Source organism: Bacillus infantis NRRL B-14911, from assembly GCF_000473245.1.
In the GTDB taxonomy this organism is placed as follows: Bacteria; Bacillota; Bacilli; order Bacillales; family Cytobacillaceae; genus Bacillus_AB; species Bacillus_AB infantis.
In genome coordinates, this window is record NC_022524.1 from 3776027 (window position 1) to 4237399 (window position 461373).

Genomic DNA, 461373 nt, shown 5'->3' on the forward strand with positions numbered 1-461373 from the left:
CTGTTTAAGATAGTTTATATTTTGGAATATTGCGCTCGCCGTGCCTGTATACCACTTGACCTCTGAAGATTCGGCATATGGCGGCAAAACGGTTACCCCTCCGTTCATTCTGTCCAAATCCCAGGCGCTTCCTATGCCGATATAAGAATTAAGTACAAGAGGCTGATATTGGGTCAGGACCCCGACTGTATCAATCCCTGAATTTGTGCAATTGCTCAAGGTGAAATCAATGATCCTGTATTTGCCTCCAAATGGTACAGCTGGCTTTGCAAGATTCTCAGTCAGAGAGTTAAGCCTTGATCCTTTTCCCCCTGCCAGCAGCATGGCCACACATTTTGTCTTTGCCATTCCCTTTCCTCTCCTTTCTATGTTTAACAGGACGCAGAATAGTAATACCAAACGGCGGGATAGCCATTTGAATTGAATAAGGCCGGCCGTGGTATTCCAGTTCTTCTGTTTTGACTACTTTTTTGTTGATCCAGCCGGATCCCCCATATTCTTCCTTATCGCTGTTGAATATTTCCCTGTAGCTTCCGGCATGCGGGACTCCGATCCTGAAATTCCGATACGGGTCGGCTGTAAAGTTGCATACTGCAATGAGGTGTTCACCCTCGGCAGCACTGAAGCGGACGAAAGAGAAAATCGATTGTTCCCGGTTATCTGCATCAATCCACTCAAAGCCTTCCTGGACATGGTCCAGTTCAAATAGGGGCCTGGACCTCCTGTAAAGCCGTATCAAATCCTTTGTATACCTGTTTGCTTTCTGGTGCATTTCATAATCCAGCAGATTCCAGTCAAGCTCTTCTGAATCTTTCCATTCTGAAAATTGGGCGATTTCAAAGCCCATAAACAGCAGTTTCTTACCTGGATGTGCCATCATATAGCCCAGGAGCAGCCGGAACTGGGCAAACTTTCTCCAATAATCTCCAGGCATTTTATTGAGGAGAGACTTCTTTCCATGTACAACTTCATCATGGGAGAGAGGCAATATAAAGTTTTCCTTGAAAGCGTATAAGAGTGAAAATGTAATATTGCCATGCTTTCCAGACCTCGCCTCTGGACTGGTTTCCATATATGCCAGTACGTCATTCATCCAGCCCATATTCCATTTGTAATGAAAGCCCAGGCCGCCATAATGGGCAGGAGAGGTCACCTGAGGGAGATTGGATGAATCTTCAGCTGCTAAAAAAATGGAGGGATCATATTGCCTGATAGTGCTGTTGAGCTTGCGGAGGAATTCAATTCCATACGGATTCTGATGCTGTTCATGGGAATTGGGCCAATAAATAATATTAGAAACTGCATCCATTCTGAACCCGTCTATATGATAGGTTTCCAGCCAGAATAATGCATTGGAGATTAAAAAGCTCTGCACTTCATTTCGGCCCAGGTCAAAGTTTGAAGTGCCCCATACATAATTCTCCCTATCCTTCTCGTTCTTATATTCAAAGAGATGGGTTCCGTCGAATTTATAGAGTCCATGGGCATCTTTGCAAAAGTGGCCGGGAACCCAGTCCAGGATGACACCGATGTTATGCTGGTGGCATTGATCGACAAAATACATGAAATCCTGCGGCTTCCCATACCGGCTGGTCGGAGAAAAATACCCTGTCCCCTGATAGCCCCAGGAGGCATCGAGCGGATGCTCGACAAGAGGGAGCAATTCTACATGTGTGAAACCATGTTCAAGGACATAAGGCACAATTTCATCCGCCAGCTCCCTGTAATTCAGCAGACTGTTGCCATTATTCCGTTTCCACGTTCCGGCATGCATTTCATAGATGACTGCCGGTTCTGCAAAGGTATTTTTCTTCATCCTTCCTTTCAGCCATGACTGGTCATTCCATTTATAGCCTTCAAGCGGCCATACAACTGAAGCTGTGCCTGGCCTTTTCTCTGAATAGAAGGCATATGGATCAGCTTTGTGCAGCCTGGTGCCTTCTTGTGTCAATATTTCATACTTATAGAGGCAGCCTGCCAAATCCTTCTCAATTACTATGTGCCATACCCCTTCATTATTCATTCTATGTAATTTGAAATCATCCCCATTCCAGCTGTTAAAGTCCCCTACAACCCTGACTTCCTTGGCGTTAGGAGCCCATACAGCGAACCTGGTTAGGGTCTTGCCATCTTCAAATATTACGTGGGCACCAAAAAGACGGTGGCTGTCAAAAAGGGTGCCTTCATGAAATAAATGCATCTGATAGTCGGTGGGTAACATCGTTTTCACAGCCATCCTTCTTTCCAACAGATTTTAGTTCATTGACATTCTTTTTTATATTCGTGTTCAATGTAAAAATACCTTGTAAAAATAAATTAAATTTTTCGATATTTTCTCTTATAATTCGATTATTTTTGTAAAATAGAAATGGTTCTAGCGGGAATTGCCTATAATAAGCATATGTTTTTATGAAGGGTGGAATGAAGATGGCAAATCAGGAAGAAGAATTTCTCCTGCGGGAGAGAGAGGCTGCTGAAGAAAAACTGCCGCTGTTCGGTCCTGCAGATGGAAAAATCCTGGCGACAGGAGATATGTTCCGGGGGCCTTATACAGGAGTTGTTTCGGATATAGATCTAAATAATCCGGGAAACCGGCTGCAAAACAATGAAGAGCTTCCAGATTAAGCATCAAGCAAATGCTTAAAAGAAAATAATGCATACAAAAAAGCTGCCAGCATGATGCTGACAGCTTTTTTGTATGACCCCTACGGGATTCGAACCCGTGTTACCGCCGTGAAAGGGCGGTGTCTTAACCGCTTGACCAAGGGGCCTTATGGCGGAGAAGGAGGGATTTGAACCCTCGCGCCGGTTGCCCGACCTACACCCTTAGCAGGGGCGCCTCTTCAGCCACTTGAGTACTTCCCCATAGATTGGCTCCGCAGGCAGGACTCGAACCTGCGACCGTTCGGTTAACAGCCGAATGCTCTACCACTGAGCTACTGCGGAATGGTGGGCCTAAATGGACTCGAACCATCGACCTCACGCTTATCAGGCGTGCGCTCTAACCAGCTGAGCTATAGGCCCACTTTGGAGCGGGTGATGGGAATCGAACCCACGACATCAGCTTGGAAGGCTGAGGTTTTACCATTAAACTACACCCGCAATTTTATGGGGCGACTGATGGGAATCGAACCCACGAATGTCGGAACCACAATCCGATGCGTTAACCACTTCGCCACAATCGCCACTGTTCAATGCTATTAGATAAAATAATAAATGGTGGCTCAGGACGGAATCGAACCGCCGACACAAGGATTTTCAGTCCTTTGCTCTACCGACTGAGCTACTGAGCCACAATAAAATTCACTTCCTAAACCTTGTATGGTTTAAGTCCTTTGTTCATCAATTCTCACGGACTTCCTTACAGATTGCCGCAGAAGCTTTTCAGATAAGGTATCAAACTGCTCTACCGACTGAGCTGCTGAGCTATACTGGATATGGATTGTACAAGTGAAAATGGCGGTCCCGACGGGAATCGAACCCGCGATCTCCTGCGTGACAGGCAGGCATGTTAACCGCTACACCACGGGACCAGTATTGCGGGGGCAGGATTTGAACCTGCGACCTTCGGGTTATGAGCCCGACGAGCTACCGGACTGCTCCACCCCGCGACGATAAAAATCATTCAAAAATATAATGGAGGAGGTAGAGGGATTCGAACCCCCGCGCGGTGTTACCCGCCTGTCGGTTTTCAAGACCGATCCCTTCAGCCAGACTTGGGTATACCTCCATATTTCAAGTAAATGGTGGACCTTGTAGGACTCGAACCTACGACCGGACGGTTATGAGCCGTCTGCTCTAACCAGCTGAGCTAAAGGTCCTTAATTTGGTAGCGGCGGAGGGGATCGAACCCCCGACCTCACGGGTATGAACCGTACGCTCTAGCCAGCTGAGCTACACCGCCAAATCAAGTATTTTTTATAAGGTTATATGGTGGAGCCTAGCGGGATCGAACCGCTGACCTCCTGCGTGCAAAGCAGGCGCTCTCCCAGCTGAGCTAAGGCCCCATATTAATTTTAAAATGGTCGGGAAGACAGGATTCGAACCTGCGACCCCTTGGTCCCAAACCAAGTGCTCTACCAAGCTGAGCTACTCCCCGTCATGTAAATGATAAGCGTCGAATCTCTTCAGTGCTTCCTTATTCACATCATCCTGCAATAGCAGTCAGGTGTTCACTCGTTGGCTTATATTCTGGCTTTCATTACATAAATAGTATGGCGCGCCCGAAAGGAGTCGAACCCATAACCTTCTGATCCGTAGTCAGACGCTCTATCCAATTGAGCTACGGGCGCATAGTTAAAATAAAATTAATGGTGCCGAGGACCGGAATCGAACCGGTACGGTAGTCACCTACCGCAGGATTTTAAGTCCTGTGCGTCTGCCAGTTCCGCCACCCCGGCAATCTCTGGAGCGGAAGACGGGATTCGAACCCGCGACCCCCACCTTGGCAAGGTGATGTTCTACCACTGAACTACTTCCGCATATAAAATTGGTGCGGGTGAAGGGAGTCGAACCCCCACGCCTTGCGGCGCCAGATCCTAAGTCTGGTGCGTCTGCCAATTCCGCCACACCCGCATAATTCATTACTAGAGATTGAATGGTGAGCCATGAAGGACTCGAACCTTCGACCCTCTGATTAAAAGTCAGATGCTCTACCGACTGAGCTAATGGCTCATTTGAAACTGGTGCCGGCTAGAGGACTTGAACCCCCAACCTACTGATTACAAGTCAGTTGCTCTACCAATTGAGCTAAACCGGCAATTATGGTGGAGGATGACGGGATCGAACCGCCGACCCTCTGCTTGTAAGGCAGATGCTCTCCCAGCTGAGCTAATCCTCCATATTAAAGCCCGGCAGCGTCCTACTCTCACAGGAGGAGAACCTCCAACTACCATCGGCGCTGAGAAGCTTAACTTCCGTGTTCGGTATGGGAACGGGTGTGACCTTCTCGCTATCGCCACCAGACTATTTTTTCAAGACAAGTATTATTATATCATCTTGTTTTTGTTTTGCAAGGGATTTTTTAAAATTTTTATTCCCTCAAAACTAGATAATGCAGAAGAAGAATTACAAAGCAATCAAATGTGGTTAAGTCCTCGATCTATTAGTATCTGTCAGCTCCACGTGTCACCACGCTTCCACCTCAGACCTATCAACCTGATCATCTTTCAGGGATCTTACTAGCTTGACGCTATGGGAAATCTCATCTCGAGGGGGGCTTCATGCTTAGATGCTTTCAGCACTTATCCCTTCCGCACATAGCTACCCAGCGATGCCTTTGGCAAGACAACTGGTACACCAGCGGTGCGTCCATCCCGGTCCTCTCGTACTAAGGACAGCTCCTCTCAAATTTCCTGCGCCCACGACGGATAGGGACCGAACTGTCTCACGACGTTCTGAACCCAGCTCGCGTACCGCTTTAATGGGCGAACAGCCCAACCCTTGGGACCGACTACAGCCCCAGGATGCGATGAGCCGACATCGAGGTGCCAAACCTCCCCGTCGATGTGGACTCTTGGGGGAGATAAGCCTGTTATCCCCGGGGTAGCTTTTATCCGTTGAGCGATGGCCCTTCCATGCGGAACCACCGGATCACTAAGCCCGACTTTCGTCCCTGCTCGACTTGTAGGTCTCGCAGTCAAGCTCCCTTGTGCCTTTACACTCTGCGAATGATTTCCAACCATTCTGAGGGAACCTTTGGGCGCCTCCGTTACTTTTTAGGAGGCGACCGCCCCAGTCAAACTGCCCGCCTGACACTGTCTCCCGCCCCGATCAGGGGCGCGGGTTAGAATTTCAATACAGCCAGGGTAGTATCCCACCAATGCCTCCACCGAAGCTGGCGCTCCGGCTTCAAAGGCTCCTACCTATCCTGTACAAGCTGTACCAAAATTCAATATCAGGCTGCAGTAAAGCTCCACGGGGTCTTTCCGTCCTGTCGCGGGTAACCTGCATCTTCACAGGTACTATAATTTCACCGAGTCTCTCGTTGAGACAGTGCCCAGATCGTTACGCCTTTCGTGCGGGTCGGAACTTACCCGACAAGGAATTTCGCTACCTTAGGACCGTTATAGTTACGGCCGCCGTTTACTGGGGCTTCGATTCAGAGCTTCGCTTGCGCTAACCCCTCCTCTTAACCTTCCAGCACCGGGCAGGCGTCAGCCCCTATACTTCGCCTTGCGGCTTCGCAGAGACCTGTGTTTTTGCTAAACAGTCGCCTGGGCCTATTCACTGCGGCTTTTCCGGGCTATTCACCCTAAAAAGCACCCCTTCTCCCGAAGTTACGGGGTCATTTTGCCGAGTTCCTTAACGAGAGTTCTCTCGCTCACCTTAGGATTCTCTCCTCGCCTACCTGTGTCGGTTTGCGGTACGGGCACCTTTTCCCTCGCTAGAGGCTTTTCTTGGCAGTGTGGAATCAGGAACTTCGGTACTAAATTTCCCTCGCCGTCACAGCTCAGCCTGATGCAAACGGGATTTGCCTCGTTTGCAGCCTAACTGCTTGGACGCGCATATCCAACAGCGCGCTTACCCTATCCTCCTGCGTCCCCCCATTGCTCAAACGGTAAAGAGGTGGTACAGGAATATCAACCTGTTGTCCATCGCCTACGCCTTTCGGCCTCGGCTTAGGTCCCGACTAACCCTGAGCGGACGAGCCTTCCTCAGGAAACCTTAGGCATTCGGTGGATGGGATTCTCACCCATCTTTCGCTACTCATACCGGCATTCTCACTTCTAAGCGCTCCACCAGTCCTTGCGGTCTGACTTCGATGCACTTAGAACGCTCTCCTACCGCGGACACCTGATGGTGTCCACCCACAGCTTCGGTGATACGTTTAGCCCCGGTACATTTTCGGCGCGGAGTCACTCGACCAGTGAGCTATTACGCACTCTTTAAATGGTGGCTGCTTCTAAGCCAACATCCTGGTTGTCTAAGCAACTCCACATCCTTTTCCACTTAACGTATACTTTGGGACCTTAGCTGGTGGTCTGGGCTGTTTCCCTTTTGACTACGGATCTTATCACTCGCAGTCTGACTCCCATGGATAAGTCTTTGGCATTCGGAGTTTGTCTGAATTCGGTAACCCGATGGGGGCCCCTAGTCCAAACAGTGCTCTACCTCCAAGACTCTTACAACATGAGGCTAGCCCTAAAGCTATTTCGGAGAGAACCAGCTATCTCCAAGTTCGATTGGAATTTCTCCGCTACCCACACCTCATCCCCGCACTTTTCAACGTGCGTGGGTTCGGGCCTCCATCCAGTGTTACCTGGACTTCACCCTGGACATGGGTAGATCACCTGGTTTCGGGTCTACGACCACATACTCATTCGCCCTATTCAGACTCGCTTTCGCTGCGGCTCCGTCTGTTCAACTTAACCTCGCATGTAATCGTAACTCGCCGGTTCATTCTACAAAAGGCACGCCATTACCCTGACCCGAAGGTCATAGGGCTTTGACTACTTGTAGGCACACGGTTTCAGGATCTGTTTCACTCCCCTTCCGGGGTGCTTTTCACCTTTCCCTCACGGTACTGGTTCACTATCGGTCACTAGGGAGTATTTAGCCTTGGGAGATGGTCCTCCCTGCTTCCGACGGGATTTCACGTGTCCCGCCGTACTCAGGATCCACTCTGGAGGGAACGAAGTTTCAACTACGGGGCTGTTACCCTCTATGGCCGGCCTTTCCATGCCTGTTCATTTACTCCGTTCCTTTGTAACTCCGTGTAGAGTGTCCTACAACCCCAGGAGGCAAGCCTCCTGGTTTGGGCTAATCCCGTTTCGCTCGCCGCTACTCAGGGAATCGCGTTTGCTTTCTCTTCCTCCGGGTACTTAGATGTTTCAGTTCCCCGGGTCTGCCTCCAATGCCCTATGTATTCAGGCAAGGGTTCCATCCCATTACGGATGGAGGGTTTCCCCATTCGGAAATCTCCGGATCAAAGCTTACTTACAGCTCCCCGAAGCATATCGGTGTTAGTACCGTCCTTCATCGGCTCCTAGTGCCAAGGCATCCACCGTGCGCCCTTTCTAACTTAACCTGTTCGGCCGATGATAAGCTTCACATCTCTTCGTCATCTCAATCGTCAGCATCCTCACGTATACAAAACATACGCTCCGGTGCTTCCTCAATCGATTCCTCGACCTGTTCGCTTCTCATCACCCTCACGGTTTTTAAACTCTTATTTATTTATAAGAGAGAAAACCTAAAATGGCGATTACTCGGTAATGTCTTCTTCATTACATTATCTAGTTTTCAAAGAACAAAAATGAGAGATTATACTCTCAAAACTGAACGAACAAAGAGCGTCACGTCTTGTATATATTCCTTAGAAAGGAGGTGATCCAGCCGCACCTTCCGATACGGCTACCTTGTTACGACTTCACCCCAATCATCTGTCCCACCTTAGGCGGCTGGCTCCAAAAGGTTACCCCACCGACTTCGGGTGTTACAAACTCTCGTGGTGTGACGGGCGGTGTGTACAAGGCCCGGGAACGTATTCACCGCGGCATGCTGATCCGCGATTACTAGCGATTCCAGCTTCATGCAGGCGAGTTGCAGCCTGCAATCCGAACTGAGAATGGTTTTATGGGATTCGCTTAACCTCGCGGTCTTGCAGCCCTTTGTACCATCCATTGTAGCACGTGTGTAGCCCAGGTCATAAGGGGCATGATGATTTGACGTCATCCCCACCTTCCTCCGGTTTGTCACCGGCAGTCACCTTAGAGTGCCCAACTGAATGCTGGCAACTAAGATCAAGGGTTGCGCTCGTTGCGGGACTTAACCCAACATCTCACGACACGAGCTGACGACAACCATGCACCACCTGTCATCCTGTCCCCCGAAGGGGAACGCCCTATCTCTAGGGTTGTCAGGAGATGTCAAGACCTGGTAAGGTTCTTCGCGTTGCTTCGAATTAAACCACATGCTCCACCGCTTGTGCGGGCCCCCGTCAATTCCTTTGAGTTTCAGCCTTGCGGCCGTACTCCCCAGGCGGAGTGCTTAATGCGTTTGCTGCAGCACTAAAGGGCGGAAACCCTCTAACACTTAGCACTCATCGTTTACGGCGTGGACTACCAGGGTATCTAATCCTGTTTGCTCCCCACGCTTTCGCGCCTCAGCGTCAGTTACAGACCAGAAAGTCGCCTTCGCCACTGGTGTTCCTCCACATCTCTACGCATTTCACCGCTACACGTGGAATTCCACTTTCCTCTTCTGCACTCAAGTCCCCCAGTTTCCAATGACCCTCCACGGTTGAGCCGTGGGCTTTCACATCAGACTTAAGAGACCGCCTGCGCGCGCTTTACGCCCAATAATTCCGGACAACGCTTGCCACCTACGTATTACCGCGGCTGCTGGCACGTAGTTAGCCGTGGCTTTCTGGTCAGGTACCGTCAAGGTGCCGGCAGTTACTCCGGCACTTGTTCTTCCCTGACAACAGAGTTTTACGATCCGAAAACCTTCATCACTCACGCGGCGTTGCTCCGTCAGACTTTCGTCCATTGCGGAAGATTCCCTACTGCTGCCTCCCGTAGGAGTCTGGGCCGTGTCTCAGTCCCAGTGTGGCCGATCACCCTCTCAGGTCGGCTACGCATCGTTGCCTTGGTGAGCCGTTACCTCACCAACTAGCTAATGCGCCGCGGGCCCATCTGTAAGTGATAGCCGAAACCATCTTTCAGCATAGCCTCATGAGAGGCTGTGCATTATCCGGTATTAGCTCCGGTTTCCCGAAGTTATCCCAGTCTTACAGGCAGGTTGCCCACGTGTTACTCACCCGTCCGCCGCTGACTTCAGGGAGCAAGCTCCCATCCGTCCGCTCGACTTGCATGTATTAGGCACGCCGCCAGCGTTCGTCCTGAGCCAGGATCAAACTCTCCATATAAGAGTAAGATTTAGCTCTGATAAAAATAAGATTTACGTTGACGTTTTTGTTCGTTCAGTTTTCAAAGGACAATCTCCGTCGCTCAGAAGCGACTTTATCAATATAACATCTTCAACCGAAGAAGTCAACATCTTTTTTTGTTTTTCAAAACTTGAATTGGATGTTTTCGTTTCTTCCTCGTGAGGACAAGTAATAATATATCATGGTGAAATTACAATTGCAATATAATTTTTTAATTTAATTTCATTTTTTGTCCGTTAATTTTTTCAGATTAAGGAATGGTTGAAATACTGCTCTGATGTGTCCCCCTATCTCAATCAGGCTGGGCTTCTTAAAAATGCCTCAGCTGTCGCCCCGTATTCCTGCAATCAACACGAAAAAAAAGAAACTTATATGAATGGGTCATACATTCAAAGCCAGTCCATATAATATATTAACATATTCGAAAGGTGAGATTTATGCTTCAAACCGCCGCACTCTACTTATCATTTATCATGGCTGTATTCTTGTTGGCATTTTCCTATTTCGAAGGAATTAAAATTGCAGACTCGGAAGAAAAAGTCTACGGAGGCACTTTTATTTTCACCACGGTATCCGGTTTTATTTTCTCCGGGCTTACTTTTGCTTTTATTTAATACCAATTAAAAGTGGCCATCCTGCTGAGGATGGCCACTTTTCAGCTTTGCATGAATTCCCCTTACCTTTGATCTAAAAAGCAAGAAGGGGCGTACGAGCAGGATGAACGGAGGATAAAGGCATCACAGCCTGTATCTGCTTCTCCTCATTCTTTAAGTTTTATTTCTCAAATCTGTCTCTAGTGTACTCCTCCTGCAGCAGCGCAGAAATGACAGCATCTTTGTATATTCCTCTGTGAACAAACCGCTTCCTTAGTATTCCTTCTATTTTAAAACCCTTTTTTTCAAGAAGCTTTTTTGAGGCAGCATTCTCCGGAAGGTAGACCGCCTCTATCCTGTTCAGGTCCATGCAGATGAAGCCATAGCGGATAATCGCATCCAAGGCTTCTGACATAACGCCTTTGCCCCAGGTGTCCGGGTGGAGCTCATAACCGATTTCCGCCTTATTATGAAGCTTTTCAACTGAATGGAATCCGCAGGTTCCCTGGAGGGTTTTGTCTTCTTTCCAGCAGATAGCCCACCTGATCTGCATCTCCATACTGTATCTCCACAAAAGACTTTCGAGAAGATCTTCTGCTTCACTGACGGACCTAAAGGGCTCTACATCATAAAACCTGGTTGCTCCAGGATCAGAAAATATGCTGTACAGCTTGGGAATATCATCCGCCTCAGGCTTCCTGAGCAGAAGCCTTTCAGTCTCTATAATGGGGAATTCTGAAGCAAAGGCCGCATCAATCCCTGCCATACCAATCACCCTCCTTTCAATAACACTCAGCATATACAATAAAAGGCTTCATTACCTAATGGCTTGGGTGATTTCCGCTTGCTTCTGCCTTCTTTGCTTTCCTCTTCATCATTCTGCCATCTGCAAGGAACAGCATGATCCCCCCGATGACAATCATTCCTCCAGCAGCCTGATACCAGGCCACTAACTCCCCGAGCAAAAAATATGCCAGGACAGCAGCACCCACCGGCTCAAAGAGGATAGCCATAGAAATCGTGGAGGTGCTGAGCCATTTCAGGGACCAATTGAAAAGCGTATGGCCGAGCAGGGTGGGAATAACCGCAAGGAGAATAAAGTAGACCCAGTCGCTTGCAGGGTAAGGTCCAAGAGGCTCACCAACAGCAATTACATAGATCAAAAGGGTTAAGGCACTTATACTGTACACGGTGAATGTATAAGTAATAAGAGACAGCCTTTTTCGCACTGTCTGCCCAAACATCAGGTAAGCTGTAACCAGTGCACAGGCAGCAAGGGCCAAAAGATCTCCAAACAATGCAGTTCCGCTGACCCTGAAGTCCCCCCAGCTGATAAGTACACTTCCTCCAATAGCGATCACTCCGCTCAATATTGCTTTCACAGTAAACCTTTCTTTGAAAAATAAGTAGGTCCCGGCAAAAGCGAACAGCGGCTGCAAGGTAACAAGGACAGTTGAGCTTGCCACTGAAGTATAGCGGAGAGATTCAAACCAGAGGATAAAATGAAAGGCAAGGAATATCCCGGCTATGGCCGAATACATCCAATCCCGCCGGCCAATCTGTTTGAGCTCTGGCCCATATTTAAATAATACGAGAGGCAGCATCAGCAAAACAGAAAAGAATAAACGATAAAAAGCTATCACTCCTGATGGTGCAGCTGAGAACTTAACCAGAATGGCAGATGTGGAAACAGACACCACACCAATTGCCAATGCTGCATAAGGGTTCATCTTGGGCAAGTCATTGCATCTCCTTCTAAGAAAACTCCAGTTTAGCTATAATATTACACTTACCGGTTTTTACATGGCCATCTTTTTTCGCTTGCAAGTTTCAAATCTAAATAATAAAGCGCCCAGCCCAAGATGGGGCAGGCACTTCTTTGTTCTATTCCCCGCTCTCAACCTCTGCAGCAATCACACCTATCAACGATTTCATCGTATAGTAAACATCGGTCGTATACATGCTCCTCGTTGTAGTTATCACACAATTGATCAATATATCATCTGCTTCCTCTTTGACACGGACCCGCTTGATTCCTAATTTCTTGCTTTTTATTTCCTTCATCAGGGTTGTCAGGTCCGTACATTTCTCAATATACAGCTTTACCCTGATTTCCTTTTCCTTCAGTTTTTTTGGTCCTATCCGTTCAAATAAAGCAGGAATGATTTTAACTCCAATAATGATAAAAATGACTCCCAGCAGCGCTTCTATATAGAACCCTGCACCAATGGTAATGCCAATTCCCGCTGAAGCCAGCACAAGAGCGGCTGTTGTCAGCCCGGAAATAGCTTCGTTGCCCCTGCGCAGAATCACGCCCGCTCCAAGGAATCCTATTCCGCTTATTACATAAGAAGGAATCCGCCCCGGGTCCATCGGCCTTGAATATTCCTTTGAATACAGGAAAGCTGATTCGTAAGACACGATGGTCAGCAGGCATGCCATCACCGAAACAATCAGGCAGGTCTTAAGCCCAAGCGGCTTCCCTTTCAGCTCCCTCTCTAAACCGATGACAAGACCCGCTAAGGCTGCGAACCCCAGCTTCATTATTACATCATTCTTTATCACCAAATAGAACATTTCTTCCATATGTATCCCCTCTTCAATTACTATCTATATAAATATTCCAATATAGATAGTTGAATAAACTAATTTTTGAATAAAAATAGCGGTACGCATACTTTTCTTTTCCTACTTTATGCGGCCTTGCTCTCTAATATTATTGTATACTTTTAGGTTCACTGGCAGAAAACTTAAGATTTTATTTTTAAAAAGAAAAATTAGAATTTCCTCTTGCATATTTGATCAAATACGGATATAATTTTTCTTGTACCGAACACGGGGCATTAGCTCAGCTGGGAGAGCGCTACGCTGGCAGCGTAGAGGTCAGCGGTTCGAGCCCGCTATGCTCCATACATTCAAAAACCAAAATCCAAGAGGATTTTGGTTTTTTTGTTTTATCAGCATAATAAATATAGTTTTTGAAATACTAATTTGCATTCCATTATGTTATTCAGGCAAAATATACCATGACCATTAACGTGTTTAAGGCACTGCAAAACGGGAATAATGCCCATAACACAATAAAAATGATGGGAGAGATTAGCATGATCTCAACGATTGCTATTTTGGCAGCAGCCTTTACTGCCGCAGCAGGCTTGAATTACTTTGCAGTGAAAGAGGCGGATTTTACAGAGGAAGATTTACTAAAGGACAAATGAGGATGGCCGAATATTTAAATACAGCAGATAAAACATGACCCTTGACCAATTGCAGCAATTGGCCAAGGGTCTTTATTTTTGTACAAATCCTCAGGTTCTATGGAAAGAGCCCAGAACTTCGGTCGTTTCTGTAATATTGACAAAGGCCTGCGGATCAACCTCATCAATCATGCTCTTGACCTCAGTCAGCTGATAGCGGGTTATGACTGTCATGAGGATCTTCCTGCCTTCCCCTGTATAGCCGCCCTCTCCATTGATAACCGTAATTCCCCTGTAGATGCTTGAGAGAAGCTTTGCTTTCATTTCTTCGCCTTTGGCTGTTACGATCATCACTGTCAGCTTAATATGCTTCGTATGAATAGTATCAACCACCTTGCCCGTGGCATAGATGGCTACCATTGTATTCAATGCAGCATCCCAGCTGAAGATGAAGCCTGAAGCCAAAACCACGATTGCATTCATCAATGAAAGAATGGCGCCAAGCGGGAAATCTTTTTTCCTCGTCAAAAGCATAGCAATGATATCAAATCCCCCTGAGGAGCCTGAAGCCTTGAACACAAGCCCGATTCCCGCACCCGTCAATACCCCGCCGAACACGGATGACAATATAGGCTCAGAAGAGATTGCGTTGACTGGTATTAAGTAAAGACTGACGGAAAGCGTCAGCACAGAAACGATTGTATAGAAAATAAACCGTTTCCCAAGCTTAATGACACCAAGGATCAGCAAAGGCAGATTCAACAGAAAGTTGAGGAGGCCAGTATTGAAGGGTGTAATGATGCCGAGCATGATTGCCACCCCGCTCAGACCGCTGCTCAGGATTTCATGGGGGATCAGGAATAGATTATAAGCAAAGCCTACAATCGCAGAACCCAGAATAATGATCAGTAAATTTTTCATATGGCATCCCCCTTTATTTCCACAACAATAATAATTTAATTTATTATAGTAGAGAAATAAAGGAATCCCTAAAAAATAGTGTTTTCAGAATAAATAACTATAACTGGAAATCAGTTTTCTGGTAAAAGAAATTTGGCGTTTTGATTTCATTTTTATAGCTGCTGTGAAAAATATGTGTAGCTGCCGGAGAAATGGGCGGAATCAGCCAGGTCCATTCACCAGTTACCGGCCTGCCGCATGCTGATTCTTTTTCTTCAAACAGCCTGAACTGCTGTGCGGCTGTATGGTGGTCAACAATGCTGACCCCCTTCTTTTTATAGGAATGAAGAACAGCTGTATTCAGCTCAACCAGCGCACGGTCCTTCCACAAGGAGGCGTTTCTCTTAGTATCAAGCCCCATCCTGTCCGCTATTTCCGGGACCAGATTATACCTGAAATCGTCTGCAAGATTCCGGGCGCCGATTTCTGTCCCCATATACCAGCCATTAAAGGGTGCAGCCGTATACCGGATTCCGCCGATTTCAAGGCACATATCCGATATGAACGGAACAGCATACCACTTTAATTGCAGATCGCTGAACCACTCAAACTCAGGATGCTCAAGCGGCACTTCAAGAATATCTTCAGCAGATACATCAAATAGCGCCGGCTTCCGCCCATCTATCTGGACAAGAAGAGGCAGTGGGTCAAACTGCCCGTATTTCCCTTCCCATCCCAATTCACGGCACAAGTTCGTCAGTTTGACGGAGGCTGGGTCGCCTATAATCTTATCACTGGTATCATAGCCGGCATACCTGATCAGCTGGTGGTTAAGAATCCTTACTCTTTTGTTTTTTTCCTCCTGACGGAATACAGTGATGGCGGACCTTACCTTGCCGCCGTTCGTAGCATAGCTGATATGCCTCATCAAAGCTTGGCCAATTTCGTCTTCAGTCTCAAGCTCCCTTTCATCGAACACTTTAAGGCTGTCCCAAAAGAGCCTGCCGATGCATCGGTTGCTGTTCCTCCAGGCCGTTTTTGCACCATACTCAAGCTCTTCATAGGTGTGATGATAACTGCCTGTACGATCTATCTCCTCAAGGATTTCAATGAGGCGCTGTTCTGTTTCGCTGCTGCTTTTATTCAGCTCTCTATGGCATAAAGCAATAAAGTTCTCTGCTTCCTTCCTCAGTTCCTTTGCCAAAAATTTGCCCCCCTGTATCGTATAGTGATCCTGATGCAATGGCCATTTCCATTCAGTTCTTGTCTGCAGGGTAGACGATGCCAAGCTGGCTTCTCACAGAATCAAGAATTTCCATGACAGCAAGGGAGTTGGACAATGTGTTCGTTGCCGATTCCAGCTTTCCGCTTTTGACAAGCCCGACGAATTCTTCTGCTTCATAATACATCGAGGCTTCCTTCTGCTCTCTTGTAATTGATTCTGAACTGCCGCCGCGATAGCGGATTTCAGCCTGTTCCGGCGTATGGATTTTATCGATTACAATATTTCCGTTCTCTCCCTGAATTTCTGCAGGAAGCTGGGAGTCAGTGATTTTTGAATACATGATGACAGCATCCATTTCTTTATACTTCAATACCATGCTTCCTTCCCCATCAACTCCTGAATCAAGCATAACACCCTGCGCCTTCACCTCATCCGGCTTGCCGAATAGGACCACCAGCGGATAGATGCAGTAAATGCCTATATCCATCAATGCACCGTTGGAAAACTCAGGTTTGAAGGCATTCAGGATCCTCCCTTCCTTGTATGCGTCATATCGCGAGGAATATTGGCAATATGATGCAAAATACCTTCTGACCGGTCCGATTTTTCCTAAATTCTCCCGGACGGCTTTAAAGTTCGGCATCAAAGTGGATTTCAGCGCCTCCATCAGTACCACCTTATTCCTCTGTGACGCTTCAATCATGAGCTTTAATTCAGCCGCATTGCTGGCTGCAGGTTTTTCGCAGAGCACATGCTTTCCATGTTCCATCATCAGAATTGATTGTTCCGCATGAAGTGAATTGGGGCTGGCAATGTAGACAGCGTCAATCTCACTGCTTGCCGCCATTTCCTCTAAGGACGTATATGTATGTTTCACACCATATTTATCTGCAAATTCCCTTGCTTTTTCTTCTGTCCGTGAATAAACAGCCGTAAGCGCAAAATCCTGCACTTGATCTGCTGCATCAAGGAACCTCTCTGTTATCCAATTTGTTCCAACTACACCGAAACGAACCATTACGGCACCTCCATGAATGCTTTTTATTCTCTCCAACAAGGATACATTTTTTCTGCTTATTTCGCCAGCAGCTGCAATTTGTGGTTTCTAATCCAGCAGACTGGGGGAAAATGACTGGAAAAAGGAGGTCATGTACGGATGAGCCGATCAACGCTGAATGGGAAGGTCGCTTTAATCACCGGGGCAAGCTCTGGAATCGGAAAGGCTGCCAGCATCAGGCTTGCTAAAGAAGGGGCTAAAATTGCTCTTGTCGATGTTAAGGAAGAGTTTGCAAAAGAAGTCAAAGATCAAATAGAGTCAGCAGGCGGAGAAGCCATGATCATTGAAACAGATGTTTCTGTTCCATTGCAGGTGGAGGAGGCTTTCCAGAAGGTATCCAGTAAATGGGGACGCCTTGATATAGTTTTTGCGAATGCAGGAATAAATGGTGTTGTTGCCCCTATTGAAGATCTGACTCCTGAAGAATGGGATACGACCATTTCAACAAACCTGAAAGGAACCTTCCTGACAGTGAAATATGCGGTGCCCCTTCTCAAGGAAGAGGGCGGGAGCATCATCATCACCAGCTCTATCAACGGCAACAGAACCTTCCGCAATTTTGGGATGTCAGCATACAGCACCTCCAAAGGGGGGCAGGTCAGCTTTGGAAAAATGGCTGCCCTTGAATTGGCAGGATACCGCATACGCGTCAACTTGATTTGCCCGGGAGCCATCAGGACGAATATAGGCGAAAATACTTTTCCAGAAGAAGAAAATCTGAAAAAAGTAAAAATACCAGTTGAATTTCCGGAGGGAAGCATGCCCCTCGAGGACCATCCCGGATCTGCCGAACAGGTTGCCGACCTGGTTCATTTCCTTGCATCCGATTTGTCCAGCCATATTACCGGCACGGAGGTATATATTGACGGAGCCGAATCACTCCTGTGACAATGTGCTTAATGAAATAAAAGCCCGGCTGCTGCCGGGCTCTCTTCTGCTATATGTAATATGACTTCTTTTTTTCAACCTCTTTCCGGGATATCTCCTGTAAAAAGATTTTTTCTTTTAAAGTAAGCTCCCTTTTAAGGTTTGTGCGAAAATAAAGCATAAGCTCCGCATATCTGATATGTATAATCCTCCATTTCCCCTTTCCCTGAGAATCCCAGCACCCTATTTATTTCTCCATTTCTTCTGTAATTCCTTGCCCGCAATAAAATATTTTTCTATATGCATGTGGGTTTATAACAGAGAGAATCATTGGTAAACACAATTGAGAGTATAAGTTCTATTCCTTTTATTATGTTTTGGAAAAAGGGACTTTGTTCATACTGGTAGGTGTCTGCATTTAGAAGGAGTGAACAGCATGCCGCATTTCATTTATTCCAGCTTCATAAGGCTCCCGCTCGCTATACGGATACTTCTCATTGCACTAATGGTGATTCTGACTTTCGGGTTTATCATTTCCATCCTGGAGCCGCATAATTTTCCTACGGTGTTTGACGGGGTATGGTGGGCAGTCATCACAGCTTCCACAGTGGGTTATGGGGATTATGTGCCGCATACCATACCAGGGAAAGTAACTGGCATTATTTTAATTCTTACCGGAGCAGGCTTTTTATCAACCTATTTTGTAACTCTGGCTGCAGCTGCTGTAACAAGACAAAATGATTATTTGGAGGGCAAAGTGAATTTTAAAGGAGAACAACATCTAATCATTATCGGCTGGAATGAACGTTCAAGAGAACTTATCACGGCATTGGCGGAGGAGCAAAAAGGGGTTTCTATTGCACTTATTGATGAGACGCTCCGATCCAATCCATCCCCGGGGGAAGTTCATTTCATACAGGGACGGTCAAATCAGGATCAGGTGCTCCTGAAAGCAAATATCCGGAAAGCAAACAAAGTAATCATTACAGCCGACCAGAACAGGGATGAACTTCAGGCCGATATGAATTCAATTCTGTCGCTCCTTGCCGTAAAAGGATTGAATCCCGGCGTTCCATGCATTGTCGAAATCCTCACATCTGAACAGGTTGCGAACGCAAGAAGGGCAGGAGCGGATGAAATCATCCAGACGAATATCCTGACCAGCTCCGTTATGATCCACAGCATTTCAGCACAGGAAATGGTCACTTCTTTCCTGGATCTGCTTGGTCACCTGAACGGCAGAAGACTGAGGCTCATGCCGGCCAAGGAATTTGAATACGAAGTGACCTTTACTGATTTAAGTGCGCTGCTGCTGAAGGATGGCATGCTTCTTTTTGGTATAAAAAGAGGAGAGGAAACTTTTGTGAATCCTCCCCACCCTTTCAGCATTGATTCAGATGACGAGCTGATCGTCATTGCCTGATTTAGTTCAGCCGTCCAGCAAAAGCGACTCCAGCTCCTGGACAAGCGAGCGGCCGATATCCACGTATTTGTCCGGGAAACTGGCGTCTTTGTCCACCGGCTCTGAGAATTGGTTAAAAGAAGCGGTATGGTTCCATGTATAAGCATGATCATCCAGCCCGCGCTGATATTTATGGGAGAGAAGGAATGGCCGCTCAATTTCCACAGTGCATCCTCTTGAATCAAGCTGGCCATCAATTGATCTGAAAGGTACGCGCAGGAATTGATAGCCCACTTCATCATCTATTTTATAATCAAAAGCACCATGGTCATACTCCCAGCCGCCTCCAACCGTATAGCCAGCCGGCTTAAGCAGCTGCTCAAGCTTATACAGATCAAAGTGTTTCCCTTCCACCCGGGATGGTAATTCAATCATTTTCCAGCACCTCTTTTCTTTTTTTTAGTATCCCCGGTCTGGTTTTATCTATCATATTTTCTCGCAGGAAGGGCTTATTGAGGAAGTCAGCCAGTGAATAAAATAAAAAAGAGTGCTGAACATTTTCAGCACTCTCGTTTTTGTCTCTATTTAAGCCTTTTTTCAAGCTCTGCTTTTTTCTCCTCGAAGCCCGGCTTTCCAAGCAGCGCGAACATATTGACTTTATAAGCCTCTACTCCAGGCTGGTCAAAAGGATTGACCCCCAGAAGGTAACCGCTCATAGCGCACGCCTTTTCAAAGAAGTAAGCGAGATATCCGAATGTATAGGCATCCATTTCAGGAATGGTAACGATCAGGTTGGGAACCCCGCCATCTGTGTGAGCAAGCATTGTTCCTTCAAAGGCTTTGTTGTTAACAAAGTCTACGGTCTTGCCGGCAAGGTAGTTCAGGCCGTCCAGATCGCTGTCAGCTTCTTCAATTGTCAGCTCGTGGCGCGGTTTTTCCACCTTGATGATCGTTTCAAAGATATCTCTGCGCCCTTCCTGCACATACTGTCCAAGGGAATGCAGATCTGTAGAGAAGTTAGCTGATGCCGGGAAGATCCCTTTCTGGTCTTTCCCTTCACTCTCGCCAAACAGCTGCTTCCACCATTCCGCAAAATACTGAAGCCCCGGCTCATAGTTAATCAGCATTTCAATTGTCTTTCCTTTATTGTAAAGCGCATTGCGGACAGCTGCATACTGGTAGGCAGCATTCTCTTCGACTTCAGAGCTGCTGTATTCCTCACGGGCCTTTGCAGCACCTTCCATCATAGCCTGGATATCCGCCCCGCTTGCCGCAATCGGCAGAAGGCCGACTGCTGTCAGTACTGAATAGCGGCCGCCGACATCATCAGGGATGATGAAGGATTCATAGCCTTCTTCGTTAGCCAATGTTTTGAGTGCGCCTCTCGCTTTATCTGTTGTAGCATAGATGCGTTTGCGCGCTTCTTCTTTTCCATACTTTTCTTCAAGCAGACTGCGGAAAATACGGAAGGCAATCGCCGGCTCTGTCGTCGTTCCTGACTTGGAAATAACATTGACTGAAAAGTCTTTTCCATCGAGCAGGTCCATAACGTCCTTCATGTAAGTTGAACTGATATTATTTCCAACGAAGAGCACCTGCGGAGTGGTCCGCTTTTCCTTTGGAAGTTCATTATAAAAGCTGTGCTGCAGCATTTCTATGGCTGCACGGGCACCCAGATATGAGCCTCCGATGCCTATGACGAGCAGCACATCAGAGTCGCTCTTGATTTTTTCAGCCGCTTTCTGGATGCGGGCAAATTCTTCTTTATCATAGTCAGCAGGCAGATCGATCCAGCCAAGATAGTCGCTCCCTGCCCCGGTTTTTTCATGCAGGGAATGGTGGGCAACCTTAACGGCATCCCTTAAATATGTAATCTCGTGTTCACCAAAGAAGCTTAGTGCTTTTGAGTAATCAAAACGAACATGTGTCATGAATGATCCTCCAATTATTTTTATTCTCTTTCACTTTAACGAAAGGTGTGACAGTAATCAAGAAACTAGTCATAATGTAAGCGTGTCCAATTTCGGTTTTTTTTTACACAGGAACCAACTGGAAAAAGTGGAGCAGGAACTGATGTTTTTCAGCTAAAATAAAACCCGGTGCCAGGCACCAGGTTTGAATTTTATAAAGAGGCTTTATAGATACTCACGACATCTTCTCGGTTCAGTTTTTTGAAGTTTCCGAACTCGCCGTTGGCCATAGCTTTGTCAGCCATCGTTTCAACGCCGCTTTCATCTATATCATAATCTGCCAGGCGTGATGGAGCACCGATGCTGTTCCAGAATTCCCTCAGCTTTTCAATGCCTTCAAGCCCTGCTTCTTCATCTGTCTTTCCTTCAGGATCTACACCGAAGACACGGACTGCCAGCTGCTTGAATCTGGAAGGCTTCACGCTCAAGTTATGCTTCATCCAGTTCGGGAACAAGATGGCAAGGCCTCCGCCATGCGGGATATCATAAACAGCTGAAACCGCGTGCTCTATATTATGGGTTGCCCAGTCTCCCCGGTAGCCCATTGACAGCATGCCATTGAGAGCCATTGTTCCGTTGTAGAGGATGGTTGCTCTGTGTTCATAATTCTCGAGATCTTCGAGGAGCTTAGGCGCTGTTTCCATTACTGTTAGCAGGAGTCCTTCACACATGCGGTCCTGCAGCAATGTGTTTTCTTCCAGATGAAAATAATGCTCAAACACATGTGACATCATGTCCACAATGCCGTAAATCGTCTGGTCTCTTGGAACTGTGAATGTGTTGACCGGATCCAGAATAGAGAACTTAGGAAAAGTGACAGGGCTTCCCCATCCATATTTTTCATTTGTTTCCCAGTTAGTGATTACAGAACCAGCGTTCATTTCTGAACCGGTTGCCGCAAGGGTCAGTACAGTCCCAAAAGGAAGCGCCTCACTTGCGAAGGCCTTTTTAGTGACAAGATCCCAGGCATCTCCATCATATTTGGCCCCTGCCGCGATTGCCTTTGTGCAGTCGATCACACTTCCGCCGCCGACAGCAAGGATGAAACCAATGCCTTTTTCCTTGCAGATTTCCACTCCTTTATGGACCGTTGAAAGCCTTGGATTCGGTTCAACTCCCGAAAGCTCGGACACTTCTGCACCGATATCCTTCAGCTCAGCCAATACTTTATCATAAAGGCCGCTTCGTTTAATGCTCCCTCCCCCATATACCAGCAGTACGTTCTTTCCATATTGGGGAATCTCATTTTGCAGCTCCTTCAGCGTATCTTTGCCGAAGATCAATTTCGTCGGATTTGAAAATGTAAAGTTTTGCATGAAAGCATCCTCCTTTTCTTCGTTATTATTATCTGTTATTTGCCCTAGTAATGCAAAAAGTACGTTTTTTGATATAGAGCTTGGGAACACTAAAAACAAAGTCATTAGAGCATGAATAATTACTGGATGACTGTATCACATTAGTAAAGAAAGAATAACAAAAGGAGGAAACAACATGAGTGCCATTCAACGCATTGCACTGGTTTTAACGATCATTGGTGCTATCAACTGGGGTTTAGTCGGCTTCTTCCAATTTGATCTTGTTGCAGCAATTTTCGGCGGACAAGACTCTGCTCTTGCCCGCATTGTGTATGGACTAGTAGGTATCGCAGGTCTTATCAACCTCGGCCTTTTATTCAAGCCAAGCGAAGAAGTAGAACGTGCTCCTGAAACAAATCGTTCATAATTCGGCTGGCGCCGGATACATTGAGGATTCTAATGGAAAAACTCCCCCGCTGCCGGGGGAGTTTTTGTGTTTTTAGCTCAATACTTTTTTGATTTTTTCAATTGCCCAATCAAGATCTTCTTCACTGATTACCAGCGGCGGCGCAAAACGGATGACCGTATCATGTGTCTCTTTGCAGAGCAGCCCCTCTTCTTTCAAGGCTTCGCAATATTTGCGTGCAGGCTCCGTCAGCTCTACACCGATAAACAGGCCCCTGCCCCTCACTTCTTTAATGACCGGGTTCTCGATTTCTTTAAGCTTGGACATAAAATAATCCCCGAGCTTCCGGGATCTTTCCGCCAGATTTTCATCTACCAGAACATCCAGCGCGGCTACTGACACTGCACAGGCCATCGGATTGCCTCCAAAGGTTGAACCATGCGAGCCAGGATTGAACACGCCAAGAACATCCTCATCGGCAGCCACACATGAAATCGGGAATACACCGCCTCCAAGCGCCTTGCCAAGAATATACATGTCCGGCTCAACACCCTCCCATTCACAGGCGAACATTTTACCTGAACGGGCCAGGCCAGCCTGGATTTCATCCGCGATGAACAGAACATTGTTTGCGCGGCACAGATCGGAAGCCTGCTTCAGGAAACCGTCTTCAGGGATGACGATCCCGGCTTCCCCTTGGATGGGTTCAATCAGGAAGGCTGCTGTCCGTTCAGTGATAGCATTCTTCAATGCTTCCAGATCCCCATATGGAATAAGCTTGATGCCAGGCAGCATCGGACCAAAGCCCCTCTTATACTCTTCTTCAGAAGATAGAGAGACGGCTGTCATCGTCCTGCCGTGGAAGTTCCCGATACAGGCAATGATTTCTGCCTGGTCCCCGGCCACCCCTTTACGGTCATATGCCCAGCGGCGCGCCGCCTTCACAGCTGTTTCGACCGCTTCGGCGCCGGTGTTCATCGGCAGTACCATTTCCTTGCCTGTCAGCCTGCTGACCTTTTCATACCATGGACCCAGCTGATCGTTATGGAAAGCGCGGGAAGTCAGGGTGACCCTGTCGGCCTGATCCTTCAAAGCCTGTATGATCTTAGGGTGGCGGTGACCCTGATTGACTGCCGAGTAGGCGCTGAGCATATCCATATACCGCTCACCTTCAGGATTTTTCACCCAGACTCCCTCAGCTTCTGAGATGACGATCGGAAGAGGATGATAATTATTTGCCCCAAACTTTTCTGTCTGCTGAATTAACTGGCTGCTGTTTGCCATATAATGTTTCCTCCATTCACACTTAGAAATTGTCTTTTTCATTGTAACGTTAATAGCCCGCCCTTTAAAGAAAAGATGCCTGATTCTTCTGAAAAAATCCATCTGAAATCACTTATTGTATATGCAAGTTATATGCCAGCTTCCAATAAAGGATAGATCCTGGCCTTCCTATCTCAAAAGCAAAATTCCTTTGCTCTGTAATCCAATTGAAAGTAAATAACGCAAAAATTATTTGCTCCATAAGACAGGAAAGCCTTACAATAAAAAAAGACAATACAAGGGAGCTGCAAACAATATGAAGAATGAACAGCACCATTTAACAGAAATCATCCTTGAGCAGATCCTTGAACATGTGGATGCCGGAATCCATGCCATTGACCATGAAGGCAGGACCATCATCTATAACCGCAAGATGGCTGAAATAGAAGGAATGGATCCGGAATCAGTGATCGGACGAAGCCTTCTTGAGGTGTTCCCCTTCAGCCGCCGGGAAGACAGCACACTTTTGCTGGCGCTGCAGAACGGGAAAGGGACACAGCCCGCCAAACAGACTTATTTTAACAGCAAAGGAAAAGAGATAACCGCCATTAATCATGCCATTCCCATCCTGGCAGCCGGCAAGTCATTAGGAGCCATCGAAATCGCAAAGGATGTCAGCCGGATCGAGAGGCTGGTAAAAGAAAACCTATCCAGGAAAAATAGTGACCGCTATACATTTGAAAGCATCATAGGAAGCAGCAAAGCAATCCTTGAAGTCGTGGAAGCGGCAAAAAGGGCGGTCAGGACCACCTCTCCTATCCTGATTGCCGGAGAGACAGGAACAGGGAAGGAATTATTCGCCCAGAGTATACACAGCGGAAGTCTGCGCTCACCAGGTCCGTTTGTTGCCCAAAACTGCGCAGCCCTCCCGGAAAATCTGGTTGAAAGCATCCTTTTTGGCACAAAAAAAGGCGCCTTCACAGGAGCGGTGGATCGTCCGGGACTTTTTGAACAGGCAGAAGGAGGGACATTGCTTCTGGATGAAATCAATTCGATGCCCGCTCCCCTGCAGGCAAAGCTTCTGCGCGTACTGCAGGAGAAAAAAGTCAGAAGGATCGGGGACACGAAAGATCGGGAGATAGATGTAAGGGTTGTGGCCGCCATTAATGAAGACCCTGTCGATGCCATTGCAGAAGGGCGCCTCCGGAAGGATTTGTATTACAGGCTCAGCGCAGTCTCCCTCTTTATCCCCCCGCTTAGGGAGCGGAAAGAGGATATTCTGCTGCTTTCCTCCTTTTTCATCCAGAAATATAACGACTGGTTCGGCATGGAAGTCCCTGGGCTGGATGAAGAGACAGAAGAGCAGTTTCTCCGGTACGATTGGCCGGGTAATATCCGCGAGCTTGAGCATGTGATTGAAGGGGCCATGAACATGGCTGAGGATGATGCCAGGATAACATCGGAAATCCTGCCCCATCATTTCAGGCAAAAAGCCGAGACCTCTCATTCTTTCCCAGGAAGAAACTTGGGAGAACCGGCCGGGCCGCAGCCCAGTCTATCTGACTATGTGGCTTCTGCGGAAAAAGCTTATATAAACAAGGTGTGGCGCGAACAGGACGGCAATATCACCAGGACCGCAAAAATTCTTGGCATGAGCAGGCAGAACCTGCAATACCGGATTAAAAAACACGGCCTAGTCCATCCCGGAAATCATGCTTGATTATACGAGAGAAGGCCGGGCATAAATGCCCGGCCTTCTCTCGTATAACAGATTAGCGCTGTGACTGGTCAATCCACTCTTGAAGCTTATCCTTGAGCGTGTTGAAACCCTGGGAAGAATCAGAATCATTGTACTGAATCGCTGCAGCCTGGCGTGGTTTGCGAGGCTTTCTTGCTTTTGCATCAGCAGCTTCAGCTGGTGCTTCTTCAGTTGCACGGATAGATAAACCGATCTTTCCTGCAGCTTCATCCACTGAAAGAACCTTTACGTTTACTTCATCTCCAACCTTCAGGTGCTCGTTAACATCCTTTACATACCCGTGAGTAATTTCAGAAATGTGAACCAAACCTTGTGTATTTTCATCAAGAGCAACGAATGCGCCGTAAGGCTGGATTCCAGTAACCTTTCCTGTTAATACGCTGCCTACTTCGATTTTCTCTGACATATGAACACTCCTAATACCTATTTATTTTCGTCGATTATACGCAATTAAAAATTATATCATATATCATCCTTTTTATCAAAGCAATCCTTTTGGAGAAAATGACCATTGTATATGCCATCAGGTACTGGCACTTCAGGAGTTATCAGAAGTCTGGCTTAAGAGCACTCAATTACGGTTGCTCCCTCTTGAGTGGCGCATCTCCTTTTCTTAAAGCTGTTATTAATAACATTTATCGAACTGTAACAAAAAATACAAGGATCTCAAATTTCATCTATCTGATTCCGCAGTAAAATAAGTGTGTAAGATCATTCTGTGAAAGGGTGGGTGCAAATGTCCGCAATCGGTCTTGCTATTAAGCAGAATAGAGAAAGGTTGAATCTGACTCAGCAGGAATTGGCTGTAAAGCTTAGAATAGGCACAAGCACTATCGAAAAATACGAAAACGGCTGCCAGCAGCCTGACACCCAGACCATCTTAAAAATCTCAACGATCCTGGACGTGCCGGCATCCGAGCTGTTGGAGCATGGTTTCACAGCTTGCCAGACAGGACTGGATCCTGAACTGGAGCAGCTCCTTTTAGAAACAGGCATACACGATGCAAAAATGATTTTAAAAAATGCGAAGAAAATGGGAAAAGAAAATTTTTTAAGGATGATGGATGCGATCCAGGCAGCGAGATAAACTTAATTGAGATCATAATTAAAATATTTTCTGAGTTTCTATGTATACAAAAGGGGGAATCCGGAAAAGCTTAAAACATAAGCTTTCTAGTATTCCCCCCCTTTTTGAAGTGGATATCCTGATGGGTATCCCTTTTTTTATTTTCTGTTTTCAAGGAATCGGCCGATTCTTTTTACGGCTTCCTGCAGCTGTTCCATGGATGATGCATAAGAACAGCGGATATGCCCTTCCCCGCTCTCCCCAAAGACATTCCCTGGAACGACGGCTACCTTTTCCTCCAGCAGAAGCTGTTCCGCAAACTGCTCAGAAGTTAATCCTGTTCCTTCAATGGAAGGAAAGGCATAGAAAGCACCGCCGGGAATATGGCACGGCAGCCCGACATCCTCGAGGGACTGAACAAAATAATTGCGGCGGCGCCGGTAGCTTTTTTGCATGCTTTCCACATCGCCCCTGCCTGTCCTCAGCGCTTCCAGAGCGGCAAACTGCGCCATGGTCGGAGCACACATCATACTGTACTGGTGAATTTTCAGCATAGCCTGGGATATCTCCTTCGGCGCACAAATAAACCCAAGCCTCCAGCCCGTCATGGCAAAGCCTTTCGAAAATCCTGAAATCAATAAAGTCCTTTCCTTCATCCCGCTGATGCTGGCAAAGCTTGTATATTCCTCATCATAGACGAGCTCTGCATAGATTTCATCTGACAGGACGAGCAGATCATGCTTTTCAGCAACAGCCGCTATGGCCTCCAGTTCTTTGCCCGACAGCATCGTTCCGGTAGGATTATTGGGAGAGCATAGAAGAATCGCTTTTGTCCGCTGCGTTATCGCCTGTTCCAGCTGGGAAGGGAGGATTTTGAAATCGTCCTCCTTTCTTGTCTGGACAGAAACAGGAGTCCCGCCCGCCAGGCTTACAAGCGGAGCATAAGATACGAAGCAAGGCTCGATCACAATTACTTCGTCCCCTTGATCCAAGATGGCTCTTAAAGCGATATCGATTGCCTGGCTTGCCCCTACTGTGACGATGATTTCAGATTCTGGTTCATATTGGACGCCGAAGTTTTTCCCCATGTAAGAGGCAATTTCCTGCCTTAGTTCAAGCAGGCCGGCATTCGCAGTGTAGGAGGTATACCCCTGCTCCAGCGACAGGATCGCTGCCTCCCTGACTGACCAGGGGGTCACGAAATCCGGCTCGCCTACACCAAGGGAAATGACGCCTTCCATACCTGCCGCCAGATCGAAGAAACGCCTGATGCCTGAAGGCTTAAGCTGATCGACCTTAGCGGATATATAAGTTTTCGTTTTCATCACGGCGATACCACAATTCTTTTATCTTCGTCTGCCTGGTCAAAAATTGTTCCATCATGCTTATACTTTTTCAGAATAAAATGAGTGGTGGTTGACAGCACTGAATCCAGGGTCGAAAGCTTCTCTGATACAAACCGGGCAACCTCATTCATGGAACGCCCTTCCACAATGACAGACAGGTCGTAGGCCCCGGACATCAGGTAAACTGAGCTTACCTCCTTATACCGGTATATCCGCTGTGCGACCTCGTTAAAGCCGACTCCCCTTTTGGGGGTCACCTTTACATCAATCATAGCGGTTACGCCCTCATGGCCGTCAATCCTGGCCCAGTCAACTGCAGAGGTATATCGGACAATCACCCGGGACTGCTCCAGTTTTTCCAGCAGCGCTGCCGCCTCATCAACAGAGATCGCGGCCATTTTCGCCACATCCTCAAGCGGGGTGCGTGCGTCTTTTTCCAGTATTTCAACAATTTCAAGCTCTTTCTCACTCAGTCTCATGGACCTTCCTCCCATTCCCGTTTAAAATATTTACATTATAGCAAAATCAGCGGAATAATAAATCTCACTTTTCTATTATTTTTCTAAAATAATTTTTCCAGTGATGTGTGAAGGGCAATGAAAGGGGAATGATATAACAGAAAAGCGCGAGCGCCTTGCTTCAAAAGGAACGCAGACTATGAACGCCCTGTCCTGTGCCAGCGTCTGCATGACCAGCTTCTTCTGGCCTCGAGGGTGCAGATGCAGCAGCTGGACAGATGAAGCTGAAAATATATTTACTTTCTTATCTTTGAATAAAGCCTCCCAGGCAATACCATCTTTCATAGGAGTGAGGGTAATATGCAAGCCTTTAAGACAGATGAAATTGAAGTGAACGGGAATACAATTTATTATGAACAATACGGACAGGCCCCCTCAAAGGAGACCATCGTCCTCCTGCACGGCTTTCTTTCCTCCTCCTTCAGCTTCAGGAGGCTGATTCCTTTTCTGCAGGAAGATTTTCATGTAATCTCCATTGATCTGCCCCCGTTCGGAAAAAGCGGAAAATCGGATCAGTATAATTATTCCTACAAAAATACCGCCCAGACAGTCATGCAATTTCTTGAAAAGCTGGGTCTCGGACAAGTCACAATTGCAGGCCATTCAATGGGAGGGCAGATATCGCTCAATGTGGCCCGCCAATATCCCGATCTCATAAAAAAAGCCATCCTTCTCTGCAGCTCAAGCTATTTGCCTAAATCAAAGATGCCGCTGATCCTGTCGAGCTACCTCCCCTACTTCCATTTGTATGTAAAGCTGTATCTGCAGCGCTCTGGCGTGCGCCAGAATTTAAGGCAGGTTGTCCATGACCATAGCATGATCACTGATGAAATGATGTACGGCTATTTGGCTCCTTTTATGGAGGATGATATCTTCAAGGCTTTGACCCGGATGATCAGGCACAGAGAAGGCGACTTGGATCAAAAGGCATTGAAAGAGATCGACACTCCCTGCCTCCTTATATGGGGCGAGCATGACAGGGTTGTTCCGCTCACCATCGGAAAAAGGCTGGACAGCGACCTGCCAAACTCAAGGCTCATCGTCCTCAAAGACACCGGCCATCTTGTACCGGAAGAACGGCCGGAAGAAGTATACAGCCATATGAAGGCATTTATTTGCGCCAAATCATAATAAAGCCTTTGTCACCTTTAAGGAATCCAGGCCAATGAACGCCACGTGTTGTGGCAGCGTCTGCATGACCAGCTTCCCCTGGGCTTCAAGACAAACCTTCCGTAAACGCGTTCTTTGCCTTGTTTGGCTTGTGACCTTGTGGGGCAGTCACAGCTGCTGGACAGTAATCGGAGTAAAAATACACCCTTTTATAATTTGATTAAAAGATATATAAAACAGGAAGTCTTATCCATACTGTAGTGACCAGCAAGCCTTAAAATAAGCGGAGATTCTCCAGTTAAGCTGTTGAATATGGCAGGAGTAAGGATAAATAAGCGGAAATTTTCCGCTTAAGCAGAGCGAAGTTGCCCATTTTTCTGTTTCTTGGGTTGATAGCCGGAATTTCTCCGTCTATTTGAGCTGTTTTTAGCGTTTTTTCGAAAATAGGGGGAATTTCTCCGCTTATTTTTCATCCTGCCATTCATTCAGGTCCGGGAAGGTCCGCTCAATTTTAACAGAGCCATAAAAACAGGCCGGACACCCTTCAGGTGCCGGCCGTTCTTCAACTTATATGGTTTATATAGTGCAGCTCCCGCTGTTTTTAATAACAAGGAGTGTTTCAGCCATCTTTTTGCACTGCTCCAAAGGGATGATGCTTTCGAAGGAAAATTCGTATATGCCCTGGATTTTACGTGCGAGTTTATCGGGGCTGTCCAAATCATGGACGGCGTGGATTGCGTCTGCTATCTCAGTATCATAATTCCCTTCTCCGCAGCGGAAAGGATCCCATTGATCCAGAGCCTGGTACATCATCATGTGCATAACCTGGACTTCCATTTAAAACCACCTTTTTGATTTAATTTTGCCTGACCATATCTTATCATAAGAGTATCAGGACAGAGAACTGCAATCCAGGAGGTTATCATGAGAAAATATGACTTTCATAAAGCAATCAACAGATATGAAACAGCTTCTGTAAAGTGGGAGCTGACTAAAGATGTATTTGGTTCTTCGGATGTGCTTCCTATGTGGGTGGCAGATATGGACTTCGAACCTCCTGAAGAAGTACAGAATGCAATAAGCAAACGGGCCAGCCACGAGGTCTTCGGCTACACATTTGTCCCCCCTTCTGCATCTGAAGCCGTCCAGCTGTGGCAGAAGAGTCAATCCGGCTGGGAAATAGGCAGGTCATGGGTGTTATACAGCCCAGGAGTGGTCCCATCCATCAGCATTGCCATCCAGGCAGTCACAAGTCCGGGAGATAAAATCATGCTCCAGTCTCCTGTTTACACGCCTTTCTTTGAGATGATTGAAAAAAATGGGCGCATGGCCGTCAACTCTCCGCTTGAACTAGTGGAACAGCGCTATGAAATCGACTTCCAACGATTCGAGGAAGAGCTGAAAAAGGGCATTAAGCTTTTCTTGCTCTGCAATCCCCATAACCCCGGCGGCCGGGTTTGGACAAAAGATGAGCTATTGAAAATCGGGGAATTATGCGCAAAATACGGGTGCCTGATTCTCTCAGATGAAATCCATTCAGATCTGGTGTTTTCGCCGCACATTCATATTCCGATTGCATCTCTTTCCACAGAATTCCGGGATATTTCCATTACATGCATTGCACCGAGCAAGACTTTCAATATTGCCGGGCTGCAATCGTCAGCCGTCATCATACCCAATGAGCAGCTTCGCGAGAAATTCAAGGCTGTCCAGGCACAGCAGGGCTTTTTCACTTTGAACATTTTTGGCATCACCGCCCTGGAGGCTGCTTATCGGCATGGACGTGACTGGCTGGATCAGCTCTTATCATATCTGCAGGAAAATTACGAAATCGCCCGGAGCTTCATAGAAAGGGAGCTTCCTTCAGTCAAGGTTATGGATCTTGAAGCGACATACCTGATGTGGCTTGACTGCCGGAATCTCTCACTGCCGGATAAAGAGCTTAATGCCCTTCTCATTGAAAAAGGCAGGATTGCGCTTGAGCCTGGCACGAAATACGGACCAGGCGGCGAAGGGTTTGTCCGAATGAATATTGCCTGCCCGCGTGAAACTCTCGAGGAAGGACTGAAGCGGCTGAAACTAGCTTTTTCCTGAGTTAAATTAAATGGCACAAAAAAGAACAGCTCAGGTCAGCTGTTCTTTTTTTGCAGGCTATCCTGCTTCATGATTTGATTTTCCAGCTCTTTAGCCTTTTTTTCCTCGCGCTTTGAAGCCCTGATGATCAGGCGCATGGCGATGATGGCTCCAATCAGGAATATTGTAAACGTTATGGATGCCGGAATATACTCCGATTTATCTTCCGGGAAATATAGGAACAAAGACAAAATATAAGCCTGGATCATTGTTTTCTTCCTTTCTGCTTAAAAGCAGTGGTCAGCCTTATTATATCAGCTGGGCCTGTCCTGTCCAAGCGGCTACTTAATGACCTTTATCTCCTTGATTTTTATGTCATCAACCGGCCTGTCAGATTCATCTGTTTCGGCAGCTGCAATTTCATCGACGATTTCCATTCCCTCGATCACCTGGCCAAAGACAGTGTGGCGGGAATCCAGCCAAGGGGTCCCTCCCTTATCGTAAGCTGCAACGATTTCTTCTGGATATCCTGCTTTTTCCATCTGTTCCTTCATGCCCGCTTCTGATGTACTCTTTTGGACGATGAAAAATTGGCTGCCGTTCGTGTTTGCGCCGCTGTTCGCCATGGACAAAGCACCGCGGAGGTTATACAGCTTATCTGAGAACTCATCCTCAAATGGCTGCCCGTAGATGCTTTCTCCGCCCATGCCTGTCCCGTCCGGATCTCCTCCCTGGATCATAAAGTCATTGATGACCCTGTGGAAGATAAGTCCGTCATAATAGCCCTCTTCACTATGGGTGATGAAATTCTCTACAGCCTTTGGAGCATGATCAGGGAAAAGCTTGATCTTAATAGTCCCCATTGATGTCTCCATTTCCACGAGGCGTTCATTTTCCCCAACTTCCGCTGTAAGCTGCGGATAGCCTCCCTCAGCACTCTTCTCCTCTGCGGCCTGTTCGGTCTGTTCACCTTGGGTTCCTTCTGATGCCCCTCCACCTTCCTTGCCGGCACCGCTGTTTTGATCAGTGCTTGTTCCGCACGCAGCCAAAAGCATCATCACTGCTGCAAGGAAAAGGTATATGAAATTCTTTTTCATGATTCAGTCCTCCTCTATTATTGCTGATAGGCATGGGGCCCCCGCTTTTCCTCTGTCCATCTGCAGGAGCTGGCCCCTTCCGCTTTTCTTATAGATTACTGGATTTCCTCTTGCTTTGCACTTTGTTTTTCAAAAAAATTCGGGCATAATGGGAACAAAAGCTATAAAGGAGGGGACAGCTTTGAGTGAATTCCAGGTGGGAGCTCAGGTGACGGCTATATATAAAACAGGGAAATATATTGGGGAAATTACGGATATACGGCCTCAGCATTATCTTGTCAGGGTGCTTGCTGTCGAAAAGCATCCGATGCAGGGGGACCTTCATAATCCTAAGCAGACAGATGTCATGATGTTTCATGAGCGGAGGGCGCTTGCATACAGAGAGCAGACAAATGTTCCGAAGCAGATGGTCAGGACATATGAAGGAATCATCCCGGACTATGAAGCTTCTCTTAAGCTTGCATTGGATAAAATGAAAAGCGGGCTCTTAGAGGAAGATTCTGATTGGGCGAAGCTCTCCCTCGAGAATGCGGAGCGGCTGGAAGCCGATTATTTCAAATAAAATCAGCAAAAGCCAAATCCAACTGCGGGTTTGGCTTTTATGCAAAGCGGTTTAAAAGCTTGGAAAGGTCAATCCTGTCACCAATGGTCGTGGGCTCGTGGTTTTGGAGATATTTTTTATCTTTTTCTACAAGCTGATAGATTTTATAGGTTGTCAGGGCATCATCCAGTGCCCGGTGGTGCCTGCCTGTTCCTTCCTTTCCATATTCCTTCACCGCTTTCCATAGGCCGGTTTGGTTTTGATCGCCAAAAAAACGTTTATACTCCATCGACAAATCAACTTCCTTCCCCTTAAACGGAAAAGCGGTCCCGGCCTGGCTGCAGTTCTGGCGGAGCACCTTCATATCCATATTGCCCCAGGTTACAATTTCATCAGCATTATTGCCGCCCATCTGCTCAAGTCTGCAGATCAGGTCCGCAAATGAAATCCCCTTATCCACCTGCTCCTGGCTGATATGTAAAAAAGACTTGCATCTTTCAGACAGTTCCGGAAAATGGATGGGAGCCACAAAAGAGGAGAACTGCTCCAGTATTGCCCCATTTAGTACAGAAACGGCGCCTGCCTCGATGATCTCCGGAGAAAATCCTTTGAACTTTTCGTTTCTTTCTGGCATGGTGAATTCAAAATCAATAAATAAGCAGTGATTGCCGTCTTTCATCACCATCCCTCCTCCCTGATTTATATTACATCATTTACCATTTATTATATCATCAAAGAAAAGTATTTTAACTATTCCGCAAATAACTTTCTTGCTTTTATATTTTATCATTCTCACAAAAAAATGAATGATGCCGATAATACCTATATCACCATTTATGAAACTGGCATGAATAGCATATCTTACATAAGAAACGGAGAAGCCGGCATGAAAACACTGACGGGATATCTGACAATCGCCTTCATCCTGCCTTTCTTTGTGCTGTCTGTGTATAAAGCGGCCGATGAGGCCAGCCGCCTGGAAAGCCTTCCCCGCTTTTTGGACAGCAGGATTGAAGTGACTAATGCAGCATCATTTCCACAGACCAGCCTGATGACTGATCAGGATGGCCGTGTGATTTCTGAAATCTTTACTCCCTATAACCGCATTCCGCTTGCTGCTGAAGATATTCCCGAATTTTTGAAGAAGCTGATGATTGCTTCGGAAGATGAGCGGTTTTATGAGCATAAAGGATTCGATCTGGCTGCGATTGGCAGAGCCTTGGCTGCAAATGCAGATAACGGCACAATTGAGGAAGGCGGGAGCACGATTACACAGCAGCTGGCCAGGAACCTGTACCTGACCCATGAGCAGACATATAACCGCAAGCTGACAGAGCTGCTGTATGCCTACCAAATGGAGAGGACGTATTCCAAAGAAGAAATATTATCCTATTATTTAAACAGCATCTATTTCCAAAATGGGGCATACGGAATCGAGGCAGCTTCACAGGTTTATTTTCAAACGTCCGCCGTGAATCTTACCAATGCCCAGCTGGCTTTTTTGGCTGCCATCCCGAACAATCCTGCCTTGTATAACCCGTCCAAACACTTTGACAGGACGAAGAAAAGGCAGGAGCTGCTGATTGATGTTCTTGCTGAGAAAGAAGAGATATCCCCCGAAGAGGCAAAGGCTCTTAAAGGCGAAAGGATTGCCTTCACACTTTCAGACCGGGTCGATCTTTTTCCGGATTACACAACCTATGCCGAGGCTGAACTGAAAGAATTGATCAGGATCAGTGAAGGCATCCCCTCTGATTCAGAGGAAGAGCTGGATAGCAAAGTGGAGCAGGTCCTCCAATCCGGGGTGATCATTCACACTTCACTGGATCCTTCCCTGCAGCAAAAAGCTGTGGATGCAGCTGCTGCCCATCTGCCTGATCAGGAGGCAGAAGCAGCTGCCGCAGTCGTCAAAAGCAGCACCCGAGGGCTGGCTGCCCTTACAGGCGGGCGGGATTATAGGAAATATGACTTCAACAGAGGGTACCAGGCCTTCAGGCAGCCAGGCTCTGCCATCAAGCCTCTGCTTGTGTATGCCCCTTATCTGGAAAGGACACACACAGCAGTAAATTCCAAGGTGGATGCCGGCCCACTCTGCATCAGCGGCTATTGCCCCCATAATTACAGCGGTAAAAATTATGGAAAGGTGAGCCTGGAACAAGCCTTTATCCACTCCTATAATACTCCTGCGGTCAGGCTGCTGAGCATGATAGGAATAGATGAAGGCTTCAAGGATCTGGATAAATTCGGATTCAGTGAAGTAGGGGAAGCAGACCAGTCCCTTGCTGCTGCAATCGGCGGATTCAGCAGGGGGGTGTCCCCCCTTGAACTCGCAGGGGCGTATACCGTTTTTGCCAATGAGGGCTTTTATCAGCCGCCAAGAGCCATCCAAAAGATCACAGATAAAAACGGCAAACTGCTGTATGCATGGGAAGAGCAGCCAGTGAGAATCTGGAGCAAAGAAACTATAGATAAGATGAGACTGCTGCTGCAGGAAACAATCTCATCTGGAACCGGCAGGAAAGCCTATTTTCCAGGAGGTTATACAGGAGGCAAGACAGGAACCACCAATGATTATAAAGATTATTGGTTTGCGGGGCTCACTGATGAATATACGGCAGCAGTTTGGGTCGGCAAAGATCAGCCGGAAAGCATGGAATCATACGAAAAGCTCGCTCCGCACTTATTAATCTGGAAGGCTATCTTAAAATAAAGCAGCAGAGATGCATTAAGCACTCTGCTGCTTTTGCTGTGTACTCTATACAGGAAGGCTAGCCATCACGCTGTTATATAGCTTCAATGTTATAAACAAAAGAATGGAAAGCAGAGAAGCCCAGGATATGACCTGGAAGAAGATGATCCCGATCAGTCCAGCCAGAGAGATGGAACTGCCTGAGATATAGACAAAGTAAATGAAATAAATGACAGTCGCTGCAAGAAAAATTCCCGCCATAGTGTAAAAGCTGAAAAAGCTAAAAAGCGACAGCGCACCGCCGGCCAGATATATAACTGATCCGCTCCGGCTTTTCGCGATTGCTTCTCCGCTTTCATCTTTCGAAAAGAAAAGCAGGGAAAGGCCGTTGATGGTGTCTGCAATCAGCTTCAAGGCAGCAAAAATCATAAAGCAGCAGGCCATACAGATGATGAGCAATGCAAGCTTTATGCCAGCCTCCGGAAAGAACTCTTTCATGCCTTCATATACACCAATTCCCGAAAGCCAGCCCAGCAGTTCCTTCTCCGCTATGGCCGAAAAAGACAAACTGAATAACAAAATCGCCATTAAAGGGAAATAGCTGGTCAAATACTTATTTTTCATATGAAGCCCCCTTAGTCACAGATTCCCTAATAACATTATCGGCTGGTCTGGCCGGATGTACAGGCCGCACAAAAGGAACCGGCAAAAAAGCTGCTCTAAAAGCTGCAGTCATTTAATAAGATAATAAAAAATGAAAGCGCTAACATTAAGGGGGATTTAAAATGAAAAGAATGAGAATCTGCCTGCCCGCGTCTTTGCTGACAGCCTGCCTCCTGTTTGCCTGGAATTGGCCGGCAGCGTCCACACCAAAAGAGATGCAGGAATTCAAAGGGGCATTGGAAGATCACATGCAAAGTACAGTCCACTATTATCATGAAGATTCAGCAGAAATCAAGGACTTTATCACAATGAATGGAGACGTGGTAAAGATCATCCAGACAGATGACACTGCCACACCGGAAAATGAGGAAAAGATTGAGGAATATTCCACAAAGATCGCTGTCGCTTTTACTGAATTCGAATTAAAGCGCGATTCCATTTTCTTTTTTAAGAAAAGAGAAATGTATTATTATGATCTTGAAAAGAAGGAATTCCTGTCTTCTGTACATGTGATGGGGAATTCCGGGGTGGAACAGTTTTTCAAAGAATATATGCATGATTTCACAAAAGTGCTGACACCTGCCTCGCTTGCACTGCTTCTGCTGCTGCTATCCGCCATTATCATAGTACCGGTCCTGATCATGATTTTTCATAATAAAAGCAGGTCAGTCTCCGGGACAGCCGGCCAGGCTTAAGAGAGGATGAACTATTTCATCCTCTCTTTATTTATGGGGCAAAACATCCACTCCTGCTTCCACCCTTACATATTCCCTTGATTCAAATGCTTTTATCTTTCTCTTATCAGGGCCCTGGCCAGATTCAGCCGGCATAACCTCTACCATTTCTTCTTCTGTATCAGAGTAAAAAAATTCTCTTTTATCCTTTGCTTCCAGCACCCATGCACCGGCAAACAAAAACCCAAAGAGGATTATGGATGCGAGTATTTTTTTATGCATCATAACCACCACCTACCCGTAGTTTGCATGCATTTTATTAAGTTTATACAGATTTTTTTCGAAATTTTTTCCGGTTTCAAACCTGTTTCAACCTATTTAATAAAGTTGGGAGAATCCTTGCGGCATAAGGTTTCCTCAAATGCACGACCGTGCCATTTAGGTTATAATTTGTTCAGAGGCAGTCTCCGGGAGGAATTTTTTTCCCCTGGCATAACTTAGAGCAGATAAAGTGCGGAGCATCTTATAACAAAGATTGGAGATAATTGTATACATACGCGTCTCTGCTTACAGCTTTTCTTCACAAGCCTGGAATACTTTCAGCCGCAAATGGGAAAAGGCCTTTGATATGTATCAATTTCTTCCTGACAAGGACTCACATGCACCAATTCTGTGCGCTTACAATTAAAAAGGAGGTCATATTGTTGTCTTTGCTGCATTTGGCGATTGTGTCGCCATTATTGTTTGCCATATTTATACCATTCTTCTATAAATATTTCAGGCAAATACATACCGGGTGGTTCCTATTGCCCCTGCCCATCCTGCTTTTCAGCTATTTCATCAGCTATCTGCCGGAAACAAAAGCGAATGGGGCAGTAAGCAGGACCCTGTCCTGGATTCCATCCTTCGGGATCGATTTTACAGCCAGGGTCGATGGCCTCGGGCTGCTTTTCGCCCTTTTAATCACAGGCATCGGAGCATTAGTGGTGCTGTATTCCATTTATTATCTTTCTAAGGAAAAAGAAAAGCTCAACACCTTTTATGTTTATCTGCTCCTGTTCATGGGGGCTATGCTGGGAGTTGTCCTATCCGATAACCTGATAGTCATGTATGCTTTCTGGGAGCTGACCAGCTTTTCTTCTTTCCTGCTGATCGGCTATTGGTACCACAGGGAAAAGTCCCGATACGGCGCCCAGAAATCGATGATGATCACGGTACTTGGCGGACTGGCTATGCTGGGCGGGATCATCCTGCTTTATCTGATGACAGGAACTTTCTCTATTTCCGAAATCGTCCCGATGGCCTCTGAAATCATGGAAAAGCCGTACTTTGTCCCTGCTCTGCTTTGTTTCCTGCTGGGCGCTTTTACAAAATCGGCACAATTCCCGTTTCATATCTGGCTTCCTGACGCAATGGAGGCGCCGACGCCTGTCAGTGCATACCTCCATTCTGCGACAATGGTAAAAGCAGGCATCTATTTAGTAGCCAGGATGAGCCCGGTCTTTGCAGAGTCCGGCATCTGGCTGTGGCTTGTGGCATCCTTCGGGATCGTTACGCTGTTCTGGGGTTCCTTTTCTGCCGTCAAGCAGACAGACCTCAAAGGGATTCTTGCTTTTTCAACCATCAGCCAGCTCGGACTGATCATGTCCCTCCTCGGAGTTGGTGCAGCTGCCCTGCATTACGATACCGTGGAAGACAGCCTATATACGATAGCTACAACTGCGGCAGTGTTTCATTTGATCAACCATGCCACCTTTAAAGGAAGCCTCTTTATGGTGGTCGGCATCGTTGACCATGAAACCGGGACCAGGGATATCCGCAAGCTCGGCGGACTAATGAGCTTTATGCCGATTACCTTTACCCTTGCAATGATTGGAGCCTTTTCAATGGCCGGCCTGCCTCCATTTAATGGGTTCCTCAGCAAGGAAATGTTCTTTACCGGAATGGTCAACATTCTTGAAGTGGATATCTTCAATCTGGATACATGGGGTATTTTATTCCCAGTGCTTGCCTGGATTGCAAGCGTGTTTACGTTCATTTACAGCATGGTGCTTGTATTTAAGACATTCACAGGAAAGTTCCAGCCTGAAAAGCTCGATAAAAAACCGCATGAAGCTCCTTTCGGCATGCTTATTTCGCCGATCATCCTGGCTTCACTGGTCGTTATCATCGGATTCTTCCCGAATATCCTGTCAAGCACCATTATCGCTCCAGCCCTTGGAGTGATCATGCCTGGCCTTGTGTTTGACGTGCATATTTCATTCTGGCACGGCTTCACTCCAGAGCTTTTCATGACGCTTGGGGTCATTGCTTTCGGAGTACTGCTTTATACTACACTGGACAAATGGCGCCAGATTTATGATCTGTTCCCGGAGAAGCTTGCACTCAACCGCTTTTATGATGGCGGAATAGAAGGCATGCAGACCTTCTCATCAAACCTGACAAGAACCTATATGAACGGGTTTATCCGGACATATCTTGTGTACATCTTTACATTCTTTATTCTGCTGCTTGGCACGACGCTTGTCTGGAAGAATGCCTTTAAGCTGAGCACAAATGATCTGTCTTCAATCGGCTTCTATGAAGTGCTGCTGGCGCTGATCATTGCCGCTGCATCCATATCTATCCTGTTTGCCAAGTCAAGGCTGACATCGATCATCCTGCTCGGTGCAGTCGGATATACAGTAGCTCTGTTCTTTGTGTTATTCAGGGCGCCAGACCTTGCTTTGACGCAGCTTGTCATTGAAACTGTGTCTGTCTCGCTATTCCTGCTTTGCTTCTATCACCTGCCGAAGCTGAAGCGGAATGAAGAGAGAATCCGCTTTAAAGCAGTCAATCTTGCAGTATCGATCGGGGTTGGCGCCATCGTCACGCTGATCGCCCTTTCTGCACACAGTAATAAGCTTGTTGAATCTATTGCAGGCTATTATGTTGAAAATACTTATAAAGAAGCAGCAGGAAAAAATATGGTCAACGTGATACTGGTTGACTTCAGGGGCTTTGATACCATGTTTGAAATATGCGTTCTCGGGATTGCCGCCCTCGGCATCTTCGCGATGATCAAGCTCCGCCTGGCAAGGAGGAATGAAGGGTGAAAACGAACGATATCATACTGCAGACAGTGACGAAGGTCGCCCTGTTCATCATCATCCTGTTTTCAATCCATCTGTTCTTTGCCGGCCACTATTATCCGGGCGGCGGGTTTGTCGGCGGGTTGATGACATCCGGTGCCATCGTGCTGCTCCTGCTCGCTTTTGATATGAAGACAGTCGCAAATATTCTGCCGATCGACTATAAATATATGATTGCTACGGGGCTTTTGTTTGCTGTCGGAACAGGGGCAGGCGCTCTGCTGTTCAATGTCCCTTTTCTGACACACGCCTTTAATGATGTCTATCTGCCGCTGCTCGGGAAAACTTCCCTGCACACGGCAGTACTGTTCGATACCGGTGTATTCCTTGTCGTTGTCGGAGTTACAATGACCATTATTCAAACAATAGGGGAGGATGAATAATGGAGATATTAATGTCCGTTCTCATTGGCATTCTGTTTATGTCTGCCACTTATCTGATGCTTTCAAAAAGCTTGCTCAGAATCATTATTGGAACAGGCCTTTTAAGCCATGGCGCCCATCTCCTATTGATTACCATGGGGGGCTTGAAGAGGGGAAATCCGCCATTATTGGGGGAGCATGCTGAAAAATATGCCGATCCCATTCCTCAGGCCCTGATCCTTACTGCCATCGTTATCAGCTTTGGCGTTACAGCCTTCTTCCTGGTTATGGCCTACCGCGCCTACCAGGAACTTGGCACAGATAATATGGAAAGATTGAGAGGAAAAGAAGGAAATGACTAACTTATTAATGCTTCCCATTCTAATCCCGCTGGCAACAGCGATCCTTTTAATCTTTCTCGCTAAAAATGTCCCTGCACAGCGCTGGGTTTCCGGGATATCTGCCGGGGTTACGGCTGCTGCTGCCTTCGTGCTTGTGCAGAAGGTGCACAATGACGGCATTCAGACAGTCGATCTGGGCAGCTGGGAGGCGCCGTACGGAATCACACTGGTGTCTGATATGGCTTCTGCCCTGCTTGTTTTGATAACAAGCCTGATATCCCTGGCCTGCCTGATTTATTCTTTCAGATCCATTGGCATTGACCGCGAGAAATTTTATTATTACCCTGTATTCCAGTTTCTGATCGTCGGCGTCAACGGGGCATTCACTACAGGGGATATTTTCAATCTGTTTGTTTTCTTCGAAGTTATGCTCATGGCATCATATGTCCTGATTGTTCTCGGCGGGACGAAGATCCAGCTTCGGGAATCCATCAAGTATATTCTGGTGAATGTCATATCATCAGCCTTGTTCGTCATTGCAGTAGGCTATTTATATTCTATTGTAGGATCCCTGAACATGGCCGATATTTCCGTGAAAATCGCAGCGTTCGGGCAGCCTGGCATTTTGACGGTGGTCGCAGTTCTGTTCCTTATCGTGTTCGGACTGAAGGGCGCCATATTCCCGCTTTACTTTTGGCTTCCGGGCTCTTACTATGCACCGCCCATCCCGGTCATGGCCGTCTTCGGCGCCCTGCTGACCAAGGTAGGAGTCTACTCCATCATGCGGACGTATACTCTCTTCTTTTATCATGACCAGGGGTATACTCATGAAATTCTCAGTATACTCGCAGTGCTGACCATCATCCTCGGGGTGATAGGGGCAGTTGCATACTGGGACGTCAAAAGAATCATCATTTACAATATTGTTGTGGCCGTGGGGGTCATCGTATTCGGGATTGCGGCAATGACTCCGGATTCACTGGCCGGGTCGCTCTTTTATATCATTCACGATATGATCATTAAAGCAGCGCTCTTCCTGCTTGTCGGAATCATCATCAGCATTACGGGGACAAGCAACCTCCGCCATATCAGCGGGCTGATCAAAAGGTACCCCGGGCTTGCCTGGACCTATTTCATTGCGGCACTTGCCCTTGCGGGGATTCCTCCGCTCAGCGGCTTCATTGGAAAGCTCCTGATCGTCCAGGGAGGATTTGAAGCCGGCCGCTATTGGGGTGCAGGAATCGTCCTTTTATCAAGCCTCCTGGTGCTGTTCTCAGTCATGAAAATCTTCATCAATGGATTCTGGGGAAATCCCCGCTCCTACAAAAATGAAGATAAAGCTCCTGTAAGGACATTGCTCATTGCTCCGGTGATGCTCACTGCCCTGTCTGTATTTATGGGAGTCGGGACAGAAGTGATCTATCCTTATATCTCGCAGGCTGCTGAAACTCTTTCGGACCCAAATATCTATATCAATGCAGTCTTAAAGGAGTAATGATATGGCATTTCAAATTTTATTGAATTTCTTTTTAGCATTTGTATGGATGTTCCTTAAGGTCTCTTATGACCCGGTAACATTCCTTGTCGGCTATTTCTTCGGGCTGCTGATCATCTTTGCATTCAGGCGGTTCTTCGATTCACGCTTTTATCTGCTCCGGGTCGCGGCTGTCCTGAATCTGCTGCTGATCTTTATGAGGGAGCTGATATTATCCAATATCGCCATACTGAAGGTAATCCTGAAGCCAAAGCTTGATATCAGGCCCGGCATCTTTGCTCTTGAAACAGAGCTGACCGAGGACTGGGAAATCACGGTCCTTTCGGGACTGATCACTTTAACGCCGGGAACGCTGGTCATCGATGTTTCTGATGATAATAGAATCCTTTATATCCACGCCATGGATATAGGGGATGTCCATGAATCGGTCAGCAGCATCAAGAATTCTTTTGAAAAAGCAATCATGGAGGTGAGCAAGTGATGCTGGAAGTGATTGTACAAATTTCGCTGCTCTGCATTTCCGTTAGCATGGTCGGCCTTATCTACCGTGTAATCAAGGGGCCAACCATCCCTGACAGAATCGTGGCACTCGATGCCATCGGGATCAATCTCGTAGCTGTCATTGCACTCATTTCCATCTTGCTGAAAACCAATGCTTTCCTGGAGATCATCCTGCTGATCGGTATCCTTGCATTCATCGGCACGGTAGCCTTCTCGAAATATCTGGAAAAGGGGGTTATTATTGAACGTGATCGAAATCATTAGAATCATCATCATAGTCCTGATCCTGATAGGGGCCTTTCTCAGCCTTGTAGCGGCTTTTGGAGTAATCAGGCTGCCTGATGTATACACACGTAACCACGCCGCCTCCAAAGCCGCTACATTGGGTGTCATGTCCATTCTGCTTGGGACCTTCCTTTATTTTTATGCAGAAGAAGGGCATTTCAACTCAAGGCTTATCCTGGGAATTGTATTTATCTTTATGACATCCCCTGTTGCCGGCCACCTGATCAGCCGTGCAGCATATAACGCAGGTGTCCCATTGGCGGATGTAAGCGTCCAGGATGATTTAAAAACAAAGAAAAATTCACAGGTAAGCGTCAAACAAGAAAAGCCATGAGGGAATCCCTCATGGCTTTTCTTGTTATTCTCATGCCCAGATGCTGCTATTTCCTTTGAATGACCGCCATTGTGCATCTTGAAACACACACAAGCTTCCCTTCTTCATCAGTGATTTTGATATCCCAGACCATTGTTGATTTTCCCTGATGAAGAACAGTGGCAGCTGCAGTGACGACTCCGTCTTTTTTTGCCCTGATATGGTTGGCGTTGATCTCAAGGCCGACCACAGCTTGTTTTTCCTGGTCCACTAATTCAAATGCACCGATGCTGGCCACCGTTTCAGCCAAAGCCACCGAGGCGCCGCCATGCAAAAGCCCGAAAGGCTGCCTGGTCCTCTCATCGACCGGCATGGTCGCTGTCACATGCCCTTTCCCAAGCTCAGTCACTTCTATTCCTAAGGCATGTATCAGCGTATTCTCCAATTTCATCATTCCAGTTCCCCCTCCATGTTTTTAACCATGGTGCATGACTATGTATGTACTTTTACTATAACTTCAATCCTTGTGACAGACAACCTGGCAAAGTATCCTTGCTCTTCATTCCCTGCCCCAAAGGCCGGGAGCAGTGTGTTGCTTCGGAGTCAGTGAACGCCAATTTAATACAAAATAACTGCTTAAATAAAAGGCTGCGTTAGTGTACCTTGTTGATTTTGGGCTGCATTTCAGCACAGCTGAAATGCAGCCCAAAATCAACAATAATGTTTAACAAAGCTAAATAAAAAAAAGCCTGCTGCGGCAAACTAAAGATGTCCATCAAGTTCCGCAAAAACATGGACGAAACTATAGACAGGGGTGTTCATTTATGGATCATATCCGTGAAGGTTTAATTCCAGCAGTTCTTGGTACAGCTGTAACAGCAACAGGCTACGCGCTGAAGCAATCCAGAAAAGTAGACAGCACGCTGTCCGACACCATCGTCGGCTTCGGACTTGCCCATATCGTTCTGGGAGCCATTGACCTGGTTGAACACCGCCATCACTATTAGCACACAAAAAGGCAGCTTTTGCACGCTGCCTTTTCTTTTTTTAGCTCCCTCACGCCAGCTCCCTTTGCTTTTCTTTTTTTCTTCTGCTGCGTGTCTTGATCACGAGGATGATAAGCGCAAAGACGGCACCGGCCAAGAGCGCCTCTTTTCCATAAAGGATGATGGCATCTATATGATCGCCGAACAGATATCCTAACGTGAAAGCAACCGCAAGCCAGAGCAGTGCCCCGCTGAAGGCAAACAATGCGAAGGTTTTGAATGGAAGCCTGCTGAAGCCATAGAGGAATGGGACAAAATTGCGCAGCCCCGGTATGAAATAGCTGAGTGAAAGGGAAAAGGCATGATGCTTATCCATCAGCCTCAAAGAGTCATCAATTATTTTTGCAAACCGTTTTCTTTTATGGAAATATTTGATCAGCGGCCGGCCGATAAACCGGCCAAGTGTATAGCAGGTCGTCAGCGCGGCAGTCATGCCGGCATAGGTCACTAGAAAAGCCCCAAGAGGATGAAGCACACTCATCGAGGAGACCATCCCGACTGTCATGGCAATGACTTCATTCGGGACGGGGATGCCGAAGACGCCGAACCAGAGCCACAGGAATAGGCCGACATAGCCATTTTCTTCAATCAGCAGCAAAATATAATCCAGCTCCATCTTCAGCACCTCCCCCCGCTCTCCATCTATTTAAGAATTCTCCATTACCCTTGTTTACCCCTCTTTTATCTTTATGAATCCATACTAATACGCTCATGCTACTTAAATGTATATTCCTTCCTGCAAAGCACATAACCGATTAAGATGGCTGACAGTTTTTTTTTTCACTGGCAATCGTAAGAAAGGGGGCCGCCGCATATAGATGGAATGAATGGGTGCACCTGGATTATGTTCCATGAAAGGAGCCAAATAAATGTTTCCGCATTATTATTACGGAAGAAGAAACAGCATCAGCCGCTACCCGCAGCCTGTATGCCATTTTCCTCCGCCTCCCCGCCAGCTCTATTATACAGCCAGCGTGAGGCAGTTTCCTTCTGTCAATCCTGCCACCTTTATGAGCTCGGCCAAGCATATGCAGGATCTAATGAGTGATGCCAGGTCACTGCTTGACAGGATGGCAACTTCCAAGCAGTTTTCCAATGATCTGATGTCAGCTGCCCAGCAATCCCAGACAAAAAAAGCAGAAGAGATGATCAAGGCAACCGGAATTAAGTCGCAGCCCCGTGTCACATATACACCGGACGGGCTCACCCTGGTATTTGAAGCAAAAGATGACCATGCTCAGTGCTGCAGCCTGACCTTAAAGCTTAGATGGATGTAAGTGCAAGTGCAGGCTGCAGCACTGATGCAGGGACTTCAGCACAACAGAAAAAAGCTCTCCTGACCAGAGAGCCTTAAAAGAAAGAGTCTATTGTTAAATGGCACTTCATACCTTCATCAATCAGTAATACGGATATCCTCCGCCGTATGGCGGGCCGTAAAATGGCGGCGGGTAAAAGTATGGCCTTGGCCGCGGAAAAAACAGTGCACTGCCGACAAGCCCTCCAAGCAATCCGCCTACAAACGGCGCCCCAAAGAAAAATCTTGAACCGCCTCCAGCATAATATGGCGCTCTATATGGATGCATAAAAGGTCTACCTCCTTATTTTCTTCCCTACACTACTACATATGCAGGCGAATGCCTTTTGGACTGGGCATTTGTCCGCTTTCCGGGGCATTCACCGCCGGGCTGTTCTTCATCGGCAAAAAAAAACACAGGAGAAGCTCCCCTGTGTTTTTCAGCATTATTTTTGTTCCAATATATCTGCCGTTTGTCCGCACGCCTGCAGTGCCTGTTCGACCGCCTGGAGGGATTCCTCGATGCGCTCACGGTTTGAACCCTGTTCTACCGTTGATAATGCCTGCTGCAGGGAATCTTTCGCCTGATTCAGGGATCCATATGAGTCCTGTACATATCCTCTTGCATTTTTCTGCATGATAGCACCTCTTCTTTGCTTCTTATTTTTCACTGCCAATAACCAATGGGAAGGCAATTCCGTTCATCTGCAGAGCTGACCAGCCGGAGCTGGAACAGAAATTGGTCGAAGAGGATCGGCTCACCATCATCGAAAGAGCATGCTTCCAAAAGGAGCTCCAGCTGATTATCTCCTGCCCCGGAATGCTCCATCACGCCTGAAAGCCAAAGCTTGAAGCTCAATGACTGCCCAAGTGCACTATATCCCGCTTCATCGAATATTTCCCTTATCTGCTTTTCATCCATCCGGCCGCCTCCCTGCATACCAGAAATCTTCCATTTTTGATTTTTCCCAAACAGGCTGTTTTTATACTTTCCCCAGGCAAGAAAAGGCGCTGGGAGAACAACCATTTTCTGCACTTTTGCATGATGGCTCGTCTATAATATAGCGAAGCATAAATCGGCAGCCTGCAGGGTATTCCAGAATTCATCATATGTAGCCTTACAGCTGTTCCAATAAGGAGGGATATCATAAATGGATACTAAAGAACTTTTCGATTTGTCCAATAAAACGGCCATCGTCACCGGCGGCGGGCGGGGGCTCGGCGAGCAGATGGCCTATGCACTTGCAGAGGCAGGAGCAAATATAGTCGTCTGTTCCAGGAATCTTGAGGCGTGCCAGACTGTAAGCAAGAAACTCGCATCCATGGGAGCCCAGTCATTGGCATTGGAATGCGACGTGACCAATGAAAACAATATCAGCTTTGTCATCGCGGAAACGATCAGCCATTTCGGCCGGCTTGACATCCTGATCAATAACAGCGGAACTTCCTGGGTCGCTCCGCTCCTGGACTACCCGGAAGACAAATGGGACAAAGTGATGGATGTAAATGTGAAGGGCGCATTCCTGTTTACCCAGGCAGCTGCCAGAGCCATGAAGGATCAGGGCAGCGGAAAAATCATCAATATCGCATCTGTCACAGGATTCAGGGGGGCTCCATCCGGCTTCCTGGATACACCGGCATACAACACCAGTAAAGGGGCGCTGATGGTGCTGACAAAGGATCTGGCTGTGAAGCTCGCCCCTTATAACATCCAGGTCAACAGTATTGCCCCGGGCCTGTTTCCGACAAAAATGACGGCATCCATGGAAAAAACCAATAAAATATTGCTGAAAAAAATACCTGCCGGAAGGTTTGGCAAGAATGAGGATTTAAAGGGAACAGCGTTGTTTCTGGCTTCCAGTGCTTCTGATTATGTGACAGGCCATACGCTTGTAGTAGATGGCGGCTTGACGGCAACCATCTAGAAAAACAGCGGAAAGGAGCAGGCGAAATGTCAAATGAACAAGCGCAGGAATTATTCAGTTCATTAAAAAAAATGGGAATGAAGCTTGAATTTGAACTAAATGAGCTGATAAAAAAGCAGCTGAATAAAGAAGAACTTCTGCTTTCAGCCAGCTCGAATTCAGCTGTAATCGCGAGTATGATCAGCCAATGCAGGAATATGGTTGAGTTGCTTTCCATACCTTTAAACTTCCCTACAAAGAACGATGTTGCCCGGGTGGCAAAACTGGCCATTCAGGTTGAAGAAAAAGTCGATCAGCTTGACGAACAAATGATGGCACTGTCCAGTACACTTGCCGATATAAAAAGTTCGGTCGAAATGCTTGGGGCAGGAGGCTTAACAGAAAAGCCGGACAGCCCGGCTATGGACCTTCCTAAATCCGGTCAGAACCCGCAATTGAAAGCACCTTCCTCCAAACCAGAATCTGTTAATGATTCAGGAACTGCGGCTTCCAGGAAAAAACCAGAAGACAGTCCGGCTGAGAAGAGACGGAAAGCACGGTCCAGGGCACTCAGCATCCTTCTGGATAATATCCAGAAAAATGCTGAAATCCAATCCGGATTGCCTTTGAAAGGATCGAAAAGTAATGGGAGATAATAGCAGCAGCTCCAATGGATTCTGGTCCGAGAAGGAACAGGAGAGATGGAGAGGATTTTTCCGGACTCTCTCGGCAGCACAGCCCGATCAGGGATGCACATACAGAAGGGCAGTCTGGAAAAAGAACAAAGCGGTCTTATGGCATTACCCCCCGGCGGAAAGAAAGTACAGCACTCCCATGTTCCTGATTTATTCACTCATCAACCAGCCTTATATCCTGGACCTTGCACCAAATGAAAGCATGATCGAGGTACTTGTCAATAAAGGCTATGATGTGTACCTTATTGATTTTGGCGCCCCGGGATATGAAGATAAAGACCTGACGATCACCGACTATATCAGGGATTATATTGCGAAAGCCGCCGCAAGAGCGCTCAGGCACTCAGGGGCATCAGAGCTGACAGTTATGGGCTTTTGCCTTGGCGGGACCATTGCAGCCATCTATGCAAGCATCTCAGAGGAGCCGATCAAGAACCTGGTTCTATTTGTTACACCAATTGATTTCAGCATCCTGCCCGCCTATGATGAGTGGATTGAAGCCGTTTCAACAGGCAGGGCTGATTTTGACGCTGTCATTGATGCACTAGGAATCATCCCGGCCCCCTTAATGGAAGCCGGCATGCGGCTGCTTACTTCACCTATCTACTTATCTCACTACCTCTCTCTTTTAAACCGCTCATATGATGAGAAATACACAGAAAAGTGGCTGAGGTTCAACACCTGGACATCAGGCCATATCCCTTTTTCCGGAGCAGCCTTAAAACAAATTTTCCATGAGCTCGGGAGAAGGAACTCCCTGATGGACGGCTCTCTCATCATCGACGGAAGAAAAGCCGACCTGGCTAATATCCAGGCAAACCTGCTTGCTGTAGCAACAGCAGGAGACAGGCTGGTTCCCAGAGAACAGGTTGAGCCTGTGATCGGCCTCGTTTCGAGCAGAGACAGAACTTTTCACTTGCAGCATGGAGGGCACGCCAATCTTGCATCGGGCGGACAGCTTCCTCCCTACCTGACCGATTGGCTCCATGAACACTCAGAGCCTTCCGGCAGTTAAAATCTGGACAATGGAGGGATACGATGTTTTATACCTTGAACTATGAGAAGCTTTTTGGACCAACAGCTCACTGCAGCTATTACGGGTTTGCCTCAATTGTGTTTGCAGATTACTTCAAGAGATGCTGCAGCTAATAGTGGGGCTTATCTTTTATAAAAAACCTCATCTTCATTGGGATGAGGTTTTTTCCATGGCCAGGTCAATCAAAGCTGAACCTTTCTTCTTTGAAAGGATCCCCATAATTATGGTAGCCATTTCTTTCCCAGAATCCAGGCTTATCCACAACAGAAAACTCGATGCCGCGGAGCCATTTGGCGCTTTTCCAGAAGTAAAGGTGCGGAATGACGGCGCGGAGCGGATATCCGTGTTCCGGGGTAAGAGTCTCGCCATTATGGGAGTGTGCCAGGAGGCTCGTTTCCTTCAGGAAGTCTGCAAGCGGCAGGTTGGACGTCCATCCTTCCTCTGCATGCAGAATGACAAATGATGTTTCAGCTCTAAGCTTTACCAGCCTGACAATCTCACTTGCAGCTACACCTCTCCACACATTATCCAGCTTTGACCAGCCAGTGACACAATGGATATCATTTCCGGACTCTGTCTGCGGCAGCTTTTGAAGATCACTGTAGCTGATTACCTTTTCCTTTTCCACTGTCCCGAAGATCCGCAGCGACCAGTTATCCAGATTCGAGTAATAAGGAACATTGCCATGGTGCAGGACCGGAAAAGATGCGGTCACATTCTGGTTCGGCGGTACACGCCCCCCGTCCCCTTTCCTTACTTTTCCGAAATACATGAAAAATCACCCCATTCACTTCTGTATGTAAGGATATATTATCCTATATTTCTGTTCATACACAGGAATATGCAAAAAGAGGGGCTCCATCATTACAGGAGCCCCTCTGCTTGATTATAGAACCATTGCTGCAATCCAGCCAAAGGCAATCAGCGGAATATTATAGTGCACAAAGGTTGGCACACATGTATCCCAAATGTGATTATGCTGTCCATCAGCATTAAGCCCGGCCGTCGGCCCGAGCGTACTGTCTGAAGCCGGCGACCCTGCGTCACCAAGAGCAGCAGCTGTTCCGACCAAAGCGATGGTCGCCATTGGACTGAAGCCAAGCTCCATGGCAAGCGGGACAAAGATCGTCGCAATAATCGGGATGGTCGAGAAGGATGATCCGATGCCCATTGTCACGAGCAGGCCGACAAGGAGCATAAGGAAAGCTGCAAGAGGCTTGCTGCCGCCGATAATTCCCGCTGCCTGCTCAACAAGCCTCTCAACATCGCCCGTTTCTTTCAGCACATCAGCAAACCCAAAGGCCGCCAGCATGACAAAGCCGATGAAAGCCATCATTTTCATTCCCTCGGTCAACAGGGCATCTGCTTCCCTCCAGCGGATTGCTCCGCTGATATAAATGACCAGGATGCCGCTCAGCGCCCCGAATATCATAGAATCCAGGATAATCTGAACTGTAAGTGCCGCGATAATGGCGAGGATGGAAAACAGGATTGCCATTTTTGAATAGCTTCCTTTTTCCGGAGCAGCGATTTCGATAGTCTCATAGCTTCTTGATTTACGGTATGAGAAGAACACTGCGATGATAAGGCCTGCTGCAAGACCGGCAGTCGGAATCAGCATCGCTTTTGGGATATCTCCCATTTCAATGACAAGGCCGCTGTCAGCCATATTGCTGGCCAAAATTTCGTGGAAAATCTTCCCGAAGCCTGCAGGCAGCAGGATATAAGGTGCAGTCAGCCCGAATGTCAGGACTGAAGCAATCAGGCGCCGGTCGATGTTCAATTCATTCATAACATGAAGAAGCGGCGGTATTAAGATTGGAATAAAGGCAATGTGAATGGGAATCAGGTTCTGGGAAAAACAGGCCATCAATAGAATCGCGAACACGATCAATGCCTTTGAATAGGCCTTTCCCTTGGATCCGCCGTTTTTGCCGACAACCCCAAGCACCCAGTCCACCATTAAGTTGGGAAGCCCGGTTTTGGAAATGGCAACGGCAAACCCGCCAAGAAGCGCATAGCTGAGGGCCACCTCGGCACTCCCTCCAAGCCCGTTTGTAAATACTTCAATTACTTTATCTACAGACAGCCCGCCAGTCAAACCGCCAACCAATGCCCCTGCAATCAGTGCAAACACAACATTCACACGCAAAAGGCTCAGCGCCAGCATCACAAGCACAGCTGCTATTACTGCATTCATGTTAAATCCCCTCTCTTGATGTAAAAACGTATAAGTATATGGAATGAATAGTTCAGCCTGTTTTAGCAGGTTGAGAAGTGTAAGCTTCTTCTTGATTGCTTTACTCTGATAAATTGGTAAAGAACTAAAACACAAATATTAAAATACCATACAGGGGCAGGCCTGTCAATGATCCCGGGGGACTTCCAGGGATTGGAGGACGGTGCAGGGGTGATATTGAAAAATGAAAAAAGCCCGACCCCTTGAGGGCCAGGCCAAATTAGTTCTTATTCAAATGGCTCAAATCGTTCTACCATAAGTGCAAGTGTTCTGGCCATCACTCCGGTGGCACCGGAAGGACCGAGATCATGCGCCTTGTCAACAGTAGCAGTGCCGGCAATATCCAAATGCACCCAAGGAGTCCCTTCGGCAAATTCCCCGACAAAGCCCCCGCCCATGATGGCATGGCCTGCACGTCCAGGAGAGTTGTTCAGATCGGCAATCTTGCTGCTCCTGATGCGTGCCTTGTCTTTTTCAAATAATGGAAGCCTCCAGATCGGTTCTCCGGCTTCAAATGAAGCTTCGAGCACCTGCTCATAGAGAGCCTCATTATTCGCCAATGCGCCGGTTGTATCATTGCCAAGCGCGACGATCACACCGCCTGTCAAAGTCGCTACATCTACCAGATAGCCTGCTCCATGATGCTTCGCATAGGTAACAGCATCAGCAAGAGCAAGGCGCCCTTCTGCATCTGTATTCAGTACTTCAATCGTTTTTCCGCTCATGGAAGTGATAACGTCATCCGGCTTGAATGCAGTACCGCTCACCATATTGTCTGTAGACGGAATGACGGCAACAACATTCTGTGCCGGCTTCAGTTCACCAATGATTTCCATGGCGCCAAGCACAGCGGCAGCTCCGCCCATATCGGTCTTCATGCCGACAATGCCGTCTTTCGGCTTGAGTGAATAGCCGCCTGTATCAAAAGTGATGCCTTTTCCGACCAGACCGACCACATCGGTCCACTCATCCCTGCCCTGGTATTTCAGGACAATCATTTTCGGAGGCTCAGAAGATCCCTGATTGACGGCAAGAAGTGCGCCCATGCCGAGCTTCAGCATATCTTCTTTTTCAAGGATTTCCGCTTCGAAATGATATCTGCCTGCGAGCTCAAGCGCGTAGTTCGCCAAATCTGTTGCTGTCAGCATATTACCTGGAAGGTTTACAAGCGTCCTCGCGGAGTTTGTCCCTTTTCCGTGGGCAGTCCCGACTTCAAGTGAAGCCTTAACCTCAGCTTCATCTGCAGTACTGTACACGGTCAGGCTTTCGACTTTCCTTTCAGGCTCATTAGACTTTTGCTTATAGCCCTGGAATTCATATGCTGAAAGCTCGAAAGCTTCTGCTGCAGCATGCGCCGCATCATTTGCGTCTGCATCCTCCGCTGTAAATGAGTCAAGATAAAGCGCAGCCTCCTGCAGCCTGTCTTCTTTTAAACGCTTAAAGACCTTTCCGAAAGCTTCCCTCAGCACTTCAAAATCCAGTTCCTTTTCTTTTCCAAGCCCTACAAAATAAATCCTTTTGACTCCTGTTTTGCCAAATGTATGTATTTTGGAGACTGCTTTTTTCTTAGCTGAAATGTCTCCGCTTTTCATCAGTTCTGTCAGATTTCCTTCAAAAATGTCATCCGCCTTTGCCAGATTGCCTTCAAGCTTGGCGGGCTTATCAAATAATCCGATGACAAGGGCCTCATGGCCGGCACCGAAGTCCAAATCCTGTTTGATTGTATACATTCTGATCACCTCCAGTATTAATACCTATATTATATCGGATAAAGTGATTTATTTCGAGAATCTAATCATCTTCCAAAAATAAATAGATATGAGGCAGGACGGGAAGGGTTTTTACCTCCTCATAAGGAATTGTATCTATAGTCTCTGGTATAATGGAGAGGCATGCAGAGATGAATCCGTACACCTTTTCAAGGTCCAGCCCCCAATGCTTCGGCCTGTAGGATTGAAGATAAGAATGGGCAGCCCGCATCATGAGCCTGGCGCCTTTTACATTGCCGTACTCGTAATGGTAGATGGCCACACTCATTTGCAGCAGCCCTTTGAAGAACAGATTGGCTTTATCTTCCATCCACATTTCCTCCAAAAGGTCATGGCAAGTGTAATAGTCGCCTTCATTGAAACAGATGAAGAACTCATAATATTCTTTGGGATAAAGCATGCAATCACCCCTGCACAGAATGTATTCATACTCCTGGTTATCCATATCATATCAGATGTACATAAATTACAGTATTCAACTTCCGCCCCGGCGGGTATAAAAAACAAAAGGGCACTCCGCCCTGCAGCTGAGGCATAATGGAAGTTCCAGCTCCACTTGCTTCCTGTCAGCCCAGGCAGCTGCAAAACAGCCAAAAAATGAAAAGGTGGTTTCCCGATGGATTTATTGCTCAACTTCCCTTTATGGTCTGCACTGGCCGCAATCTTTTTTGCACAGTTTGTAAAGGTGCCCATTCAGTATATTGCGACGAGGAGACTGGACTGGTCACTCTTGACAAGCACGGGAGGCATGCCCAGCTCCCACTCGGCCGCCGTCACTGCCCTTTCCACGGGAGTCGCCCTGGAAACCGGGATGGATTCTGCTGTATTCGCGGTGGCGGCTGTATTTGCCATCATCACGATGTTTGATGCAACCGGTGTAAGAAGGCAGGCAGGTGAACAGGCCATTGTCCTGAATCAGCTTGTGAACGATTTTAATAAATTCGTCGAAGAAGCGAAAGTATGGCAGAAAAAGGCCGAAAAAGAAAAACAGAAAGAACTGAAGGAGCTCCTCGGCCACAAACCGATTGAAGTGTTTTTCGGGGGCCTGACAGGGATTGCTTTGACCCTTGTTCTCGATATGCTAGTTAATCTATAAGGAGACTTTTATGAGAATAGTATCTATCTGCCCCAGCAACACAGAAATTATCGCTTACCTCGGGCTGACACATCTTCTGGTCGGAATCGATGACTATTCTGACTGGCCGGAGGAAGTGCTTCATCTGCCAAGGCTCGGACCTGATTTGTCAATTGATATGGATAAGCTTGAAGCGCTGAAGCCTGATCTCGTACTGGCATCCTTGAGCGTGCCGGGGATGGAGAAAAATATCGGGGAATTAAGGAATAGGAACCTGCCTTTCATTACCCTTAATCCCCAAAGCCTTGAGGATATTGCACGGGACCTGGGTACAGCAGCCGAGGCTGCCGGATATCCCGGATTGGGTGAAAAGGCAGCCGGCGAATTCAGGACGAAAATTAAAAGCCTGCAGGAAAAATCGGCAGGCGCCGGGTACAAACCCTCCCTCTACTGGGAATGGTGGCCAAAGCCGGTTTTCACCCCTGGAAGCATCAACTGGCTCACTGAAATCAGCGAGCTTGCCGGCGCCGTCAATCTGTTCAGGGATGTGGAACTCGCCAGCGTCCAGACAGATTGGGATGACGTCCTCCGCCGCCAGCCTGATTATATCTGCCTTGCATGGGTAGGCGTCCGCAAAGAAAAGGTAAAGCCGGAGATTGTCGTGAAAAGGCCAGGATGGAAGGAACTTGAGGCAGTCAAACATGAAAGAATCCTCGTACTGGAGGAAGAACTGTATTGCCGCCCTTCCCCCCGCCTGATTGAAGGCGCTGAAAGGCTCGCCCGTATACTGCATCCGGAATGCTTTTAGCGATAAAAAGAGGGAGGCCGTTTGATCCGGCCTCCCTCTTTCTTGGTTTTATTTTCTTTTTGGCTTTTATTTGCGACTTTTTTGATTTATTTGCGACTTTCCGGATTTATTTGCGACTGCCTCAAATTCGGACTTTCAATTCCTCGTTCCTCTACTGAACAAGGCTTATCAGCTTTGCTTGATCCAGCTCCGGCGTCTAGGGCCTCGAGTCATAAGCCACTTTAGGATTGAAGGGAAAGACCGCCTTCTATCCTAAAGCGTCTTATGCTTGTCTGCCTCGGCCAAGCCGCCTCCGCTTTTCCTATTCCTCCACAGCCCTGTACTGGTGGCGGAATACCTGCATGGATTCGTTTTCGTTAAGGGCGCTTAGTTCCTCTTCGGTCAGGCTTCCGTCTCCCTCTTCAATCACATAAACATCAAGCGTTTTTTTGCCCCAGCTGCTGTAGACGTCTTCGACGGTTTCATAATATAGATCAAGTTTATTACCTTTGATGGCGCCGCCTTTGTCAGCTACGACCCCGTATCCATAACCCGGTATGAACAGGATGGTGCCGATCGGGAAAACGTTCAGGTCTGCTGCTACTGTAGAGTACAGATCTCGTTTTACCTTGACCCCAGAGTATGTAATGCCAAAGGACGGGTGCCCCGGATTCTTTCCTGTTGATTCATAATAGGCCGTATAGCCGGTCGCCACTACAGATTTGGCGGGATATTCTGACCAATTGAATGCTTCTTCCAAGGACTGTGGCTCGGCAGTAACCGCCTCCGCTGAGGAAATCAGCTCATTCGCTTCCAGCCTCGGAAGATATTTGTAGGCAAGTCCCATTGTTTTATATGTATGGTCTGAGAAAGCATAATCTTCCATTTCAGCTGCTGCCCCGCCGCCTTCGTACTGATAGGACTCAAGGGTTTTCGCGCCTACTCCGGATATGGATTGAAAGGTGGTAAGCAGTGCCCCTAAAAATAAAACTGACATGATGATGCGCTTTGTCCATTTATTTAGTCTATTCATATAATAATTCACTCCTCCCAAGTTAATCATTTCCCAACTTTAGAAAAAGTATTCCTGGGAGGATTCGAATTAAGGCAATACCGCGGCTTCTGTATTAGAAGTAAAATTCATATAAAGCCTGCTGTATCAAGGTTTTAGTACAGGAAGGGTATTTCCTAAAAAAAAATTATAAAATTTATGATTCTGAAGTTTTTTAGTCGCCTATCTCAGCCTTTTGTTATATTTTTTAATAGTAGGGTCTGTTGGTATTCTGTATTGATTTTAGACTCATTCATATGAAAAGGTGTGTTTCACAGAGCAAAAAAAAACACTCCCAATATGGGAATGCTTTTACATTAAAACATTCTGTAGCCTTTGCTTCTCAGCAGTTTAATAGTAATACCGGCTGCAACAGCACCAGCCATCCCGCTGCTTAAAATCAGGACATCAGCCATGGCGAGCTCTGACAAAAGCCTTCCCAGCTCAGGAAATGCTTCACCGCTGTTGGTGAAATATTCTATGAAACGGACCTGGTCAACAATCAGGATAGCGATGATTGGATAAATAATGGCCATGATCCAGGACATTCTAAGCAGCATATTCAATATAAAACCGATTCCAAAAAATAAAACGAAAAATAGCAGCATTGAAATTGGCAACACAAAAATAGTCATCTGCACAGGCAGTACCCCCTTAAAACATCACTTTTAAGTGTACTGAATGGCCGAAAGGTAGTCAATTTTAATTTTGTGAACACTTTTTAACAACTATAACTGTTCAGGCCTTGCCGAAGGAAAATCCAGCCACGGAAAAACCCTGCAGTCAGCAGGGTTTTATTTTATCCTTTCTTTTTGCCGGAACCGTTGCAGCAGGTGCATGTTTCAGAGCCGCCTAATAAAAGCTGGAAATAGCCCTTCCCTGAACAATAGTCGCATTCTTTGGTTTCATAAGTCATTGCTGCCATCCTGCTCATCCCCTTCACACACTGAATTTTCTGATAATATATCAAGGATTGAGGAAAATGGAAAGCTTCATATTAGCCGGAAAAGCCCTTCTGTAAACGCATACATGTTAGATTATCTTACAATATCTAATGAATTCTAATAATTTCTGAAAATTATAAAAATAGTTTATATGCGGAGTATCCGAAGTGGTCGCCAGGGTTTACGCCGTCTATCAGCTGTTTGGCAGCCCCTTCATTAAGTTCTGTCAAATACTTGAGGAGGATCGAGGCATCTTCATGGACCGCTGCTTCTCCAGGGTCCATAAACTGCACATCCATCAGCTCGCTTTCCTGGACAGTGATGCTTTGGCCTTTTTCAGGCGCCATAAGAAAAAGGATCATATTGTCGCTGACCTCGCCGCGGATCACACCAGTCCTCAGCCCTATCATGCCGACCGGCCTGCTTGCAATGCCCGTTTCTTCCTTTACTTCCCTTACAGCTGCTTCATCGGCAGTCTCCCCTGGATTAACAAAGCCTGCAGGCAGCGACCATTTGCCCTTCAGCCCGCCGTATTTTTTCTTAACTAAAAGCCACTTTCCCTCCGGTGAAATAACCAGGCCTGAAACAGCAAGCCACACTTTGCCTCGTTTGCTCTCCATTACGTTTATGACCTCCATGCATAATGATCTTTCTATTGTAGCAGAGCTCTGCTTCTAATTGGTTTTTGGACACAAAAATACCGGGGAAATGATCCCCGGCAGTTTTTATTAAAAGATATTGAATTTGCCTTTTTTCAGGACAAGTCCAGGTCCGCCAATCATGAAGAGGGCACGGTTGTCGATCATCTTCTTCATGAAGGAAGCCTTTGATCCTACCAATTTCTTGCCGAAAGCCACACCAATGGCATCGTCTTCGCCCAATGAACATACTGTACCTTTGATATCAGGAGTGAAGGTCTCAAGCTCACCCTTGTTGCGGATCAGTGCAACGATATTGCGCGCGCATACCTCTCCCTGCTGCATGGCGATTTGGGCAGTAGGAGGATAAGGACGGTTGATTTCTTCATTGATGATCAATGAGCAGTCGCCGATGATGAATAGATCTTCATGGCCAGGAACCCTTAGGTCAGGCTGAACCTTTACGCGTCCGCGCATCGCTTCAATGCCGGAATTTTCGATGATGGAGTTGCCGCGAACACCTGCAGCCCAGACGACAGTGCCTGCTTTGATGTGCTCAACTTCTTCGTCGCCTTTTCCGACCGTGATTCCATCTTCATTGCATTCTTTGATGGCAGTGCCAATCAGGAATTGAACACCCTTTTTCTCCAGGTGGGAGACTGCATAGTTGACAAGCTCAGGGTCAAAGCCAGGAAGGACCGTAGGAGCAGCTTCAACACAGATGATCTTAACCTTGCTGTAGTCCACATCATATTCCTTGCACAGCTCAGGCACTCTGTTTGCCAGCTCGCCAAGGAATTCAATGCCTGTGAAGCCGGCGCCTCCGACTACAATTGTCAGCCTTTCATCCTTTTTCTCTTCTTCAGTATTGTAAGTGGCAAATTGATATTCAATATGCTCGCGGATCTGTCTTGCAGCATTCACATTTATAATAGAGAAAGCATGTACATCCAGGCCTTTGATGCCGAATGTTTCCGGCTCAGCACCAAGTGAAACGACCAAGTAGTCATAGGTTACTTCGCCTTCCTCGAGGATGACCTTCTTTTCTTCAGTTTTAATTTCAACAGCAGTACCCTGGACAAATTCGATTTTGTTTCGGTCAATGACATTTTTAACATCATAGCGAACTCGATCGTGATGAAGAGTACCTGCAGAAGCTTCGTGCAGCCAAGTCGTTTCATAGTGATAGTCATTCTTGTTCACTAATACGATTTCTGCTTCATTCACTCCAACCTGCTTTTGCAAACGTGTTGCCACCATCAATCCGCCGTAGCCGGCACCTAGAATTACTATTTTTGGCTTTTTCAAAGCGTATCACTTCCACCTTTATTAGTATTTTCGAAAACTCTTCTGCTTTTTCTTATCTTCCACTGCTTTATGAGTTTTTATTTTATAAGTACAAGAAAAAGTTTGTGATATTCTTCACGAAGCAGAGCAAAAAAATGTCCGAAATTTGTCACAAAGTTTATGTCTATAATACATAATATTCTTTTTTCCGCGGTTTTTCAAGGTTAAAAGCAGAATATATCCTATTGAGAAAATTAAGATTTTTACGCAATTTTTCTCATTATTCCAACAACTTTCGGTTCTGCTATGTGAGGTTTTTCATTATTTATGATATGATGAAGGCTAGAAATGTTACTACATATGTTGAGGTGATTAGTGTGAAGGAAGATCAGACAATCTATGATATAACGATTATCGGCGGAGGGCCTGTCGGGCTGTTCACTGCTTTTTACGGCGGCATGAGGCAGGCCTCTGTTAAAATAATTGAAAGCCTTCCCCAGCTTGGCGGGCAGCTGTCAGCTCTTTATCCGGAGAAATACATATATGATGTAGCCGGTTTCCCGAAAGTGCGGGCACAGGAGCTCGTCGATAATTTGAAAGAGCAGATGAAGAAATTCGAACCTACGGTATCGCTTGAGCAGTCGGTTGAAAAGCTTGAAAAACAGCCGGACGGCATTTTCAAGCTAACCACCAACAGCGAAATCCACTATACAAAGACGGTCATCATCACGGCCGGAAATGGCGCATTCCAGCCGCGCCGCCTTGAGCTTGACTCGGCTCCGCAATATGAAGGCAAGAACCTGCACTACTTCATTGATGACCTGAATCATTTCTCCGGGAAGAAAGTGGTTGTATTCGGAGGAGGCGATTCAGCAGTAGACTGGGCCTTGATGCTTGAGCCTATCGCAGAGAACGTAAAGATCATCCACCGCCGCGACAAGTTCCGCGCCCACGAGCACAGTGTAGAAAACCTTCACAATTCCAAGGTTGAAATCAAGACTCCGTTTGTTCCTGCCGAACTGATCGGCAATGAGGAGGGCATTTCCCAGGTGATCATCCAGGATGCCAAAGGGGAAGAAAAAGAAGCCATCGATGTTGATGCCGTCATCGTCAACTACGGCTTTGTTTCATCGCTTGGCCCGATCAAAGAGTGGGGCCTGGAAATTGAAAAAAATAATATTGTCGTCAACAGCAAAATGGAGACAAATATCCCGGGCATTTACGCAGCCGGCGATATTTGCACCTATGACGGCAAAGTGAAGCTGATTGCTTCCGGTTTCGGAGAAGCGCCGACTGCAGTGAACAATGCTAAGGCCCTTATTGATCCTAAAGCACGGGTGCAGCCTCTGCACAGCACGTCCATGTTTGATAAATAAACAATAAAATGGCCCCGCCGGAGAGAAACTCCGGCGGGGCCGCTTTTATTTCTTACCAATAGTGTCTGCGTTTTCTGCGGCGGTCTGTTTCTGCCCCGGCTACGTCATCAGCCAGGCAGCGCCTTACAGCCCTGCAAAATTCCTCACTGTCAATAAAGGCCTCAACCCTTACCTTAAAGTCATCATCGCGTTTCTTGTGATGACAGTCAGATGCACCAGCCACATCATCCTGCTTCCAGTGCCTGTTGCCCGATAAGCCTGCTACATTGTCATTATACCAGCAGCCCATAGATTCACCCCCTCTGCAGCAAGATATGTTTCATCTTATGCATGAGGGAGACAAGCCGGCAGTGCGAACATCCTTTTTCTGAAAAAATGGATGCTGCCCGGCAGCCCAATTTAGTACAATCCTGACCCTTCGAGGATTTCCCCTCCTGTTCTATCTACAGCAAACCATGCGGAAGCATCCCCATCTTCCTTCGGGCGGCTCCACGCTGCCACAAAATGGACCTGGCAAAGTTCACCCTTTCTTATTTCCGGGATTGGAACTGCAATCGCATTTGGCAAATACCTGACGATTTGGAGCTGTGAAATTTCATCTTCAGCATAGAATGAGTCCGGCATCATATCCTTTATTCTTGACCTTTGAACTAAGGCAGCCCCATCCTCTGTGCCAAGAGTGAGCTTCCATTCCCCATACTCCCAGGTCATCGCCTCGAGCCTTTCTCCGCTGTCCGGCCACCCGGCGCTTCCTATTGGTTCCATCTCTGCTTGAAATATACAGTCCCTTAAATTATGACAAGCTCTCAGCCTCCAGACGGCAGCAGCTGCTTTTTCTATTTCCATATGTGATGGAATCCTGATGTCAGGTTCGCAGAGGAGAAGCTCGGCTATGTAATCCTTATGTGAATATCTCAGCAAGAGTTCTCCATTTTCCAGCCTAAAGCAGGAAGGTTTGCTATGGCACCTGGATGGGACTTGGCCATTGATTCGGAGGTCAAATGCAATGGCTCCTGCCGGTGTCTGGATAATCGGGCTGCACCCAAACTCGCTCTCAGACTCCTGCGTATTTTGAAAAAGCTTCATTTTTTAACCCCCCCTTCTCTTTTTCCATGTAAAAAACGCTTCCTGATATGCTCGATTGAGGTCAGGAAGCGTTCTGTAAGGTATATGATGACAATTAAGGAATCAGCAATTTTCAGGTGTCCCTGCATTCTTGGCCGTTCTAAACGAAGAACCGCAGCCGCAGGAAGCAATGGCATTAGGGTTGTCGATCGTGAATCCGCCGCCCATCATGGATTGCTTATAGTCGATCTTTGTGCCGTTAAGGATGGCAGCATCTTCCTTGCTTACAAGGATTTGCAGGCCATGGAGCTCGAACTGGGCATCGTTTTCTTCAACTTCATGCGCAAAGCCCATGCCGTATGACAACCCGCTGCAGCCCCCGCCTTTTACTGCAACACGCAGGAATGCATTTTCCTCTTCATTTTGCTTCATCATATCTTTAATTTGAAAAGCCGCAGCTTCAGTAATTTCAACAATTTGGTTTTCCATTTTAAATCCTCCTTAATCTTGAGGTTTATACTCTTATATATAGTATATACAGACTTTGAGCGGGACTCAACTGAGCAGGCTTCAATTTTAGGGCCCTTTTATTAAATCCGCTCCCGAATTAGAACTTATTACCTAAAACACCCTGTTGTTTATGGTATAATAAACCTACTATTTTATAATGGAAGGTGAGAAAATTGGCCATACTGGAGCCATTGTATGAAAAAAGCTGCAGCTGCCCTGTATGCAAGAACAACTTTACAAGCCAGAAGGTTCGTTCCCGCTTCGTAAAAGTCAAAGGCTATGACACTGATTTTCTTCCTTTTTATGACTCAGATGAAAGCAATCCGATATTCTATTATATACAAGTATGTCCTCAATGCGGCTTTTCGTTTTCCGAGGAATTCAGCCCATATTTCCCCCCGGGTTCAAAGGAACAGATCGATGAAAAGATCACGAGCCAATGGAAGCCCAGGGACTTCGGCAGGAAGAGGAGCAGGAATGAAGCAATCCAGACATACAAGCTGGCTGTCTACTCAGCACTTTTGAAGAAGGAAAAGCATGTGTCCATCGCGGGATTGTATATGCGGCTTGCCTGGCTGTACAGAAATGGCGGCGATAAGACACAGGAACAGCGCTTTATGAAATTGGCTGCCCATGAATATGTGGAATCCTATTCAAGCGGTGATTACCAGGGCACGCAGATTTCTGAAACCAGACTTCTATACCTCATTGCAGAACTTTCAAGGAAAACAGGCAGCGATGGGCAGGCAATCAAGTTTTTCTCCAAGGTAATCGAACAGCAAAGCCGTTCGCTTGAGCCGGGGATCATTGATATGGCAAGAGAACGCTGGCATGAAATGAGGGAAAGCAGAAGGCAGACCTGCTGATGTCTGCTCCTTCAAGAACAAAAGCGCAGGCGCCTTGATCACCCCCGACAAGCATAAGACGAACCTCCCGGAAAGGCATTCTTTGCCTTTTTGGGAGGTTTGGCTTATGACCACGAGGGGGTAGGCGGTGGAGCTGGACGTGGATCAAGCATTGAAAAGTATCCACAAGTCTTCCAATTTATAAATTCCTTAACTATAAGAAAAAGGCCGCATTGATATGCGGCCTTTTATATTAAAACATCGGATTTTCATCCAGGAATTGATATATGTTTTCCACCAGTTCCTCCGGCGTCTCTCCTGTTACAACCTCACCGTTCACCAGGGCATATAAAGAGCTTGCACATTTTCCGCAGTACCCAAGGCAGCCATACTCAATCACATCCAGATCCGGGTCCTTTTCAAGGATTTCCAGGGCCTTCTGCGCACCGCTTGCCAGGTTGCTGATGCAAAATTCTATGATTGGCTGAATCACATCTATTCACCTCTCTACTAATTGTTAATGTACTTGGTTTCAGGCAAAAACGCAAGCAAAGGCATACTGTCACATACACAGTAAGCGCTGGATTATCATTATTGGATGATTGAAGGGCGTATAATGTCGACTTTTGCCTGGATTATTCAGATATGTGTTGTGATTTAGCTATAATTTCGTTATACTTTTTATGTTGTTTCATGAATATTCTTGTGAATTAATATTCTAATTATTTTGCTAATATAATAATGTAAACGTTTAATTCTTATTCAGTCATTGTGTTCTATTATTTTAATATATTACTATAGCTGCTTACATACTGGACAAAAGGGGAAATTTGGTTATGAAAAATCTTGTCATACTTGGCGGAGGATATGGCGGCATGAGAGCTCTTGCCCGTCTGCTGCCAAACTCATTGCCGGAAGATACAAGCATTACACTGATTGACCGGGTACCTTACCACTGCCTTAAAACTGAATATTATGCACTAGCAGCAGGAACGATCTCTGATCAGCATGTCCGGGTTGCTTTCCCTGAGCATCCGCGCCTTAAGATTAAATATGGAGAAATCTCGGGGATCGACCTTGAAAAACAGCAGGTAAACCTGGCAAATGAAACTCCTGTTTCCTATGATGACCTTATCATTGGACTTGGATGCGAGGATAAGTACCATAATGTCCCTGGGGCAGATGTACACACCTACAGCATCCAGACAATCGAAAAATCACGCCGCACTTATGAAACATTGAACAATCTGTCGCCGGGGTCTGTCGTTGCCATCGTTGGGGCAGGACTGAGCGGCGTTGAACTGGCATCCGAGCTGAATGAAAGCCGGCCGGATCTGAAAGTGAAGCTGTTTGACAGGGGAAATCATATTCTTTCCGCTTTCCCTGAAAGATTAAGCACTTATGTAGAAAATTGGTTTGACAATCACGGAGTGGAAATCATCAACAATTCCAACATTACCCGTGTAGAAGAAAACATCCTTTATAACCATGACGAGCCCCTTCAGTGCGATGCCATTGTATGGACAGCAGGCATTCAGCCAAGCAAGGTTGTCCGTGACCTGCCGGTGGAAAAAGATGCACAGGGCCGTGTCGTGCTTACCAAGCACCATAACATTCCCGGCAATGAACATGTGTATGTTGTAGGAGACTGCGCAAGCCTGCCGCATGCACCAAGTGCACAGCTTGCCGAAGGCCAGGCAGAACAAATTGTCCAGATCCTCCTGAAGCGCTGGAAAGGCGAAGAGCTGCCAGAATCCCTGCCGGTCATCAAGCTGAAAGGCGTCCTTGGCTCACTCGGCAAAAAGCATGGCTTCGGCCTTGTCGCCGAAAGACCGATCACAGGCCGCGTCGCCAGACTGCTTAAATCCGGAATTTTATGGATGTACAAATATCATAATGGCTGATCAAGCAAAGCAAAGGAGTACGGATGGAAGATCCGTACTCCTTTTTAACTTAAATGTGAATGTATAACTGACCTTATTTATAGATCTGAAAAATGCCACAGAGTGCAGAATCTCTGTCATTCAATTCAAAGCCGATTGAATGAAGTGTGCCTGGAACGGAATCACCAGTCTCATTTAACAATTTATAACGAAGAGACGTTAAGATAAGCGACCTTCCTTTTTTATTTGAATGACCTAATTAGGAAAGGGGAATTGCCCAATTAATTTTCAGAACCTGGTGATTGGAGTGCAAGGCACGCAGACTCCTGCGGGATTGAAGCGGCAGAGCTGAGACCCCGCAGGAGCTTACTCTGAGGAGGCTCAGCGCCGCCCCGCGGAAAGCGAAGTGCCTGGAATGGAAATCACCAGTCCCCATTTAGGAGGATATCTCATTCAGATGGATTAGAGGATTGCCCAAAATTTTGGAGACCTGTTGATTGCAGTGGAAGGCACGAAGACTCCTGCGGGATTGAAGCGGCAGTGCTGAGACCCCGCAGGAGCTTGCTCTGAGGAGGCTCAGCGTCGCCCCGCGGAAAGCGGAGTGCCTGGAAGATTTAACAATTAATAACGAAGAGACGTTAAGATAAGCGACCTTCCTTTTTTATTTGAATGACCTAATTAGGAAAGGGGAATTGCCCAATTAATTTTCAGAACCTGTTGATTGGAGTGCAAGGCACGCAGACTCCTGCGGGATTGAAGCGGCAGAGCTGAGACCCCGCAGGAGGTACGACGAGGAAGCTCAGCGCCGCCCCGCGGAAAGCGAAGTGCCTGGAACGGAAATTAAAAGACACCATTTAGGAGGATATCTCATTCAGATGGATTAGAGGATTGCCCAAAAATTTTAGAGACCTGTTGATTGCAGTGGAAGGCACGAAGACTCCTGCGGGATTGAAGCGGCAATGCTGAGACCCCGCAGGAGCTTGCTCTGAGGAGGCTCAGCGTCGCCCCGCGGAAAGCGGAGTGCCTGGAAGATTTAACAATTAATAACGAAGAGACGTTAAGATAAGCGACCTTCCCCTTTTATTTGAATGACCTAATTAGGAAAGGGGAAATGCCCAATTAATTTTCAGAACCTGGTGATTGGAGTGCAAGGCACGCAGACTCCTGCGGGATTGAAGCGGCAGAGCTGAGACCCCGCAGGAACTTGCTCTGAGGAGGCTCAGCGCCGCCCCGCGGAAAGCGGAGTGCCTGGAACGGAAATCACCAGTCCCCATTTAGGAGGATATCTCATTCAGATGGATTAGAGAATTGCCCAAAATTTTAGAGACCTGTTGATTGCAGTGGAAGGCACGCAGACTCCTGCGGGACTGCAGCGGCAATGCTGAGACCCCGCAGGAGCTTGCTCTGAGGAGGCTCAGCGTCGCCCCGCGGAAAGCGGAGTGCCTGGAACGGAGATCAACAGCCCCCATTCAATACCATTTTTCGTATTTTCAAACAAAAAAGCGAGCCAGATTCAGAAATCCCGGCTCGCTTTTTCCTATTCATGAAGCTGGCGTGTAACCGCAGTCCTCCATCTTGGCAAAAATCGTTTTCAGCTTCGGATTGCCCTCACCGACCACTTCATCGCCGATCAAAACGACCGGATAAAACATATCCTCCTCAATCACCCGCATCGCAAAGTCCCTCTTTGCCTCATCATCAGGAGGATTATGTATATCCACATAACTGATGGAAAAAGGCTGATCAGCAAACTTCCGGCTGACCGCAGCCTCCAGCCATTCATACGTCTCTTTAGATGATGGCAGATTCACACAGCTTGGGCATAACTGCTCTGCCCCGTATACAACGATTTCAACTGACCTTCTGTCCATTTTTTCCACCCCTTTATGTCTATTTTAACTGATGGAAGTTTAATATTCATATAGAAAAAAAATTAACGATTATTGGATTTGGGGATTGGGGAATAGATTTTTGGCTCGACAGTGATTATAATAAGAGTAGGAAAGGAGTCGATTTTAATGGAACAAGATATCATTTCAGATGTTCAGGAAGTATTAGATAAATTGCGTCCGTTTCTTCTTCGCGATGGAGGAGACTGTGAATTGGTTGATGTAGAAGATGGCATTGTTAAGCTTCGTTTGCTTGGAGCTTGCGGCAGCTGCCCTAGTTCAACCATTACTTTAAAAGCAGGGATTGAACGTGCTCTTTTAGAAGAAGTTCCTGGAGTTGTCGAAGTAGAACAGGTATTCTAAGAAATTCCAATAATAAAGCGATCACGCCTCGGGCGGATCGCTTTTTTTTATGGGAATCTCAGCTCTTGCATATTAACGGCCTGAAACTGCATGCCGGGATACTGTACTGCCCTTTTGATCAATGGATAAGCGCAGCACATCCATCTGCGGCAGTATCCTGCTGAGAGCATCTGCAGCTTGATCTCCCTTTTCAGGGGCAATGAAGCAAACCACTGCAGGCCCCGCTCCGCTCAAGGCGGTTCCGAAGACGCCAAGAGCTGCTGCTTTCTCTTCAATCATGTCAAGATGGGGAACAAGCTTCCTCCTGTAGGGCTGGTGATACAAATCTTTCTGCATCATCTTCCCAGCCAGCTCATAATTGCCCTGAAGAAGAGCAGCAATGAGTAGATTGGCCGCAGCGCCGGCCTGAACCGACTCCTGGTGGGTCAAGCTTGCCGGAAGAGCCCCCCTCGATTCTTTTGTCAGCAGCTCCTCCTGGGGAACGACTGCCAGCACCTCAATGCCAAGATGTTGGAAAGCGGCTGCCAGCACCTCTTCCCCTGTCTGATAACCAATCACCAGCCCGCCAAAGAGAGAGGCCCCCACATTGTCCGGATGCCCCTCCATCCGCCCTGCGATGGACAGCTTTTCATGCCGGGAAAGCCCTAAGCCGCATAACGAGTCAGCCAGTTCAATACCGGCGACAATGGCTGCTCCGCTTGAACCAAGCCCCCTGGCCAGGGGAATGTCGCTTTTCACCCTTAAAATACAGGGCGGGAGATCCGCTGAATAATGTTCGGCTGCCTTCTTTGCAGCCTGGACAATCAGATGCCGGCTGTCCCTTGGGAAGCCCTCCAGGCAGCTGCTTTCAGGCACGACCTCCCATTGGCCGGCACGCTCTGCTTCAACCGTCAAATATAGACTCAGGGCAAGGCCGACAGAATCAAAGCCAGGCCCAAGATTGGCCGTACTTGCCGGCACCCTGATGGTAAGCATCTCTCCCTCCATCATGTATGCACGGCTCCCCTGATATGGCCCGCAACCGCTTCAAGCTCGTTTGGAAGAAGGATCGGCTTCACAAGGCTTGTATCGATTGCGGTGTTCGGATCTTTCAGCCCGTTCCCTGTAAGAACTGCAACAACTCTGCTGCCATGCGGTATTTCCCCTTGGCGCAGCTTTTTATAGATGCCGGCCAGCGATGCACAGGAAGCCGGCTCTGCAAAAATGCCCTCTGAAGCTGCAAGCTTGCGGTATGCCCCAAGGATTTCCGTATCGCTGACTTCATCGATTTTCCCTTCTGACTCGTCCCTCGCATCCACGGCCAGCTGCCAGCTCGCCGGGTTTCCGATCCTGATGGCGGTAGCGATTGTTTCGGGCTCTGCAAAGATTCTGTCATGGACAATGGCCGCCGCCCCTTCCGCCTCAAAGCCAAACATCCTTGGAAGGCCGGTCTGTTTTGCGCGGTTGTACTCTTTAAAGCCTTTCCAGTAGGCACTGATATTTCCGGCATTGCCTACAGGGATTGCGAGAATATCAGGGGCACTCCCAAGCTGGTCGCAAATCTCGAAGGCAGCCGTTTTCTGCCCTTCCAGCCTGTATGGATTGACAGAATTCACAAGAGTGACAGGCTCCGTTTCGCTGATGCTGCGGACCATGGCAAGAGCCTCGTCAAAATTGCCTTCAATTGATATAATTTCCGCTCCGTACATGATTGCCTGTGCAAGCTTACCCATGGCAATCTTGCCTTCAGGAATGACAACTATGCATCTCATCCCGGCCCTTGCCGCATATGCTGCCGCTGCGGCAGATGTATTCCCTGTTGATGCACAAATGACCGTACTGCTGCCGGCTTCCTTTGCTTTGGCAACAGCCATGACCATGCCGCGGTCCTTGAATGAGCCGGTCGGATTGCTGCCCTCCGTTTTCACATACAGTTCGATGCCCCATTCCTGGGATATCCGGTTCAGCTTGATCAGCGGTGTATTGCCTTCATTTAGGGAGAGCATCGGTGTTTCATCATTCACCGGCAGATATTCCTTGTAGGCAGACAAAAGTCCTTCCCATCGCATCAGCTTCCACTCCCCTCTACTCTGTATGAGCTCTCAATCGTTTTTACAGCAGGCAGGTCCTCTAAGCTGGACAGGATGTCCTCATAATCCTTCAAAGAAGATTGATGGGTGACGAGGACGATTTCGGCCAGCCCCTTTTCTTCCACAGGCAGCTGCAGGATTTTTTCAAGACTGACGGAATGCTTGGAAAAAATAGATGTCAATTCGCCAAAGACACCCACTTCATCTTTAACATGAAGCCGCAGGAAGTATTTAGAGTATATTTCGGACGGGTCTTTAAGCTTCTTCGGATACTGCGGGCTGACAGCGCTCTTCCCGTTAACGCCCAGCCTCAGATTTTTCATGACACCGACAAGGTCCGAGACAACTGCTGTAGCAGTCGGCAGGCTCCCTGCACCAGGGCCGTAAAACATCGTTTCTCCAACCGCTTCCCCGTATACATAGACTGCATTATACTCATTATTCACCCCGGCAAGCGGATGGGATTCTGCCAAAAGCGCCGGCTGTACGCTGACCTCAACCTTCTCCCCTTCGCGGTGGGCAATGCCGATCAGCTTCATAATATAGCCGAGCTGCTTTCCGTACTGCAGATCTTCTTCCGTTACCCCTGTGATTCCTTTTACTTTCACATCAACCAGATCAACTTTCATCGAAAAGCCGAGTGTGGCCAGGATCGCCATTTTCCTTGCAGCATCCAGCCCCTCCACATCTGAGGTCGGGTCGCTTTCGGCGTATCCGAGCTCCTGGGCTTCCTTCAGCACATCTTCATAGGCGCTGCCATCCTGGCTCATCTTCGTTAGAATATAATTGGTTGTCCCATTAACGATGCCCATCATTTTAGTTATCCGGTCAGAGGCCAATCCATCTGCAAGCCCTCTTAAAATAGGGATTCCCCCGGCAACACTGGCTTCATAAAACAAATCGCAGCCATTTTCTGAAGCAGCAGTCAAAAGCTCTGAACCGTACAATGCCATTAAATCTTTATTGGCTGTTACAATATGCTTTTTATTCGCAAGCGCCTTAAGGAGATGCTTCCTTGTATCCTCAATCCCCCCCATGACCTCAATGATAATATCGATATCCGGATTATCAATAATTTCCTCCGGGCTTCCTGTGAGCAGGGAGGCTTCAATATCCACTTCGCGCTGCTTATTCAAATCCTGCACCAGCACTTTTTTAACCTCAACCGGACAGCCTACCTGATGCATCAGCTTATCCTGGTGGTTTTTAATGATTTTCACAACACCTGATCCGACAGTTCCCAATCCTAACAACCCAACTGAAATAGCTTCCACTCTATATCCCCCTCACCGTTGTTCTTTTTAGGTGTACATTTGTATTTGTATAGTAGACATTATAGAATTTGGCAGATAATTTTACAATAGGGAATATTCAGAACTATATTTGTGGAATCGCTTACTGTGCTGAGACTGTAAGTGTTTGGCGATTTGAGATTTTTTCTTTTAGACGAAGGCTGTGTAGTGGATTATAGCTTACATGGATGAGAAACCTAAGGCATGTTGCCCCCTGTCCATGACACTAGGATTTTCGCTCTGTCATGTAAGGGACTTTTTCGGTATACATGTCATGTGCTTTTTTCGCTCGGTCATGTATCTAGTGACTCCTCCCGGATACATAACACCTCCATTTTTTACTTGGTCATGTATCCAGTAGCCTTTTCGGGATACATGACACCCGTTTTTTTTGCTCGACCATGTATCCAGTGACTCCTCCCGGATACATGACACCTCCATTTTTTACTTGGTCATGTATCCAGTAGCTTTTTCGGGGTACATGACACCCGTTTTTTTCGCTCGGTCATGTATCCAGTGGCTCCTCCCGGATACATGACACATCCATTTTTTACTTGGTCATGTATCCAGTAGCCTTTTCGGGATACATGACACCTCCATTTTTTTCTTGGTCATGTATCCAGTAGCCTTTTCGGGATACATGACACCCGTTTTTTTCGCTCGGTCATGTATCCAGTGACTCCTCCCGGATACATGACACCTCCATTTTTTACTCCATCATGTATCCAGTAGCTTTTTCGGGGTACATGACACCCGTTTTTTTCGCTCGACCATGTATCCAGTGACTCCTCCCGGATACACGACACCTCCATTTTTTACTTGGTCATGTATCTAGTAGCCTTTTCGGGATACATGACACCCGTTTTTTTCGCTCGACCATGTATCCAGTGACTCCTCCCGGATACATGACACCTCCATCTTTTACTCCGTCATGTATCCAGTAGCTTTTTCGGGGTACATGACACCCGTTTTTTTCGCTCGGTCATGTATCCAGTGACTCCTCCCGGATACATGACACCTCTATTTTTTACTCCATCATGTATCCAGTAGCTTTTTCGGGGTACATGACACCCGTTTTTTTCGCTCGGTCATGTATCCAGTGACTCCTCCCGGATACATGACACCTCCATTTTTTACTCCATCATGTATCCAGTAGCTTTTTCGGGGTACATGACACCCGTTTTTTTCGCTCGGTCATGTATCCAGTGGCTCCTCCCGGATACATGACACCTCCATTTTTTACTCGATCATGTATCCAGTAGCTTTTTTGGGATACATGACATCCGCTTTTTTCGCTCGGTCATGTGTCCAGTGGCTCCTCCCGGATACACGACATTGAAATTCATGATCTGACTTACCCCTGACAATCGTATGGAAACACCAGCCTGTATCTCCGCCAATAGCAATATCCCCCTCCGCAGCCCGGCCACTCCTCCACTAAACCAAAAGCCCGGCAAAAAGCCGGGCCTCCTTCAATCATTAAATATGTACCGGCGTTTTTGCCTGCTTGCCTGATAAAACAAGATTGATGTTTTCGGCGCAAAGCCTGGCCATCTCCATTCTGGTTTCCGTGCTGGAGCTGCCGATATGCGGAAGGGCGACAACATTGGACAGACTGAGGAGAGGATGGTCCTTTCCAATTGGTTCTTTTACAAAGACGTCAAGCCCGGCTCCGCTGATTTCCCCATCAAGAAGAGCACGGTAAAGTGCGTCTTCATCCACAATGGCGCCGCGGCCTGCATTAATGAAAATGGCGGAGTTCTTCATTCTTCGGAAGGCCTCTTCGGTGAAAAGATTTTTCGTCGACTCATTCAGCGGTGCAAGGCATACAACATAATCCGACTGCTCGCACAGCTCCTCGAATGAAGCGTAGACAGCTCCGAGCTTTTCTTCCGCCTCAGGCCTTCTTGATCTGTTATGATAAAGGATGTTCATGTCAAAGCCTTTTGCCCGCTTTGCCACAGCCTGGCCGATATTCCCCATTCCAACAATCCCGATGGTCTTATGATGGATATCCTGGCCGGCAAGAAGGAGCGGACTCCAGCTCTTCCATTTCCCCTCTTTCACATATTCTGCGCTTTCCGTGATCCTCCGGGCTGCCGCCATTAATAAAGCAAAGGTCAGATCAGCTGTAGTATCAGTAAGCACATCAGGGGTATTCGCCACAGTGATCCCTTTTTCCGCTGCAGCCTTCACATCAATATTGTCATAACCGACTGCAAGGTTGGCTACAACCTTCAATCGGTGCGCTTCCGCCAGCAAATCACCATCTATGGAATCTGAAAGCATCGTAAGCAGCGCCGATGCCTCTTTAGCCTTTTCCCTGAGAACCTCAGCCGGAACAGGTATGTCTTCCTTATCCCACATCTCCACATGATAATGCTCTTTTAAGCCGGAAATCGTTTCTTCCGGCAGCTTTCTTGTAATATACACTCTATCCTTCATCAATCATATGCCTCCCAGCAGTTTGCCGTAAAAGTTCAGTACCTCCCCATTATAAAAGGAAGAAATGGCAATTCAAAGGAAAAGCCCTTTCACAGCCCTGCTGAGTCCGCTATCGTTTCAGCCAGTCTACAGGAGGGAGTTTCATTTTGGCAGCAGGGACTTCTGCCATCTCAAAAAACTTTCCCAGAAACTCTTCATGGTCGCCTGTATGCTGCAGGAAACGGCCCAGCTGCTCTTCTGAAAGATGCCTTTGATGCTCTGTCGGATTCCCATAATAATTCTCAATGCACTCAAAATAGTGAAGCGGGAACAGAAGGCGTGCATACAGCAGCCGCCACGAAAAAGAGGTCAGCGGCTCAACTGTCTGGTACTCCTTCAGATACTGTGATAGCCCTGGCTGATAAGTTTTGATGTTCCGGAAGTACCTTTCCCTGGACCATTCTGCCAGATCGCGGCTTGCATGATCAAAGACCCAGTCAAACGGGCTTTTGATCAGATAATCATCACTTCCCCATGTGGAGGAAACAAAACGCTCATGGCAGACAGTCCCGCTGTCCGCAGGCCCTGGCTCATCATCCAGCTCTGCATCAGCCAGATATTGGATGGAGTTCTCGGCCAGGCCCATATAGTAGGGGAATGTTTCCAGAAACATCCGGTCCAGTTCATGCTCCGGCTGCTGAAAAAGCATGCTATTCCAAACCTTCTCCATCTGATCCAGCCTCTTTTCCCAGAGCTGCTTCCACTGCCCGATCCTGCTTGTCCGGGTGATCGGTGAGGAAATAAGCCTGCCGCGATAATGGAACTTGGCAAGCTTCCTGCCAGACTGATAGCCTTTGCGCGGCTGGGCATTCGGGCACTTCAATACACAATAGCTCTTTTGCTCCCACACGCTTGAGTGTTTACCTTCAGTTGTCTGCAGGAAAGTGCTTACAGTCTTATCGCCGGTTTGCTGCAGATGGCTGGCAATCAGGCTAAGCTCCGCCAGATCCTCTTCCTCCAGGCCAACCTCCATCGGTATATAAAGCTGGTTATCCTTTTTGAACGCTTCATGCAGCCCGATTCTCAATTCTTCCTCCGCCTGTATGCCAAAATGTTGCTTAAGCATTTGCCTGAGCATAGAAACACCTCTTCATTCGCTAATCGCTTATATCTCATTTATATGTGCCCGCCGCAAAAACTTGTTTGTTTCTTGCATAACCCATGCCTTCAGGGAAAAAATGAAGTAGACAGGCCACGGGAGCCGCATGTCCTGTTTAGGTATATTTGCGGCTGTGCCGGTATATACATTAGAAAAAAACAAGAAAAGGTGAGGCAAATGTCTGAAGAACAAAAAGAAGTTGTTGACCTGACAGAACAGACAGCCCGCAGATGGCTGCTTGAAAGAGGGGTAACCGTACAGGATATCGCAGATTTAGTTTTCTTTCTTCAGGAAAAGTACCACCCTAATCTTGAAATGAAGGACTGCCTTCACAACGTTGAGCGCGTCCTGTCCAAAAGGGAAGTCCAAAACGCCATCCTGACCGGGATCCAGCTTGATATGCTCGGTGAAAAAGGAATGCTTGACCAGCCTCTCCAAAAAATCATAGAAACCGATGAAAGTCTCTATGGCGTCGACGAAGTACTCGCTTTCTCCATCGTCAATGTCTATGGCAGCATCGGTTTTACAAACTACGGATATATCGATAAACTGAAGCCCGGCATCCTAAAAGACCTAAACGATAAATCCTCCGGCAAATGCCACACCTTCCTGGACGACATCGTAGGCGCCATCGCAGCAGCCGCCTCAAGCCGCCTGGCCCATGGCGCTGCTAAAGTCGAATAGAAGAATAAACAGCCTTCTGTTGGTAAGGTTTCGGTTTTGAAGTGCCAAGTGCGGATTGGCAGTGCATTTCGCAGACTTTTTAGCAATAATATTTACACACAAAAAAGCTCGGAGCCATTATGCTCTGAGCCTTTTTATAAAAATAGCATGCTGTTGAAGGTAAGCACCCTCATTGTTTAATAACCGATTCATTATGAGTCAAGAATACCTTTTAAAAGAGCAATTTTTCCCCATACCCCCCCCTGACCAAAAGAGCCGACTCCAGGAACAGGATGAGGTTCAGCGCGGGTTGACAATAAGCGGAGAAATTCCCGCTAATTTAAATAGAGCTCTAAAATCAGCTTAAATAGAAGGAGAAATTCCGCCTATCGACCCAAAAAAAAGGATAATCGACCATTTTGCTTCGCTTAACCGGAAAATCTCCGCTTATATAGACCCATTCATGGCATATTAACAATTTAACAGGAAAATCTCCGCTTATTAATAGCCCGAGGAAATTTAGCTTTCCCCCACGGATAGCAAAGTGCCTGCAACGCCCCTTTAAAAACAAAAACTCATCAAAAAAACGTCCCGTTTTCCTAAAGAGAAATCACCCAAAAAATTATAAAAACCCTGTTGACTGGAGTGGAAGGCACGCAGACTCCTGTGGGAAATAGCGGCAGAACTGAGACCCAGCAAGAGCTCGCTCCAAGGAGGCTCAACTTCGCCCCGCGGAAAGCGAAGTGCCTGCAACGCAAATCAACAGCCCCCATTTAGGCAGTGTTTTTACATCCCTGGAAAAATTGTACACAATAAAAATTCCATGCTAAGATTTCAGAGATAACAAGAAACGGGAGGAACGGAAAATGGATATCAACCACCTGAAGCAAGCAATCGAAAAAGGGCTCCAAAACGACCGGTTCATCCTCGGAATAGATGGACTCAGCCGCTCAGGAAAAACCACACTCGTCAATAGGCTCAAACAATGGCTGCAGGCAGAAGGACACCCCGCAGTCATCTTTCATCTCGATGATTATATAGAAGACCGGAATAAAAGATACAACACAGGAAACGAAGAATGGTACGAATACTACTTCCTTCAATGGGATGCAGAATACTTAAAGCAGGAGCTGTTTTCAAAAGTACATACCGGAACAGAACTTACCTTAAGGTTCTATGTCGAACAAAATGACAGCCATTTTCTTAAAAATACCACCATTCCCCGGAAATGCCTCATCATCATCGAAGGCGTCTTTCTGCAGCGTCCCGAATGGAGAAACCATCTTGATTATATCGTTTACCTGGACTGTCCGAGAGAGACAAGATTCAAACGCGAAAAAGAAGCCACCAGACAAAAAGTGGACAAGTTTGAAAACAGATACTGGAAGGCGGAAGATCATTACTTAGAAACTGTCCGGCCGCTGGAAGGGGCAGACTTGGTCGTCAGCCAGCCGGTGCAGCCTGTTTAAACTTAAACGCAAAAGCCTGATAGACTGTCTATCAGGCTTTGTCCAACATGATTTCTCTAATTAAATCGGGAGCCACTTCCCCATATTGGAACCTAAGCTCTTTCGTTTTGCTAATTGTCTATTATCCAGGAATAAGAGGGAAGGCTGCTCCAAATCTTAGGCATTCATATTTTTCTCGATTTTATATTCTTCCTTTTTCTCTTCAAGCCAGTTATAGTACTCAGTCTGCATCCTTTCGTCAAAAAGTGCCTTTTTCGCTGCTTCTTTGCTGTCTTCGTACACAGCTTCTTTTGCTTCCTTTTTATCTTCCACTTTAATGATATGGTAGCCGTAATCGGTTTTGACTGGCCCGCTTATTTCATTAGCTTTCAACTCAAAGGCAGCTTCCTCAAACGCAGCTTCCATTTCTCCCTTTCCGAAATAGCCGAGCTCGCCGCCTGATTCGGCATTGGAAGCATCGGTGGAGTATTCTTTTGCCAGATCGGCAAATTCTTCTCCTTTGTCCAGCTTGGATTTGACTTCTTTTGCTGTCGCTTCATCTTCAACTAGGATATGGCTTGCCTTTACCTGCTCCTGCTGGGCAAACTGATCTTTATTTTCTTCAAAATAAGCTTTGATTTCATCTTCTTTTAAATCAATTCGCGGCTCGAGGAGCTTTTCTGTTTTTAAGTATTTTTCAATATCCTCTGCTATTCCGGCTTCTGTAACACCACTCTGTTCAAGTGCAGCTTTGAAGCCCTCCTCCCCGCCATATGATTCTTTCAGATTTTTCAGCTCTTCTTCTTTTTCCTTGTTGCTTATTGTTACTTTTTCCTTCTTTGCCTCCATTTCAATGATCTTGTCCGTTACAAGCGCGTCCAGAGCCTCATCTCCATATTGCTTGACCAGCAGGCTGTAGAGCTCTTCTTTTTTTATACTTTCGCTGCCCACACTTGCTACAGCCGGCTCCTTTGAAAGAAAGAAGGCAGCAGTACCTGCAGCTGCCAAAATAAGCACCAATATCCCTAATCCGATTTTCTTTGTTAAAAACCCCATCATAACTTCCTTTCCATTCTATTATTTAAAATGTGGCATACAGTCCGGCGGCGGACTTTTAATCTGTAATTGTTTTTGTCCCCAATTCCATAGTGATATTCATTTTTTCACCATTTCGGTAAAGTGACAGCTCCGCTTTATCGCCTGTTTTCAGCTTGGTATACAGATACTTCCTAAAGTCATCCGGACTGCCAATCTCTGTATCATTAATGGCAATAATCACGTCTCCCGTTTTCAGGCCTGCCTTGGCTGCAGCAGATTCAGGATCAATATTGGCAATAAATGCTCCTTTGGTGACATCCTGCGGCAGGTTTTGCAGATACCCTTGAGGGACTTCCTGAAGACCGGCAAGACCGACCCCTGCATAAGGACGCTCTACCTTGCCATTTGCCATGATTTCCTCCACGATCGGCTGAAGATCATTGGAAGGGATGGCAAAACCAAGGCCTTCTACCCCGCTTTCGGAAATTTTCAGACTGTTGATGCCGATTACTTCCCCTGCAGTATTTATCAATGCCCCGCCGCTGTTCCCCGGATTGATTGCTGCATCTGTCTGGATGACATTCATATCCCAGCTGCCGGCAGAAGTATCAACAGAGATTGAGCGGTCCACCGCACTGACAATCCCCTGTGTGACTGTTCTTGAAAGGTCAAGACCGAGCGGGTTTCCTATCGCGAGCACCTGGTCTCCAGGCCTCAGCTTGGATGAATCACCAAAGCCCAGCAGAGTATCGGCATACTTTTCATCCATCCTCAACACTGCCAAATCTGTCAGTGCATCTGCTCCGACTAGCTCTGCAGTTGTTTTCTGGCCGTCATGAAGGGAAATATCAATCTTGCTGGCCCCCTCGACAACATGGTTGTTTGTCAGGATATAGGCGCTTCCATTCTCTTTTTTAAATATCACACCTGAGCCTGAACCGCTTTCCACCGTTTGGCTGGTGTTTGAAAATTGATTGGCTCGATTCTCCGATTTCACGATTCCCACAATCGCTTTTGATGCACCTTCGACTATATCAGCAAGAGAGCCTTCTGTATGAGCACTAGTCTGCTCAGGAATGATGCCCGTTTTATTGGCATCAGCGGTGCTGGATGCCTGTCCTCCTGACACATCCTGGCTTGCGGCTGCCTGAGGGAATTGGTCCCTAATATAATCAGTGTAAGGTGCGGCATACAATGTCAGCGCAGAACCGATCACCCCGGCTGCAACAACTGACAGTATGCCTTTGCCCTTCCTTAGCTTTGATTTAGTTTCTTCCTGGTTATATTTATCATTGGAATCCATCATTCTGAATCCTCCTAATAGATTATTTAATACTTTGCTTGATTTTTATATTACCGGGCAAATATGACCAAACTGTTACCAAATTGGGAAGGGATGCAGAAGAATATGGGAAGAAATCATGCACAAAAAAAGACCGCAGAATTTCTGCAGCCATTCTTTCGTGCCTTTATTAAAACTTCCATTGGTCGAGCGAATCCATGACATATGTCGGCTTCTTTTCATAACCTTCGAGCAGTTCCTTTGTTGTCACGCCGGTATGGACAAGAAGGGTATCCATTCCCGCATTCATCCCTGCCAGAATGTCGGTATCATAGTTGTCGCCTACCATCAATGTCTCGTCCTTGCTGGTGCCGATTACCTTTAATGCCTGCTCCATGATGATTGACTCCGGCTTGCCGATGAACAGCGGTTCGGTTTGAGTTGAAACAGTGATTACAGAGGTGATGGATCCATTGCCCGGAAGAAAGCCCCTTTCAGTCGGCAGCGCGATATCTCCATTTGTGGAAATGAATTTTGCGCCCCTGCGCACGGCCAGACAGCCGATGGCAAGCTTTTCATAGTTGATTGAACGGTCGATTCCCACAACAACATAATCTGCATCTTCATTTGCAAATGAAAGGCCTTCATCTTCAATCGCCGTGCGGATCCCTTCTTCCCCAATGACATATACAGAGGCATCCTTCTTTTCTTCCGCAATAAAGCTTGCTGTTGCCATGCTTGTCGTAAAGACCTGCTCTTCTTCAGCAGGTATATCAAAATCCCTCAGCTTCGCAGCAACCTGCTGGGGGGTGCGTGAAGAGTTATTGGTCACGAACAAATAAGGAATGCCTCTCTCTTTGAGCTTTTTGACGAAATCAGCGGCTTCCTGGATCAATTCTGTTCCACGGTACATAGTCCCATCCAAATCAATTAAATAGCCTTTATAATCCTTCAAAATATCCAACTCCTGCCTGTAATTGCCTCATTCTATTTTGTTTTGCCCCTGTTTAAAATTAAAATGCAAAAAAAGCTCTTTTCCAAGAGCCTTTTTTGACTAGCGTCTTATTCTGCCAAGGCCAAAACCATAAGGTCTTGGCTTTAGTATAAAGGAAAAGGCTTTTCCCTCCAAAGGATTCAGCTTTCTCCGGTCAGTTCTTGAATGCCGATACCGGTCCAAGTTCATTGAGGATATATGACCTTACAGCGGGTGCGAATCTTTTAATATCATCCAGATGATCAGTAAAAGCTTTCTGCAGCTCCGTGTGGCTGATGCTTGTATAGTTTTGGACCAGTTCCTTGCGGTATTGGATGATCGCTTTATAGCTGCCTGCCATATCACTTGAGATCACTTTTTCATCTTCAAGGATATCCACGATATCTTCATAGCTGCCCGGGTCCCTCATAATAAAGCCGTCTATTATGCTGTTGCCGACATCAAGGATCGCTTCGATCAGCAGATGGGAAACCCGTTCCAGTGCTGCCCTTTCAATCTCACTGTCCCAATTGTCCTTTCCCTCGAAAAGGGCAGTTTGCTTTTCAAAAAATACGAGTATCTCTTCAATCTTTTCCCTGTCCACAAAATACATAAAGGTTCATCCTTTCAATTGACCCCTATGATGACAACAGGCCTTTTTGAAGCAGATCAGGCCGGGCATAAAAATAACCCTGTGCCAGGTCCACTTTATTGCGGAAGAGGACAATCGCCTCCTCTTCGCTTTCAATACCTTCTGCCACCACCAGGGAGCCGGTTTCTTTTGCCACCAGGAGCAGGCCTTTAAGCATGGATTCCTTTACCGTATTTTTGTCGATATTCTGAATGACGGAACGGTCGATCTTGATGATGTCCGGCATGATTTCCGTAATAGAGTTCAAGCTGGCATATCCTGCTCCTGTATCATCGATGGCAATCCGGAATCCTAAAGTCCTGAGTACCTTTATATTGTAAATAAAATACTCCATTCCTTCAATTGAATCCCTTTCAGTCACCTCGATTGTCATCTGGCGAGGGCTGATCCCTTTATGCCTGGCAAGCAGTTTTTTAATGTCCCTGACAAAAAGCTGGTTGCCCAGGGTGATCGGTGTGAAGTTAATGAAAATATCCTGCTGGCAGCCGGTCGTTTCAATCTGTTCGAGTATCTTTTCCATCACGATCATTTCAAGGTCATAAAGCATGCCTGTCTGCCTTGCGACTGAAAAGAGCTGAAGCGGATTTTCAAGCGGGGTCCCCTCCGGACCGCGGGTCAGCATCTCCCATGCCTTCACTTCCTTTGTAGCCACATCAAGAATAGGCTGGGCGAGAAGGCGGATCTCTTTCTTTGCGACGATTTTGCTCATGCTGTACAGCATTTCATTGAAATCGGACTGCACCCTTTTTTCCGCCATGGCAAGTGCCTGCTGATGGGCCTTCAGTACGGCTTCTTCTATAGAATAATGCTTTTTCTCAATAAACATGTATCCGGTTTCAATCTGAGGATTGACTGCCGGATGGCTCAGCAGGAGATTCCGTTCTGATTCCCTGAGGATTTTCTTCATAATTCCCTCAATCTCCGAGATGCAATAGCGTTCATGCCCTACCTCAATGAAAAGAGTAAGCCCGTCGCTGTAATGATCATGAAGGAGAATAACCTCCTCTTCCTTCAATTCACCCTGGATTGTATGGCAGAACTCCCTTTTAATGCTGGATATGTAAGCAAAATAGCCGGTTTGGCCAAGCTGGTCTGAAATCTCTCTCAGATTCTTGATAGTAAAGACCGCGACAGCTACCTCAGATCCTTTACGGAATGCCCGTTTGACACCCTGGATGATCGGGTCCCTAAGGATGAACTGGGGAGGATAATAACGGATGCTGGATAGCGGGAATACAATCTTTCCCCAGTTGAAAAAATTGCGGAGCTTTTGTCTGCTTTTATGGACCATTTGTCTCATTCCTCTCAGGAGTCGGCATTTTTCATGAATCTATTGTACCATAATTTTCAAGAATCCGTTTTTTTCATTACGGTAAATAGAATAAAATCACAGTGCTTCAAGTGGGCAGCTTCTGATAAGATAAGGATAATAAGAAGCTCAAGGAGGAATCGGCAGGATGTCCGAAAGATTTTTTTTATATGATGATTTAGAAGAAACGAAAACAAGATTCGTCAGTTTTATGGGTGAAAACCAGCGCTTCGACCTCGCCATTATCCAGTCGTCCCGCTATTATGGAAAGCAGCTTGTCCTTGATATCCAGGGCAGCCGGTTTGCCATCATCGGTCCCGATGACCTGAAAGAAGAAGGATACCTTGAATTTGCCTTTAAGCTGTCTGAAGAAGATGCGGAAGAGCTGCGGTCATTCTTATATGAAATGATTTAATGCCTTTTTGCGCCATCTTGCCCCTTATATCTTGTGAAGGAATGCAGATACTAGGCAGGAGGTGATAGAATGAGCGATGATAAAGAAAAAGAAACTTATACTGACTTTTCAAACGTGGAGACCCAGCGCAATTTCCTTGTACCTGAAACGCTTCCGGAAGGTCCTTATGGCTCTCCGAGAGGGAAGGATCAACCTGTCGAGAATAAAAGTACCCCTTGGCGGGAGGGCCAGCGCTATTACAGCGCCTTTAATTATGAGTTCAAATCCCTCCATCAAAACCTCCCGAGGCAGATGGAGGGGGCCCACCCGACCCATGATGATCCAGATAAGAATGAAGAGCCGCCATATACCTCAAAATAAGACAAAACAAGAGCCGTTCATCGGCTCTTGTCAGGCTTTTATCTTTTTTACAACAAAGTATGGGCACCCAAAATTGCAATACTCATAAAGATATTCAGTCAGCGTGCTTATCTTCGTATCAAAAGTGGCTTTCTGGTTCTGGTCGTCAAAAAAGCCCCTGAGCCTCAGCTGCCCATAGCCCCAGTCCCCCACAATATAATCATACTTTGTCAGGATCTCGCTGTACCTTCCTCGGAAGGCCTCTTCATTAAACCCATCTGTTCTCTCTTCAATCAGCTCATAACAGATATTATTGATGCAAACCATGTCTATCACCTCTCATGTCTCTTTGCCTTTTCCCTTCCTGCTACTTAAATTATAACTGATTCCCCATCAATTACTAAGAAAAAAAAGTATACACATGGTCATGATAGTAATGAGGGGGTGTTTCAATTGAAGAAGTCCATCATCATAATAGGTATTTGCAGCCTTTCAGCTCTTGCTGCCTGCCAGAACTTTTCCTCCAAGGATGAAATGTATGAGGAAAGCGGCAATACGATCAACGTGAATGATCAGCGTCCTGAATTGTACAACCAGAATTACAGGCGCGGCAATAATATGAGCGAAAGCTATGGTTATGTCCGCCACCAAAGAAGCCCGATCCCGGGAGACAACTCTTCCAATGACCATTATGCTGCCATCAACCGGGAGCAGGTTGCCGATATCATCGCCAAATATTGCACAGATGTCCCTAATGTCGATGATGTATCAGCTCTTGTAACGGATGAAGAGGTCCTGCTTGTATATGATACAGATTCAAAGGACCGTGCTGAAACAGCAGACCAGGTGAAAAAAATGGCCATGTCAGTCATACCGCGCTGGTACCATGTATACGTTTCCGACAACACCAACTTACGCAAAAATGTGGAAAATTATGCGACCATGGATTCAGACAGCCGCAACATGGAATATGCCATCAATGAAACGATTAAAGAAATGCTTCAGTCGCCGCAGGGCAGAAAAATGTCCTCAGGCGAAAATGAAAACGGTGAAGCACAGGGTGAAATGAATGACGATACTGATCATGACGATATTAGCGAAGCTTTGGACAAAACGAAAGCAAAAAAGGGCAGCAGCCCTCAAATGAAATAATGATATGACTGAAAAAGAGTTCAGCAAGCGCTGAACTCTTTTACTATCTTTACCCATTTTCCTGCTTTAAGCCTGCTGGACGCTTTGCTCCTCGCCCATCAGCTGCTTTTGCTTCGCTGCAGCGTTGACCTGCTCATCGGCATGGTAGGAAGAGCGCACCAGAGGGCCTGCCTCGCAATGGCTGAAACCTTTGCTCATGGCAATTTCCTTCAGCTCCTGGAATTCATCCGGATGGTAGTATTTCTGGACCTTTATGTGCTTCTTGGTAGGCTGCAGATACTGGCCGATTGTCATGATATCTACATCATGGGCGCGAAGGTCATCCATCGTTGCGATGATTTCTTCTTTTGTTTCGCCAAGGCCGATCATCAGGCTGGATTTTGTAGGGATATCAGGCTGCATTTCTTTTGCGCGCTTCAGGAATTCCAATGAGCGCTTATATGTAGCACGTGCACGGACTCTTGGAGTCAGCCTTTCAACCGTTTCTATATTATGGTTCAGGATATCAGGGCGGGCATCCATCAGCATTTTAAGGTTTTCATAAACACCGCCCATATCTGAAGGCAGCACCTCAATGCTTGTGAATGGGCTCTTGCGGCGGATCGCCCTTACGGTTTCAGCAAATACAGCTGCGCCTCCGTCCTTAAGGTCATCCCTTGCTACAGCTGTAACAACTGCATGCTTAAGGTTCATCAGGGCAACAGAGTCTGCCACTCTTTCCGGCTCCTGTAAGTCCAGCTCATTCGGAAGGCCTGTTTTAACCGCACAAAAACGGCATGCACGTGTGCATACGCCACCCAGGATCATGAAAGTTGCCGTTCTTCTGACTGCCCAGCATTCATGAATATTCGGACACTTTGCTTCCTCACAGACGGTATGAAGGTTTTTTTCCCTCATCATTTTTTTGAGGCCATTGTAATTTTCATTCGTATTTAATTTTATTTTCAGCCATTCAGGCTTGCGGATATATTCTTCTTTTTGGCTCACTATTCCCACTCCATCCATTCAATCTTGTCCCCAGAAAACCGGACTGATTTAGACTTCATGATGTCACTTTAACATAATGAAGAAGGCAGAACAAGCCATTCCTCTCATCATTACCATTAATTGATATAGATGAAAAGGCGCGCTCTTTCACAAACTAAACTGCAAACAAGACCGAAAGGAAGGTTTCCATGCGCATACTTTTGACCCTTCTGCTGCTGTTCTCCCTTTATCCGGCCAGGACAGATGCGGCTGAGAGCACGGATCTGGCGGAGATTTACAGCAAAAGAATGCAATTATACAAGAATACTGAGGCCATCACCAATATACCCTGGTATTATTTGGCGGCTGTCGACCAGTATGAGCGCAGCATCCGCAAGGCGCGCCGGGACCTCCCGAAAGCAGAGGGACTGACAGGAATTTATTTTAAGCCGGAAGAATGGGCCGGCCTGTTAAACCCTGATCTGGAGGACGATCATCCTGCTTCCATCCAATTTTTCGGAGGCATGGGAGTCGATGGCAATGGTGATGGCAAAGCTTCATTGAAGGATGACCAGGATGTCATTTATGCTTTTGCCCACTTTCTTCTTTCTTATGGAGTTGACCATGATAATATAAAAATTGGGTTATGGGATTATTATAAACGGGATAAAACCGTCGGGATCATCATAGGGCATGCTGAGATCTATAAACACTTCGGCCGGCTGGACCTTGACGGCCATGCCTTTCCCGTTCCTTTCAGAAGCAATCACAGCTACAAAAATACCTGGGGGGATGCAAGGGGCTGGGGAGGCAGAAGGATTCATGAAGGAACAGATATTTTTGCCGACTACGGCGTCCCCGTGAGGGCCACCAGCTACGGCATTATAGAAATGAAAGGCTGGAACAAGTATGGCGGCTGGAGAATCGGCATCCGGGATATCAATAATAACTATCATTATTTTGCCCATTTGAGCGGCTTTGCTAAGGATTTGAAAGCAGGGCAGATTGTTGAACCGGGCATGCTGATCGGGGGTGTAGGCAGCTCCGGCTATGGCCCGCCGGGAACATCCGGGAAGTTCCCGCCTCATCTTCACTACGGAATGTACAAAGACAATGGGTATACGGAATGGTCCTACGATCCTTATCCGCACCTAAGGCTGTGGGAGAGGCAGGATAAGATTCAGTCCCGGAAAAAGAAGTAAGGGTCGGAACCATTGTGCCCGGATAATAAATAAAGGCTGCCGAAAAGATTCGGCAGCCTTTGCTTTCATGACTTTTTTGCTTTTGAAACTGCAAAGGAAATGCTTGCAGCAAGTCCTCCCCAAATGATAAGCATCCCAACGATCATCATTGTTATTGCACTAGCAGACATTATTGAGAAACCCCCTTCTTATCCGGGACAGAAATGGTGCCTTTATCCCACTTGAATGCCATGAAGATGAATCCGAGTACAATGGCGCCGACCGCGACCGCCCATCCTGAATAGATGATAAAGCCTGTCGGGTAGCCCTCGTAATTGTCCTTGATATTAGTGTAGATATTCTGGATCATCATATAGCCAAGGATCAGCGGTGTAATAACAGTCAGACAGATCCTCCACCACGCGCCTAGAAGGATATCTGAGACGCTGTCCGCATGCGACTGGATGCTTTTCAGCTCCCTCAGCACCCATGCAATCACGACAACCTCTACAAGGCCTGCAAGAGCTACACCGAACTGGTTGATGAAGTAATCAGCTGCATCAAGGAAATAGAGGCCGCTGTCTGTCGCAAACAATACGGAAATGATGGCAGAAGCCCCGCCTCCAAATAATACTGCTTTTGTACGGGACACTTTGAACTTATCCTGTACACCGGCAACAAAAGTTTCCACGATTGAGATGAGTGATGTAAGACCTGCAAGGACCAGGCATAGGAAGAAGAAGAAGCCAAACAGTCCGTTTAAAGCAGGGAATTCACTAATGATCTGCGGGAATACCACGAAAGCAAGGCCCACACCTGAACTAACAACCTCATTGATTGGCACGCCTTGCTGTGCAGCCATGAAGCCCAGTGCAGCAAAGACGCCGATCCCGGCGAGAAGCTCAAACCCGGAATTTGCAAATCCAGTGATGAATGCACTGTTTGTCAGATCCGTCTTCTTTGGAAGATAGCTGGAGTACGTGATCATGATCGCAAATCCGATTGATAAGCTGAAGAAGATCTGGCCATATGCGGCCACCCATACTCCAGGATCTGCAATCTTGCTCCAATCCGGCTTGAAGAATGCATCAAGCCCCTGGACAGCTCCATCAAGTGTCAGCGCGCGAACAACAATGATTAAAAATAAGATAACAAGGGCTGGAATAAAGATTTTGTTCGCTACTTCTATCCCTTTTTTCACGCCTTTAAACAGTACGCCAAGAGTAATGAGCCATACAAGGATCAATGGGAAGAATACGCCTGGGACGATCGTGCTGATTGATCCCGGTGCATCTGAAAGCTTAAGATATTCTCCGAAAAAGAAACCGTTCGGGTCATCTCCCCAATTCTGGTTAAAGGAAAACCCTGCAAATGACATGGCCCACGCAATGATGACCGCATAATATGTGGAGATGACAAAGGAAACAGCTACCTGCCACCAGCCGAGCCATTCAAATTTTTTGTTCAGCCTTGCATACGTAAGCGGAGCGGAGCCGCGGTACTTATGGCCCAGTGTAAATTCAAGGATGAGAATTGGGATCCCTGCTGTCAGAAGTGCAAACAGATAAGGAAAGAAGAAAGCTCCTCCTCCATTATCATACGCCACGGCAGGGAATCTCCATATATTCCCCAGCCCGATCGCTGATCCGACAGCTGCCATAATGAAACCTGCTCTCGTTCCCCATTGAGGACGATTATCCATAATTCAATTTACCCCCATTTCATTTCCAGTTCTTTTGAAATGCACGTCTCAAGAGTTGGAAACTTTTATATTTTCTGATTTTTTAGTATAATCTAAACATAGTATAGCCACATTTCCCTACGGTGTCAAAGCTTTATTTTTTGAAAATTATTATTTTTAAATAATAACTCCCAAGCCCCTTAATGCCCATCCACCTCCTTAATATACTAATATTCCCCCGCCGGATAGACTATCCATGAAATTCTGGCATTTTCATATAAATCGTTTTTCAGAATGCACTTTCCAATGGCAATTAAAAAAGAGGCACCCTATGCGGGATGCCTCTCAATATCAATCTGTAAATTCAGCAGATGTTCCCTGCCCGCGCCCCGCAATGAAGGCAAAGGCAGCTAAAAGGACTGCCACTGAAATTAAAGCAAAAATGGTGCTGCCGGTAAATCCGATCACCAGGTATCCCACAGCTGCGATCAGCGCTGATATGAGTGCATACGGCAGCTGAGTCAGCACATGGTCGATATGGTTGCACCCGGCCCCTGTGGATGAAAGGATGGTTGTATCTGAAATAGGAGAACAGTGGTCTCCAAATACCGCTCCAGCCAAAACGGCTGCCATTGCAGGCAGAAGAAGCGAAATATCGGTCGCTGCTACAACGTCGCCGGCAATAGGAAGCAGGATGCCAAAGGAGCCCCATGATGTTCCTGTACTGAATGCCATGATCCCTGCAATCACAAACAATATGATTGGCAGCAGTGAAAGGCTTATATTGCTGTTTTCCACGACACCTGCAAGATAGGTCCCGGTTTCCAGCTGGCCGATCAGATCAACAATCGCCCAGGCAAAGATCAAAATATAGACCGCAGGGAGCATGGATTTAACTCCTTCCCAGATCCCTTTTCCGAAAACGCCTGCACTTACTCCCTTCAATACGACAGCCTGGCGAAGGAACAGCAGCAGTGTGAGAGCAAGCCCAATCAGGCTTCCGATGATCAGGGATTTCGCTACATCGGTATTTTCGAAGATCTTCAGGATCGTTGCGCTTCCCTCTGTTGCTGTGTATCCAGTCCAGACCATGCTGCCGACTGTTCCGAAAATCAACGCAATGATCGGCCAGACAAGATCTCCGACTGACCCGGTTGTGCTTGTTGGAAGATCATCCTTCAGCTCTCCAGGAGCAGGCTTATCAGGATCCAGAACCAGTCCTTCTTTTACAGCCCGCTCTTCATGGGCTTTCATCGGCCCGATTTGGATATTCCTGAATGCCACAATGAATACCATGGCAAGAGCAGTCCATACATAAAGGTTCATCGGCACCATCTGCATGAAAGCTGAGAATGCCGAGTATTCTGTCACCCCATGACCGGCAAGGATCGTCCCGATAAGGGCAATAATATAGGCGCCCCAGCTTGAAACAGGGGAAACGACACATACCGGAGCAGATGTAGAATCAATCAGATACGCAAGCTTTGCCCTTGAAACTTTATGCCGGTCCGTTATCGGCCGTGAGATCTGGCCGACCGCCAGTGCATTGAAATAATCATCTATGAAAATAATGATGCCAAGCACTGCACCGACAAGCTGGGCTCCAGCCCGGGTTTTCACCCGTTTCATCGCCCATTCCCCGAATGCGCGGCTTCCTCCGGAAATGTTGATAAAAGCGGTAATGATGCCAAGAACCAGCAAAAATAAAATAATATATACATTCCAGGTATTCAGGGCTCCTTCAGCCACAAAAATGCCTTTGACGGCCTCCCAGATGATGCTCAGGGTTTTCCCGATGCCAAAGTCGGCAAGCAGGAAGGCAGCGGTTATAATCCCGACACCTAAAGATAACAATACTCTTCTTGTCAGAACGACCATTAAAATGGCCACAAGCGGCGGCAAAAGTGAAAATATCGTGTTTGCCAATTTCTCTCCTCCTCCTTGTATGATGACAGGGGGGAACTTCCAGACGAAGATGCAGTTTCAGCTGCTGTGCAGCTGCAGATAATAAAAAAGAGCAATGATAGAAAATCCATCATTACTCTTTCTAAGTAATAGGTTTCTCCATCACGATCTGTAGCTCCCCATTATAAGGCTTTTCTAAGCATATACCTGCTTTGCCTTTATAATGACAGTGCTGCCCTTCTTCAAAGCAGCCCCAGCAATGGAATGCGGACACATGTCAATTGCTTCGGCAAAAATTCCCTTTCTGATGCGGTCAACGTTGTCATCCTCGCACATCTTACTCTTGAATTTTGCACCTCTACCCCACCGGATATGATAAGGTCATATTAATTTCTATAATACTATAACAGGCACCCTTCTTTTTAGCAAATCCATTAATTAGCAGGCAGCTCAATGGAAGGGGCAGAATCACCGCCGCCCCCGTTATAGAATTGGGGCACATCTCCCGGTATTATTCCTATCGCGACAGGGACATCCTCCTGCACGGTGATTATTTTGGTGGCAAACGGTATGATAATCTGTACCTGGACATCCAGGCGGACGAGCACTTCCACGTACACATTATTGATTCCATGATCTTCTCTTTTGGTGATGAAATTAGAAGTTACCGACCCAACAGAGTTAAATTTGACCGGGATACGGGGTCCGAGATTTCCCAAGAGCGCATTTTTGGTTGCCTGGCCCAATGGCACATAATAAATGATTCCATTTGCTGATTTTGAACCCTTTGTTTCAATCTCTATGTCCGTGAATGATTCCAATGATGAGAGGTCTCCCTGTTCAGATTTTTTTATATTGTCCTGAACAAGTTCCGTTACCTCTGCCTTCACACGATTAAGCTTTTCAGTATTAATGGTAATGACAGAGCCATCGCCGCTTTTAACAAACATGTCCTCAAGGTCCATTACATTCGTGATTTTTTTGTTGATGGCATTGTTAATGACCAGCGATGCGATTTTCCTCGTCTGAGAGTCAGCGTAGCTCATCAGGGTAGGTTCAAGCCCCTTATTGATGATCCATATTCCGGCTGCGGTCGAGAACATAAAAAACACAAAAGTCAGCAGAAAAACATACCGGAAAGGAAGCGGGCCTTTCCTTGGGAGCCGGCCGCCGAATTTAGCCAAAGCAAATCCCCCCTTTACAAGCTATATGTATGCTGCAAAGGGGGGAACTAGCAGAAAAACTTAGATTTTATTTGCTGTTTCCGGCATCCGCATTTCACAGCCGGTGACAATCACGGTAAGCTCTTCTGACAAGTCGAGATCGAATGGTTCAACCGGAAGGCCCTCTTTTTCAAGGATGCGGACGACTGGCCTGTCTGACACCCCTTTATTCTGGCGGACCACCACTCCTGACCTGCCATCATTCAAATGGACCATCATCCCGGAAGGATAGACAGCAACAGACCGCCGGAAAGCTTCTACCACAGCCGTATCAAATTGTTTCCCTGAGCCTGCATACAATATCTCGAGCCCCTCATGCGGCAGCATGGCCCCCCTGTATACACGGTTGGAGGTGACGGCATCGAATACATCAGCGACGGCAATGATTTTGGCAAACAGATGGATTTCATCTTCCACCAGCCTCCTTGGGTAGCCGCTGCCGTTCAGCCGTTCATGATGCTGAAAGGCGCAATGGGCAGCAAGGAGAGGCAATGTATGTACCCTGCGCAAAATTTCAAAGCCTGCTTCTGCATGCTTTTGGATTTCTGCAAATTCATCTTCTGTCAGCTTTCCCGTCTTAAAGAGAATTTCAGAGGGCACCTTCATTTTGCCGACATCATGGAGAATAGCCCCGATCCCCAGCATATCCAGCTCCTGCGGCTTCAGCTTCAGCTCTATGCCGATCGCCAGGGAATAGAGCGTCACATTCAGCGAATGGGAGAAAATATAACTGTCATATGTACACACGTCCGCCAATATGCCAAACAGATCTTTATTATCATTAATCTGCTGCACCAGATCCCTGATGATCTGTTTAAAGCTTTTCGATGATTTTTCAATAATGATCGAGTCTGACAGCTTGTTCCCTTTCTTTATCTGGGTAAAAGTTTCCTCAATGGAAGATACCGCTTTCCTTTTCATCGCCGAATCGATCGAGCTGCCGGATTCTATATCATCTGTCCTCGGGTCTTTTACATATATATAGGTGACGCCAAGATCCCCGAGCCTTGCAAGCAGCTTCTCCGAAAGCTCCACTCCGTCGCTGACAAGCACAACACCCTTATCGCTTAAAACCGCTTTTGCAAGAATGGCCCCCGGATGTACTGATGAGGTAGCTACTAATCTCATATAAAAGCTCCAATCATTTCTGTCTCAATTTACGTCCTTCATCCTATCCACATTATAGTAGAAAATTCTACAAAATACGACTGATAATGGTAATCTTTGCATAAGTAAGTATCTTCGGCTTCTATTTGGAGTGGAATGCTCCGTTAAAGAAAAAAAAAGAGCCGCCTGCTGCGGCTGGCTCTCTACAGCATTTTCAGCAGGGCGTCCTTGCCGATCATGCCTTTATGGATTCCAAGTTCTTCAGCCTCAAAGGTCACCGATTCCAGCGGTGCCTCCAGGAGCTGCTCGATCGTGCGGACACCAACAGCCCTTCCAGCAATCACTTTCCGGTCCTTCAGCTTTTCATTGAGCAGGGCGATGTCCAGCGCTCCGCACATAATATAGCCCTTTTCGCTCGAGACAGCGAGCAGGGTCGTTTTCGGCAGCTGAACGGATACGCTTAAAAAGGTATGGCCGTCGATGATGACAGGTGACAGTTCCATCATAAGTATCCACTCCTTTCGCTTCATAACAGATTATGTCAGCAAAAGAAAAAGGGTGCCCGTATATTACTGAAGCTGCTGCAGTTTCCATTCCAGCAGATGCCGCAGGAAATCGGGAAAGAAATATTCCTTTTCGGCAGCCCTGCGGATTTCAGGGAAAAAGGGACCGAATGTAAACATGTCCGGGATAGCAAGGGAATAGCTTTTTTCATTGTCGAGCACATGACCGCCAATCTGCATATTCCCCGAAGTATCCATTTCTGCACCGGTACTGATCATTCTTCCCATGAGGGTACCGCGGAAACCAAGTCCCTTGACCTGTAACTGCTCCCACTCATCACTTTGTGCATGCCGGAGCACTTCCTTCAGCTCAGCCCCTGTCAGCACAACTTTGCTTGGATTGATCGGATGCGGACAGATTCTATGGAGGTCATACAGAGTTGCCTCATTCTTTTCCAGCCCCTCAAGGATCAAGCCTTCATTAAGAAGGGCTGCATCCGCCCCGCACTTCTCCTGCAGTGCTTTACACAAAAGAATGGCAAGCTGCTTTTTGCTCATGCCGCCGTTTGGCAGAGGTGCTGCCGGTACATCAAGGAGGCTTTTTCCCTTCCGATAAAGATTTTCAATGATATGCTCTTCATCATCAGCAGATGGCAGCTCATTTGTATCATACAGCTGCGCCTTTTTGCCGATGACTGTTTTCGTTTCCGTGTCTATTTCGAGCATAACATGCCCGGCATAAAACCCGTGCTTGCCGGCGGCTGCCAGCAGGCAGCCTTCCGCCATTTTCCCTTCATGCAGAATATGATGGGTATGGCCGCCAAGAATCACATCGGCTTCCGGAAATTCCGCCGCCAGCCTTTCATCATCATGAATGCCCAGATGTGACAGGATGACGATAATATCGGCCTGTCCCCTTACCTCTGCAAGTACCTTTCGAAGCTCTTCAAAGGGGTCTGTCAGCTTCCAGCCGAGCAAATCATAGAAATGTTCATAGTTTGCTGTTGCACCGGCAGCAGCCACCTTAAGTCCGCTTACAGTCTCATAAATTGCATAAGGTTTAGCCCAGTCCGGCCGCCTTCCATCTTTGTAAAAAAGGTTGGCGGTGATAACATCAAAACCCGCTTTCTCATAGAGAGTGTCAAGAGAGTCAAAAGGAAGGGTAATTCCTTCATTATTGCCGATGGCAGCAGCAGTGCAGCCTGCCTGATTGAGCAGGTCTGTGTTGCACTTCCCCCCAGTAGCCTCTGTCAGCGGATGCCAGCGGTCCACATGGTCGCCGATATCGAAAAAGAAGACATCTTCTCCTGCCTCTTCATGCCATTTGCGTCTTTCTGTTAAAAGACGGTGAATCCTCGGCCAGCGGCTAAAATGGCTGTGCAAATCATTTGTATGGTATATATGGATAACTTCTTTCAAAGATGAAACCTTCTTTCCTTTTCCCATCAGGCCAATGCAGGCCGAACATCACGGAGGTGCAAGCCTCTCCTCATTTTAGAACAAATCAAGCTGCCGGGGAGCCAGGCCTGTATACTCAATCCCCATCATATCGACCAGCTGGAGTGCATTGTCTGCCGCATCCCCGCCTGAATTATTATTAAAGACAGCATATACCTTCTTTGTGCTTTTTTCCAGTTCCCTGAGGGCCGGGGCCCAGCCGGAAAGCTCCTCCTCATTATAGCGGTAGAGATATCTCACTTCCCTCCAGTTCTCCGCATTCTTTTTCTGCCAGCCGTGCACATTCCTTCCATGGAAGCGGACCAGCACCTTTCCCGGATGGGTACTCTCCATGACTGTCGGGACAGACCCCTCGCCGGACTGTGGTTCATCGCAGATACTGTGAATCCATTCTTCCTGCTCCATGAACCTTAAGGTCTTGTCCTTCATTTCCGGATAGAACCAAGTCTGATTGCGGAATTCCAGGGCACAAGGGATATCATCCATCTGATCCTTGCACCAGCGCAGATAATCAACATTTTCCCTGCGGCAGTCAAACCATGGAGGAAATTGAAACAGCGCCATGCAGAGCTTATCCTTGGCGATATAAGGCTGCAAGGACTCCTTAAAAGCTGTAAACATCTCTTCCTTGCTGTCAAAGGGGATTTCTCCGCGCTGATGCCCAGTCATACCCTGATAGGCTTTAACGATGAATTCAAAGCCGTCAGGCGTTTCTTCCGTCCATTTATGTGCATTCCTCAGAGGCTGGACAGCATAAAAAGAAGCATCCACCTCTACAATGGGGAAATATGCTGCATATTCCTTCAGCTTATCACGCGGGGAAATGCCCTTCTTATAAAGACTGTCATGATCCCCCCAGCCTGTGAGTCCAATATTAATCATGCTGCCGCCTCCTTTCTGTTCTCTATGTAACGTTCTATTTTCCCTCTTTCACGTCTGGAAAAACCACGAAGCACTCCTGCCTTCATTATACAAGAACAACCGCCAGGCCGCTTTTAAGGTGCCTTTAAAAGAGCAAAAAACCCATCCGGCAATAACCGGATGGGCCCAAGCTTGATCAGCCGATGGAACCTTCCATCTCGAACTTGATCAGGCGGTTCATTTCAACTGCATATTCCATTGGAAGCTCTTTTGTAAATGGCTCGATGAAGCCCATTACGATCATTTCAGTTGCTTCTTCTTCGGAGATGCCGCGGCTCATCAGATAGAACAGCTGCTCTTCCGAAACCTTTGATACCTTCGCTTCGTGTTCAAGCGAGATGTTATCATTCAGGATTTCATTGTAAGGGATTGTATCAGAAGTAGACTGATTATCCATGATCAACGTATCGCACTCAATGTTTGCACGAGCGCCTTCCGCTTTGCGGCCGAAGTGCACGATCCCGCGGTATGTTACTTTACCGCCCTGCTTGGAGATTGATTTTGATACGATTGTAGAAGAAGTATTTGGAGCAAGGTGGATCATTTTTGCCCCGGCATCCTGGTGCTGGCCTTTCCCTGCAAGTGCAATGGAAAGGGTCATTCCGCGGGCGCCTTCTCCTTTAAGGATAACTGCCGGATATTTCATTGTCAGCTTGGAGCCGATATTTCCGTCGATCCATTCCATTGTAGCATTGGCTTCACATACAGCCCTTTTTGTTACAAGGTTGTATACGTTGTTTGCCCAGTTCTGGATTGTCGTATAGCGGCAGTACGCATCCTTTTTGATGATGATTTCTACAACGGCACTGTGAAGAGAGTTCGTTGTGTAGACTGGAGCTGTACATCCTTCAACATAGTGGACATGGGCGCCTTCATCCACGATGATGAGCGTGCGCTCGAACTGCCCCATATTTTCTGAGTTGATGCGGAAGTAAGCCTGAAGCGGAGTATCTACCTTTACGCCTTTTGGCACGTAGATGAAAGAACCGCCTGACCATACCGCAGAGTTCAGAGCCGCAAACTTATTGTCGGTCGGAGGGATTACCTTCGCCCAGTGCTCGCGGAAAAGATCTTCGTTTTCCCTCAAAGCAGAATCTGTATCCTTGAATACGATTCCTTTTGCTTCAAGGTCTTCCTGCATATTATGGTAAACAACCTCTGACTCGTACTGCGCAGAAACACCTGCAAGGTATTTTTGCTCTGCTTCCGGGATGCCAAGCTTGTCAAACGTCTGCTTGATCTCTTCAGGCACTTCGTCCCATGAGCGTTCTGTCTTTTCAGAAGGCTTTACATAATAAGTGATTTCATCAAAGTTTAATGACGCTAGATCTCCGCCCCATTGAGGCATTGGCATGTTGTAGAAATGTTCAAGAGATTTTAAACGGAAGTCAAGCATCCACTGAGGCTCTTCTTTCAGCTTTGAAATTTCCTCTACGATTTCCTTCGTCAAACCACGTTTTGAGCGGAAAATGGAAACGTCTTTATCGGCAAATCCGTATTTATAATCACCGATTTCAGGCATCTTTTTTGCCATCGTCGTTTTCCTCCATTCAGGGCAGACAGGGCCTTGGACCCTGTATTGCCGTTTATTGTTGTTCTTCTTCCTTCAGGCCCTTTTCCATGGCCTTCCATGAAAGTGTCGCACATTTGATGCGTGCCGGAAATTTTGAAACGCCCTGCAGTGCTTCAATATCACCCAAATCCAAGTCTTCATCATACTCTTTGCCCTGCATCATATCTGAAAAGATCTTTGAGAGCTTTAAGGCATCTTCCACTTTCTGGCCCTTGATAGCCTGGGTCATCATAGATGCTGAAGACATGGAGATGGAGCAGCCTTCACCGTCAAATCTGGCGTCCGCCACCTTCCCATCCTCAACCTTAAGCGTCAGCTGGATCCTGTCTCCGCAGGTTGGATTGTTCATATTGATCGTCAAGCTGTTATCTTCTTCAAGAACCCCTTTATTGCGGGGGTTTTTGTAATGATCCATAATGACTTGCCTGTACAGGGTATCTAAATTATTAAAAGACATCGCTGAAATACTCCTTTGTTTTAACAAGTCCTTCAACAAGCTTATCAATATCTTCTTCCGTGTTGTACAGGTAAAAACTGGCCCGTGCCGTTGCGGAAGCCTTCAGCCATTTCATCAGCGGCTGTGCACAGTGATGGCCTGCCCTTACCGCTATTCCTTCAGCATCAAGGACAGTCGCCACATCATGCGGATGGACATCATCAAGATTGAAGGTTACAAGTCCGGCTCTCTCGCCGGCATTCTTCGGTCCATAGATGGTCATGCCTTCAACTGATGACATTTTTTCCATTGCGTATGCGGCAAGCCTATGCTCATGTGCTTCAATGTTTTCAAGGCCGACTTCCTGTAGGAAATCGATTGCTGCACCAAGGCCGATGGCTCCTGCAATAATCGGGGTGCCGGCCTCGAACTTCCAGGGAAGCTCTTTCCAGGTAGAGTCATAGAGATCAACAAAATCGATCATCTCTCCTCCGAAAAGGACAGGCTCCATGTTTTCAAGAAGCTGCTTTTTGCCGTACAAGACGCCGATACCGGTAGGGCCGCACATCTTATGTCCTGAAAAAGCAAGGAAGTCGCAGTCAAGATCCTGGACATCCACCTTCATATGAGGTGCAGCCTGTGCGCCGTCCACTACCATGATCGCGCCATTCTCATGGGCAATCCTTGCGATGTCCTTGATCGGGTTCATAACGCCAAGGACATTGGACACCATCATAATGCTGACAATTTTCGTATTGCTTGTAACCGTCTTGCGGACATCCTCCAGTGAAATGGTGCCGTCCTCCTGAAGAGGGACATATTTCAGCACCGCTCCGGCTCTTTTGGCTGCCTGCTGCCACGGAATGATATTGCTGTGGTGCTCCATATAGGTAATGACAATTTCATCCCCTTCGGAGAGATTGTCTCCTCCATAGCTTGAAGCAACCATATTCAATGCGCTTGTTGTCCCGCTCGTGAAGATCACTTCCTCAATCGAACGGGCATTAATGAATTTCCTGGCCTTTTCCCTTGCACCTTCATACGCATCCGTCGCTTTTGTACCGAGGGTATGCACCCCGCGGTGGACATTGGAGTTATACCCGCGGTAATACTCGTTCAATGCCTCGATGACCTGTACGGGCTTCTGGGAAGTTGCGGCGCTGTCAAGGTAAACCAAAGGCCTTCCGTTGACTTCCTGGTTCAGAATAGGGAAATGTTCACGGATATTCTTGAAATCCATTACTTAACTTTCCTTTCAATCACATCAACAAGCTGCTTTTTGACTCCTTCGATCGGAAGCTCTTTCACGACCGGAGCAAGGAATCCGTGGATGACAAGGCGCTCTGCCTCTGTCTGCGGAATTCCCCGGCTCATCAGGTAGTACAGCTGGGTCGGATCCACACGGCCGACAGATGCTGCGTGGCCTGCCGTTACATCATCCTCATCGATGAGAAGGATCGGGTTTGCGTCTCCGCGTGCCTTTTCGCTCAGCATCAGAACGCGGGACTCCTGCTCTGCATTCGACTTCGTTGCACCGTGTTCGATTTTGCCGATGCCATTGAAGATAGAGGAGGCACTTTCTTTCATAACGCCATGCTTCAGGATATAGCCTTCTGTATTTTTACCGAAATGGACAACACTTGTCGTGAAGTTCTGCTTCTGCTCACCGCGTCCGACGACAACAGTCTTCGTATCGCCGACAGAACCGTCGCCAATCAGGTTCGTTACGTTTTCGGAAATCGTGTTTCCATCATTCATGAGCCCGAGAGCCCATTCAATGCGGGAATCCCGTTCCGCCCTGCCGCGGCGGTTAACATACGTAGTGATTCCTTTTGCAAGGTTATCAACTGTTCCGTACTGCACCCTGCTGTTAGTTCCTGCAAGCACTTCAGTGACGATATTGAAAACACCCTCTGCTGAATCGATCGTTGAAAGGTATGTTTCAACATAAGTAACACTGCTGTTATCTTCAGTTACGATCAGTACGTGGTTGAAGACATTCGCTTCTTTGTCATCATGCAGATAGATCGCCTGGATCGGCTCAGACACCTCAACATTGCGCGGCACATATAAGAATGCCCCGCCGTTCAGGAGTGCTGCATGAAGTGCTGTCAGGCGGTGTTCATCCACCTTAACGCCATCCTTCATGAAATACTTCTGCAAAAGGTCGCCGTATTCGCGGGCAGCTGTGAAGATATCCGCAAAAATGACTCCCTGGTCCTGCAGTTCTTTCGAAAGGGAAAGATGTGTCGGACGGTTATTTCTCTGGATATAAAGGTTCTTGCTTTCTTTATCCAGGTCAATCAAAGATTTGGCTTCTTCCGGAAGGTTGTCAAGTGAGCCAAAATCTTCGCTTTCCACTATATGCTTTTCAAACTGTGTAAAGTTCCATTTATCGATCTTTGTTTTATCAGGCCGCGGCATTGGCAGCGTCTCAGCGTCAGCAAGAGCTTTCACACGCAGTTCTGTCAGCCAGGCCGGTTCACCCATTTCTTTTGAAAAAGAGCTGATATACTCTTTGTCAAACGGCAATTTCGTTTCAATAGTCATCGTGATCCCCCTAACGCTTACGCTTCTTGCCCTACAGTTTCGTCTTCAATGCCAAGTTCTTTCTTGATCCAGTCATAACCTTCAGCCTCAAGGCGCTGTGCCAGCTCAGGCCCGCCAGATTTAACGATGCGGCCCTGCATCATGACATGCACATGGTCAGGAGTGATGTAGTTAAGAAGGCGCTGATAGTGAGTGATGATCAGGCAGCCGAAGTCTTCTCCGCGCATTTCATTGATCCCTTTGGAAACAACCTTCAGGGCATCGATATCCAATCCGGAGTCGATCTCATCAAGAATGGCGATTTTAGGTTCGATCATCATCAGCTGAAGGATTTCGTTCCGCTTTTTCTCGCCTCCGGAGAAGCCTTCGTTCAGATAGCGCTGTGCCATATCCTGATCCATTTCAAGGAAGTCCATCTTGCTGTCCATCTTGCGGATGAATTTCATCAAAGAAATTTCATTGCCTTCTTCCATGCGGCTGTTGATTGCAGAACGCAGGAAGTCCGCATTTGTAACTCCGCTGATTTCACTTGGATACTGCATGGCAAGAAACAGGCCTGCACGCGCACGCTCATCCACTTCCATCTCAAGTACATCTTCGTTATCCAATTCAATGCTTCCTGAGGTTACCTCATATTTAGGATGTCCCATGATTGCAGAAGAAAGGGTTGATTTACCAGTTCCGTTAGGACCCATAATCGCATGGATTTCTCCGCCTTTCACTTCAAGGTTGACCCCTTTAAGAATTTCTTTGTCCTCAATAGAAACATGAAGATCATTAATTTTAAGTGTAGATCCAGCCATCATTATACCTCCGTCAATAAAAAAGATTTGTATATACCGGCAAGAGCCGCAAATCTCTATTCTCATTTTATTCTCATTACAATCTTATAACAAATAGAAAGTGTTAGCAACTCTTTAACAACACGCAGATAGTATTAATTATCTGGTAAGAACTTTTATTGGCTAAACCCTTTCCGCTTCCCTGGATCCAAAACTGGAAATCCAGGCATGTCCAAACTATTTTTCCCTGCAGAGCAGCTTTCAATGTACATGAATTCAGTTGCAGCCCCTTCAGTTTAACATAAGTATGGACCGGGCTCCTACTGTTCAGGGAAAAAACGGGCTATATTGTTACTGCTTTATACTAAAAGAAAAACCAGTGCGGCATCACACTGGTTTCAACTGTTTTTCTTCCTTATTATATATAATTCTTAAGAATGTACTTTTCTTTCCAGATCCGCTACCATACGCTGGCTTTTCAGATAGTCCTGCTCGCGCCGTTTTTCTACGCTCATCCTTACATCATGTTTCCGGCTGTATACCTCATAGCCGACACCGTGGGCACTGTGCATCGCTTTTTCCATTTCACTTGTGTAATTCAAGTCCAGCTGACTGATAGTAAATCAATCCTTTCAATTTTGTCGCTTCCGCGATTTATTTTACTCATGGAATATCGTAACACTCCTTCTATACCACGCTCAAACAGGAAAAAACCTCATTTTGTATAATTCATTAAGGTATCCCCTCTTGAAGGGACCTCATCTCCGCCATCCTTACAATTCCGGCTGAATTCTTCCAAATAAAGGTTGTCTCTCCCCCAAGAGTCCATAACGCATGCAAAAAAGGAAACAGCCCTGCTTCAGACAGGGCTGCTTTATCATATAGATTGGCTTTTACTGCTTCATCTGCCCCTGATTCAATTCATCCATTGCTTCCTGCACAAGGGTGACTGCCTGGCTCATCGCTGCGCCGCCGCCAAAAGCCGCTGTGACGCCGACTGCTTCGAGCACCTCTTCCTCACTAGCCCCCTGGTCAAGGCAGCCTTTCACATGATAAATAATGCAGTATTCATCCTGTGAATACAGGCTGATTCCAAGGGCAATCAGCTGCTTTTGCTTTTGAGAGAGGCTGCCTTCTTTAAAGCATGCCTCAGTGAATGCGTTATAATGCTGGGCAAGGTCCGGCATTTTTTGTGTAAATGTGCCAAGGCCCATTTTATAGTCATGAAGAGCTGCTTCGATTGAATTTGACGGTTCGTATGAATGCTCCATTCGTGTCCACTCCATTCCTGAAATCTTTAACATCATTAGTATGTTTTATTTTCAGAAATGCTATGCGGGCTCGACATGGCTGTTTTTTGGCATAGGAAAAGGCAGCCTGCATTCTCAGCGGCTGCCTTTTTCTATTATTACTCAGATACAGGAACGACTGCACCTTCGTATTTTTCAAGGATGAAATCCTGGATTTCTTTAGAGTGGAGCACTTCGACAAGTGCCTTAACCGCTTCTTTATCTTCGTCGCCGCTCTTAACAGCGATGACGTTCACATATGGAGATTCCTTGTCTTCGATTGCAATTGAATCTTCAATTGGGTTTAAGCCTGCATCAATAGCATAGTTAGAGTTGATCAGAACTGCATCGCCTTCATCGTTGTTGTAGATCTGCGGAAGGAGGGAAGCTTCATATTCTGTATCAAACTCAAGATTTTTCTCGTTCGTTTCGATATCGTCAATTGTTGCCTTGATTTTATCTACGCCTTCTTTAAGCGTGATAAGGCCTTCTTTTTCAAGCATAGTCAGGATACGGCCGTGATCAGCAACTGAATTGCTCATCAGGACTTTCGCACCGTCTGGAAGTTCATCAAGGCTCTTGTATTTCTTTGAATACACACCGATCGGCTCAATGTGGATTCCGCCTGCATTGACGAAATCATAGTCATTTTCTTCAATTTGCGCTTCAAGGTACGGGATATGCTGGAAATAGTTTGCATCAAGCTCTCCGGAATTCAATGCTTGGTTAGGCAGGATATAGTCCTGGAATGTTACGACTTCAAGTTCAATGCCCTTTTCTTCCAAAAGCGGCTTAGCTTCTTCAAGAATTTCAGCGTGCGGGACATTGGAAGCTCCCACAACCAGTTTGGATGTTTCTTCTTTCCCGCTGTCCGCATTTCCGCCGTCAGCATTATCTTCAGATGTTCCGCATGCTGAAATGACGAGCGCTACGGCAAGTGCCAATACAAGTGATAACCATTTTTTCATTAGTTAAGTCTCCTTTTATCGTTTGTCTAGTTTAGAAGTTATGATATCTCCAATTACTTGGAGGATAAACACAATCAGCAGGATGACGATGGTCGCCATCAAGGTTACATCAAAGCGGTTCCGCTGGAAGCCTTCCAGATAAGCAAGGTTCCCAAGTCCTCCTGCACCGATGACTCCTGCCATTGCGGTAAAGCCCACAAGCGAGATGGCTGTAACAGTAATGCCCGATACAAGAGCCGGCATGGATTCAGGGAGGAGCACCTTAAAGATGATTGTGCTCGTTCTTGCACCCATTGACTTGGCTGCTTCAATGACGCCTTTATCAATTTCCCGCAAAGCAATTTCAACCATACGGGCATAAAATGGTGCCGCACCGATGATCAGTGCAGGCAAGGCGGCATTTTCTCCGATCATGCTGCCCACAAGGAATTTCGTGAACGGGATCAGCAATACGATTAAAATGATGAACGGGATGGACCTGAATACATTGACAAACGCCGCTATAATTTTATTGATGAGTGCATTTTGCCAGATGTTCCCCCTGGAAGTAAGGAAAAGCAGCAGGCCGAGCACAATCCCCAATACGAATGTAACCAGTACAGAAATGCCAGTCATATAAAGCGTTTCATTCGTTGCTTCCCACATCTTATCCCAGTTAACATTTGGGAAAAATTCATTAAGCATTCGAAATCACCTCCACGCCAACCTGCTGTGCATGGATATATTCAATCGCTTTGGCAATTTCGTCAGCCTGCCCATCTAGATGGATGAACAATGTTCCATAAGAGCCGTTTTGAGTCTGCGAGATTTTCCCTTGAAGGATATTAACTGTCAACTCAAAGGAACGGATCAGATTCGTGATGAGCGGCTGTTCAGCCGATTCCCCGACGAAGGACAGCTGTACGACTTTTCCATGCGGATACAATCCAAGCAAGGCCTCTGCAGTCTCTTTTGTTTCCTCAGGTTCTGTGACCTGCTGGACGAATCTCTTTGTGATCTGCTCGCGCGGATTTTTAAACACTTCCAGGACAGGGCCGATTTCCACGGCCTTTCCGCCTTCCATGACAGCTACCCGATGGCAGATCTTCCTGATTACATGCATTTCATGAGTAATAAGTACAATGGTCAGTCCCAGGCGGCTGTTGATGTCCACTAGCAGATCCAGAATGGAATCCGTTGTCTGCGGGTCAAGCGCCGAGGTTGCCTCATCGCACAGAAGCACCTTCGGGTTATTCGCAAGCGCCCTGGCAATCCCGACGCGTTGCTTCTGCCCGCCGCTCAGCTGGGAAGGGTAAGCATCCTCACGGCCGTCAAGGCCGACAAGGTTGATGAGCTCATTTACTCTTTTTTCTCTTTCCTGGCGCGCAACCCCCGCAATTTCCAGCGGGAATGCAATATTGTCTCTTACGGTCCTTGACCAGAGAAGGTTAAAGTGCTGGAAGATCATGCTGATTTCCTGGCGCGCTTTGCGCAGCTCCGCACCCCTGATTTTTGAGATCTCCCTGCCGGCTACCGTAACCGTTCCCTCTGAGGGAAGCTCAAGCCCGTTCAGCATCCGGATCAAGGTGCTTTTCCCTGCACCGCTGTAGCCGATCACTCCGAAGATTTCACCTTCCTTGATTTCAAGGTTGACATCATCAACTGCTTTGACCGGGCCTTTTTTTGACGAATATATCTTTTTAACATCTTTTATTGAAATCAATTGCCGTATTCACCTCTTTTATATCCAATTAGACAAATGGCTTTACAGAGATATATCATCCTGCCAATCCCCATAAGAGTAGTTTCCTGAAACCAGGGCAAGATTATTCCATGGCTTCAAGACAGGAGACTTTTCTGTAAAAATAAAAATGCCTTTCTGCATGTGAGCAGAAAGGCATGATGGAAAAACCTTTCTCTCATCTGCCAAAGCTAAAAGCTTTGTGTGAATTGGCACCATTTCAATAAACATTGACGGTTGCCGGGCTTCATCGGGCACATCCCTCCACCTCTCTTGATAAGAGCTATCATATATGAAGTTCATTTTCATTCATTAGCCATTTTTGAATTACGAGTGCTATCGTATCATGGATGAAAAAGGGTGTCAACAACAAAGTTTAATTCTAAAAATTACCGGCTGAATCCTGAAGTTCACACCTTCCCTGCCAGTGAATGGCTTCCGGTTGCGGCTTCAATTGCCTGCTCCAGGTCCTCGATGAGATCTTCGGCATTTTCTATGCCAACAGAAATGCGGATTAGATCCTCCGGCACCCCTGCTGACTTCAGGCCTTCTGAATCAAGCTGCTGGTGAGTGGTGCTGGCAGGATGGATGATGAGGCTTTTTGCATCGCCGACATTGGCTACATGCGCCCACAGTTCCAGGCTGTTGATCAGCTTGGCACCGGCCTCCCTGCCTCCCTCAATTCCAAATACAGCCACAGCTCCGGCTCCTTTAGGCAAATACTTATCAGCAAGTGCCTTATCAGGATGGCCTTCATCCCCCGGATAAAGCACCCAGGTCACAGCAGGGTGATTCTTTAGATACTCTGTCACTTTCTTTGTATTGCTGATATGCTCCTTCATCCTCACATGCAGTGTTTCAAGACCGAGAGTGAACTGGAATGCGTTCTGCGGGCTAAGTGCTGGCCCCAGGTCCCTCAGCAGCTGGACTCTGGCTTTGACGATAAAAGCTGCCGCGCCGATTGCTTCACTGTACACCAGGTTATTGTAGCTTGGGTCCGGATTGGTGAAGCCAGGGAATTTGACTGAATTCCAGTCAAAACGACCTGCGTCTACTATGACGCCCCCCATTGTCGTCCCATTTCCCAGCAGCCATTTTGTCGCTGAGTGGATTACGATGTCTGCCCCAAAATCAATCGGCCTGCAGAGATATGGAGTGGCAAAGGTATTATCAACTATCAGCGGAATACCTGCTTCATGGGCAATTTCCGCCACTTTCTCAATATCGAGGACCTTTAAGCTTGGATTGCCGATTGTTTCAGCGAATACAGCTTTTGTTTTTTCATTGATGGCCTCCCTGAAATTTTCCGGGTCATCGGGATTGACCAGCTTTACATTGATTCCGTATTTAGGAAGAGTGACGGCAAATAAATTATATGTCCCTCCATAAAGATTTGAAGCTGCTACAATTTCATCTCCGGCCTGGGCAATGTTCAGGATGGCAAGAGTGATGGCAGCCTGGCCGCTTGCAACAGCAAGTGCCCCTACGCCGCCTTCAAGCAGTGAGACCCTTTCCTCAAATACAGTAACTGTCGGATTATGGATTCTTGTATAGATATAGCCCGGCTCCTTTAAGCCGAACAGATTGGCGGCGTGCTCTGTATTCTGGAACTGATAAGCATTATTCTGATAGATCGGCACTGCCCTTGCCCCTGTTGCAGGGTCAGGCTGCAGTCCTCCATGTACACCAAGTGTTTCAAATCGATAGTTCTTTTGCTTCTCTGCCATTGTTATCTCTCCTTCGGGTTATCAGATATTTTCATTATGCCGGATCACTGCTGGTAACAATAAAAGCCCCTCTGCAGAAGAGGGGCTTTTTCGCTCAACTTATCTGCCAGAGATCATGCTCTGCTGGAATTAGCACCGTTCTATTGCCGGTTGCCGGGTTTCATCGGGCCAGTCCCTCCACCTCTCTTGATAAGAAATATGAAATTTTTAGCGTGCTTGAAGTTAAAATGATAGTATCATAACCAGCAAAAAAGAGTCAACTGATTTTTTAGAAAGTTCAGTTTTATATTTCTATGAATGTTCGACAAATAGAAAGGCTTATGACAATTTCCCGAGAAATATCCGCTTATCATACAATCTTTGCTGTATTTGTTCTTCCAGAAGGCTCTGAAAGCCTTCTGAATACGACAAAAAAGTATGTAGAGCCTATTAAATATAAGACTGCAGTTATGGTGAAGACAATAGAATATCCCCAATAGTCTCCGTATTTGATGACAAGGCCTGTAGAGACAGGGCCCATCACTGCCCAGCCCAGATTGAACACCATCTGATTCACCGAGCTGGCCAGGCCTCTTTTGGAATCATCCACCTTCGACATCATCAAAGACATCTGGATCGGATTTCCCGCATTCATTAAAGCCTGCCTGAATAGAAAGCCAATGGCGGCCAGCCATAAATTCTCTGTGTAAGCAGTCAGTAGAAGGAAAGGCAGGGAGGAAAGCTGCAGGAAAACGACTGCCTTTACCTCCCCGATCCTCCTTACCACCTGGGGACCAATGATCATGGCCGCTGCCGTAGCTGCCTGACCGAGGGAAATAATCAGCCCGATTGCAGAATTCGACGCATGGAAACGGTCTGCAAAATATAGATTCAGGTAAGGTATGACAAGCCCTGCCCCAAATCCGATAAACAGCTGTGCTGCAGCGAACAGGATGATGATCTTGAAACCATCATCCTTCAGAGAAAACCGTTTGCTTCCTTTAGCTCCGCCGATTTGCGGGATTTTATCGCTCCGGTTTTCCTGAAAGCGGAGTATCGGAAATATTCCCGCCAGATAGATGGCTCCTCCCAGCAGTAAAGTAAACCGTATGCTCGCCAGCTCCGAGAAATAAAAAGCAAACAAGTCAGTCAGCAGTCCGCCGCTTAAGTTGCCGATGACATTGGCTCCTGTCATAACAGCGAAATGGATGCTGAACAAATGAACCCTCTGCTCTGGCTTGGAATTCTCTGTCAGCCAGGGAATGGAGGATACCTGAATGAAGGCCGTCCCCAGCCCTGTGCCAAAGGCAAACACGATAAGCAGGCTCTGCATGTCAACCATGCTCCTGGCAAGCAGAATCACACCGGTTGCAGCAGCCCCGAACTGCATAGCCTTCTTCCGGCCGATCCTGTCGCTCATAATGCCTGCGGGGATCAGCACAAGGGCTGTCGCCAATGCAGTCATCGCTATGATCTGGCCATTCACCTGCTCTGAATAGCCAAGCTCCCGTATATAAAAATTATAAATGACCATAAAAATGCCCATTCCGATCTGCGTGAAAATATTGGCTGCAAAAGCCCGGCGTATATTACTGTTATACCCGCGGATCTGTTCAGCCCATTCCTGATAAAAAGCCATTTTATATGCCCCTCGCATTTATTTCGTTTCCCTAAATAATCATAATATCGTTTAGAGAAAAAATCCATCCTTTTCCTTTGAATCTTCTGGTTTTTCTGCTAAATAATCCGGAACATTTTATCCATTGACCATGATAATCCCTGGACACTGGCCGCGGACAGATGCGCAAACAGTAAAAAGCCTGTACCAGCCGGGTGTCCTACCCTCTAGTACAGGCTTTATTATTTACAGCAGATATTCTTTTGTTTTTTCCAGCAGGTATGGAACAGAGTGGAATGCGTATATTTTTTCTGCCAGCTCTCCCTCCCGGAAAAATAGCAGGCAGGGGACACTTTCTACTGACCACTTGCCGGCCAGGTCAGGAAAATAGTTCAAGTTTGCCTTTCTGCATTCAATTCCCGGGAGTACCTCAAGGGTCACTTCCAGCATCCGTCCAGCCATCTGGCATGTTCCGCACATCGGTGTGTAAAGATAGAGCATCCATGTCTCCCTGTCTTTTTCATACCGTTCCAAATCCCCAAGCATCAGTTCTTGCAACCCCATCATCCTCTATCTAAAAACTCAGCATATACGTCTATATTGGCGCCAAGCAGAACCGTTGCAAGATGCTGCTCCGGTGCAGTGGCCACTTCCCGGTACATTTTATCAATATAAAGATGTGCTGCTTCCGGGAATTCCCGTTTGAACTGCTTTCTCAGCTTTTCGCCGGATTCATCTGCATCCACCAGAATATAAACATCACGGTCAAATAATTCGTCAATCAATTCATCCAGGCGGGTTATGCTGATTGTCCCGTTCGTACAAATGATTTCAACAGGCTCCTTAATAATATTCTTAACCTTGCGCTTATCAGAAGTGCCTTCGACAATAATTACCTTTTCTATGTTTTCTGCATGCATATTCATCACCTGACGGGAGTTGATATTTTTACTTTACCTTATTCTATGTTCGGCAAAATGGTGTTGAACTCCTGCCTTGCTTTCGGAAAACGGGCAGGCGGTCACTTGCTGAAAAACGCCATCCCCGCATTCCGCCTGATCAAAATCCGCCCATAAAAGAGCCGGCAGATCCTTATTTACCCTTTTTTCTGCAAAAAAAACAGCGGCAATGCCCGCTGCTTTCTTTAGCACCAGCCGCCTTCATCGCAGTCCGTATAACGGGCTTCCGGCTGCTCTGTTGAAGTAATATGCTGGTAGATTTTCTGTTCATTCTGCTCAAAGTGATGATCAAGGGTAAATGAAGCACCTTCAGGCATCGGCGCTTCCCCGATCATCTCATTTCCAAGATAAAGCTCCAGCTTACCGTCCTTCAGTCTTCCTGTGACCCGATCGGTAATATCGATCTTTTGCTGTTTCAGTGTCATTAGAATCCCACCTTTTTTACTTTCTTAACAATAGAATGCCCTTCTAATGGAAAGAAACTATGGGAAATTAATTACATTGAGTGAAGTAAGAAAATAACGGAAAGAGAAAGCATAAAAAGCGCCTGCAGCAGGCGCTTATCTCTTTTAATCTTCGTTGGTCATCTCTTCATATTGTTCAGCAGTCATCAGCTTGTCCACTTCGCTGCTGTCTGCAGGCTCAACAACAACCATCCAGGCCTTTTCATAAGGAGATTCATTTACAAATTCAGGGCTGTCATTCAGCTCTTCGTTGATTTCAACCACCTTGCCGCTGATTGGAGCATATAATTCAGATACAGTCTTTACAGACTCAACGCTTCCAAAAGGCTCATTTACCGTGATGCTGTCCCCGACTTCAGGAAGCTCAACGAAAACGATGTCCCCGAGCTCTGATTGAGCAAAATCGGTAATGCCGACCCGTACTTTTTCTCCTTCAACTTTTACCCATTCATGTTCTTCTGAGTAACGCAATTCCTTAGGTATGCTGCTCACAATAATCCCTCCAAGATTCTAGTTCTTTACCGGGCTTAAGCCTTCGCTATAAAGGAAATAGCAGATGATGCCTTAAAGCCATGTTTTAGCAAAATCCTCTTCTTTGAAACCGACTGTCGCTTTTTGGCCGTCGAATGCCAAAGGCCGCTTTATCAGCATTCCGTCAGATGCAAGCAAGTCCAGCAGCTCTGTGTCGGACATGGTTTTCACCTTGTCCTTCAAACCTAGCTCCCTGTACTTCTGGCCGCTCGTATTAAAGAATTTTTTAATATCGAGGCCGCTTTTTCTATAAGCATCTTCAAGCTCAGTGCGTGAAGGAGGATTTTCGACAATATGTACTTCATGGTAAGGAACGCCGTTTTCTTCAAGCCATTTTTTGGCCTTGCGGCATGTCCCGCATTTCGGATACCAGTAAAAATTCAGCAGCAAATTCTGCACCACCCAATCGTTTCTATCCAAACTCACAGGCTGATCACCCATTTAATTGCATACTATCATATTTTCGGCAAAATTCATAACCTTGAGTTTTAAAAATTTCGTCAGATTGAAGTGTCCAAAAACAGCAATTGCCCCTCCGGATAGAGGAGCAATGCGTATTTGCATTTTCAGTTAAGGATAACTCCTATTTATTTCTGATTACAGTACATAACGCTCAGCGTCGATCAGCTTCTCTGAAGCCTCGCGCTTTTTGGCGATCAGATTGATCGGTGTGTGGCGGGTAAATTTACGGAGAGCGGAAAGCATCATGCGCAGTGCGTCCCCATCCTCTGCAGCAACCAAAGTCTCTTTCGCATCCTGTTCGATCTTATTGAATGCCTCCTGGCAGAAAATCTGTGTGTAGAGAAGCTTTTGCTTGCTCTTTTCAGCGCCGTCCTTGCTGATAGCCTTTTCTGTACGGAGAACCGCTGATTCCATTGCATAGGCATTGGAAACGATGTCTGCAATATTGACCAGGATTTCCTGCTCTTTTTCAATCGCTTTGCCAAACTTCTGTGCTGCAAGCCCTGCTGCAAGCAAGCCGATTTTCTTGGCATTCTTCACCAAATATTTTTCCTGTGCCAAAGGCTCATCTCCAGGCTCCTCAGGCATCAGCATCATCAGCTCTTCCTGGAGCGCCTGAGCTTTCTGGAATAATGGCAGCTCTCCTTTGAAAGCCTTGCGCAGGTAAGTGCCAGGCACAAGAAGGCGGTTGATTTCGTTTGTACCTTCAAAAATCCTGTTGATGCGGGAATCGCGGTAGATCCTTTCAATTTCATATTCAGCCATGAAACCATAGCCGCCATGCAGCTGCACGCCTTCATCGGCAATATAGTCAAGGACTTCTGTGGCAAAAAACTTGTTCAGGGAGCATTCGATTGCGTACTCTGCAATCGAGTTGGCAACTTCCTTGCCGTTCTTTACTTCTTCCTCTGTAAGCCTGCTCATCCGGTCCTCGAACAAACCGACTGTACGGTAGACAGAGCTCTCAGCCGCATACAGCTTTGCAGCCATATTGGCAAGCTTCTCTTTCGTAAGGTTGAATTGGGAAATCGGCGTTTTGAACTGCTGGCGCTGATTTGTATATTGTACAGTAACCTCGTACGCGCGCTTGGAAGCTCCTACTGCTCCTACTCCAAGCTTGTAGCGGCCGATATTCAGGATATTGAAAGCGATGATATGCCCCTTGCCAAGTTCACCCAGCAGATTTTCCTTCGGCACTTGTGCATCTTCCAGGATCAGCGTCCTTGTGGAAGAGCTCTTGATGCCCATTTTCTTTTCCTCAGGGCCCGTGGAAACGCCAGGGTACTCCCTCTCAACGATGAAGGCGGAGAAATGCTCTCCGTCCACTTTCGCATAGACGACAAACACATCGGCAAAGCCGGCATTGGTAATCCATTGCTTCTCACCGTTCAGGACATAGTGAGTGCCTTCAGCATTTAATTTTGCAGTTGTTTTTGCCCCGAGTGCATCGGAACCTGAACCCGGCTCAGTGAGTGCATAGGCAGCGATCTTTTCGCCTGTCGCCAAAAGAGGCAGATATTTTTGCTTTTGTTCTTCATCTCCGAACAGCACGATTGGAAGCGACCCGATTCCCACATGGGCACCATGGGTGATTGAGAATCCGCCTGCACGGGACATTTTTTCAGCGATAAGAGCTGAGCTTACCTTATCAAGGCCAAGCCCGCCGTACTCTTCCGGCACATCTGCACCAAGGAGCCCAAGGTCCCCTGCCTGCTTCAGCAGCTTAACAGAGCGGTCGAACTCATGGTTCTCCAGGTGTTCAACCTGCGGGACCACTTCATTTACCACATAATCTTCAGTTGTCTTGGCAATCATTTTCTGTTCATCAGTATAATCCTCCGGTGTAAACACACGGTCATAAGATACATCTTCAATCAGGAAGCTTCCGCCTTTGATTACGTTTTCTGTCTGGTTAGACATCTTTATTCCTCCATTCAATTGAAGGAGCGCTGGCTCCGGTTTTTTATTGAATACCATATTTTTACTATAATTGCTGTCTTTTAGATAAGCTCGAATACGCCCGCTGCACCCATGCCGCCGCCGATGCACATTGTGACAACCCCGAACTGCTGATTGCGGCGCTTCATTTCGTGCAGAAGCGTTAGCGTCAATTTTGCACCTGTACAGCCAAGCGGGTGACCAAGTGCAATTGCTCCGCCGTTTACATTCACCTTATCCTCATCAAGGCCAAGCTCCCTGATAATCTGGATGGATTGAGATGCAAATGCCTCATTCAGTTCGAACAGGCCGATATCAGACAGCTCCAGGCCGGCAAGCTTCAGTGCTTTAGGAATGGCCACAATCGGCCCGATTCCCATTACTTCTGGAGGCACACCGCCAACGGCAAAGCTTCTGAACTTGGCCATCGGCTTCAGGCTGAGGGAATCTGCTTTCTCGCGGTCCATCACCATGACCGCGGCAGCGCCGTCGCTTGTCTGTGATGAGTTTCCTGCTGTAACTGAACCTGTGACAGAAAAAGCTGGACGGAGCTTGCCGAGCGTATCGACCGTTGAATCAGGGCGCACTCCCTCATCTGTAGTGAATTGAACGTTTTTCTCAACAAGCTTATTGTCCTTTCCGACTGAACGGAAGGTCACATCCACCGGCACAATTTCATCCTGGAACTTGCCTTCCTGGATCGCTTTTGCCGCTCGCTGATGGCTCCGGACCGCGAAAGCATCCTGGTCTTCACGGCTGATGCCGTATTTTTTGGCCACTTCTTCTGCCGTATGCCCCATGCCCATATAATATTCAGGTGCACTTTCCGCGAGCTTTGCATTCGGACGGACCACATGGCCCATCATCGGCACAAGGCTCATTGATTCAGCCCCGCCTGCGATGACAGTGTCCGCACTGCCTACCATGATTTTTTCTGCAGCATAAGCAATGGTCTGCAGGCCGGAAGAACAATAACGGTTTACTGTTACTGCCGGCACTGTATGTGGCAGCCCGGCAAGCGCCCCGATATTGCGGGCCATATTCAGCCCCTGCTCAGCCTCCGGCATGGCACAGCCGATAATCAAGTCATCAATGTTGCCTTCATAGCCTCCGGCACGCCTTAAGGTTTCTTTTACAGCCAGTGCCCCCAAATCATCTGGACGGACATGGGCGAGCGTTCCTTTTTTCGCTTTGCCGACGGGCGTCCTGGCACCAGCAACAATAACTGCTTCTCTCATCGTTCATTCCCTCTCTTTCTATGGATGTTCGAGATTTAATCTATCAATCTGTTAATATGTCAGTTGCGCAATGGCTTTCCTTTTACAAGCATATGCTGCATGCGCTGCTGGGATTTCGGCTGCGCTACCAGGCTGAGGAAAGCTTCTCTTTCCAGATCCAGAAGATACTGTTCATCAACTTCCGTCCCGTATGGCACCTTGCCGCCGGCAATGACATACGCCAGTTTTTGGGCAATTTTTAAATCATGTTCAGAAATAAAGCCGGAATACAGCATCGCCTGTGCTCCAAGGAGAAGCGTCGCATATCCCGTTTCACCGACTACAGGAATCTTCTTCCTTACCGGCGGCGTATAGCCTTGTTCATGGAGAGCAAGTACAGCCTGCTTTGCATCATACAGCTGATGGTCTCCGTTCACGCTGATTCCGTCTGCAGCTCCCAGGAAGTTATTTTCCCTTGCTTCCTCCCCTGAAGTTGATACCTTGGCCATAGCAATGCTTTCAAATACTTTGTTGGCCACTTTTTGCAGGTCAAACTCCACTCCGTTTGGCATGCCTTCAAGATGCTTGATATACAGCTCCTTGTTGCCGCCTCCGCCAGGGATGAGGCCGACCCCGGCTTCCACAAGCCCCATATACGTTTCCATCGAAGCCTGGATGTGTGCTGCCGGCAGGCATATTTCCGCACCTCCGCCAAGTGTCATGGCAAATGGTGCAGCCACTACCGGCTTGGTGCTGTACTTGATTTTCATCATCGCCTGCTGGAAATGACGGACAACCATATCCAGTTCAAAAACATTATCATCCTGCGCCTCCATCAGGATCATCGCCAGGTTGGCGCCCACGGAGAAATTCTTGCCCTGGTTTCCGATTACAAGGCCTTTATAGTTCTTTTCAACCTCATCAACAGCAAAATTGATCATCTGGATGATATCAAGTCCGATGGCATTGCTTTGTGAATGGAATTCAAGAAGGGCAACCCCATCCCCAAGGTCTAACAGGCTTGCGCCAGTATTCTTCTTGATGACTCCCTTTTGCTTTTTAAGCTTCTTTAAATTGATATTTTTTGGATTTTCTTCTTCCGGCACATACTCGCCGTTTTTATAGAAAGAAATATCCCCGTTTTCTTCTTTATAGAAGGATGTATGCCCATTTGAGAGCATTTCCTTGATCCATGCAGGGACTTCCTTGCCCTCTGCCTCCATTTTGCCGACTGATTTCTCGAGGCCGATGCTATCCCAAGTTTCGAACGGGCCCATTTGCCAGCCAAAGCCCCATTTCATCGCTTTATCAATACTTATGACATCATCTGCAATTTCGCCAAGCAGCTCAGCAGAGTACAGCAGCGCCGGGCTGAGGATATTCCAGAGAAGCTGTCCGGCTTTGTCATCCGCATATACAAGCGCTTTCAATTTATTGGCCAGCCCTTTTTCCTGTTTGCTCATTTCAACCGAAGCAGCTTTCAGCTTTTGGCGCGGCCCGTACTCAAGTGTGTCCGGATTGAGTTCAAGGATTTCTTTTCCTTCTTTCTTAAAGAACCCCTGTCCTGATTTGCTTCCAAGCCAGCCATTCTCAAGCATCTGCTTCATGAATGCCGGCACTTCAAAGGCCTCTTTTTCCTTGCCGTCCACCTGTTCATATACGTTGTTCGCCACATGGATGAACGTATCAAGCCCAACCACATCCAGAGTCCGGAATGTAGCGCTTTTCGGCCTGCCGATCAGGGGACCTGTCACAGAGTCTACCTCTCCTACACTATAGCCGCCCTTGAGCATTTCCTGGACTGTGATCAGAAGGCCGTATGTCCCGATGCGGTTTCCGATGAAATTCGGTGTATCCTTTGCTTCAACCACGCCTTTGCCCAGTACATCTTCACCAAACTTCTTCATAAAAGAAAGGACTTCAGGTGCTGTCGTTTTTGCAGGAATTACTTCCAGCAGTTTTAGATAGCGCGGCGGATTGAAGAAGTGGGTGCCGATAAAGTGCTTCTGGAAATCATCAGATCTTCCTTCAGCCATGCTGTTGACGGATATTCCGGAAGTGTTGGAGCTGACAATGCTGCCAGGCTTCCTGAACTGGTCAACTTTCGCAAATACCTGCTTTTTTATATCCAGATTTTCGACGACTACTTCGATAATCCAGTCGACATCTTTTAAACTTTCCATATCATCTTCAAAATTGCCGGCTTCAAGCAGCGCAAGGCTTTTTTTGGATGTGAGCGGAGCCGGCTTCTGCTTAAGAAGCTTTTGCAGCGCTCCCTGGCTGATCCTGTTTCTGACAGCTTTATCCTCCAAAGTCAGGCCTTTCTTCTGCTCTGCCTCATTTAATTCACGAGGCACGATATCCAGCAGCAATGTCGGGATGCCAATGTTCGCCAAGTGTGCAGCAATGCCCGAACCCATTACGCCGGAACCTAATACTGCTGCCTTCTTAATTTGTTGGATCAATTTTGTTTCCCCCTTTGACACTTTTGAATGAACACTCATTCATTTTCCTGATAAAAAAAATGGCAGAGAATGAGTTCTGTTAGTTAATACTATAAGATATTTCTGAAATTTTCGCAATATTTAGCAGTGAAATTTATTAAAATTTACAATCTCTGGCTTATAGTGAATTATCTTTGAATGGACAACCTAGTATGGAAGCTCACCCAATAAGGAACGGCGCTGACATCTGGCAATTGCCGTTCTTCGGGCGGGCATTCCCCGATAGCCGAGATTGGCAGGCAGGAGGTGAACAGGATGAAGCATAAGAAAAACCCTTCAAAAGCAGGCGTGAGCGCCGCCAGCGTAAAAGGTGACGCAGGCCCGACAGTTGAACGTGACGGCGGAGGAAAAAGAAACAGCCAGAACAATCAGTATAAGAAGTAAGAATTGCTGCAGGGGAGCGGGAGGCCGCTCTCTTTTTTTATGACTTATGAGGGGTGGCGAGGTGGATGAGATGGAAATTAAAGGGGAGATTTGGGTGATCAGGGGGTTTGTGGAGGGTTGGCGGGGGCTTTAGTGGGTTGTATTTGAGGATATTAGCAACTTTTGGGGTTTATTAGCAAGTTTGGTGATTTATTAGCAACTTTTTTGTTTTATTAGCAACTTCTGGATTTTATTAGCAACTTTCAGCTTTTATTAGCAACTGGCCGCTTTCCGCCACTATCACTAAACGCCTGCCGGTTTTTAGGGACTCTCTCCTTGCACAAGGGTAGCCAACCGACGCATCCGGCCTCCTTTATTTGCGAGATTTCCGATTTATTTGCGTGTTTCAGCTTTTATTTGCGACTTTCTGATTATATTGATGGTGTATAAAAGTATGTGTAAGACCTTTTTCTAGACAAATAAAAAAGGACAAAGTACCCTCTGAGTTATCACCACAATAACCTTAGGAGAGGAGCACTTTATCCATGCCCCATTTTAACATAGACGACCTTGATTTTGCCAATATCCTTAAACTTTCTATGCAGGACCTCCTTAAAGAGAAAGCAGAAAATATCTTGCGTGAAGAGATAAAGAATGTCCTAGAAAATGAGCCTGTCGGCGAAGAAAACTCACGTAATGGGTATTATTCACGGACTCTTGACACCATTTATGGCCGGATTGAGGATCTGGCAGTTCCCCGTGATCGTAAGGGCGATTTTACTACCCAGATGTTCGAACCCTATAAAAGACGTATGGTGGCCGTAGATGAACTCGTTGTCCAGCTCTATCAACATAGAGTTGGTGTTCGGCAGGTTGGGCTGATCATGAAAAGTTTGCTTGGTGAACAATATTCCCCAGGGACAATCTCCAATATCACTTCGGCTGTTATGGAGGACGTTATTGAATGGCAGAATCGGCCTCTGAAGAAACGTTACTGTGCTTTATTTCTTGATGCGCTATTCGTAAAAGTCCGCAGAGATACTGTAGGCAAAGAGGCTGTTTATATTGTTTTAGGTATTACTCCAGAAGGCCATCGGGAAATCCTTGGATTTTATGTAGGCGGAGTGGAATCATCAAACGGCTGGCAGGAGATCCTTCTGGACTTACGTAAAAGAGGCGTCCAGGAAGTTTTAGTTGGCGTATTTGATGGACTTCCAGGTCTCGAAGAGGCCTTTAAATCCATTTTTCCAAAAGCTGATGTTCAACGCTGCGTTGTTCATAAGGTACGTTCCACTATGAATAAAGCACGAAAAAAGGATCAGGCAGAGCTAAGCTTGGATTTAAAAAGAGTATACACTTCAAGCACATTCGAAGAAGCAGAAAAAGTGTTGAAAGAGATTAAGGAGAAATGGAAAAAGACTTATAGCCGGGAACTGGCCTCATGGGAAGAGGATCTCCCAGTCCTCCTAACTTTTTTACACTACCCTGAGGAAATCCAAAAGTATATATACACAACAAACCTAATTGAGCGTACCAACAAGGAAGTGCGTAAAAGGTTAAAGACAATGAACAGCTTACCTAATATTGAAGCAGCCGAGAAGATTATATACCTTACTTCTATCGATTATAATGATCGATGGGCAAGAAGGAAACTCGGTGGATTCGGCTTGGCCTATGAAACAATATTGAACATGTTTGATGAGCGATATCCAAAGTCATAAAACGCATAGTCAGGGAGTCAGGCAGCCTCGGCTGCCTGACTCCCCCCTAAACTAAATAACGATAACTCATGAAGTGCATATGCTTACACATAATTCTTGACGGAACCTTATATTTGCGACTCACAATTTTTATTTGCGACTTCTCCATTTTATTTGCGACTCCCCCGTCCACACCACCAGCCAGCTCCACATCAAAACATCAAAAAAGCCCAGCAGATCCCCGCTGGGCCTTACATACCTATTTCTTAACCATACCCTTCAACACGAATGCCACATTGGCCGGGCGTTCTGCGAGCCTGCGCATGAAATAGCCGTACCAGTCTGTTCCATAAGGGACGTATACCCTCATTTTATAGCCTTCATTGGCCAGCTCCAGCTGCCGCTCATTGCGGATGCCATAAAGCATTTGGAATTCAAATTGGCTGTTCGGGATGTTATGATCCCTGACCAGCTGCTTTGTATAGTCGATAATTGCATCATCATGGGTGGCAACGGCTGTGTAGTTGCCGTTCAGGAGATGCATTTTGATGATTTTCTTGAAGTTTTCATCCACGTCTTTCTTTTCCGGGAATGCAACCTCCGGGGATTCTTTATAAGCACCCTTTACAAGCCTCAGATTGGGCGAATATTGGTTTAGGTCGTCCATGTCGCCCTCTGTCCTGTACAAATAGGCCTGGATGACTGTCCCGATATTATCGTATTCCGATTTAAGCTGCTTGAAGATATCAAGTGTCTTCTGGCAGCGTGAATAGTCTTCCATATCAATCGTGACAAACACGCCGTTTTTCTTGGCTGCTTCCAGGATGCGCCTCATATTCCCCATTACCACATCATCGGAAATATCAAGGCCCATGCTCGTCATTTTGAGCGACAGCTGTGAATTGATTCCTTCACGGCCGATTGCTTCGATTGCCAAAATTGAGTTATCCGCCATTTCCCTTGCTTCTGCCTCATTGTCCACGAATTCGCCCAAATAATCAATGGTCACCACAAGACCCTTGCTGTTAAGATCTTTAATTACGTTGACTGCCTGGCTGATCATTTCCCCCGCAACGAAGCGGCTGGCCCCAAAACGAAGGCCGTACTTCTTCGCAAGCTTTGTCAGCGATTTATTTTTGGATAAAAAGAGAAAAAAGTCCCTCATTACTTGTTCCATAATGGCTCCCCCTTGAAAACGCATACATTTTGGATAATTAAGCCCTGTCTTTCAGCGAAATCCGGGCAGTGGCAAAGGATCATGATTCATGGATCACATTCAATTTTGTATATGGTCAATTTTCTGAAATGTGCCTTTGATAACCATAATTCTATCATCTTTCTCTTTATTTGAATATAATTTTCCGAGAAATTTAGCGAGATTTGTCGGCTGATGGCCAAACTCTTCTATTTACTGTAATCTCGCTTTTTCCGGCCTCTATTAAATGCTGCTCCCTGCCTTTCATTCTGCTCTTCCAGCTTTTTCTTGTATAGCAAAGCTGCATAATAAAAGGACCTTCCGCCCTGGAAGATCCTTCATTAGTCGCTTCTGTTATTCTCTTCTTTACGCTTTGCTTCATTAAGCTCCTTGATTTCCATGATCAGCTTCTTCACCGAATCCTTCGACTCCGGGCAGGATCCATTCCAATGGCGGGCAAGTGCTGGCATGGACTTCGCGATATGATTATAAAGAATCCATACCTTCACCTTTTCAGTCATTTCCTCATTAGCTTCGCCAACAAGAAGTTCTGTATATTTACTATAAAGGCCTTCTATTTCTTCTTTGAATTTTGGATCCATATTAAACTCCCCTTTCACTCAGCCCCCATGACTTTGGGCAGGTGGTGCACCGCATTGAATCATCTATGAGATTTGAAAGGCAGCATGTCTTCCTCATCTTTGCTTCCTTCTCAGGCGAATGGTACTTTTTTAAAGGATTGTCCTTTATGCCGAATAGTTTTCCGGGCAATCCCAGGAGACAGGCAAAATCATCCGCACCTCTTGCTTTCACCTCATCATGTTCACCAGCGAGGACTGATTCGTAGAGCCAATAGATGTAAACGGCTATGTTTTCCCACAAAATGTATCTGGAGACTCCAGCGGCTTTAGATACTCTTTCCAGCAGAATTTGCATATGTTCTGAAAATAAAGCTTCAAAACATTCTTCCCTCCGCTCTTCACGGGGTTCAGACTCTGTTTGAACGGAACTTGTATCATTCAAATAAAAGCCTGGGAGCCACATTCCATTTTTATAGCCTGATACCACAGTGATATTGGAAAATGATACATCAAGCCTGCAATTTCCGGCTGTGAAGCTATATAAATAGATTACTGCCAGAAAGCTGTATCTTTTCATAAAAAGTGAACCTGCGGCTGGGAGAGGTGCATCAAGCTCTTTCGCAAGCCTGTTCAGATATATTTCCATTTCCCCTGGCTGTAGAAGATGCCCTGTGTTTACAGAGAGAGGGGCATCGTTTTCCTCCCGGACAAGACGGAAATCTTTAAGCCTGTGTAAAGCCGGGGCTGATTCAGACACTGGCTGCCTCAGGCTTCTTCAGAATGCATCTGCCTTTTCCGTACGGGATGCACAATGGCGTGCCGAAAAGCGGATCCATCGTCACTTCGCATTCCATTCCGAATACATTGCGGACAAGGCTGCAATTGATGACGAACTCGGGCTTGCCCTGGGCAAAAATCTCTTTATCCTTGATTGCTACTATATTATGGGCATAGCGGCAGGCAAGATTTAAGTCATGCAGCACCATCAGGATTGTCCTGTTCTCCCTTTCGTTTAGTTCAAACAGAAGGTCAAGGATTTCAATCTGATGGGTCATATCCAGGTAAGTCGTGGGCTCATCCAGAAGGATGATATCGGTATCCTGCGCAAGTGTCATGGCAATCCATGCCCTCTGCCTCTGGCCGCCGGACAGGGAATCGACTGTGCGGTCCTTCAGGTGCTCGATCCCGGTTGCAGCAAGCGCATCATTCACCTTTGCTTCATCATCTTCGGTCCATTGCTTCAGCCATGTCTGATGCGGATATCTCCCCTGTTTCACAAGCTGCAGGACAGTCAGCCCTTCTGGTGCAGATGGCGATTGCGGCAGTATGGCCATCCTTCTTGCTACATCCTTTGTGGACAGCTTGGAGATGGCTTTTCCTTCAAGCAGGACTGAACCTGATTTCGGCTTCAAAAGCCTTGCAATCGAACGCAGCAGGGTTGATTTCCCGCAGCCGTTCCCTCCGATGAATACTGTGATTTCCCCCTTTGGGATTTCCAGCTCCAGTTCATTTATGATAATGGTGTCCCCATATGAAAGTGTCAGCTCTTTTGTTGAAATAGCCTGCCCGGCGGTCATAGCGCTCTCTCCTTTTTTATCTTTTCATCCAATGGCTGATATTCTTATATGCTATCCATTTCGGGTTTTAAATAATAAGTAAATAAAATACGGCGCCCCGATGCTGGCAGTAAACACACCTGCCGGAATTTCAAGGGGCGAGAACAGTGTCCTGCCTATCAGATCGGCTGCCATTACAAGTATGCCCCCAATCAGGCCGGCAGTCGGCAGCAGGGCACCGAATGATGATCCGACGAGCCTCCTTGCGATATGGGGAGCCATGAGCCCGACAAATCCAATCCCTCCGGCGAATGCTACAGATCCGCCGATCAGGCCTGTGCTGAGCATCAGCATGATGAATCTGTGGCGCTGCACTGCTCCGCCGATCCCGGTGGCCACATCATCCCCAAGCTCCTGGATGTTCAGGTTGCGGGCAAATATCATAGCCAGTGCCGATAATAGGATGATCCATGGGACAATAATTTTAACATTATCCCAATTCGATCCGTGGACAGTACCCGTGATCCATATATTGGCCTGTGAAGCCTGGTGGATGGGGCCAAGGATCATCATCAGATTAGTAAGCGCCTGGGTGAGGGTGGATATCCCTATTCCGATCAGCACAAGCCTGATTGGTGATGATCCATTTTTCCATGCCAGAAGATAGACAAGGAAAGCAATGGCGGCAGCGCCTGCGAAAGCGGCAACAGGCATCCATTCTATACTTACGGTCAAGGCATTATTATCATCACTGAATATCGCCAGGAAAGCCACAACGGCGACAGATGCGCCTCCGGTGATCCCGATGATGTCAGGTGAAGCAAGCGGGTTCCTGATCATCCCCTGAAGAATGCCCCCGGCAACAGCAAGCCCTATTCCCACCATAAGGGCAACAATAATTCTTGGCAGGCGGAAGTTCTTGATGACCAGCTGCTCCATATTCGTCCCTCCGCCAAAAAGGACCTGCAGCACTTTGAGCGGATTTATTTTCATCTCCCCCGTGCCTGTGCTGAAAAGAAAGACAAGGAAAGCAGCGGCAGCGAGAATGATTATGGTAAAAAGTGATTTACGGTCAGCCAGGAAGGAAATCCTGCCTTTGAATATCCTGAAATTCATATACTTGGACATCAGCTGCCAAACCCCCTTCTGGCGATATAAACAAAGAACGGGGTGCCGATGATGGCGGTCATGACACCGACAGGGACTTCCTGCGGCATGATGATATATCTGGCAGAAATATCTGCCGCAACAAGGAGGATTCCCCCCATAACGGCGGAAAATGGGATCACCCATCTATGGTCGATCCCCACCACTGCTCTTGCCAGGTGAGGGATCACAATGCCGACAAAAACAATCGGGCCCGCTACAGCAACAGCGCCGCCAGCCAAAAGGATGATCGCGGCACCAGCGAATAGCTTCGTCCAGCCTGTGCGAAGGCCCAGCCCTTTGGCAACATCTTCTCCCATTGATATGACATTCAGCTTTTTCGCAAGGAACAGGGATCCAATCCAGCCTGCAGCAAAGTATGGCAGTACAGCTGTGAGAGACTCCAGCTTCCTTCCTGACACTGAACCCGCAAGCCAAAAGAGCACCTGTTCCAGCGCAGCTTCGTTGACCACAAGCAAACCTTGTGTGAAAGCTGAAAACATGGCGCTCATTGCAGCGCCTGCCAGCGTCAGCTTCATAGGGGTGAGCCCCTCACGCCCGACAGAACCGATTCCATACACAGCTGCAGCGGCTGCGGCTGCGCCTGCAAAAGAGATCCAGGTGTACGCCTGGAGGCTGGAAACGGAGAACACAGATACGGCCAGCACAACTGCAAAGCCGGCGCCTGCATTTACTCCAAATACGCTCGGCGATGCGAGCGGATTCTTTGTCAGCGTCTGCATGAGCGCCCCGGAAATCGCCAGGCTTGCTCCTGTAGCAGCACCAATCAGTGCCCGCGGAAGGCGGACTGATTGGAGGATAATATGTTCATTAGATCCATCGAATGCCGAAAAAGCTTCGAAGGCCATTTTCCAGGTAGTATCTGTATAGCCATACACTATGCTGGCACACATTAGTAATAGAAGTATCAGTATTGAAATAAACAGCCCGAGCCATTTATGCCCTGTTTTTTTTAATAGCATCCTGCGTAAACCTTTCTGCACTCTTTTATAAACAAATAACAGTTTTTCTCTATTAATAAGTCTAGGGGAATCGGCATACTCTGTCAATGAGTTTGAGAATCATTTTCATTAACCTGTTGACAGTTTGAACGCTTTCATTTTATGATAAGAAAGTCATTGAAAATGATTATCAATTAATCACATATAGGAGGATACATATATGAAGCTGAGCAAAATTTATCTTGGGCTGTTTTCACTTATAGCCATCCTGATGCTGGCTGCCTGCGGAGGCGCTGCCGAGGATGAAGCGGCAGACAGCAAAGATTCATCATCCGGAAGCGGCGAAGATACAAGCTACACAGTAGAACATGCAATGGGAACTGAAACTTTAGAAAAAGCACCTGAAAAAATTGTCATTCTGACAAACGAAGGAACTGAGGCACTTCTTGCCATGGGCGTCACTCCTGTTGGGGCTGTCCAGTCCTGGACTGGTGATCCCTGGTATGACCATATTTCAGACCAGATGAAAGATGTCCAGGTTGTCGGACTAGAGAGTGAAGTGAATGTGGAAGCCATCGCAGCTCTTGAGCCGGACTTGATCATCGGAAACAAGATGCGCCAGGAAAAGATTTACGATCAGCTGAAGTCAATTGCCCCGACCGTTTTTGCGGAAACATTGCGCGGCAATTGGAAGGAAAACTTCGAGCTTTACGCCAAAGCCATCAATAAAGAGGAAGAAGGCAAGCAGGTCATTGCCGATTATGATCAGCGCATCGCTGATATAAAGGAAAAACTCGGCGATGATGTGAACAAGGAAATCTCCATGGTCCGCTTCATGGCCGGAGATGTCCGCATCTATCATAAAGATTCTTTCTCGGGTGTCATTCTTGATCAGATCGGTTTTGCCCGCCCTGAAAGCCAGGATGTAGATGATTTTGCCGAGAAGAATGCCACTAAAGAACGAATTCCGGCCATGGACGGAGACGCTCTCTTCTACTTCACCTATGAAGAAGGGGACGGCGAAGCAACAGATGTGGAAAAAGAATGGATTGAAGACCCGCTCTTCAAAAATCTTGAAGTTGCTAAGGCAGGAAATGTATACAAAGTGGATGATACCATCTGGAATACAGCAGGCGGTGTCCTTGCAGCCAATCTCATGCTTGATGATATTGAAAAATTCATGATTAAATAAGGAATTCCTGCTTAACAGAAGCCCCCTCTTCTATATAGCAGCCAAAAGGACCCGGAAACGGATCCTTTTTTTATTTGCATTCGTTCATAACTATTCCAACTTTGGCAACAATATCGGTAACGCTAAAAAGATGCGGTGATATGAGTGAAAAAGAAAAGCTGGATGAAAAAGCCACGCATCCAAAAGGATGTCGAGTATAAAGACTGGGAAGAGTCACTTGTTAAATCTGAGGACTATAAAAAGACTTTCTATTATAACCAGAAAACGGGACTGAGATTCGGCTTTTCCTTTATGTCTACACTTGTGGATGAGAGCATCCTCCAAGAAGGGGTCCTTCCTTATCTTCAGGGAGAGGAATTTACCCGGATCGAGGATGTCAAAAAGATTATTCCTATTCCAGATGTAAGTGTCTCCGAGGACCCTTCAGATATTGAACAGAAGCTATTCAATGGCTATGTAATGGTGACGATTGAAACAGAAGTAAAGCATTTTGCATTTGTTGCAGCCCAGAAGGAAGTTGTCAGAAGCCTGACCCAGCCTGAGGTGGAGTTCAGTGTCATCGGCCCGAAGGAGGCCTTTGTAGAAGCTATTGACCAGAACTTGAACCTGATCCGGAAAAGACTGTCCATTAAAGAACTGATCATCGAGCAGTATACAATCGGAAAGCTGTCTAAAACGAAGGTCGCCGTCCTGTATATCGAAGGAATTGCCGACAATGAGAATGTTAACACGGTGCGGCAGCGCCTGAAGGATATTGAGATTGACCATATCATGGACAGTTCTTATATTGTCGAAATCATAGCCGACAATCAGAATACAATATTTCCGCAAATCCTGGATTCGGAAAGGCCGGACCGGGTTTCCGGCATCCTTGCAGAAGGAAAGATCGCCATTGTGGTGGACGGCTCCCCGCAAGTGCTGATATGCCCGACGACGCTTGTGGAATATTTCAGTTCTTTTGAAGATTATTATCTGAATTGGTATTTATCTTCCTTTTTCAGGCTTGTCCGCCTGTTTGCGGTTGCCTTTTCCATTTTAATCACACCCATATATGTTGCTACACTGTCTTATCATTATGAACTGATACCAAAGGATCTGATGAGCACGCTGATCACTTCCAGGAGAGAGATTCCGCTGCCGCCAATCCTGGAGGCACTATTCCTTGAATTGACTATAGAATTGCTGCGTGAGGCCGGTGCACGGCTTCCTACCAAGGTAGGCCAGACAATCGGTATCGTAGGAGGAATCGTTATCGGGACAGCTTCTGTTGAAGCCGGCCTGACGAGCAACGTCCTTCTCATCATCGTAGCTCTCTCTGCCCTGGCGTCTTTTACTACACCAGTCTACCGGATGGGCAACACGATCCGCCTTTTGCGGTTCCCCTTCCTTTTCCTGGCCGAGTTATGGGGGCTCCTCGGGATTGTATTTTGCTTCTGCATCCTTATGACGCATCTGATCAGGCTGACATCGCTGGGCCGGCCATTCCTTGAGCCGATCTATCCCCTCAGAGTACCTGATTTAAAGGATGCGCTCATCCGCCTGCCATTTTCAAAGCAGTCAAAAAGGCCGGTATATGTCCGGCCAGAGCAGCCAAGGCGTTTTTCAAAAAAGAAGGCTCAGCAAAAGAAAGACATTGATGAGTAAAACGGAGGGTTATGGCTATGAAGCAGTCCTTGCCTGAAAATGTGAAAATATCTCCCTTCCTGATATTTTATATTATTGTATCCATACAGATAGGCATCGGCGTTCTTGGGTATCAGCGGATCATTGCCAAAACAGCCGGCTATGATGCATGGATGTCAGTCATTGCGGCCGGCGCCTCTATCCATATCATTCTCTGGATGATGTATAAGACAGCCGAAAACGCAGGAGGAGATTTAATATCCATCAACTCATACGTCTTTGGAAAGAAAATCGGAAAAATAGTCAGCCTTGCTTTTTCTGCCTATTATATCCTGCTGACTACTACAATCATAAGAACATATATCGAAGTCATCCAAGTCTGGCTGTTCCCGGAATTGAGCACCTTCTGGTTTTCTTTCGGCTTTTTGGCCCTGGCAGCATATGTAGTCAGCGGGGGCCTGCGTACAGTCACAGGCGTCGCCTTTCTTGGCGCCATTCTTCCCAGCTATCTGATGCTTACCTTCGCCTTTGCAATTCCATTCAGCGATTATCGCAATCTTTTTCCTGTATTGGACCATTCCATTAAGGATATTGCACTTGCAGCAAGAGATATGTCGCTGACGTATCTTGGCTATGAAATCTTATTGCTTGTCTATCCATTTTTAAAGGATCCGGGCAAATCAAAAAAATGGGCACATCTGGCCATTTTCACCACAACCTCACTATATGTCATCCTGACAATCATTACCTTCGGCTATTTTTCTGAAAAGCAGCTGCAGAAAACTGTCTGGGCAACATTGACGATGTGGAAAATTGTTGAAATGCCTTTTGTTGAGCGGTTTGAATATATCGGGATTGCCAACTGGAATTTAATCATTCTCCCAAATGCCTGCCTGGCGATTTGGGGGGCAAGCAGGATCGTCAAACGGGTCGCGGGCATCCAGCAGCGCAAGAACGTCATTGGCATCGTCCTTATTTGCCTTGCTGTTGCCAATATATTTGAGACCAGGGAGCAGATTGATCTCCTCAATAATATCTCTTCCCAATTTGGCTTCTATTTTAATTACGGCTATGTTCCTTTGTTGTTTGCCGGCAGCCTCGTTGCAAAGAAGGTGAGGAAAAAATGAAATTATCCAGTTATTTATCCCTCCTTGCGGTCTGTATACTGCTGAGCGGGTGCCTGGAAAAAGAAATTATTGATGATTTAAATATTGAGAGCGGGATTGCTTATGATTGGGAGGATGATAAATTGAAGGGCACTGCCCTTATCCCAGTCTACCTGCCCGACCAGCCTGTAAAAAATGTCACGTTTACCAGCACCTCCACATTGAGCAGGGATCTGCTGCTGGAAATGCAGCGCCAGTCGTCCGAGCCTCTGGTGACTGGAAGCTTGGAGGTAGGCGTGTTCGGCAAGGAACTCACCCAAAGGGGTATCATTGATGTCCTTGACTCATTCCAGAGGGATGCAAGCATCGGTGCCCGGGTATTTCTCGCTGTTGCAGATAATAAGGCAGGCGATATCATGAAAGGCGAGTATGGGACAAGGGGCAATGCCATTTATATCTCCAATTTGCTCAAGCACAATATGGAACAGCGCGATGTCCCCAAAAGCAATCTCCAAATTTTCCTGGCATCTTTCTATCAGCAGGGCAAGACAGCTTATTTGCCTAAGCTGAAAGATATGGGCAAGGACAAAGTAGAGATTTCAGGAATGTCCTTATTTAAATTTGATAAAGTGGTAGACGAAATTGATGCAGAGAAAATGTTCTTTTTTAAACTGCTGGTAGACAAGTACAGCGAGGGTTCCTATAAGATAAATATCGGGAACGATCAGGCAGCCATCAAGAGCATTAAATCCAAGCATAAAATTAAAATCATCAAAAGCGAGCCTTATGAATTTAAAGTCGAAATAAGCATAAAAGGAATTATCCGGGAATACTCCGGAGAACAGCTGACCATAAAAGAAATCAAGGGTGTGGAGAAGAACTTCGAGAATCTTATAGACAAGGAAACGGAAGCGCTCATTACCCGCTTTCAAAAAGAGGGCATTGATCCGGTAGGATTTGGCGCTTTTGTGAAAAGCAAAACAAGGGGCTTTGATTTTAAGAAATGGGAAGATGAATACAAGCGCATGAGCGTAAAGGTTACAAGCAATGTAGAGATACTTGAATCAGGGGTAATAGAATGAAAAAAGGACAGGGGCTTCCCTGTCCTTAGTCACTATTGGAGAACATATACTTTTTATAATGGTAGCGGATGGAGAAGATCAGGCTGATGGCAAGCATGCTGCCCATGAGCGAGCTTCCTCCATAGCTGACAAATGGAAGCGGGATACCAGTGATCGGCAGGAGCCCGATTGTCATGCCGATATTCTGGAATACATGGAATGTGATCATGCTGATGACACCGACACAAATATAGGTGTAAAAGTCGTTCTTAGTTTCCATGCCAACTTTCGTAATATGGTAAATCAGCAGGAAAAACAGGCTGATCAAAACACTCGCTCCAATGAACCCGAACTCTTCCCCAACAATGCTGAAAATAAAGTCAGTATGGCTTTCAGGAAGGTAGACTTCCCTTGTGCCATAGCCCTTTCCGCTTGTTTCCCCAGAACCGATGGCAAGCAGGGAGCGTGTCAGCTGGAATCCGGTCGTCCCCTGATAATTATAGGGATCGATCCAGGAATAGATGCGGCCGAACTGGTACTGTTTGACGCCCAGATATTTTTCCAGCAGATCGGGGTGCCAGAGCACGAGGTAGAAAATGCCTGCGATTAAGGTGATTCCGCCGCCGAATATTGGGAGCAGAAGCTTCCATGTGATTCCTGAGATGAAGATCATGCCAATCATGATTGCTATGAATACAAGGCTTGTGCCGAGGTCAGGCTGCTGCATCACAAGCATGAGCGGCAGGAACGTCACTGCACCGATTTTCACCAGCAGCCAGAGATCGGTTTGGATCGTCTTGATCCGATACTTCGGATGATGGTCTGTTATCACCCTTGCCAGAGCGAGGATGATAAAAACTTTAACAACCTCAGAAGGCTGAAGGGACCCTACCGCAGGGAAGGTATACCAGCTCTTTGCCCCATTTATGACAGGTGCAATCCCCGAAGGAGCCACGATCAAAAACCCAAGCAGCGCAATACCCAGCCCATAGGCATACCAGGAAATCTTCTTCAGCTGATCAGAATCAAGCGTCATAACCGTTCCAACAATGCCGGCCCCGACCACCCACCAGACAATCTGCTTCAGAAGGAAATTATCTTTATACTGGCCCGTAGTCTGCGCGCTGTAAATCGATATGCAGCTAACCAGGCACAGCAGCATCAAAATCAATATCAACCCAAAATCTATACGATAACTAGAATTATTTTTAGAAGTCATAATCGTCTCCTTTTATAGAAAAGCGGAGGCGGCTTGTTCAGAGCCGACAAGCATAAGACAAGCAGGACTGAAGGTTGTTCTTTAACCTTCTGGCCTGATTGGCTTATGACTCGAGGCTCTAGCCGCCGGAGCTGGACAAATAGAAAAGCGGAGGCGGCTTGTTCAGGTGCGACAAGCATAAGACAAGCAGGACTGAAGGTTGTTCTTTAACCTTCTGGCCTGATTGGCTTATGACTCGAGCACCTAGCCGCCGGAGCTGGACAAATAGAAAAGCGGAGGCGGCTTGTTCAGGTGCGACAAGCATAAGACAAGCAGGACTGAAGGTTGTTCTTTAACCTTCTGGCCTGATTGGCTTATGACTCGAGCACCTAGCCGCCGGAGCTGGACAAATAGAAAAGCGGAGGGCGCTTGCTTTATGATGCGCAGGCTGCCCAAACAAAAATTCTACTACAATTCTTCATTATATTTTTTTAAGAGACAAATCACAACTTGTTTCATGCTGTTGGATATTATTTCATTTTTCACTTTTCTTTTTCAGTTGCCGGATCAGTCTTCGGCAGGGAAGCTGTCAAAGTACTTTGCACGGATGTCCTCTTTCATCCATTCCAGATTATTGGGGACCTGCGGGATCGAATAGCCGATGTAAATAGGTGTTGTTACGAACCGCGGGACTATTTTGGCATAGATGTCCTCTCCGAGTTTATAGAAAAATAAATTATAGCTGGAGCATTTGAACGGAAAGCTGTGAAGGATATAGCGGACAGCTGCCTGAATATAAGCAGCAAAGGCACCGATTTCCTCCATGTCTCCAAGCTTTGCATTAAATTCATAGAAGCCGATTTTCGGGGCTGTTGAAATATTGAGCAGTGATCTGCCTTTTTGGCTGATGGCCAGTCCCTCAAATTCTTCTTCCCTGATATTTTCTGTGTAATCCACTTCATTAAGCCCGACAATCTGCATATGGGGATGCGCAATGGTCCCCCCTGAGAGCGGCCCGTGGTTTTTAAAAAACAGGACAGATGTGAAGCGTCCGCTGTTTTCCATTTCAATCCAATGCTTCAATCCGAAACTTAGCAGCTTTTCCAGATGCTCTAAAGAATAGGTTGAGATATCCCCGCTGCATTCGTCTGATTCAATCAAAACAGTCTGCAGGGTATTTTCAAGGACAGGGAATTTATTTTTCAGCAAAATGATATTGTCCTCGACTGCAAGGATATCGGTCAGCTTTTCTCTCTCACAGAAAGGGCAGCCCTGCTCTTTGTCACGGATACTGTTTGGCTTTTTCACTCCGATTGAAGTGTTGAAGTTCAAATGTGTTTTTGTCATATTTCCACCATCCTGCAGGTTTTTCTCCTATAAATCATATCACTTACCTCCTGAACCTGGCGCCTTTTTGACCTTGCGCAGGAAAAAACGGCAGCCCCGGAGCTGCCGTTTCTCTTTCCTATTCGCTGACTGTCAGAGGAAAATCCGAGTGTTCATGCAGCCCTTCCGAGTTTTCCACATGAACAGTCACTGTATAGCTGCCCGCCTCTGCAAAGCTATGTTCTGCAGAATATTTTCCTTCGCCGGACTCTTTCAGGTTCACCCACTCAGGGGTGTCCTTGCCTTCTTTCATGATTTCAAGCTTAACAAGCGCTTTTTCCAGGGGAGCCCCATCTTTCTTGTCCACCTGGACATCAAGGCCCGCCGCCTGTTTCATATGGATATGATCCGGCTTGATGAAACTGATTGCAGCCTCACCATGATGGTGGGATGATTCTTCTCCGCCTGACTCATGGTCATGGCCTTCATCTTCCCCATGCTCATGAGCGGCTTCTCCGTCCGCACTATTGCCAGCGTCTCCGCCCTCACCGGCTTGTACCTCAGCTTTTGGCATTGTATGCATGTCCCTCGCTGTCACATGGACCTGGACTATATAATCGCCATCCTTGCCGAAGGTCTTGGCAGCCTGGTAAATTCCTTTGCCTGTATGTTCTGCAGGAAGCATCTCACTCTCCTCTTGATTTCCTTCCTGCCAGATTTCAAACTTTACTTCATCTGCATCCTCGACAGCTTCTTCCCCCTGCACTACTTCGACAGAAAGGGTTATTTCTTCATTCAGCTCCACTTTTTCAGGAACAACAAGCTTGGCTTCAAGGATTTCCGGCACTTGTCCCCCGTTCCCCTGGCCGCTGTCATCAGAACCCTTTCCGCAAGCTGCAAGAACCATCACGGCGAGGATAAAAACATATAGATATTTCTTCATTCTTTGTCCCTCTTTCATACAGATTCCCTTTATAAAGGATACTATATCTCTTAATTGTGAAATAAGTAAGAAATTACATCAAACATTTGATAACGGAAGCTGTGCCTTTATGTACATTATAGCTTTCCTTCCCCCCGGGTCCAAATTCTATAAAAAAAAGCGGCACAAGGAGGTTCCTTATGCCGCATATTTATTATATGAAAGGAGGTAGGGTTGGATAAGTCTGCGTTTTTTAAGACTGCCTATTACAGGATTTCCAGTTCAATAACCAGTGCAAGAAGTACCTGGATCAGCAGGTTAAGTGTCAGCGCTACTTGAGTATCTTCAAGGTTTACAGTACAGTCTTTCGCATTTTCAATATAAACGCTCTGGCGGTTAGATTGGTTGATTTGTGTGAATTGAAGCAAATCTTCAGTGATCCTTTCAGCTTGGCCTCCGTCGGCAATTGAGATATTGATGACAATGACGATTGCTACAACGAGGGCTGCCTGCAATGAAGCGGCAACTTGGGTTTCACTTGAGTTTACTTCAACATTGAGACAGTTTTTAAGGACAATGGACTCTTTAGAATATTGGCCCATATTCGTGCCTTGCACAACATCTTTTACATCTCTGTCGCTGCTGTCAAAGATGCTCATAGGATGGCTTGATGAAGGATCAAGGGCATTCCATCCGCTGTGGTGGCATGATGAACCGGCAGCATTGCTTTCACAATAAACATCTTCTACCTTTGGACGATAGTTTCCACTTAACAATGTAATCTCTCCCTTTAATTTTTTGCCTTATCGGCTTTTTTTCCTAAACGTGCGTTTGGCTTCTTTCTTAGGCTCTTCTTCGGCAGAATCATTTTTCTTTTTTTGTGCTTCAACAAAATCTTTAACCTGCTGTTCCAGATCTTTCACAAGATTGCGGATACGCGTTTTTTCCTCATCTGACAGGTTTTTCGTTTTCAATCCGCTTTCGTCGCTTTGATTCCGCTTTAAAAGGTCTCTGACTTTAAGGCTTACAAGCTGATTCGATAGCTCAGCCATCTTGTTATTTAGTTCATCCAACACAGTTCACCCCCTCCGAGCGCTTATACTATTTAATATGATTTTTAAGCCGGCAAGTGAGGGCTAATCCCTATCCCGGCTTAAAAGGGCGTTTGTATCGGCTGATGGTGCGCCACTCAAGGCGCTTGGCCCTTATACTACTTGTATATGGGATTTCATCCATTTAGTTCGGGCTCATCCCCCAAAAGCAAAAAAAGGGCCCTATGCAGGGGCCCTTTTACAGCATAAAGAAGCAGGCGGCACTATTTGCCGCCCGCTGCATCTTGTACTCGGATTTTTAATGCTTCAACACTCTTCAGTCCTTTTCCACTGCTTCTGCTGCAGCGGTCCCATTATGGATCTTAATGACTTTTTGATTTTGTCCATCCCCTTTTACAAAAAAGCCATTGGAGAAATCGGTGGACAATTCCCTGAAAAAGGTGCCAAGAGTTCCTTCTTTCCCGTTATCATCAAACGAGATTTTATAGCCGCCTTCTTCTTTTACCAAAGAAGCTTCTATCCCCTTATCCCATTCTCCTGCCGGATCGTATACATCGCGGTTCACTTCAACAAGATGGAGGTCAACGCCTTCAAGAAGCTCGAACAGATGATTGACGAGGGAATGCTTGACGACCATTTCCCATTTGCTCTGAACGGCGTGGGCCATGACGATTTGAGTGGCGGACTTCTCCCGGACTGTTTCGGCGATTAAATCAGAAACCTTCTGTCCGTTCTTATACTTTTGGATGGCTGGAAGGCCGTATTTTTCAGCCAATGATTCGAACAGCATTTTCGTCTGGATCTGGTTGAACTCAAGATCCTTTTCCTGCCCCGGGAGCACTGACAATACATAGCACTTCCCCTTAAATGCATCAGCAAGGAGCTTCCCCCTTTGAATGAGCGTTTCAGCATGCTGAGGGCTGCTTACACATACCAGTATCGTTTCCAGCAAATCATTCACCTCGTTTAGAATTTTGCCTACATTATAGCATAGCCAGTCAGAGCAACCCAGCCAAAAGCTGGTGTTCCAGCCATCCTTTCAGCCGCTGCATATAAAAGATTCCTTGATGGGAAGATAATGATGTACTTAGGATAAGGAGGGGAAAAGCGATGACAAAAAAGTATAATAAAGGCAGCAGCAACCAAAACTCCCCGCGCGCTGGCCTGTCCGACCCAATAAGCGGCGACAACAGCAAAGGGAATAAACACAACAAAGACCAAAAAAGCAAAACTGACGCGGATTAATCGAAATGCGGAGGCGGCTTGCTCAGAGCCGACAAGCATAAGACGCGCTGGAATAAAAGGCGTTCTTTGCCTTTAATTCCAGTGTGGCTTATGACTCGAGGCTCTAGCCGCCGGAGCTGGACAAATCGAAATGCGGAGGGCGCTTGTTCAGCCCCGACAAGCATAAGACGCTTCAGGATAGAAGGCGTTCTTTGCCTTCAATCCTGAAGTGGCTTATGACTCGAGGGGCTAGCGCCCGGAGCTGGACAAATCGAAATGCGGAGGCGGCTTGTTCAGAATCAAGGAACGCAGGCTAAAACCGCCACGTCCTGTGGCAACGCCTGCATGACCCGCATCCTGCGGGCCCAGCATAAGACGAGCAGGACGGAAGGTTGTCCTTTAACCTTCTGGCCTGATTGGCTTATGACTCGAGGCTCTAGCCGCCGGAGCTGGACAAATCGAAATGCGGAGGCGGCTTGCTCAGAATCAAGGAACGCAGGCTAAAACCGCCACGTCCTGTGGCAACGCCTGCATGACCCGCATCCTGCGGGCCCAGCATAAGACGAGCAGGACGGAAGGTTGTCCTTTAACCTTCTGGCCTGATTGGCTTATGACTCGAGGGGCTAGCGCCCGGAGCTGGACAAATCGAAATGCGGAGGGCGCTTGTTCAGCCCCGACAAGCATAAGACGCTTCAGGATAGAAGGCGTTCTTTGCCTTCAATCCTGAAGTGGCTTATGACTCGAGGCTCTAGCCGCCGGAGCTGGACAAATCGAAATGCGGAGGGCGCTTGTTCAGCGCCGACAAGCATAAGACGCTTCAGGATAGAAGGCGTTCTTTGCCTTCAATCCTGAAGTGGCTTATGACTCGAGGGGCTAGCGCCCGGAGCTGGACACTCGAAATGCGGAGGGCGCTTGCTCAGCCCCGACAAGAAGCCAGCCTGTACAAGGCTGGCTTCCTGTCATGCAATGGAAGCATCCAGCCTTGTACGGGCTGAGTCGGCCTGCAGATAATCAGACAGACTCCCTTTGTATACAAGATGGAGCGAAAAGACTTTCTCCAGTTCATGCGGCTTAAGCAGTGAAACAGGCTTTTCCACCCGGCATCCGTTGGTTTCCTTGAGGATGGTCCCGACGAATTCAGAGCAGAAGAAGGCATTGGATCTGTTATATTCCCAGTTGAACAGCACGGCGAACAAGCCGAGCAGATTATATTTATAATGATGCCTGTTTTCTTCAAAAAATGCCGCCTGGTCCTGCATCCTGCCATATTCCTGCTCGGTCACCGTACAGGCATAAACCGCACAGCGGGCATTTGCAAACAAATTCGCGCGCACATCTTCTTTCACGAATCCCCCGGAAAACGGATTGGCAGGATTAATCCTCCCGAAGCTGTACACATCCAGCAGCCCTTCATCAAATGAGATGGATGCATGATTGAGTTCTTTTCCAGTAAAAATCCGGATCAGCTTTGTGAATAAAGTTCCCGTGTCGGTCAGCAGTACAAATACCTGGCGATGGCCCATTTCTTTTCCCTCCTGAAAAAAATGAAGGGAAATGCGCAGTGGCGACCGTGCTGCCCTTCTCCATAATCATACAGCCACAATGCTCCCTTAAAGAACGAACTCGGGTATTATTTGCTTCTAAGACCCTGGGCCTAGATGATGGGGATTAATGATGGAAAACATCAGCAGATCATCAAACTTTCCGCAGGTATATTCATAATTCCTCAGCAATCCTTCACGGATAAACCCGCATTTTCCGAAAAGGCGCTGGGACTGGAGGTTTGCCGGTTCAATCAGTGCCTGGATTCTCATCAGATTCAAATCCTCGAAGCCATACTGGATGATAGCCGTGATTGCCTCGGTGCCGATTCCCTGATTCCAACAGGCAGGATCCAGTTCAAGACCTATATCTGCCCGGAAATGGGTGGAATCCATATTCAAAAATCCGCAGCTTCCAATCAGCCCTTGTCCGTCCTTTAACGAAATTCCCCAGCGGATACCCGTTCCTTCCTCAAGAATGCGTTCATACCAGCCAATTTCGGAGCGTGCATCATCCAAGTCAGCAAATGGCTCGATTCCATAGTATTTCGTTACTTCGGCATCAGAAAGATATCCGAGGATATCCTCTGCATCCTCCATTATCACTTTCCTGAGCAGAAGGCGGGCCGTTTTGATTTCCGGAAACGATCCCTTCAATTTTTCATTTATATTATTCATTGGACATACTTCCGTTTCTCATTTTTAGTATTTATTCTCCAGCTGCGGACCCAGCCAATTCAAAGACGGGATTAGCTTCCCACTCTTCACGCAAAATGCCCATCCTGATTGAATCATAATGGACGCCTTTGTAAATCCGGCATTTCCGCAGCCTGGCTTCCATCGTCATACCCAGCTTTTCGCCGACCTTGACCATCCGCTCATTTCCTGACCAGGTGGTGTAGCCGGTCCGGGCAATCGGCTTTGTTTGGAAAAGGTGGCTGATCCAGAGTTTCAATGCCCTGGTCCCATAACCGCCATTCCAATATTCCGGCGAATAAATGACGATTCCCATTTCCAGCCACAGAGATGGCTCATGCTCCCAGTAATAGCTGACCGTCCCTTCTATCTTGCCGTTGATTTCGATGGCCAGCATATCCTCCTGGTTGACTACCTGCTCCTTCCGCAACTCATATTCAGCAAACGTCAGTGATTTATGCTCAAAATAGGGAGCGTCCCACTTTTTCCACGCCGGATGCTCTTCCTTAAAAGCCAGCTCCCATAACCGGGGCAGATCTTCTTCGGTGATGGTCCGCAGAATAACTTCAGCGTCTTTCAGTAACATAGCTCTACCTCTTTGTGTTTATTTTTGTAATATTTCCATTATAACAATAAAACCTCTCTCAAAAAATGGAAACTTCATTATTTCCTCATAATAAAAAACCGCCTTATGGCGGTTTCGTTAAACAGATTAATTGAAGGGCGGATCAATGCTGCTGCCGGCGCTCCACGAATAGGTTCTCCCCGGTTTTTTCGCAGGCTGGTATTTTCTCATCGGCCCTTTTTCAAGCACCTCTTTTAAAAACAGGCCACCGTCCGGGTTCTGCTGCTTCATGAGCTCCATCAGATATGTAATATCGTCCATCGCCCTGTGAGTTTGATGGTCTGTAATATTGTGGGCGGAAAGAAGGGTCGCCAGTTTGCTGTTGGCAAAGCCATACTTTTTCCATTGTACTCCCTTCATGGTGCAATACCATTTAAGGTCATTCACTTCAGGATACATCTGATACATGAAGCTTCTGTCAAATGATGCATTATGGGCAAATACAGAATCGGCTTTATTAAGGAAGGACTGGACTGACTCATCATGGAAAACCTGTCCCCTTACCATTTCAAACGGAATACCATGAATCCTGTAGGCACTGCTGTAATTTCTAAGGGCCCTGCTTGAAAGCGGCTCCCTAAGGAAAGACTCCTTTTCCTCAACCTGGAGGATTTCACCTGTAGCTCCATCATAAGAAAACAGAATAAATGCCAGTTCGATGATTTCGTCCCCGCCAGGAGCCAGGCCTGTTGTTTCTACATCGACCAGCAGTCCTTTTTTGTTTATATTCATTTTGATCACCTTTATATTTTTTTGCCTTCAAAAAGAAAGCTGGAATTTTTAACATTCTTATAGCTATTTCCTATTCTAGTATTTTCGCGGGAAAAATGACAGTTAAACCCCCTTTCTGGCTGAAAAAGGAAATTAATAAAAACACAAAAAGGCACGGCAGAGACCGCACCTTTAATAGGACTATAATGAAGCAACCCTTTCATATACATCTTTCAGGGTCATACAACCCTTATCCCGGACCTTGCTTATATAACAGCACCATAGCTCGGCAGCCAGCCGGGCATCCTCCAAAGCATGGTGCCGCTCCATGACCGGAATGCCGTTGTGGCTGCACAGGTCCTCCAGCCTCTGCAGGTTAAGCTCCGGCTCGGCAATCCGGTACAGGAAAGAGGTATCTATAATTCTGTGCTTAAGAGGAGCCTTAAAATGCTTCCAGCTCGCATTCTGCAGGAAGCTCTTCTCATGACGGGCATGATGCGCTATGATGGTCCGCGCTTCGCAGAATTTGAAGAACTCTATCAGCACTTCAGGCAGCGGGGGCGCCTCCTTAAGCTGGGAGCCCCTTAGGCCTGTAAGCTGTTCAATCTGAGGTGAGAGTGTTTTTTCATATCTGATCAGGGAATAAAACTTCTTATCCTCATTTATGGTTCCATTCTCTATCTTGACCGCCCCTATAGAAATAATCTCATCTCCCTGATCAGGAAAAAAACCAGTTGTTTCAATATCCATGACGATAGCTTCCATCCTGTCAAGCGGCACCGACAGCGCTTCCTCTGCCCGTATTTCTTTATGCAGTCTGCGCAGGAAGGCCTGCTGCTGGGAATTCTGCCCGCCCTGCATCCCCCCGAATACACCGGAATTCAGCTTCCCCGGCAGCCCTTTCATCATTTGAAACATGCTTTCAAAGCCCATTATTGGACACCCTTTTCAATCTTGGCCTGTACAAATTGGTGCAGCTTTTTTCCGCCCTTCAGGATATTGCGGAGCTCCGCCCGTTCTTCCCTTGGAAGGTTTCTTACATTCAAGTAGTGTGAAGCCTCATAAGAGCGGGCACTGGAGAAAATGGATTCCCTGCAGGCCAGCAGAAGGCGGAAATTGCGCTCTGCCTTTTCCAGCGCATCCTTATACTCTGCCTTTTCCGCAAGCCTGCTGATTCTTTCAAGTGTGGAGGTTTCAAAAAACCCTTCCTTCATCGCCAATAGACGGATGCTGTTAACATAGGGAAGGAAAGCAGTCTGCTTCAAGTCTATGAAGCCCTCAAATTTTCCTTTTTCCTCAACAAGGATCTGGCCCAGGGGACCAACAGCCGGTTTTATATGCATGCTATTCTCTGCAAGCCTTTTTAAAAGTCTGGGACCTGCCATCATCTTAGTGTGCACATAAGATTTAAGCTCACTGATATACACTCCGCTTCCTTCCAGGGCCCTCGCATCATAAAAAATCTGCAGATACCGGATCGACTCCCAGCTCTCCTCCTCAATCCATCGCTCCAGCTGCTCTTTCCAGGCTTCCGCTGTTCTCCGCCATAAAGGGTTGCTGCTCATCACCTTGCCTTCACAATAGGGATATCCCGTTTCATTCAGGCCATATGACAGCTCTTGCCCCAGTTCCTGAAAGTACGCTGCTTCCTCTTCCCCCCCGGTAAAAACAATGCCGTGATCCTGGTCACTGATGACACCCTGCTCCAGCCTGCCTCCGCTGCCGGTCACAAACCAGACAAAATCCGATTCATCCGGCCCTTTTCTAACCTTTTGCACAGACTGCCTGAACACGTATTTCATCGCTTCATCATGGATTTCATTTATTTTGGATGTACTGGCGGCAGCCATGAAGATCCGGCTGTCCTTCCATTCCCTGATTTCTGCATATGACTGAAAATCCTGCAAATAAACGCACTCCCTTTATATGAAGAAAACATAAGGCCCCATGAAGAGGCCTTATGCTCATGAAGATAATTTATTATCTTTCGAAAGGAAAACCTCCGGGTATCCATAGCTGCCATGCTCACTGACATCAAGGCCCATAATTTCTTCTTCCTCAGATACACGCAAGCCATTCATAACCTTCTTTGCTATAAGAAGGATGACAAATGATACGGCAAAAGCATAGAGGGCAGATACAGCAACACCCATGAATTGGACTCCCAGCTGTGTGAATCCTCCTCCGTAGAATAATCCAGGCTGGCCGACTGTAGCCAATTCCGGGGTGGCAAAGAATCCGGTTGACAATGTGCCCCATACCCCTGCAGCTCCATGGACAGAAAGGGCGTATATCGGATCATCAATTCTCAGTTTCTCGAAGAATCGGACACTATAGAAAACGAGTATTCCCGCAACAAACCCAATCAGTACAGCTGCCCATGTGTCAACGAAGGCACAGGATGCTGTTATGGCAACAAGGCCAGCCAGGGCGCCATTCAGCATTGTCGTAATATCCGATTTGCCGAGAACCACCCATGAGATCAGGAGCGCTGCGACCGCCCCTGCTCCTGCAGCAAGATTGGTATTCAGGGCAACAAATCCAAAGAATGCTCCGTCAACAGAAACGGTGCTTCCTGCATTGAATCCGAACCAGCCAATCCAAAGGATCAAGACCCCAAGGGCAGTGAATACCTGGTTATGTCCGTAAATATTATTGGCAGAGCCATCTTTATTATATTTGCCGATTCTTGGTTTAAGAAGGAGGGTCGCTGCCAATGCCGCCATCGCCCCTGTCAGGTGAACGACAGTTGAGCCGGCAAAATCCTGCTTCCCATGTTCAGCCAGCCATCCCCCGCCCCAGATCCAATGGGCAACCACCGGATAGACAAGTGCTGAAAACAGAATCGTAAATATCAGATAGATTGAAAGTTTTGCCCTTTCTGCGAAGCCGCCGAGGGCAATCGTGATGGAGATTCCTGCAAAAGCAAGCTGGAAGAGGAAAAATACTGATGAGGAAAGACTCATTCCTTCAATTTCATATCCTGAATAAAAAAAGTGCGATAAACCTGTAAAGAAATTGCCGTTGTCGCCAAAAATAAATCCAAAGCCGACAGCCCAAAAAACGAGTGAGGCAAGCCCGAATGTAAAAATGGTCTTCCCCGCGATATGGCCGGCATTTTTCATTCGTGTAGACCCGGCCTCCAGCATAATGAATCCGCCAAGCATGAAGATGACCAGGACTGCACTAACCATGACCCATAAACTGTTCATCAAAAAAGTTGTATCCACTTTCTCTCCCCCTCAAATAATGTATGCTTATCATCTAACAAATTCATGTTAGATAATATAACATTAAGTTTCTTACCCTTATTTTATCTCTTTTCAAACAGGTGTCAATGAGTATTTTAAAGTTTCTGATAACTATATGTTAATTAAACTAACATGAAACCGCTATCTTCCTTGATATATATGGTTTTACTTTTTTGGGGAAAAAGTTAAAAGGGATTTACGGAAGGGGACCAGATTTAATGGCTGAACTGAATTTTGTATAAAAAAAGAAGAGGGCAACTGCCCCCTCCTGATCATCACTCTTCTTGCTTCCTCTGCTCTTCGATTTGTTCCTGCGGAAGCTGGGTATTCCGCTCCAGCTCCTTCGTTTCCTGTCCCATTCCTTTCAGGAAGGTCAGCAGCAGGGTGACGGCCCTGTTGACTTCAGGATCCTTGAGAGATCTGGCCAGATCAAAAAAGCTTGTTTTTTCCTGAGTATCTCCTGCTTCCGCCACCCTGGCAATGCCTGAGTCGATTTTAAGCAGAAACGGCTCCAGCTGTTTGACATTGATCATGCCCAGTGTACCGCCCATCAGGAGCAAATTCTTCAATGTGTTCGAGGTTTCCGGCTTGTCAGCCGCCCTGACAAGGATGTCGAGGACTTTGTCTCCCTGGCCAAACAGTCCGCTGAGCAGGGAAAGCACCCCCCGGTCATGCATATTCCTCATGACCTTGAGCGACTCCAGGATGGCTTCTTTATTATCAATCAGGGCATCTTCCACTTCCATCAGATCTTTTTTACGCTTTTCTTCCTCGCTTAATGTCTTGCGCTGGATGTGCGTGATCGCTTTAGCCATGTTCTCGCTCCTTTTTCACAAGATCTCCCGGGAAAATATAATCCTTCCGTGCCCACTTTTTCTGGACCTGTACACCAATCTGCGGCTGCGGGTTTCCGTAGCGGTGGTTGATTCTAGGAAGCGGATCTTCGCCCTTGGCCTTCAGGATCTCCATTTTTGCCCGGATTTCTTTATAAGCCGGCGTATCTGTATCTTTATCTGCGTAGCTGCTTGTCAGCAGATTGATGGCAGCCTCTCCCCTGTCATTCATCGGAAGGTACACTTCCTTCCCTTTTACCCTGTCGGTGATATGGCATTGCACCTTCACATTCCCATAAGGAGATGAAAGCCTTACAAGCGTGCCGCTTTCCAGTCCGCGCTCTTCTGCAAGCTCCGGAGATACCTCCAGGAACACGCTTGGTGTCTTCTCGCTGATTCCTTTGGAACGGTACGTCATATTGCCTTCATGGAAATGCTCAAGAAGGCGCCCATTATTGATATGGAGATCATACTCTTCCTCAAACTCCAGCGGCTTCGTCCAATCGACCGGCACGAGCCTTGCCCTGCCATCTTCAAACGGGAACCTTTCTGTATATAAAAGCGGGGTATCCTGCCCATCCTCCGCCACCGGCCATTGCAGACTGTTATATCCTTCAAGCCTTTCATACGTCACACCGGAATATAAAGGCATCAGCCTGGAGGCTTCTTCCATGATTTCAGATGGATGCGTGTAGTTCCAGCCTGCTCCAAGGCTGTTGGCAATTTCCATGATGATCTGCCAGTCAGGCTTTGAGTCCCCAAGCGGTTCAAGAGCCTGGTACAGTCTTTGGATCCTGCGCTCGGTATTGGTGAATGTCCCTTCCTTTTCAAGGCTCGGACTTGCAGGAAGGACAACATCGGCGAACTCCGCCGTCTTGCTGAGGAAAATATCCTGGACCACGAAGAAATCAAGCTTCTCAAACGCAGCATGCACATGATTGATATTTGAATCAACGAGTCCCATATCTTCACCCTTCAGGTACATGGCCTTAAGGGTGCCGGCGTGAATGCCTTCCACCATTTCGTGGTTATTGAGCCCTGGCTCGCCCGGAAGCTCTGTTCCCCATGCCAGCTCATACTTCTTCCTGATCTCAGGATCGGCGACTTCCTGGTATCCCGGGAACATATTCGGCATGCTGCCGAAATCGCTCGCCCCCTGGACATTGTTATGTCCTCTAAGCGGGTAAGCCCCTGCACCCGGCTTTGCATAGTTGCCAGTGACAAGCAGAAGATTAGAGATGGCTGTACTGGCATCACTGCCGCCCATATGCTGGGTGATGCCCATCGCCCAGAGTGCGCAGACAGATTTTGCCCTGCCGATCATTTCTGCCATATCAATCAGCTGTTCCAGCGCAATGCCCGTCACTTCAGCCGCATACTCCATCGTGTACTTTTCCAGATTCTTCGTGAATTCATCCAGTCCGTTTACTTTTTCAGCAAGGAACTCTTCATCTGCCATGCCATTGTCAATAATATATTTGGCCACAGCTGACAGCCAGACAATATCAGTGCCTGCCTTAGGCTGCACGAACAGATCGGCCCTGTCGGCCATTTCATGCTTCCGCAGGTCTGCCACAATCAGTTTCTGGCCGCCAAGTTTATGCGACCTCTTCACCCTGGTGGAGAGGACAGGATGGGATTCTGCTGTATTGGAACCTATAATAAGGACAAGATCTGACATTTGGATATCCCGGATGCTGCCTGCATCCCCGCCATAGCCGACCGTCCTGAACAGCCCGACGGTCGCAGGAGTCTGGCAGTATCTGGAGCAGTTATCGATGTTATTTGTTCCAATTACTGCACGGCCAAGCTTCTGCATCAGAAAAGACTCCTCATTTGTACATTTAGAGGAAGAAATGAAGCTCATGGCCTGTGCCCCATGTTCATTTTTAATTTCGGTGAAACGGCGGGCAATCAGGCTGATGGCTTCATCCCATTCCGCCTCCCTGAAGAATTCTCCTTCCCGGATCAACGGCTTTGTCAGGCGCTCTTCGCTATTGACAAAATCCCAGCCGAACTTCCCTTTCACACACGTGGAAATTCCATTTGCAGGGGCTTCCGGCTGCGGATCCACCTTCAGGATTTCACGGCCCTTTGTCCAGACATCAAAGCTGCAGCCCACTCCGCAGTACGTGCAGACCGTTTTCGTTTTTTTAATCCGCTCATCGCGCATCGCGGCTTCCATATCTGAGATGGCAAGAATTGATCCGTACCCTGTCTCGACATTTTTAGTGATTTCGATCATCGGCCGGAGCGTCTGCTTGGCAATACCGGTTAAATAGCCGGCTTCCCCTTCCATGCCTTTTTCCAGCATGGCATTGCACGGACAGACGGTTGAACAGTGTCCGCATGAAACACAAGAAGACTCATTGATTGGGACATCATTATCCCAGATGACCCTTGGTTTTTCACGTTCCCAGTCGATTGTCAGCGTCTCTGTCACCTGCACATCCTGGCATGCTTCCACACAGCGTCCGCAAAGGATGCACTGATCCGGATCATACCGGTAGAAAGGATGGGAATTATCCGCAGGATACGGTTTCTGTGCAAAAGGGACGCTCTGATGGTTGATTTTCATTTCTTTGACTGTGTTATGTACTTCGCATCCGCCGTTATTATAATCGCATACTGTGCAGTAAAGCTCATGATTGGTCAGGATGCGGTCCATCCCGATAACCTGTGCTTCCTTTACATCCGCTGATACCGTATCAATGATATCCCCATCGTTGAGCTTGGTTGAGCATGACCTGACAAGCTCCCCATTCACACTGACGATGCAGGTATCACATGTTTCAATCGGCCCGAGGCTCGGGTGATAGCACACATTCGGCACCTCCACCGATGAGTTCTGCAATAGCTGAAGGATGGTTGTCTCATCACCTGCCGCCACCTTCACTTCAGCACCATTTAGTTTTACTTGGTATGTATCAGGCAAATCACTCATCCTTTCTCACTTAATCATTTTCCTGCTAACAATCCCTCTACCCTCCTTTTTCCAAAATAAACATCCGAGGAAAAGCGGTTTCACTTGTATGTCTAAGGTCTTAGAAGAAAATCATGCGGAGGTGCATTAAAGGAGATTGGATCTTCCGGTAGAATACAAACAAGGACAATTTAATGCTAAATATAATATAGAAAGAGGTTCCCATATGAAAAAAATCATTCTGTTATTCCTGGTTATCACCGGTCTTTACCTGGCCTTTACAAGCTTCAGCCATTTCAGCTGGCTGGGCCTGGGCGCAAACGGAAAGGAAAAAGCTTCAGCCGAGCGGGTAAGCCGGATTGAAGTAAATGTGTCAGGAGTAGAGACAACTATCATCCAGGAAGAAAGAGATACCGTTGAAGCCGTTCTGGATGGCAAGGGTGAAGTGAACGTGAAGAAAAACGGCAGGACAATAAAGGTCGATTATAAACGAAAATGGCCTCACTGGTTCGGCGGCTTTGAAAAGACAGAGCTCAGCATTTATATCCCTCAAGACTATGACAAAGATCTGGACATCAATCTCGGCTCCGGAGATTTTGATTTTGCCGGCAATGAACCGATAAAGCTGCGGGACGTCTCTCTGGATATGAGCTCAGGAGATGTTATGCTCGGAGACCTTCAAGTCCGGGAATTTGAGCTTAACGGCGCATCTGGAGAACTATTCATCTCTTCATTGAAAGCAGAAGAAGCAGACCTTGAAATCAGTTCAGGCAGCACCATCATTGACAGCTTAGAAGGAAAACTTGAGGCCGGCATCGCATCAGGAGAGCTCGGCATCAAAATGAAAAAGCTTGCGGCACCTATCGACCTGGATGTCAGCTCAGGCGATGTCCAGCTCGATTTGCCTGATAGTGCCAGCTTTACACTTGATGCCCATTACAGCAGCGGTGACATTCATGCAGATGTCCCCATGGACCAAAAAGAAGTGAAAGACAACCGCATAAGCGGCTTCAATAAGGAAGGCAAACATGAAATCAAAGTTGATGTTTCCAGCGGTGATGTCAGCATTTATTAATCTGGAAAGGGCCCCTCATTAGGAAGGTAGGCCCTTCTTTTCTTTCAGGATGGACGAAGATAAATGATCCATCAGCTGAAGCGCATCCGTGATCATATCTAGTTCCGGTGCTTCCGGAGGTGTATTCCCCTTTCGGACAAGCAGAGCCAATTCAATCACTGAATGCCATTTTTCCGGCATATTCATGAGCCCATATTTCCCTGCCCCTGCTTTGGAGGTGATCCCGTTCTCCCGAATGGTATAAAACTGCCGCAGCAGGCCCAGTATGCTCCACTCCAGCTCTTCATAAATCATCTCTGCCGGAAGCGCCATAATTCTTTTCGGGTCAGCTTTCATTGCCTCCGTTCTTTTCCGCCAGTACGACTGGCTGTTCTCCCTGATATATTCAGCCAGGTCCTCCTCCCGAACAGGGATAGAAAGATCTGAAATGTCTGGGCCCCTTAATCTGACTCCATGATCTTTTAAGATTCTCCACATGACCGGGTTAAAGGGCGCGCCCTCTTTAAATTCTCCGCCATTATAGATATAGCGGGATTCCGCTGCAAGACTGCCAAGGTCGTCCCATATGATATAGCAGCCATCCAGTTCTGGAGATTGATGCTTAAAAGCAAGCTCTCCATGGACCCTGATAAGCCGATCTGCTTCCTCCTGACTTAAGACACCTTTTGTTACCGCAATAAAGTCAATATCGCTTTTGCCCGGCAGATAAGCTCCGAGCGCGGCAGAGCCATGGATATACAGGCCTTCCAGCCTGCCTGGCAGATAACGGTCGGCCAGTTCCATATACTCTTCCATTATCAGATAAAATCCATTTCCCAATCTGCTGCCTCCCCCCTGAGATTTTCTTATCACCTTCTACTATTCGAGCCGGAAAATAAAAAACCTTCTGTAAAAGAGAAATTACCTGCCAGTCCTTCACTAAGGCCCCGGCATGCTGCTTCAGGTTAATTCATCGGTAAAAAGGGAAAGGACAATAAAAACGCTAAAGGAGAGAAATTCTTTGAAAAAAGCAATGATAGCTGCAGTTATTGTGCTTGCCGGCTGTTCTGACAGCAGCGGTGCCGAAGAAGAAGCTGTCTCCAGGCCAGCAGAGGAGCAGACAGCCGAGCAGATGATGATCGATGCCCCGCATATTTCCCAGAAGCCTGAGCTGATGAGGGGCTGCGAAGTGACAACTCTTGCCATGCTGCTCCAGGATGCTGGTGTCTCTGTTGACAAAATGACCCTATCCGAGGAAATCAAGCGGGTGCCTTTCGAGGAAAACGGTGTCCGCGGCAACATCCATGAAGGATTCGTCGGCAATATGAAGACAATGGATGAGCCTGGCCTTGGCGTTTATCATGAACCGGTCGCCGAACTGGCAGAAAACTATCTGCCGGGGAAAATAAAAGACATGACAGGTGAAAGCTTTGACTCTGTACTGGCGCAGGTCGAAGATGGCCGCCCTGTCTGGGTCATCGTCACCAGCACCTTCGATAAACTTCCTGAAAGCGAATGGGAAACATGGGAGACCGAAAGCGGACCTGTCAAAGTCACCTACAGCATGCATTCAGTCCTTGTCACAGGATTTGATGAACAAAACCTCTATGTTAATGACCCTCTCGACAAAAAAAACCGCAAGCTCCCGCGGGAAGAGTTCATAGCCGGCTGGGAGCAGATTGGAAAGCAGGCCATTACTTATGAGAAAGCGGCAGATTAACAAACGAATCATTGGCATTCCAGCTTTATGATAACAGAAGGCAGAATTTGCTCTGCCTCTTTTTCCCATTCCTCCATGAGAGATGCCGCTGTATTCAGGAACCTTTCATGGGCACTATCTCTAGCCATCTGTCCCCCTGCAGGTTTTTCTTCCGGGCCATAAAGGGAATCTGCAAACAGCCGCTTATTTTTCTACTTCTGCTGCTAAAATCCAGCCGGCAGGACAACTTAATAAAGTGAAAAACAAAAAAGACTGCTTCGCATGAAGCAATCTTTTTTCGTCATTTTGCAGTCTGATCGGGATCCTGGCCAGAGTTTATGACGGTTTCCATATAATTTTTCCCCCAGCTGTACATGCTGTCCAGGATTGGCATGAGCGTCCTGCCCTGTTCAGTAAGGGAATATTCGACCTTTGGCGGCACGACAGGATAAACTTCGCGGTGGACGATTGCATCTTCCTCCAGCTCGCGCAGCTGGTTGACGAGCATACGCTGGGTGATGCCCGGTATAAGGGCTTTGAGTTCGCCAAATCGTTTGGTGCCTTCTTTGCCCAGGTGCCATAAAATAATCATTTTCCACTTACCGCCAATCACGGAAAGAGTCAGTTCTTTTTCGCAGTTAAAGGTTTTATCCAGCATGCGGGACATCCCAACCACCTCCGAAGCCTATTATAACTCATTAGTATACTTTTAGGCACTATGTAAAAATAAAGTGCGTACTTATAATTGAGAGTTGTTATCTCTATAATAACATTCATACTGTGATATTCAAAAACACAGTTCATCCCAGACAATTATGAAGGAGTGAAAGAAATGGAATTACAATTAGCATTAGACCTGGTAAACATTCCTGAAGCAATCGAGTTGGTGAAAGAAGTAGAGGAGCATATCGATGTCGTTGAAATCGGCACTCCTGTTGTTATAAATGAAGGCCTCAAAGCCGTTAAAGAAGTAAAGGAAGCATTCCCTAACCTGAAAGTGCTTGCCGACCTGAAGATCATGGATGCAGCAGGATATGAAGTCATGAAGGCATCTGAAGCTGGCGCAGACATCATCACGATCCTCGGCGCTGCTGAAGACGAGTCCATCAAAGGGGCCGTAGAAGAGGCGAAAAAGCAAGGCAAAAAAATCCTTGTTGATATGATTGCCGTCAAGGACCTTGAAGGGCGCGCAAAAGAACTGGACGAGCTCGGCGTTGACTATATTTGCGTACACACCGGCTATGACCTGCAAGCTGTGGGCCAGAACTCTTTTGAAGATCTAAAAACAATTAAAAGCGTTGTAAAAAATGCCAAAACAGCCATCGCGGGCGGAATCAAGCTTGAGACCCTTCCGGAAGTGGTCAAGGCTCAGCCGGATCTGGTCATCGTAGGCGGTGGCATCACCAGCCAGGACGATAAAAAAGCAGCTGCAAGCAAAATGCAGGAAATCATCAAGCAAGGGTAAGATGATGGATACTATAGAATACCTGAAAAAGATTCTGAACGAGCTGGAACATGCGGCTGAAGCGATTGACCCAGGGCAGGCGGAAGCACTCGCAAGCCAGATACTCGAATCCGGAAAAGTGTTCACAGCAGGCGCCGGCAGGTCAGGATTCATGGCAAAATCCTTTGCCATGAGGCTCATGCATATGGGGGTCGACGCCTATGTCATCGGCGAAACCGTCACGCCGGGCTTCGAGGAGAATGATCTGCTGATCATCGGGTCGGGCTCCGGAGAGACAAAGAGCCTCGTTTCCATGGCTGAAAAAGCCAGGTCGATCGGCGGCAAAATAGCAGCCGCTACAATCGTCCCTGACTCATCCATCGCCAGCCTCGCTGACATCACTGTCAAAATGCCTGGCGCGACAAAGGATCAGAACGAAGGCGGGCTTTCCACCATCCAGCCGATGGGATCACTGTTCGAGCAGTCCCTTCTCCTGCTTTATGATGCCATCATCCTTCGCGTCATGGAGAAAAAAGGCCTTGATTCAGCCAAAATGTTTGGCAGGCATGCCAATTTGGAGTAGTATCATATCATTAAAAGGAGTGATCTTATGCAAAGCCTAAAAGGAAAAACAGCTTTAATCACAGGCGCCGGCCGCGGCATCGGCCGTGCAGCAGCTATTGCTTTCGCCAAGGAAGGCATTTCTGTCGGCCTGCTTGGAAGAACTCTTTCCAATCTTGAAAAAGCAGCCGAAGAGCTGAAAGAGTACGACGTAAAAGTATCCTATGCTGCTGCCGATGTCCAGGACAGCGATTCCGTCAACAAAGCCGTTGAAAAGATAACGTCTGAGCTTGGCCAGATCGATATCCTGATCAATAATGCAGGCATCGCTAAATTTGGCGGCTTCCTGGAGCTTTCCCCGCAGGAGTGGGAAGACATCATTCAGGTAAACCTGATGGGCGTCTACCATGTCACACGTGCGGTCCTGCCTGGAATGATCGAAAGAAAATCCGGCGATATCATCAATATCTCATCAACTGCCGGCCAAAAAGGTGCTCCTGTGACAAGCGCCTACAGTGCTTCCAAGTTTGCCGTCCTCGGCCTGACAGAATCACTGATGCTTGAGGTCAGAAAGCATAATATCCGGGTCAGTGCCCTGACGCCAAGCACTGTGGCGACAGATCTTGCAATTGAAACAAACCTGACTGACGGAAATCCTGAAAAAGTCATGCAGCCTGAAGATTTGGCAGAATACATGGTGGCCCAGCTGAAGCTGAACCCGCGCATTTTTATTAAAAATGCCGGAATGTGGTCTACCAATCCATAAGAATCTTAAGAAGCAGACCGCACTGGTCTGCTTCTTTTCTATCTCTCCTTAGTCAGCTCAACCTTTCCGACTGTAAAATAAAATGGGGACGGGAATGGCGGGCGCCTCTTCTTTTTTAAACAGTCCAGGGCGATGTTCATCCAGTTTCTTTCCCTGTGCAGCCCTGTAAAAAATACATAGAGGGTATTCCGGTCAGCTTCCGACTCCCCATAGTGGCCTGAGGGGCTGCCAATGCCATGCTTGTACCAGTCCTCCCCCTCCTCTGCATCCAGGATACAATAAGGATCAGATGACCAGCCGCTGCGCTTTCCGTCCGGCTCAGTTCCCTGCAAAAGCCACAGGCCCTGTTTGGGAAACGGCTTTCGCCCATATAAATTGGTGCTGCGGCATACCAGCATTTCAAACCCTTCCGGTGCTGAAGGGTGAACTGATGCATCATAATAGTTTTCACCCTCTCCAAACAAAGGGAAAGGGCTGCTCCAGCCTGTCAATCCATTGTCACTTTCTGTGTACATGATTGTATAATGCGGATAGCCCTTTTTCCCTGTCTCCCGTCTTGTGGTTACATACCACATCCTCCACTTTCCATCAATGAATCCTGCCTTAGGCTCGAGCACATTCGGGCTGCTGCTCGTCCCCTTAATTACCGGGAAGGGTATCCTCCTCCAGCCGCCGGCTGTCCTTTCAATAGCCCCGATAGAGTATGGAGCATCATTGTCGAGGACCTTTTTGGAGGCTCTTCCTGTATAATAAATCAATTCTTTTGTTTCACCATTTTTTCCTTTTCCCTTCACATAGCAGGGAGTATGAAAGCCGAAGTAATCCCAGCTCCCTTTCTCGGAATTCTCAATAAGAGGCTTTGCCTTTTTCGGGTTCTGATTATCCATGGAAAGCTTCCAATTATTGCTGCTGAGCGGTTCCCCATGCGGGAGCGAGGCGGTGAATAGGTTGTTTTTGAAATTTGTCTGAAAGCCGCCGATAAACATCTGCCACCGGCCATCCACTTTTTCTACATGCGGATCCCCAAATCCAAGAACATTGGTGATTTCGCCATACCTCTCAATCTGGTCAAATAGCTTGACCGGCTTTTTCACAATATATTTCATATAGAAGTCACCCCGCCTCTCATCTATGCTATCGTTAATTTATGCTATATATCTTTTCACATACAAAAAAACCGCCCCTCTTGAGGGGCAGCATCCTGTTATAAAATATCCATCCAGGTCTTAATAGCTGTAGCGAAGATCAGGACAGCCAGGATCACTTGCAGCAATTTCGTATTGGCTTTTTTCCCTGCATTCGCCCCAAGAGGAGAGGCCAGCAGGCTTGCCGCAACCATGATCAGGGCTGGAAGATACTCCACCTGTCCGGTCGAAATCTTAGCCGCTGTTGCACCAATGGAAGAAATAAATGTAATGGCGAGGGAAGATGCTATCGTCATCCTTGTTGGTATTTTCAGGACAGCAAGCATAATCGGAACAAGCAGGAAGGCTCCGCCGGCGCCGACGATTCCCGCACCGATGCCGACGATGAAGGCAAGTGAAGCAGCAAGCCATTTATTAAAAACGACCTCATCGAGCGGAACATCATCAATCCTCTTCTTCGGAATGAACATCATGACCGCCGCAATCAAGGCAAGTATGCCGTACACAAGGCTGATGCCTGCTTCTGGCAGGAATTTCGAACCGAATCCGCCGATCATGCTTCCGGCAAGGATGCTGATGCCCATATAAAGGATCAGGGACTTATTTAAAAACCCTCCTTTACGATAGGCCCATACACCGCCGATTGTCGCAAATAGCACCTGGACCGCACTGATGCCGGTAACTTCATGCGCAGTGAATGAAGCCAAACCCAAAAGAGCCGGTATATACAGCAGCATAGGAAAATTGATGATCGCACCGCCTATGCCGAGCAGCCCGGAAATAAACGATCCAGCAAAGCCAAGCAGGAAAATGACGATGATTAATTCAATGCTCATGGTTCTCATCCTCCCTTTTCAGGAAAAAGCCTGCCGGCTGTGAAAATTCAAACGGCAGGCTTTTCCCTCATAAAAAAACGGCAATTTTCACTTAGATTACTGTCTAGCAGCTGCGCCCCCTCGAGGTCACAAGTCAATCCTCCCAAAAAGGCAAAGAACGCCTTTCTGGAGGATCGCCTTGAGGCCCCCAAGATGGGGGTCATGCAGACGTTGCCACAGGACGTGGCGTTCTTAGTCTGCGTTCCTTTAGTAGCAAGGCGCTTGCGCTTTTCTAATTACCTGACAGCACAGCGGTTTGGACCTATTTCCATTTCACGCTGCTCTTCTTCATCAGGAGTGATTCTGCCCATATTGGTTTTGCGGATTTCCTGATAGGCATTCGGCTGCGGCGGGAGGTTTTCGGTGACCAGCCTGCGGAATTCTGCCTCATCGCTGATGTTCAGGCCATGGTTTTCTGCAAATAAGGTGCCCAGCTTCTTAGAAACAGAACCATCATCATTCAATTCATCAATGATCATGAAATGGGCCGGCAGAACGAGCAGCTCTTCAGACAGATCGCGGTATCGCTTATACAGTGTCTCACGCAGATCCCCTACCCAGTCGTCTGCCAGGCCGGCCAGATCAGGACGGCCAATGCTGTCGATGAATAAAATATCGCCAGAAAGCAAGTATCGTCCATCAATCACGAAAGATGTTGATCCAATCGTATGGCCAGGAGAGTACAATGCATGGATATCAATAGCAGTTGTGCCGATTTTCACTGTTCTTCCATCTTCAAGGCTGCTGTAATCGAAAGTGACTTCGCCGGCATCCTTTGGCGGCAGCCAGTAGCTAGCGCCAGTTTGCTCAGCAAGCATTCTTCCTCCGGAAATATGGTCGGCATGAAGATGTGTGTCAAACACATGCTTGATCGCTGCGCCTTTTTCGTCAGCAAACCCTCTGTATGCTTCCGTCACTCGGGCTGCATCAATAATGGCCGCTTCCCCGCCGGAAATCGCCATATAAGAAAGACAGCCTTTCCCCAGGCGCACAAATTGGTACAGCTCTCCGCCGTCCTTCAGGTCCCCAACTTTGACCGGTTCAAGATGCTCGCTCCATGCCTTCATTCCGCCCTGCAGATAAGATACATCCAGCCCTTCATCGGAAAGCATCTCAGCTACCATTACAGATGAACCTTCCTTGGCACAGACAACCAGGATATCTTTATCTGCCGGCAGCTTTTCCATAATCTCCCCGACGCCGTCCAAAAGATCGAAATAAGGAATATTCAAATACTGAAAGTGGTCTCCTTCCATTTTCCAATCCGCGAATGCATCATGATTTCGGACATCAAGAATGAACATTTCTTCTTTTTGAATTACTTTTTGCGCAGCTTCTTCAGCAGTCATTGCTTTTACAGTCAACCCAATTACCCCCTACCGTATACTTTAATGCAAAATTTTTTATTGATTCATACTGGCTGATGGTCCGTTCCACTGGCTCATGCCAGGGATCACATTTTTAACATCCTTGAAGCCTTTGGCATCAAGCATCCTTGCAGCAAGATCGCTTCTGCTGCCTGTCCGGCAGACTACATAAACCGGCGCTTCAACGTCCAATTCTCCAGCGCGCTCCTCCAGCTCTCCTAATGGGATGGAGACAGCGCCCGGAATGTGGTGGAAAGCAAATTCTGCAGATTCCCGTACATCCAGCACAATGATATCGCCGTCTTCTCCCACAAGTTTCTCAAGATCTTCATTGCTGACAACATGAGGATGCTTTTTCTCCTGCACCTCTTCGCCGCTTGCTTTGCGCAGATAATGCTTAAGCACGCCTTCCTCTTCAACAGTTCCAAGATACTGATGGCCGGCACTTTCAGCCCAAGCCTTCAAATCTGCTTTTGAACCTTTATCAGTAGCCAGCACCTCCAGTACTTCGCCTGCATTCATGCCCGTAATCATTTTTTTCGTTTTGACAATTGGCATAGGGCATGCAAGCCCTTTTGCGTCAAGAGTGGAATCTGTTTTAATCTGTGTCATCTTTAAACCTCCCGGGGTATATGATTTCCTAAAAAAATTACTCCGTGCGCCCTTCCCAGGCAAGCATTCCGCCTTCCATATTAACAACCTTGAAGCCATGGGATTCAAGCAGCTGGCACGCCCTTCCGCTGCGGCCTCCTGACCGGCATACAAGGACATATTCTTTATTTTTATCAAGCTCATGCATCCTGAATTCAAGGAGTCCAAGCGGGATATTCACACTATCAGGAATACGGCCCTCTTTTACCTCATCCACTTCCCGGACATCCACAATATTAAGCATTCCTTTTTCCAGCTTGCTTTCTACTTCTTTAGCTGACCATTTCTCCATTGTGTTGCCCTCCTATATAAACAGATTTACATTGCCGTCTTCGGCATCACCAAGATAAGCTGCAACACCAGCATATTCAATATTGTCAAGCAGCTCCTCCTGCTGCAGTCCGAGCAAATCCATCGTCATCGTACAGGCAACCAGTTTTACATCCTGTTCCTGAGCCATCTCGATCAGCTGCGGCAGCGGGAGTGCATTATGCTTTTTCATTACGCCTTTGATCATCTTAGGGCCAAGGCCAGCGAAGTGCATCTTTGAAAGCCCCATTTTATCGGCTCCCCTTGGCATCATCCTGCCGAACATCTTTTCCATGAATCCTTTTTTAACCATAGTATTCTCATCTTTCCGAAGAGCATTCAATCCCCAGAAGGTATGGAAAATGGTAACTTCGTGATCATACGCTGCAGCACCGTTCGCAATGATATAGGCTGCCATTGCTTTATCATAATCTCCGCTAAAAAGGACAATCGTTGTTCTTTTCTTTTCTGACATTCTAATCCCCCTCATCTAATATACTGTACTGGGTATATAACCCTGCAAAAAAAATCAGCCTTTTTTAATGTAAAAAGTAAATACGCCTGCTTCTTCCTTCATATCGATCAGTTCATGGCCTGTTGATGAAGCCCATGCTGTCAGATCGCTCTTCGCTCCCTTGTCAGTTGCCAGGACCTCTAATATCTGTCCTGATTCAAGCTCACCGATTGCCTTCTTTGTTTTAACGATCGGCATTGGGCAAGCCAAACCTTTTGCATCTAATACTTTATTGCTGTTCATGAAAAATTCCTCCTTGGATAATTGTTTTATTTCAATACCTAGTGGGGTATATAATATTTCAAAATAAAAAGGATGTCAACCCTATCTGCTTCTCACAAGCAGATTGACTGCTTCCTTTATCATCTCTTCCGGCTCCAAAGTGCCATCTTCATCGGCATCTTTCATGCATTCCACAAGATTTGTGCTCACGATTACGCCGATTGCCCGGTCAATTGCCGACCTTGCAGCAGACAGCTGGGTAATGACATCCTTGCAATCTGCATCTTCTTCAATCATGCGCATAACACCGCGCATCTGCCCTTCGACCCGCTTGATCCGGTTCTTCGTTCCATTATTATATTCCAAAGGATGCCCCCTCCATTCTTTTGTGAACGCCGCTTTGTTCGGCGGCTATGAACCAATAGTATACCCTACTAGGTATTTTGTCAACACTCCAAATCTGAATTTCTGTAATACTGCATAGCAGGCGCTTTAATACCGGTGATAAGGCTTAAGATTGGACGGGAAGTCTGTAATCCTGCCAGCCTTTTCTTTGCGCTGCAGACTCCCCTGCCTTTTTTTTATCAGCACTGGCATTCATCCTTCCAGCACCGGCTGATCCTGATACCCCCTCGGCTATAAGTTTCTATCTGCTGGCAAAAGGGTAATTTTTCTTTAAAATGCGAAAGGGGGAAAGTGGATGGAGCCGATAAAAATAATACTGCTGCTTTTGGCGGGCTACATTGTTTTGACCATTGATAAAAAGAAAAAGCTGTTCCCAGGTCCGCCTGTATTGGTGCTGATAGGGATCGGCCTGTCTTTTATAGGCTATTTTGCATCGCTTCATATCGGAAAGGAAATTTTGTACGAAATTTTCCTGCCTTCATTATTATTCATTTCAGCATATCGCTTTCCTCCAGCCGCCCTGAAGAAAAATGCAGGCATGATTGGTTTCCTGAGTACAGCCGGCCTTTTGATCACGGCTCTGCTCCTTGGGACTGCCATTTATTATTTTGCCAATCTTTTCGTTAGCATCAGCTTCCTGGGAAGCCTGATGATTGCGGCCATTCTTACACCGACCGATCCGGTTTCCGTCATATCCATCCTAAAGGAGGCATCCTCCGACCCGAGGGTAAGCGAAATCGTGGAAGGTGAGTCCATGATCAATGATGGGACAAGCTTTGTACTGTTCACTGTACTGACAGGGATGTTTGCCAGAGGAGAATCCTTTTCGGTTCTTTCTTTCGCAAAAGACTTTCTCTTTGTATCCCTTGGGGGTATTTTTCTTGGACTAATATGCGGCTGGATCGTCAGCAAGGCCGTCCATGTGACCGAGCGGAAAGATTATCAGGTGATGCTCAGCATCATTCTTTCGTACGGAATCTTCTATGCAGCCGAGCTTGCAGGCGTTTCGGGTGTCCTGGCAACGGTTTCTGCCGGCATCATGCTGTCATGGGAGTTCACTCACACAAATAAGGAAGACCATTACCTGGAGTCGCTCGACAGCTTCTGGGGAATAATCGAGCCAACCATCATATCCCTCGTCTTTCTTATGATCGGAATTGAAGTAACCAGCCATCTGGCCATTGATCAATGGGGCATTGCCTTTGTCATTTTTGCTATGAGCATTCTGATCCGCTTTGCTGTCATCCATGGAACCGTCCTGGCCCTGCCAAAAGAAAGGAAGCTGTTCGGCTGGCGGGAATCGTCCATCATATCATGGGCCGGTATTAAAGGGACCATGTCGGTCGTTCTGCTGCTGATCCTCGATGCAGCACAAACCACCAGGGCGGATATGATCATCTCGCTGACCTTTACAGCGGTCATTTTAAGCTTGATTATCCAAAGCTCAACCATTTATCCCCTTTCCAAAGTGCTTATAAAAAAATGAAAAAGCTGCCATGATGCAGCTTTTTCCCTTGATGAGCATATTTCTTCAGGATGAAAGCTTCTTTTCCCTGCTCCTGCCCTCCAGATCCTTCACCGTTTTGCTTGTTTCCACTTCCTTCTCATCCTTTAACGTCCCAAACAGAGCATCGACAAAAGGGGTTGAGACACCGTACCAATAGTTTTCATTTTTAAAATGGTGAAGGATATGCGTCTTTTTCAGCCATATTCCAAATTTGGATTTCGGTTTGATCGGGCGGTGTGCTACATAATGCTTCCATTCATAGATCAGCAGCATGAGCACGAGGCCGAGGCTGAATGATACCGTATCAGGAAGCGAACCAGTAAGGAAGAAAAAGATGAGGGCAAGGACCGATAAGTTCGGCAGGCTGTACCAGACCGGCAGAAACAGCAGCTTTAAATCATTGGGATATTTGTGGTGGTCATAGTGAATGCGCTTTAAAAATGTCAGAAACAAAGCATTCTTTGGCGGATTAAGATGGAACAGGAAGCGGTGTGTGAGATATTCACTGAACATAAATGTAAGCATTCCCCCTGCTGTAAAAGCAAGGAGCTGCCAGCCAGCACCGAGTACTGCTATATACCAAATGAGCCCGGCTGCAAAGAGGCCTGACATGATGATGATATCAGGATGGAAAAAGAAATCCTTATAAATGCCTTTGCTTTTCAATTGCTTCACACTCCTGTCTAATATGTCCAATATATTCTTGGAGATATTATATGTCAATATTTTCTGAATATTTATTAGGCAATAATAAAAGCCTGGATAGAGTCTATCCAGGCTTTCGCTTTTTAATCCGCTTTACTCAGCCACTTCCACATTTCCTGCGGAGTGGCATTTTTGCCGTGCATTAAAATGCCAACCTTAAATATCTTCCCGGCCGCCTTCATCAGTAAAGCAATACTGGCCAGGAGGATGATTGCTGAAAGAAGGATCTCTCCCCATGGCCATTCCTCCATGACGGAAAGCCTCATGATCCATACCCCCGAGGCTGTGAAGGGGATAAAAGAGCCCGCGATTGCAATCACTCCTTCAGGATCGGAAAAGACCGGCTTGATTAATAAAAGCGGTGCAAAAGGAAGCATCAGTATAAAGCCCTGAAAATTGCTGGCAGAGTTTACATCTTCCACGGTTGCACCCATCCCTGCAAAAACTGCGGCAAACAGCAGATAGCCAAGGATCGCAAACAGCATAAGGACCAACGTTTCCGGGGCTGCGAGATACTGGATCAGCGGGACATCGAGCCTCCATGATGCGGCCGGGATGACGAACAGAAGCCAGACGGCCACCTGAATGATGCCAAGAGTAAAATAACCGATGATTTTCCCCTGCATCAGTTCACCGGATGTCAGAGAAGACAGCATAATTTCAGCTATTTTATCTTTCTTTTCCTGTGACGCACTCTGGAAGATCATCATTCCCGAGATTACAACCGAAAACAGGACAACACCCGCAGTGATTCCCGGGATCAGCTGACCATACATATCCTCTCCAGCGCCCGTCTCCTTCGCATCAACCGCTGCAAAACTGATATCCTGTGAGACTGCTGCCATCTCCTCTTCATCAAGTGCCAGCTGGCTCAGCTGAAAGGCGCGCAAGGGCTGCTCCAGCAGCATCGCCTGCTGCAGAACATCATCCGGTACTCCTTTACTCTTATAGATTGGGAAACGTCCAGCATCAAGTCCGTTCTTTGTCAGTGGAATAAAGATCGTATTCTCAGCCGCTTCAAGCTTATTTAAAATTTCACTTTCAGAGGCATCTGTCAGTTTGACTTCCCAATCAAGCCCTGCCATGATTCCTTCAGTGCCATTCCAGATACCCAGTTCGTCCTTTATAATTACATTAACCGGCTCGGGCTCGCTTTGAAAACGGTCCATCATGGCTGGCAATATGGCAAAAAACAGGAAGCTTAACGGAGTCAGCAAAAGCGAAATGACAAAGGATTTATTTTTCATATTCCGTTTTATCTCCCATTTGGCTACCTTTAAGCTATTGCGCAATTCTATGACCTTCTTTCTGTACAGGATGCTTTTCCGATGCAATGTCTATGAATATTTCATGCAGGGAAACACGGTCGATGGACAGCTCCTGGACTGCCAGCTCCTCAGGCAGCTGCTTCAGCCACCTGGCTGGATGAACAAGGCTGTCGAGATAAAGGACTGACATATCGCCTTTTTGCTCCACCCTCTGCACATGGGGGATTTTCTCCAGCATTGCCGCTCCATTTGCCCCGCGGATTGTGCATTTATAGTTCGCATACTCTTTTTTCACTTCTTCCACCGTTCCAGCAAGGACCTTGTGCCCTTTATGGATCATAAATAACCGGTCGCACATTTCCTCCACCATATTCATCTGATGCGAGGAAAGCAGAATCGCCGTCCCTTTATCCGCAAGCTCCCTGATTTCCTTTTTGAAGACCTCCTGGCTGACTGGATCAAGCCCGGAAAAAGGCTCATCAAGGATGAGAAGGCGGGGCTCATGAAGGACAGAGGCGATAAACTGGATTTTCTGCCCCATCCCTTTGGATAATTCCTCCAGCTTGACCTTCTCCTTACCTTCCATATTGAACTTAGCCAAATACTCAAGAATCCGCTCTTTTGCCTTTTTCAATGGGTAGTCCTTTAACTCCGCAAGATAGAGCAGCATATCCATCACCTTGACATTTTTATAAAGGCCCCTTTCTTCAGGCAGGTAGCCGATCAGGTGGCGGGGAATGCTTTTTCCTGAAGAATGTCCGTGAAACGTGATATCTCCTTCATCCGGCAGAATGATGCCCATGATGCTGCGGATCGAGGTGGATTTGCCGGCGCCATTCGGTCCAAGGATAGCCATGATCTCACCCTCATGCACCGAAAAAGAAATATCCTTCAGCACCTGCTTTTCTTTATATGATTTGCCGATTCCTTCAATAGAAAGTACCTTCCCGGTCACTCTCTCCACCCCTTTTCCTGTTTTGGCTGCTGAAGCATGATGGCCAGCGCTTCCTCAAGCTCCGGCACCTCTTCCTCCAAAATCGAAATGCCAGCTTTTTTAAAATAACGTTCTGCTTCCAAGGCTGCCGAGGTTATGACCATCCGATCCCCCTGGCGTGATACTTCCCCCGGTATGCTTGAATCCGGCAGCTGGCCCACCCAATACTTTTTAAACTTGAGGGCCAATTCATCTTTTTCAAAATGGCCAGTGATTTCTCCATCCTTCATAAAAAGGATATAATCGGCCAGTTTGCGGATATCCTCTGCCTGATGGGTCGCAATGATCATCGTCTTATCTCCCCGCTCCATCCACTTAGCTAGCACTTCCATTAAAAGATGCTTTGCAGGTATATCCATGGAGGCAGACGGTTCATCCAGAAGAAGAATCTCTGTATCCCTTGGCAGAGTCAATGCAAGATTAAGCTTCTGCTGGACGCCTTTGGAAAGCTTTCCGTACGGCTTATCAAGGGGAACCGAAAATAGGTTTACAATCTCGTCGAACAGCTGCTTATCCCAGGAAGGATACCATCGCGAAACAAGTGAATACAGCTCATATCCGGTAAGCGTGCTGACGCCGTTCAGTGTCTGGGACTGATAAGCGATGGTCTGCTTCCATGACTCTCCCTCTGAAATCGATTGTCCGTTTATCAGGATATCTCCCTTGTCTCTCTTGGCAAGATTCATCATTAATTTTAATAGGGTGCTTTTTCCTGATGAGTTATTGCCGATCAAAGCTGTGATGGTCCCTGGCTCAAAGCTTGCATTCAAAGGGCCCAGTTTGAAGCCGTCTATATTTTTTTCAAGTCCGGTGATTTCTATTGGCAGCATGCTCATTCCTCCCCGTTCTTAATTTTTTCTACCACTTTATGAAAAATCTCTTCTATTTCTTCAAGTGTGCAGTCATAGCTCATGGCCGTCCGGATGCCATTTTCGAGTGCCTGGTAGACTGAACTGTGCTTAACATCCGCCTTTTCCGATTCAGCCACCTCGGCTACAAAGGTTCCCTTTCCCTGGATCGTGGTGATGAAGCCTTTATATTCAAGATCCTGATAAGCCCTTCTCGTTGTGATGACACTCACCTCAAGATCCTTAGAGAGGGAGCGGATGGACGGTAGCGGCGATCCTGCCGGGAGCACCCCGCTCGCAATCAAAGCTTTTATCTGGCCCTCAATCTGGTGGTAGATGGGAACGCGGGATTCCTTGGATAATCTGATAGGAAGCTCCAAGCGGTTTCCTCCTTTCTATGACAGATAGTCGATTGTAGACATTTTCTTCAGCATGTATTTTTTATAGAAGAGCGTGCAAGCCACTGCCGCTGCTATCGCCAGCAGGGAAGTAAATAATGGCCATCTCCCCGCGGCCATAATCGTCCAGCCGACAAGGCCGCTGCTGTAGGTATTGAAAAGGATGACAGCTGCAATTCCTCCGCCATACAGCATAATGCTGTAAATGACCATGCGGGTGCGGTTGATCATATCGCCAGCTTCCATTACCGGGAAAGACAGGCCAAAGAAAATGCTGAAAGCAAGCCACATAAGAGTAAAGGCAGCAAATCCGCCTATTCCCAGCTCATGGTTCAGACTTGGACTAAAGCTGTACAGCAGAATCATGAAAATCAGCTGTGCTGGGATAACGGTCATAAAATAAGTCAAAAAACGGCTTTTCACCAAAATCCCTTTCCTGATCGGCAGCTGGCTCAGCGTCATGAAATAAGGGGAGGCCCATACATCTCTTTGCACCTTTTGAGATTGGAAGTCTTTTGTCCTCGACCAAGCCCCCGAGAATCCGAATAAAATCATAAACATAAAATCCACAATGGCAGTTTTGCCAATACCGAGCGAAAAAGCTAAAACGGTTACCCCAAGAAACAGGACAGTATTGAGTATGAGCTGTATAAAACCTCTTGCTGATTTGCCCAGTTCAAACTTAACGAGCCACATTGCTTCTTTCCATTCATTCAATTTTGATTCCTCCCACTGTTATACTGTTTATATCTATATACACAGTATATGATATTTAGTATTTTATTTCCAATGTTTTTTAAAGGTTTTAAACACCAAAAACAGTTGTTCCTTTTCTACTCACCACTTATTAAAAAATCCGGATAGGATATCCTCTGATAAGCTTAAGTCAAAATTTCCGATACCCTAAACACTTAAAGTTATTTGACGATAATAAATTGGTGAATCAGACCAATTAAAAGAAAAGGAGTTTGCATAATGAAATTATCAATCAAGCAGAAATTAATAGGAAGCTTCCTAATTGTGTCCTTCATTTTTGGGATTGCATCCTTTATTTCATACAAAAATATGAAAGACTCAAATGAATCTTATGATTATGTAGTTGAAACTGTTGCTGAAGTAAGGGCACTGACACAATCCATCCAGACAGACGCTGCTCTGCAGACAGGCTATTACCGTGCTTTCCTGTTATATGATGAAGACAGTGAAAGTTTCAGAGATATGATGAATCAGGCAAATGAAAGAATCAATGCTTCTATAGCCAAAGGAAGAGAGCTGGCTACCCTGCAGGAAACACAGGATCGATTTAACTCTATCCAGGAAGCAAATAAGAACTTCAAGGAATTGGCTAACCAAATCATGGATGACAGCAGCATAGATAAGGAGAAAGCAATTGCTGACGGCTTAAAATTAATTGTCCCTATCAGCAATAATCTGACAGAGAGCACGCTTTCTATGCATGATTGGCTGAAAGAAGACATTCTTGATGTTAAATTTAAAAAAACACAGGAACAATCCAGCAAAGCACGAATGTTATTGCTTTCTCTAAGCATAGCCGCTGCATTAATTGCTTTGGCCAGCGGGATTATTATCTCTGTGTTAATCACCAGGCCGATTGCGAAACTGGGCAGTCTGGCCAAGCAGGTAGCTGGCGGAAATTTAAACGTGGATACATTGAATTTAAAAAATAAAGATGAGATTTTTGATTTAAATCAATCTTTCGAGGAAATGAAAAATAATCTCAGAGACATGATCAGCTCCATCTCTTCTAACTCTGATTTAGTGGCTGCATCTGCTGAGCAGCTGAATGCGAGTGCGGAACAGTCAACCATAGCCAGCGAAACAGTTTCATCTGCCATACAGGAAATTGCCGGTGGAGCCGAAACCACGACAATAAATCTGGAGAATAATTCAAAAGCCTTAAATGAAGTGCTTCAGGGCATTTTACATATCTCAGAAAGGTCAGCTAATGTGGCCGAGCTCTCAAGAAAGACAACTCAGGAGGCTGAAGAGGGGGAGAAACAGGTTACAGACAGCCTAGAGCAAATGAAGTTTATTCACCATTCCATCAAGCGATCAAACCGAGTGATATCTTCTTTATCCAGCCGTTCAAAAGAAATAGGTTCAATCTCTGATGTGATCAGCGGGATTGCTGATCAAACAAACCTGCTGGCTTTAAATGCGGCAATTGAAGCGGCAAGAGCCGGAGAGCATGGGAAAGGATTTGCAGTGGTAGCTGATGAAGTGCGCAAATTAGCAGAGCAGTCTCAAGCATCAACAAAGAGTATCGCTGACCTGATTGCACTAATACAGCAGGATACAGAAGAATCAGTTAAAATCATGGATGAAGCTGTAATAAATGCAGAAGAAGGCGTAAAAGTTTCAGAGCAAACATCTGAAAAATTTGCCGGGATATTAAATAGCACCAGAAACATTACCCCTCTGATTGAACAGGTTACTGCCACTGTCCAGCAGATTACTGCCAGTATAGATGAAGCGACTAATGCAGCAATGGATATCTCGATGATGGCCCAGGAAAACGCATCAACTTCGGAAGAAGCTGCTGCATCAACAGAGGAACAGCTGGCATCAATGGAGGAAATCCATTCATCTGCCCAAGCATTGGCACAAATGGCTGAAGAATTGAAGCAGGTGGTAGATAAATTTAAAATCTAAGCAGTGCTAGTAGAGCCACTCATATTTTATGGGTGGTTTTTTATATTTCTATGAGCCTGCTACAGACGGAATAAGTAAGCAGTTCATAAAGGCGAGCTTATAAAGAAACACCGCCCTGCCTAGCAGGACGGTGCTCAAGAAGCTAACAGCTTTTATTCATTTGTTCCCCTTTTAAATGGCCACCAGTTTGCCTGGCCGAAGTTTTTCACCATCACCGGGATAAACAGAGGGAGGATGATGAACGCATACAACAGGAGTCCGACCAGGATGATCGAGGCAATCTGCAGCAATGACAGCATGCCGGATGGCATCATCGCCGCGAATGTACCGCCAAGGATGACAACTGCCGAGATGATGACAGTTCCCATCTTCTTCATCGCCATCAGCATCGCATCTGCTACAGAAAGGTCTTTATATTCATTGAAGCGGTCCATAAGGAAGATGCTGTAATCCACCCCAAGCGCAACAAGAATGACGAACCCGAAGAACGGCACTGCCCAGCTGATGCCTGTATAGCCGAGAATATCCACGAAGATCACTTCGTTCATCGCCATGGACGTGTAATAAGTCAGGATCAGTGATCCGATAATATAGACTGGCATAATAATAGAACGGAACAGGAATACAAGAATGATAGAAATGCCGACGAGCATCAGCACGACTGTGCGGGAATAATCCTTGCCTGACATCTCATCAAGATCTGCGTTCGTACTTGTAATTCCGCCCAATGCCAATTTAGCATTTTCAAGCTTTGTATCCTTCGTCGCCCTCTCCACGGCATCCTTAATTTCCGGAACCTGATTGATGGCTTCATTTGAATACGGATTTGCTTCAAAAATAACATCCAGTGTCATCACTTTGCGGTCTTTTGACATATAAGCATCTACCGCCTGGTCGAAATCATCGCTTTCCAGGACTTCTTCCGGCAGATAGAATGCATTCAGGGAATCTGACTGCGACAGTCCGGACAGATAGTCCTGTGCAGAACCCAGTCCGTCTGATACCTGATTCAGCCCATCCACACTCTGATTAAGGCCGTCAGTCAGCTCACCCAGCTGGCCGCCGAGGCTGCCGAAGCCATCCAGCAGCTGCTTTTGGCCATCATTAACGCCTGCAAGTCCGTTTGACAGCTGCGGGAATCCATTGACAATCTGGCCCTGCCCGTCTGCCAGCTGTTCGAGGCCGGCCTGCTGCTGTTCGAGGCCGGTGATGATTTTCTGAAGTCCGCCGGCCAAATTCTGCTGGCCGCTGATCGCCTTGCCGAAGTTATCATTTGCCTTATTAAGTCCATTCTCTACGCCTGCCAGCCCGCCATTCAGCTGTGTCAAGCCTTCTGCCAGAGGTTTAATATTTGCCTGTACATTCTGCACAGTTCCTTTAATTTTTTTGTAAGAATCATTTTCAGCTATTCCTTGATAATTGTCTTCCAATATAGCAAAATCATCTGCTGTAATGCCTGCAAGAGCTTCTGAAAGACCGTTTAAACCTTCACCGATACCCTTATATTTAGCTTGCAGCCCACTTACTCCTTCGGCAGCTTCCTGATATCCTCCGAGTAATTTATTGTAATTTACAAGCAGCTCTTCCGCCCCAGCCTTTGTCTCCTCCAGCCCTTTTTTCAGCTCAGTGGATCCGGCTGTGCCCTGGCGGAGGCCGTCTTCAATTTTGGCCAAATTGGTTTGAATTTCAGAAAGGCCATTCTGAATTTCGCCTGTTCCTGATATCAATGTACCGATGCCTGAAACAGCCTGATCCAGCTCCGGCTCTGATTTAGACAGTTCGCTTCCTGCTTCCAGTAGCCCGTCGCTGATCTGTTCAAGTCCGTCTTTTCCTTCGCCCAGGCCATCTTCAAGGCTTTCGGCCTGCTTGGAGACGAAGAAATCTTCAATCGGCTCACCTGTCGGCCTTGTTACAGACCGGACAGTATCGACCAGGTCCACTTTTTCCAGCTCCTGGCTGATTTTTTCTGCGAGAGCGATGTATTCAGCTGAATCCATCCGCTCATCGTTCTGGAGCACAATTTGCGTCGGCATCGATTCACCAGGGCCAAAGCTGCCGCTGATGGCATCAAATGCCTTGATGGACGGTACATCCCCGCTGATTTCCTCCAGGGAGTTATAGGAAAGATCTCCGTCATACACCACAAGGAACGGCACACAAACCGCCGCAACTATGAACAGGGCAATGAATGGGCGTGCAAGCGAGAAGCGCCCGACAGTACCCCAAAGCTTGCTTTCACCATGTTCTGCCGTGCTTTTTGAAGGCCAGAAGATCTTTTGGCCGAGCACAGCCATAAAGAATGGCACTACCGTGAACAGGGCGATCAGCAGCAGCGCTACCCCTACGGCAACAGCTGAGGCTGACTGATACAGCTTAAACTGGGAGAACCCGATGGCCGCAAAGCCGATCATAACCGCCAATCCGCTGAAAAATACGGTGCGGCCGGCATTCTTATACGTCGCAACAATCGCATCAGCCGTTGATTCACTTTGAGCCAATTCTTCTTTAAACCGGCTCAGCAGCAGGATACAGTAATCAGTCCCGATACCGAAAAGGACGGCCACCAGGAAGATCTGCGTATAGTTGGAAATCGGGAAATCCACTTTATCCACCAGGATCGATACAATCGATTGTGAAGCCAGATATGAAAATCCAACCGTCAGCAGCGGAATGACCGGCGCCACGATAGAGCGGAATACCAGGAACAAGACAACGAGGATGAACACAACGGTAATCCCCTCTGTTTTCTTCAGGCCTTCCTCAGAGCTGGTGGTCAGATCTTCATTGATCATCCAGTTGCTCGTATAATAATGGTCAACATCCGCATCTTCAATGGTTTCATACAGAGCATCGCTCAGTTCGCCTGCTTCGCGGCCGTTCCAGCTGATGCTCAATGATGCGAGAATTGACTTCCCGTCATCGGAAACAAGCTGGTCTTTCAGGTTTTCTTCTGTAAAATGGGAGAGGATCTGCGTGATCCCAAGCTCCTCTTTATTTGCTTCCAGATCATTGATGGCTTTCTCAGCTTCTTTGATCTGATCTGCCGACAGCTTTTTATCATCATGGAAAACAAGGGCCACAGAGGTCTCATCGCCTCCGCCTTCCTGCTTCTGCACTTCGTCCATGATCTGGCCGGCCAGCTTGGAGGAGTATTCCTCCGGCACATCCACCTGCCCTTTTTCACGGACAAGATCAGCCATATTAGGGGCCAGGAAAAACAATCCGGCAATAACTGCGATCCACGCAATCAGGACAAACCATTTTCTCTTGATTATTGTATACACGCCTATTCCTCCACCTGTTGATCTTTAATTTCAAGCAGAATACTGCCCAGTTTTTCATAAGTTGTGATAAACTGCTCTATCTCCTGCTGGTCAAATTTTTTGATAAAAGATTCAACCAGCTTGTTGATGCGCTCTTCCGTTTCCGAAAAAAGCTCCCTGCCTTTTTCAGAAAGCGTCAAGTACACGACCCTGCGGTCTTTTTCATCACGTGTCCGTTCGATCAGGCCCTTCTCAAACAGTCTGTTGATGATGGCTGTGATCGCACTTTTTTTTACATCGAACACCTCAGCCAATTCCGTTGACGTGCAGTTCTCTGAATGGTGGATGTATCTGAGCGTGTAATGCTGGTCATTTGTCAGTTCATCCCCGAGCTGGCACTTTACCAGGTTTTCGCCCGTCTTGTTTACTGAGAAGGAAACGGATATGTACCGGTCCACTAAGTCTTTTATATTCTCATGCGGCATGCATTATTCACCTCTCCCGCTATAAAGTTCTACCCTTTAATAATTCAACACTTTAACTAATTTATCTTAATTGTATTTTTCTGTCAAGGGGGAGTTTTTGAGTAAAAAATTGAACTCAAATGGATTTCCTATAATTGAACTATTTCTGTAAAAAAAGAGGTTTTTCAGGTATCTGCTTGTTATGGGTGTTGATTTCCGTTCCAGGCACTTCGCTTTCCGCGGGGCGGAGTTAAGCCTCCTCACGCTGCGCGCTGCGGGGTCTCAACATTTCCGCTGCAATCCCGCTGGAGTCTTCGTGCCTTCCACTGCAATCAACAGGTTTTTGAAACTCGTTTAGCTATGTAACCAAGGCTATTGAACAATCACTAAACAAAAAAAAGAGGTACGGAATGAGATTATTCCGTACCCCTGCTGTCTTTTATTTGCTTAGTCGATTAGGTTTTTCTGTTTCAGAAAGTCGATTGCTACTTCGCGCGGGTTTTCTTTGTCGAGGTCGACTCTGGCATTCATTTCAGCCATTTCTTCCTCGGAAATCTGGTTGCCGAGCCTGTTGATGACTTCTTCAAGCTCTGGATATTTTGCCAGTGTTTCCTGGCGGATGATTGGTGCTGCATAGTATGGCGGGAAGAATTGCCTGTCATCTTCAAGCACCTTCAGGCCGAAGCGGACAATCCGCCCGTCTGTGGTAAAGGCAGGGATGGCATCTACTTCCCCTTCCTGTACAGCGGAGTACATCAGGTTTGCATCCAATGTCCGCTTTTCGCTGAAATCGAGATTATATGTCTCAGTGAAAGCGGTGAATCCATCCTCACGCTCGTAAAAATCTGCAGGACCCCCAAATCGGAGCTCCGAGGACACAGGAGAAAGGTCGGAAATTTTTTCAGCACCATACTCGCTGTCGGTTTCCTGATTGACTGCGAGGGCATATGTGTTCTGGAATCCTAGAGGCTCCATCCACTCCAGCTGATATTCTTCGCTGTAGCCTTTCTTTACTTTGTTATATATATCCTCAGGGCTGTCCTCCGGGTTATAGGATTCCTTCATGATCGTCAGGAGACCCGTCCCCGTATAGTCCACATACATATCAATATCGCCTTTTCGGAGGGCCTGGGTCAGGATTGGAGTGTCGCCGAGCCCTTCCTGCACCCTGACATTATAATCTGTCTGATCTTTGATATATTCAGAAAGGATATGAGGGAGGATATACTGCTCTGTCCATCTCTTCCCGCCGAGGACAATGGTATCTTCCTCATTGCCGCCCCTGAGTCCAAAGAACAATGCCAGCGCAGCAATAGGAATAAGGACAAAGGAGATCTTCTTCCAGTTCACCTTTCTGCCTCTGCGCGGGTCGGTGGCAATTTCAATTCTTTTCAGGATCAAATCAATCACAATCGCAAGGACGGCTGCCGGTATCGCACCTGCAAGCACAAGCTCATTGCGGGCAGTGGAAAGGCCCCTGTATATCAAGTCCCCGAGACCGCCTGCCCCAATGAAGGCGGCGAGGGTCGCCACACCGATTGTCAGAACGGCTGCTGTCCTGAGGCCTGCCATAATGATCGGCAATGCAAGAGGAAGCTCAATCATCCTGAGGATCTGGTTGCTTGTCATCCCCATGCCGCGTCCTGCCTCAACGGCAGACTGGTCTACACCATTGATGCCTGTATATGTATTTCTTAAAAGAGGCAGCAAAGCATACACAGTCAGGGCGATGATCGCCGTTACATTTCCTATCCCGAACAGGGGAAGCAAGAATCCGAACAGCGCAAGGCTCGGGATCGTCTGAAAGATGGATGTAACGCCAATGATCGGCTCAGCCAGCTTCTTCCTCCGCGAAATAAAGATGCCCAAAGGCAGGGATATCGCTGCTGCTATCACAATGGAAACAACCGACAAAAATAAGTGCTGCTGAAGGGCTTCCAGAATTTCAGGCCATCTATTTTTAAAAATATCAACAACGAGTACAAAGAAATTATCATTCATTTATAGTGCCCCCTTCAGCCGGTGATGAAATTTTCATCCCCGCCAGGCCTCTCATCATCGTGGACCTTGTGATAAGCCCGGCAAGCTTTCCGCCCTCAAGGACGGGAATGTAAAGGGACCCTTTGGCAAACAGCTCAGCAACCTCATTATAAGGTGCATCAACGAGTACTGACTGATAGTCCGCGCTCATAATATCGCCAAGCGTTTTTTCTTCCTCGGCGTAATTTTTTTCGACATCATCAATGGTTGCAATGCCAAGGAGCTCATTCTCGCCATTTACTACAAAAAGTGAGTCAACCTTATATGTCTTCATCGTTTTCAACGCCTGTGCCAGACCTCTGCCGGGACGCGCTGTAATGACCTTCCTGAGCATCAGGTCAGCAGCAGCAGGCTGCCCGTTCTCAGCATCATTCAGGCGGTCTTCGCCGATGAAGCCTTTGACAAACTCATTCTTTGGATAACGCAGAATTCTTTCCGGCGTATCGAACTGGATGATCTCGCCGTCTTTTAAAATGGCAATCCGGTCGGCGATTTTAATGGCCTCATCCATATCGTGGGTGACAAACACAATGGTCTTTTTGATGGTTTCCTGCAGCTTGACCAGCTCATCCTGCAGCTGCTCACGGCTGATCGGATCCAGTGCGCTGAAAGGCTCGTCCATAAGGATGATGGGCGGTTCTGCCGCCAGGGCGCGGATAACGCCTACACGCTGCTGCTGTCCGCCCGACAGCTCGCCGGGGAACCGGGTCCGGTATTCTTTCGGATCCAGGCCGACAAGCTCCAGTAATTCGTCCACTTTATCGGAGTACTGCTCCTTTTCCCAGCCTTTAAGCCTCGGAACAAGTGTAATATTATCTTCAATGGTCATATGGGGAAGCAGGCCGATCTGCTGGATCACATAGCCGATATCCCTGCGCAGCTTCACAGGATCCTTTTTGGATATGTCTTCTCCATTGATAAAAATCTGGCCGCTGGACGGCTCAATAAGCCGGTTGATCATTTTCATGGTTGTCGTCTTTCCGCAGCCGCTCGGCCCGATCAGGGCAACCAGTTCCCCTTCTTCTATATGGAAATCAATATCCTTGAGGGCAACAAAGCCATCCGGATATTTCTTTCCTACATGCTTAAACGTAATCAATAATCAACGCCTCTTTCATTATGTAGTGCTGCTAGGTTTAACATGCCCAAAACAGGCAGCTTGAATGAATGCACAGAAAAAACAGGCTGTAGCTTCATAAGCAGCCAGGTGTATACTATTGGATTTGCAAAATGGTATTAGACAAGAGTTCTGCGATTAGCAGATGCAGATAAATGCGGGAATTTCAAAGACAGGTAGATCCTGAAAGATTGATTTGCCTTATATGGCGCTGAGGATTTTGGCCATAAAATCGCGGATTCAGCAAATCAATGTATTGAGCAGGCGTTCGCCGTTCCCAAATACTCAGCAGCATGATGCGGTGGAGACCGCCAGAGCTGCCTGCCCTAAACAGGGCTGATGCAAAAAAATGAAATCCCAATAGCAATAATTCTTTGTAGCCTTCCCTCCTTTATATAGTCCAACTTTTTACCCATCTCTATTTAATTGTAAACATAAATGACACAGTTTTTCAAATTTATTTGAAATAACGACTGTTTTAACTTGATCCTGAATTCAATTTTCAGTGGTTTCTTAGTGAATGAAGCTGCGATTTAAAAACACAGCACAATATCTGCCAGCTTATATATTGTTTTTTAATCAAACGGACATGGATTCTACCAAATCCGACTTTAATTTCACCAATTGAGCATATATTCTACCAAATTGGGCAAGGATTCCACCGAATCGGCCAAATATTCTGCCGATTGAATATCTCCCCTGCTAAACAGACTCTTTTTCACCAGCCATTACCTCATCTGCACGCCACGCCATTTATTTGCCAATTAATCACCATCAGCCAGCTCTTCCTTGTTGGAATCCAGCACGTTTACCGCAATTTCAGTCCCGGCTTAATAAACCAAAAAAGGCCGCCATGAAGGCAGCCAGGCTAGGATACGGAAACAGGTGATTCGCAGCATGTAACTCTGTTTCTGCCTCCATTTTTTGATTGATATAAAGCAGTGTCTGCATTGTGAAGCAGCCGTTCGAGCGTCATTCCCGGTGCTGCTTCTGCCGCTCCAAAACTCGCGGTCAGTGAAATCATTCCCGTTTCAGAAGGCAGAAAAACCTCTTCGATTCCGGCCCTGATTTTTTCTGCCTGATCAGCCGCTGATTCTAGATCGGCACCAGGAAGGCAGATGACAAATTCCTCTCCTCCGTAGCGTGCAAAAATTGAACCTCCCCCCAGCAGGCTTCCGCTGACCCGCGCTATATGCCGAAGCGCTTCATCGCCCTGCAGATGCCCATACTGATCATTGATATTCTTAAAATAATCGATATCAAACAAAATGACTGACATGGTTCCCCCGGCAGCTTCCGCTTCCTTAAGAAGCCTGCCGCTCTGCTCAATGAAATAGGTCCGGTTATAAATGCCTGTCAGCCCATCTTTAAAAGCAAGCTCCTCCAGTTTCTGCCTTAGCAGTACTTCCTGGGTGATATTGCTGAGGATCACCGTAGTACCGGCCAATTCGCCGCTGCTTTTTTTTATCGGGAAAGAATGAATCTGGATATAAGTTTCTGCCTCGTTCTCAAACTTATGGATGCCGGAATAGCTGCCGCCATCAGCCCCGGTCCCTGAATTTGCTGCAGCCGGCTGGAGAACTACCTTCATCTTTTCACCGATTGAGCTGGAATCAAGCCCTGGCAGCATTTCCTCTGCAGCCGGGTTAAAGTCCACAAGTCCATCATCCTGGGCAAAAACGAGAACACCATCTCTCATGCTTTCAAAGACCCGTTCCTTTGCGATCGGTGCGGCTGTCAGCCTGTCCATAAAAAAGGCGCGCAAATATAAAAAGGATGTCAGGCACATCACCATCGGAACAGGATCCATGCCGTAAGGGGAATATCCCATTAAATAAAGGAAAGAGGCTGTCATGGGGATCGTCAGTCCCGCGAACATGGTCATCAGCTGCCTTCTGTAGGCGAATCCTGCCCTCTTCCAATACCATACAACCATGCAAGCCCCTGCAAAAAGGCTGCCGAAGGTAAAGCTGCCATGAATCACATACCAAAAGCCAACATCCATATCTACAAGCAGATATGACCCCTCCCGGTGCAGAAGATATCCGGTGTAAAAAAGGCCATGCCAATCATTTGTCAGCACCATAACCATGCTGATGAAAGGAATGGTGTATAAAAGAATAAGATTGAAGGTGGTCAAATATCTGTCCAAACCTGTGAATCTCATGACCATGACTAATGTGATAGGGGAAATAAAGGGCAGGCCCGCATATTGAAAGGCAATCCAGAACTTGATTTCTGCCCGCGAATCAGCTGTCAGTTCAAAAGCATGCCCGAATATGTAGATGGCCGAGGTAACCGCTATCCAGACAAAGGTTTTGCCGGCTGAAAAGGTCTTTCTTTTAGCAAAGGCATACATGCCCAAAATGCTTGTCAGGACTCCGGATACAGAGATCAGAACCATATAGCTGAAAATATCTGAGTTCATTATATTCACCAGGTTAATTTTTTGCTTTAATGGTACCATAACCCGGATAGAAAAAGAATATAAACCGGAAAGATGGAATTTTGTTTAGTTGTAATCAGAAAAAACCTGCCTGGACTTTTGTCCGGCAGGCCGTTATGTAGCGGCAGCCTTCATCCAAGGCTGCCATAGTGCTTATTGAGGCTCAAAAGTTTTACAGTCGGTTTCTTCATTGGTGCTCGCTTTCTTTCCGGTGATCGCCCCGACAAAAATCTCATCCGCCCCGCATTTCCTGCCGTTGCGGTTAAACTTGCAATTGACTACTTCACATAATACATCCTGTGCCACTCTAACCACCTCCTGTGAGATTTGTAAAGTGAGACTAGTGTTTCTGATTAAGTAGCACTTAATAGTCTATTCCCGTATAGAGGCATTTTAAACGCTTTTAAATGGAACCCGCGGGGCTGCCGGTCACCTGATTCAGTATGCCCTCTACTCTATAAGCCCTTCATTTTTCAGGAATTCCCTGGCTGTATCTTCAGCACTCATTCCATCAACATTGACTTTATAGTTCATTTCCCGCATCTGGTCATCTGTGATTTTTCCTGCCAGCTTGTTCAAAGCATCCGCGATTTCCGGATGATCATCAAGCGTCTCTTTCTTTAAAAGGGGAGCCCCCTGATAAGGCGGAAACAGATTTTTATCATCTTCAAGCACCTTCAGATTGTAGGCTTCCAGCTCACTGTCCGTCGAATAGGCATCCACCATATTGATATCGCCGGTTTCAACGGCACTATAGCGAAGCTTAGGCTCCATTGTTTTCACATTAGGAAACTCTATGCCATACAGCTTTTGAATACCCCGGTAGCCATCTTCCCTGTCGGAAAACTCCAGCGTAAAGCCCGGGTTGATATTCTGCTGAACCGCTTTTACATCTGAAATCGTTTCAAGTCCATATTGTGCAGCCAGCTCTTCCGGCACAGCCAGTGCATATGTATTGTTATAGTCCATCGGCTCCAGCATTTCCAGTTCAAACTCTTCTGACATGCCGTCCCTTGCCTGTTCATACACTTCCTGCCGGTCTGTGCTCACTGCCGTTTCTTTTAAAAATTCCGAAATGGCTGTTCCTGTGAACTCAGGGTAGATATCAATATCACCTGAACGGAGTGCATTGAACACAAAAGAAGTCTTGCCAAGCCCTGGCTGCAATTCAACGCTCATATCCGTTTCCTCTTCAATGAGGAGTTTGTACATATTGATCAGGATCTCCGGTTCAGAGCCAAGCTTTCCGGCAATCACGAGATCTTTTTCTCCCTTGCCTGAAACAAACGGCAGAACCATGATGACAATGGCTGCAAGGGCAATCGCCCCGAGCGGGATCAGTGATTTTTTGAATGAAATCTTTTCGAACCTTTTCAGCAGCAGGTCAAATAATATGGCCAGCAGCGCTGCCGGGATTGCTCCCAGTACAATGAGGGATGTATTGTTCCGGTCAATCCCGAGAAGGATGATATCCCCAAGGCCTCCTGCACCGATCAAAGCTGCAAGCGTTGCTGTCCCGACGATCAGGACCATTGCCGTCCTGATCCCTGCCATGATCACTGGCATGGATAGAGGCAATTCTACTTTAACAAGCCGTTTCCAGCTGTTCATCCCCATGGCCCTTGCCGCTTCAATAAGCGAAGGCTCCACTTCTTTTATGCCTGTGTACGTATTCCTCAAAATCGGCAGAAGTGCATAGACGATCAGCGCGATGCTTGCAGGCACTTTCCCGATCCCGAACAGCGGGATAAGGAGCCCTAGCAAGGCGAGGGAAGGAATGGTCTGCAGCACCGCTGTAACGCCGATGACTGCCTCAGCTGCTCTTTTATGCCGCGTCAGATAAATTCCGAGCGGGATTGAAATCAGGACAGCGAAGAAAAGCGCAATGAATGAGATTTGTATATGTTCAATGAGTGCACTGAAAAGCTCTGATTGCCTCTCTTTAAAAACACCGGCCAAATCATTCAATTATAGCCCCCCTTTCTCCTAAGCTTCCCGCCACATGCCTGATGGCTTCCCTGCGGCTGATTGAACCGACGATGGTCCCGTCTTTTTCAACAGGTATCTCTTCCCTGTCAGTCAGCAGTTCCAGCACTTCCTTTAAACTGGCCGAAGCTGCGACCGCTTCAGCAGACACACTTTCGGCATATCCGGCTTTCATCATTTTTTCAGCTGTAATCTCGCGGCCGGCTCCAGCCTGCGCACCGACAAATTCACGCACAAATTCATCTGCCGGATTTGCAATGATTTCCTCAGGCGCAGCCAGCTGCACAATCTTCCCTTCCTTCATGACGCAAATTCTGTCTCCCAGTTTAAGAGCTTCCTGCATATCATGCGTCACAAACACGATCGTCTTCTTAATATTGCGCTGCAGATCCAGAAGATCATCCTGCAGCTTTTCCCTGCTTAAAGGGTCAAGTGCACTGAAAGGCTCGTCCATCAGAATGATTTCAGGGTCGGCTGCGAGGGCACGGATAACACCGATCCTCTGCTGCTGCCCGCCGGAAAGCTCGCTCGGCTTCCTCGTCAAATATACATCCGGCTCCAGCCCGACCATAGTCAGCAGCTCTGCCGCCCGCTTGCGGATCTTTTCCCGCTCCCATTTTTTCAATTCCGGGACTATAGCGATATTTTCTTCGATCGTCATATGCGGAAAGAGCGCGATTGACTGCAGCACATAGCCGATGCTCCATCGTAATTCATGGATATCATACTCACTGATCCTTTTCCCCTCTATCCTGATCGTTCCCTTCGTGAGATCGATCAGCCGGTTGATCATCTTGAGCGTCGTTGTCTTCCCGCACCCGCTTGGCCCGATCAGCACGAAGAATTCCCCTTTCTTTATCGTAAGATCCAGGGACTCTACCGCCTTCGTTCCGCCGGGGTACTCTTTTGTCACACCCTCAAACTCTATCATGGCTTCTCTCCTTTTCATCGTCCTGTTTACTCTTTATGTATAAACACCATTTTTATTATTGCCTTTTTTGAGCTGTCTGCGGCTCCTGCGCCCAGGAAAATTTAACCACCTCACTCCATTAACTCTATTACCTACCCTGTTGCCCATTTTTCCAAACATAGCATTTTTCACTGCCAGCTTCAATTCTCAGTTCTCTTACAAAAAGTAAAAAAGCCGGGAGCAGTCTCCCGGCCTTTATTTGTTTATTTGCTATAATACTCGCCAAGGTATTCTGATACCTGTTCCGGTGTCTTCGCATTTGCGCTGTGAAGATGCCCAAGCTTTTCATCGTTCTTGAATACCAGCAGACTCGGAATGCCCATCACATTATATTCAGCAGCCAAATCAGGCAGTTCGTCTTTGTTCAGCTCATATAGAGGAAACTCCTGAAATTCCTCCAGCACGCTCGGCATGAACATATCCATCCGTTTGCAGTCCGGGCACCAGCCCGCAAAAAACTTTACAGTCACTGTTTCCCCGCTGCCGATTATTTCCCTGAATTCTTTTTCTGTTTTGATCATATTAGCCATTCTCATCAACCTCCTGCCCTCATTATATACAAAACGTTTCTGCTTATCCTCAAACTTGCTTTCCTTCGAAAATAAGGTATTTCCGTGTTACACTTAAGCATAAAAGAACACAAGTGAGGAGCATGTGACGATGAAAACTTTATGCTTGCTGGGAAGCACCCGCAAAAATGGCAACTCAGAATATTTGGCAGGAAAAATTCTTGAAGGAACAGACCATACTGTTGTTCACCTGGCTGATAAGCATATTGAAGCCATCCACGACCAGCGCCATGCTGAAGGCGGCTTTGATCCGGTCCACGATGACTATGACGAATTGATTGAGCTGATTTTCAGCCATGATGTCATCCTGTTTGCTACTCCCCTGTACTGGTATGGTATGAGCGGCCCAATGAAGAATTTTTTTGACAGATGGTCACAGTATCTTCGCGACGAGCGCTTCAATTTAAAAGAAGAGCTTGCCAGAAAAAAAGCTTATGTAGCCGTAACAGGCGGCACAAGCGCAAAAATCAAGGGACTGCCGCTCATCCAGCAATTTGAATACATATTTGAATTTGTCGGCATGGAATTTGCAGACTATATCATCGGCGCAGGCGTCAAGCCCGGCGAGGTGAAGGAAGACCAGATTGCGCTGGCAAAGGCAGAGGCTTGGAATAAAGGATTGCGCTCATAATAGAAGAGGACCTGCTGGGAGGGCAGGTCCTTTTCTGCTAAGATTTCTTCACTGACTTATTAATATTCTCGATTTTGCCTTCAATGAAAGAAACGAATCTATCATCCTTCTGCGCTTTAAAAATGCTAATCGTTATATCATAGTGCTCAATCGCCTGATTGTATTCTTTTAAGCCTTCATAGCTTATGCTCAGATAATAATAGAGCTCCCCTAAATAGTCCAGCAGATTCGCCTTCACGCACCAGTTAATGCCTTTATAGCAGCACTCTATTGCCTCTTTATATTGTTGAAGGGCCCATAAGCTTCTTGCTTGATTATACAGTACTTTAGTTTTCAAATCCTTATTTTGCAGCTGCGGCAGCTCTTTAATAACCTGAGACGCTTTTTTCAGCAAATCATAGCACTGCTGGAATTCTTTTATATCATAGTGGAAAATGCCCATGCTGATATAAATCTCGAGCTCGGATTCCGTCCAGATCGAAGCATTTTTATGGGTAAGATCAATCGCTTCCTGCAATATTGAAATACTTCTCTCAAAATCTTTTTCCAAGTAAAAGGTGTAGATTCCTTTATTCCAGAGAAGCACCTGATGGTATTCGGGATTTTCCAGAATTCTAGGATTCTTTTCCTCGACTTTAACAATATCCCTTACCTGGTCATACTCCAGCTTTTTCCGGGCATTATACAGCTGTGTCATTACTTCTTCAACATACTCATTGCTGGCAATGCCGTTCATCCCGAAAAAATAGGAAATATCCACTCCAAGCCTCCGGGCGATAAGATAAAGAGTGGAAGAAAGCGGGATGATATCCCCCCGCTCAATCTTGCTGATCTGCGCCTGTGTGCAGATGCCTTCAGACAGTTCACTCTGCTTAAGCCCTCTTGAAACTCTTAAATCTTTAATTTTTTTCCCAAGATTGCTTCCAAAAATATTCAAACTATCACGTCCTGGATTATCTTTTATTGTAGAATAGCAATAAATCCAGCAAAATAGAAATGATTTATCCGCGGTCAGCTCATATTAAAATGGCTTCATTACCATTAGAACAATCAAAACAACTGCTGCTAAGTGTGTATATAAGGTGAATGGCTGCTGTTCTTTGTTTATGCGGTGGTAAGAGTCAGGCAGTGATTCGTCCTTGCCTTCATGATTAGCAAGAAGCTCCTGCTGTGCTTTGACTTTCTTCGGCAGTACTGCTGCTACAATCGGCTGAACAGATATAAAGATTATGATGGAAATGATATACCAGACCTGTTTGAATAAAGCAGGATTCAAAGCTCCAAAAATCAAACCGGTGATCAATAGTATAATACTCCCGTATTTTGCGAGCTTCTCTACTCTCTCATTGATTGAAATACAAAGCCTAGCCTGTGAAACCGTTTTTGGAGCCTTTGAAATGATGGGCTGCGCAAAAGCAGCGCCAAGGCCGCACACTGCGGCAATGATATGCACTGTAAGCAGGATGGAATAAAAAGTCAAAGATAAGTTCCCCTTTCAAACAAAATTTTTTATATCTCTCTTGTATAATAATACAGATTTGTTAAAATATAAGCATTTCTTACCAATTTAATGGATAATTTTCTCTATTTTATTGAGTCATATACATGAACGACCATTATCTTGAGGGCGTTTATAAGGAAATTGGCATGTGTTTTCTTATGCGAAGAAGGTATATATGGAGGTTTTTTAAGCAAATAAAAAAGCCTGAATCTTCCATCAGGAAAATCCAGGCTTCGTAATTTAAGATTTAATCCACCAAAGTATGTATGGTGGAGACGGTGGGAGTCGAACCCACGTCCAGAAACATCGCCACTTAAGCTTCTACGAGTGTAGTCAGCATATTTGCGTTTCGCTGCATCTTATGCCTGCTGACAGGCGTCCGTGCAGCTAGTCTGGTTGTTCTCTTCCTTCATCCTCAGACGGTGGAATCCGGCGTAGTCCACTTAGAGTGAGTCCCTTACCCTACCACATGGACGATGGAGGGAGGAACCGCTTAGCGCTATTAGGCAGCTAGAGCGAAGTTGTTTTGTTGTTTGCCAGTTATAGGCTTTGACGTTTTAACGAGGCCGATCCCCTCGACTCGCAACCTAAGCTCGAACTATCCCTGTCGAATCCGTAACGTCCCCATATTGGGCAATGTGCATAACGCATCATTTCCGCTGAGAGCCGGTGCGAATCTTATTCTGCCACTCGGTTTGACGCCAGGAGCGCTCGAAATAGAAGAGCGTAAGTCAGATAGCATCGCTGCTACAATACTTATTATATCATATACAGCACGGATATCAATTGTTAAGTCTTGGATTTACATTTTCTGCCGTTCGCGGAATGCCCGCTCAATATCCCGGCCTGCTTCTTTCTTTTTCAAGGTTTCGCGTTTATCATAATTCTTTTTACCCTTGGCCAGGCCGATCAAAACTTTCGCAAAACCATTTTTCAAATACATTTTCAGCGGTACGATAGAATAGCCGGCTTCCTTTGTTTCGCCGATCAGCTTGCTGATTTCTTTATTATGAAGCAGCAGTTTCCTGGTTCTGAGCGGATCATGGTTGTACCGGTTTCCCTGCTCATAAGGGCTGACATGCATGTTGATCAGGAATACCTCCCCGCTGATGATCCTTGCATAAGAATCCTTCAGCTGCACCCTTCCTGCCCGGATAGCCTTAATCTCTGTACCTTGCAGGACGATTCCCGCTTCATAGGTGTCTTCTATAAAATAATCATGATACGCTTTTTTATTTTGGGCGATAACCTTGCCCGTTCCCTTTGGCATATGAATTTCCCCCTCAATCTCTTACACTGATTTTAACAAAAATCTCTCCCAGCAACAATCATGACCCTATATCGGAAAGGAGAGCCACTTGGATGGCTCTCCGGGTTCCAGCTTTTTAGCGTTTCTTTTTCTTACGCTTGGCTTTTGGCGCATTTTCAAAGTGCTTTTTCTCTTTCCGGGCAGGTCCGCCGCTTTTGCCTTTCGAGCTGCCGCTGCGTCCTTTTGGGCCTTCGCCTGCTTTGCCTCTGCGCGGCTTCTTTTCTGTGCTGCCCGTCTTGAACACTCGCGGCGCATCCCGATCATCACGCTTCCGGGGGCCTTTCATGCCGACGATTTCAAAATCTATGGAGCGCTCATCTTTGTTGACATTAATGACGCGTACTGTAATTTCGTCGCCAATCCGGAACACATTGCCGGTTTTCTCGCCGATCATCGCGAAATGGCGTTCATCATAGCGGTAATAATCGTCCGTCATATAGCTGACATGGATCAGACCTTCAATCGTGTTCGGCAATTCGACGAACATGCCGAAGTTTGTAACTGAGCTGATGATGCCATCATATTCTTCGCCAATTTTATCAGCCATATATTCTGCTTTCTTCAGCTCATCTGTTTCCCTTTCAGCTTCGACCGCGCGGCGCTCCATATTGGAGGAATGCTCGGCAATATCAGGAAGCCTTGAATTCATCCGCTCTCTTGTCGCCTGGCTTAAATCGCCTTCAATCAGATAGGTGCGGATGAGCCTGTGGACAACCAAGTCCGGATACCGGCGGATTGGTGATGTGAAATGAGTATAGAACTCAGTCGACAGCCCAAAGTGGCCGAGGCTCTCAGGATCATATTTCGCCTGCTGCATCGAACGCAGCATGACGGTCGAAATTACCATTTCCTCAGGTGTACCCTGCACCTCTTCAATGATTTCCTGGAGGGCGCGCGGATGCACAGAGTTTGCCGTGCCTTTTACAATGTAACCGAAGTTTGTAATAAACTCGAAGAATCTTCTCAGCTTATCTTCCTTCGGATCTTCGTGAATACGGTAGATGAACGGCACATCCATCCAATGGAAATGCTCGGCGACCGTTTCATTGGCTGCAAGCATGAATTCCTCGATGAGGCGCTCTGCCACAGAACGTTCGCGGAGTACGACATCACTTGGCTTTCCTTCTTCATCAACAAGAACCTTTGACTCTTTAAAATCAAAGTCGATGGCGCCGCGGCCCATCCGTTTCTTGCGGAGCACCGCTGCCAGCTCTTCCATAAGCTGAAACATCGGGACAAGCGGCTCATAGCGCTTCATCAGCTCTTCGTCTTTATCGGTCAAGATCTTGTTAACGTCATGATAAGTCATACGCTCTGTCGTTTTAATGACACTCTGGAAGATTTCATGATTAACCACTTCACCGGAGCTGTCCATTTCCATTTCACAGGAAAGGGTCAGGCGGTCAACCTGCGGATTAAGGGAACAGATGCCATTGGATAATCTGTGCGGGATCATCGGGATGACCCGGTCCACCAAGTAAATACTTGTCGCCCGTTCTTCCGCTTCCTGATCGATCGGTGTATTCTCGCGCACATAATACGTCACATCGGCAATATGTACTCCGAGCTTATAGTTTCCGTTTTCAAGCTTAGTAACAGTTACCGCATCATCCAGGTCCTTCGCATCAGCGCCGTCAATCGTGACGATTGTCTGGTCGCGGAGATCGCGCCGGTTCTTGATTTCACTTTCATCAATGCTGTCAGGTGTATCATTCGCCTGCTCCAGCACTTCTTTCGGGAATTCCATCGGCAGCCCATGTTTGTGGATGACAGACAGGATATCCACGCCTGGATCATTTTTATGGCCAAGGATCTCAAGGACTTCCCCTTCAGCACTCTTGCGCCCCTCCGGATACGTCGTCAGCTTGACAACGACCTTATGTCCTTCTATTGCCCCTTTAGAAGCTGATTTCGGGATAAAAATATCGCTGGTGAACTTTTTGTCGTCCGGGAGCACAAAGCCGAAATTTTTACTTTCAACATATGTCCCGACAATCTGCTGGACACCTCGTTCGAGAATGCGCACGACCGTCCCTTCACGCCTCTGGCCGGAAGATTCAGAAGAAACCCTTGCAAGGACAATATCGCCATGCATAGCATTATTCGTCTCATTCGGCGGTATAAAGATATCATCAAGGCCAGGCTCTTCAGGAATGACAAAAGCAAAGCCTTTTGCATGGCCGGACAGCTTACCTTTGATCAGATTCATCCTGTCCGGCAGGCCGTAGCGGTTGCTCCGTGTCCGGACAACAAGCCCTTTCTGCTCCATGACCACAAGGGCCTTCACAAAGTCTTTAAAATCGGAAGAATCCTCGATTCCGAATGCCTCTTCCATCTCCTGGACGGTCAGTGGCTTATATGCTTCATCTTTCATAAAGTGGAGAAGCTTATCCACGATTTGCTTAATATTATTTTCCATCTATGCTATCCCTCCTAAATAAAGGATTTAAACAGTCCAATCCAGCGATTCCAGGAACTGATATACATCCTCATGCAGCTGATCCTTTTCCTTGTCCAATGTGATGACGTGGCCGGACTCTTCATACCATTTCAGCTTTTTATTATCATTCTCCACTTCGCTGAAGATGATGTTCGCGCTGTCGGTATTGATCATGGCATCATGACGGGCCTGAGCCACAAAGGTTGGGGAATAGATCATGTCCACATGATTCCTCACATCGGCGATCAGCTCCTGCAGCGCTTTAAGTGTCTCCATCGGAGTTTTCCTGAATTCAGCCATTTCCTGTTCAATCTGCTCAGGGGATTTGCCTTCAAGCCTCTTATACTCGCTGGCATAGTGAAGGATGCCCTGATACATGACTTCCTCGCTCTTAATATACATTGGTGCACACATTGGAACGATACCCTTTATAGGAACAGTGTAACCTAATTTCAAGGAAAATACCCCGCCAAGCGAAAGCCCGGCAACTGCAATCTCTTCATAGCCCTGTCCCTTCAGCAGCTCATAGCCTTCCATAACATCCTTCCACCAGTCCTCAGGCCCGGTATGGACCAGCTCTTCAGGCGGCACCCCGTGTCCCTTATACTGTGGCGCATGGCAGGTATACCCCTTGGTCTGCAAAAACCGTCCAAGCATCCTGACATCCGCAGTATTGCCTGTAAAGCCGTGCAAAAGCAGGACAGCCCTTTTTCCGCCTTCAAAGGTAAATGGTTTCGGTGCAACAATCTTCATTTTGAAAACTCCTTTTGCTATGTAAATGATTTCATTGATAAGTTCAGCTTCCTTATTTTTAGCAAAGCCGCGCCCAACAATCCACTAAAACGGCTTATCAGCAGCTGCAGGAAAAATATTCCGTTCAGCGGCAAATAAAAAACCTGACCTTCTGGGCCAGGCAGCAGCTTTATTATTTTACAAAATAAGCGACAGCAATTGTTAAAACAAAAAACAGTACAGATAACACAATCGTCACACGGTGGAGTATAAGATCAAGCCCGCGCGCCTTTTGCTTGCCGAAAAGCTGCTCGGCACCACCTGAAATCGCGCCGGAAAGACCCGCACTTTTCCCTGATTGAAGAAGTACAACAACTATAAGAGCAACTGAAACAATAATCAACAGCGTAATTAATAATGTGTACATGAAGTCCACCTCCTGAAACGTACAATCACATTATTCTTAATTTATCATATTTTGGCGGATTGGACAATAGCAATGTTGGTTTGCGGAAGATTGAGCGGGTGTTATTTGAGAAGGGAAAGGACGGTGCCGGATGAATTGGAGCACGTGGAGGAAGGAGCATTGGGTGTGGGGGATTTAGTTAGCAGCTCAAGAAGGAGGACAGGACATGGGGGACGAAATAATTAAATAATACATTTATAAGGAGGAAGATATGATTGTTAAAGAATTAACAGTACCAAAGCGGATTTTAGCCCTGGAAGCTCTGCTGCGCCGGCTGGAGGAAGGGAGTCCTGACTGGCACCGTGTTAAGGAAGATCTTGCGAAACGCTGGGCGGGCTACTATGGTGAATTGTCTTTGGATTATTATTTGCAGATGCTGCCGGAAAAAGAGTATCTGGTACTGCATGATCTGCGGCTCGGCCTGTCCGGCAGCTTTTTTCAAATTGATCTACTTGTGCTGCATGCTCATTTTGCATTAATCCTGGAGGTTAAAAACATACTTGGCACCCTTGTATTCGATAAGCAATTCAGCCAGATGATCCGCACCCAGGATGAAAAAGAAGAAGGCTTCCCCGATCCGATCGCTCAGGCAGAACATCATAAAAAACAGCTGGCCCGCTGGTTAGCGGAACGCAGCATCCCTCTCCCCGTCGAATCCCTCGTTGTTATCAGCAAACCATCCACTGTCCTCAAAGCGAACTCCCCAGCCATCAGCAGAACGGTCATCCACAGCCACCGCCTCCTTGGGAAGATAGAAGACTTGAGCGGCCGCTATCAACAAGCGCTCCTGGATGCGAGAGAGCTGAGAAAAACCTCTAGATTGTTGATCAAACACCATACACCTGAAAAAATTGATATTCTGTCCAGGATGAGAGTCAGCCGGGAGAATGTGAGGATGGGTGTCCATTGCGGCGGCTGCGGCCATATTCCGGTTATAAGGGTATATGGTACTTGGTTTTGCCCGAAATGCGGGTTGAAGGACAAGTCAGCGCATATCGCAGCTTTGAAGGACTACTTCCTTTTGTTTGGGAAGGAGATTACGAATGGGGGATTTCGGGAGTTTGCGGGGGTGGAATCCGTCCATACAGCTTCAAATATACTAGCAAGCTCAAATTTAGTGGTCTCAGGCAGAGGAAAAGGGCGCAAATACAGCGCACCAGCAGATTGGTGGAATGGGTAAAAAGCGTTTATTAGCAACTTTTTCCGTATATTAGCAACTTTTCAAATTTATTAGCAACTTTTTTGTTTTATTAGCAACTTTCAGGATATATTAGCAACTTTTAGATTTTATTAGCAACTAGCCCTGCTCGCGGCCACTAAACTCCAACCAGGTACCATGCATCAGCTCGAAAAACCAAAACCCAAAAAAACACCAGCCCCAAAAGGCTGGTGTCTCCCTCAAAAAGAATTACTTCTTCAGGTTATAAAAAGATTTCAGTCCATCATATACAGCCAGATCGCCAAGCTCGTCTTCGATGCGAAGGAGCTGGTTGTATTTCGCGATGCGGTCTGTACGGCTCATAGAACCAGTTTTAATTTGGCCTGCGTTTGTTGCAACAGCGATGTCAGCGATTGTGGCATCTTCTGTTTCACCTGAACGGTGGGATACAACTGCAGTGTAGCCTGCGCGCTTAGCCATTTCGATTGCTTCGAAGGTTTCAGTCAGTGTACCGATCTGGTTCACTTTGATCAGGATGGAGTTGCCAACGCCCTGCTCGATACCTTGTGCAAGCTTCTTAGTGTTAGTTACGAAAAGGTCATCTCCGACAAGCTGAACTTTTCCGCCGATGCGGTCAGTCAGAAGCTTGTGGCCTTCCCAGTCGTTTTCATCCAGTCCGTCTTCGATTGAAAGGATTGGGAATTCGTTTACCAGCTCTTCGTAGAAGTTAACCATATCTTCTGAAGATAAGCCAGTGCGGCCTTCGCCTGCAAGATCGTATTTGCCTGTTTCTTTGTTGTAGAACTCAGAAGAAGCAACGTCCATGCCAAGAAGAATGTCTTTGCCTGGCTCATAGCCGGCACTCTTGATTGCTTCGATGATGACTTCAAGTGCTTCGCGGTTGGAACCAAGGTTTGGAGCGAATCCGCCTTCGTCGCCGACTGCTGTGTTAAGGCCTTTGCCTGAAAGAACTTTCTTAAGCGCGTGGAATACTTCAGCACCCATGCGGATTGCTTCCTTGAAAGTAGGAGCTCCTACAGGAAGGATCATGAATTCCTGGAAGTCAACGTTGTTGTCAGCATGTGATCCGCCATTGATGATGTTCATCATTGGAGTTGGAAGCTGCTTCGCGTTGAATCCGCCAAGGTAACGGTATAATGGCAGGCCTACAGATTCAGCTGCAGCGTGTGCACAAGCCATGGATACGCCAAGGATTGCGTTAGCGCCCAATTTGCCTTTGTTTTCAGTACCGTCAAGCTCGATCATTGTGCGGTCGATTCCGACTTGGTCAGTTACATCCATGCCGATGATCGCTTCTGAGATCAGGTTGTTTACGTTGTCCACTGCGTTTTGAACACCTTTTCCAAGGTAGCGGGACTTGTCGCCGTCGCGAAGCTCAACTGCTTCGTGCTCGCCTGTTGATGCTCCTGAAGGAACGATTGCTCTTCCAAAGAATCCTGATTCTGTTAATACTTCTACTTCAACTGTTGGGTTACCGCGGGAATCTAATACTTCGCGGGCATATACGTGCTGGATAAATGGCATAGTAAAATCTCTCCTTAAAATGGAATTATTTTTTTAAAATCGTTGTACCGGTCATTTCAACCGGCTTTTCAACTCCGAGCAGGTCAAGCATGGTTGGGGCAAGATCAGCAAGGATTCCGTCCTCGCGCAGCTCATCCCCTTCTTTTGTTACGATGACAGGCACCGGATTAGTGGTGTGTGCTGTCATTGGATTGCCTTCAAGGGTGACAACTTCGTCTGCATTTCCATGGTCAGCTGTGATGATGGCATGACCGCCTTTTTGAATGATCAGGTCAACAATGCGGCCAAGGCATTCATCCACAGTTTCGATTGCTTTCACTGTCGGCTCGAGCATTCCGGAGTGCCCGACCATATCAGGATTAGCAAAGTTCAGGATGATAGCATCAAAGTTATCTGCTTCTATTTCTTTCACGAGGGCATCGGTTACTTCATATGCACTCATTTCAGGCTGAAGATCATAGGTTGCCACTTTTGGCGAATTGATGAGGATCCGTTCTTCGCCTGGGAATTTCTCTTCACGCCCGCCGCTCATAAAGAATGTTACGTGCGGGTATTTCTCAGTTTCAGCGATGCGCAGCTGTTTAAGATTGTTCTGGGCCAAAACCTCGCCGACCGTGTTGTCCAGGTTGTTTGGCTTGAATGCTACATAGCCGTCAACGGTTTCGCTGAAGTGGGTGAAGCAGACAAAGTGCAGATTCTGCGGGTGCCCTGGGCCCCTGTCAAAGGATCTGAAATCTTTGTTTGTGAATGTATTGGAAATCTGGATCGCACGGTCAGGGCGGAAGTTGTAGAAAATGACTGAGTCATTGTCTTCAATCGTTGCCACCGGCTCACCGTTTTCCCTTGTAATCACGGATGGAATGACGAACTCGTCAAAGATTCCGTTTTTGTAGTTGTCTTCGACAAGATCAAGCGGATCGGAATAAGATGGTCCATCTCCGTACACCATCGCACGGTAGGATTTCTCCACACGGTCCCAGCGCTTGTCGCGGTCCATGGAATAGTAGCGCCCTGAGATGGTCGCAAATTCGCCTACTCCATATTCCTTGATTTTTTCCTGTGCTTCTTTGATATATTTCTCGGCTGTTTTCGGACCGACGTCTCGGCCGTCAAGGAAACCGTGGATATATACCTTTTTCAGTCCCTCATCAGCTGCAAGCTTCAGCAGGGCGTACAGGTGGTGGATATGGCTGTGGACACCGCCGTCGGACAAAAGGCCAAACAGATGGAGAGCTTTATCGTTCTCCTTCGCATGGTTAATTGCGTCTAAAAAGGTTTGATTCTTTTCAAACTCGCCTTCACGGATGGCCACATTCACCCTTGTCAGGCTCTGGTAGACGATCCTTCCGGCACCGATATTCAGGTGTCCTACTTCCGAGTTCCCCATCTGCCCTTCAGGAAGGCCGACTGCTTCTCCGCTTGCCTGCAGGGTAGAGTGGGGATATTTGTTCCAATAACGCTCAAAGTTCGGTTTGTTCGCTTGAGCAACTGCGTTTCCCATCCGTTCACCGCGCAGGGCGAATCCGTCCAGGATAATCAGTGCTACTGGGGATTTACTCATTCTTGCCTGCCTCCAGTAATTGAAGGAATGAGTTCGGCTCAAGGCTCGCCCCTCCGACCAGTGCACCATCGATATCAGGCTGGGCCATGTATTCTTTGATGTTTTCCGGCTTAACGCTTCCGCCGTACTGGATGCGGACTGCCTCAGCTGCCGCAGTTGAGAACTCCTCGCCTACCACCTGGCGGATATGGGCGCAAACTTCGTTTGCATCCGCAGAAGTGGAAGATTTGCCTGTCCCAATTGCCCAGATAGGCTCATAAGCGATAACAGTCTGCTTCACCTGGTCTTCTGTCAGGCCGGCAAGGGCTTTTTTCACCTGGCTGCCGACGATTTCAGTTGTTTCGCCGTTTTCGCGCTGTTCGAGCGATTCGCCGACACAAACAATCGGTGTCAGGTTGTAGTTGAACGCAGCCAAAGTCTTTTTGTTAACAGCTTCGTCTGTTTCGTTGAACATTTCACGGCGCTCTGAGTGACCAAGCACTACATAAGATACACCAATGTCCTGAAGGGCTTTCGGGCTGATTTCGCCTGTGAAAGCACCGCTTTCTTCAAAGTGCATATTTTGGGCGCCGATTGCGACGTCATGGCCTTCTGCACTTTCAACAAGTCGCTCTAAGAATAAAGCTGGAGCACAAACGACTGTATCAACATCTTCCTTTGAAGGTACAAGGCCGTTGATTTCCTCTAAGAAGCTTTTCGCTTCAGGCAGGGTTTTATGCATTTTCCAGTTGCCTGCAATAATTGATTTACGCATTCCGGCACATCCTTTCAACTCTTTTGCTTATTTATCATTTAAAGCCGTTACACCAGGAAGCTCTTTTCCTTCGATGAATTCGAGGGAAGCGCCGCCGCCTGTTGAGATATGGCTCATTTTATCAGCAAGATCAAACTTTTCGACTGCAGCCGCAGAGTCTCCGCCGCCGATTACCGAATATGTATCCTGGGATTCAGCAAGGGCTTCGGCTACTGCTTTCGTTCCGCCTGCAAATGCATTCAGTTCAAACACACCCATAGGGCCGTTCCAGATGACAAGCTTGCTTGATTTGATGACATCCTGATAGATGGCACGAGTCTTCGGACCGATATCAAGCGCTTCCCAGTCTGAAGGGATTTCTTCAATGGAAACTTCTTTAATATTGGCATCCTCGGAGAAATCATCCGCAACAAGCACATCGACAGGCATATAGAATTTAACGCCTTTTTCCTCTGCCTTTTTCATGAACGAATCGGCAAGATCGATTTTGTCTTCTTCAAGAAGGGATTTCCCGATTTCGTGGCCTTGTGCTTTAACGAACGTATAAGCAAGACCTCCGCCGATGATCAGATTATCTACCTTATCAAGCAGGTTTTCGATAACACCGATTTTGTCCTTTACCTTCGCTCCGCCGACAATTGCCGTAAACGGGCGCTCCGGATTGGACATCGCTTTTCCAAGAACGTCCAGTTCCTTTTCCATCAGCAGGCCGGAAACAGCCGGAAGATGGTGTGCAATGCCTTCAGTTGAAGCATGGGCACGGTGGGCAGCGCCGAATGCGTCATTTACATACACATCCGCAAGTTCTGCAAACGCCTTTGCCAGCTCAGGATCATTCTTTTCCTCACCAGGGTAGAAGCGGACGTTTTCAAGAAGGAGAACATCGCCCTCAGCCATTTCGGAAACCAACCCTTGTACAGCTTCACCGTAGGCTTCGTCTGCTTTCTTTACATCCTTGCCCAACAGCTCTGATAAGCGCTTGGCAACTGGTGTAAGGCGCAGTTCTTCTACTGCCTGGCCTTTTGGACGGCCAAGGTGGCTTGCAAGGATGACTTTAGCTCCCTGTTCAGTCAAGTACTGAATGGTAGGAAGAGCTGCTGTGATGCGAGTTTCGTCCGTAATAGAGCCATCTTTCATCGGCACGTTAAAGTCCACACGGCAAAAAACGCGTTTACCTTTTAAATCAATGTCTTTTACGCTTTTTTTGTTCACGGCAAAGGACCTCCCAGTTTCTGATAGTGTTCAAAAGAAAAGGGAGAGGGAATTGTTTCCCGCTCCCCTTTTCCCCATCATTATAGATGTTCGCTATTTTTTTATCCAATAAAACAGGGTTTTAAAGGAAAGCTTCGGTTCCCGGAGTTCATACAGGACCAAACAATAGCTTATTTATTGTTTTAAATCGTACCTATTAAAGGCCTTGCTTTGCAATGTAGTCTACAAGGTCTACAACGCGGTTAGAGTAGCCTGACTCGTTGTCATACCAAGAGATTACTTTTACCATGCTGCCTTCCATAACCATTGTTGACAATGCATCAATAGTAGAAGAAGCAGGGCTTCCGTTGTAGTCGCTTGATACAAGCGGCTCTTCGCTGTAAGCAAGGATTCCTTTAAGGTCGCCTTCTGAAGCTGCTTTGAATGCTGCGTTGATTTCTTCAGCTGTTACGTCTTTGTCAAGCTCAGCAACAAGGTCAACAAGAGAAACGTTTGGAGTTGGAACACGCATAGCTCCGCCGTTCAGCTTGCCTTTCAGTTCAGGCAATACAAGGGAAACTGCTTTTGCAGCACCAGTTGTAGTTGGGATGATGTTTTCAGCAGCTGCACGCGCACGACGGTAGTCTTTGTGCGGAAGGTCAAGGATCTGCTGATCATTTGTGTATGAGTGAACAGTAGTCATCATACCGCGCTTGATGCCGAACTTGTCGTTCAATACTTTAGCGAATGGCGCTAAGCAGTTTGTTGTACAAGATGCATTTGAGATAACGTGGTGGCTTCCTGCATCATATTTGTCATGGTTAACACCCATAACGATTGTGATATCTTCGTCAGAAGCTGGAGCTGAGATGATAACCTTCTTCGCGCCTGCTTCTAAGTGTTTAGCTGCATCGTCGCGCTTTGTGAAGCGTCCAGTAGATTCTACTACTACTTCAACGCCAAGGTCTCCCCATCCAAGCTGAGCAGGATTGCGCTCTGCAAGAACCTTCACTCTTTGGCCGCCTACTACCAGGAAATCTCCGTCTACAGAAACTTCTTCGTTAAGTGTGCCGTGAACTGTGTCATATTTTAAAAGGTGTGCAAGCATGTTTGCATCTGTAAGGTCGTTTACCGCTACAACTTCTACTTCTGAGTTCTTAAGTGCTGCGCGGAATACGTTGCGCCCGATTCTTCCAAATCCATTAATACCAACTTTAACTGCCATGTTAATATTTCCTCCTTTAGATAGTAGGGATATTTGTTAGTTTTATATTAAAGGGGATTACCCTTTTAACAACTGTTTTGCTGCGCCTTCATCCGTGATCAGGATCGTTGAGGACGGCGCCTGTTTCATATAGGCCCTTATTGCCTTTGCCTTCGAAGACCCTCCGGCAACTGCAATAACATGTTCGATATCTGCCAGGTCTTTGAGCTGAAGCCCTATGGTCTGCACTTTATGGACCACTTCGCCCGCTTCATCGAAATAATAGCCGAATGCTTCTCCTACTGCTTTCCGCTCCTGAATCTTCAATAAGTCCTCCGGTGTCGTTTTACGGCGCTCCGCCATTGTTATAGCGTCTCCAATTCCATGTAAAACCATTCCAGCGGATTGTATCAGATTCAATACTTCATTAATAACGGGTTCCTTCATGATTGTCTCGTACATCGTCTTGCTTACCTGATCCGGGACATGAAGGAATTTGTGGCGGGAGGCTGTGTGCTCCGCCATCATGGCGCAGATGGTATTCGCCTGGTTTTTGACCTCCTCGCCGATGCCGCCCCGTGCAGGGACGAACAGCAATTCGTCGTCAAAGAGATTGGGCGTCAGCATCTCAGCCACGGCCGCCATGGTCGATCCGCCCGTTACAGCAACGGTATTCTTCCCTTTAAGCCGCTGTTTCATACTGGCCGCACAGGCCCTGCCAAGCTCGCTTTTCACCCATGGTGATTCATCGCTGTTGCCGGCAACCACAATCACCTGCCGGACGCCAAGGACTTCTTTCAGCCTTGCTTCCAGTATGTCTATACCCGTTATGTCTCTCATTATGCTTTCAAGTCTTTCCAGTAAATCCTTGCCTTCGGCTGTCAGGTTCATACCTGAACTTGCTACAGAGATAAGATTTTGATTCTTTAGGAAATCAACCTCGCTTCTAAGCACTCTTTCCGTTGATCCAAGGCTCACTGCCAGACTTCTTCGGCCCACCGGCTGCATAAAACCTATGTACTGAAGAATTTGGTAGCGTTTTTGCATAACAGTAAGTAAATCAGGCAATAATCTTTTTTGTATATCGATCAATGAGTCCATCGCATGCCCCTTTTTTAGAAGTATTCCACATAGGAACGTTCTAACGTGGTCAATTTCTGTCCCGCATAGACATATTATGTCCCGCTTGAACCAAAAAAAATCACCCCTGTTACAATTACATTCTAGCAGGAGTGATTTGCGAATTCAACTGATTAGAACCGGTTTTTTGCTGTAAGCGCTTCATATAGCGTAAATTGATCAATCCGCCCAAACTGGACCTCTTCCCCATCCAGTTCCACGACCGGAATCATAAGCCCGTACCGTTCAGTCAGATCATCGCTGGCGCTGATATCCACTTCCTCAAGCTCAAATTCATGCTCTGCTTGAAGATCCAGGATTAATTTTTTTGCATTATCGCACAAATGGCAGCCTTCTCTTGTATATAATCGCATCTGTCGATCTTTCACTATACTTCCTTCTTTCTTCATTCATATCTTTTGCGTTTCGCTGAAGAGGGGATGCCCAGCTGGTCCCTGTATTTGGCAACCGTCCGCCTGGAAATGACGATAGCATCCCCCTTCTCCAGTATGCTCATGATCTCCGAGTCAGAAAGAGGCTTCAGTTTATCCTCAGCTTCTACCATGGCAGCAATCTTCTTCTTCACACTTGCTGACGAAGCACCATCGGCTCCGGTAGTCTTTACCGCGCTTGTAAAAAAGGTCTTCAGCTCAAATGTGCCAAAAGGAGTCTGGACATACTTTTCGCGGACCGTCCGGCTTACTGTCGACTCATGGATTTCCAATTCATCCGCGATTTCTTTCATTGTCATCGGTCTCAGCTTTGCAGGCCCTTCAATGAAAAAATCCTGCTGTTTTTCTACCAGCTTCATTGTAACCTTTTTAATCGTATCTTTCCTTTGTTCCAAACTGCGGACAATCCAATTATAGTCCTGCGACCGGTCCTGGAGGTATTTTCTGACCTCTTTGTCGCCAGTGCTTTTAAAGCTTTCATAATACTGGCTGTTAAAGCTGACTTTTGGGAGCAGCTCATCCTGGACGGTTATCAGGAAAGAGCTGCCGTCCCAGCTGACAGCCACATCAGGGACAATATAGCCTGCACTTTCTTTTGAAAAAGCCGCTGCAGGCCTTGGATTGAGCGTTCTGACTAAATCGGAGACACGCTGGATATCCTTCAGCTCCACACCAAGGAGCGAAGCCAGCTGCTTCCACTTTTTATCGGCGAACCATTCGAAATGCTCTTCCATGATCACTTCAGCGAGATCATCCGGGCTCAAAAGCCGCTGCACCTGCAAAAGGAGGCATTCCTGCAGTGTCCGCGCCCCAATGCCCGCCGGCTCCAGAAGCTGAAGCTCTGCGAGTGCTTCAGCGGCATCACCTTCACTGACGCAGAGCTCATCCGCAATTTCTGTGACACTTTCACGCAAGTAACCGTTTTCATCTATACTTTTAATAATCCTTCTGATGATCTTGTCCATCAGAGGAGATATATATTTAATTTCAAGCTGTGAGATCAAATAATCCTCAAGCAGATTGTCTTTTGCCCTGATCTGCTCGATCCACGATCTGTCATCCTTTTTCAGCTTGCTGCTTGCGCCTCTGACTCTGTCGCGGCGCGGATCCATCGCCCTTACATTTTCTGTCTCTATCTGCATAAGGGGATTTTCAAGCGCCCTGCTCTCCAAAAAGGCCGTAAGCTCAAGCGCAGAATATTGAAGGAGCGCAATCGCCTGGGACAACTCCTGTGTCATCGCCAATTTAAGCGACTGCTGCTGAAATAAACCTGCATTCATGTTCATTGCACATTCCCCCTTCTTCTATTTTACATGATGGAAGGGGAATGGTGAATGGGAATATATATAAAGAAAGCAGAAGCTTTTCGCATTCCGGACTATGGCAGGTGATTCCATGATGTTCATCCCGCGAAGATGTAAAGCATCTTTCAAACGAAAAAAAAGCCTCCAGCCCTATAACAGGCAGGAGGCTTTTGGTACGCCCTCGGCAGGAATCGAACCCACATCTCAAGAACCGGAATCTTACGTGCTATCCGTTGCACCACGAGGGCAAATCATACAGGTCTTCTATAAGACACTAGTATATAATACTAAAGCCGGCCGCTTTTTGTCAATGGTTAAACAATAATTGACTATAGCGGCCGATTTTATTTAAAGTTTTTCTCGATATACTTCTGTTCCTCTTTTTCGCTCAGGAGTCCTTTGGCTTCCCCGACAGTACCGCCCTGGAGCTTCCAGATGCTGTTATGGTCCCTGGCTGCAGACGAAAAGTCGCCCTCACTCCATCTTTTAAGGATATCCAGGTATAAATCTGAATGCTGGTAGTTCATTTCATTGGCTTCCACCACATAGATCAGCCTGCTGATCCTGTCAGGAGTGATCTGCAGTGCGCCCCATTTATTTTCCGCTTTCACCTTTTGATGGCTCATATCATGGATGGCCTGCTGTACAGCTGATTCTTCCATATTGCCCGGGAACAGCTTTTTCAAGTCCTTTTCCCCTTTGGACGAAGCTGACCTTTCTTCCGCAGCCCGTTCTCCCTTTCCTAGTGAAGTATAATTATAGGCAGCATATCCGGCCAGTGCCAGGATGATCAGGCCCAGCCCTGCAAGCCGCAGCTTATTATGAAAAAATGATTTCTTTTTTTTAGACAAAATCGCAGCCTCCAGCATTAATTTACATGCCCGTATCCCCACTTCAATTTTCAGCTTCCTTTGTTTAAAAATAGAAGAGGTGGGTATGATGGTTATGGATAAGGAAATTTTTATCAATGCAATTATTATACCGCATTAAGCAGGTATATCCTGCTAAAGAGAGAATAAAATGATTGCAGCATATATTGGATTTCCATAAGCGATTTGTTTGACCTTTATTGACCATCAGTGTATCATAATGATTACATACAGAACCCAAAATATTTCTTCTTATGGAAGAACATGCTTTAATCCGTTGTATGTTGGATCTTTATCTTGAAGGAGGAACTGACAAATGAATTTAATCCCTACAGTTATTGAACAGACAAACAGGGGCGAGCGCGCATACGATATTTATTCACGCCTTCTGAAAGACCGCATCATCATGCTTGGTAGTGCGATCGATGATAATGTGTCAAACTCCATTGTAGCTCAGCTGCTATTCCTGGAAGCAGAAAACCCTGAAAAGGATATCACTTTGTACATCAACAGCCCTGGCGGCAGCATCACTGCCGGTATGGCGATTTATGATACGATGCAGTACATCCGTCCGAAGGTTTCCACAGTCTGCATCGGGATGGCCGCTTCCATGGGTGCATTCCTTCTGGCAGCAGGCGAGAAAGGCAAGCGTTTTGCCCTTCCAAACAGTGAAGTCATGATCCATCAGCCGCTGGGCGGAGCTCAGGGCCAGGCAACAGAAATCGAAATTGCCGCAAAGCGCATTCTTTTCCTTCGCGAAAAGCTCAACCAAATTCTTTCAGAACGCACAGGCCAGCCGCTTGAAGTGATCGCTAAGGATACTGACCGCGACAACTTCATGACAGCTGAGAGAGCATTGGAATACGGCCTGATCGACCAGATCATCAGCCGCAATGTCCTGGAAGAAAAGAAAGACAAGTAAAGAGAGCAAGAGGGCTGACAGGTTCAGCCCTCTTTTTTGTGGTTAAAGAGATTATGGTGTTAAACAAAGAAAAAGCGCCCTGCACAAATGCTCAGGGTGCCTTTTCAGTTTTTTTTCAGCTTTCCTGCTGGATATATTGCGAAAGCTCTTCGAGTGCTTCCTCTTCATCACTTCCATCAGCCACCAGGTTTACAACAGAGCCGGTGCTGACTGCAAGGCTCATAAGGCCCATGATGCTCTTCGCATTGACCTTCTTTCCGTCCTTCTCCAAAAAGATATCTGAAGAAAAGCGGTTTGCTTCCTGGACAAACAGGGCGGCAGGTCGGGCCTGCAGGCCGGTCCGCAGCTTTACTTCCACTTGTTTTTCAACCATTTCTCTCTAACCTCCCATATTATCTTATTTCTAATTGCCTGTTATGGATTCACCTAAACGCAGTTTTTCTGCTATTTCATCTATTTTTCTAAGTCGGTGATTAATGCCTGATTTGCTGATATGGCTGCCTGACACCATCTCCCCAAGCTCCTTCAGGGTTACATCCTGATAGGCTACCCGAAGCTCTGCAATTTCCCTGAGCTTTTCCGGGAGTATATCAAGGCCGACAGTATCCTTGATATAACGGATATTCTCGACCTGCCTGAGAGCCGCGCCGATTGTTTTATTAAGATTGGCGGTCTCGCAGTTTACAAGCCTGTTCACAGAGTTCCTCATATCCCTGACAATCCGGATATCCTCAAAGCGCAGCAGCGCTCCGTGGGCACCGATGATGTTCAGGAATTCGGTGATCTTCTCGGCTTCCTTCAAATACGTGATATAGCCTTTTTTTCTTTCAAGTGTCTTGCTGTTCAATCCAAATGTATTCATTAATTCACACAAAGAATCATTATGCTCTTTGTATAGTGAAAAAATTTCCAAGTGATAAGATGATGTTTCAGGGTTGTTCACCGAGCCGCCGGCAAGGAAGGCGCCGCGCAGATAGGAGCGCTTGCAGCATTTCTTTTTCACAAGCTCCTCTGAAATATCATGGGTAAAATCAAATCCCTCTTTCAGGATCTTCAGGTCGGCGAGTATTTCCTGCGCCTGCTGCGCCAGTCTTACAATATAGACATTATTCTTTTTCAGGCGCATCTTTTTTCGTACAAGCAGCTCCACTTGAACGGTGTAATTCTTTTTCGTCAGTGTATAAATTCTTCTCGCTATGGCGGCATTCTCTGTCTGGATATCCACAATTAGTTTCCGGCTGGAAAAAGAGAGTGATCCGTTCATCCGAATAAGCGCTGATAATTCAGCCTTGCCGCAGCAGTCTTTAACTTCAAGGTTGGTTAGTTCCTTTTTCGTTTCCGAAGCGAAAGACATACCTTCACCCCCCGCCCAGACAAACGCTTGCACATTTATATTTACGCTTTATATCGCTTGCTGGTTTCATTTATTAGTAAAGAAAATAAAATATCTGCTACTTCCTGTGTATCATGGCGGATAACGCCGCCGTCCAGGCTGACGATTTCGCCGTGAACAACCTCGAGGCCCAGCCCCTGCAGGTTGGCCACATCATAATGGACAGGCTTGGCCAGCTCCTCGCTGTACCGCTCCTGTACTTTTTCCGGAATATCTTCCTTATTGACAAGGATCGTATTGATAAAAGAACAGTTCATATGGTCATATATGGCCTTTACATGATCGCTCGCCGTAAAATCAAGCGTCTCCCCTGCCTGCGTCATCAGATTGCAGATATAGACCTTTTTGGCCTTCGCATTGCAGACCTCTCTTCCCAGGTTCGGAACAAGGAGGTTTGGAAGTATGCTTGTATAAAGGCTGCCAGGCCCGATGATGATCAGATCCGCCTGCCTGATGGCCTGGATGGTCTCCGGCAGGGCATTGACATCCTCAGGGCTCAGGAAGACTTTTTTAATTTTTTTCCCTGAGTATGGAATCTTGGATTCTCCTGAAACAATTGTCCCATCCTCCATCTCAGCATGGAGGACGACACTCTGGTCTGCAGCCGGGAGAACCTTTCCCCTAACATTGAGAACCTTGCTCATTTCCTGGATGGCATGAGTGAAATTGCCTGTGATCGAGGTCATGGCAGCAAGGATCAGGTTGCCGAGTGAATGGCCGGAAAGCTCATTCGCGGTGCTGAACCTGTGCTGGAACATTTCCTCGATGAGCGGCTCCACATCAGACAGTGCAGCTAAAACATTTCGAATATCCCCAGGGGGAGGAATCTGCAGTTCATTCCGGAGGCGGCCCGAGCTCCCGCCATCATCAGCCACCGTCACGATGGCTGTGATATCTGCAGGATGCTTCTTCAAACCGCGCAGGAGGACCGGGAGCCCTGTGCCTCCCCCTATGATGACGATTCTAGGCTGTTCTGTACCTGTCATGTTGTTTTATCCTTTCTCCTCTCGATATCGCGATGAGTGATATGTGTATGGTAATCCGCTTCATAAAAGCGGGCAATATACTCAGCTAGGGCTACAGAACGGTGCTGGCCGCCTGTGCAGCCAATCGCGATCACCAGCTGGGCCTTGCCCTCGCGCTTATAGTGAGGGAGCATGAAGCTCAGCAGATCTGTAACCTTTTCGAGAAATTTATTGGTTTCATTCCATTTCAGTACATATGTCGACACATCTTCATCCAAGCCGGTTTTCGGCCTCATGCTCTCGATGTAATGGGGATTCGGCAGAAATCGTACATCAAACACAAGATCTGCGTCTATCGGCAGGCCATGCTTAAAGCCAAATGACATTACATTGACGGTAAACGTCGTCTTCCGGTTGACTGAAAACTGATCAAGGATTTTTTCCCTCAGCTCCCGCGGCTTCATGTTTGATGTTTTATATATCAGCTGGGCCCTCCCCTTCAGCTCCTCCAGAAGCTCCCTTTCAAGCTTGATGCCTTCAAGAGGCAAACCTGACGGAGCAAGGGGATGGGAACGCCGCGTTTCCTTGTAGCGCCTGACCAATGTAGAGTCATCCGCATCCAGATACAAAATCTGCGGAGCCACCCATGAAGTTTCGGCCAAATCGTCCAGCGCCTTGAATAGATGATCAAAGAACTCCCTGCCGCGAAGGTCCATGACCAGTGCAACCTTATTCATCTTATTCCCTGATTCCTTCATCAGTTCAAGAAATTTCGGAAGCAGAGTCGGAGGCAGGTTATCCACACAGAAAAAGCCAAGATCCTCAAAACTCTGGATCGCCACTGTTTTCCCTGCTCCCGACATCCCAGTTATTATGACCATTTGTGTATCAGTCGCCGCACCGCTGCTCATTCCTATTCTCCCCTTGTAATCTATATTATTTAACTCGGGTCCAGCCGGTAGCTTAGAAGCTCGAAATTCGGCGTATAGGTAAACGTCCCGTAAATAATTCCATTTCCATGAATCATATATTCAAGAATGTGATAATCGCCGGCAGCCATCGGCAGATTCTTGATATCATCAAAATCATGCCAGGACAGCTTCCCTTCCTCCGACTCATCCAGATTGATGCCATCAGACTCCCGTGCAAGGAAAGTAAACATCATCCATTCAGAAAGCACCTTATCCCCGTCTTTCATAATGAAGGTAAAGATCCCCTTCAAGCCCGGGTTTCTTAAGTATATGCCTGTCTCCTCGCGGAATTCCCTGATGCAGGAATCCCGGACTGATTCACCCGGCTCCATCTTTCCTCCGGGCGCTACCCACCAGCCACGTCTCGGTTTTTGTAAAAGCAATACTTGATTTTCCTTCAACAGCACACAATTCGTGACCCGCTGCAACAGCCTCACCTCAGCATTTCCTTCTCATGACCGCCGTACAGGCAGTCCTGTCGAATATATTCTTTTCATTATACTATTTTTGTCATGCAGCCACAATGAAATGAAAAAATGAAATGCGGAGGCGGCTCGCCCAGAGCCGACAAGCATAAGACGCAAAAGAATAAAAGGCGTTCTTTGCCTTTAATTCTTTTGTGGCTTATGACTCGAGGCTCTAGCCGCCGGAGCTGGACAAATTGAAATGCAAAGGCGTCTTGCCTCCGCCCAAAAAAAAGAGCACAGGCTATGTAGGCCTGTGCTGCACAAAGGATTATATCTTAAAAGGGGGTCAATTTCTATTCCTATATTACCCGATGTTTATTGCACTACTGTTACAGTACGATTAAAACAAAATGACTTTTTAAAATTCTGGTAAAAAGCTGCCCAAAACCCTTATATATTGCGGCTTTTGGCCTATTACCCCAGCTGGATGGAAGCGGCATCTTTTTTACTTTTCCCTCTTAAAAAAATCTTATCTGCCCTGACAGTGAATGAAAAAAACGTCCATCTTCGGAATGGACGTTTTTTCAATCAATATTAAGCTTTCGCCTTTAAAGATTCCATCAATTCTTCCACAAAGTGCTGGGCACTTTGTGCGGCAATACTGCCATCGCCTGTTGCTGTCACGATCTGGCGAAGCATTTTCTCACGGATATCTCCGGCAGCGAAAATGCCGGGAACCTTCGTTTCCATGCGTTCGTTCGTTTCGATATAGCCGTTCTCATTGGTGATGCCAAGGCTTTGGAAAGGTTTGGACAATGGCACCATGCCAATGTAGATGAATACGCCATCTGCCTTGAATTCGCGCTCTTCCCCATTTTCAGTAGAAACAAGCGTGACGCTTCCTACCTTGCCTTCGCTCTCGTTGATTTCTTTAACTGTAGAGTTCCAGATGAAATCAACCTTCTCGTTGTCAAACGCGCGCTGCTGAAGGATTGCCTGTGCGCGCAGCTCGTCGCGGCGGTGGACGATGGTTACTTTTTCCGCGAAACGGGTCAGGTAGACGCCCTCCTCGACAGCAGAATCTCCTCCGCCGACAACAACAAGCTCTTTGCCTTTGAAGAACGCGCCATCACAGACAGCACAATATGATACACCGCGGCCGCCGAGTTCTTTTTCACCCGGAACACCGATTTTTTTATATTCAGCACCCGTTGTAATGATTACAGCACGGGCTTTATATTGTTTTGATCCTGCAACCACGGTTTTGTATTCTTCACCGTCGATGATTTCTTTGATATCGCCATATGCATATTCGGCGCCGAATTTCTTGGCGTGGTCGAACATTTTAGTAGACAGGTCAGGGCCCAGGATATGATCGAAACCAGGATAGTTTTCGACTTCTTCTGTGTTGGCCATTTGCCCTCCCGGCACGCCGCGTTCAATCATCAATGTAGACAGGTTGGCACGGGATGTATACACAGCAGCTGTCATTCCGGCCGGTCCTGCGCCAGCGATGATGACATCATAAATTTTTTCTTCTGTCATCTTGCTCCACTCCTTCACTAGGACTTGCTGATTCCCCCTGAGAAATGCTTTTTCTATAGTATATTACCGCTCTGAAAAAATTGCCTTTACCGCCTCGGCGGGCAGAAGGAACTGATGGAGCAGTGCGTTTATTCCCAAGAAAAACAGCGGTTGTTTCAATAGTATTTCCTTACTAACCATATCCTATAAAACAATAAGGATACAGTCCAAGAATCTGCTCATTTCAGAAAGCTGCTGACTGATTTTATATACTTTTGCAGCGTGGAAGCAGAAAGCCCGTACTGTGCTGCGACGCTTTGCTGCGAGACTTTTTCACTGCGCTGCTTTCTCCAGACATATTCCACGGCACCGGCCCATGCTTTTGCATTCCTGGCAAGGAGCCCCTGGCCTTCGGCTTCATTGAAGACAGTAAACCATGCCAGGTACAATCCGGCTTCAACCGTTCCGATCGGCTTGTGGTGTTTGTATAAGAGCTCTGCCGTTTCATGGGCAATATTCACACTGTTTTTTTCTGGTGCGCCCTTTTCAATCAATGATGCATATTCCCTGTCAACGCTGTTGAATTTCGGATTCTGCTTAACATCCTTGCTTGCAAGGATCTCATCTTTGCTGCCTGATTTTGAAGCAAGGAAAAGAGCAAATAAGCGTTCCTCCGCATATTCACTGTTCATTTTTTTATAGATGGAATCCAGATGGTCCTCGAAACCCGCTGTTTCCGGCTTATCTTCATTCCATGGTTCAAGGCCCGCCTTCTCAGGGCTGTATTCCAGCACCCGTTTCCAGAAGTTCCTGGCCTGGTCCTCTTTCCCCGTAAAGTAGGAAGAATAAGAAAGCCAGTAATAAAAGGCGCCATCCCCCTCGTAGCCTGACTTGTGAAGCTTGCGCAGCCACTTGTAGGCAGGCTCATATTCACCGACAAGCGCGAAGGTGGCCCCCAGCTTGAACTGGTGATCGATCAAAAGCGGCTGAATTTTTTTCAGCGTTTCAATTAAAGCCTTTACCTCTTCAAGATCATGCTGATAGTAGGCAAACACAAGCTTATTGCAGAGCGCATGAAGATTGCCCTGGTTGCGTACAAGCACCTCGTCAAGGATATCGTTCGCCTTGTTCACTTCTCCCAGGTAAAAATGGGCAAGCGCCAGGTTATTGTAGGCTGACCAATATTCCGGATAATCCTCAATCACCGTGCTCAAAATTTCCACTGCTTTCGGGAAATGCCCTGATTCAAGAAGCTCTCTTGCCTGCTCCTGCTTGGTGATCAGGTCGTCCTGCTCATACAGCTCTTCATCCAGATCTTCTGCTTCCAGTGTCAAAAGTTCCAAAAGATCTTCCGTATCCTCAATGAACTCTCCATCAGGCTCGAGCTCCAAATACGTATTGGCATGCTGGTAAGCATCCTTGAAGAATCCCAGGTGGGCATAATTATTGGCAAGGAAGTAATGGCATTCAGCCATTTCCTCGTCAAGCTCCTCCAGGACAAGATGCAGCAGCTTATTCGACTTCTGGTATTCATTCAATTCTGTATACACGATCGCCAGCTGGCAGGCAATCATCGGCTCGCCCGGCTCCAGCTGCATCGCACGCTGCAGATATTTGCTTGCTTTATGAAAATCCCGGCGGTGAAAGGATTTGATCCCTTTTGAAAAATAATACTCGCCAGTCGGGATGAATGTAAGTAGTTTCCCCATCGGTTGTCTTGCTTTTGAGTCTTTGCTCATGTAATCCCTCATCTCTAGGCAGCAGGCCAATCACTCGCACACCTGCGCCAGCCTTAACTACAGTAGTATATCACATGTGCAAGCCGCCGGAGAAGAGCAGAATGAGATTAGTATTTTTCGGTAAACAGAATTGTGGCCATGAGTTTAAAAGCGTATCTGCAGGTGGAGTTTTCCTGCCCATCATGGCATTCAGTTGGTTTTGCCTAAGGCACTTCCGGAGGTTCTTGAGGAAATTTCCTGGATTCTTTCACAATATCTGCTGAATTTCAGCACAGTTCTGCTTAACCTAAGCATGTTACAGCATAATTCTGCCGTGATTCTACCTAGAACAGCCGTTATTCAACCCTGATCCCGCATGATTCACCCTAGTTTTTTTGTTATTCACCCTAGTTTCCACACGATTCACCCCTTCTTACATTTTTCACCACAATTCACCAAAAAGAGGCCAGCTTAAGTGAGCTGCCCTCCTCAAAAATCAACCTTTTTCATGCCGCTCTTTCAGCACACCAAGCACTTCCTCGAATGGCAGCTTCTGCTCGCGCAATAGGACGAGCAGGTGGTAAAGCAGATCGGCGCTTTCCCATTTGAGCTCTTCCTGGTCGCGGTTTTTTGCCGCGATGATGACCTCTGCGGATTCCTCGCCAACCTTTTTCAGGATTTTATCAACACCTTTTTCAAACAGATAGGTTGTGTAGGCCCCTTCCGGACGCTCTTTTTCCCGCTGCTCAATTACCCGCTCCAGATCGGCAAGGATGCTGTAGCTGTCCTGTATACCTTCTGCCAATCCTTCTGATTGATAGACCGTTTCATTAAAGCAGCTGACGGCACCTGTATGGCATGCAGGCCCGGCTGGCTCAACAAGCACGACGAGGGCATCCTGGTCGCAGTCATATTTGATTTCAGCGATCCTCTGCGTATTTCCGCTGGTTGCTCCTTTATGCCACAGCTCCTGGCGTGATCTGCTGTAGAACCATGTTTCGCCGCTTTCAATGGAAAGAGACAGTGATTCACTGTTCATATAGGCAAGAGTCAATACTTCCTTCGTTTTCCGGTCCTGGACCACCGCCGGAATCAGACCGTTTTCATCAAATTTCAGTTCTTCCAGATTCATCGGACCGTCACCCCTTTTTCTTTTAAAAATTGTTTTACTTCGCTGACTGATGTTTCTTTATAATGGAAAATCGACGCAGCAAGGGCCGCATCAGCCTTCCCTTCTGTAAAGGCATCAGCGAAATGGGCGCTGTTGCCGGCACCTCCGGATGCGATGACCGGAACGCTGACAGCCTCGCTCACTGCTTTCGTTAATGAAAGGTCAAACCCGTTTTTCCCGCCGTCGGCATCCATGCTGGTCAGCAGGATTTCCCCGGCGCCAAGCTCAACCGCCTGCCTTGCCCATTCAATCACTTCAAGGTCCGTCTCTTTGCGGCCTCCATGAGTGTACACTCTCCAGGATCCAAGCTCAGGATCATACTTCGCATCAATTGCAACAACAATGCACTGTGACCCGAAGAAGCTTGCTCCTTCCCTGATCAGATCCGGATTGTTTACAGCTGCTGTATTCAAGGAAACCTTGTCTGCGCCTGCCCTGAGGATTCTTTTCATGTCATCAAGTGCATTGATTCCGCCGCCGACCGTGAAAGGGATGGCCAGCTCTGAAGCTACTGCCTTCACGACTTCAGTCATGGTCTTTCTGCCTTCATGGGAAGCAGAGATATCAAGGAATACAAGCTCGTCAGCTCCCTGCTGATCATAAAAGCGGGCGAGCTCTACCGGATCGCCGGCATCGCGGAGCTGTACAAACTGAATTCCTTTTACGACCCGGCCTTCCTTTACATCGAGGCATGGGATGATCCGTTTTGTCAGCATCAGCGGGTCACTTCCTTCAAGGCCTGTTCAACCGTGAACCGGCCTTCATAGATGGCTTTCCCGACAATCGCGCCGGAAACGCCCTCAGCCTCATTCTCCTTCAATGCTGCCAAATCAGCAAGGCTGCTTACGCCCCCTGAAGCAATGACGCTTTTTCCGGTCGCTGCCGCGAGCTCCCTGACCGCCTCGGCATTTGGTCCGGACAGCATCCCGTCTGTCGCGATATCGGTAAAAATAAAGGTCTCTGCTCCAGCTTCAGCAAACCGCTTCCCAAGCTCAACCGCTTTTACCTCGGAAGTATTGAGCCAGCCATGTGTCGCAACATAGCCATCCTTTGCATCAAGACCGACCGCAATTTTATCGCCGTACTTGCGGATCATCTCTTCAGCAAATTCAGGATCAGAGACCGCAATGCTGCCGATGATCACACGGGATACGCCATTATCGAGATAGTGGGCGATATCCTCCTCTGTCCGGATCCCCCCGCCTATCTGGACCTTTGCACCAAGCTCCTGCGCAGCCTTAATGACAAAAGAGTCATTCACACGCTTGCCATCTTTTGCGCCGTCAAGGTCGACCATATGTATCCATTCTGCGCCTGCCTCGGCAAAAGATTTGGCCATATCGAACGGAGAATCGCCGTAAATCGTTTCCTTCTCATAATCTCCCTGCAGCAGGCGGACACATTTGCCTGCTCTCATATCAATGGCCGGATAGATGGTAAAGCTCATTGGGACTCTCCTCCTTTGCTGGCTATCGTCGTAAAATTCCGCAGCAGCTCCATGCCAAGGGAACTGCTTTTTTCCGGGTGGAACTGCATCCCGAAGACATTGTCCCTGCCGACCACAGCAGGAACTTCCCTATCATAAAAGCTTCTTGCAAGGACAACATCATGATCGCCCGGCTCTGCATAATAGGAGTGGACAAAATAAACATATCCTTCTTCCACATTCTTCAGAATCGGTGAAGAGTTGATGAACTCAAGCCTGTTCCAGCCCATATGCGGGACCTTGTATTTTTCCCTTTGCTCATCTTCTCCTGGAAAACGGACAACCTTTCCAGGCAAAAGTTTCAAGCCTTCTGAATAGCCATTTTCCTCACTGCTTTCGAACAAAAGCTGCATGCCAAGGCAGATGCCGGCAAGCGGCTTGCCTGCCGCGGTATATTCCTGAATCATCCCTGTCAGCCCGGTAGCATTCAGCCGGTCCATTGCATCCTTGAAGCTGCCTACTCCAGGAAGGATCAGCCCATCCGCTTTTTTCAGCTCTTCCTGGTCTTCTGATAGAAAGTAAGGGACTTCAAGCCGCTCTAGCGCTTTGCTGACGCTGAACAGATTACCCATTCCATAATCAATGATGCCGATCATTTTATAACATCCCTTTCGTTGACGGAACTCCTTTAATTCTTGGATCGATTGTCGTCGCTTCATCAAGCGCCCTTGCAAGCGCCTTGAAAATGGCTTCGATAATATGATGTGTATTTTGGCCATAGTGGACGATCACATGCAGATTCATCCGCGCTTCAAGGGCCAGCTTCCACAGGAATTCATGGACAAGCTCCGTATCGAAGGTGCCGACCTTCTGGCTAGGGAAGTCTGCCCTGATTTCCAGGTGCGGACGGTTGCTCAGGTCGACAACAACTTGCGCTAATGCTTCATCCATCGGCACAAATGCATTTCCGTAGCGTTTGATGCCTTTTTTATCCCCTAGCGCTTCCTTTAAAACCTGGCCGAGGCAGATGCCGATATCTTCTGTTGTATGATGGTCATCCACCTCTGTGTCGCCCTTCGCATCTACTGTCAGATTGAATTGCCCGTGCTTGGCAAAAAGGTCGAGCATATGTGTCATAAATGGGACAGGCGTTTCCAGCTTGGATTGTCCTTCTCCATCAATTTCGAGGGATAGAGCTATTTGTGTTTCGTTTGTAATCCGTTCAACAGATGCCGTTCTTGCCATTTATTTTTCCTCCTTGTTATTCAAGCGCTCCTCGATTGCCCGCGCATGGGCTTCCAGGCCTTCAAGCCTGGCAAAGGCAGCGATTTTTGCTCCATTTTCCTGAAGCGATTTTTTACTATAATAAACGATGCTCGATTTTTTCTGAAAATCCTCCACATTGAGCGGACTGGAGAAACGGGCTGTCCCGTTCGTCGGCAATACATGATTCGGGCCGGCAAAATAGTCGCCGACAGGCTCAGGGCTGTATCTCCCCAGGAAGATGGCCCCAGCATGCCTGATCTGGCCGAGAAGCTCCATCGGGTTTTCCGTCAGCACTTCGAGGTGCTCAGGTGCCAGACGGTTCACCGTTTCTACGGCTTCTTCCATAGTTTCCGCCACATAAATCATACCGAAGTCTTCAATTGATTTCCCGGCAATTTCCCGGCGGGGGAGATCTGCAAGCTGCCGTTCCACCTCTTCTGCTACCTTTTCAGCGAGAATTGAGGAGGCTGTAACCAGAACACTGCAGGCCATCGGATCATGCTCTGCCTGTGACAGCAGATCTGCAGCCACTTCGTTTGCTCTCGCCGTTTCGTCGGCGAGCACGGCAATTTCACTCGGGCCGGCAATCATATCGATATCAACATCTCCAAATACTTCCCTTTTGGCAAGAGCTACGAAAATATTACCCGGTCCAGTAATTTTGTCTACAGGCTTAATGGATTCTGTTCCATAAGCCAATGCAGCAATGGCCTGTGCACCGCCGATTTTATAGATCTCTTCTGCTCCTGCTTCCTTAGCAGCTACAAGTACTGCAGCCGGGAGCTTTCCGTCCCGGCCTGGCGGGGAGGTGATAACAATCCTTCTGACTCCAGCCACTTTTGCCGGAATTACATTCATCAGGACAGAGGATGGATAGGCTGCAGTGCCGCCCGGAACATACAAGCCTGCTGAATCAAGCGGTGTCACCTTCTGGCCTAGCATCGTCCCGTTTTCATCCGTGGTCATCCAGGATGGCCGAAGCTGCTTCTCGTGAAAGCTGCGGATATTGGCTGCGGCCTCCTTGATTACCTCGAGGATTGAAGGATCAATTGTACTGTAGGCTTCCTCTACTTCAGCAGGAGTGGCCGCGAAGGAGGAAAGCTGGATCCCGTCAAATTTTTCTGTGTAGCTGCGGACGGCCTCGTCACCATTTTTGCGCACTTCGGCAATGATGCTTTTAACAGCATACCTTTGCTCTTCCGTACCGCTGTCAACCGATCTTTTAATAGAAATCTCTTCTGATACTCTGATGATTTTCATCCTGTTTCCCCTCCCTGAAGCAGCAAGCTATTGAGCTGCCTGTTCATTCACGACCCTGCTGAGCTTGTCGACAATCTCGCTGATTCGCTTGTCCTTGATCCGGTAGCTGACCGGATTGACAATCAGCCTGGATGTGATGCCGACGATCTGCTCATACTCGACCAGTCCATTTTCTTTCAGTGTCCTGCCTGTTGACACGATATCGACGATCCTGTCCGACAGTCCGATCAGCGGGGCAAGTTCAATGGAGCCGTTCAGCTTGATGATTTCAACTTGTTCCCCCTGCTCGCGGAAATATGCCGCGGCCACATTCGGATATTTAGTTGCCACTTTTGGCGCCACTTCATTCATTTTTGTACCCGGAATTCCTGCTACAGCAAGATAGCAGGCACTGATTTTCAAATCAAGCAGCTCATATATATCACGCTCTTCCTCGAGCATAACGTCTTTTCCTGCTATCCCGAGGTCCGCCACCCCATGCTCCACATAGGTCGGTACGTCCATCGGCTTTGCAAGGATAAATTGAAATCTTTCTTCCTCCACATCAATGATCAGCTTGCGTGAGTCATCAAATTCGGGCGGCAGATCGAAGCCGGCCTGGCGCAGCAGCTCTGCAGCCTCCTCAAATATCCGCCCTTTCGGCATCGCAATCGTCAGCAGGTCCTTCATTGCTGCTCCTCCTTCCCGGCTTTTCCAACTAAAAAGGTAATATCATCATATTGGCTTGTGCACGCATCCAGGTTTTTGACGCCGCTGATATCCTGAAGCACAGCCTTGATCCCTGATTTCCTCATAACCTTTGCTTTTTCATATGCCTCGCGCCTGCGCTCCGAGCTGAAGATGATGCAATGGAGCGGCTCTTTTTCCCCTGCTCCGCCTAGAGCTTCAAGCAGGCGGTCAAGCCGGATGGCAAAGCCGGTCGCCCCTGAAGATTTTCCGAACTTTTTCAGCAGAAGGTCATAGCGGCCCCCATTGCCGATCGGAAAGCCGACATTCCCTGCGTATACTTCAAATAAAATTCCGGTGTAATAGCTCATATGGCTGACAAGCGTCAGATCAAGCTTGATTTTTTCACCTTCGCCAAAATCGGCCATCGTGTCCCACAGACGTTCAAGCTGGACGATCGCTTCCCTGCCCTTATTATTTTCAATCAGGCTGAACGCCTGCTCAATCGCTTCGCGGCCGCCCCTGAGCTGAAGGAAATCCAGGAGGCGCTGCTTATCTATAGAAGATAGCGGGAGATTCTTCACATGCTCCCGGTACCCGACATAATTTTTTTCATAAAGAAATCTCGTTAATTCATTGGCCCTTTCTTCTGTTCCAAGAACCTGGCGGAAAAACTCCTGTACAAAGCCGATATGGCCGACAGACAGCTGGAAGTCCTCCAGGCCCGCTTTTTTCAGCGAGCTGATGAGGAGAGCCAGGCCTTCGCCATCCGCGCTGATTGAATCATCGCCAATCAGCTCGACGCCGATCTGTTCAAACTCAGCCGGGCGGCCGCCTTCTCTCTGCTGGGCCCGGTATACATTGGCTGAATAGGCGAGTCTCAATGGAAGATCTTCTTTCAAAAGCCTGGATGCAGCCACCCGGGCAATCGGGGCTGTCATATCCGGCCGCAGCACAAGAGTATGGCCCTGCTGGTCCAGGAGCTTGAACAGCTGCTGATCAAGTGTCGCCGAAGCTGAGCCGACGGTTTCATAATATTCTAGCGCCGGTGTTTCCATAAATTGATAGCCCCAGCTCTTCATCTCCTCTTCAATGGAAGAGCGGACCCTGCTTTTTGTTTCATATATTTCAGGCAATGTATCACGCATGCCTAATGGCTTTTCAAACATAAATAAACGGCTCATCGTATTCCACCTCTAAATCAAAAGTTCCGAATCCTTTAGTTCGCTAATATGTTATCGAATTGAAGTTATTAGTAGTTTATCGCTGTTTCCAGCATGCGTCAACCATTAATGCTTATTTTCTGAAAATCGGGGGGATGTATCCGTGGAAAAGCTTTTGAGGCAGTTGAGTACTGGGCTTGGAACCGGTATATGCAGGGGTTCTATGGTTTTTATTTGCGGGATTTTTGTTTTATTTGCGGGAATCTGATTATATTTGCGAGTTTCCAATTTTATTTGCGGCTTTTCCGATATATTTGCAAGTTCCCCTTTTTGCAGCTTTCACGATTATACCTGTCCCCTTCTCCTATCAAAAAAGCCCCATCAACCGAAGTTAATGGAGCTTTCTATCACTCAGCCTGGCCGTAGATCGGATCATCCTGCCAGCGCTTTTGCAGTTCTTCTTTTGTATAAATGACGCGCATCGGGTTTCCCCCGACGAAACTGCCGGGCGGGACGTCCTTGTGGACAAGGGTGCCGGCGGAGACGATCGCACCGTCGCCGATCGTGATTCCGGGCAGCAGAGTTGAGTTGGCGCCGATCATGACCTCGCTGCCGATTTTCACCTCACCGAGGCGGTATTCGCGGATTAAATATTCGTGCGCCAGGATGGTCGTGTTATAGCCGATGACCGTGTTGCGTCCGACGCTTATTTTTTCCGGGAACATCACATCCAGCATGACCATAAGCGCGAACGAAGTCTGATCGCCGACCTTCATTTTCAGGAATGTACGGTACAGCCAGTTTTTCAATCCGAGAAAAGGGGTGTACCGGGCCAGCTGTATGACGATGAAATTTTTTACAACCTTCGCGAACGGGACCGTTTTGTACACATGCCAGAGGGAATTGGCGCCCTCAACCGGATGCCTGACTGTCTTCCTCATCCTTTATAATCCTCCAGGATATCAAGGAGGTCAGCCATATTCTCCAGCATAAAATCAGGCTTGTACTGCATCAGATGCTCCCTGCCCTTAGCAGACCAGGCGACAGCGGCTGATTTGGTGCCTGCATTATGCCCGGCAAGAATATCATGGTGGTTATCCCCCACCATGATAGCTTCTTCCGGACGGGAGCCGAGGAGCTCAAGCGCCTTGTAAATCGGCTCCGGATCAGGCTTAGCTTTTTCAACATGGTCCAGTGCCACGACAACTTCAAAGAACTGGTCCAGATTCGTCAGCTTCAGCCCTTTTTCCACGACTGGCATAACCTTCGTCGTAACAATCCCAAGCTTGTAGCCTGATTCCTTCAGGGTCCTGACTGTATCAAACACACCATCAAACTCTTTGACAAGCACATCATGGTTCGCAAGATTGAACTCGCGGTATTTGCCGATCATCTCTTCAACCCGGCTTTCATCAATGCCGGCAAAAGTCTCATGCAGGGTCGGACCCATGAACGGAAGCACATCCTCCCGCTTGTATTTGTTCGGATAATACGCTTCAAGCGTGTGGAGGAATGAGCTGATGATCAGTTCATTTGTATCAATCAATGTTCCGTCCAGATCAAATAAAATCGTGTTTATGTTTTCGTTCACAAAGCAGCTTCCTTTCTATTGCTGGCCACTTGGGAGCGGCGGTTCCAGAAAAAGGCGACCGCCAATGTCAGTATAATGGCTGTGCCAAGGCGTATCAGGAGCAGCGGCAGCACCGGAATGCCCAGCGGGAGGAAAATAAGTGTATCTTCGATTACCGCATGGCATGCAACCAGGAAGATGAACGCGATGGTTACATCCTTCCGGCTGACTCCGTCCTCTTTGACAGCCTGTATCATGACTCCCGCCCCGTATGCCAGGCCAAAAATCAGGCCGGCAGCCAAAGTGGTCGAGGTATTCTCTTTCATTCCCAGCGCCCTTGTTGCAGGCGCCATCCATTTTGAAAAAACATCCAGCCATTTCAAGTCTTTCAGCAGCTGTATCCCAATCATCAGCGGAATGACGATGATGGCGAGCTGCAGAATCCCGAGACCCGCCTTGGTTACCGCTTCTAAAAGAATGGCAGAAACACCTGATGCCTGTTCTTCCTTGGCCGGGATCAGGCCGTACTGTGCAAGCTCGGAGCCGCCGCGCCATACCAGATTGATCACCACTGCAGACAGGATGGCCAGGCCGAAACGTACGGCCAGGATAATCCAGAGCTTAACGCCCACCTTGAGCGCCACACCGGATTCAATCAGGATATTATGCGAGAAGGACAGCATAACCGCAATGATGAATACTTCCTTCACCGAAAGATCCAATGTCAGGATGGCCCCGATGGCTGCGTACAGATTCAGGAAGTTCCCGAGCACAAGCGGAATGGCGGCATCACCGGATAGTCCAAGCAGTCCCATCAGCGGCGTTATCACCTTAATGACCCAGGGAAGCACAGGCGTATATTGAAGCAGCGCAACGATCAGCGTGACAGGGAAAATGATTTTCCCCAGTGACCATGTCGTTTTAAGCCCTGCAGCTAATCCTCGTTTGAGCGTGCCGAACAGCATGTTTTCTCTCCCCTTTGTTTTTATGCTATGAGTTTAAGCACTCTTATCCAAATACCTTTTATCTGCATAGCCCTTTGTTCTTCTGATAACGATGAGCACTATGGCCCCGATGACCAGGACGATGGATATAAACTGCGCCATGCGGAGACTCTCAGTCAGCATCAGGCTGTCCGTCCTCATCCCTTCAACGAAAAAGCGGCCGATGCTGTACCAGATCACATACGTAAGGAAAAGCTCGCCCCTGCGCAGATTTACTCTTCTTAAAGACAGCAGGATAATAAATCCGGCTATATTCCATAATGATTCATACAGGAAGGTCGGGTGGTAATACGTTCCGTTTATGTACATCTGATTTATGATGAACTCCGGAAGATGAAGATTTTCCAAAAACGAACGTGTCACTTCACGGCCATGTGCTTCCTGATTCATAAAGTTGCCCCAGCGGCCGATGGCCTGGCCAAGGATGATGCTCGGCGCGGTGATGTCAGCCAGCTGCCAGAAAGAAATGCCTTTTTTCTTCGCAAAAACATACGCAGTGATGACAGAGCCGATCAGTGCCCCGTGTATAGCGATTCCGCCATGCCAGATCTTTATGATTTCGGCAGGGTTTTGTGCATAATAGTCCCATTCAAAAATGACATAATACAGCCTTGCAGACAAAATTGCGATCGGAATCGCCCACAGCATCAGATCAGCAAACAATTCCTTCTGCAGCCCGCGCTTTTCCCCTTCGCGCATGGCCAGCCATAAAGCAAGCGCAATCCCCGTACCGATGATCAGCCCGTACCAGTGAACCTGGATGGGACCGAGCGAAAAAGCAATCGGATCAAGCGGCTGGATATTTTCTTCCATAATCATTCTCCTTTTTGAAGAATCCCCTTACAGAAACTCTCTATTTATTTGGGTATACTAGTCGTTGTCCCCGTCCTCGATCACATCAGAAAGGCGGCTTGTAAATTGTTCTGCGGCATTGACGCCCATTCGCTTCAAGCGGAAATTCATCGCCGCCACTTCAATGATGACAGCCAGGTTCCGCCCCGGACGGACCGGGATGGTCAGCCTTGTGATATCTGTGTCAATGATCTTCATTTTCTCTTCATCAAGGCCAAGACGGTCATATTGTTTTTTCTGATCCCACAGCTCAAGATTCATAACGAGGGAAATGCGTTTATTGCTGCGGACAGCACCTGCACCGAACAAGGTCATCACATTGATGATGCCCAGTCCCCTGATTTCAAGCAAGTGCTCAATCAGTTCCGGCGAAGTACCGACAAGATAATCTTCATCTTCCTGGCGGATTTCCACGCAGTCGTCAGCAACAAGGCGGTGGCCTCTTTTCACAAGCTCAAGGGCCGTTTCACTTTTACCGACGCCGCTCTTGCCCGTAATGAGCACGCCAACTCCGTATATATCGACTAGCACGCCATGCACCGCGGTCGTCGGGGCCAGCTTGCTTTCAAGGAAATTTGTCAAAAGGCCGGAGAACCTCGTCGTTTTCTGCTTGGAACGCATGACAGGCACCGCTTCCCTTTCCGAAGCCTCAATCAGCCCTTCCGGCACTTCCATATCCCTTGTAATGATGATGCCTGGCGTGATATCAGTGCAGAGGGATTCCATCCTGTTCTGCCTGTCTGCATCACTCAGCTTTTCCGCAAAGCTCATCTCTGTCTTCCCTATAAGCTGGATGCGCTCTGCAGGGTAATAGTCGAAAAAGCCCGCCATTTCAAGCCCGGGTCTGGAAATATCACTGGTGGTAATCGGACGGCTGATCCCTTCCTCCCCGCTGATCAGCTCTAAATTAAATTTCTCAATGATGTCTTTTGTTCGCACTTTTGCCACGCTGTTGTCCTCCTTTTGCGGAATGCGCCTGATAAGGTCTATTATAATGAATGGTTTCTTTCGATTGGAGAAACTAGACAATAAAGTTTCATCTTATTGTAGCATTTTTCCCCGCAGAACCAAATTGTGCTATCTGATTTTTTCAAAAACCTTTACATAAAGGATACAAAATTGGTATAGACAACTATATGTGTTTATTTTATCATGGAAATATAAAATATCAGGATTCAGAACGGAGATGTGAGGCATGAGTTCCCTACTTTTAAAAAACAGCAGAGTGCTGACAGAGGATGGAATAATTGATAAAGGATATATATTGGTTGAAGACGGCAGGATTAAAAGCTTCGGCCCGGCGGAAGAGCTTGGCGGCCAGTCTGCAGACAAGACGATAGAGCTGGATGCCGGTGCAACCCTGGCGCCGGGCTTTATTGACCTTCATATCCACGGTGCAGGCGGGGCCGATACGATGGACAGCACACCTGAAGCATTACAGACAATAGCCCGGACCCTTCCCGCCGAAGGGACGACAAGCTTCCTCGCGACCACCATTACACAGGAAAGATCCTTGATCGAAAAGGCATTGGCAAATGCAGCGGCATACAAGCCGGAAGGATTTGAGGCCGAAATGCTCGGCATCCACCTGGAAGGCCCATTCATCAACGAAAAACGAAAAGGCGCCCAGCCGCTCGAGCATATCCTGAAAAGTGATGTCGAGTTATTCAAGGCTTGGCAGGAAAAATCCGGACAGCTGATCAGGCTCGTCACCCTTGCACCTGAACTAGAGGGCGGAAAAGAGCTGGTCCGCCATCTGGCCGAAACAGGCGTTATCGCTTCCATCGGGCATTCTGATGCTGACTATGAAGAAGTCAGGGAGGCTGTCGAAGCAGGTGCGACCCATGTAACCCACCTGTTCAATGGCATGAAGGGACTTCATCACCGTGAACCAGGCACAGCAGGCGCAGCTCTCCTCTTCAAAGAACTGATTGTGGAAATGATTGCAGATGGAGTCCATGTGCGTCCAGAAATGATCAAACTTGCATTGAACAGCAAAGGCATGGACGGAATGGTGCTGATCACCGACTCAATGAGGGCAAAATGCCTGAAAAACGGCACCTATGATCTCGGCGGCCAGGATGTTACTGTCAAGGATGGGATGGCCTTGCTTGAGGACGGCACACTGGCGGGAAGCATCCTGAGAATGAAAGACTCTGTTAAAAATATGACCAAGTTCGCGGATATCACATTGGCTGAGGCAGTCAAGCTCGCCAGCGAAAATCCGGCAAAGCAGCTGAAAGTATTCGACCGCAAAGGCAGCATTGCAGAAGGAAAAGATGCAGATCTTACTGTACTGAACGAAAACATGGACATCGTACTGACGATCTGCCGCGGAAAAGTCGCATATAATCATTTGGAGGTAGAATGATGAAAATCGTCCAAGCAAAGAACTACCAGGATATGAGCTCGATTGCCTGCCAGATCATCCTGGAAAAAATCAAATCGGCTCCTTCCCTCACACTGGGCCTTGCAACCGGCAGCACACCGAAAGGGCTTTATGATTGCTTAGCAGCAGATTATAAGGAAAACCGGACTTCTTATAAAAATATCCATACCGCCAATCTTGATGAATATATCGGCCTCCCGAAGGAAGATAAAAACAGCTATCATACCTTCATGAATGAAAACCTGTTCAAGCATATCGATATACCTTTGAGCCAGACTTATATTCCGAATGGCCTGGCTGCTGACCTGACAGAGGAATGCAGGCGCTATGACAGGCAGATCAAAATGCTTGGCGGAATTGACCTTCAGGTGCTTGGCATCGGCCAGAACGGCCATATCGGCTTCAACGAACCAGGAACCCCCTTTTCAAGCAGGACCCATGTCGTAGACCTTGATAAAAGCACAATCGAAGCAAACAGCCGATTTTTCTCCAGCATAGAAGAAGTTCCGAACCAGGCCATCACAATGGGCATTGCCTCTATCCTGGACAGCAGGGAAATCCTGCTGCTTGCTTCCGGAAAATCAAAGGCCGAAGCAGTCTATCATCTATTGAACGGAAAGCCGGATGAAAAATTCCCTGCCTCCGCCCTCCAGCTGCATCCGCAAGTGACAATCGTGGCTGACGCAGAGGCACTGCAAAAGGTATAAGGAGACATTCATATGATTGATAAAAATTCACCGATCCCTATTTATCATCAGCTGGAAGAACAGTTGAAAAAGCAGATCAGGGAAGGCCTCCTGCAGGAAGAAGAAGCCATCCCATCTGAACGGGAATATGCCGAGCAGTTCCAGATCAGCAGGATGACCGTCAGGCAGGCCATCAGCAATCTTGTGAGGGAAGGCCTCCTATATCGGGAAAAAGGCCGCGGCACATTCGTCAACAAACAAAAAGTAGAGCAGGAGCTTCAGGGGCTAACAAGTTTCACGGAGGATATGCAGATGCGCGGGATGAAGCCGAGCAGCCGCACCCTTTCCTTCCAGACACTGCCGGCTCCAGGCGGCATAGCATCACGCCTCCAGATTGCCGAGGGCAGCCCAGTCTATGAAATCTCCAGGATCCGCCTGGCCGACGGACTCCCCATGGCACTGGAAACCAACTATATCCCTGAAGCGCTCATGCCCGGCCTGACCGAAGAGGACCTGGGCCATTCCCTTTACGAATACGCTGAAAACCGCCTATCCCTGTCCATTGCAGAAGCAGAACAGGAAATCGAAGCAGCCGGCGCCAAAAACCGGGAGGCAGGACTTCTCTCCATACAAGAAGGCTCCCCCATCCTCCTCATCCTCCGCACAACCCGGCTCTCCGACGGTACCCCCTTCGAATTCGTCCAATCGGCATACCGTGCTGACAGGTATAAATTTATTCATACAATGCGGAGGGTGTGAGGGTTCAGCGGTTATTAAATCAGTATAGAATGGGGAGGATGTGCTTCTTCATGTGGGCGGGTTAAGTTACTCAACTCGGAATGCTGTCATATTGAAGGGAGTTTAAGGGAGCCTTTGAAAGCAGCTTTAGGTTGCCCAATCAATTTTCAGAAGCTCTGTTGATCGGAGTGGAAGGCACGTAGACTCCTGCGGGAAATAGCGGAAAAGTTGAGACCCCACAGCGCGCAGCGCGAGGAGGCTCAACTCCGCCCCGCGGAAAGCGAAGTGCCTGCAGCGCAGATCAACAGCCCCATTCAAAGAGAGCAAAGGTCTCCCTTTTGCTAATGCAAATAAATTCTAAAAACCCTGTTGATCGGAGTGGAAGGCACGAAGACTCCTGCGGGATTGCAGCGGCAAAGCTGACACCCCGCAAGAGCTCGCTCTGAGGAGGCTCAGCGCCGCGGAAAGTGAAGTGCCTGGAACGCAGATCAACAGACTACATCCAAAGAACCAAACTACATAGTTCCTAAAATTTTTTCTCCCTCACCATGTCCTAAATCCCCATTTTCCCCTATATAGTAAATGAACAAATCATTAGGAGGGAAACAAATGAAAATCATACTCGACGCAGGACACGGCTACGAAACCCCTGGAAAAAGAAGCCCCGACGGCTTCAGAGAATACGAATTCAACCGCCAGGCCGCCCACCACTGCCGCAAACTCCTCGAACAGGCCGGATTAACCGTCATGGACTCTCATTCCGACGAATGGGACATCCCATTATCCGAAAGAACCGGAATGGCCAACCGCTGGAAAGCAGACTGCTATGTCTCCATCCACGCCAACGCCTACGGAACAGGCTGGAACAGCGCAAACGGAATCGAAACATACGTCCACACCCCCGCCCTGCAGAAGCAGTAAAGCTAGCCCAATCCGTCCAGGCACAGCTCGTAAAAGAAACCGGCCTGGCCGACCGCGGCGTCAAAACTGCGGACTTCCATGTACTAAGAAAAACCACCATGACAGCCATCCTCATCGAATGCGGATTCATGACCAATAAAACAGAATGCAGGCTGCTGCAATCCAAAGAATACCAGCAGCTCTGCGGAGAAACCATCGGCATGGCACTCCTATCATTTTACAAACCAGCCGGCGGCCTCTACAAAGTCCAGGCCGGAGCCTTCTCCCAACTAACAAACGCCCAATCCCTCGCCGGAAAACTAAGAGAAAACGGGGTACCGGCTTATATTACTTATTCCTAGGAATCAAAATAAAGAGCGGGCCCACATGGGAAGACCCGCTCTTCTCAGTAGAAAAAGGGTACGGTGTTAGGAACTTCGGCACCCTTCAAACTTTACATCTATTTATTACATCTAACTGTGTAGTTAATGGTTATACGACTGCTAGGAGTGCCAATAAAGTTTAAAACCCTGTTGATTGGAGTGGAAGGCACGTAGACTCCTGCGGGAAATAGCGGCAAAGCTGAGACCCCGCAAGAGCTCGCTCTGAGGAGGCTCAGCGCCGCCCCGCGGAAAGCGAAGTGCCTGGAACGCAGATCAACAGCCCCAAATCAAAGGGAGCATGGGTCTCTTTCTATGATCTTATGCACCACATAAATTTTAAAAACCCTATTGACCGGAGTGGAAGGCACGCAGACTCCTGCGGGAAATAACGGCAGAGCTGAGACCCCGCAAGAGCTTGCTCTGAGGAGGCTCAACTCCGCCACGCGGAAAGCGAAGTGCCTGCAGCGCAGATCAACAGCCTCATTTAAGGAGGGGTTGTAGTCTCTCCTTTTTACTAATGCAAATAAATTCTAAAAACCCTGTTGACCGGAGTGGAAGGCACGCAGACTCCTGCGGGAGATAGCGGCAAAGCTGAGACCCCGCAAGAGCTTGCTCTGAGGAGGCTCAGCGCCGCCCCGCGGAAAGCGAAGTGCCTGCAGCGCAGATCAACAGCCCCATTAACAGCAGCAACCTAACTATTTTTCATAAAAAGACGGGCTTATGGCCCGCCCTCTTTAGCTAGTTTTCCTTCCGATCCATAACCGTCCTCTGAATAACCAAATTAACAACCGCCATAATCACAGCCACCAAAAAAGCCATCCCAAACCCATCTATCTCAAAAGAGCTCCCCATAATCCCGTCAGTCAGAAGCAAAGTAACAGCATTGATAACAAATAAAAACAAGCCAAGCGACAAAAGCGTCACAGGCAAAGTCAAGATAATCAGAATCGGCCGCACCAGCACATTCAGCAGCGACAAAATGAAGCTTGCCCCCAATGCTGCACCAAAGCTTTCTAAATAAAACGAATCACGGAAAAATCCTGCCAAAGCGGCAAACAAAACAGCATTGATCAAGATGCCTATCAGCCATCTCACAGTCCATCACCTCTTTTATGGATAAAAGCCAGAAGCATCGCTTCTGGCCGCAGCTTATTCTTATATTATTTAACAAAATCACCAGTTTTAACAGCAATTGACCCTGTCTTGGTCTTAGCCCTCAGATCAATGGCAGCTGCAGGGTCTTTAACAGACTGAAATCTGAGCATTTTCTGCACCATTTCTGATTTTTCCTCTACTACCTGGATTCCATCCAGCTCAAGCTGGAAGCCTCCAAGATTGGTTCTCAGATCACCATTCACAGGCGTTCCGGATGGAAGATACACGTCGACTGTACCGGTGACAGCTTCCGCTTCGAGCCGTTCACATCTGTCGCCTTTAACATGAACCTGGATATTACCATTAAAAGATTGAAGATCAGCACTTTTATAATCACCAGCAACTTTTATCGCCCCATTAACGGTCTCTGCTTCAATATGATCCAGTGTGCTGCCAGTCACTGTAATCTGGCCATTTCCTGCCTCAGCTTCAAGATGGCTGGCATTAAGCTTATCCAGCGTAATTTTTCCGTTCGCTGACTTGACCTTCAGTTTTGTCACGGCCAGGTCGCTGCCTTCTACCGGCCCATTGAACATCCTGATTCGGATGCTGTCATACTGCTCCTTTGGAATATGCACAGCGGCCTCAACTTTCATCCACTTCTGCTGCGCAGAAAACAGCAGCCGGCCATTGTCCGCCGTAAAAAGGACATCCCTTAAAAAGTTCTGGCGGGCTTCATCTTGGGTTTCACCGCGGTACACCTTAGCCCGGCAGTCAATTCGGACATCATTCTGTTCCCAGGGAATCAGCGTCAGTTTCCCATTCGCCACTTCCATTTCAATTTCAGACAATCTGACATCGTTCTGCTGGAACACATGAGATATTTCAAATGCAGGGCCGAAATTGAAATCAAGATCGGCATCCTTAATCTTCTGGAAAGCAGTATCTACAAACTCAATGATTTTTTCTTTGGCATAGTGGAATTTATATTGGGCCGTGTCCTGCTGCTGTTTCTTCGCTTCTTCAAAATAGGTCTGGTTTCCCCATTCACTATGCAGCTTTTCTTCTTTTTTCTCCATCGTTTTCGACGCCTTTTCAAGCTCCTCAAGCAGAAGAAGTGCCTCCTCAGCACGCAGGCTTCCGTCCTCGACCATTTTTAAAATCCTTTTTCTTTCATCTTTCATGTTATTGCCTCCTCGATATAGTATTCACTATTCACTTGCAGCCAATATCTGAACGCCTTTGACAATATTCCAGACTACAACAATCAAGCTAAGAATTACGGAAAGGCCGATTCCAATCAGGAAAAAGACCGGAACTTCGTTTGGATTGGAAAAAATCTCAAAAGGGATGGCCAGAAAAATGACCGGCAGCGCAATCAAAGGGATCAGATGCGACAAAAATGCCTTTTTAGCATGCACTTTTACAAAAGGATTTTCAGATGCAAAGAAAACCACGAGCGGAAAAATAAATCCTGCAAAAAACACACTAAAATAACTTAATGCCGAAAGCACCTTTTTAGAATCCATCATTTTCAACTCCTTGATAATACTTACGCACGGGCGCTTTAAAAGTTTCACTGAAGCTGAAAATAATGAGCTGAATCATGATTTATAAAAAAGGAAAGAAATGAAAGAATTCGTAGTACTTTCATAAAATTAACCCTAAAAGAGGATAAATTAATGTACGTTTGCAGTATCGTAATACCTGGAGTAATATTTATTAGCAGCTTTTTCTTTTTATTAGCAAGTTTCCCAATATATTAGCAACTTTTTCTTTTTATTAGCAAGTTTCCCGATATATTAGCAACTTTTTCATTTTATTAGCAACTAGCATCATACTGTGTTCCTGACCCGAACCAACAGCTTCGCCTGCTCCAGTTCTACAAAAAAAAGAAGCACTGCTTTCCCCAGTGCCTCTTCTTATAAAGCCTTAAACCGTTTTCGCTGCTCCCTTCCTGCATACTTCATCAATTTTATGGACAAACATCTGAAATACCTTGCGCTTTTCTTCCAAATCCCGGATTGAGCCCTTCAGCTCATTATATTTTTCCTCAAATGGGCGGTGGTACTGCTCGCGGATGGTTTCAATGATCTCATCATTGACCGTTGATTGTATAACCTGCTTTGTTATCCCGTATTTGTATGTATACACCTGCAATTCCCTTTTGACCTCTTCATAATCCTGATTGATCTGGTCCAACACCTTGGAAATATCTTCTTTCCATTCATTAAGGGAATCTTCGATATAAGAATGCATGGGCTGCCCCCCTGAAACTCTTTTTCTTTATTATAAAGGCTGCAGTTTACAGCCCTTTTTCTTTTCGTTTACAGAGTGGTGTCAATCTTCCTGCAGCCTGGCATATTCCTTGGCAACCCGGTCTGCAATCAGGTCATATCCGCGGTCATTGGGATGCAGGGAATCATAGAAAAAGAGATTTTTCTCCTTGCCCTTAAACAAATCGTCAGTAGGAACCCATCTTACCTGATGATGGCTCGCAGCTGCTGCTTTTACTTTCTCGTTCCAGCCCTCTATGATGCTGCCGATTTTTTCATTGCCTGGATAGGGATTATAGAGGCCAAGCAAAAGGATTGGACTCTCAGGATTGTTCCGCTCTGTCCACCGGACTATTTCTTCCAGGTTTCCTCTATAAACTTCTTCTGCCTTCTTAAGCCTTTCTTTGTGTAGTGGTGCCAGATCCCCGCCATTTGCATGAAGCAGGTCATTTGTGCCGATAAAAATGATGATTGTGTCTGCCTCCTGCACCTCTTTTAAAACAGCCGGGGTATTCAGCTGTTTTTTGACGTTCAGTGTATCCTGTCCATAAATTCCAAAGTTTTCAACTTCAACGTTTTCCTCATAAATCTTGTCCAATCTTCCCTCAAGCCTTCCGGTATACCCTTTTCCGTTTTTATCGCCATACCCATAGGTGAGAGAATCCCCGAGTGCCACGATTTCTTTCTCGCCATCATGCGAAACAGTATTTTTTGCCTGAATGGCGACAGCAGAGCCAATTAACAGTATAAAGCCGATAATAATCCAAATATATTTTTTCATCATGAACCTTCCTTTTCTGATTAAGGTTCATTTACCCGATTCAGCGGGAGGCAATCTGGCAATATTCAGCAGGAATTCCATCATCCTAAAAAAGCGAGCCCGCAGTAATTGCGGAACTCGCTTTTGGGTTTATGCTTTTGATACGCTTGTTTCTCTTTCTTTGACCAGCTTCTGCATGCGAATACGGTCTCTGTCCAGGATTGGCTTTAGATATTTGCCGGTATAAGAGCCTTCTGCTTCAGCCACTTTTTCCGGGGTGCCCTGGGCAATGATGGTTCCGCCTTTATCGCCGCCTTCTGGCCCAAGATCGACAATATAGTCGGCAGCCTTGATGACATCGAGATTATGCTCGATGACCAGGACTGTATCCCCGTTTTCAACAAGCCGCTGCAATACAGTGAGCAGCCTGGAGATATCATCGACATGCAGTCCGGTCGTCGGTTCATCCAGTATATAGAAAGAGCGGCCGGTTGACCTGCGGTGCAGCTCTGAAGCCAGCTTCACACGCTGAGCCTCCCCTCCGGACAATGTGGTTGCCGGCTGGCCGAGCGTGATATAGCCCAGGCCAACATCATAGATTGTCTGGAGCTTTCGGCTGATTTTTGGAATATTTTCAAAGAATTCAAGTGCATCCTCGACTGTCATATCAAGGATATCTGATATATTTCTCCCTTTATACTTAACTTCAAGAGTTTCGCGGTTATAGCGTTTCCCGTGGCAGACCTCGCATGGGACATACACATCAGGAAGGAAATGCATCTCAATCTTAATGATTCCGTCTCCCCGGCATGCCTCGCATCTTCCGCCTTTAACGTTAAAGCTGAAGCGTCCCTTCTTATATCCGCGGACCTTTGCTTCATTCGTAGAGGCGAAAACATCGCGGATATCATCAAAGACACCGGTATAGGTGGCCGGATTGGAACGCGGTGTACGTCCAATCGGCGACTGGTCGATGTCAATGACCTTATCAAGATGCTCAATTCCTTTGACATCTTTATGCTCGCCTGGCTTTGTTTTGGCTTTATGGAGCTTTTGCGCCAGGGTTTTATGAAGTATTTCATTGATCAGCGTACTTTTTCCTGATCCTGATACACCAGTGACGGCAGTAAACGTGCCAAGCGGGAATTTGACATTTACGTTTTTCAGGTTGTTTTCCTGTGCACCCTTGATTTCAATGAAGCGCCCATCGCTTTTTCTCCGTTCAAGCGGCAGCGGGATAAACTTCTTCCCTGACAAATACTGGCCGGTCAAGGAATTCGGATCATCCATTACCTCTGCCGGTGTCCCCTGGGAAACAATCTGGCCGCCGTGGACGCCGGCTCCCGGGCCGACATCGATAAGGTAGTCGGCTGCAATCATCGTATCCTCATCATGTTCAACAACTATGAGCGTATTCCCGATATCACGCATATTCTTGAGCGTATCGATCAGCCTGTCATTGTCGCGCTGGTGAAGGCCGATTGACGGCTCGTCCAGGATATACAGGACACCGGTCAGGCGGGAGCCGATCTGAGTGGCAAGACGGATGCGCTGAGCTTCCCCTCCTGAAAGCGTGCCTGCTGCCCGGCTTAGTGTCAGATAGTCCAGTCCCACATTGATCAGGAATCCGAGCCTTTCTTTTATCTCCCTAAGAATCAGGTTGGCAATCTGCCTTTCTTTCTCAGAGAGAATCACATGTTCAAAAAAGTCTTCTGCCTCTTCAATGGACAATGATGTAATCTTTCCAATATGCTCCCCTGCAATCAGGACAGCAAGACTTTCCTGTTTCAGGCGGTTTCCTTTACAGGCCGGGCAAGGGTGCTGGGCCATATACTTTTCCATCTGTTCGCGGATATAGTCAGAGCTTGTTTCCTTGAAGCGCCTTTCCACATTGCGGATCACACCCTCAAACTCAATAAAGTTTTCCCTTACCTGGCCAAAGTCGTTTTCATAGCGGAAATAGATTTTTTCCCCTTTTGCTCCGTAAAGAAGCTTATCAAGCAAATGCTTCGGTATATCCTGTACAGGCATATCCATGTCAATCCCCAAATGGCTGCTGACTGCCTCAAGCAGCTGCGGATAATACTGGGAGCTTGTCGGCTCCCATGGTGCGATGGCATGCTGTCTTAAAGATAGTCCGCGGTTTGGGATGACAAGGTCAACATCCACTTCAAGCTTGCTGCCAAGACCATCGCAGGATGGGCAGGCGCCGAATGGGCTGTTGAAGGAGAACATCCTCGGTTCAAGCTCGCCGATGGAGAAGCCGCAGTGCGGGCAGGCATGGTTTTCGCTGAAGAGGAGCTCTTCCTCTCCGATTACATCAATGATGACTTTGCCTTCACCGAGCTTAAGCGCCGTTTCAAGGGAGTCAGCCAGCCTTGCTGCTACGCCCTCTTTCACGACCACGCGGTCAATGACCACTTGTATGCTGTGTTTCTTATTTTTTTCCAATGTGATGTCTTCGCCCAGGTCATGCATTTCGCCGTTGACTCTGACACGGACATAGCCTTGCTTTTTCACATCCTCAAGAACCTTGACGTGGGTCCCCTTCCTGCCCTCAACGACCGGAGCGAGGACCTGCATCTTCGTTCTTTCCGGATATTCCATGATCCTGTCGACCATCTGCTCGATTGTCTGGGAGGATATCTCCACATTATGGATCGGGCATGTCGGACGGCCGACCCTGGCGAACAGCAGCCTCAGATAATCATAGATTTCCGTCACGGTGCCGACAGTCGATCTTGGGTTCCTGCTTGTTGTTTTCTGGTCGATGGAGATTGCCGGCGACAGCCCTTCTATGGCATCGACATCAGGCTTATCCATCTGGCCGAGGAACTGGCGCGCATAGGCGGAAAGAGATTCCACATAGCGGCGCTGCCCCTCTGCATATATCGTATCAAAGGCCAAGGATGACTTCCCGGATCCGGAAAGCCCCGTCAGCACCACAAGCTTATCCCTCGGGATGGTGACATCAATATCCTTCAGGTTATGGGCCCTGGCGCCTTTTACAATCAGTTTTTCCATTGCCATCAGTTCGTCATCCTTCCGCTTTCAGCTCTAATAATAGATCACGAAGCTCGGCCGCCCGCTCGAAATTGAGCGCCTTGGCAGCTTCCTTCATTTCCTTTTCCATATTTGCGATCAGTTTGTCGCGTTCTTTCTTCGTCATTTTTGCCGGTTTGGCTGGTGCAGCATAGTCGGCCTGCTCCTCGGCAGCATGGGTGGCGCGGATCACATCGCGGATTTCCTTCTGGATCGTCTGCGGTGTGATGCCGTGCTCCTCATTATAAGCTTCCTGGATTTCCCGGCGCCTTTTCGTCTCGCTGATCGCCAGCTCCATTGAATTGGTGATCTTGTCTGCGTACATGATGACATGGCCGGAAGCATTCCGGGCCGCGCGCCCGATTGTCTGGATGAGGGACCTCTCTGAACGGAGGAAGCCCTCTTTATCTGCATCAAGTATGCTGACAAGGGAAACCTCCGGTATGTCGAGCCCCTCCCTCAGGAGATTGATCCCGATCAGTACATCATATTTTCCTAGGCGGAGCTCACGGATGATCTCAATCCGCTCCAGCGTCTTGACCTCTGAATGGAGATATTGCACCTTTATGCCGATTTCCTTCAGATAGTCGGTCAAGTCCTCTGACATTTTTTTCGTCAAGGTCGTAATGAGGACCCTCTCATTCTTCTTTACCCGATCATTGATTTCGCCAATCAGGTCATCAATCTGTCCTTCGATCGGGCGCACCTCGATCGTCGGATCAAGCAGCCCTGTCGGCCGGATGATCTGCTGGACCATTTCCGGCGTATGCTCTATTTCATATGGACCCGGGGTTGCGGAAACATATACAATCTGATTGATATGCTTTTCGAATTCCGGGAAGGTGAGCGGCCTGTTATCCATCGCGGATGGCAGCCTGAATCCATGATCCACAAGGACTGATTTCCTGGCCTGGTCCCCGTTGAACATCCCCCTGACCTGAGGGATCGTTACATGTGATTCATCGACGACCATCAGGAAATCGTCAGGGAAATAATCAAGCAGCGTATACGGCGTTGATCCGGCCGGACGGAGAGTCAGATGGCGCGAATAGTTCTCGATCCCTGAGCAAAAGCCCATTTCCCTCATCATCTCCAGGTCATAGCGCGTTCTCTGCTCCAGGCGCTGAGCCTCAAGAAGCTTGCCGTTTTCACGCATTTCCTCCAGGCGCTCTTCCAATTCCTTTTCGATATTCCCGATCGCAATTTTCATCTTTTCCTCGCGTGTTACGAAGTGGGAGGCCGGGAAGATGGCAACATGTTCGCGCTCGCCCATGATTTCTCCGGTCAGTGCATCCACCTCCCGGATCCGGTCAATCTCATCACCGAAGAATTCGACCCGCATGCAATGCTCATCCCGTGAAGCCGGGAAGATTTCCACCACATCGCCGCGGACTCTGAAGGTCCCCCTCCGGAAATCAATATCGTTCCGCTCATACTGGATATCAACAAGGCGGCGCAGAAGCTGGTTCCGCTCAATTTCCATCCCTGTCCTCAAAGAGAGAACAAGCTCCTTGTATTCCTCAGGTGAACCGAGGCCGTATATGCAGGAAACACTGGCGATGATGATAACGTCCTTCCGTTCAAAAAGCGAAGAAGTTGCTGAGTGGCGCAGCTTGTCAATCTCATCATTGATGCTTGCATCTTTTTCGATGAATGTATCTGTCTGGGGCACGTATGCCTCAGGCTGGTAGTAATCATAATAACTGACAAAATACTCTACAGCATTGTTCGGGAAAAAATCCTTGAACTCACTGTAAAGCTGCCCTGCCAGGGTTTTGTTATGGGCTATGACCAATGTAGGCTTGTTAACCTCTTTAATTACATTGGAAATGGTAAACGTCTTACCAGTACCAGTTGCACCCAGCAGGGTCTGGTGCCGCTTGCCGGAGCGGATGCCCTCGACAATCCTGCTGATGGCCTCTGGCTGATCGCCCTGCGGCGAATATTTTGAGACTAATTCAAATTGGTCCTTCACAAAAAAAGCCTCCTGTTCAAGAAGTTGATTTTAACATTTTATCTATATTTGCAGGCAGGCATACCAGTAAGCAAGCACCTTGCTTCTGTTGCCCCTGTTCTTTTAATGGTTAAGCGGTCCTGAATGCACGTGATGATCCCTGCTGAAGTTATATTATAGAAGAAAAAGGTCTGAAGCCTTGTACGAAGCTGAAAAACTCATATCCTCATTCTACCACAAAGCACATGAAAGAAACCAGGAATATGCGAACGGATATTCGTTTTTCATGAAATAGCATGTGATGAGTAAAAAGGCTCCTGCCAGGAACGGCTCGATTCCTGCCGAATAAAGGTTAATCAAACGTTTGATTAAATGGTGGACCGGCCCTTTAAAGCTGGAATATTTCCCGCGAAATATGTCGGCAGGAAATATGGATGGAGATGACAGCTGAAAGTCTTGCTTGCCAAATAAAATAACCTGCCCGATTAAAACCAGGCAGGTTTTTGAGAATCATTATAAAATCAAGCTCGCTTCTTTGCTCTTTGTTTCATAATCTGCGCATACCAGAAACCGGCAGTCAAAGAAAAGGCATCAACAACAATAAGCCCCCAGCTGTCTGTATAGCCCTTGTAGACGGAGGCGGCAATCAGGGCGACTGTCAGAATGAGCCCGATTACATGATTATACGTCACCCTCGTAAAGAACATGACAAGCAGTCCGGGCAGCAGCAGGGCTGAAAGATACTTTAGCGCCACTTTTTCACACCTTCTTTATGATAGATTCACTATGAATTGCGGACAAGTATAACATTAGAATAGCGGTTCAAACTATATGATACAAGCAATTTCAAAAATATGCAGCTGTATTTTTTTGCTTAGGGTATTGTTGTCCATTCATCGATTTCTGTTTGCAGCTGATGATATGGACGGGCTTCGCTTAGAAAAAGGCTGTTTGCAAAATACTATCCATAATGAACGGAAAGGAGGTTTGCATAATGTCCAGAAGAAGGAGGCGCCCCCTAGTTCCAGAATCCCGTGAAGCCCTCGACACATTGAAGGCACGTGTTATGGCTAACCAGGGCTATAAGGTCGGACCGGATGCGCCGGAGGAAGTAAAATATGAGGTGGCCAGGGAAAAGGATGTTCCGCTTCAGCATGGATATAACGGCAGGCTGACATCGCGCGAGGCCGGCAAAGTCGGCGGCCCGATCGGCGGCAGCATGGTGAAGGAATTAATCCGGCTGGCCCAGGAAAGCCTCAACAAAAAGCAATAGTATAATGGAAAAATGGAGCCGCCATATAGGCAGCTCCATCCTTTATTTTTGCGCTTCTTTGTTCCTAGCGAACTCTTCTTTAATGGAAGCAAGCAGTTCAGGCTCCGTGATAAGCCGGAATGCGGTTTGTGCCAGCGCCTTTGCACCTGTGAGCAGGGCTTCATCGCCTTTTTCCGACCGTGCAGCTTCACGGAAAGGTACAGTATGGGCAACAAGATCATCGCTGCCGATCTTGATATAAGGGTGGATCGTCGGTACCTGCTGGCTGATGTTGCCTGCATCTGTTGAACCGATTCCTTCCCTTCCTGACAGATCGACCTCTTCCCCCAGTTCCTCGATGACTTCACGGAACGCTTCATCATACGCTCTATTTAATAGAAGATTATCGACTTCATTCTGGAATGCAATTACATTCAGTTCAGCGCCTGTTGCAAGGGCGGCAGCTTCTGCCACCTTCTTCACTTTTGCTGTAACTTCATTTAGATAGGTTCTTGTCGCTGCCCGGATGAAGAAACGCGCTTTCGCATATTCCGGAATGATATTTGGTGCGTCTCCTCCATGGGTGATGATGCCATGGATTCGCACATCATCTTTCAGCTGCTGGCGCAGGGCATTGATGCCGTTGAAGAGCTGGATGACCGCATCAAGTGCATTAATTCCTTCGTGCGGTGAAGCCGCAGCATGGGCAGGCTTGCCGATATACTCAAAGTCCAGCGGATCCACCGCCAGGGAGGAGCTTGTCAATGCCGTCCTGCTTGAAGGATGGATCATAAGCGCCGCATCAATTCCCTCTGTCAGGCCGTGCTTCACGAAGCTGCCCTTTGCACTGCCGTTAGGTCCGCCTTCTTCGGCGGGTGTTCCGAATACGACGACCTCTCCGCCTGTTTCTTCAATCACCTTGCTTAAAGCAATCGCTGCCGCTGTGCTTGTTGTGCCGATGATATTATGGCCGCAGGCATGGCCGATTCCCGGCAGTGCGTCATATTCGGCAAGGAAAGCGATGGACGGTCCCGGTCTGGAGGATTTTTTCCTTGCAGCAAAGGCTGTTTCATGGCCGGCAACAGCACGCTCAACCTCAAAGCCCTCTTCTTCAAGAATTCCTGAGAGCAGCCCGGATGCGAAAAATTCCTGGTTGCCGATTTCCGGTTTGTCATGAATCTGGTGGCTTGTTGAAAGGTAAAGCTCCCTTCCAGCTTCTACACTTTGATTGATTCTTTCCTTCAGCTCGGTTACAGATTTAGCAGGTGCTGACATAATGATCTCCTCCTTGGGTTATAGCGGTGCCAGGCACCGGTTATTATTCTCCGATTTCACTAAGCGGAACGAATGTCGGGATTGTGCTGCCTTTGTATTCTTTTTCAATGAATTCAGCTACATCATCTTCCTGATACAGTTCGCCGAGGCGCTTCAGTGTCTCATTGTCTTTGTCTTCTGTTCTGGCGGCAATGATGTTGATATATGGAGTTGCTGTTGCACTTTCATGGAAGATAGAGTCTTCTACAGGGTTGAAGCCAGCATCAACAGCGATTCCATTATTGATGATGGAGGCAGCTACATCCGGCAGGACGCGTGGTGTCTGGCCCGCTACTACAGGGACGATTTCCAGGTTTTTCGGGTTGTCGACGATTTTGTCGATGCTGCCATTTCCGTCAAAGTCTTCAGGCAGCGTGATCAGGCCGGCTTCCTGCAGAAGCAGGAATGATCTTCCCATATTGGTTGCTTCGTTCGGCACGGCAATCTTTCCGCCTTCCGGGATATCTTTTACATCTTTATATTTTTCAGAGTAGATGCCCATAGGTGCAATAACGGTTGTCGCGATTGGTGAAAGATCCAGATCATGTTCCTTTTTAAAAGCGTTGAAGTAAGAAATAGTCTGGAAGGCATTGGCATCAAGCTCTCCCTCTGCTAGAGCGATGTTTGGCTGGACATAATCAGAGAAGCGGACGATTTCCACTTTGATTCCTTCTTTTTCAGCCTTCTTGGCTACAAAGTCCCAAATGCGGTTGTCTGACCCGCTGACCCCGATTTTCACTTCTTTTTCTTTTTCCTTGCCGCTTGTTGATGATGAGCAGGCTGCACTGAAAACCGCCAGTGCGAGGATGATTGCCGTTAATAGTAGTTTTTTCATGGATGATTCCTCCTGTTATCGTCTTCTGATTTTTTTGGATAAAATATTGCCGAAGCTTTGCAGCCCCTGGACCATAATGACCAGGATAGCGACTGTTATGAGCATGACCGTTGTATCAAAGCGCTGATAGCCATAGGTAATGGCCAAATCGCCAAGCCCTCCGCCGCCGACAGCCCCTGCCATGGCGGATGCTCCGACAAGTCCGACGGTTGCAATGGTCAGTGCCAGGACAAGTGAGCTGAGTGCTTCCGGTACGAGAAACTTAAAGATGATCTGTGCCGGAGTCGCTCCCATCGCTTCCGCCGCCTCGAGGACACCAGGATCAACCTCGAGGAGTGAGTTCTCGATTAACCTTGCAATATATGGGCCGGCATAGAATACTAGCGGTACGACAGCAGCCGCCGTTCCGATTGAGGTGCCTACTAAAAGGCGCGTCACCGGGATGATTGCGACCATCAGGATGATGAATGGAACAGAGCGGAATATGTTAATGATCCCATTCAGCACGTTAAAAACGGGCAGATTCTCCAGCAGATGGCCTTTTCTCGTAATAACCAGCAGGATGCCCAGCGGCAATCCGAGGATGGTTGAGAAAAGAAGCGAGAAAGCCACCATTTGAATGGTTTCGATGAGTGCTTCTATGATTTGCGTGTGATCAACTAGCATGTGCTTTCACTTCCTTGATTGAGACTTTTTCCTGATGAATATACATAAGCGCGCGCTGCACTTCCTGGTCGGTTCCCTGGAACTCGACAACAAGGTTTCCAAAAGGGATTCCCTGAAGCTCGGTTATATTCCCGAACAGCACGTTGATATCAATATCGAACTTCTTGGCAAGTCTGGAAAGCAGCGGCTGTCCGGCTGACTCGCCGACGAAATTGATCCGGAAGATCCTTTCCTTTCCATCGTTTTTCTCTACAAGCTGCTTTAGAGAATCAGGGATTGAATCATTCATGACAGAGCTGACAAAGTTCTGGGCCGTCTGTGTTTTCGGCGCCGAGAATACATTGAACACTGACCCTTCTTCAATGATTTTTCCTGCCTCGATCACTGCCACCCTGTCGCAAATTTCCCTGATGACCGTCATTTCATGGGTAATGATCAGGATGGTGATGTTGTATTCTGCATTAATTTTTTTCAAAAGCTGAAGGATGCTGCTCGTCGTCTGTGGATCAAGGGCCGATGTCGCTTCATCGCACAGAAGAATCGATGGCTGTGTCGCAAGCGCCCTGGCAATCCCGACCCTTTGCTTCTGGCCGCCTGAAAGCTGATCCGGATATTTATCCGCTTTATCGGCAAGGCCGACAAACTCAAGCAGTTCAGCGACCCGTTTGCGGATCTGCTCTTTCGGCAGCTTTGCCAGTGTGAGCGGCATGGCTACATTGGCGAACACCGTTTTTGAGTTGAGCAGATTGAAATGCTGGAACACCATGCCGATATTCCGTTTAACTTCCCTCACCTCTTTGGGCGAAAGCGAGGTTAGATCATGGCCATCGACGATCACCTTGCCCGAGGTCGGCCTTTCGAGCAGATTCACACAGCGGATCAGCGAGCTTTTTCCCGCTCCGCTAAAGCCGATGACACCAAAAATTTCTCCTCTTTCTATTGCTAGATCAATCCCGTTGAGCGCGGCAACCTGCTGCCCGCCGCTTTCATACACCTTTCTGAGATCCTGAAATTCTATCATTTTGCTTCACCCTCCATATCAAATAAAAAACCCTCTTCTGAGAACAGAAGAGGGCATGCATCATCAGCATCCGCTCTTCTTATCTCCCAGGCTCACACCTGCTGGAATTGGCACAGTACTCATAAGAGTCCGCTGCCGAGGCTTCATTGGGCCAGTCCCTCTGCCTCTCTGGATAAGAAATTATGGTTTTCCTATAAAATTAATTGGTTTTAACACAATAGCTATGCAGCATCACGCACTTTTATTCCGGAAAACAAGAAAGCCCTCTTCAAAAAGAAGAGGGCAGAATAATAGGCGTTCGTCCTCTTCTTATCTTTCAGGCAATCTGCCTGCTGGAATTGGCACGGTTCATCAGTCCGCTGCCGAGGTGTCATAGGGCCAGTCCCTCTACCTCTCTGGATAAGAAGCTATCGTATTAAGTTTATTTGCTTGATTAATTGTTTTTTACTTTACACGCGTTTCAAAGTTCTGTCAAACCCTTTTTTAAATTTTTCGGATAAAAATTCTTATCCACAATTTTTGAAAACCCTTACTTATTTTTGGAGAGTTTTTAAAAAAAAAAACTCCATCTGCTGTGGATAAAGGAGGTTTTCCACATTTTTTCCTCCCCTTATCAACATTCTCCCCAGTCTTCACACAAGAAGAGGGAGTTTACTCCTATATTTATGCCCGCTTGTCTATTGTATAATAGTGGAAAAGAGCAAATTGAACTGCATTCCGGGAGGGAGAATGGTTTTGATTGCAACAAACAGAGACTATCAATCTGAATTATTTGTGGACAAAGTTGAAGCAAAGAATCTCGAACTGGCTCTGAAGCATTCGGCAGACCTGATTTCAAGGCATACAAAAGAAGGCATCTTTTTATATGTTTCCCCATCCTGCAGCACCCTTTTGGGCTATTCACAAGAGGAACTGTACAAGGACTGCATTCTGGCCTACTGCCACCCCCAAGATAAAGAAATCCTCAAAAAAGAATTCCGCGGGCTATCCCCGGGCAGCAGCTCACGCATTTCATTCCGGTTCCGCCGCAAGGAAGGCGACTATATCTGGCTGGAGACCAGCATCAGCACACTCGGCGACGGCCAGGAAGCCATGTGCATATCAAGAGATATGACCGAGCGCGTCAATATGGAAGAAGAAAACATGGAAACCCAGGAAAAGTACCGTTTCCTTGTCGAATACAGCAGGGATACCATTGGCATGACAACCGAGAAAGGCATATGGACCTACATGAATGATGAAGGCAAGAAGGTGTTCGGCTTTACTTCAAGCAAGGAAATTATAGGCGCTTCTTTGTATGACTATGTTTCACCTTCTGATCATGGCTATCTGAAGGATTTTTACCAGGCGAATCAGACTGTCTCTTTTGAATTGAATATCATCAGGAGTGACGGGAACACCCGGAAGGCCGCTATCCAGCTGATCCCCACCGTTTTTAAGAACCGGAAGCTTTTCCAGATCATCATCAAAGACGTCACCGGCCAGAAAAAGACCGAAGAAAAGCTTCATAATGCAGAAAAGCTCTCTGTCGTCGGGCAGCTTGCAGCAGGAATCGCCCATGAAATCAGAAATCCCCTTACCGCCATCAAAGGCTTTACCCAGCTTCTTACAGAGCGTAAAACAGAAAAATATGCAGATGTAATCCTTTCCGAACTCGAACGGATTGAAGAAATCGTCAATGACCTCCTTGTCCTCGCCAAGCCTGTTGTGACAGAGGCTCAGGAAACCAATCTGGTGAATATAGTCAAGAGTGTCGTCACCCTTTTAAACACACAGGCGCTTATCTATAACATCATGATAGATGTAAAATACTCTCTATCTGAAATCAGCGTCCGCTGTGAAATCGATAAAATCAAGCAGGTGCTTATCAATGTGATCAAGAATTCAATTGAAGCCATGCCCCATGGCGGAAAAATCAGCATTGAGGTCAGGCAGGATAACAGCTTTGCGATGATCAGCGTGAAGGATGAAGGGATCGGCATTCCCGAGGAAAGGCTGCCGAAGCTCGGTGAACCGTTCTACAGCACGAAGGAAAAGGGGACAGGCCTGGGGCTCATGATCTGCAACCGGATCATTAAGAGCCACGGCGGGAATATATATATAACAAGCAAAGAAAATGAAGGAACCATCGTGAAACTGCTGATTCCTGTGGTCTGATTGAAGCCTCCGGCGTTCCTGCCCGGGGCTTTTTTGATTCTGCTCCAGCTTCTCGCTGCAGACCTTCTTGAAAACAATTGTACTTCTGTTTAAACAATAGTAAAAACTTCCCCTATATTGCCGATATAAAGCAGGATAATAGATATAGAAAATGGGAGTGTTTCAAGTGCTTTTTACGAAAACAGCAAAACCGAAATCGTTTGACCTTGAAAGCCTGATTCAGAAAGAACTGGAACATGCAGTACAGGAAACTGAATTTGATCAGGATTTAAAGCTTCAGATTGAAGTGATGGGCCTGACAAAAGAAGATTTGGCTATTTTGCGGGCAGTGCGCCCGATTGCCGAAAAGCATATCAGCGCCGTTTACAATAAACTTCTCACTTATGAACAAGAGGATGTCAGGAAAATAACCGATATTTCGAAAATTGGCGTGACTACAGAGATGAGCCAGCAGTATATCCTCAGTCTGTTCAATGGCATAGTTGACGGCGAATTCGTTGAACGCCGCAGAACAGCAGCAAAAGCTTATGTGCAGATCGGGGTGCAGATTCACTGGTATATGTCCATTTACCAGCTGCTTATGAAAAACATCTTGGAAATTGTCCTGCAGGAGCTGGAACTGTCATCGAAAGATCAAAGCCGCGTGACTTTTGCGATGGCGAAGATTTTCAATCTTGAAATCCAGCTATGCATTTCCATCATGCAGCAGACGATGGAAGCATTCTCAGCCGAAAGGGAGAATCAAGCGAAGGTCGAGCTGAAAAGCTATGTCGGGGAAATCGTTGAAAATCTGGCTGCCATGTCAGAGCAGACAGGCGCTTCTGTAGAACAGATTGTGCATCAGTCCCGTCAGATATCCGGCAATGCAAAAGATGGCGCCGCTTCTTCGACTGAAATGGAATCTCGTTCATCCAAAGGCCGCGACCAGCTGAATCGGGTTGTCGATAATATGCATGAGCTGAAAAGCAATGTGAATGAAATTACCAGCACCATCAGCAGCCTGGAAAAAACCTCGAACCAGATCGGCGAGATTGCCGGCGTGATTACAAGCATTGCAGACCAGACCAATCTGCTCGCCCTTAATGCTGCCATTGAGGCGGCCAGGGCAGGCGAGCATGGAAAGGGATTTGCCGTTGTTGCCGATGAAGTCAGAAAGCTGGCAGAACAGACAAAAGACTCATCCTCTAACATCACCTCACTGCTGAACAGCACAATCAGGCAGATTTCAGAGGTGATTTCGCAGATTGGCACCATTGATGGAATAGTCGTGAACGGGAATAAAGAGATCGAAAACACAGGAAATGTCTTCAAAGAAATCCTGTCGGCAAGCACAGAAAGCAAAGATAAAAGCCGCCAGATCGAAAAGGACATCGAACTTCTTACCGGCCTTCTTTCCGAAATCAGCAGTGCAGCTGCCAAATTATCCGATTCCGCTGAAGAACTAAGCTTAACAGTGGCAAATTTTTAAAAATGCAAAAGAGAAGCATAGGCATCACCGCTTCTCTTTTTTTATGTTGATAGCTTTCTGTTCACTGCACAAATTTAAATAGGGAACGGATGAGAAACCGGGACAGAAGGTATATCGGCTCTATCAGATCGATTGCAGCATCAATCACTTCAAGCTTGTTATTCTTTTTCTTTTCTTTCTTCCGCTTTATTCTGAATTTCAAAATACCGCCCCCCGCCTTTATTTGTATATATTTTACAGCAATACGTTTACTTTGTCATTTCACAGCGAGCCAGATGGTCCAGCAATCCTGCTCCGTAATTTTCCCTGCATCTGTCAGCCTGCTTTCAATATGCTCCACGAGCTCTGCCAGCTCGCTGTCATTCAGCTCATGAAGGATGGAGCGCCCTGTCCTTTCAAGGAGATCATGGCGCAAACCGCTGATATCGCTGTACGTCTTCCTTACTTCCCATAAGGAAATCTCTTTGACGGAAGAGAACCCTGCCTCCTCCAGCGCTGATTGTACAGCTAAGCTGTTATATCTCCGGGATATCTCTTTCTCCGCGAACTCCGGGAATTTTTCAAAAAAGAACCCTCTGATATGTGTCCTGCTGCCAGGAAGCAGGCAGTCCTCCGGTGTCCGGTCCTGAATCAGGCAGAATCCGCCTGGGCGCAGCACCCGGAAGCATTCAGCAAAGGCGTCCGGAAGCCGGTCGAGATGATGGATGACAGCCCTTTCAAGCACCATATCATAAGCATCTCCCTCCAAGCCGGTTTCGTACGCATTTCCATGCACAAATTCTATTTGCGGATAACCATCTGAAGCCCGGTCTGCCGCCTCAAGCAGCTCCCGTGAGAAATCCAGTCCTTTCACATGTGAGGCTCCCATATCGGCCAGAGCTCTTGAGTAGATTCCCCCTCCACATCCAATGTCGAGAACACTTTTTCCCCTTAAATCAATCTCTTTCCCAACCGTTTCTATCCAAGTTGAGTCAGCTTTCCGGGAAGAATAGGTATCCTGATTCGTTTTATCGTGAAAATTGATTGGCATTGGAATCCCCTCCTTATTAGTTATATTATAAGGCTGGGTGATGAAAGGAAAAATATTGAAATTCCGATCGTATGTGATAGGTTTTGCTTATTCTTTTTCCAGGACCGTCAGCTGCACGCCTGGTTCAGGCTCCAGCTCACCTTTTTCTTTAAACCCGAAACTTATATACAATTGAAGGGCTGGCATATTCCCCTTCCCGGTCAGTACCCTCCATTTTCTGCCGGTAAATTCACTGGTTAAATGAGCAAGCAAACTCTTTGCAATCCCTCTCCGGAAAAACGATGGATGAACGGTCAAACGGCTGATGACCACCCAATTTTCATCCTCTTCATAAGCAAGAACGCCGGCCAGCCTGCCATCCAGGCACATTCCAACAAAACTTTCACGGGAGGCCATCAAGCTTTCAGCTGTATCAAACAGCTGCGGGATAGCATCAAAGCCTATAATCTCAGCTTCTATTTTATAGGCTGGGATCTGGATGCCAAGGACCTCTTCTGCTGTCCTTCTGTCTTTAATATTAAGAACCTGGATATCTCCCACTTTCCCTATTGCCCCTTTCATTGCCAATCCGCTAGAGGAAGCTAGCCAATATGACCTATGATAATAGCATCCTTTTAAAAAGGAATTCCAAACCGCCTCTTTATTAAAAGATAATCGGGTATATTACAATAAATCCCTCTTTTAGAAAGGCGGAATAACCATGAAAGAAACTTCTGGAATCCCCTATGAAAGCATGCTGACGACCAATGAGATTAAAGATTTGCTCTCCATGTATATCACGCCTTTTCGGGACATGTGCATCAGAACATCAGAACAATCTGAGGTGAAAATCAGCAAAGGCCGCGCCATCAGCCTTATGCTAGACAAGCTGAGCAAGGTCCAGCTTAATGAACTCATCAACCAGCTTTACCTTATGCGCAAGAAGAGGCAGAATGAACTCTGTTATATTCAATATATTTTAATAGCCATTTTGGGCCGAGAACGCCAAACCGGGTAACCTGGCGCCAGTGACTTTTTCAAAGGTCTGCCGGGTATACGACGCCCATCTGTTTTCTGGCTTCATCCAGCATTTCCATGACCAGCAAGCTGTTCTGGAAAGTGTTAATATCTGATTCTGTTTCCCCCGCCTTTACGAGGCGGATAAATTCCTGGAGCTCATAGAAAAGGCTGTTATTATTCTGGGCAACAGAGATGATTTCAGGCTCCTGATTGCGCAGCTGCAGCTCCACTACATCCATTGTGGAAATCCGGTCTATTTTTATTGAGCCTTTTTCACCCTGTATTTCGGCCGGCAGGGAGGAATCGGTGATTTTTGAAAAAAGGACAGCCGCATCCATATTTTCATAGGTAAACACAATGCTTCCGGACGCATCTGATCCGGTTTCCAGCAGAAATCCGCTTGCCTGGAGGCTTTTCGGCTTACCGAAAAGAACCAGCATCGGAAAGATCGCATACACGCCGACATCCATTAAAGCGCCGTTCGACAGCTTCGGATCAAAGGCATTCGCCTGCCTTCCTGCCTTGTAATCTTCGTACCTGGAGTCATACTGGCAATAGTGGGCGAAATATTGCCTCACCTTCCCGATTCTCGGCAAATGCTCCCTGATCTGCTGGAAGTTCGGATAGAATGTCGTTTTCATCGCTTCCATGAACAGCACATGATGTTCTTTAGCAGTCTGGATCATCCTTTTCAGCTCAGCCGTATTTGAAGCTGCCGGCTTTTCACAAAGCACATGCTTCCCATTTCGCAAAAACAGCTCTGTCTGACCGCTGTGAAGCGAATTCGGGCTTGCAATATACACCGCATCAATCACTTCGCTTTTGGCCATATCCTCTAAATCTGTGAATATATGCTCTGCACCAAATTTCTCTGCGAACCTCTCGCCTTTATCCCGTGTTCTTGAATAGACTGCTGCCAGCTGAAAATCCTCCAGCTCTTTCCCGGCAAGAACTAATTTTTCCGTGATCCAGTTTGTACCGATGACGCCGAATTTGACCATGAGCAGGACACCCCTTTTCTTTTTTTGATAAACTAATTCCAGTGTATACCAGCAGGGAGAATGGAGTCTATGCAAAAAAGCCGGCTGCGTTAAAATTGCAGCCGGCTTTTGATTTGGCCATCAAACGGCCCGCTCATCTTTCTTCCATTCATCCTGCACAAACAGAATGCCTAGCTCATGATGGTCGCCTTCATATAATGCCTTCTGGACAAAGCGGATCTGTCCATTTACGTCGAACACTTCCAATTTGCAGTGGGCTCCGTTGCGCTGAAGTGCATTGTATAAATCATTTTCATCGTGAACCTTCAGTCCATTTACCTTTGAAACCAGTTCACCAGTTTTAAGGCCCATCGATTCTGCGGGCGTGCCAGGCTTCACTCCTAGAACAACAAGGCCCTCGTTCCTTCTCGAGAAAAAGAAAGACTGGTTCCTGTCATATACCTTTTGGCGGTATGTGATAAATTCCCTTCCAATCACAGCCAGTGCAGCAACCCCGATCGATGCCAGCGGATACCAATAGCCTGCTGCCGAAAGCAGGAGTAGGATGATAGAGAAGACCAGCAGCCTTCTGCCTGTCCGCTTGGCAGCCGTATCCGGCAGCATGCCCTGAACCTGCTGAGAGAACCCAACTGAAAATGGAACTAAGATGATTGCATAAGAGCTGTCTCCTATGGAAAACAGCGGCCACCAGCCAAACAACCCAGAGATTGCATCACCAGGGATAAGCAAAAATAACGGAAGCAGCCAAAGCCTTTTCGTTTCATGGACACCGATGGTCTGTCCCCTCTTGCTTTTAATGAGCTTCGGAGACGTTGCCCGGCCGCCGTTCCGCAGAATCAGGACAGCTTCGCCAATCATCAGAAGAGCAAGCAGAGATGCACCTGCAGGGAATAGAATGTCATCCGTCCAATTGCCGGCAGCTTCAATGAGCGGGATGCTAAAGCCCCGGTCAATGATATAAATGCTTGCGAAAAATGCTGCGCCCACTGTGTAAGCCGGGGCAAGCAGCCGTACCTTTCCTGTCAGACTCCAAAGAATGGTGAATGCAGCTGTCAGCCACACAAGCTCTATCGGGATCACCATGCCGGTTCCCAGAGTAATCACGGAAAGAACCAGACCTGCTGCAAGTCCAGCAGGGATCAGCTGGCGAAGCTCAAAGTAAGCATTTTCCACCCTGATATGAAAATTCTTGCGCTCTCGCTTCACTCTGGAAACCCCAAGCAGCGCCGCTAAAAAGAACAGATAATAAAACACGGGATTCAGCAAAAGCTTTCCCGCACCCTTTGCCAGCTCCAAAAGCCACTCCTGAATCAAATCCTCCCACCAACCTCTAGTATAAAAGTTTCTATTACTTCTATTCTATCAAAAAAACAGGGCAGCAGGCACCTGTTATATTCGATATGGCGAATATTACTGATGCCTGCTGCCCTTTAATAAATTCGACAAAAACCGGGAGGTGCCTGTCACCGCTATCTGCGGTCACCTGCTCAGATAGCGGATGGCTGCCTGCAGCTGAATATCATTTTCTTCTTTCTTGGTTTCCGCGATGATAGCCTGCTCAAGCGCGGCAGCAGTTTTGCTGTCAACCTTGCCTGTTGCCTCCAGTCCCTGATGCTGCTGGAAGGCTTTGACAGCCGTTTCGGTCGCTTCACTGAAATAGCCGTCCTTCCGGCCAGGCGACAGCCCGAGCCCATCAAGCATGATCTGTGCATTTTTGACCTGCTCATTATTCATATCCAGCACAAGCGGCTTCTCCAGATTAAGCGGGTGGGTATGGAAGATCTCCGGCTGGACGACTTCAATCGTCGGCTTGATCCCTTTCCTATGAATCCAATTTCCATCCGGAGTGAGCCATTTGAACAATGTCAGTTTAATATTGCTTCCATCTCCCATCGGAACGGGCTGCTGGACGGTCCCTTTTCCAAAGGTGGATTCTCCGATGAGCGGGTAGCCTGCCCCTTCCTCCAGTGCTCCGGCAAGAATTTCAGACGCAGATGCACTGCCTTTATCAATCAAAACGGCTACCGGATAGTCTTTTTCTTTCTCAAGCTCTGAGAAATATCTTGTTTTATCTCCGTTTCTTTTTTGAATCTGAACATACGGCTTTTCTTTAGTAACAAGACCTTTCAGAATTTCCTCGACGCTGGACAGCAGTCCCCCCGGATTGCCGCGCACATCAATGATCAGTCCATCCAGTCCCTCTTTCTCAAGCTTTTTCAGCTCCCTGGTGAATTCCTTTGCTGTATCCTCTGAAAAAGTCGTAATTTCAATATGTCCGATTCTTTTATCGTTTTCTTCTTTCATTTCCGCATAGACAGTAATCTGCGGAATTTCATCTCTTTTCACCTTTACCGAAAGCGGCTCCTGAAGGCCCTGCCTCCGTATTTCCAGCATAACATTGGTTCCTTTTTCACCGCGGATTTTCAAGGTGGCTTCATATAAATCAAGGCCTTCAACGCTTTCGCCATCCACCTTCAGGATCTGGTCGTTCGGCTTCAGGCCGGCTTTTTCTGCTGGAGAATCTTTAAATGGAGATACAATGATCACCTTGCCATCTACCATGCTTACTTCCGCTCCGATCCCTTCAAACGATGACTCCAGTGTTTCATTGAATTGCCTGGCCGTTTCCTCGTTCATATATACCGAATAAGGATCATCCAATGTTGAAAGCATCCCCTGGATCGCCCCTTCTGCCAGCTGCTCTCCCTCTACCTTCTCTACATAGCTTCCGAGGATCAGCTCATACGCCTGGCCTACCTTCCCGAGCTCCTCGGGTGCTCCGCTGCCTGGATCTTCCTTGCCCTCCAGCCCGGCTTTAGGCTCAAGTCCGGCCTCTTTTTGCGAATGATAGAACCACTGCATCCCTGCATACGTTCCTCCGGATCCGGCCAGCAGTGATCCGGCCATAAAAAAAGCGATCACTCTTCGATTCATAGGTATCTTCCTTTCATAAGCCTGTTAAGCTTGATACTTCACTATATGAAAGATAGGGACAGGTTATGATGGAATCCACTTTCCCCTTAGATTTAAATCGCATTCTTTCCCTTTTTATTGGTATTCACCCCCGCTAAAGGGTAAAATGGTAACGAAGTTTATGAATAACTTGCTGGCTGAAGGAGGAAAGGTTTTTGGAGGAGAAGACTAATAATGAGTATAAAATCGGGCAAACGACCATCCAATGGAATGAAAGCAGCGGTTCCCTTGATTTTGAAGGGGATGATGCTATTCTCCTTTGGACCAAAACAGCCCTGAAAACCTTTATGAATACAATTGAAGAAATAGCTGGAGACGATTCCGCCAGGCTCGTGCTTGAAACAGCAGGCTACAGGACCGGTGAGGATGTAAGCAGATTTTATAAAAGCACAGGCAAAAGTGTAGAAGCAATCATTGAATATCTTCCGCCGCTTTATAGCAGTGCCGGATGGGGGCAGGTGGAAATTACCGAATATTCCACGGATAAAAGAACGGCTGCACTCCGGCTGAAAAATGATTGGGAAGAAAGGGTCATCCGCGCCCAGGGAAAAAGCACGGCAGGAGCCTTCATTCCTGGCCACTGGGCAGGAGTGCTGTCAGGCCTTTTCGCTACAAGCATCTGGTATGAAATCACAGCGAGCACCTTTGAAGGAAGCACCTATACGGAAATCAGCTATTTCCCTTCTCAAATCACTCCAAAGGACAATATCCATGACAGCATCCGAAAGAAAGAGCAGCAGGCAATTCTAGAGCTAGAAAGAAAAGTCGATCAGCGTACAAGAGAATTGAGCGAGCTGGTGAATGATCTGTCTTCTCCGCTTATCCCCGTAATAGATGGCATTACAGTCCTTCCTTTAATGGGCAAATTTGAGGAGAACCGTTCATCACAGCTCATCGAAAAGGTTCTTTCCGGCCTTTTGCTTCATAAGCCCTCTACACTGATTGTGGATATTACGGGCATCAACTCAGTTGATGACTATATTCTGGAGCTAATAAATAATCTGACAAAAACAACCACCCTGATGGGGGTCAAGCCTTTCATTGTAGGCATCTCCCCGCAGATCAGCATCCAGCTGACCGAGCGGAATATCACGCTGAATGACCAGCACTGTTTTGCCACACTCAAGCATGCCATCAATGAGGCACTGAGCATAGAAGGGCTTGAGATTGCACCTGTAAAAAAGACTGACTGATCTTTTTGCAGATAAAAAAAGGAAGAAGCATCTAAGCTTCTTCCTTTTTTATTACATCGGTACGATCCCGATCGGATTGATTGCATTGGATTTAGATGCGTTCCAAGGGCCTCTGTGCAGTTCGAAGTGCAGATGCTGTCCTTGTGAATCACCGGTGTTGCCCATGATCCCGATCTGTTGTCCTTTTGAGACAGTCGCTCCAGTGCCGATTGAGCGGCTGCTCATGTGAGCATATACTGTCGTGTAGACTTGTCCGTCAATGGAATGGGCGATGAATACAGCATTGCCATAGCTGCTGGAGAAATAAGATCTGATGACAACACCATCTGCAGCTGCTACGATTGGAACTGTCCCGCTCTTAGCAATATCAACACCCGCATGGAAGGTTCCCCAGCGCTGTCCAAGTCCTGATGTCACAACCCCTGCAGCAGGCTTCGTAAAGTTGCCTCCCGAAATCGAAGGTGCGGATGATACTGGGCCGCCGCCTCCACCGCCGCTATTGCTGCTATTACTACTACTACTACTACTACTTCCTGATGAGCTGTTTTTCTTGGCAGCCGCTGCTGCAGCCGCACGTCTTTGACGCTCAAGCTCAGCCTGCCTTGCCAATTCTGCCTGGTGCTTTTTCTCAAGCTCTATTGCCTGCTTGATGGCAGCTTCCTGGGCAGCAAGCAGTTCATTTTCTTCTTCAAGGTTCAGCTTTTCAGCATGCTTGTGTTCTTCCTGATTCTTTAAGCTGGCCATCAGCTTGTTCTTTTCAGCCTTCTGTGCATTCAGCTGCTTTTTCATGCTCTCAAGGTCGGTGCGCATCTTCTCCAGGGAAGAAAGCTCACTTTCCACCTTTGCCTGAGTCTCTTCAAGAAGCTTTTTGTCTGCCTCATGCTCGCGCAGGATATCCTGGTCTGCTTCAACAATCGTAGCGACTGCTCCTACACGGTCAATGAAGTCACTGAAGTTCTGTGCTCCCATCAGGACATCCAGATAGCTGACCATCCCGCCATTTTCCTGGAAGGAGCGGGCCCGGTCCTTCAGCATTTCGTTCCGCTTGTTGATGCGGTCAGTGATGACAACGATCTCTGCCTTAAGTTTCTCTATTTCTTCTTTCGTTGCTGCAATCTGCTCTGTTTTTTCCTTGATTTTCGTTTCTGTATCGGAGATGGACAGGCTCAGGCGCTCAATCTCCTTGCTCACCTGATCCTGCTCACCTTGAAGTCTATTAATCTCTGAATCTGCGCTGTTAATCTTGCTGTCATTACCGGAGCGCTGCTCCTGAATTTGATTTTTCTTGCTTTCCAGATCACTGATTTTGCTCGCTGATGCCTGGCTGGCAGGGATGCCTCCAAAGATGCTTCCCAGGCCGACTGCCGTGGCAACAGAAAACGCCGCTATTGATTTTTTCAAGTTCCGATTTCTCCTTTCCAATGGGGCCATATGTACGGGTTAGATCGTCTTCTATATGTTTTTGAAACTTTTCATACTATTCATACGTCTATTCTATGACGCATAAAGGGCCCGGAGTATGGTTCCCCCCTGCAGGGCCCTTCCATGCATCTTTTCTTTTATACTTATACTTTAAGGAATTTGCGGACACTCATCAGGCTGCCCCAGACTCCGATCAATGCTCCCATCAGAATGAGGAGTGCGGAAACCTGGTAGACAAATGGATTGAATTCCAGCAGCTGGATGAAATGGCCCTGAAGCCTTGGCGAGATATAATCATAGGCATAATTATAAGTGGTTGCAACCAGCACGATCGGCAGAATCGACCCCAGCACGCCCAGCCACAGCCCTTCAAGGAAGAACGGCCAGCGTATAAAGGCATTGGTCGCCCCTACCAGCTTCATAATCTCAATTTCTCTTCTTCTTGCTACAATTGTAATTTTAATCGTATTCGAGATCAGGAACATGGCGGTGAACAGAAGGCCCACTACCAGGACAAGACCGACATTCCGGCTTGTATTGATAAAGCCGAACAGCTTCTCAACCTGTCCCTGTCCGTATTTAACCTTTGTGGCATACTGCAGCTTCTCGATCTTTTCTGCCGTCTTCATTGTATCTTCCGGGTTTTTCGTTTTTACGATAAATACATCGTTCAGCGGATTGTCCTGTTCAAAAAGTTTGAAGGCCTGGCCTTCATCTCCAAGACTATCTATCAGATTGGTCAATTCTTCTTCCTTGGCTGAATATTCGACACTCCCCACTTCGGGTATCTGTTCAATCTTACTCCGTAAAACCTGCTGATCCTGCTCATTTGCAGCAATATCGATGTGAACGCGGATTTCCACGTCCTCTTCAATGGTTGTAGCCACTTGATTAAGATTCATCATAATAACGAAAAACACACCTACCAGGATGAGAGTGACCGTTACCGCACTGGCGGAGGCAAAAGTCATCCATCCGTTCCGGCCGAGGCTCTTGAAACTCTCCCTGATGTGACGGCGAAGGGTTCTAGCTTTCATAACCGTAATCTCCCCTTTGCTCATCACGTATGATTTTTCCGCCTTCAATGGCAATTACGCGATGCTTGATTGTATTAACGATTTCTTTGTTGTGAGTCGCCATCACGACTGTAGTGCCCCTCGTATTGATCTCATCAAAGATATTCATGATCTCCCATGAGGTATCAGGATCAAGGTTCCCGGTAGGCTCGTCGGCGATGACTACCTTCGGCGAATTTACAATGGAGCGGGCAATGGATACTCGCTGCTGCTCTCCGCCTGACAATTCAGTCGGCAGCATGCGCGCCTTATGCTTCAAATTGACCAGCTCAAGGGTTTCCATAACCTGTTTTTTAATATATTTTGGCTGCTCCTCGATAACTTCAAGGGCAAATGCGACATTCTCGTAAACTGTCAAAGTAGGAAGCAGCTTGAAATCCTGGAATACAACGCCGATGTTTCGGCGGAGCAGCGGAACTTTGTTAGGCCTCAGCTTTTCAAGATTCACGCCATTTATCGTAATTGTGCCGGATGTGGGCCTCTCTTCCCTGTACATCATCTTGATGAAGGTCGATTTGCCGGCTCCGCTCGGACCTACAACATATACAAACTCTCCTTGCTTGATGCGTACGTCTATCCCGTTGGCAGCAGTTACTCCGTTGGAATACTTCTTATATACGTCTTGCATTTCGATCATTTATATCACCTGTAGTTTAGTGTTAAGAATAGAATTAACTTTTCGCTAGAAATCGACAGCAATTCGACAACAGTGTTTATTAAATCGTGACAAAATTAAACACAAAACTACTAAAAGCAGCTTGTTCGTATTCTCACTCAACCCATTATAACATCATACTTTGTCAAAATAACGGAAAAAAATATTACAGTTTCTTTTCATTTGTATAAAAAACGGTTCTTTTTACCCAAAATCGGGTATCGTAATTTGTTAAAATACGACAAAAACATTGGAAAAACCTTCATATTTATAAATTAAAAAAACCGCCATCCTACTAAAGTAGGATGAAACGGTTTCTCCCTCTTACTTCTTAGCTGCCAGCCATTCTGCCACCGCAGCGGCATCCTCGCCTTCAAGAAGCCTTGGCGGCATGGCACCTTTACCTTCTGCAATCGTCTTTTCAATTTCTTCCTGGGAAAGCTGTGATCCGATCTTCTCAAGGCTCGGCCCAACCCCGCCCTGCAGATTGTCGCCATGGCAGCTTGAGCATTTCTGGGTGAACATTTTTTGCGGATCGCCCGCTCCTGCCGATTCACTGCCTTCATTCGCTTCTTCCCCGCCGCCGCACGCAGCAAGGACTAAGGAAGCTCCCATAAAAATCATCATCAATTTCTTCTTCATTATAAATACCTCCTATATCCGGATCATTTCCGGACATCTGCAAGCCTAGGCACGTTTGAAGCCTTCGCCGAGCACTTCAGATGCATCCATTACTATAATAAACGCTTGAGGATCTATGGTCTTGACGAGTTGTTTCAATTTAGTGAACTCCGTCTGATCAACAACACACATCAGTATAGGGCGTTCATGGTCGGTATATCCGCCATATGCTGATAGTTTTGTCACTCCGCGGTCAATTTTATTCAAGATGCCTTCCCTGACAGCTGCCTGATTGTCCGTAATGATCATGGCCATTTTCGAACGGCTGAAGCCGACCTGGATTAAATCGATCGTCTTGGTTGTCACGTAAAGGGCAATAAGTGCATACAAACCTCTTTCAATATCAAATATGACCGCTGCAGAAAGGACGATCAATCCATCAATGATGGCCACACATGTCCCAAGGGTCAGCCCTGTATATTTATTGATGATCTGGGCCGCAAGATCAGTGCCTCCCGTTGAAGCCTTCCCGCGGAATACAATCCCAAGCCCAAGTCCGACCCCGATTCCGCCGAACAGGGCGCCAAGAAGCGGATCCTGTGTCCATGGGTCTGCATGGCTCGTCAAAAAAACAACAAGCGGCAGGAATATGGTTCCCGCTAAGGTCTTTGCCCCAAACTGCCTGCCCAAGAATATCAGCCCTGCGATGAACAGCGGAATATTAAAAGCCCACTGCACATAAGCCGGCTCCCAGCCAACCAATGCGTCCAATATCGTACTGATCCCGCTCACTCCGCCGGAAGCAATCCGGTTCGGCAGCAAAAACACATTGAACGCCACCGCCACAATCCCGGATCCCACCAGCACAAACAAATACTCAAGCGCCCACTCCGCCCCAGGGTTATATGTACTTCCTCTCTTTCTCTTGCTCACTTGCATCCTGCTCCTTTATTGGTGACAGGCACCTCCCGTTATTTGTCGAAAGTTTCCTGTTTACTTTTTTTCTTACATGGGCTTTTCATAGCCGAAAGTGAGTATAGCATGTTGAAAAAAGGCTGTAAATGCCAATAAAGTGACGTATTAAAGGAGTGGAGCGGAAGTGTATGGGAACAGCGGAATCCAGAAAAACTAAACCAATGCTTTCTTTAGTTTTTATCTTTTTTACAAAAATATACAAAATGGATTTCCGCATACAGAAAAGTGGTATAATGTCGAAAAGGAGGTGAAAAAACATGGAGAAGTCACTCGAACAAATCCTGGTCATCATGCAGGAGCAGATAGTGGATCTTGGGTCACAGATGAACAGCCGGTTTGATGCAATGGAGAAAAGGCTCGATGGTGTGGATAAAAGGTTTGATGCTGTTGATAAAAGATTTGACGCTGTTGATAAAAGGTTTGATGCTGCGGATGAAAGGTTTGATGCTGTTAATAAAAGGCTCGATACTATGGATGAAAGGTTTGACAATCTGACAACCGAAATGAGAAGCCATTTTAAACATATTGAAACGAAGCTTGATCATCATGAAAAGCTTTACCAGGTGGTTTCAAATGAACTGAATGCAGCGCAGATTGACATTGAGTACTTAAGCGAGAAAACCGGTGTACATGATAAAGAGATCAACCAGTTGAAAAAGACGATTAAAGTATAGAACCCTTACCGAAAACCTCTTCACTGGCCTCACACAACATCCACATAAAAAAAGCCTTTGCCATTTCCGGCAAAGGCTTTTCCTTCAATATTATAAGCTTAGTCTTGAACGCAGATAAGCATTGATGAACGGATCGAGATCGCCGTCCATTACGCCCTGGACGTTTCCGGATTCCGTGCTTGTGCGGTGGTCCTTGACCATGCTGTACGGGTGGAATACGTAGGAGCGGATCTGGCTGCCCCAGCCGATTTCCTTCTGCTCGCCGCGGATTTCCAGCAGCTCCTGCTCCTGCTCTTCAATTTTTTTCTGATAGAGCTTAGCCTGGAGCATTTTCATGGCACGCTCACGGTTCTTAATCTGGGAGCGCTCGGTCTGGCATGTTACCACGACATTTGTCGGCAAGTGGGTGATCCGGACCGCTGAGTCGGTTGTATTGATATGCTGTCCGCCGGCGCCGCTTGCCCGGTACGTATCGATTTTCAGGTCTTCTGTACGGATATCGATTTCGATTTCATCATTGAACTCCGGCATAACCTCACAGGAAACGAAAGAGGTATGGCGGCGGCCTGATGAATCGAACGGCGAGATCCGGACGAGGCGGTGAACGCCTTTTTCCGCCTTCAGATAGCCGTATGCATTATGCCCTTTGATGGCAAGAGTGACACTTTTGATTCCAGCTTCATCACCAGGAAGATAATCAAGCGTCTCAACCTTGAAGCCTTTTTTCTCTGCCCAGCGCGTGTACATTCGCAGCAGCATGGAGCCCCAGTCCTGGGATTCCGTACCGCCCGCTCCCGGGTGAAGTTCAAGGATGGCATTGTTTTTATCATATTCCTCACTAAGCAAAAGCTGCAGCTCGAACTGCGCAAGGCGCTTTGTCAGCTCAGTCAGCTCTTCGGCAAGCTCATTCTGGAGATCCTCGTCGCTTTCTTCCTTCACAAGCTCATAAGTGAGCTCCAGGTTTTCAAATGTTTCATACAGGTCATGGAATTCATGGACCTGATCCTTCAGGGCATTCGACTCGCTGATAACAACCTGCGCCGCTTTCTGATCATCCCAGAAATTTGGGTGCAGCATTTCTTCATCAAGCTCGGCGATGCGCGCCTCTTTGTTTTCTAAGTCAAAGAGACCCCCTAAAGTCCGCTAATACCTTAGCTGTTCTCTCTAACTCATTGCGAATGTCTGCTAATTCCATTCCAGTCACCTCTAAATAGTTTTTTTACAGTGTATCAGGAAAAAGAGAGCAGGCAAAGCTGATCGAGCTTTACCGGCCCTCTTCATTTCTTATACTTAAGCTTCTTTGCCGCAGCAGTTTTTGTACTTTTTGCCGCTTCCGCAGATGCAGCTGTCATTGCGGCCGATATCCATTTGCTTAACGGCCGGTTTTTTCTTCACTTTTCCGCCTTCGTTTTCCTTGGGGTTGACCGCCTGGCCTTTGGCCACTTCTTCACGCTGAAGGTTGTTGCGGATTTCCGCTTTCATGATGTACTTGGCCACATCTTCTTCGATGCTGGCAATCATGTTCTCGAACATCGCAAAGCCTTCATGCTGGTATTCCCGCAGCGGGTCGATCTGGCCGTAAGCGCGAAGATGGATGCCCTGGCGAAGCTGGTCCATTGCATCGATATGGTCGATCCACTTAGAATCAACCGCACGGAGCACAACAACTTTTTCGAACTCGCGCATCTGGTCTTCAGCAAGAATTTCTTCTTTTTCATCATAGCGCTCTTTTACCTTCGCATAGATGGTTTCAAAGATTTCCTCTGTATCCTTGCCGCGCAGGTCATTGACAGTTAGGTCGCCTTCATTGAGAAGGTTGCCGTTCACATAATCAAGCAGGCCATCCAGATTCCAGTTCTCTTCATCCTCGACAGCAGGGGCAAAAGCCTCGACATTGCGCTGCAGGGCAGCCTGGATCATCTTCTCGGCAATTTCGCGGAGGTTTTCAGACTCAAGCACCTCATTGCGCTGTGCATAAAGGATTTCACGCTGCTGGCGCAATACATCATCATATGACAGAAGCTGCTTACGGGCATCAAAGTTATTGCCCTCAACGCGTTTCTGCGCAGATTCAACAGCTCTGGATACCATCTTGCTCTGGATCGGCTGGCTGTCATCCATGCCAAGGCGCTCCATCATTGATTTCATATTGTCAGATCCGAAGCGGCGCATCAATTCATCTTCCATGGAAAGATAGAATTGCGTCACACCTGGATCTCCCTGGCGTCCGGAACGTCCGCGGAGCTGGTTATCAATCCGGCGGCTTTCATGCCTTTCCGTACCGATGACCGCAAGTCCGCCGACTTCCTTCACGCCTTCCCCAAGCTTGATGTCAGTACCGCGCCCCGCCATATTCGTGGCGATGGTAACAGAGCCTTTTTCACCGGCATGGGCAATGATTTCCGCTTCGCGCTCATGGTTTTTCGCATTCAGGACATCGTGGCGGATGCCTTTTTTCGTCAGATATTTAGAAATGATTTCAGACGTCTCGATGGCCACCGTACCAACGAGCACCGGCTGGCCTTTCTGGTTGCGCTCGGCGATATCCTCGACCACCGCACGGAACTTGCCGTCCATGCTCGCATAAATGAGATCGGCACGGTCGTCACGGGCAATCGGCCTGTTCGTCGGGATGACCGTTACATACATATTGTAAATATTGCGGAATTCCTCTTCCTCTGTCTTCGCTGTACCCGTCATACCGGCCAGCTTTTCGTACATACGGAAATAGTTCTGGAAAGTAATTGTCGCAAGCGTCATGCTCTCGTTCTGGATTTCCAGGCCTTCCTTTGCTTCGATCGCCTGGTGGAGACCGTCGCTGTAGCGGCGCCCTTTCATCAAGCGGCCTGTGAACTGGTCAACGATGACAATCTCGCCGTCCTGGACGACATAATCAACATCAAGATGCATGCTCGCATGCGCCTTCAAGGCCTGTGTGATATGATGGTTGATCGCCACATGGGAAATGTCGAACAGATTCTCGATGCCGAAAGCCTTCTCTGCCTTCGTCATCCCGTCCTCTGTCAGCTGGACTCCCTTGGTTTTTTCATCATATGTGTAGTCGTCTTCTTTTTTCAGGTTGCGGACAAAAGCATTTGCCTGGATATAAAGCTGGGCAGACTTTTGCGCAGAACCGGAAATGATGAGCGGTGTACGCGCCTCATCGATCAGAATGCTGTCGACTTCATCGATTACAGCATAATACAGCGGGCGCTGGACCTTCTGCTCTTTATAAAGGACCATATTGTCGCGCAGATAGTCAAAGCCAAGCTCATTATTCGTACCGTAAGTGATATCAGCCGCATAAGCAGCCTGCTTTTCTTCTTTTGAAAGTCCGTTCAGATTCAATCCGACAGTGAGACCCAGAAATTCATAAAGACGGCCCATCTCCGTCGCGTCACGGCTGGCCAGGTATTCATTGACCGTCACAACATGCACGCCTTTTCCTGCCAGGGCGTTCAGGTAAACAGGCATGGTGGCCGTCAGCGTTTTACCTTCACCGGTTTTCATCTCGGAAATATTCCCCTCATGAAGGGACACGCCCCCCATCAGCTGGACCGGATAAGGATAAAGGCCAAGCACACGTTTCGCGGCCTCGCGGACCACAGCAAATGCTTCGACAAGAATGTCATCAAGCGTCTCGCCTTTTTCCAGGCGCATCTTAAACTCAGCCGTCTTGTCATGCAGCTGGTCATCAGTCAATTTATCTATAGTGGAAGCCAGGGCATCAATCTGCTCCGCCTTCTTTGACAGTTTCTTCAAATCGCGTTTATTTTGATCGAACACTTTGTTTAAAATCCCAAGCATCAAAAACGCTCCTTTATATTGGATATGGGCTCGTCAATTGGCCTCAGAGCTTTTTATGAAAAATAAACAGCAGCCTCTATGGCAACTGCCGCTCCTGTACCTTTCGCTATCACAGCAGCTATCTCCTCCTGCAAAAAATCGCAGGTTTCCTCCTTAATTCTACCACTTCCTCTATAGAGTGACAACAATTGTGAGAAAGTGCACGAAGCATGCTATAAATGGGGGGAATGACTTTTAAGAGGTCAGGGGTAAATTATAATAGTTTGGGGATCAATTTTAAGCAGGTAAGTGTAAAATATAGAGGTAGTCAAATGGATTTATAAGAAAATAAATCGCTAATTCTCAGTTCGGGCAGAAAATTGGATTTCAATTTGGTTTTTATATGAGATATTAAGGCTAAAAACTAACTCCTCACCGCGGATTCTACATAAAATGAATTTTTTCTACATAAATTCTCTATTATTCTACATAAAATCCCAATGATTCTACATAAAACTCGCCCTTTTCTACAAAAAATACAAATAATCCCAATTCAACAAACAAAAAACCGGCACCCCCAACAAGGGAGCACCAGCCAAATTTCAAAACCTCAGCAAAGACGTAACAACCACAATCCCCAGCACAGAAAAAGCGAACGTGCTATACTCCAGCTTCTTATTCTGGTCACCGAGGAATTTAGCTGTAACGGTTTCCAGCACCCGCACCAGGACAAATAGAACCACCAGCACTGGAATCAGCAGATAGATATTCTCCCGCACAGGGCCAAAGTCAATCAACCTTACTAACAGCAGCAGCACTCCGAGTGAGACCAGGTCGCTCAGATTGCGGTAATTCTTTTTAAACAGCCATCCAAAAAATGTATTCAATATGTCGCACCCTTTTTAGTTATTTTGCAGCCATGTCTGAATCCCGGGAATTCCCTGCCATAAATGAAGATGTCCATCCGCATAGGTGATAGCCTCATTCTTGTCACCCCAGCTGTAATAGTCCGGAATTGTACGCGGCATTTTCTTTTTCCCTGAAAGATAATCCGAAGCATGAGGATTATGTTTCTTCGCTTTCTTCAGCAGCGCAGCCGCTTTGCTTGTGAAGCCTTTTTCCAGCAGTTCGAGCAGGACCTGATTGAAGAGGCCTGCAGCCATTTCTTCCGGATAAGCTTCTAATAGCTTTCTGGCTTTCTTGTATTGCCTGCTTTCACAGTAAGCCTGAAACATCACAAACCTGACACCCTGATTATCATTCGGATTTAGCTCAAGAAGCTCTTCATAATGCCCAATCGCTTCCGGCAGATTGCCAAGCGCATGCAGCGCCTGTGCATAATTGGCTTTAGCCCTCATAAATGGCCGCGTTTCAATCAGGCCCCAAAAGTGGCCTTTATTTTCCTTGAAAAAGCCGTCCCCGAGATCCTTCTGTCCAGCGTCCATCCCCTTTTTAAACAGCTTAGCCGCTTCCGGGAGATCTTCCTTTTCGGCAAGGATATTATAGGCATCACTATTGAGCGGATTCAGCTCAAGCGCTTCCTTGGCAAGCTTGTATCTTTTTGCACCGGATGCTTCGAATGCTTCATACATCATATCCTGGGCTTTACCCTTCTTGGTGGCCGAAGCTTTTTTCGGCAGCGGTTTATTCATGAGCCCCTGAAGGAAGCTATCCAAATCCTGTTCGTTCTCGAACTCCTGCTCCCCGATAAGACCCATCAAATCCTGCATCATCCGCTCAGACTCCATCAGGGAAGCCGGCTCCTGGAGCTCAGATTGAAAGATTTCCTCCAGCACGTCCTCGATCGCATGATAGATTTCACCATAAGCATTCGATATGCTGGCTGCAGACACGCCATAGAGGGTTCCCAGCTGTTTTTGAGTATACACAGGGCCCGACGGATTTGCCAGAGTGCCGACAAGATAGCGGAGGCCCGCCACATAAATCCCGGCCTTCTTTGGCTTTTTGCCGGTCTTCTCGATATATTTCATCCAGAGGGTGACCCCCATATCAATGACCAAGCTTTCCTCGCCCTCTTTCTCCATATCTCTGGCAAACAAATCAGCAACTTCCGCAGCCCCTTCATTCGGCCACTCAAAGGCAATAGCGGCCCCTGGCACTTCTTCCATCATCTCAAGGAAGAACTCCTGCAAAAATTCCTGCGGATCATCCATCCGGGTGGCTTTATATTCTCTTAAAAGAAAATCCCTGTATGCGTCGGAGTTTTCCCCGCCAAGTTCAAATGGCGCCGGGAAAAATACATGATGATCCAGATAAGGAAGCAGCATGCCGAATGCAAAACGGCCAGTCTCTATATCCCTGTAAGGTTCAAGGATGGTGACTGTAAAAGATTGTCCGCTCGTTGCATCCTCAACCAGAAGCTTGCTTTCATTTCTTTCCTTAATAATACCTGCAAAGGCAAACGGCTTGTCCCATTTCTGCAGGATATCCTTCAGGTAGGAATTCTTCAATACAGGGAGCATGTCTTCTATAAATAAATCCATGATCCTCTCCCCGGAATCGAGCTCCCCAAAAGCTGTGAACCAGAACATATGGACAAATTCATAAAAGTCCCGCTCTTCCTTATCAAAGTATGGAAGATCCTCTAATTCGAAAGACTCCTGAAGCAGTTCTCCGTATACATGCTTGGCAAATTCAATCGCTTCTCCCTGGAGAGCAATGATTTCCCCTTCCATCCTGTCCGATATCACAATTACATCCTTGCTGCCGCAGCATTTTTTATATTTTTTTCCGCTGCCGCATAAACAAGGATCATTCCGATTGATTCTTCCGCTCAACATCAATCTCTCCTTCCGGACATTCATTCTATCTCCTTTTTAGCATAATCCCTGCAAAATTGAAACCACTTATAAAAAACAGCCGCCAAACGGCAGCTGCTATTCTTGTTTCTTCATATATTCCAGTATATCCAGATCTATTTTCCCCTCATCCTGCTCGCGCTCTTCGAAGTTTTCTGTATGGATATAGGTTTTCAGCGCTTTGTATAACTCCCCGCCAGATGCCTTTTTCTCGAGATAGCCGAGCCTCACCAGCTGGCTGCCCAGTTCTGCCTCCACATCTCCTTCAATGTCAGCCACCCTGCCCTCTCTGCTCGGTGCAAAATAAAGCTGCTGCAGATGGTAGATTCGGATCAGTTCCGTGATCGGGTCATGATGGTCATCGACACGCAGATCGATATAGCGGTCATTAAAGCCGCCATACCCGCCCTTTTCTTTTACCACCAATAGAGCTGCCGACTGCTGGCCGCGGCTGTCCCCGCCTGCTTCCTGGCCGGCGTTAAGAGAGGCAAGCAGCCGTTCAGCCAGGGTGCCTTCACTGCTGGTAAAAGTATCAGCCATCGCCTTTACTGTATTTTCATCTACTAAAATATTGCCCTGTGCTGCAAAATATGTGCCTGCAGTCCCGCCCGCCCAGTCATAGCAGCCGTTTCCAGTAAAAGTCGCCCCGTTTCCCTCAAAATCAACGATTCCGACCTGGCGCAGTTCCTTGTCAGGGTCTTCGGCTGTAATAAGATCAAGCGCCTCCTGGGCAGTCTTTCCCTGCTCCATTAATTCTAGAGCCTGCGGACCGTAAGCTGTATTGGCATAAGACTGCGTCGCCACTGCACCAACGCCTGCCTTCGCAAAGGGCACGACCGCACCAACACCTAAAAATTTGGATTGGACCGCAATCCCCCATTCCTTTTCCTTCGGATCATAGCCAACGATTGAAAATGTCATATTCTATTCCTCCTAAAAATCTCTCTTTATATTCTTTCGCTTCTCTAAACGTTTTCTCCTTTTTCTTCCTTCTAAATAAATGTCACAATCTGTCGATATACTTCACGTGAGAATTTTTTGATAGAGGTGAATGGAATTGGTGAAAAAGTTAGGCCTGCTTCTGCTGGCCATTCTGCTGCTGGCAGGATGCTCGCTGCCGGGTGATGCAGCGGAGGTTAAGCAGGAAAAGGAATATAAGATTGGCATTTTAATGTCCGAAACAGGATTGGGGGACGACTCCTTCAATGACTCGGCCTTCCGCGGCCTGGAAAGGGCCCGTGATGAGCTGGGCGTCCTGTTTGATTATAAAGAAGCGCCAGACGGAGATTCAGAAGAAAAGCTGACAGCGCTTGTCAAGGAAAAAAATGACCTTGTCATCGGCCTTGGTTTTACAGCACAAGAGCCGCTTGAAAAAATCGCTAAGAAATATCCAAAACAGCAATTTCTGCTGATTGATGCCGTATCAGAATTGCCGAATATCGCTTCGATCACATTTAAGGAGCATGAAGGCAGCTTCCTGGTCGGAATGGCAGCAGCCATGGCCAGCAGAACGGGCACACTTGGCTTCATCGGCGGTGAGGACGCAGAGGTCATCCACCACTTTGAGCAGGGCTTCATTCAAGGTGCCAAGCATGTAAAACCCGATATCAAAATCCTGACCGAGTACGCAGGCTCATTCAGTGATGCTGAGCTCGGCGGAAAGATTGCAGAATCACAGATTAACAAAGGTGCGGATTTCATTTATCCAGCAGCCGGGTTTACCGGCTATGGCGCGCTCCAAAAGGCCCAGGAAAAAAGGGTTCATGCAGCAGGAGTCGACTCTGATCAGTTCTTTGTCGCGGAAAAAGCCATTGTCACCAGCATGCTGAAAAATATTGACGTTGCAGTGTATGACATCGCGAAGATTTTAAAAGAAAAAGGTAAAATTGAACAGCATTCTTTTGTACTCGGCCTTGCTGAAAACGGCGTCGGCCTTGCAGAACTGCGTGCCTTCCCATTCTCGGAAGAACAGAAAAAAGCCCTTATTGCCGCCAAGGATGAAATCATTGCCGGCGATATTACCGTAAATTCTACTAAACCATAAAGGAGGCTGCACCATGAGATTGCGCAACCGACTGATGATGATTGCCATCATCCCCCTTATCTTATCAACTGTAATCATCGGTTATATGATCAGCCAGATCCTTGAGCTTCAGAGCTCCTCCAGGGAGGATGTAGAGGTCCTGCTGCAGATAGAAACCCTGAACGGTGAATTTGTCAGTGCCAGGCAATCACTGGCGAGCGCAGCGGCGACCGGCACGGACGCTAATAAGCAGGAAGCTGCCGGAATGCTCGGGAAAATTGAAGAAGACATGAAACAGCTGAAATCTGCCATAAGTGAAGCAGACCAGAAAGCCACTTTCACAAAAGCGGAAAATAAATTCAGCACCTTAACAAAAGAAGCCGGAGACGCCCTTACAAGCGGGAACCAGCCGGAAATCAAGCGGCAGTCCATCCGCATTGCAGGCATCATGAATGATTTTTACTTTTTGGATAAGCAGGCAGAAGAGTGGTATGAAGCAAAGACAGCCCAGATGGAAAAACAGATCGGCTTCATCGTCACATCATCCCTGATCGCCAGCATCCTGCTGATTCTTCTGTCCGGAGGATTTTCATGGCTGGCAGCCAGAAAGATTACAATGCCGCTCAATGAAATCGTCCAGCAGGCAGGGCGGGTCGCCAAGGGAGATCTGACCATCGAGCTCCAAAAGGCAAAGCCGGCGAGCAAATTTGAAATAGACCTTTTACGCTCAGCTTTTGCCGACATGATCGGGAATGTAAAATCAACCGTAGAATCAATAGATAATGTTGGAAAGCAAGTGTCCACTTTTTCAAAAGAAGTATCCGGCTATATGGAAAGTGTGACAGAAAGCAGCAGCCAGGTTGCTGTTTCCACCGAGGAGCTCGCTAAAGGAAGCCAGGCGATATCCGAGGATATCCAGTCAACCGCAGAGCTCATGCGCAGCATGGGCGACAACTTTACAGTGGTCCAGCAGGAAAGCCAGAACTCACTCCAGGCGAGCATGGAAGCAATGAGCTCCATCGATGACGGCCGCAAGTCACTCGAAAAGCAGGCAGCCTTCGCCGGACAGCTTTCCAGCTCGTCTGAAGGAATCAAAGCCTCCGTCCAGGAATTCGCTGAGTATACCGGTAAGATCGAGAATGCCGCCAATACGGTCAGAGAAATTGCCGAGCAGACCAATCTGCTTGCACTGAATGCAGCCATTGAAGCAGCCCGCGCCGGCGAGGCAGGCAAAGGCTTTGCCGTTGTTGCGGAAGAGGTAAGGAAGCTCGCAGATGACAGCTCTAAAGCTACCGTCCAGATCACCAGCATGGTTTCCAGCATCAAGCAGGGAGTTTCTACCATACTGAATGCAACAGAGCTGGGCAGCAAACTGACTGATGAACAGCTCGGATCCATCAAAGAAACAGAAGACAGCTTCTTCACCATCGCCGGACATGTGGCCGGTATCTATGACCAGCTCACAACACTTGCGGAAGGAACGGAAAAATCCGCAGGCATGAGCCAGCAGGTCATCGCTGCCATTGAAAATGTTTCCGCTGTTACGGAAGAAACGGCAGCCGGAACAGAAGAAATTTCTGCATCCACCGATGCCCAGCTCCGCTCCTTCGAGCAGGTCGGCGATAAGGTCTCAGCACTTGAAGCATTGACTGAGGAAATGAAGCGTGAGCTTGGAAAGTTCAAAGTAAATTAATTAAAAAAAGAACCGAATCCATTTGGATTTGGTTCTTTTTTCTATTATGCTAAAAATATCCCGCCATAAACAAGCGAGCCGGCAATCACATATGCAGGGTGCACCTTGAACTTCTCCATAAGCACCAGGCTGACGCCACCGATGAAGAGAGTCTGCCATATACCGGCACCTTCGTATGAGGAAAACAGGAAGTCGTACGTCATGACTCCGAGAAGGACGGCGATGACCGGTCTGATGACAACCGTCATCCGCTTGACGCGCGGCGATTCCTTGTATTTCATCAGCAGTCCGAGAAGTCCGATCATCAGGATCAGCGACGGGGCAACGGTGGCAAAAACACCGACCGCGGCACCCAGAACACCTGCCTGGTCATAGCCAATATAGCCGGCCATCTTTGTGGCAATCGGTCCGGGAAGTGTGTTCCCTAATGCAAGCATCTCACTGAATTCACTTGTGCTGAGCCAGTCATAGCGATCGACCACTTCATTCTCAACCAGCGGGATGGACGCCGGGCCGCCGCCATAGCCCAGGATTCCGGGGATGAAAAACGCTAAAAATATCTGGATATAAATCATGCTGAGCTTTTCTCCTTTTCCGCATTTTTGCCAGATCTATCCTTTTTAAGGAGTGCCCCGAGCAATAAACCAATGATTATGATTGCGGGATGAACGTTCAGGACCTCCAATACAACCAGGCTTCCGGCCACAAAAAGCAGCGTCCAGCCCCAGCCGAGATTCGATTTGACTGATTTTTTCACAAAGTCCCAGGTCAAAGTGGCAAGCATGACGGCAACGACAGGCACAACCGCCATTGACATCCCCTGCACCCAAGGCTGGTCTTTATAGGAATTCAGCACGGTCAGGAGAAGCACCATCAGAATGATCGTCGGCACAATCGTCGCGATGATGGCATTCAGCATCCCCCAGACCCCTGCAACCCGGTAGCCGATATAGCCGGCCATTTTCGTAGCGATCGGTCCCGGAAGAGCGTTACCGAGCGCAAGCACATCACCAAACTCATCTGAATCCATCCATTTATATTTTTCCACCACTTCTTTATGGACGAGCGGAATAGAGGATGGCCCCCCGCCATAGCCCAGGATTCCTACCCTGAAAAAGGCTAAGAATATGTCTGCATGCTTCATGACTGATTCACCTTTTCATCCTTTCCGGCCTGCCCGATGAACAGGCATCCGGCAGCCCTTCCGCACAAGGTCAGAAGGGCCACCCTAATTATTATTATTTTCTAATTATAACGCTCTATAACTGGTTTGCCTATCCATTTACTTTAATTCATTACCATACAGCAATGGTTTCTTCGACCAGGACAAGGCTGGTAAATAAAAGGACTCCCATTTGCACATACTAAGCTCGATTTCTCAATTGAGTTAAAAAATCATTAGAACACCTTGTGAAAACAATTGATTTTCCCGGCGATATTTTGTACAATAAACCTATAAATTCATAGCACGTCTCCCACAAAGGGGAGTAGCTTTTACAGCTTAGTCGTCATTACAGAGCATCCGCTCTCGGCTATGCTGGCAGACCTGATTCTGTTAGCCAGACCTTTGCCTGAACGGCAAAGGTCTTTATTTATGCACTCAAAGAGGCCTTTGCCGCGCTGGATGATCCCAGCATGGCAAAGGCCTCTTCTCGTTGCGGGACAGGCGCCTTTTTTGGCAGACAAGTGTGGTAAATCGCTGCGGACGTGCATATGAAAAGAAAAGAGCTTTGTGGCTGGAATGCCAGAAGGGGCAGGGAATGTAAAAATAGAATTTTCCAAAATGAAGTTTAAACAGGACAACCAAAGACTAACAAAATAATAAAACACAAAAAAACTAATAGGAGAGATTTATGTTGCTTTTACGAAAGTATATGTCATTGATTGGTGTCGGTTCGGCGAGGATTGACCTTATATTGCCAAAGCTGAGCTACCATCCGGGCGAGAGCATTTGCGGTTATTTCAACATTGAGGGAGGCACAATCGACCAGCAGATCAAACGTATTGAGTGCGATCTGGTTGTCACTGATGAAACTGGAGAGAGTGTAGTAGACTCAACCACCATCCTGACTACGAAAAAAATTGAATCGGACGAGTGCAACCATATGCCGTTCCACTTTACTCTGCCGGAGACACTGCAGCCGTCCGGCAAAAAGCGCTCCTACCGTTTTAAGACGCGTATGATTTTTAATGAGGGCGTTAAAAGTGCAGATTTAGATGAAATCACTATTAATCAAGCTTAATGGAGGAAAAAGTGAATATAAGGCATATAAAACAGCTCATCATGGCCGCGGCCCTTGTGAGCATAGTCGAAACCGGCTATCAGGCTGCTTACGCACTGGAGATTAAAAACCCGCCGCGGGTATAGCTCGTTCAGTCGAGCTTTCAAAAACCCTCAAAATTCGACATAAAGAACATCTTGACTTTTTCTTTATAAAGAATTTTTATCCACTTAATGTAATTTTTTTAGGATAAAAGGAAGGTTTTTTTCCAGTTTTATAGTATAGTAGAGGGTATAACATTCGAAGGAGTGAACGGCCTTGAAGTTAAAGTCCCTCTATTGTTTCTTTTTAAAGAACCATAAATACAGCTATTATAATGATCAATGCATCAGATGCGGGAAAAAGCGAAAGCGCACCGCGGCCTAATCCATCTAACTATAATAAGACCCTGCTCCAATCGGGAGCAGGGTCTCTTTATTCTTATTGAGCTTCAATCAGGCCATAGCGGCCGTCTTTACGCTTATAGACTACATTGGTGCGGTTTGTTTCCGCGTTGGTGAACACATAGAAGCTGTGGCCGAGAAGATTCATCTGCAGGATCGCCTCTTCATTGTCCATCGGCTTCAAATCAAAGCTCTTCTGGCGGACAACCTCAAGATCATTATCCTCTTCTTCCAGGACAGGTGCCTCCGGCTCATCAAAAGAAGCGAACATCAGCGTCGGGCTTCCCTTCTCACGGAACTTACGGTTCACCTTCGTTTTGTGCTTGCGGATCTGACGCTCAAGCTTATCCACAATCAAATCGATCGCCGCATACATATCTTCATGATCCTCCTCAGCACGGAGCACCAGATTCTGCATCGGAATGGTCACTTCCACTTTGGAGCGGTTATTATTATACGTTTTTAAGTTTACATGTACATTTGCATCAGGAGTTTCAGTAAAATATTTTTCCAGTTTCGCAATCTTCTTCTCTACGTATTCTCTAATCGCTGGAGTTACCTCAATGTTTTCACCACGAATGTTATAATTCATAGATGAACTCCTCCTTTTCATTATACAGTAGAGCTCTCACAGGCGTCCGCGGCCTTTAAGCTGCCGCTCCCTGAAAAAGCCTAGCCTTAAAATTTTATTAAGACTATGTAAATATAATTCTACTGTACCCCAGAAAAGTCCTGCAAAAACGTTGAGATATATTGAAAACATTTGTCGAATGCGTGTCGATTCAGCTGTATCAATGCCTTAGCCTATGAAAAAAAAAGACCGCCAATAAATGACGGTCAGGATTGTGTATAAGATGCCAGCTCCTGCTGGACCCTTTGGCTCCAGCCTGTATAAGCCGGGTAAAGCTGTTCACGGATAATCGCCTGTTTCTTCTCAAGATCGCCGAAATTCCCTTCCAGCATGGCAGCTTTTTCCGCCACCTCTTGAAATGAGGCAAAAGCTCCTTCAAGAGCTGGAGATTCTTTTTCAAACAGCCTGCTCAGCTGTTCACTGGTACTTGCAATATGAGACAGCGCCTGGAATACATCCAAAAGCAGACGGTCGCCTTCAGTCTTCTCAAGATTATCAAAGCTCGCCACGATGTATTCAAGTGCCTCTTCGACCGTTATAAGCAAGTCCTGATATTCCTTAATTAATATATGCTGATTTTCCTCGAGTTTAATCATAGAAGCCACCTATTTTCGTTTATCGTAAAACATACCGTCCGTTGCCATCGACTGATATGGATTCACATATTTATTGTTCGATTCCTTCTTAATGGACAAGCCTTTGATATCCTTCTGGATCATCGCCTTTTCCTTCTGCAGCAGCTGTGACAATCGGATATTGAGGTCAAGCAGCTTTTTCCCGAATGCCTTTTCCCCTTCTGAATACGGCGGCTGGACCTCCTTCATCAGCTGGTCCCTCTCTTCAAGGGCTGCTTCAATCCAGCCTATCTTTTCGTCGCGTTCGTCTCCCTGCTCCAGCTTTTCAATCAGCCCGGCCGTTAAAACATACAGCCGTTCAACAGAGCTCATTAAATCTGCCCCGCCTGGCTGAACTGCTTCTGTCGGTTCACCTGGATAACCTCTTTCCATGTATCACGGAACTCAGTCACAAGGCCTTCCACCTCATCCAGGATAGCTGCATCACTCTTCAAATTCGCCTCAACCAGCTGGCGGTTCATATAATCATAGAGCGACATCATATTCTGTGATACTTCCAATTCCATATTGAGCGTCACCATCAATTCCCTGATGATGTTCTGCGCCTTCTGGATGTTCGTATTCTTTGCTTCAATATTCTTATCAACAATTGCCTTCTTCGCCTGATTGATGAACTTCAGGCAGCCATTATAAAGCATCAGCGTCAGCTCCCCAGGCGAAGCCGTCGTAACCGAATTCTGCTGATATGATTGATATGGATTTTTTGTGGCCATGTAGGACACTTCCTTTCAAAACTGTATTCCCTGTGGCTGTGATTATCCTCCGAATTGCTGCATCAGGTACGCCATCTGTTCGTTGGATCGCTGGATTGCTTTTTCCATGGCGGTGAATTGGGACCAGTAGCGGTTTTCAACTTGGGTCAAACGGCTTTCAAAGCTGTCGATGCTTTTGTTAAGGCTATCAAGCTGCTTACCCATCGTAAATTGCTGGTTAGTGGAAAAAGAGTTTCCTGCCTTCAGCTTGACTTTCTCCATTGAAGTATTGACTGTATCATAGAGACGCTGAACAATTCCTTTTTGATCATTCGTTGTTCCAGATGCGTTAAACAGCTTTTCAATGGAAGCCGGATCAGCTTCGATCGCTTTTTTAAGCTCCGCCTCATTAATCTCAAGCTTACCGCCTTCAAGATAGTTTGCCGTCGTTTTAATGCCGATGGCTGAGAGCTGTTTGTATAAAGGATTGATCCCCTCGCTGTTAACGGACGTGTAGAAATCCGTTCTCATTGATGTAAGAAGGCTAGTAAGGGTCGGGTCTCTTCGCAGTGTACCGCTTTTAGCCTTCTCTTCCCACTGTTCCTGCTGCTTATCAGAAAGCTGCTCACGCTGTTCGTCAGTGAGCGGTGTGTAGGATTTATATTTTTCCTCGGAGATCTCACCCTGAATCTTGCCGATCAGTTCATTATACTTCTCCACAAAGCCCTTAATATTATCAAAGATTGCATTTGTATTATTATTGATTGATATATTGACCGGAGCATCAGAGAAGGTCTGCTTTAAAGAAAAGGTGACTCCGCTGATATCAAAGGTGTTAGAGCTCCGTTCTGTTTCAAGGCCGTTAATAGTAAAGACGGCGTTATCTCCGCCTGTTTCTGCCGCTTTTTCAAATCCAAGAACTCTGTTAATAAAATCGCCAGAAGTAACGATTTCGTCATCTGCTAATGGGGTTCTAGCTATCTCTTTCCCATCTTTATCAACCGGATTGGAATCCAACCCATGGAAGTTTCCTGTTTCAGTCCGAGTTAAAGTCACTTTATCCTTAAAGGAATCATAGAACATTGAAACACCGGCAGACGAAGAGTTTACTTTGTTTATCACATTATTAAGGGACTCTGTGCCCTGGATATTAAAGTTTTCCGACACAAATCCTTTTGAAGTATGAGAACCAACATTGAAATTAAAGTAGCTTTGCTGATACTCTACTTTGACACTAGCATCCTTCAGATTAATTCCGTTGAACATCACTTTTCCGGTGGCAGGGTCAACAGTACCGACTTTTCCCGAATCATCAGTAATATCCCATAACCCGTTTTCTCCATTAACCACTGTATAAGTAGAAGCTTTCTGATCTTTATCAGTTATTACAATCGAAGAAATAGAACTGGGCTGACCCTTTGATAGAGTAAAGTTGCTGGCATCTTCAGAAAAAGCAAAGGTATCTATTTTTTTGTCAGCAATATAATCCACCTTGATGGAGCTGCTCTTTGCAATTGAATTTTTGAAGGTTAATTTTCCATTCTCTGTGTCGACATAGACATTATTTTCGTTTAATTGATTAATGTCGGTAACAACTCCAAAGGTTTTTCCGTTTACCTTCACATTCATATAACTCTCAGTACCTGCTGCAAGACTTACTCCCTTAGCCAGCCCTAAAGAAAACTCTTTTCCTGCTTCTGCCGGATTAATAGTTTTCGTTTCAACACTTCCGGTTTTCCATTCAATCGCCTCTGCAAAACTGCCTGAGCTCTCCAGCAGCGATTTGCTTACATCGATCTTTTTTTCTTTATCAGCAGATAAGGCCGCTGTATTAACCTTCGTAGCCGCTGATGCCAGTTTCTTCACATTTGAAATCGAGTAAGAGGCCAATGCAGCTGCACTCGTAGCTGTCGCTGTTACTCTCGCCTCATTTGTTGAAGAAGTAGAGCGCGCCCGGTAACTTGTTGAAAGCTTCATTTGAGTTAGCTCTGTCCGAAAATTAAGCAGCAGAGTGTTCATTGAGCGGTAATCATCCCGCTGCCATTCCATCACTTGCTTCTTCTGCTTCATCTTATCCAAAGGCATCCGCTCAGCCTTCATTAAATCCGACACAAGCTGATCTATGTCCATTCCACTTGCCAATCCACCGATCCTAACCAAGATTGGTCACCCGCCTTTAAATCTTTTTATCAACCACCAGCCCGACAAACTCTGTCATGGCAGCATACATATCAAGCATTTTTTTTGAAGGAATCTCCTTCACAACCTCGTGAGTATCATTATCTACAATTGTAACGTAATACTCATTTAATTTTTCATGAAGCTCGAATTTAAGGGAGGTATTTGAGGGCTGTAGAAACTCATTCATTCCCTCGATGATATCACCGAGCTTTTCTTTGCTATCTTCATTTCGATAAGTATCTTTTTCTGTTGAAATAATAATATCTTGTTCTATATTTACCTGCGTTACCGCTTTGTCTAAAGATGTTGTTCTAGGTGAATAGGGGACAACGCTCTGCCCTGAAAGCCTCTCGATCATGGAGGATCCTCCTATTCTAGTGTTCATGGTAATTATATCGGCAGGATCAAACAATATTTTAGGGTAAATACTCCCCTTTTCAAAGGTAATTACCCTAGGAAAAGTAAACATCGGTAAAATATATTAACCTCATAGCTGAAATAAAGAGACCCTAGTACAACTAGAGTCTCTTTTACATAAAATTAAACTAACGGAGAAGCTGAAGAACGCCTTGTGGGATTTGATTAGATTGAGCCAGCATTGCTTGTGCTGCTTGAGAAAGAATAGAATTCTTTGTTTGTGCCATCATTTCCTTTGCTAAATCGGCATCTCTTATGCGGGATTCGGCACCTGTTAAATTTTCAGAGTATGTTTCTAAATTGTTAACTGTATAATTTAAACGGTTATGGTAAGCTCCAATCAAGGAGCGTTCAGATGAAATCAACCCAATAGCATGATCGATTATATTTAAAGCGCCACTTCGAGCATTAGCCTCAAGCACCGACAAATCCTTCAAACCTAAAGCAGCGGTTTGTGTATCCATGAGTGTTAGCGAAAAACTTTGTCCCTCATTTGCTCCGATTTGCAGTTGTATATTTCTGGGTTCACTCAAAACCTCATCCGCACCTTTTTCTTGTGAAAGAAAAAGCGATGTAAATGCATTCCCAGCAAGCCGATTTATCTTATGGTTAGAACCTGGAGTATCATGGTTCAATAATAGCTGACCGTTTTCATATAATGCTGTTACTCCTGAGTTCACTTCCAATAACTTGGCATTAAGTTCAGCTAAAAGCTCTTCCGATGTATAATTACCTGATTCCATTAGAATTGTCTTTTCATTCTCATCTACATAAAAACCAAAAGTATCATTTACACCTTCCTCGATCAGTAACCCCGAGGATAGGTCCGAATTTCCTAGAATGCTAAAAGATTGTTCTGGTATTTCAGTTCCCTGGTTTATATTCATAAATAAATCAGTAAACGCACTTCCCGCGAACTGAATGGCGTTAACATCCCCAGTGCTGGCAGACGTTCTTTTAATTTCAAGAACTTTGATATCATAACCATCAACAGCTAATCTCTCATCTGAGTACCCTTGCTCAATAGATGCTTTTAACTTTATGTTTTCTCTGGAAAAATGGCCGTTCAGCTCTTCTATTAGCTCTTGCGAGGAATAAGTCCCTGCTTTCAATTGAAATACATACTCACTGTCATCTATCTTAAGTTCCAGAATATCATTTTGTCCTTCATTAATAATGATGCCATCACTTAAATTGCTATTTCCCCGTAACCACTCGTCACTCCATTTATAGTTAAATAGAAATGAAGCAGCATTCCCACCAATATTACTTATTTGCTTTTCTCCCCCGGCAATATGTTCTAACTGATTAATAGCTAAGGTACCTCCTGGAATCACATAGCTAGAAAACCGGACCTGCGCCCCACTTTCGCTTATTCTTACATTTATTTCATCTTTTATTTGTTGCCTATTTCCGTATGTACCAGCTGTAAGTGTAATTTCATAATTCTCATTATCAACGTTAAAAGTAAGAGTGTCATTGACTCCTTCAATAATGGTGCTATAAGCAGGATTGGCATTGTTGAAATTGCTTTTGCTTGTCACTGATACTTTCGTGAATGCCTGAAAATCTTGACCTGGTTTAACCGATAAAAAAATACTCTCTACAAGATTTCCGGATAAATTTGTAATTTTAAAGTCTTTGCCGGGGATCATATGATTTAGAATTAATTGTTGTTTCTGATAAGAAGCTGTGACCTTAATATTTTTATCCATGAATTTACGATTTATTTCATCCAGTAACTCATCTGCCGTATAAGAACCTTCTTCTACTTGAACAAACGTTGAAACATCATCTATATGGATGTCTAATCTATCATTATCCCCCTGGACGATTGTAAATCCATGTGAAAGATCAACAGAGCCAAAGACTTTAGCAGGTTCCGCTTCCCTTAAAACAGATTTCTCCCCATTGAAACTGCCATCAATTAAATTTTTACCATTAAAATGAGTATTTTGGGATATATCATTGATACTGCTTTTTAGCTCATCAATTTCCTTTTGTATTTCCATGCGATCCGATTTTGTGAGGGTATCATTTTCTGCTTGAATCACTAGTTCTCTTATTCTTTGCAAAGGGGGATTTAAGATTTGTGATAATGCTCCTTCAGCTGTATCCAGCAAAGCAAGCCCATCCTGAACATTCCTTTGAGCTTGTTCCAGGCCGCGTATTTGAGCACGCATTTTTTCAGAAATTGCAAGTCCTGCCGAGTCATCAGCTGCAGTATTTATCCTCAAACCTGATGACAGCTTCTCCATATTTAGGGCAAGCTTTCCCTCCTGATTTTTAAGCCTATTTACACTGCGTAGAGCGCTGATATTATGATTAATGATCATTTCAAACACCTATTTTTTTATATTCTCTTTTATTTATCGGATAAATATGGGAAAAGTGAAGTGGTTCGTACAAATAAGTGATTATATATTGTCGGCGATATTTTTAGTAAATATAAGGGATAGTCAAAATTGATGATGGAAGAAACTTTAAATTATTACAAGTAACTTTGTTATATTGTTGTATAGTGGCCGAATGAAAAAAAGAGACCCTAGCAAAACTAGAGCCTCTTTCAAGAATATTAAAATTAACGAAGAAGTTGAAGAACTCCTTGTGGTTGTTGGTTCGCTTGCTTTGCGACTGTATCTTTCGATTACAGAATAGACTATATCTTCATCCATTTTTTCATGGAGCTGGGCACTTCGAACAGTATTTACTGCCCTACGAATCTCATTGTCATAGCGATTGCCTTAGACAGTACATTCTAGTCGTTGAACCTTCTCCAGAGTTTCCTCACAGGAGCTTGGCTGCTGATTATCCATTGTTCATCCTCATCATTTTCAAACCTTCACGCTGACCGTTTCCAGTTACGTTGTGGTTGATGAAGCTTTAGGAAGTTCCAGCAATTCACCCAGTTATACTCCAGCTCGTTACCAAACTGGACGCCCTTCTAATCATTATCTCAAGAGTTGTAATACTCCTTGAGGCATCTGATTGGATTGAGCCAGCATTGCTTGTGCTGCTTGAGAAAGAATAGAATTCTTTGTTTGATTCATCATTTCTTTCGCCATCGTGCGAACATTTACTTTCATAAATGACTAGACTATATCTTCACCCTCAACATGATTTGTTAGGGGTCGGGCACTTCGGATTCACAATGCTGATGATACATTGCTTCACCTATGGATTTCATCACCATAGCTTTCGCCTTAGATGGTCTATCCTAGTCGTTGAACCTTCTCCACTCTTTCGAGGCAGGAGCTTGGCTGCTGATTGCCCATATCTTTTCTTTTTTCAAACCATCACGCTTGTCGTTTCCAACTACGTTGTGGTAAGAAAAGCTCTTAGGGGTTTCCAGCAATTCACCCGATAATGATCTCTAGCCGTTACCAGCTAGGACGACTGTGCTTGTCACTGTCTAGGCAGCTAAAGCATAATCTACGTCACGGATACGAGATTCCGCAGCAGTTAGGTTTTCAGAAGATGTGTTCAAGTTGTTAATTGTGTGTTCTAGACGATTTTGGTTTGCACCTAGTTTAGAACGCTCAGCTGATACCTTTTCAATAGCAGCGTTAATTTTCGTAACCGCATTTCCTGCATTTGCAGCTGTAGAAACATCTAATGCAGCTTCATTAGTAGTATTATTAGTACCATCTGTAACTGTATCGGTTCCAGTGAATCCTGTTGTAGCAGCAGTTCCAGTTAGTCCAAGTGCAGCTGCACGCATATCTTCAAACTCAAGAGTCATGGTCTGATTTTCATTGGCACCAATTTGGGTAGAGAATGATGATTTGGCACCTGTTGCTGGTGTTCCTGGTACTGCTGGTGTTCCTGGACCTGCCGCCACAGCTGCTGTTAAACTTTCAGTCCAAGAATCACCAGTAGCAGCATCCGCTTTAGCAGCAGAGACGTCAAATGTCAATCCTTTATATGCGAATGTGTCACCTGCTAATGTTACGTCATTTAACCCTCCATCAATAGACCAACCAGTTGCGGTCTTTTCAAACGTAACACTTTCATCAGCAGTACCAGTGAAAGTTCCACTAATCTTAACATCATTTGCAGCCGTAGGAGTTCCATCAGCAGTCATATCAGTTCCAGCCGCAAACACAGTTGCTGGTACTGCTGGTGTTCCAGGTCCTGCTGGTGTTCCAGCTCCTGCTGGCGCTCCAGGTGTTACAGTCCCAGCACTAGCATTTAAAAGTTTTTGATTATTAAACTCTGTAGTATTACCAATACGGTTAATTTCAGAAGTTAGTTGGTTAATCTCTTTTTGAATTTCGCCACGGTCTGTACCTGTGTTTGTATCGTTACCGGCTTGAACAGCTAGTTCACGCATACGTTGAAGAATATCGTGAGTTTCGTTTAACGCACCTTCAGCAGTTTGAATCATTGAGATGGAATCTTGTGCATTTTTGCCTGCTTGGTCTAGACCACGAATTTGCCCACGCATTTTTTCAGAGATTGCAAGTCCTGCGGCATTATCTCCAGCTTTGTTAATACTTAAGCCTGAAGATAATTTCTCCATTGATTTACCTTGTGCATTATTTGCACTATTCAACTGACGATAGGTATTAAGCGCTGCAATATTATGATTAATTCTCATTACTATTTTCCTCCTTGAGTGTTGTCCCACATCCATGTGGTTAATTTTTCAGCTGGTCTAAAGTCGGCCGCCTTATGACTAGCTGGTTACATAGTTAATATCGGTTAGTTAAGACAATGTTTAACAAAATAATAAAAGTTTTTTAGTTTTTTTGTCTAAAGAAGGAGGTTATGCTGCCCAGCAATTCGCTTTCTGTTTTGGTGGCGCTGCTGTTTTCCTGCTGGATGGAGAGATAGATTTCTTTTCTATGTATCTCTACATTCTTAGGTGCATTGATGCCGAGTTTGACCTGGTCTCCGTCAATCGAAACGATCGTGATTTCGATGTCGTCATTTAGCATGATTGATTCTTTTGTTTTGCGGGTGAGGACAAGCATTTATTTCCCCTCCTTGGTTATAAGCGGATGCTTAGTTGTATAGGAAGTTCCATTCAAAATGACTTGCTTGCCTTGTTTTTCTTTCTGATTAATGACAACTGGTGCCTGGAGGTTGGCGGTTGTTTTTTCAAAAGGCTCCTGGACGGTTAAGATGGCAAATACAGCAACGTCTTTATCAGAAGAAATGGATAAGGTTTCGGTCACCTCTTCCGGCAGATCAAATTCATAGTCTGTGAAAAAGCTGAATGGCTCCGTCAGGATAAAGGCTGTTTCAGCAGACTTGACCGACTGCAATACGAATAGAGGCGTTTCTTCTATCGGCAGGATGCAGAATTTCTTCTCATCGATAAATCCTGGTATTCCAGTATTAAAATGAATGACTCTTTCCTCGTTTATTTCTACTTCTCCATGAAACTTTGTTTGCAGGTTCATATTTTCACCACATTCCTTTATTCATTGCTGACAAAGTCGATTGTCAGGCTGTTTTTTTCGAGTATTTCGGGTGTGACTTTACCTGGTGTGTAATGATGGATCGGCTTTTGGGTTTCTGCTGAGATGATCGGTTTTTGCGGTGTGGCGTTTATATTGACCTGTGCAGGTTCATACTGCAGCTTCACACTGAAATGGGATGGCAGCCAGCCGATATTGAACTGCTTCTCCGGCCCCTCGCTGTTTGCCTTGGCCTGGCCAGGGATAGGATTCCCCCCGTTTTCAATCTTCATCAGTTCACTGCCTTCTGCCGCTCTCCGCTCAAGGCCTGACAGCCAGTCCTGATAGCCGTTTTGAGCAGCCTCAGCGACTCGTACACTGAGCGACTTGAGATCCACATCTTCCCTTGCTTTTGTCTGATCAATGGTCAGCCTGCCAGAAATTGTTTCAATCTCAAGCTTTGCCTGCGGCTGTTCAATTGACTGGATTGCCTGCGGCTGCTGGATTTCCTGTACTGGCTTTTCGATGTTAAGGCCGAGCCGTACAAAAGTTGATTCCAGCCTTATTTGCGGCACATTCATCCTCTCTGCTCCTCTCTATGAAAAAAAGCTATCACTGGGATAGCTTTCATTTTTATCGTAAAAAATCCATCAAGCTCGGCTGTATGATTCGTGAGCCGATGCTTAATGCAGCACGGTGGACGCTTTCCTGAGTGGTCATCTCCATGATTACTTTTTCCATATCAACATCTTCGTTGTCGGATAGGATGCGGGTGGAGAAAACCTCTTGCTGCTGAAGGCGGTCGTCCATCAGTTCGATCCGGTTCTGCTTGGCACCGATTTTCGCTCTTCCGGCAAGCATTTGGTCGATATATTTGTCTACCTTTTCCAGGTAGCCGCCGATTTCGGGGCTGTCTGCATCCAATGCGTTAATCAGCCCCTGGATGTCTCCGCTGTCTGTCAGCATATCGCCAAAGACTTCATTGCCGTTCATATTCACCTGGATTTTAATATTGGAAAAAACCTCGAGATTAATGGCCCCTTCGCCAAACTGCCCATTTCCTTCAGGCTTTACATTGGTCTGGGTGCCGTTGAAGATATATTTGCCGCCGACCTGGGTTTCCCCAATATCAATCAGATGCTCCTTCAGCTGCTTAATCTCTTCCATTATATTTTTCTTTTGATCGCCCTCAAGCGTCCCATTGCTTGCCTGGACAGTAAGCTCTCTAATCCTTTGGAGTGCCATGATTCCCTTATCCATCGCATCATCCGTGCTGTCAATCCAGTTCTTCGCTTCACCGATATTGCGCTGATACTGCTCGATCCTGTTCAGGTCCGTCCGGTAATTCATCGCCATCATCGCAGAAACAGGATCATCCGAAGGCTTTGTGAATTTCTTCTGGGTGGCGATCTGGTCCTGCAGCTTGCCAAGCTTTGTGTAGCTGTTGCTCAGGTTGCGGAGCATATTATTGGATAGCATTGATTGCGTTACGCGCATTTATTTTCACCTTACCTTCCGACGACGCCCATGCCGTTGATGATTTTGTCGAGCATTTCGTCCACTACGGTTATATTGCGTGCAGCTGCGTTATAGGCATGCTGGAATTTGATCATATTGGTCATTTCTTCATCAAGAGAGACGGCACTGACTGACTGCCTGCTTTTATCAACTGAGTCTGCCAGCACTATAGAGTTATTCGCATTCTTTTGGGCGCTTTGGGAATCGACGCCGAGGCGGCCGATGATTCCGGAATAGTAGGTATCGAGATTTCCAGACGTCATAGAAGCTGGGAATCCTGCGTCACCCTTTGATAAAAAGCTGCCAAATGCCTTTGTCTTTATTTGGGACAATTCATGGGCATTGTCATTATCTCCTGATCCGCCAGTGCTGGTTGCCGCTGCCGCGATCAGGCTGGAATCAGCTAGTATATCTTTGTTTACTCTGATTTGCTGGGCTGGGTTATCCCCTTGAGACGGGTCAAATTCAAAGAATGCTTTTCCTGGATTGCCGTTCAGGTCGAATCCTGATTCATGGATCTTGTTGAATTCCATTGCAAATGCAGTGGTAAAGTCATTGAGCTTCTGCAGCATATCCGGGTAGAAGCCTGCTTTATTTCCGGAATTATCAATATAGCCATAGCTTTTAATCAGACCAGACAGCTCACCTGAAAAGTTCATGCTAGGTAATGCTGCACCGCCGACCCGAACCTCGGTGATCAGTCCGCTGACCAGCTCAAGATCTTCATTTGCAGCATCTGTTATATCAGTAACTTCAAGCAGGTTTGGATCCTTAAGGCCATCCTCCTTTGTCACATCCAGCAGCACGGCAGCCGGGGAAAATGACTTCCCGTCATCTCCGACAATTTCAATCTTATAAAGTCCTTCTGAGATGTCCTTTGCATGTCCGTAGTTATCCGGTTTTACATTGGTCACTTTTATATTAACCAGCTGTGAAAGCTGATCCACGTATAGATCGCGCTCATCATAAAGGTCATTCGGCAGGTATCCATTCGGCTCTACGCTGGCGATCTGCTTGTTGAGCGCATTGATTTGCGAGACAAGGCCATTGATTTCTTTTACCTTGACGCCGATTTCGCTGCCGATGTCCTGCTGGACTCTTGATAGAGAGTTATAGTAGTAGTTTAAAGTGTCAGCGACCATCTGTCCGCTTGCCGCCGCTACGTCGCGGGCACCGGTGTTTTCCGTATGGCTGGCGATATCCTGAAGGGAATTCCAGAACTTTTCCATTGTCGCATGAAGTCCGCTCTCCGAAGGCTCATTCATGATTTCTTCCATCTTGGTGAGCGATTCGCTCATAGAGCTGTAATAGCCGACTTTATTTGCTTCAACACGGTATTGCAGATCAAGGAAGCCTTCGCGGATCCGCTGTACAGAGCCTGCTTCCACCCCAGTCCCCATCTGCCCCGGAACTTGCGGGCGGTTCATGGATGCTGCTGGATACGGCGATGTCTGTTCAAAGTTGATGCGCTGGCGGGAAAAGCCTGGCGTGTTGGCGTTGGCGATATTGTGCCCTGTTACATACAAGGCGCTTTGCTGGGTGAACATGCCGCGGCGGGCTGTTTCGAGTCCCATAAAGGTTGAACGCATGGTAGTTCCTCCGTCTCTTAGGCTTTCGAGTTAAACAGCCCTTGAGAAGGAAGCTGTTTGTTCTGCTGGCCGGCTGCCGGTCCGTAGTTGATATTTTCCGGCTGCGGCCTCATCAGATTCATGGATACATTAATATACTGCAGGCTCTGGTCCAGCAGCTGCTGGTTCAGGTCATTGGCTTCTTTTATATGAAGGATGGCATCTGCCAGCTCTTCCGTCAAAACGGCCAGCTTTTCCTGGTCCGGTAGGCTGAGAACCTCCAGACAATCTGAAATCGTCGGATTCGCTTTCCCCGGTACCAGGGCTGCTGCCGTTTTCTGCCGATCGTTTTCGATCCTTCTGATCGCAGCCACATGGGTCTGTTCTTCTTTCAATATCTGGCTGAGGGCTTCAGTGTCCCCTGCCTTTATGATGCCGGTTTTCCGGGCAGAAAGCTCAGACAGGCTTTTATGGAGCCTGATCAACTTTGCCATATTCTCGAACAATGCTTCAGCGGACATGAAGTCCCCTCCCTTCTGTTAATTCTTTGTATAGTAATCAAGCAGGCTTTTCGCCACTTCTTTTGGGTTTACTTTATAATTGCCGTTCTCGACCTGGATGCGCAGCTCCTCTACTCTTGCCTGGCGCTGCTGGTCTATCTTGGAGGTTTGCTGCATTTCCTTGGCTGCAGACGAAATCTCCACCTTATCCGCGGCTTTTTTCGCCTGGGCATTGGCGCTGTCCAGCTTGTTCTGCTGGCGTTTGTATGGGTTAATTCCTGAAGGTCCAAAATTATTAATCTTCATTTGTTTTCCCTCGCTTTCGACCGAACTAGTCTTTCCTTTATTATCGGCTATACATGGGGATTTTTTAATAAAAAGAAGAAAATACTTCTTTATGCCTATATTATTTACTTGTCATTGATTGAAAAATAGGTGCCTTGCTTCTCTTTAAGCGCCATCTGCTTTTTCCGCTCTTCTTCAGCCTGTAAGGTATTTATATCCTTCCGCAGCTCTTTTGCACATTTTTGGCAGATTTTACCTTCACGGATGTACGCTCCGCATTTATCACAAGGATAGCCAAGATTCGGGAACTGCGCCAGCTTCAGCTTGCCTGTGCGGATGAATTTCAGAATCAGCGCTTCTTCAATCCCTGTCGCATCGACAACTTGCTGCATTGTCGCAGTCCGGTTCTCTCTTTTGCGGATATATTGATAAACCGTTTCGTACTTCAGCTCCTCTTCCTTCCAGCAGTCATTGCATATATCACGGAATTGATTTTTTACAAATACCTTGTCGCATTGCGGGCAATTCGCCAGTTCAGCCATGATAATTCTCTCCTAAATAGGGTATATAGTGGTCACGGTCACCCTCTTGCCAGTGTGAGAGACATGATGTTAGCCGCTCCCGCCTGTTTCAGCGGCAGGGCGGCATGCCGGAGGGTGCTTCCTGTAGTATATATATCGTCAATGAGGAGGAGATTTTTAGCCTCAATTGCGGCTGAGGTGCTTATTTGAAAGATTTCACTGAGATGGATTCTTTCTTCGCGGGATTTTTTGGACTGCTTTTCGGTATGAATTCTATTGAGAAGATGGGATGGTGCTAGGCCTGCGGTGATGATGAGGGCCTCGGCCTGGTTGAAGCCGCGCTCGTATAGGCGCTCGGTGCTGAGCGGTATGGGAATGATGAAATCGGGCTTGAGGGTTTCTATATTTCTTCTTATCTCCTGTTTGAACACTTTGGCCAGGATGTAGTCTCCTCTGTATTTAAAGCGGGCAATCAGCTCCTGTAGAAAGTCATTGTAGGTGTACAGAGAGATATTTCTATTGAGGATGCCTTCCCATTTGGGGTCTTTTTCCCAGCGGATGCAGTCGTAGCAGTTGTCGTTTTCAATGAACTGTGGATTTAGCCCCTGCAGCTGCCTCCCGCAGATATGGCATAGCGCTCCCTTTATCTCTTCGAAGCTTTCTTCACACTCCCTGCATATTACCTTCTCCTCCGTTCGTGTAAACAGCTCCTGCCACCCAATCTCTGCATCAATCTCTTTTTGGCAGATCAGGCAATGATTAGCTTGAAAAAGATTCATACAAGATTAGCCCCCTTCGTTTCGCTTCCCTGTTCATTCCTGTAATCTGGTTTCTCGCTTTGATCATTTCTTCTGTTTTGCCGAAGTGGAAAAAGGTGATGGTGCCGCTCGGGTAATCTGCACTTCTGCCGACGCGGCCGGAGATTTGGACGAGGGCGCTTTCGGTGAATACGTGGTGCTCAGCGCCAATGACGGCTACGTCAATATTCGGGAACGTTACGCCTCTTTCCAGGATGGTTGTGGTTAAGAGGATTTGCGTTTCTTTATTACGCATTTTTTGGACTTTGGATTTGCGGTCCGGGTCTTCGGCATGGACAGAGTCAGTTTGCTGGTGGAGTTTTTGTATCAGTGGAAGAGCTGCTTCCATGATGTCGATGCGGGGGAAGAACAGGAGAATCTGTTTGGAGGTTTGGATGCGTTGGTTGATCCAACTGATGAGCGGATTGGGGAGTTTGCTTTTCTTTAAAAGCTTCTCCCAATTTCCGCACCAGCGGTATTCCGGAACAGGGAGCGGATGGCGGTGGTAGCGCGCTGGAATGGTGACGTGGTCCCTTTTGCCGAATGAGCAGTCTCTCTGCCATTTTTGGTTAGGTGTGGCGGTTAGATAGATCATAGAGGACTCCGGCTTTCTTGCCTGCTGGACGGCGTACTGCAGGGTTTTGTCAATTGAATAAGGGAAAGCGTCGACTTCGTCCAGGATGATGGTGTCGAATGCCTGGTAAAAGCGGAACAGCTGGTGTGTGGTGGCGATGGTGAGCGGGGCGAAGAGATGGCGGTCTTCGCTGCCGCCGTAGAGGGATGCTACCGTTATTTCAGGGAATACTTTCTTCAGGCGCGGAGTGAGTTCAAGGACTACATCGGTCCGCGGTGTGGCGAGGCAGACCCTTTTTCCGGCTTGGAGGGCTAGGTCGATGCCTGCAAACAGGACTTCGGTTTTTCCGGCGCCGCATACCGCCCAGACGAGGAGTTCTTTGTTTTGCTGGATAGCTTGTGCTGTGCGGTTGGAGGCAGTCTGCTGGCCGTTGGAAAGATTGCCTGACCATTCCAGGTAGGTTTTTGGCTGGGGGTGGGGGGATTCTGGTCCTTGCCAGCTGAGGAGCGGGGTGCAGGAGCTGACCCGGCCCATCATGATGCAGCTTCGGCAGTAGAGGCAGTCTTCTTCGCATCTGGCGCAGGGGAATTTGGCGAAAAGATGAGTTTGAGTGTTGCCGCAGCGGGCACATTGAGGTTTTTTGCCGGCGAGGAGGATGCCTGGGCGATAGAGAATGTAGCCATTTTGGTAGTGCTGCTCGATTTCTTGTGCAGTGAAAGGGAGTTCGTCTGTGAGGAGCTGCTTGCCGATGAGCATTTCGGCCAGTTTTTTGTCCGGATTGAAGGCTGGATTGAGGGGAATAGCCGGAATTTCAGTGAGTTTGGAGATTGGTGTGCCATTTTGGTCCTGGTTGAGGCGCCCTTCTTGGATTTTGAACTTCAAAACTAATCATCCTTTCCTGGTTATTTGCGGGATTTTAGATATATTTGGTTCCGTCAAGAATTATGTGTAAGCATATGCACTTCATGAGTTATCGTTATATTTAGTTTAGGGGGGGAGTCAGGCAGCCGAGGCTGCCTGACTCCCTGACTATGCGTTTTATGACTTTGGATATCGCTCATCAAACATGTTCAATATTGTTTCATAGGCCAAGCCGAATCCACCGAGTTTCCTTCTTGCCCATCGATCATTATAATCGATAGAAGTAAGGTATATAATCTTCTCGGCTGCTTCAATATTAGGTAAGCTGTTCATTGTCTTTAACCTTTTACGCACTTCCTTGTTGGTACGCTCAATTAGGTTTGTTGTGTATATATACTTTTGGATTTCCTCAGGGTAGTGTAAAAAAGTTAGGAGGACTGGGAGGTCCTCTTCCCATGAGGCCAGTTCCCTGCTATAAGTCTTTTTCCATTTCTCCTTAATCTCTTTCAACACTTTTTCTGCTTCTTCGAATGTGCTTGAAGTGTATACTCTTTTTAAATCCAAGCTTAGCTCTGCCTGATCCTTTTTTCGTGCTTTATTCATAGTGGAACGTACCTTATGAACAACGCAGCGTTGAACATCAGCTTTTGGAAAAATGGATTTAAAGGCCTCTTCGAGACCTGGAAGTCCATCAAATACGCCAACTAAAACTTCCTGGACGCCTCTTTTACGTAAGTCCAGAAGGATCTCCTGCCAGCCGTTTGATGATTCCACTCCGCCTACATAAAATCCAAGGATTTCCCGATGGCCTTCTGGAGTGTACCTAAAACAATATAAACAGCCTCTTTGCCTACAGTATCTCTGCGGACTTTTACGAATAGCGCATCAAGGAATAAAGCACAGTAACGTTCCTTCAGAGGCCGATTCTGCCATTCAATAACGTCCTCCATAACAGCCGAAGTGATATTGGAGATTGTCCCTGGGGAATATTGTTCACCAAGCAAACTTTTCATGATCAGCCCAACCTGCCGAACACCAACTCCATGTTGATAGAGCTGGACAACGAGTTCATCTACGGCCACCATACGTCTTTTATAGGGTTCGAACATTTGGGTAGTAAAATCGCCCTTACGATCACGGGGAACTGCCAGATCCTCAATCCGGCCATAAATGGTGTCAAGAGTCCGTGAATAATACCCATTACGTGAGTTTTCTTCGCCGACAGGCTCATTTTCTAGGACATTCTTTATCTCTTCACGCAAGATATTTTCTGCTTTCTCTTTAAGGAGGTCCTGCATAGAAAGTTTAAGGATATTGGCAAAATCAAGGTCGTCTATGTTAAAATGGGGCATGGATAAAGTGCTCCTCTCCTAAGGTTATTGTGGTGATAACTCAGAGGGTACTTTGTCCTTTTTTATTTGTCTAGAAAAAGGTCTTACACATACTTTTATACACCATCATATATTTGCGAGTTTTGAGTTTTATTTGCGACTTTTTCATTATATTTGCGAGTCCAAGCCATTTATTTGCGACTTTAACGATATATTTGCAACCTCTCCCTTGGGCAGCCTTCCCCGCGAGATGCCGAATCCCCCTTTTATTAGCAACTTCCCCGATATATTAGCAACTTTTCTCTTTTATTAGCAACTTTCCCCATATATTAGCAACTTTCCATTTTTATTAGCAACTTCCACCATATATTAGCAACTAGCCCCCTTCCCACAATCTGCCCCAACCCAAAATCCGCCCATCCCACCTTCCCATTAACCCTCAAAACCCCAAACTCTCCCCCTAGATTCCCCCCTCAATTTCCTCTATAATAAACCATGAAGAATCCACCTAAAAAAGGAGATTTACATATGGAAAAAACCTTAATTTTCGGACATAAAAACCCAGATACAGATACAATCTGCTCAGCCCTGGCATATGCGGACCTAAAAACACAGCTTGGCCATGAAGTCGAGCCGGTGCGCCTTGGCGAGATCAACGGCGAAACGCAGCATGCGCTGACTAAGTTCAACGCTGAAGCTCCCCGCCTGATCAGCAATGCAGCTGATGAAGCACATACTGTCATTCTTGTGGACCATAATGAACGCCAGCAAAGCGCAGACGGAATCGAGAGCGTTCGTGTGGCTGAGGTAATCGACCACCACCGTATTGCCAATTTTGAAACAAGCGATCCTTTGTACTACCGCTGCGAGCCTGTCGGCTGTACGGCTACGATCCTGAACAAAATGTACAAGGAAAACGGCAAGAGCATCCCGCAAAATATTGCCGGCCTTATGCTGTCTGCGATCATTTCTGACTCCCTTCTGTTCAAATCACCAACTTGCACTGACGAAGATGTGAAAGCTGCACATGAGCTTGCGGAAATCGCGGGTGTGGATGCGGAAGAGTATGGCCTTGAGATGCTGAAGGCTGGTGCCGACCTGAGCGATAAGTCTGCTGCACAGCTGGTCAGCCTGGATGCGAAGGAATTCCAGATGGGTTCTGCTAAAGTGGAAGTGGCGCAGGTGAACGCCGTTGACACGAATGATGTGTTTGCGCTTGAAGAGGAATTGCGTGCGGTGATCAACAGCACAATCGAGGAAAAAGGCTTGGATCTGTTCCTGTTTGTTGCAACGAATATCCTGACGAATGATTCTGTTGCACTTGCACTAGGCAAGGAAACAGCTGTTGTCGAGAAAGCATTCAATGTGGTGCTTGCGGATGAAAAGGCTGTCCTGCAGGGTGTTGTTTCACGTAAAAAACAAATCGTTCCTAACCTGACTGATGCATTAACAAAGTAAAAAGTAGCCGCTCCGACAAAATTCCGGAGCGGCATTTTTTATTTCTTATACCAGCCAAGCCCCATTGAGCCTTCGCCAAGATGCGTGCCGATGACCGGGCCGAAGTAGCCAATCATGAATTCAACGTTCGGCAGCTCTTTTTCCAGCTCTGCTTTCCACTCGTCAGCTTCCTTCTCACGATTCGCGTGGATGATGACGGCGCGGTAATCACCGCCGCCGGCAGCAGCATCGCCAAGAAGGTCGGCAATCCGCTTCATCGCTTTTTTGCGTGTGCGGATTTTTTCAAATGGCACGATGACCTTGTCCTGGAAATGGAGAAGCGGCTTGACCTGAAGCAGGCTCCCGATCAATGCCTGGGCGCTTGAAAGGCGGCCGCCGCGCTGGAGATGGGAAAGGTCGTCCACCATGAAGTAGGCACGGACCGTCTGTTTCATTTTCTCCAGGCGGGACATGATATCCTGCGGATCCTTGCCGGCAGCTGCCATTTCCGCAGCTTCAATGACATAGAAGCCCTGGACCATGCAGCTGATTTCAGAATCAAACGGATACGCCCTGATTCCTTCAACCATGCTGCCTGCTGTGACGGCTCCCTGATAGGTTCCGCTGATGCCGCTCGACAGATGGATGCTGATGACCGCATCATAGTCGGCCGACAATTTTTCAAAAAGCTCGACGAATTGGCCAGTCGATGGCTGAGAGGTCGTCGGCAGCTCCTTATGCTTTACTTCTTCGTAAAACGCTTCTGCTGTAATTTCTACCTCTTCCTCGTATGTTTCGTTTCCGAAAATGACGCTGAGAGGGATCATATGTATGTTGAGTCGATCCCGCAATTCCTTGGGGATGTATGCAGTACTGTCTGTTACTACGGCTGTTCTCATATAAAGAGTACCATCCTTTGTTTTTTCTCTACTATATGTCCAATTTATATTTTATATGAAAACAAGGGAAAATCCTAGGGAGAAAAGAAAGCTTAATATTTGAGGATCACAATTGTAATGCGGCGAAAAAGAGAGGGGCATTAATTAGAAGCTACGGGCAGCAGATGCGAGAGCTGCCTCCGGTTGATTTCATCAGCAATCAGCCGAATAAAATCAGTATCCACATCACAAAGCAGGGCATCCTCGAAAACTTTAAACAAATTCTCATCGGATAAAAGCAGCAGGCTGGACATATGTTCAAAACCTCCATCTATTACTTTTATCCTATTTTTAACATAAGATTACATATATTGTAAACTAGTATTTTTCATATATCTATTATGCATAAAAACTATCATGATTCCTCCGGCTCCCAACCCATGCATGAAAATAAATCTCCTATGTCCATAATGTAGAGGACACAAACAGATTATAGGACGTGGCTTTTTATGGTGGCGAAGACCCTGTAATAAAAACTGTTTGAGTGGATTTGGTGATCAACCCTTTGTTGGCTCATTCCCTTTGGGAAGGATGACCACGTACAGAAAAATGCCTATTTTCAAATCCACTTGCTGTTTGTGATCTAACATGCGGAGGATTGGTATTATGGATGTATTTATTGAACGTTGTGCAGGTCTTGACGTTCATTCGGAGACAATCGTTGCCTGTGTTCTGACGGGCAAACAGGACGAAGATTTGATTAGGGTAACTGAAACCTTTCCAACCTTGACGAAAGATCTCTTCCGTCTCTTAAAATGGCTGGAAGACCATGGGGTTTCCCATATTGCGATGGAAAGCACGGGAGTATATTGGAAGCCTGTATTTAATATCCTTGAAGACTTTTTTGATATTACTCTTGCGAATGCCCAAAGGATCAAGAACGTCCCTGGAAGAAAAACAGATGTTTCCGATGCCGAGTGGATTGCCAAATTATTGCGACACGGACTCATCGAAAAGAGTTTCGTGCCTCCGTCCGATATCCGGGAGCTACGGGACCTTACACGCCTTCGAAAAAAGTGGATAGGTCATTTAACTTCCGAGAAGAACCGGATTCAGAAGGTTTTGGAGTGCTCAAATGTAAAGCTGAGTTCGGTTATTTCCGATGTCTTTGGGGTTTCAGGGAGAAAGCTGCTTGAGAGACTGGTGGAACAGGGATACGTAGATGGCGATGATGTCGAAAGCCGGATACACGGAAAGATGTCATCTAAAAAACAATTAATTACTGACTCGCTCTTCGGCACGATCAATGACCATCAAAGATTTCTAATCAAACAGTCTTGGCTTCATATTCAACAGCTAGAGGGACATATTGTAGAGGTGGAAAAAAGAATTGACCAGCTTCTAGAGGAATATAAAGAAGAACTTCATTTACTTCTGACCATTCCTGGAATAAAGAAAGATACAGCAGCTATCATTATTGCCGAGATTGGAGTGGATATGAACCAATTCCCAACCTCTCAACACTTAGCTTCGTGGGCAGGTGTATCTCCTGGCAATCATGAAAGTGCAGGGAAACGCAAGAGTACTCGGACAACCAAGGGAAATCCGCACATTAAATCAGCCATGTGTGAAGTAGCCTGGGCCGTTTCAAGAAGTCGAAATAGGTGGTTAGCTACGAAATACTGGTCTACTGCGGCTAGGAGAGGAAAGAAAAAAGCACTCGTTGCGACATCGCATCGAATGCTTCGAATCATTTACTCCATGCTTATAAACAAGGAGCCATTTAAAGAAAGACAAGTTATTTAGTATAACCAAAACCAAATAGAAGTATACACGGTTACCCTCCTACCGGTAGCCCTGCTTTCTTATTGGCTTTTTTAGGTTATTTTAAGGATTGCCGAATAGGATCACTATTATTCGAGGAAGCCAGAATTAATTATTTTCACAGAAAAAAGAGCACGCTAAGGCGTGCCCCTCCATTATCTCACTTCAACCCAGCCGTTCTTGATGGCTACAACAACTGCCTGAGTGCGGTCATTCACATTCATTTTCTGCAGGATATTACTCACATGGTTCTTAACCGTTTTTTCACTGATGAACAATGCTTCACCGATGCCGCGGTTGCTTTTTCCGTCAGCAAGGAGCTGAAGGACTTCGCATTCCCGGCGTGTCAGCAGATGCAGTGGGCGGCGGATTTCAACTTGTGTGTATCCTTCGCTGCTGCCATTTTCATCAGATGCCAGGCGGCGGTATTCTTTGACGAGATTATGGGTTACCTTTGGATGCAGGTAAGAGCCTCCATCAGCCACCACTTTGACCGCTTCAACAAGTGCGTCGGCATCCATTTCCTTCAGCAGATAGCCGCTCGCTCCCGTTTTCAGCGCATGTGTTACATAGTTTTCATCATCATGGATGGAAAGGATGATGACTTTTGCATCCGGATATTTTTCGACTAATTGCTTGGTCGCTTCCACACCGTTGATTGTCGGCATGTTGATATCCATGATTACGACATCCGGGTCATATTCTTCAACAAGACCCAGCGCTTCATTTCCGTCATCGCCTTCTGCAACAACTTCAAATGTCTTTTCAAAATCAAGAATACGTTTAACCCCTTCTCTAAACAACTGATGATCATCGATAATGACGATTTTTGTAGTCAATTGCTTCGCCTCCCAAATTTCCGTAAGTTTATCTCTTTTTTTTATACTGTTGGTTTAAATAATAGGGATCTCTATCATTATATCTTTTTCAAGCCCTATTTGAACCTATCTTTTTTCACTGTTCTCTTAGATTATTGCTTCTGCGGCGCTGGCATTCTTTTTGAAGAAAGCGGCTCATTCCATGAAAGGAACCTGAATCAGCACGATTGTCCCGGCATTGATTTTGGAGTCGAAGGATATCTGCCCTTCCAGCAGTTCGACTCTTTCCCTCATGCCGATCATCCCAAAGGATTCGGGCTTCTTCTGGCTCGTGTCAAACCCTTTGCCGTCATCCCTGATGACAACTGAAATAGAATCATTGCGGATTTCGAGCTTCACTTTGATCTCTTTTGCCTCAGCATGCTTTAGAGCATTCTGTACAGATTCCTGGACAAGCCGGAACAAAGCTACCTCATATTTTGGCGGAAGCCGCTTTTCATCGCCGACATTGCTGAAATAAATTTTCACCGTATTATGGTATTCTTCAATGGTTTGGAGATATTTCCTTAAAGTCGGCACCAGTCCAAGGTCATCGAGAGCCATAGGCCTAAGATCATAGATAATCCTCCTGACCTCGTAAAGCGCATTTCTGACCATCTTCTTAAGGCTTTTGATTTCAGTGATGGCTTCGCCTGCTCCCCGCTCCTTATAGATTCTTTCTATCAGGTCAGAGCGCATCATCACATTGGCCATCATCTGGGCAGGACCGTCATGAATTTCCCTCGACAGCCTTTTTCGCTCTTCCTCCTGCGCTTCAATGATCTTAAGGCCGAAATCCTGCTTAAGCTTTGCATCTTCCAGGACCTCTCCCATCCTCTTCAGGTCGCTCATCAAATAGTTCATGACGACCGAGATCTGGGAAACGAGATGTTCTGCGCGGTCAATGGTTTCCTGGATGCCGAGCAGCCTTCGTTCTATGTCATCCCGCCGTTCGCGAAGCTGCTTTTCCTGCTGGCGGTTCATCGAAAGCTTCATCTGCAGCTGGTGCGCCTTTTCATACGCTTCTCTTACCTGGCTTTCTGTGTAGTCCTTGAAATGCATGCTTACTTCAGAAAGCCTTTTTCTGGCAAACCTCGTTTGTGCTTCCAGCTGGTCTCCCTCATCAATGGTCAGGACAACTGCCTGTTTGACTTCCTTCAAATCACTTGTCAAGCTTTCAAAGTCCTGCCGGCATTGCTCGCTTATGCGGAAGATTTCATCCTTGCTGTTTCCAACAGTGGATACCATCTTTTCTAATATAAGATCGAGTGTCTTCGTATCGAATTTTTTTCTAGTCATAAAGATTCCTCCAAAGAGACTGAAAACCCTTCCGTAGCAGTATCTGACACTATTTTAGCTTGAAAATAGAAATTATGTATGAAAAATATACTAAAAAACGAAAAATTCGGCAAAAAGGCACAAGAATTTATAGTATAATCATGTCTAATATCCTATTTTCTTATAATCAGCTGCAATTTATGCCTTATTTTTAAACATAGGACTTTTATATATTATCTCGCAATAATATGTCGATTGGCTTGAAATTATTTTTTAATTATATCATGCGAGAAAGGTACCTATATTAAAGTTTCATTACAATCCATTGAAGAATTGAAGTTACTGAACAAGTCGCTTTATAATGAAATTTGGCAAGCGACGATGACAATCAACGACAAAAATCGATAAAATGCACAGGAAAGGAGCGGGATGCATGCTGCCCTCTTATAAAACAGTCAAGGGCTTTGCCGAGCATGAAATTATTATTCAGAAATCAAGATTTATTGCTCATATATCAAGGGCCGAATCAGAAGAAGAAGCCCTGGCATTTATACAGGAAATCAAAAAAACACACTGGAATGCTACCCACAATTGCTCAGCCTACCTGATCGGGGAACATGATCATATCCAGAAAGCGAATGATGACGGTGAACCCAGCGGCACTGCGGGGGTCCCGATATTGGAAGTCTTAAAAAAGAAACAGCTGAAAGATACAGTTGCAGTAGTAACAAGATATTTTGGAGGCATCAAGCTTGGAGCCGGGGGTCTCATCCGCGCTTATGGAAAATCAGCCTCTGAGGGCATCAATGCGGCTGGCATAGTCACAAGAAAGCTGATGAAGATTTTATCAGTAAAGGTGGAATATACTTGGCTCGGCAAGCTGGAGAATGAACTCCGTGAATCTGTTTACTCCATAAAGGATATACACTACCTGGAAAACGTAGAGTTTGAGGTGTTTGTTGAAGAAGCTGGCATAAACCTATTCTCAGAATGGATCACTGAGCTCACCAATGGGCAAGGACTGATTGATGAGGGAGAATTGCTGTATCTGGAAGAAGATACGGCTTGAAAAATCTATATCCGGAAATGCATAAAAATTGTAAAATAAAGCTTGATCTGAAGATTTTGCCAAACCTACATTAAAGGAGTACAGATATGTCTGCTAATAGACAAATGGTAAAGGTTCAAAAGAAAAGAAAACGCCGCAGGAGAGTCGTGATGTGGATCATTGTGCCTCTTCTCGTGCTCGTTCTTGGGGCGACGGCTTATGGCGCTTTTCTGTACAGCAAAGCGCAGACGGTCATTGAAAAATCCTATGAGCCGGTTGAGAGGGAATCAACAAAGCGCGATACAGCAGTTGATCCCGGAATAGATAATGTGTCCATCCTTTTTGTTGGGGTGGATGACAGCAGTACCAGGAATTTCAGCAGCAGCTCCCGTTCAGATGCCCTGATGCTCGCAACACTGAACGAAAAGACCAAATCTGTTAAGCTGCTCAGCATCCCCCGGGATTCTTATGTTTATATCCCTGAATTGGGCTATAATGATAAAATTACGCATGCCCATGCCAATGGCGGGGTTGCCACAACAATTGAAACAGTCGAAGAAATGCTGGATATCCCTGTCGATTATTATGTAAAAATGAACTTTAACGCGTTCATAGATGTTATTAATGCCTTGGAAGGCATTGAAGTAGAAGTCCCCTATGAACTTAGTGAAAAAGATTCGGAGGACCGGAATCATGCGATTAATCTTGAACCGGGACTGCAGGAGCTTAACGGAGAGGAAGCCCTGGCTTTAGCCCGTACCCGCAAACTGGATAATGACATTGAGCGCGGAAAGCGCCAGCAGGAAATCCTTAAAGCGATTGTAAAAAAAGGCTCCTCTGTCAAGTCTGTCTCCAAGTATGCAGATGTGATGGAAGCTGTCGGAGACAATATGTCTACAGATCTCTCCTTTGATGAAATGAAGTCATTCATCAATTATGCGACTGCTGGAACATCTCTTGATATTGAAACATTGAATCTGGCCGGGCAGGATGCCTATATTGATGGAATTTATTATTACCAGTTAGATGATGAGGAACTTGAGCAAACGATCCTCACCTTAAAAGAACATCTTGAACTCGTCCCGGAAGGCAGCTCTGAAACGGATACAGACAGCACTGTCTCTGATGATACAGGCGAAGATTCCAGCTATTAACCATAGAAATGATACCCGCTGCGGCCATGAAAAAACGTTCATCTTTATAGATGGACGTTTTTAACTGCTTAAAAAAAGGACCGCCCGGAAACGGGCGGCCAAAAGTGGAGATATTAAGGTATTGTCCGTATTTCATAGCCAATAGGAAATGGACAAGTGAGTTAACGCTGAACAGGACATCTAAACCGCTGTTCAAGTCCGTTACGGAATTCCTTATAAATTGATTAAATCATAAACAGGATAAGTCTGCTTTTTTTGTCTGCTATCTATATCTTTTGATAATCTATTAAAAACGATGGTTTTTAGTCGCATATCCTCCACTATATAACTATAGGAATATTTTTTTGCGAAGGGTGAATGATAGATGGATTTCTCAGCAATCGGACAAAAAATAAGGGATCTCAGGAAGCTGCTGGGATTATCTCAGAAAGAACTGGCAGAAGGCATATGCACCCAGGCACAGATAAGCAAAATAGAGAAAGGGGATGTATACCCGTATGCGTCCACACTTTACCTGATTTCCCAAAAGCTTGGTGTGGATGTTAACTACTTCTTTCATATAGGTACAACACCGAGGCTGGATTATATATTGGAGGTCGAACGCCAGCTGGAAATCACCAGGCGCAGCTTTGATTATGAAACCATGCGTTCTATCATTAAAGGGGAAGAGAATAACCCTTTATTTACACAAAATCCTGTGAACAGGCAGCTGATCCAGTGGCATAGAGGCATATACGAATACCACCTTAATAAGAATCCGATTAAAGCACACCAGGTCCTGAATGAGGCCATTGCTTTAACACATGGGAAGCTGTGGACAGAGCGTGAAATTGAAATTCTCCTGAGCAAGGGCATTATACTCTTTGAAGAAAATGAGCTTGAAGAGGCCCTGGCCGTTTACAGGGATGCCAAGCGCTTTATTGATTCACTGGCCACTCTGCAGGATGTTATGCTGATGACGAAACTGCACTATAACATTGCGCGGGTGCTCACCAGACTTTCAAGATATGAAGAGTCCATTGAAAGCTGCACAAAAGGGATAGCCTGGTGCCTTGAAAAAGATCATCTCTTCCTTCTCGGTGAACTTCATTATCATACAGGCTATAATTATGAGCTGAGTCACCAGCTGGCGGAGGCGAAGAAATACATGGAAAAGGCACTTCTCATATTTGAACTGCAGAACGATACGAAATACCATTCTTATATCAATAACAAATTGAAAACCTGGAATTTCCCGATCTAGCCATTAAGATCGAACTATTATACCGATAAAATAATCCTCTTTTTTTCATAGGCATTTCCACCGGTTATTACTGCCCTTTTTCCATTATTTGCGATAGAATAATAGTTGAGATATTTTGTCTATATTTAACAGACTATGGAGGAAACTATTCTATGATTTATGAAGTAAAGCTGTTAATGGCCCTGCGGTCTCCCGGGATAAGCCTTTATCAGCTCGAAAAAGCGGAGGATTTCCGGGGGCTCCGAAAAAGGATTTGGCTCTTGGCACTTCTGAGCAGCATTATTTATGCAATAAGTTCCTACTTTGGAATCGGGACAGAATTCATATCAAAAGAGCTGAGTAATTTGTCTGCAGGCGAATTTGAGGCAAGAAAGGGGCTATTTGTTCTTGGAAAGATAGTCTGGGGGCTGCTGTATGCTGCTATCTACATCTTCCTGCCGGCTTTATATTTCTGGACCCTGACAGATTTGGAATATAAAAAGCTACTAGTGGTGCAGCTTTTTGCTTTTTCCATTCTGCTGATTGAAAAGGCTTTGCTCATCCCGATCAGCCTGACATGGGGAATCACTCCTTCATCCTCCCCGTTTTCATTGGGCATCCTGGCTCAGTACGCCACATCCAATGGATTGATTGTGCACTTTCTGGGAGCCATAACACTATTCCAAGTCTGGATCATATATGTTCAAACCTATTGGATCAAGAAGCTGACCGGCAGGAAAGGATGGGTCATATTCCTGATTGTCCTGTCACTCCATATCGTGTTTTGGATCTTAACAGCATTGGGAACACATATCAAAATGGAAAAGATATTTTAAAGGTGTTGAGTGAAATGAAAAGTTGGCAAGCGGGTCTACTGGCAGCAGGTGTAATAGCTTTTACAGGGGCAAATACATACCTGATCATAAAAGAAGACAGTAAAATCGATAAATCAGTTTATATAAGCGAATGGCAGCGGGCTGCCCAGGGAGATTTAAAAGAGACCCTCTCGAAGCCTGGGGTAGCCATCCCCCAGTCTGAATATCCCGTTTATTTCAGCGAAGAGGACGGAACATTCTCAAAGTTTCTGGTGAAGCCAGGCGATAAAGTAACGCCAGGAACACCTTTGTACGAATATGAATCGGTCAACCTGGACAGGGACAGGAACAGGATTGAGTCCGAAATTGAACAGCTTACAAACCAGATTGACTCGGTCCAGAACCATATTTCCAGCCTGAACAACTATTTATCTGCTCTTGAAGCCGAACAGGCATATACTTCCACTGATGCTGAAAAAGAAGAGAAAGATCTTTCCGTAAGCATCCATGATACAGAAAAAGAAATTCTGCTCCAAGAGCTTGAAGCTGACCTGCTTGAAGACGAAAGAGATAAGTACGAAGAGCAGCTCGATTATGTCAATGAACAGACAGGTGTGATGAGCTATCTGAGCGAAATAGAGGGGCAGATCGTGTCGATAAGCGAAGACCTGGACAATCCAGTGCTCATGATCCGTTCTGAAGCTGCTGCAGTAAAAGGCAAGCTGGATGAGAAGGAGCTGCAGAAGGTTGTTCAGGGCCAGGAAACGGCTGTAGAGTCAGGAACACTTAAAAAGGACTTTACAGGAAGAGTAGCAAGTGTCCAAACGATGCCTGAAACACCTTTATCGACTGAAACACAGGCAAGCTATCCATTCACAGTAGAATTGGATCAAGCCCAGGAGAAGCTCGAAAACCTTCACCCGGGAATGCAGCTCAATGTTGAAATCACAACAGGCGAAGCAAAAGATGCTGTTGTGGCTCCTTCTAAAAGTATTATGAAGCAAAATGATAAAGAATATGTCATTGTTCTGAACAGCGTGGGGAAAACAGAAAAACGGGAAGTACAGGAAGGATTGAAGGTCAAAGGCAGCAGCGAGGTTGTCTCAGGACTGGAACAGCAGGAACCGCTGATGCTGCATCCAAAACCTGCAGCTGAAATCAGCCGGGAGTTCTTCACACCATTTACTATGGATAAATTCTACCCAGGTGCACTGAAGCATATGACCAACAGGGAAAAGTTAAAGTATTTCCTTCTTGGTATGTTTAACCGCTAGGACATAAGAAAAGCGCAAGCGCCTTATTCACCCCCGACAAGCACAAGACGATCCTCCCGGAAAGGCGTTCTTTGCCTTTTTGGGAGGTTTGGCTTGTGATCTCGAGGGGGTAGGCGCAGCTGCTAGACAGTAATCCAAGTTAAAAAATATACTTTCTTATCTGCTAAAAAAAAGAACACTCCAGCTGGAGTGTTCTTTTCTTATCTGTCTTTCGCCGTCGAATACCGGATATCGCGCATGACCTTAAGCAATGGCCTGTGATCCTTGCCCATCAGACCGACTTTCTCAGCGAATACTTCGATGAGCAGCAGGAGGACTCCTATCACAACGAATGATCCCCACACCTTAGCCTGGGAAAAGATGACCGCCGTTAGTCCGAAAAATGCAGCCATCGCATATATCAGGATTACTGTCTGGCGATGGGAGTAGCCAAGGCGCAGCAGACAATGGTGAAGATGGGATTTGTCCGGAGCTGATAAAGGCTTTTTCGTGACAATCCTGCGAATAATCGCAAAGAATGTATCAGAAATTGGAACTCCGAGGATAATAACAGGAACGATGAAAGAAATCATGGTTACATTCTTAAATCCAAGCAGTGATAATACAGAAATGATATAGCCAAGGAAAAGGGCTCCTGTATCCCCCATAAATATCTTTGCCGGATGGAAATTGTAAATCAGGAATCCGAGTGTGCTTGCAAGTGTGATGCTTCCGATTGCCACTACATAAGGGTCGCCCATAATGATGGCCATCCCTGAAATAGTAATCAGGGCAATTGATGACACACCTGCTGCCAGGCCATCCAGACCATCAATCAAATTGATGGCATTAGTGATGCCGACAATCCAAAGAATCGTGAGCGGTATGCTCAGCATCCCAAATTCAAGCATGCCTCCGAATGGGAGGTTGACGAACTCAACATGCACGCCTCCCCATATAACAACGATGGCTGCTGCAGCCAGCTGACCGGCAAGCTTAACTTTTGCTGATATTTCGATCATATCATCCAGAACCCCGGTTGCAATGATGATCAGGCTTCCAAGGATGATCGCCATATTGTAAGGTGCTTCAGGCTGGAGAATCAGCAAGCCTGCGATAAAACTTATATAAATGGCAAGGCCGCCCAGCCGGGGCATAATCTTTTGGTGGACCTTCCGCTGGTTGGGCTTGTCTGTAGCGCCAATTTTAAAGGCAAGTTTTTTTACTAAAGGTGTAATAAGAATGGAGGTGATGAAACAAATTAACATGGTCAAGTAAATCATGTAGAGCCTCCTTAATAAATAGCATATCCATTCAGCTTTTATTTTACTATCCAAAAATGATGCATATTTCGTCATTTATTTACACAGATACTATTATTGCCACAATGCATTATAGCACATCAAATTCAATTAATATATTAATTTTTTATTTCTTTTCATGTACTTATACAGGCATGTATGTAATATTTCCAATCTTTCAATATGTAAAACTTCTGACTGCAGACTTCCCCCTCTCTCCTCATCCTCCAATAAATCATTAGACGGAGAAAAAGCAGGCGAGGTTTCAAATTCAGACAGAATTTTATAGAAGATTTTGTCATTCCTGCAAGTATTACTATAATAGGAAAATACATGATATACTAGTAGGGAATTTGCATAAGGAGCGTCCCAATATGCTGACAATGTTAAAGAAATTTGGCGACACAAATGACCGCCGCTTAAAAAAATACAAGAAAATAGTCGAAGAGATAAACAGTTTGGAGCCGAGCTATCAGAAGCTCAGCGACCAGGAACTGCAAAATAAAACAACTGAATTTAAACAACAGCTCTCCAGCGGGGAGAAAATTGAAAATATACGCCCTCATGCCTTTGCTGCAGTCAGGGAAGCTTCAAGAAGGGTGCTTGGGCTCAGGCATTATGATGTGCAGCTTATCGGCGGACTTGTACTGTCTGACGGCAATATTGCCGAAATGCCTACAGGTGAAGGAAAAACCCTGGTAGCATCCCTTCCTTCTTATCTGAGAGCTCTTGAAGGCAAAGGGGTCCATGTCATAACAGTTAATGACTATCTCGCTGCCAGGGACAGAAATCTTGTTGGAAAAATCCATGAATTTCTCGGTCTTACTGTCGGCTTGAATGTACCTATGCTTTCCCCTGAAGAAAAAAAGGCTGCATACCAGGCGGATATCACTTATGGGATTGGAACGGAGTTCGGCTTTGATTACCTGCGGGACAATATGGCAGCGTCGCTTTCCCAGAAAGTTCAGCGTCCGTATCATTATACAATTATAGATGAAGTGGACAGTGTTCTGATAGACGAAGCAAAAACACCGCTTATCGTAGCCGGAAAAATGGAATCGAGCTCAGAGCTTCATTATATTGGTTCAAGACTGGCGAAAAGATTCAAAGCTGATGTGGATTATACATTTGATGTAGAGACGAAGGCGACAAGTTTAACTGAAGAGGGAATCGAAAAAGTTGAAAAAGCCTTTGGGATCGACAATCTTTACGAGCTGGAGCATCAGACGCTGTATCATTATATGATCCAGGCAGTCCGTGCCCATGTGATGTTTGAAAAAGACGTTGACTACATCATTAAAGACAGTGAAATCAAGCTCGTTGATATGTTTACAGGCCGTATCATGGACGGGCGGACATTAAGCGACGGACTCCATCAGGCATTGGAAGCAAAAGAGGGCCTTGAGATTACAGAAGAAAATAAAACTCAGGCATCCATCACCATCCAGAATTACTTCAGGATGTATCCATTGCTTTCCGGTATGACCGGCACAGCTAAAACGGAAGAAAAAGAATTGATGGAAATCTACGGGATGGACGTCATTCAGATTCCGACAAACAAACCGATCATCCGGGAAGATCTTTCAGACAAAGTATATAAAACAGCAGAACAGAAATACAAAGCAATGGTTGAAGAGGTTAAAGGCCGTCACAGCAAGGGGCAGCCTGTCCTCATAGGAACAGCCTCTATCCTGCAGTCCGAAAAGGCTGCTGAATATTTGAAAAAGGCCGGACTTTCATTCGAACTCCTTAATGCCAAGACAGTGGAGCAAGAGGTCCGCCTTATTGAAATGGCCGGACAAAAAGGAAGAATAACAATTGCAACCAATATGGCCGGCCGCGGAACGGACATCATGCTCGGTGAGGGAGTCCATGATCTTGGCGGACTTTTTGTCCTCGGTACTGAAAAACATGAAAGCCGCAGGGTTGATAACCAGCTGAAAGGAAGATCAGGGCGCCAGGGCGATCCCGGGAGCAGCCAATTCTTCATTTCGCTTGAAGACGATATGTTCAGGCGCTTTGCCAAGGAAGATGCGGAGAAGCTTCTTGCCTCTATCCAGGCTGACGGAACCGGGTTGATCCAAGGGAAGAAAATCCATGAATTCGTTGACCGCATTCAAAGGATTGTGGAAGGATCCAACTATTCTATGCGGGAGTACAATTTGAAGCTTGATGATGTGATCAACGAGCAGCGCAATGTCATTTATCATCTAAGGAATAAGGCATTGAGCGATGATAATATTCTTCCTGTCATCCTGCCTATGGTCCACTCTGCCGCCGGTAAGCTTATTGCCCATTATGAAGAAGAGGGGATCCAGCAGGAGGCCTTGAATATAAAAGGCCTGGCAGACGAACTTAATCTGCTGCTTGCGGGTGGATCGATAGACTTGAGTGAGGACCAGTATGAAATCCAGGATATTAAAGAAATAGCCGAACGCAAGATCAAGGACTATCTGGCCTATGCAGGTACACTTGGTGAAGATGAGATGCTGCAAAATGCCCTTAAGCACCTGCTTACTGCCATCATAGACCGCAACTGGATTATTCACCTTGAAAATATGGCCAGGCTTAAAGAAGGAATAGGCATGAGGCATTACCAGCAGGAAGATCCTATGAGACTCTATCAGAAGGAAGGCCTTGAGCTATTTGAAAGCACCTATTTCCTGATAGAAAAAGAAATCAGCCGAAAGCTGGCCGAGATCATCAGATCCATTAGCCAAGACTCATAAACGAGGAGACAAGCCATGTTATCTTTCTTTAAAAAGAATAAACAGGAAAAGCCTGTCAAACAAGGCACTGACAGCACGATATCTTCAAAAGAATTACTGAATGAGACAGGGAATGAAGCGGCTGCAGAAGAGGTGGAAACTGCACTATCCCTCCATCCGGCCACAAATATTACAGCAGAGCAGCAGTATGTTTTAAGGTTCCTTAATAATGAACTGCCTCCCCTTCTGCCGAATCAAATTTCCCTGGCAGGAATTGAGCTGCAGCAGGATGGCGGATCTGTGACAGTTGCCGCTTTTGTCCGCAGCAGCCTTTCAAAGGCCGTTGAGTTCAAGAAGACCCACTTATTGCTTGTGGGGCCAGATGAGGAAATTCTCGCACGGAAGGAATTTGATCTTACAGAAATTGGTGAAATACCTGCCAAAAGCAGCCGTCCGTGGAATTTTACTTTTAACAGTTCTGATTTACTGACAGATTCGATCCCTGCAGAAGGCTGGAAGCTTGCTTTTGAAATTCGGAATAATGAGGAGCACAGGCTGGACCTGGATGAAGCCTGGGAGAATAGCTTGAGCAGCAGCGACAAAGAAAAGCTTAAACAGATGGTTGAACAAATGGACCCGCCAAAGATCGGGGAAATCAACTTTATGGGCATCCAGGCAAAAGTTGCTGACAATGAAGATCTGCAAGTCACACTCCTGATCCGAAATGGAAACGATCAGAATGTCATGCTTCAGCAGCTGCCGCTCCAGGTGGAAGACGCCACCTCCGAAGTAATTGCAAAAGGCGGCTTTCAGCTCGACAAGTTTGAACTCAAAGCCAATACAAGCAAACCATGGACATTTATTTTTCCGAAAAGCCTACTATTGAAAGACAACCCTGATTTAAGCAGCTGGAAGGCTTATCCCCTTCAGCAGCAGGTTCAAACGGAAATTTAAGGTAACCATAAGAAAACCCTCCCCTGCCTTCTTTCCCGGCTGGGGAGGGTTTTTTCAGCTTACTGCAAGAAAATGCGGTGACTATGCATGTCCATCAGCATATTTTGCTATATGCTCCACGAGATGATGGCCAGTATTCTGGAAGAAGCTGTCAGGCTTCAGCACTTAACCTTATTGTTTTTTTCACACGCATTTCTATTAAAAAAACATTCAAATAAAAGAAAATGAGCACCCATTAAAATAGGTACTCATCCCCGGCCACAACCATTTATAGTAGTTTACAAAACAGGTTTGTTACATATTTATTTTAACATATAACTTATCATATACAAGTTAAAATATGAAAATATTAGTCCTTATACCATAAAAATGAAATAGGATCACAACTGATAATAACTGGGGATTTAACAAGATTTCAAGTCCCTCTCCTCATGCGGGAAAGGATAAAGCGGCTTTGATTCAAAGCCGCTTTCCATCACTTATTTCAGATATACTTTCAGCTTATAAGGCTTAATTGTGGACCCTCGGAAATAATCATTTACTTTGATTTGATAGGTTCCTTTTTTCAGATTCACGCTCAGTACCTCTGCATCTCCCTCAGGATAAAAATCAGCAGAAGATACCAGCTTTCCATTCTGATAAAGAGCCATTTTCCCGTCAGATTCTATTCCGGTTTCAAGCTTAATTTTTCCGCTGCTGTCCTTTTTGAGGGTAAACTCATACCAGTCTTCATCTCCATTTGGCACGCCCGCATTCAAATATCCGCTGGCCTCCCACATATTGCCCTTTTGCTTCAGTTTAACCGGCTTAGAGGCAATATTGTTCCGAACCTTGTTTCCTGCATCTTCATCCTTCTTATTTGTTGAGGCCAAAGTCAGCTTATACGGGACAAGGGTTAACGGAACAGCAGAATCTGTGAAGCTGGAGAGGGCCAGAATATAATTCTTGCCTTTTTCCGCTTTAAAAGAACCAAACGTGTTTCCATAATCAATGCCTTTTTCGATATATTGAATATAATTATACTCTTCTTCATCCACTTTTCGGTTCTTATTCTTGTCTTCAATGACTGCAACGAATCCATAGAAACTGCCAAGCAGTTCCTTCGGATATTTCTTCAGGCTTGCCGGCACCTCTCCTTTTTCCAAGGTGATTCCATAGATTTGCTCTGATTTGGATTGCAGATAGAATACATCCTGGTCACCCGGCATCGCAAAGTTGCCTTGGACTGTCATGCCAGGCAGATCCTTCACCTTTTCCATCTTATCATTATCCTCATACTTATCCTGAGGATTTTTTACAATCAGCTTTGAAGTGAACTGGAAGGGAGAAAAAGAAATCTGATTGCTATAGTAATTTGTATTCACTTTAACCAGATAATTTTCACCTTTTTTCAAGCCGGTATACAGAGATTTATCTGTATCAATGAACATATTATAGCTGATATTTGATCCAATCTGATTCAGATAGGTATGCTCTGTTCCTTCTTCATCCTTTTCCTTCACAACCTGATAGATTTCAAGCATCGGTATGTCAGTGCTGTTCAGCATACTAAACTGGTAAATGCCTGTCTCTGACGGTTCGAGCTTAAACCAGTCTTCATCCTCGAACGTCTGCAGGTATCCTGAAGCCGTCCCCCCGATTTTATATGGCAGAGCCATCTCCTGTATTGCTGCCACATAATTTTCGTAAGAATCCTCTTCCGCTGCTGCTCGGAAGGTATTCCTCTTCTGTTCCAGTGTGCCCAAGCCGCTGCTGGCAGATCCGACTTTCTCTTCAGTGCTTCCTTCATCATAGAATGGCAGGCCGTCTTCATCCGGAGGAAGAACTTTTCCTTCAATCTTCACTGAATACGGATAAATGGAAGATTCTACTTCATCATCCTCTTCAAATAGCTCATAGTTCATATAGTAATCATATATTCCATAGTAATTGCTTTTTTTGCTGGAAGTTTTGATTAGATACTCCATGCCAGGATCAGCTGTAAAGGTAAGGACCTCCCCTTCACCGCGTCCTTTCGAATTGACATAATGCATAGGCTCAACAGGTTCCTCGCCTTCAAGGAGTTCATAGATATACTGTTCCTTCTCCTCCTCGCTCATCTCTCCCATATCCCCGGGGAAGATCATGTCAAGAGGATACACGCTGATGGTTGAGTCTATTCCGGCAACACCTGTCGACGTAATTTTAATCACCTGCTGCTCTTCCCCTTCAGCTTTGAAGCTTAAATAGTCATCATCGCCGTTTTCGCCTATGAAGGTTAGGCTTTTCTTGGAGTCATAAGGCAGAGTATCCACTTTTAATGGATTCGCCGCTGTCGACTCATCTTCCGGAAGGACCGTAAGCTTTTCAACATTCAGCTCATATTGTGAAAGTTTCTTAGCCGAATCATCATAGCTTCCATTTGCATCTTTTACGCCAATTGCCACAGTTCCTGTGAAAGGCGCTTTTACCAGCTTTCCTTCCGTTTTATTTTCTCTTACTTTATTAACATCTATTATTTCTTTCGCGCCTTTTGGAGAATAGAAATGGATCATCATTTTATAATCATACTGGCTGGAACCGAGCAGAGAAGCCTGGATGTATTCTCCCTCTTTGACATTGAACTTGATCCACTTTTCTTCATAAGGCTTGGTTAAGGTCCCTTTTCTTACAATTTTTTTGCTGCTGTCCACGGTTTCTGCAGCGGTCTGTACTTCTTTTGGGCTTTTTGCCTTATTCACAATGGAAGGAACTTTCTTGATATCAAATTGAAGCGCCTTAACCGGGTTGATTAGACCGCTTCCGAACTTAACATCGTAGCCTGCTGTTCCAAGATCATCGGCCGTGTGCTCCAGGATATATTCGACCTGGGCCGGGGTGAGATTTGGATTCTTGGACAAAAGAAGTGACGCAGCTGCAGCTACCATCGGTGAGGCCATTGATGTTCCGCTCAGCGTTCTGAAGGTTGACTTCTTCTCCGGCTCGTAGATGGTGCTGTATACATCAGCCCCAGGTGCAGCTACATCAATCGATGGGCCATAGGAAGAAAAGTCTCCTAATTTTTTGTACTTATCTACGGCAGATACGCTGATGACCCCTTCATAAGCCGCAGGATAGCTGATGGTGTCATCACCGGTATTCCCGGCAGCCGCTACAATGGTAATATTTTTTGCGAGAGCTTTTTTGACAGCCTCCTCTATGATTGGCGACTTCATCGGACCGCCAAGGCTCATGTTGATCACTTTGGCACCACTTTTGACAGCCTGCATAATGCCCTGGGCAATTGCATAGTCGGAAGCACCCCAGCCCCTGTCAAACACATCGATCGGCAAGATCTGGGCATTGGGATTTATCCCGTATGCACCGACTCCATTATCCTTTTTGGCGGCAATGATCCCAGCAACATGTGTCCCGTGAAAATCTGGCATTCCCGGATTCATTGGATTGACCGTATTATAGCTTGAAAGGAGCTGCCCCTTCAAATCAGGATGGCTGCTGTCAACACCCTGGTCAATGACTGCTACCTTCACTTTATTTTTTCCGGCAAGCTTCTGGGCTTTTTCTGCTTGAAGCATTGTTAAATGATAAGACTCCCCAAGCTTAGGATCCTGAAGCCCGAGAGGCTTGTACATAACAGCAGGGCTGACCGACTGGACCTTGCTGTTTTTTTGATATTTGCCAATCACTTCATGAAGCTTCTTTTTATCCTGAACCTTGACCACTGAATAGTTTAAATCTGCTATCTGTTTTATCACAATTGAACCCATCCGCTTGTGCTCTGCCGCCGAAATGGTTCCCTTATATTTAATAATAAGCGTATCTTCACTGACCAGCTGCCTTTCCCCGGCTTCCAGCTTGTCCTTCAGCAAACGATGATCTTTCAAATTTGAAGCGATGCTGACCTTTTGTCCGCCCTTTGATTCTGCAAGCACATTAACCGGAGCCAGAACTGCTCCCGCCAGCAAACCAGCACTCAGCCCAATCGAGGCAAAGCTTTTCTTCCATTCCCCCATCACTCTTCCCCCTAATAGCATCTGTTTTCTTCTAACCTCTCAACCCTGAATTTCCTAAAACAGGAATACAAGATTCTCACAAGAAATTTTCCCTGCAGTTAAGCACAACAGTAAATATATACATATTAAACCAATATATTCCTACTATATAGACGAATGGGAATGAAAAAAGTTTCATTTATAAAACTATGGTATTAGCAGCAGAATTGACAGGGACCCGCCGGGCTGCTTTGCTCCTCTTCAAACTTCATAGTATTCTTCAAAAAAAAAGCATCCGACCGGATGCCTTCTTATTTACTCATAGCCGTTTCACTGCTATTTTCTTTCAGCTGTGCATATTTGAAATTTTTGATCTGCTCTCTCATATTGCTGATTTTCTGGTCGTATTCTGCCAGGGTTTTAATGCTGTTCCCCTTGCTCATTTCGTCAAGCATCCAATCGTTTACATAGGGGAAGTAATGCGATCTGTCCATATAATTGGATACATTGAAGGTTATCTCTGATTCATCCTGGAAATCATAAACTTCCACATTTCCTAAAGAATCAAGTTCTTTAAAGATATCCTTCTTGACCTGAAGCCTGTCTGCTGTAATAACCGGCTTCCCTTCATCTACAACCACATGCCGTGTGATTGGATATGGTGTATAAAAAAAGGTGAATTCTATATCCGGATGCTTCTTTGCCATGGACAGCATGTTGGTCCGGAAGCTTTCCATATAGCTCTCTGTATTATGCGATGCGGCCGGCGGAGCGGATATTCCTTCCAGCTGCTCCTTCATCCCGCTGACTGTAAGAGGCGGCCTTTTCTCACCAAATTTGTAATAGGACCGCGGATCAGCATCCATATTCACTTTATCTTGGTTATGATACTGATAGTCTATTTTCTTCAAGGCATCATAGCTGAGCAGGTACGGCAGATCATTGATGATATTTCTGTCATAAAGATATTCGGGAAAAGTAGCATCCTTCCTGTCAGGTTCGCCTGCCAGAGAATCATAATTGATTTCCCAATAAATCTTTTTAATGTCCTTTGATTTGACGGCGAGCTCTGCAGCTTTTTTCTGCTCATGAGCCGAAGACCCGGATATGGAGGCATTGAGGGATGCTGCATCGAGCTTCCTGTCGATGGTTTCCTCCTTGAAATTATGCGCCATTGAGGTACCGATAAACACGGTATCATAATCGAGATTGCGGATCATCCCTGCCATTTGGTATCTCATATTAAAATTTTTTATGAATGTACGTTTATAGATGCCTTCTTTGTGGTAGTAGACATAAGGATCTGATACATATACCAGTCCCATCAGAATGACAGCCAGGACAATAAATATAAGAGAGAAACCTGTTATAAATCGCTTATACGACATTTCCACTGTCATTGCTCCTTAAAAGTTGAAATATAGGAATTCAGAGATTTTGCCGAGCTGAAGGATCGACACAATTGAAATGATGGCCAGAAAAACCATATTGAACGCTGAAGGCTTGAATCTGTGCATCATTTCAAAGGAATTATGTCTTAAAGTCACAATGAATAAGGCTAATATAATCATGATGAAGCTCGGAAACGTGTAAAACATAGCCCTGTCCGGCATGAGGTTCAGCCCTGTCAACGGCTCGAGCACTGCTGCAGCTCTTGTCGGCAGCTCAAAATTGATGAACCCAAACATGATTTTCAGCATAAGGACAGCCTGAGCAAAGCTTTCGGCCCGGAAAAACACCCAAGCCATATTGACAAAATTGAAGGTGATAAACCAGGCGAGGATTGCCGGCATCTTGAAGCCCTTCCTGCTCCACCACCTGTATACCACAGAGGCAGCCCCGTGAAGGAATCCCCAAAAGATGAAGGTCCACCCTGCCCCATGCCAAAAACCGCTCACTAAAAAGATGATCATAATATTGATATAAGTCCTGAACGGCCCTTTTCTATTCCCGCCAAGCGGAAAGTAGATATAGTGCGTCAGGAAACGGCCCAGCGTCATATGCCATCTCCGCCAAAAATCCTGGATATTAAGAGACTTATACGGAGAATTGAAATTAATAGGGAGCCTGATATTGAAAAGCAGGGCAGCACCCGCAGCCATATCGCAATAGCCGCTGAAGTCAAAATAAAGCTGGAACGTATAAGATAAGGAGACGATCCATGACTCCGCAAAATTCAATTCGGAAATCCTGCTGTAGCCATCATTGGCCCATACTGAAAAAGAATCGGCAATCATGACTTTTTTGAATAGTCCAATCCCGAAAATAAAAAGGCCAAGTGCTATATTCTTCGCCTGAAGGCGGCCGCTTCCCTCTTTATGGAACTCTGACATCATTTCACTGTGGTGCACAATCGGACCGGCAATCAGCTGCGGGAAAAAGCTCACAAAAACCATATATTCATGCAGTTTATAGCCCTTCGTTTCATAGCGGTAGCTGTCAACCAGATAGGCGATCTGCTGAAAGGTAAAAAAGCTTATGGCAAGCGGAAGAGCCAGATGAAGCAGCGGGAATGCATCTCCTGCAAATGTATTGAGAGAGGATAGGAAGAAGTCTGTGTATTTAAAATAGCCGAGCAGGCCGGCATTGAATACAATTCCCAGGGTCAATACAATCTTTCTTTTCTTGATCTCTTCCATTCCCCCAAGACAGGTCCCTATTGCAAAGTTAACCAGCATGGATATCAAAATCAGCGGCAGATAGCTTATGTTCCACCAGGCATAGAAAAACAGGGAAGCTGCGACAATCCACAACTTGGCTGCTGTCCCTTGCTTCATATAGTGAAGAAAAAAATATCCCAAAAAAGCAATTGGCAAAAAATAAAAAATGAATTCATAAGAATTGAAAAGCAATTTGCCTGCACCTCTGTTAAGTTGTAAGTTTTACTGGTCAATTATACTAGATATAAAGGCAGTTGTCATACTTTGCCGAAAAATGCTACGATTCCTATGCTCGTTGATAAAGCCTGCTTAAAAAGCTTTCTCATCAATGCGCTAAAACATTTAAGGAGGCTGTAATGCACTTAAGCAAACTATTTTTTACGGTGTTGATAGGATTTATTTTCACTCTTGCCCTCCTGGAGGAAGAGGCTTTAGCCAAGAAGCTGCTGGATGCCCCCCATATAAAACAATTGCCGGAGCTGCCAAGGGGCTGTGAGGTGACAAGCCTTGCCATGATGCTGCTGGATGCAGGTGCCAAAGCGGATAAAATGACATTGGCCAAGCAGATCAAAAAGGTTCCATTTAAACAGAACGGGCTCCACGGAAATCCATACGACGGCTTCGTTGGAAACATGTATACATATTCCCTTCCCGGCTACGGCGTATATAACGGCCCTATAGCAGAGCTTGCAGAAGATTATCTGCCAGGAAGAACCGTTAATTTAACAGGGCTTGCTCCTTCTTACATATATAAAATGATAGACAAGGGTTCTACAGTCTGGGTCATTACCAACTCACGCTTCAGAGCGCTTCCCACTTCGCAATTTCAGACATGGAACACCAGCACAGGGAAGGTCAGCATTACATACAGAGAGCACAGTGTTCTGGTGACAGGCTATGATTCACAGTATGTGTATATCAATGACCCGCTCTATAAAACCAAAAACCGGGCGGTCAGCCGTAAAAACTTTGAAGCTTCCTGGGTGCAGATGGGCAGACAGGCGATCAGCTATTATCCTAAGAACCAACATTTTTTTGCCGATACAATTGGACATTGGGCAGAAAAAGAGATTAATAGATTTTCAGAGCTTGAATACATAAACGGCTATAAGAATGGATTGTTCAAACCAAATGACAGCATTACACGCAGCCAGCAGGCCATCATGACAGCACGGGTGCTCAATCTTCCTCTCGAGAACAGGAAGAGTCCTTTGTTTAAAGATCTTTCAGTTACGAATACAGAGTACAAAGCTGTTTCAGCACTTGTAGAAGAAGGGATCCTCCAGGACGGGGCAGCCTTTTCCGGCACGAATGCCCTGACCCGGGCAGAGATGAGCAAGATATTAACAATGGCATTTAAGCTCCCGCTGTCTGGAACAAAGCAATTTACTGATGTTTCGGATGCAAGCTGGGCACTGCCATATATACAAACGATTTATGAGTACGGTATCACTTCCGGCTATTCTAATGGCACCTTCAAGCCTAACGACCAGGTGACAAGAGCACAGTTTTCCGTCTTCCTGACCCGAGCGATGGAAAAACTGTGGTTTACAGATATATATAAGCATTGGGCAAGGGATGATATCAGCATGCTGAAGAGAGAAGGAATCATAAAAGGTGAAAGCAACGGCTCCTTCAGGCCGAATGCCAGCATCTCAAGAGCGGAAGCAGCAGTCATGCTGGACAGGTCAATTGACCTCCCTGAAGCGGGCGGGTTCCAGGCAGCCTTTAAGGACCTCCCTGCGAATCATTTTTCTTACAGTTCCGTGATGAAGCTTGTCCAGGCTGGCATTCTATCAGACTCTGAAGCTTTCAGGCCAAATGACGAAATGTCCAGGCAAGAATTCGCCAGGGTTATTGCCCTGGGGTACAAGTTAAACTACACGCCCGCCGATCCCGTGTTCACCGATGTTCCGCCCGATCATGGATTTTATGAGGCGATTCAGGCATTGGCACAGAATAATATCACAAAAGGGAATGGCAGCGGCCAATTCTCCCCCGGAAGCTCGATTACAAGAGCGGAATTCGCAAGTCTCCTGGCGCGCGCCTATAGGAAATAAAAAAAGGAACACCTCTATTATATTTGGGAGGTGTTCCTTTTTTAGGTTTTTCTATGTTGCTGCAGTCTATTTCCGGCTGGGTCAGCTGCTTAGCAGAGCATTAACGACCGGCTTATCTGCTTAAAATCCTGTACAGGAATAATGCATACTGTCCTCTGTTTACCGTGTCGCCAGGCCGGAAGGTATTGTCTTTAAACCCTTCTGTCACCTTATTGGCAATCAAAGACCCCACTGCTTCGTAAGCAAAGCTTGAAGGAGGCATATCAGAGAATCGGATAGGGGCATTGCCTGTCAGCTTAAAGGCCCTTTGGAGTATTACGGCCATTTCAGCCCTGGTCAGGTTGGCATTCGGATCAAATAGATTTCCTTCCTTTCCTTTTATCACTCCTGCAGCTGCGACAGCTGAGATTTCCTTGGCATAACGGTATTCCTTCGGTACATCCGCAAAGCCTGCGTATGGGGCATTGGCAGTATCCAGCTTAAGTGCCCTTGCTATCAGCAGCGCTGCATCCAGCCTTGTTAATGATGCTCCCGGCCTGAAAGTTCCATCATTATATCCATTAATGATTCTCCCATCTGTCAGGAAAGCAACAGAATCAAAGTATGGTGAACTGTAGCCGACATCGGAGAACTTGGCCAGCTCTTCCACTACAGTGATCGGGATTTGCTTCACTGCGTTCCCATAAGAAGCTGTTATCACTCCGGTTCCCGCTGTCGTTGCTTTTACTATATTCCCAGAGACTTCACCGATTGTACTGCTCAGTTTCAATTTGGAAGGATCTTTCGGAAGCGGATTATAAAATTGGTCAAGAACACTGGTTATATTGACAGCTAAAGATGATCCTTTCACAATTTCCCCTGAAGCGGATAATGCCGCATTCAAGAATTTTGGCTCTGAAAGAGGAGCTGTGCTGATTGCCTGAAGGGAAGTGGATACAGCCCTTTCCCTGCCATCAGACGGCTTATTCATCAGTGTGGCCAAGTCATTGCCGTTTTTGCGGGCGATGATGGCCGTACTCCCGCCTCCATCCAAATTAAGAGCTTTATAGGCTCCCAGCTTCACAAGATATTGAGCGAACTCGGTAAGGTTCATCCCCTTGCTTTCTGCCAGCCTTCCATCCACAGTCACCAGGAATACTTTACTCATCGTTTTATCGATGGCTACAGCGGTTCGGGGGGCCCTTTCCCTTGCCCTTGTGCTGTTGGGATCCATCCCCAGATCGACCTTGCCATTATTGACAAGAAGCGGGCCGCTCGCCAGCATATATTCAGAGTTCTTCCATTTATCATCAATATTGATGGCAATCTCTACGGTATCACCGGGCTTCATTTCTTTTAACGCCGGCAGGCTCGTACCGTGGGCAGAAAGAACAAATCCGTCTTCCGGGATTTTGGTGTTCGTGATGTCGCCGTGTGCGCGGATCTGGCTGACTGTGCCTGTAATCACATCACCGAACTCAAGGTCCCTGTTTTTAGAAGCATTGGAGAAGACGACTTCCATCCCATATTGGTTTGTATTCGTATAGCCGTTTGCGTATTCCGGCGTAAACAAAATAAGGTCATCATAATTCCTTATTTTATTCATGCTGGTAATATTCACTGTACGATTATTATGAACAGCAGACATCGAAAGATTGAAAGACTCAATCTGCGGCTTGCCCTGACTGTTGATGCCAAAAGCCACCGGCTTGTTGACATACTGATCAGAGCCTGTAGCGATGATCCCTGTATTCATTACTTTATTACGGTATGAAATCAAGTACATCGGCAACTTTGTGCTCATGTCAAAAAACGATCCATTAACCGCACCTACCACACGATTTCCTTCTCTATGATTAAGCTTCGCCTGAGCAGAAACAGTTGAGATTGTATTGAGCGGCAAAGGTATGGAAAGATCAAGCTTTGTATATGGATCTGCCATATTTACTTCAAGAAATTTAATAGATTGATTATAGGAATTAATAACCTCACGATTTTCCTTATACTTCACTCCAGGTGAAACCTGGAATTGTTCAGCCTCTGCGGCCGAGGCAGCCATGCCCGGAGCCAGGAAGGAACCAGCCTGTACAGCAAGCGCGAATGACAAACAAACAGAAATCAACTTCTTTTTCTTTAACACAATTTGCCCCCTTGATTTATAAAATGTACCAATTTATGTATCTACCATATAGTTTTACCATATTTTCATAGATTTTGTCGATTGAACTCGGAAGAAAACAATTGGTATATTATGGTTCTACAAGCGCAATATGATGTCAAAAAAAAAAGCCGCATCGGCGGCTTCTTTCTTGTTACTGAACTTTTACATTTAAAGTAAGAGTTGTTGTGTTGTTAGACTGATCTGTAAACGGAGCCTCCAGAACATAATTTCCGGCAGGAATAACATCATATTTTGGGTGATCGATCAGCTTCCATTTGCCGTCCGTATGAGTCAATGTCCCCCAGTTGGCTCCTATGCCAGCTTTCACAGACTCTACATCTGTGCTTTTCAGCGTCACTTCAACCTGTGTTGCAGAAATGCTGTCGACAACTGTCATTTCCATAGCATTAAGATTAGCAGTACCGTTCGATGCAGGAAGAACAACTGAGGCAGCAGTGCCCCCATTAAAATCGAAAACTGCCGGAGCTGTTACGCCTTCAAGCGTGATAGAACCAACACCTGCTGCCGGCGGCGCAAAATCAAATGCGGTTTCCACGTCATCAACATACAGCCATCCCTGCTTCCCTGCCAAATCGTTATGTTCTACTGTTAACGTCTTGCGGTCTGCCGATAAACTCAATTTTGAAGGCTTTAACTCCATGACGAAGTCACCAGCGAGCTCAACATCTACATAGAAAAGGCTATATACATCTTTAGCAGTATAGTCCTCAGGAGCGGCTTCATCCAAAGCTATAGTAAATGAAGTGGAATTAATTACAGTGACTTCCTCAGCAAGCGGCATGTACATATTCTCAAATACCGCTTCGTAGGTTTTATATAGCAAGTTAACGAACTCGCCCCTCGTAATCTTCAAGTTGGTTCCGAATGAATCTTTTGTTTTCCCGTTTGTAATTTCAGCACCGTAAATGGCTTCAATATAAGGGCCGAAGACACCAACAGCATCCGTGAATGGAGTGTCAGCCGCAAAATCCTCCAGTCCAAAACCGAGCACAAGAATCTTCGCCATAGCTCCTCTTGAAAGCGGTTCGTTCGGAGCAAATGTCTTTTTATCTTTTCCAGAAATGATGCCTTCAGCAGCTAAAGCGTTGACAGCGCCTTCAATCCTTGGAATTAAATCCGTAAATCCTGCATCAGGTGCATTGTTTGTATCTAAATCCAGGGCATTAGCCATGATGACTGCAGCATCGCCTCTGGTAAGGTTCAGATTTGTGCCAAACTCAGTATCAGACTTCCCCTTAATAATGTCCGCTAAATAGAAAAAGGTAACTGCTTCATCATAATTAGAGCTGACATCCTTAAAATTATGAAATTCTGATGCTGAAGCTGCCGGAGCAACTGCTGCTACTGCTATTGCAGCAGTTGTACCTGCAGCAGCAAATTTTTGAAATGCGTTTGCCATGTTCTTGTTTCCTCCTGTTAGAAACTATATAAGTATGATTGCGCCCTCGTGCTTTATATAAGCATAAAAGGGTTTGCAATGATATCTTAACAAATTTAAAGATTTTGTAATACATGTAAATAATACCTATTATTTATTCCAGTATTCTCTCGGATTAATTAATTATGGCAAAAAAAAAGACAGTTCATTATAATCTTGAACTGCCTAAGCTTAGCTGGAGGTATCACTTCTGTTTCCAGAATCCAGCGGAAAAATTTCAATTAGTTTTTTTTGGAGATCCTTGATAAATTCTTCTGTCGAAAGCTGGCTGTCGCTTGTCCCGCTCTTATGCGCCTCTTTCAATATATCAAAGAAGTATTTTTGTTTTTCAGACATTTCCATATACCTTCCAATTCGTAATATCTATTACTATAAAGGAACAGCGCGGCAGTGTAAACAACAAACAGATTACAAGTGTATATTAAATAGATTACTTGTATAAAAAGACGCTGGAAAGTTAAGATTCCTTCCAGCGTCTCCAGTGATTATTTATTGATTGTATCGTTCATCAGATTGGCAGAGATCAGGAAGTTAGCCAGAATCTTAGCCATTTGGTCACGCTGGGTATATCCGTTAGGATCATAGTTTCCATCCAGCTTACCTGAAACGATGCCAGCCTGGTAAACGGCTTCTACACCTTTTTGAGCCCAAGCGCCGACTTTCTTCGCATCTTTAAAGTCAGACAGCTTTTTCGACTTATCAAGCTGAGATTTATCATAGTTCAAGAATTTAATGTTCATGGCACGCTCAATCATGGCTGCCGCCTGGGCACGTGTGATTTTTTCATTAGGAGCAAAAGTGCCGTCGCCGATGCCTTGAATCACGCCATATTTAACTGCCGCCATCAATTCGCCTTCTTTGTTGAACCACTCTTTTCCGCTTACATCCTTGAAGGTATGATCATATGCTTGTCCGGGAAGACCTAATGCACGGACCAGGAGAACGGCAAATTGCGCTCGTGTCATATGCTCGGCCGGATCATACTTGCCTGTTTCTTTCCCTTTAATGATGTATTTCGAAGCAAGGGTTTCAATATACTCCTCTGCCCAGCTCTTATTATTAACATCAGGGAATGTAACATCGTTTTCCACAATTGTATATTTAGAGTTCGTTAATGACTTCACTGTTGCAGTTTTGCCGTCAAACAGTGTTGGGACAGCTGAGAATGTTCCATTGTCATTCAACTTAACTGCAACAGACTTTTCAGCATTAAACGTCTTGCTTCCAACAATGTTTCTTTCTACATAAGAACCGAAGACAGAAATCGTTTCAGTTTTGCTGCCTGATACAGCCTGAACAGAAAACTCGATAACATTTGATGCAAGCTTCAGGCTGTTCTTTGAAACTGTACCGCTTACTTTGCTTAGGTCTACCACGTTGACAGCTACTGTAAGGCTCAAGCTGCTTTCGCTGACACCAAGCTTTTTCGCAAGGGCACTGACATTGATTTCTGATACCGGCAGATTATATGAAGCTTCCTCTGTACGGACAGCAACAACCGCTTTGACATTCTTTTTCAATGCTTCGCTGAAAAGGGAAGCAGGAACTTCTGCTTTAACATCCTCTCCTGCACCAACGCTCTCAAGTGTAATTGGTACGACGCTCTTTTCAGAAGTAATGGCAGCCACGATTTCCTGCACCTTCTCAGGTACAACCTTTGTCACAACCTCTGTCACACCTGAAGAGTTCGTCACCTTTTCAATGACAGACGAATCAGCCGGGAGGGTTACGTCGTTTTGGCCAGGGTTAGACGGCTGGGTTGGGACTGGGCCGCCTCCGCCGATTCCGCCTCCAGACGATGGTGTGTTAGGGTTACCAGCCTTTTTGGCAGCCATAATGAATGCCCCTCTTAATGTATCCAAATCATTTGAACTCAGAATACTTTTCGAAACTAACTTATTATTAATATTATCTTTAATATCAAAGATACCTTCAAGACTAGTTCCCATCTTTGAAGCTAGCTTATTATTCAATTCTTTATACTTTGTATTAGAATTTAGCAGTTCATCCCTTATTTCAGCGGTAATACCTTCAATAGAACCTGTTAGTATTACTTCAAATAAGTCTGCAAGGTTCTTGCTAAGGTATTTTTCCCACAGAAGTTTCTCCGAATCAACAAGGAACTCAAGAACAGTGTCAATAGAGCCAGTTCCGACAATTTCCTCAAACGCACGGCCTTCATCAGACTCCTTAAAGTCGTTTAACTGTCTATCAAGATTAGCAGAATTAGCGGTAAAAACAAGCAAGGATAATTCTTTTGCAATGCCCTCGGCTGTAACTTTATTCAATGGTGCGTCTAAATCACCTAATTGGTCATTAATCTTTTGAGCTGTTGCTGGAGTCAGCACAGCTGTCCAATCTCCAGCTCCAAAAGAGCTAAGTCCGTTAGCAGCCTTATTAAAAACAGCTTTCTCTTCGGTTGAGAAATTGCTGTAAATCAGCGTCATTCTGTTCAAAGCATCAGTGGATGTAGCTTCGGCAGCCTCAACTTTTTCTGACGCTGTGAAAATGCCTGTTGTGACAACCGGTGAAAAAGCGATAGTCGCAGCCAGGATGGCTTTGACGGTTTTATTGCTGAATGGATATTTCTTCATAAAATACTGCACCTCTTATTTTTTACTTCCTATGTAAAATATGTATATATTTTGAAGGAGCGGAAAATCTAGTACTATCATACTTTATCGGTTTAACTTATTCAATGGTTCTGGTTATATTTATCTATATAATATTGTAAAACACTTTATATTTTACAATATTTTTCTTTTCTTTCCTATTTTATATGGTAAGATTTTATTATTTGAATCTGAAAGGAGAACTTCACGTTCATGGAAGGTAAGAGAAAAAGAAAGAGAAAGAAAAATAGCAGGAGCAAGGTTTGGAAATATATATTCATCACTTTTCTAGTTCTTCTGATTGGCGGAGGCGGGACGTTACTTTATTTTCTAAAAATAAAAACGTACGATGTGGCTGATGCAAAAGTCGAGGAAATAGTTGATCAGGAATACGATATTGTCCTTCCTGGTGAAGATGGGGAACAAGCCAGTACTGATAGTGAATCAACTGCTGATTCCAGCGAAGGCAGCGATGGCGGGGCTGCTTCTGGCACTTCCACCAGTGCAGAAGCGGGGACTTCTTCTGGAACAGCCGAGAAGGCCGGGAAACAAGCACAAGCTGCTCAGAATGGATCTAAGCAAGCTTCGCCTAAAACCCAATCACCCGCCACAGCTGGAAATAAAGGTGCCGGCACAGAACCTGATGCTAAAAAAGATAATCCAGTAACCGTAGCAAGCATAAAGCAAAAATACCAGCCGACCTTTGAATCGCTCGAAAGCCAGGCAAATGAGCGGCTTAATTCACTGGTTTCACAGGCAGTGAGCGAATATCACACAAAGAAAGCGAACGATGAATCCATATCTGTTACTTATTTTTACCGTAAGTACAGTGAGGCTGGCCACGCTTTAGAGAATAGCACTGATGGAGCTTTCCAATATGTTTATGCGGCATTAGAGCAGGACTTGAAAAAGAACGGATTCAGTTCTTCCCATGCGGCAACCTTTAAAACCAAATATGAGAATGCTAAAAAAGCAAGAGAGAGCGCACTGCTTGATAAAGCGAAAGGTGCACTATAATAATCGGGACAAACCACACAGGTTTGTTCTTTTTTCATTGGGAAAAAGGTTTGCAGGATAACTTTTTTCCATTTTAGTATTTTTATGTATCCTAATTAGGTAATTAGACACATTTACAAATAATCTTCAGCATAACAATATAAGAAAGAGCTGGGAATAAACTGCTATACAGATTAGTCCTCTATAATGTTATGCTATCGTTTATGACATAGTTAAACCATTCAATAGACTCGGCTGAAAGGAAAATGAAATGAAACCAACTAAAAAGCAAAAGAAAAGAAAGTGGCTACAGATTACGGCAATTGCTGCTGTCATCCTGGCGGCTGCAGTTGGCGTCTATGCATATTCTGTTTATCATTCGCTGACTTCTGCTGTAGAAACGATGCATCAGCCAATAGAACGGGAAAAGTCCGAAAAGCGCCAGGAGACAGTCACTCTTGAAAAAAGAGATCCCTTTTCAGTTCTCATGCTCGGTGTAGATGAACGTGACGGAGATAAGGGCCGTTCAGATACGATGATTGTCCTGACAGTCAACCCTGAAAAGAATTCGGTTAAAATGCTGAGTATTCCCAGGGACACTAGAACAGAAATTATCGGACATGGTACCACTGATAAAATTAACCATGCCTACGCATTCGGCGGGGTACCTATGGCGATGGATACTGTTGAAAACTTCCTGGACATACCGATTGACTATTATATACAGATCAACATGGAAGGCTTCCGCGACATTGTCGACTCTGTCGGCGGCATTACTGTTAACAATGATTTAGATTTTGATTCTGGCGGGTATCATTTCCCTGAAGGTACTGTAACAATGGATGGAAAAAAGGCGCTTGCCTTTTCAAGAATGCGATATGAAGACCCAAGAGGCGATTTCGGCCGCCAGCTGCGCCAAAGAATGATTATCCAGGCTGTACTTAAAAAGGGAGTAAGTGTTTCTTCATTAGCCAATTACGATGAGATTTTCTCAGCACTGGGTAAGAATGTGAAAACAAATCTTGCCTTTGGTGAAATGGTTGACATTCAGAAACACTATAAAAATGCAGCTAAGGATATTGAACAGATTTCCATCGAGGGAACCGGAGAAAGAATTGATAACATATGGTATTTAATGGTTTCAGATGAAGAAAAGGGCAGAATTCAGTCGGAAATGAAGAACCATTTAAGCTTATAAATGATAAAGGGCCGGTATCCAAAAGATATCGGCCCTTTTTATCTAGTTAAATTTGGTTGGCGAGTATCGTTACAACTGCACTGGCCAGTACGGTTACTACAGGGATTGAAATGTAGAGCAGTCGCTTTTTCAGCTGTTTCTTCCTCTTGATTTCTTCCGGTGTGGTCCAATTTCTTTTCAAGGTTTGACATCTCCTTTACAAGTGATGGCAGCTGGCTGGCCTTATCGACTGAATAGAGGCCCCTTTAGCTTTGCGTCATCATTTTTCAATGATTTTGCCTTTGGTATTTATATCGGAACTATCTGCCCTTTATTAAACAGGACTTTTATATCATAAACAAAATATCTTGGCAATTCCAGTAATCCTTAAGATTTCATTTAGGTCTTTATGCTCATTTCTGAACATTCCATTGTATCTTCTTTCTTGATAAATTTCTTGAATCCTGTATGATTCCTATGAGGTGCTATTTACATGAAGGATTTTGACAGACTGCCTAAATCAATAAAAAAGACTATCCGTTATATTAATCAGGATGTTAAAACAATCGAACAGCTTGATAGAATAGAGAAGAAGCTCAATCAACAGCTGGCCGACAGAAGAAAGAAGCTGATGGTGAAAGACTTGTAATGCTTTCAAATTCTCCAGGCCTATAAATGGAACAGGAAAGACAGCCACAATAGGACTGCTCACTTCTGTCAGGTTAATTTCTGACTGCAGTTCCGTAATGGCTGTCTTCCTTCTATTCCGACAGCCGCTGGATCGTCTTCGCCAGAAGCAGCGTCCTTTCCGCAAGCGTCGGAATTTCTACATATTCATTTTCGCTGTGGGCATTGCCGCCGACAGGTCCGAGCCCATCCACGGTCGCAACGCCATTGGCAGAGGTGAAGCTGGCGTCCGATCCGCCGCCTGTAGCCGTATCAGAGACATCGAGCCCAATTTCCTTGCCAACCTCCTGGATGACATGAAGAAGCGATTCGTTCTGCTCATTCTTCTCCATCGGCGGGCGGCTGATCCTTCCCTTGACCTCCACCCTTGTGCCAGGCACATCGGTGTGGGAGCAGATTTCCTCAATTTTTTCCTGGAGGAATCTTGCCTGCTCCATGTCGGTGATGCGGATGTCCACATGGGCGACCGCGCTTGGCGATACCGTGTTGACTGCCGAGCCGCCTTCGATCAGCCCGACATTGACACTGATGCCTTTTTCATAATCGTTCAGCTCATGAAGCTGGATGATCTTGTGGGCCAGCTCCTCGATCGCGCTGCGCCCTTTTTCCGGCTCAATCCCCGAATGGGCAGCACGCCCTTTGACGATCACCTTGTAACGGCCGCCTCCCCTCCTTGAGGAGACAAGCGACCCGTCCTTCCTGGCTGGCTCCATGATCAGGGCATATTCCTTGCCTGCCGCCTGCCCGATGATCAGCTTCTTGGATGCCGGTGAGCCGATTTCTTCATCTGTGTTCAGCACGATCAGGACATTTTCATATCCCTTTGTCCCGCTCGCTATCAATGCCTTCAAAGCGTACAAAAGCTCAGCCTGGCTGGATTTCATATCCGCCACACCAGGTCCCAGCGCCCTGTTCCCCTCAATCCGGAACGGCCTTTTGGCTGCTGTTCCATCAGGAAATACCGTATCCATATGGGCAACAAGGATGATCTTCGGATCAATGGCATTTTTGTGCCTGATGATCAGATTATTGCCATACTTCTCCTGTTCGTCGACCTGGACCAGGAACCCGAGCCTTTCGTACTCTTCCTTCAGGATAGAGCCTACTCTATCTACCCCCTCTTTATTGTGGGAACCGCTGTCGATATTGACGAGCCTTTCGATCAGCTCCAGCATTTCCCCTTGCCTGCTTTGTATAAAAACCTCCACTTTTTACCCCTCCATAAAAATGAGCCCCAATTATACACTTTTGTTATGTATCGATTATACCTTACTATTTTGTTTATGTTTCACAATTGGAGAATGTTAACAAGATAAATTTGTCCGGTGATATTTTTACTCACTGGCGAATATCTTTTTATAACTTGTCTAAAGGAGGCCGGGCGCGATGAAAAAACGCGGCAAATTCCCTATTAAGCTCATCGTGATTCTCATTGCCTGTGCAGCCCTCTTTTTTCTTATCCGGCTCGTCCTGCCTTCCGCAGAAAAAAGGGCCGTCAGCACAATTGATGAGTTTTATACATACGAGCAGAAAGGCGATTTTTCAGCTTCCTGGGAGCTATTCCATCCGGAAATGAAAAAGAAATTTGATAAAGGCCCTTATATCCAGGACCGGGCCCACGTCTTCTTGAACCATTTCGGGGTCAATACCTTTTCCTATGAGCTTGGCAAAGCCGAAAAGCTTGAGAACTGGAGGATGGCAGATGGCGGGGAAACCTTTCCTAAGGTTTATAAAGTCACGGTTACCCAGATATACAAAGGGAAGTACGGAAATTTCAATTTAGTGCAGGATGTGTTTGCGGCCGAGATGGAGGATGGCTGGCGGATCCTTTGGGATTATAAGCAGAAATAAGAAGAATTCTCCTGCAAAACCTTTCTTATTTAAGGATGGTTTTCTTCATTTTCTGATAAATTGGCATTTTTTTCATTTTTTCTTATTTCCCATGATTTTTATACGAATTTTTTATAAAAAATATCATTTTTTAGATAAAAAAGTACTAAAAACGAAATTTTCCCTAATTCGCAAACAATTTATTTCCCAACTATGCTGAACTTACCCGGGAATACCTGGCAGGCGCGCCGCCCGATAGGAAAGTCCGCATGGAAAACTTTGAAATGCTTGCAGAACAATACCAGCCGATGATCCGGAAGATCATCCGCACACTATCCATCTATAAAAATGAAGATGAATTCCTGCAGATCGGCCTGATTGCCCTTTGGGAAGCACATGAAAACTTCCGGCCGGAAAAAGGCGAGTTCACTAATTTTGCCTACACCACTATCAAAGGCAAGTTCCTGACAGAAATGACCCGAAACAATAGAGAGGAAGAACAGAAGGTTTATGCGAAGGAAGAATTCTGGGAAAATATCGAGGATGCTGATTCTAGAGTGCCGTTCGAGAAAAAACTGATCCTCTCATACTGCGGGGAACTGACAGATAATCAGACAAAATGGGTGATGTACACGGTGCTGGGGGACTTGACTGTTCCGGAAATTGCAGCAAGGGAAAAGGTTTCTTTGTCTGCAGTCAAGGCATGGCGGAAAGGCGCTAAGGAGAGGCTTAAAGGAAACCGGGAAATTTTTAGTTGAACTGTAACTTTTCTGTAACCATTTTTAACCAGACTATAACTATTTCATAGACGGGGAACTGTATAGTAGAGCTATACCAAGGTTTATCATCGTTTTACCCCATTTTTGAAAGTCCGGCCTGCTGACTGGCACCAGCACGCCCGGCTTTTTTTGGGGGATGGTGACTGGCACCCCAAACAAAAAACAGCCGCCCAACAAACAGCGGCTGTTTAACCTATCTCGCATCCCGAACCTGCATCGCCTTTTCCGGATAATCCGTCATGATGGTTTCCACCCCGAGGTCAAGCAGCTCACGCATCTGTTCTTCTTTATTGATCGTAAACACACGGACCGGGAACTGGTTGCGTTCCGCCTCCCTGCTTGCCTCCGCATAGGCAACCGGCGCATAGACATGCAGTGCTGATGCACCAATTCCAGCAGCATATTTCCACGGCTCATACAGCACCTCCATGAACAGGATGGCCGTCTCAATTTCAGGATCCAGCTGATGGACTCTCTTGAGGCTGTAATGATTAAAGGATGAAATAATCGCATGGGATTTATATTCATATTTCTCGAGCGCTTCGAGCACCTTTTCCTCAATGCCCTCATAAGGAATGACATCACTCTTGATTTCCACATTCAGCTTGATGCCCGTTCCCTGCAGCAGCTCGAGCACCTCGGAAAGCACAGGAATCTTAGCTCCGGCGAACTCTTCCCTGAACCACGTACCTGCATCCAGCTTCTTCAGTTCTTCAAATGTCATATCCCTGACATTCCCTTTGCCATTTGTCGTCCTGTCGACCTTCTCATCATGAATGACAATCAGCTCGCCGTCCTTGGACAGGTGGACATCCAGTTCAATGCCGTCGACTCCAAGCCTCACAGCTTCTTTAAAGGCAGCTATGGTATTTTCTGGATGTGTGCCCTTGCTGCCGCGGTGGGCGTAGATTTTAGTTTTTGACACGCATTTCCCTCCTTTGTCTTCTTATTTCCGTTATACCACAAAAACACAAACCAAAAGAAAAATCCTCTAAAAATTTCAAACAACTTTTACAACTGGACAGGATCAGGCATACTGATACGAACAAAAGAAAAGGTGCTATAACATGAAAAAATTATTTACTTCCTTTAGTTTTTTACTTATCATATGTGCCTGCTCAACCAGTGAACATCCCCCAGACAGCTTTATTGTCATCGGCCACCGCGGTGCCTCCGCCTATGCCCCGGAGCATACGATTGCTTCATACGAAATGGCCGCCCAGCTTGGCGCAGACTATATTGAAATTGATCTGCAGATGACGAAGGACGGTAAGCTCGCTGCCATGCATGACCAAACGGTTGACCGCACGACGAATAGATCAGGTGCTGTCCAGTCTTTTACATTGGAGGAGCTGAAGCAGCTTGATGCGGGTTCCTGGTTCAACCGCAAGCATCCCGGTTATGCCGACCCGGCATACAGCCGCCTGAAGGTTCCTTCTTTAGAGGAGATCTTTCAGCATTTCGGCAGCAGGGTGAACTATTATATTGAAACCAAGTCTCCTGATTTATATCCCGGGATGGAGGATGAACTCTTAAGGCTATTGCGTGAATATGGCCTGATAGGCAGCAAAAAGGACAATGCCCGGGTAATCATCCAGTCTTTCAGCAGCAAAAGTCTTAAAAGGATTCACCGGAATGAACCTGACATCCCTCTGATCCAGCTGATCTCCTACAAAGAAAAGGCTGTGTTGACAGATCAGGACATCAAGAAGCTGCAGAAGTATGCAGCCGGCATTGGCCCGAATTATAATATGATTGATGAAGAGTACGTAAAAAAGGCCCGGGCAAACGGACTGCTTGTACACCCCTATACAATTAATAAGCTGAATGAGATGGAAGAAGGGGTCTCTTGGGGAATAACAGGGGCGTTCACGGATTTCTCCGATACGTTGACAGAGGTTATTAGTAATCATGCTGGCAGAGAATAATCAGCATAAACGTAAAAAAACTTCCTTCGACGGGAAGTTTTTTTATCTTCTTTTCGACATACCCTTATTGCAATCAGCCACTAATCTCCGTGATTTTGGATTCTCCTTGGCAATCAGACAATTATTTCTCAGGAAATAAGAAAAAGCCCCGTGAATAGAGTCGTATCTTGTCAATATTTCTTTTGTTTCATTTACAATAAATGGCGGTATAAAGATAATAAGAATTTAGGGAAAACTATCATAGAGAAAAAAGGTCTTGCTGTTACATTGTTGGTTTACTCATCTAGCTGCCGCAGAATATTCGTTTTTTTATCAATCAAAAAACACAAGGAGTGGTACTAATGAAAATCAAAGCAGGAAGCTGGGCCATGCTATCCCCACAGGACAAATTCCTTCTACTGAAAATTATCAGCGAACGTTCTAAACATACAGATCATGAATAAGCCATAAAAATAGCTTAGAAACCGGGAGCGGCTTCTAAGCTATTTTATTTATTTCCGGGCATAAAACGAAGATGCAGGAAGAATTCTATGTGTTTATATAATGCCTTGTAATCTCATCCCAAATCGCTTTCCCGCTTTCTGCTTTCACCGGTGTCAATGTCTGCCCGAACATAATCTTATGCCCGGCAGTCTGACAGATATTGGCCGCCGGCATAGGGGAAGACAAAATATCAAAATCATAGAGCTTCATATAAAATTCCTCATCCCAGTGAATGCCGTTCTCATCTTCATGATCAGCAGCCTGGACAACCCCTGTCGCCACACCACGTGCGATGATTCCCCTCTTGTTGCTATATAAAAATACGAGATCCCCTTCCTGCAGCTTCTTAATCTTTTCTTTCCATGGCGAAAAATATGCCGCGCACTTCGCATTGGCCAGCATATCCCTCTCATCCCTGCCATTCGGGCAGCCTGAACGGTTTGTATTAATCAAATAGGCTTTCTGCGGCATGGTATCACATCCTTGGTGTTTGTTTTTATTATTTTTACCCGGTTTCGGAGGTTGTAAAAGGGGGCGTGTTTTTGGTAAAGGGCTAGGGAGTGGAGAGTGCTAATGAGGGAAAGGGTTTGGGATACATGATTTCCTTTCTAAACGCCCTCTTATGTATCCCATCTGGCTCTTCATATACATGACTCACTTTCTAAACGCCCTCTCATGTATCCCATCAGGCTCTTCGTATACATGACTCACCCTCTAAACACTCACTCCTGTATCCCATCGCTCCAATGCAGGCAACATCTCCCCGCAAAACACAAAAACACCGCCGCATCAAAAGCGGCGGTGCCTGGCACCAGCTTAGTACATCAAATAATCCTTACGCACTTTAGTAAAATCTTTGAGCTCATCCTTCCACTGCGATTCAATCCACTCAACAGATTTCCCTTCTTCAATGGCATCGCGGACCCAGCCGTTTCCAATGAGCTGGTCGAAGAAGGAGATGCCGCGGCTGTCTTCAGCACGGAATGCAAAGTCCTCCGGATACAGGTCATGGATGCTTTTGACGATATGCAGTCCGGTTTTAACTGGTTCAAATTCATCAGGGTCTGTGATGTGGATCTGAATGCCGTGGGACAGTTTGCCGGCGTGCTTGGAAATCGATGGTGTGAAGGATGCTGCCCGGAAGCTGACACCCTTCAGGTTCAGGCTGTTGAGCTGCTGTGCCAGATTATCGGCATTGATGAACGGTGCTCCGATCAGCTCGAATGGCTTCGTCGTTCCCCTGCCTTCCGATACATTGGTGCCTTCGATCAAGGCAGCTCCCGGATATACTAGGGCGGTATCCAATGTCGGCATATTCGGTGATGGCATGACGAATTGGAGACCCGTTTCGTCATAAAGCATATCCCGCTTCCAGCCCTTCATTTTGACGACTGTCAGGTCTGCGCCGATCTTGAATTCCTCATTGAACAGCTTGGCAAGCTCGCCGACGGTCATCCCGTGGCGAAGCGGGATTTCGTAATTGCCGACAAAAGATTTATACGGTGTTTCCAAAACTGGCCCTTCCACCTCAGTGCCGCCAAGCGGATTCGGGCGGTCAAGGACGATGAATGGGATATCGTTCTCTTTTGCGGCTTCCATTGCATAGGCCATGGTGTAGATATAGGTGTAAAAGCGGGTTCCGACATCCTGGATGTCAAACAGCAGGACATCGACGTTTTCCAGCATTTCCGGGGTCGGCTTTTTGGTTGCTCCATAGAGACTGTATACGGGAAGACCCGTTTTTTCATCTGTATAAAACTCGACATATTCCCCGGCTTGCGCGCTTCCCCTTACACCATGCTCAGGTCCGTACAGGGCTGTAAGCTCTACTTCGGGATCATTATGAAGGAGGTCTACAATACTATTAAGCTCTTGATCGACGCCGGTTGGATTAGTGATCAAGCCGACGCGCTTTCCTTCTATTAATTCCTTCTGATCATCGAGCAGCACCTCGATGCCCAGCTCGAATTTCTTCGCTTTCTTATCTTTGCCTTTATGCTTTCCGTTATCTGCGAAGGCTGCTGCAGACAGGGCGGAAAGTACGAGAATCAGTGACAGCATAATGATCAAGCGTTTTTTCAATGTGACCCCTCCCTGGTTTTGAGAAAAGCCCCAGCCCTGGAATCCAGGCACTGGAACCCTTCATATTGAAAAAATAGTCCAGCAGGAAGATTGCCTTCCTGCCGGCTGCTTTAGTAGCTCAGACCGTGGCCGTATTCATACAAAGTTCCGCCTTCAAGCGACGGGATTGTCACTGGAAGCTTTCCTGCTGGCGCGAACTCTCCGAAAATCGCACCTGCAGTTGCTTCAAAGCTTGCCGGGCGGAATCCGTACTGCGCAAGATAGGCATCTGTGCCTGGCACGGCCATGATGTCATAAGGATTGCGGATGGCTACCGTGATGACTGGTGCATCTGTTTCGCTGATCAGCTTGTTGATCATTTTCATTTGTGCGCTGTCAGGCGAGCGGCCGGAAACATTATACGTGTAGGAGCCGACGATGACTGCTTTTGCTTTTTTCGCTTTTTCCAGCTGTTCTGCCGTGAGGCTGTAGTCAGCTGATACTATGATTTCTGTATTAGCGTGGCGTGCTTTTACTGCGTTCCCCAGGTCATTGATATAGGTGCTGCCGATAACGAGGATAGAATCACTGTCTGCCGCTGATAGCGGAAGGGCTCCTTCATTTTTCACAACGGTGATTGATTTCTGTGCTGCTTCCTTTTCAATCGCTTTATGTTCGGCAGAGCCTACGACATTAAGGGCATTGGCAATCTTATCGTTCAGGTCCTCCGGTGTTTCTTCTTTGATGATTCCCCGCTTGAGCTTCAAAGTCAGAATTCGCTTAACAGAAGCTTCGACCCGTTTTTCCGAAATTTCTCCTGACTTAACAGCAGCCAGCAGCCCTTCAGCGACTGCTTCGAGTCCGACCGGCATCAGAACAATGTCTGTTCCTGCTTTGACGGAGCGGATCGCTGCGTCAACAGGCCCAAAGTGCTCTGCGATGGCATTCATGTTCATCGCATCTGTTGTAATGACTCCCTCATAGCCCATTTCCTCCCTCATCAGCTCTGTGAGCACTTTGTAGGAAAGGGTTGCCGGGAGGGCAATTTCTTCACCTGTTTTTTGTGAAATTACTTTTGTATCATCGATTTTCGGGAAGGTGACATGTGCCGTCATGATGGCATCAATGCCTGCTTCCATCCCCTTTTGGAATGGATACAGCTCCACTTCCTTCAATCGCTCTTTATCATGCGGGACCTCAGGCAATCCAAGGTGGGAATCGACTGCTGTGTCGCCGTGGCCAGGGAAGTGCTTCGCTGTTGCCGCGACGCCTGCAGACTGCAGCCCCTTTGTATAAGCTACCCCCATCTCAGCTACAAGCTCAGGGTTTTCCCCGAAAGAGCGGACGCCGATGACAGGATTGTCCGGGTTGTTATTCACATCCATGACAGGCGCGAAGTTGGTGTTGATGCCGAGGGCAGCAAGCTCTTCACCAATAGCTTTCCCCACCTTTTCGGCAGTTTCAGGGGAACGGGCGGCACCAAGGGCCATGTTGCCCGGCATATCAGTTCCCGACTGCAGGCGGGTGACAATGCCTCCCTCCTGGTCGATTGTCATCAGGAGCCCGTATTTTTCTGATGCTTCCTGGTATTGTGAGACCAGCTTCGTTGTCTGCTCGGTTGTCACGACATTCTCGCGGAAAAGAATGACGCCGCCGAGATGGTATTTTTTCACAAGCGCTTCAATTTCCGGCTGGATTTCTGTTACGTTCTGGCCTTTCCAGGTCCGGAAATCCGGCATAAGCATTTGCCCGACTTTTTCTTCAAGCTTCATTGCTTTGACAGCATCATCGACCAGCTGATAGCGCTTTGATTTTTCCTTGCGGATTTCTGCCTGAAACCCGGATTTGCGATTTTTGGCGTCAATGGCGATCCGGTCTTTATTTTTTCCATCTGTTACGGTAATAAAAGTACGGCCATTTTTTCCTGACAGTGTTACAGTTCCGTCATCAGATACCCTGGCGACCGTTTTATTGGAGGAGTTCCAGTCAAGATTCTTGGAGACTCCTAGAAAATGCCCTTCCTTATAGACATGCAGTGCTTTAAGCTGCAATGTTTTTCCGCTGAACTGCGTCTCGGATTCCGGCAGGTTCTGCAGGAGGACGAGATCCTTCACCTTATTTTTGCCGGCTGCCGCTGCAGGCTGAAGCCAGGCGGAGAACCCAAGGATCAGAACCAGAAAAGTCATTACAATCGTTTTGAGCTTTTTCAAAGCCATTCCTCCTCAACATTTAATAGCTGCGTTTTTGCCATTCTTCACTCGCAAACTCAGGCTTTATGTCTTTACCTTTCTCAGGAGAGATTTTTATATTATCCAGGTACCAGCCTCTGCCGTTGACGGTTGCATCGGTTTTATAGCGGAAGCGAATGAGCTTAGTATCTGCAGGAAGCTCAGCTTTAACCGTGCTCCAGCTTTCGCTGTTTCCGGTAAAAGATTTGACTTCAGTCCAATTTGTGCCGTCTGCTGAGATTTCCAGATAGCCATAATCGCTGTTTTCCTCAATCCGGTGCCAGGTTTCAAAAGAGAGAACCGCCTGTGAATGCAGATCGACTTCAGCTGTCAGGCTTTTTTCTGTATTATCGCCATAGCCCGAGAACCAGGCCGGCTGCTTGCCAGGGATGCTGACCGGAATGCTGTCTGCCACCTGTCTTGCAAATGCCCTTCTTGCTCCATTCGTTGAAACGGTGTTCCTTGTCGGATGGACCCGGTTGGTCAGCAGGATGGCAATGGTGTCATTTTTCTGGGAGATGACAACTGAAGTGCCTGTGTAGCCTGTGTGGCTGAGTGAATCTTTATCTGTCAGCGCATCGCCGAGCCAGCCCTGGTTCAGCTCCCAGCCTAGTCCGTGGTCATCGCCTGGAAACTGCGGGATCTGATTTTCCGTAAGAGTCCTGACTGTTTCTTTTTTCAGGATGCGCTTTCCGCCATAGGTACCTTCATTTACATACATATGTGCAAACTTCGCCAGGTCTCCAGCTGTGGAAAAGACACCGGCATGACCGGCGACGCCATCAAGCGACCAGGCATTTTCATCATGAACCTCTCCCCAGACAAGGCCGCGCCCAAGGGCAGGCTGATATTCAGTGGCTGCTATCCTGTCCTTCAGACTTTCGGGAGGGTTATACATGGTATCCTTCATGCCAAGAGGCTTGGTAATATGGTCTCTCACATATTCATCCAGGCGCTTGCCTGACAATTTTTCAATAAGGGCTCCGAGGGCAATCATGTTGAGGTCGCTGTATGTATAAGTGCTCCCCGGTTCATTGGCAAGCGGATATTGCAGAGCGATTGAGATACGGTCTTCGCGGCTGTTCCCTTGTGAATAGAGAGGAATCCAAGCCGTGAATCCAGAAGTATGGGTCATCAGCTGCCTGATGGTCACCTCTTCCTTGCCGCCGGCTGCAAACTCAGGCAGATAATCAGCCACCGGATCATCAAGATTGAAGAGGCCTTTTTCATAAAGCTGCATCGCGGCTGTTGTTGTAAAGATTTTGCTGATGGAAGCAAGGTCAAAGATGGTGTCCTTCGCCATGGAGATAGGCTGATCGGCTTCTGTCAATCCGTCATCTTTGTACTGATAAGCCATGCCATAGGCTTCATGCTTGACGATATGGCCGCGCCGGGCCACAAGCGCCACTGCACCTGGCATCACCCTGGAATCAATCATCTCCTCCATGATTCCATCGATTTCATTGAGCGGGCCTTCAACCATGCCTGCACCCCTGGCAGATCCCGGATGAAGCACCGGCGATGATTTTCCCGGATGATCCCATGGAAATGGAACAGGAGGCATAAACTTTGAAGAACTCATTTCCGGATCCCCCGCTTTTTCTTTTGCTTCAGGACTGTCGCTTGCCATAACTGCAGGAGCCACAGCGCTTAGGCTCAGGATGGCAGCCAATGTCACTTTCACAGACTTATTCTTCATCTTATTCCTCCTTTTATCATCTCTGAACACGAACCGGACTATCTCCTTCCCTCCCTTTAATTTAAAAATTCAAATAATTACATCTTTAGGTTAGCGAAATAAGTGTATAGATGTCTATACCAAAGAGGACCTAGTCAATGCTGATTCGACGTCAGAACCGTGACTTTAGGCATGGACAGATGGGAGGATTTGTTCGACAAATGTTTTAAATACAATAAAAGGGACAAATCTTCTTTTTTTATTTACTCCGCCTATTAACAAACGAAAGTCTTCAACATTAAACCTGCCGAAAGCAATTTTGAAAACGCCGCGAATCAGGAAACAGGTACATGGCGGGCTATGTCTAAAAAAAGACGGAATGCCCGCATGGCCTCCGTCTTTTCCTGCTATACCTGACTCATTAAAACTGTTGCCAGCACACTTGAAACAATAGTAAATACAAAAATTGATATGTACAATATAATTTTGTTTCTTTTTTTTCTCCGTTTTATAACTTCAGGCGTGTCCCACTTCATTTTTGACATCAAATAGTCCCCTTTTCTGTTTGATGGCAGCTGGCTGGCATTGTTTTTTTTCCACATAAGCCCCTATAGCTTTGCGTCATCACTTTTCAGTGATTTTGCCCTTGATATTCACCCTCTCATCCTGTATTTACCAGATCATGCACTAAAATTTAATACCACACTAAAAATTAAATAAACATGATTTTCAAAAAAATATTTTTTAAATATAGGTGCCGGCCATACTACTAAAGGAGGTCTTGCAATATCACTTTGTTTAAACCAGTCCATTTTATCCGGAGCGTACTCCTTAAAAATAAAAAGATGCCTCCTATCGGGAAGGCATCTCTATTACTTATCCTTTGATTTCAAGCAGTTTCTGGCGCAGTTCATTTTCCATAGAAGCCAGGTCACTTTCTGCCTGGCGCCGCTTATTGCGGCCCTCCTCCTGGATCCGGAGTGTTTCTTCCAGAGTGGAAATGAGATTTTCCTGGGTTTTCTTAAGCGTCTCAATGTCCACTAGGCCGCGCTCATTTTCCTTGGCGGTTTCAATGGTATTGGTTTTCAGCATTTCCGCGTTTTTCAAGAGCAGCTCATTGGTTGTTTTTGAAACCTGCTTCTGCGCTTCAACGGCATGGCGCTGACGGATAAGGGTCAGGGCAATTGCCACCTGGTTTTTCCACAGCGGGATGGCAGTGTTGATGGATGCCTGGATCTTTTCGACAAGGGCCTGGTTCGTGTTTTGGATCAGGCGGATCTGCGGGGCGGATTGGATCGTAATTTCCCGGCTCAGCTTTAAATCGTACAGCCTCTTGTCCAGCCTGTCCGCAAACTGAAGCATATCGTTGACTTCCTGGAATTTCATCTGGTCGCCTGATGATTCCGCTTCCTTCCTCATCTGCGGGATTGTCTGCTCATGAAGCTCCTCGAGCTTGATTTCGCCCGCTGCAATATAGACATTGAGAGCGTGGAAATATTCCTTGTTCGTGTCATATAACTTCTCCAGCATATGGATATCGGATAAAAGGACATTTTTGCTGCGGTCCAGCTTTACGCTGATCCGGTCAATCTGCGCTCCTGTTTTTTGATATTTGGAGAGGATCTCCTGGACAGAATCGGAGATTTTTCCGAACATGCGGGAAAACAGCGACTGCTTGCCCTGCTTCAGTTCATCCGGATTCATATCATTGAGGCGCTTCATCAGGTCATTGATGATATCACCGACCTCTCCGATATCCTTTTTCTGGACATGCTCGAGCATGCTGTGCGAGAAGGTGAGCAGCTTCGTCTGAGCCTGAGTCCCATAAGCAATCATGGCCTGGTGGTTGCGCGGGTCGATCTGCTCGGCAATCTGATAAGCCCGGGCGCGGTTTTCCTCCGGGATCACGTCTATGAGCTTCACCGGTTTCTCTTCTTTCGCTAGCTCCAGGACAGGTCCGCCATTCATGTCGCCGAACGGGTCGGCAAGGATATCATCCATAAGACTGCTCGTCTTTTTCGTTAATGATGGGTTTTGTTCGCTCATTTCAGCCTCCTGCTTTCTTCAGGTAATCGGTTTTCCTTCCACGTTTTAATCGAGTTTTTTGCCACGTCTATTTCAAAATTAAGATTATCAATATCATCGGAAATCACTTCGTACAAATCCTTCTCAACCGTCTGGGAGAGTTCATTGATGGTCCTTCGGGTTTCCAGCAGCGACTGGTCGATTTCAAGGTTCTTCTTCGGCTGGGTGGAGAGGAAAACATATTTCTCCGTCATTTCCACCAGAGAATCAAGATGGGAAAAATAAAACCGCTCCGCCTGGTAAAAACGCTTCGGCTCTTTCTTCGTCAGCCTGTAAATCTTCCGTGTGATCCTCATCAGTTCAATCCGCTGCTTCAAAGAAGGAAGATGGCGGATCGCAAATAATGACTTGTGCAGGCGGGAAATTTTCTTTTTCCCTTCTGCAAGGTTTGTCTTGATGTACTTGTATTCCCTCCGCGAAAGCCCGTGCTTCCTGAGGAAACGGACACGCCCGATCTGGAATGCAGCCAGATACACTAACGCAGCCGCTCCGCCTGCTATCAGTCCGGATAAGAAAAACGTCTGGTCAAATCCGAAATAACTGACCGTCCAGACCGACCCGGCGAACGGGACAGCCAGTACTGTGCCTATAAGAAACGAAACAATCCGGTTCATTCATATCGACTCCTGACATAAAATCCTGCTTTATCTACTCATACGATTTAAGACAGAATAGGTTTCACCCAATCTCCCCGCTTGACAGAAAAAGTAAGATTATCTTATTTAATTCAACAATACACGATAAAACTCCTCTTTTCCATAGACCAGGACTGTAAGATTGGGTAGGTCTTGAGGCGTAGAAGATGGTGACAGGCACCTCCCGAAATTTGTCGAATCAATACCAAAAGAACCGCTAAGAGCAAAGCGCTCTCAGCGGTTCAAATGCTTGTATTATTTAGTTTTCCCGAAGGGGATTGTGATGGATTGGGCAGCTTCTATTTTTTTGCCTTCTGCATTTGCTTCATCTGTGTAAGTAATGGTGACTGTATCTCCATCTGTTATGGTCAGCATTTCTTCACTTTTTTCAGCAGACAGGTTAAGCATAACCGTTCCGACAAATACATTCGTATCAGCACCAGTCTCAGTCAGAATAACTTCCAGCAGCTCTCCGTTATCATTTACAGCCTGGACAGCTACTGTGTCGGCTGCATTGCTGTTCAAATTAAGATCCTGATCTTCAACCGTAACTTCAATGAAGGTTTCATCCTGCAGCTTAATGCTAACAGTTCCGGATGAAGTTTGCTTTACTTCCTCAACAACGCTATCTTCCGCCGGCTTTTCTTCTTTTGTCTCAGGAAGGCTGTTTACACCTTCCCCTGGGTTTTCTGCTCCCGCATCAAGATGGATCGTATTGGATTTTCCGAAAACCCCTGAACCATTATCTACTAAGTAAACGGCATAATCTCCAGCCGGTAGACCCGCAGTGTCAATCAGCGTATTCTCTCCGTTATTAGGCGGACCAGCTGAAACAGCGACACCAGATTCAACCAGATCATATAGCTCCTGCTCGGTAATATCCTCGGAACCATGGCTGACTGGAACAAGGAATACCTGGGACAGCTGGTAATCGCTTGTCGCAACATCCAGGATATCGCCTGATTTGTATGATTCCTTTGCTAAAATATACGACCAAATTATATTATAGTTCGCATATACATCCTCAGAAATCATCTTGATATCATCCCTGGAGAGAGGAGCACCGCCTGCTGCGAGATGTTCCGTAAACAATATTTGATATAGCTTGAATTGTTCCCAAGAGAAATAAACATTTTCTGAATAGGATTCTTCAAAAATACCTAAATCATATTTTTGAAGCTCTTGAGGATTTTGGGTGATCTTATCGAAAATCTCCTCATAGATTCTTTCATTCGTATCCTCTACTGCTGTTTTCACATCCTCAAGTCGTAAATCCCGCCCCATCTCTGCTTTCATTTCAGCAAACTGATCCTGGTAATAGCTAACATAAGGATCAAATACAAGATGAGCGATCTCATCAGGAAGCAGGGAATAAATCTCATCGCGGGTCACTTCGCCAGGATTTGAATTAATCTTTTCTAAGATTGAATTCGTTTCTGCGGAGTTGACCTGCAGCAGAATATCACGAATCTCCTCATAGGAAAGCGGCTCGCCGTTATTGCTTTGAATGGCCTCATTTAAGGCGCTGCGGTACCACTCCATGTTTTCCCATTGAACAATATCATATCCATACAGTTCCCCAAGAATAGATGACTCAAATTTTTCAGGACTGCCGTTGATCTCGGCAAGCCTCGCTTCGACCGCCAAGGCATCCCCTTCCACTACAGCTTGCTTTATTTCTTCTTTGGTTAAAGGTGCACCCTTCACTGAAAGCATGGCTTTAATAGCTTCACGGTAATACTCAAGGTTAGACCAATTTATATTCCCTGCAACTTCTTCAAGATCTGAGAGTCCAAAGCTGTCAGGATTAAGATTAATTGCATCCAGATTTGCCTTATCTGCCAGTTCATTTCCTAATTTAACTGCCTCCAGGATTTCTTCGGCAGTCAGGTCACGCTCAAGTTCCGCCAGCATTTGGGCAACTGATTGCTGGTAGAAATCAAGGTTTGAATAATTAATAAGTTCATAGCCTATCAGCTTTCCGAGGTCATTTATATCAAAGCCTTCAGGATTTTTGTTAATTGCATCAAGCCTGCTACCATCAATTTCAGCATTTGCTTTTGTGATTGCCTGTTTAACTTCTGAAATTGTGAACAACTCACCCTCATCTTTTTCTGCCTTCAGCTGTACAAGTGTTGAGCGGTACAGCTCCAGATATTCATAATCAGACCGTACCAAATCGTCCTCTTGTAAAAGGAGGCGAAGCTGGTCCACTTCGGCAGACTGGGGATCGGCTGTTATTTGATTCAGGAAATGAGCTGAATTAATTCCAGCAGCTAATTCATTTAATAAAACAATCGTTAAAGTCTGATTTGTTTCAAGTAAGTCTATAACAGCTTCCCGATAAGCATCCATGAGCTCCCAGCTATAATATGGATAAACAACATGCAGGAGGGATTGATCTTTAAATCCTGCACCATCCCTGATAATCTCAGCCAAACCATATTCCCGGCCCACTTGATTGATCAGTTCTACAACCCTTTGGGATGTCAGTTCTCTGCCAGAGTCAACCTCTGCTTTTATGCTTGTCCGGTATCCTTCTAAATACTGTACACTTATTGCCCAATTACCCGCATCCCTAACAAGGTACTCAACATCTATAATGGTCAATGACAACGGCGCTTCTTTAGCTTTCTTGAAAGTTGCAGCTTTATCGGTTTCCATAATCAGACTCTCTAACTGATATAGCCCCATCTGCCCATTATTCTCATCCAGGAAACTGGCCACTGCTTTTCTATACAAATCAATTCTGTCAGCACTTATAGCAAGGTTTCTTGTTGCCTGCTGCAGCACCTTAAATGAAAATCCTGTTGGGTCACTTTTAATTACATTCAGCATTTCTGCAGCAGCATTTTCTCTAACGGCAGAGTCCACTGCCCAGACAATTTGGCGGATTCTATCAACTGTCAGTCTATCCAGCTCTGCTTTCACCTTTTGCCTGTATTCAGCTATCTTATCTTCATATTCGGGATATATATTGAGCTGATTCAGATCATCTATTGTAAAAGTATCTGGATTTTCGATAATCCGTTTAAGCACTAGCTCCTCAATATACTGCCTATAATTAGCATTTACATCCTCAATGACAGCCTCCAGCTCCGTCAGGCTCAAGTCCTTTTCAAGTTCAGCTTTTTTCTTAGCAATCGCTTCACGATACAACTGGAGGCGATCAGGATAAGCATAAACAGTAACTCCGGCTTTTCTCAGCAGCTCGGCTGTGACGGCTTCCGGATTGGCATTAATTTCTGTAAGGGCTCGTTCTGACACTTCGCTGTTTACTGCCAGCACAAGATCCAGCAGGATATCCCTAGTAAGCTGTGTGCCGGAATGAACTGCGTTTGTTATGGCTGTCCGGTAATCAGCAATATTCTCATCGACCACGTTTTCAGAACCTAAGATCATCCTAAGCTCAGAAGCTTGGATACTCTCGGGATTGCTCTGAATTCTTGGGAGAGTTTCCCTTCCATTTACCTCTTCAAGAATCTCGATTATTTCCTCAATGGTTATCGTGCCATCAGCCTCTACTGCTTCTGCTATTTTCAAACGGTATTCTGCCAGGTATTCCTGCTTAAAGGAATAATTTTCATTAAACAGCGCATCGGTCAGCTGCTCAATAGTCATTGAGGCAGGATGATCATTTATTTCTGCAAGAGCCAGTGCCTTATTCTTCTCTGTTATTGCGTTTTCGACATCCCATTCATTTAATTCTCCGACACTGTTTGCTTTTTCAAGCAATGCCGCCCTATACGCTTCGAGTCTGTCTTCCCTTGCATTTGTAAAAAACAGCTTAATATCCCAAATAGAGGCTCCTTCAGGATTCTCATTAATACGTTCAAGTGCAGCAGCTTCTTTCAGATTTTTCGCTTCATTAAGGATCTGATTTACAGTCTGGAAGATTTCTTCAAAGGTCAAGTCCCTGCCTTTAGTCAGCTGTTTTGCCCCTACCGCTGCACGGAATTCCGGTAAAAGATGCTCATATTCAGGCTCGATATAAATGCCTGAGCTTCTGAGATCTATAATTGAAAAAGCAGCAGGATATTCATTAATATAATCAATCGCATCTTGTCTTTCTCTTTCATTTTCCTGCCTGTTTACGTCCTCCAGGATGGAAATCAGCTCAGCAGCTGAAATATGGCCCCCTTTGGAATCCATATACATTTTTATCGCCATGCGGTATGGTGAAAGCCTCTCTTCTTTAACATATGTGTCAGCCGCCCTCAAAAGAGTACTATAGCTGAACCCTTGTGGATTCTCATTTATTTCAGCCAGAGCTTCCTGTTGATCCTGCTGGTTTACATCTTTTATTACCGACAGCAACGTTTCAAAGGTTAATTCTCTTCCAGCATCCAGCTCTGCCCGTGCTCTGCCGATATAGCCCACCAGCAATTCCTGGTCAATAAAGTTCCAGCCATATAAAGCAGCCAAATGATTGATAGTCAAACCTTCAGGATAAGCATTTACCTGTTCTATAATTTCCCTTTTATTCACTTGAAGAATCACTTCTGCCACCCTGCCGGCTGACATTGGACCGGAAGCTTTGATATCGTCCGAGAAAGCCTGCTTATAATCATCAAGGAATTCCTCACTGAATGAATGGATCTCGACAATGTAGCCAAGCTCCCGCATTGAGATAATGAATGGCGTGTTGTTCAATGTCTCTATTGCATACGTTTTGTTGATATTATTAATCACTTCAGCAATATTTTGCTGGGTAAATACCATGCCATCATCAAGCAGAAGAGACAACTCATCTATATACCTGAATATCAGCCGTTCATCTGCACTTGGAGAAATTCTCCATAAATGATCAATATTAATGAGTTTAGGTTCTGTCATTAACAAATTAATAGTATATGCAACTTCTTTTTGGGCCATTTCCTGGTGAACCCTTGAAAGGGCAGAAAGAATTTCACTATATTGAAGGGCTCTGCCGTTTCTTTCTTTTAACGCTTTTAGCTCCTTGCGATATTCTTCTAAATACTCTTCCCATACATTATAGCCTTTTGAAGCACTCACAAGAGCAGCGTACTCAAAGCTGTCAATATTATCGCTGATATACTGGACAGCTGCATCGGAAACCCTGTCATTTACCTGATTGACAATTTCACTGAGTTGTACAGCCGTCAGCTCTGCCTGAAGTTCTTCCAGTCTAAGTGAGACAGACTCTCTGTAATCAAGGATCAACTCTTTATCAAGCCAAGTGCTGGATAAAACTTTCCTGAGATGGTCCATAGTAAAAGTTTCGGGATTGTTATTAATATAAGCTAATGCCAATTGACTGTTAATATCCTCAATCAGCTGCCTGATATCATATTCCGAAAGGTTTCCTGAACTGATATTAACAGCCTCTACCAATGCGGCACGATAGAACTCCAGGGCATTGCTATCGACCAGCCCATAATGATCTACTGCATCCGAAAGCTGGAAGTACGTCGATTCCTCCGGATTCATGTTAATCGCAGCAAGAGCACTGCCTCTTATATCGGAGTTGACAGCCCTGACAATTGCTATAACTTCTTCCTTTGTGAGATCCCCTTTTTCATTTTGCTTTCTTTCAAGAGCTGCTTGATATTCAGATAGCTGTTTAAAGGCAAAGTCTCCGATAGCTACGATGCTCAATGCATAATAGTAGTCCCTATCTGTATTTATTTCATGCAAGTACGCCTGATCATTTATATCTGCGACCAATTTCGAGATAGCTTTGGCTGAAAGCGGCGCTGACTGGGAAGCTTTATAGTCTGCAATAGCTTTCCGGTATGAATCAATCAGCTGGTACTCTAAATTAGTACTAGAAACAGCACTCAATGCTTCGGTTGAGAAATGTTCAGGATTGGAGTTAATCTCCTCTAAGAACACTTCATGGATGTCAGCAGTACTCAAATTCTTTATGATCTCTACAATTTCAGTGGCAGTTAAAGGGCCTTCTTGAGCGATAACCCTCTTTAACTCTGTCCGGATCACTTCAACCGGTACATTAATAATGTGATATCCATACTCTGCTGCCAAAGTATACAAATCCATCATCTCGGCAGATTCCGGATGGCTATTAACAGCATTTAATGCTGCTTCTTTTTCCATACTGAAAATAGTATTGGAGATTTCTTCGCTGCTTAAGTGTCCATACTTACTATAGGCTGCAGTTAAGGCATCGCGGTAATCCTGAATCCTGAAACTGCCAAAAACATACTGTACCTTATTAAGATCCTCAAAGGTAAACCCTGATAGATTAGAATTGATAGCCTCTATCCCTTCTTCTATCAATACACCATTCAGTCTGCTTACAGCTAATCCAACATCACCAAGGGTGAGGTCTCTATTATTTTCCGACAACACCTTCTTTAGTTCTGCTCTATACCGTTCCAGCTCTTTTTCTTTGACTCCGGAGTCGGAAGCTCCCATCAAATCCTCTGCTGTGAAACCGTCTATGTTCTGATTGATTTTAGCCAGGGATTCCAGGGGGTTTTCATAATGTTCCAGATCATACCCTGACTCAAATTGCTTCAGTGCAGCAAGAGCCTGATTGATTTTTTCCTGTCCAGTAAAATCACTGTCTTCTGCCCCCAGAAGCCTTGCCTGTGCTACAAGCATTTGGGCAATTTGGACTTTGGAACGCACTTCGGCTGCATTTTCTTCGGTAATAAATTCCGCATTCGGTATGGCAGCAAGTGCCTCATTGGCGGATTCAATCGCCTGCTCTTTCAGATCTCCAAACTCAGCGATCTTCGTTTCTACTGCCTCGAGCTTTTCAATACCGGTAAAGTCTGAATCCGCTGCTCCCTTCTGCCTGGCTGCTTCAATAGCATCAGCAGCAGCCTGCAGCTGATCTTTGGCGCTCTGCAGTGTATCCCTCGAAATGGACTCAGGTTCCGGCAGCAGTGCAATGGCTTCATTGGCAGCAAGGATCGCTTCATTAAGCTGGTGTTCAAATGCAATTACTTTGGCCAAAACTGCTTGAAGCTTGGACAATCCCGTGAAATCAGCATCAGTTGCACCCTTTTGGCGGGCAGCATTAAGTTTTATATTGGCTGATTCTGCATCTGCCTTCACTTCTTTGAAATTGGAAACAGTAACCTGGTCCGCTTCAGGCAGGCCGGCAATGGCTGCATTGGCTTCTGAGATGGACTGTTTTTTCTCAATCTCAAGAGAACTGATTTTCTCTTTCACTTCAGACAGTTTGCCGAGATTAGCAAAGTCTGCATCCTCTGCCCCTTTTGCCCTTGCTTCAGCGATGGCTGATTCTGCATTTGCAAGCTTTTCTTTTGCTTCCGAAAGTGTGCTGAAAGAAATATCTGCTGGAACAGGAAGATTTGAAATTGCTTGATTTGCTGCTGAAACAGCTTCGGTGTATTGCTGTTCCAGTTCGGCAATTTTCACTTCAGCGGAAGAGATCTTCTCCAGTCCAGTAAAATCGCTGTCCTCAGCACCTTTTGTTCTTGCAATTGCTACGGCATTCTTGGCAGCAGCTGCAAGGATTTTTACTTCTTTAAAGTTCTGTGCAGTAATGTCTTTCGCTGCAGGTATTTTTCCGAGCGCTTCATTTGCAGTAAGGATCACTTCCTCCAGGGCAGTCTCCATCATTTCAATCGCTCTTTCAGTTTCATCCACCCTGTCAAGCTCAGGGAAGTCAGCATCCACTGCTCCTTTTGCCCTTGCATCAGCAATGGCTTCCACAGCTGCCTGCCATTTTGCCTTTACTTCATCGAGATTTTCTGTCCCTATTTCTTCTGCTGCAGGGAGAGCAGAAATGGCCTGGTTGGCAGCAGTAATAGCTTCCGCGCTGCTATTCTCAAGTTCCAATACTTTTTCATCAGCTTGCAAAAGTTTTTCTATATGTTCAAAATCGGCCTCAGCAGCCCCTTTTTCTTTCGCATCAGCAATGGCTAGCTTCAGTTTGGAAACATCAGCTTTCACCTGTTTGAAGTTGGCAAATGTAATGGCCGATACATCCGGAAGGTTTTGAAGCATTTCATTTACCAGTTCAACTGCTTCAGCTTTTTCACCGAGAAGCTCTGCCATTCTCTCCTCAATCTGATCAATTTTCTCCAGGTTTACAAATCCACTGTTTTCTGCGCCTGCCTGCCGTGCTGCCTCTACTTTGGTCTTAACTGCATTGAGCTCTGACTGCAGTGCTTCAATCATCTCAACCGTAATGCTATCTGGCTCAGGAAGGGAAGCGATAGCTTTATTTGCAGCATCAATCGCAGAAATTCGCGCATCATCCAGCAGGGCAATTTTTGCTTCCACACTAGCCAGTACACTCAATAGTGCAAAATCTGAATCTGCAGCTCCTTTGATTTTTGCCTGTTCAACGGCCGTCCTTGCTATATTTGCAAGCTTACGGACTGACTCTAAGTTTCCTACGGTAATATCATCGGTTTCCGGAAGTGCTGCCAGCTTTTCTACCGCCATACTGATAGCAGCTGCCTTTGCTTGGAGCAGCTCAGAAACAGCAGATTCAACTGCATTCAATTTTGCCAGTAAATCTTCCCCATCACGGATGAAGTCAGAAGGCACGGCTCCTTTTAACTTTGCTTCTGCAGCAGCACGCTTAGCTTCTTCCATTTGCTGTATGATTTCATCAATTGCCTCAATGGTAATGGCATCAGGCTCAGGCAGCTCTGCCAGCTTTGCAAGGACGCTCTCCAGGACTGCTTCCTTCACGCCTTCAAGCTTTTGAATATGCTGCAAAGCGTCGTTCAGACGGCTGTAGTTTTTCACATTTGCATCTTTCTCAGGATTGGCAATCCCGGCTGCCTTGGCCTTATCTGAAGCTGCCTCTGCTGTGGCTGCATCATTTTTCAATTTAGGCAATCCGGCTGAGGTAATATAAGGTAAATATTCCTTCTTAGGCAGTTCAGCCAGCTTTTCGTTCAATTCCTTAATTGCATCCATCTTTGCTGACAGCTGTGTTTTCAGCTTATTCAACTCATCAATCAGATTCTTGCTTCCCTCAATAAAATCCGTTTTAGCTGCTCCAAGCGAGATAGCAGTTACTACATAAGCATCTGCTTTTTGGATGCTTGCGAGGTCCTTTTCCGTCTGTTCGAGCACCTTCTTAATCTCCGCTTTTGCCAGGTTTACACTGGTGTTCCTGACCTTCTTCAAGTCTTCATTCACTTCTTCTGTTGCACCCTGGATCTTACCGGCATTCCCGATTGTTTCAAAGTTCTGGATAGCCCCAGCTTTTCCGCCTGATAAATGAACAGCCGACTTTGCTGAGAGCTTTGAGATTTCTGCTTCAACCTTTAAGGAAACTGCTTTCTCTGCTAAGACTTCAGGCTGTCCAAAGCTGCCATTGATCTCAGTCTCCCCTGCTGTCATACCCCCATTAGCGAGGATAATTTTCGGGATGGAAATGCTTCCCGCTCCTGAGCTTAACTTCGCAGGACTCTTAAATGTAACAGAGGGAAGATCAGCTGCACTTCCTTCTTCAGCCTGAAGGGTAACATGAAGATTTTCCTGCCCTTCAATGGTTATGCTGCCTGCTGAAAAGTCAGGCTTAGCCGTTACTGTTACATCCTTTTCGAGAATGATATTGGTGCTATTGTAATTTCCCGCGAGCTGCACTTCGGACGCGCCGGTTGGATTGGAAGGTGAAATCCTTAAGCTGCCGATTGTGCTGCTGCCATCGCTTTTCAGCCTGATTCCATTATCATCACTGACAAAGACAGAATCTGCTTTAACATGATTGAAAACAATAGTGCCTACTTTCCCTGATAGCACTTTGATGGCTGATGCTTCGATATTATCAAGTGTTACCTCGCCTTCATCCCCTGGATCAAGAACCAGCGTGCCTGAAATCACCAGGTTTTGAAGAGTTGCACTTCCCTTGACCGTTACATTTCCATTGACAGCGGCACTGTTTCCAGTTGTCGGTGCTCCATAAACTGCTCCTGATGCCGGGTGGATTAAGTAGCTCCTGGAGTAGGTACGATTGTTTTCAAAGATGTTCCCAGAAACAGCCTGTTCCGCAGCTGGAGTCGCTGCTGCAGTAGCAGCTGTACTGTAATTTCCGGAAGAGTCAACTGCATAAACAGCAAATGCATAGTCCACATCATTTGACAGGCTGGCAATATCAAAAGAAACCCGGCCTGAACCTTTTTCTGTCACAGTAGCCTTCTGGGCTCCTGCAGATTCCCTGGAAACACTTTTCCCTGCAAGATAATAAATCTCATAATGGCTGAAATCAGCTTCGCTGCTGGCATTCCAGGATAATGTCACTTTTGTATGATCAGAGACAGCAGAAAGGCCTGTTAAGCCTTGCGGCGGCGTCTGGTCGGAAGGAATCGGACTTCCTGTGTTAACCGGTGCAGCTGCAGCAGCATCAGGATTATCCTTTCCATTTAATTTAGCGATATTGCCTTTAACTTGATTATAGTTTGTGATAACATCTGCAACTTTGCTGGCAGCAGAGTAATGAAGATCGCCAATTTTCAAACCATTCTCCAGCGTTATAGCTGCACCTGATGCCTCCAGCATCTCAATCTCGCCTGCTCCCTTCAAGTGGATCGGCTTTTCATTCGCAAATGATGCCTTTTGTACCTTGCCGTTCAGCTCTAACTTTGCTGCCTGTCCTTTTACCATCAGCTGCGGGATAGTATTTTCTGATGATAGAACTGCATCTGCAAGAACCTCAGCAGAACGAACAGCTGTCGGTCCTTTCAGCTCAATCCGGCTGCCCATTGCGGCTGCTTCAAGGGCATTCAGTTTGGAATCATTAAAAATAGCCACAGCCTTCCCATTGATAACTGTACTCTTTTCTACAGACAGACTTTTGCCGGTAAAAGAATTGGCCGCTTTTGAAGTGATCGTTAGACTGCCTTTAATATTGATGTTCTCAGCAGTGATAAAATCTCCGTTGATGACCATGTCACCGTTAACGACCCCTCGTTCTCCTTTAAGAACGACATTGCCGGAGTTGTCCGGTTTCTCTGTTCCTGATGCATTAATCTCCAGGTAAGTAATCTCTGTAATTTCGTTCTTGTCTTGATTATATTTAATACCTGCACCTAATAGTGCATTTTCATTTTCCTTGCTGAAGAAAGGTTTTAGCTCTTTAGAATATGTATAGGCCTTACCATCGATATAAACTTTGCTTTCCGCCAGTTTTTCTATAGTGGCTGCTTTTTCCCCGATCACTTGCCTGAAAAGGAATACTGAAAATTCAGCTCTGGACACATTGCCTTTGGGATCAAATAAGAATCCTGCTTTTCCTTTTGTGACCCCTGCCTGGTAGAGAGTCTTCACATTTTCCAAGTGGGCTGGAGAAATCTCTTTTAAATCCTTAAAGGGAACTTGAGCGCCGCTGGATTTTAGCTTAAACGCCCTGACTAAAGCTGTAGCCATTTCTTCCCTTGTCAAGGTGGCGTTAGGATTGAAGTATTCCCCTGTCCCCTTGAAGATTCCTGCCTCCTGCACAGCAAGAACTGATGAATAAAAGGCAGACTCCGGACTCACATCTTTAAACCCTTTGCCGCTTGACGGCGCTTTGAGGTTCAAAGCACGCGTGAAAAGCTTAGCAGCCTGCTGGCGGGTGATAGCTGTTCCCGGTCTGAAAGTGCCATCGCCAAGCCCATCGATCACCCCGGCCTTTACAAGATGTGAAATCTCTTCATAACCGAAGCTCCCCTTCTTTAAATCCGAAAAGTCTGCCGCTTCAACTGAATTGGCAGCTGCTGATGCAACAATTGAAGTAGTGACTGCAGCAGCTAAGATCTTTTTCCTATTATTTTTCATATATTAACCTCCAATGGTAAAGTTATACATTTATATTATACTAGTAAATTAGTCTCGATTCCATAAACTTCTAACAAAAGTAGGTCTTTTTTCATTCGTCTTGTTCAGCATAATAAATTTATATGATTAGAGCTTATAAATTATATATCAACATAGAAAAACTAAATTTCACTTTTTCACAATAAGGTAGAACAATACTTTCTAACCTTGTATATCGTTATTCTAAAATAATTATCAGCTACCATTCAGTATAGTAAGAGCACAAAAAGCAGGCTGCTTCAGCAGCCTGCTTTTTTCACTTTGTAATTGTATCATCCATCAAACCGGCGGCTATAAGGAAGTTCGCCAGAATTTTGGCCATATGATCTCGCCTTGTATAGCCATTCGGGTCAAAACGGCCATCCTCACGCCCAGATACTATACCAGCCTGATAAACAGCTTCAATTCCTTCTTTCGCCCATGGTGCAAATTGGGCGGCATCCTTGAAATCTGAAGCTTTCTTACTCTCTTCTAACACATTCTTGTTAAAGCCAATGAACGGAATGTCCATAGCACGGCTGATCATGGCAGCGGCCTGTGCCCTTGTAACCCTCTCATTCGGGGCAAAATTCCCATCCTCTTTGCCCTGAATGATGCCCGTTTGAACAGCTGCCATCAATTCACCTTCGCTGTTGAACCATTCAGTCCCTTTTACATCCTTAAAGCGATTGTCATAATCCACAGCCGGAAGGCCGAGGGCGCGGACAAGCAAAACAGTGAATTGTGCCCTGGTCATCTCTTCTAGCGGTGCGTATGTTCCATCTGCTTTTCCTTTAATGATATGTTTGGATGCGAGGGTCTCTATATAATCAGCCGGCCAGCTTTTCCTGTCTACATCCGGGAAGGATACCTTATCTTCTGAAACTGCAAAGACAGTTCCGGCCAATGATTTAAATTCTGCTGTTCTGCCCTTGAACAGTGCTGGTACTGATGAAATAGCACCAGTGCTGTTCAAACGGATGACAGAAGCGGTTTTAGCATTGAATTCTTTGCTGCCTGCCAGCTCATAGTTTAAATAACTGCTGAAGTTTTCCAGCGCCTGCTTCTTCTCTCCAGCTGCCGCTTCTGCAGTAAATTCCATCACCTTTGATGCCAAAGTCAGCTTATTCTTTTCTGCCATTTCTTTAAAAGCAGGTTCAGCTGCTTCATTAACAGAGATGACGATGGATAGATTCTCGACATCGGTCCCCATTTTTTCCGCCAGCTCTGCTGTCTGAATCTGGCTGACTGGCAGGGTAATGCTTGCTTCACCATTCTTTATGCGGATGAATGCATCTTTCTGCTTAGCTGCGGCATCCCTGAAGAGAACTGCAGGAATGCTTGCTGCTGCTGTTTCACCCTTCGCAGTCTTCTCCAGCATGATAGGAATTACTTTCTTTTCCCCATTCAGCATGCTGATAATTCCCGGAACCTGGCTGCCCTGGACAGCAGTGACAATCTCGTTCTGCTTCCGTTCAATCTGCACTGCACCGGCTGGAAGAAGAATTTCTCCCGGCTTTTGCTCTGCAGGAGGTGCTGCAGGCGGCTGCGATGGCTGGGCTGGACCCTGGTTCCCATTGTCTCCCCCGCCAGTTCCATTGCCGGTAGTGAATGACCAGATATCTGACAATGCTTCCCCTGAGAATTCATCATTCACCCGGACATACCATCCGTACAGTTTATTGGCCTCCAGGCCGGCCCATCCTGTTTCCGCCGCTTTCTTTCCTGACAGGGTCTGAGTCTCCCCGATCTGGCTGTCTGTATAAACCTTCACCTCAAGCCTGTCAGTGGAGACGACCTTCTCCTTCGGCTCCAATGGAAGATCGATCACAAACTCATCTTTGCCCGGATAAGAATCTGCATCGTAGAAATTATAATCGTTCAGATACGGAGAGTAAGTTTTTACATATATCTTATTTTCTGAAGGATTGACATGCAGGAGACGCATATATCCCTGTCCGCCTTCAGGCCCTCCCTGGTAGTCAGCCAGCATTTGGTACACTTTCCGGTCCGGTGTGCCATCCCCGTCATCATCAATCTCATCAACGAGCGTTTCGCTATCATGATAATGGCCGCAAAGGACGGCCAGCACGTTTTTATTTGGCTTTACAATTTCTTCAAAGATTTTGTTTCCAAGCGGACTTCTATTGCCCGAAACAAGAAGGTATTCATGGAAGTTCAGGAACGCCATCCGGTCCGGATATTGGGCAAGCACATCCTTCAGCCATTCAAGATCAGCATCCTCAACGCCCCAGCCCATATAGACCATAATATAATCATTGCCATTTACACTGATAAGGTCGTAATGGCCGCGATTGTCTTTATAAGATCCTCCATAATACGGCTTGTCTGCAAATCTCTCTTCTCCAAAATACTGGGAGTATTGGGTATAATCATTGGTTTTATGATCTACATCATGATTGCCTGCCAGGACCCCGTAAGGTATATTTGCATCTTCGAGCACGTTCATATACTCATCGGCATATGCCCATTGCTGGGGATCTGTGGAAACATCAACCAAATCTCCTGTATGGAAAACATAAGGGATTTTCAGATTCTCCTTGTTGGCTGCCACCCAGTCTACCATTTTTTTATAAATATGCGGGTAGCTCTCTGAATAATATTGCGTATCCGACATCCAAACCATTGTATAATCAAATGGCGTTTCTGCTGAAATTTCATCCTGGACCATCACTTGTATCTTTTGGTCCTTCATATATTGTTTGCCCTGCACTGAAGCAGTCAGAGTGAAATCATCCTGATCTGCCACCTTCCACTGCTGGACCTCCCACTTTTCACTATCAAAATTCCAGACATACATGCTGACTTTTCTTCCCAAAAGGGATTTCCCTTCCCAGTCTATCTGGATGATGTCTGTTTCATCTACTTCCGAATCGACCTTAACTTCGAATCGCTGATAAGGGAATTTTTCTACAGATGACGTTGTTACATACTCGCCATCCTTATCGTTCATTTTATCTTCCTCTGCTGCAGCCAGCAAAGTCTCCCCTGCCGGAATCATTTCTGCCGGAGGCTCCCTGTCAGCTGAGTTGGAGAAGACACTTACTTCTGCATCTGCCGGCTTGTATTCAAAGCCTTTGTAAAATCTGACAGACAGATCATCATTAGTAGGGTCGGAAACCTCTACTGACAGCTTCGCATCTGTTTTTACATCTTTTGCCCCGTCTTCGGGAGAAAGTGCCTTCGGCTTGGCAGGATGTTCATCAGCAGTTTTAAACACTACAGATTCTTTACCTGTATTGCCGACCAGGTCGATTGCAGTGATTTCAAAGGTATGTGAGCCCGGATCCAGCTGGGCAGAGCCAGTATCATATGGCAGGGTAACTTCCTTGCCATCAAGAGTGGCTGATACGGAGGTTACCCCGGACCATTCATCTTCTACATCCGCGTCCAGTGTAAAGCTGCCTTTATATTCCTTGCCATTTTCTACAGAAGCTGAGATGACTGGTGCAGAATTATCGACAATCACTGTCGATGATGCTGAGTCAGCCCCTTCGGTGGCTGTTATTGTATGCTCGCCCTCTCCGGCTTCAAGGGTATTCCACTTATAAGCTTTGGCAGCGAATTTTTCTTCCGGCACCTCGAAAGAGAAATCATATACAGGCTTGGCTGAGCCTGCGTCTCCGACAGTCAATTCCTTTTCCTTGTCGCTGTATGCCGGGTCATATATGACAGTCCCGTCGCTTAGGACTAGTCTGGCATTTTTAATATAAAAGTCATCACGGTTTTCCTCTGATTCCTGATCAAAAGGAGATACCTTTGTGCCTGAGCGGACGGAGATGACAGCCGGTTCATTCAATGAAAGCTTGTCCGGTTCAATAGGAACAGTCATTGTTACATATGAATTGATCGTATCGTCAAATATCTTTAAAACTTCATCACCCATCGTAACGCCATTTTGGAAAAATAAATTTGTCTTTTTAACATCAAATGCAAAGTAGGCCTGTTTTTCCAGCGCTTTATAGGTTTCTGCTGCAACACTCTCTCCATCGATTTTGAGTTTGATATTTTCATAACTGCCCGAAGCAGAGGCTGCTTTAAGAATTGTCTCTTTTGTAACAATAGAGTCATTCTTAACATTCAGGCGCAGTCCTGTTTCTTCTTCTCCGCCTGTTATTTTAATCCCTGCCGGCTCTGACTCGATTGTATGGGTTCCATCTGAAACGAGCGTATAATACTCGACTTTATCTTTTCCAATCAGCTCCGGAGAGTAGATTTTGAAATGATAGAGGCCATCATCATAGCTTGGCTGCAGATCAGCCGATCTGTATGCCCCATTGCTGTCCGTTCTGTAGAAGAGGCGCATTGTTTTTACATCCTGGTCATCTGCGGCGTCAAACAGGAGCTGCAGATCTTCCTTCTCGTTTACTTCTGTGATACTGGAAAGATCCTCAATGGCAGGTGCTTTTGTGTCTTCCTTAAGCTCTGCCTTTGCTGCCGGGACCTGGGCCTTCATGACCGCACCAGGGGTTGCATTGTCTGCCCCCGCACTGATTTTGACCATTTTGGTTGTTTTATCAGTAGGAAATGCATAAAATATGCCCTTATTGGCAGCAGTATCCTTCTTATTCGGCTCATCATTATAGAAGGACGCTGCTATTTCCCGGCCGGTATTAGTCGCAATGACAATGCCCCTGTCCCCTGTATTGGCCATCCCATTGGAAACCATTTTAAAGAGATTCTTATTTTCTTCGAGATTGGAAGAGTAATTGCTGTTAAAGTCTTTTGCTGTTTTATCAGTATTTCCTGTGTTGATAATCCAGAAAACAACAGCTTCACCTGAAGGTATAATAATATCCTCTTTTTCCGGCCCCCAGATCAAGTCTGCTTCGGGCCCTTCCATCGGATAGCGGTAGCGGATTTTATAATCCTTAAAGTTAATAGGTTTATCTGTATTGTTATATACTTCAATAAATTCATAGCCATCCAAGCCGTTCACATTAGTAGAATCAGGCACAACTTCAGTAATGAGCAGCGGCGGCACTTCATTCTTCGCATATTGGGCCGGTGTGATATCCGCTGTAGCCTCACCGGTGCTGCTGGAGTTGATTCCGTCGGTTGCTTCTATTTTGTAGACAATCTGTTTTGACCGCAGATCCGCTTCAGGGATGACTGCTTCATAAACATTTTCAGCTTGCCCGCTTACAAGCATTTTGACCGTTTTCCATTCAGCTGCTTCTGCAGCCCGGTAAGAGAGGGAAACAGCCTGCACTTCTGTGTTATCTGTAACGGTTGCTGAAATCACCGCATCCTGTCCGCCTTCAATTTCAGTCTGTACTTCATGGGTAATGACTGGAGCTTCACTGTCATCTGACAGCTTCACCGGTTCTGAAGGTACCTGTCCAGGCAGAACTGACCCTGGTGCTGCTTTTTCGCTGATTCCAGCCTTCACCATATCTCTGCCGGCTGCTGGAGTTTTATAAGTGATGCCGCTATTCTGGTATACATCAGCACTGCTGTTATTATAAGACGCTTGCGCAATCTCTGTGCCAAGATCATCGGCTATGATCAGCGTGCGTTCCGATCCGTTTGCCATCCCATCATTATGAATTTCAATGACCTGGCTGGCATCCAGGCTGGTGCCGTAATTCTCATTGAAGCTTTCCAGCCCGGTTTCATCATTGGCCCCATTTTTGATCCAGACCACGGCAGAGCTCTGCGGCTCTATCATCTTATCTTCAGCAAGATCCCAATTTAGCTGGTTATTATTCGGGTATCGATATATGATTTGATAATCTTTCAGGTTTATTGCCTGATCGGCATTATTATAGATTTCAATGAACTCGTACCCATCCTTGCCATTAACATCTGCAGTATCAGGAGTGATTTCCGTGATCATCAGCCTTGGCTTTGACTGGGGTTCTGTTTCTTGAACAGTTTCTATCTTTGTTTGAACAGGCATTGATTTATCTGCCGGAAAGGCAGTTGTATTCATTCCATCTGCTGCTTCGATATAATAGGAAAGTGTACCGCCCAAATAGTCGGCAGACGGTATTGCCGCTGCATATGTATTGTCACCATTTTTAACAAGAGGGACAGACTTCCACTTCATGCTTGCATGGCTCTGATAATAAACCACAGCAGTCAGCAGCTCCTGGTCATCCTCTATAACCGCTTCGATTTGAAGATCCTGGCTGCCTTCCACCGTATCGGCAGGAGTATGGGTGATGACTGGAGCCGTATTATTTTCTCCCTCTGGCACGGAAATTTGACCAGCACTAATTATTCCCGGTGAAGGTGCTCCTTTAATCTGAAATGGGAGCATTTCTGCTGATTCCGGCTGGCTTTTAAAATGCTTAGAGAGCCCTTCTCCTGTTTCATCCCTAACATAGCTGGCAAAAGAAACCTCGGCATTCTGGCCGTCGACAATTTTTATTCCCCTATTGCCAGTGTTGGCCATCCCTGTGAATCCGCTTCCTGTGAACTCAAGAATTGCTTCATCCGGCAGCTCAGCTTCATAATGGTCCCGGAAATCCTCTTTGGTTTTGGAACTTTTGTTATACCAGAGAACGACGGTTTCATTCGGCTTCAGAACATACTCTTCAAAAGATAAAGGCAAATCTCCGCCTTTCCCGTCTGTATATACATAGTAAAACTGAAAGTCTTTAAGGTTTATCTCCTGAGCTGTTGGATTATGCAGCTCAAAATACTCATAATCCTCTGCACCCTTAATGTCAGGAGCAATTTCCGTAATCAGCAGCGAATCAAGCTTCAGCGCTTCCTCCGCCTGAACCGCAGACGAAAAAGGCGCCAGCATGCCGCCCGTAAGCATTGAACTCATCAGCAAATGACCAAATTTCGATCTCTTTTTCCCCATCCCTCAACAAACCTCCCCAAATTTCTCTCAATCCAATTGTAAAAATGGAACATGAAGGGATTGTTGGAAAATTGTAAAGATAGAGTAAAGTGGTTAAAGTGGTGACAGGCACCTCCCGATATTTGAAGATTCTTGTCGAAAAAAAGAAACGCCATACCGGAAGGGTAGACGTTTCTTGGTTCTATGTATGTTCCTGTTGTTCTTAAGTAAAAATTTCAATCAGTTTCTGTTATATTTTCCTGCCTGATCCAAAAATCATGTTCTCTTCTAAAAAAGCTCTCTACTTCTCCCAAGGTCAAACCAACATTTCTTGCTTCCAGCAATAATTCGATCCACTCTTTTTCTACTTCATTACTCATACCCATAACCGTTTCCCCTATTGCGGCAGCCCAGCCGTCTTAACCATACATGGCCTTAGACCTGAGGCTTTGCGCCCTTATCTTTCAATAAGTTTGCGTTTCACAGAAATGTAGTACAGGTATAAAGTACCCCGCAAAATGAAAAATTAACCATTTTTTTTACGACAGAAACCTACATAGATTTGTCGAATTCTTGAAGCTAATCCTCAAAAACTTCTATTATTCTCTTTTGATTTCCCAGTTGTATAAATGAATGACAACAACAGCAAGAAAGCGAAGGAATTTTCCCTTCGCTTTCTTTTAATGCTACACTATAGCAGCATGTCTCCCGCTATAAGATGGAAGATGATGCTCGAGCTTCCTGCCTGCTGCCTCAAGGTTAGCCAGGCATTCTCTCCGCAGGCTGTCCGTGCAAATAAAATTATAGTTTAGCTCCCGTTCCAACTGAGAAAAGCTGGCTGATAGATTCTTCCCGCTTTCAACAGCTTTACTTAACTGCTCCTCAAAAAATTCTTCCGTACCAAAAAAATACATGATTATGCACCCTTTCCTTTCAGTCACTATGCCAAAAGGTTCGGCCGATTAGCTCTGAAAGGACTAAGCATAAAATCCAAAGCTATCCGCGTTATCACCCTGGCAGCCCGACTATCATAGCTTACGCCTTAGACTCGCGGCTTTGCGTCCTTATTTTTCAATAAGTTTGCCTTTTTCAATATTCATACTATTATCATATTACTTTTGTCCTCTTTTATCAATTGCTGCTGCTAAATTTATAGCTTTTTTATATCAAAAAAATGTTTATTTTTTCCTAATAAAAGGGAGTTCCCTGCCGATAATAATGTAAATGGCTTTTGCCAGAATGAATTTTCGGAGGGCAACATGAAAACGACTAAACGAGGAATAAGCTATAAGTCGATTAAATCAGCCAATCCTGATGCAGAGACTGTTGTCCTCACACATGGACTTGGTCTGGACAGCACTGTATGGAACCTTATTCTTCCTCAGTTAGCAGATTATCACATCATACTATTTGACTTTAGGGGTCACGGATACAGCAGTGCTGCAAATGGATCTTTATCCTGGGATATACTGAATGACGATTTCGAATCAGTATTGGACGAGGCAGGGTGCTCCTCTTTTCATTTTATCGGTCAGGGCTTGGGAGCTTATTTCGGCTCACAGTGGCAGGACCAGCATCCTGGCAGCATCCTGTCGTTCATTGTCTTTTCCACGCCAGCCATCAATTTGGCCGATTGCATAAGAAAATCACCTTCAGAGAAAAACTTGCCGCTAATTGATAAAGAGGGGCTGGCAGATTTTTGGATCACACATCTTCTTTATAAATCGATCGGCCCCAATTCTTTTCTTATAAGAGATGCTTGCTCAAGGCTTGATTTGCCATCTTATTTTTTGGCAAGGGAGTTAATCTCTGGTTCTTCAATTATTCATTTTAAACATATGGAGATACCAGCCTTGTTTTTAGCCGGGGAATTTGATCACTTTTATCCGGCCTCCGTTGTCATGCTGAGCAGCGATTATATCAGAAAAAGCAGAAAATACATCATTCCTTCAGCATCCCATTTAATACAGCTGGATCAGCCTGAACTGACACTATCCAAATGCCGGGAGTTTCTGGCCGATCCGGCAGTGATGTCGGCAGTGAAGCCCGATTCGGGAAGCTCTTATACGCAAAAGCTGCTTCTCCAATTGGAGGCAGCTTTTGAGACGCCTCCTCCAAATGGAGATAAGATTGAAGTTTTCATGCTTGATGAGTTTAAAGTGACAGCGGGAAATACAATAATTGAAGGAAAATGGAATCAGCGCAAGGCGAAAGAAATTCTCGCTTACCTGTGCCTGCATGGACCAGTTTCCAGGAATATTATTGCGGAGGTCTTCTGGCCTTCCCTGCCTGTAGCCAATGCCCAGAACCAGCTGCGCGTCAGTTTGACGCACCTGCGTAAAATTTTTCAAAGCGGCGGGATTCCTGACCCCTTTACGATTGAAAACAACATCATTTCCATAAATAGAGCTATAGAAATCGACGCCCTGAAATTCTTCCACCTGTTGAATCAGGCGCTCGAAGCAGAGAACTGGGCTGTTATAAAGCTGTTAAAATCAAAGGTATCAGGCAAGATTCCGCCGAAGCTTATGCCGCAGTTCAAAGCCAAATGGGCAGATGACTACAGGAGGGACTTAGAACTCTCCATCATCAGACTGCTCAATCTAACTTATAAGAAGCATATGCATATGAGAGAAATTTCTGAAGCATTAAATGATATGCAGCTGCTCCTGAAGCTGGCTTCAGAGGATACAAAGCTATATAAGGAAATCAGCGATCTATACCAGAAAGTCAGTATGGCTCCTATTGAAATCTGGGAACCTGCTTAAAACTCCAGAAGATTAGACTAAGCAATTATAAAAAGAAAGGACAGCGGCAAGTTAAGTTGCCGCTGTCCTTTCTTTTTTCAGCTTTCAACCTTAAATTTTTGAAGCAGCCCATTAAGGTTTGCAGCAATATCATTAAGGGCTTCCGATTCTTCTTTGACTGTCTCCATATCCGCAGTTTGGCCGTCAACATGGCTGACAACTTCCACCAGCCGTTCATTGACATGCTGGAATTGAGAGGATAACTCTTCAACACTTGCTGCCACCTCTTCACTTCCTGCTGCCATTTGTTCACTGACCGCCGATATTTCCTGGATGCGCCCGTTCACGTTATCTACAGATCCCAATATGTTTTCAAAGGATTGTACAACAGCCTCGATGGATAGCTTGCCGCCTATTACATCCTGATTGGTCTTTTTCATCGCAGCGGATGTGGCATCCGCATCCCCCTGGAGCTGCTGGATGATGGCTGATATGTTGGAGGCAGACTGATTGGTCTGGCTGGCCAGATTCCCTACTTCATGGGCGACAACCGCAAACCCCTTCCCATGCTCCCCGGCCCTGGCCGCTTCTATGCTTGCATTCAGTGCCAGCAGATTTGTCTGTCCGGCAATGTCCGATATTTCCTTCGTTATAACGGCAATTCTTTTTGAACCTTCAAGGAAGCTGCTAATGGCCTCTTCAAGTGAATTGAAGGACTGGTCGATACCATGCATTTTTTCAGCAGCCTCAAGCACCTGATGCTTTCCTGAAATGGCAAGGCTGGCCGTTTCTGCTGAAGCCTGATTGACCAGGCTTGAGGTTTCAGCTGTGTTGCTGACGCCTACCGACATCTCATCCATCGTGACAGCAACTTCATTGGCCGATTGCAGCTGCTGATAGACAGTCTGCTGAAATTCCATGATCTGCTTTTTGATTCCCTGGAGGCTCTCATTCGTCTCTGCGACTCTTTGCTCTAATGAACCTGAGGACCTGGATACAGTACCTCCGGTATCCTTGACACGTGCAATCAGCTCCTGAAGGCCGGCTCTCATATGCTCAAGCGGTGCACTGATGCTTTTCAGCGGTCCCAGCTGCTTAATGTCAGCCGGCTTTGACAGATCTCCCTTGCTCACCCGCTCCACAAAACGCTGGATTTCATTGAACGGCTTTGCATACGAAGCAAAATTAATAAATCCTGAGAGGATAAATGCTATGATGATCAATCCCAGCAAAGCAGCTGATTCTGCCGAGAACACCTGCTTTTTGAAAATCAATGAATAGATGGCTATGATGATCATGCCTGAGACAGCAGCCTGCATTGCGACATTCAGCATATAAACCATTATTTTTTTAATGACATCATTCTTTTTATTCCCCATTATACTCCCCTATTCCCATTTTCATATAGTTCCTTTAATGGATATATCGGTATAACAGCAGGGAAATTTAGCTTCATACAAAAAAAGGCAGCAGACGATATCAATTTTTTACAAGGCTGCAACTGACAAGCATTTTGTTAAGAATTCTTTCTCCTGTTAACGTAATGCATTATTCCAGGAGCTGATTATTGAAAAATTTTCCCAACTTTATGCAATTGTAACTTTTTACCTATTATTGTATGATGATACCAAAGACCCACCAACCCCTCTTCAACCGCACCCTGCTATTAATCAAACGTTTGATTAATAGAATATTCTTACACTTATTCCCCTTTGCTGGTATACTATTCCTACGGGAAAAGTAGGAGGTAAAAGCATGAGAACCGGAGCGCTAATCAAGTATTACCGGACAAAAAAAGGGATGACACAGAGGGAATTGGCCCAAGGTGTCTGCTCCATCTCCCACCTTAGCAAAATAGAAAACAACTCCAAAGAAGCCCATGATGGCACGATCGACTTATTGCTGAACAAGCTTGGCATCACTTTACAGCAGGCAGAAGATAAGCAGGAACAGTTCGGGAGTATGATTGAGGATTTTATCACCAAGCTGATCTACTATCAAAAGGAACAGGCAGAAGCAGCATTCCAAACCCTGTCTAAAGCAGAAGAGCTGATCACCTTTACTCCTTACATAAACTACTATTCTCTCTGGAAATACCGCTATCTTATCTTCGTCGGAGATATAAATGGAGCAGCGGCTCAGAGAGAGCATCTAGGCAAGATAAAAAAGAATTTTTCCCAACATGAAACCTATTTATACAGCTACTTTAATGCGTTATCTTTAATACAGACAGGTCAGCTGGAAAAAGCAGACAATATCCTCAGCACCCTGATCGAGGATAAAGTGAAGGAAAGCGCCATCGGAGCCGGGGATTTGTTTTACCATTACGGACTTGTCAAAAGCATGAAGGAAGAGTCAGGGGCAGCCGTCCACTATGGAAAGAAAGCACTGGGACATTTTTCAGACCAGTTCAATTTCAAGCGGATTCTGCACACCCTGATGCTGCTGGGCATCAATTATACCCACGCAGGCATTTATCATGAGGCAGCCGAGTGCTTCAGGCATCTGCTCAGGAACATTGAGGCGCTGAAGATCGAGACAGCCCTGCTGCCGCAGATTTACCATAATATGGGCTATCTGTACAGAAGGACCAATGAACTGAAGAAGGCATCATTGTATTACAAAAAAAGCCTGGCCCTTCATCCGGTCGAGTCGTCCAACTATTTGATCAGTCTGTATTCATATGCCGAGACTCTTCACAAGCTCGGCGACAATGACAGCAGAAAGCATTTTGAAAAACTGAAACTGCTTGCACAGAAAGCCAGCTCCAGAAAGTATGAGCTGATGTCCCATTATCACCTCACCAGTTTTGCAGATGAAAGCAAGGCTGTAGAGTTTTTGCAGGAAAGGCTCCTGCCTTTTCTTGAAAAGACCGATGAGCACGAGAATGAGCTGGAGGAATTCTATCAGGTGCTTGCAAGGCATCTGATTCATCATGGCGAGTACGAAAAGGCAATCCAATATATCTCAAAGTACAGGGAGGAATTACAGTAAAATGAAGAAAAAATATCTGTTTCTGCTGATTGCCGCTTTGGGTTTGCTGGTTCATTACGGTGATGCAGCTCCCCCGGACGCTAAAAGCTCCTTTGCTGCATCTGAAAATCCTGATGATCGTCCCATTCAGCCTCCTTTGAAGGAAGACAGCTGATACCCCCTCTACTATCTTCCCCAGGCATATCCCTCAAGTCACAGGAAAAGAGCTGCTTCTCACTGGAAGCAGCTCTTCTTCTTGTTAAGAAAACTAACCGGTATTCGGCTTTTAATAGACCCCTACATTGTCCCAGGCAGTTCTGACTGCATTATAAGCAGAGCTTCCGCTTCCATATAAATCTGCGGCAGACTGCAGGAGCGCTGCGCGTGCATAGCTGAAATTGCTCGTCGGTGTCAGATAGACAGTCAGGGCACGGTAGTAGATTTTTTCGGCCTGGGCCTTGCCGATGCTGCTGATTGTATAGTAGGCAGCTTTATTCGGGATTCCGCTGTTGATATGGACGCCTCCATTATCGGAGCTTGTGTTCACATACTGGTTCATATGCTCAGGCTGCCCGTACAATGTCGGGTTGGACATGCTGCGGAGGGCATCGCCGGAACGGCCAGGGGTGTACACATCCTCACCCATCAGGAAGTCGCCTGGATCAAGGAAATATCCAAACACATCGGAGAAGGACTCGTTCAGAGCACCAGACTGATACTGGTACTGCAGATTGGCCGTCCTTTCAGTGACCGCGTGGGTGATTTCATGGGCCACTACATCAAGGGCTCCGGAGAGAGATGTAAATTGGGAGCCATCACCGTCTCCATAAACCATCTGCGAACCGTTCCAGAACGCATTATTATAGCGTGATCCGTAATGGACCGTTGATCGGATGGTTGCCCCATTATTGTCGAAACTGTTGCGGTTATGCGTGTTTTTAAAATAGTCATAGACCTTTCCGGCGTAATAATGTGCATCCACATCCGCCCTTTGATTGGTCGCAGTCCATGCATTATTGCTGTCGGCGGAACGCGAGCCTGGCAGGGAGGATCCGTTATTGGCAGTGAAGGTCTCAATGACTCCATTCATTGGCTTTGTAACATCATATAAGTAATAAGTTCCGCCTGAAGAATAAGTATTCAATGTTTTGGAGCCGCCGGTCACGCCTGTGCCTGTCCCGGTTGCAGCCGCATCTGCCACAGCATTATAAGCTTCGACAATATGGCCGTTCTTCGCGTCGACAAAGATCTGCCAGTTCGCCCCATACGGCTCAATGAACTGCAGCTGGACCTTGTAAGCGAGCGTATACTCCCCGTCCTTTTCATGGATCACAAGGTCATTTTTCACATGCGTATTTTTCACTTCACTCTTTTTGCCGGCTTTCTCGAGGTCAGCAGGCACAGCCTGGTCGCTGCCTTTTGTATCCTCTTCTGTCAGATTGATATTTTTCCAGGCAAGATCAACCGCTTCTTTTTTACTGATGGCTGCTTTTGTATCAGTTATTTTTTCTGATGCATCAGCATATAATTGTCCTGTCGCAGCCGTTACATCACTATTTTTATCTGTATGGACCTTAAAAATAGCCCCTTCCACCGGGACCCCATTAATAGACTGGGAGAATTTATAATGCTTCATTCCAAGGTCATCTATTTCAGCATTCAACAGTATGAGCTCCTTGAAAGGATCTACTTTGAATAAGTCTTTATTATCTTTGAGGAATTTTTTTATATCATCATCATTTTTGGCTTTGTTTTTTGATAGCTTGCCAGCCAAAAATTTTGGGGCATGCTTCTCTTTTTGTTCGAGCTTTTGCTGCAGCTCCATTTGATTGAGCAATTTTTCTGAAGGAGATAAACCGTAGGCAGTGGCTGCCGGAAATGCGGCACTGAGAGCTAAGGAAGTTCCGAGTACGAGCGTTGCTAACTTTTTTGTCATTTTAATATCCCCTTTGGCTATTTTTAGGACTAGCTAATCCATATCTACACGTGTTAAGGATAAGTGTAGCCAGCGAGCAGGCTAATCACAATAAATCTATATACCCAGCAGGCCCAAAAAAGATAAATGAAGGAGTCTGATAGAGAAATGGGCAAAAACTTTCCCAATCCCTATGATGTCTAACGCCAGGAAAAGCTAGGGAAGTTTCGATGCAATTTTGCTTCAGCTTCGTAAAAAGGTGAAATCTTTACTATTACTCTTTTTATTTTTCCCAATATATTTTATCTGAATATATAGTTTCCCTTTTACAATCCTATGTAAATAAGCATAGGCTAATAGATACTTATTTTTACATATTACCCCAAAATCAGATGGCCTTTGTAACATTTCTGAAATATTTCCACTCTTCTGTAAACCTTTAGGTTATCTTGATCGTCTAAAGAGGAAAAAAGGAGGCATTAAAATGAAAAAAATCTATGCAATTATTTTTACGGCATTATTCCTTGCTTCAGCAGGAGCCTTTTATATGGAGGGAGCCCCTTTGGATGCGACTGCTTCTGATAAGAAAGCTGACGAAGTTCAAAGTGAGAAGCAGGAAGAAACGGCAAACGCCAGTCCCAAAGCTGAGGAAACTGTAACTGTGGAAACAGAGCCTTCCAAGGACAAGGAAGAGCCGCTGCAGGATCTATCCGAAAATGAGAACGGCGCTTCTCAAGAACCGTCGGAAGAAAGTGAAGCTGCATCTACTCAAACTCAGAATCAAGATACAATTAAAATTGAGGATGTTGTATACGTCAATATTATGGATAGTGAAAAATTTGCCCATATGAGCAGAACAGCTGCAAAATACGGAGCTAAGTTGTACGCATTGCCAAATTCCGATCTTTTTGTCATAGCCAAGGATGGCAAACCGATTGTTTATATGAGTACAGGAGTCAGAAATGCACCTGTGGCCTATGCCGATTTGCTGGCTGAGCTTTTCGCTGAAGGCTTTAATGAATACAAAAAACTGTCCGAAAACATCCTATTTTCTGCTGAAACAGGAGCTGAAGTTTCAGTTGATTTTGGAGATTATATAGCCTATGGAATTGAAACAAAAGAGGGCTGGATAAAAGTTTCCTGGTAATATGCGGGGTGTCAGTCCGGATAATAGCAAAAAAAAAGCGGCTCCCTATGTGGAAGCCGGTTAGGATCATTTATAAACTTTGACAGTGATTGTTTTGTTTCCCCACTGGAGGGCACGCTGTTTATTAGGGATAAAGACATCAATTTTATTTCCTTTAACAGCTGAGCCTTTGTCCGCTGCAATGGCCATGCCATAACCGGGAACATATACCTTAGATCCCAGCGGAATGATTCTTGGGTCGACAGAAATAGCCTTGATGTTTGGATTCTTTTTCAGGTTTAAGCCGGTATACGTAATTCCGCTGCAGCCTTTGCAGCTTGCTGTATATGCGGTAGCTTTCACTTTTATTTCTTTGTAGGCAGCAGCAGGAGCTTTTGCTGTTTTTGCACTTTTTACTGCTGTACCTGCTGTTTTAAGCGTTTGATTTATCTTTATATGATCTGAAGTCAGTTTGTTCCAGGTTTTTAATTGCTGTACTGTTACATTATGTTTCTTGGAGATTGACCAGAGGGTGTCTCCCTTTTTTACCTGATATGTAGTTCCAGAGGCGAAAGTGGCGTTTGAAAATCCGAAAAGCAATAACAATGCTGCACTTACATTTAGTAGTAATTTCTTCAAAACGTACTCTCCTTTGTCTTCTATCATAGGAACATGTTAACAGTTTAAGATAACAATAATGTTTCAATAGGTTTCTATTTATGTTACAAAACAATTCATTTAAACGTCATTTTGTAATATAACAAAAAATAACAGCTTATTTAACCAAAAGAAAAAGGAGTTTTTCAACTCCTTTTCTGTTTATGTAATTAAAATAATTGCCCCGGCTTCAGCCTGCCCTTTTGCAGTAAGTTTCTTCGTTTCTTCACTCTCCAGGCGTCTATTATGATGATAAGAATAAGAGTTCCTGAAAAGATCGCTCCCTTTCCTTCTACCAGGTTAAATACCAGGGCAACCCATCCTTCACTAATTAAAGTAAATATGGACGTAAACAGCATGATCATCGCGTAAATAATCAGGATTATTTCTGCCAGAGTCAATGCCCTCATTTTTTCAACCTCCCAGGTATATAAAAATACACTAACTCTTACCCTATGACCAGTGGTATAAAACCTGGCCCCTTTTTCTTAGAAAACAAAAGTGCCAGTACTTTGAGTCAAAAGGAATGATGCAGATTAAAAACGTCATAGCATAACCTCCGTCTTTTGGGTGCCGAGGAGATCCACCCGGATGCTTTTGCGGCATTGCGGGGGCGGGACTCAGCTGCTGTAGGTAAATCGGAAATTTATGATTTTTCACAAGCATTTTTTCACCGACTAAAATAGGACTGCCTATTCAGCAGGCAGCCCTTTCAACTTTATATATCATTGCATGATAGAATATGACAAACTTTTCAACTGTTCGTAGGCTTCCATATAATAAGGTGTTCCATACTGGATCATCCTGTCTACCATGCCAATCCCCTGATAGAAAATGAGACTTTGCCCCGGAAGACCATACCGATGTGACATCTCAATGTATTTTTTAAAATTTACAACACCCGCTTCAATTTGATGCGGTCCATACTGATCTATTTCAATATTGATTCCGCTGCCGTAAATTTGAGCATTAAGAAATGCCCGGTGAAGCCGTTGGTCTGCATCTGTCAGTTTAAGGCGGAACGCATTTGGCTGAAGGTAGGCCCCATCAAACCCGTATGTTTCCCAGCGTTCAAAATTAGTAGATAAAGCATGCGGCGAATAGATCAGGAACTTACCTTTTTGATGGATCCTGGCAGAAATTTGTTCTACAAGCGGTCCATCCTGGGGATAGCCCATTGTCTCACTCATCCAATAGTATCCTTTAAAAGTAAGGTTGGAAAAGCCTTTTTCCTCCCAGACAGCTTCAACAGCTTCCATATACCACGCCGCCATTTTTTCCCGCTCTTTCGGGCTGTTCTTCAGCACTGCTCCATCAAGGCCAATAATATCTTCCTGAAGCTTCGGATAAGGAATCGCTAAATAAACATTGGCCTTTTTCTGCAGCTGTGCGGCTGAAGCATTCAAAGCCTCAAGGACTCCATTCTCAGAAAAAGTCTGATCAATATACCATTGGAAGTCTGAGTAATTGGCGTAATTCTTAGAAGAACCCAGCTCGCCCCCAGGATAGCTTCTTCCAAGTATGATAAATGTATCAAACAAAGTTTGGTTTGTACCCCCCGGTGTTAAATAGGGTTTGAAATAATTGGCGGTAAAGTCTGTGTTCTGTTCTGCCCCATTATAAATGAGTACTCCGTTCCTGATTCCAGTTTCACTAAGAAGTCCTGTATGATCTGAAAAGGATTGAAGTGTATTGTCAGCAGGATGAACAGTCCCATCAGGATATTGCATGGCCAGATTGATGGCCTCTTCTGCAGATCTGACAGTATGTTTAACCTCCCCTGACGCTTTCACATTGTATTCAAGCGGCTTGGTATAGATCCTTGAAAGGAACACGGCGAATTGAAGACGGTCAACAGTCAGATCCGGCTTAAAAGTGCCGTCCCCGTAACCGGTTGTCACTTTATTCTCGGCAATCGCATCTACGAATGGATAGTATGGATCATCGGCTGGCAGATCTTTAAAGCTTGATTTTCCAGAACCTATGTATTCAAATCCCACAGCCAATGCCATGGCCATATCTTTTCTTGTTAATGGTTTTGCCGGATCGAATTTATTGTCGGTCAGTGAAAACATGCCTTTATCAAGCACAGCCAAAACCTCATTATAACCCCTTGTAGAAGGGTTCATATCGGCAGGAATCACCTGCGGTTCTGCCGGGGCTTCCAGGTTCATTGCCCGGACAAGCATGATGGCTGCGTCATTCCTCGTAATAGAAGCACTCGGGCTGAACTTCCCTAAATGACCTTTGATTACTTCTTTATCAGATAAGAATTTTATGTCCTGGTAAGCCCAATGGTAGCGTGACACATCACTGAACTCATTGGCCTTAACAAGTGCAGGCGACAAAAACACTAGCAGCAACATTAGAATACTGGACGAATAGATTGATAGTTTTTTCATAGTAATACCTCTGATGACCATTGCCTCCATTTTTCTACTTATTTACAGATATATCTTTTATCGTCAGCACTCTGCTCATTTTTACAAAAATAGCAAAATATGCTTAAAAAGTTCTGCACATCCATTTTATACTAGAAATTACCATTCAGGAAGGTTTTTTTGGTGACAGGCACCTATACCAGTTTCTTTATGAAATGAATTTTTCGACAAAATCCGGGAGGTACCTGTCACCTATACAACCATTTCAACCGAATAAAATGGGTTAGGATAAACAGGATGGCGGCTAGTATGACGGCTCCCCAAATGATGGCGGGAGATAGGAAAAATAAGGGCAGGCTGAACAAAAGGGCGACGATCATGCTTATATTAATGGATTGTTTCGTTGCTGCTCCTCTGCGGATAAGCAGGCTGCAGACAAAACTTGGAACTCCTATAAGGTAGAAAGGGATGTAGACAATTTCTACACCTTTAAAACAGGATAATGTGATTATGGCAATGATGAAACCTGCTAGTGAAGAACAGCCGCTTCCTGCTTCATTGCTGCCGGATAACTTAGCTATAATGCAAGCTAAAAGCAGTACACCCATAGCTGCTGAAGAGTTATCTCCCTTAATGGCAGAAAGGCAGGTAAGAACCGCCAGAACCAGCGCTGACAACGGAAGGACTAAAGCGTTGGATTGTCCGGGATAGTGAACACTATTAGTCAAAGATAGAAGGAACAGCAATGTTAAAGGAATTGATAAAGCATAAAAGTTAACCACACCGATGAAATAAGTATCTATGAAGCTGATTTCCACTCTTCCCCAGTAAATAACGATAAGGGCGGCTATCACCTGCGCCGGCAGCATCCACCAAACGGATATTCTTTTCTTATCAAACCACCATCCGGCGATGACTACAATGGCTCCCCCAATTAATATGGCAGAAGTATTGTAAAATACTCCTTTGACCAGTAACATGCCAATGGCAAACGGAACAAAAACTGCAATACCTTCAACTATAGAATCATTACCTTTTCTTCTTATAATCTGACCTAAAAGAATAGTACAAATAAAACACACTAATGCTGCCACAACCAGCATAGATCTCCCACCCTTTAATTAAAATTAATATGGTCTGCTCACCTCAATTCTACCACAATTTTACAGAAGGGTGACAGGCACCTATACCACTTCTATACCAGCTTTAATTAAAACAATCATAGAGGAGTTGTTTTACATTTAAACACGGCAGGGAGCAGTGGATTAAGACACTTTCGACATTATCCGTCAAATTTCGGGAGGTACCTGTCACCAACATAAAAGCACCAATAACAAAAGGTAGAGCCGCAGCTCTGCCTTTTGTTCGCAGTACCAGGTACCTTAGCGTACCTCGCACCCATATTAAATGTTATACTGTGCCATTTCCCCGCTCTCACCAACATACTCAATAGTACTCCTGTTCGTTTCCAGATCAATGAACAGTGAACAGTGTTTGCTGCCGTTTCGCCAGGAGAGGCGGATTTCGCTGTCAGGTGAGTCCAGGACCTGGAATTCGCCGCTGAATGCTTCATTTTCATTGCGGAAGCGGATGAGCTTCAGGAGTCTCTGAACAACTGGCTTTTCCAGGGATTCTTCAATTTCCTCAAGAGTGAAGTTATGGCGGTTGATTTCGCGCCCTTCACCGGTGCGTGCTACATTTTCCACATCATTCTCCCCGGCAAGCAGTCCAACATAATAGACCTGCGGAACGCCCGGGGTAAAGAACTGAATGGCTCTTGCAGCAAGATAGGCATCATCGTCGCTGTTCAGGACGGAATAGTAGGAGCAGCGGATCTGGTGGACATCAAACCCATCCTCTGCTTTATGTTCGTCAGAAAGAATCAGGCTCAGATTGGACCCCCTTTCAAGGCAGACATCCACAATGTCTTTCGCTTCCTTTGTATCGATGAGGCCGTCAAGGTCAGGCTTGACCGGTATGCCGTCATGGCAGTCGAGCATCGTGAACTGCTTATGCGGGCGGTTCTTCAGGTAAATTGCCAGGTTCTTGCTTGATTTGTTAATCAGTGTTTCGAGGACACGGTATGGCAGGATAAAGTCATAGATCCAGAAGCCGTGCTCGGCAAGCTTGTGCTGGATGGAATAATGCGAATGAACCTCCGGCAGTAGCTCGATGCCCAGAGAATTCGCCAGCTCCATGATCCAGTCAAGGAACTCATAAATTTCCGGTTCAACAAAGAAGCAGCTGGTGCCAAGCTTTTTCACGACATAGCCGACCGCATCAAGGCGGACAATTTTGACGTTCTGCTCTTTGAAATTAGTGAAGAAGTCGGTTAATAGCTGCCTGACCTGCTCTGATTTGATATCAAGGTCAATCTGCTCAGAGGGGTCTGTTTTGCCAAAAGTGGTCCATACTGTCTCCTGTTCGCCTGTTTCTTCTATTGTGAAGGTTGAATATGGGAGCGGCCTCCGCAGGAACATCTTGTCAATATCCTCCTGTACAGGCTGTCCGTCTTCCCAAAGCTTGTCAAGGGTGATGAACAGATCGGCATACTGGGACTGGCGGCCTTTTGCCAAAAAGTCCTGGAAGTACTCGGATTTCTGCGAGATATGGTTGACCATCAGGTCGACAAGGATATCAAAGTTTTCGCCGATCTTCCGGATATCTTCCCATCCCCCGAATTCCGGGTCGATTTCAAGATAGGTAAGCGGGGCAAATCCCCTGTCGCCTGAGGATGGAAAAGGTGGGAGGATATGCACGCCGCCTTTGAAAATATCAGCAAAATGTTCTGTCATTACTTTGTTGAGCATTTTCAGATCTCCGCCGAGGGAGTCCGGATATGTGATAAGCTGTACTTGATTTTTAACTGCCATTTCTAAAACCTCCTACAGTCCGTACATTTCTTTTAGTTGTTCCAGCGGGGGCATGCTGCAGACCGCACCTGTGAATTTTAATTTATAGGCGCTAGCTGCCGAACCCAGCTCCAGGGCTTCCTTTACGGAAAAGCCTTTTACCAGTGCCGTATAAAAGCCTGACCAGAAAGCATCCCCTGCACCGGTCGTGTCGATTACATCAGTCGCAAGCGGCTTGATTCGAAAGGTTTCTTCTCCATTGGATACGATCGCTCCATCCTTGCCGATCGTCAGGATGACAAGCTTTGCGCCAAGATCAAGGAATTTGCGGATCTGATTTTCATGGGTGTCCTTCCCGAACAGCCGCTCCGCATCGTCCTCAGATGGCTTTATAATATCGACCATCCCAATGATTGATTTAACGTACTCAATCCCTTCGGCCCCTTTTTTCCATACCATCTGATGGTAATTCGGATCCAGGCAGACCAGGATATTTTGGCTGCGCGCCTGTTCAATCACTTTTTCAATCGTATGGCGGGCCGGTGCCATCGAAAGGGGCCAGCAGGAAAAGTGGACGATTTTTGAATCCAGCACAGCCTTTTCAAGCTCTTCCGTATATTGGAGCTGATAGTCTGCCCCGCGGTAAAAGATGGGATCGGGCGTTCCTTTGCTTTTTGCGACCACAACCATACTGGTGGACGAATCTACCCGCTGAACCAATCCCGGGTCGATCCCTGTTTTGCGGAGATGGCTGATAAGAAAGGTTCCCAGCCTGTCTTCCCCTACTGCAGACGCGACCAGGGAACGGATTCCCAGCCTCTTTACATTCATGGCAATATTGGCCGGTGATCCGCCAAAATAGTTATGATAAACTGCCGGCTCATCTGCAGGACTGTATTCTTCTGAAATCATATCGATCAGGATTTCGCCTATCGTTAAAATATCATTGCCTCTCGGCTGGAATTCAATTTTCTCATCTAATTTAAGCATCGTAATCCTCCATCGCTGTACTTGCCGCAACTGATATTAAGGGAAAATCTTTCTGCTCCTTTTTCCGGCAGACATGTCCAGTGCTGTCAGGCAGTCTGTACCGTTTTATACCGTCAGGCAGCCTCTATGACTCTACCTTCTGCAGGAGAAAAACTTTTACAATTATTGAGTGCAAAAAGAAAGGGGCAGGTGCCCCATTCTTACTTTAAGAGATACACCCTTGTTTCATAAGGGCTTAAAGTGAATTCCTTTTCCAGCTTCTTTTCAGGAACATTATAGTTATTTAAAACCAGTTCACTTGAAGCACCCCCGATTGCCGACGGCAGCTCTATTTTTTCAGGTTTGTCATGGAAATTGCATATTACAAGGGCCTTGTCGCTTCCCATTGTCCTGGTATAGACAAAAAGTTTCCCATGGTCAGGAAGGATAAGCTCGTACTTTCCATATACAAAGACAGGGTTCTCTTTGCGGATGGCGATTAGTTTTTTATAAAAATGAAGAATCGAATTTTCATCCTTCAGCTGGCTTTCAACATTGATGGTACGATAGTTTGGGTTCAGGCCCAGCCACGTTTTGTTTCCTTCCGTGAAGCCGGCCATATGCGAGGCATCCCACTGCATCGGAGTCCGTGAATTGTCGCGGCACTGTTTCCAGACGACCTCCATTATGTCATCGTGCGGCACGCCCTTTGCGGCTTCCACTTTGTAATAGTTCACCATTCCAACATCGTTATAATCTTCAATTTCAGGGAATTTCACATTGGTCATCCCAATTTCCTGGCCCTGATAAATGAAAGGTGTGCCCTTCATCAGGAAGTAAAGCGCCCCAAGCATTTTTGCGCTCTCTTTCCAGTACTGCTGGTCATTGCCCCAGGATGAAACACGGCGCGGCTGGTCATGGTTTTCGATGAACAGGGCATTCCAGCCTCGTCCTTCAAGGCCTTCCTGCCATTTGGTCAATGCTTTTTTCAGCGCTTTGACGTCCACAGCATCTTCTGTGTCCTTGTCCCACAGGTCCAGGAATTCGAATTGGAAAATCATATTAAAATAGCCATTTTCCTCGCCGACCCATCTGTCAGCATCCGGAATGCCCACTCCATTCGCTTCACCAACGGTCATGACATCATAATTGCGGATCGTCCTGTCCGCAAATTCTGTAAGGAAATCATCAATCCCAGGGAAATTCATCATTTTCGGAAAAGATGGGACCACATCCAGATTGTCCGGGTTTGGCATATCCGGGAAACCGGGCTCTTTTTTGATATGCGAAATCGCATCGATCCTGAATCCATCAATTCCTTTTTCAAGCCACCAGTTGACCATTTCATAGAGAGCTTCCCTGACCTCAGGATTCTCCCAGTTCAAATCCGGCTGGCGTGCAGAGAATATATGCATGAAGTATTGCTTTGTTTCTTCATTATATTTCCACGCAGGCCCGCTGAAAATGGATTCCCAGTTATTCGGCTCCTTGCCATCTTTTCCGTCACGCCAGATATACCAGTCCCTTTTCGGATGATCTTTTGAAGAGCGGGACTCTAAAAACCATGGATGCTCATCACTCGTATGATTGATCACCAGGTCCAGGATCAATTTCATCCCGCGCTTATGGACTTCCTCAAGCAGAAGATTGAAATCTTCCATTGTGCCGAATTCATCCATAATATCCTGGTAATCAGAAATATCGTAGCCATTATCATCATTAGGCGACTTATACATCGGGCAGATCCAGATCACATCAATTCCCAGATCTTTAAGGTAATCAAGCTTCGTAACAATTCCTCTTAAGTCCCCGATGCCGTCTCCATTGCTGTCCATAAAGCTCCGCGGGTAAATTTGATAGGCTACTGCTTCTTTCCACCATGCTTTTTTCATCTCTGTCAAAATCCTTTCGTTGTGCCTTCATTTTTCTTGCAGAATTTAGCCTGGTTGAGGTGTGAAATCAGTGTTAATGGCGTTTTTTTAAAAAAACTATCTGGTATTGCCGCCGCTTAACACTGATTCAGCCCACTTTTTCAATAATTCGGCCAGTTTTTCTATTTTTTCTCCCTAAAATTACGGGAATTCACCCCAAAATCCGGGATATTCGTCTCACTTTACATTTTTTACCAAAAATACAACCTAATATCATTTAGCCGGACTCCAGCCTATTTAATAGATCCCTGCATCACGCCATTAATAATCGCACGCTGGCCGATCATGTACATGATCAGGATCGGGATGACGGTCAATAGAATCGCCGGGATCAGCAGTTCCCAGTTATTCATATATGTGCCGTTGAATACTTTCATCTGCACCGGCATGGTATAGACAGATTCATTGTTCAGCACCAGTGATGGCAGCAGGTAATCGTTCCAAATCCACAGCACGTTCAATATTGAAATCGTAACTGCGATAGGCTTCAGCATCGGAAGGACAATCAGGAAGAAGATCTGCAGGGAATTACAGCCATCAATTCTTGCTGCTTCTTCAACTTCTATCGGGATCGATTTGATAAAGCCATGGAACATGAATACGGAAAGCGCACTGCCGAACCCAAGGTAGAAAATGATCAATAGCGGAATAGGAATCGCATCAATCAGCTGCAGTTTCGCCCCATAGATATAAATCAGCGGGATCATGAGCGACTGGAACGGGATGACCATTGATGCAACCAGCACGGTGAAAAAGAATTTATTGAATTTGGACGGCCTTCTCACAAGATGGTACGCCGCCATGGCAGAGAAAAAGACAATGAACAGTGTGCTCAGTGTGGTAACGATGAACGAGTTCCTGAAGGTGACACCAAAGTTCATCATGTTGATCACATCTGCAAAATGGGCGAAATTCCAGTTTTCCGGAAGGGCAAAGGGACTGGTCAGGATTTCGCCATTGGTTTTGAATGAGTTGATGATGAGCAGCACAAAAGGAAAAATAAAACTTACTAGGGCAATGATTGCCAGTAGGTATAGAAAAGTGGTAGTGACAATTTTTTGCCTGGCCATTATGCTTCGACCTCCATTTTCTTGCTGGTATAAACTTGAAAACCGGTTACAGCGGCTACAATCACAAACAGGATAATCGCCTCAGCCTGTCCTGTCCCATAGTTCGATTCAATAAAGGCTTTATTGACGACATGCATGGATACCATCTTGGTGCTGCCAAAAGGGCCTCCATTTGTGAGAGCAAAATTCAAGTCATACACCATGAATGCATTTTTTAAAGAAAGGAACCCGGTCACTACGAATGAGGGAACCATTAAAGGCAGCGTAACATTCAAAAGCCTTCTGAACGGGCCGGCTCCATCGATTTTGGCTGCTTCAATCAGCTCTCTTGGAACACTGATCAATCCGGCGATGAAGATGATCATCATATAGCCGGCTGTCTGCCAGATGGTTACGATGACGAGCGACCAGAAAGCCATGGTCGGATCCCCGAGCCACCCGAGTTCAAGCCAATCTATGCCAAGTTTGGTGCCTAATGCAGGGAGCGACTGAACGAAGATGAATTGCCATATATAACCAAGTACCAGTCCACCGATCAGGTTAGGCGTAAAATAAGCTGTCCTTAATGAATTCTGGATCTTCAAGCCGGACGTAACCAGGTACGCCAGACCGAAACCGAACAAGTTGACAAAAAACACGGTTGCCACGACAAATTTAAGTGTCAGCCAAAGCGATTTCCAAAATTCCGTATCTTTTACAGCTTCCAGATAATTCGCCATGCCTGCAAACACCACCGGATCAGCCGGAGTCTGCATCGTATTAAAAGTGAGGAAAAGGCCGTATCCAAATGGGACCAGTACGGTGATACAGAAAAAAAGGAAAACAGGGCCCAGGAATAAAAGCGAATTGCCGATATCACCTATTTTTTTATTTTTCTTCATGCTTCCACATCCTGTCTGTTAGGTAAAAAAAGCAGGCAGGATAAGTTCTCTCCGCCTGCTTTTTTGTTTTCACTTGAGTCTGGATTATTCTTGGTGGGTCTTATAATAGGTTTCAAAAGCTTTTGCAAGGTCTTCTCTTTTGCTTTGACTCGCAATGTATTTCTGAACCTCAGGACCAAGGATAGTAGTCCAATCCCCTGTATTGATATAGTTGGTGCTGAAAGGCATTGTCTTGCCGGCAGCAAGTGCATCACTGATGGCAACGCCGAGCGGGTTGGTTACTTTGTTTGGATTGTTTTTGAATGCTGAGATGATTTGAGATTTATTAACGATAAAGTCTTGTCCTGCTTCATCGTATACCAGCCAGTTCAAGAATTCTTTCGCAGCGTCCTGTTCTTCTTTAGAAGCCTTCTTGTTCACAACAAATGCTTGAGTAGGACCGGCTGCAATCTTGTTGTTCAGCGGGTTATCAGGATTGTTGTCGACAGGGACAGGCATGAATCCAAAGTTTGTACCTTCAAGCGCTTTCAAAGAATCAAAAGCCCAGTTTCCGTTGAAAAGCATCGCAGAATCGCCTTTTCCGACAGCTACATGCGCAGCATCATAATATTGGCCAGTCGGACGTGCACCGAACATATTGTAATCCTCTGAAATCAGCATATCCAATGTGTCATAATAGCCGTTCCAGGCTTCATTCTTGTTATAATCGAATTTTCCGGCTTGCACTTCTTTCAAAGTTTCCGTTGGATCTTCTGTCTGATTAAGAAACAGAGAGCTGTAATGGTTCGCAACTGACCATGCTTCAGTCTGATAAGCCACTGGCTGCTTCACACCAGATTCCTTGATTTTATCCAATAGATCTGCCAGCTTGTCGCGTGTATTGATTGAGAATGGATCAAAGCCTTCGCCTGCTGCTTCTTCAACTACTGTCTGGTTGTAAACAAGTCCCATACCTTCCAGGGCGAACGGGAAACCGATTACATTTCCTTCTTCATCTTTAATGGCATCGCTTGTTTCTTCATTCCATTTTTCATCAGACAAATCGATTCCTACATCTTTATATTTATGAGTGGCATCATAAGGAGAAAACATTGCCAATGTAACCGTTTTCCCAGAGGCGGAAAGCTTATCATAAACGTTCAATGCGTCTCCGACTGCCACTGATTCAACCTGTACATTGATGTCCTTATGATCGGCCATAAAATCCTTTGCGGCCTGCTTGAACTGGGCATCAATCTCACCCTTGCCGTTTGTAACAATAATGTTTACTTTCCCATCTTTTGAGCCTGTATCTCCTTCAGAAGAATTGCCTGAGCAGGCTGCAAGAGAAAAGGTTAATGCGGCTGCCATGCCGGCAGCGGCCGTCTTTTTGAACATTCCTGATTTAGAGAAATTGAACATTTTTTTACTTCCCCTCTGTTTGAGAATAGTTTTAGCAGATTAGACCATTAAGCTCTTCTGCATGAATTTGTGAAAAGGTTTTCCTAGCTCTTACAATTATGATTATATTAAGTTATTAATATTTTGACAAGTACTTTTGAAAACGATTTCCTAAAAGTATTAAATTCAGCAAAAAATCACAATTCCCTATCTGCCTGCATCATTTTCTTGACACTGTCCCTCAGGCTCAGCCGGTAATCAATATAATGCTCTTGAGGCGCAGTTCCGGGCTGGCCAATGTTTTGAAGCAGAGCCTCCATTGCTTTGGACCCCATAGCTTCAAAGTCGACCCTGACCGTTGTCAGCTGCGGGCGTACAAGCGTTGCCAATTCAATATCGTCAAACCCCGCAATTGAAATATCGTCAGGAACCCTGTATCCCTGGTCCTCTGCACAATTTTTGGCGCCGATGGCAATCGTGTCGGATGCGCAAAGAATGGCGGTCGGAAGATCCCTCTTTCTAAGCAAAGTCACCATCGCCTCATACCCCTCCCCAGAGGAAAAGTTGCTTTCAGCAATGAAATCCTGATTGACAGGAAGACCTAGGCGTTTCATTTCATCAATAAAACCCTTATAGCGTGAATAGCCTGCTGACTGATCGTGCAGCGGACCATGAATCATTCCGATTTTTTCATGGCCGCAGCGTACCAGATACCTGACCATTTCTGTTATCGGTGTATAGTTGTCAACATCTACCCAGGTGATGTTTTGCCCAGTTACTTTCTGCCCGACTACTACAATGGGGATCTTATTGGCTTTTATCCAATCTACATGCTGCTCGGTCGTATGGATGGCGGACAGGATAATGCCATCCACCTGCTTTTCTTTAAATATTTCAAGGGATTTCAGCTCCATTTCGGGATCGAGCCTGGTGTTGCTCAGGATAATATTGTAGCCATTCCTGTTAGCCACATCTTCAATGCCGTTGATGAGCTCGGCGGATGTATAGTTGATTTGCGGAAAGATGACCCCTATTAAATTCGTAGATTTGCTGATCAGCCCCCTTGCAAGTGCATTGGGACGGAATTGGGTTTCACGGATGACCTTCTCGACTTTTTCCCTTATATCATCATTCACAGGCTTGCTCTTATTAATTACACGCGAGACCGTTGCAACAGAGACTCCTGCCATTTTTGCAATGTCTTTTATAGTTAATTTCATAGTTTATTCTCACCCTTCAGGAAAACGTTTTCTTATCACTTTGAATCTATAATTACACAGCGGGTTTGTCAATATACTTATAGGTGGGTGCCAGGTACCATGAAAAGACACTTCCACCCCATCTGTCCACGGAGCGTACCTGGCACCACAAAAAGACACTTCACCCCATCTGTCCACGGAGCGTACCTGGCACCACAAAAAGACACTTCACCCCATCTGTCCACGGAGCGTACCTGGTACCACAAAAAGACACTTCACCCCATCTGTCCACGGATGGTACCTGGCACCACAAAAAGACACTTCACCCCCTTTTGTCCACGGATGGTACCTGGCACGGAATTTTTGGTATATAATAGGCAGAAGATTACAGCTGATGCGGAAATAGGTGAATGGAATGGAGATTACATTAGGGGTTATTGGGCCTGAGGATTCGGTCCGGCATATTATGGATTCGGCGGAGTCTTTTTCGGATTTGCGGCTGGTTCCTTTTTATTATGGGAGCCTGGAGGATATTGACGGGATTATCGGGGAAAACCAGCAAAGGATCGATCAGTGGTTTTTTTCCGGTCAGGTCCCTTATACATATGCTTTATCAAAGGAGCTGATCTGTGAGGAGAACAGCTTCTATCCTCCCCTGTACGGCGCGAGCCTGCTTGGAAAGGTGCTGGAGTCTTATCTCGATAAGGAACGGGTGATCAAAAGCATCAGCCTGGATACGATCCAGGAAGAGGAGCTGGAAACGACGAAGCGCTATTTTTCTCTGCAGAGCCTGGAGATCCATTCTTTTTCTTATCCGGATTTCCGCCCTGTTGAGGAGCTGGCCGAGTTTCATATTAAGCTTTACCGTGAGGGCCGGACGGAGGCTGCTTTTACCTGCCTGCGGGGAGTCTATGACTATCTCAAAGAAATGGATATTCCCTGCTATCGTGTGTATCCTTCCCATCTATCGATTCAATTTGCGCTTAAAATTCTGAAAGAACGCGGCCACTCATCCTGGTATCAGCGTTCGCAAATGGCGCTGCTCGGAATTGAACTTATCCAGCCTGATAATGAGGGAGAATTCTTTCATTCCTATGAACGAAAGCACAAGGAGCTTGCCATGAAGAAGCTTCTCATCGAGCTTGCAGAGCATGTGAACGGTTCGTATGTGCAAATTGGGGACGGCCTCTATTTTATCTACACAACGCGCGGCGAGGTTGAAATCAAACTTGATAAAAAGGATCTTTACGACCTGATTGAAACGGTCTATGCCCAGACCCATTTCCGCCTCCGCATCGGTCTTGGCTACGGAATCACAGCCCTTCAGGCGGAGGAAAATGTGCAAAACGCACTCAGGAGCGCCCGCCAGAAGGCCAAGCCGGCAATCGTTCTCGTTGATGAAAATGAGGAGCTGACAGAGTTTCATCCGTCCGGCGATTCGGTTACCTTTCATTCTAAAAAATGGAGTGACGAAGGTTGGGCAGACACGCTGAAAAAAGCGAATATCTCTCCTGTCGCGCTTTCGAAAATCCAGACATTGTCCAATTTTTATAAAAAAACCGAAGTGAATTCCCGCGAGGTGGCAGGCTGGCTGGAGAGCACTGAGCGGAATGCGCGGCGGATCCTTTCAGAGATGGAGACTATCGGCCTCGCAAAAAGCAAATCAGTCCAGACTGGCCAGTCAAAGGGCAGGCCGAGAAAGGTTTATAAACTTTTATTGAATGGTAATTAATAGCAAGCCAGCAGGAGCCTTCTGCCGGCTTGCTTTTTATTTTGCTTTCGAGCCCTGCCCTGCCCATTTTCTCACTCTCTTTACATACCCTGTTTGTGAATTATTCTACAAAGTATCAATTTTCTAAATATTGTAGTATACTCCCCTTTAAGGAAAATAAACGGCAATTATCCGAAAACAAAAACCCTGATGATTGCACCAACTTAATGTCTCTATAACTTTTCTAAATTAGGAAACAACCAAAATTTTACATACAGGGAGTGCTGAAATATGACCAGCGAGTTTGTCAAAAATCTTACTCCGCAGCTAGTGGAATGGCGCAGGACGCTTCATAGCCTGCCGGAATTGGGCTTTATGGAATATATCACAACCTACCGGATCGGGAAGGAACTAGAGAAGATGGGCTTTACCCTCCATATCGGGAAGGATGCCCTGCAGGAAGATGCCCGCCTCGGCGTGCCGAAAAAAGAAGCTCTGGATGCACACGAAGAAAAGGCAGCTGCTTGGGGAGTCGAGAAAGAATGGCTTGAAAAGTTGTCAGGCGGCAACACCGGCCTAGTGGCAACATGGGACACAGGAAGAGCTGGAGACCATATCGGATTCCGCTTCGATATCGATGCCCTGCCGATCCTTGAGTCTGCCGATGAGTCCCACCTTCCATGCAAACATGAATTCTCATCAGGCGAACCTAATGTAATGCATGCCTGCGGACATGACGGCCATGCAACGATCGGCCTCGGCACAGCGAAATATATTGCAGAGCATACCAATGAACTCAAGGGAAAATTCACGCTTCTTTTCCAGCCGGCAGAAGAAGGCGGCCGCGGTGCAAGGGCAATGGTGGCCAAGGGCTGGCTTGATGATGTTGATTATTTCTACTCCGGGCATATCGGGATCCACTCCTACCCGGTCGGAACCATCGCCGCAACAACGACAGGATTCCTTGCATCAACAAAGTACAATGTTTCATTCAAGGGAGTTTCCTCCCACGCAGGCATGCATCCGGAGCTCGGCAAAAATGCTCTGCTTGCCGCAACCACTGCAGCCAACAATTTATATGCAATCCCCCGCCATTTCGACGGCGTCACCCGCGTGAATGTCGGGCGCCTGACTGCCGGGAGCGGACGCAATATCATCCCAGAGGACAGCTATATGGAGATTGAAGTCCGCGGTGAAACGCATGCTATAGGTGACTATATGGCAGAGAGTGCCCTTCGGATCATCAAGGCGGCGGCCGATATGCATGATGTCACCTGTACAATCGAGCCTGTCGGGGTCACCGAAGTGATGACCTGCAACGAAGAACTGATTCCGAAGATCCAGGAATGGTGCGCTCCAAGCGAGCTTGTCACAGAGGTCATCCCTTCAGTCCCTGTCTCCGGCTCTGAGGATGCAAGCTTTATGATGAACAAGGTGCAGGAGCATGGCGGCAAGGCGACTTATATGCTGTTTGGCACTAAGCTTGACTTCCCGCACCATCATCCTCAGTTCGATTATGAGGAAGGAGTGCTCGCGGCAGCGGTCGATACATTCGCCAGCATCATTAAAGGCGGCTCTTCTAATGGCTGATTTGAACAGCTGGCTTGAAAAAAATCTGGCCATCCTGAATACAGTCTCTAGCATGGACCAGCCGGAGGGCTTCACCCGCCTCAGCTTCACCGCCGAAGAAAAAGCTGCCCATGCTGCTTTCAGAAAAGTGGCGGAGGAGCTCGGGCTCCACACCCTTCAGGATGCGGCCGGCAATCAGTGGGCCATATGGAAAACAGACAGCAGACTGCCTCCTGTGGCCGTCGGCTCCCATCTTGATACAGTTGTGAACGGCGGCGGATATGACGGTCCAGCCGGGGTGCTCAGCGCCCTGGCCGCCATCAAAACACTGAAGGGTTCAGGGTTCCAGCCAGCGAGAGATATTGCAGTCGTCTGCTTTGTCTCAGAAGAGTCAGCGCGATTCGGCCTGTCGACCATCGGCAGCAAAGCCGTTTCCGGGAAACTCAACAGCCGGGAAGCCGGCAGGATGACTGACCGCAATGGTGTCACTGTTAAAGAGGCTGCCGAGGAATTTGGGCTTGACTGGTCCAGGATCGAAGAAGCTGAACTGCCTGCTGAGAAGCTTGCCTGCTTTTTGGAGCTGCATATCGAACAGGGAACCCATATTGAGGAGCATGGCGCAGAAATCGGGATTGTAAACGGCGTCGCCTGCCCGGTCCGGCTGAAGGTTCGCGTCAAAGGAATGGCCGGCCATACCGGAACGACCCCAATGCATATCCGAAAAGATGCATTCGTCGCCATCGCCCCGCTCGTCACCTTTGTGCATGAAAGGGCTTCACAGTTAAGTGAAGAAAGCATCCAGCCGCTCGTCGCTACAGTCAGCACCGTTGAATTGAAACCGAACAGCATGAACGTTATCCCTGGAGAAATCGAGCTTGGCATTGACATCCGCAGCGTTGATGACATGCTGAAACGTTCTTTTGCTGAAGAAATAAAGGACTTTTGCCAAAAGGCCGCTGCAGACAGCGGAGTGGAAATCCACGTTGAAACCCTAATCAACAATGATTCCATCGTGCTTGATCCCAACATGCAGCAGAAACTCACCGGCATATGCGGAGAGCTCGGCCTGAAAGCCCACAGCATGAACAGCGGCGCCGGCCATGATGTCATGAATATGGCAGCCAAATGGCCGTCCGGATTGATTTTTATCCCCTGCAAGGATGGCATCTCCCATCATCCAGATGAATTTGCCTCCATTGAAGACATGGCCAAAGGCGTCCGGGTAATCACAAGATTCCTGGAAAAAGAGGCTTCCTTATAACAGCCGATATTTGACTTATTTTAAAGGAGTGACCTGATGACATCCCCCGTAAAAACGTATTTATCTGAAAATAGACAAACTTTCGAAAAGATAAGCGAATACATCTACCATCATCCTGAAACACGCTTTGAAGAATATGATTCTGCTGAGTTCCTCGCAGTGGAATGTGAAAAAGCCGGATTCCAGGTTGAACGGAATGCCGGGAATATTGAAACAGCCTTTGTTGCCTCTTATGGCAGCGGTTCGCCTGTCATCGGCTTCCTCGGAGAATTTGATGCCCTTTCCGGCCTTGGTCAGGAGCCCGGCAAATCCTCTCCGGAGCCGACAGGAAAAAATGCCGGCCACGGGTGCGGCCACAATCTACTCGGCACCGGTGCTTTTGCAGCAGCCTGTGCAGCAAAAAACTATCTAGAAGAAAACAATCTGCCGGGAACCATTAAATTTTTCGGATGTCCCGGTAAAGAAGGCGGTTCAGGCAAGACCTTCATGGTCAGGGAAGGTGTTTTTGACGGAGTAGACGCTGCCCTTACCTGGCACCCGTCACCGGCCAACAGCATCATGAGCTTATCGAGCCTTGCAAACTATCAGGTATTTTTCCGCTTCAAAGGGCTTTCCTCCCATGCGGCCAACTCCCCTCATCTTGGGCGGAGTGCACTTGATGCAGTCGAGCTTATGAATATCGGGGTCAATTACCTCCGTGAGCATGTGATTCCGGAGGCGCGCATCCATTATGCGGTCACCAATACGGGCGGCATTTCCCCGAATGTGGTCCAGGCGGATGCTGAGGTTCTGTATTTGATCCGCTCGCCGAAGGTCAAGCAGGTTGACGATATCTACAAACGGGTGTGCAAAATTGCTGAAGGTGCGGCTTTGATGACCGAAACCGAGCTGACCATTGAGTTTGATAAAGCCTGCTCCAATTACATCCCTAACCGCAGCCTTGAGCGCATCCTCCATGAAAGCCTGCTTGAAGCCGGGATCGAAAAGCCGGACGAGCAGGAGGAAGCATACGCGAAACAGCTGTGGGACACGCTCTCTGAAGGCGAAAAAGAAAGCTATATCGATATCTTAAAAGGCTTCGGCTATATCGGGGATGGCAGCGAATTTGCCGGCAAATATCTGGCAGACACGATATCGCCGTATGAACCTTCAGGCGGCGTCCTTTCTGGCTCGACCGATGTATCAGATGTCAGCTGGGTCATCCCGACTGCACAACTGACGGCCTCGACCTCTGCTCTCGGAACGCCGCTGCATACCTGGCAGATGACCGCCCAGGGAATCAGCAGCTATGCACATAAAGGCATGATGCGGGCAGCGGAGGCGATGGCATTGACCGCCATACGTATGCTGACGGAAAAAGAAGAGCTTGAAAAAGTACTGCAGGAATTTGCTTTATTCAGGGACGGAAATCCCTATACATGTCCAATTCCGGAAGGTGTTAATCTTTCCAAGCTATCGGAGGGGTCCTCATGAAACTAGAAAACCAGCCTGGAACAAGTCCACAGAAGAAGGAAGGCATTTTTCAGAAATTCCTGAACGGAATTGAAAAAATAGGCAATAAGCTGCCAGATCCATTTATTTTATTCGTCGTCCTGACGCTTCTTGTCATTGTCGCTTCAGCCATTTTTAAAGCGTTCGGTGCTACGGTCGTCCACCCTGGAACAGGGGAAGAGCTGCCCGTCAAGAGCTTAGCTTCAGGTGAAGGTCTGCAGTATATCCTTAGCTCGATGCTCGATAACTTTACAGGCTTCGCACCGCTCGGCCTCGTACTGGCCATGATGCTTGGTATCGGCTTGGCCGAGAAAGTCGGTTTGCTTGATTATGCCATCAGGAAAACCATTCTGAAGTCACCGCCGGTATTGATCACTTATACTGTCGTATTTGTCGGAATCATGGGGAACCTGGCCTCAGATGCGGCCATGGTACTGATTCCGCCGCTCGCCGCCATGGTTTTCTACAAGGTTGGGCGCAACCCGATCGCAGGTCTCGCAGCCGGGTATGCTGCAGCCGGTGCCGGTTTTACAGCCAACCTTGTCATTACCGGGACAGACACATTGCTTGCAGGGATCTCCACGGAAGCTGCAAGGATCATTGATGACAGTTTTACCGTTTCACCTGTTGATAACTATTATTTCAATATTGTTTCCGTCTTCCTTCTTACAGTAGTCGGTGCCCTTGTCACCACTAAGTTCATCGAGCCTCGCCTTGGCAAATATAAAGGTGATGTCGTCGAAGAAGCAGTCACAGAGGATCACCCGAAAGCAGGCAAAGGCCTTCGCAATGCCGTCATCGCCGGGGGAGTTTATTTAGCCATCATCCTAGTCACTCTCTTCCTGCCTGACAGCCCATTGCGCGGCGAAGGCGGAACCATTGTCCCGTCTCCATTCATTGACGGCATCGTTCCTATTACCCTAATCTTCTTTATTGTGATCGGGGTTGCCTACGGTATGACAGTCGGAAATATCAAATCAAGCGGAGATGTTGCCAAGTACATGGCTGAATCCATGAAGGATATGGCAGGCTATATCGTCCTGATTTTTGCCATCGCGCAATTCATTGCCTATTTCAGCTGGTCCAATATCGCGACATGGGTAGCTGTAAACGGCGCCGAATTCCTGAAGGACATCGAGTTCACCGGAATCGGACTCATTATCGGATATATCATCTTTACCGCCTTGCTGAACTTCCTGATCACATCAGGTTCAGCCAAGTGGGCGCTTGAGGCTCCTGTCTTCATCCCAATGTTCATGCAGCTGGGCTACAACCCTGCATTCACCCAGGTTGCCTACAGGATCGCCGACTCGTCCACAAACATCGTCACACCATTGATGCCATACATGGTCATCACCTTATCATTCATGCAGAAGTACGATAAAAAAGCCGGGATCGGGACCTTCATCGCCCTCATGCTCCCGTACTCCATCTGCTTCCTGCTCACCTGGATCATCCTGATCCTGGTATTCTACTTCTTCGGCATTCCATTTGGGCCGGGGATTGGGCCGATGTTGTAAAAGAGCTTACTTGGCACCAGCAAACGAATTAACAGAAAAAGGCCCGCAGCCAAGCTGCGGGCCTTTTCCTCAATAAGAAGTCCGTTGGGATCATTCGTAGTTCTTGTTCTGCTCCCATTCAATTATATCAAAGTTGATGGTTCAGCAAGCTGCGTTTTCCACCTTAAAAGCTAGCCTTGTGGGATATTCTTCCACAAGGCTTCATTCTTTTTTCACTATTTCACGTTGCCCGACATAATAAACGTCTTCCAAATTCCTGTACTCTGAGAAACTTCTTCTCCTAAAACCACAAGTTTGCCTTTGTGGTTAAAGAGGAAATATCCTTCTCCACTCATGCTGTATGTTTTGCGAAGTGTAAAGGTCTCATAGTCATAAACATAGATTCTATCGCCTATTGTTAAATAGAACTCTGTCAATTCAGGATTGAAGGCAACATCACTGAAGCCTGTTCTCAGGTCAGTGAAATACTTCATATTTGTTTCTCTTAAACTGGTTGATCTGAATACTGTTCCAGCATGGTTAAACAGATAACGGCCATCCGGAGAAATGGTCATATAGGTATCTAAATTATAATCACCATGATAAGGAGAATCATAGCCTCCGGTGAATATACCATTTTCAACAGTGAAGACTTCCATATCCCGCGGACTGGTATCTGAGTTTACCGCATATATTCTCTTTTTATCAGAGTGCATAAAGAGCTCGCTTTGCTGGCGGATTGATTTTGAAGACACTTCTATACCGGTTTCTTTATTGTAGCTTTTTAAGTATGTCCACTGGCCGGAACCTGAAGAAACATAAAAATAGTTTTCATCAGCAACAATGTCATACGGGTCCACATTGATATCAAAGTACTTTTTAATCTTTAATGTCTGGGGATCTACAATTGCGACTGCACCGTTTTGTGTTTCATTCCACCAATAAGAGCTGTGCTCTCCTTTTAACAGGGTGACATAAAGCTCTCCATTCGCATAAAAAACACTCTCAGCAGGCAAACTGAATGGCAGCCGCTTAATGGATTTGGTTTCATAATTAACAGCGATCAGCGCGCCATCTTCGTTTATTCCATACACAACCGGCAGTTCACTGTCATGTACAGCATCAAGGAAGATATCAGACAATGTTTGCTTTGTGCCTTGAAGAGGTTCCATATTGATTGGTTCCGGACGCTCTTCTTTTACCTCATCCTCTTCCCATTCATCTTCTTCCTCAAAGTCTAAAACAGGCATTGCAGAAAATTTCTCGGTGCTGATTTTTTTAAAGTCAGCCTTCTTATAATCTTTTAGAAACTCATTCACATAGTCTGAAGAAATAGCAAAATTAATATCTTCAAATCCAAAGGAATTCAATCCAAGTACATAGCCCTTCATGTTTAAAAGAGGGCCGCCTGAGCTTCCAAAAGTAATTTGAGCAGTTGTTTGTATGGCTTTTAGGCTGCCCATTTCATCCTCAAAGATTTGCTTTCCAGACACAATTCCTTCTGAAATTGAATTTTTCAAACCAAACGGGCTGCCGATTGCTACTGCTTTTTCACCTTTAACAGCTGAACTAAAGCTCGCCAATGGCAAAGAAGGAAAACCAATTCTCTCTGCTGGCTTCAGAATCGCTAAATCAAGATAATCATCGTATTTAACTACCCCTTCCAGCTCAAATTCCTTGCCGCTTTCTGTAATGGCAACAGCCCTTGTTCCGCCGCTGATCACATGAAAGTTTGTGGCTACAAGCTGGTTGGCAACAATAAATCCGCTGCCTTGTGAAACAAGTTCATCATTTTCATCATATAACTCAATAACAACAACACTCTGCTCATTCTTTGCAATTTCTTCTGTACTGCGAACTGGTGCTTTTGCCATGTCGAACGGTTTAAAGTCCTCATTTAAAAAGCGGGACATGAACGCTGCAAAGTGCGCCCTGACCATGGTCTCATTCGGACGGAAAGTTCCATCCGGATAGCCTGTGGTGATATTGTGTGCTGCCAAAGACTGTACAAATGGATAAATGCTTGCTGTGGCCGGCACATCTTTAAAGCTTGAATAGGAATTGCCTTTAAGCTTATAGGCGTTAACAAGAATAATCGCCATCTGGCCTCTTGTCAGCGTACCATTGGGATCAAAAATCCCAGCGCTTTTACCTGAAATGATGCCCAGCTGTTTTGCTTTGGCAATCGCATCATATCCAGAACTGCCCGGGGGAACATCTTTAAAATTAGGGTTTGGCGCATCTCCCGTTTTGATGCCAAGTTCCCTAATAATCATGTGAACGGCCTGTACCCGTTTAATCGGATCCTGAGGCCCAAATTTACCGTTTGAATATCCGTTGATAATTCCTCTGTCTGATAAAAATAATATTTCATCACGAAAGGCAGTTACGTCTGGATATAATATACTTCCCTCCGCCTTTTTAAGGTCAATCGACACCGGAATAGTCAACAAGAGAAATAAAGTTAAAATAATCTTAAATGCCCGCTGCAAGTGCGTTCCTCCTTCATGGTTATCAGATAGATTTTAATGGAATTGGAGGAAAATAGCTTGTTGTAAAATATGGGATTTATTTCATGGTGACAGGCACCTCCCGAATTTTGTCGAACACCCAGCTAGCAGCATTCTCCCTCAACGTGTATTTGTAGACTATTCAATTTCCCCTATCCGTAGATAGCCAGCAATATTAAGCATTTTCTAAGACAGCTGTATTCCCGGGGACAGCTTTATTGAGGAATGGAAATGCGTACACGCTTAGCAGAGAATACGATAATTTAAGGAATTTAAAAAATAGACCTGTGCTAAAAGCACAAGTCTATTCTAAGAACTGAAAATGGTTAATACTAGTTTACAAATCGGCCCCTATCAGCCTTTTCAGTGAAAGACTGCTGGCCCCCGGCTTTTCACTGCCCGTAATGGCACTTCCAACAATGGCAATGTCCACAATACTATTTTTCAATGTACCAATTGTTTTTTCTGAGATTCCTCCTGCTATGGCAATCTCTGAATCCTCAAGTCCATCTGCCGCCTGAAATAACGCCGGGTCTGCCAGCTGCCCCTCCTTCTGCATGTCTTTCCCAATATGGAGACAGAACAGGCGGGCTCCGAGCTGATGAATTTCCCTCGCTCTGGCAGAGTCGTGTATGCCCAATAGATCAATCATGATTCTTTTTCCATATGCCTCTGCTGCTTCGAGTGTTTCCTTAATAGTTCCATTATGCGAGAAGCCCATTACGGTGACAATATCCGCTCCTGCCCCGAAAGCCTGATTAGCTTCGTGCCTCCCTGCATCACATGTCTTCATATCGGCTACAAGCACTTTTTCAGGAAATTCCTTTTTCATGCTGCGGATGATATCCATGCCATATTCTTTAATCACGCCTGTCCCTATTTCAATCCAGTCAATATTTTCATAAGCTTCCTTAACGATGCGGAAGCACTCCTCATTTGTCAGGCGGTCAAGAGCCAGCTGTACTTTCATCATTATCCCTCTTTCGTTAAAAATCCACAGGATTTCTCCTGTGGAAAGTTAAGTATTAAACTCCTGAATAGGCCATGAAACCGCCATCTACAGGTATGGTCACACCTGAGACGAAGCCGGAGTATTCCCCATCGGCGAGCCATAAGAGCGTGCCAAGAAGGTCATTGGGCTTGCCAAATCTTTTCATTGGTGTATGTGCGATAATTTTTTCTGATCTCGCAGTATGTGACCCGTCCTCCTTCAGGAGCAGATCACGATTTTGTGAAGTTAAAAAGAAGCCAGGCGCGATAGCATTTACCCTCATCCCCGTCTCAGCAAAATGAACAGCCATCCACATGGTAAAATTATTTATAGCCGATTTGGCAGCGCTATAAGCAGGCACCTTTGTCATTGGGGAATACGCACTCATTGAGGATATATTAATAATGATAGGCGATTCCTGCTTCAGAAGTTCCTTGCCAAATACTTGGCTGGCCAGAAATGTCCCGGTGAAATTGCTCGCAAAGACCTGTGAAAACCCCTTTTCGTCCATATCAAAGAAGGTTTTGCCGGAGGATTCCGGGTCAAAAGTTTCGGCTGCCGTGATAGCATCCGGATGATTGCCGCCTGCACCATTGATTAAAATATCCACCCGCCCAAAGCTTTTTAATACTTCTTCTTTGGCGCTTTCCAACGAGGATCTGTCCAGAACATCTGCGGCAGCAGCTATGGCTTTGCCGCCGGACTCATTTATTTCAGAAGCGATGGCCTCTCCTTTTTCAGCAGTCCGGTTCAAAATGGCAACATTGACTCCATGCCTTGAAAGCTCCCGTGCCATTTCTGAGCAAAGCACCCCGCTCCCGCCTGTTATAACGGCGGTTTTCCCATTAAGGTTCTCATGAATTGGAAACATTAGAATTCCCCCGTTTTTCAGATTGATAGGCATCCCACAGCCCGTGAAGGTACATGATGCCAAGCGCCCTGTCATACAGTCCGTATCCCGGCCTGCATTTCTCATCCCAGATATGCCTTCCATGGTCAGGCCTCACATATCCTTCATACTGAATATCGGACAGTTCTTTGACAACCCCTTTAATATTAATGGATCCATCTGATGTCAGATGAGAGGTTTCAATAAAATCGCCATTTTCATATATTTTTACATTGCGGATATGGGCGAAAGGAGATCTTCCGGCAAACTCCGCAGCAAGCTTCACCATATCATTTGCCGGATTTGCCCCAAGTGAACCGGTACAGAATGTAATGCCATTGGAAGGTGAGTCAGAAATGGCAAGAAGCTTTTCAAGGCTCTCTCTGCCTGTCATGATGCGCGGAAGGCCAAAGATGGACCATGGCGGATCATCCGGATGAATCGCCATTTTGATTCCTGCCTCCTCGGCTACAGGCAGAATTTCATGCAGGAAGTACCCAAGATTCCTCCACAAGTCTGACTCTCCTATCTCTTTATAGGCTTCAAACAGCTCCTTGATCCGCGCAAGCTTTTCCGGCTCCCAGCCTGGCAGCGTCAGGTCAGAAGCAGCTGCAACCGTGTCTATTAATTCCTGCGGATCCAGATTATCCACCTTCAGCTTTTCATAAAAAAGGGCTGTGGATCCATCCGGCAGCTCTTTATAAAGCTCTGTCCTGGTCCAGTCGAAAATCGGCATGAAATTATAACAGATGACCTTGACGCCAAATTCACCAAGATTGCGGATGGTCTGTTTATAATTTTCTATATAAAAATCCCGTTCTTCATTTCCGAGCTTTATTGATTCATGAACATTTACACTTTCGACAACTTCTCCATGGAAGCCAAATGATTGAATATACTCGAGCTCGGATTGAATCTCTTCCTTCTCCCAAACATCTCCGGCAGGTTTATGGTGAAGTGCCCAAACTATGCCCTTTACATCCGGGATCTGCTGGATGTTCTCCAGGTTTACCGTATCATTATTCCTGCCATACCAGCGGAATGTCATGTTCATTTCTGTCCACTCTCCTCTGCAGCAGCTATGTATTTCCGGCAGAGCTCTGTGACTGCTGCCTTTCCTCCAGATTGATAGGCTTTATTCAGGTCGCTTCCAATCCCGGCAGCAACAGCTCCAGCCTTCAGCCAGCTGCCAATGTTTTGAAGATTTACTCCTCCTGTCGGCATGATCTTCACCTGCGGAAGCGGGCCATTGACTGCACCGATGAAGGATGGATCAAAGCGGTTGGCAGGAAAAAGCTTCACGATGTCAGCTCCGCTTTCAAGGGCTGACACAATTTCCGTAATGGTCATACAGCCTGGCAGGTATGGCACGCTGTATCGATTGCATATTACAGCTATGTCTCTATTAAAATTGGGGCTGACTATGAAGCTTGCCCCGTTAAGAATGGCATGCCGGGCTGTCTCCGGATCCAATACTGTCCCGGCGCCTATCAGCCCGCCCTCACTTCTCACAGCTTCAAATACCTTTGCCACATCAGGCGTCGTGTACGTCAATTCTATTGCCTGGAAGCCGCCTTCTAAAGCTGCGGCCGATATGTCAATAGCCTCTTCGGCAGTCCTGCCCCGCACAACGGCAACAACTTTTGAATCTGCCAATTTATTCAACACTTCTATTTTTCCGTTCATTCTATCACTCCTCATTCAAAGACAATGACTGCTTTGCGCACCTGGTCCGGATTTTCCTCAACAAAGTTGAACGCTTCCTGAACTTCATCAAGAGTAAATTTATGAGTAATAAATCCATTTGCTTCAAGCTTTCCTTCGTTCAGGAGGGAAATTACTTTTCCAAACTGGTTTGTCTGTAATCTTGAACCGACAATGGTAACTTCCTTCTTGGTGATAGGAAGCTGGGAAATGGGCGATGGCTTCTCGTCAAAGCCCAGCACAACCACCCGTCCTGCCGGGGAAACCACGTTTACCCCCAGCTCAAAAGTAGATGGCAGGCACACAGCGTCAATGACAATATTCGGCCCCTCTCCTCCAGTCAGCTCCATAACTCTATCTTCGACGGACTCTTTTCCGGCATCAATGACTTCATCAGCCCCATTTTCCTTGGCAAACGCAAGGCGCTCTTGTTTTAAATCAGTCATGATGACATGCGCGCCGCTGAGCTTCGCCATCTTCAGGATGCAGATGCCGATTGGGCCGCAGCCCTGGATGAGGACAGAGTCACCTTCTTGAACATCACCTCTCCAGACAGACTGGGCACCAATCGTATATGGTTCGGCCAGAACGATTTCATCCCAGTCAAGGCCAGGGTCTGCCGCATGAAGCTGCTTTTCCGGCAGGACGAAATATTCCCGCATGCCGCCATCCTCATGTACGCCGAACACAGACAGGTTGCTGCAGACATTAGGTCTGCCTGTCCGGCATGCGTAGCATTCTCCGCAATAGCGGATCGGCTCAACCACAACATGGTCGCCAGGCTTTACGCCCGTAACGCCTGACCCTATTTCAACGACTTCTCCCGCGACTTCATGCCCGGGAACTCTTGGATATGTGGCCAGCGGATTGGTTCCATGATAGATATGCATATCCGAGCCGCAGATCCCTACCCGCTTTACTTTTACAAGTACTTCTTCAGGATGGGAGATGACCGGTTTTTCCGTATCAATAATTTCCATTTCCATTGCTTTTGGTATTTGTACTGCCTTCATAATTTTCTCCTCCTATTCAAATAAGCTTGGCAGGAACAGTGAGATTTGCGGCACGAATGCTACAAGCAGCAGGACCGCCAGGCTGACGCCAAGGAATGGCACCAGCTCCTTCGCTGTTTTTCCAATGGATACCTTGCCGATTTGAGATGCAACGAAGAGACATACACCGACTGGCGGTGTTACAAGTCCAATGACAAGATTCAATACCATCATGACTCCGAACTGGACTGGATCCATGCCGACCGAAGCGGCAACCGGCAATAATACCGGGAACAGGATCACAAGAGCTGCGATTGTTTCCATAAAAGTACCGACAAACAGCAAGAGCAGGTTAATCAGCAGAATGACTACAATTGGATTGCTTGAGATACCAAGAATGGTATCGGCAACCATTTGCGGAATCTGTTCGCTGACCATGATCCACCCAAACAGATTCGCAAAGCCGACCAGCAGCATAATGGAGGCTGTGCTCGTCATGGAGGACAGCATAATTTCCGGGATTTTTCTTACAGGAAGCTCCTTATAGACAAAAATTCCGATGACAAAGGCATACAAAACAGCAATGATGGAGGCTTCTGTTGGTGTGAAATATCCGCCAAGGATTCCATAAAGGATGATAACTGTCATGAACAGCGCCCAAAAGGCACCGGTAAAGCTTTTCCAAATCTCCTTCAGAGATTTTCTTTCCCCCTTTGGATACTTGCGCCTTACAGAAATGATGTAAGTAGGAATCATAAGTCCCACACCGAGCAGCAGACCAGGCAGCGCTCCGGCAAGGAAAAGGTCTCCGATTGATACCGATGCCAGCGTCCCGACAATGATCATCGGCAGGGATGGAGGAATGATAGGTCCTACTGTAGAGGATGATGCTGTTACTGCAGCAGAAAAGCCGGCTCCGTAGCCTTCTTTCTTCATAGCCGGAATCAGTACGGCCCCTATGCTTGCCGTATCTGCCAGTGCAGTTCCGGAAATCCCAGCAAAGCCCATGGAGGAACCAACATTAGCAAGTCCAAGGCCGCCGCGGATATGGCCAAAGCAATTATTGGCAAAATTGATGATCCGATCGGTGATGCCCCCGGCGTTCATCAGGTTCCCTGCAAGAATGAAGCCCGGGATACATAACAGAACAAAGGAATTTAGTCCCCCGAACATTTTTTGGGGAATGATATTCAGCGGAATATCACCAAGGATCAGATAAATGAGCGATGACAGGCCAAGGCTGAAGGCAACTGGCACGCCAAGGAAAATCAAGATGATAAAAGAAAAGAACAGCACGGCTGCCATCATAGTTCTCCACCGCCAATCTGTGAATTAAAGTCTTCTTTATTGCGGATAAGCCTGATGATTTTTACGATAGAATATAACACCAGGAAGATGCTCATAATCAGGATGGATGCATGAATGGCAGACATCTGGAAAGGCATGGTCGCTGACGTCTGATTTTTCCCAAGCTGATAAAAAAACCACCCTTCCTTCACCAGGATTACCCCAAGGAAGAGAATGAGCAAATATATAAATACCTCATAAAATCTGCGGACATTATGGGACATCTTTGCAAAGATCAAATCAACATTTATGAATTCCCCCCGCAGCAAAGCAAGCGGAGCCCCAAAGCAAATTGCATACAAGAACAGATAGCGGGTAAGTTCTTCAGTCCAGATGGCTGTATAAGGGAGATACCTGGACATAATCTGGATCATAACAACGATGATGACACCTGAAAAACTGGCAACTGTCAGAAAAGATAATGCACGGTCCAGCCAGATTCTTATTTTCATCGTTATACCTTCCTTTCTCTATAGCTGATAAAAGGTTTGAAGAAAGGCACTGCGGGCAAGATTCCCGGTGCCTTTCCCAATCAGCCGATCTATTATTCTACTTCAAGGATTTTCTCATAAAGCTCATACTGTTCAGGCTTCAGGCTGTCTTTGATTGCAGGCTGCATCTTTTCGCGGAAAGCATCCTGGTCTACGTCGATAAACTCCATGCCTTCATCTTCCAGCTCAGACTCGATTTTGGAAATCTCTTTGTCATAAAGCTCTTCCCCAAAGGCTTGAGCCTCTTCAGCCGCTTCCTTTACAGCTTTTTGCTGCTCTTCATTCAGCGCTTCAAACTGTTTGTTTCCTACAAGAATATAAATCCATGAATATACATGCTCTGTACGGTTAACATACTTTTGAACCTCGTAAAGACCGCCGCTCTGAATTAAGTCGACCGGGTTTTCCTGCCCTTTGATGACTCCCTGCTGAAGGCCTGTGAAGACTTCGTTAAAGTCCATAACCTGTGGTTTAGCACCCGCTTCCTCCCAAACTTTGAGGAATAAAGGAACATTCGGCACACGCATAGAGAAGCCCTTCAGATCAGAAGGTGATTCAATCGGCTCTGATGAAGTTAGGTTTCGCGGAGCCCTTGTATGATAGTACAGCGGTGTTAATCCAGCTTTTTCCGTAATTTCTTTTTCAATCTCTTCACCAATTTCGCCTTCTACGACATTTTTTACATGCTCCAGATCACGAAACGCATATGGAACTGCCATCAAAGCTGCTTTTGGCGCCCAGTTCTGCAGGGTTTCGCCCGAGATAACCATATCGGCTGTGCCTGCCTGAATCGCATTAATGGTATCGGTTTCTCCCCCTAAAGAGTTATTTGGAAAAATTTGAATTTCAATCTGTCCATCTGTTTTCTCTTCCACAAGGCTTGCAAATTCTTCTGCCGTTTTATGCCAGATATGATTCTCATCTGCAAGATGGCCGAATTTCCACTTGATTACTTTTCCATCACCATCTCCGCTGGCCCCGTTTGAACCTCCGGAACCGCATGCACTAAGAAGTAATGTTGCAGCCAAGACGCCTGATAACCACTTTGCTTTCATTTGTAATTCCTCCCAAGTTTGTATTAGTTGGTTAAATATTCGTGTACAGTTGAGGCAATGGTAATGCCTTCCTTTAGGTTCTTCTCTTCATTTCTCTGCTCGATTTCCCCTGGAACCAGTACGCTTGAATACCCTGGTGCAGGAGGCGATTGCCTGATTTCGTCCATCATGCGGTCCATATTTTCGAGAAACACTTCTTCATCAGTGAAAAAGGCAGGATTAATGGCACAGAAATAATGGCCAAGCTTTCTTTTTTTGTCCAGGTCGCCATACATTTTTGCAACATGCGGACCAAAAGCCGCTCCTGCAAGAAGTCCTGAAAAAATGTCGACGATCATGGAAAGGCCATATCCTTTAGGTCCTCCAAACGGCAGCAGTGAAACCACCTTGCCGGGATCCGTTACGGCTCCCCCATTTTCATCTACTCCCCAGCCTTCAGGAATATCCTTGCCTTCCTCTTTATGCTGGAGCACCTTGCCGAAGGCTACATTGGATGTTGCCATGTCCAGGATGAATGGCTTATTCATCTTTGCAGGGACTCCATAAGCAATCGGGTTTGTGCCAAGGAAGGCCTCTTTTCCGCCGAAAGGCACCACAATTTTGTCAGTATGAGTCATGGCGATCCCAATCAGATTCTCTTCCGCAGCTTCCTGTACAAAATAACTGAGCGCACCGCAGTGGCTGCTGTTAATGGCTGTGACCATTCCAATGCCGTTTTCCTTTGCCATGGAAATCGCCTGCTTCATGGCCTCATCACCGATTACATGCCCGAAGCCGTCATCGCCATCCACTACACCGGTCACCGGTCCTGTTTTGTTGAATGTGATATTGGCATCCGGATTGATCCCCCCCGCATTCAGGCGGTTCACATAATGCTCCGTTCTTAGCACACCATGCGAATTTACGTTGCGCAGATCGGCATGGACGAGTATTTCCGCTACTTTTTCTGAATGCTCCTGATTCAAGCCGGCTGCAGTCAGCTTTTGTATAACGAGCTTTTTAGCTTCTTCGTGAGAAATCGTTATTGTTGACATGATGGGCCTCCTACTCAAGATTGGTATGGTTTTTTTTCATTTCATCGTTAACATCATTTTCATCAAGACTGTCTATGATGGCTGCATCGAGCAGAAGGTGAGCAGCCTGATCAAATTGATTGCCCAAAGGCTGAATAGTCTTTGGCTCTCCGGGCAGGCGATATTTTGTCGCAGCCGGAATAACTAGGCATCCGGCAAAAACAGGATTCTGGACAGCCTCCTTGCTTGTCGTGACTAGAAATACCTTAGACCCTGTCTTTGAAGCGTTTTCAGAAACGGACATAGCCTGGCCGGTTTTTCCGGATCCTGATAAAACAATAAGAATGTCATTTTCCGAAATCGCAGGTGTTGTTGTTTCACCTACAACATATACGGTTTTACCGCTGTGCATCAGGCGCATGGCAATTGCTTTGGCAACGAGCCCGGATCTGCCTTCTCCCGCAAAGAAAAATCTTCCGTCTCCTTTTAGGAGTTCAACAAATGACTGATATTGTTCAGCATCAACTGCTGTACAAACCGCTCTCATTTCCTCTAGAATGGCAGCTGTAGTTTTCATAGGCTCCCCCTCAGCGTTCAACGATTTCTTCTTTATTTATAAATGCCTTTACTTCCTCCAGGTATGGCAGACCTTCATTATCCCCTGAAACGGTTGTAACTAGTGCCCCTGTACCATTGGCAAAGCGGAGAAGCTCTTCCGGGCTGTAGCCATGCAGCCAGCCGTATGTATAGCCTGCATCAAAGCCGTCTCCGGCTCCCACTGTATCAACTGCTTTTACCGGAAAGCACTCTGCCTTTGTCCAGCTTCCATTTCTCAAAAGCTTCGACCCGTTGGCCCCGTCCTTTATAACCAGATCCGCAATGCTGTAATCGCTTGCAAATAACGCCAAATCTTTTTCAGAATCACTGCCGTTGATCTGTCTGATCTCATCGAGCCCCGTCAGGAGGATGTCTGTATATGGAAATATGGCTTTATAAGCTTTTCTCGCCTCTTCGATCGTCCAGAGCTTAAGCCGGATATTGGGATCGAAGGAGACTGGTATTTGTTTTTCCCTTGCCAGTCTGGCAAGCTTTAATGAAATACCCGGATTTTTTTTGTCTATTGCCATGAACACGCCTGTCAGATGAAGGAGGTCTACACCTTCCAGAATCTTTTCATCAATCATGTCTTCCGATAAGGCAAGAATCGGCGAGTTGTATCGGTAATAAAAGGTCTTTCCTGACCCATCCTCGTTTATCTGCTTAAAATTCAGCGAGGTAGGGCTGCCTTCGACAAAATCCACTGCGGCTGTGTCGATTCCTTCACCGCGGGCGAAGTTATAGATGACCCGGCCAAATTCATCATTGCCAAGCCGGCTGACCCACTTGCTGCTGAGGCCAAGCCTTGCGCATCCAATTGCATAATTCAGCTCAGCGCCTCCTATCTTTCGCTCAAAGCTTGTCACGAACCTAAGCGGGCCTTTCGCCGATGGATTAAGGGTAATCATGGCATCCCCTATGGTTAAGACTTTTTTCGGTGATGTCATTTGCTTTCTCTCCTAACTCTTTATCGACTCCCGCTCAACCAGGAGCGGAGCGTATCTTTTTACTTCATATGATTCTGCCATTTCCTGCTCTCCTATAAGCCTCAGAAGTTCTACGGCCGCATCCTTGCCAATCTCAAAGGTTGGCTGTTTAATAGCTGTGATTGGCGTGGCTGCGATCTCAAGGAAATCAGAATCGTCTATTGCTACTACACTGACATCCTCCGGTATACGAAGCTTCTTTTTTCTTAGAAACTTCAGAAGTTCGATAAGGGAAAGATCATTTGTAGCAAAGAAACAATCGGGCATCTCATCTGCAAGCCAGAGATTTTCCAGCTTATCAAAAATTTCATGCCGTTCTGCTGCAATGATCCATTCTTCATTTGGGGTAATGCCATTAGCTTTAAGCTTCTCCCGGTACCCTTCAATCCGCTCTAATCGGGGGGTTACTTTCTGGGCGGTCGACATGGACACTACCCCAATTTTCCTTTGTTCATGCCTGAGCAGCTCTTCAACAGCAATCTCTGCAGCTTTTACATTATCAAGGAGGAAAGTGGGATAAATGGGTTTTACCGGCTTTCTGTCCACGAAAACAATGGGAAAATTCGAGCGCTTTAGCTGTTCATAGAGCAAGGCATTTCCTTTTGTAGGAAAGATGATCAAGCCATCCACCTGCTTTGCCAGGAGCATATCAATATATGCACGCTCCTTTTCCGGATTTTCATCCGAATTGCAGACAAACAAGTGAAAATGATTCGTTTCGCAGACATCCTCTATCGCCCGGATAATCTCTGTCGAAAATGTATGGAGAATATTGGCGACAATTACCCCTATTGTGGAGGACTTTTTCTGCTTGAGGCTTTTAGCCACAAAGTTGGGTATATAGCCCAGCTCACTGATCGCTTCCTGAATCCGGATCTTCGTAGCCTCGGCCATATACTCATAGCGATTATTGATATATTGCGAGACTGTGCTCTTGGAAACGCCGGCCTTCACCGCAACATCTTGCATTGTTATTTTATTCATTTTATGGTCCCTCTCTATAAACCGATTTAGTAAATCGGTTTAGTAAACCGGTTTAGGGAAAGTATAAATGAAACCCCTTTCAAAATCAAGGTTAATTCTGAAAATTTTTATATTGGTGACAGGCACCTCCCGAATTTTGTCGAATCTTAAACTTTAATCGGGCTGAGCAAAGTAACGTAAACTTAACCCAATGGGACTACATTAAAATATGGGTAACTGCACTAAAATAGGAGGCGCTTTTTAGCACCTCCTTTCCCAATAAGTATCCTATGGCTTTACATACTCTATAAACTCCTCCATAGTCGTTTCCGCCACCACCGGCAGCCTCGGGATCTCATAAATGCGGTCGCCCCTCTCTGCCGCTTTTTTCTCTACAGTAAATGCCATTCGAAACCCTAGATTGATTAGGGAGTTTATCGTATTGGGAGTATATTCTCCGTAAGGATAGGCAAACGCCTTTTTTCTGCCTTCCAATTGCCTGATGCTGGTTCTTAGGTCTTTTTCAATCTGATCTGCCTCTTTTGTCAGCAGAAAGGAAGCATCCTGATTAAACCGGTTTTTTTCCCTCTGGTGAAGATTGTAGGTATGGCTCTGATAGTCGAATACATCACAGCCTCTTTCTATTTCATGAAGGCTGAGATACTGGATTTCCTCAGGCACATAAGGATGGAGCTTGCTTGTCACATACCCGGTTATGATAAAGCTGACAGCTGTGAAATTGTATTTTTTTAAGATAGGATAGGCTTCCACATAGTTATCCTTATAACCATCATCAAAGGTGATAACAACGCTCTTAGCAGGAACATCCTTTTTCCTTGCTAAAAAATCATATAGCTCAGATAACGTCAAAGATGTATAGCCTTTCTCTTTTAAATAGGCCATTTGCTTTTCAAAGTCTTCCTTTAATACAACCATTGGATTCAGTTTACCTTTGATATAGTGGCTTTCAGACAGGTCCTCTCTGCTTACAATATGATGGTATGACAAGACAGGAACTTTAGCTGCCGCCTCTTTTGGAGGCTTTTTTATCGTAGATTCCTTGGTGCAGGCATCCAAGTGAAAGGATTGGTCTGCGGGATATAATCCCTGATGCTCAACAGCGAGAATATCATATTCGTCAACGACAAAACTGAAACCTGATATCATCAGGGTCAGCAGCACCAGAAAACCAAAAGCAACCGCTCCCTTTGCAGCCTTCATGCTCACGCCTTTTCCGCCCCTTTCCATGCCAGATTTCCAGACCTCTCAAGCTTATTCCAGCTTTTAGATTTATGAAAAAAGGACAGCGTCCCATAAGCGACAAACAATAGATTCATAATGCGATAGAATAATATATCCGCCGGCAGAAAGACAAGGATCCTGAGTATATCCCTCTTCCGAAAGGAAACCCCATGCAGATGGCTGATAAACAATGTTGTAAAAAATTGATAGATATACAGGAAGACGGCCCCTGAACCGAGCATGAGCACAAGCAGAAGCTGGCCCTGATTCAACAGCAGCATCGCCGGTATGGCCAGCATTGGAAAGGCATTCAATGTGCCGACAAGGAATTGGTCAAACAAAAAGACAGTAGAAAAGCCAAAAGGCAGTTTGCGGAAAAAGGATTTCCGGTATTGTATCAGGCAGTCAATAAAGCCTTTTTGCCAGCGGACCCTCTGCTTGAACATGTCCCTTAGCGTACTGGGGCATTCAGTATAACAGACAGCGGCTGGGACGTAGGAAATTCTGTGGACACAGCCATGTTCTTTGATCAGCTTCTGGATCTTAAGGGTAATATCCATATCCTCGCCAATCGTTTCCCGAAAACCGCCAATATTAAATAGGACCTCCCGGCGGAATGCTCCAAATGCTCCTGCTATGACCGTCATGGCTCCGAGCGATGCCTGGGCCCGTTTATGAAGATAAAACGCGGTTAAATATTGGAGGAACTGAAATTTAATGATCCCCTTTAGCTTAAAAGTAGGTTTAAGATGATGGACGTGCCCACTGAAAGCCTGTGCGATAAGGACGTTTCCACCGCAGGCAATAATGCCTGATTCCTGGAATTCAGCATTCATTTCTGAAAGGCTGTTCCTCTCCAATATGCTGTCCGCATCAAGCGTAACAACAATGTCATTTTGGCTGAAGTTGATTCCGGCATTCAAGGCATCCGATTTTCCGCCATTTCGCTTGTCAATGACAAAGATATTGGAGTACCGCTCTGATTGAAATACAGCTGTTATCTCTTTATGCTCTAATTTTCTTGAAAAAGCCCTTCTGCATGGAACCAGGGACAATAGCTCTGTAAGCATGCCAATTGTATGGTCAGTTGATCCGTCATTTACAATGATCAGCTCTGATTCCTGATGCCTCTGGCCACTGTAGCCAATGATACAGGACTCAAGCACTTTTTCTTCGTTAAAAGCAGGCACAATGACGGAAAAGCTGTACATTTTCCTGACTTCCTTGCGCTTTTTTTTCTCTTCCTTGAACAATGGAATTAAAATATACAGGGACTGCATAATTACAAAGGCAAAAAAGATGGCAAAAGATACATACAGCAGTACTATCACTGGCCTATCCCTCCTTGTTGGTATACCCTGACATAGTCAATCAGCAATTCTTTTGGAAAATCATCCTGCGGATCCGGCGGTCCCGGCCAGTTTCCGCCAATGGCCGTATTTATATACAGAAAGAGAGGCGAATCCGGCGAAAATTTATCTGTTTCAAAGACGTTTCTGCCGTCCAGTGTCCATATGATTCTTCCCGGTTCCCATATTAGACCGTACAGATGGAAATCCTCAGAGAAATCAATATCCTCCGTTATCTTTGTGTAATCCCTTTTTTGTTTGCCGGCTTCGTCCTTCCAATGAACAACATAATAAAGCTCGTTCGGAGCCTGGCCAATATTCTCCATGATATCTATTTCCGGCAGCCAGTCTTCGTCGGAATTCACAAGCCAGAAAGCGGGAAATATGCCTCTTCCCTTCGGCAGCTTCGCTCTGATCTCAATTTTTCCATAAGTGAACTCAAACTTGCTTTCAGTCGTAACAGCACCAGAGGTATAGCTTCGTCCCTTATAAGACTCTTTTCTGCTTGAAATAACCAGGAGATCATCCCTGACATCAATATTTTCCGGAAGGTAATACTGCCATTCTCCATTTTTTTCTGATGGCCAATTTTGCGGATTCCACTTTATGAATGACTTTTCATCGTGAAATTCATCATTCCAGACAAGATGCCACCCATCTTTCTTTGTCATATCCACTGAAGGGGCAGCCATTTCTTCTTTACCGAATACTCTTTCTGGCATCTTCGCAGCCGTTTGCTTTTCATGTACAAATTCACTGCCTGGCAAAGCCAAAATAAGAAGAAACAAGAAAAAAATCTTCATGGACGCACACCTTCTTTTTAAGGGATTAATCATTCTTTATTAAGAACACAAAGATAACACTAATCTGTTCTTTTTAAAGAACGATATAGTTTATATTAACAAACAGCTATATATTCGTCTAGTAATAACTAAAGTTATAAAAAAATCTTGCAGGAAAACATCAAAATATACAGAATATTGACAATAAAAGGAGATGATCATATGGAGCAGGCTGTCAAAGAAAAATGGATTTGCTCTCAATGCCAATCTGAAATTACTGACTACACGGAGTTTGTCGATAATGATGGAGTTTGTGATGATTGCTATAGCATCCCTTTGAAGAAGAGACGGGGGCTGGTTATTCGGTGACAGGTACCTTCCGATTTTTGTCGAAGTATGAAATGAAAATTGCATTCAAAAAGCCGGCTGAATTTTCTTCAGCCGGCTTTTATTTGGTGACAGGCACCTCCCGGATTTTGTCGAAACAACCGGAAGATGCCTTCTTACTTTTTTAGTTCATCATTTCTGCTTTTCGCAGGAATTCTGCAAGGATTTTTGCCATTTGGTCACGTTTGGTGTAACCGTTTGGATTGAATGTGGTTTTCGTCATTCCTGACATGATGCCTGATTGATAGACAGCCTCTGCACCTTCTTTTGCCCATGCTCCAAATTGGCTGGCATCTTTGAAGTCTGTCAGCTTTTTATTAGAATTCAGCTGCGACTTGTCAAACTCCAGGAAGCCCAGATCCATTGCTCTTGCGATCATAACGGCCGCCTGGGCACGTGTCAGCTTTTCGTTTGGCGCAAAAGTGCCATCCGGTTTGCCGCTGATAATGCCGAAGTGGACAGCTGCTGTCAGCTCTCCGTTTGCATTGAACCACTCATTTCCCTTAACATCCGAGAATTTCTTATCATACGCTTTTGCCGGGAGCCCTAAAGCCCTTACAAGCAGGACGGTGAATTCTGCCCGGGTGATTTCCTCCCCTGGTGCATACTTCTCATCTGTTTTCCCTTTAATAATGTATTTGGAAGCAAGAGTTTCAATATATTCCTCTGCCCAGCTTGACCGGTTAACATCCTGGAATGTTTTATCATTTTCAACGATTCCATATACGGAATTCGTCAGTGATTTGATCTTCGCTGTTTTACCGTCAAATACAGTTGGAACAGCTGTAAAGCTGCCATCCTGTTTAAATCTGACTGCAGTGGACTTGCGAGGATCAAATTCCTTGCTGCCCATAATCTCTTTTTCTGCAAACTTTTCAAATGCTGAAATGCTCTCTTTCTTATCTCCAGCATGTGCCTCAAGCTCAAACGCAAACGCATCTGACACAACCTGAGCATTTTTAGACGGTGCTGAAGCTTGATTAACAGACACTGTAATATAAACAGCATCTTCAGAGACTCCAAGCTTTTTGGCCAGGGCTGCAGTATCAATCTCTGATACAGGAATCCTGTAGATTGCACCGTCCGCCTGGATTTCTATAATGACATTTTTATTTTTTCGAACAGCTTCACTGAACAGCTTTGCCGGCAGCTGTGCCAGGACAGTTTCCCCTGAAGACGGCTTTTCCAGTTTCACTGCTATCATTTTTCTATCCGCTGAGATGGTATTTACGATCTCCGCTATCTTCTCGGAACGGATTTTTGTAATAACCTCCATTTTGCCGGATGGATTTTTTTGTCTGACTATTTCTGCAGCCCCTGCCGGAAGCTCGATGGTTCCAGGCTTCCCAGGTGCAGGCGGATTGGAAGGCTCATGATTGCCGCCAGGGTTTTCCTCTCCCTTTGCGCCTTCCTTGATGACCACTACTGTTAATGGATCCAGTGTCAGTTTTCCATCTGCAAGGGTAAAGCCGGACTTATCTTTAACAGCCTTAATTCCTGCTTCATCGTTATCGACAAGAACAGTCCCTTTCGAGAGATCCAGTTCTCCAAGCGTCAGGCTGCGGACTTTGCTGTCAGCATTCATGAACACATAATAGCTGCCAGTTTTGTCTGTTGATACATTTTTATATGCAATCAGCAGATCCTGATCCTTCATTTCAGGGAAACTAAGCAGGGAAACGTTTTTGTCTACAAGCTCTTTATCCCCAAGGCGGAAGGCGTTTGTTGATCTTCGCAGTTCAATCAGGCCTTCAGTGTATTCGCGTGTCATTGTATTTACTTTATAAGCTGATGCATTAGTGGCTTTCTGCCAGTCAAATTTGTTGATCGCATCAGATGAATCATAAGAATCATGGATAAAGTATCCAAACGGAACCCCATTTTCATCTGTCAGCTCATGGTATTTCTGCTCCGGCACTCCTTCAGCGAGCCATTGCTTTGTCCGGCCGTATTCCTGGCCGGCATGCAGGAAGGCAGTTCCCTGCGAGGTCAGGATCAGCGAGTTGCCGAGGCGGATCCGCTTATGGATTTCCAGATTATTTTCCGGGATGGCCGGGTCTTTTTTAATAGACTGGGCGATTACATCATACAACGGCAGATTATCGTGCGCTTCAATATACTGGACCATGTCGCCTGGATCATCATCTGCAGTGTTGGACGGCTGACCTTTGATATTATTGAAAATAACACCCAGATCACGAGCACCGCCTGTGATGAATCTCGGCTCCCCTTCCGAACCGAATCCGGATTTCAGCTCATTGCGGATTTCATCAGAGAACACACCAACATCATCGGTCTTATCCATCCAATCCTGATCTGCCCCCATTCCTTCAAGAGCCGGGTCAGCAAGATGACCTGCAAATGTCCGCCAGCCTTCGCCGATGAACAGGGCATCCGGATTGATTGCGGCAGCTGCATCATAGGCATTCTGGATGGACGGATAGGTTGCATCCCCCATCATGTCGAAACGCATGCCATCAATCTTGTATTCGTCAAACCAGTATTTCACTGAATCTACCATCAGCTTTTCAGCCATTGTATGGCTTGTTGCCAGGTTATTGCCGAACCCTCCAAGGAAATTGCCTTTGGCATCCTGGAAAGCATAGTAGTTTGGCACAATATCATTGAGCGTGCTTGCTTTGGCCATGTGAGTGTAAACAACGTCAAGGACCACACCCATGCCGGCATCGTGGATTGCGTCAATCAATTCCTTTAGTTCCTTCACACGCAGCTCAGCGTCTTCAGGATTTTCCGAGTAAGCCCCGTCAGGAGAGAAATAGCTGTGCGGGTCATAGCCCCAGTTATACTCGTTTCCTCCTGCTGAATATTCCATTTCCCTCTCCCCCATTTGGGTTTCATCGCCAAAATACCAGGCCATGACAGGCAGAAGCTGGACGTGTGTCACACCAGTCGACTTAATATAATCTAGCTTGTCGATGAATGCTTTATAAGAACCCCATCTTGAGTTCAAATCGGCTTCAATCGAAGGATCGGAAGTGAAATCGCGGACATGGACTTCATAGATGATGGCATCCTCGCGCTTTTCATATCCTTTGATGCTGGCATGGTCAAAGCCGTTCGGATCTGTTCCCTTCAGATCGATGATTGCTGCTTTTCCGACATCATCTCCGTCCGGACCCGCTTCCCCTTTCGTGTTGACGGTAAAAGCAGCCATCGACTTCGCATAAGGATCCAGCACCTTTTTCGTTACTCCGTTATTGGTTACTTCATATTGGTAGTAATACCCTTTAAGATCATCTACATTAAGCTCGGAAGGCTGGATTTCTTTTGACCAGACGCCCTTATCGCCAAGTTCCAGGTCTACACTGCCCATCAGCTTTGCAGCATCTTTTTTATCATAGAAATTGGCCGTAACCTTGCTTGCTGTCGGCGCCCACAGTTTCAGCACCGCTCTGCCGTTTTTGTAGGTGGCTCCAAGGTCATCGCCATCATAGCTGTACAGCTTATCAAGCATCCGCCAGCCTGATGAAGCAGAAACTGTGCGGCCGGAATAGGTTACGGAAAGCGGCAGTTTCTCAAGATCGAATACTGCTTTAACTTCAGCCGTTTTATCACCAGTAATCTTTGCACTTGTAATGGATATTTCTTTACCGTCCTTATCAGTGATAGATAAGCCGGCTTTCAATCCGTCTGCAGTCAATCCTTCTGTCATGGTAAAGTTCAATAGAATTGTTTCTTCTGAGATGACTTCTGCAGAGGTCATCCCTGATGCCACATCTCCATATGGGGAAATATAGACCACATCGTCTCCCTGCTTGATCCAAAGCTGACTATATTTATCCAGCAGGTTGAAGGTCTTATCACCGGCATCCTTTTCCCCAGTGCTTTCGTTCACGATAAGGAAGCCCAGTTCCTTGCCATCTTCATTCAGTTCGATGTCAGCATACGCCCCGTACCGGTCTGTTCCGGTAAAATCAGCCGCGCCAGCTGGCCAATTATCAGAAGGAGCTGCTGAATCGCCCCAGTGCCATAGTCCGAAATCATCATAGTCCCCGTTGTCACGGGTATAATGGATGCGGACGGTGTTGTCCGGAAGATCGACAGGTTCATAGGTATACACCTGATCAGATCCCTGCTTTATCCAGATTTCATTCATCTCCGGCGAGGAAATGGTCAAGCTTTTATCGCCGCCGTCCTTGCCTGCATCCCCTTTGGACACATCCATGATCAGGAAGCCGATATTTTTGGCTCCTTCAGCAAGCGGTACATCAATATAGGCACCATAGCTGTCTTTCTTTTCAAACATGGTTGCGCCGACCGGCCAATTGGCTGACGGGGACTTCACGTCATTCCAGAGCCATGCCCCGTAGTTTTCATAGCTGCCGTCGGCACGGTTATAGTGGATGCGGACAGAGTTCTCAGGAATCGGCTCGATTTCAGGTTCCTCGCCCTCTTCCCCGCTTTGAAGCGATGCCCCTGTGATGCTGCCGTTATCCACGGTCAGCAGGACAGTGCCGCCATCTGAGTTGGCCGGGATTGTCAGAATAACTTCTCCAGCTTCAGTAGTTTGATAGTTTTGATCAGAATAATGGTCTGTTACTGTGGCTGCTTTTGAATCAACAGCCAGCTTAATGGTTTTTGCCTTATCCGCTGTGTTCAGGCCGGCATAAACGGTCTGTCCCCCATAGCTGCGGGCAAACAGCAGGAATTGCTCCTTGTCAGAGCCGCCAGTCACTGTCCGGTCACCTTTGGCAAAAACCTTGGAATGGTCCTTCCTGAAGTTAAGGATCTTTTTATAATGCTCGAGCATGTCATTATCTTCCACTCTATCCCATGCAAAATCGTAGCGGTTATCATACTGAGGATAGTTGTTGGCGCCTGTCTGTCCAAGCTCCTCCCCATAATAGATAACAGGCTGGCCTTTTGCCGTTGCCTGCAGGGAGGCTGCTACCTTCATTTTGCCCTTATCACCGCCGAGTGAATGCAGGAAACCGTCCTCGTCATGGCTGCTTAAAAACTGGCCCAGTGTTGCGGTGTTATCTACTTTTGCATTCCGGGCAGCAAGGGCATCATTGGCGGCCTTGAGCTTGCCATTCACAAAATTGCGGGCTGTTTCTTTGAAGCCGAAGTCCAGCAGGGAATCCATCATTCCGGAATCGAGGTAGCCAAGATTATTATCTGCACTTGCTCCCCATGCTTCACCGATCATTTTGAATGCCGGCATTTTTTCGGTGAGCGCATTTTTGAAGCTCATCCAGGTGGCGTCCTCCACATGCTTGACGGTATCCACACGGAAATAATCGATTGTATTGCCGTCTGCCGTTGTTGCTTTTTCAATCCAGTCTGTCTGCCAGTCGATGATCTGCTTTCGGACAGCAGGATCCTCTGTTTTAATATCCGGCAGGCTGGACAGCTCGCCAACCACTTCATCGCTGCCCACATTACCCTGGCGGACGATATCCTTGAAGCGGCTCCGGTCTCCATCATCCGGGTAGCCTGGCGGAGGGTTTTCTTTGCCGGCATCCAGTTCTTTGAGGCCGTATCCGGTATGGTTCAATACAACATCCACCATGATTTTAATGCCGCGCTCATGGGCTTCGTCGATGAGGGTATGGAAGTCCTCCATCGTGCCGAAATGAGGATTCAGCTTGCTGAAATTTTCCGCCCAGTAGCCATGGTAGGCATAATATGGCTCGCCATCGGCCTCACTGTCACGGACATCATATTGAATATTTTCCACGACCGGAGAGATCCAGATCGTATTGACGCCAAGCTCATCAAGGTAGTCCAGCTTTTCTGTTACCCCTTTGAAATCACCGCCCTGATAGGCGCCGCGGGAATCGTCATAATTCAGTCCGTATGGATCATTGTTGGAGGAATTGCCGTCAAAGAAACGGTCTGTCAGCATAAAGTAGATGACTGACTCATCCCAGTCAAAATCACCTTCACCGGCAGATTGGCGTGTTTTGATTTCGATTTCGGCATTCCCGCTATATTCATTGCCATAAGAATCCACTGCTGTAACAGGAATCTTTTTCACACCTGCAGTAGTGCTGTCATCTGCAGCAATGGTGATTTTGCCGAGTGAAGGGTCAATTTCCAGCTGATCAGGCCCTCCCAAAGAGGAAGTATCAGCGAGAATTTTAGTAATCTTTACCTCGTCAGTCTGTCCTGCTATATCTACACTCAGAACAGCATTTTGGCTATAATCAATGGCTGCTGGCCTGGTTGAGGCAGATACAGTCAAGTCAGCCTGCTGAAAGTCGATGGCAGAGATGCCGTCCTTGGTGTTATAAGGATCTGTAACCTCTATGGTTTTGCCGTCTTTTGTAACAAGATAAGAGTACTCATGCTTCCCGTTCGGGATATTCTCGTATGTAAGCATGAATCGCTCGTTTTCCGGCTCATACACCATCTCTTGTGTTTCACCGTTGAATTTGAGTTCAACTTTTTCAATAGAATTCATGCTGTCATTGGCAAAAAGCTCTTTATCGCGGTAATAAAAAGTGGCATTGCCTTTATTGATGACAGGCGCTGATCCGTCCGGGACAATCCGGATCTTTTCCACACCGCTCGTGATGTATGCTTTTGTCAAACTGTCATTTTTGTTCACAGTAATGAAGCGGTCGCCAAATTCCTTTTCCGCAGTATTCCAGTTCTCTGTGCTGCGGAGAACAAAGCCGAACTGCTTCGTTTCAGGGGCAACAGCAATATTGACGGTCGCCTTCCCGTTTTCATAGGATTGGAAATTGATCTGGTCATCCTTCACGCCTGTGTTCCAGGCCCAGATATTCCAGCCCTCATAGGCTTTGTCATCGCGGATATAAGTAAAACGGACCTGCCGTTCAGAGGTTTGTGCTGCTTCAGGGGTATCGGATGCTTCTGTTTCAGCTGCTGCCGCACGTGCCGGCATAAATGGCAGCCACAGGCTTAATAGCATAATGGCCGACAGGAAGATGGACAGTTGGCGTCGGTTTTTTTGCATGAATTGCTTTCCTCCTTTTGGTTGGTTGGATAGGATAAACTTTGTTCGGGGAAGCCTCCTTTCTGTCGGAGATGGCCCTGCAGCGCGGATTGCGAAAGCGTTTGCACAAATTTGCACAACTAAATGACTGTAACCGTTTGCAAAATATAGGATGAAATGACTAAAAATGTGCGTGATATGAAAAGACAGCTTGTGCAACCGCTTGCAGTTCGTAAGCAAATTTTACAATAATTTTCAGAAAACGGCAACAGCAAAGTGAGCAGGGGGGCGGTTTAGGCCAGGGGGTCAGACCCCTTAGCCCATTAACGCAAATAAAAAAGGAACAAGGGGGCTGTCCCCTCATCCCTTCTACTGCCTTCTCAATTGAAATAAGTATGCTGCAGATACGACGATTTGTGGACCGGGGGGTCAGACCCCTTGGCCCATTAATGTAAATAAAAAAGGAACAAGGGGGCTGTCCCCTCATTCCGTCTACTGCCTTCTCAATTGAAATAAGTATGCTGCAGATAAGACGCTTTGCAGCAGGAAGATCAGCAGTATATAGAAGATAAAATAATCCTGGTGCATGATCTTCGTGATGGCTGAGAGAAAGAATCCCAGCATGACACCGGCTGTCAGGAGCTTGTAGGAAAGAGACATGACCTTCAGCTGGATCACCTGTCCCCTCTCATCCTTGGATTCACTGTCTTTCTCAAACCTGGCTTTATAGGCCTCCGACAAAATGACACAGACAACAAGTACGACAATCGAAGCATTGAGCATTGAAAACATCTTATTCCTCCTTGTAATCAAAAACGTCCATGATTGGTTTGTCTACTGCCTTTGCAATCTTAATGGCCAAAATCAGAGAGGGATTGTATCTGTTTTTTTCAATGGAAAGGATTGTCTGCCGGCTGACCCCGACTGCATCTGCCAGCTCCTGCTGCGTCATTTTCTTTTCCGCTCTGTACACAGAGATTTTATTATCAAGCATTTTCATCCGCCCTTTTGGTAAGCCATTGAGTGAATTGTAAAATATTCCTTACAAAGTGTAAAGTATTTTTTACAAAAAGTAAGAAATTAATTACATATATAGATGCATAGTCATGCTTAATTTGAGAACGGGTGACAATGGGCATGATCTTTCTATACACCTGATAGGACGAACTATTCAATTATTTCGAAATGCGAAATATTCGACACTCTTCATTTCATTCCTACAAAACTAGACCTGTGCGTGGTTCATATTTCGACAAGGTGACGGCGGCTTGTCGATTTACAATAGTCTTTGTAAGAAAAGCGAAGGAGAGTGACAGGATGAAGGTAAAAAAATGGATTGCAGGATTAAGTACAGCAGTGGTTTTATGTGCGGGGGCTGGAGGCACAGCTATTGCGGCCCAATCTCCTGACAGCGGCAAGGCAGGACAGTATGAGGCCAGCTCTATGGCTGGATTTACTGACTATGCCGAAATGGTAAACAAGCTCCAGCAGATTGAGAAGAGCAGCCAGGGCAAAGTGTCGTTATCGGTTGTCGGCCAATCCAATCAGGGACGGGACATTTACCAGGCACGAGTTGGTACAGGGGAAAAAGTGGTACTGATTGAAAGCGAAATTCACGGCAATGAAAAGACGGGCACAGAGGCACTGTTAAAAATCCTTCAGTATCTCGGATCCAGCAATTCACCGGAAGCGAGGCAGATCCGTGAAAATGTCACTTTAGTGGTGCTGCCAAAAATCAACCCTGACGCTTCTGAGCTTGACCGCCGCGGAAATGATATGTCCTGGGAGGAAGCTGTGCAGGATTTCCCTCAGCTTGCAGCAGCCGCAAAGCCAGCATGGAATTATTATGCCTCAGGCACAATCCAGGAGCGAAATTACACCGGACAGCCCGGGTTTGATGTGAACCGCGACTTCAACCCTGACTTGGATTACGTACCGCAGGCCGGAGATTTCCCTGGCAGGTCAAGCGAACCCGGCTGGTACATAACACCGGAATCCCAAACCGTAAGGGATGTGTATAAAGCATTAAAGGCCGAGTTTGGGAAGGTTGATGTCTTCGTTGATCTTCACCATCAAGGACAATACTATGTAGAAGGAACGGACGACATCGTCACGATGTCCTTGTCAGGCGAGTTTGTGCCTGATCCAAATACATCTGCGGGAGCCAAATATGCGGAATATGCAGATCAATATAATGTTGAGTATTCAAAGCAGCTGAATCTAGCAGCTTATAATGCCCTTCAATCAATCGGCAGCTCGCCGTTCAATAACATCACCCTCTATCAGCAGAACCTCGACCTCCCAGGCACTGCATTGGGAAGCTTCGCCCTTAACGGAAGCGGCACGGTCCTATTCGAGGTCAGGGGCCAGTCCCATACACTGGGACAAAAGAAAAAGGGACAGCTTGTGAAGGCGGTTGAAACCGGCTTGAATGCTATTATTGAAGGAGTTGCGGACGGCTCGGTGGAGAATCTGGATGCTGATGAGTATAACGAGATTCCGAAGACCGCTTATGAGCCAGGTCTGTAAAGGATAAAAAAAGACTCCATCCTGGATCCCCGGCAGGATGGAGGTTTTTAATTCTATTAGTTACAGTTATATGTCATTAAACGCTGGCCCACATAAATCTTATTCGGATCCGAAATATTATTTAAGGATGCAAGATAGGAAGCCGTCACCCCATACTTAGCGGCAATTTCAGAAAGAGTGTCTCCTGACTTCACATAATAATAGACCGGGCCAAAGCAGCCTGGAGGCGCGGCTTCAGCAGTGGAAGTGCCTACAGTGCCGAATCCCCCCAGAATCCCTAAAGACATAGCAGACGCTAATACAATTTTCCCAAGCTTTTTCATTGAAATCTCCTCCTAATATAGTTTCGGTTCTTCCTTTCAAAACTATCAAATATTGGAAGGAGCAACAATAGGGTTGACCTTGGGAAAACTTACGGAAATCTTGTTATGATAACTTAGGGCTTATGGGGTGTTTATTTAAAGGCTGATCTAATTTAAGAATACGAGGTTCTTTATTGCGTAACCTACTCGCAACAGGAGTTGGCCTAACGTTCTTTATAGCAATTCCTGCTTGGGAAAATCAGAAGATGATAGTATCTTTTAGCAAAAAAAAGAGGAACAAGTACCTGTCCCCCTTCCTTATACCGCCTTAGACTGTATCATAAACCTTCTCTCACCGTCCCACCATGCTACCCTGAGCTCAGGGTATTGAGAGGATATTAGAATGGCCTCTTCTACATTCGCCGTCACCACATGGGTAAAGCCGAGTGAAATCGCCATTTTCCCTTTATCAATATGACCTGCGGCAATCCCATCGCCTTCGCGGACAAAGGAATAGAGCTGTTCATCCCAAAGGGTTCTCTCAAATTGATGATCGGCGATATTTTCTGATCTAGAAACGCTGCTTTCCGCTGGATTAAGCCTGAATCTTTCCCACGGCAAAATGAAGCGGGCATTTTCTTCCGTTGTTTCAAAGCAGAAAAAGTCAGGCACTGATGCTGATTTCGAATCCTTGCAGATTACCAGTGTTTTTACTTCCATTCCTTGTTTTATTAAAAACTCTTTGCTGTTAATCAGCGTATTTCCCATTCCGGCAAAGTCTTCAACAAGGAGGACTTTCTTAAGGCCCGGAGCCTGCCCTTTCCACTCTGCCGACTCGCTGCTGCGGTCATAGGTCAAAAAATAATAAGGAAGCCCCGTCAGGAAAGCCAGGTGAAAGCCAGGAAAAGATCCGCCCCGCAAAATAATCACAAGCCCGTCAAAGCCCTCTCTTTTTATCTCATCCGCCATAGAATCAAGCGAAAGGGAAATCTGATTATAATCAAGATATATATTTTTCATTTATCTAACCTCTTTTAGAAAAACTCAATAACCGGGAAAACTGCTTAAAGCTTTGCCTGTGTCATTATATTATAAAAAAAGAGGAAGGGTAAATGGCAAGATTTGATTGAATCCTTTTGGGGGAGGTGTGCGCCGGTTACTTAGAAACCTTTATTTGTTCTGGCTCATACTTTTTTGCTGCCTGCTTTGGCCGGCAGCAGACTTTATTAAACTATAGACAAGCAGGGCAAGGGAGATGCCTCCGCAGTCCACCATCACATCCAGGAGCAGCCCGCTCCTCATAAAGTATAGCTGCAGGAATTCTGTTGCCAGCGCATATATGGCTGCAATGATAGCTGAATATGCTTGGGGGATGAGGCTCAGCAGCCCGCCAGTCAACATGAAAAAGGCAAGAGCATGCCCAGCCTTCTGGTAAGCAAAATTCTTATCAGCACCGGATGGCCAAGGCAGCAGCAGTTCTTCAAACGAAGGGTTCCCCTGCCATTCAAAATGAACTTCTCCTGATTTTCTTAATTCAGCAAAACTGCTCGAACAAGTACAAACAAATATAAAGGCACTCATCATAATCACAAAGAGAATCCTCAAAATAGCGCACCGCCTTAGTTTCTTTAAGAACAGTCTCGTCCATGAGGAAATAAACTATACAGCGTAGATCCCCGTGTCAGGCACCGCTCGTGGACAAATATAGGAAAAGTGTCTTTTCGCGGTGCCTGACACGGAATATCAAGAAGGGGCAGCCGCCGCTGCCCCCTCTCTTTATATCATTTGCTAAAATTTATACTTTCTCTTTGCTCCCCCAGCAAAATTGAAGTCTGCCTTGGGCTTGTCTGCGCAATGATCCTGCCGTTTCGGATAGAATAAAGGACCGCTGCCTGCTTGCGGATGGCTTCATACTCATTTTCAGCGTCAAGGACAATGAAGCTGGCCGGTTTTCCGGCTTCTATACCGTAGCTGTCTTCGATATGAAGCGTCCTGGCGCTGTTATCGGTAATCAAGTCAAAGGAACGGACAATTTCTTCGTAGCCCATGAGCTGGGATACGTGGATGCCCATATGGAGAACCTGAAGCATATTGCCTGTTCCGAGCGGATACCACGGATCAAAGATATCATCATGGCCGAAGCTCACATTCATTCCCGCTTCGAGAAGCTCCTTCACTCTTGTGATGCCTCTCCGCTTTGGATATGTATCAAAACGGCCTTGAAGATGGATATTCACAAGGGGGTTAGCCACAAAGTTTATTTCCGACATCTTCAGCAGCCTGAAGAGCTTGTAGGCATAAGCATCATTATAGGAGCCCATCGCCGTTGTATGGCTGGCCGTCACCTTGCTGCCGAACCCCCGCTCATATGCTTCCGCTGCTACCACCTCAACAAACCGTGATTGCTCATCATCGATTTCGTCGCAGTGAATGTCTACTAGACGGTCATATTTTTCCGCAAGGTCAAATGCAATTTTCATAGAAGATACACCATATTCTCTCGTAAACTCAAAGTGCGGGATGCCGCCGACCACGTCTGCACCCATTTTCAGCGCTTCTTCCATCAGCTCTGCCCCGCTTGGATAAGAAAGGATCCCCTCCTGCGGAAAAGCAACCAGCTGCAGATCAACATGGGAAGACATTTCTTCTTTTACTTCCAGGAGCGCCTTTAGCGCCGTCAAGGTTGGATCCGTCACATCCACATGTGTGCGGACATGCTGGATTCCCTGTGCGATCTGCCACTTGAGCGCTTTTTTAGCCCGCTCCTTTACATCCTCATGTGTCAAAGTTTCCTTGCGCTGAGACCATCTTTGGATCCCCTCGATCAATGTTCCGCTCTGATTCCATTCAGGCTCGCCTGCTGTAAGTGTTGTATCCAGATGGATATGCGGCTCAATGAACGGAGCTGAAACGAGCGCCCCTTTTACATCAAGCTCCTCACCTTGCCAGTCTGATACATCTCCCTGCGACAATTCCGTAATCTTTTCGTCTCTTACTGTTATATTCCAAAGCCCATCCTTACCTCTAAGCTTCGCATTTTTAATTAACATCATTTAGCTCACCTTTTCCATTTCTGTTATTGTGCCTGTGTTTGCCGTGAGAGCTGCAAGCTTGGTGATGACGACGAATGTGATTGCCGCCCCAAGCAGTGCATTGACCGGAGGAATTCCCGGGATGAAATTCGCAGCAGCCACACCTGCTCCCCATGCGATCATGGCCGGCCAGTTGACAGCTTTGAATCTCATTTGCTCAAACTTCTTATATTTTCCTCTGTTGATGATAAAATAATCCGCCAGAATGATGGCTCCCACCGGCGGCAGAGCTGCCCCAAGGATGGTCAGCCATCCAACGAAGTTATTGTAAAGCCACATCGCCAGGATCGTACCGACGATTCCGTTAAAAATGACAACCTTGCTTTTCGAGATTTTCGTGATGCTTGAGAAGCCGAGGCCAGAAGCATACAGCGCATTATCATTGGTTGTCCAGATATTAAGCCCGAGCACCAGGATGGCCGGGAGGATCAATTTTTGAATGAACATCACTTCGGAAATATCTGATTGGCCAGTTGCGATTGCGCCGATAGCACCGAAGATGAACATGAGTGAATTTCCGATAAAGAAGGCAATTACAGTCGTAATGACTGCTGACCGCTTCTTGTTGGCAAAGCGGGCAAAGTCAGGCGTAAGCGTTCCCGCACTGATAAAAGAACCCACACAGATCGTTAATGCTGCAGCAAGCCCGATTGCTTCTGTCGGCTGATACTGCATAAGGCCGTCAAGCCCTCCGACCGTTTCCGTTGCCTTGAACACTGAAAAGCTGCCAAGAATGGTGATGAGCGGAACCGCGATAAAGCTCAAGATCGCCAGTGCCTTCATTCCAAAAAACGCCGTCGCCGTCATCAGGACGCCGGCAATCGCAATCAGCAGATACGCATCAAGCCCAGTCACCTTCTGGACAGGAAGAGCAAACATCGCCACACCGACGCCAAACCAGCCAACCTGGGTCGCTGCCAGTAAGAATGAAGAAAGATAAGAACCTTTTTCACCGAATGCATAGCGCGTCAGAAGATGGGTGGATAAGCCCGTCTTCGCCGCGATGTAAGCGAGCGCTCCAGTATAAGCGCCAAGTATCAGGTTCCCTGCCAGCACGATACCGATAAACTGCATAAAAGTCAGCCCTGAACCAAGCGTTCCGCCTGACCACATGCTCGCCGAGAAAAATGTCAGCCCCAGCATCACCACAAGCATCCTCCAAAAACCGCTGCGGTGTTTCTGCGGAACCGCACTCAGTGAAAAATCCAAATCTACCTTTTTCATTTCCATTCCTCCTATAAGTTTCAATAGTGTTGAAACTGGTACCGAAGGAGCCTTCGATGGATAAGAAGCTGGAACGAAAAAAGCTTCTCGCCGTTTCCGACAAGAAGCCTTTTTCCTCATGAAAAACCAGCGGGCAGGATACACCTCACCCAATGATTCTCATAATTTCCGCTGTCCTTGCCAGCCTCACGGGACTGAATTAAAGGTACCAGTATTTAATTGGTTATTATTATTGCAGAAAAATTGGGGGATGTCAAATGGGGGAGGAGCGGTGCGGTCCTGGCAGATATTAGAGTCATTTTAAAAAATGGGACTTTCCACAGAATATTTGACAACTCCGCCAGACTGTAGGTTGCTAAATCGGAAGAGAGTTTAATTTTCAGCATTGAAATAGTATAAAAACCTCCCCTATACATGGGGCATTTTTCATTAACTAGGCTTTGGTTATATATGATTCTATCCAAATTTACTATATTTCTCCCTATATGGCTCATTATTCTACCTATATATTTAATTATTCATTCCAAAATCAGCGTTATTCTTTCCTGATTACATTTAATGGTATTCCCACAAGCCGAAGCAGCATTTTGTCTCAACAGGCACAATGACAGAGTCATTCTAAAAAATAAACTTAATTAAAGACTTATTAAAGACATTTCTTTAAATAGGAGTGAGCTATAGAATATATAAATAAGAGGTTCCGAATATTCAGTCAATATAGAACCTCTACTTTGCTGAAAGGAGGAATTTCACTGATGGAAACCGGAGTCACCAAAAGCAAATCAGCTCCTGCACAGGGACTGGAGAAAAAGAAGGGATTCTTAAATCAGCTCGGGCCTGCCTTTATTACTTCGGCCTTAGTTCTCGGACCCGGAAGCCTGACCCTTTCTTCTAAAATCGGAGCCATTTACGGAATGCAGCTCATCTGGGCTCTGGTGATTGTAGTGATTTTCATGATGATCTTCACAGAAATGAGCACAAGGATTGGATTGGCAGCCAATGAGTCTTTCATCCAGGTAATGAAAAAGAAATGGGGCAGGACAGCTTCCCTTTTGATTGGCATAGGAGCTTTTCTTGTTACTGCTTCTTTTCAGGCAGGCAATGCGCTCGGTTCAGGGCTGGCTGTATCAAGTGTCACCGGCACGTCTGCCAGCCTTTGGATCATAATTGTCACACTGCTCGGAGTTGCTTTTTTATTTTCCAAGAATTTTTATCAAATCCTTGAGAAACTTATGCTCGGGCTTGTAGTGCTGATGCTGGTCTCATTTGCAATCACTTTAATTCTCGTAAAGCCTTCTTTTACTGAAATGCTTGCAGGCTTTGTCCCTATTATTCCTGATGGCTCCCTCCCGCTGATTATTGCGATAACAGCAACTAGCTTTTCTATCGTTGGAGCCTGTTATCAATCATATCTAGTACAGGAAAAAGGCTGGAAGCTGGAACATCGTTCTTCAGGCATGAGGGAGACGTACTTGGGCATCTTTATTCTGGGCCTGATATCCCTTATGATCATGCTTTGTGCAGCAGCCATTTTGAAGCCGCAGGGAATTGTAGTTAATTCAGTCTCTGATATGGGCCTTGCCTTGGAACCGCTATATGGAAACTGGGCAGCTATTCTCTTTATGCTTGGGCTTTTTGGCGCCTCTTTTTCCTCACTGATGGGGAATGCAACTATTGGAGGTGCTTTGCTATCAGATGGCCTTGGACTCGGAAGCAAGCTGACCTCTAAATCAGTAAAGGGCTTTATTATTCTAGTCATGGCTTTTGGATCGCTTGTTGGCATCATCTTTGGGTCTGCACCAGTGAATATGATTATATTCGCTCAGGCCATCACCATTGTGATAGTTCCATTCATTGCAATAGCAATCCTTTCGGTAGCGAATGATGAAAAGATTATGGGTTCAATGAAGAATACGCTTTGGAAAAATGTTTTGGGCATTGCTGGTTTGGCCGTCCTGATTCTATTGGCGATCAACAACATTATCACAATCTTTTTTAAATAAATGAGGTGAAGGAAATGAAAACAATTGCAGAAATGGAAGAAGTAATGACAAATCCATCACAAGAACTTGTAAACGACATAAGCAGACTGGATGGAGATATCATGATTCTGGGCGCTGGCGGAAAAATGGGTCCTACTCTCGCAAAGCTGGCTGCAAAGGCTGTGCAAAGATCAGACACCGGCAAACGGGTTATAGCTGTCTCCCGCTTTTCATCTGGCACCCTCCAAAAGGAACTGGAGGAAGCTGGTATCGAAACAATAGCCGCTGATCTGCTCAATGAAGAGGAGCTCAATGGACTCCCGGATATTAAAAATGTCATCTATATGGCCGGTAATAAATTCGGCACAAATGGCAATGAACATTTCACTTGGGCCATGAATGCCTATCTGCCGGGACGGGTTGCGGATAGATTCAGGAATTCCCGCATTGTCGCTTTTTCTACAGGCAATGTGTACCCGCTTGTTCCTCTCACTAAGGGAGGATGCGATGAAGAATACCCTGTCGGCCCTGTCGGCGAGTATGCCCAGTCCTGTCTTGGAAGGGAAAGGATCTTCACTTACTTTTCCTCTAAAAACCAGACACCTGTTACTATCTTCCGCTTGAATTATGCTATTGATATGCGTTACGGGGTGCTATTGGAGATAGCCAGGCAAGTGTATGACGAAAAGCCGGTCGACTTATCTATGGGACATGTAAATGTCATCTGGCAGGGAGATGCAAATGAGTATGCACTTCGTTCTCTGCTGATATGCGACAGTCCTCCTTCCCTGCTGAATGTAACCGGACCTGAGACTGTATCTGTCCGCTGGCTTGCCCAGCAATTCAGCAAAACTTTCAATAAACAGGCAGTCTTTATAAATGAAGAACAGCCTTCAGCGCTGCTGAATAATTCAGGCAAAGCACATCGGCTTTTTGGCTATCCTAAGGTATCGCTTGAACAGATGATCATGTGGACAGCGGAGTGGGTTTCAGGTGACGGAGCAGTCCTTAACAAACCGACTCATTTTCAGCAAAGACAAGGAGTTTATTAATATGCTGGATGAACAAGTAAAAAGACTGTTATTTGAAGGTACAGTCATTCCAGCCCACCCTCTTGCTCTGAACGAAGATCGGACGCTTGACGAGGATGCCCAAAGAAGGCTAACAAATTATTATATGGATTCAGGTGCCGGTGGTGTAGCAGTAGGCGTTCATACTACCCAATTTGAAATTCGCGCCCCCCGATTTGGACTTTACGAAAGGGTTTTGCGGCTCGCTGTTGAAGAAATAGATAAAAGGAAGCAAAAAGAAGGATTTATAAAAATTGCTGGTGTATGCGGTCACATTAATCAGGCTCTGGAAGAATCAAAAACTGCCAAAGATCTGGGATATGATATGGTCTTGCTCAGCAATGGAGGCCTCTCCGGCCTTTCTGAAGCAGAACTGCTGGAGCGTACTCAGAAAGTTGCCGAAGTTATGCCTGTTTTTGGGTTTTATCTGCAGCCATCAGTAGGCGGGAGAGCATTCAGCTATGAATTCTGGAAGGAATTTACCGAAATCCCGAACATCCATGCCATTAAAATGGCTCCCTTTAATCGCTATCAGACGCTTGACGTGGTCAGGGCAGTCTGCCATTCCTCACGAGGCAGCCAAATTGCTTTATACACAGGAAATGATGACAATATCATCAATGACCTTTTAACAGAATATGAGTTTAACGTTAATGGGAAAATGGTTAGAAAACAGATAGTCGGCGGACTGCTTGGCCAATGGGCAGTCTGGACATATAAGGCCGTTCAAATGCTTGATGAAGTTAAGGCCGCCAGAAGCCGCCGGGAGGTTCCTTCCTCACTGCTGACACTGGGCCAGCAGCTGACTGATGCAAACGCTGCACTATTTGACAGTGCTAATGGATTTAAAGGATGCATTACAGGAATTAATGAAGTCCTGGCAAGACAGGGGCTCTTAAAAGGAAATTGGTGCCTGCTCGATAAGGAAAGGCTAAGCTCCGGCCAGTCAGAGGAAATAGATCGTGTCTGCAGGGATTATCCGCATTTAACAGATGATGATTTTGTCAGCAGAATACCGACCAGGTCCGGGAGCTACGGACAATGACAAATTGATCCAAAAGAACACTTTCCGCCCGCGGGAAGTGTTCTCCTTTAATTAACTCAGGAGGGCTTTGCAATGAAAGATCCTATAGTAATCGGTGTAATTGGTCCCGAATGGATGAAAGAAAAAATTCTCCATTGTCTGCGGCTGTTCCCAAACTTCTATCCCGAAATCAGAACATCAAATGATATAAATGATGCCCCCGCTTTTACTAAGGAATTGACTGTCATTTCTGATGTTCTGCTGTATTCCGGCATATACCCTTATTCTATTTCAAAAAGTGAGATCCCTCCCCACCTGCCAGCTCATTTTATTCCTTTAAAGGGCTCTGGCCTCTATAAAGCCCTATACTCCCTTAAGAAAAATCTTTGCAACCTAGACTGTATTTCCTCAGATATTCTGCTCCCTCCTGAAGTTGGGCGAACAATAAAGGAACTTGGTGAAGACATTGATGTGAAGTTTTATCCCCAAGTCTTCTCATCAGAAAGAGTAATGGACCTGGCCGATTTTCATTGGAGCCAGTATCATTCAGGCAATACTAATGCTGCTGTTACAGGTGTAAAAGCAGTGGCTGAAGAACTCGCTGGGAGGGGAGTTCCGGCAGAATGGGTTACTCCAACAGAGGATGATATCATCGTAACGCTTGAAAGGGCACTCCTCTCAACAGAAAAGCGGAGGAACCTGGAATCCCAGATTGTCTTTGGACTGATTCAAATAGACAGATACCATGAACTGGTAAAGCAGGCTGCTTCAGAGCACCAGATCCAGCGCCTTAATCTCCGGTTATATCGAATTTTGCTTGATTATATTGAATTACTGGAGGGCCATCTCACCTCCCTGAATGGAAATGAATATATGTTCATCACAACGAGAGGAGCTTTCGAAAGGGTGACCAGGGGCTACAAATGGATCCCTATCATTAAAGATGTCGGCAGGGAGCTGAAGCTGAGGCTCTCTTTAGGAGTTGGATTCGGTCTTTCCGCCAATGAAGCCGGAACCCATGCGCGGATTGCTCTTTTGCAGGCAAAAGACTATGGGGGCGAGTGCTGTTTTATTGTAAAAGAGGATCGCAGTGTTTTCGGGCCTGTCGAATTGGCCGCTCCTATCTCCTACCCCTTGTCTGTAACTGACAGCCAGCTTCTTAAGAAGGCAGAGGAATCTGGAATGACAGCCATCTACCTGCAAAAACTTACCTCTCTCATTGAGAGAAAAAGGAATAATCAGTTTACAGCCTATGAACTAGCTTCTACGCTCGGAATCACAGCCCGAAGTGCCCATCGGATCATCTTAAAGTGGATGGATGCAGGTATCCTGGCTGTAATCGGGATGGAAAAGATTTCGGCGCGCGGAAGGCCCCGACAGGTTTATAAACTTGCAGAATCAAGAAATTCAAAGGGGGACACTAATGCATACTCTTAAAATTGGTATGATTGGCTTAGACACATCGCATTGCCTTGAATTTACAAAACTCCTAAATGACTCCCGCCATCCTTACCATGTTAAAGGGGGTAAGGTCTACTCTGCCTTTCCCTATTATTCTGAGGATCTGGAAATAAGTCGCAGCAGGGTGGCGGGGTTTAAAGAGACTTTGGAAAAAGATTATAATGTTATTATGACTGATTCTATTCAGGAAACAGCTGCTTCCTGCAATGCCATTATGCTGACTGCAGTAGACGGCAGAAAGCATCTATCCTTATTCAAAGAGCTTCTTCCCTATAGGCTTCCTGTCTTCATTGACAAGCCAATGGCCGTTTCGCCAGCTGAGGCCGAAGAGATTTACAATTTGGCACAAGATTATGGAGTACCGATCATGAGCTCCTCCTCATTAAGGTTTGCTGAATCCTTTGACCTTTTTCTCAAACAGCATAAACAATCCATAACCGGAGCCTATTTCCATGGGCCTCTTCCCTTGCTGGAGCAAATGCCCGGTTATTACTGGTATGGCATCCATATGGCAGAAATGGCCATAGCAGCATTGGGGCCAGGGCTCAAAGAAGCACTCGTTCGCCAGCATGATGAATATGAATTTGCTCTTTCCCAATGGGAAGATGGGCGAATTGTTTCCTTCAGGGGAGACTATGAGTGGCACTCCCGCTTCGGGGTCATACTCCATACAGGGGAAGGAGCTGTTCCCCTTGACTTATTAAGTGATAACAAACCTTTTTATGCCTGTCTTCTGGATGAAGTCATACGTTTTTTTGAGACTGGAATAAGCCCTGTTCCATGGGTGGAAACGCGTGAAGTGATTCGATTAGTAGACATGCTTACCAAGGAACGGATAAAAAGCAAATTGATATGAACCTGGAGCAGACGGAGTAAACTAAACCAAAGGCCTTTTCCTCAGCGGAAAAGGCCTTTATCTTTATTTAACGTTTGTTTCTTTTACTTCCACTGCCTGTCTCCGTACCCTTTATCTTGTATTCCTTTGTTAACCTCCTGGATAATGGCCTCTCCACCTCTATTAAGATATTCTTCAACCATCTTATCCCAGTCGCCTACAGGCTTCTGTCCGGCTATCATCTTGGCTTGGTCGTTCATAAGGAACTGCATCAGATCTGCCCCTTTTTCCTGCTGTGTTTGTGAGATGATACCATGGATGGGATTAACATACATCTGCCCTGATTCAAACATATCCTGAAGCGAATCGACCAGCCCTTTCATTTCCGTCATGCTGTAATCATCGGCATAGCTGATATCTGCATCAGCAGGAACATGCTCACGATTATCAAGGAAATAGGTGGAAGGCGCCAGTCCATCAGAAGAGAAATTCTCGACACGTACCGGTGCATTGTTTTCCATATTATATCCTGTACCTTCCTTCCCCCACATCCAGTCAAAATCTTGATTTCCAGGCGTTTTTTGATCTAATGGGAAAAACTTTTTCCCTGCGTCCACCATCTCAAGGGTACGGTGAATTTTCCCTTCAACTTCGTCAAGTTTGGCGTTTAATGCAAGGATCCCGGAGTATCCTGATCCCATTGTAAATCCTTTGGAGCCGTCTGGCGCTTCGAATGGCGGCACGGCAACAAACTCAGCATCAGGATGAATCTTCAGCAGCCCTGCCATATAATCCTCACTCATTCCTGCTACGCCGCCAACAAAAATGCCTGCTTTTCCTGAATAGAATTCATTATTGGTATCAGCCCAATTCAGCACAGCAAAATCCTTGGTCATCGCATTTTCATCATAAAGATTTGCAAAAAACTGGATCAATTCTTTACGTCCATCCGAAATCATGCCGGGAATGAAATCTCCATCTTCATTCTGATGATACCAGGCATCAAAATCCCAGTAAGTACCCATATTGAAGTTAGGATTGATATTTTCACCAATCGCCAGGCCATACGTATCGTCTTTTCCATTTTTGTCAGGATCCTCTTTAGTGAAAGCGATTGCAACTTTTTCTAACTCTTCATAGCTCTTTGGCATCTCCAGACCCAGGTTATCCAGCCAGTCTTTTCGGATAATCGGGGTGAGTGGATATGGATTCGAGTATCGCGGAATTCCATATATATTTCCATTCACTTTGAAGGAATCATATACATGGTCAGGAATTTTAGACAATGTTTCAAATTTCTCCAGATAGTCATCCAGCGGAAGGAATGCTCCTTCGTTTGCCCACTGATAAAACCTTGTATCATCAGCAGGAAAACCAACCATATCCGGCATACTGCCAGAAGCAACGATGGCAGAAGACTTTTCCGCGTAGTCACCCTGCGGGATAATTTCCGGCTTGTAATCAACATTAAAACGCTCGTTGATCATGTCGAGACCAGGGCTTGATGCAGGAGGCGGATCCCCAAAACGAAAGGTCATCCCTGTAATGGTATATTTCTTACTATGGTCGAATGGATCGGAGGAACTTTTATCCTTTTCTTTATCTGTATCCTCTCCTTTCGTTTCTTCCGAAGTACAGGCAATCAGCCCGAAGCTAAGAATAAGAACTAAAAAACTGATCAAAAGATTTTTCCCTCTCAAATTAACCCCTCCAGTTTTCTTTTTTTTCGCCAATTGCCTATTATCTGAATTAGCCTTTTACAGAGCCAAGCATCACTCCTTTAGCAAAATGTTTCTGCAGGAACGGGTAGACAATGAGTATAGGAATAGTAGCTAATAAAATAGCTGCCATCTGTACCGTTTCGGGAGGGGGCAATGATTCCATCATTTCGTGCGCCCCAAGTGCAGCATTAGGTTCATTTACAATTACGATCTGCCTTAAGATTACCTGTATCGGCCACTTAGCTGGATCACTTAAATATAGAACTCCTGTAAAATAGCTGTTCCAGTGGCTGACTGCGTAGAAAAGCCCAAATGCTGCCAGCGCCGGCTTGGATAAGGGCAATATAATCTTAGTGAAAATCTGAAGATCATTAGCGCCATCAATAATCGCTGCTTCTGTCAGTTCCTCGGGTATCCCCTGGAAGAACTGCCTCATAATAATTAAATTGAAAGGACTGATGGCTACAGGGATAATCAGTGCCCAGAGAGTATTCAATAGCCCTGTTGCTTTTACGATCATATAGGTCGGTATCATTCCTGCTGAGAACAGCATCGTAAAAAGAACTAGGAATAGAATCATCCGCTGGCCATGAATCTTTCTGGTAAGGGCGTAGGCCATCGTAGAGGTGAAGAAAAGATTGATAAATGTGCCTATGACCGTTATATATATAGTGACAAAAAGCGAGCGGATGAATTGGTCGGAGCCGAGAATATATTCGTAGGCATCTGTCACCCATTCCTTTGGCCATAGAAGCAAATCATTCTCCAGAAAATCACTAAGGCTGGAAAATGAGACTGCAAATATATATATAAATGGAAATATCATCGTAGCAGCTATAAATATCAGCAGTATACTGTTCGCACTGTCAAATATTTTATCCCCGGCAGAAGACTTGAACAAAGGCTACTCCTCCAATCTGATTTAATATAGACCCTCTTCGCCAAATCGTTTCGCCAGCCGATTGGCCAGAACAACCAGCACTAGGCCGACAATTCCTTTAAACAAACCGACAGCTGTGGCAAAGCTGTAATTGGCCTGCTGAATGCCTTTAAAATAAACAAACGTATCGAGTACATTTCCGGATTCCATATTGAACGGATTGAGCATAAGGAAAATTTGTTCAAAACCGCTGTCCATAACAGTCCCCAGACGAAGAATCAGAAGTATAATGATTGTACTCTTCAAAGCGGGGAGTGTTATATGCCATATCTGCCTCCATCTGCTGGCACCATCCATAACAGCTGCTTCGTATAAATGGGGGCTTATTCCCGATAGGGCAGCCAAAAAGATGATCGTTCCCCATCCGGATTCTTTCCAGATTATTTGCAGTACTATGAGAGGCTTGAACCAGCCGGGATCTGTAAGAAAAGGGATTGCCTCCATTCCAAACGCCCCAGACAGGAAATTGTTCACCAGCCCTTCACTCCGCAAGAAGATGACAGTGATCCCGATGACTACAACCCACGATAAAAAGTGAGGAAGATATACTATGGACTGCAGAAATCTTTTAAAAAACTGATTCCTCAATTCGTTAAGCATCAGTGCCAGAATGATGGAAATAGGAAAAGCAAAAATGATCTGCAGCATAGATATTTGCAGGGTGTTCCAGATGACCCTGATAACCTCTTTATCTTCGAAAATAAGATAGAAGTATTTTAACCCGGCCCACGGGCTATCGGCAAAGCCTCTGAAAGGGCTGTAGTCTTTAAAAGCCAGCAGCAGTCCTGCCATAGGTATGTAGCGGTAAACTAAAAAGAACAGAATTCCCGGCATGATCAAAAGGATCAGATATCGATCATTCCACATCTTTCTTTTTGTTCTGCCCCATCTGCTATTTGCAATAGTCTTTTCTTTTGCAGAAGGTGAGGAACCTTTGATCGGCTTTTGCTCTAATTCCATTGCCTGGGCCTCCTTTCATTTACTATTCAGCCTGTTTCTAATACATGTATACGACATGTATTTATAAAGTAACAATAATACAAATTTTAAGAAAATTCAATATATATTTTAAGCTTTTATATCTTCTTCCTTTCTTTCAATCTGTTCAAAGAGACGGCTTGATAGAATCATTAGAGGCATTGCAATTAAGGTGCCTCCGAAAAATGGCAGCAGGCCTGGTACTTTAATCATTAAATAATAGGGGAAATAAAATCCTAAAGCCATAACAACTGAATATAAAGGGTGTGAAAGTGCAATCAGGACAGCATTCTTCACATATTGTAATAAGCGCAGTTCATACTGGACATACATAGGGAAGGCAAATAGAAAAGCAGCAAGGTATACAGCTCCAAGAATAAAGAAGAAAAACGAAAAAAGGGTGCCCCATAAAGAAGGGATACTTCGAAAGAACTGAAGGTCTACATACAAGATCACACCGATTACTCCCCAGAGCAAGCCATACAGATTAGCTTTTAAAAACTCTTTTCTGTATTGCTCTTTGAATAAAGCATATGTCCCTTTTTCCAGTTCTCCTCCATGCTGCCATTTCCGCATTACTGAAAACATGGCTGCAGTAGAAGGAAATACCCCGGCGATAATACCCCCCGCAAGAATACCTGCAAGCCAGAGTATATTCAGCCAAGCCAGTTTCATGGTCTGGTCCCCCAATCGATATATTGCACCTTTCCATCCAGTCAGTTCCATGTTATTAACTCCCTTTTAAATACGCGCGAATAAACAATTCTGACTATTCAATCTTACACTAGCCTTGTTCAGTTTTCCAGACGGCAAGAAAGAAATGCTTCTATTTTATGATTCCCTTTAGGCAGGCTAAGCTTTATCCCTTCCATTTCTGAGGTAAACATCCTTTGTTCAGCTGAATGGCCATTTATGAACAACCCCTTGGCAGGAGACAGTGCGAGATATATTTCATTTTCTCCCTCCAGCTCCAGCTCTACAGTTACCCTTTGTTCATTTATGATTATAGCTGCACAGACTGCAGTTGGGGAAGACAGCAGCAGCCTTCCGTTTATGCTTATTTCGGTTCCATTCACCAATGAAAGTGCTGATAGCTCATTGGTTTTTTGTCCCACTGAGGCCCAAGCATCTTCTGCCTTGAATATAATAGAGCTTCCTGCCACCATTTCAGCTTCACGCTTACCTTCACCCGCGCCCAAAACCAGACAGTCAATGATGCCGCTCTCATTATCTTCAACCCGAAGAACTATTTTGCCGGAATCCTCCTGGCATACCAGTGTTTTATTTGATTTCGAAGGATCGATGAGTGTTATAAAATATGGTTCTTCCTCCCCGGCGGCCGTTATTTCAAGGTAAGTTCCATACTCCTCTGCTCCAGGATATTTCTTGACACCTATATTCAATTCATCAGGATAGCATGTATAAAGCCTGACAGAAGATCTGTCCCCCAAAAAAGTTATGCATTTCTCATTTATATACATCCCATCAAGGATTTGCTGACCGCCTGCAAGTATGTTTCCTGTAGTGTGATATAGAAAAGACAGATTAATGTCTGGCCTGCTTTTAATGACTTTATCCACTAAGACATAGTAGCGGTTATCAATATAGAAAATTTTTCGTTTCCATTCAGAAATTCGTTCATCGTAAGCACCGGCAGCCTCTCCGGCAATCAAAGAGAATTGCTCTGAGGTATACCAGTCAGCCAGCATTCCTTTTCCTCTATGAATTTGTCCTTGCCCGTCAGCCAGCATACTGTTATGGCCGATTGTGCCAAGAGTAAATTCCCGCCTCGGCCCCTCTACATAATCCTGATAACCGGGATTCGTGATAAGCCACTCCCCTGCCGAATGGAATATAAAGTTGTTCTGATCAAAATGATTATGATCTTTTCCAGAGGGGCTTGATGCAAACGCAAGGAAATAATCATCCTTACCCCAGCCGCTCCTTAGCGAGGCCCAGCCAATTCCCGGAAAAACCTTGTGCAAGCGGCTTCCATAATACTCTTCAGGTGACTGGGGGGCAGGAATCCTTTTTAAATCGAGCAATATGTCCAGCTTCTTTTCAGGATATCTATGAATATACCAGCTAGCAGCAGGATGGTTTGTACTGGATGCCAAAATAGACATAACATAGAATACATCCAAGGAATAGAATGAATCGGAAAAATTAACAAAGCCCGGCTTATCTCCTGTTCCGAGCATATATAGGAAAATATCAGGGAGAAATTGAAAAAATGGGTGCTGCAGCAGATCTTCTCTTCCAGCTGCACGCTTTAGGCAGTCTGCTGCCATCAGTATATGCCTTGCAGCTACATTGAGATATAATAGCCCTTCAATATCCGGCTCTATTAATCTATCGTCTAAATAACGGATTAAATACCGATAAGCATTTTTAAGAAAAGGTGCAATTGCTTCCTTATTATCATCAGACAGAACAGCCAGCGAACCAATCAGCATGGCAACTCTTTTTGACGCAATAATGTTGTGGCTGTCATAATTCAGGAAATCAATCTTCAAGGGCATTAGTCCCAGCTCAACTATAGCTTTTTCGACAGACTCTCTTTCTTCTTTTAAAAGGATAGAATAAATGCTGTCATAACCTATTGCCATTCCAATGGTGAAATGGGCATTGCTCAGGTTGCCCTCGGCTCCCCTCTGGGGAAATTCATACCATCTTGAGAAAGAGGAAAGAGTAAGGAGATATTCCTTTACCTTCTCTGCGTATAGTGGTTTACCGGTCATGGCATATGCAAATGACAAGACTTTGATTCTCTCTTCAATTGCTCTTGAATACATTGTCCAGAAAGGAAAATCTGTGTATCCTGGCGGCTGCTCCACTTCTTCAAGCTGAACAAGAGGCAGAGAGATTGTTAAAGTGACATTGCAGCTGGGATAATGAACAGTAAAATCCGTTTCAGCAGCATACCTCTCTGCCAGATGCAGAACCTCTTTCCATATCTCAGTAAACTGAATATGAGTGGCTGAGCTATCTGATGAACGTACCTTGATAGCGGCTATTTCCTCGGCATTAAATAAGACCCTTGGATGGGGCCTGATTTCCCCCAGCAATTCGTCTATATCCATTCCTTTTCTCACCTTTCTGTTCTGTATGGAAACCCCATGGAAATGGGAGATGGCTTTAAAGAATGGCAGCTTCCTGATTCAGCATATCATCGATTCTTTTACAGGCATCCTCTGCCTTCTCCATATTTGCCCAAAGCAAGTGGAGCTCACTCTCTATCAGTGCCATCTCCTTAACGGTTACATTCAAATCTTTTTTGGTAAATGCATGCGGCATAATATCTTTGAATGCATTATAGTTGGCTGGATGCACACCTGGCTTAAGGAGGTAGTTATCTTCCGCTACAAAACGAAGGACTGGGATCGTGCATCCATTCTGTTTGATCATAGTTTGGGCTTCAGTACTAACCATGTAGCTTACAAGCGCCTGAGCAGCTTCTTTTACAGGTGAATTTGCACTTATTCCAAGCGCTCCCCCTAGCAGCAGGGTAGCCTGATTGCTTTTTTGAGGAGGAGCAACAATGTCCCATTTAATTTTGTGGTCCCTGAATTCGTTCATGAAATAGTAAGTTGTCAGAATCATGGCAGCCCGTTCCCGCATAAACAAATTCTCTGCCAGGTCATTGCTGCCGTGCGAGAAGATAGGAGAGACTTGATGCTTATACATTAAATCAACACAAAAGTTTAGAGCCTCAATATTCTCCTTGCTATTCATCAGCGATTTCGAGCGGTCCTCCGTCATAAATTTCCCGTCATTCTGAAGGAGGAAAGCCGGCCATCGATTTGAAGAAGAAGAAAAACAAAAACCGTATTGGGCTATAAGGCTATTTTCAGCATTGAATTCCTTTGTATTATCCTGTGCCGTCTCCAAAAGATCTTTCCATGTGTCCATCCTGAAACTTTCGGAAATTCCTGCTTCCCTAAACATCTTTTTGTTATAGCAGACAACAACGGGTGAAAAGACAAACGGCGTGACAAGAACCTGGTTATCATGGGTGAACATGTCAAACACTTTTTCATAGCTGTCCTTTTCGGGATCAATATGTCCAGGCAAAAACGGATCGATGATTCCCAGCTGACCGGATTCAGCCAGCTGCCGGAAGTGAATATCTGAAACCATAAATACATCTGGGCTGTTTTGCGTCTTTAGAGATTCCGTCAGGTTGTATACATATTGGCTTTCAGGATATATCTGAAGGTTTACCTTGATATAAGGATTAAGCTGTTCAAATCTTTCAATAATTCTTTCGACAATTTCGATCTCATAGGAATTAGAAAACCAGCCGAGATTAATAGTCTGCTTCTGGGTATCCTGTGGAACCGTCACCCTATTTCCTTTGCCGGGGATTTTTTCTATCAATCCTTCCTCAACCAAAAGAGCCAGTGCCTTCCTGATAGAAACTCTGCTCAAATCATATTCCTTGCTTAATGTATTTTCCGGAAGAATGAATTCACCAGGCTTAATCCTGCCAGAGATAATCTCTTCTTTTAATTCATGAATGAACCTACCATAACGGTCATCAAAATCATTTTTTCTTTTTAGCATACATACAGCTCCCATACAGCTTAATAACCCTAATTTTAACCTGAGCCATTCTGATTTTGCAAAATGTACCCCATTCAGCCGGACTTGAAAGTGCCCATTATACAAGCAGCCAACAATCCATGAACGAGTAGGCAATCTCCCTGATTTCAGGCGGGAAATCATGGCCTGCCTGGCCTATGTAGGATACAAAGCGGTCGCCTGCCCCAAGCCGGTCATACAATAAACGAAGTTCTGCCAGGCCCTCGGCAGCTGGCTGCCAATGAGGAAAGATAGGATCATTCTGTCCCATCCAGACAAAAAAGGGAGTAGGGGCTGCAAGGGCTGCAATCTCATGAAATTCAAAGGGTGCTTTCCCGACATTAATGTATTCACTCACCTTCGGAATATGTGTAAACCATTCCCGCCTGCCCCAGCGATGTGTCTCCGGATCCCCGGTAAAAGTGGAAAAACCGCAGCTGCAGGCAATAGCTTTAATCCTTTGGTCGATACCTGCCAGAAAATAGCCGTTATAGCCTCCCAGGGAGTGGCCAATTACACCAATCCTCTCTGGGTCGGCTGGACAAATTTTTTCCAATACACTGATTGCCTGCCGATGGTCCGACAGCATCTTTGCAACAGCAGACCATTCGGGATGCTGTTTATAAAAGCCAGCCGTATAGAAGGGCTTATCAGCAGAATCAACTCTCTCTCCAGCTGTAATAGTGTCAGGCGCCAATACCAAATAGCCTCTTCTTACAAGCTCAAGCCCATATTGACGGTTTTCCCTTCCCTCAGCCAGACAGACCTCATCTTTCCCCTTTTCAGAGGTAGGATGGAGAGCAAGTATTGACGGGAGGGAATTTTGTTTAAATAAGCATTCAGTGAACAAGAGATCCCTCACATCCTGCTCTTCCTTCAATTCCATAGCCCTGCCTTGTACCGGGAGGAGAATATTGGCAGGGACCCAGTCACCATAAATTGCTGAATATCTGATTTTGATTAGATAATGATCTTGAAAAGAATGCCAGGAGATTAGATCGATATCTGGCTGGGGCATGGTTGGCAGCCCGCCGATACAATCAAGCCAGCCTTTTAAAATCCTTTCTCTTTTACGCTCCCAGTCCTTTTTTGTTTTAACTCTCTCCAGTAAAGGGGGGAGACCCTCTGCAGCCAATACATCCAGTGAATACATCGTAAGACATCCTCCTTTCAGCACATTCTACTGTGTTTCTGACCGGCACGTGCCAATGCTGATCAGCCTGCTTCCGCTCCCATAGTAGACCCTGCCCTTATGAAGGACGATCCCGCTGGATGCCCCGCCGGTAAGGTAATGTCTGGTAGAAGGGTTTGCAATGATGCCTTCCCTGATTTCACAACTCAACAAAGCCTTGCTTAGAAGAAGGAATAATGTGCCCGAATCCTTAAAATAAGCAAAGGAGTTTCTAACAGGAAAACCTGATTCGGACAAGTCCTTTCTGAATAGGACTTCTTTGGTATATGGATTACAGATGAAATATAAGCTGCTATCCGTTAAGCAGTGCACAAGATTGAATGGATCGATGAAGAGCTGGACTATTTCGCGTACCCCTTCTACCGGCACAAATCGCTCCGCTGGTTTTTCAGTTTTCCATTCAAGCAGGTACAAGTGTGCTTCCTTTTCAGCAGATGAGGCACCCCCCGGGGTTTCAACGCTGGTTCCTCCCAGTATAAGACCTTCCTGCAGCTCTCCAAGACAAAGCGTGCTCTGGTTTGGAACTATCCGGCCATGGGGAATGACTGATGCCTGCCCGGTCTCCGTACTATAAATTGCCAATCCTCCTCCGGCCAGTCCATAACCGGGAAAACCTCCCCATATAATATGCTTCTTATCACTGGCAGCAATGGCACATCGAGGCCGGTGAATATCCTCAACCTGAAGCACAAGGCGCGGATTCAGATTTTGTTCTATTGGTTTTTGTGTATCAAGGATATAGAACTTCCCTCCTGCGTAAGCAGCCCCAAAGACGAGATTTCCCTTTGAAGCATAGGCAGCGATATTTCCGCCGCCACCTCTTTCTATTACCTTCCCTCCATAGTTCCTGAGCTCTCCCGATTCAGGACAGTACCGAAAAAGCTGCAAAGGATGCATGGAAGTTCCATAGATTTGTTCATCAGGCCCAAGAAATAAAGTCGAAAGCTGTGCTCCCTCTGATTCATAGGTTAGCTCAATCACTTTTCTTTGGCCTGTACCATTATGTATAAATTCAGCAAATCCTTCAGAAAGGCTATAAGAATCTACTTTATACTCAGCATCAAGATTAGTATGGACCTTCTGGAATCCTTCACCCTCATAAATAGATGAAGCCCTTTCTACAGGATCAACGCCCTCCACTGCGCCATCCAAAAACATTTTCCATCGTGTGGTTTGATTAACCCCCCTCATGTCCCCAGCTTCCCAATGGCCGTATACCTTTCCGTCAGCTGCCTGATATACATACCCAGCCCCTTTTGTCCGATCTTCATGAGGTACTAGGCTTTTTTTCACTCCGCTATCAGGATTGAAGGCCACAATATTTTTCCGTTCTGTTCCAATCCCGACATATACCCAGCCCTTAACATCGGCAGCTGCGCTTGATGGATATTTTTCAGAAGGATCCATGCGGCCAAAATCTTTGATGCTCCAATCTGAAGGGCAGAGCCCGAAGAGATGGCAGTGCGGATAGGTGGTGAAATAAATATTGCCTCCTTTACCCTCGGCAAAACTGAATCCGGCTATTTCTTCCCCATTATTAATAACTGAATAAAACACGATTTTTTCCAAAAACGGATCAAGCACAAGAATCATTTTTCCTGCTCCTGTATAAAACAGCCCCTTGCTGCTGAGTGAGGCAAAAGGATATTCTCTATTATTTTCCGGAAAAAATACCTGTTTTGTCCTTCCACTTAAAGGATTGACAACCAAAGCAAAACCCTTTGCAGCTATAACGAACCTGCACTCCCCATGCCTGGCACACATAGCAGATGTCCGTTCTTCCGCAGCGGCAACCGGAATGCCATGGCTAATAAATGTTTCTTTCATATCGATACTATTCCCCTTTCATGCGGAGGGTGTTTGCAGGTCAGCTTGCATAGAAAGCAGCAACCTTCCTGATTGCTTCAATCATTTCCTCCACATCATCATCAGAATAGAACTCATTAATATCCAGCCGGATGGCTGTCGCAAGGATTTGTTCTGCCTCAGGACAAATCCCTTTTGTATATTCATAGTCACCAAGAGAGAAGGGATAATGGCTTCCTTTATATGCCTGCTGCTTTTTAAAAAGCGGATGTTCATATAGGACATGCGGTATATATCCTGCCTGATTTGGAATGCCTTCTGCTGCCAGTGCCTCTGAAAATTCCTTTCTAGTACAGCGCAGCTCGGACAGCTCCAGAGTCAGCATATAAAACCAATAACTGCACCATCCTTCTTCTGTAATTCTCATAGGCTTAATTCCTTTTAAGTTTTTAATGCCCCTATTTAAATTTTCTCCAAGCATATTTCTGCGCCCGCAAATCCAGTCCAGCTTCTTAAGCTGAGCAATGCCGACGGCCCCCTGAAGCTCAGTCATACGATAATTCGGCGCTAAGTGGTGCAGTTCCTTCATGACAGAACTGCCATGACGATGATAATTCTTATCCGCAAATGCATGGGCAGAGAAATAATCTGACTCATCATTCGAATTAATAGTAACAATACCCCCATCGCCTGTGGATATATGCTTAAAATCATTTGTGCTGAAGCAGCCATAGTCTCCTATGGTTCCTGTTAAACGCCCTTTGTATTTAGTGAGGTAGCTTTGGGCACAGTCTTCTATCACCTTGATGTTCTTCTTCCTTGCCAGTTCCATGATAGGATCCATATCGCACGGATTTCCTGCCAGATGAACAACAATGATTGCTTTGGTCCTGTCAGTTATCCTGTTCTCAATCGTCCCTGCTGTCAGGTTATAGGTCCGGGGATCTAGGTCTGCGAAAACCGGAACCGCATTTTGATACAGGATACCAATGACAGTACCCTGGTCTGTAATGGGACTAGTAATCACCTCATCGCCTGCTGAAATACCGGCAGCCCCCAGTGCAATATGAAGGGCTGCTGTACCAGAAGATGCTGCCACACTGTATTTAATGCTGTAAAGCTCGTTAAAATCCGCCAAGAATTTTTTTACTTTTTCGCCAAAATGATAGAAGAGCGTATTCTGCTCAAGAGCCTCCAAAAGCTCCCTGGCTTCCTCCAGTCCAAAACGCATTCCTGTACGAAAGGGTGTCTTCTTAACCTTTTCCCCTCCATTGATTGCAAGCTCACCAATCATGACTTTCTCCTCCTATCCTTCTGCAAGATAGCTGACCGGCAGGATCCGTCGGCAATGAAACCCGAATCTGGTTACAATATCCTCTCCGCCCGCTCTGTTACCTTCACCTGTATCAGCCTCCAACGGGACCAGTACGGAAAAGCCTTCGCTCTTTACGGCGCCCCCTATATGCATTCCTCCTGAAAGATCCAGGAGAGAGACCTTTCTCCGGTCCCGTTCCCACTGATTTATCCTTGCACAGGTCCAGAAGGTAAATTCCTGGCTTTTTGCTGTTCTGATCAGCTCTGTTATAGCTTGCCTCACCTTGGGCTGATTGTAGATATGGTGCTGATGAAACAAAAAGTGGGCAACCCCGCCAACACGCTTTACACCATCCAGGAATGGCTGAATAACACTGGTATCAGCAAGAGCATGATGATTCAGATCCTGAGTGAGGAAACCTATTTCCAAAACATCATAAAGGCGGTTTTTTTCATTTGCCCAAGCGGCCGGAAAGTATGGATGGCTTGTGCCGAATAAAAAACCGATATTCCCTTTTTTGCTGGGTCCACGGGTCTGGTCTGCCTGGATGCCATGCTTCTCGCACCACTCAAAAAGCTCACCCCACCCTTCAAAGAGCGTATAATGGTTCTTATTTGAGACAATCTCCACAGTAGCGGAAGCATCCTGAATCCACTTCAGCTGTTCGGAAAAGGCCTTCTCGCTCCAAATGCCATCATCCTGATGAAGCGCGTTATAGTGCAGGGCAATTTCGTGGCCATCTTCTTTAATCTTTTCATAAACGGCCGGACTGTAGCCAGGCGCAATCATACACCATGTAGTTTGTACGTCCTCTTCCTTAAGGGCTTCCAGGGTAATAAGCGCACATTCATCCCCGTTCAGGTCACTATCATGAGAAATCATGGCCATATGCTTGATATCAGCCGGCCAATAATCAAGCATCGGAACAGTAAGCCCTTTCATAGATAGGATGGATAATAGATTTCCTACCACTGCTTCCCTCCAGAGGTCTGCATAAGGATATGGGAAATATGGAATTCCTGTTTCAGTGAAACTTCGATCCATCACCCAGTCGAGTTCAAAGCCATCGTCTGCCTTGAGCAGTCCTTCATCAAGATTCGCGGTTCCATCAGGGGCAGGAGATCCATCCTCATATACAGGAAGTGTCCCCTGCTGCAAACCGGCAATTGTCTGGGGGATCTTGACTCCCCAGCGATAAATCTTCCCTTCTCCCAAAGGAAATTCATGCAAACATGCTGGGGCAGAGAAATTACAATGATCGTTGGCTGTTCCCAATTTCCCCCTGGTAATCCAAACACTACTGCTTCCTTCATCTGCCCATATTTCTGATGCAAGGAAACGAAGCGGAGGGTATTCACCAGGAATACATGGCGGGATAAACGCATAACCCGTTTGTTCTGACTCTGCGGCAATGAAGCCAAGCCTTTCCCTTAAGCATTCAAGACCGCCGTACGATACCAAGGTTCCGCCGGATTCTACATAATTTAAAAAAAGATTTCCGTGACTATCTCCGCTCAAAGATTCAACTATAATGTCATAGGATTCGAGACTATCACCTGCACTTACCCTTTCATATGGAATCCTTAGATGATCAAAAATTTCAAAAAGATACCCTTCAAAAACATTTTGCCCTCTAGACCAACGCTTTTCTGCTTCATCCTGATCAAAGAAGATACCCATTTTGGCCATTTTCATCTATTTTCCCACCAACCTTCAAAAATACATGTATTTAACCTGTATTTTTTTATTTATTTAATCTTATTACAGCAGCATCTAAATTACAATGAATTGTTAGATTATTAAAAAAATAATTCAGGTATAACACAGAGGCTTATACCCTGCTAAAAAGGAAAAAGCCCGGAAAGAATCCGGGCCTTCTCTGATTACTTCCTTCCTCCTTTATTGTTTACCCATATAGATACAGGTGGAGCTTCAGCGACAGCCCCATCCAGCTCTACTACTGCAGAAATCTCTGTTTTGCCGCTTTTCAATGCCTTAATGATCCCATCTTCCACTGAGAGTACTTTTTCCTTCCCGACTTTATAACTGATGACAGCCCCATCCAGTTCAAAGGTGCTTTTTCCATTATCGAGTATTCCTTTAACCTTGACCGACAGGCTGTCTCCCGCAGTCAGCCTCTGCTTTTCTACAATTATCTCAGCTCCTTTAAGCCTTCCGAGGAGGTTTTCATCGGAGTACTTATAAAGGTGAATTCCGCTTGATAAGTAGAAGGATCCAAAATCATCCTGGGCAAGATGATCAACATCTCCTGCAATAAACTCCTGCATCCCATTCTGAGGATTGAATTTAAAAAACTTCCTCCCAATTATGCCGTAAATGTTTCCATCTGTCCCAATTTCAAGAGAAGCATTTCTCCAATTGCTTGAAGTCTTATCATCAAGTTGATAAGAAGCAATAACTTCTATACTTTCAGGATCCAGCGCAAATAAGGTTCCATCTGCCATGCCCCATATATTCCCGTCCGCTCCAATAGTCAAGGCTGTTATCGCCTTTTTGCCTGGAACCGGAATAAGCTCCGCCGTTTTCTGTTTGTTTTCAATATCCCAGACAAAAAGTTTGGCTTCAGAGGTGGCAGGAACAGAGCCCTGACCTCCGGCAACCGTCGTTCCACCAAAGACTTTTCCTCCTATATGTGTTAGGGATACAATGCTCTGGTCCTGCATTATGTTCCAGTAAACATCCGGCTCTTTCCCGGTTCCTGGCTCATAAATAGCTAATGCACCCCCAAGATTCCCATTTTTAGGGACAGTTCCAATAAAGAGCTGATTATGCTCTGGAACACCAAGCATGGCAAAAGGCCTATCCTGAGGAGTATAGCCTGGAATCTGCTCATTTTTTTCAAGGCTGAAAAGCAAACCTGGGTTCAGTGAGTCAGAATCTGTCCGATTCCACTCCTTGAAAGGATCAAACTCATAGATTCGTGCATTAGGATAAATCCCTAAATACATTTTTCCATTCAAAGTGGCTGTCCCTTCGCTTTGTCCGATACCATCGAATACTATATTCTTGCCTGATGTCGGAATATAGGCTCCCATATTGCCAGGCAGATAGCCTGTGCTGTATATTTTCCCATCCGGCCCTTTTGCCAGCTCATGAATCTGGACAGGCTCTGCAGGGAGCGCCAGATCGGTGAGTTTTAGCTTGCCTGTTTCAAGGTTATATTTGTAAAGCTTGCCCCCATTTCCGGAAAGGCCCACAAGAGTATAGCCTGGGAAGCCTTCCTCTTTAAGCTGCAGAAATTTATAACTGATCGCGCTTCCCTTTAAATCAGCGCCCAATGATTTGAAGGAATTTTTTTTGAGGTCATATTCATGCAGGATACCTAGATGTGTAAAGTAAACTTTTTCTCCAACAGGAGATTTGCCCGAAATCCCTCTGGATGACTCTGGTATATCAAATGTTTTCAAGCCTGTATCTTCATTCATGGCCTCAACCAATTCTCCGCTTTCTGTATCAATAATGAACATTTCATAACTGGATTCCTTCTGGGCAAACAGCTTCCCCTGAATAAGATTAAGATCATATACCGAGATGATATCTGCGTATTGGGAAGGGAGTATATTTCGTTTAGTTCCAGTTTTTATGTCGTATTCTATAAGGTGAGCCTTGCTTCCAACTCCAGCATATATCCGCTGGTTCTTTTCATCATAGGCCGTGCTTCTTACCCAGCTCTGCCCCTCAGCCATCGTTCCAAAGTTTGTAAACTGGCCGGAGTCTGGATCATATTCATAGACACTCCCTGATCCGTAGGTTCCTCCATAGATTTTCCCATCACTCGAGATATCCATCGGATACAGTACAGCATCAGTTGTCTTTACTGGATGTCCGAGATTCACCAGTGAATCTGTTTCAGGCAGATAACGATATAGATAACCCTGGTTGTATCCTCCTAAGTAAACCGACCCGTCAGCAGCCACCTTTACTCCCCATGCCCCTGAGGTATCCTCCAAAGGATAGCTCTTAATCAATTCTTCAGTCTCGACATCAACAATGGCAAACTTTGCCGGTGCACCTGCTACAACTGTATACAGCACATCATTGCCATTGGCATCTTTTCCTATATCACCAAGCATCACTGTTGTTTTTGATACTTGGACACCCAGATTCTCAGCCTCCTCGCCAATTGGCATAATTGGCTTAGCCTCCGTTAATAATGCTTCATCAAAGTAAAAGGTCCCCGTATTTGCTTTGCCGGAATAAAAGAGGACAGCGGCATAGACAGCATTGGCAGGGGCATCTGCGCTCACCTTGATTTCGCTCCACTCATCAACCGGCCCATTTACCGCTTTGTTGAAGCCTGTTATATAGGAGCCTTTGCTATCAAAGAAGCGGATATATATTTCCCCTGAGCCCCCTGTGCTTTTCATTTTGGCTGAAGCAGTATATTGCCACCCTGGATTTACAGGCACCTGATCACTGATCAGACCGTAATTTCCACTGCCGCTGTCTTTAATCTCAAGACTTTTAGCTCCGGACGCCTGTTCCGTATTCACAACAGAAATCCCTTCTGTTCCAAAGCTCTGCGTCCAGCCTGGTATTGTTCCATCTGTCTGCTCCTCCTCAAAACCGGCATTTTCAAGTACCAGCCCATTTTCAGGAGCTGCTCCTGCTTTCTGTGCCAAAGTCTGGCCAAACATCTGAAAAAGTAAAAATCCGCATACAACAATGAAGAAACCTGATCGTTTATTTTTCATAATCTCCTCCTATTTTGTTGTAAAAGCCGCTAAAGGTTCACCTCCTGCCTATTTATTTTGACAAATACCTGTATACTACTTGTATACAATAATAAGCATATATTAATTTTCTGAAAAATCAATTACTTATAACACTCATTTGTTATTTTGAGAACATCTGCTTAGGCATCAGAGTAAAATAAGCAAAAAAAAGAAAAGGAAACCATTAGCAAAAGTTCCTTTCCCTACAGATAGACTTTGATTAGCCTATTACAGACATGCTACCAGTACATCTTCCAGTCCTTTACACACCTGACCAGCGCCTCAAAATAGTAGTAATCCCCCCAAATGCAGCTCTCATTAACACCACGGCTGCCGCCTTTATGGTAGACTGCATGCTTCAATACTCCGTTAGCCTCGCTTTCAACTTCAGTCGTATAATTCTCATAGAGTGATTGAATCATCCTCAGTGCTGCATGCCCATAGATCGTTTTCGCAGGATCAGTCACCGGTAAATGTCTCGACAGCTCCAGCAGGCCCGAGACCGTTATGGCTGCTGCAGAGCTGTCCCGCTCCTCTTCCCCCTCCGTAAAGCATAAGTCCCAGTAACAGATCTGATCTTCAGGAAGCCTATTCAGATAATAGTTTGCGAGGTTTTTGGACAGCTCTATCAAGCTCCAATCACCTGTATAATAATAGCTTAAAGCAAAGCCATAGATACCCCACGCCTGCCCTCTCGCCCAGCAGGAATCATCAGAATGCCCCTGGTGCGTATTTCCGTACAATGGCTTCCCGGAATCCACATCCATATAATAAGTATGGAAAGTAGAGGCGTCGTTCCGGACTAAATATTGAGCGGCTTTCTTTACATGTGACTTTGCAATTTCTTTATATACACAGTTTCCGCCCGTGTCAGATGCCCAATACAGCAAGGGCAGGTTCATATTGCAATCAATGATCATCCGCCCTCGCTGTGCAGGATCATTGAGATCCCCCCATGCTTGGATAATGCCTGCTTTCCTGCTGTATCTGGATGCCAATAACTCTGCAGCTTTCAAAGCCGTTTCCTTCGCATTCTCATTTCCTGTCACCTTAAACGCACTGACACAGCTTAATGAATAGAGAAAGCCGAGATCATGGTGATCAACTTCAATCCGGTTTTCCAGTCTGTCCTTAAAGCTGCAGATGTGCTTTTCGGCAACTTTCTTATATTTTTCCTGACCCGTGTATTCATAGGCAAGCCACAACATGCCGGTCCAGAAGCTTGTTGTCCATTCCACATTATCTATAGGCTTATAGATAAGCCCTACACTGCTCGAATCCGGAAATTTGTCTGTAAACGCCTCCAGGCTTTGATCAATTTTAGCCAGGACATGCTCAATGGCTCTCTCTGCAAAAGCACGATCTACAGCAGGCATTTTTACAAAACGGTCCTTATTCTTTATGGCTTCCCTTTTTACGTCATTTCCAAATATGTTCATCACCTGACACCCCTGATCTATTTAAGTGGAGAACGCGGGTAAACATTCGTATCTATCGGAACCTCCATCTTCAGTAGGTCAATTCAATACCTATTATTTGAAAATTCGAATACCTTTTTAAGATTCATTTCGGCAAATTGCAGGTTATCATTAACAACCTGCCGGGCATCAATGATCGAAACACTAATAACCAGTGTTTTATAGCTCTTGACCGGCTGTATTCAGCAGAATCCGGATGAGTGAGGAATATAATATTACTCACTTTACAGCTCCACAGCCTCAACCCACACCCTCGCCATCAGCATATCCCCAGCGGATGTCATATGCACCCCATCTGTCGTCAGCTTAATTTTACCTCCCGACTCCAGATACCGGAGGAATGCCTTATGCTCCGGCACAACAACTGCCTGGAACTGTTCAGCAAGCTCATGAACAGCCTCAACATATGGAGTAAGCAGCCTATTGCCTTCCGAATGAACATCCTCCTCTATGACAGTCGGCTCCATAAGCACAATTTCAGCTTTCGTCTTCTCTTTCACTTCTGTCAGCAAGTCTTCATACACTTCTTTAAATCGCTCAGGCCCTATCTGCACGATCCCAGGACTGTCCAGCTGCCGCCATACGTCATTTATACCAATTGAAATGGACACAAGATCCGGCTGAATATCAATGACATCCGCCTTCCAGCGGTCGGCAAGGTCAGTAACGCGGTTACCGCCGACACCTCTGTTGATAAACTCAAGCGCCTTTTCAGGAAATGCCGTCATATAATAGTCACGCAGATACCTTACATAACCGAATCCAATCTGTTCAGGATCCTCTCTTCTGCCATGATCCGTGATGCTGTCGCCGATAAATAAGATTTTTTTTGCTCCCATATGCTTCACCTGCTTTTATTTGATACTTTTTATATTAGCTAATCTCCCCGGGGATTCCTGCTGGTGAGATTAGGTTGCAGGCTGCATGACGTATTGTTCCGCTGATTGTCTGGGAAAAATGAGAACGCGAAGTCATTATATGGCTGAGGATTGGACTGCCGCTCAGCAGAAAGCTGTGTTAATAGGCAGAATCGTCATGCTGATGAGTATTAAAAGTTGAAATAGCATAAAAAATGCCCCTCTATCATGTGATGGAGGGGCACTTCTCATTGTTTGAGATAGGATTCTATCTGTATCCAGTGCGATTCTACCGACTTTAGCTGTTATTCTACCAACTCTTCCGGTTATTCTACCAAACTCCCGACTGATTCTACCAATTCGCTTGTTTTTCTACCAACCTTTTCAAACACTCTGTACAAATTGCATTTATTTCCAAAACCAATTCCTGGCCCTCCATTAAGTACTGCCAGACACTCAACTCATTGAATTTAGCAACTGATAATAGTTATACCCCTCTTTAGCTGTGAATCCTTCGCGCACCACTTTGCTCACTGCCTGGTGGCCAGCTTACCATTTCGGGGACAGCAACCCGAAATATCTCCTGAGAGTGCGCAGATGAATTTCGGCCTGGTCGCCCACCAGCCCGGCCAGGACTTCCCTGCCCACTACCATGAAATCATGGAAGAAAACTTCTTCGTCCTCGAGGGCGAGCTCGAAATCCATATCGACGGCGAGATCTTCAGCTGCCGGGAAGGCGACTTCATCCATGTTGAGCCGAAGAAAGTACATTATTTGGTGAATAAAGGAAAGGAAGTTTTTAAAGGGGCGTTTATGCTGGCTCCGTATCAGATTAAGGATAAGGTGGATGTGGATTATAGGCCATAACCGCACGCAGGGACAGGGTTTCTGTCCCTGTTTTTTTGTTTATTGAGAATACGGGCATTTAGGGCCTTTCATCCAATAAAACTGTATCTTTTTCCCACCCGTTACGTCTAATGAAAAAAGGAGGGAATCTGATGAAGCGTATTTCGGCTATTGTGTGTTTCTCCCTGCTTCTCCTTTCCGGATGCCAGGAAAGCGGTCAAAGCGGGACGGCGTCAGGCAGCAGTCCCAAAGAGTTGGACGAACAATCTCAGCTTGTGGAGGATGCGCCCCGTTTTGTTGGTGAATTCCAGGAGAATATACTTGATAAATACACCAATAAGGTAAGAAACCTGCAAAACGGGACCGGTACTTATGATTACTTTATACAGGACCATTTTTATGGTGATGGAAACCCAGTGCCTGTGCAGGCTGGAGGAACATTTAAAGGATTTACCGTTCCATTGGAACCGGGACAAAAGTTGATTGTTGAGTTAGGCAAGTGGGATAAGTTTGGACGAAACACAGAAAAAATTGATTCACGGACTACTGCAGACGGCGGAGATACAGCAGTAAGCATTCCACAGCAGGCAAGCACTATTTATTATTACCGGCTGGCTGTCATGGATGCGAGCGGGACGATCTTAAAGGAAAACTATTTTCCTTTGTACACTCCCTCAGATGAGAATCATATGATTGCCACAGCATCCAAATCTGTATACAAAACAGGGGAAACAGCAAGCATTTATTATGAAAACTGGGCGATGCATGGAATGGAAACCGGGTCAGCTTATGGGATTTATAAGCAAACATCTGATGGATGGAAACTAGTTAATAAAGATATGGCTTTTACAAGTATCCTTATTACTATGCTGCCTTCAAGCATAAAAACAGAGCATATCAACCTTGCCGGTCTTGAAGAAGGGAATTATAAGGTTTTAAAAAGCTTCAGCAGGGAAGGAGAAACTGGTAATAGCAATGTAACCTTGGGAGTCGAGTTTAAGATCAAGGGAGGATGAAAAAGTTGAAGAAATTGCTGGTGTTGGCTGTTTTAATGTTTTCTTGTTTCTTTTCTTTCACTCAAAATACAGATGCATCCGGTTCGTTTAAGGATATTGAAAATCACTGGGCGAAAGAAGAGATGGAGTATTTGATTGGCAAAGGCGTGATCGGCGGGTATGCCGACGGCACCTTCAAGCCTAATGAATTTATCACCCGCGCACAAGCTGCCATTATGATCGGCCGCTCCAAAGAGCTGCCCGGAGAACCTGTGGATACCAAATTCAAGGATGTAAAAGCAAGTGTTGCCGGTTCAGGCTATATTCACGCTTTAACCGAAAGGGATATCATTGTCGGTTACCCGGATGGAACCTACCGGCCGCACCAGGCGGTTACTCGCGGGGATGCTAGCATCCACATTGACAGATCCAGCAGATTTGAAAATAAGACTGGCATAAAAAACCCTTTTAACGATGTTTCACTTGAAATGATGGCATATCCGCACATCATGAACCTGACCGGCAATGGAATCGCAAGCGGTTTTGCTGACGGAACCTTCCGTCCTAACCAGCCTATAACACGTGCGCAGTTCTCGGTGTTTATGGCGCGTGCTATTCAGTATGGCAGATAATATCATACCTCCCTGTGTAAAATTAAAACTCCTCCAAATCTGGTCATTTGTCTTAAGAGCCGGCTGATCAGCTAATTGGAGGAGTTTTTAGGTCTGCAATAACTTTATTCTAAATGATGCAAAGTGCCTGTCCTTCTAATCCTATTTCTTCAGTCTGTGCAGGAATAGGGCAAATTCACCGCGGGTTATGGATTGGCTGGTTCCGAATTGTTCTTTGGTTTTTCCTTGGGTTATATTATTTTCGATAAGAGCAGCTACAGGCTTTGTATAGCGGCCAGATACATCTTTGAATGGTATGCTGCTTTTTCCTGACTCCATTTTATAGGCTTCGGCAAGCATAATGGCCATCTCACCACGGGTGATATTGTCCTGGGCTCCAAATGATGAGGCTGTTTTTCCGCTTACGATCCCTGCTGCCTTTAATGCATTGACAGCGCCTTCTGCACGTGCAGGGACATCCTTAAATCCAGAGCTTTTTGCCTTATCAAAATTAAGCTTCAAAGCATTTGCCAGCATGACAGCAGCATCTGCCCTTTTGATATTATGGCCGGTTCCAAACAAGGACGGAGTGATACCCTTTGCAATCCCTTCAGCTACCAGGTATTCTACTGAATCACGATACATTAACGGAACATCCTTGAATACCACTGACGGTCCTGGATTTGGTGCTGGTTCCGGGTTTGGATTTGGAGTTGGCGCTGGCTCAGGTGATGGATTCACAACACCGCCTCCTCCGGTCTTCTCATCTGTTGTAAACCGGTAAATCATAGACCGTCTTTCTGCACCAAATTCATCGGTCACATTCATATACCAAAAATGTTCTTTTGATTCTTCCAGTCCACTCCACTGCACAGAAGCGGTATCTCCTGATTTTAAATCTCGATTTTGGCCGATTTCTTTGTCAAAATATACATTAACAGCCACATAGTCGGTTGAAACGCGCTTATTGATGTCTGCTAAATCAAAGTCTTCTTTAAAAGCATCGATATTTTCATCAAAGAAATTATAGTCGTTTAAATAGGGAGAATACGTTTGAAAATCAACTTTTTCCGTTCCAGGGTCAAAAGTAAGCAGGCGCAAATATCCTTGTCCGCCCTCTGGTCCGCCCTGATAATCAGCAAGGACTTCCACCACTTCCCTTTTGGAACCGTCCTGATTTGTCAGCTCGGTAACACGGCGGTTCGCCCCATGATAGTGACCGCTTAAGATGAGCTTTACATTTTCATTCGGCACTACCACTTGATTGAACACATTTTGAGCCATATTTGAAAGGGTTGCATTATATTCTAGATAGGCATGCATCCCTATAATCGCATTTCTGTCTGAATGCTTTTCGAGTACTTCATTCGCCCATTGGATTGTCTCCTCTGTGTCTTCAAGACCAAATCCAACATAAAGTATAATGAAATCATGCCCGCCAAATGATACAAGGTCATAGTGGTTTCTATTATTATCCATTTGCCCTCCATACCAAGGATTATTCACATAGCGGTCTGCACCTACATATTTTTTGTAATAAGAGTAATCTATTCCATCTACTATGACATCATGATTTCCAGCAAGAACACCATAAGGAACGTTTGCTTCTTCCAGTTTTTTTAAATTTTTGTCTACAATTCTCCACTGATTTTCATCATCTGCGACATTCACAAGATCACCTGTATGGATGGCGTATTGGAATATGCCTTCTTTATATGAATCAACAATCCAATCACTCATTGATTCCCATATACCTGGATATGATTCAGAGTAATATTGTGTATCTGTAAACCAGAGAATTGAGAAAGGATCGTTCGGGCCAGCGACTTCATCCTGAACCATCGCTTGAATTTTGCCATCCTTTATAAATCTCTCTTTCTCCACTTCGGCGGCTAGAAGAATTTCGTTTTCATTTGGATTCCCTTTTTCGCGCTTTAAAGAAGTCCATTTTCCTGTCTGATAGTCCCAAGCATATAAGGTAATCATCCGGTTAGGCAGTGTTTTTCCTTTCCATAGCAATTCTACCTTGCTGCCAGCCGTGAGCTCCTCACCCACTTTAACTTCAAACCGGTGATACGGAAAGCCCTGCTCACTATCTGTCACAAGATATTTTTCGTCATCATAAGCAATCGCCTGCTGTTCATCAGCGCTAATCTCGGTTTCTCCTTCAGGCACGGCTGTCAAAGGGGGTTCCCGGTCAGCAATATTTTTAAATCCAGTTATACCCTTCTGGCTTGCAAAGTCATGGCTGGTTCCTTCCATGAAATCCACTGTTTTGATGGCATCGCCTGAAGGGTCCTTTACTATTGCGCTTAATCGGGGACTATGACTGACACCTTTGGAGAAATCGGCTGGTTTTACATCCACAGGCTCTTCTGGCATTTCTTCATTAATGATAAGGGTCTGCTCCGTACTCGTACTATTTCCTGCACCATCAAATGCAGTTATTTTTAAAATATGACTGCCCGCACTGATGGCAGAGGAAGAGGATGAAAACGGCATATTTATTTTCTCACCATCCAGCGTGGCCTCAATACTAGCGATTCCCGTTCCTGAATCTTCCGCTAAGAGAGAAAGTGAAAACTCCCCTTTTAAAACAGCATCTTTTTCCAGCTTGGTTCCATTCATTGAATTCTCAACCCCATGGATAACCGGCTCAGTATTGTCTACTGTAATGACAGCTTCCTGCTCCAGCACTCCATCCATGTCCATATACACCGTATGTTCTCCATCAGGAAGCACAGTGGTATCTATAGAAACATAGCGGGCTGTAAAATGCTTCTTAGGAATATTGAACTGAAATTCACTCTTCAGAGGCTTATTCATATTTGTATTAGTCGGTGCCGTCCCATCTCCAAGTCCATACCAAAGGTTTTCTGTGTATGGCACAGTTTGGATATTTAAATTCCCTGGAGTCTGTTTCACTGTTTCAGGTTTGAGCATTGTTCCATCAGGGAGGACTAGATGGATATTTCTTACATTAAAATCATCAAAATTGGTTTTGTTGAAATACTGATCATGTGTATCTGAATCATAAGGAACACTTTCACTCCCTGAATGAATGGAAACCGTCTGGGACTCAACAAAATATTCAGGCGCAAGACTGTATTTATACCAGGCACCATCCACATATTTCGGGTAAATCCTTGTGAAATATTCTCTTCCCGCACCAGCCTTGATGGCACTGGCTGATGCCTGATAAATTTGATCAATTCCATTCGCCTGAAACCCGAACTGAGTGATTCCAGGCAGTGCCGGCCTAATAGAAAGATCCTTACTGTCCAGCTTCATCTGGATGCTGCTGGCTGCCGTTTCTCCATATGCGTAAACATTAAGGCTCCCTCTTACCATTTGCCCGTTCTTTACAGAAAGGCCGGGAGCAGGCAGTTCAGCGTTCTCTCCGCTCGGCTCTGTGACCGTTAGATGAAGGCCACGGGAGCTGTAAGGGAATTTCGTGATATTCCCGCTTTTATCTGCACCTTGGATCATATATCTGTAAATGCCTGTTTCGGATATTTGAATATTTCCTTCATAGATAAATTGGCCATTGCTTTCTTCTTTAAAATCCAATGGAACAGAGTGTTTAAAGTCAGTAATGGTCTCTGTCGACTCTCCGTAAAGGAAAGCTGCTTCTTCGAGTATTTCATCACTGGCTACCGTAATGCGTACCGGTTTGTTCTGTTCAGCCTGATAAGTCAACTGCTCATGTGATAACAGTGGTGATACCACGTCTTTGCCCGCTGGTTCAGAAACCTGTCGGGAATCTATGCTTCCCGGATTCCCAAAAGGCCTTGTATCCATTCGTTCCATTATTTTTCCTGATGCTGGATATGAGTATCTGATAACAGTATTTCGGATGCTGCGAACCTGAGCATCCGGGCTGCTGTCAGATGAAGCATCATACCAGGCTTCGATAATCGAGTCAGCTAACTGGTCTGAAGACGATAAAGCAAATCCTCGCTCAAGCGAATTTGGCAGGTTAAAATCTTCCGGCTTTCCATTATCATAGAGTAAGATTTCTTTTTCCGTCAGTGAGGAATTGAAGTGAATATTAAAATCTTCAACTGTCCCATAACCGGCAGAAATAGCTTCCTTTGCAAACCAGATTACAAAGGGCTTATGAGGTTGAATCACAGTGTCTTCCTGTATAGTCCATTTTTTAGGAGCAGTGGTTCCTGGATATAAATAAAATAGTGTATGCCCTTTTAAATTAATCGCTTCATCTGTCGTGTTGTACAATTCCATATATTCATATTGATTTCCTGAACCCTTTCTATAATCCCCCTCCGGATTCGGCATAATCTCAGTAATTAAAATAGATGGAATATTCTTCGGCTCTTCTCCGGATGCTACTGTAAAAGAATATTCCTGCGAGATGGCATTTTCCATTCCTTCAGCTTCTGCTTCAATATAGTAATGGAAAACCCCATCTGATAAGTCTTCAGCCGGTATCGTTATATGAAAAAGGCCGCTCTCGCCGCCAGCCATAGGATAAGGGGAAAATTCCCGCTGGCCGGCTGGCTTTATGAATAAGGTCGCAGACTCTGCCCCTTGAATAACAGCGGACAGGCTAACCTCATTCCCTGGCTTGACTTCGGTAATCGATGTATGTTCAATGGCTATAACTCTTGCAGAAGGTGGCACCTTTTGTTCTTCTTCTATGGCTCCTGGAGTAGGATCTGCCTTTTGTTTATACCGGTGAAGCTCTGTACCAGTTAAAGCAGGCTGCAAATGCACGCTTTTCCCATCTGCTACATCATCACTGTTATAATAAATCGCCGATTTAATGCTGGAAGGATTTCTTTTTTCCACAAGCTGGATTCCTCTGTCACTATTGTTCAATCCATCCTGTCCAGTCAGCGAAAAGATCTGCACGTCATCCTCCAAACCGTGGAAGGACCTGAAGTCTGCCTGTGTTAATTTTGCCGCATCGCCTGATATGCTTGAATTGGTCCTTTTCACCCATAGAACTGCAGCTTGTCCGGCAGGAAGCTCCACAGTTAAAGGATCCTCGCCAAAAGAGGTGACTTGCAGACTCTTTTTATTCGATCCATAGTCATACACAATTTCATATAAATCATTAAAAGAAATATCCTGATCGGTAGGATTGTACAGTTCTACATATTCAAAAAGATCATTAGAGCCCGCCCCTGCAATTTCAGTATGCTTGATGTCATCAGGATAAACCTCAGTCATAATTAAATCTGGCTTGCTCTCATCAGCCAGTACATTTCCCGCAACAGGCAGAAATGTAGCATTAGCCAAAGACAGTGCCATAGCCGCACTTAAAACCTTCTTCTTCACTTTCCATCCTCCTAGTTTAGTAATCTGTTTATCATATAGATAATTTTAACTACTAAACGTAAAGGGATAAGAACAATAATTACCTATATTCGTAACTAATTGTAAATTTTGTAAATTACGCAAATACGAAAAATGTTTGGAAAGCACTCACTTCTTTCTATTCGGGCATTAGCCCTTCCCCCACATCTCCTGCTTTAGAAAGTAAAGATAAAAAAGGGCCATACTCCAAAAAAAGGAGTATGGCCCCGAATGTCTATTTCGCCCGATGAACGGTCAAATTCACTTTATTCGTTTCACAAACAAATGTAGAAAGATGGACTGGTTCGTCACTGGAATCAAAAGCAATCTTGACGATCCTGAATAGATTGGCGCCAATATCGCATTCCAGCAGTCTGGCGTGGTCTTTTGTGGCCCCAATCACATCAATGATTTTGTCATTGCTGATAATTTCAGTGCTGTAATCCTCCAGGAGGATCTGATAGGTGGATTCAAGCCTCGCGATTTTCTTTTCCAAATCAGGGAATCGCATGAGAGAGTAGTGTGCGATGTCGTAGAATAAAGGGCGGTCATTTACATACATCAGCCGCTCCAATTCAAGAACCGGGCTGCCTTCTTCCATGCGCAGGTGTCCGGCGACTTCCGCTGATGCTGATATGACTTCGCTTCTTAGTATCCGCGAGTTGGGGATCATCCCAAGCTGATGGCTGAATTCCGAGAAGCCGCTTACAGATAATAGCTCGTTATGGAACTTATTTGAAGCCACAAACGTCCCTCTGCGCGGTACGCGTGTAAGAGTTCCTTCATTCACTAATTCCTCAATGGCTTTACGGATCGTAATCCGGCTCACATTATAAATATCGCAAAGCTCTGCTTCTGTTGGAATTTGTTCATCCGGCTTGTACTTTCCGCTTTGGATGTCATTCTTCAGCATTTGCCTGATTTGCATATACAGCGGCTGAGGCGTTGAAGGATTTAAATTCATCTGGCTCATCCTTACCGTCAATAGATTGTTAAGATCTATTATACATTGATCTTACTCCCCAGTCACCAGGCACCAAAATATCCGATTGTTTTGGCGGCAGTCTTCGCTCCCAATTCCAAACAGCTTTCTATTGAAAGGCCTTTCAAAATACCGTAAGTAAACCCGGCTATAAATGAATCTCCCGCTCCCATCGTATCCACAGCATCTGTATCCACTACACCATACTCATAAAAATCTCTTCCATCATAAGCAAGCGAGCCTTTTTCCCCCAAAGTGGCAACTGCTATTTTTGATCCCTTGCCAACAGCACTTTTTAAAAACTGGCGGATAAATGCATCATTTTCCTTATAAGAGAAGAAAGGATAATCAACATATGGCAGCAGGCTTTGAACCAGCTTATGGGCCAGCTGATCGGAAAAATCAAAGGACGTCAGCAGCCCTTTTTTCTTAAAAAGAGAAAAATAATTTTCCGCGTGCCCCCATAGTCCGGCATGCACCAGCTGATGAGCGGCAATAAATTCAAGTTCTTCTCCTGTCAAAGCAAACTCGCTCATAACACCTTCATCATAGTCGCCAAACCGCCGGTCATTGCCTTCCATATGTACATCTGTAACCGCTGTTTTTCCTTCCTTTATGGAAAGATGGGTTGTATCCACCCCCTTATTCCGGATGCTTTTGATCATTTCTTCTCCATAGTTGTCTGTGCCTACCCAGCCAATATACGCAGGTTCCGCTCCCAATGATTTTAAATAAACCGCCACATTTACTGGATTCCCCCCAGGATAAGCTTTCCCGCTGTCCTTATAGACATCCATGCAGTTATCCCCGACTGTAACGACCTTCATGGTGCTGTCACTCCTTTCAGCTTAAGAAAGGAGCACTGCCGCAAGCAGTGCTCTATCTTTCTTAATATTCCATTTTGCGATAATAGCGTCTGAGTTCCAAAGGATGGTTTCTCTCCCGCTCTAGGTAAACGCTGATGCGGCTGAGGACAGCCCAGTTGATATTGACAGCGAAATGCTTCCTGAATTCATCGCTGATTCCGTCCATTTTAAAATCCTTCGTATCAATTACAGTCAGTTCTTTGGTGATCTTCTCAGCGAAACGCTCAACACGCTCGGCAAGCGGACGGGTTTCATCTTCCCCTTTTAGCAAAATGACACTTGTATCTTCGACAACCAATTCAAGCGTCCCATGGAAAAACTCAGCAGCATGGATCGATTTGGCGTGGATCCACTGCATCTCTTCCAGAATGCACATTGCATAGGAATACGTATTTCCCCATAGATTGCCTGAACCGACCATCATATGGTAGTCCGTATCTTTATGCTTAACAGCAAATTCCTCCGCTTTTTTATCGAAAGACTTTACTGCATCGAGAATGGCTCTCGGAAGCAATGATACCTCTTTCACGAATTGATCATATTGCGGAAACTCTTCATTGTTATGCATGAACCGGAAGGATACCATATATAAAAGCATAAAGAATGTATCAAAAGAATGCTTTTCAGATCCAGTTGTGATGCAGTAGTCGACGATTTTAGTCAGCGGCGTGTCCGGCTCAGCGACCAGAGCCAGAGTTGTTGCTCCTCTTTCCCTGCAGAATTCTGCGGCTGCCACCGTTTCCTCTGTTGTGCCTGACACAGAAGTGAAAATGCAGACAGAATCCTTTGTAAAATGCTTAGGATTCGTGGCCATGAATTCTGAAGCAATTTCTGCGCGGACATCAATGCTTGAGTGTGTTTTGAACATGTATTCATAAGGATACATCATGGCGATCGTACCGCCGGCGCCAATCATGTAAATATTGCTGTAGCCTTTTTGGCAGATACCATCAACAATCTTTTCAATTTTGCCCCTGTAGCCAAGGCCCTCTTTTTCTACTAGTTTCAAAAACAATTCTTCATCAAACTTCAACATGGGGAACACTCTCCTTATGAGTCTCTTGCTCGCGACTTTATTTGTTATGTCTTGTATTATAAATAAACATTACAAATAATTCAATCTTTTTTCTTTGAAAATTTATCAGGGAGTCAGCAATAACTAACTCCCCTTTTGCATTAGGCAACTATATTTTCCTTGCCAGCCTTTGAACCGTACTTTCTTTCCCAATAATAGTAGACAGGCAGTCCTGTGGCGACGACGATAAGCGCCGCTACCATACCCTGGATCGGCGCCCAGGTAAAGGTTCCCCAGGCGAGCCAGGCAGCGCCGGCAATGGCCAGAATGGTTGTAATCCTCCATAAAGGCATCCGATAGACCGGCTTATAATCGTCTCTTTTCCGGCATTTATAAACGGCCGCAAAGTCCATAATGTTGATCAGGAGCTGGATAAGCGTAAAGTATCCAAGCAGAGCCGTTAAATTGCCGAAGAAAACCAGGAAGCACGCATAAATGACCTGCACCAATATCGAAAAGCTTGGAGTTTCATATTTCGGATGAACCTTCGCAAAGCGCTGAAAAAACAGGCCGTCCTTTGCCATCGCATACTCCAGGCGAGGCTGGAACATGATGCATGAGCTCAAAGAACCGAGTATAACAACGATCGCTGTCACTCCTACAAACGATGAAGCAATATCCGATAATCCCGGGATATACTTAACCGCATCAGAAACAGCGGCATTGGATTGGATCAGCTGTTCAAAAGGCATAAGGCCGATTACACAGACAGCAAGGAGCGTATATAGCGTTAGGATAATAAAGATAGAAGTAATCAGCGCACGCGGCAGCACCTTGCCCGGATTCTTAAATTCCCCGGCCATAAAACAGATTGCCGCCATGCCTGTATATGCCCAGGTTGTAGCTGAAACCCCTCCGATTAAGCTTGTTTCCGTACTGCCGGATGCTGGAGTATAGGAAAAGTTTCCTGGGTTCATATAGATAAAGCCAAGCACAATGACAATCAGGAATGGAATGATTTTTACTGCTGTAATAATGACCTGAAAGAGGCCGCCTTCTTTTACGCTTCTGTAATGAATTGCTGTGATGGCCAAAATAATGGCGATTCCGAGCAGCTTTCCATTCATCCCGTCAAAGAATGGGAAGAAAGAAGCAACATACGAGACGATCGCAAGGGCCATAATCGAAATGCTTGGAGGATCAAGCGCCCAGAAGGTAGACCATCCATATAAGAAAGCCAATGGCCGCCAGCCTGCTTTATTTAGATATACGTAACCGCTTCCATTTTGCGGGTAGGCTGTAGACAGCTCTGCCAGCACCATGACTTGCGGAATAGCAATCAGCCCGCCGATGACCCAGGCCAAAATTGAAATAGTCGGGGTGCCGGCCGCTTTTGCCACTTCCCCTGTCGAAACAAATATACCGGATCCTATTGTCGTTCCAACCGCAATAGCCAGCGCAGCCCAAAATCCAAGCTTGCGTGTAAGAGCCCCATTACTCATTATGAGTTCCCCCAGTTTTAGAATGGAATAGTTCCATCTCTCTTAATTTTTTCACAGACTCTGAAATTATTTCCTTTGGATTCTTATAAAAATCAGATCCCATAATCTCCAGGGTGCATGCACCCTTGTACCCGCTGCATCTTAGAGACTCCATATAGCCCCGCCAATCAAGCACTCCATCATCCAAGGCCAGATGGGCATCTGACAAACCATCCCCATCAATCAAATGAAAATGCTTAACATCCCGCAGAGTGGAAAAATAATCTTCAAGCGTTTCCCCCGCGAGCTGCATCGCTACGGTATCGATCATTCCCGTCAGAGAAGATGATCGGATATCCTCAAGCATCCTCTTAACTCCCTCAACATCCATTACAAGATTGGTCTCAAACCTTGTTAACGGTTCCAAGACCAGATTCATCCCTTCCTTTTCCGCTATCTTTGCTAGCTGATGAATCGAATCAGCGGCATATTTCCACGATTCTCCCGTGCTCACAGAATGATCTCCAATGCCTGAAGTAATCAGCATCATATTGCAGTCCAGCTCCAGTGCAGCATATAAATTATCCTTAAAGTACTCCACACTGCTTCTTCTCCAGTCAGAATCGGACGCTGCAATATTATACGGGTAGACACACTGCTCAGGCGTAAAACAAACCAGCTCCATATTTCTCGATTTCAGCTCCCGCTTCATGCTTCTTAAATGGCCAGGCAGATTTCTGTATACATAGAAATGCGGCTCTCCAGCCCATAACTCAAGATGCCGGATATCAAGATTTGTCATGCACTCTAAAAACTCTTTAAACGGATAATGCCTGAATGTAATATTCATCCCGGCAAGCTTCATACAATCCCCCCTTATGAAAGCGTTATATTTGTTATGATTTGTATTATAGTTAGGTAATACAAAACAAGCAACACTTTTTTGAAAATTAAATATTTTAATCCGAAGGATATACATGAAAGGCACCTTGTCCCACATTAAGAAATGCATTAAAATTTACACATTAGGCTAAATCTAAGTACAAAGCTAGGAGCTGCCCTGTTGATAAAAAATTGGCTTTTCTTTCTCTTTCAAATGATCCTATTCACTATACTTCTCACCATCAACTACTTTGTCGATCAATATGTAAGCAGCCCCTATGATTCTGGTGACCTGTTCGGCATTGGAGAAATGCTGCTATTATTCATTCCGCTTGCCCTCCTTGCTGAAAAGGTATATAAACAATTTACAGATTTCCGTTTTTCCCATAAGGTGCTGTTAAGCATTCCAGCCCTTGCTGTTGCTGTCTTGATATCTGGTGTGGCATTGGGTCAAATACAGATTGGGTGAATTTATCAGATCTAATGAGAAATGCATAGCGGAGTATTAAAAAAAAGAACGCCTGATAATTACTTAAGAATAATCATCAGGCGTTCTTTTTTATGAGTTCCTCCAAAGCTTTGAAGTGTTTTTCCATGCGGCCTTTCCGATGCATAAAAATGGCAATAGGCCTTATCCTTATAACAGGATGAGGCTAAAAAAAACACCTAAATTGCAGCTTATGTTATCTAAAGTCTTGTATGAGTATGATATTGAAATCCCCATCAGATGAAACCCAATTAACAGAGTCAACATGAATCTGATCATCTAATTGAGGTAAGTCTGTTTTCTTCAACCAGAAGTGATTATTTTACATTCCCCTTTCTTTAACTTCTCCCCTATAGGAAGGGATGACATCTCCCCTCTTGCTCTTCCATATAGACCAAACCGCACAGCCAAACAAAATAACTCCAAACCCTGCAATCACAACACCCGGCGATATAATCTTCACAAAAGAAATCCCAATCATCGCAATGCCGACAATCAGATAATGATGAATAGCATGCAGGCGGAAGGTTTTCTGCTCTATGTGCCAAGCGTGGTGATAGCCTTGAAGGAATCCAAGTGTTGTCTGAAGCAGGAGTGCTATGTAAGGCAGAGAGTCCGCAGGCTGGCTGATGGTACCTGCCAGGATATAAACAGCTCCCATCCCTGCGTAGATGAACGGGTGATGGGAGCGATATTTATTGCCTTTGGTCTGATAAAGCCGGTAGCCGAAGGCAGCTGAGAAGGAGAATATGGCGAACAGCCAGCCAAACAGGGTAAATGACAGGGCCGCCTGTTTGAGCCATACAATATAATAAGGAAAAACGACAACCTGCCCGACCGACACCAACAGGGGGATGGCCTGTTCACTCTTGATTTTCATGTGCTGCTCCTTCTTTCAGGTAGTAATCATAAAAAAGATTTTGAAAAACTTCATTCGGGTCTCGTTTCAGCTTTTCCGCCTGGAACTGTTCCCACTCAGGGTACGCCTCTCTGAACTGCTCCTTCGTTTGATAATGGTAGTAAGGAAGATAGTAGGTTCCACCTTGTTCGAGTGTCAGGCTGGTCCACTTTTGGATGATTGCTTCCGCATCTGCTATCTGTTCTTCGCTTAGACCGTGCTGAATCAAAACGACCAGGCCCAGCATGTCTTCCTTGGCATAATTTAGGCTCGTTAGATCGTCTTTTGCTGCATAGCGGACCGTAATATTATGGATTTTAAAATCTTCACCCTGATCCGAAGCTGGCAGCAGATTTTTTAATTCCTCCATATACTCCCCGTACTGATTGACAGGCACGAAAAATTCCTGCAGAACCTCTACCCGCCCCGGCTTCGTGAATTCCATGAACGCAGAGTTGCCGCGCATCACATTATTCCTGGTAATGTGCTTTCCATTCAGAGACCTTGCCATAAGCTTTTGATTGTTCCAGAACAGGTCCTCCCATATACCGCCTTGCCGGCCGACATCCATTGCAAGCTTGCCCATCCGTGCTCCTTTTTCTTCCTTAAGGGGCGCAGATCTGTCCTGCCTTCCTGTATGGTTATAATCCACCACGTACATTTCATCGAGGAAGGTACCCGGTGCGACGCTTATCCTTGCATAATGCATAGCTGTGTCATCATGGTTCAGCAGATTGGTAAAATAGGATTCGTATTCATCCGTTTTCAGCTCTTCTGTATGGATGGTGTATACTTCATCCTCCGTAAGCTCCAGCGTGACATCCAGAATCACCCCAAATAGTCCGTATCCGCCAAACATATACTTCATCCATTCCTCCGAATCTTCCCTCGTTACTGTCTTAATTTCACCCGCAGGCGTCAGCACAGTCATTTCCTTTACAGTTCCCGCCATCGGACCGAAGCGGATATCCCTGCCATGGGCGTTCACCGACAAAGACCCTCCTATTGTAAAAATTGATTGTGACTGTGTAACCTTCAAGGCGAGCCCATCATCCTTCACGGCTTCCTGGACATCCTCCCAGGAAGCTCCGCTCTCCACCTTAACGGTTTTAGCTTCCTTATTGATTTCAAGTATCTTATTGAAAGCCCTCATATCTAAAATCACACCATTCCTGTAATAGGTATGGCCTCCCTGTGAATGCTGCAGCCCTGCAATCGAAATATGCCGGCCGTTTCTGTTGGCTTCTTTTACAATCCGCTGCAGTTCATGGCGGTCATCCGCTTCGACCACCCGCTCAATCCGCTCTGGCAGAAGCCCTGTGTAATCTGTTGCGAGAGCACTTTGAGAAAGGCCATATTTGCGTGTTTCGATTGGGATGTTGAAAAGAATTAAGAGAAGGAATAGGCATACGATACTTCCTAGAAACCAGGGTTTTTTTATTAATCCGTTTATACTCTTCATTTTGTCACCTGTTTTATTAGTATTCATATAGCAGGATGGAGCCTATCCTTATCCTAGGCGTACAAACGTTATTAGCAATACTAAGCACAAGGCTGTTCCATTGAGCATAATTCCAGCTACTTTTATTCGGCCCTTACCGCCAAAGATAGCAGAAAGTACTCCAAGTATAGGAAAAACTGGCCATAAAAAAACAGTAAATTCCCCGAAAGCCCCAAAAGCTCCATTCATCGCCATAAAAATAATTAAAGGATACATAAAACAAAGTAGTAAAAATAATAAAAACGAAAGTAAGACATACATTCTCTTCATGCGGTTTTCTCCTTGAAATCGTTAAATTTAAAATTTGCACATTAAATGTAAATTCTTTCGTATTTAAATCCACTGAAATACAATTAATGTGTAATATTACACTAATAATACCATAATGCACCAAAATAAAAAACAATTATTTAAGCCAGAGGGATAAGCCAGGGAGACAAGTCCCTTGGCTCGTTTTCCAAGTTTTGCTGAATGAGGGGACAGGTTCTGTTCCAGATATGGGATGGAAGCATAAGAGGCTGTATACCCTTAAAACAGGCTTTAGTTATATAACAGGCAGAAACTTTACAAGAAATTTTTATCTATTCATATACATAGAAGTGTGGAACTTTTTATATAGAGGAGACTGAGGATGAAGGGGGATCAAATCAGAGAAAAGGGAAAAACAAGATTTGTGCTGCAGTTCAGCCTTGGCATATCTATTCCTTTATTAATTGATTACTATATAATCAAATTTCTCTTACATTCATTTGAAATGGATTTTGTATTTGCAGAGGGGTTAATTGCTTGGATCATTTGTTTATTAGTAGGCGGTATTAGGCAAGTATGCTTGGGGGAATTTGGAGAGGGACAGAGAATTATAGGTCCTATCCCCTGCCAAGGGTTATTTCAAAGGATGATCAAAAGTTTAATGAGTTCAACTTATCAATTACTTTTATAATATACAAAAGGGACAGCAGCCCTGCCCCCTCCGTGAAACATTTACGTGAAACAAGATAATTCGGGTGGTGCCTGTCACCGCTCTAACCGTTCAATCTCCTTCACAACTCTCCCAAACTCCTTCTCTCCCATACTACCCAGCCTCATATGATACCCCTCAAACGCCAGGTTCTCCGTAATCTTATTCGGCACAATCACACATCTAAGCCCAGCTGCAATGGCAGCTTTCGATCCATTCATAGAGTCTTCAAAAGCAATCGCTTCGGATGGTTCAATCCCGAAATGGCTGATAACATTCCTGTAGAGAGCCGGATCCGGCTTTACCTTCTCTACATCATCAGAAGTCTGGATGTAATCGAAGTACTGTAGGAAGTTCAATTTTTTCAAAAAGAAGGTGACCCATTCCCGGTTGGAGCTGGAGGCGAGTCCGATTTTCAGTCCTCTGCTTTTGGCTTCTTTCAAATAATCTTCAACCCCTTCACGGGCAATGGGAGATTGAAGTTTTTCCTTATGTAAAATATGAGATCTCTCGATGATTTCTTCGATTGTCATGGTGCCGTTTGATTTTTCCATGATGTATTCATACAGGCCTTTTGAATCTGTGCCGATGAAGTGAGCATAGTCGGCAATCGGCATTTCACTGTGGTCAATTGCGAGCATGTCGCAGAATGCTTCGTAAAGGGCATATTCTGTGTCGATGATCAGTCCATCAAAATCGCAGACGATTGCTTTAATCATAGGTTCCACCTTCCTCTTTCTTCTATTTGTCCTCGCTTAAAATCAAACTGCCTTCCCCATACTGCCCCATCCAATCCTGCCTGAAAGCTTTTACGTTGTCTTCGATGGATGGAATGTTGACGAGCGCCTCAATCAGTTCCGGTGATGCGGTGATTCCGTGCGAGCCTGCCAGGCAGACATTGTGGATCTGCTGGACGTTTTTAAAGCTGGCGGCCAGGATTTCACAAGATAAGTTGTGCTTTGAGAAAATCTCAGTAATCTCTGCGACTACCTTCGCACCATTGCCAGTAAGGTTGTCGATCCTGTTAACGTAAGGAGCCACATAATCGGCGCCGGCTTTGGCAGCCAGATAGGCGTTCATTGGTGTATAAACCGTTGTTGCCAGTGTGCGGATGCCCTCTGCCTTCAGCATTTTAATCGCTTTGATGCCTTCCATGGTGACAGGAATTTTTACGACAACGTTCCCCGATACAGCTTCACAGAGCCAGCGGGCTTCTTCCCCCATTCCCTCTGCATCTCCGGCGATCGTCTGGGCAAACAGCTCTTTTTCCTCTCCGATAACTGCTCTGATTTCCTTCAGCAAAGGCAGGAACGGCTTTTGCTCCTTTACGACAATACTTGGATTGGTGGTGACCCCGTCAATCGGGAAGTATTCCACAAGCTTCTTGATGCTTTCAATGTTTGCTGAATCAATGACTAATCTCATATTTTTTGCCCTCCTAAAAATAATAGCCTAACTCTTGGATGACAAAAGTTAAGCTATTGTTTTTTATTCATTATGAGTAGATCCGGATTGTGTCCCCAGCATTGACTTCCTGGATTTCACTGTCTTCCAGGTACAGGGTGCCTGGCAGCTCCGGATTTTGTGAGCCGTCGAATTTCAGGGTAATATGGCCGAGTGAGGAAAGATTTTGTTTCACAGCATCGCCGACAGAAGTAACTTTATATTCATTGCAGCCGATCTGCAGGGTATCGCCTGCTGCAATCTCGCCTTCAACTCCTTTTACATCGATCAGGAGGCAGTATTCAGCCAGTTCAGCTGGAGCATTATCCCCGAAAAGGATGAACATTTTTTCACCGAAAAATTCAGTTACAGAAGGGCCGATGCTGTTGATTTTGGTTTCGAATTTCGTTGTCATGGTTGTGTCTCTCCTTTGGATCATATTTCTCTATTCGGGACGGGAGCTCCAGGTGCAGGTGCACTCGTGAAGCTCCTTATCCATATTTTCATTTTCTATTATTTAACATCAATCATACAAGCCAAAGCTTGCGAGCCAGGCAATGAAGACGGTCGGCGCTCCTGTGAGGAATCTGGAGTAGAGGACAGATGGCACCCCTACTTCTACTGTTTCAACCTCTGCTTCTGCAAGTCCAAGTCCTACTGGTACGAAGTCAGCAGCAGCTTGAGCATTGATGGCGAACAGGGCCGGCAATGCAAGGTGGGCCGGGATGTTTCCTTTTCCGATTTCAACCCCTATCAATGTTCCGACTACCTGGGCAATAACAGCGCCAGGGCCTAAGAATGGGGAGAGGAGCGGGAATGAGCAGACAAGTGCGATGACGATAAGCCCCCATACAGAACCTGCGAAAGGTGACAGGAATTTCGCGAATACGTCGCCGATTCCTGATTCCAGGATGACCCCGATGAGCATGGCTACGAATGCCATGAACGGAAGGATCGTTTTGATAACTGTATCAATGGCATCACGGCCTGCCTGATAGAAGACGCTTGTGATTGAGCCCATTGCCATACCGACTCTTGCCATCAATCCTTTTGGCTTCTGCTGTTCACTGATTTTCTTGTCTGAGCTGTATTTAGGTGTTTTGATCCCTTCAGCTGTCTCTTCCTGTACCGACATTGCCGGAGCCGCTGCTCCTTCTGCATCTGCCAGCTGGATATTCTCCGCCTTTACGCCGGAAACGTAGATATCTTCTGTAATATGCTTGGCCAATGGACCGCTCTGACCCGTCGGCATGATGTTGATTGTCGGGATGCGCTTTTGCGGGTATAGTCCACAGCGCAGTGTGCCGCCGCAGTCGATGATGACGCATGCCATTTCTTTTTCCGGTACAGATGTCTTAAAGCCGTCGACAAGCTCACAGCCTGTTAATTCAGCAATTTTATCCGCAATCTCCGGCCTTTGACCGCCGGTAATATAGACGACTTTATTTTTCTCGTCTGTTGGTGTTATTACTAAAGGTCCGCCAAATCCGCCGGCGCCCTTTGAAATTTTGATTGATTGAAAAGCTGTCATGTTTCCCACCACCTAAAATTCTATAGTTGAACGGTATCTTTTAGTTTTACGTTTTGCTGCTTGGCTACATAAGAAGTTGTCAGGTCAGTGATCCAGCCTCTTAAGAAGTTGGTGAAAATCCCGACAAGGAAGTAGCGGAGAGCAAGCTCGGTTACATCATGTCCCAGTGTTGTGATTCCTGCTGAAATTCCGAGGAATACGAACAGCTCGCCCGGGTTAACGTGCGGGAATAATCCGTTGTGCGTGTGGCATGAATAGGATGCTGCTGCATAATAGCTCGGCTTATATTTTTCCGGAAGAAATCTTCCCAGTGATAATGTCATAGGATTGGCAAGGACGAATGTCCCGATGATCGGCAGAACGAAATATCTTGTAAATGCGTTTTTTCCTGATTTTCTTGCCAGTTTTTCGACACGCTCTTCGCCGACGAGGCGGACAAGTGCGTTCATGGCAACCAATAGCATGATCAATAGCGGTACAATATCTGTGACAAGGCTGACAAAGGTTTCGCCGCCTGTGCGGAATAAGTTCATGAACCCTTCAGCTAATTTGATGATAAAATCCATCTCTTCACCCTCTTCTCATTTCTTTCTTTTTTGGCATGATATAGTCGATCCAGCCTTTTTTCACCTGCAGCTCGCCGCCCTTGGAGATGATGTCATAGCTCTTGAGCGCATCGGCAATCGCAAGCTGGGTCAATTTATCATGGCCTTTGAAATCTTCATCGGAAATCTTCAGCAGGTATTTCCCCTCAAACCCATTCAGGTCCTTGACCTTGGAAAAAACGGTCACACCCTGCATTTTTGCTGCCTTCAGAATTTTATTCCTTTTATCGATAGCGAACATGACAACCGTCCCTGCGCGCAATTTCCCTGTTCTTTTGCCGATGGCCACCCGTCCGAGCGACCTCATTTCGGCATACTTTTTATTAAAATGCTTGATCTGGAAAAACCCGAGGATGCTCTGGACCAGCCAGGCGATCCCAATCAGTATGATTAAAAATAGAATCATCTTCTCAGCCCCTTTCCCTGTTTGACCGTTCGATGCTGGAGACAAAATCCTCATAGGATGCTGCCTCTACCAGCTGTGCGATGAGCTCTTCATTGTTAGCAATCCCGATGATTTCATCATAGATTTTGACAATCAGGCTTTCATTGCATTCATTCTGTTCCTCCGGCAACCCGAGCAGGAACACAAGCCTGACTTCCCTGCCATTCTCCATGACCCCCTCCGGGAAAATCCCGACCGCAAGCTCAATGTCATTGGACTGCTGATTGAAGGTGTGCGGAAAGGCGATATAGCGGTCAAAGACCATTGATCCCTTCTCTTCCCTTTCCTTCAGCCGCTCCAGGAATCCAAGGTCAAGGCGGCCAATTTCAGTCAGCTCGTTTACCATATGGAAGACGTTTTCGTGATAGCCCTTAGAGCTGTCCAGCTGGAAAAATGACTCTTTCGCAAGCAGCTGGGCCATCACAGATTGATACTCGCTGCCATTTTGAATGTTGAGCCTCTGTCTGTAGGCCGCTTTCTCAATCTCCCTCTTCACACGGCTTTCATCGAATATTTCATTGATCATGATAAAAGGTGCATGGGTTTCAAAGGGCAGCTTTACGGTTGAAAAAACAAGATCATATGAATCCAGAACTTCCTTCACTGCATCCTTTTCGGCAAAAAGATTGATTTCAGTATCCTGGTTCAGTATGCGCTCCAGCTGGATGCTGACGAGCTTTGCCGTCCCCCGGCCAGTCCCGCAGACGACTGCTGCTTTTTGGAAGCGCTTGACCTTGATATCGCTTTGGCCGATGAAGACCCCGAAGTAAAAGGCCAGATAGCCAAGCTCATCCTCCGGCACCTCGAGCCCATATCTGCTCTCGATCACCTGTCCGGAAATTTCCGCCATCTTGTAGGCAACCGGATATTTTTCCTTCACATTGGCGAGCAGTGCGTTCTTCAGGCGCAGCCCGAAAATCAGCCGGTTCAGCATAAAGGTCAAGTGGTACAGGAGATCCTGAAAGAAGGATTCATTCTGCTCAATGATTTCCTTTTTAAAGCCAACCTGTTCTAAAATCTGTTCCAGCAGCCGCCTTACATCATCGGTAATCGCAATATCGGCCAGCGTCCGATTGTTTGTCGGCGTCCGCCTTCCCGCGATCGGAATCGTGATGAACAGAGCCTCAGCTTCAGGGATTTCTATCGGGAGCTGCTTTTGAATCGCTTCAACGATTTCAAGCGCGATCCCGTGCTCCTGTGTGCCGATCAGCTTTTTATGCTTTTCCTCGATAGCTTCAAGATGATGATTTTTCAGAAGCCGGTCCAGCATGATGATGATGAATTCCATCAGCCTCTCCTGGGTAGGAGATTCGAGATTATACTCATGCGAGATTCTCTCAATCGATTCCGTAATATCTTCATCAAGCGGATAATCTCCATACAGCACATCATACAGATGATCCAGGATGTAGAAGCGCAGATCCAGTTCCCTGCCGCTCAGCTCCATCCCTCTGTTCGGCTTGCCGTGGATGATGAGCTTGTATGTCTCAAGGGAAACGGCTGCCTTTTTCAGCTCATTGACGAGTGTTGTGCGGCCCAAGTGCATTTCCTCTGCCAGATCATCCAGTGTGTATGTTTCTTCGCTGTTGATGAGCCGGTCAATGATGAAGCCGATCCGGCCCTTTTGCGAATTCAGCGAGCTATCTTCCGGGCTGCTTTCTTCCAGATAAGATTGGAACGCTTTCATATTATTGATATCGAAACGAAAGCCTTTTCCTCTTTCATTGAAAAAAGAAGCGATTCCGTTTAGGTCTTCATTCAGCTGTTTGATGTAATTCCTGATCGTCCTGGTGCCCACACCCATTGCCTCTGCAAGCTCATCAAGTGAGTGATAGGTTTTTGTCCGGGCAATTGCCAGCATCTTTGCTGCACGTTCATCTATCATTCTGTCAGACATTTTATCACCCCTATTTATATGGAAGCCGGACGGTCTGCCCGCTGGCCGGCTTCCATAAAGGCGTCGAAATAACGTCTTTTCAAAGCATCAGCCGCGGGATTTACCGCCTGAAATATTAAAAGTTGTCCCTGTTACATAGCCTGCACGGTCAGAAGCCAGATAAGAAACCAAATCAGCAATTTCTGTCAGCATTCCTTCGCGCCCAAGCGGGATCGATTTGCTGTAATCAGTTGAAAGGCCATCAACCGTCACACCGCGTGTGTACGCTAATGCTTCATTATAAGCATCTGTCCTCAGGCCAGTCGTTTCAATGATACCAGGGGCAATCGCAACGACACGAATATTGTGTTTGCCAAGCTCCTTCGCCCATGCCCTTGTAAAAGCAATCACCGCTCCCTTTGTCGCTGAATAGCAGCTCTGTCCGGCAGAACCTTCCTGGCCAGCCTCTGAAGATACATTGATAATCACGCCGCCGTTCTGCTGCAGCATCTTCTTCGCAGAAGCCTGGGCAAACAGATAAGGACCCTTCTGATTTACAGCAACCATGAAATCAAAGTCTTTTTCACTTAACTCATATTCCGGCTTTTCTCCCTTGTCGTCAACCAAAAGTCTAGGAAGATTCACACCTGCATTATTCACTAGGATATCCAAAGACCCGAACAGCTCAACCGTCTTCGCAACCGCCTGGTCAACGCTCTCCTTCTTCGTCACATCACACTGAATAAAATAAGAACCGTTTTCCTGCTCGCCTTCTTCCCCATTCAAATCGGCAATCACAACCTTCACGCCGTTCTTCAGGAGTTCATTCGTAATATGTAAACCGATGCCCGAAGCACCACCCGTAACAATCGCTACCTTCTCTTCCAAACCAAGCCAAGAACCGCTCATCTGTCATTCCTCCTCACCAAGTTGAAAACACTTACAAATTCTAATTTCAGTATAGTAATAGAACAGGAAATGATTAATACAGACTTTTTCATTCAAGTGTGAAAATCGGTGTATGAATTCGGCCAGGGGGTCAGGTCCCTTGGCTCGTTTTCGCGGTGGAGCCAGGGGGTCTGGCCCCTTGGCTCGTTGGGTCAGATCCCTTGGCTCGTTTGGCAGGCGATAGGCCAGGTCTCTTTCCCAAGGTGCAGGATGGAAGCAGAAGAGGCTGCATATGTGTAAAAGGCTTGCCACCTGCGGCCACCGGGTAATTAATCAAACGTTTGATTAAAGGCTAACTTGTATCCATATAAAACAGGCTGTAGTTATATAACCAGACAAAAACTTAACAAGAAAGCTTTATCTAATCATATATAGAAGTGAGTGTGGAACTTTTATATAGAGGAGACTGAGGATGAAGTGGGATCAAATCAGAGAAAAGGGAAAAACAAGGTTTGTGCTTAAGTTCAGCCTTGGCATATCTATTCCTTTTTTAATTGATTACTATATAATCAAATTTCTTTTACAATCATTTGAAATGGAACTTATACTTGCAGAGGGATTATTTACTTGGATCATTTGTTTGTTAACAGGAGGGGTCTTAGGTAATTACGCTTGGGGTAAATTGGAGAGGCACAGAGAATAATAGGTCTTATCAAGCTGCCGCTAGTGGTATTTTAATGGTTCCAAAGAGCATGAGATAGGAAAACTTTAAGCCTGGACAATCAATACTCTTACAATTAATTAAATCCTAGAAGGGAGAGGTAAAGGAGGAAACCGTTTCTGGTTTCCCCTGGCAAAAGGATTATTTCGAAAGATGACCTTACATTTAATGAGCCCATTTTACAATCACTGTCTTACATACACAAAAAGGGAGAGCAAATCAACTCTGCCCCTTCCATGAAACAAATTTTGTGAAACAAGATTATTCGGGAGGTGCCTGTCACCTTTCAGCTGCCAGCAACAGCGCTCCAGTTATCCCCGCTTGGTCCCCAAGCCCCGGCTTCACGATATAATCCGCTAGTTCCGGCAATGCAACATAATCTTTCATCAGCTCTGGCAGGTATTTGTAGATGGAGTCAAATACTTGCGACTGGTTCATGACGCCTCCGCCAAGGATGATTTTCTTTGGTGAGAGGATGAGGATGTATTGCATGAGTGCCTGGGCAAGATAGTATCCTTCAAGATCCCAGACCTCTTTACTGTTTACCAGATCTTTTCCTTTGGCTCCCCAGCGTTCTTCAATGGCTGGTCCTGCTGCAAGGCCTTCTAAGCAGTCGCGGTGATAAGGACATTTGCCCTGGTAAGAGTCAGCTGGATGACGGCGGAGCAGGATATGGCCCATTTCCGGATGGGAAAGGCCCTGAAGCAATTGCCCGTTTACCACGGCACCTGCCCCGATGCCTGTTCCCACTGTTATATAAAGGCAGCTGTCCAGCCCTTTAGCGGCACCCAGTCTCGCCTCGCCCAAAGCAGCAGCATTCACATCTGTGTTGAAGCCAACCGGCACACCGAACGCTTGTGAAATGGTTTCGACGAACGGGTAGTTTGTCCATGCCGTTTTCGGTGTGGATGTGATATAGCCGTACGTCGGGCTATCATGGTTTATATCTATCGGGCCAAAGGATCCGATGCCAATGGCTTCAATATCATATTGCTTAAAAAATGAAATGGCAGCTGCCATGGTTTCTTCGGGTACAGTTGTCGGTATCTGGATAGAATCAGCAATCCTCCCGGTTTTATCTCCGACTGCACAGACAAATTTCGTACCGCCGGCTTCAATCGCTCCTAGCATATTCATTCCCCCATTACCTTTTAAAGTTGGCTGATGTGACTTCGAATTTATCATAGCGGTGCCTTGCAAATGAGTATTCGAAAGGAACCCCATTGTCCAGGAAGGCGACCTGTTCAACCTCGAGGATGGGATCATCATCCTTGCATACCAGGTGTAGATGATCCAGTTCACCTGACTTGCTTGCCCTGATTTTTCGATGCGAACCGGCAATCGTCAGCCCCAATTTTATTCTAATATGTTCATAGATGGAGCCCTGGAGGACATCATCATCAATTCCCCTGATCAGTGCAGCTGGCATATAAGTTTTTTCCAAAACATATGGTTCATCCGCAACAAGCCGCAAGCGGATAATATGATAAACCGGGGTTTTCTTGTCAATGGCCAGATGGGCAGCTACTTCATCATCAGGAAATTGGACTTCGAATTTGATGACCTTGCTCGTCACTTCTTTTCCTTGCAAAAGTCCCGTCAGGCCGATTGATTCATTGCTGACAACATTGACCCGGCTATTCTGGATGGCCGATTTCACAATAAATGTTCCATGTCCCCTTTTCCGGTACAGCAGCCCTTCAAGCACCAGGATATCCAGCGCCCGCTTCATCGTCATACGGCTGCAGCCGAATTCCTTTGCGAGTGTAATTTCGTCTGGAATCGGTTCATCTGGCGAATAAGAGACATTAATGATCCTCTGCCTGATTTCAGATGATATTGTTTCGTACTTGGTCATAACGGATCCACCCTGTTAAATAGATTCTCACTTTCATTATAAATGGATTCTGGTAAGTTATCTAAAAAAGATGGTCATAGCGACCATCTTTTTATGCAAAATCAGAAACCGTTTTTTTCAGACACAGCCTTAAACCACTTGCCGCTCTGCTTAATTGTTCGCTCCCCATCTTTATCTAGATTAACGGACACAAAACCGTAGCGGTTTTTATAAGCATTGGACCATGACCAGTTATCCATGAACGTCCATAGATGATAGCCCCTTACATTGGATCCTTCCTGAATCGCTTTATGGACCCATTCTAGATGCCCTTTAATAAAATCTATCCTGTAATCATCCTGGATGATGCCATTTTCGTCCCGGAATTTTTCTTCTCCTTCAACGCCCATCCCGTTCTCGGAAATGAAGCATTCAATGTTTCCATAGTTTTCCTTCAGGTTGATAAGGATATCATAGACACCTTTTTCGTAGATTTCCCAGCCGCGGTGAGGGTTCATTTTGCGGCCTGGCATGACGTAATTATCAAAGAAACGTTCTGGCATAAATGGCGCTTCCGGATTCGGCAGATTTTCTTTTGCTTTTACGCGGCGCGGCTGATAGTAGTTCACGCCCAGGATATCAACAGTATTATTCTTGATAAGTTCCAGATCGCCTTCTTCCACAGTTGGAAGGAACCCTTCTTCCCTCAGCAGCTGAACGAGCTCCTCTGGAAATTCACCCTTAACGGAAGGATCAAGGAAAGAGCGGTTAAAGAATGCATCAGCGAGAACAGATGCTTTCAAATCAGCCGGATTCTGGCTACGCGGATATGATGGCGTCAAATTCAGGATGATGCCGATCTTCCCATCCTGTTTTTGTTCTTTATAAGCCTTGATTGCCTTGGCGCTTGATAGAATGGTATGGTATCCCACCTGGACAGCTTTGCCGAAATTGATTTCGTTTGGATAGTGGAAATCATAGAGGTAGCCGCCTTCAACCGGTACGATCGGTTCATTGTGGGTAAACCATTTTTTCACACGGTCCCCGAACAGCTCAAAGCAGACTTTTGCATATTCCTCATAAGCATCGACCACTTCACGATTTGCCCAGCCGCCGATCTTCTGCAGCTCCATCGGCATATCAAAGTGGAACAGATTCACAAAAGGCTCTATATCATTATCAATCAATTCATTGATGACATGATTGTAAAATTCAACAGCCTTATCATTCACCTCACCTTTTCCTTCCGGGATCAGCCTTGACCATGAGATGGACAGGCGGAAAGAATTGTGGCCGATTTCCTTCATCAGCCTGATATCTTCTTTATATTTATAATAGAATTGGGATGTTTTCTCTGGCCCTACACCATTAAAGAAACGGTTTGGCTCTGTTTCATACCAGTGGTCCCAGATGTTTTTCCCTTTGCCATCAACATCAGCCGCACCCTCTGTCTGGGTCGCGGAAGCAGAAGAGCCCCACCAGAATCCTTCCGGAAATGGATATTGAATTTCATTCTCGCTATGATTAGACATATGATTCTCTCCTTTTGTGTTTGTAAAAGATACAAGGGCAGAAGTCCCGGCCCAGCAAAGGATGTTTTGCTTTTTCCGTCACTCTGCCCTATCGGTTATTAACTCAAATGGAAATCCCTGAAGTGATTTTTTTATGATGTCAGACTCTCTATTTTTTACAGTCAGCTTTCTAACTAATTTACATAATTTTATAAAAATAATAGTTATTTGTCTAGACATTTAAATCAAAAGTATAAATATTAAAAAAAGACCGTCCTGGAACCGGACGGTCTAATCTCTTATTGAATTTCTTCAAGCA

Annotated in this window: 407 protein-coding genes, 23 tRNA genes, 3 rRNA genes, 1 other RNA gene, 6 pseudogenes and 9 riboswitches (2 of these 449 only partly in view); of the genes and pseudogenes, 105 read left to right on the forward strand and 335 right to left on the reverse strand. The window is 46.1% G+C overall.

Features of this window, described 5'->3' with window-relative positions; all coding sequences use genetic code 11:
• Both N288_RS18995 and glgB read right to left on the reverse strand, forming a co-directional pair.
• Nucleotides 1-348 carry the start of a glucose-1-phosphate adenylyltransferase gene (locus N288_RS18995; protein WP_022544316.1) on the reverse strand. It extends 798 nt beyond the left edge of the window, so 348 of the gene's 1146 nt are visible here — the first part of the coding sequence; it begins with the start codon at nt 346-348; its stop codon lies off the left edge, out of view.
• A complete protein-coding gene (glgB, locus tag N288_RS19000) occupies nt 290-2236 on the reverse strand; it encodes a 1,4-alpha-glucan branching protein GlgB (RefSeq protein WP_035403243.1) in 1947 nt (648 codons plus the stop codon). The genes N288_RS18995 and glgB overlap by 59 nt, the downstream gene beginning before the upstream one ends.
• A gap of 191 nt (nt 2237-2427) precedes the next feature.
• On the opposite strand from glgB, the gene N288_RS19005 reads away from it, so the two are divergent.
• A complete protein-coding gene (locus tag N288_RS19005) occupies nt 2428-2625 on the forward strand; it encodes a hypothetical protein (RefSeq protein WP_022544318.1) in 198 nt (65 codons plus the stop codon).
• Nucleotides 2626-2699: 74 nt separating this feature from the next.
• On the opposite strand, the gene N288_RS19010 is transcribed toward N288_RS19005, so the two are convergent.
• The 27 genes from N288_RS19010 to N288_RS19140 form a co-directional block, all read right to left on the reverse strand.
• A tRNA-Glu gene (locus tag N288_RS19010) sits at nt 2700-2771 on the reverse strand.
• Between the two features lie 3 nt (nt 2772-2774).
• A tRNA-Ser gene (locus tag N288_RS19015) sits at nt 2775-2865 on the reverse strand.
• Between the two features lie 6 nt (nt 2866-2871).
• A tRNA-Asn gene (locus tag N288_RS19020) sits at nt 2872-2946 on the reverse strand.
• Between the two features lies 1 nt (nt 2947).
• Nucleotides 2948-3024 (reverse strand) — tRNA-Ile (locus N288_RS19025).
• A gap of 4 nt (nt 3025-3028) precedes the next feature.
• Nucleotides 3029-3102, reverse strand: a tRNA-Gly gene (locus N288_RS19030).
• Between the two features lie 7 nt (nt 3103-3109).
• Nucleotides 3110-3185 (reverse strand) — tRNA-His (locus N288_RS19035).
• A 32-nt stretch (nt 3186-3217) separates the two neighbouring features.
• Nucleotides 3218-3293 (reverse strand) — tRNA-Phe (locus tag N288_RS19040).
• A 164-nt stretch (nt 3294-3457) separates the two neighbouring features.
• Nucleotides 3458-3533: transfer RNA gene (locus tag N288_RS19045), tRNA-Asp, on the reverse strand.
• A gap of 4 nt (nt 3534-3537) precedes the next feature.
• A tRNA-Met gene (locus tag N288_RS19050) sits at nt 3538-3611 on the reverse strand.
• A 26-nt stretch (nt 3612-3637) separates the two neighbouring features.
• Nucleotides 3638-3730, reverse strand: a tRNA-Ser gene (locus N288_RS19055).
• Between the two features lie 14 nt (nt 3731-3744).
• Nucleotides 3745-3821, reverse strand: a tRNA-Ile gene (locus tag N288_RS19060).
• Between the two features lie 6 nt (nt 3822-3827).
• Nucleotides 3828-3904 (reverse strand) — tRNA-Met (locus tag N288_RS19065).
• Between the two features lie 27 nt (nt 3905-3931).
• Nucleotides 3932-4007 (reverse strand) — tRNA-Ala (locus N288_RS19070).
• Between the two features lie 15 nt (nt 4008-4022).
• Nucleotides 4023-4099: transfer RNA gene (locus N288_RS19075), tRNA-Pro, on the reverse strand.
• A 116-nt stretch (nt 4100-4215) separates the two neighbouring features.
• A tRNA-Arg gene (locus tag N288_RS19080) sits at nt 4216-4292 on the reverse strand.
• Between the two features lie 19 nt (nt 4293-4311).
• Nucleotides 4312-4400, reverse strand: a tRNA-Leu gene (locus N288_RS19085).
• A gap of 6 nt (nt 4401-4406) precedes the next feature.
• Nucleotides 4407-4481: transfer RNA gene (locus tag N288_RS19090), tRNA-Gly, on the reverse strand.
• A gap of 9 nt (nt 4482-4490) precedes the next feature.
• Nucleotides 4491-4575 (reverse strand) — tRNA-Leu (locus N288_RS19095).
• Between the two features lie 23 nt (nt 4576-4598).
• Nucleotides 4599-4674, reverse strand: a tRNA-Lys gene (locus tag N288_RS19100).
• A 9-nt stretch (nt 4675-4683) separates the two neighbouring features.
• A tRNA-Thr gene (locus N288_RS19105) sits at nt 4684-4759 on the reverse strand.
• Nucleotides 4760-4764: 5 nt separating this feature from the next.
• Nucleotides 4765-4840 (reverse strand) — tRNA-Val (locus N288_RS19110).
• Nucleotides 4841-4848: 8 nt separating this feature from the next.
• Nucleotides 4849-4965: ribosomal RNA gene (gene rrf, locus N288_RS19115) — 5S ribosomal RNA — on the reverse strand.
• Nucleotides 4966-5084: 119 nt separating this feature from the next.
• Nucleotides 5085-8029 (reverse strand): 23S ribosomal RNA (locus N288_RS19120).
• A gap of 292 nt (nt 8030-8321) precedes the next feature.
• Nucleotides 8322-9871: ribosomal RNA gene (locus N288_RS19125) — 16S ribosomal RNA — on the reverse strand.
• Together the 16S, 23S and 5S rRNA genes with 21 tRNA genes alongside form the textbook arrangement of a ribosomal RNA operon.
• A 795-nt stretch (nt 9872-10666) precedes the next feature.
• On the reverse strand, nt 10667-11251 hold the full coding sequence (locus N288_RS19130; protein WP_022544319.1) for a GNAT family N-acetyltransferase: 585 nt from the start codon (nt 11249-11251) through the stop codon (nt 10667-10669).
• 55 nt (nt 11252-11306) lie between these two features.
• Entirely contained in the window at nt 11307-12215 is a 909-nt protein-coding gene (locus N288_RS19135) for a DMT family transporter (protein WP_009795388.1), read from the reverse strand.
• A gap of 154 nt (nt 12216-12369) precedes the next feature.
• Nucleotides 12370-13071 (reverse strand): MgtC/SapB family protein, encoded by a 702-nt coding sequence (locus N288_RS19140; protein WP_009795389.1) that lies wholly within the window; start codon nt 13069-13071, stop codon nt 12370-12372.
• A gap of 251 nt (nt 13072-13322) precedes the next feature.
• On the opposite strand from N288_RS19140, the gene N288_RS19145 reads away from it, so the two are divergent.
• Nucleotides 13323-13395, forward strand: a tRNA-Ala gene (locus N288_RS19145).
• 398 nt (nt 13396-13793) lie between these two features.
• Here the strand turns inward: N288_RS19145 and N288_RS19150 are convergent.
• The 3 genes from N288_RS19150 to N288_RS19160 form a co-directional block, all read right to left on the reverse strand.
• Nucleotides 13794-14603 carry a YitT family protein gene (locus tag N288_RS19150; RefSeq protein WP_009795391.1) on the reverse strand — a complete coding sequence of 270 codons (810 nt, stop codon included), beginning with the start codon at nt 14601-14603 and terminating at the stop codon, nt 13794-13796.
• Between the two features lie 97 nt (nt 14604-14700).
• Nucleotides 14701-15786, reverse strand: a complete 1086-nt coding sequence (locus N288_RS19155; protein WP_022544322.1) for a nitric oxide synthase oxygenase — start codon at nt 15784-15786, stop codon at nt 14701-14703.
• Nucleotides 15787-15838: 52 nt separating this feature from the next.
• Entirely contained in the window at nt 15839-16825 is a 987-nt protein-coding gene (locus N288_RS19160; RefSeq protein WP_009795393.1) for a Gfo/Idh/MocA family protein, read from the reverse strand.
• Between the two features lie 138 nt (nt 16826-16963).
• Here N288_RS19160 and N288_RS19165 point away from each other — a divergent pair, with 138 nt between their 5' ends.
• Together N288_RS19165 and N288_RS19170 are read left to right on the forward strand one after the other, a co-directional pair.
• Nucleotides 16964-17752, forward strand: a complete 789-nt coding sequence (locus N288_RS19165) for an SDR family oxidoreductase (RefSeq protein WP_009795394.1) — start codon at nt 16964-16966, stop codon at nt 17750-17752.
• A gap of 415 nt (nt 17753-18167) precedes the next feature.
• Complete coding sequence (locus N288_RS19170; RefSeq protein ID WP_009795396.1) at nt 18168-19154, forward strand: potassium channel family protein; 987 nt, start codon at nt 18168-18170, stop codon at nt 19152-19154.
• 6 nt (nt 19155-19160) lie between these two features.
• On the opposite strand, the gene N288_RS19175 is transcribed toward N288_RS19170, so the two are convergent.
• The 4 genes from N288_RS19175 to N288_RS19185 all read right to left on the reverse strand — a co-directional run bounded on the left by N288_RS19175 (nt 19161) and on the right by N288_RS19185 (nt 22419).
• Entirely contained in the window at nt 19161-19568 is a 408-nt protein-coding gene (locus N288_RS19175) for a YugN-like family protein (RefSeq protein ID WP_009795397.1), read from the reverse strand.
• On the reverse strand, nt 19561-19734 hold the full coding sequence (locus tag N288_RS25240) for a hypothetical protein (protein ID WP_009795398.1): 174 nt from the start codon (nt 19732-19734) through the stop codon (nt 19561-19563). Before N288_RS25240 ends, N288_RS19175 begins: the two co-directional genes overlap by 8 nt.
• Nucleotides 19715-21064, reverse strand: coding sequence for a glucose-6-phosphate isomerase (locus N288_RS19180; protein ID WP_009795399.1), 1350 nt, complete (start codon nt 21062-21064; stop codon nt 19715-19717). The genes N288_RS25240 and N288_RS19180 overlap by 20 nt, the downstream gene beginning before the upstream one ends.
• A 191-nt stretch (nt 21065-21255) precedes the next feature.
• Complete coding sequence (locus tag N288_RS19185) at nt 21256-22419, reverse strand: iron-containing alcohol dehydrogenase (RefSeq protein ID WP_022544323.1); 1164 nt, start codon at nt 22417-22419, stop codon at nt 21256-21258.
• 175 nt (nt 22420-22594) lie between these two features.
• On the opposite strand from N288_RS19185, the gene N288_RS19190 reads away from it, so the two are divergent.
• Nucleotides 22595-22825 (forward strand): DUF378 domain-containing protein, encoded by a 231-nt coding sequence (locus N288_RS19190; RefSeq protein ID WP_009795402.1) that lies wholly within the window; start codon nt 22595-22597, stop codon nt 22823-22825.
• A gap of 72 nt (nt 22826-22897) precedes the next feature.
• On the opposite strand, the gene N288_RS19195 is transcribed toward N288_RS19190, so the two are convergent.
• On the reverse strand, nt 22898-24088 hold the full coding sequence (locus tag N288_RS19195) for an ornithine--oxo-acid transaminase (RefSeq protein WP_009795403.1): 1191 nt from the start codon (nt 24086-24088) through the stop codon (nt 22898-22900).
• Nucleotides 24089-24383: 295 nt separating this feature from the next.
• On the opposite strand from N288_RS19195, the gene N288_RS19200 reads away from it, so the two are divergent.
• Nucleotides 24384-25787 (forward strand): sigma-54 interaction domain-containing protein, encoded by a 1404-nt coding sequence (locus N288_RS19200; RefSeq protein ID WP_022544324.1) that lies wholly within the window; start codon nt 24384-24386, stop codon nt 25785-25787.
• A 52-nt stretch (nt 25788-25839) separates the two neighbouring features.
• Here the strand turns inward: N288_RS19200 and yugI are convergent, their stop codons facing one another.
• Nucleotides 25840-26232, reverse strand: a complete 393-nt coding sequence (gene yugI, locus N288_RS19205; RefSeq protein ID WP_009795405.1) for a S1 domain-containing post-transcriptional regulator GSP13 — start codon at nt 26230-26232, stop codon at nt 25840-25842.
• Between the two features lie 330 nt (nt 26233-26562).
• Here yugI and N288_RS19210 point away from each other — a divergent pair, with 330 nt between their 5' ends.
• Nucleotides 26563-26913, forward strand: coding sequence for a helix-turn-helix domain-containing protein (locus N288_RS19210; protein ID WP_009795406.1), 351 nt, complete (start codon nt 26563-26565; stop codon nt 26911-26913).
• Between the two features lie 137 nt (nt 26914-27050).
• Here the strand turns inward: N288_RS19210 and N288_RS19215 are convergent, their stop codons facing one another.
• Nucleotides 27051-28220 (reverse strand): aminotransferase, encoded by a 1170-nt coding sequence (locus tag N288_RS19215; RefSeq protein WP_035403246.1) that lies wholly within the window; start codon nt 28218-28220, stop codon nt 27051-27053.
• Nucleotides 28217-28717, reverse strand: coding sequence for an Lrp/AsnC family transcriptional regulator (locus N288_RS19220; RefSeq protein WP_022544325.1), 501 nt, complete (start codon nt 28715-28717; stop codon nt 28217-28219). The genes N288_RS19215 and N288_RS19220 overlap by 4 nt, the downstream gene beginning before the upstream one ends.
• 339 nt (nt 28718-29056) lie before the next feature.
• On the opposite strand from N288_RS19220, the gene N288_RS19230 reads away from it, so the two are divergent.
• Entirely contained in the window at nt 29057-29887 is an 831-nt protein-coding gene (locus N288_RS19230) for an alpha/beta fold hydrolase (RefSeq protein WP_009795410.1), read from the forward strand.
• 555 nt (nt 29888-30442) lie between these two features.
• Here the strand turns inward: N288_RS19230 and N288_RS19235 are convergent.
• Nucleotides 30443-30703, reverse strand: coding sequence for a YugE family protein (locus tag N288_RS19235; protein WP_009795411.1), 261 nt, complete (start codon nt 30701-30703; stop codon nt 30443-30445).
• An 87-nt stretch (nt 30704-30790) separates the two neighbouring features.
• Between N288_RS19235 and N288_RS19240 the strand changes: the two genes are divergently transcribed.
• On the forward strand, nt 30791-31960 hold the full coding sequence (locus N288_RS19240; protein ID WP_009795412.1) for a MalY/PatB family protein: 1170 nt from the start codon (nt 30791-30793) through the stop codon (nt 31958-31960).
• Between the two features lie 35 nt (nt 31961-31995).
• Here N288_RS19240 and N288_RS19245 read toward each other — a convergent pair whose 3' ends face one another.
• Together N288_RS19245 and N288_RS19250 are read right to left on the reverse strand one after the other, a co-directional pair.
• A complete protein-coding gene (locus N288_RS19245; protein ID WP_009795413.1) occupies nt 31996-32208 on the reverse strand; it encodes a hypothetical protein in 213 nt (70 codons plus the stop codon).
• Nucleotides 32209-32280: 72 nt separating this feature from the next.
• Nucleotides 32281-33036 (reverse strand): peptidylprolyl isomerase, encoded by a 756-nt coding sequence (locus N288_RS19250; protein ID WP_009795414.1) that lies wholly within the window; start codon nt 33034-33036, stop codon nt 32281-32283.
• 181 nt (nt 33037-33217) lie between these two features.
• Here N288_RS19250 and N288_RS19255 point away from each other — a divergent pair, with 181 nt between their 5' ends.
• Complete coding sequence (locus tag N288_RS19255) at nt 33218-33598, forward strand: kinase-associated lipoprotein B (protein ID WP_022544326.1); 381 nt, start codon at nt 33218-33220, stop codon at nt 33596-33598.
• 37 nt (nt 33599-33635) lie between these two features.
• Here the strand turns inward: N288_RS19255 and kapD are convergent, their stop codons facing one another.
• Nucleotides 33636-34256: a 3'-5' exonuclease KapD gene (kapD, locus tag N288_RS19260; protein WP_009795416.1), complete on the reverse strand. Its 621-nt coding sequence runs from the start codon at nt 34254-34256 to the stop codon at nt 33636-33638.
• Nucleotides 34257-34463: 207 nt separating this feature from the next.
• Here kapD and N288_RS19265 point away from each other — a divergent pair, with 207 nt between their 5' ends.
• Nucleotides 34464-36287 (forward strand): transglycosylase domain-containing protein, encoded by a 1824-nt coding sequence (locus tag N288_RS19265; RefSeq protein WP_035403276.1) that lies wholly within the window; start codon nt 34464-34466, stop codon nt 36285-36287.
• 45 nt (nt 36288-36332) lie between these two features.
• Here the strand turns inward: N288_RS19265 and N288_RS19270 are convergent, their stop codons facing one another.
• Nucleotides 36333-36890: a YufK family protein gene (locus N288_RS19270; RefSeq protein WP_009795418.1), complete on the reverse strand. Its 558-nt coding sequence runs from the start codon at nt 36888-36890 to the stop codon at nt 36333-36335.
• Between the two features lie 161 nt (nt 36891-37051).
• Between N288_RS19270 and N288_RS19275 the strand changes: the two genes are divergently transcribed.
• The gene (locus N288_RS19275) at nt 37052-37624 is read left to right on the forward strand and encodes a hypothetical protein (RefSeq protein ID WP_009795420.1); all 573 of its coding nucleotides are present in this window, start codon (nt 37052-37054) and stop codon (nt 37622-37624) included.
• Between the two features lie 27 nt (nt 37625-37651).
• Here the strand turns inward: N288_RS19275 and N288_RS19280 are convergent, their stop codons facing one another.
• On the reverse strand, nt 37652-37888 hold the full coding sequence (locus tag N288_RS19280; RefSeq protein ID WP_009795421.1) for a hypothetical protein: 237 nt from the start codon (nt 37886-37888) through the stop codon (nt 37652-37654).
• Between the two features lie 419 nt (nt 37889-38307).
• Between N288_RS19280 and N288_RS19285 the strand changes: the two genes are divergently transcribed.
• The 7 genes from N288_RS19285 to mnhG are packed head-to-tail and all read left to right on the forward strand — an operon-like array spanning nt 38308 to nt 44052.
• Entirely contained in the window at nt 38308-40698 is a 2391-nt protein-coding gene (locus N288_RS19285; protein WP_022544328.1) for a Na+/H+ antiporter subunit A, read from the forward strand.
• Nucleotides 40695-41117: a Na(+)/H(+) antiporter subunit B gene (locus tag N288_RS19290; RefSeq protein WP_009795423.1), complete on the forward strand. Its 423-nt coding sequence runs from the start codon at nt 40695-40697 to the stop codon at nt 41115-41117. The genes N288_RS19285 and N288_RS19290 overlap by 4 nt, the downstream gene beginning before the upstream one ends.
• On the forward strand, nt 41117-41458 hold the full coding sequence (locus N288_RS19295; protein WP_009795424.1) for a Na(+)/H(+) antiporter subunit C: 342 nt from the start codon (nt 41117-41119) through the stop codon (nt 41456-41458). The genes N288_RS19290 and N288_RS19295 overlap by 1 nt, the downstream gene beginning before the upstream one ends.
• Nucleotides 41451-42932, forward strand: coding sequence for a Na+/H+ antiporter subunit D (locus N288_RS19300; protein WP_022544329.1), 1482 nt, complete (start codon nt 41451-41453; stop codon nt 42930-42932). Before N288_RS19295 ends, N288_RS19300 begins: the two co-directional genes overlap by 8 nt.
• Before the next feature lie 4 nt (nt 42933-42936).
• A complete protein-coding gene (locus N288_RS19305) occupies nt 42937-43413 on the forward strand; it encodes a Na+/H+ antiporter subunit E (RefSeq protein ID WP_009795426.1) in 477 nt (158 codons plus the stop codon).
• Nucleotides 43413-43697, forward strand: a complete 285-nt coding sequence (locus tag N288_RS19310) for a Na(+)/H(+) antiporter subunit F1 (protein ID WP_009795427.1) — start codon at nt 43413-43415, stop codon at nt 43695-43697. The genes N288_RS19305 and N288_RS19310 overlap by 1 nt, the downstream gene beginning before the upstream one ends.
• Nucleotides 43681-44052: a monovalent cation/H(+) antiporter subunit G gene (gene mnhG, locus N288_RS19315; protein ID WP_009795428.1), complete on the forward strand. Its 372-nt coding sequence runs from the start codon at nt 43681-43683 to the stop codon at nt 44050-44052. The genes N288_RS19310 and mnhG overlap by 17 nt, the downstream gene beginning before the upstream one ends.
• A 46-nt stretch (nt 44053-44098) precedes the next feature.
• Here the strand turns inward: mnhG and N288_RS19320 are convergent, their stop codons facing one another.
• Entirely contained in the window at nt 44099-44482 is a 384-nt protein-coding gene (locus N288_RS19320) for a PaaI family thioesterase (RefSeq protein ID WP_035403284.1), read from the reverse strand.
• 373 nt (nt 44483-44855) lie between these two features.
• On the opposite strand from N288_RS19320, the gene N288_RS19325 reads away from it, so the two are divergent.
• On the forward strand, nt 44856-45038 hold the full coding sequence (locus tag N288_RS19325) for a hypothetical protein (RefSeq protein ID WP_009795431.1): 183 nt from the start codon (nt 44856-44858) through the stop codon (nt 45036-45038).
• A 49-nt stretch (nt 45039-45087) separates the two neighbouring features.
• On the opposite strand, the gene N288_RS19330 is transcribed toward N288_RS19325, so the two are convergent.
• Nucleotides 45088-45693 carry a DedA family protein gene (locus N288_RS19330; protein WP_009795432.1) on the reverse strand — a complete coding sequence of 202 codons (606 nt, stop codon included), beginning with the start codon at nt 45691-45693 and terminating at the stop codon, nt 45088-45090.
• A 253-nt stretch (nt 45694-45946) separates the two neighbouring features.
• Between N288_RS19330 and N288_RS19335 the strand changes: the two genes are divergently transcribed.
• Nucleotides 45947-46354 carry a hypothetical protein gene (locus N288_RS19335; RefSeq protein WP_009795433.1) on the forward strand — a complete coding sequence of 136 codons (408 nt, stop codon included), beginning with the start codon at nt 45947-45949 and terminating at the stop codon, nt 46352-46354.
• Between the two features lie 120 nt (nt 46355-46474).
• Here N288_RS19335 and N288_RS19340 read toward each other — a convergent pair whose 3' ends face one another.
• The 3 genes from N288_RS19340 to N288_RS19350 all read right to left on the reverse strand — a co-directional run bounded on the left by N288_RS19340 (nt 46475) and on the right by N288_RS19350 (nt 47293).
• Nucleotides 46475-46660 (reverse strand): hypothetical protein, encoded by a 186-nt coding sequence (locus N288_RS19340; protein WP_022544332.1) that lies wholly within the window; start codon nt 46658-46660, stop codon nt 46475-46477.
• A gap of 157 nt (nt 46661-46817) precedes the next feature.
• Nucleotides 46818-47009 (reverse strand): hypothetical protein, encoded by a 192-nt coding sequence (locus tag N288_RS19345; RefSeq protein ID WP_022544333.1) that lies wholly within the window; start codon nt 47007-47009, stop codon nt 46818-46820.
• Between the two features lie 29 nt (nt 47010-47038).
• Complete coding sequence (locus tag N288_RS19350; protein WP_156917019.1) at nt 47039-47293, reverse strand: hypothetical protein; 255 nt, start codon at nt 47291-47293, stop codon at nt 47039-47041.
• 229 nt (nt 47294-47522) lie between these two features.
• Here N288_RS19350 and N288_RS19355 point away from each other — a divergent pair, with 229 nt between their 5' ends.
• The 3 genes from N288_RS19355 to N288_RS19365 are packed head-to-tail and all read left to right on the forward strand — an operon-like array spanning nt 47523 to nt 49985.
• On the forward strand, nt 47523-48296 hold the full coding sequence (locus tag N288_RS19355) for an SDR family oxidoreductase (protein ID WP_009795438.1): 774 nt from the start codon (nt 47523-47525) through the stop codon (nt 48294-48296).
• 26 nt (nt 48297-48322) lie between these two features.
• Complete coding sequence (locus N288_RS24375; protein WP_009795439.1) at nt 48323-48931, forward strand: hypothetical protein; 609 nt, start codon at nt 48323-48325, stop codon at nt 48929-48931.
• Nucleotides 48921-49985, forward strand: coding sequence for an alpha/beta fold hydrolase (locus N288_RS19365; RefSeq protein ID WP_009795440.1), 1065 nt, complete (start codon nt 48921-48923; stop codon nt 49983-49985). Before N288_RS24375 ends, N288_RS19365 begins: the two co-directional genes overlap by 11 nt.
• Nucleotides 49986-50184: 199 nt before the next feature.
• On the opposite strand, the gene N288_RS19370 is transcribed toward N288_RS19365, so the two are convergent.
• The 4 genes from N288_RS19370 to N288_RS19385 form a co-directional block, all read right to left on the reverse strand.
• Nucleotides 50185-50778, reverse strand: coding sequence for a sulfite oxidase-like oxidoreductase (locus N288_RS19370; RefSeq protein WP_009795441.1), 594 nt, complete (start codon nt 50776-50778; stop codon nt 50185-50187).
• A 114-nt stretch (nt 50779-50892) separates the two neighbouring features.
• Nucleotides 50893-52206: a Na+/H+ antiporter family protein gene (locus N288_RS19375; RefSeq protein WP_009795442.1), complete on the reverse strand. Its 1314-nt coding sequence runs from the start codon at nt 52204-52206 to the stop codon at nt 50893-50895.
• A 266-nt stretch (nt 52207-52472) separates the two neighbouring features.
• The gene (locus N288_RS19380; RefSeq protein WP_022544335.1) at nt 52473-53975 is read right to left on the reverse strand and encodes a leucyl aminopeptidase; all 1503 of its coding nucleotides are present in this window, start codon (nt 53973-53975) and stop codon (nt 52473-52475) included.
• Nucleotides 53976-54036: 61 nt separating this feature from the next.
• Nucleotides 54037-54414 carry a DUF309 domain-containing protein gene (locus N288_RS19385; RefSeq protein ID WP_022544336.1) on the reverse strand — a complete coding sequence of 126 codons (378 nt, stop codon included), beginning with the start codon at nt 54412-54414 and terminating at the stop codon, nt 54037-54039.
• A gap of 216 nt (nt 54415-54630) precedes the next feature.
• Between N288_RS19385 and N288_RS19390 the strand changes: the two genes are divergently transcribed.
• Together N288_RS19390 and N288_RS19395 are read left to right on the forward strand one after the other, a co-directional pair.
• On the forward strand, nt 54631-55110 hold the full coding sequence (locus N288_RS19390) for a divergent PAP2 family protein (RefSeq protein WP_009791424.1): 480 nt from the start codon (nt 54631-54633) through the stop codon (nt 55108-55110).
• 10 nt (nt 55111-55120) lie between these two features.
• Complete coding sequence (locus N288_RS19395; protein WP_009791425.1) at nt 55121-55897, forward strand: cobalamin-binding protein; 777 nt, start codon at nt 55121-55123, stop codon at nt 55895-55897.
• 301 nt (nt 55898-56198) lie between these two features.
• Here N288_RS19395 and N288_RS19400 read toward each other — a convergent pair whose 3' ends face one another.
• The 5 genes from N288_RS19400 to N288_RS19415 all read right to left on the reverse strand — a co-directional run bounded on the left by N288_RS19400 (nt 56199) and on the right by N288_RS19415 (nt 59817).
• Nucleotides 56199-56909, reverse strand: coding sequence for a 3D domain-containing protein (locus N288_RS19400; protein ID WP_022544337.1), 711 nt, complete (start codon nt 56907-56909; stop codon nt 56199-56201).
• Nucleotides 56910-57244: 335 nt separating this feature from the next.
• On the reverse strand, nt 57245-57568 hold the full coding sequence (locus tag N288_RS19405; RefSeq protein WP_022544338.1) for a YuiB family protein: 324 nt from the start codon (nt 57566-57568) through the stop codon (nt 57245-57247).
• Nucleotides 57569-57726: 158 nt separating this feature from the next.
• Nucleotides 57727-57852: a YuiA family protein gene (locus tag N288_RS25440; RefSeq protein WP_022544339.1), complete on the reverse strand. Its 126-nt coding sequence runs from the start codon at nt 57850-57852 to the stop codon at nt 57727-57729.
• Nucleotides 57853-58005: 153 nt separating this feature from the next.
• On the reverse strand, nt 58006-58491 hold the full coding sequence (locus N288_RS19410; protein ID WP_022544340.1) for an NUDIX domain-containing protein: 486 nt from the start codon (nt 58489-58491) through the stop codon (nt 58006-58008).
• Nucleotides 58492-58599: 108 nt separating this feature from the next.
• A complete protein-coding gene (locus N288_RS19415; RefSeq protein WP_009791430.1) occupies nt 58600-59817 on the reverse strand; it encodes an NAD(P)/FAD-dependent oxidoreductase in 1218 nt (405 codons plus the stop codon).
• A gap of 356 nt (nt 59818-60173) precedes the next feature.
• On the opposite strand from N288_RS19415, the gene N288_RS19420 reads away from it, so the two are divergent.
• Nucleotides 60174-61172, forward strand: a complete 999-nt coding sequence (locus N288_RS19420; RefSeq protein WP_022544341.1) for an NAD(P)/FAD-dependent oxidoreductase — start codon at nt 60174-60176, stop codon at nt 61170-61172.
• A 52-nt stretch (nt 61173-61224) separates the two neighbouring features.
• Here N288_RS19420 and N288_RS19425 read toward each other — a convergent pair whose 3' ends face one another.
• The 3 genes from N288_RS19425 to N288_RS19435 form a co-directional block, all read right to left on the reverse strand.
• On the reverse strand, nt 61225-61461 hold the full coding sequence (locus tag N288_RS19425; RefSeq protein WP_022544342.1) for a hypothetical protein: 237 nt from the start codon (nt 61459-61461) through the stop codon (nt 61225-61227).
• A gap of 110 nt (nt 61462-61571) precedes the next feature.
• Complete coding sequence (locus N288_RS19430; protein WP_009791433.1) at nt 61572-62258, reverse strand: hypothetical protein; 687 nt, start codon at nt 62256-62258, stop codon at nt 61572-61574.
• A gap of 102 nt (nt 62259-62360) precedes the next feature.
• Nucleotides 62361-62726 carry a HesB/IscA family protein gene (locus N288_RS19435; protein WP_009791435.1) on the reverse strand — a complete coding sequence of 122 codons (366 nt, stop codon included), beginning with the start codon at nt 62724-62726 and terminating at the stop codon, nt 62361-62363.
• A gap of 194 nt (nt 62727-62920) precedes the next feature.
• On the opposite strand from N288_RS19435, the gene N288_RS19440 reads away from it, so the two are divergent.
• Nucleotides 62921-63613 carry a DUF2225 domain-containing protein gene (locus N288_RS19440; RefSeq protein WP_009791436.1) on the forward strand — a complete coding sequence of 231 codons (693 nt, stop codon included), beginning with the start codon at nt 62921-62923 and terminating at the stop codon, nt 63611-63613.
• 232 nt (nt 63614-63845) lie between these two features.
• Here the strand turns inward: N288_RS19440 and N288_RS19445 are convergent, their stop codons facing one another.
• Nucleotides 63846-64085, reverse strand: coding sequence for a YuzB family protein (locus N288_RS19445; protein WP_009791437.1), 240 nt, complete (start codon nt 64083-64085; stop codon nt 63846-63848).
• Nucleotides 64086-64428: 343 nt separating this feature from the next.
• Here N288_RS19445 and N288_RS19450 point away from each other — a divergent pair, with 343 nt between their 5' ends.
• On the forward strand, nt 64429-65496 hold the full coding sequence (locus N288_RS19450; protein WP_009791438.1) for an NAD(P)/FAD-dependent oxidoreductase: 1068 nt from the start codon (nt 64429-64431) through the stop codon (nt 65494-65496).
• Between the two features lie 1520 nt (nt 65497-67016).
• Here the strand turns inward: N288_RS19450 and N288_RS19460 are convergent.
• Entirely contained in the window at nt 67017-67346 is a 330-nt protein-coding gene (locus N288_RS19460) for a YuzD family protein (protein ID WP_022544344.1), read from the reverse strand.
• A 168-nt stretch (nt 67347-67514) separates the two neighbouring features.
• On the opposite strand from N288_RS19460, the pseudogene N288_RS19465 reads away from it, so the two are divergent.
• Nucleotides 67515-67727, forward strand: a pseudogene (locus N288_RS19465) (NifU family protein); the annotation flags it as partial.
• Between the two features lie 72 nt (nt 67728-67799).
• On the opposite strand, the gene thrB reads toward N288_RS19465, so the two are convergent.
• From thrB to yutH, 5 genes are all read right to left on the reverse strand, one after another.
• Nucleotides 67800-68717, reverse strand: a complete 918-nt coding sequence (gene thrB / locus N288_RS19470) for a homoserine kinase (RefSeq protein WP_009791441.1) — start codon at nt 68715-68717, stop codon at nt 67800-67802.
• Nucleotides 68714-69775: a threonine synthase gene (gene thrC, locus N288_RS19475; protein WP_009791442.1), complete on the reverse strand. Its 1062-nt coding sequence runs from the start codon at nt 69773-69775 to the stop codon at nt 68714-68716. The genes thrB and thrC overlap by 4 nt, the downstream gene beginning before the upstream one ends.
• Nucleotides 69775-71070, reverse strand: a complete 1296-nt coding sequence (locus N288_RS19480; protein ID WP_009791443.1) for a homoserine dehydrogenase — start codon at nt 71068-71070, stop codon at nt 69775-69777. The genes thrC and N288_RS19480 overlap by 1 nt, the downstream gene beginning before the upstream one ends.
• A gap of 1497 nt (nt 71071-72567) precedes the next feature.
• The gene (locus tag N288_RS19490) at nt 72568-73536 is read right to left on the reverse strand and encodes a 2-hydroxyacid dehydrogenase (protein ID WP_170939609.1); all 969 of its coding nucleotides are present in this window, start codon (nt 73534-73536) and stop codon (nt 72568-72570) included.
• Between the two features lie 106 nt (nt 73537-73642).
• Nucleotides 73643-74650: a spore coat putative kinase YutH gene (gene yutH / locus N288_RS19495; protein ID WP_009791446.1), complete on the reverse strand. Its 1008-nt coding sequence runs from the start codon at nt 74648-74650 to the stop codon at nt 73643-73645.
• A 198-nt stretch (nt 74651-74848) separates the two neighbouring features.
• Here yutH and N288_RS19500 point away from each other — a divergent pair, with 198 nt between their 5' ends.
• Nucleotides 74849-75355 carry a phosphatidylglycerophosphatase A family protein gene (locus tag N288_RS19500; protein WP_009791447.1) on the forward strand — a complete coding sequence of 169 codons (507 nt, stop codon included), beginning with the start codon at nt 74849-74851 and terminating at the stop codon, nt 75353-75355.
• An 845-nt stretch (nt 75356-76200) separates the two neighbouring features.
• The gene (locus tag N288_RS19505) at nt 76201-76803 is read left to right on the forward strand and encodes a kinase (RefSeq protein WP_009791449.1); all 603 of its coding nucleotides are present in this window, start codon (nt 76201-76203) and stop codon (nt 76801-76803) included.
• Between the two features lie 156 nt (nt 76804-76959).
• Here the strand turns inward: N288_RS19505 and N288_RS19510 are convergent, their stop codons facing one another.
• The 5 genes from N288_RS19510 to N288_RS19530 all read right to left on the reverse strand — a co-directional run bounded on the left by N288_RS19510 (nt 76960) and on the right by N288_RS19530 (nt 82018).
• Nucleotides 76960-77841 carry a peptidylprolyl isomerase gene (locus tag N288_RS19510; RefSeq protein ID WP_009791450.1) on the reverse strand — a complete coding sequence of 294 codons (882 nt, stop codon included), beginning with the start codon at nt 77839-77841 and terminating at the stop codon, nt 76960-76962.
• Nucleotides 77842-77896: 55 nt separating this feature from the next.
• Nucleotides 77897-79126 carry a S1C family serine protease gene (locus N288_RS19515; RefSeq protein WP_009791451.1) on the reverse strand — a complete coding sequence of 410 codons (1230 nt, stop codon included), beginning with the start codon at nt 79124-79126 and terminating at the stop codon, nt 77897-77899.
• 166 nt (nt 79127-79292) lie between these two features.
• The gene (locus N288_RS19520) at nt 79293-80057 is read right to left on the reverse strand and encodes a TIGR01457 family HAD-type hydrolase (protein ID WP_022544346.1); all 765 of its coding nucleotides are present in this window, start codon (nt 80055-80057) and stop codon (nt 79293-79295) included.
• 193 nt (nt 80058-80250) lie between these two features.
• Nucleotides 80251-80688, reverse strand: coding sequence for a type VII toxin-antitoxin system HepT family RNase toxin (hepT, locus tag N288_RS19525; RefSeq protein ID WP_009791454.1), 438 nt, complete (start codon nt 80686-80688; stop codon nt 80251-80253).
• Between the two features lie 25 nt (nt 80689-80713).
• Nucleotides 80714-82018 (reverse strand): EAL domain-containing protein, encoded by a 1305-nt coding sequence (locus tag N288_RS19530; RefSeq protein ID WP_009791455.1) that lies wholly within the window; start codon nt 82016-82018, stop codon nt 80714-80716.
• Between the two features lie 166 nt (nt 82019-82184).
• On the opposite strand from N288_RS19530, the gene N288_RS19535 reads away from it, so the two are divergent.
• Both N288_RS19535 and N288_RS19540 read left to right on the forward strand, forming a co-directional pair.
• Nucleotides 82185-82451: a DUF3055 domain-containing protein gene (locus N288_RS19535; protein ID WP_009791456.1), complete on the forward strand. Its 267-nt coding sequence runs from the start codon at nt 82185-82187 to the stop codon at nt 82449-82451.
• 69 nt (nt 82452-82520) lie between these two features.
• Nucleotides 82521-82811 (forward strand): hypothetical protein, encoded by a 291-nt coding sequence (locus N288_RS19540; RefSeq protein ID WP_009791457.1) that lies wholly within the window; start codon nt 82521-82523, stop codon nt 82809-82811.
• Between the two features lie 30 nt (nt 82812-82841).
• Here the strand turns inward: N288_RS19540 and N288_RS19545 are convergent, their stop codons facing one another.
• Nucleotides 82842-83117, reverse strand: a complete 276-nt coding sequence (locus N288_RS19545) for a YutD family protein (RefSeq protein WP_009791458.1) — start codon at nt 83115-83117, stop codon at nt 82842-82844.
• Between the two features lie 126 nt (nt 83118-83243).
• On the opposite strand from N288_RS19545, the gene N288_RS19550 reads away from it, so the two are divergent.
• Complete coding sequence (locus N288_RS19550; protein ID WP_009791459.1) at nt 83244-83942, forward strand: YhcN/YlaJ family sporulation lipoprotein; 699 nt, start codon at nt 83244-83246, stop codon at nt 83940-83942.
• 66 nt (nt 83943-84008) lie between these two features.
• Here N288_RS19550 and lipA read toward each other — a convergent pair whose 3' ends face one another.
• Nucleotides 84009-84929: a lipoyl synthase gene (gene lipA / locus N288_RS19555; protein WP_041825247.1), complete on the reverse strand. Its 921-nt coding sequence runs from the start codon at nt 84927-84929 to the stop codon at nt 84009-84011.
• A 188-nt stretch (nt 84930-85117) separates the two neighbouring features.
• Between lipA and N288_RS19560 the strand changes: the two genes are divergently transcribed.
• Nucleotides 85118-86110 (forward strand): M23 family metallopeptidase, encoded by a 993-nt coding sequence (locus tag N288_RS19560; RefSeq protein ID WP_022544348.1) that lies wholly within the window; start codon nt 85118-85120, stop codon nt 86108-86110.
• A 65-nt stretch (nt 86111-86175) separates the two neighbouring features.
• Here the strand turns inward: N288_RS19560 and N288_RS24875 are convergent, their stop codons facing one another.
• The 28 genes from N288_RS24875 to N288_RS19700 form a co-directional block, all read right to left on the reverse strand.
• A complete protein-coding gene (locus tag N288_RS24875) occupies nt 86176-86280 on the reverse strand; it encodes a methionine/alanine import family NSS transporter small subunit (protein ID WP_022544349.1) in 105 nt (34 codons plus the stop codon).
• Entirely contained in the window at nt 86280-87791 is a 1512-nt protein-coding gene (locus tag N288_RS19565) for a sodium-dependent transporter (protein WP_035401234.1), read from the reverse strand. Before N288_RS19565 ends, N288_RS24875 begins: the two co-directional genes overlap by 1 nt.
• 330 nt (nt 87792-88121) lie before the next feature.
• Complete coding sequence (locus tag N288_RS19570; RefSeq protein ID WP_022544350.1) at nt 88122-89696, reverse strand: Na+/H+ antiporter NhaC family protein; 1575 nt, start codon at nt 89694-89696, stop codon at nt 88122-88124.
• 143 nt (nt 89697-89839) lie between these two features.
• Nucleotides 89840-90044: riboswitch (Lysine riboswitch) on the reverse strand.
• Nucleotides 90045-90109: 65 nt separating this feature from the next.
• A complete protein-coding gene (gene yunB / locus N288_RS19575; RefSeq protein WP_009791469.1) occupies nt 90110-90859 on the reverse strand; it encodes a sporulation protein YunB in 750 nt (249 codons plus the stop codon).
• Nucleotides 90860-90919: 60 nt separating this feature from the next.
• A complete protein-coding gene (locus tag N288_RS19580; protein ID WP_009791470.1) occupies nt 90920-92026 on the reverse strand; it encodes an HD-GYP domain-containing protein in 1107 nt (368 codons plus the stop codon).
• Between the two features lie 182 nt (nt 92027-92208).
• A complete protein-coding gene (locus N288_RS19585; RefSeq protein ID WP_009791471.1) occupies nt 92209-92511 on the reverse strand; it encodes a YunC family protein in 303 nt (100 codons plus the stop codon).
• A gap of 63 nt (nt 92512-92574) precedes the next feature.
• Complete coding sequence (locus tag N288_RS19590; RefSeq protein ID WP_022544351.1) at nt 92575-93927, reverse strand: bifunctional metallophosphatase/5'-nucleotidase; 1353 nt, start codon at nt 93925-93927, stop codon at nt 92575-92577.
• 75 nt (nt 93928-94002) lie between these two features.
• Nucleotides 94003-94848, reverse strand: a complete 846-nt coding sequence (locus N288_RS19595; RefSeq protein WP_009791473.1) for a DUF72 domain-containing protein — start codon at nt 94846-94848, stop codon at nt 94003-94005.
• 175 nt (nt 94849-95023) lie between these two features.
• Nucleotides 95024-96421, reverse strand: a complete 1398-nt coding sequence (sufB, locus tag N288_RS19600) for a Fe-S cluster assembly protein SufB (RefSeq protein ID WP_009791475.1) — start codon at nt 96419-96421, stop codon at nt 95024-95026.
• Nucleotides 96422-96473: 52 nt separating this feature from the next.
• Entirely contained in the window at nt 96474-96917 is a 444-nt protein-coding gene (gene sufU, locus N288_RS19605; protein ID WP_009791476.1) for a Fe-S cluster assembly sulfur transfer protein SufU, read from the reverse strand.
• On the reverse strand, nt 96907-98136 hold the full coding sequence (locus N288_RS19610; protein WP_009791477.1) for a cysteine desulfurase: 1230 nt from the start codon (nt 98134-98136) through the stop codon (nt 96907-96909). The genes sufU and N288_RS19610 overlap by 11 nt, the downstream gene beginning before the upstream one ends.
• Nucleotides 98136-99446 carry a Fe-S cluster assembly protein SufD gene (sufD, locus tag N288_RS19615; protein ID WP_009791478.1) on the reverse strand — a complete coding sequence of 437 codons (1311 nt, stop codon included), beginning with the start codon at nt 99444-99446 and terminating at the stop codon, nt 98136-98138. Before sufD ends, N288_RS19610 begins: the two co-directional genes overlap by 1 nt.
• Nucleotides 99447-99463: 17 nt before the next feature.
• Nucleotides 99464-100249, reverse strand: coding sequence for a Fe-S cluster assembly ATPase SufC (sufC, locus tag N288_RS19620; protein ID WP_009791479.1), 786 nt, complete (start codon nt 100247-100249; stop codon nt 99464-99466).
• Between the two features lie 410 nt (nt 100250-100659).
• Nucleotides 100660-100830 carry a hypothetical protein gene (locus N288_RS25245; protein ID WP_156917020.1) on the reverse strand — a complete coding sequence of 57 codons (171 nt, stop codon included), beginning with the start codon at nt 100828-100830 and terminating at the stop codon, nt 100660-100662.
• Between the two features lie 291 nt (nt 100831-101121).
• On the reverse strand, nt 101122-101499 hold the full coding sequence (locus tag N288_RS19625; RefSeq protein WP_022544352.1) for a carboxymuconolactone decarboxylase family protein: 378 nt from the start codon (nt 101497-101499) through the stop codon (nt 101122-101124).
• Nucleotides 101500-101636: 137 nt separating this feature from the next.
• Nucleotides 101637-102485, reverse strand: a complete 849-nt coding sequence (locus N288_RS19630; RefSeq protein ID WP_009791483.1) for a MetQ/NlpA family ABC transporter substrate-binding protein — start codon at nt 102483-102485, stop codon at nt 101637-101639.
• A 15-nt stretch (nt 102486-102500) separates the two neighbouring features.
• Nucleotides 102501-103169: a methionine ABC transporter permease gene (locus N288_RS19635; RefSeq protein WP_009791484.1), complete on the reverse strand. Its 669-nt coding sequence runs from the start codon at nt 103167-103169 to the stop codon at nt 102501-102503.
• A complete protein-coding gene (locus N288_RS19640; protein WP_009791485.1) occupies nt 103162-104187 on the reverse strand; it encodes a methionine ABC transporter ATP-binding protein in 1026 nt (341 codons plus the stop codon). The genes N288_RS19635 and N288_RS19640 overlap by 8 nt, the downstream gene beginning before the upstream one ends.
• Before the next feature lie 193 nt (nt 104188-104380).
• Nucleotides 104381-104488, reverse strand: a riboswitch (SAM riboswitch).
• 127 nt (nt 104489-104615) lie between these two features.
• Nucleotides 104616-105932 carry an O-acetylhomoserine aminocarboxypropyltransferase/cysteine synthase family protein gene (locus N288_RS19650; RefSeq protein ID WP_009791487.1) on the reverse strand — a complete coding sequence of 439 codons (1317 nt, stop codon included), beginning with the start codon at nt 105930-105932 and terminating at the stop codon, nt 104616-104618.
• A gap of 96 nt (nt 105933-106028) precedes the next feature.
• Nucleotides 106029-106128: riboswitch (SAM riboswitch) on the reverse strand.
• Nucleotides 106129-106281: 153 nt separating this feature from the next.
• Nucleotides 106282-107550, reverse strand: coding sequence for an MFS transporter (locus N288_RS19655; RefSeq protein WP_022544354.1), 1269 nt, complete (start codon nt 107548-107550; stop codon nt 106282-106284).
• Between the two features lie 225 nt (nt 107551-107775).
• Nucleotides 107776-108096 (reverse strand): thioredoxin family protein, encoded by a 321-nt coding sequence (locus tag N288_RS19660; RefSeq protein ID WP_009791489.1) that lies wholly within the window; start codon nt 108094-108096, stop codon nt 107776-107778.
• Nucleotides 108093-108449 (reverse strand): toprim domain-containing protein, encoded by a 357-nt coding sequence (locus N288_RS19665; RefSeq protein ID WP_022544356.1) that lies wholly within the window; start codon nt 108447-108449, stop codon nt 108093-108095. Before N288_RS19665 ends, N288_RS19660 begins: the two co-directional genes overlap by 4 nt.
• 224 nt (nt 108450-108673) lie before the next feature.
• Complete coding sequence (locus N288_RS19675) at nt 108674-108913, reverse strand: YusG family protein (protein WP_009791492.1); 240 nt, start codon at nt 108911-108913, stop codon at nt 108674-108676.
• A 144-nt stretch (nt 108914-109057) separates the two neighbouring features.
• Nucleotides 109058-109444 carry a glycine cleavage system protein GcvH gene (gene gcvH, locus N288_RS19680; RefSeq protein ID WP_009791493.1) on the reverse strand — a complete coding sequence of 129 codons (387 nt, stop codon included), beginning with the start codon at nt 109442-109444 and terminating at the stop codon, nt 109058-109060.
• A 72-nt stretch (nt 109445-109516) separates the two neighbouring features.
• Complete coding sequence (locus tag N288_RS19685) at nt 109517-109873, reverse strand: arsenate reductase family protein (protein ID WP_009791494.1); 357 nt, start codon at nt 109871-109873, stop codon at nt 109517-109519.
• A 207-nt stretch (nt 109874-110080) separates the two neighbouring features.
• Nucleotides 110081-111865: an acyl-CoA dehydrogenase family protein gene (locus tag N288_RS19690; protein WP_009791496.1), complete on the reverse strand. Its 1785-nt coding sequence runs from the start codon at nt 111863-111865 to the stop codon at nt 110081-110083.
• Between the two features lie 80 nt (nt 111866-111945).
• Nucleotides 111946-113121 (reverse strand): acetyl-CoA C-acetyltransferase, encoded by a 1176-nt coding sequence (locus N288_RS19695; protein ID WP_009791497.1) that lies wholly within the window; start codon nt 113119-113121, stop codon nt 111946-111948.
• A gap of 59 nt (nt 113122-113180) precedes the next feature.
• Nucleotides 113181-115562 (reverse strand): 3-hydroxyacyl-CoA dehydrogenase/enoyl-CoA hydratase family protein, encoded by a 2382-nt coding sequence (locus N288_RS19700; protein WP_035401239.1) that lies wholly within the window; start codon nt 115560-115562, stop codon nt 113181-113183.
• 297 nt (nt 115563-115859) lie between these two features.
• On the opposite strand from N288_RS19700, the gene N288_RS24880 reads away from it, so the two are divergent.
• On the forward strand, nt 115860-115988 hold the full coding sequence (locus tag N288_RS24880; RefSeq protein ID WP_009791500.1) for a YuzL family protein: 129 nt from the start codon (nt 115860-115862) through the stop codon (nt 115986-115988).
• A gap of 524 nt (nt 115989-116512) precedes the next feature.
• Nucleotides 116513-117688: an IS256 family transposase gene (locus N288_RS19705; RefSeq protein ID WP_022544358.1), complete on the forward strand. Its 1176-nt coding sequence runs from the start codon at nt 116513-116515 to the stop codon at nt 117686-117688.
• Nucleotides 117689-117926: 238 nt separating this feature from the next.
• Here N288_RS19705 and N288_RS19710 read toward each other — a convergent pair whose 3' ends face one another.
• The 6 genes from N288_RS19710 to N288_RS19735 all read right to left on the reverse strand — a co-directional run bounded on the left by N288_RS19710 (nt 117927) and on the right by N288_RS19735 (nt 123128).
• Nucleotides 117927-118844 carry a proline dehydrogenase family protein gene (locus N288_RS19710; protein ID WP_009793154.1) on the reverse strand — a complete coding sequence of 306 codons (918 nt, stop codon included), beginning with the start codon at nt 118842-118844 and terminating at the stop codon, nt 117927-117929.
• 359 nt (nt 118845-119203) lie between these two features.
• Complete coding sequence (locus N288_RS19715; RefSeq protein WP_009793152.1) at nt 119204-119464, reverse strand: YusU family protein; 261 nt, start codon at nt 119462-119464, stop codon at nt 119204-119206.
• Between the two features lies 1 nt (nt 119465).
• Entirely contained in the window at nt 119466-120200 is a 735-nt protein-coding gene (locus tag N288_RS19720) for an IucA/IucC family C-terminal-domain containing protein (RefSeq protein WP_009793151.1), read from the reverse strand.
• Nucleotides 120193-121020, reverse strand: a complete 828-nt coding sequence (locus N288_RS19725) for an ABC transporter ATP-binding protein (protein WP_009793150.1) — start codon at nt 121018-121020, stop codon at nt 120193-120195. The genes N288_RS19720 and N288_RS19725 overlap by 8 nt, the downstream gene beginning before the upstream one ends.
• Nucleotides 121021-121071: 51 nt before the next feature.
• Nucleotides 121072-122127, reverse strand: a complete 1056-nt coding sequence (locus N288_RS19730; protein WP_009793149.1) for a FecCD family ABC transporter permease — start codon at nt 122125-122127, stop codon at nt 121072-121074.
• A complete protein-coding gene (locus N288_RS19735; protein WP_022544359.1) occupies nt 122127-123128 on the reverse strand; it encodes a FecCD family ABC transporter permease in 1002 nt (333 codons plus the stop codon). Before N288_RS19735 ends, N288_RS19730 begins: the two co-directional genes overlap by 1 nt.
• 199 nt (nt 123129-123327) lie before the next feature.
• Here N288_RS19735 and N288_RS19740 point away from each other — a divergent pair, with 199 nt between their 5' ends.
• From N288_RS19740 to N288_RS19755, 4 genes are all read left to right on the forward strand, one after another.
• The gene (locus N288_RS19740; RefSeq protein ID WP_009793147.1) at nt 123328-124299 is read left to right on the forward strand and encodes an ABC transporter substrate-binding protein; all 972 of its coding nucleotides are present in this window, start codon (nt 123328-123330) and stop codon (nt 124297-124299) included.
• Nucleotides 124300-124461: 162 nt separating this feature from the next.
• Complete coding sequence (locus N288_RS19745; RefSeq protein ID WP_035402201.1) at nt 124462-125943, forward strand: spore germination protein; 1482 nt, start codon at nt 124462-124464, stop codon at nt 125941-125943.
• Between the two features lie 17 nt (nt 125944-125960).
• A complete protein-coding gene (locus N288_RS19750) occupies nt 125961-127049 on the forward strand; it encodes a GerAB/ArcD/ProY family transporter (protein WP_022544360.1) in 1089 nt (362 codons plus the stop codon).
• The gene (locus tag N288_RS19755) at nt 127046-128110 is read left to right on the forward strand and encodes a Ger(x)C family spore germination protein (RefSeq protein WP_009793144.1); all 1065 of its coding nucleotides are present in this window, start codon (nt 127046-127048) and stop codon (nt 128108-128110) included. Before N288_RS19750 ends, N288_RS19755 begins: the two co-directional genes overlap by 4 nt.
• Before the next feature lie 25 nt (nt 128111-128135).
• On the opposite strand, the gene N288_RS19760 is transcribed toward N288_RS19755, so the two are convergent.
• The 6 genes from N288_RS19760 to N288_RS19785 form a co-directional block, all read right to left on the reverse strand.
• Nucleotides 128136-129308, reverse strand: a complete 1173-nt coding sequence (locus N288_RS19760; RefSeq protein ID WP_022544361.1) for an FtsW/RodA/SpoVE family cell cycle protein — start codon at nt 129306-129308, stop codon at nt 128136-128138.
• Nucleotides 129309-129854: 546 nt separating this feature from the next.
• Nucleotides 129855-130634 (reverse strand): DUF4931 domain-containing protein, encoded by a 780-nt coding sequence (locus N288_RS19765; protein ID WP_009793141.1) that lies wholly within the window; start codon nt 130632-130634, stop codon nt 129855-129857.
• A 118-nt stretch (nt 130635-130752) separates the two neighbouring features.
• The gene (locus N288_RS19770) at nt 130753-131556 is read right to left on the reverse strand and encodes a FixH family protein (protein ID WP_022544362.1); all 804 of its coding nucleotides are present in this window, start codon (nt 131554-131556) and stop codon (nt 130753-130755) included.
• Between the two features lie 245 nt (nt 131557-131801).
• On the reverse strand, nt 131802-132311 hold the full coding sequence (locus N288_RS19775) for a spore coat protein (protein WP_022544363.1): 510 nt from the start codon (nt 132309-132311) through the stop codon (nt 131802-131804).
• Between the two features lie 27 nt (nt 132312-132338).
• A complete protein-coding gene (locus N288_RS19780) occupies nt 132339-132608 on the reverse strand; it encodes a hypothetical protein (protein ID WP_022544364.1) in 270 nt (89 codons plus the stop codon).
• 295 nt (nt 132609-132903) lie between these two features.
• Nucleotides 132904-133548, reverse strand: a complete 645-nt coding sequence (locus tag N288_RS19785; protein WP_009793136.1) for an adenine nucleotide alpha hydrolase family protein — start codon at nt 133546-133548, stop codon at nt 132904-132906.
• Between the two features lie 149 nt (nt 133549-133697).
• Here N288_RS19785 and N288_RS25730 point away from each other — a divergent pair, with 149 nt between their 5' ends.
• Nucleotides 133698-133832: a hypothetical protein gene (locus N288_RS25730; RefSeq protein WP_022544366.1), complete on the forward strand. Its 135-nt coding sequence runs from the start codon at nt 133698-133700 to the stop codon at nt 133830-133832.
• 938 nt (nt 133833-134770) lie between these two features.
• Here N288_RS25730 and N288_RS19790 read toward each other — a convergent pair.
• From N288_RS19790 to fdhF, 9 genes are all read right to left on the reverse strand, one after another.
• The gene (locus N288_RS19790; RefSeq protein WP_009793133.1) at nt 134771-135334 is read right to left on the reverse strand and encodes a hypothetical protein; all 564 of its coding nucleotides are present in this window, start codon (nt 135332-135334) and stop codon (nt 134771-134773) included.
• 117 nt (nt 135335-135451) lie between these two features.
• Nucleotides 135452-136030 (reverse strand): GNAT family N-acetyltransferase, encoded by a 579-nt coding sequence (locus tag N288_RS19795; RefSeq protein WP_009793132.1) that lies wholly within the window; start codon nt 136028-136030, stop codon nt 135452-135454.
• A 31-nt stretch (nt 136031-136061) separates the two neighbouring features.
• The gene (locus N288_RS19800) at nt 136062-136634 is read right to left on the reverse strand and encodes a GNAT family N-acetyltransferase (protein ID WP_009793131.1); all 573 of its coding nucleotides are present in this window, start codon (nt 136632-136634) and stop codon (nt 136062-136064) included.
• Between the two features lie 126 nt (nt 136635-136760).
• Nucleotides 136761-137405: an exonuclease domain-containing protein gene (locus N288_RS19805; protein WP_009793130.1), complete on the reverse strand. Its 645-nt coding sequence runs from the start codon at nt 137403-137405 to the stop codon at nt 136761-136763.
• 180 nt (nt 137406-137585) lie between these two features.
• Nucleotides 137586-138317 carry an exonuclease domain-containing protein gene (locus N288_RS19810; RefSeq protein WP_009793129.1) on the reverse strand — a complete coding sequence of 244 codons (732 nt, stop codon included), beginning with the start codon at nt 138315-138317 and terminating at the stop codon, nt 137586-137588.
• Nucleotides 138317-139291 (reverse strand): putative nucleotidyltransferase substrate binding domain-containing protein, encoded by a 975-nt coding sequence (locus tag N288_RS19815; protein WP_009793128.1) that lies wholly within the window; start codon nt 139289-139291, stop codon nt 138317-138319. The genes N288_RS19810 and N288_RS19815 overlap by 1 nt, the downstream gene beginning before the upstream one ends.
• Nucleotides 139292-139348: 57 nt before the next feature.
• Nucleotides 139349-140614 carry an ammonium transporter gene (locus N288_RS19820; RefSeq protein ID WP_022544367.1) on the reverse strand — a complete coding sequence of 422 codons (1266 nt, stop codon included), beginning with the start codon at nt 140612-140614 and terminating at the stop codon, nt 139349-139351.
• Nucleotides 140615-140910: 296 nt separating this feature from the next.
• Entirely contained in the window at nt 140911-141450 is a 540-nt protein-coding gene (locus N288_RS19825; RefSeq protein WP_009793126.1) for a helical membrane plugin domain-containing protein, read from the reverse strand.
• A complete protein-coding gene (gene fdhF / locus N288_RS19830) occupies nt 141443-144412 on the reverse strand; it encodes a formate dehydrogenase subunit alpha (RefSeq protein ID WP_009793125.1) in 2970 nt (989 codons plus the stop codon). Before fdhF ends, N288_RS19825 begins: the two co-directional genes overlap by 8 nt.
• A 205-nt stretch (nt 144413-144617) precedes the next feature.
• On the opposite strand from fdhF, the gene liaG reads away from it, so the two are divergent.
• Nucleotides 144618-145466 carry a LiaG family protein gene (gene liaG / locus N288_RS19835; RefSeq protein WP_022544369.1) on the forward strand — a complete coding sequence of 283 codons (849 nt, stop codon included), beginning with the start codon at nt 144618-144620 and terminating at the stop codon, nt 145464-145466.
• A gap of 18 nt (nt 145467-145484) precedes the next feature.
• Here liaG and N288_RS19840 read toward each other — a convergent pair whose 3' ends face one another.
• Nucleotides 145485-146285 carry an aminoglycoside adenylyltransferase domain-containing protein gene (locus tag N288_RS19840; protein WP_009793123.1) on the reverse strand — a complete coding sequence of 267 codons (801 nt, stop codon included), beginning with the start codon at nt 146283-146285 and terminating at the stop codon, nt 145485-145487.
• Nucleotides 146286-146466: 181 nt separating this feature from the next.
• Here N288_RS19840 and N288_RS19845 point away from each other — a divergent pair, with 181 nt between their 5' ends.
• Complete coding sequence (locus N288_RS19845; RefSeq protein WP_022544370.1) at nt 146467-147165, forward strand: C39 family peptidase; 699 nt, start codon at nt 146467-146469, stop codon at nt 147163-147165.
• 280 nt (nt 147166-147445) lie between these two features.
• Here the strand turns inward: N288_RS19845 and N288_RS19850 are convergent, their stop codons facing one another.
• Entirely contained in the window at nt 147446-147811 is a 366-nt protein-coding gene (locus N288_RS19850; RefSeq protein WP_009793120.1) for a winged helix-turn-helix transcriptional regulator, read from the reverse strand.
• A gap of 165 nt (nt 147812-147976) precedes the next feature.
• Between N288_RS19850 and hxlA (N288_RS19855) the strand changes: the two genes are divergently transcribed.
• Genes hxlA (N288_RS19855) through N288_RS19865 form a run of 3 tightly spaced genes read left to right on the forward strand, consistent with a single transcriptional unit; the run spans nt 147977 to nt 149915 of the window.
• The gene (hxlA, locus tag N288_RS19855) at nt 147977-148609 is read left to right on the forward strand and encodes a 3-hexulose-6-phosphate synthase (RefSeq protein WP_009793119.1); all 633 of its coding nucleotides are present in this window, start codon (nt 147977-147979) and stop codon (nt 148607-148609) included.
• Between the two features lie 4 nt (nt 148610-148613).
• Nucleotides 148614-149171, forward strand: a complete 558-nt coding sequence (hxlB, locus tag N288_RS19860) for a 6-phospho-3-hexuloisomerase (RefSeq protein WP_035402189.1) — start codon at nt 148614-148616, stop codon at nt 149169-149171.
• A 27-nt stretch (nt 149172-149198) separates the two neighbouring features.
• Complete coding sequence (locus N288_RS19865; protein WP_009793117.1) at nt 149199-149915, forward strand: 3-ketoacyl-ACP reductase; 717 nt, start codon at nt 149199-149201, stop codon at nt 149913-149915.
• A gap of 38 nt (nt 149916-149953) precedes the next feature.
• Here the strand turns inward: N288_RS19865 and N288_RS19870 are convergent, their stop codons facing one another.
• From N288_RS19870 to N288_RS19905, 8 genes are all read right to left on the reverse strand, one after another.
• Nucleotides 149954-151021: a hypothetical protein gene (locus N288_RS19870; RefSeq protein ID WP_009793116.1), complete on the reverse strand. Its 1068-nt coding sequence runs from the start codon at nt 151019-151021 to the stop codon at nt 149954-149956.
• A 98-nt stretch (nt 151022-151119) separates the two neighbouring features.
• Complete coding sequence (locus N288_RS19875; protein WP_009793115.1) at nt 151120-151896, reverse strand: sulfite exporter TauE/SafE family protein; 777 nt, start codon at nt 151894-151896, stop codon at nt 151120-151122.
• 275 nt (nt 151897-152171) lie between these two features.
• Nucleotides 152172-153299: an MBL fold metallo-hydrolase gene (locus N288_RS19880; RefSeq protein WP_009793114.1), complete on the reverse strand. Its 1128-nt coding sequence runs from the start codon at nt 153297-153299 to the stop codon at nt 152172-152174.
• A gap of 39 nt (nt 153300-153338) precedes the next feature.
• Complete coding sequence (locus N288_RS19885; protein WP_009793113.1) at nt 153339-153914, reverse strand: sulfurtransferase TusA family protein; 576 nt, start codon at nt 153912-153914, stop codon at nt 153339-153341.
• Nucleotides 153915-153951: 37 nt separating this feature from the next.
• Entirely contained in the window at nt 153952-154245 is a 294-nt protein-coding gene (locus N288_RS19890) for a rhodanese-like domain-containing protein (protein WP_009793112.1), read from the reverse strand.
• 12 nt (nt 154246-154257) lie between these two features.
• Nucleotides 154258-154737: a DsrE/DsrF/DrsH-like family protein gene (locus N288_RS19895; RefSeq protein WP_009793111.1), complete on the reverse strand. Its 480-nt coding sequence runs from the start codon at nt 154735-154737 to the stop codon at nt 154258-154260.
• A 54-nt stretch (nt 154738-154791) separates the two neighbouring features.
• Nucleotides 154792-155019 (reverse strand): sulfurtransferase TusA family protein, encoded by a 228-nt coding sequence (locus N288_RS19900; RefSeq protein WP_009793110.1) that lies wholly within the window; start codon nt 155017-155019, stop codon nt 154792-154794.
• A gap of 81 nt (nt 155020-155100) precedes the next feature.
• Nucleotides 155101-155364 carry a metal-sensitive transcriptional regulator gene (locus tag N288_RS19905; protein WP_009793109.1) on the reverse strand — a complete coding sequence of 88 codons (264 nt, stop codon included), beginning with the start codon at nt 155362-155364 and terminating at the stop codon, nt 155101-155103.
• A 334-nt stretch (nt 155365-155698) separates the two neighbouring features.
• Between N288_RS19905 and N288_RS19910 the strand changes: the two genes are divergently transcribed.
• Nucleotides 155699-156889 (forward strand): cation:proton antiporter, encoded by a 1191-nt coding sequence (locus N288_RS19910; RefSeq protein WP_009793107.1) that lies wholly within the window; start codon nt 155699-155701, stop codon nt 156887-156889.
• 45 nt (nt 156890-156934) lie between these two features.
• Here N288_RS19910 and N288_RS19915 read toward each other — a convergent pair whose 3' ends face one another.
• The 6 genes from N288_RS19915 to N288_RS19940 all read right to left on the reverse strand — a co-directional run bounded on the left by N288_RS19915 (nt 156935) and on the right by N288_RS19940 (nt 161840).
• Nucleotides 156935-157522 carry a sterol desaturase family protein gene (locus tag N288_RS19915; protein WP_156917063.1) on the reverse strand — a complete coding sequence of 196 codons (588 nt, stop codon included), beginning with the start codon at nt 157520-157522 and terminating at the stop codon, nt 156935-156937.
• 176 nt (nt 157523-157698) lie between these two features.
• Nucleotides 157699-158862 carry an ABC transporter permease gene (locus N288_RS19920; protein WP_009793105.1) on the reverse strand — a complete coding sequence of 388 codons (1164 nt, stop codon included), beginning with the start codon at nt 158860-158862 and terminating at the stop codon, nt 157699-157701.
• A gap of 34 nt (nt 158863-158896) precedes the next feature.
• Nucleotides 158897-159838 (reverse strand): ABC transporter ATP-binding protein, encoded by a 942-nt coding sequence (locus N288_RS19925; RefSeq protein WP_009793104.1) that lies wholly within the window; start codon nt 159836-159838, stop codon nt 158897-158899.
• Nucleotides 159835-160707, reverse strand: a complete 873-nt coding sequence (locus N288_RS19930; protein WP_022544373.1) for an ATP-binding cassette domain-containing protein — start codon at nt 160705-160707, stop codon at nt 159835-159837. Before N288_RS19930 ends, N288_RS19925 begins: the two co-directional genes overlap by 4 nt.
• A 2-nt stretch (nt 160708-160709) precedes the next feature.
• Complete coding sequence (locus N288_RS19935) at nt 160710-161105, reverse strand: GntR family transcriptional regulator (RefSeq protein WP_009793102.1); 396 nt, start codon at nt 161103-161105, stop codon at nt 160710-160712.
• Between the two features lie 15 nt (nt 161106-161120).
• Entirely contained in the window at nt 161121-161840 is a 720-nt protein-coding gene (locus tag N288_RS19940; RefSeq protein WP_009793101.1) for a hypothetical protein, read from the reverse strand.
• A gap of 258 nt (nt 161841-162098) precedes the next feature.
• Here N288_RS19940 and N288_RS19945 point away from each other — a divergent pair, with 258 nt between their 5' ends.
• Nucleotides 162099-163796 carry a methyl-accepting chemotaxis protein gene (locus N288_RS19945; RefSeq protein ID WP_009793100.1) on the forward strand — a complete coding sequence of 566 codons (1698 nt, stop codon included), beginning with the start codon at nt 162099-162101 and terminating at the stop codon, nt 163794-163796.
• 152 nt (nt 163797-163948) lie between these two features.
• Here the strand turns inward: N288_RS19945 and N288_RS19950 are convergent, their stop codons facing one another.
• From N288_RS19950 to N288_RS19985, 9 genes are all read right to left on the reverse strand, one after another.
• The gene (locus N288_RS19950; RefSeq protein ID WP_009793099.1) at nt 163949-167080 is read right to left on the reverse strand and encodes an MMPL family transporter; all 3132 of its coding nucleotides are present in this window, start codon (nt 167078-167080) and stop codon (nt 163949-163951) included.
• A gap of 2 nt (nt 167081-167082) precedes the next feature.
• A complete protein-coding gene (locus N288_RS19955; protein ID WP_009793098.1) occupies nt 167083-167544 on the reverse strand; it encodes a MarR family winged helix-turn-helix transcriptional regulator in 462 nt (153 codons plus the stop codon).
• Between the two features lie 426 nt (nt 167545-167970).
• Nucleotides 167971-169524, reverse strand: a complete 1554-nt coding sequence (locus tag N288_RS19960; RefSeq protein ID WP_009793097.1) for a glycine betaine ABC transporter substrate-binding protein — start codon at nt 169522-169524, stop codon at nt 167971-167973.
• The gene (locus tag N288_RS19965; protein WP_009793096.1) at nt 169517-170662 is read right to left on the reverse strand and encodes an ABC transporter ATP-binding protein; all 1146 of its coding nucleotides are present in this window, start codon (nt 170660-170662) and stop codon (nt 169517-169519) included. Before N288_RS19965 ends, N288_RS19960 begins: the two co-directional genes overlap by 8 nt.
• Nucleotides 170663-171548: 886 nt before the next feature.
• Complete coding sequence (locus N288_RS19970; protein WP_022544374.1) at nt 171549-173108, reverse strand: histidine kinase N-terminal 7TM domain-containing diguanylate cyclase; 1560 nt, start codon at nt 173106-173108, stop codon at nt 171549-171551.
• A gap of 171 nt (nt 173109-173279) precedes the next feature.
• A complete protein-coding gene (locus N288_RS24885) occupies nt 173280-173432 on the reverse strand; it encodes a DUF1540 domain-containing protein (RefSeq protein ID WP_009793092.1) in 153 nt (50 codons plus the stop codon).
• A gap of 144 nt (nt 173433-173576) precedes the next feature.
• Nucleotides 173577-175094, reverse strand: coding sequence for an osmoprotectant update ABC transporter permease/substrate-binding subunit OpuFB (opuFB, locus tag N288_RS19975; RefSeq protein WP_009793091.1), 1518 nt, complete (start codon nt 175092-175094; stop codon nt 173577-173579).
• Nucleotides 175087-176043: an osmoprotectant update ABC transporter ATP-binding subunit OpuFA gene (gene opuFA / locus N288_RS19980; RefSeq protein ID WP_022544375.1), complete on the reverse strand. Its 957-nt coding sequence runs from the start codon at nt 176041-176043 to the stop codon at nt 175087-175089. The genes opuFB and opuFA overlap by 8 nt, the downstream gene beginning before the upstream one ends.
• 242 nt (nt 176044-176285) lie before the next feature.
• Nucleotides 176286-176612 (reverse strand): thioredoxin family protein, encoded by a 327-nt coding sequence (locus tag N288_RS19985; protein WP_009793089.1) that lies wholly within the window; start codon nt 176610-176612, stop codon nt 176286-176288.
• 130 nt (nt 176613-176742) lie between these two features.
• Between N288_RS19985 and N288_RS19990 the strand changes: the two genes are divergently transcribed.
• Entirely contained in the window at nt 176743-177282 is a 540-nt protein-coding gene (locus N288_RS19990; RefSeq protein ID WP_009793088.1) for a flavodoxin family protein, read from the forward strand.
• A 37-nt stretch (nt 177283-177319) separates the two neighbouring features.
• Here N288_RS19990 and N288_RS19995 read toward each other — a convergent pair whose 3' ends face one another.
• The 7 genes from N288_RS19995 to secG form a co-directional block, all read right to left on the reverse strand.
• Entirely contained in the window at nt 177320-178219 is a 900-nt protein-coding gene (locus N288_RS19995; protein ID WP_009793087.1) for a helix-turn-helix domain-containing protein, read from the reverse strand.
• 84 nt (nt 178220-178303) lie between these two features.
• Nucleotides 178304-178762, reverse strand: a complete 459-nt coding sequence (locus N288_RS20000) for a DUF2269 domain-containing protein (protein WP_009793086.1) — start codon at nt 178760-178762, stop codon at nt 178304-178306.
• Nucleotides 178763-179050: 288 nt separating this feature from the next.
• Nucleotides 179051-179409: a transfer-messenger RNA gene (gene ssrA / locus N288_RS24890) on the reverse strand.
• A gap of 176 nt (nt 179410-179585) precedes the next feature.
• On the reverse strand, nt 179586-180053 hold the full coding sequence (gene smpB / locus N288_RS20005) for an SsrA-binding protein SmpB (protein WP_009793084.1): 468 nt from the start codon (nt 180051-180053) through the stop codon (nt 179586-179588).
• Nucleotides 180054-180168: 115 nt separating this feature from the next.
• A complete protein-coding gene (gene rnr, locus N288_RS20010) occupies nt 180169-182511 on the reverse strand; it encodes a ribonuclease R (RefSeq protein WP_009793083.1) in 2343 nt (780 codons plus the stop codon).
• A 27-nt stretch (nt 182512-182538) separates the two neighbouring features.
• Entirely contained in the window at nt 182539-183285 is a 747-nt protein-coding gene (locus tag N288_RS20015; protein WP_009793082.1) for an alpha/beta hydrolase, read from the reverse strand.
• A 172-nt stretch (nt 183286-183457) separates the two neighbouring features.
• Nucleotides 183458-183691, reverse strand: a complete 234-nt coding sequence (gene secG, locus N288_RS20020; RefSeq protein ID WP_009793081.1) for a preprotein translocase subunit SecG — start codon at nt 183689-183691, stop codon at nt 183458-183460.
• A gap of 250 nt (nt 183692-183941) precedes the next feature.
• On the opposite strand from secG, the gene N288_RS20025 reads away from it, so the two are divergent.
• Nucleotides 183942-184910 carry a nuclease-related domain-containing protein gene (locus N288_RS20025; protein WP_009793080.1) on the forward strand — a complete coding sequence of 323 codons (969 nt, stop codon included), beginning with the start codon at nt 183942-183944 and terminating at the stop codon, nt 184908-184910.
• A 228-nt stretch (nt 184911-185138) separates the two neighbouring features.
• On the opposite strand, the gene eno is transcribed toward N288_RS20025, so the two are convergent.
• From eno to N288_RS20075, 10 genes are all read right to left on the reverse strand, one after another.
• The gene (gene eno, locus N288_RS20030) at nt 185139-186434 is read right to left on the reverse strand and encodes a phosphopyruvate hydratase (protein WP_009793079.1); all 1296 of its coding nucleotides are present in this window, start codon (nt 186432-186434) and stop codon (nt 185139-185141) included.
• Nucleotides 186435-186459: 25 nt separating this feature from the next.
• Nucleotides 186460-187995: a 2,3-bisphosphoglycerate-independent phosphoglycerate mutase gene (gene gpmI, locus N288_RS20035; RefSeq protein ID WP_009793078.1), complete on the reverse strand. Its 1536-nt coding sequence runs from the start codon at nt 187993-187995 to the stop codon at nt 186460-186462.
• Nucleotides 187988-188749, reverse strand: coding sequence for a triose-phosphate isomerase (gene tpiA / locus N288_RS20040; RefSeq protein WP_009793077.1), 762 nt, complete (start codon nt 188747-188749; stop codon nt 187988-187990). The genes gpmI and tpiA overlap by 8 nt, the downstream gene beginning before the upstream one ends.
• A 27-nt stretch (nt 188750-188776) precedes the next feature.
• A complete protein-coding gene (locus tag N288_RS20045; protein WP_009793076.1) occupies nt 188777-189961 on the reverse strand; it encodes a phosphoglycerate kinase in 1185 nt (394 codons plus the stop codon).
• A gap of 196 nt (nt 189962-190157) precedes the next feature.
• The gene (gap, locus tag N288_RS20050; RefSeq protein WP_009793075.1) at nt 190158-191165 is read right to left on the reverse strand and encodes a type I glyceraldehyde-3-phosphate dehydrogenase; all 1008 of its coding nucleotides are present in this window, start codon (nt 191163-191165) and stop codon (nt 190158-190160) included.
• Between the two features lie 57 nt (nt 191166-191222).
• Entirely contained in the window at nt 191223-192245 is a 1023-nt protein-coding gene (locus tag N288_RS20055) for a sugar-binding transcriptional regulator (RefSeq protein WP_009793074.1), read from the reverse strand.
• A gap of 152 nt (nt 192246-192397) precedes the next feature.
• A complete protein-coding gene (locus N288_RS20060) occupies nt 192398-192652 on the reverse strand; it encodes a glutaredoxin family protein (protein ID WP_224949684.1) in 255 nt (84 codons plus the stop codon).
• A 17-nt stretch (nt 192653-192669) separates the two neighbouring features.
• A complete protein-coding gene (gene rpoN / locus N288_RS20065; RefSeq protein ID WP_009793072.1) occupies nt 192670-194001 on the reverse strand; it encodes an RNA polymerase factor sigma-54 in 1332 nt (443 codons plus the stop codon).
• 194 nt (nt 194002-194195) lie between these two features.
• Nucleotides 194196-194267, reverse strand: a tRNA-Arg gene (locus tag N288_RS20070).
• Nucleotides 194268-194363: 96 nt separating this feature from the next.
• Nucleotides 194364-194870 carry a DUF6241 domain-containing protein gene (locus tag N288_RS20075; RefSeq protein ID WP_022544379.1) on the reverse strand — a complete coding sequence of 169 codons (507 nt, stop codon included), beginning with the start codon at nt 194868-194870 and terminating at the stop codon, nt 194364-194366.
• A gap of 334 nt (nt 194871-195204) precedes the next feature.
• Here N288_RS20075 and clpP point away from each other — a divergent pair, with 334 nt between their 5' ends.
• Nucleotides 195205-195810: an ATP-dependent Clp endopeptidase proteolytic subunit ClpP gene (gene clpP / locus N288_RS20080; protein WP_009793069.1), complete on the forward strand. Its 606-nt coding sequence runs from the start codon at nt 195205-195207 to the stop codon at nt 195808-195810.
• A 115-nt stretch (nt 195811-195925) separates the two neighbouring features.
• Here clpP and N288_RS20085 read toward each other — a convergent pair whose 3' ends face one another.
• From N288_RS20085 to hprK, 20 genes are all read right to left on the reverse strand, one after another.
• The gene (locus tag N288_RS20085; RefSeq protein ID WP_009793068.1) at nt 195926-196183 is read right to left on the reverse strand and encodes an HPr family phosphocarrier protein; all 258 of its coding nucleotides are present in this window, start codon (nt 196181-196183) and stop codon (nt 195926-195928) included.
• 30 nt (nt 196184-196213) lie between these two features.
• Complete coding sequence (gene whiA, locus N288_RS20090; RefSeq protein ID WP_009793067.1) at nt 196214-197164, reverse strand: DNA-binding protein WhiA; 951 nt, start codon at nt 197162-197164, stop codon at nt 196214-196216.
• A gap of 41 nt (nt 197165-197205) precedes the next feature.
• Nucleotides 197206-198189 (reverse strand): gluconeogenesis factor YvcK family protein, encoded by a 984-nt coding sequence (locus tag N288_RS20095; RefSeq protein ID WP_009793066.1) that lies wholly within the window; start codon nt 198187-198189, stop codon nt 197206-197208.
• The gene (rapZ, locus tag N288_RS20100; RefSeq protein ID WP_009793065.1) at nt 198186-199079 is read right to left on the reverse strand and encodes an RNase adapter RapZ; all 894 of its coding nucleotides are present in this window, start codon (nt 199077-199079) and stop codon (nt 198186-198188) included. Before rapZ ends, N288_RS20095 begins: the two co-directional genes overlap by 4 nt.
• A 29-nt stretch (nt 199080-199108) precedes the next feature.
• Nucleotides 199109-199567: an 8-oxo-dGTP diphosphatase gene (locus N288_RS20105; protein ID WP_009793064.1), complete on the reverse strand. Its 459-nt coding sequence runs from the start codon at nt 199565-199567 to the stop codon at nt 199109-199111.
• A 573-nt stretch (nt 199568-200140) separates the two neighbouring features.
• Complete coding sequence (gene trxB, locus N288_RS20110; RefSeq protein WP_009793062.1) at nt 200141-201091, reverse strand: thioredoxin-disulfide reductase; 951 nt, start codon at nt 201089-201091, stop codon at nt 200141-200143.
• A 218-nt stretch (nt 201092-201309) separates the two neighbouring features.
• Nucleotides 201310-202809, reverse strand: coding sequence for a tetratricopeptide repeat protein (locus N288_RS20115; protein WP_022544381.1), 1500 nt, complete (start codon nt 202807-202809; stop codon nt 201310-201312).
• A gap of 475 nt (nt 202810-203284) precedes the next feature.
• Nucleotides 203285-203920: a bifunctional phosphoribosyl-AMP cyclohydrolase/phosphoribosyl-ATP diphosphatase HisIE gene (hisIE, locus tag N288_RS20120; RefSeq protein WP_009793059.1), complete on the reverse strand. Its 636-nt coding sequence runs from the start codon at nt 203918-203920 to the stop codon at nt 203285-203287.
• Entirely contained in the window at nt 203917-204675 is a 759-nt protein-coding gene (gene hisF / locus N288_RS20125; RefSeq protein ID WP_009793058.1) for an imidazole glycerol phosphate synthase subunit HisF, read from the reverse strand. The genes hisIE and hisF overlap by 4 nt, the downstream gene beginning before the upstream one ends.
• Nucleotides 204675-205406 carry a 1-(5-phosphoribosyl)-5-[(5-phosphoribosylamino)methylideneamino]imidazole-4-carboxamide isomerase gene (gene hisA, locus N288_RS20130; protein ID WP_009793057.1) on the reverse strand — a complete coding sequence of 244 codons (732 nt, stop codon included), beginning with the start codon at nt 205404-205406 and terminating at the stop codon, nt 204675-204677. The genes hisF and hisA overlap by 1 nt, the downstream gene beginning before the upstream one ends.
• Entirely contained in the window at nt 205403-206041 is a 639-nt protein-coding gene (hisH, locus tag N288_RS20135) for an imidazole glycerol phosphate synthase subunit HisH (protein ID WP_009793056.1), read from the reverse strand. The genes hisA and hisH overlap by 4 nt, the downstream gene beginning before the upstream one ends.
• 1 nt (nt 206042) lies before the next feature.
• Nucleotides 206043-206630, reverse strand: a complete 588-nt coding sequence (hisB, locus tag N288_RS20140; RefSeq protein WP_009793055.1) for an imidazoleglycerol-phosphate dehydratase HisB — start codon at nt 206628-206630, stop codon at nt 206043-206045.
• Complete coding sequence (gene hisD, locus N288_RS20145) at nt 206631-207911, reverse strand: histidinol dehydrogenase (protein WP_009793054.1); 1281 nt, start codon at nt 207909-207911, stop codon at nt 206631-206633.
• 27 nt (nt 207912-207938) lie between these two features.
• On the reverse strand, nt 207939-208580 hold the full coding sequence (hisG, locus tag N288_RS20150; RefSeq protein WP_009793053.1) for an ATP phosphoribosyltransferase: 642 nt from the start codon (nt 208578-208580) through the stop codon (nt 207939-207941).
• Nucleotides 208577-209761 carry an ATP phosphoribosyltransferase regulatory subunit gene (locus N288_RS20155; protein WP_022544382.1) on the reverse strand — a complete coding sequence of 395 codons (1185 nt, stop codon included), beginning with the start codon at nt 209759-209761 and terminating at the stop codon, nt 208577-208579. Before N288_RS20155 ends, hisG begins: the two co-directional genes overlap by 4 nt.
• 386 nt (nt 209762-210147) lie before the next feature.
• Nucleotides 210148-210681 (reverse strand): acyltransferase, encoded by a 534-nt coding sequence (locus N288_RS20160; RefSeq protein WP_009793051.1) that lies wholly within the window; start codon nt 210679-210681, stop codon nt 210148-210150.
• The gene (gene ppaX, locus N288_RS20165; protein WP_009793050.1) at nt 210678-211331 is read right to left on the reverse strand and encodes a pyrophosphatase PpaX; all 654 of its coding nucleotides are present in this window, start codon (nt 211329-211331) and stop codon (nt 210678-210680) included. The genes N288_RS20160 and ppaX overlap by 4 nt, the downstream gene beginning before the upstream one ends.
• Nucleotides 211328-212275 (reverse strand): nucleoside recognition domain-containing protein, encoded by a 948-nt coding sequence (locus N288_RS20170; protein WP_022544383.1) that lies wholly within the window; start codon nt 212273-212275, stop codon nt 211328-211330. The genes ppaX and N288_RS20170 overlap by 4 nt, the downstream gene beginning before the upstream one ends.
• Nucleotides 212276-212308: 33 nt before the next feature.
• Nucleotides 212309-213127, reverse strand: coding sequence for a prolipoprotein diacylglyceryl transferase (gene lgt, locus N288_RS20175; RefSeq protein ID WP_022544384.1), 819 nt, complete (start codon nt 213125-213127; stop codon nt 212309-212311).
• A gap of 57 nt (nt 213128-213184) precedes the next feature.
• Nucleotides 213185-214114: an HPr(Ser) kinase/phosphatase gene (hprK, locus tag N288_RS20180; protein ID WP_009793047.1), complete on the reverse strand. Its 930-nt coding sequence runs from the start codon at nt 214112-214114 to the stop codon at nt 213185-213187.
• Between the two features lie 247 nt (nt 214115-214361).
• Here hprK and nagA point away from each other — a divergent pair, with 247 nt between their 5' ends.
• The 5 genes from nagA to N288_RS25735 all read left to right on the forward strand — a co-directional run bounded on the left by nagA (nt 214362) and on the right by N288_RS25735 (nt 218241).
• Nucleotides 214362-215537 (forward strand): N-acetylglucosamine-6-phosphate deacetylase, encoded by a 1176-nt coding sequence (gene nagA, locus N288_RS20185; RefSeq protein WP_009793046.1) that lies wholly within the window; start codon nt 214362-214364, stop codon nt 215535-215537.
• Entirely contained in the window at nt 215537-216262 is a 726-nt protein-coding gene (gene nagB / locus N288_RS20190; protein WP_022544385.1) for a glucosamine-6-phosphate deaminase, read from the forward strand. Before nagA ends, nagB begins: the two co-directional genes overlap by 1 nt.
• A 12-nt stretch (nt 216263-216274) precedes the next feature.
• Nucleotides 216275-217000 carry a GntR family transcriptional regulator gene (locus N288_RS20195; RefSeq protein ID WP_009793044.1) on the forward strand — a complete coding sequence of 242 codons (726 nt, stop codon included), beginning with the start codon at nt 216275-216277 and terminating at the stop codon, nt 216998-217000.
• A 588-nt stretch (nt 217001-217588) separates the two neighbouring features.
• Nucleotides 217589-217900 carry an N-acetylmuramoyl-L-alanine amidase gene (locus N288_RS20200; RefSeq protein ID WP_022544386.1) on the forward strand — a complete coding sequence of 104 codons (312 nt, stop codon included), beginning with the start codon at nt 217589-217591 and terminating at the stop codon, nt 217898-217900.
• Nucleotides 217901-217944: 44 nt separating this feature from the next.
• Nucleotides 217945-218241 (forward strand): N-acetylmuramoyl-L-alanine amidase, encoded by a 297-nt coding sequence (locus N288_RS25735; RefSeq protein WP_269147788.1) that lies wholly within the window; start codon nt 217945-217947, stop codon nt 218239-218241.
• A gap of 759 nt (nt 218242-219000) precedes the next feature.
• Here N288_RS25735 and N288_RS20205 read toward each other — a convergent pair.
• The 8 genes from N288_RS20205 to N288_RS20240 all read right to left on the reverse strand — a co-directional run bounded on the left by N288_RS20205 (nt 219001) and on the right by N288_RS20240 (nt 228144).
• Nucleotides 219001-219357: a phage holin family protein gene (locus tag N288_RS20205; RefSeq protein ID WP_009793038.1), complete on the reverse strand. Its 357-nt coding sequence runs from the start codon at nt 219355-219357 to the stop codon at nt 219001-219003.
• A gap of 65 nt (nt 219358-219422) precedes the next feature.
• Nucleotides 219423-220541 (reverse strand): DUF4097 family beta strand repeat-containing protein, encoded by a 1119-nt coding sequence (locus tag N288_RS20210; protein WP_009793037.1) that lies wholly within the window; start codon nt 220539-220541, stop codon nt 219423-219425.
• A gap of 27 nt (nt 220542-220568) precedes the next feature.
• A complete protein-coding gene (locus N288_RS20215) occupies nt 220569-220889 on the reverse strand; it encodes a DUF4870 domain-containing protein (protein ID WP_009793036.1) in 321 nt (106 codons plus the stop codon).
• Between the two features lie 400 nt (nt 220890-221289).
• A complete protein-coding gene (locus N288_RS20220; RefSeq protein WP_009793035.1) occupies nt 221290-221616 on the reverse strand; it encodes a hypothetical protein in 327 nt (108 codons plus the stop codon).
• 81 nt (nt 221617-221697) lie between these two features.
• Nucleotides 221698-222417: an SGNH/GDSL hydrolase family protein gene (locus N288_RS20225; RefSeq protein ID WP_009793034.1), complete on the reverse strand. Its 720-nt coding sequence runs from the start codon at nt 222415-222417 to the stop codon at nt 221698-221700.
• 126 nt (nt 222418-222543) lie between these two features.
• Nucleotides 222544-225423 (reverse strand): excinuclease ABC subunit UvrA, encoded by a 2880-nt coding sequence (gene uvrA / locus N288_RS20230; RefSeq protein ID WP_009793033.1) that lies wholly within the window; start codon nt 225421-225423, stop codon nt 222544-222546.
• Nucleotides 225424-225430: 7 nt separating this feature from the next.
• Entirely contained in the window at nt 225431-227410 is a 1980-nt protein-coding gene (gene uvrB, locus N288_RS20235; RefSeq protein ID WP_009793032.1) for an excinuclease ABC subunit UvrB, read from the reverse strand.
• 500 nt (nt 227411-227910) lie between these two features.
• Nucleotides 227911-228144 (reverse strand): CsbA family protein, encoded by a 234-nt coding sequence (locus N288_RS20240; RefSeq protein WP_009793031.1) that lies wholly within the window; start codon nt 228142-228144, stop codon nt 227911-227913.
• 239 nt (nt 228145-228383) lie between these two features.
• On the opposite strand from N288_RS20240, the gene N288_RS20245 reads away from it, so the two are divergent.
• Nucleotides 228384-228662: an alpha/beta-type small acid-soluble spore protein gene (locus N288_RS20245; RefSeq protein ID WP_022544389.1), complete on the forward strand. Its 279-nt coding sequence runs from the start codon at nt 228384-228386 to the stop codon at nt 228660-228662.
• A 42-nt stretch (nt 228663-228704) separates the two neighbouring features.
• Here the strand turns inward: N288_RS20245 and N288_RS20250 are convergent, their stop codons facing one another.
• The 4 genes from N288_RS20250 to N288_RS20265 are packed head-to-tail and all read right to left on the reverse strand — an operon-like array spanning nt 228705 to nt 232477.
• Nucleotides 228705-229916, reverse strand: coding sequence for a M20 family metallopeptidase (locus N288_RS20250; RefSeq protein WP_009793029.1), 1212 nt, complete (start codon nt 229914-229916; stop codon nt 228705-228707).
• 43 nt (nt 229917-229959) lie between these two features.
• A complete protein-coding gene (locus N288_RS20255) occupies nt 229960-230790 on the reverse strand; it encodes a MetQ/NlpA family ABC transporter substrate-binding protein (protein WP_009793028.1) in 831 nt (276 codons plus the stop codon).
• A 15-nt stretch (nt 230791-230805) separates the two neighbouring features.
• Nucleotides 230806-231456, reverse strand: a complete 651-nt coding sequence (locus tag N288_RS20260) for a methionine ABC transporter permease (RefSeq protein WP_009793027.1) — start codon at nt 231454-231456, stop codon at nt 230806-230808.
• Nucleotides 231446-232477, reverse strand: a complete 1032-nt coding sequence (locus N288_RS20265; RefSeq protein WP_009793026.1) for a methionine ABC transporter ATP-binding protein — start codon at nt 232475-232477, stop codon at nt 231446-231448. The genes N288_RS20260 and N288_RS20265 overlap by 11 nt, the downstream gene beginning before the upstream one ends.
• Before the next feature lie 76 nt (nt 232478-232553).
• Nucleotides 232554-232656, reverse strand: a riboswitch (SAM riboswitch).
• A gap of 127 nt (nt 232657-232783) precedes the next feature.
• A riboswitch (SAM riboswitch) is annotated at nt 232784-232883 on the reverse strand.
• A 323-nt stretch (nt 232884-233206) separates the two neighbouring features.
• Between N288_RS20265 and N288_RS20270 the strand changes: the two genes are divergently transcribed.
• The 3 genes and pseudogenes from N288_RS20270 (at nt 233207) to N288_RS25890 (ending at nt 236102) form a co-directional block, all read left to right on the forward strand.
• Nucleotides 233207-234634: a PAS domain-containing sensor histidine kinase gene (locus N288_RS20270; RefSeq protein ID WP_022544390.1), complete on the forward strand. Its 1428-nt coding sequence runs from the start codon at nt 233207-233209 to the stop codon at nt 234632-234634.
• Nucleotides 234635-234785: 151 nt separating this feature from the next.
• Nucleotides 234786-235340: pseudogene (locus N288_RS25885) on the forward strand (protoglobin family protein); the annotation flags it as partial.
• Between the two features lie 243 nt (nt 235341-235583).
• Nucleotides 235584-236102, forward strand: a complete 519-nt coding sequence (locus N288_RS25890) for a methyl-accepting chemotaxis protein (protein ID WP_371931603.1) — start codon at nt 235584-235586, stop codon at nt 236100-236102.
• Between the two features lie 61 nt (nt 236103-236163).
• On the opposite strand, the gene N288_RS25260 is transcribed toward N288_RS25890, so the two are convergent.
• The 3 genes from N288_RS25260 to N288_RS20285 all read right to left on the reverse strand — a co-directional run bounded on the left by N288_RS25260 (nt 236164) and on the right by N288_RS20285 (nt 237693).
• Nucleotides 236164-236304 carry a hypothetical protein gene (locus N288_RS25260; protein WP_009793021.1) on the reverse strand — a complete coding sequence of 47 codons (141 nt, stop codon included), beginning with the start codon at nt 236302-236304 and terminating at the stop codon, nt 236164-236166.
• 54 nt (nt 236305-236358) lie between these two features.
• Nucleotides 236359-237132 (reverse strand): class I SAM-dependent methyltransferase, encoded by a 774-nt coding sequence (locus N288_RS20280; protein ID WP_009793020.1) that lies wholly within the window; start codon nt 237130-237132, stop codon nt 236359-236361.
• Between the two features lie 87 nt (nt 237133-237219).
• On the reverse strand, nt 237220-237693 hold the full coding sequence (locus N288_RS20285; RefSeq protein ID WP_009793019.1) for a GNAT family N-acetyltransferase: 474 nt from the start codon (nt 237691-237693) through the stop codon (nt 237220-237222).
• A gap of 139 nt (nt 237694-237832) precedes the next feature.
• Between N288_RS20285 and N288_RS20290 the strand changes: the two genes are divergently transcribed.
• Nucleotides 237833-238129, forward strand: coding sequence for a hypothetical protein (locus tag N288_RS20290; RefSeq protein WP_009793018.1), 297 nt, complete (start codon nt 237833-237835; stop codon nt 238127-238129).
• 19 nt (nt 238130-238148) lie between these two features.
• Here the strand turns inward: N288_RS20290 and N288_RS20295 are convergent, their stop codons facing one another.
• From N288_RS20295 to N288_RS20305, 3 genes are all read right to left on the reverse strand, one after another.
• Nucleotides 238149-239132 (reverse strand): Gfo/Idh/MocA family protein, encoded by a 984-nt coding sequence (locus N288_RS20295; protein ID WP_009793017.1) that lies wholly within the window; start codon nt 239130-239132, stop codon nt 238149-238151.
• A 120-nt stretch (nt 239133-239252) separates the two neighbouring features.
• Nucleotides 239253-240446 (reverse strand): PDZ domain-containing protein, encoded by a 1194-nt coding sequence (locus N288_RS20300; RefSeq protein WP_009793016.1) that lies wholly within the window; start codon nt 240444-240446, stop codon nt 239253-239255.
• 165 nt (nt 240447-240611) lie between these two features.
• A complete protein-coding gene (locus N288_RS20305) occupies nt 240612-242066 on the reverse strand; it encodes a S41 family peptidase (protein WP_022544392.1) in 1455 nt (484 codons plus the stop codon).
• A 194-nt stretch (nt 242067-242260) separates the two neighbouring features.
• Between N288_RS20305 and N288_RS20310 the strand changes: the two genes are divergently transcribed.
• Nucleotides 242261-243298 (forward strand): STAS domain-containing protein, encoded by a 1038-nt coding sequence (locus N288_RS20310; protein WP_009793014.1) that lies wholly within the window; start codon nt 242261-242263, stop codon nt 243296-243298.
• Between the two features lie 51 nt (nt 243299-243349).
• Here the strand turns inward: N288_RS20310 and N288_RS20315 are convergent, their stop codons facing one another.
• The 5 genes from N288_RS20315 to N288_RS20335 form a co-directional block, all read right to left on the reverse strand.
• Nucleotides 243350-244699 (reverse strand): murein hydrolase activator EnvC family protein, encoded by a 1350-nt coding sequence (locus N288_RS20315; RefSeq protein WP_022544393.1) that lies wholly within the window; start codon nt 244697-244699, stop codon nt 243350-243352.
• Nucleotides 244700-244863: 164 nt separating this feature from the next.
• Nucleotides 244864-245757, reverse strand: coding sequence for a permease-like cell division protein FtsX (gene ftsX / locus N288_RS20320; protein ID WP_022544394.1), 894 nt, complete (start codon nt 245755-245757; stop codon nt 244864-244866).
• Nucleotides 245747-246433: a cell division ATP-binding protein FtsE gene (ftsE, locus tag N288_RS20325; protein WP_022544395.1), complete on the reverse strand. Its 687-nt coding sequence runs from the start codon at nt 246431-246433 to the stop codon at nt 245747-245749. The genes ftsX and ftsE overlap by 11 nt, the downstream gene beginning before the upstream one ends.
• 342 nt (nt 246434-246775) lie before the next feature.
• Entirely contained in the window at nt 246776-247093 is a 318-nt protein-coding gene (gene cccB, locus N288_RS20330) for a cytochrome c551 (RefSeq protein WP_009793010.1), read from the reverse strand.
• Nucleotides 247094-247138: 45 nt separating this feature from the next.
• Entirely contained in the window at nt 247139-248011 is an 873-nt protein-coding gene (locus N288_RS20335; protein ID WP_009793009.1) for a YitT family protein, read from the reverse strand.
• Between the two features lie 293 nt (nt 248012-248304).
• On the opposite strand from N288_RS20335, the gene N288_RS24380 reads away from it, so the two are divergent.
• The gene (locus tag N288_RS24380; protein WP_009793008.1) at nt 248305-248721 is read left to right on the forward strand and encodes a hypothetical protein; all 417 of its coding nucleotides are present in this window, start codon (nt 248305-248307) and stop codon (nt 248719-248721) included.
• Nucleotides 248722-248811: 90 nt separating this feature from the next.
• Here N288_RS24380 and prfB read toward each other — a convergent pair.
• From prfB to N288_RS20375, 5 genes are all read right to left on the reverse strand, one after another.
• A protein-coding gene (gene prfB, locus N288_RS20350) for a peptide chain release factor 2 (RefSeq protein WP_101549396.1) occupies nt 248812-249916 on the reverse strand; the annotation gives its coding sequence in 2 pieces (ribosomal slippage) (nt 248812-249843 and nt 249845-249916; 1104 coding nt in all).
• Nucleotides 249917-250011: 95 nt separating this feature from the next.
• The gene (gene secA, locus N288_RS20355) at nt 250012-252528 is read right to left on the reverse strand and encodes a preprotein translocase subunit SecA (RefSeq protein WP_009793006.1); all 2517 of its coding nucleotides are present in this window, start codon (nt 252526-252528) and stop codon (nt 250012-250014) included.
• A 581-nt stretch (nt 252529-253109) separates the two neighbouring features.
• Entirely contained in the window at nt 253110-253394 is a 285-nt protein-coding gene (locus N288_RS20360; protein ID WP_009793004.1) for a hypothetical protein, read from the reverse strand.
• Nucleotides 253395-253409: 15 nt separating this feature from the next.
• Nucleotides 253410-255308 (reverse strand): tetratricopeptide repeat protein, encoded by a 1899-nt coding sequence (locus N288_RS24385; RefSeq protein ID WP_198018081.1) that lies wholly within the window; start codon nt 255306-255308, stop codon nt 253410-253412.
• A 96-nt stretch (nt 255309-255404) separates the two neighbouring features.
• Complete coding sequence (locus N288_RS20375; protein WP_009793002.1) at nt 255405-256247, reverse strand: DUF1028 domain-containing protein; 843 nt, start codon at nt 256245-256247, stop codon at nt 255405-255407.
• A 130-nt stretch (nt 256248-256377) separates the two neighbouring features.
• Here N288_RS20375 and N288_RS20380 point away from each other — a divergent pair, with 130 nt between their 5' ends.
• Entirely contained in the window at nt 256378-257370 is a 993-nt protein-coding gene (locus N288_RS20380) for a BMP family lipoprotein (RefSeq protein ID WP_009793001.1), read from the forward strand.
• Nucleotides 257371-257383: 13 nt separating this feature from the next.
• Nucleotides 257384-259042: a methyl-accepting chemotaxis protein gene (locus N288_RS20385; RefSeq protein ID WP_022544398.1), complete on the forward strand. Its 1659-nt coding sequence runs from the start codon at nt 257384-257386 to the stop codon at nt 259040-259042.
• A 44-nt stretch (nt 259043-259086) separates the two neighbouring features.
• Here the strand turns inward: N288_RS20385 and N288_RS20390 are convergent, their stop codons facing one another.
• Together N288_RS20390 and N288_RS20395 are read right to left on the reverse strand one after the other, a co-directional pair.
• Nucleotides 259087-259617: a chromate transporter gene (locus N288_RS20390; RefSeq protein ID WP_009792999.1), complete on the reverse strand. Its 531-nt coding sequence runs from the start codon at nt 259615-259617 to the stop codon at nt 259087-259089.
• On the reverse strand, nt 259614-260186 hold the full coding sequence (locus N288_RS20395) for a chromate transporter (protein ID WP_009792998.1): 573 nt from the start codon (nt 260184-260186) through the stop codon (nt 259614-259616). The genes N288_RS20390 and N288_RS20395 overlap by 4 nt, the downstream gene beginning before the upstream one ends.
• 709 nt (nt 260187-260895) lie before the next feature.
• On the opposite strand from N288_RS20395, the gene N288_RS20400 reads away from it, so the two are divergent.
• Nucleotides 260896-261285: a sporulation protein gene (locus N288_RS20400; protein WP_022544399.1), complete on the forward strand. Its 390-nt coding sequence runs from the start codon at nt 260896-260898 to the stop codon at nt 261283-261285.
• A 459-nt stretch (nt 261286-261744) separates the two neighbouring features.
• Here N288_RS20400 and hpf read toward each other — a convergent pair whose 3' ends face one another.
• The 21 genes and pseudogenes from hpf to N288_RS20495 all read right to left on the reverse strand — a co-directional run bounded on the left by hpf (nt 261745) and on the right by N288_RS20495 (nt 279644).
• The gene (gene hpf, locus N288_RS20405) at nt 261745-262299 is read right to left on the reverse strand and encodes a ribosome hibernation-promoting factor, HPF/YfiA family (protein WP_009792993.1); all 555 of its coding nucleotides are present in this window, start codon (nt 262297-262299) and stop codon (nt 261745-261747) included.
• A gap of 245 nt (nt 262300-262544) precedes the next feature.
• Nucleotides 262545-262934, reverse strand: coding sequence for a hypothetical protein (locus N288_RS20410; protein WP_009792992.1), 390 nt, complete (start codon nt 262932-262934; stop codon nt 262545-262547).
• Between the two features lie 9 nt (nt 262935-262943).
• A complete protein-coding gene (locus N288_RS20415; protein ID WP_009792991.1) occupies nt 262944-263285 on the reverse strand; it encodes a flagellar protein FliT in 342 nt (113 codons plus the stop codon).
• Nucleotides 263285-263686, reverse strand: coding sequence for a flagellar export chaperone FliS (gene fliS / locus N288_RS20420; protein WP_009792990.1), 402 nt, complete (start codon nt 263684-263686; stop codon nt 263285-263287). Before fliS ends, N288_RS20415 begins: the two co-directional genes overlap by 1 nt.
• 42 nt (nt 263687-263728) lie before the next feature.
• Entirely contained in the window at nt 263729-265825 is a 2097-nt protein-coding gene (gene fliD, locus N288_RS20425) for a flagellar filament capping protein FliD (protein WP_022544401.1), read from the reverse strand.
• A 16-nt stretch (nt 265826-265841) separates the two neighbouring features.
• Nucleotides 265842-266204 (reverse strand): flagellar protein FlaG, encoded by a 363-nt coding sequence (gene flaG / locus N288_RS20430; protein ID WP_009792988.1) that lies wholly within the window; start codon nt 266202-266204, stop codon nt 265842-265844.
• 187 nt (nt 266205-266391) lie between these two features.
• Nucleotides 266392-266652, reverse strand: a pseudogene (locus tag N288_RS25575) (flagellin); the annotation flags it as partial.
• Between the two features lie 1539 nt (nt 266653-268191).
• Nucleotides 268192-268599, reverse strand: a pseudogene (locus N288_RS24910) (flagellin N-terminal helical domain-containing protein); the annotation flags it as partial.
• A gap of 615 nt (nt 268600-269214) precedes the next feature.
• Nucleotides 269215-269349 (reverse strand): flagellin, encoded by a 135-nt coding sequence (locus N288_RS24915; RefSeq protein ID WP_009792986.1) that lies wholly within the window; start codon nt 269347-269349, stop codon nt 269215-269217.
• Nucleotides 269350-269687: 338 nt separating this feature from the next.
• Nucleotides 269688-270863: pseudogene (locus N288_RS20440) on the reverse strand (flagellin N-terminal helical domain-containing protein); the annotation flags it as partial.
• Nucleotides 270864-271005: 142 nt separating this feature from the next.
• The gene (csrA, locus tag N288_RS20445) at nt 271006-271239 is read right to left on the reverse strand and encodes a carbon storage regulator CsrA (protein WP_009792984.1); all 234 of its coding nucleotides are present in this window, start codon (nt 271237-271239) and stop codon (nt 271006-271008) included.
• The gene (gene fliW / locus N288_RS20450; RefSeq protein WP_009792983.1) at nt 271240-271671 is read right to left on the reverse strand and encodes a flagellar assembly protein FliW; all 432 of its coding nucleotides are present in this window, start codon (nt 271669-271671) and stop codon (nt 271240-271242) included. It lies immediately after the preceding gene.
• Between the two features lie 17 nt (nt 271672-271688).
• The gene (locus tag N288_RS20455; RefSeq protein ID WP_009792982.1) at nt 271689-272249 is read right to left on the reverse strand and encodes a DUF6470 family protein; all 561 of its coding nucleotides are present in this window, start codon (nt 272247-272249) and stop codon (nt 271689-271691) included.
• Between the two features lie 52 nt (nt 272250-272301).
• Complete coding sequence (flgL, locus tag N288_RS20460; RefSeq protein WP_022544403.1) at nt 272302-273165, reverse strand: flagellar hook-associated protein FlgL; 864 nt, start codon at nt 273163-273165, stop codon at nt 272302-272304.
• Between the two features lie 11 nt (nt 273166-273176).
• Nucleotides 273177-274775 (reverse strand): flagellar hook-associated protein FlgK, encoded by a 1599-nt coding sequence (flgK, locus tag N288_RS20465; RefSeq protein ID WP_022544404.1) that lies wholly within the window; start codon nt 274773-274775, stop codon nt 273177-273179.
• A 17-nt stretch (nt 274776-274792) separates the two neighbouring features.
• Entirely contained in the window at nt 274793-275275 is a 483-nt protein-coding gene (locus N288_RS20470) for a flagellar protein FlgN (RefSeq protein WP_009792979.1), read from the reverse strand.
• An 18-nt stretch (nt 275276-275293) separates the two neighbouring features.
• Entirely contained in the window at nt 275294-275560 is a 267-nt protein-coding gene (gene flgM / locus N288_RS20475) for a flagellar biosynthesis anti-sigma factor FlgM (protein WP_009792978.1), read from the reverse strand.
• Nucleotides 275561-275664: 104 nt separating this feature from the next.
• Nucleotides 275665-276081 carry a TIGR03826 family flagellar region protein gene (locus tag N288_RS20480; RefSeq protein ID WP_009792977.1) on the reverse strand — a complete coding sequence of 139 codons (417 nt, stop codon included), beginning with the start codon at nt 276079-276081 and terminating at the stop codon, nt 275665-275667.
• 38 nt (nt 276082-276119) lie between these two features.
• On the reverse strand, nt 276120-276839 hold the full coding sequence (locus N288_RS20485; protein WP_009792976.1) for a ComF family protein: 720 nt from the start codon (nt 276837-276839) through the stop codon (nt 276120-276122).
• Nucleotides 276820-278313, reverse strand: a complete 1494-nt coding sequence (locus tag N288_RS20490) for a DEAD/DEAH box helicase (RefSeq protein WP_022544405.1) — start codon at nt 278311-278313, stop codon at nt 276820-276822. The genes N288_RS20485 and N288_RS20490 overlap by 20 nt, the downstream gene beginning before the upstream one ends.
• A 156-nt stretch (nt 278314-278469) precedes the next feature.
• Nucleotides 278470-279644, reverse strand: a pseudogene (locus N288_RS20495) (IS256 family transposase).
• 507 nt (nt 279645-280151) lie between these two features.
• Here N288_RS20495 and N288_RS20500 point away from each other — a divergent pair.
• Nucleotides 280152-281081 carry a manganese-dependent inorganic pyrophosphatase gene (locus N288_RS20500; protein ID WP_009792972.1) on the forward strand — a complete coding sequence of 310 codons (930 nt, stop codon included), beginning with the start codon at nt 280152-280154 and terminating at the stop codon, nt 281079-281081.
• Between the two features lie 38 nt (nt 281082-281119).
• On the opposite strand, the gene N288_RS20505 is transcribed toward N288_RS20500, so the two are convergent.
• Both N288_RS20505 and N288_RS24920 read right to left on the reverse strand, forming a co-directional pair.
• The gene (locus tag N288_RS20505; protein WP_009792971.1) at nt 281120-281959 is read right to left on the reverse strand and encodes a DegV family protein; all 840 of its coding nucleotides are present in this window, start codon (nt 281957-281959) and stop codon (nt 281120-281122) included.
• Between the two features lie 140 nt (nt 281960-282099).
• Nucleotides 282100-282252, reverse strand: a complete 153-nt coding sequence (locus tag N288_RS24920; protein ID WP_009792970.1) for a sporulation histidine kinase inhibitor Sda — start codon at nt 282250-282252, stop codon at nt 282100-282102.
• Between the two features lie 352 nt (nt 282253-282604).
• Here N288_RS24920 and N288_RS20510 point away from each other — a divergent pair, with 352 nt between their 5' ends.
• A complete protein-coding gene (locus tag N288_RS20510) occupies nt 282605-283744 on the forward strand; it encodes an IS110 family RNA-guided transposase (RefSeq protein WP_022544409.1) in 1140 nt (379 codons plus the stop codon).
• Nucleotides 283745-283917: 173 nt separating this feature from the next.
• Here the strand turns inward: N288_RS20510 and N288_RS20515 are convergent, their stop codons facing one another.
• Together N288_RS20515 and N288_RS20520 are read right to left on the reverse strand one after the other, a co-directional pair.
• Nucleotides 283918-284601, reverse strand: a complete 684-nt coding sequence (locus N288_RS20515; protein ID WP_009792967.1) for a response regulator — start codon at nt 284599-284601, stop codon at nt 283918-283920.
• Between the two features lie 174 nt (nt 284602-284775).
• The gene (locus N288_RS20520; RefSeq protein ID WP_009792966.1) at nt 284776-285918 is read right to left on the reverse strand and encodes a sensor histidine kinase; all 1143 of its coding nucleotides are present in this window, start codon (nt 285916-285918) and stop codon (nt 284776-284778) included.
• A 412-nt stretch (nt 285919-286330) separates the two neighbouring features.
• Between N288_RS20520 and N288_RS20525 the strand changes: the two genes are divergently transcribed.
• The 5 genes from N288_RS20525 to N288_RS20545 all read left to right on the forward strand — a co-directional run bounded on the left by N288_RS20525 (nt 286331) and on the right by N288_RS20545 (nt 291410).
• Nucleotides 286331-286966 carry a YigZ family protein gene (locus N288_RS20525; protein WP_009792965.1) on the forward strand — a complete coding sequence of 212 codons (636 nt, stop codon included), beginning with the start codon at nt 286331-286333 and terminating at the stop codon, nt 286964-286966.
• 86 nt (nt 286967-287052) lie between these two features.
• The gene (locus tag N288_RS20530; protein ID WP_035402016.1) at nt 287053-288099 is read left to right on the forward strand and encodes an LCP family protein; all 1047 of its coding nucleotides are present in this window, start codon (nt 287053-287055) and stop codon (nt 288097-288099) included.
• Between the two features lie 364 nt (nt 288100-288463).
• On the forward strand, nt 288464-289342 hold the full coding sequence (locus N288_RS20535; protein ID WP_009792963.1) for a helix-turn-helix domain-containing protein: 879 nt from the start codon (nt 288464-288466) through the stop codon (nt 289340-289342).
• A gap of 152 nt (nt 289343-289494) precedes the next feature.
• Entirely contained in the window at nt 289495-290157 is a 663-nt protein-coding gene (locus tag N288_RS20540; RefSeq protein WP_009792962.1) for a hypothetical protein, read from the forward strand.
• A gap of 14 nt (nt 290158-290171) precedes the next feature.
• Nucleotides 290172-291410 (forward strand): efflux RND transporter periplasmic adaptor subunit, encoded by a 1239-nt coding sequence (locus tag N288_RS20545; protein WP_022544411.1) that lies wholly within the window; start codon nt 290172-290174, stop codon nt 291408-291410.
• Between the two features lie 200 nt (nt 291411-291610).
• Here the strand turns inward: N288_RS20545 and N288_RS20550 are convergent, their stop codons facing one another.
• Nucleotides 291611-292672, reverse strand: coding sequence for a glycosyltransferase family 4 protein (locus N288_RS20550; protein WP_022544412.1), 1062 nt, complete (start codon nt 292670-292672; stop codon nt 291611-291613).
• A gap of 392 nt (nt 292673-293064) precedes the next feature.
• On the opposite strand from N288_RS20550, the gene secA2 reads away from it, so the two are divergent.
• A complete protein-coding gene (gene secA2 / locus N288_RS20555; RefSeq protein WP_009792958.1) occupies nt 293065-295419 on the forward strand; it encodes an accessory Sec system translocase SecA2 in 2355 nt (784 codons plus the stop codon).
• Between the two features lie 15 nt (nt 295420-295434).
• A complete protein-coding gene (locus tag N288_RS20560; RefSeq protein WP_009792957.1) occupies nt 295435-296352 on the forward strand; it encodes an accessory Sec system S-layer assembly protein in 918 nt (305 codons plus the stop codon).
• 479 nt (nt 296353-296831) lie between these two features.
• On the opposite strand, the gene N288_RS20565 is transcribed toward N288_RS20560, so the two are convergent.
• The 3 genes from N288_RS20565 to N288_RS20575 all read right to left on the reverse strand — a co-directional run bounded on the left by N288_RS20565 (nt 296832) and on the right by N288_RS20575 (nt 303175).
• The gene (locus N288_RS20565; RefSeq protein WP_009792955.1) at nt 296832-300344 is read right to left on the reverse strand and encodes a S8 family serine peptidase; all 3513 of its coding nucleotides are present in this window, start codon (nt 300342-300344) and stop codon (nt 296832-296834) included.
• Between the two features lie 290 nt (nt 300345-300634).
• Nucleotides 300635-301717 carry a hypothetical protein gene (locus tag N288_RS20570; RefSeq protein ID WP_022544413.1) on the reverse strand — a complete coding sequence of 361 codons (1083 nt, stop codon included), beginning with the start codon at nt 301715-301717 and terminating at the stop codon, nt 300635-300637.
• A 12-nt stretch (nt 301718-301729) separates the two neighbouring features.
• The gene (locus N288_RS20575; RefSeq protein ID WP_009792953.1) at nt 301730-303175 is read right to left on the reverse strand and encodes an MBOAT family O-acyltransferase; all 1446 of its coding nucleotides are present in this window, start codon (nt 303173-303175) and stop codon (nt 301730-301732) included.
• Nucleotides 303176-303339: 164 nt separating this feature from the next.
• Between N288_RS20575 and N288_RS25895 the strand changes: the two genes are divergently transcribed.
• Nucleotides 303340-305043, forward strand: a complete 1704-nt coding sequence (locus N288_RS25895) for an S-layer homology domain-containing protein (protein WP_022544414.1) — start codon at nt 303340-303342, stop codon at nt 305041-305043.
• A 112-nt stretch (nt 305044-305155) separates the two neighbouring features.
• Here N288_RS25895 and N288_RS20585 read toward each other — a convergent pair whose 3' ends face one another.
• The 4 genes from N288_RS20585 to N288_RS20595 form a co-directional block, all read right to left on the reverse strand.
• Nucleotides 305156-307162, reverse strand: coding sequence for a phosphodiester glycosidase family protein (locus N288_RS20585; protein WP_022544415.1), 2007 nt, complete (start codon nt 307160-307162; stop codon nt 305156-305158).
• A gap of 172 nt (nt 307163-307334) precedes the next feature.
• Complete coding sequence (locus N288_RS20590) at nt 307335-308603, reverse strand: S-layer homology domain-containing protein (RefSeq protein ID WP_009792950.1); 1269 nt, start codon at nt 308601-308603, stop codon at nt 307335-307337.
• Between the two features lie 210 nt (nt 308604-308813).
• Complete coding sequence (locus N288_RS25265) at nt 308814-308978, reverse strand: hypothetical protein (protein ID WP_156917022.1); 165 nt, start codon at nt 308976-308978, stop codon at nt 308814-308816.
• 149 nt (nt 308979-309127) lie between these two features.
• Nucleotides 309128-311236, reverse strand: a complete 2109-nt coding sequence (locus N288_RS20595) for an S-layer homology domain-containing protein (protein WP_009792948.1) — start codon at nt 311234-311236, stop codon at nt 309128-309130.
• Nucleotides 311237-311605: 369 nt separating this feature from the next.
• On the opposite strand from N288_RS20595, the gene N288_RS20600 reads away from it, so the two are divergent.
• Both N288_RS20600 and tagU read left to right on the forward strand, forming a co-directional pair.
• Nucleotides 311606-312271, forward strand: a complete 666-nt coding sequence (locus N288_RS20600; RefSeq protein ID WP_156917023.1) for a hypothetical protein — start codon at nt 311606-311608, stop codon at nt 312269-312271.
• Between the two features lie 250 nt (nt 312272-312521).
• The gene (tagU, locus tag N288_RS20605) at nt 312522-313448 is read left to right on the forward strand and encodes a polyisoprenyl-teichoic acid--peptidoglycan teichoic acid transferase TagU (protein ID WP_009792946.1); all 927 of its coding nucleotides are present in this window, start codon (nt 312522-312524) and stop codon (nt 313446-313448) included.
• A gap of 46 nt (nt 313449-313494) precedes the next feature.
• Here tagU and N288_RS25740 read toward each other — a convergent pair whose 3' ends face one another.
• Nucleotides 313495-313629 carry a hypothetical protein gene (locus N288_RS25740; protein ID WP_022544416.1) on the reverse strand — a complete coding sequence of 45 codons (135 nt, stop codon included), beginning with the start codon at nt 313627-313629 and terminating at the stop codon, nt 313495-313497.
• A 23-nt stretch (nt 313630-313652) separates the two neighbouring features.
• A riboswitch (cyclic di-GMP riboswitch) is annotated at nt 313653-313738 on the reverse strand.
• Nucleotides 313739-313920: 182 nt separating this feature from the next.
• Between N288_RS25740 and N288_RS20610 the strand changes: the two genes are divergently transcribed.
• Entirely contained in the window at nt 313921-314076 is a 156-nt protein-coding gene (locus N288_RS20610; RefSeq protein WP_009792945.1) for a hypothetical protein, read from the forward strand.
• Between the two features lie 112 nt (nt 314077-314188).
• Here the strand turns inward: N288_RS20610 and N288_RS20615 are convergent, their stop codons facing one another.
• A complete protein-coding gene (locus N288_RS20615; RefSeq protein WP_009792944.1) occupies nt 314189-315322 on the reverse strand; it encodes a M20 family metallopeptidase in 1134 nt (377 codons plus the stop codon).
• Nucleotides 315323-315500: 178 nt separating this feature from the next.
• Between N288_RS20615 and N288_RS20620 the strand changes: the two genes are divergently transcribed.
• Together N288_RS20620 and N288_RS20625 are read left to right on the forward strand one after the other, a co-directional pair.
• Nucleotides 315501-315965 carry a hypothetical protein gene (locus N288_RS20620; RefSeq protein WP_009792943.1) on the forward strand — a complete coding sequence of 155 codons (465 nt, stop codon included), beginning with the start codon at nt 315501-315503 and terminating at the stop codon, nt 315963-315965.
• A gap of 248 nt (nt 315966-316213) precedes the next feature.
• On the forward strand, nt 316214-316702 hold the full coding sequence (locus N288_RS20625) for a sigma-70 family RNA polymerase sigma factor (protein ID WP_009792942.1): 489 nt from the start codon (nt 316214-316216) through the stop codon (nt 316700-316702).
• Nucleotides 316703-316916: 214 nt separating this feature from the next.
• Here the strand turns inward: N288_RS20625 and N288_RS20630 are convergent, their stop codons facing one another.
• Nucleotides 316917-317648 (reverse strand): glycerophosphodiester phosphodiesterase, encoded by a 732-nt coding sequence (locus N288_RS20630; protein ID WP_009792941.1) that lies wholly within the window; start codon nt 317646-317648, stop codon nt 316917-316919.
• A 142-nt stretch (nt 317649-317790) separates the two neighbouring features.
• Between N288_RS20630 and N288_RS20635 the strand changes: the two genes are divergently transcribed.
• The gene (locus N288_RS20635) at nt 317791-318651 is read left to right on the forward strand and encodes a glycerophosphodiester phosphodiesterase (protein WP_009792940.1); all 861 of its coding nucleotides are present in this window, start codon (nt 317791-317793) and stop codon (nt 318649-318651) included.
• Nucleotides 318652-319179: 528 nt separating this feature from the next.
• Here N288_RS20635 and N288_RS20640 read toward each other — a convergent pair.
• The 10 genes from N288_RS20640 to N288_RS20685 all read right to left on the reverse strand — a co-directional run bounded on the left by N288_RS20640 (nt 319180) and on the right by N288_RS20685 (nt 347306).
• Complete coding sequence (locus N288_RS20640) at nt 319180-319605, reverse strand: hypothetical protein (protein WP_009792938.1); 426 nt, start codon at nt 319603-319605, stop codon at nt 319180-319182.
• A gap of 345 nt (nt 319606-319950) precedes the next feature.
• Nucleotides 319951-321195 (reverse strand): exo-beta-N-acetylmuramidase NamZ family protein, encoded by a 1245-nt coding sequence (locus N288_RS20645; RefSeq protein ID WP_396137121.1) that lies wholly within the window; start codon nt 321193-321195, stop codon nt 319951-319953.
• Between the two features lie 131 nt (nt 321196-321326).
• Complete coding sequence (locus N288_RS20650) at nt 321327-323411, reverse strand: glycoside hydrolase family 3 protein (protein WP_009792936.1); 2085 nt, start codon at nt 323409-323411, stop codon at nt 321327-321329.
• A 13-nt stretch (nt 323412-323424) separates the two neighbouring features.
• Nucleotides 323425-325122: a serine hydrolase domain-containing protein gene (locus N288_RS20655; protein WP_022544419.1), complete on the reverse strand. Its 1698-nt coding sequence runs from the start codon at nt 325120-325122 to the stop codon at nt 323425-323427.
• Nucleotides 325123-325668: 546 nt separating this feature from the next.
• Nucleotides 325669-325756, reverse strand: a riboswitch (cyclic di-GMP riboswitch).
• A gap of 221 nt (nt 325757-325977) precedes the next feature.
• Nucleotides 325978-327147 carry a toxic anion resistance protein gene (locus tag N288_RS20665; RefSeq protein WP_022544420.1) on the reverse strand — a complete coding sequence of 390 codons (1170 nt, stop codon included), beginning with the start codon at nt 327145-327147 and terminating at the stop codon, nt 325978-325980.
• Nucleotides 327144-327800, reverse strand: coding sequence for a 5-bromo-4-chloroindolyl phosphate hydrolysis family protein (locus N288_RS20670; RefSeq protein ID WP_009792932.1), 657 nt, complete (start codon nt 327798-327800; stop codon nt 327144-327146). The genes N288_RS20665 and N288_RS20670 overlap by 4 nt, the downstream gene beginning before the upstream one ends.
• A 276-nt stretch (nt 327801-328076) precedes the next feature.
• Nucleotides 328077-339557: an S-layer homology domain-containing protein gene (locus N288_RS20675; protein WP_022544421.1), complete on the reverse strand. Its 11481-nt coding sequence runs from the start codon at nt 339555-339557 to the stop codon at nt 328077-328079.
• A gap of 295 nt (nt 339558-339852) precedes the next feature.
• Complete coding sequence (locus tag N288_RS20680) at nt 339853-346413, reverse strand: S-layer homology domain-containing protein (protein ID WP_009792930.1); 6561 nt, start codon at nt 346411-346413, stop codon at nt 339853-339855.
• Nucleotides 346414-346628: 215 nt separating this feature from the next.
• Nucleotides 346629-346778, reverse strand: coding sequence for a DNA-binding anti-repressor SinI (gene sinI, locus N288_RS24925; protein ID WP_022544422.1), 150 nt, complete (start codon nt 346776-346778; stop codon nt 346629-346631).
• A gap of 15 nt (nt 346779-346793) precedes the next feature.
• A riboswitch (cyclic di-GMP riboswitch) is annotated at nt 346794-346880 on the reverse strand.
• 198 nt (nt 346881-347078) lie between these two features.
• Nucleotides 347079-347306, reverse strand: coding sequence for a hypothetical protein (locus tag N288_RS20685; protein WP_009792928.1), 228 nt, complete (start codon nt 347304-347306; stop codon nt 347079-347081).
• Between the two features lie 98 nt (nt 347307-347404).
• Nucleotides 347405-347487: riboswitch (cyclic di-GMP riboswitch) on the reverse strand.
• A gap of 164 nt (nt 347488-347651) precedes the next feature.
• Between N288_RS20685 and N288_RS20690 the strand changes: the two genes are divergently transcribed.
• A complete protein-coding gene (locus N288_RS20690; RefSeq protein WP_009792927.1) occupies nt 347652-349160 on the forward strand; it encodes an alpha/beta hydrolase in 1509 nt (502 codons plus the stop codon).
• A gap of 77 nt (nt 349161-349237) precedes the next feature.
• Here N288_RS20690 and N288_RS20695 read toward each other — a convergent pair whose 3' ends face one another.
• Nucleotides 349238-350518: a methyl-accepting chemotaxis protein gene (locus tag N288_RS20695; RefSeq protein ID WP_009792926.1), complete on the reverse strand. Its 1281-nt coding sequence runs from the start codon at nt 350516-350518 to the stop codon at nt 349238-349240.
• Nucleotides 350519-350894: 376 nt separating this feature from the next.
• On the opposite strand from N288_RS20695, the gene N288_RS20700 reads away from it, so the two are divergent.
• A complete protein-coding gene (locus N288_RS20700; RefSeq protein WP_009792925.1) occupies nt 350895-352133 on the forward strand; it encodes a helix-turn-helix domain-containing protein in 1239 nt (412 codons plus the stop codon).
• Nucleotide 352134: 1 nt separating this feature from the next.
• Nucleotides 352135-352287 (forward strand): hypothetical protein, encoded by a 153-nt coding sequence (locus tag N288_RS25270; protein WP_009792924.1) that lies wholly within the window; start codon nt 352135-352137, stop codon nt 352285-352287.
• 111 nt (nt 352288-352398) lie between these two features.
• On the opposite strand, the gene N288_RS20705 is transcribed toward N288_RS25270, so the two are convergent.
• The gene (locus N288_RS20705; protein ID WP_009792923.1) at nt 352399-354048 is read right to left on the reverse strand and encodes a M4 family metallopeptidase; all 1650 of its coding nucleotides are present in this window, start codon (nt 354046-354048) and stop codon (nt 352399-352401) included.
• A gap of 463 nt (nt 354049-354511) precedes the next feature.
• Here N288_RS20705 and N288_RS20710 point away from each other — a divergent pair, with 463 nt between their 5' ends.
• Nucleotides 354512-355174 (forward strand): hypothetical protein, encoded by a 663-nt coding sequence (locus N288_RS20710; protein WP_009792922.1) that lies wholly within the window; start codon nt 354512-354514, stop codon nt 355172-355174.
• A 66-nt stretch (nt 355175-355240) separates the two neighbouring features.
• On the opposite strand, the gene N288_RS20715 is transcribed toward N288_RS20710, so the two are convergent.
• The 11 genes from N288_RS20715 to N288_RS20765 form a co-directional block, all read right to left on the reverse strand.
• A complete protein-coding gene (locus N288_RS20715) occupies nt 355241-355792 on the reverse strand; it encodes a 3D domain-containing protein (RefSeq protein WP_022544423.1) in 552 nt (183 codons plus the stop codon).
• Between the two features lie 188 nt (nt 355793-355980).
• Nucleotides 355981-356220, reverse strand: coding sequence for a hypothetical protein (locus N288_RS20720; protein WP_009792920.1), 240 nt, complete (start codon nt 356218-356220; stop codon nt 355981-355983).
• Nucleotides 356221-356535: 315 nt separating this feature from the next.
• The gene (locus tag N288_RS20725) at nt 356536-358212 is read right to left on the reverse strand and encodes a DUF4855 domain-containing protein (RefSeq protein WP_022544424.1); all 1677 of its coding nucleotides are present in this window, start codon (nt 358210-358212) and stop codon (nt 356536-356538) included.
• A 227-nt stretch (nt 358213-358439) separates the two neighbouring features.
• Nucleotides 358440-359294, reverse strand: coding sequence for an MraY family glycosyltransferase (locus tag N288_RS20730; RefSeq protein ID WP_009792918.1), 855 nt, complete (start codon nt 359292-359294; stop codon nt 358440-358442).
• 300 nt (nt 359295-359594) lie between these two features.
• Nucleotides 359595-361064, reverse strand: a complete 1470-nt coding sequence (gene gtfA / locus N288_RS20735; protein ID WP_009792917.1) for a sucrose phosphorylase — start codon at nt 361062-361064, stop codon at nt 359595-359597.
• Nucleotides 361065-361076: 12 nt separating this feature from the next.
• Nucleotides 361077-362033, reverse strand: a complete 957-nt coding sequence (locus tag N288_RS20740) for a carbohydrate kinase family protein (protein WP_009792916.1) — start codon at nt 362031-362033, stop codon at nt 361077-361079.
• Between the two features lie 200 nt (nt 362034-362233).
• The gene (locus tag N288_RS20745; protein ID WP_009792915.1) at nt 362234-363904 is read right to left on the reverse strand and encodes a glycoside hydrolase family 13 protein; all 1671 of its coding nucleotides are present in this window, start codon (nt 363902-363904) and stop codon (nt 362234-362236) included.
• Between the two features lie 272 nt (nt 363905-364176).
• Nucleotides 364177-365013, reverse strand: coding sequence for a carbohydrate ABC transporter permease (locus N288_RS20750; RefSeq protein ID WP_009792914.1), 837 nt, complete (start codon nt 365011-365013; stop codon nt 364177-364179).
• Complete coding sequence (locus N288_RS20755) at nt 365013-365894, reverse strand: carbohydrate ABC transporter permease (protein WP_009792913.1); 882 nt, start codon at nt 365892-365894, stop codon at nt 365013-365015. The genes N288_RS20750 and N288_RS20755 overlap by 1 nt, the downstream gene beginning before the upstream one ends.
• 84 nt (nt 365895-365978) lie before the next feature.
• Complete coding sequence (locus N288_RS20760; protein ID WP_009792911.1) at nt 365979-367295, reverse strand: ABC transporter substrate-binding protein; 1317 nt, start codon at nt 367293-367295, stop codon at nt 365979-365981.
• A 176-nt stretch (nt 367296-367471) separates the two neighbouring features.
• Nucleotides 367472-368494, reverse strand: a complete 1023-nt coding sequence (locus N288_RS20765; protein ID WP_009792910.1) for a LacI family DNA-binding transcriptional regulator — start codon at nt 368492-368494, stop codon at nt 367472-367474.
• Nucleotides 368495-368888: 394 nt separating this feature from the next.
• Here N288_RS20765 and N288_RS20770 point away from each other — a divergent pair, with 394 nt between their 5' ends.
• The 5 genes from N288_RS20770 (at nt 368889) to N288_RS20790 (ending at nt 376025) form a co-directional block, all read left to right on the forward strand.
• The gene (locus N288_RS20770) at nt 368889-370205 is read left to right on the forward strand and encodes a hypothetical protein (RefSeq protein WP_009792909.1); all 1317 of its coding nucleotides are present in this window, start codon (nt 368889-368891) and stop codon (nt 370203-370205) included.
• Between the two features lie 270 nt (nt 370206-370475).
• Nucleotides 370476-371774, forward strand: a complete 1299-nt coding sequence (locus N288_RS20775) for an amidohydrolase (RefSeq protein WP_009792908.1) — start codon at nt 370476-370478, stop codon at nt 371772-371774.
• Nucleotides 371767-373014, forward strand: coding sequence for a M20 family metallo-hydrolase (locus tag N288_RS20780; protein ID WP_009792907.1), 1248 nt, complete (start codon nt 371767-371769; stop codon nt 373012-373014). Before N288_RS20775 ends, N288_RS20780 begins: the two co-directional genes overlap by 8 nt.
• Nucleotides 373015-373050: 36 nt before the next feature.
• On the forward strand, nt 373051-374487 hold the full coding sequence (locus tag N288_RS20785; RefSeq protein ID WP_009792906.1) for a M20 family metallopeptidase: 1437 nt from the start codon (nt 373051-373053) through the stop codon (nt 374485-374487).
• A complete protein-coding gene (locus tag N288_RS20790; RefSeq protein WP_009792905.1) occupies nt 374484-376025 on the forward strand; it encodes an AbgT family transporter in 1542 nt (513 codons plus the stop codon). The genes N288_RS20785 and N288_RS20790 overlap by 4 nt, the downstream gene beginning before the upstream one ends.
• Nucleotides 376026-376240: 215 nt before the next feature.
• Here the strand turns inward: N288_RS20790 and N288_RS24400 are convergent, their stop codons facing one another.
• The 19 genes from N288_RS24400 to N288_RS20890 form a co-directional block, all read right to left on the reverse strand.
• Entirely contained in the window at nt 376241-378496 is a 2256-nt protein-coding gene (locus tag N288_RS24400; RefSeq protein WP_022544425.1) for an S-layer homology domain-containing protein, read from the reverse strand.
• 355 nt (nt 378497-378851) lie between these two features.
• On the reverse strand, nt 378852-379487 hold the full coding sequence (gene hxlA, locus N288_RS20805) for a 3-hexulose-6-phosphate synthase (RefSeq protein ID WP_009792903.1): 636 nt from the start codon (nt 379485-379487) through the stop codon (nt 378852-378854).
• A gap of 52 nt (nt 379488-379539) precedes the next feature.
• A complete protein-coding gene (locus tag N288_RS20810) occupies nt 379540-380376 on the reverse strand; it encodes an SDR family oxidoreductase (RefSeq protein WP_009792902.1) in 837 nt (278 codons plus the stop codon).
• Entirely contained in the window at nt 380360-381448 is a 1089-nt protein-coding gene (gene uxuA, locus N288_RS20815; protein ID WP_009792901.1) for a mannonate dehydratase, read from the reverse strand. The genes N288_RS20810 and uxuA overlap by 17 nt, the downstream gene beginning before the upstream one ends.
• Complete coding sequence (locus N288_RS20820) at nt 381445-382080, reverse strand: bifunctional 2-keto-4-hydroxyglutarate aldolase/2-keto-3-deoxy-6-phosphogluconate aldolase (protein ID WP_009792900.1); 636 nt, start codon at nt 382078-382080, stop codon at nt 381445-381447. The genes uxuA and N288_RS20820 overlap by 4 nt, the downstream gene beginning before the upstream one ends.
• Before the next feature lie 11 nt (nt 382081-382091).
• Entirely contained in the window at nt 382092-383111 is a 1020-nt protein-coding gene (locus N288_RS20825) for a zinc-binding alcohol dehydrogenase family protein (RefSeq protein WP_009792899.1), read from the reverse strand.
• Between the two features lie 12 nt (nt 383112-383123).
• Nucleotides 383124-384398, reverse strand: coding sequence for a TRAP transporter large permease (locus N288_RS20830; protein WP_009792898.1), 1275 nt, complete (start codon nt 384396-384398; stop codon nt 383124-383126).
• Nucleotides 384395-384889, reverse strand: a complete 495-nt coding sequence (locus N288_RS20835; RefSeq protein WP_009792897.1) for a TRAP transporter small permease — start codon at nt 384887-384889, stop codon at nt 384395-384397. The genes N288_RS20830 and N288_RS20835 overlap by 4 nt, the downstream gene beginning before the upstream one ends.
• A gap of 92 nt (nt 384890-384981) precedes the next feature.
• The gene (locus N288_RS20840; RefSeq protein WP_009792896.1) at nt 384982-385983 is read right to left on the reverse strand and encodes a TRAP transporter substrate-binding protein; all 1002 of its coding nucleotides are present in this window, start codon (nt 385981-385983) and stop codon (nt 384982-384984) included.
• Between the two features lie 23 nt (nt 385984-386006).
• A complete protein-coding gene (gene allD / locus N288_RS20845) occupies nt 386007-387017 on the reverse strand; it encodes an ureidoglycolate dehydrogenase (protein ID WP_009792895.1) in 1011 nt (336 codons plus the stop codon).
• A gap of 10 nt (nt 387018-387027) precedes the next feature.
• Nucleotides 387028-387573 carry a 6-phospho-3-hexuloisomerase gene (gene hxlB, locus N288_RS20850; protein ID WP_022544428.1) on the reverse strand — a complete coding sequence of 182 codons (546 nt, stop codon included), beginning with the start codon at nt 387571-387573 and terminating at the stop codon, nt 387028-387030.
• Between the two features lie 10 nt (nt 387574-387583).
• The gene (locus N288_RS20855) at nt 387584-388540 is read right to left on the reverse strand and encodes a sugar kinase (RefSeq protein ID WP_009792893.1); all 957 of its coding nucleotides are present in this window, start codon (nt 388538-388540) and stop codon (nt 387584-387586) included.
• A 12-nt stretch (nt 388541-388552) separates the two neighbouring features.
• Entirely contained in the window at nt 388553-389563 is a 1011-nt protein-coding gene (locus N288_RS20860) for a LacI family DNA-binding transcriptional regulator (protein WP_009792892.1), read from the reverse strand.
• A gap of 267 nt (nt 389564-389830) precedes the next feature.
• Nucleotides 389831-390763, reverse strand: coding sequence for a polysaccharide deacetylase family protein (locus tag N288_RS20865; protein WP_156917024.1), 933 nt, complete (start codon nt 390761-390763; stop codon nt 389831-389833).
• A 2-nt stretch (nt 390764-390765) separates the two neighbouring features.
• A complete protein-coding gene (locus tag N288_RS20870; RefSeq protein WP_009792890.1) occupies nt 390766-392115 on the reverse strand; it encodes a glycosyltransferase family 2 protein in 1350 nt (449 codons plus the stop codon).
• Nucleotides 392112-392936 carry a glycoside hydrolase family 16 protein gene (locus N288_RS20875; protein WP_009792889.1) on the reverse strand — a complete coding sequence of 275 codons (825 nt, stop codon included), beginning with the start codon at nt 392934-392936 and terminating at the stop codon, nt 392112-392114. Before N288_RS20875 ends, N288_RS20870 begins: the two co-directional genes overlap by 4 nt.
• A gap of 490 nt (nt 392937-393426) precedes the next feature.
• Entirely contained in the window at nt 393427-400248 is a 6822-nt protein-coding gene (locus N288_RS20880) for a pullulanase (RefSeq protein WP_022544431.1), read from the reverse strand.
• 471 nt (nt 400249-400719) lie between these two features.
• Entirely contained in the window at nt 400720-401019 is a 300-nt protein-coding gene (locus N288_RS20885; protein WP_009792884.1) for a hypothetical protein, read from the reverse strand.
• A gap of 1 nt (nt 401020) precedes the next feature.
• Entirely contained in the window at nt 401021-401221 is a 201-nt protein-coding gene (locus N288_RS20890; protein ID WP_022544432.1) for a helix-turn-helix transcriptional regulator, read from the reverse strand.
• Between the two features lie 323 nt (nt 401222-401544).
• On the opposite strand from N288_RS20890, the gene N288_RS20895 reads away from it, so the two are divergent.
• On the forward strand, nt 401545-402756 hold the full coding sequence (locus N288_RS20895) for a M14 family zinc carboxypeptidase (RefSeq protein ID WP_009792882.1): 1212 nt from the start codon (nt 401545-401547) through the stop codon (nt 402754-402756).
• 56 nt (nt 402757-402812) lie between these two features.
• Here N288_RS20895 and N288_RS25900 read toward each other — a convergent pair whose 3' ends face one another.
• From N288_RS25900 to codB, 5 genes are all read right to left on the reverse strand, one after another.
• On the reverse strand, nt 402813-403079 hold the full coding sequence (locus tag N288_RS25900) for a LysM peptidoglycan-binding domain-containing protein (protein WP_009792881.1): 267 nt from the start codon (nt 403077-403079) through the stop codon (nt 402813-402815).
• Between the two features lie 297 nt (nt 403080-403376).
• Nucleotides 403377-404078, reverse strand: coding sequence for a phosphoribosyltransferase (locus tag N288_RS24405; protein WP_009792880.1), 702 nt, complete (start codon nt 404076-404078; stop codon nt 403377-403379).
• Between the two features lie 150 nt (nt 404079-404228).
• Entirely contained in the window at nt 404229-404642 is a 414-nt protein-coding gene (locus tag N288_RS24410; RefSeq protein WP_009792879.1) for a VanZ family protein, read from the reverse strand.
• A gap of 197 nt (nt 404643-404839) precedes the next feature.
• Nucleotides 404840-406108: a cytosine deaminase gene (locus N288_RS20915; RefSeq protein ID WP_035402130.1), complete on the reverse strand. Its 1269-nt coding sequence runs from the start codon at nt 406106-406108 to the stop codon at nt 404840-404842.
• A 3-nt stretch (nt 406109-406111) separates the two neighbouring features.
• A complete protein-coding gene (gene codB, locus N288_RS20920) occupies nt 406112-407374 on the reverse strand; it encodes a cytosine permease (protein WP_022544434.1) in 1263 nt (420 codons plus the stop codon).
• A 755-nt stretch (nt 407375-408129) separates the two neighbouring features.
• Here codB and N288_RS20925 point away from each other — a divergent pair.
• The 5 genes from N288_RS20925 to N288_RS20945 all read left to right on the forward strand — a co-directional run bounded on the left by N288_RS20925 (nt 408130) and on the right by N288_RS20945 (nt 413767).
• The gene (locus tag N288_RS20925) at nt 408130-409377 is read left to right on the forward strand and encodes an Nramp family divalent metal transporter (protein WP_022544435.1); all 1248 of its coding nucleotides are present in this window, start codon (nt 408130-408132) and stop codon (nt 409375-409377) included.
• Nucleotides 409378-409391: 14 nt separating this feature from the next.
• Nucleotides 409392-410408 carry an NAD-dependent epimerase/dehydratase family protein gene (locus N288_RS20930; RefSeq protein WP_022544436.1) on the forward strand — a complete coding sequence of 339 codons (1017 nt, stop codon included), beginning with the start codon at nt 409392-409394 and terminating at the stop codon, nt 410406-410408.
• A gap of 1 nt (nt 410409) precedes the next feature.
• Nucleotides 410410-411471 carry a dihydrodipicolinate synthase family protein gene (locus N288_RS20935; protein WP_009792873.1) on the forward strand — a complete coding sequence of 354 codons (1062 nt, stop codon included), beginning with the start codon at nt 410410-410412 and terminating at the stop codon, nt 411469-411471.
• 72 nt (nt 411472-411543) lie between these two features.
• Nucleotides 411544-412887 carry a helix-turn-helix domain-containing protein gene (locus N288_RS20940; protein ID WP_009792872.1) on the forward strand — a complete coding sequence of 448 codons (1344 nt, stop codon included), beginning with the start codon at nt 411544-411546 and terminating at the stop codon, nt 412885-412887.
• Nucleotides 412874-413767, forward strand: a complete 894-nt coding sequence (locus N288_RS20945; RefSeq protein ID WP_009792871.1) for a Gfo/Idh/MocA family oxidoreductase — start codon at nt 412874-412876, stop codon at nt 413765-413767. The genes N288_RS20940 and N288_RS20945 overlap by 14 nt, the downstream gene beginning before the upstream one ends.
• An 83-nt stretch (nt 413768-413850) precedes the next feature.
• Here the strand turns inward: N288_RS20945 and N288_RS20950 are convergent, their stop codons facing one another.
• The 13 genes from N288_RS20950 to N288_RS21010 all read right to left on the reverse strand — a co-directional run bounded on the left by N288_RS20950 (nt 413851) and on the right by N288_RS21010 (nt 433335).
• On the reverse strand, nt 413851-415446 hold the full coding sequence (locus N288_RS20950) for an extracellular solute-binding protein (protein ID WP_022544437.1): 1596 nt from the start codon (nt 415444-415446) through the stop codon (nt 413851-413853).
• A 49-nt stretch (nt 415447-415495) separates the two neighbouring features.
• A complete protein-coding gene (locus N288_RS20955; RefSeq protein WP_009792869.1) occupies nt 415496-416368 on the reverse strand; it encodes a carbohydrate ABC transporter permease in 873 nt (290 codons plus the stop codon).
• 21 nt (nt 416369-416389) lie between these two features.
• Nucleotides 416390-417367 carry an ABC transporter permease gene (locus N288_RS20960; protein ID WP_009792868.1) on the reverse strand — a complete coding sequence of 326 codons (978 nt, stop codon included), beginning with the start codon at nt 417365-417367 and terminating at the stop codon, nt 416390-416392.
• A 108-nt stretch (nt 417368-417475) separates the two neighbouring features.
• The gene (locus tag N288_RS20965; protein WP_050767281.1) at nt 417476-418060 is read right to left on the reverse strand and encodes a YesL family protein; all 585 of its coding nucleotides are present in this window, start codon (nt 418058-418060) and stop codon (nt 417476-417478) included.
• Between the two features lie 119 nt (nt 418061-418179).
• Complete coding sequence (locus N288_RS20970; protein WP_009792866.1) at nt 418180-420468, reverse strand: heparinase II/III domain-containing protein; 2289 nt, start codon at nt 420466-420468, stop codon at nt 418180-418182.
• A 55-nt stretch (nt 420469-420523) separates the two neighbouring features.
• On the reverse strand, nt 420524-421951 hold the full coding sequence (locus N288_RS20975; protein ID WP_009792865.1) for an extracellular solute-binding protein: 1428 nt from the start codon (nt 421949-421951) through the stop codon (nt 420524-420526).
• Nucleotides 421952-422048: 97 nt separating this feature from the next.
• On the reverse strand, nt 422049-423122 hold the full coding sequence (locus N288_RS20980; RefSeq protein ID WP_009792864.1) for a dienelactone hydrolase family protein: 1074 nt from the start codon (nt 423120-423122) through the stop codon (nt 422049-422051).
• A 27-nt stretch (nt 423123-423149) separates the two neighbouring features.
• Nucleotides 423150-424988 (reverse strand): ligand-binding sensor domain-containing protein, encoded by a 1839-nt coding sequence (locus N288_RS20985; RefSeq protein ID WP_009792863.1) that lies wholly within the window; start codon nt 424986-424988, stop codon nt 423150-423152.
• 40 nt (nt 424989-425028) lie between these two features.
• Nucleotides 425029-426261: a DegT/DnrJ/EryC1/StrS family aminotransferase gene (locus N288_RS20990; RefSeq protein ID WP_009792862.1), complete on the reverse strand. Its 1233-nt coding sequence runs from the start codon at nt 426259-426261 to the stop codon at nt 425029-425031.
• 12 nt (nt 426262-426273) lie between these two features.
• Nucleotides 426274-427977: a polysaccharide deacetylase family protein gene (locus N288_RS20995; RefSeq protein ID WP_009792861.1), complete on the reverse strand. Its 1704-nt coding sequence runs from the start codon at nt 427975-427977 to the stop codon at nt 426274-426276.
• 188 nt (nt 427978-428165) lie between these two features.
• Complete coding sequence (locus N288_RS21000) at nt 428166-430997, reverse strand: carbohydrate binding domain-containing protein (protein WP_009792860.1); 2832 nt, start codon at nt 430995-430997, stop codon at nt 428166-428168.
• 260 nt (nt 430998-431257) lie between these two features.
• Nucleotides 431258-432457 (reverse strand): glycoside hydrolase family 88 protein, encoded by a 1200-nt coding sequence (locus N288_RS21005; RefSeq protein WP_009792859.1) that lies wholly within the window; start codon nt 432455-432457, stop codon nt 431258-431260.
• A gap of 263 nt (nt 432458-432720) precedes the next feature.
• Entirely contained in the window at nt 432721-433335 is a 615-nt protein-coding gene (locus N288_RS21010; RefSeq protein WP_009792858.1) for an SGNH/GDSL hydrolase family protein, read from the reverse strand.
• Between the two features lie 615 nt (nt 433336-433950).
• Between N288_RS21010 and N288_RS21015 the strand changes: the two genes are divergently transcribed.
• From N288_RS21015 to N288_RS21025, 3 genes are all read left to right on the forward strand, one after another.
• Nucleotides 433951-434220 (forward strand): cupin domain-containing protein, encoded by a 270-nt coding sequence (locus N288_RS21015; protein ID WP_009792856.1) that lies wholly within the window; start codon nt 433951-433953, stop codon nt 434218-434220.
• Between the two features lie 131 nt (nt 434221-434351).
• On the forward strand, nt 434352-435215 hold the full coding sequence (locus N288_RS21020; protein WP_022544438.1) for an immunoglobulin-like domain-containing protein: 864 nt from the start codon (nt 434352-434354) through the stop codon (nt 435213-435215).
• Between the two features lie 5 nt (nt 435216-435220).
• Nucleotides 435221-435826 (forward strand): S-layer homology domain-containing protein, encoded by a 606-nt coding sequence (locus N288_RS21025; protein WP_198018082.1) that lies wholly within the window; start codon nt 435221-435223, stop codon nt 435824-435826.
• A gap of 141 nt (nt 435827-435967) precedes the next feature.
• On the opposite strand, the gene N288_RS24415 is transcribed toward N288_RS21025, so the two are convergent.
• From N288_RS24415 to N288_RS21055, 6 genes are all read right to left on the reverse strand, one after another.
• Nucleotides 435968-441109: an S-layer homology domain-containing protein gene (locus N288_RS24415; RefSeq protein WP_022544439.1), complete on the reverse strand. Its 5142-nt coding sequence runs from the start codon at nt 441107-441109 to the stop codon at nt 435968-435970.
• Nucleotides 441110-441362: 253 nt separating this feature from the next.
• Nucleotides 441363-442091 carry a GntR family transcriptional regulator gene (locus N288_RS21035; protein WP_022544440.1) on the reverse strand — a complete coding sequence of 243 codons (729 nt, stop codon included), beginning with the start codon at nt 442089-442091 and terminating at the stop codon, nt 441363-441365.
• Between the two features lie 62 nt (nt 442092-442153).
• Entirely contained in the window at nt 442154-442936 is a 783-nt protein-coding gene (gene frlD / locus N288_RS21040; RefSeq protein WP_009792851.1) for a fructoselysine 6-kinase, read from the reverse strand.
• Nucleotides 442937-442997: 61 nt separating this feature from the next.
• Nucleotides 442998-444011 carry an SIS domain-containing protein gene (locus N288_RS21045; RefSeq protein ID WP_009792850.1) on the reverse strand — a complete coding sequence of 338 codons (1014 nt, stop codon included), beginning with the start codon at nt 444009-444011 and terminating at the stop codon, nt 442998-443000.
• A gap of 140 nt (nt 444012-444151) precedes the next feature.
• Complete coding sequence (locus N288_RS21050; RefSeq protein WP_009792849.1) at nt 444152-445492, reverse strand: amino acid permease; 1341 nt, start codon at nt 445490-445492, stop codon at nt 444152-444154.
• Nucleotides 445485-446336 (reverse strand): sugar phosphate isomerase/epimerase family protein, encoded by an 852-nt coding sequence (locus N288_RS21055; RefSeq protein ID WP_009792848.1) that lies wholly within the window; start codon nt 446334-446336, stop codon nt 445485-445487. The genes N288_RS21050 and N288_RS21055 overlap by 8 nt, the downstream gene beginning before the upstream one ends.
• A 198-nt stretch (nt 446337-446534) precedes the next feature.
• Between N288_RS21055 and N288_RS21060 the strand changes: the two genes are divergently transcribed.
• A complete protein-coding gene (locus N288_RS21060; protein ID WP_022544441.1) occupies nt 446535-446822 on the forward strand; it encodes a hypothetical protein in 288 nt (95 codons plus the stop codon).
• Nucleotides 446823-447162: 340 nt separating this feature from the next.
• Here N288_RS21060 and N288_RS21065 read toward each other — a convergent pair whose 3' ends face one another.
• Genes N288_RS21065 through N288_RS21075 form a run of 3 tightly spaced genes read right to left on the reverse strand, consistent with a single transcriptional unit; the run spans nt 447163 to nt 449509 of the window.
• Nucleotides 447163-447720, reverse strand: coding sequence for a hypothetical protein (locus N288_RS21065; RefSeq protein WP_009792845.1), 558 nt, complete (start codon nt 447718-447720; stop codon nt 447163-447165).
• A complete protein-coding gene (locus N288_RS21070) occupies nt 447704-449200 on the reverse strand; it encodes an FAD-binding oxidoreductase (protein WP_022544442.1) in 1497 nt (498 codons plus the stop codon). Before N288_RS21070 ends, N288_RS21065 begins: the two co-directional genes overlap by 17 nt.
• A 48-nt stretch (nt 449201-449248) precedes the next feature.
• Nucleotides 449249-449509: a hypothetical protein gene (locus N288_RS21075; protein WP_009792843.1), complete on the reverse strand. Its 261-nt coding sequence runs from the start codon at nt 449507-449509 to the stop codon at nt 449249-449251.
• 361 nt (nt 449510-449870) lie between these two features.
• On the opposite strand from N288_RS21075, the gene N288_RS21080 reads away from it, so the two are divergent.
• Nucleotides 449871-450179 (forward strand): hypothetical protein, encoded by a 309-nt coding sequence (locus tag N288_RS21080; protein WP_009792842.1) that lies wholly within the window; start codon nt 449871-449873, stop codon nt 450177-450179.
• A 74-nt stretch (nt 450180-450253) separates the two neighbouring features.
• Here the strand turns inward: N288_RS21080 and N288_RS21085 are convergent, their stop codons facing one another.
• The 8 genes from N288_RS21085 to N288_RS21120 all read right to left on the reverse strand — a co-directional run bounded on the left by N288_RS21085 (nt 450254) and on the right by N288_RS21120 (nt 457006).
• On the reverse strand, nt 450254-450916 hold the full coding sequence (locus N288_RS21085; protein WP_009792841.1) for an HAD family hydrolase: 663 nt from the start codon (nt 450914-450916) through the stop codon (nt 450254-450256).
• A 22-nt stretch (nt 450917-450938) separates the two neighbouring features.
• Nucleotides 450939-451622 (reverse strand): fructose-6-phosphate aldolase, encoded by a 684-nt coding sequence (locus tag N288_RS21090; RefSeq protein WP_009792840.1) that lies wholly within the window; start codon nt 451620-451622, stop codon nt 450939-450941.
• Nucleotides 451623-451692: 70 nt separating this feature from the next.
• On the reverse strand, nt 451693-452055 hold the full coding sequence (locus tag N288_RS21095; protein ID WP_022544443.1) for a PTS glucitol/sorbitol transporter subunit IIA: 363 nt from the start codon (nt 452053-452055) through the stop codon (nt 451693-451695).
• Between the two features lie 108 nt (nt 452056-452163).
• On the reverse strand, nt 452164-453171 hold the full coding sequence (gene srlE, locus N288_RS21100) for a PTS glucitol/sorbitol transporter subunit IIB (protein WP_009792838.1): 1008 nt from the start codon (nt 453169-453171) through the stop codon (nt 452164-452166).
• A 20-nt stretch (nt 453172-453191) separates the two neighbouring features.
• Nucleotides 453192-453737: a PTS glucitol/sorbitol transporter subunit IIC gene (srlA, locus tag N288_RS21105; RefSeq protein WP_009792837.1), complete on the reverse strand. Its 546-nt coding sequence runs from the start codon at nt 453735-453737 to the stop codon at nt 453192-453194.
• A gap of 4 nt (nt 453738-453741) precedes the next feature.
• The gene (locus N288_RS21110; protein ID WP_009792836.1) at nt 453742-454182 is read right to left on the reverse strand and encodes a transcriptional regulator GutM; all 441 of its coding nucleotides are present in this window, start codon (nt 454180-454182) and stop codon (nt 453742-453744) included.
• A 4-nt stretch (nt 454183-454186) separates the two neighbouring features.
• Nucleotides 454187-456118, reverse strand: a complete 1932-nt coding sequence (locus N288_RS21115; protein WP_009792835.1) for a BglG family transcription antiterminator — start codon at nt 456116-456118, stop codon at nt 454187-454189.
• Nucleotides 456119-456205: 87 nt separating this feature from the next.
• The gene (locus N288_RS21120; protein ID WP_009792834.1) at nt 456206-457006 is read right to left on the reverse strand and encodes an SDR family oxidoreductase; all 801 of its coding nucleotides are present in this window, start codon (nt 457004-457006) and stop codon (nt 456206-456208) included.
• A 451-nt stretch (nt 457007-457457) separates the two neighbouring features.
• On the opposite strand from N288_RS21120, the gene N288_RS21125 reads away from it, so the two are divergent.
• A complete protein-coding gene (locus N288_RS21125; protein ID WP_009792833.1) occupies nt 457458-457688 on the forward strand; it encodes a hypothetical protein in 231 nt (76 codons plus the stop codon).
• Nucleotides 457689-457985: 297 nt separating this feature from the next.
• Here N288_RS21125 and N288_RS21130 read toward each other — a convergent pair whose 3' ends face one another.
• From N288_RS21130 to N288_RS21145, 4 genes are all read right to left on the reverse strand, one after another.
• Nucleotides 457986-458837, reverse strand: coding sequence for an ROK family protein (locus N288_RS21130; RefSeq protein WP_022544444.1), 852 nt, complete (start codon nt 458835-458837; stop codon nt 457986-457988).
• A 13-nt stretch (nt 458838-458850) separates the two neighbouring features.
• Nucleotides 458851-459564: a GntR family transcriptional regulator gene (locus tag N288_RS21135; RefSeq protein WP_009792831.1), complete on the reverse strand. Its 714-nt coding sequence runs from the start codon at nt 459562-459564 to the stop codon at nt 458851-458853.
• A gap of 101 nt (nt 459565-459665) precedes the next feature.
• A complete protein-coding gene (locus N288_RS21140) occupies nt 459666-461075 on the reverse strand; it encodes a glycoside hydrolase family 1 protein (protein WP_009792830.1) in 1410 nt (469 codons plus the stop codon).
• Nucleotides 461076-461353: 278 nt separating this feature from the next.
• Nucleotides 461354-461373: the 3' portion of a PTS fructose transporter subunit IIABC gene (locus tag N288_RS21145; RefSeq protein WP_009792829.1), read on the reverse strand. 1921 nt of this gene lie beyond the right edge of the window; the window shows 20 of its 1941 coding nt (coding positions 1922-1941); its start codon lies off the right edge, out of view; its stop codon occupies nt 461354-461356.

Bases quoted from the DNA above. Each gene is read 5' to 3' on its own strand.
- glgB (WP_035403243.1), bottom strand. From the start codon at position 2,236: ATGGCTGTGAAAACGATGTTACCCACCGACTATCAGATGCATTTATTT.
- N288_RS19005 (WP_022544318.1), top strand. From the start codon at position 2,428: ATGGCAAATCAGGAAGAAGAATTTCTCCTGCGGGAGAGAGAGGCTGCT.
- N288_RS19130 (WP_022544319.1), bottom strand. From the start codon at position 11,251: ATGGCAGGGATTGATGCGGCCTTTGCTTCAGAATTCCCCATTATAGAG.
- N288_RS19135 (WP_009795388.1), bottom strand. From the start codon at position 12,215: ATGAACCCTTATGCAGCATTGGCAATTGGTGTGGTGTCTGTTTCCACA.
- N288_RS19140 (WP_009795389.1), bottom strand. From the start codon at position 13,071: ATGGAAGAAATGTTCTATTTGGTGATAAAGAATGATGTAATAATGAAG.
- N288_RS19150 (WP_009795391.1), bottom strand. From the start codon at position 14,603: ATGAAAAATTTACTGATCATTATTCTGGGTTCTGCGATTGTAGGCTTT.
- N288_RS19160 (WP_009795393.1), bottom strand. From the start codon at position 16,825: ATGGTTCGTTTCGGTGTAGTTGGAACAAATTGGATAACAGAGAGGTTC.
- N288_RS19165 (WP_009795394.1), top strand. From the start codon at position 16,964: ATGAGCCGATCAACGCTGAATGGGAAGGTCGCTTTAATCACCGGGGCA.
- N288_RS19170 (WP_009795396.1), top strand. From the start codon at position 18,168: ATGCCGCATTTCATTTATTCCAGCTTCATAAGGCTCCCGCTCGCTATA.
- N288_RS19175 (WP_009795397.1), bottom strand. From the start codon at position 19,568: ATGATTGAATTACCATCCCGGGTGGAAGGGAAACACTTTGATCTGTAT.
- N288_RS19180 (WP_009795399.1), bottom strand. From the start codon at position 21,064: ATGACACATGTTCGTTTTGATTACTCAAAAGCACTAAGCTTCTTTGGT.
- N288_RS19185 (WP_022544323.1), bottom strand. From the start codon at position 22,419: ATGCAAAACTTTACATTTTCAAATCCGACGAAATTGATCTTCGGCAAA.
- N288_RS19190 (WP_009795402.1), top strand. From the start codon at position 22,595: ATGAGTGCCATTCAACGCATTGCACTGGTTTTAACGATCATTGGTGCT.
- N288_RS19195 (WP_009795403.1), bottom strand. From the start codon at position 24,088: ATGGCAAACAGCAGCCAGTTAATTCAGCAGACAGAAAAGTTTGGGGCA.
- N288_RS19200 (WP_022544324.1), top strand. From the start codon at position 24,384: ATGAAGAATGAACAGCACCATTTAACAGAAATCATCCTTGAGCAGATC.
- yugI (WP_009795405.1), bottom strand. From the start codon at position 26,232: ATGTCAGAGAAAATCGAAGTAGGCAGCGTATTAACAGGAAAGGTTACT.
- N288_RS19210 (WP_009795406.1), top strand. From the start codon at position 26,563: ATGTCCGCAATCGGTCTTGCTATTAAGCAGAATAGAGAAAGGTTGAAT.
- N288_RS19220 (WP_022544325.1), bottom strand. From the start codon at position 28,717: ATGAGACTGAGTGAGAAAGAGCTTGAAATTGTTGAAATACTGGAAAAA.
- N288_RS19230 (WP_009795410.1), top strand. From the start codon at position 29,057: ATGCAAGCCTTTAAGACAGATGAAATTGAAGTGAACGGGAATACAATT.
- N288_RS19235 (WP_009795411.1), bottom strand. From the start codon at position 30,703: ATGGAAGTCCAGGTTATGCACATGATGATGTACCAGGCTCTGGATCAA.
- N288_RS19240 (WP_009795412.1), top strand. From the start codon at position 30,791: ATGAGAAAATATGACTTTCATAAAGCAATCAACAGATATGAAACAGCT.
- N288_RS19245 (WP_009795413.1), bottom strand. From the start codon at position 32,208: ATGATCCAGGCTTATATTTTGTCTTTGTTCCTATATTTCCCGGAAGAT.
- N288_RS19250 (WP_009795414.1), bottom strand. From the start codon at position 33,036: ATGAAAAAGAATTTCATATACCTTTTCCTTGCAGCAGTGATGATGCTT.
- kapD (WP_009795416.1), bottom strand. From the start codon at position 34,256: ATGAAAGACGGCAATCACTGCTTATTTATTGATTTTGAATTCACCATG.
- N288_RS19265 (WP_035403276.1), top strand. From the start codon at position 34,464: ATGAAAACACTGACGGGATATCTGACAATCGCCTTCATCCTGCCTTTC.
- N288_RS19270 (WP_009795418.1), bottom strand. From the start codon at position 36,890: ATGAAAAATAAGTATTTGACCAGCTATTTCCCTTTAATGGCGATTTTG.
- N288_RS19275 (WP_009795420.1), top strand. From the start codon at position 37,052: ATGAAAAGAATGAGAATCTGCCTGCCCGCGTCTTTGCTGACAGCCTGC.
- N288_RS19280 (WP_009795421.1), bottom strand. From the start codon at position 37,888: ATGATGCATAAAAAAATACTCGCATCCATAATCCTCTTTGGGTTTTTG.
- N288_RS19295 (WP_009795424.1), top strand. From the start codon at position 41,117: ATGGAGATATTAATGTCCGTTCTCATTGGCATTCTGTTTATGTCTGCC.
- N288_RS19300 (WP_022544329.1), top strand. From the start codon at position 41,451: ATGACTAACTTATTAATGCTTCCCATTCTAATCCCGCTGGCAACAGCG.
- N288_RS19305 (WP_009795426.1), top strand. From the start codon at position 42,937: ATGGCATTTCAAATTTTATTGAATTTCTTTTTAGCATTTGTATGGATG.
- N288_RS19310 (WP_009795427.1), top strand. From the start codon at position 43,413: ATGCTGGAAGTGATTGTACAAATTTCGCTGCTCTGCATTTCCGTTAGC.
- N288_RS19320 (WP_035403284.1), bottom strand. From the start codon at position 44,482: ATGAAATTGGAGAATACGCTGATACATGCCTTAGGAATAGAAGTGACT.
- N288_RS19325 (WP_009795431.1), top strand. From the start codon at position 44,856: ATGGATCATATCCGTGAAGGTTTAATTCCAGCAGTTCTTGGTACAGCT.
- N288_RS19330 (WP_009795432.1), bottom strand. From the start codon at position 45,693: ATGGAGCTGGATTATATTTTGCTGCTGATTGAAGAAAATGGCTATGTC.
- N288_RS19335 (WP_009795433.1), top strand. From the start codon at position 45,947: ATGTTTCCGCATTATTATTACGGAAGAAGAAACAGCATCAGCCGCTAC.
- N288_RS19340 (WP_022544332.1), bottom strand. From the start codon at position 46,660: ATGCATCCATATAGAGCGCCATATTATGCTGGAGGCGGTTCAAGATTT.
- N288_RS19345 (WP_022544333.1), bottom strand. From the start codon at position 47,009: ATGCAGAAAAATGCAAGAGGATATGTACAGGACTCATATGGATCCCTG.
- N288_RS19350 (WP_156917019.1), bottom strand. From the start codon at position 47,293: ATGGATGAAAAGCAGATAAGGGAAATATTCGATGAAGCGGGATATAGT.
- N288_RS19355 (WP_009795438.1), top strand. From the start codon at position 47,523: ATGGATACTAAAGAACTTTTCGATTTGTCCAATAAAACGGCCATCGTC.
- N288_RS24375 (WP_009795439.1), top strand. From the start codon at position 48,323: ATGTCAAATGAACAAGCGCAGGAATTATTCAGTTCATTAAAAAAAATG.
- N288_RS19365 (WP_009795440.1), top strand. From the start codon at position 48,921: ATGGGAGATAATAGCAGCAGCTCCAATGGATTCTGGTCCGAGAAGGAA.
- N288_RS19370 (WP_009795441.1), bottom strand. From the start codon at position 50,778: ATGTATTTCGGAAAAGTAAGGAAAGGGGACGGGGGGCGTGTACCGCCG.
- N288_RS19375 (WP_009795442.1), bottom strand. From the start codon at position 52,206: ATGAATGCAGTAATAGCAGCTGTGCTTGTGATGCTGGCGCTGAGCCTT.
- N288_RS19380 (WP_022544335.1), bottom strand. From the start codon at position 53,975: ATGTATACAATCAAACAGGATTTGGACTTCGGTGCCGGCCATGAGGCC.
- N288_RS19385 (WP_022544336.1), bottom strand. From the start codon at position 54,414: ATGCTTTATCCCAAAGAATATTATGAGTTCTTCATCTGTTTCAATGAA.
- N288_RS19390 (WP_009791424.1), top strand. From the start codon at position 54,631: ATGGATTTATTGCTCAACTTCCCTTTATGGTCTGCACTGGCCGCAATC.
- N288_RS19395 (WP_009791425.1), top strand. From the start codon at position 55,121: ATGAGAATAGTATCTATCTGCCCCAGCAACACAGAAATTATCGCTTAC.
- N288_RS19400 (WP_022544337.1), bottom strand. From the start codon at position 56,909: ATGAATAGACTAAATAAATGGACAAAGCGCATCATCATGTCAGTTTTA.
- N288_RS25440 (WP_022544339.1), bottom strand. From the start codon at position 57,852: ATGGCAGCAATGACTTATGAAACCAAAGAATGCGACTATTGTTCAGGG.
- N288_RS19410 (WP_022544340.1), bottom strand. From the start codon at position 58,491: ATGGAGAGCAAACGAGGCAAAGTGTGGCTTGCTGTTTCAGGCCTGGTT.
- N288_RS19425 (WP_022544342.1), bottom strand. From the start codon at position 61,461: ATGGGCTGCTGGTATAATGACAATGTAGCAGGCTTATCGGGCAACAGG.
- N288_RS19430 (WP_009791433.1), bottom strand. From the start codon at position 62,258: ATGAAGCTTTTTCAAAATACGCAGGAGTCTGAGAGCGAGTTTGGGTGC.
- N288_RS19435 (WP_009791435.1), bottom strand. From the start codon at position 62,726: ATGGAAAACCAAATTGTTGAAATTACTGAAGCTGCGGCTTTTCAAATT.
- N288_RS19450 (WP_009791438.1), top strand. From the start codon at position 64,429: ATGAAAAATCTTGTCATACTTGGCGGAGGATATGGCGGCATGAGAGCT.
- N288_RS19460 (WP_022544344.1), bottom strand. From the start codon at position 67,346: ATGGACAGAAGGTCAGTTGAAATCGTTGTATACGGGGCAGAGCAGTTA.
- thrB (WP_009791441.1), bottom strand. From the start codon at position 68,717: ATGATGGAGGGAGAGATGCTTACCATCAGGGTGCCGGCAAGTACGGCC.
- thrC (WP_009791442.1), bottom strand. From the start codon at position 69,775: ATGCGATGGGAAGGACTTTTGTCTGCCTACAAGGAATATCTGCCGGTG.
- yutH (WP_009791446.1), bottom strand. From the start codon at position 74,650: ATGCTCAGGCAAATGCTTAAGCAACATTTTGGCATACAGGCGGAGGAA.
- N288_RS19500 (WP_009791447.1), top strand. From the start codon at position 74,849: ATGTCTGAAGAACAAAAAGAAGTTGTTGACCTGACAGAACAGACAGCC.
- N288_RS19505 (WP_009791449.1), top strand. From the start codon at position 76,201: ATGGATATCAACCACCTGAAGCAAGCAATCGAAAAAGGGCTCCAAAAC.
- N288_RS19510 (WP_009791450.1), bottom strand. From the start codon at position 77,841: ATGATGGGGTTTTTAACAAAGAAAATCGGATTAGGGATATTGGTGCTT.
- N288_RS19515 (WP_009791451.1), bottom strand. From the start codon at position 79,126: ATGATGGATTCCAATGATAAATATAACCAGGAAGAAACTAAATCAAAG.
- hepT (WP_009791454.1), bottom strand. From the start codon at position 80,688: ATGTATTTTGTGGACAGGGAAAAGATTGAAGAGATACTCGTATTTTTT.
- N288_RS19530 (WP_009791455.1), bottom strand. From the start codon at position 82,018: ATGGTCCATAAAAGCAGACAAAAGCTCCGCAATTTTTTCAACTGGGGA.
- N288_RS19535 (WP_009791456.1), top strand. From the start codon at position 82,185: ATGTCCGAAAGATTTTTTTTATATGATGATTTAGAAGAAACGAAAACA.
- N288_RS19540 (WP_009791457.1), top strand. From the start codon at position 82,521: ATGAGCGATGATAAAGAAAAAGAAACTTATACTGACTTTTCAAACGTG.
- N288_RS19545 (WP_009791458.1), bottom strand. From the start codon at position 83,117: ATGGTTTGCATCAATAATATCTGTTATGAGCTGATTGAAGAGAGAACA.
- N288_RS19560 (WP_022544348.1), top strand. From the start codon at position 85,118: ATGCGCATACTTTTGACCCTTCTGCTGCTGTTCTCCCTTTATCCGGCC.
- N288_RS24875 (WP_022544349.1), bottom strand. From the start codon at position 86,280: ATGTCTGCTAGTGCAATAACAATGATGATCGTTGGGATGCTTATCATT.
- N288_RS19565 (WP_035401234.1), bottom strand. From the start codon at position 87,791: ATGGATAATCGTCCTCAATGGGGAACGAGAGCAGGTTTCATTATGGCA.
- N288_RS19580 (WP_009791470.1), bottom strand. From the start codon at position 92,026: ATGAGATTAGTAGCTACCTCATCAGTACATCCGGGGGCCATTCTTGCA.
- N288_RS19585 (WP_009791471.1), bottom strand. From the start codon at position 92,511: ATGATGGAACTGTCACCTGTCATCATCGACGGCCATACCTTTTTAAGC.
- N288_RS19595 (WP_009791473.1), bottom strand. From the start codon at position 94,848: ATGATTAATATTGGACTCACAGGCTGGGGGGATCATGACAGTCTTTAT.
- sufB (WP_009791475.1), bottom strand. From the start codon at position 96,421: ATGGCAAAAAAGATGCCTGAAATCGGTGATTATAAATACGGATTTGCC.
- sufU (WP_009791476.1), bottom strand. From the start codon at position 96,917: ATGTCTTTTAATAATTTAGATACCCTGTACAGGCAAGTCATTATGGAT.
- N288_RS19610 (WP_009791477.1), bottom strand. From the start codon at position 98,136: ATGGATTTCAAGAATATCCGTGAACATTTCCCTATTCTGAACCAGGAA.
- sufD (WP_009791478.1), bottom strand. From the start codon at position 99,446: ATGACTATTGAAACGAAATTGCCGTTTGACAAAGAGTATATCAGCTCT.
- sufC (WP_009791479.1), bottom strand. From the start codon at position 100,249: ATGGCTGGATCTACACTTAAAATTAATGATCTTCATGTTTCTATTGAG.
- N288_RS19625 (WP_022544352.1), bottom strand. From the start codon at position 101,499: ATGGAGCATTCATACGAACCGTCAAATTCAATCGAAGCAGCTCTTCAT.
- N288_RS19630 (WP_009791483.1), bottom strand. From the start codon at position 102,485: ATGAAAAAATGGTTATCACTTGTATTGGCACTTGCCGTAGCGCTCGTC.
- N288_RS19635 (WP_009791484.1), bottom strand. From the start codon at position 103,169: ATGCTTAATGAATTTTTCCCAAATGTTAACTGGGATAAGATGTGGGAA.
- N288_RS19650 (WP_009791487.1), bottom strand. From the start codon at position 105,932: ATGGCAGAGAAGCAAAAGAACTATCGATTTGAAACACTTGGTGTACAT.
- N288_RS19655 (WP_022544354.1), bottom strand. From the start codon at position 107,550: ATGGCTTTTTATCAGGAATGGGCTGAACAGATCCGCGGGTATAACAGT.
- N288_RS19660 (WP_009791489.1), bottom strand. From the start codon at position 108,096: ATGATGGGGTTGCAAGAACTGATGCTTGGGGATTTGGAACGGTATGAA.
- N288_RS19665 (WP_022544356.1), bottom strand. From the start codon at position 108,449: ATGCATGCAGAAAACATAGAAAAGGTAATTATTGTCGAAGGCACTTCT.
- N288_RS19675 (WP_009791492.1), bottom strand. From the start codon at position 108,913: ATGACACTGAAACAGCAAAAGATCGATATTACCGATCGGGTCACAGGA.
- N288_RS19690 (WP_009791496.1), bottom strand. From the start codon at position 111,865: ATGTCTAACCAGACAGAAAACGTAATCAAAGGCGGAAGCTTCCTGATT.
- N288_RS19695 (WP_009791497.1), bottom strand. From the start codon at position 113,121: ATGAGAGAAGCAGTTATTGTTGCTGGTGCCAGGACGCCCGTCGGCAAA.
- N288_RS24880 (WP_009791500.1), top strand. From the start codon at position 115,860: ATGAAGCATAAGAAAAACCCTTCAAAAGCAGGCGTGAGCGCCGCCAGC.
- N288_RS19705 (WP_022544358.1), top strand. From the start codon at position 116,513: ATGCCCCATTTTAACATAGACGACCTTGATTTTGCCAATATCCTTAAA.
- N288_RS19710 (WP_009793154.1), bottom strand. From the start codon at position 118,844: ATGGAACAAGTAATGAGGGACTTTTTTCTCTTTTTATCCAAAAATAAA.
- N288_RS19715 (WP_009793152.1), bottom strand. From the start codon at position 119,464: ATGGATCCAAAATTCAAAGAAGAAATAGAAGGCCTTTATAGTAAATAT.
- N288_RS19725 (WP_009793150.1), bottom strand. From the start codon at position 121,020: ATGACCGCCGGGCAGGCTATTTCAACAAAAGAGCTGACACTTTCATAT.
- N288_RS19730 (WP_009793149.1), bottom strand. From the start codon at position 122,127: ATGTCCAAGTATATGAATTTCAGGATATTCAAAGGCAGGATTTCCTTC.
- N288_RS19735 (WP_022544359.1), bottom strand. From the start codon at position 123,128: ATGCTATTAAAAAAAACAGGGCATAAATGGCTCGGGCTGTTTATTTCA.
- N288_RS19740 (WP_009793147.1), top strand. From the start codon at position 123,328: ATGAAGCTGAGCAAAATTTATCTTGGGCTGTTTTCACTTATAGCCATC.
- N288_RS19745 (WP_035402201.1), top strand. From the start codon at position 124,462: ATGAAAAAGCCACGCATCCAAAAGGATGTCGAGTATAAAGACTGGGAA.
- N288_RS19750 (WP_022544360.1), top strand. From the start codon at position 125,961: ATGAAGCAGTCCTTGCCTGAAAATGTGAAAATATCTCCCTTCCTGATA.
- N288_RS19755 (WP_009793144.1), top strand. From the start codon at position 127,046: ATGAAATTATCCAGTTATTTATCCCTCCTTGCGGTCTGTATACTGCTG.
- N288_RS19760 (WP_022544361.1), bottom strand. From the start codon at position 129,308: ATGACTTCTAAAAATAATTCTAGTTATCGTATAGATTTTGGGTTGATA.
- N288_RS19765 (WP_009793141.1), bottom strand. From the start codon at position 130,634: ATGACAAAAACACATTTGAACTTCAACACTTCAATCGGAGTGAAAAAG.
- N288_RS19770 (WP_022544362.1), bottom strand. From the start codon at position 131,556: ATGAAGAAATATCTATATGTTTTTATCCTCGCCGTGATGGTTCTTGCA.
- N288_RS25730 (WP_022544366.1), top strand. From the start codon at position 133,698: ATGACAAAAAAGTATAATAAAGGCAGCAGCAACCAAAACTCCCCGCGC.
- N288_RS19790 (WP_009793133.1), bottom strand. From the start codon at position 135,334: ATGGGCCATCGCCAGGTATTTGTACTGCTGACCGACACGGGAACTTTA.
- N288_RS19795 (WP_009793132.1), bottom strand. From the start codon at position 136,030: ATGAATAATATAAATGAAAAATTGAAGGGATCGTTTCCGGAAATCAAA.
- N288_RS19800 (WP_009793131.1), bottom strand. From the start codon at position 136,634: ATGTTACTGAAAGACGCTGAAGTTATTCTGCGGACCATCACCGAAGAA.
- N288_RS19805 (WP_009793130.1), bottom strand. From the start codon at position 137,405: ATGAATATAAACAAAAAAGGACTGCTGGTCGATGTAGAAACAACAGGC.
- N288_RS19810 (WP_009793129.1), bottom strand. From the start codon at position 138,317: ATGGGCTTTGAAAGCATGTTTCAAATGATGAAAGGGCTGCCGGGGAAG.
- N288_RS19825 (WP_009793126.1), bottom strand. From the start codon at position 141,450: ATGGCTAAAGCGATCACGCACATCCAGCGCAAGACATTAAGCGAGGAA.
- fdhF (WP_009793125.1), bottom strand. From the start codon at position 144,412: ATGAGTGATTTGCCTGATACATACCAAGTAAAACTAAATGGTGCTGAA.
- liaG (WP_022544369.1), top strand. From the start codon at position 144,618: ATGAAAAAAATCATTCTGTTATTCCTGGTTATCACCGGTCTTTACCTG.
- N288_RS19850 (WP_009793120.1), bottom strand. From the start codon at position 147,811: ATGTCCCGCATGCTGGATAAAACCTTTAACTGCGAAAAAGAACTGACT.
- hxlA (WP_009793119.1), top strand. From the start codon at position 147,977: ATGGAATTACAATTAGCATTAGACCTGGTAAACATTCCTGAAGCAATC.
- hxlB (WP_035402189.1), top strand. From the start codon at position 148,614: ATGGATACTATAGAATACCTGAAAAAGATTCTGAACGAGCTGGAACAT.
- N288_RS19865 (WP_009793117.1), top strand. From the start codon at position 149,199: ATGCAAAGCCTAAAAGGAAAAACAGCTTTAATCACAGGCGCCGGCCGC.
- N288_RS19870 (WP_009793116.1), bottom strand. From the start codon at position 151,021: ATGAAATATATTGTGAAAAAGCCGGTCAAGCTATTTGACCAGATTGAG.
- N288_RS19875 (WP_009793115.1), bottom strand. From the start codon at position 151,896: ATGAGCATTGAATTAATCATCGTCATTTTCCTGCTTGGCTTTGCTGGA.
- N288_RS19885 (WP_009793113.1), bottom strand. From the start codon at position 153,914: ATGACACAGATTAAAACAGATTCCACTCTTGACGCAAAAGGGCTTGCA.
- N288_RS19890 (WP_009793112.1), bottom strand. From the start codon at position 154,245: ATGGAGAAATGGTCAGCTAAAGAAGTAGAAAGCAAGCTGGAAAAAGGA.
- N288_RS19895 (WP_009793111.1), bottom strand. From the start codon at position 154,737: ATGTCAGAAAAGAAAAGAACAACGATTGTCCTTTTTAGCGGAGATTAT.
- N288_RS19900 (WP_009793110.1), bottom strand. From the start codon at position 155,019: ATGAACAGCAATAAAGTATTAGATGCAAAAGGTTTGGCTTGCCCAATG.
- N288_RS19910 (WP_009793107.1), top strand. From the start codon at position 155,699: ATGGAGCCGATAAAAATAATACTGCTGCTTTTGGCGGGCTACATTGTT.
- N288_RS19915 (WP_156917063.1), bottom strand. From the start codon at position 157,522: ATGTCAGGCCTCTTTGCAGCCGGGCTCATTTGGTATATAGCAGTACTC.
- N288_RS19920 (WP_009793105.1), bottom strand. From the start codon at position 158,862: ATGAAAAATAAATCCTTTGTCATTTCGCTTTTGCTGACTCCGTTAAGC.
- N288_RS19930 (WP_022544373.1), bottom strand. From the start codon at position 160,707: ATGCTGCCAATAGAAATCACCGGACTTGAAAAAAATATAGACGGCTTC.
- N288_RS19945 (WP_009793100.1), top strand. From the start codon at position 162,099: ATGAAATTATCAATCAAGCAGAAATTAATAGGAAGCTTCCTAATTGTG.
- N288_RS19955 (WP_009793098.1), bottom strand. From the start codon at position 167,544: ATGCCGCATGAGAATATAAAAGACTTAGTGGACCGGTACATATCCGTT.
- N288_RS19960 (WP_009793097.1), bottom strand. From the start codon at position 169,524: ATGAATGATAATTTCTTTGTACTCGTTGTTGATATTTTTAAAAATAGA.
- N288_RS19970 (WP_022544374.1), bottom strand. From the start codon at position 173,108: ATGAACTCAGATATTTTCAGCTATATGGTTCTGATCTCTGTATCCGGA.
- opuFA (WP_022544375.1), bottom strand. From the start codon at position 176,043: ATGATAGAGTTTGAGGGTGTGACAAAAGAGTACCCCGGCGGAACGAAG.
- N288_RS19985 (WP_009793089.1), bottom strand. From the start codon at position 176,612: ATGGCTAATATGATCAAAACAGAAAAAGAATTCAGGGAAATAATCGGC.
- N288_RS19990 (WP_009793088.1), top strand. From the start codon at position 176,743: ATGAAAACTTTATGCTTGCTGGGAAGCACCCGCAAAAATGGCAACTCA.
- smpB (WP_009793084.1), bottom strand. From the start codon at position 180,053: ATGCCAAAGGGAACGGGCAAGGTTATCGCCCAAAATAAAAAAGCGTAT.
- rnr (WP_009793083.1), bottom strand. From the start codon at position 182,511: ATGGAAAATAATATTAAGCAAATCGTGGATAAGCTTCTCCACTTTATG.
- N288_RS20015 (WP_009793082.1), bottom strand. From the start codon at position 183,285: ATGAAGATTGTTGCACCGAAACCATTTACCTTTGAAGGCGGAAAAAGG.
- secG (WP_009793081.1), bottom strand. From the start codon at position 183,691: ATGTACACATTATTAATTACGCTGTTGATTATTGTTTCAGTTGCTCTT.
- N288_RS20025 (WP_009793080.1), top strand. From the start codon at position 183,942: ATGATTGTTAAAGAATTAACAGTACCAAAGCGGATTTTAGCCCTGGAA.
- eno (WP_009793079.1), bottom strand. From the start codon at position 186,434: ATGCCATTTATCCAGCACGTATATGCCCGCGAAGTATTAGATTCCCGC.
- gpmI (WP_009793078.1), bottom strand. From the start codon at position 187,995: ATGAGTAAATCCCCAGTAGCACTGATTATCCTGGACGGATTCGCCCTG.
- tpiA (WP_009793077.1), bottom strand. From the start codon at position 188,749: ATGCGTAAATCAATTATTGCAGGCAACTGGAAAATGCATAAAACCCTG.
- gap (WP_009793075.1), bottom strand. From the start codon at position 191,165: ATGGCAGTTAAAGTTGGTATTAATGGATTTGGAAGAATCGGGCGCAAC.
- N288_RS20055 (WP_009793074.1), bottom strand. From the start codon at position 192,245: ATGGACTCATTGATCGATATACAAAAAAGATTATTGCCTGATTTACTT.
- rpoN (WP_009793072.1), bottom strand. From the start codon at position 194,001: ATGAACATGAATGCAGGTTTATTTCAGCAGCAGTCGCTTAAATTGGCG.
- clpP (WP_009793069.1), top strand. From the start codon at position 195,205: ATGAATTTAATCCCTACAGTTATTGAACAGACAAACAGGGGCGAGCGC.
- N288_RS20085 (WP_009793068.1), bottom strand. From the start codon at position 196,183: ATGGTTGAAAAACAAGTGGAAGTAAAGCTGCGGACCGGCCTGCAGGCC.
- whiA (WP_009793067.1), bottom strand. From the start codon at position 197,164: ATGTCTTTCGCTTCGGAAACGAAAAAGGAACTAACCAACCTTGAAGTT.
- N288_RS20095 (WP_009793066.1), bottom strand. From the start codon at position 198,189: ATGACAGGTACAGAACAGCCTAGAATCGTCATCATAGGGGGAGGCACA.
- rapZ (WP_009793065.1), bottom strand. From the start codon at position 199,079: ATGAGCAGCGGTGCGGCGACTGATACACAAATGGTCATAATAACTGGG.
- trxB (WP_009793062.1), bottom strand. From the start codon at position 201,091: ATGACAGAAGAAAAAATTTATGATGTCATCATCGCTGGCGCAGGACCG.
- N288_RS20115 (WP_022544381.1), bottom strand. From the start codon at position 202,809: ATGAGCAAAGACTCAAAAGCAAGACAACCGATGGGGAAACTACTTACA.
- hisIE (WP_009793059.1), bottom strand. From the start codon at position 203,920: ATGAATCTGGAAGAACTGAAATTTGATGAAAACGGTCTGATTCCGGCG.
- hisF (WP_009793058.1), bottom strand. From the start codon at position 204,675: ATGCTGACAAAACGGATCATCCCATGCCTCGATGTAAAGGAAGGCCGG.
- hisA (WP_009793057.1), bottom strand. From the start codon at position 205,406: ATGAGCTTTACCATCTATCCGGCCATTGATATGAGAGCAGGCAAATGT.
- hisH (WP_009793056.1), bottom strand. From the start codon at position 206,041: ATGATCGGCATCATTGATTATGGAATGGGTAATCTGTTCAGCGTCAGC.
- hisB (WP_009793055.1), bottom strand. From the start codon at position 206,630: ATGGCAAGAACGGCATCTGTTGAACGGATTACAAACGAAACACAAATA.
- hisD (WP_009793054.1), bottom strand. From the start codon at position 207,911: ATGAAAATCATCAGAGTATCAGAAGAGATTTCTATTAAAAGATCGGTT.
- hisG (WP_009793053.1), bottom strand. From the start codon at position 208,580: ATGAAGGACCTGCTGACGATTGCGATGCCGAAAGGGCGGATATTTGAG.
- N288_RS20155 (WP_022544382.1), bottom strand. From the start codon at position 209,761: ATGAGCCGTTTATTTATGTTTGAAAAGCCATTAGGCATGCGTGATACA.
- N288_RS20160 (WP_009793051.1), bottom strand. From the start codon at position 210,681: ATGAGGAAGACAGTCAGGCATCCGGTTGAGGGCGCCAATTCCCTCTGG.
- N288_RS20170 (WP_022544383.1), bottom strand. From the start codon at position 212,275: ATGCTGTTCGGCACGCTCAAACGAGGATTAGCTGCAGGGCTTAAAACG.
- lgt (WP_022544384.1), bottom strand. From the start codon at position 213,127: ATGGAAGAAAATATCCAGCCGCTTGATCCGATTGCTTTTTCGCTCGGT.
- nagA (WP_009793046.1), top strand. From the start codon at position 214,362: ATGAGTTCCCTACTTTTAAAAAACAGCAGAGTGCTGACAGAGGATGGA.
- nagB (WP_022544385.1), top strand. From the start codon at position 215,537: ATGAAAATCGTCCAAGCAAAGAACTACCAGGATATGAGCTCGATTGCC.
- N288_RS20195 (WP_009793044.1), top strand. From the start codon at position 216,275: ATGATTGATAAAAATTCACCGATCCCTATTTATCATCAGCTGGAAGAA.
- N288_RS20200 (WP_022544386.1), top strand. From the start codon at position 217,589: ATGAAAATCATACTCGACGCAGGACACGGCTACGAAACCCCTGGAAAA.
- N288_RS20210 (WP_009793037.1), bottom strand. From the start codon at position 220,541: ATGAAAGATGAAAGAAAAAGGATTTTAAAAATGGTCGAGGACGGAAGC.
- N288_RS20215 (WP_009793036.1), bottom strand. From the start codon at position 220,889: ATGATGGATTCTAAAAAGGTGCTTTCGGCATTAAGTTATTTTAGTGTG.
- N288_RS20220 (WP_009793035.1), bottom strand. From the start codon at position 221,616: ATGCATTCTTATATCGAAGATTCCCTTAATGAATGGAAAGAAGATATT.
- N288_RS20225 (WP_009793034.1), bottom strand. From the start codon at position 222,417: ATGATGAAAAAATATATTTGGATTATTATCGGCTTTATACTGTTAATT.
- uvrA (WP_009793033.1), bottom strand. From the start codon at position 225,423: ATGGCAATGGAAAAACTGATTGTAAAAGGCGCCAGGGCCCATAACCTG.
- N288_RS20245 (WP_022544389.1), top strand. From the start codon at position 228,384: ATGTCCAGAAGAAGGAGGCGCCCCCTAGTTCCAGAATCCCGTGAAGCC.
- N288_RS20250 (WP_009793029.1), bottom strand. From the start codon at position 229,916: ATGTCAGCACCTGCTAAATCTGTAACCGAGCTGAAGGAAAGAATCAAT.
- N288_RS20255 (WP_009793028.1), bottom strand. From the start codon at position 230,790: ATGAAAAAACTACTATTAACGGCAATCATCCTCGCACTGGCGGTTTTC.
- N288_RS20260 (WP_009793027.1), bottom strand. From the start codon at position 231,456: ATGCTAGTTGATCACACGCAAATCATAGAAGCACTCATCGAAACCATT.
- N288_RS20265 (WP_009793026.1), bottom strand. From the start codon at position 232,477: ATGATAGAATTTCAGGATCTCAGAAAGGTGTATGAAAGCGGCGGGCAG.
- N288_RS20270 (WP_022544390.1), top strand. From the start codon at position 233,207: ATGGTTTTGATTGCAACAAACAGAGACTATCAATCTGAATTATTTGTG.
- N288_RS25890 (WP_371931603.1), top strand. From the start codon at position 235,584: ATGCATGAGCTGAAAAGCAATGTGAATGAAATTACCAGCACCATCAGC.
- N288_RS20280 (WP_009793020.1), bottom strand. From the start codon at position 237,132: ATGCCAATCAATTTTCACGATAAAACGAATCAGGATACCTATTCTTCC.
- N288_RS20285 (WP_009793019.1), bottom strand. From the start codon at position 237,693: ATGAAAGGGGCAATAGGGAAAGTGGGAGATATCCAGGTTCTTAATATT.
- N288_RS20290 (WP_009793018.1), top strand. From the start codon at position 237,833: ATGAAAGAAACTTCTGGAATCCCCTATGAAAGCATGCTGACGACCAAT.
- N288_RS20295 (WP_009793017.1), bottom strand. From the start codon at position 239,132: ATGGTCAAATTCGGCGTCATCGGTACAAACTGGATCACGGAAAAATTA.
- N288_RS20305 (WP_022544392.1), bottom strand. From the start codon at position 242,066: ATGAATCGAAGAGTGATCGCTTTTTTTATGGCCGGATCACTGCTGGCC.
- ftsX (WP_022544394.1), bottom strand. From the start codon at position 245,757: ATGAAAGCTAGAACCCTTCGCCGTCACATCAGGGAGAGTTTCAAGAGC.
- ftsE (WP_022544395.1), bottom strand. From the start codon at position 246,433: ATGATCGAAATGCAAGACGTATATAAGAAGTATTCCAACGGAGTAACT.
- cccB (WP_009793010.1), bottom strand. From the start codon at position 247,093: ATGAAGAAGAAATTGATGATGATTTTTATGGGAGCTTCCTTAGTCCTT.
- N288_RS20335 (WP_009793009.1), bottom strand. From the start codon at position 248,011: ATGCAAGTGAGCAAGAGAAAGAGAGGAAGTACATATAACCCTGGGGCG.
- N288_RS24380 (WP_009793008.1), top strand. From the start codon at position 248,305: ATGGAGAAGTCACTCGAACAAATCCTGGTCATCATGCAGGAGCAGATA.
- secA (WP_009793006.1), bottom strand. From the start codon at position 252,528: ATGCTTGGGATTTTAAACAAAGTGTTCGATCAAAATAAACGCGATTTG.
- N288_RS24385 (WP_198018081.1), bottom strand. From the start codon at position 255,308: ATGTTGAGCGGAAGAATCAATCGGAATGATCCTTGTTTATGCGGCAGC.
- N288_RS20375 (WP_009793002.1), bottom strand. From the start codon at position 256,247: ATGACATTTTCAATCGTTGGCTATGATCCGAAGGAAAAGGAATGGGGG.
- N288_RS20380 (WP_009793001.1), top strand. From the start codon at position 256,378: ATGGAATTGGTGAAAAAGTTAGGCCTGCTTCTGCTGGCCATTCTGCTG.
- N288_RS20385 (WP_022544398.1), top strand. From the start codon at position 257,384: ATGAGATTGCGCAACCGACTGATGATGATTGCCATCATCCCCCTTATC.
- N288_RS20390 (WP_009792999.1), bottom strand. From the start codon at position 259,617: ATGATTTATATCCAGATATTTTTAGCGTTTTTCATCCCCGGAATCCTG.
- N288_RS20395 (WP_009792998.1), bottom strand. From the start codon at position 260,186: ATGAAGCATGCAGACATATTCTTAGCCTTTTTCAGGGTAGGAATCCTG.
- N288_RS20400 (WP_022544399.1), top strand. From the start codon at position 260,896: ATGTTGCTTTTACGAAAGTATATGTCATTGATTGGTGTCGGTTCGGCG.
- hpf (WP_009792993.1), bottom strand. From the start codon at position 262,299: ATGAATTATAACATTCGTGGTGAAAACATTGAGGTAACTCCAGCGATT.
- N288_RS20410 (WP_009792992.1), bottom strand. From the start codon at position 262,934: ATGATTAAACTCGAGGAAAATCAGCATATATTAATTAAGGAATATCAG.
- N288_RS20415 (WP_009792991.1), bottom strand. From the start codon at position 263,285: ATGAGCTCTGTTGAACGGCTGTATGTTTTAACGGCCGGGCTGATTGAA.
- fliS (WP_009792990.1), bottom strand. From the start codon at position 263,686: ATGGCCACAAAAAATCCATATCAATCATATCAGCAGAATTCGGTTACG.
- flaG (WP_009792988.1), bottom strand. From the start codon at position 266,204: ATGATCGAGAGGCTTTCAGGGCAGAGCGTTGTCCCCTATTCACCTAGA.
- N288_RS24915 (WP_009792986.1), bottom strand. From the start codon at position 269,349: ATGAAAGTAAATGTTCGCACGATGGCGAAAGAAATGATGAATCAAACA.
- csrA (WP_009792984.1), bottom strand. From the start codon at position 271,239: ATGCTTGTCCTCACCCGCAAAACAAAAGAATCAATCATGCTAAATGAC.
- fliW (WP_009792983.1), bottom strand. From the start codon at position 271,671: ATGAACCTGCAAACAAAGTTTCATGGAGAAGTAGAAATAAACGAGGAA.
- N288_RS20455 (WP_009792982.1), bottom strand. From the start codon at position 272,249: ATGAATGTGCCGCAAATAAGGCTGGAATCAACTTTTGTACGGCTCGGC.
- flgL (WP_022544403.1), bottom strand. From the start codon at position 273,165: ATGCGCGTAACGCAATCAATGCTATCCAATAATATGCTCCGCAACCTG.
- flgK (WP_022544404.1), bottom strand. From the start codon at position 274,775: ATGCGTTCAACCTTTATGGGACTCGAAACAGCCCGCCGCGGCATGTTC.
- N288_RS20470 (WP_009792979.1), bottom strand. From the start codon at position 275,275: ATGTCCGCTGAAGCATTGTTCGAGAATATGGCAAAGTTGATCAGGCTC.
- flgM (WP_009792978.1), bottom strand. From the start codon at position 275,560: ATGAAGATTAATAATTTTGGACCTTCAGGAATTAACCCATACAAACGC.
- N288_RS20480 (WP_009792977.1), bottom strand. From the start codon at position 276,081: ATGGCTGAACTGGCGAATTGCCCGCAATGCGACAAGGTATTTGTAAAA.
- N288_RS20485 (WP_009792976.1), bottom strand. From the start codon at position 276,839: ATGAATCTTTTTCAAGCTAATCATTGCCTGATCTGCCAAAAAGAGATT.
- N288_RS20500 (WP_009792972.1), top strand. From the start codon at position 280,152: ATGGAAAAAACCTTAATTTTCGGACATAAAAACCCAGATACAGATACA.
- N288_RS20505 (WP_009792971.1), bottom strand. From the start codon at position 281,959: ATGAGAACAGCCGTAGTAACAGACAGTACTGCATACATCCCCAAGGAA.
- N288_RS24920 (WP_009792970.1), bottom strand. From the start codon at position 282,252: ATGTCCAGCCTGCTGCTTTTATCCGATGAGAATTTGTTTAAAGTTTTC.
- N288_RS20510 (WP_022544409.1), top strand. From the start codon at position 282,605: ATGGATGTATTTATTGAACGTTGTGCAGGTCTTGACGTTCATTCGGAG.
- N288_RS20520 (WP_009792966.1), bottom strand. From the start codon at position 285,918: ATGACTAGAAAAAAATTCGATACGAAGACACTCGATCTTATATTAGAA.
- N288_RS20525 (WP_009792965.1), top strand. From the start codon at position 286,331: ATGCTGCCCTCTTATAAAACAGTCAAGGGCTTTGCCGAGCATGAAATT.
- N288_RS20530 (WP_035402016.1), top strand. From the start codon at position 287,053: ATGTCTGCTAATAGACAAATGGTAAAGGTTCAAAAGAAAAGAAAACGC.
- N288_RS20535 (WP_009792963.1), top strand. From the start codon at position 288,464: ATGGATTTCTCAGCAATCGGACAAAAAATAAGGGATCTCAGGAAGCTG.
- N288_RS20540 (WP_009792962.1), top strand. From the start codon at position 289,495: ATGATTTATGAAGTAAAGCTGTTAATGGCCCTGCGGTCTCCCGGGATA.
- N288_RS20545 (WP_022544411.1), top strand. From the start codon at position 290,172: ATGAAAAGTTGGCAAGCGGGTCTACTGGCAGCAGGTGTAATAGCTTTT.
- N288_RS20550 (WP_022544412.1), bottom strand. From the start codon at position 292,672: ATGATTTACTTGACCATGTTAATTTGTTTCATCACCTCCATTCTTATT.
- secA2 (WP_009792958.1), top strand. From the start codon at position 293,065: ATGCTGACAATGTTAAAGAAATTTGGCGACACAAATGACCGCCGCTTA.
- N288_RS20560 (WP_009792957.1), top strand. From the start codon at position 295,435: ATGTTATCTTTCTTTAAAAAGAATAAACAGGAAAAGCCTGTCAAACAA.
- N288_RS20565 (WP_009792955.1), bottom strand. From the start codon at position 300,344: ATGGGGGAATGGAAGAAAAGCTTTGCCTCGATTGGGCTGAGTGCTGGT.
- N288_RS25895 (WP_022544414.1), top strand. From the start codon at position 303,340: ATGCACTTAAGCAAACTATTTTTTACGGTGTTGATAGGATTTATTTTC.
- N288_RS20590 (WP_009792950.1), bottom strand. From the start codon at position 308,603: ATGGCAAACGCATTTCAAAAATTTGCTGCTGCAGGTACAACTGCTGCA.
- N288_RS25265 (WP_156917022.1), bottom strand. From the start codon at position 308,978: ATGTCTGAAAAACAAAAATACTTCTTTGATATATTGAAAGAGGCGCAT.
- N288_RS20595 (WP_009792948.1), bottom strand. From the start codon at position 311,236: ATGAAGAAATATCCATTCAGCAATAAAACCGTCAAAGCCATCCTGGCT.
- tagU (WP_009792946.1), top strand. From the start codon at position 312,522: ATGAAACCAACTAAAAAGCAAAAGAAAAGAAAGTGGCTACAGATTACG.
- N288_RS20610 (WP_009792945.1), top strand. From the start codon at position 313,921: ATGAAGGATTTTGACAGACTGCCTAAATCAATAAAAAAGACTATCCGT.
- N288_RS20620 (WP_009792943.1), top strand. From the start codon at position 315,501: ATGAAAAAACGCGGCAAATTCCCTATTAAGCTCATCGTGATTCTCATT.
- N288_RS20625 (WP_009792942.1), top strand. From the start codon at position 316,214: ATGGAAAACTTTGAAATGCTTGCAGAACAATACCAGCCGATGATCCGG.
- N288_RS20635 (WP_009792940.1), top strand. From the start codon at position 317,791: ATGAAAAAATTATTTACTTCCTTTAGTTTTTTACTTATCATATGTGCC.
- N288_RS20640 (WP_009792938.1), bottom strand. From the start codon at position 319,605: ATGCCGCAGAAAGCCTATTTGATTAATACAAACCGTTCAGGCTGCCCG.
- N288_RS20645 (WP_396137121.1), bottom strand. From the start codon at position 321,195: ATGCTGTCACTGATTCTCGTACTTTCCGCCCTGTCTGCAGCAGCCTTC.
- N288_RS20650 (WP_009792936.1), bottom strand. From the start codon at position 323,411: ATGGCTTTGAAAAAGCTCAAAACGATTGTAATGACTTTTCTGGTTCTG.
- N288_RS20655 (WP_022544419.1), bottom strand. From the start codon at position 325,122: ATGAAGAATAAGTCTGTGAAAGTGACATTGGCTGCCATCCTGAGCCTA.
- N288_RS20665 (WP_022544420.1), bottom strand. From the start codon at position 327,147: ATGAGCGAACAAAACCCATCATTAACGAAAAAGACGAGCAGTCTTATG.
- N288_RS20670 (WP_009792932.1), bottom strand. From the start codon at position 327,800: ATGAACCGGATTGTTTCGTTTCTTATAGGCACAGTACTGGCTGTCCCG.
- N288_RS20675 (WP_022544421.1), bottom strand. From the start codon at position 339,557: ATGAAAAATAATAGGAAAAAGATCTTAGCTGCTGCAGTCACTACTTCA.
- N288_RS20680 (WP_009792930.1), bottom strand. From the start codon at position 346,413: ATGGGGAAAAAGAGATCGAAATTTGGTCATTTGCTGATGAGTTCAATG.
- sinI (WP_022544422.1), bottom strand. From the start codon at position 346,778: ATGGGTATGAGTAATGAAGTAGAAAAAGAGTGGATCGAATTATTGCTG.
- N288_RS20685 (WP_009792928.1), bottom strand. From the start codon at position 347,306: ATGTATTTTTTTGGTACGGAAGAATTTTTTGAGGAGCAGTTAAGTAAA.
- N288_RS20690 (WP_009792927.1), top strand. From the start codon at position 347,652: ATGAAAACGACTAAACGAGGAATAAGCTATAAGTCGATTAAATCAGCC.
- N288_RS20695 (WP_009792926.1), bottom strand. From the start codon at position 350,518: ATGGGGAATAAAAAGAATGATGTCATTAAAAAAATAATGGTTTATATG.
- N288_RS20700 (WP_009792925.1), top strand. From the start codon at position 350,895: ATGAGAACCGGAGCGCTAATCAAGTATTACCGGACAAAAAAAGGGATG.
- N288_RS25270 (WP_009792924.1), top strand. From the start codon at position 352,135: ATGAAGAAAAAATATCTGTTTCTGCTGATTGCCGCTTTGGGTTTGCTG.
- N288_RS20705 (WP_009792923.1), bottom strand. From the start codon at position 354,048: ATGACAAAAAAGTTAGCAACGCTCGTACTCGGAACTTCCTTAGCTCTC.
- N288_RS20710 (WP_009792922.1), top strand. From the start codon at position 354,512: ATGAAAAAAATCTATGCAATTATTTTTACGGCATTATTCCTTGCTTCA.
- N288_RS20720 (WP_009792920.1), bottom strand. From the start codon at position 356,220: ATGAGGGCATTGACTCTGGCAGAAATAATCCTGATTATTTACGCGATG.
- N288_RS20725 (WP_022544424.1), bottom strand. From the start codon at position 358,212: ATGAAAAAACTATCAATCTATTCGTCCAGTATTCTAATGTTGCTGCTA.
- N288_RS20730 (WP_009792918.1), bottom strand. From the start codon at position 359,294: ATGCTGGTTGTGGCAGCATTAGTGTGTTTTATTTGTACTATTCTTTTA.
- gtfA (WP_009792917.1), bottom strand. From the start codon at position 361,064: ATGGCAGTTAAAAATCAAGTACAGCTTATCACATATCCGGACTCCCTC.
- N288_RS20740 (WP_009792916.1), bottom strand. From the start codon at position 362,033: ATGCTTAAATTAGATGAGAAAATTGAATTCCAGCCGAGAGGCAATGAT.
- N288_RS20745 (WP_009792915.1), bottom strand. From the start codon at position 363,904: ATGAAAAAAGCATGGTGGAAAGAAGCAGTAGCCTATCAAATTTACCCG.
- N288_RS20750 (WP_009792914.1), bottom strand. From the start codon at position 365,013: ATGGCCAGGCAAAAAATTGTCACTACCACTTTTCTATACCTACTGGCA.
- N288_RS20755 (WP_009792913.1), bottom strand. From the start codon at position 365,894: ATGAAGAAAAATAAAAAAATAGGTGATATCGGCAATTCGCTTTTATTC.
- N288_RS20760 (WP_009792911.1), bottom strand. From the start codon at position 367,295: ATGTTCAATTTCTCTAAATCAGGAATGTTCAAAAAGACGGCCGCTGCC.
- N288_RS20765 (WP_009792910.1), bottom strand. From the start codon at position 368,494: ATGAAATTAACTATAAAAGACATTGCAAAAATGGCAGGAGTCTCTGTT.
- N288_RS20770 (WP_009792909.1), top strand. From the start codon at position 368,889: ATGGAGATTACATTAGGGGTTATTGGGCCTGAGGATTCGGTCCGGCAT.
- N288_RS20775 (WP_009792908.1), top strand. From the start codon at position 370,476: ATGACCAGCGAGTTTGTCAAAAATCTTACTCCGCAGCTAGTGGAATGG.
- N288_RS20780 (WP_009792907.1), top strand. From the start codon at position 371,767: ATGGCTGATTTGAACAGCTGGCTTGAAAAAAATCTGGCCATCCTGAAT.
- N288_RS20785 (WP_009792906.1), top strand. From the start codon at position 373,051: ATGACATCCCCCGTAAAAACGTATTTATCTGAAAATAGACAAACTTTC.
- N288_RS20790 (WP_009792905.1), top strand. From the start codon at position 374,484: ATGAAACTAGAAAACCAGCCTGGAACAAGTCCACAGAAGAAGGAAGGC.
- hxlA (WP_009792903.1), bottom strand. From the start codon at position 379,487: ATGATGAAAGTACAGCTGGCTCTTGACCGCCTGACAAATGAGGAGTGC.
- N288_RS20810 (WP_009792902.1), bottom strand. From the start codon at position 380,376: ATGTTTCCAATTCATGAGAACCTTAATGGGAAAACCGCCGTTATAACA.
- uxuA (WP_009792901.1), bottom strand. From the start codon at position 381,448: ATGAACATGACATTCCGCTGGTATGGCAGGAATAATGATACGGTAAAC.
- N288_RS20820 (WP_009792900.1), bottom strand. From the start codon at position 382,080: ATGAACGGAAAAATAGAAGTGTTGAATAAATTGGCAGATTCAAAAGTT.
- N288_RS20825 (WP_009792899.1), bottom strand. From the start codon at position 383,111: ATGAAGGCAGTACAAATACCAAAAGCAATGGAAATGGAAATTATTGAT.
- N288_RS20830 (WP_009792898.1), bottom strand. From the start codon at position 384,398: ATGATGGCAGCCGTGCTGTTCTTTTCTTTTATCATCTTGATTTTCCTT.
- N288_RS20835 (WP_009792897.1), bottom strand. From the start codon at position 384,889: ATGAAAATAAGAATCTGGCTGGACCGTGCATTATCTTTTCTGACAGTT.
- N288_RS20840 (WP_009792896.1), bottom strand. From the start codon at position 385,983: ATGAAAGCAAAGTGGTTATCAGGCGTCTTGGCTGCAACATTACTTCTT.
- allD (WP_009792895.1), bottom strand. From the start codon at position 387,017: ATGTCAACAATAACGATTTCTCACGAAGAAGCTAAAAAGCTCGTTATA.
- hxlB (WP_022544428.1), bottom strand. From the start codon at position 387,573: ATGAAAACTACAGCTGCCATTCTAGAGGAAATGAGAGCGGTTTGTACA.
- N288_RS20855 (WP_009792893.1), bottom strand. From the start codon at position 388,540: ATGACATCACCGAAAAAAGTCTTAACCATAGGGGATGCCATGATTACC.
- N288_RS20860 (WP_009792892.1), bottom strand. From the start codon at position 389,563: ATGAATAAAATAACAATGCAAGATGTTGCGGTGAAGGCCGGCGTTTCC.
- N288_RS20865 (WP_156917024.1), bottom strand. From the start codon at position 390,763: ATGAAGGCTGCAAAGGGAGCGGTTGCTTTTGGTTTTCTGGTGCTGCTG.
- N288_RS20875 (WP_009792889.1), bottom strand. From the start codon at position 392,936: ATGAAGATTTTTTTCTTGTTTCTTCTTATTTTGGCTTTGCCAGGCAGT.
- N288_RS20880 (WP_022544431.1), bottom strand. From the start codon at position 400,248: ATGCAAAAAAACCGACGCCAACTGTCCATCTTCCTGTCGGCCATTATG.
- N288_RS20885 (WP_009792884.1), bottom strand. From the start codon at position 401,019: ATGTTTTCAATGCTCAATGCTTCGATTGTCGTACTTGTTGTCTGTGTC.
- N288_RS20890 (WP_022544432.1), bottom strand. From the start codon at position 401,221: ATGCTTGATAATAAAATCTCTGTGTACAGAGCGGAAAAGAAAATGACG.
- N288_RS20895 (WP_009792882.1), top strand. From the start codon at position 401,545: ATGAAGGTAAAAAAATGGATTGCAGGATTAAGTACAGCAGTGGTTTTA.
- N288_RS25900 (WP_009792881.1), bottom strand. From the start codon at position 403,079: ATGAAAAAGCTTGGGAAAATTGTATTAGCGTCTGCTATGTCTTTAGGG.
- N288_RS24405 (WP_009792880.1), bottom strand. From the start codon at position 404,078: ATGAAAAATATATATCTTGATTATAATCAGATTTCCCTTTCGCTTGAT.
- N288_RS24410 (WP_009792879.1), bottom strand. From the start codon at position 404,642: ATGATGAGTGCCTTTATATTTGTTTGTACTTGTTCGAGCAGTTTTGCT.
- N288_RS20915 (WP_035402130.1), bottom strand. From the start codon at position 406,108: ATGTTAATTAAAAATGCGAAGCTTAGAGGTAAGGATGGGCTTTGGAAT.
- codB (WP_022544434.1), bottom strand. From the start codon at position 407,374: ATGAAAAAGGTAGATTTGGATTTTTCACTGAGTGCGGTTCCGCAGAAA.
- N288_RS20925 (WP_022544435.1), top strand. From the start codon at position 408,130: ATGGAAACCGGAGTCACCAAAAGCAAATCAGCTCCTGCACAGGGACTG.
- N288_RS20930 (WP_022544436.1), top strand. From the start codon at position 409,392: ATGAAAACAATTGCAGAAATGGAAGAAGTAATGACAAATCCATCACAA.
- N288_RS20935 (WP_009792873.1), top strand. From the start codon at position 410,410: ATGCTGGATGAACAAGTAAAAAGACTGTTATTTGAAGGTACAGTCATT.
- N288_RS20940 (WP_009792872.1), top strand. From the start codon at position 411,544: ATGAAAGATCCTATAGTAATCGGTGTAATTGGTCCCGAATGGATGAAA.
- N288_RS20945 (WP_009792871.1), top strand. From the start codon at position 412,874: ATGCATACTCTTAAAATTGGTATGATTGGCTTAGACACATCGCATTGC.
- N288_RS20960 (WP_009792868.1), bottom strand. From the start codon at position 417,367: ATGGAATTAGAGCAAAAGCCGATCAAAGGTTCCTCACCTTCTGCAAAA.
- N288_RS20965 (WP_050767281.1), bottom strand. From the start codon at position 418,060: ATGAAACTGGCTTGGCTGAATATACTCTGGCTTGCAGGTATTCTTGCG.
- N288_RS20970 (WP_009792866.1), bottom strand. From the start codon at position 420,468: ATGGATATAGACGAATTGCTGGGGGAAATCAGGCCCCATCCAAGGGTC.
- N288_RS20975 (WP_009792865.1), bottom strand. From the start codon at position 421,951: ATGCTAAAAAGAAAAAATGATTTTGATGACCGTTATGGTAGGTTCATT.
- N288_RS20980 (WP_009792864.1), bottom strand. From the start codon at position 423,122: ATGTATTCACTGGATGTATTGGCTGCAGAGGGTCTCCCCCCTTTACTG.
- N288_RS20985 (WP_009792863.1), bottom strand. From the start codon at position 424,988: ATGAAAGAAACATTTATTAGCCATGGCATTCCGGTTGCCGCTGCGGAA.
- N288_RS20990 (WP_009792862.1), bottom strand. From the start codon at position 426,261: ATGATTGGTGAGCTTGCAATCAATGGAGGGGAAAAGGTTAAGAAGACA.
- N288_RS20995 (WP_009792861.1), bottom strand. From the start codon at position 427,977: ATGAAAATGGCCAAAATGGGTATCTTCTTTGATCAGGATGAAGCAGAA.
- N288_RS21000 (WP_009792860.1), bottom strand. From the start codon at position 430,997: ATGAAAAATAAACGATCAGGTTTCTTCATTGTTGTATGCGGATTTTTA.
- N288_RS21005 (WP_009792859.1), bottom strand. From the start codon at position 432,457: ATGAACATATTTGGAAATGACGTAAAAAGGGAAGCCATAAAGAATAAG.
- N288_RS21010 (WP_009792858.1), bottom strand. From the start codon at position 433,335: ATGGGAGCAAAAAAAATCTTATTTATCGGCGACAGCATCACGGATCAT.
- N288_RS21015 (WP_009792856.1), top strand. From the start codon at position 433,951: ATGAATTTCGGCCTGGTCGCCCACCAGCCCGGCCAGGACTTCCCTGCC.
- N288_RS21020 (WP_022544438.1), top strand. From the start codon at position 434,352: ATGAAGCGTATTTCGGCTATTGTGTGTTTCTCCCTGCTTCTCCTTTCC.
- N288_RS21035 (WP_022544440.1), bottom strand. From the start codon at position 442,091: ATGAATTTAAATCCTTCAACGCCTCAGCCGCTGTATATGCAAATCAGG.
- frlD (WP_009792851.1), bottom strand. From the start codon at position 442,936: ATGAAGGTCGTTACAGTCGGGGATAACTGCATGGATGTCTATAAGGAC.
- N288_RS21045 (WP_009792850.1), bottom strand. From the start codon at position 444,011: ATGTTGAAGTTTGATGAAGAATTGTTTTTGAAACTAGTAGAAAAAGAG.
- N288_RS21050 (WP_009792849.1), bottom strand. From the start codon at position 445,492: ATGAGTAATGGGGCTCTTACACGCAAGCTTGGATTTTGGGCTGCGCTG.
- N288_RS21055 (WP_009792848.1), bottom strand. From the start codon at position 446,336: ATGAAGCTTGCCGGGATGAATATTACATTCAGGCATTATCCGTTTAAA.
- N288_RS21065 (WP_009792845.1), bottom strand. From the start codon at position 447,720: ATGAAAATCAAGAGTGAACAGGCCATCCCCCTGTTGGTGTCGGTCGGG.
- N288_RS21070 (WP_022544442.1), bottom strand. From the start codon at position 449,200: ATGAAGAGTATAAACGGATTAATAAAAAAACCCTGGTTTCTAGGAAGT.
- N288_RS21075 (WP_009792843.1), bottom strand. From the start codon at position 449,509: ATGAAGAGAATGTATGTCTTACTTTCGTTTTTATTATTTTTACTACTT.
- N288_RS21080 (WP_009792842.1), top strand. From the start codon at position 449,871: ATGAAGGGGGATCAAATCAGAGAAAAGGGAAAAACAAGATTTGTGCTG.
- N288_RS21085 (WP_009792841.1), bottom strand. From the start codon at position 450,916: ATGATTAAAGCAATCGTCTGCGATTTTGATGGACTGATCATCGACACA.
- N288_RS21090 (WP_009792840.1), bottom strand. From the start codon at position 451,622: ATGAGATTAGTCATTGATTCAGCAAACATTGAAAGCATCAAGAAGCTT.
- N288_RS21095 (WP_022544443.1), bottom strand. From the start codon at position 452,055: ATGACAACGAAATTCGAAACCAAAATCAACAGCATCGGCCCTTCTGTA.
- srlE (WP_009792838.1), bottom strand. From the start codon at position 453,171: ATGACAGCTTTTCAATCAATCAAAATTTCAAAGGGCGCCGGCGGATTT.
- srlA (WP_009792837.1), bottom strand. From the start codon at position 453,737: ATGGATTTTATCATCAAATTAGCTGAAGGGTTCATGAACTTATTCCGC.
- N288_RS21110 (WP_009792836.1), bottom strand. From the start codon at position 454,182: ATGATTCTATTTTTAATCATACTGATTGGGATCGCCTGGCTGGTCCAG.
- N288_RS21115 (WP_009792835.1), bottom strand. From the start codon at position 456,118: ATGTCTGACAGAATGATAGATGAACGTGCAGCAAAGATGCTGGCAATT.
- N288_RS21120 (WP_009792834.1), bottom strand. From the start codon at position 457,006: ATGAGCGGTTCTTGGCTTGGTTTGGAAGAGAAGGTAGCGATTGTTACG.
- N288_RS21125 (WP_009792833.1), top strand. From the start codon at position 457,458: ATGAAGTGGGATCAAATCAGAGAAAAGGGAAAAACAAGGTTTGTGCTT.
- N288_RS21130 (WP_022544444.1), bottom strand. From the start codon at position 458,837: ATGCTAGGAGCGATTGAAGCCGGCGGTACGAAATTTGTCTGTGCAGTC.
- N288_RS21135 (WP_009792831.1), bottom strand. From the start codon at position 459,564: ATGACCAAGTACGAAACAATATCATCTGAAATCAGGCAGAGGATCATT.
- N288_RS21140 (WP_009792830.1), bottom strand. From the start codon at position 461,075: ATGTCTAATCATAGCGAGAATGAAATTCAATATCCATTTCCGGAAGGA.